This is a genomic window from Actinocatenispora thailandica, assembly GCF_016865425.1.
GTDB classification, from domain to species: Bacteria; Actinomycetota; Actinomycetes; order Mycobacteriales; family Micromonosporaceae; genus Actinocatenispora; species Actinocatenispora thailandica.
In genome coordinates this window covers 4,648,896-5,105,489 of the sequence record NZ_AP023355.1, presented here as the reverse complement: position 1 = coordinate 5,105,489, position 456,594 = coordinate 4,648,896, and the positions used below count along the sequence as shown (strand labels likewise).

Sequence of the window (456,594 nt, the reverse complement as noted above, 5' to 3'; positions counted from 1 at the left end):
GGCTCGCCAACTCCAGATCGGGGCCGGCGAAGGTGGCCGACGGCCTCGACCGGAGCTGGGATCGAGCCGATGCGATCGGGCCGCACCAGTCAGCGACGTACCAGGCCCACCCGGTTGCCGTCGGGGTCGGCGAACACGGCGATGCGGCTGACCGGTGTGTCCACCGGTGCCAGGACCCGGGTGCCGCCCAGTTGCTCGGCGCGGGCCAGGGCCGCATCCACGTCCTCGACGGGGAAGTAAGCGACCAGCCCGACATACGGGCTGTCCGGGCCGGCCTGTCCGATCCCGCCGGTGGGTCGGCCGCCGTCGTCGCCGACCAGGGCGTAGGTCTCGTCGAGCGCGATGCACTTCGCGCCGTTCGGCCTGCCCGTGGCGCTCGACTGAGCCGGGCGACCGACGGGCTCGATCCCGGGTCAGCGTGCGACGCGGGGCGGCTGTGGCCCGCGCCTCGCCGGGGCCGCGCCCAGGTCGGCACGGACGCCATCGGTACCGCGCTCGACCGATACCGGCCGGCGCGTGGTCGACGGTCAGCAGATGACGCCGCGCTTGCTGCGCGCGCCGTGCGCGGTGGGGTGGGCGCCGATCCAGCGCGGGTCGGCCGGCTGGCTGGCCCGCTGGTACCGGGAGTCGCAGGAGAGCCGGAGCCGGCCGGTGTTGTTGTCCAGTCCACAGTGGACGGTGAAGATGGTGAAGGTGAGCAGATCGCCGGCCCGGAAGTCGGCGGTGAGCCAACGGCCGCCCAGCCTCTCCCGCAGCTGGCCCGGATCGTCGGTCAGCGCCCCGTTCCACAACAGACCCTCGTGGCTCGCGTCCTGCTCGGCGCTGGTGCCGTTGCTGCAGAACTCGTCGACGTCGCGGCTGCCGTAGCCGGCGCGCAGGTCGGCGTGGGTGTGCGAACGTTCCAGGATCGCCAACCCGCCGAGCGTGCGGTCGATGTCGCCCAGCGGAGTCCACGCGGTCAGCAGGTCCAGCGTGCCGCGGTTCATGAACACGCTGTCCATGTGCGGCGGCGTGCCGGAGCGCGGTGGCACCGCCCGCAGCCAGGTGTAGTCGAAGTGCCGGACCGCCTCGCCGAAGATCGCCTCGTACAGCTCGATCATGCGGCCGGTGTAGAGCAGATCCAGTAGCGGCACGCTGCCCGCCGCGACGTCCGGTACGAAGCCGTCGAAACCGGGGGCGGCGATCGCGTCGTCGGCTCCGCTGCCGGGCTCGCACCTGCCCAGCTGCGCGAGCCGCGCCAGCAGGTCGTGCCGGGCCGCCAGCACCTCGTCGCGCGCCAGGAAGCTGGGCAGGAACAGGTACCCGTCGGCCGCCAGCCGGCGCTGCAACTCGGCCGCGTCGCCCACCACGTCGTGGGAACGACGCAGCGCGCCCACCCCGTCGTCGAGTTCGACACCCTGTGCACTGATCCGGCCGTCGGCCACTGTGGACATCTCGGACCTCCTGACTCGGGCTGGGTTGTGGCCACGCCGCCGCGGGGCCCGGCTCGTTCCGGACTGGCTCGGCGCAGCCCGGCGTGCGAATCCCGGCCTGCGCAGGCCGGCTTGCGAAACCGACCTGCGCGGCCTGCCCCGCACAGCCTGCCCCACGGCCTGCCGTGCACGGCCTGCCCTGAACGGCCGGGCTTGCATGGCCTGTCCTGCGAGCCTCGGGCTCGGGTCGCCCTGGGCTGCGCTCGTTCAGACCTTCACCGTAGGGCGGCCCGCCCTGGCCGTGTTGCACGAACTGGCCCGCCACCTTGTCGATTCTGGTCAGGCTGGCGATGCTGGGTGCATGGCCGAGCGTTCACCGCTGCCCTCCCAGCTCGTCGTCCGGGCGACCGACACGACGCCCGTCGGTGCCGTGCGTGCCGCCGGGAGGCTGCGCGCGAGCCACGGCCTGCCCGCGGCCCCCTTGCGCGTTCTGGACAGCTACGCCGCGGCCTACCTGCTCGCCGGCTCGGGCCGCTACGCCGACGCCAACGGCACCCGCACGGCGCTCGCGGCCGGCGACCTGCTGCTGCTGTTCCCCGGCCTCGGCCACACCTACGGGCCGGAGCCCGGCCAGACCTGGAGCGAGCTGTACCTGCTGTTCGACGGCCCCGTCTTCGACCTGTGGCGCTCCGCCGGGCTGCTCGACCCCGCCCGGCCCGTGCGGCGCCTGTCGCCGGTGGATCGCTGGGCGGCTGCGTTCGAGCGAGTGTTCGTCGACCTGCAGCGCACCGACAGCGGCGCCGCCCTGTCCACCGTCTGCGCGCTGCTGTCGGTACTGGCCGACACCGAGTCATCCCCGCCGGGCGAGGACGCCCGGTCCGACCACTGGTGGCTGTCCCGGGCCAGCGCGCTGCTGGACGCCGACGTGCGCCGCGAGCAGCCGCTGGAGGCCGTCGCCGCCCGGCTGTCGATGTCCTACGACGGGTTCCGCAAGAGGTTCCGGCGGCTGGCCGGCGTCTCACCGGCGCGCTACCGCACCCAGCGCTGCATCGACCGGGCCTGTGAACTGCTCGCCGAGGGCGAGTTGACCGGCCGGCAGATCGCCGCCGCCCTCGGGTACAACGACGAGTTCCACTTCTCCCGGCGATTCCGCCAGATCACCGGAACCACACCGAGCCGGTTCCGCTCCGCCCTGCCATCGCCGCCGCACCGGGCCACGGTCTTCTCCGGCCGCCCCGACGGCTCCGGCACCGACCGCTCGGCCGCTGCCCGCCCCGGTGCTGCCCGGCCCGGCACCCCCGTTCTGGCGCCGCCCACTCTGGCGTCGACCGCCATCGCGATTCCCGCTCAGGACCCGGCCGTGCTGGCGCCGGCGCGAGGCCCCCGGTGACCTTCGCGGCGAGGCGCCGAAGATGACCGCCACCGTCACGGTCGACGACAGCGTCCGAGGCCGTGCGGTACCCGGCCGGGCCGGCGGCTGCCGATGCTCGGCGGCGACGACACGGCGCTGCGCACCGGTACGGGCACGTCGCGGACGGTGCTCGTACGCCTCGGGTGTCGAGAACGCGGACCCGGCTCCGTCCCCGGGGGGAGCGGCCACGAACGGCCGCGCGACTGGAGAGAGGAACGGGGCCATGGACCGCGAACAGATCGCCCGAGAGCTGGCCGACGCCCACGAGCTGCTGGACCGCGCGTCGATGGCGCGGTTGGCATACGAGGGGCTCGACGGGCTGCCGCGCGTCGTCCCGATCGGGATCTTCTGGACCGGCGAGCAGATCGTCATGGCCACCGCCGCCACCGCGCCCAAGGTACGGGCGTTGGCTGCTCGCCCCGAGGTCGCCCTGAGTATCGACGCCGGTGACGGCCCGGGCTCGGCGACGGCGTTGTCGGTGCGCGGGATCGCGCACCTCACCATCATGGATGGCGTGGTACCGGAATACCTCGCCGCGGCACGGAAGAACTTCGACGCCGAGCAGGCGGCCGAGTTCGAACGCAACTGCCGGGCCATGTACGACCGGATGGCGCGGATCACGGTCGAGCCACGGTGGGTGCGGTTCTACGACTTCGGAGCCGGCCGGGTGCCGAGGTTCCTCGCCGACCTCGCCGCGAAGATGCGCTGAACGAGGGTGTCCGACAACCGGGATCGGCCGGCCGACCCGAGCCCTAGACTGGCAGGCGTGCGGGAGCGGGCGAGCGTCGGCGGCGAGCCGGAATCGGTGCGGGTCGCCAGGGTGCTGCGCGAGCAGATCATCGACGGGGGACGCGAACCTGGCTCCCGGCTGGTCGAACGGGAGCTGTCGGCCGAGCTGGGCGTGAGCCGAGTGCCGGTACGGGAGGCGTTGCGCAGCCTGGTCGGGGAGGGTCTCGCGGTGCCGCGCCGCAACAGCTGGATGACTGTCCGGGTCTTCACCGCCCGCGACATCGACGAGCTGATCGAGGTGCGTACCGCGCTGGAGCCGCTGGCGATCCGACGCGCCGCCGAACGCCACGACCCCGCCGCGCTGCGCGCGATGCGGGCTGCGCTCGACGCCGAGGGCGACGCCGCCCGCCGCGGCGACGGTACCGCCGCCCGCCGGGCCGCCGCCGACTTCCACGAGGCGATCACCGCCGCCAGCGGCAACACCCTGCTCGACGAGGTGGCGGTGACGCTGTCCGGCCGGATGCGCTGGCTGCTGGGCCAACACGACGAGTTCGCCGAGGTGTACGACGAGCACGAGGCGATCTATCGGGCGATCGCCGCCGGTGACGGGGCCGCCGCCGCGCAGCTGGCCCGCCGGCACCTGCGCACCAGCCGCACCGCCGCGCACCGCCACAGCTGACCATGGCGGTCCGTGCTGTGTGCTCGGGTCAGGCAGGTGTGACCGAGCGGATCCGGGACAACAGGAAGTGGCGCTCTTCCTGGCGCAGCGTGCAGAACGCGGACAGCATGTTTCCGTCCAGCTCCAGCTCGCCGATGACACGGCTGCTGGCGTTGCCCTGCCCGTTGACGTACTCGATGAGTACCGGCATGCCGGCCCGCACGGCCAAGGCGAGCAGGTGCCGTTCTGCCGGGCTCAGCTGGGGAGCACCGTCGGTGACGGTGGCCAGCTCGGCTCCGATGCGCGGTGCGGCGTCGGGACCTGCGGCGATCAACTCCGCTGCCAGCCGTGCCGGATCGGTCCCGGCGCCGCCTCGACCGCCGGTGCCGGGCTCGAGACCGGACGATGCCGCAGGGTGGCGGTGGGTGTCCAGGTCGATGACCTGGGCCGGCTCGCCTGGCCCGCCGCGATGCGGTGACCGTCCCGCGCCAGCATCGACGCGGTCGTCGTCGACGACCGGTGCGAATCCCGCCGCCCGCAACGCGGTCAGCGTCTCCTCGCGGGGGACGCTGCTGGCCACCACGGTCGGTGCCAGCACCGTCAGGCCGAGCCGGCGCAGCGCCCGGGTCGCGGCGATCTCCGCCAACAATGCGGTGTCGTCCGACCGCAGGCAGCAGGCCACCGTGCGCACCCGCACCCGGCCGTGCTGCCGCGCAACGTCGTCGATCAGGTAACGCAGCGGCTGCGGTAGCACCTGGTCGACGGACACGGCGGTGAGCTCGTCGACGATGGTGGCCGCCTGCTCACCGGCGTCCAATGCCGCCCGTACCGTCGCGGCCGAGAATCGCCACACCACGGCCGTTCCGGTGGTTTCCCGGTCCGCCACCGAATCGAGCAGTGCGGCCAGCTCGCCGCTGGGCGGGCCGGTGACCACCGCCGTCAGGTCGGCCTGGAACCGCGCGGTGGCGACCGCGGCCGGCATCATCTCGTGCACCACTTCGGCGAGCCGGCCCGGATCCTCCGACACTCGGACGAGATCGCTCGGCGAGCCCAATGCAACGACGCCCAGCGTTTCGGCCTCCTGCCACAACACCTGCACCGCCGCGGCCAGGTCGGCATCGGCGTGCTCGATCGCGTCCGCGACCAGCGGGGCCCGCCAGCGCACCGGGGCGGTCAGGTCGGCCGGATCGACTCGATGCCCAGCCTCGACGGTGGCCAGGACGCGAAGCAACGCCAAACGCAGCGGCGCGACCACCGCCCCATCGGACGGCCAGATCAGCGCCGTCACCGACCCGTCGAGGAGGCGCAGGCCGGGCGCGTCAGGCATTGTGCGCCACGCGTGCATCAGGGTGATGAACGCATCGGCGGGGGCCAGGCGCCGCCATGCCTCTCCTGCCGGTGACAGCCGTACGCTGTCCTCGACCTCGTCCAGCAGGCCGCCGGAGTCCGCGAGTTGCAGCCACAGCACCAGCTGCTCTGGTGTCTCGCCGGTGGTCTTCGCCAACCGCCGCAGCTCCCGGACGCCCACACCCCCGGAGCGGCGCAACGCCAGCGGTGTGCTGGCGCAGGCGCTCAGGACCGTACCCATCCGACGCAGCGCATCCAGCGCAGCGGCAGCAGACGCCTGGGCAACCGAGCGGGCGGCCACCGGCGCACCCGCCGGCGCCGGGCATCGAGGGTCGAACGCGGCGGTCCACTGCGAGCCGCGCAGCGCAATCGCCACTTCGCGCGGCATCACCAGCTCACTGGCCCAGCCCTGACCTTGGGAGATCACCAAGCCACGCTGAGCGGCCCAGCCGCTGACCGATTCCGGCGCCTGCAGCGTCGGCCCGTACTCTGCGAGCTCCGCCAGCATGCGCGCCACCGGCCGGGGGGCTTCCGCCACGAGTCGCCGAACGTTGTCGGCCTCCGACAGCCAGGCGACGACCGCCGCGGCGGAGTCGGCCTTGCGGCTGCGTCTGCCCACACCGAGCGCATCGGCGATCTTGTGAATCTCCGTCGCGTACCGGTCGCCGAGCAGTTCGGCGACCGACGGCCCCAGACCCAGCGGGCACTCCCAGATGTCGGCGCCCGGCGCCAACACGAGCCGGTCATCGATCTCCAGTACCAGACCCTGAGCGATGAGACGCTCGAGGGCGTTCGCCAGCTCGGCGTCCTCGGCGTCGCGGCCCACCAGCGCCGCCAGGGCGGCCCGGCTCGCGTCGACCTCGAGGGCTGCGACCGCCTCCGCCACCTGGACCGAAGGGGCCGGCAGACCGACCAGCGCGGTCTGTGCCGAGAAGGGATGCGACATCCGGATCGCAAGCTCAGCCAGCGTCCCGGGAACTGGGGAAGCCAGCAGGTCGGGCCGGTCGTGCAGCAACCGCGACAGCTCCGTCTCGTCCAGGCGGCCCAGCCAGCCGAGCAGCTCGTCCATGCCTCGATTGTGCAGCCCACCAGTTCGCAGCGAACGGCGGCCCAGCGCGCCGGCCGACCGGTCCGTGGCCGCGCACCCAAGCGCCCGCGCGCCGCGAGTTGACCTAGAGTTCGGTCTAGCAGCTAGCGTCCCGGCTCATGACGATGCGTTACCGGCCGCTCGGCGGCACTGGGATCGAGGTCAGCACCTACTGCCTCGGTACGATGATGTTCGGCTCCGAAGGCAACACCGACCTCGACGAATGCACCAGGATGATCCACACCGCGCTGGACGCGGGAATCAACTTCATCGACACCGCCGACGCCTACGGTGAGGACGGCGGGTCCGAACGCATCGTCGGCACCGCGCTCAAGGGCCGCCGCGACGACGTCGTGCTCGCCACCAAGGTGCACTTCGCGATGGGTGAGCAGCGCAACCAGAGCGGCAACTCGCGTCGCTGGATCGTCCGCGCCGTCGAGGACAGCCTGCGCCGGCTCGACACCGACTGGATCGACCTGTACCAGATCCACCGGCCCGACCCGACCACCGACATCGAGGAGACCCTGTCGGCGCTGACCGACCTGGTCCACCAGGGCAAGATCCGCGCCTTCGGCTGCTCGACGTTCCCGGCCGACTACATCGCCGAGGCGCACGCGACCTCGGCGGCGCGCGGGCTGCTGCGGTTCCGCACCGAGCAGCCGCCGTACTCGATCCTGGCCCGCGGGATCGAACGCTCCATCCTGCCGCTGTGCCAGCGGCACGGGATGGGCGCACTGACCTGGAGCCCGCTCGGCTGGGGCTTCCTCACCGGCCGGATCCGCAAGGACGCGCCGGTCGACCTGACCAGCGGTCGCGCGGTGCACAACCCGTCCCGGTTCGATCCGAGCCTGCCGGGAAACCAGCGCAAGTACGAGGTGGTCGAGGAGCTGGTGACCCTCGCCGCCGAGCTGGGCTGCACGCTGCCGCAGCTGGCGATCGCGTTCCCGGTCGTACACCCGGCGGTCAGCTCGGTGATCCTCGGCCCCCGCACCCCGAGCCAACTCGACGACCTGCTCGCCGGCACCGAACTCGAACTCGACGACGCGACCCTGGACCGCATCGACGAGCTCGTCCCGCCGGGTACCGACCTGTTCGACGCGACCTGGACACCCCCGTCGCTGACCGACCCGGCCCTGCGCCGCCGCCCCGCCGCCGACCGCGCCGCCGCGACCGCCGGCTGACCGGCCCGAGATCGTGGGGCCGACCGCGGGAGGGTCGGCCCCATGACGGATCGGACGTGCGGCGCCGTCGCCGGCCCCCGGCCACGGCGCCGCTCGTGGCCGGGACCCGCCTATCGGCCACGAGGCCGGCCACGAGTCCCACACCGGCCACGAGTCCCACACCGGCCACGAGTCCCACACCGGGGACGCGCCCCGGACGCGTTGCGCGGTCCAGATTCCCCGGAACCCGGTCGCCGCCGCGCAGCAGGCGTAGCGTGCATGGGCAGACACGCTGAGCAGCAACGGCGCGGTCGAGCCGGCCCTGGGCATCCCGCGAGGATCCGATGCCAGCTGTCGACCGCGCCCGCATCGCCGCCGCGGATCCTGGGCGCACCGTGCCGCCGAACCGCCGCAGGACCGGTTCCGCGTCCCGACCAGAGGAGGTTCGGATGGCCGAGACCACACCACCGCCCGCTGAGGACCTGGTGCTGGCCCACTTCATCGTCTCGGACGATGTCGAGCGCTCGCGGCGCTTCTACACCGACGTGCTCGGCGGCCGGCTGGCCTACTCGGGTCCCGGCGGGCTCACCTACGTCGCGCTGGCCAACAGCTGGATCATCATCAACGTCGGCGGCGGCCCGACCGACGACAAGCCGGAGGTCACCCTGGAGACGCCGCGCGATCTCGACCGGGTCAGCAGCTTCCTCAACATTCGCGTCAGGGACATTCACACCGTGTACGCGGAGTGGAGCGCCCGGGGTGCCCAGTTCCTGACCCCGCCGAAGCAGCACCAGTACGAGATCCGTTGCTACCTCCGCGATCCGGACGGTCACCTGATCGAAGTGGGACAGACCACCGACCCGACAGGGGACTGGTCGCCGGCCCACTGGCCCTCCGAGTAACCGCGAGTCACCCGCCGCGTTTCCCGGCACCCGATGAGTTCGGCGGCCGGGCGTCGTCGGTACCGGTGACAGCAGGGAACAGGAGGAACGGTGATCGACCTGAATCCCGCCGCGGAGCGGATGGCGGCGCTGGTGGAGGCGGTACGAGACGAGCAACTGGACGGCGTGACACCGTGCCGCGAGTACGACCTCGGTGCGGTGATCGGGCACGTGGACGAGGTGTCGCAGGGCTTCGCCCGCCTGGCCCGCAAGCAGGTCGACCTCGACGACCAGCCGGCGCCGACCCGGTTCGACGACGGCTGGCGGCAGCGGGTGTCGGCGCACGTGCGGGAGCTGGGCGCGGCGTGGGACGAGCCCGGCGCCTGGCAGGGCAGTACCGACGTGGGCGTCGAGTTGCCCAACCGGACCTGGGGACGGGTCGCGCTCACCGAACTGGTCGTGCACGGCTGGGACATCGCCCGCGCCGCCGGCCTGCCGTGGCAGCTGTCCGATGCGACGCTGCGCGCCTGCCTGGAGCACGTGGCGGTGTTCGTGCCCGCCGCACCGGTGCCGCAGCTGTGGGGGCCGCGGCGACCGGTCGCCGACGACGCCCCGCTGATCGACCGGATCGTCGCCATCACCGGCCGCGACCCGGACTACGGCAGTCCCACACACCGCCCGACCCCGGCGTGACGAACCGGGCCGCCGGGTGGGCTCAGCGCGTTCCCGGCGGCTCGACGGCCAGCGGCAGCGGCGCCCGCATGGTGCTGCTGACGATGCCGTAGCGGAAGCCGAGGTGCTCGTTGAGGCGGCGCATCGCCTCGTTGCCGCGCTGCGTCCAGGTGTAGATCTCGGTGATGCCGTGCTCGGCGGCCCACGCCATGCTGGTGCGTTTGAGCGTGGCGGCGACCGACCTGCCGCGCCACTCGCGGCGCACGGCGGTGTAGCCGACTTCGGCACGTTCTGGCCGGTCGGAGTCGAGTTTCAGCCCCGCCACCCCGATCACGTCGGTACCGACGACGGCGACGAACATCGCGGCCGGGTCGTTGATCCACTCCTTCTGCCACTCGGCCGCGGACACCTGCAGCGCGCTCGGGTGATCCATGTCCGGCAGGGTCGGCAGCGCGACCTGGTGATAGGCCGCGGCCCACAGCTCCGGGCGCTCGGCGACCGAGACGATCTGGTACCCGGTGGGCGGCGCCGGCCACGGCTCGGCACCGATCCGTCGAACCTGCTCGACCTCCCGGTTGATCTCGGCGAACCCGAAGCCTTCGGCGAACCGCCGGGAGCCCTCGTCGTCGACGAACGTCCCTGCCGTGTCGTAGCCCAGGTCGACGGCGTGCCCGGCCAGCACCCGAAGCAGGTCGGTACCGACGCCGCGGCGGCGGAAGTCCGGCCGGACGAACGCGGTCAGCGACGCTCGCTGGCCGTCGCCGGAGCGGTCCGCCACGCCGCTGCCGACCACCTGGGCGTCGATCTCGGCCAGCACCATCAGCCGGCCGGGACGGTCGACGCCTCGGAGTTCCGCGACGCTCGGACAGCGCTCGTACGGCATGACCGCGAGCCGCACCGCGCGCCAGGACTCGTAGTCGGCGTCGGTGCTCGCCGTCCGGATGGTGGTGGCCATCCCCCGAGCCTGCCGCAGCGCGCGGGAAAGGCAAACAGATTTCCGCTGGCCGTCCCGGTGCATGCCGGCGCCGGCCGCTGCCTGCCGGCACGCCGCGCCGGCTCGGCCACCTCGTGGTCAGCGGCCCGACCGGCCCGGCGTACCGCGGGCAGGTGCGAACGGTGGGCGGTTGCGGGGTGTTTCGGGCGGCTGTCACTATTTGCGGTGTGGACACGCCCGGACCGCTGGTCTTCGTCGAGGAGGTACGGCGGTTCCCGCCGTGGCACCGGCATCCGTCCCGGCCCGGGCTGGCCCTGGTGTACGAGTCGGCGGCCGGCCGGCTGAGTGCCCCGGCCGGCGGCTACACCCCCGGTGAGCTGTGGTGGCGCCGCCCCCGCCGCGTCTACGGGGTGGATCTGACCCGGCAGCGACTGCAGGTCACCGCGACCGGCTCCGATGGCGAGCAACTCCGGGTCAGCGGCGTCGCGCGGGTGCACGATCCGGTCGCGGTGGTCGCCGCCCGCTCCGTCGACGGTTGGCGCGACTGCCGCGACCACCTGGCCGCTCTCGCGCACCGGCCGCCGGCCGAGCGCGACGCGACCTGGGAGTCCGGTGACGGGATCGTGGTCACCGACATCGAGACCAGCCCCGTCCCCGGCCCGGCCGAGGCCGAACGGTGACGCGGGAGTTCGTGGCCTGGGCGGTCGGCGTACCCGGGCGGCTGTTCGGCGGCTGGGGCGCGCCCGGCTGGGTCCGCGAGCTGGCCTGGTGGGCGCTGCTGGTGCTTCTCGGGTACGTGCTGGCCCGGTTGCTCGGCGCGCTGCTGTGGGCCGCGGTGCAGTTGGCCGGTCCGGCGCTGGTGGTGCTGCTGCGGGCGCTCCTCGTCGTGCTGCAGGCGCTGCTGCTGGTGCCCGACTTCCTGCTGGCGAGCTTGTTCCGGCGCGCCACCGGGCGCGCACCCACCGTCGTCCACCGGTACGGGCAGGGTGTCCTCGCGGTGGCGGGCTGGGCCGATCGGGGCGTACGGCGGCTGCCGGCCCGGCTGGAGCTGGTGCTGTGGCGCGGCCGGGTCGTCGGCCGGCTGCTGGTGATCGTGGTGCTGGTGCTGGCATGGAACGCGGCGTCCTGCGCGGCGACGCCAACCGGCCTGGTGTGCCAACCCGGGCTCGCCCACCTCGCCGGCTGGCTCTGGCCCGCCTGAGCGCTCGGGCCGGCCTGGCTGCGCCGGCCCGTCCCTCCGCCGGGTGGTGCCGACAGCAACGGCGATGAGTTGGCCGGCGTTGCCCAGTCTGCATGGTCGTACGCGACTTCCTGAGGAGCCCACCATGACCGCGACGTACACCATCGACGTGTTCAGCAGCCTCGACGGCTTCGGCACCGCCACCGGCGACTGGGGTGGCTACTGGGGCAAGCAGGGCCCGGAGTTGCTGGAGCACCGGCTCGCCCTCTACGACCGGCCGCAGCGGATGGTCTTCGGCGCCAACACCTACCGGGCGTTCGCCCAGCTGCTGGCCAGCGGTGCCGACGAGGCCGTGTACGACGAGTGGGTGACGCGGATGCGCCGGATGCCCGCCACGATCGTGTCGACCACGCTGACCGAACCGCTCGACTGGCCGGACGCCACCGTGGCGCCCGGCGACGCGGTCGAGGTCGTCGGCCGGCTCAAGCAGGAGTCGGCGGTACCGCTGCGCTCGCACGGCAGCCTGTCGATGAACCGGGCGCTGCTGGCCGCCGGCCTGGTCGACCGGCTGCAGGTGACGCTGTTCCCGGTGATCACCGGGCAGACCGGCACCGGGCCGATCTTCGCCGGCGCCGCCGACTTCGACCTGGAGCTGCTGGAAACCCGCACGCTCGACGGCAACATCCAGGAGCTGGTCTACCGGCCGACGCTGCACCCCGCCCGAAGGGAGCTGCCTGAGGGCGCTGCGGGCGGGTGTCAGCCGTCGTGTTCCCACTCCAGCCGGACCACCAGGCTCGCCTCCCCGCTGGCCTCGGCCAGCACGCTGGTCAGCTTGCCGGACTTGATGGCGAGCTTGAGGCCGAACTCGACGCCGACCTTCTGCGGGCGGCGGGGCAGCCCGTCGTGCACGGTGCGGTAGACCCAGCTGCCGATGCGGTGGATCGACTCGGTCGCGTCGGCCAGATCGAGCCGGTTGAACGCGGTCGCATCGCCACCGGTGTCGGCCAGCCGGATCTCGGCCTCGATGGTCTCGCCCGGCGCGACGGTCACCTGCTCTATCCGTGACTGCATCAACGGGTCCCTTCGTCGCGGTGCCTGCGCTGCGTGCCGATCCGCTCGTCCAGGGCGCGCAGTATCCGTGCCGCCCGCGGCTGCGCGACGGCGGGATCCGCGAGCAGCCGGGCCGCGCCGGCCCGGAAGCCCCACCGTACGGTAGCGTCGCCGGCCAGGGTGGCCGCCGCGGCACCGGCGGCGTCGCCGTCCATCGAGGTCAACATCGCCAGCGCGTCGGCGCGCAGGGCGGGATCGGCGCCGTCGTCGGTGACCCAGCCGACCAGCCGATCGGTCGCCTGCTGCGGCCAGAACCGGCCGAGATGCCAGAGCGCCTCGACCCGCTGCACCCCCGGCAGGCGGGCATCGTAGGCCAGCCGCAGCAGCAACTCCGCCGCCAACCGCTCGACCCCGACCGAGGCCAGCAGCCGGGCAGCGTAGATGCGTTCCAGCACCGTGTAGGTCGCATCGCCGGCCAGCGCCAGCAGCGCCCGCCGCGCGTCGGCCGGCGCCGTGTGGTGTACCTGCGCGATCGCCGACGCGGCGCGCAGCGCCACCAGCCGCGCCGCGGCATGATCCGGCTGCGTGCGCCGAGACAGATCGATGAGCGGGGACCGCGGATCCGGCTCGTCGGCCGGATGGGGGACCAGCGCCCCGAACAGGTCCAGCGCCTCGACCCGTTCGTGCAGCTCGCGGCTGGGTTCGGTGACGCGGGACAACACCGCGACCTCGAGCGCCCTCGGCGCCGCGGCGGGTTCGGGCGCACCCGGGCCGGCGCGGACCGCCACGCCGGGATCCTCGATCACGGGCGGTTCGAGCTCGGCCAGCAGTACCGCGGCGCGCATCCAGGTGGCCCCGCTGTCGGCGCCGGCGACGATCTGCCCGAGTCGGAACACCGCGTACCGGCGGTCCCGCTCGGTGCCGACCGCCGCCAGCGTCCGCATCGCCCACAGCCGGCCCTCCCCGGCCCGCCGCCGGTACGCCAGGTCGCGCAGCAGCTCCCGCGCCGGTTCGCTGTCCCGGTGTTGCACCAGCGTCCGGGCCGCCTCGATGCGGGTGATCTCGCTGGTCCGCGGATCCCGCATCACCGCCGCCAGGCACCAGGCCCCGTCGCCGCGCACCAGCAGCACCCGCAGCACGTCTCGCAGCCGGGACAGTGACAGCTCGTCGTCGAGCCGGCGGATCCGCCGCAGGTTCCGGCGTACCAGCTCCAACAGCTCGCGCCGATCGTCGTCGGGCAGCCGGATGCCGTCCCGCAGCACCGCGCAGAAGTTGCCGACCGCGTCCCAGGCGCCGACCGTGCTGCCGCCGCGGGCGTCGACCACATCCAGCAGGCCGGCCGCGATCCGCCGCGCCCGCGAGTCGCGCCGCTGGCCGGGCTGGTCGTCCGCGGTGCCGGCGCGGCCGCCCAGCAGCCGGCGCAGCAGCGGTACCGGATCGTTGCCCATCTCGACCCACCGGGCCAGGCCGAACAGGTCCCCGCTGCTGGGCCCCAGGGCGCCGATGTCCGCCAGCCACACCGAGGGGTCGAAGTGCCGGGCGGTGTGCCCGGCGGCCAGGTACTCCGCGAAGCTCTGGTGGCTGAACGCCAGCCCGTCGCGCTGCGCGACCAGCAACCCGCTGCCGAGCAGCAGCTCGCGCAGCAGCCCGGCCAGCGGCACCCCGGCCGGTACCTCGGTCGCGGCCCATACCCAGGCCACCGCGCCCTCGATCGTCGGTGCCTGCGCCCGGGTGAGCCAGCCGTGCGCCAGGTGCTCCAGGCAGGCCTCGGTGTGGTCGAACAGCCAGTCGGCGAACGACTCCGCGGCCGGGCCGAACGGGCCCAGGGCTCGACGCAGCTCGTCCCGGGTGCCCAGCCGCACCCGCCGGGTGTACAGCAGCGCCTGCACCGTCTCCCGGTACAGGCTGGTGCGGTCGGCCGGCAGCGACGCCGCCGGGTCACGCTCGTACACGATCGCCGCGATCGTGGCCAGCAGCGGCACCTGGACCAGCGAGAACAGCCGGGCGCGGCGCACCTCGGCAAGGAACCCGGCGCTGAGTTCGGGCGCCCGCTCCGGTGCCCGCCAGGTGAACCAGTGCCGGGCGAACGCGGCGAGCCCGGACCGGTCGAACGGGTCGAGCAGGTACTCGCCGTAGCGGTCCGCGGCGCCGGTGGCCACCCCGTCGGCCAGCGCGTCCAGCTCCCCGTCCGGCAGCACCCGGCTGGTGATCAGGAACCGGGCTTCGGTGGCGAACTCGGCCAGCCGGTCGTGCAGCACCGCGAGCAGCCGGGACCGTTCCGCCGCGTCGAGCACCTCGTCGACCCCGTCGATCAGGTACAGCCAGCTCGCGCCCGGTGCCGGCGGCGACTCGAACACCGCCGGCGGTACCGCGCTGTCCAGGTGCATGCCGAGATCGTTGGTCACCGCCCGCGACACCGCCACCGGGAACGGTGCCCTGGTCCGGGCCAGCCCGGCGGCCGACAACCGGACCGCCACGACCGGCCCGGCCTTCGGCGCCGGCCGGTCGGTGTCGGTCTCGGCCGCCAGCCACCACGCCGCGGTGTCCACCGCCAGGTGCTGCACCAGCGTCGACTTTCCGCTGCCGGGACCACCCAGTACCAGCACGTTGCGGTTGCGGTGCAGCACGTCGGTGACCGGCGCGGGGTCGGTGTCCTCGTCGGTGCGGCGGGTGTGCTGCCGCACGTACACCGACGACAGCGGCGGCGGCCGGTCGTCCAGCCCGTACGGCAGCCGGTCGACGACCCGGTGCTGGGCGGCGAGCAGGTGGTGGAGCGGGGTGCCCGGATCGGGCCGCAGCAACGACACCGGCGGTGCCGCGGTGCGCAACAGCTCCGGATGCTCGTCGAACAGGTCCTGCACCGCCGCGGTCCGGATCAGCCAGCCGCCACGCGGTGTCGCGTAGTCGCGCGATCCCTTCACCACCCCGTACACCTGGCCGGTGACCGGGTCCAGGACCGGGCCGCCGCTCATCCCGCGGTGGATCTCGGCGTTGGTGACGTTGAGGTAGCGGGCGCCGCTGCGGCCACCGACCCACAGCTCGACGCCCTCCAGGCCGATGCCCGGATCCGGCGTCGCGGTGGTGAACCCGTACCCGATCAGCCGCCGCGGCACCTTCGCCGTCGGCGCCGCCAGCCACGGCACCGGATGGTCGATCGCGGTACCGACCCGGATCACCGCGAGGTCGGGGAAGCCGTAGAAGGCACCGCCGCCGAACTCGGCCGGCGCCCGCACCACCACCTCGCCGGGCAACTCGTGGCCCTCCCAGCGCAGCGACACCCGGTCCGGTTGCCGCCAGACGACGTGCGCGCAGGTGAGCACCAGCCCGGCCGCGGCGAAGAACCCGCTGCCCAGGTGCGCCCCGCCGGACCACACCTGCACCGTCGACCGGCGCCCCATCTCCAGCGCCACCCCGGACCGCACCGCCATTCCCGCAGCCTACGAACCGCCCCCACCCCTGGCGAACCGCACGCGGCGGGCTGGTAGGGGGCGCCGCCTTCGTGGAGGATGGGTCGAGTCGGATGAGACGAAGGCCGGGACCACGTGAGCGGCGGGAGCCATGGTCGAGTCGACCAAGCACGAGCTGGAAATGCAGGTGCACGGTGCGCTGGCAGGACTCGATGACGAAGCGTACGCCGCGGCACTGTACGTCGCCGCTCGCGATCTTGCATTCATGTACGACGGGTACATGTCCGATCGGGTGCGTGACCTGACGAGACGGACCGTCCGATGTCTACAGCAGCCCACCGCGGGTGACGAGACCCTGCGATCGGCACTCGCCGACGAGTGGGAGGCGGTGTACGCGGATGACGACGAGGATGGCCCGGCCGGCTATTCGACGATGATGCTGACCTTCATGGACGCCGTCGGTGGGATCCGGGCCCGCGACGAGCTGGAATACCTGACCTCGGCGCTCGGTGACTTTCCCACCATCGCTGGTGTCTGGGCCCCGGTCAGGCTCGACGATCCCGAGGTCCCGGCCGACGAGACCGAGTACGGCGTGCGGATGCTACGAAGGCTGGGTGCCGCGGTGCCGGCCATCGCTGAGCTCACTGCGCACGGTCTGGATCCCGAGACCATCCGGTCCGGGCACCTCCCACCGCCTCCCGAACCGCCGAACCTGCGCACCGTACCGACGTTGGAACAGCACTGCATCACCCTCGTCGCCGAGCAGAGGGGCACCCTGGCGGGCCTGGTTCTGGAGTTCGTCGCCTCGTTTCGCTGGGCGATGCTGGGGCAGCGGTTACCCGTCACGGAGCTTGCCACCGATGCGGAGCGCGCGGCGGTGGCCCGGCTCAGGCCCGTCGTCGAGCAGTTGGCGGTAGAAGGCCGGCTGGAGCTGTACCGGCTGGTGGAAATCACCGGCGAGCAGCGCCGGCTAACGGGGGAGTCGATCGGGCCGGCCCTTGCCGACCCGAAGGTCTGGTCGAACCGCGACGGCGGCACCGGTCACGCGGTTCGCATCCTGCCGGCCGAGCGCAGCAGCCGCCCCGCGGAGCCACCCAGCCGATGAAGCGGCTCCGCTCGTAGACCGACACAGACACTGCGTGCCCGGCGAACTCGCCGACCTCGGCCAAAGAGGAGCGGTTGGCGCGGTGGTGTAGACCCGAAACGGGCTGGCCCGTCCGACTGGAGGTGGTGTGATGAGCGATCGTGCCGTGTGGCTGCTCGACATCGACGGCGTGCTCAACGTGCTCGGCGGCAAACCCGATCGCCGGGTCTGGCCGTCCCGGTCGTGGCGCCGGTTCTCGGCTACCGACGCGAGTACCCAGGTGACCTGGCCGATCGTGGTCGCCGAGCCGGTCGCCGCGTTCATCCGCGAGGTGCACGACTCGGGGCGGGCCGAGGTGCGCTGGCACACGACGTGGCAGCGGTCGGCGGGCCGGATCGGCGCGCAGCTGGGGCTGCCGGAGTTCGAGGTGCACTCGGCGCCGGAGTTTCCCGACGGCCGGTACGACCCGGAGTGGTGGAAGCTGCCCGGTGCGCTGCGGGTGATCGAGGACGAGCGCCGGCCGCTGATCTGGACCGACGACCAGGCCACCCCGCGCCGGATCCCACCCAGCCAGTACGACCGGGTCAACCGTTTCCCGAACCTGCTGATCGCGCCGCGGGATCGGATCGCCCTGACCCGCCGCCACCTGCGCGCCATCGACCGCCACCTCGACCACCTCGCCTCGCTGGCGTGACCTCGACGTACGGCCAGGGTGGACGTACGGCCGGGGTGGCGGAGCGAACCGGCGTGGGAACAATCCTCGGGCGGCGATGGCGGCTGCCACGGGAAACGCGTCGGCGTTGAATCCCTGAGCATCACCGAACTTCCCGCCTCGGCGGCCAGCTGACCGGCGGCTCGACCGTTGCCACCGAGGACGGGCTTCTCCGCGGCGCTACACCGTGACGACGATCTTCTTGCCGGCGTGCAGTCCCTGGTCGAAGCGGCGATGCGCCGCGACGACGTCGTCGAGCGCGAACACCCGGTCGACGGCGGGCCGTAGCGCACCGAGGCGCACCCCGGCGTCCAGGAACGCCGCCGCGCGCCGGACCACCGCGGGGTCGGAAAGGTGGTCGAAGGCCCGGTAGTTGACGACGGTGACCGGCGTCTCGCCCGGGTCGGGGGTGGGCCGCGGATCGAGGAACCCCGCCGCGACCAGCGTCCCGCCGGGGCGGGTCGCCGCCAGCAGGTCCTGTTGGCCCGGCCCGCGGACGAGATCCAGGACGACGTCCACGCCGGTTCCGCCGGTACGGCGGTGGACGGCGTCGGCGACGTTCTCGCGATCGGTAGCGATCACCCCGGCGGCCCCGGCGGAGAGCAGTTCCTCCACCCTCACGGTGGCGCGGGTCACGGCGATGGGGACCGCGCCGATCTGCTGCGCGATCTGGATTGCCGCCCGCCCCACGCCACCGGAGGCGCCGGAGATGAGGACCCGATCGGCGGGGCGTATCCCCGCCGTCTCGACCAGCGTGTGGTAAGCGGTGAAGTACGCGACCCAGAACGCCGCCGCCTGCGGGACGTCGAGTCCGGCCGGCCGGTGGACGACCGTATTCGCCGGGATCGTGATCTGCTCGGCGTAACTGCCCCGGACGACCGAGTCCGGGATGGCCGTGACGACGACCGGTTCCCCCGGCTGCAGCCCGATGACCTCGGGGCCAACGGTGTCGACGACACCGGTGGCTTCGATCCCGAGGCGGGCGTGCGGCAGCGGGACCGGCGCCGGCGAGGCGCCGGAGCGCATCATCGCATCGATCGGATTGACGGCGAACGCCTCGATGCGCACCCGTACCTCGCCGGTCCCGGGCTCGGGTACGGGCTCGTCGACGATGCGCAACACCTCCGGCCCGCCGAACTCGTCGAAGACGACGACTCGTGGCATGGTGGCTCCTTCGTGTCCGGTTTCGTTCTCGCCTCACCACGCTAGGTCGACGTGCGTTACCTGCAGGTACCTTGGATCTCATGCAGAACACGGCAGGGCCGGCATTCCTCGCTGACTGCCCCACCCGTCTCTCGACCGAGATCCTCGCCGACAAGTGGTCCGCACTGGTGCTGTTCGGGCTCAGCCAGCGCCCGCGCCGGCACGGCGAACTGATCGAGGCGATCGGCGGCATCTCCCGCAAGGTCCTGACCCAGACGCTGCGCCGGCTCCAGCAGTACGGCCTGATCGAACGCCACGCCGAAACGGCACGGCAGGTCGAATACCGCCTCACCGATCTCGGCCAGAGCCTCATCGAGCCCATCGAGGTCCTGACCAGCTGGGCCAGGGATCACGGCGCGGCGATCGCCGATGCCCAGGAGGCGGCCGAAGCCTGACAAAGCCCGGCGCCGGATCTTCGGCGCCGGGCTTCGGGCGTGGCGGTCAGCCGGCGCAGATCAGTTGGGCGCCGGCCCAGTCGGCGTTGTCGTGGCCGACGCCGTCGCCGGCGTCACCGACCTGCAGGACCAGCTCCTGCACGCCGGTGACATCGGCGGTCAGCTGCTGGGCCGCCGACCTACCGGTCAGGACGCCGGTGCTCGCCACCGTCCTGCCGTCGGCGAGCACCGTGAAGGTGACCGAGCCCTTCCCGCCGGCGGAGTCGTCGACGCCCACCTGGCTGCTGAAGGAGGTGCACTTTCCGGCGAGGTCGAGCACCACGGTGCTGACCGCGTTGGTACCCAACCCCTTGGCGTAGGTGGTGCCGCGGACGGTGATCGGGCTGCCGTCGCCGGCGCCGCTGCCGCCGACGTTGGTGTCGCGCTCGACCGGGCCGTACCCGTTGGTCGCGGAGACGAACGGGAGGTCGCTGACGTACACCAGCCCGGCGGGCCGGATCGTCACCGGGAAGGTCGAGCCGGTCTGGCCGTCCGCGCCGCTCTGCCGGTAGCCGACGATCGCGGCCACCGAGTAGGCGCCGGCCGCGGCATCCGGGCCCACCGTGACCCGCCAGCTCAGCGGCGCCGTGCCGCCCGGGCGAGGGTGCCCGGTGCCTGCCGGACCGGGGTGGCGGTCCAGCCGGCCGGTACGTCCAGGCCGGCGTCGATGTCGTCGAGGCTGCCGCCGGCGTCGTTGCGCAGCGTGCCGGTGACGGTGAAGCTGTCGCCGGGCTCGGGCTGGTCGGGCACGTCGGTACTGGTCAGCGGGGTGACCGAGGCCCGGCTCGGTAGCGTGGCCCGGCCGTAGACGCTGGCGCTCCAGTCCGGGGCGTGGTTCTGGTGGACCTTGACCCCGCCGCGCACGGTGCCGAGGTCGGTCAGTGTCACCTTCTCCGGCCCGTTGCCGGCGCCGCCGTTGCTGGTCACGGCCAGCGCGATGGTGTTGTCGCCGTGGGGGTTCAACACGCCGTTGGGCACCGGGAAGGTGTGCTGCGGCCCGACGTCGGCGATGTACTGGCCGATGTTCCAGCCGTTCACGTAGATCAGTGCCCGGTAGTTCGCGTCCGAGGGCGCGGTGTCGGGATCGCCGAGTGTCAGGCCGATCGACGCGTCGTCGTCCGCCGGCACGTCCAGCGACACCTGGGTGCGATACCAGGTGGTGCCGGGCGCCGCGCTGTCCTGCGGCAGCGTGGTGTTCGTCCACGAGGCGTCCGGGTAGCCCGGCAGCTGCCAGCCGTGCCGCTCGCCGTACAGGCCGCCGGCGTTCATCACGCCGCGCGCGGTGTCGACGATGTTCTCGCCGCCGAGGTTGCCCTGGATCCGCCAGCTGATCGCGGGCTGCGCCGGGTTGCCGGCGGTGTCGGTCATGGTGGCCGCGATCAGGCCGCGGCCCTCCTTGTGCGCGTCGTTGACGCCGCCGTCCTCGTTGTGGCCGTCGTTGCGGACCATCACCGACAGCACGTGCGAACCGTTGGTACGCAACCGGTCGGGCACCGTGAAGGTGGCGGTACCGGTGGTCGGGGGGCTGCTGGCACCGGTCTTGAGCACGTCCTGCCCGAGGTAGACGCCGTCCAGCCAGGCCTGCAGCATGCCGGCACCGCCGCCGCCGTAGCGCAACGCGATGGTGCTGGCGTCCGAGCCGCCGGTGTAGTGGCCGCGGTACCAGACATCCCCCTGGTGGAAGCCGTAGTCGTCGGCGGTCAGTACCGGTTGACCGGCCGGCGGCGTGGTGGTGGAGTTCGTCGTGGTCTTGTCGGCGTGCTGCCAGGCCGAGTCGTCGAACGCCGGCGCCGACTCCGCGGAGCCGGCCGTCGTCTTCCAGGCCGCTGTGCTCAGGTCGGGCAGCGTCACCGGCTGCACGCCCGGCAGCTTCGCGGTGGCGAGCAGGCTGCCGCCCGGCTGGGAGGTGGCGGCCACCTCATCGCCGTTCCACACGATCGACCGGATCTTGGCCGGCCCCCACACCTCCAGCGGCGCGGGGTCGGTGGTGTCGCCGGTCAGGTGCAGGCTGGCGCCGTGCGCGGTGGCCGTGCGCACCAGTTCCGGGCCACGTTCCAGGACCGGGCCGGCCGCGGTGTCCTGCCGCCAGAAGGTACCGGCGGTGTCGGTGTCGGCGAGCAGCAGCGTCAGCGGATCCCGTCCGCCGCGGGTGATCCGGACCCGGGCGAGACCGTCGTGTACGTAGTCGAGCCGCAGGTCGCCGCTGGCCGCGTCGTAGCTGCTGGCCACCGACCCGGACAGCACCCGTACCGTCGGCTTCGCGTCGTAGCGCAGCACGGTCTCACCGTCCTCGCCGTGCGGCGCGTACAGCAGGGCCAGCTGGCCGCTGGCGGTGTTCAGGTGGGTCATGAGCTGCGAGGTGGAGTACACCAGGTGCGGGCTGGCGGCGCCGGCGGCGGAGTCCAGGTCGTAGTCGGCGGTCAGGATCTTGGAGTCCTGCCCGTCGATGCGCAGCTCGCCCTGCTGCGGCACGGTGTAGCTGCCGTCCGCGGTACGGACCGGGAAGCTGAACGTGCGGTTGGACGTGCTGTTCGACGGGTCGTGCATCGCGACGTAGAAGTGCGTTCCGGTGTCCGGGTTGACGTCGTGGTAGACCTTGATCTCGGAGCTCGACGGGGTGATCGGATCGCCCTTGTCGACCTTGGTCACCGGCTCGACGCTCTGCAGGAACAGGCCGAGTTCCTTCATCGTGGTGGCCTTCGGCCGGATCTGCCGGGCCTCGCTGATCGCGGCGCCGTAGTCGTACGAGCTGTAGACCACCGGTGCGGGCAGCCAGCCCCAGGAGGTGCCGCCGTAGGTCATGTAGACGTTGTGGATGCTCAGCCGGTTGGCGATGTCGGTGCCGTAGGTGACGCGCTCGTAGCCGGAGCCCTGCTGCTGGGACAGGCAGTCGTAGCTGCCGGGCCCGCCCCAGTAGTCGAACCAGCCGCCGCCGCGTTCGGCGACGAAGCCGGGGGTGTCGGGTGAGGCGGTAGATCCGCCCTTGGCGCCGCCGGATCCCCAGATGCCCCAGTCCGGCGCGACGGTGGGGGAGCCGGGGGTGTTGTTGCTGTGGCAGGAGCCGCCGCCGTAGCCGTCGAACGCGTACAGGTCCGTCGGGCCGGGGACCGTACCCGGTACGTCGCTGCCGCTGGGCACCCAGATGCCGTTGCGGCCCTTGTCGTTGTGGAAGATCGGCACCGTGATGCCGTCGTGCCGAACGGTGTCGTACAGGTGCTGCAGGTAGTTCTTCTGCGACGTACCGGTCGAGGCGAGCTCGTTCTCGATCTGGTAGAGGATCACCGGCCCGGTGCCGTTGGTGTACTGGTGGCGGGCCAGGATCGCGTCGATGCGGTGCATCCACTCGTCGGCGGCGGCGAGGTAGTCCGGCGCGTCACTGCGCGCCCGGCCGGACTGGGTGGTCAGCCAGCCCGGGAACCCGCCACCGTTGGTCTCGCCGTTGATGTAGGGGCCCGGGCGGGCGATCACGTACAGCCCCTCCTGCTGCGCGATGTCGAGCAGCCGGTCGACGTTGCGCACGCCGCTGAAGTCGTACACCCCGGGCTCGGGGGAGTGGTAGGCCCAGTCGAAGTACAGCGAGACCGCGTTGTAGCCCTCGGCCTTGATCTTCTGCAGCACGTCGCGCCACAGGTCCGGGCTGGGCAGCCGGAAGTAGTGGAACTCGCCGGACCAGATGTAGGTCCGCTTGCCGTCGAGCAGCAGCGAGTACTGGTCGAACGTGACGGTGTGCGCCGTGGTCGACGCCGGATCGGGGGCCGGGGCGGCGCTGCCGGCGGTGGCGTCGAAGCCGGTCACGAGCAGTGCCATCGCGAGCGCGCAGGCGGCGACGGTACGAAGCAGGGTGCGCCGGCGTGGCCGGCGGGTGCGGGTGGGGGCGAGGCGGGGGATCGAACGCAACATCGTGCGGCTCCTGGTTCATCCCAGTAGAGGCTCACCGGTGCACAACGGTGGATCGCGTTGGAGTTTGATCGTTCGCGAGTGAACCTGTCAATAGTTGTCCGACAGTTTCTCCGGGACGCCCTGGATCACGCCCGGTCCGTACAGCGTCAGGGGTGCCACCGCGCCAGGTAGGGGTCGGTTCGTTCGAGTCTGATGAATTGTGTGTGATTGAGGTGAATGCGGTTCCGTACTGCGCCTCGACCGAGACGTCGACGGCTCGGGAATTGACTGACTGACTGAGTCAGTCAATAATCGAGGCCATGCGGGGACGGGTACCGGCGCGACCGGTGGCGGAGATCGCCGAGGCCGCGGCACGGGTGTTCCTGGCCAGCGGCTACCGGGCGGCCGGGATCTCCGACGTGGCCACGGAGCTGCAACTCAGCCACGGCGCCGTCTACACCTACGCGAAGAGCAAGGCGGCGCTGCTCTACCTGGCACTGCTGCGGCTCGCCCGGCCCGATGCCCTGGCCCGGCTGGACATCCCGGTCCCGACCCCGACCGCCGAACAGTTCGCCGCCGCGGTCGAGACCGGCGACGACCCGCTGCCGGAACTGACCGCCGCGACCGGCCGCCACCGGCCGCACGTCGCGGTCGCCGACGAACTCGCCGCCGTCATCGACGAGCTGTACGCGTTCGTCGAACGCAACCGGCACCTGCTCGCGCTGGTCGAACGGTGCGCCCCCGACCTGCCCGAGCTGGCGCAGTACTACTTCGTGCAGCGCCGGCGCACGCTGCTTGCCGCGCTCGCCGAACTGCTGCGGCGCCACCTGCGGTCCGGTGCGCTGCGCCCGGTACCCGACGTGCCGGCGGCGGCTCGGTTCGTCGTCGAGACGATCACCTGGTTCGCCTGGCACCGGCTCGACGACCCCGACTCCACCGACCTGGACGACGACGCCTGCCGCCGCACCGTGCGCCACCTGCTGCTCGCGGCGCTGCTGCCCGAGCCCACCCCAGGAAGCTGACCGCCCGAACGGAGACCGCAGCATCGTGTCCGACCTCGAAGTACCCCCGGCCGGCCAGCCCGCCGGCGCCCGGCAGCGCCCGGACACCCCAGCCCCCGGCGAGCACTCCGCCTCCGCGCCTGGCCCGGAGGCCCCCGCCGCTGGTGGGCACCTCGGCACCGGGCCTGGGGCGGACGATCCCGCCTCCGATGGCGCGGCCAGGTCCGGTCGCGCGCCGCTCGCGTGGCGGCCGGTGCTGGCGGTCGTGGCCGTCGCCGGCCTGGTGCACCTGGCGGTGGCGACCCGGTTCGGCTGGCATCGCGACGAGTTCTACTACGTGATCTCCGGTCGCCACCTCGCCTGGGGATACCCCGACCAGCCGCCGCTGGCGCCGCTGCTCGCCCGGCTCGCCGCCGACCTGCCCGGCGGGGTCCTGCCGCTGCGATTGCTCGCGATCGCCGCCCAGCTCGGCTGCGTACTGCTGGTCGCCGCGCTGGCCGCCGAGCTCGGCGGGCGGACCCGGGCACAGACGATCGCGGCCGGCGCCGTCGCCGCCTGCCCGGTGTTCGTCGCCGCCTCGATGCTGTTCGGTACCACCGTGCTCGACCAGCTGGCCTGGGCCGCCGTGTTCCTCACCGTGGCCCGGGCGCTGCGTACCGGCACCGTACGGGCCTGGCTTGTCGCCGGTGCGGTCGCCGGGATCGGGTTGGAGAACAAGGACACCATCGGCGTGCTGCTGCTCGGCGTCACGGTGGGCGTGCTGCTGTTTCACCGCGCCGCACTGCGTACCGCCGAGCCGTGGCTGGGTGGCAGCCTGACAGTGTTGCTGACCGTACCCAACCTGGTCTGGGACGCCGGGCACGGCTGGCCGCAGCTGCAGATGAGCGCGGTACTGGCCGCGCAGCAGGGCGGCCCGCTCGGCTCGCTGGCCCAGCTGCCCGAACTCGCCCTGCTGCTGGCCGGCCCGCCGCTGGTCACCCTGTGGTTCTTCGGGATCCGCTGGCTGGCCTCGGCGCCCGGCCGCCACCACCGGTGGATCCTGGTGGTGGCGGCGACCGCGATCGTGGTGTTCACCGCCAGCGGCGGCAAGAGCTACTACCCGGCGCCGGCGCTGATCGGGCTGTTCGCCGCCGGCAGCGTGTGGTTCGAGGCCCGCAGCGCACCGACGGCGCCGCGGCGGCGCTGGCGGTACCCGGTCGCGATCGTCACCTGCGGGATCTTCGCCGTCGTCTTCGGCCTGCCCGTACTGCCGGTCCGGGCGGAGAACGTGCTGCGCGCGGTCAACCCGCAGCCGGTCGAGACCTACGGCTGGCCCTCGTTCGTCCGGCAGGTCACCGCGGTCGCCAAGACGATGCCGCCCGGTACCACCGTCTTCACCAGCAACTACGGGGAGGCCGGGGCGCTGACCATGCTCGGCCCGGCCGACGGGCTGCGACTGCCGGTCTCCAGCGGTCACAACGGATACCTGCTGTGGGGACCACCGCCCGGTACCACCCCGGACCACGTGCTGTGCGTCGGCGAGTTCGACACCCGCTACCTGCACCGGGCCTGGTCGAGCGTGCGCGAGATCGCGCCGATCACCCTGCCCGGCGGCATCGTCACCGAGGAGACCGCGCAACACGCCGCCATCTACGAGTGCTCCCGGCCGCGCGGCGGCTGGGTGCAGATCTGGTCCAGCCTCCGCCACCTCGACTAGGCAGGACTCCTCAGGCGCGGGGGACCGCCGGACAAGGCCGGCGGTTCCCCGGGCGGACGCTACGGCCGCTGTGCGGGCAGCGAGAGGTAGAGGCGGGTGCCGCGCGGGCGGAACCCGACCCGCTCGTAGACCCGGCGCGACCCGTCACCGGAGTACTCCAGCCACACCGATCCGGCTCCCTGGGCGAACATCGCCCCGGCCAGCGCGGCGGTCACCGCGGTCGCGACGCCCCGCCCGCGATGCGCGGGCCGGGTACCGACCCCGCCCAGCTCGGCGGTGTCCTCGGCCGGCGGCGAGCAGGCCGCCCCGCCGGCACAGCCGCCGTCGGCCGCCGGTACGAAACGCACCGCCCCGCCGCCGTCCTGCGTGCGCCGCAACCGGGCCACGCCCGCCGGGGAGGAGGTGAAGTCGTCGCCGAACGCCTCACCGAGCGCGGCGTCCAGCGCCGCGTACTGCTCGTCGGTGACGGGTGTCGCCACCCGGGGAACCGACCCGGCAGCCGGCACCGTCAAGGTGGCCGGGTCGCACACGAGGTACTCGTGCACCGCCTCGGTGGTGAAGCCCGCCGCGCGCAGGGCCGGCTCGACCTCGGGTGCGGCCTGCGGCGCGAACTCCAGCCGGGGCAGCAGATCGCGGTCGCGGAACTGGGCGACCAGGCCGGCCACGTCGGCCGCGGTCGGCGCGGCGCCGGGCAGCGGGGTGGCGTAGTTGAGGTAGGGGCTGTCGGTGTCCGGGCTGAAACCGGCGACGAACCCGCCGGTCTCGACGACCAGCGGGCGGCGCCGAAGGTTGGCCACGGCGAAGCGTTGAATCTGGGTGTCCATGGTGGTTGAGAACCTCACGAAGTCTCGAACGAAGCCCCGACGGTGCGGGGCAGGGGAGAACGGCGGTGTGTGTGACACCGCATCGTGGGGCCGCCGCGGAAGGGCGTGGCAGTGCGGCTGCGCGGGGCAGCCGTTCAGCGCCGGCGGCGGCCGCTGGGGCCCGCCGAGTTCATTGGCTTCGTTCCTCACCGTGAGCGCGTCTGCGTGGTGGCAGCGCGCCGGTCAGGCTGCCAGACTCGCCCACTGCCGGCAACCGGTTTTCGAACCTTCGCGCCGGCCCCGCAGCAGCGGCCGGGCACCGGGGACGGCGCTCAGTTCGAGACCCGCTCTGCGGGCAGCTCGGGCGCGCGTTCCCGGCCGCGGGTACGGTGTCGTACCACCGTGCTGGCCAGGCCGAGCACGCAGACCGCCGCCGCGATCAGCAGCGGTAGCGCCGGCGTGCGGGGGGTCAGGACGGCGGCGGCGACCGCGGCGGCGACGGTGGCGCCGACCTGGCGGGTGGCGTTGAGGATGCCGCCGACCGAGCCGGCGACCTCCGGTGCGGCATGGTTCACGGCGAACCCGACCAGCGCGGGCAACGTCCACGAGACGCCGAGGCCACACAGCAGCAGCCCGACGCCGAGCACGACGGCGTGGTGCTGACCGGTCACCGCGACGGCCGCCAGGCACAGGCCGATCGGGAACGCCACGAAACCCATCCGGATCGGCAGTACCGGACCGTAGGCGGCGACGAGGCGCCCGGTGACCAGCGGGTTGACGGCCATCAGCAGCGTCATGGGCAGAAGCGTCGCGCCGGCCCGCGCCGGGCTCGCGTTGAGCAGCAGCGGGATCGAGAAGATCACCGTGGTCAGCGCGAAGTTGACGGCGGCGCCCCAGCCGAACGCCGTCCACACCGGACGGTTGCGGCGCAGCGAGCCGGGGATCAACGGCGCCCGCGAAGCGCGATCCACCACCGTCGTGCCGTACCCGAGCGCCAGCGCGACGAGCCCGAACACGGCGGCTTCCGGCCAGGAGCGTTGACCCGCCCGGGTGATCGCGAGCGTCGCGGTGGCCAGCGTGGCGGCCAGCCCGAGGTGCGGCAGCCACGAGATCGCCCGGGCCCGCCGGGCACTCGCGATCCGCGACCGGCACAGCAGCACCACGACCAGCGCCAGCGGAACGTTGAGGACGAACACCGCGCGCCAGCCGGCCACGGCGATCAGCCAGCCGCCGAGTACCGGCCCGGCGGCCATGGCGGCACCGCTGATCGCCGCCCAGGCGCTGATCGCGCGCCCCCGGGAACGCGGCTCCGGGTACAGGCTCGCGATCAGGCCGAGCGAGCTCGGGATGATCGCCGCCGCGAACAGCCCCAGCAGCGCCCGGAACCCGAGCAGTACGCCGAGGGTCGGGGACAACGCGCAGCCGAGCGACGCGGCGCCGAAGCCGACCACCCCGAGCACGAACACCGGGTAGCCGCCGAACCGGTCGGCGAGGCTGCCGCCGAGCACCAGCGCGGCGGCGAGCGCCATCGTGTAGGTCGTGGTCGCCCACCCGACGCCGACGACGCCGGTGTGCAGCGAGTCCATGATGCTGCGTTCGGCCACGGCGAGCACCGTGGTGTCCAGCAACACCATGAAGTAGGCCAGGGAGATCCCCACGAGTTGCGCGGTCCGGGAACGCGAAGCGGGGACGGTTGCTGCGGACACGAATCTCCTCGATCCGACGCGGGCGGTACGGTCCCCACCACGTTCCGCCCGCGACCGATGCGGCTCGACCGGCGCCGCCGCATCCCCGTTCGGAATCTCCGAACACCCTGGAGCGCGGCCGGCCGGCACGCGGGATCCCCGACACCGCCCGGACCGGGTGCAGGATCCCGCGTCACCGGACCCGGGCTAGTTGCGGTAGCGGAACACGATCCGGCCGCGGCTCAGGTCGTAGGGCGGCAGCTCCACCAGTACCCGGTCCTCCAGCATGATCCTGATGTAGTGCTTGCGGATCTTCCCGCTGACGTGGGCGAGCACCTGGTGGCCGTTCTCCAGCTCCACGGTGAACATCGCGCTGCGCAGGCAGGCGACCACCCGGCCCTCGACCTCGATGACGTTCTTGTGCGCGGTCATCGCACCAGCTCCAGGTTGCTGCTCGCCGGTCGGGCTCCGGCGCCCTCGAACAGCGCGGTGGCCGCCCGGTTGGACTCGTGCACCTCGGCCGAGGCCACGGTGTACCCGGACCGGTGCAGGCTCCCCAGCGCGTGCGCAAGCAGCGCCCGCGCGATGCCCCGGCGCTGCTCGCCGGAGCGCACCGCGAGCAGCCCGACGCGCGGCCGGATCACCGTCACGACCCGGATCAGCCCCAGGTAGCGGTCCGGTGCGGCGGCCACCGCGTACTTCGACGGGTCGACGATGGTGTCACCGTCGCGGTGCGGAAGCACCTCGGCGGGCATCGACTGCCACCACCCGACGCTCGCCTCGACCTCGGCCCGGATCGCCCGGTCCAGCGCCCGCAGCAGACCTTCGTCGGCCTGGCCGGCGGGCACGATCGTCACGCCCGGGGGCGGCAGGATCTCACCGAGCCCGGTGCTGCGCGGGTCGGTCGGGACGACGTACTCCCACTCGCGGCGCCGGATGGTGAACCCGGCCCGCTGCCAGCCGGCCGTCAGGTCGGCGTCGGCCTCGTCGACCACCGTGTACAGCGGCGCGGGCAGCGCGGCGAGCATCGCCTCGGCGAGGCGGTCGAAGGTGGCGTCGTGCCAGGCGTCGATGCTGACGAACAGGCGTCCGTCGGGCCGGCGTGCCGCGTGCCCGCGGCCGACCACCAGGTCGTCTTCCAGGGCATGCCATTGGCCCTCGCCGACGCGGGTGATCACTACCGCGCGTTCGCTTGGACCGGATATTCGGGGTTTGGTGTCCATCGGAGTCTCCGTCCGGAAGTGCCACGATCTCTGGCGCTCCCGGGTGACACCGAACGTCAGCCGCCGGACCGTGACGGATCGAGGGAGCACCCATGGGTGTCTGTGTTCACGGGTCTCACCTCCCAATGCCGGTTTCACGGTCCGTCGGGGACAGTAGCAGCGAGCGCCGGCTCGCTCGGTCGAGGGGTGCCCCTGCGCCGGGCGCGGCCACCTCCCCGCCTCGGCGGCCCGCCTAGGCTTGGCGGCGTGGACCTGGACCAACTGCGAACAGCCCTCGCGCTGTTACGGCACCGGACGATCAATCGCACCGCCGCCGCGCAGGGCCTGGCGCCGTCGTCGGTCTCCGACCGCATCCGCCGGCTGGAGACCGAACTCGGCGCGCCGCTGTTCGCCCGCGACCACACCGGCATGCAGCCGACCTCCGCCGGCCAGCAGTACCTGCGTGCCGCCGCCGCGGCGCTGCACACCCTCGACGACGCGGCCGGACAGCTACACGCCGGGCCGGGGCTGGTCGTCGGCGCGCAGGCCTCGGTCGCCGACGAACTGCTCCCCGCGGTACTCGACGAGCTGGGCAGCGCCCGCCCGGACCTGCGGGTGCGGCTGCGGCCGGAGCCGGACCGCGGCCTGCTGCTGGCCGCCCTCGAACGCGGCGACATCGACGCGGCAGTCCTGCTCGACGCCGGGGAACATCTCGGCGATCTCGGTTTCCCGCCACCGGATTCGGCGCTGGAGCATCTCGACATCCGTCCGGTCGCCATGACCGTCGTCGTCTCGCCCCGGCACCCGCTGCTCGGGCGCCCCGTGACGATGGGCGAGATCCAGCGCACCGGCGGTCTGATCGGACGCGAGCCGCGCTGCTCGTTCTGGATGGCCACCCGACGGTGGCTCGGCCCCGACGTCGACCTGACCGCCGTCGGCGGCCTGGCGCAGGTACGCGACTGGACCGCCGCCGGCCGCGGCATCGCGTTGCTGCCGGAGTTCGCGGTGCACGCCGATCTCGACTCCGGCCGCCTCGCCGCGCTCGACGTACCCGCGCCACCCCTGCAACTGCGGCTGGTCTGGCGCCACGACGAGGAGGCGACCAGCCGGCTGCGTCCGCTGCTCTACGCGCTCGCCCAGGCCTGAATCCCGCGGTACCAGTCGAATCCGGTCGCCGGCGCGCGCCCCGTTCGGTACGATCGCGGTTCGCTGGGGCGCGGACGGCCGGTCCCCGAGGTGAGAGTGGGTGGCGTTCATGGCGGCTCGGATCGGTGAGCTGGTGCTCGGTTGCCGCGACCCCCAGCTGCTGGCCCGGTTCTGGTGCGAGGTGCTCGACTTCGTCGTGCTCGACCAGGAGGACGACGGCACCCTGGAGATCGGGCCCCGCGAGGGGTGGGGCGGCCCGCAGGCCACGATCATCCTCAGCTACCGGGACGAGCCGGAGCCGGGCAAGTCCCGGCTGCACATCGACCTCAACCCCACCGACCGCGACCAGGACGCGGAGCTGGAACGGCTGCTCAAGCTCGGTGCCCGGCCCGCCGACATCGGCCAGACCGGCGAGGAGCCGTGGCACGTGCTGGTCGACCCGGAAGGCAACGAGTTCTGCCTGCTGCGCTCCCGCATCGCCCCGGTCCAAGCCAGCTGAGCGGTCGTTGGGTGTTGTGCCGGCACGGGGTCACCCGGCAACGTGCTGCGCTCGGCCGAACGGGGTGAACACGAACGACTCCGGGAAGCGACCGTCACCGTACCGGAGCGCGGACAGGATCGGCTCCGGCTCGTCGGGGCTGCCGCTGAAATGCAGGCTGACCAGCCCCGGACCGGCCTCGGCCGCATAGACCAACGTCTTCGGCCAGCACGGACTGTAACCGCCACACAGCACCGAAGGCGGCCCCAACTCGCTCAGTACGTCGTCCAGGCGCCGATCGTGGGCGCACCACTCGGCAGGGTGGGTACGCAGCCGCTCGTGGACTTCGTCCGGAATCACCCGATCGACGACGAGCCAGTCGTACCGCCAGGCGATCTCGGCGTAGACCGAGGCGGCCGCTTCCTGCTCGCCCTGGTATCCAGGAAGGGCGTCCTGAAACCCACCCCGCACACCGAGCGAGTTGAACGCCTGCCGTGCGCGGAGCGCCCGAGTCTCTTCTCGTACGATCTTGTCGAGGCCGTCGACGAAGGCCATCGCGTCCATCAGCACCAGAATGGTGACCTCGCCGCCCCACATGCCCGGCCGGCGCAGTGCTTCGTTCAGCTGGCGCAGGTGGTACTGGCGGACCTCGGCCAGGCTCGGCCGGGTCACCGCGACCGGTGCGGCATCATCCATGCGCAGAATCTAGCCGCACGCACATCTCCCCGATGCAGCTACTTCGATGCGGGGCCGCCGGCGTCGGCGGGCTCGGCGGCGCGGAGGGTGGCGGCCCAGGTGGCCAGCAGCTTCAGGTTGTCGGCGGTGCGGGTGCCGGGGTCGGCGGTGTAGACGTTGAGCCGCAGCTCCGGTTCGGAGGCCAGCGGCATCGACTCGAAGTTGAGGTCGAGCAGGCCGACGGCAGGGTGCCGCAGCCGCTTGCGGCCACTGCGGTGGAACTTGACGTCCTGCGCCGCCCAGTGCCGGCGGAACAGTTCGCTCTGGGTGGAGAGATCACCGATGAGTGCGATCAGGTCCCGGTCGTGCGGGTTGCGGCCGGCCTCCAGCCGCAGCATCGCGGCGGCGTCCTGCGCGATCCGGTCGTAGTCGACGAAGAACTCGCGGGCGGCCGGATCGAGGTAGACGAATCGGGTGGTGTTCGCCGGTCGCCTGCTCGTCGCGCCGGCCGCGGACGATTCGAGGACCGGTGCGTACAGCGCCCGCGCCAGCGGGTTCATCGCGAGGATGTCGTGCCGGGCGTTGCGCACCCAGGCCGGCGCGTCGCCGATCGCGTCGAGGATCTGCTGGATCACCGGCCGTACCGTGGTCGCCGGCGGCCGGCGGCGACGGTGGGTCGCGGGACCCGCGGTACGGGCCAGGGCGAACAGGTGCTCGCGTTCGGCCTCGTCGAGCTGGAGCGCGTTGGCCACGCTGTCGAGCACGGCGTCCGAAGCGCCGGCGAGGTTGCCCCGCTCCAACCGGACGTAGTAGTCGATGCTGACCCCGGCGAGCAACGCGACCTCCTCCCGGCGCAGCCCCGGCACCCGCCGGGTCCCGCCGTAAGCGGGCAACCCGGCCTGTTCGGGCGTGATCCGCGCACGCCGGGAGATCAGGAAGTCCCGGACCTGGGCGCGCTGCTCTGGGGTGGGCACGCCCTCCACGGTAGGCGCGCCCGCGCCGGCCTGAGAGGTACCAGTGTTACCCCTCGGATCGGCGGGACCGCTCCTAGCCTCGGACGTATGACTGCAACGACTCCAGAACTGCAACTGAACAACGGCGTCACGATGCCGGCACTCGGGCTCGGCGTGTTCCAGAGCCCGCCGGAGGAGACCGCCGCCGCGGTCGAGACGGCGCTGCGGCTCGGATACCGGCACATCGACACCGCCGCCGCGTACGGCAACGAGCGGCAGGTCGGCGAGGGCATCCGCCGCTCCGGGCTGGACCGCGGCGACGTGTTCATCGAGACGAAGGTGTGGGTCAGCGACTACGGCTACGACCAGACACTGCACGCCTTCGACAAGGCGGCTGGCAAGCTCGGCGTCGAGACGCTGGATCTGCTCATCCTGCACCAGCCCGCCCCGGACCGGTTCGACCAGACCGTCGCCGCCTACCGGGCGCTGGAGACGTTGCTGGCCGACGGGAAGGTGCGCGCGATCGGGGTCAGCAACTTCATGCGCCATCACCTCGACGAGCTGATGAAGCAGGCGACGACCGTGCCGGCGGTCAACCAGATCGAACTGCACCCGTACTTCGCCCAGCAGGACGTGCAGCGCGCCGACGCCGAGCACGGCATCCTCACTCAGGCGTGGTCGCCGATCGGCGGCATCACGTTCTACCCCGGCTGGGGGAGCGCCGCCGCAACGTCCTGCAGGACGCCACCATCGCCGGGATCGCCGCCGCGCACGACAAGACCGCGGCCCAGGTGATGCTGCGCTGGCAGCTGCAGCACGGCCGGTCGGCCATCCCGAAGTCCACCAACCCCGGGCGTATCGCCGAGAACTTCGACGTGCTCGACTTCGAGCTGACCGGCGATCAGCTCGCCCGCATCGACGCCCTGGACACCGGCGTCCGCAACGGCCCGGACCCCGACGTGCCGCGCCCGGAGATGTTCGACCGGGTCATCCCCGAGGACTGAGAGCAAACCGGGCGGTCGCGGGCCGACCGGGCCCGCGAGTCAACGGGGCGGTGACCAGCCAACCGACTTTCGGGAGCCAACGGGCGGTCGCGGGCCGACCGGGGCCCCGCGAGTCGACGGGGCGGTGACCTGCCAACCGACGGTCGCGAGCCAACGGGGTGGTCGCGGGTCGACCGACGTTCGGGGAAGTCGGCGGGGCCGTGCCGACTGGCGGATCGGGCTCAGGTCGCCGCCCGGCGGCGCCGGCGGTAGGCGGCGACCCGGGTCCGGTTCTGGCAGCTGACCGAGCAGTACCGCCGGTCGTGCGTGGGCGAGGCGTCGACGAACACGTCGGCGCAGGCCCGGCCGGTGCACACGCCAAGCCGGTCTCCGCCGTACCGGTCGAGGTGGTCGCGCAGGGTCAGCGCCGCCGCGGCGACCAGCGCGTGCTCCGGCGCGTCGACCGACCAGGTGGCGGCTGCCCCGTCCGCAGCCTGGACGATGGCCGGGCGTACGCCGGTGGCGGCGAGCAGCCCGGCGACCAGGGTGACGCGGTCGGCCGGGTCGGTGGTCGCGAAGACCGGGTGCAGCAGGTCGGCGGCACGGCACATCGCCCGGTCGTCGATGTTCCCGTCGGGTGCACCGAGGCCGGCCGGTGGCCGGGGCGGGAACGGCTGGTCGGCCTCGCCGGCGACGTCGCGCGGCACCGCCCCCCACTCGTTCACCAGCTCGACCAGGGCGGTCGCCGGCATCGGCTCGATCGTGATCGGCACAGCACTAGTGTAACGCGCAGGCTTCCATATGCGCGTAGCATGGCGTACGGTACTACCCATGCTCAGTGCGTTACAGAACCGGTCATGATCGATCCGGCCTTGCTTCCCGGCTACCTGGTGGCCGTGCTGCTGATCGCCATCGCGCCCGGGCCCGACATGGCGTACATCGTGGCCGCCGCGACGGCGCACGGGCCGCGGGCCGGTGTGCTGTCCGCGGCCGGCATGGCGGCAGGCATGGTCGTGCACGTCACGGCCACCGCCGTGGGGCTCGCCGCGCTGCTGACGGCCGTGCCGGTCGCGCTCGACCTGATCCGGCTGGCCGGCGCGGCCTATCTGGGCTGGCTCGCCGTGGACACGCTGCGCTCGGCCACCGGTGGCGGGCTGGCCGGCCGTGCCACGCCCACCCGCGGCCAGCTGCTGCGTCGAGCCACCATGACCAACCTGGCCAACCCCAAGGTGATCCTGTTCTTCGCCGCGTTCCTGCCGCACTTCGTCCGGCTCGACCGCGGCTCGGTCACCGCACAGCTACTCGCGCTCGGCGCGATGTTCCTGCTCGTCGGGCTGCTGGTGGACAGCGTGATCGGGCTCGCCGCCGGGCAACTGCGCACCGCGCTCGCGCCGGGATCCCGGGCCGGCCGGACTCTCACCGTACTGGCCGGCGCCACCTTCGCGGTGTTGGCCGTGTTGCTGGTCGTCGACGTCGTCACCGCCCACCGGTAAGCTGCGCGGCCCGGCCCGCGCGGCACCGCCGCCCCTCCCGCGGCACCGCGGCGGGCCCTCCCGCGCGGCACCGCCGCGGACCCTCCCGCGCGGCACCGCCGCGGCGGTGGCCACGTGCCCCAGCTACCGTGACGGTCTCCGGGGTGGCACCCGGCCACGACGAGACGTCGGTAACCGCCGGCACGGCACGGCCCGCGCGGCGCGGGCACGACGAGACGAACGGGAGCACCACATGCGCACCGCACTGATCGTCGGTGACGTCCAGCGGGGCATCACGGGCAGCTATCCGTTCGCCGCGCGGGTCGTACCGCCGATCGCCGAACTGCTGCCGCGCGCTCGAGCCGCCGGTGCGCTGATCGTGTTCGTCCACTTCGGCTTCCGGGCCAACGGTGCCGATCTGCCGGCGGACAACCCGCTGTACCGGTCGTTCTACGACGCCGGGAACGCCTTCCACGAGGAGTCGGACGGGCCCGAGATCGATCTGCCGGTGGCCGCCGAGGACGTCGTGGTCCTCAAGCGCCGCGCCAGCGCGTTCGCCGGCACCGACCTCGACCTGGTACTGCGCGCGCGCGGCATCGGCACGCTGGCGATCGCCGGCGTCGCCACCAGCGCGATGGTGGCCGCCACGTGCTACGACGCGGCCGACCGCGGCTACCGGCTGACCGTCCTGCGCGACGGCTGCGGCGACGGTGACGCGGCCGTGCACGACTTCTTCATGGACACCGTCTTCCCGAGCCGCGGCATCGAGGTCACCAGCTGCGCGGACTGGCGCCCCGAGCGCGGCTGAGGACGGCACGGGCCCTCGCTCCGATCGGACCGCCGGCCCGGGGACACACTCGAACTGCGCACCGCGACTGCCCCCGCGCCGGCGTCGGGAGGCAGACCCGTACGAGAGTGTGGCCCGCGGGAAGCGAGGTGTCGAGCGCTTCCGGTCAGGTTACCGGCAGGATCGGAGTCTTTCTCCAACCAGCTGTCGCCCGAGCACGGGAGCGCCTCGTCCCGTCCACGACGCCGTCGGTGACCCGCATCGTGCGCGCGCCCAGGGTGATCGGAGCGGCGTCAGCCGGTGGCGCTGGCGTGTCCGAGCTCGATCCGGAGCCGTTCGGCGTACGGGTGATCGGGCGTGTCGGTCTCGGCAAGCAGGTCGACCGCCCGTTGCCAGGCACCGCGGGCGCGGTCCTCGGTGCCGAGCGCCCGGTAGCTGTCGCCCAGGTGCACGAGCACGTCGACCTCCTCGGGCCGGAACCCGCCGAGCGCCTCGTACCGCTGCAGGGCGTCCTGGAAACAGTCGACGGCCTGCGCGTACTCGCCGAGCTGGTGACGGCTGTACCCCAGGCTGTCGAGCGCGGCTGCCTCGCCCCGGACGCTGCCGATCTCCCGGTGCAGCTGGTATGCGGCGCTGCACCGGCTGAGCGCCTCGTCGTAGCGAGCCAGCAGTGCGTGGCACCACCCGATCAGGTTGAGGGTGTCGGCCTGACCGCTGCGGTTCCCGGTGCGGCGGAACAGCTCCAGGGCACGCTCCGCCGCATCGATCGTGTCCGCCGGGCGGTTCTCGTCCTCGTACAGATAGGCGATCCTGATGTACGCGTTCGCCCGGCCGGCGTCGTCCCCGGCCTCGGTGGCGAGGTCGAGGGAGCGCCGGGCGTGGGTGTGCGCCTCCTCGAACCGTCGCAGCCTGCCGTACGCGTGCGCGAGCGTCCGCTGCGCCCGCGTCTCGGCGACCCGGTCGCCGACACGCTGCGCCGCGGCCACCGCGTGCAGCTGGCTGGCGACCTCGTCGTCCCACCTGCCTCGCTGGTCGAGGAAGGTGGCCAGCAGCCAGGCGAGCTGATGGGCCTGCGAGTGGAAGCCGTGCCGGCCGGCGAACTCGATCAGCGCCAACGCCGCCGCAGCCTCGGCGGTGAACCAGCCGACCGCTGCGTCGGCGTCAGCCAGCTCGGCCACCGTGACGCCGGGAAGCGCCGGTGCGAGCGGTGCTCGATCCCGCTGTGGATTCAGCCGCAGGTCGGCGCGTTGTGCGGTGTGCAGGAAGTGATCGAGTACCCGGCGCTGAGCGGTGCGGCGCTCCGCTCCGGCCTCGTGCGCCTCGGCCAGCTCCGCCGCGTACGCGCCCAGCAGGTCGTGCAGCGTGAACCGACCGGGCGTGTCCTCGGTCAGCAGGTTGACCTCGGTCAGTTCAGACAGCATGCGGCGAGCATCGGCCACGGGCAGGCCGAGCAGGCTCGCCGCGACAGGCACCGAGACGCCCGGCCCGGGATACAGCCCGAGCAACCGGAACAGCCGTTGCGCCTCCGTCGACAGCGCCCGGTACGACCAGGAGAACACCGAGCGCAACGTGGTGTTCGGGTCGCCGGTGTCCAGTGCGGTGAGCCGGGCCGGCACGTCGGCCAGCTCGGCCGCAAGGCCGGTCAACGAACGGTGCGGATCGACCGCGGCCCGGGCCGCGGCGATCGCGGTGGCGAGCGGCAGCCGAGCGCAGTGCCGGGCGAGATCATCGAGCCCGGCGCGGTCGGCGAGGACCCGCTCGGGGCCGAGCCGGTCACGCAGCAGCTCGTCGGCTTCGGCCCTGGTGAACAGGTCGAGCGGGACGGGCCGGGCGCCGTGCTCGGCGACCAGGCCGGTGAGCCGGTTGCGGCTGGTGACCAGCACAAGGCAGCTGGCACTGCCGGGCAGCAGCGGGCGGACCTGCTCGGCGTCGCGCGCGTTGTCGAGCACCAGCAGGACCCGGCGGCCGGCGAGCAGGCTGCGGTAGCGCGCGACCTGTGCGGCCGGATCGGTCGGGATGCGCTCGGTCGGTGGGCAGAGTGCCTCGATGAAGTCGCGAACCGCCTCGGCCGCGGGCATCGGCGCACCGGACGGCGCGAACCCGCGCAGGTTCACGTACAGCTGGCCGTCCGGGAACCGGGCCGCCACCCGGTGCGCCCAGTGCACCGCGAGCGCCGTCTTGCCGATCCCGGCCATACCGGAGATCGTCGCGATCGTCAGCGGCCCGCTTGCTCTGTCAGCAGATCCGTTGGGCAGCAACGAGTCGAGGATCCGAAGCTGGTTTCGGCGGGCGACGAACGGACCGTCGGCAGGCAACAGCGCCGGACGCCGCACCGCCGCCCGGGAGTACTCGCGGGGCGCGGCCTCGGCCTCCGGGCCAGGGGCGGCGGAGTCGGGCGGCGCGTCCGCCGGGGACTTCGTGGCGCCGGCGAGTGCCCGCCACGCCTGCCGCCACCGGTCGAGGTAGCTGGCGATCTCCGACTCCTGGCGCCCGCAGAACGCCGCGCAGGCGGTCACGTACGACTCGATGAACTCCAGCCGGGGCAGCTTCGGCAGCCCCTTGCCGGACAGCATCCAGGACACCGTCGACGGCGCCAGGGCCGCGATCTCGTCGCCGCGCGGCGTCCGTCGCGAGCCGCCGAGCTGGCGCAACATCCGCATCGACGGTTGCCCCGACCACAACCGCAGTTCGACCAGCCGATCCACGAACTCCGCGGGCGTCGCAGCGCTCATCGGATCCGGCGCCTCGACCCGCCCAACCAAGATCATCCACCTCCCCGGACCCGAGTCTATCGGCGGGAAGGCTGGCACGTCACTCGCGGCCGACCCAGCGGGTCGTTCGGGTCGAGTCAGCTGTCGATGGATCCGGCTCGACCATCAGCATCGTCAGAACCCGCCAGATGTCGCCGGAGGAGGCGGGCAGGACGGCGATCAGGTCTTCGCTCGGGAGTGCCAACCACAGGCCGTCTTCGGTGTCGAGGACGGTGAGCCGCTGCGACGCCGTGATTCGCCCCTCCTGTCGCCATCCCACGAGTACCGTCCACCAACGGCGCAGGCGCCCCGACACGGACTGCAGAGCCTTACCCACTTCGCCGTCTTCCACTGCGGACATCAGGTGGCGGGCCGCATCGGCGTGCAGCGCCGGGCTGGTCGACAGTAGATCTGCGAAGCAGACGGCGGATACCTCGAAGGGGAGCTGCGGCGTCCGCGGTCGTGGACGCAGTGAGACCAAGTCGGCCAGTTCGTCAGGCAGGTATGCAGTGCGGATCGCGGCGAACTCGTCCTGCTCACCATCACGACGAACCCTCAGCGCCGTGCTGGGAATTCCCAGCCACGCCTCCGCGACGCAGGTGGGCTTCACCGACTCGGAGCCCCGTTCGACGAAACGCACTCGGCACAGTGGTTCCGTGACGACACGAAGCGCCGCCGCGATCGAATCGTGTGGCCCGTCGGGTGTCACCATCCCGCTCGGGTGGAGCTCTGTGAGCGCCGGCGCATGCCAGTCCGCCCGCGCAGACGCCGAGATCAGCGCATCCAGCTGATCTGCGGGCAGCAGAGCGCGCCCGAGCTCGGCATCGAACCGGATCGTCATTCGGGCTCCGATCGGCCGACTCGGAACGACGCACGGATCCGATCGAACAAGCCGGACAGCTCGGGATACAGCAGGGTGTGGCCGGTCAAGGTGAGGGTATAGGCAACCCCCTCTGCCACGAGCACACACTGGTCGAACGTCAGTGGTTCTTCGCTGTCCCACAGCCTGTGGGTGGCCAGTCGTCGCAGCGTCGACACCTCGCCGACCGTTTCGACCTCGCGGTCCAGCAGCCGGAATCGTTGCAGGTGTGCACCCAAACTCGCTTCGGTCTCTTGGTGCCAACGGCTTTCGGCCATGTTCACCGGGATGCGGTCCGTGATCACGACGAGATTGGTGCGGGGCCAGTGCCCGGCTGGTTCCCTGGCGAGTAGGGCGATCCCGGGCCACCGATCCACCAGCAGCGTCCAGTCGTCAGGCAGGTCGAGCCGGAACGGAAGACGTGGATGCCTAAAGTCCACCAGGCCGTTCCCCGTGACCCCGCCCGGCTCTTCCGCCTCCGACGCAGTCACGGGGGCCCTACCGGGCTGGGCGTCTTTGGAGTGGTCGGAGTCGGTGTCGGATGCGGCTCGCTGGGCGCACCCTGGTACTCCGGGCCACGATCGAAGAAGTGGTCGATCACCTTGTCGGTAACGCTTGTCGCGGCCCCGCCCACCGCGGCCCCGGCGACCGGCCCGCCCACCGCCTCGCCGGCCAAGCCGCCAGCGAAGCCAGCGCCCGCATCGGCGCCGCCGCGCACGATGGAGCGCATCGCCTTCTCGGTCCACGGCATGTGGGGCTGGTACTTGCTGTCGTCCGACCACTGCGTCCATGCGCCGGTCGCGGCGGCCGCGCCGGCCGACACGGGACCGAGCCACTTCGAGAGGCTCTTGAACCGAGCAAAGGCGTCGGGGTCCGATCCGGGGCGTGCGGTCTTGCCGAAACCCGGGATGTCGATTCCGTACGTGTGCATGTACCAGGCTGTCGCCATGAGGCCGGGCGCACCGCCCATCCAGCCGAACACCCCCAGGAAGTTGCTGGGGCTCGGATCACCGAGGAACGGATCGACGAAGTTGCGGGCGCCAGTCCAGAGGTTCTTCACCGGGTCGTACCACTCGTCCAGCGGGTCGGGTATGGCGCCGGAGCCGATAGCGAGCTGGACGTTTCTTCTTGTAGGCCCCTGGCTGAGCATTCTCTTCGCCAGGTTGCGGCCGGCGACGACGAACTCGTTGTACGCACTGTGCCACTGCGACACCGCATGGTTGAGGGCGGCCCGGTACGCCGGGCCGACCGTCGACGAAGCTGGTGCGCTCTCTCCGGACTGAGCGCGAGCGCCCGGACCGCCCGTGGAATGAGGTGTCGGATGGGTGGTTGGACTCGGCTGGGGTCCCAGGGCGTGCGAGGGGGTCGACGGAGCGGGCGGTCGGAAGTTGTTGAAGTTCAACACGATCTCGTCGACCCGGTCGTTGAACTTGTGTAGTTGAACGCCCCAGTACTGGGTGACCACGGCAGCCCACACCATCATCGTGTGCGTGGTCCGCGCGGTTTGCTTGATGGCGACCGGCGCTCCCTCCGCCTCGTGGTTGCCGAACCCCTTCCAGTTCGTGGCCACCGGGCGGTACTGGCGGATGGTGATCCCGCCCTTGCGCAACGCGTCGGTCGCGTTCGAGACCATGGGTTCCATGTAGTTTTCCAGGTTGCCTGCGTTCTTGAACTTCTCGAACGGTTCCATCGCCTCGCTCCGACGTCAGTCGTTGATGGGGCGGCGCAGTTGGGAGGTCAGGCCGTCCAAGCGGGCGCCGGTCTGGCGAAGGTGGCTGGCTCCCACGCTGTCGCCTTCAGCGACCGAACCGGCAGCCCTCGAAGCGCCGTTCCCGAGCGCGGTGGCCTGACGACCCGCGGCCTTCATGGTCGGGTTCCACATCGAGAGGTAGTCCTCGAAGGCTCCGCCGACGATCGGGTCGCCGGTGGCGCCGGCGACGTCGCGGAGCAGGGACTCGGCTCGCCCGGCCCAGGCGTCCCACTCCGACGACGTCGCTGCGGTGGCCCGACCGGCACCGAACACCACGTCGGGGTGGATGTCGACGAACGTCACGTGGACCCCCTTCTTCCCTCACCCGGAACGCATCGCCGTGGCGCCCCGGCTGGCTAGAAGAATAGAAGAGAAATGCTTGAGCCGCCTTGTCGGGTAGGTGGCTGGCACGATTTGGTGATCAATTCATGAAACCATCACACGCCGCTATAGCTGTTAGCCGACGGAGCTGTTCGTGGCAAGTGCTCGCACTGTTTTAGACAGTATTAGACAGTCTCGTACATGGCAGTTGAGCTGGGCAGATGCTCTTCTGGCGGTTGCCGGTCGGATGCTTCATGATTGGGTCTTCGGGGCCATTGTCGGTTGGGTTTATGGTGGCATCGGAAGCGAGGACCCACGACTGCGTTCGGCGAGCCCCGCGCATTGTCCGGTCAGCTCGGGCGCATTCGTCGAACGTCGTGGTCACAGCGGAGGGAGCAGCCCGATGGGCGCAAGGTACGTGAACCTGAACGAGGCCGGCGGGCTGGCTCATGCCGGTCAGGGGTACGAGGGGAACGCCGAGGACCAGCACTCCGAGGCGAAGAGCTTCGGCAGCAAGATGGAGGCCGCCAAGCACGGGCTCAAGGGCTCGGCGGGCAACACCTTCTACGGCGTGTCCGATCTGAGCCGGGCGAACCTGACCCAACTGGCGAGCCGGATCGCCAACCAGGCCTACCGCGCGGTGCACGCCGACCGGCACATCCAGACCGGGGACGAGCAGGCCGACAGTGACCAGCATCCGGCCGTGTCCGCACACGAGTCGCTGGCGCCGCAGGTCGCCCGCGACATCAACGTCTGAGGAAGGGCAGCACCGTGGGACACCAGATCCGGGCCGAGTTCGGCACCATCGACCAGCTCGCGGCCGACCAGAGCGGGCACGCGGGCAACATCGAGGGGCTGCGGGCGACGCTCAAGTCGCACGTCTCCAAGGCGCTCAACACGCTGGACGGCGGCATGGGTACCGACGAGCACCAGGCCTGCATGCGCAAGGCCGACGAGCTGATCGACGAGTACATCAACAACACACACCAGTTCCAGCGAACCACCACGCAGGTCGGTGACACGCACCTGCAGTACGCGACGCGGGCGGTCAACATGCTTTCGTCCGGCGGCTGAGCTGGCACGGTCCATCGGCACGGCCAGGCGGCCACGGGGAGCCTGGCCGTGCCGGCGGCTGTACCTCCACCAAGGAGTGCGTTCGTGATGAGCCAGCCGGGGCGCGACTCACTGGTCGGGCGCCGCCCACGCGGTCTGCACCTGGGTGACGGCCCCGCTGCGGCTGGCATACAGGGCCCGGCCCTGCGGCAGTCGCTGCGAGGCCGCCCCGTTGACGAGCCGCCCTTCCATCCGGTCTCCGGAGAACAGCAGCCCCGGGGTGCTCAGGTCGTTGAGCGACTGCAGCAGCGGCTCGAACAGCACTCGGGAGGCGCCGCCGGTGCGGCGGGCCACGACCAGGTGGAAGCCGAGGTCGCGGGCCTGCGGGAGGTAGTCGACCAGCGGCAGCAGCGGGTTGCCGGAACCGGTGGCCACCAGGTCGTAGTCGTCCACCACGTACAGCACCTCCAGGCCCTTCCACCAGCTACGGGTGCGCAGCTGTTCGGAGGTGACGTCGGGTCCGGGCAGGCGCTGTGCCAGCGAACCGGCGATCTCCTGGGCCACCTGGGTGGTCTGCTGCTGTGCGGTGCAGTAGGCCAGCAGGTACTCCGGCGGCACCACGTCGAGCAGGGTGCGCCGGTAGTCGACCAGCACGATGCCGAGCTGCGCGGGCGAGCGGCGGGCCAGGTACCCGTCGATCAGCACCCGAAGCAGATTGGTCTTGCCGGTCTCACCGTCGCCGTACACGAGCAGGTGCGGGTCGCCGCTCTCCAGGTCCACGCCGACCGGTTCGAGATCGCGTTCGGAGACGCCGATCGGGACGCCGATGTCGTCCGGCGATGCCGGTGGCAGCTGCGCCGCGGGAAGCAGCGTCGGCAGCACGTGCACCCGGGCCACGCCCCGCGGCCAGCGTTCGGTGACGGCCCGAACGAGCGCTCGCTGCGCCGCGGCCAGACCGTCGACGGTGGCCTCTCCGTCGATGCGTGGCAGCGCGAACTGCACGATCAGGTTGCCCTCGATCAGTGCACGTCCCGGTGTCTGTTTGTCGATCTGTTGCATCACGGTGCGGTCGAACTGGGTGTCGAAGGCGTCGTTGAGGCGCAGGTCGATGTGGCCGCTGAACGACGACTGCATCCGCATCCGGAGCTGCATGCTCTGGGTGACCGCCAGCACGACGTGCACGCCGTAGTTGAGGCCCCGGGCGGCGATGTCGCCGACCACGTCCTCCAGCAGTTCGTACTCGTCGCGGAACGACGCCCAGCCGTCGATCACCAGGAAGACGTCCCCGGGGGTGTCGGCCGGCAGCCGGCCGTCGGCGCGGGCCGCGCGCAGGTCGCTGGCGGAGCTGATGTGCTGCTCGCGGAACAGGTCCTCACGCCGGTCGACCAGGGTGGAAACCTCGCCGATGATGCGACGCAGCCGTTCCGGGTCGCTGCGGGTGGCCACGCCCGCCACGTGCGGCAGCTCGGCGAGCGGTTGCAGCCCGCCGCCGCCGAAGTCGATGCAGTAGGCGACCACGTCACCGGGCGCGTAGCGCAGCGCCAGCGAGCAGAGCAGGGTGCGCAGCACCGTGCTCTTGCCGGACTGCGGGGCGCCGTTGACGACCAGGTTCCCGCTCGCGCCACCGAAGTCCCACTCCAGCGGGAACTGCGCCTGCCTGGTCGGGTCGTCGACGAGCCCGAGGGCTGCTGCGACGGTACCGGCCGCGGCCCGGGCGGTCGGTTGCTGCACCCGGTCCAGCGGCAGGGCGGCCGGCAGCGGGTCGAGCCACACCGAGCGTACCGAGGTGCCCGCGCCGGCGATCCGGTCGACCAGCACGTCGAGGACCGACGGCCGGTCCGGCTCGCTGGGCGCCCCGACCGCGGCGTCGGTGCCCTGGTCGGCCGACCGGTCGGTCGAGAGCCAAGCGCCCAGACCGTTGGTCGACACGTACGGCACGACCGGTGCGGGCCGGGTGATGGCCTGGGCCGGCGGCTGGTACGGCGCGGAGACCAGCGCGGCCTTGAACCGGGTGAACACCGTGGTGTCGACCTTCAGGTAGCCGGAGCCCGGCTCGGGTGGCAGCTGGTACGCGTCCGGGACGCCGATGGCTTCTCGGCTCTCGGCATCGGAGAAGGTGCGCAGCCCGATCCGGTAGGACAGGTGCGACTCCAGGCCGCGGATCTTGCCCATCTCCAGCCGTTGGGTGGCGAGCAGCAGGTGCACCCCGATCGACCGGCCGATCCGGCCGACGGCCACGAACATCTCGGCGAAGTCGGGCCGCGCGGTCAGCAGCTCGCTGAACTCGTCGATGATCACGAGCAGCTCGGGCAGGGGTTCCAGCGGCGCACCACGGTCCCGCAGCGCCTGGTAGGCGACCGCGTTGGGCAGGTTGCCGGCCTGCTTGAGCAGCTCCTGCCGGCGCTGCATCTCGCCGTACAGCGCGTCGCGCATCCGGTCGACGAGGCTCAGGTCGTCCTGCAGGTTGGTGATCATCCCGGCCAGATGCGGCAACCGGTCCATGCTGGCGAAGGTGGCGCCGCCCTTGAAGTCGACCAGCAACATCGCCAGCCGATCGGGCGAATGGTTGATCGCCAGCGAGGAAACCAGGGTACGCAGCAGCTCGGACTTGCCGGAACCGGTGGCACCGACGATCAGCCCGTGCGGGCCCATGCCGCCGTGCGCCGACTCCTTGAGGTCCAGCATCACGAGCCGGCGCTCACCGTCGACACCGATCGGTACCCGCAGGAAGTCCCGCGGCGGGCGGGGCTGCCAGGTCGTGCCCGGATCGAGGGTGCCGGCGTCCGGGACGCCGAGGATCTCCGGCAGACCCACCGTGTCGCTCAGCGCGTCCGCGGTGTCCTCGCTGGCGGCCCGCAGCGGCGCGAGCAGCCGTGCCAGCGCGGGCAACAGGCCGGGTTCAGGCCGGTCGACCGAGACGCGGCGGCCGGTCGACTCCAGTACGGCGGTAGCGTCGGGTCCGACGAGGATCCGGTCGTCGACGGTTTCCGGCTCCTCCCGCCGATGCCCGAGCAGCAGCACCAGATGAACACCGAGATCCGCCAGCGACACCGTGGGGTCCGGCGAGTGCAGGCCCCACACGCTGGACAGGTGCTCGCCGTCGACGACCACGACCAGCTGGCGCTGGTTGGTCGAACGCTGCCCCCGCCTGCGCTGCAAGGCATCCAACCGATTCTGGATCTCCGCATCGAGCAACTCGGCCAGCGCCGGTACGCTGGCCGCCACCAGGCGGCCGGCCAGTGCGCCGTCGGCGATCGCGGGCTCCTGGCAGTGCGGTGCCCACTTGGCCCAGTCCCATGGCGGTGCATGGCGTTCGTCGCGCACCACGGCCAGCTGCACGTCCTCCGGCGAATGGAAGGTCAGCAGCTGCGCGATCAGCGATCCGGCCACCGCCCGGGCGCCCGCCCGGTCACCGACCACGCTCAGCACGCCCAGTTCGCGCAGCCCCAACCAGACCGGCTGATCGTGCAGCACGGAGTATCGCCCGCGCAGGTCGTGCGCGACCTGTTGGCAGACCGGATCGACCGCCGCCAGCGGCGTCTCGGCACTGGCCATCCGCAGCGGGGTGGCGAGCGGCTGGTCGCCGACACCGAACCGCAACTGCAGGAAATCGTCGTCGGTCCGTCGCCGCTCCCAGCGGCGCGCGTCGAGCCGGGCGATGTCCAGCAGCCGGGCGGTGTCCGGATGCGACCATCGGCCGGCTCGCCGCTGCACGCCGATCGTCGCCCGGGCACCGGTGCGAACGTGCTCGATGTAGTCGAGGTAGCGTTCCCGCGCCTCCCGGGTCTCCCGGCGCGGACCGCTGCGCTGGCTGATCAGCATGATCGCCCCCACCGCAACGGATGCGACGAGGAACAGCAGCCCGGCCACCGCGTACAGCGGCTTGCCGCGGTTGGTCAGCGTCACCAGCAGCGAACCGGCACCGCTGACCACCGGCATGATGATCATCGAGATGCTCATCGCCGTCGACATCGGACGGTGCTGGCCCGGCGGGTCGCTGATCGTCACCGGCTCGGTCGGAACGCGGGGCGGCGCGATCCGCGCCGGTCTGCGCACCAGTGCCACAGCCACTTCTGCTCACCGCCTGAGATTCGCCTGCTCGAATGTCGCGTGCGCGGGTGCCGCTGCCAGCATCGAAGACTCGGTGCTGGACAACGCGTTTACCGTCCGAACCGAACGTATCCGGCTCTGTCAAAGGAGAGTAGCGTGTCCACCGCCTACAGTCGCATCACCTTGGTCAGCGACACCAGGCGCGTCGACCTCGCCCTGCCTTCCACAGTGCCGATGTCGACGCTGATCCCGCAAGTCCTTCGGTTGTGCGCGCCGGCGCAGCAACCGAAAGAGCCGGCATCCTGGTCGTTGCTGCCGACCGGCGGGCGACCGTTAAGGCTGGACCAGAGCCTGGACGACGCCGGCGTCGCGGACGGTGACCTGCTGGAACTGGTCGACCTGCCCAGCGAGACGCGGCCGGCCTACGTGGCGGACGCGCGGGACGCGGTCGAGGATGCGGTCGACGAGGTCGGTCCGCACTGGGGGACCCGGGCCAGCATCGGGTGCGCGCTCGCGACGCTGTTGGTGTCGTTGTGCGCCATGCTGTTGCTGCCGGCGAGCTGGTCGACCCGGCAGCTCGGCAGCCTGGCCGGTGCGGCCCTCGCGGCGGCGATCCTGGCCGTTGCCGGCTGGTTCGCCGCACGCCGCCGGTACCGGCTGCTGCCCGAGGCGTTGCTGGCGGCGGCGGCCTCGTGGGGCGCCGCGGCCGGCTGGCTCGCCGCGGGGTGGCCGCACTGGCCGCCCGCCGCCCGGTATGCCGGCGCTGCAGTCGGACTCGCGGTGTCGGTGGCGATCGCGCGGGTCCTGACCTCGCGCGCCACCGGTCACGTCGGCGCTGCGGTACCGCTCTTCCTGGCCGGGGTCGGTGTCGGCGTCACCGCCGGTTGGTCGGCCGATCCGATCACGGCCGTACGGCTGGCCAGCCTGCTGGTTCCGCTCGCCATCGGGGTGGTGCCGCGGCTGTCGCTCGCAGTCGGCGGGCTGGCCGTCGCGGACTACCGGATCCGCCACGCCGAACTGGTCGATCACGACCAACTCGGCCGGCTCGTCGAACGCAGCTCGGCGCTGATCACCGGCGGCCTGGCCGGACTGGCGATGGTGGCGGTGGCCTCGGCCGCCGTACTGTCTCGCTCCGGCGGTGGTTGGGATCGGTGGCTCGCACTCGGCCTCGGCGTCGCGATGCTGCTGCGTTCCCGGCTGTTCTCGCAGTTGCGACACGTGATCGCCCTACGCACGGCGGGCCTGGCCGCATTGGTCTGCCTGCTGGTCGAGTGGGCGCTGGGGGAGCCCGATGCGGCTCGGTGGCTGGTCGCGATGGTGGCGGTGGCCGGCGTGCTCGTCGCCGCGGTCACCGCGATCCCGCTGTCCGAGATCACCCGGACCCGGGTCCGGCAACTGCTGAACTGGGCCGAGATCCCCACCATCGGCTGCCTGGTGCTGGTGACCGCGGCAGCGGCCGGTGTGTTCGACCGGGTGGCCACGATCGCCGGTATCGGCTGACCGACAGGGAGATTTCGATGACCGAGGACGACGACGGGCGCCGCGAGGTCGAGGTGGCGCAGCGCCGGCAAGCCCAGGACGCCGCGGGGGAGTTGGCTCGGATGGGTATCGATCCCACCGCCGTCGGCCTCGCCGCACCGCGGTACGGCGAGGCTCCGACGGGCCGGATTCGCGGCGTGGCTTCGCTTCCGGTGCCGGGGACGAGCCCTGCCGCGGCACCGCCCGCCGCGGTCCCGGCGGGCGCATCGCGGCCGGCAACGAGCCAGGTCGCGGCGCGGCCGATGCTCGGTGGTTTACCCGGGCGGCACGGCCCGCCGTGGCCGCCGGAACCCTCGCCGGCGGCGAGGTCGATCAGTCCGACCCCTCCGCCGCGCGAACCGCCGCCTGCGTACGGCACGATGCTGAGCCGACCGCTGAATCCGGCCGCACTCGCCGTCCCGGACGGCACGTACCGTGCGGCCCGCGAGATCGCCGCGGCACCGGGGCCGGGCGTCGCGGTGCCCGCCGCGTGGCGGCGTGCCGTCCGCGCAGCCAGCTTCGGACTGGTCACCCTTGATGGCGCGGCGGCGGTGCAACGCGAGCGTCGGCTGCTGGCCGGCCTGCAGGCCCGGCAGCGGCAGCCCCGGATGGTGGCGTTCGTCTCCAGCAAGGGCGGGGTCGGGGTGACCGCCACGGCCGCTGGCGTGGCGCTGACCCTCGCCGCGATCCGCGGTGATCGCACCGTGCTGGTCGACGTCCGGACCGGTACCGAATCGCTCGGCCGGCGCCTGGCCGGCCGCCCGGCGCCGTCGGTCGCCGACCTGGCCGGGGGCGACGGCCAGCCGCTGGGCACGCCGCTGCCGGCCACCTCCCGGCTGTACCTTGTGGACGGTGCCGCGTGGCACGCCCCGGTGAGCCGCGGCGAGTTGATGAACCTGTTGGGGGACCTCCGCGACGGGTATCCGTTCACCATCCTGGACGGCGGCAACGACGCCAGCGACGCCACGCAGGCCGCGGTGGGTCGGGCGGATCAGGTCGTGCTGGTCACGTCGGCCACGCCGGATGCGGTCGACGCGACCAGGCTCGCTCTCGGCCGCATCTACCAGACGCACCCGATGAATCTCGAGCGGCTCGTCATCGCGATCGTGTGCCTGACGGCCCGCTCGTACCGGCAGACCGCGCGGGCGTTGCGCCGAAAGCTCGACGCCCGGCCCGCCGCCCTGTTGCCCGTTCCGTACGACCGGCGGCTAGCCCGGGGCGAGCGGATCGATCTCGACGCGGTACGGCCTGCCACCCGCGAGGCCTACCTGACGATCGCCGCGTCGATCACGACCCCACCCGCCCGCGGCGCGGTGGACACGACACCGAGGGCATCATGACGGCACCTGATCCGGTGCGTCCGGCACCGCCGGTGCGACCCGACTCGGAGCGCTCCGCGATCGAGGCGGACGTGCTGCGGCGCCGGCAACTGCGGGCGGCGCTGCTGCACGGCTCGTCTCGTACCTGGCGGGACCGTCGTCGCATCTGGCCGGCGGCCATCGCCGGTGCCGTGGCGGTCGCGGTCATCGTCGCGGCCATCGCGGTCGCCGGCGCCTTCGCCAAGCAACAGCGTTCGGACAGGCAGCAGGAGAAGCAGCCCCATGCCGTCGGCCGGTATCCACCCGACGATTCGGCCCGGTTCGGCACGGCGCGATCCGCCGTGCTGTGGTCGGCGCTTGCCCCGCAGCGGCCGGCCGGTGCGGGGCGGGCGAACAAAGTGGGTGCGGTGGCGGGCCGGGGCCGGTAGCGTCCGGCGCATGGTGAGTCCGGAGTCGGATGAGGTGGGGGCTTTCGGTCACCACCCGTCAGCCCCCTGAGCCGCTGATCCACCGGTACCACCGGGTCGCTGCATGCGCCGGTGGGCTCGGGCGCTGGCCCTGGTGACGAGATGCCGTCGGTTGCCTCTCCTCATCCCGGAGCCGTTCGATGCCTCTTCCGCTCTACCTGCTTGCCCTGGCGGTCTTCGCCATGGGTACCTCGGAGTTCATGCTCGCCGGCCTGCTGCCGGCCATCGCCGCCGATCTGGGCGTACCTGTCGGTACGGCCGGCACGCTCGGCTCGGCGTTCGCGGTCGGCATGGTCGTCGGCGCGCCGCTGGTGGCCGGGCTCGCCCGGTCCTGGCCGCGGCGTTCCAGCCTGGCCGGGTTCCTGCTGGTGTTCGCGGCGGCGCACGTCGTCGGCGCGACGGTGCCCAGCTTTCCGGTCCTGTTCGGTACCCGCGTGGTGGCCGCGCTGGCGAACGCGGGGTTTCTCGCGGTCGCACTGACCACCGCCGCGACCCTGGTACCGCCGGACCGGAAGGGACGCGCGCTCGGCGTCCTGCTGTCCGGTACCACGATGGCCACGATCGCCGGTGTCCCGGCTGGCTCGCTGCTCGGTGCGGCCTTCGGTTGGCGCGCCACGTTCTGGGCGGTGGCCGCGGTGTGCCTGCCGGCGGTCGCCGGTGTCCTGCACGGGATCCCCAGGTCGCCGAGGCCGCGTGCCGCGGAGTCGGCCGGGCCGTCGTTGCGTACGGAGCTGGGCGTGCTCAGGCGGCGGCGACTGTTGCTGGTGATGCTGCTCGGAGCGCTGGTCAACGCCGCGACCTTCGCCAGTTTCACCTTCCTCGCCCCGGTCGTGACCGGTACCGCGGGCCTGGATCGGTTGTGGGTCCCGGTCGTACTGGTGCTGTTCGGCGCCGGGTCGTTCGCCGGCATCACGGTGGCGGGTCGGCTCTCCGACGCCCGTCCCGGCCTGGTGGTCGCGATCGCCGGCCCGCTGCTGCTGGTCGGCTGGCCGGCGCTGGCGCTGCTGGCGTGGGAGCCGGTCGCCCTGCCGGTCCTGGTGTTCGCCCAGGCGATGCTGTCGTTCGCGCTGGGCAGCACGCTGATCGCGCGGGTGCTGTACGAGGCGACCGGTGCGGCCACGATGGCCGGCGGGTACGCCACCGCAGCGCTCAACCTCGGCGCCGCCGTCGGGCCGCTGGTCGCCGCGATCGCTCTCACCACCCGGCTGGGCGAGCTCGGTCCACTGTGGACAAGCGGGCTGCTGGTGCTGGTCGCGTTGCTGATCGCCGCGCCGTGTCGTCGCTCGGTCTCCGGTACCGGCGGCGCCGGGCGCGGACCGCGGTAGCCCGGGTTCCCGCCGACGCCGGGTTCGGGCAGGTCGGCGATGCGCTCCGGTCAGCCGTGGCGTCCGGGGTCTTCGGTGGTGAGCACCTCGCGAGCCTGGTTGGCGGCCCGGGTGATGTTCTCACCGACGAAGTCCATGAACCGGGCGATGTTCTCCAACCGGACCGCCGCGGCGCCGCCGAGGACGTCGACGCCGCGGCGGGCGGTCTCGGCGAACTCGGCGTGCGAGCGGGCACTGGCGATCATCGACTGGTACCAGACGTCGTTGTCGACGACGTAGTGTTCCCGCCGGCGCTCGTCGCGTTCCCGGCGCACCAGCTTCTGGCTCTCCAGGAACGACACCGCCTTGGACACCGACGCCGCGCTGATCTGCAGGTGCCGGGCGAGTTCGGCGGCGGTGAGGCTGCCCGCTTCGGTGGTGAACAGGCAGGTCAGCACCCGCGCGGTCATCTTCGGCAGGCCCTGCTGCATGAGCAGGGTGGTGAACGCCTCCTCGTACTCGCGGATCGCCTCGGGGTCCCGGCCGTCGACCGGCCGGACGGTCTGGACGCTGCGGGGCGCGGCCGGACGGCGCCGGTGTGCCCGGCGTTCGGTGGCGCGGTGGGCGAGGTCGGCGCGGTAGCCGGTGGGGCCGCCGTTGCGCAGCACCTCCCGGGTGATCGTCGAGGTCGGCCGGTCGAGCCGGCGGGCGATCTCCGCGTAGGCGAGGCCGTCGCCGAGCCCCAGTGCGATCTGTTGGCGTTCCTGTTGGGTGAGCCTGCCTCCGGGCACCGCCGCCTCCTCGTCTGCTGGTGCCCGCGAGCATAGCGTTCACTCCTCATTCATTGCAACACGGAGGTGACCAGATGTTGCGTTAGATCCTCATCTGTTGCAACGATTATGCGGCGTTCACCTGCATGAATGCTCAACCAACGCAACAGGCATGTTGCCAAATATGGAAAGGCAACGTAGCGTTTCTGGTGTTGGAAAACAGAGGGCGACACCGATTCACGGGAGCACACGATGCAGAAGTTCGACACCACCGCACCGATCACCGCGACGCTGGACATCCCGGCCGGGCGCGTGCAGTTCATCGCCGCCGACCGCGCCGACACCACCGTGGAGGTCCGTCCCGCCAACGCCACGAAGAAGCGCGACGTGGCGCTGGCCGAGGAGACCACGATCGAGTACCGCGACGGCACGCTGCGGATCGAGGCGCCCACCCGCAACCAGTACTTCGGGCCGTCCGGGTCGATCGAGGTCACGGTGCAACTGCCCACCGGTTCGCGGATCGAGGCCAAGACCGCCAGCGCGGAGTTCCGCGGCGTCGGCCGGCTCGGCGACATCGTCTACGACAGCAAGCACGGCCCGATCAAGATCGACGAGGCGGACAGCGCGCACCTGTCCACACTCGCCGGTGACGTGGTCGTCGGCCGGCTCAACGGGGCCGCCGAGATCAGCACCAGCAAGGGCGACATCCGGATCGACGAGGCGGTCCGCGGCACGGTGATCGTGCGCACCGACGCCGGAGACCTGTCGGTGACCGCCGCGCCGGGCGTGTCCGCCGAGTTCAAGGGCGGCACCCGCTACGGCGTGATCCACGAGGCGCTGCGCAACGACGGCACCATCGCGCTGACCATCCACGCCACCACCTCGTACGGCAACATCACCGCCCGCAGCCGCTGATCGCGCGGGCCGGCACCCCGCACCGGGGTGCCGGCCCGCCCGTCGGAAAGCGCGCCCGGTTCCTGGTTCCGCGTCCACGGTGGACGGTGGGGACGGACGGAACCGGGCGCGGCGGTGTGTCCTATCCGGCGGAGGTGGCTTCGGCGTCGCGGAGGGCTGCGCCGGGCAGACCGCGGGCGGCGGCGACGAAGGAGGCGACCGGGCGGCGGTGGTCGTGGTCGTTCCAGGCGAGGGCGAGGCTGCTCGGCGGAGCGTCGGTCACCGGAACGCACACCAGCCCGGGCGGCACCGGCTCGATCAGCGAGCGGGGCAGCACCCCGACCATCCGGTTCACCCGGATCAGCTGCGCCAGCTGCAACACGTCGGCGACCTGCGGGCCGGTACCGTCGCCGCCCGGGACGCCCTGCCAGCTCGGCCGCGTCTCGTCGGCCAGGTCGGCCATCCGTACCGAGGTGCGCTCGGCGAGCCGATGCCCGGCGGCGACGATCGCGACGCGTTCCTCGGTCAGCAGCGTCACGTGCGCCAGGCCGTCCAGGTCGTCGAACGGCACGTAGAGCAGGCCGACATCGGCCCGGCCGTCGCGCAGGAAGTCGCTGCGGTCGGCCGGGCCGCTGAACAGGATGTCGACCCGGCGGGCGTCGGGCTGGTGGGAGTAGGCGGCGAGCAGCCCGGACAGCAGCCCCGCGTCGCCGCCGGGCTTGAGTACCAGCCGCAGCGGGGCCTGCCGGTCGCCGGCGCGCCGGGCGTTGCGCACCGCGGCGGCGACCGCGTTGACCGCATGCCGCCCGTACTCCTGCAGCGCGGTGCCGGCCGCGGTGAGCTCGACGCGCCGGCTGGACCGGACGAACAGCGCGACGCCGAGCCGGCTCTCGATGCGCCGGATCGCCTTCGACAGCGCCGGCTGAGCGATCGACAGCCGTACCGCGGCGCGGCCGAAATGCAGCTCGTCGGCGACGGCCAGGAAGTACTCCAGCTCGCGCGTCTCCAGCTCAATCATGCCTGCAGGTTATCGCCGAAGACCGGATCCGTCTTGGACACGTGCCGCTGATCATGGCCAGAATCGAGGCATGGTCAACCACACGATGATCGTCTCGTTCGATCAACCACTGCCCGACGCCGACCTCGATCAGTACCTCGCAGACATCGAAAAGGCCATGATCGACACCGGCCTCGTCCGGTCGGTCGTGACCCGGCGGCACCTGCCGGTACCGGGCGAGGAGGCCATCCCGGCGCTGATCGCCACCGCCATCGTCCAGGTCACCGTCGTCGACCGCGACGCGCTGGCCGCGGCGTTCCGCGCACCGGGCCTGCACGAGCTCATCGACCGCTGGCAGGCGCGCCACCCGTACCAGGTCGCCTGGGCCAACCACGAGCCGCTGGCATGACCGGCCGCGACGCACCGGCCGCGCCCGGCCGCGCCTTCGCCGGCCGGGTCGGCCTGGTCACCGGCGCCGGCAGCGGCATCGGCCGGGCCGCGGCGATCGAGTTCGCCCGGCAGGGCGCCGCCGTCGCCGTGCTCGACCTCGACCAGGACACCGCGGCCGAGACCACCGACATGATCACCAGCGCCGGCGGCACGGCAAGCGCGGTGCCCGTCGACATCGCCGACGAGGATTCGGTCCGCGCGGCGGTGCGGCGCACGGTCGACACCCTCGGCCCCCTCGACTTCGCCGTCAACAACGCCGGCCTGGCCTCGCACCACCGGCAACTCGACGAGATGACGCGCGCCGAGTTCGAACGGGTGGTCCAGGTCAACCTGGTCGGCACCTACCTGTGCCTGAAGTACCAGCTGCCCGAGCTGCGGCAACACGGCGGCGGCGCGATCGTCAACGTGGCCTCCAACGGCGGCCTGTCCGCGATCCCGCACGCGCCCGCCTACGTCGCCGCCAAGCACGGCATCGTCGGGCTGACCAGGGCCGCCGCCGTCGACTACGCCGACGGGCACATCCGGGTCAACGCGGTGTGTCCCGGCCCGACCCGCACGCCCGGCTTCGAGCAGGTGGCCGGCGGTACCGGCATGGTCGCCCAACTGGAGGCGAGCACCCCGCTCGGCCGGCTCGCCACCCCGGCCGAGGCCGCCGCCGCGGCGGTCTGGCTGTGCTCGGACGCCGCGTCGTTCGTGACCGGGGTCGCGCTGTCGGTCGACGGCGGGCGTCGGGCATGAGGGTCGTCGCCGTCGAGGAACACGTCGCCTCCGAGCGGTTCCTCCGGATCGCGCACGGCCTGGCGGTGGTGCCGGGAGACGAGACGGAGATGACGCTGATGCGGGCGGTGGAGCGTGACCCCGCGCTACGCAGCTCGCTCGTCGACCTCGACGCCCGGCTGCAGACGATGGACGCCCTCGGCCAGGACATGGCGGTACTGAGCATCAACCCGCCCGGCGTGCAGCCGTACCCGGCAGCCGACGCGGTACCGCTGGCCCGGGACCTCAACGACGAACTGGCCGCCATCGTGGGCCAACATCCCGGCCGGTTCGGTGCGCTCGCCACCGTCGCGCCGCAGGACCCGGCCGCCGCGGCCGCCGAGATCGAACGGGCGATGGGAGCGCTGGGGCTGCTCGGCATCATGATCAACTCGCACACCGGAGGGCACTACCTCGACGATCCGCGGTTCGCGCCGCTGCTGGCCGCGGCCGAGGAGCACCGGGCGCCGATCTACCTGCACCCGCGCGCGCCGAGCATGCTCGACGCCTACCGCGACCACGGACTGCCCGGCGCGATCTGGGGCTACCAGGCCGAGGCCGGCCTGCACGCGATGCGGCTCATCCTCAGCGGCACCCTCGACCGGTACCCGGAGCTGACCATCGTGCTGGGCCACCTCGGCGAAGGCATCCCGTACTGGCTGCGCCGCATCGACAACCGGCACGCATTCGCGGCGCGCACCGCGGGTGCCGCGACGCCGATGCCGCACCTGTCGCTGACCCCGAGCGAGTACTTCCGGCGCAACTTCGTCATCACCACCAGCGGCATCGACGACCCGGACGTCCTCACCCTCGCACTGCGTACCGTCGGCGCCGACCGCATCATGTTCGCCATCGACACGCCGTACGAGGACCCGCGGGCCGCGCTGTCGTTCCTGCGTACCGCGCCGCTGACCGACGACCAGCGCACCGCCATCGCGCACCGCACCGCCGACCGGGTCTTCGCCCGGGCCTGAGGCGACCACCCGGACGGCAGCTGCCGGCAACTCGCCGGATCCATCGGGCCCCGCGTACCTGCCGGGACGGGTGGCCGGGCTCGGCGCCGACCTGGCTCGCGTGGCCGGGCCGGCTCGCGTGGCCGCGCCGGCTCGCGTGGCCGGCCCGGCACGTGCGAACGGGGCTGTCGGGGGTGCGCGGTAGCGTCGTGGGTCATGCGTGAGGGGGGATCGTGAGTTCACCGGCGTTGGCGGCGTGGCGCGGCGGCTTCGGGCGGGCGGAGCTGACCGCGCGGCGGGTCGCCGGGCTGCTGGAGGTGCCCGGGTGTGCCCGGCGCGAGGTGCTCGACGCCGCCGAACTGCCGCTGCCCGAGGTGGCCGGCCTGCTGGGTTGCCCGCCGCCGCGGCTGAGCCCGTTCGTGCACGCGCGGCGGCGCCGGTTCGACGCGGTGTGCACCGACGACGAGCTGGCGGTGCTGCTGCCGCTGGTCCGTGACGGACTCGACCTGCCGATCGACCGCGGCCGGGTGCACCAGGTGCCCGGCGCGGAGGTCGCCGAGCGGGCCGCGGCCACCCGGCGGCTGCTCGCCGAGCAACCCGAGCACACTCTGCTACTGCTGCGCGATCCGGTGCTGCCGCTGCGGCTGGGCGACCGCGAGCAGTGGCTGACGCTGGACGCCCTGCTGGTCACCGGCTCGCGACCGCGGCACGTCGTTGCTCTGCGCACCTTCCCGCGCCAGGACGGCGTGGCAGATCCGGCGCAGGTGGCGGCCGCCGCCCGGGAGATCGCCGCGAGCGTGCTGGCGCTGCGCGCACTCAGCGAGGTGTCCGGGCGCGCCCTGCTGGTGCTGCCGGAGAACGCGTCGCTGCGACCGGTCGCCGCGCCGCTGACCGTCACCCCGCAGCTGGCCCGGCTCACCGCGCTGGTGCGTACCGCCGGTGACAGCGCCCGGCTCGCGGAGCTGCTCACCGACGCCCCCGCGCTGCCCGACCCGGTTGCCGGCGACGCACCGGCCCGAACCGCCGCCGCGGTCACCGCGCTGCCGCACCGGTTCGGCGACGGCTGCCTGCGTTGTGACCTGTTCACCTTCTGCCGTGGCGAGCAGGAGACTGCCCAGGCCATCGGCCGGCTCGGTACCGCGGTGGGCAACGCCTGCGCCTCGGTGCCCACCGTCGACGCCGCGCTCGCGCTCGCCGACGGCAGCCGCGCCCCGGCCGGCGCCGCCGAGACCGCGCTCGCCGACGGGCTGTCCCGCGCCGCCCGCGCCCTCGAACTGGCCGCCGCCCGATGACCGCGACCCGGCCCCTCGCCCGCCGACCGAACAGCGCCCCGCCCGACCGGCCGGCGGCGGTGCCGCGATGAGCGACCTCGCCACCTACCGGCGGCTGCTCGCCCGCCGGCAGCGGCGCGCGGTGCCGGCCGCCGCCCGCTGCCACCCCTACCTGGCCGGCGAACCGCTGGTGATCGTCGGATACCACCTGGCGGGGGAGCCCGCCGCGCCGCTCGCCCTGCGGTACGGGACGGCGCCCGGCCGGTGGCGCACCGTCGTGGTGCCCGAACCGCGCGACCGCACGCTGCGCTTCGCCGCGCTCGCCACCTTCGGCGCCGACCTGCGCGACCACCTCGCCGGGTTCGCCGACCGCGACGAAGTGCCGGTGCTGGACCGCCGCGGCGTGGCGACCGACACCGAGCAGATCTGCCGGCGTGCCCCACAGCTGTTGGTGCCCAACGCGACGACCGCCGGCTGGCTGTGCGACACCCTCGGCCGCTCGCTGCGCTACCTGCGCACCGACGGCGAGCACCCGGTCGATCCGGTACTGCCGGCCGTCGGCGGGGACCTGAGCTTCTTCGCCACCCGGCGGGTGCTGCCCGGCTCCGCGCTGGTGCTCGCCGCCGGCGACCTGCTGACCACCCACTGGGTCACCGGGCAGCTGCCGGCCGAGGACGCCAACCTGCACGCCGCCCTCGCCTGGGTCGACCCGCAGCACCACACCGCCCCGGCCGCCGCGGTACCGGCTGGTCGCGAGCCCGATGCGGCCGCCGGCGAACAGCGGCCCGACGGGGTCTCGGCGGCGCTGGCGGCCGAGTCGCTGCCGCCGGCCGGGCCGGTGCCCGACCCGCACTTCGACGCGACACGGCTGGCCCCGGTGATCGAGCGGTACCACGCCGACGGCGACGAGGCCACCCTCACCGCCCTGCTGGACGAGGCGCTCGACCCGGCCTGGCGAGCCACCTGGCGGGTCCGGGAGCTGGTCGCGGCCCTGCCGCCGGCCGCGCACGCCGAACCGCGCTGGGATTCCGACCGCCGCGCCTGGACCCACCACCTCGACCGGGTCGCCGCCGGTACCGCGCACTTCAGCGCCCGACTCGACCAGCTGCGCGCGTTCCGGTTCCTCGGCGAGCTGGAGTCGCGTACCGCGGCGCTGGAACGCCAGATGGCGCTGGACGATCCGCTGGTGCTCGCCGGCTACGTCGCGTCCGGCGAGGCGCTGTCCGGGCAGCTCGTGGCCCGCGACCACGAACGCCGCGAGCTCAACGCCCGCGGCAGCAAGGTGCTGCGCCCGCTGCTGCGGATCCGGCCGCACCTCGCGTTCGACCGCCCGGCCGGTACCGAGCTGTGGTTGGTCGACCGCCCCGGCGTCCAGGTGCGGACGGGCCGGATCGGCGCGGACGGCGCCATCGACTGCATCGTGGTCAAGGGGATGGGACGCACCCCGCAGCAGGCGGATGCGGCGCTGCCGGCGGTCGGCGCCGACGTGACCCTCGCCCCGTTCGGTCCGCAACCGGTCTTCGGCGACACCCTGCCCGACGACCTGCCCTGGACGCACCGGGCCCGCGAGACCGACGACGGCGACGGACCGGCCGTCGGCCCCGAGCCGGTCGCCGGCCCGGAACCCGTCCCCGGTCCCGAGCCGGTCGCTGGCCCCGAGCCGGCCGTCGGCCCGAAACCCGTCGCTGGCCCCGAGCCGGTCGCCGGCCCGGAGGCGGTCGCTGGCCCGGAACCGCTCGGTTCGGCCCCGGATCGGGACGGCCTCGACGATCGCCGGGAGGGCGGGCGATGACCGGGCTGCGCACCGAATCGCCGGGCGCCGCGCACGCTGCGGCCGCCGAACGCACCTGGTCCTACCTGACCGGCGGCGCGCGCACCGTGGTCGTCGACTCGCCGCCGGGCGCCGGGAAGTCGACGCTGGTGCGGCAGCTGACCGCCCGGCTGGTCGACACCGGCGTCCAGGTGCCGGTCATCACCCAGACCAACGACCAGGCCGACGACCTGGCCGCGGCGATCGCCGCCGCGGTCGCGCCGGCCCGGGTCGGCCGGCTGCACGCCGGCGGCTACGTCCCCCCGACGGCGGACGCCGGCGCGGCGCCGGTGGCGTACGCGACGAAGGCGGCCGAGCTGAGCGGTTGCGCCGTGCTGGTGGCCACCGCGGCGAAGTGGGCGTTCGTCGACGCGGCCGACCAGCACTTCGGTCTGGGCATCGTCGACGAGGCGTACCAGATGTCGTCGGCCGCGCTGGTGCGGGTGGCCGAGCTGTTCGACCGGTTGCTGCTGGTCGGCGATCCGGGCCAGTTGTCACCGTTCACGGTCGCCGACGAGCACGTGCTCCGCTCGTACGCGACGTGGCCGCTGGACACCGCGGCCGGCACCATCCTGCGCAACCATCCGGACACCCCGGTGGTGCCGCTGCCGGTGTCCTGGCGGCTGCCGCCCAGCGCCGCTTCGCTGGTCTCGGATTCCTTCTACACCAGGGCGTTTCGCGCCGGTACCGAGCCCGGGCAGCGCTCGTTGCGGATCGCGGCACCGGGCACCGACGCGTACGGGGAGGTGCTGGCGACGGCGGCCGACACCGGCTGGGGCCTGCTGGAGCTGCCCGAGGCGTACCTGCCGCGCACCGACCCGGCCGCCGTCGCCGCCATCGCGACCCTGGTGACCCGGCTGCTCGGCACCGAGGTGTCCACAGTGGACGAGTCGGGCTCCGGCACGCTGACCGCCGAGCAGCTCGCCGTCGGGGTGACCCACCGCGACCAGCGCGCGTTCGTCACCGCAGCGCTCGCCGAGCGCGGCATCGCCCCCGGCACGGTCACCGTCGACACCGCGAACCGCCTGCAGGGACGGCAGTACGAGCTGGTCGTGGCCTGGCATCCGCTGTCCGGTCGGCGCGATGCGTCGGCGTTCCACCTGGAGGCCGGCCGGTTGTGCGTGCTGGCCTCCCGGCACCGGCACGCCTGCGTGGTGGTCTCCCGCGCCGGTGTCGCCGACCAGCTCGCCGCCTATCCCGCCGACGAACCGGTCTGGCTCGGCGCCGACCCGCCGCAGGTCGACGGCTGGTCGGCGAACCTCACCTTCCAATCCCACCTCGACACCGTTCGGGTCCCGCTGCCGGCCACCTGACCGCCGAACCGGGTGCCGGAACCCGTCGGGCCGGCAGGCCCCGGGACACCGGATCGATCGACCATGCCCGGCGGGTGCGTGACACCAAGAGACCGGGTGCTCGCCGGATCCCGGCCGGTGCCATGGCATCGGCCGGACCGCAGGCGAGGTGGGGTCGTGATGCTGGTCAGCCGAGCGGGTCGGGCACGGTTCGTGCGGTGGCGGCCAGCCGCAGCGCACTGGTCGCCGCGCCGAGCAGCGGTCGGCCGTGGCCGAAGCAGACCACGTCGGCGGCAAGCTCGCCCAGCCGCCGGAACGAGCGCTTGGCCAGCTCCCGGTCGCAGTTGAACGGGCCGAGCAGCACGGCCCCGTCGTGCTCGGCGGCGATGTCCCCGGTGAACAGCACACCGGCCGCCGGCAGGTGCAGCGCGATGCTGCCGGGCGTGTGGCCCGGCGTGGCGACGACGTGTGCGCCGAGGTCGGCGAGGGTCTGTGCGTCGTCGAGTTCGTGGTCCACCCGCGCGGGCGGCGCGTCCGGCAGGCCATCGGACACCTGTGCGTGCAGCGTGCGCTCGGCGGGGGTGAGCATCGCCTCCGCGCCGGCCCGCTCGCCGCGGACGACCGGGGCGTCGGCGCGGTGCGCGAACACCCGGACGTTCGGCCAGCCGGCGATCTCCGCGGCGGACCCGGCATGGTCGGCGTGCCAGTGCGTCAGCACGAGATGGGTGACGGCATCACGGCCCAGACCCCACTCCCGCAGCGCCCCGGCGATCGCGTCGCCGGTGCCCATTCGGCCGGTGTCGACCAGCAACACCCCACCGGAGTGACGCAACAGGTAGGCCTGCCCGGGAGCGCCGACCACCATCCGCAGGTCCGGACGCAGCTCGACGATCTCCATGCGCCCCACCGTATCCGCCGATGCCGGTACCGGCACTCGTCTTCGCTCAGGGCAGAGCCGCCGGGCGATCGGTACCCGGCCGGTGTCCGAACGCATCACGCACCGGGCGCCCGCCGGACACGTCACCGTGGCCAGCGAGCCCCACCGCGGGGCGCCGGAAGCGAAACTCGTTAGGCTGCTACGGATGACGAGCGAGCTCGGTTACCTCTGCTCCCGCTGCGGCGTCCAGCACGCGGAACTACCCACGAGCTACGGCACCGCCGCGCCGGATGTCTGGGATGCGAGCCTCGAGAGCCGGGCCGACAGCATGCTCTCGGACGACCTGTGCGTCGTGCGAGACCAGCACTTCTTCATCAAGGGCCTGATCGAGATCCCGGTCGTCGGCAGCGACGAGGTGTTCTGCTGGGGCGTGTGGGTGTCGCTGAGCCGGGACAGCTACTCCCGCGCCGTCGACCGGTGGGAAGAGCCGGGGCGGGAGCGGGAGCGGCCGTACTTCGGCTGGTTGAGCACCGAGCTGGCGGTCTACTCGCCCGGCACCACCAACCTGGCGACGAACGTGCACACCCGGCCGGTCGGTGAGCGCCCGTTCGTCGAACTGGAACCCACCGACCACCCGCTCGCCGTCGAGCAGCGTACCGGGATCGGACCGGACCGGATCCGCGCGATCGCCGCGGCCGTCCGGCACGGTGGCGGCCGCTGACGCTGCGCTGTCCTCAGTGGACGACGAGGGACCGGAACGCGGCGCGGATGTCGCCGGTGGAGGGGTCGACCGACTGCTTGGTGGACGGATCGGAGTTGTAGTAGGGCTCCGTGGTGGTGTAGTCGAGCACCTGCGGGCAACTGGAGCCGCCGATCTGGATCGTCCGGTCGGCGACCTTGCGGCCGGTGCGCAGCTCGTACACCTGCACCGGCAGCGCGATCTTGTAGAACGTCACGTCGATCGGCGAGCCGGGATGCGCATTGCTCTGGTATGGGCAGGTGCGGGTCGCGCTGCCGCGCTTCTCGTCGCCGACGCAGGCGATCAGCGCCGCCTTGGTGGTGTCGTCGGTCCGCCAGGACGACGGTAGCTTGCCGGTGTAATCGTCGCCGCCGAAGAACATCGCGCGGTTGGTGCCCTTGCGGTAATGCGTGGCGTCCGGGTACTTCTCCGGCGCCCGGCAGTACTGCGGCCAGCCGCCTTCCATCGGGCCGGACAGCAGCGAGTCGATGTGGTCCAGCTCGATCTTCTTGTCCGCCCTGGTGACCCCGGTGCGGGCCCTCCCGTCCCGCGGATCGTCCGGGTACTGGGTGAGCAACTGCCGGTACCGCTTCTTCGCCGGCGCCCACTTGCCGTCGGACATCAGGCTGTCGCCGCAGCCGAGCAGTGCGGCCGGCGCGGTGCGCGGTACCACCTTCCGGGCGCGGTCGAGCAGCGTGTGGTCGGGTGTCCGGGCACGCAGCCAGTCGGTGATGGCCGCGGTGTGGCAGGCATCGTGGGTGGGCAGCCCGGCGAGGAACGCGGTCAGCGCCCGGTCGACCATCCTGTCGTGGCCGGGCAGGTCGTGCAGCACGCCGGCCAGCCCGTCGAAACCCTTGGCCAGCGAGTCGGTGTCGGCCGACCGCAGCCCGCTGCGCAGGCTCGCACCGGCCGCGGCGACCCGGTCGCAGGCCACCCTGGTGTGGTCGGCGCGCACGGTGAGCGGGGCGTCGGCGAGCGCGTCGCCGAACCCGATGCGGGCCAGCGCGGCGCGGGCCGCCGTGCAGTCGCCGTCGCGGCGCGCGGCGCTGAGCGCACCGTCGATGGTCTGCGCATCGAACCGCAGGAACGCCAGCCCGAGCAGCACCGGTACCACGAAGCACAGTGCGGTCACCCGCTGCCGGAGCACCCCGGTGCGCGGCGCGGTGCCGCCGCCGAGGTACCAGCCGTGCGCGATCAGCGCGAGCCACCAGAGGCCGATCACGATCTCGAACCACCCGGTACGGAACGCGCTGGTCGCGAGCAGCAGGAGGACCAGCGTGATCAGGTCGGCGAGGACGGCCAGCCCGCGCCGGTGCAGCAGCACGTACCCGACGCCGAGCAGCGACGCGTTGCCCAGCGCCGCCGCCAGCCGGTCGTGGTACCGGGGCGGTGCCGGTGGCTTCGCCGGCCAGGACGGTGCTCCCGGCGGTGTCGCCGGCGATCCGAAACCGCCCGTGGCGCCGGCGGATCCGGGCACCCCGGGTGGCAGCCCGCCCAGGCTCGGCGGCGGGCCCGCGGCATCGCCCGGCGGCAGTTCGGGGCCCGGCGGCAGCCCGGCGGCCGGCGGCAGTTCGGGGCCTGGCGGCAGCCCGGAACTTGGCGACGGCTCGGGAGTGGCCGGGAGCCCGGGGTTCGGCGGTAGCTCAGGCGTCGGCGGGAGCCCGGGGGCCGGTGGTTGCCCGGGGCTCGGCGGCGGATCCGCGGTCGGTGTCTCGCCGCCGGGTTCGGCGGGACGGCTCCAGGGACTCGGTTCGGTGGGCGTCCCGTCCTGCATGGTGCGTTCCTCCATCGCCGCGGTGTCGCGCGTGTCGTCCCTGCTCCGCTGGCGGTGGCCAGTCCCGCAGGCCGCGGGCAGCCGAGCCGTGGGGCCGGCGGGTGTGTGGCGCCGACCGTTGGCGACAGGGGATCGGATCAACGGTCGAATTCTAGGCGGGACCGGACGCACCGAACAACGCTGTTGTGGAGGGGCGCAAACGCGCAGCCCGACGGCGTACCGCCGGGCGCGCGCCCCGCCGTGCGGCGGCCCCGTGGCGTGTTGCTGGGCGGCGGTGTCCGCCTGTTCGGCTACCCCATGGTGCGTCGGCGCGCGGCGGCGACCCATCCGGCGGTCACCCCTCTCGCCATCGCTCGGCGTGACGGGGGTGCGGCCGTCGCTTGCCCGCATGTCGCTGCGGCCAGCGGGACCGGACGCCTGGTGCGATGAGAATCGGGGTGTTCGATCGTCTGACCGGTGAGGACCCCCGTGTCGAGGAGGTACGTGATGAGCAATCCCGTGGTCGGGGTGCCGGTGGTCGGCATCCCGGTGGCAGATCAGGACAAGGCGGTCGAGTTCTACACCGACGCCTTCGGGTTCACCGTCCGGATGGACATGCCGCTGCCGCAGCTGGGTAGCCGGTGGATCGTGCTCGCGCCGGCCGGCGCCGACGCCGCCGCCACCGGGATCGCCCTGGTCCAGGCGGGTGACGGGCTGCCGGCCGGGGTCGAGACCGGCATCCGGCTCGCGGTGGCCGACGCCGCCGCGAAGCACGCCGAGCTGGCCGGGCGGGGTGTCGGCGTGGGCGAGTTGCTGCGCTGGCAGGGTGCCCCGCCGATGTTCACGGTCACCGATCCCGACGGCAACGGCCTGGAGATCGTCGAGCAGTGAGACGGCCGGCGCCGCCCTCATGTCGCGGCCGGCGCCAGCGGGCGCCGCGGTGCTGCCGGCCTCCGGCGGCAGCGCCCAGCTGCCCACGGACGGCCACCGACGCCTGTCCGTGGGCGGTCCGACTCCGCCCGCTGGTCGCGGCCGGCGCGCCGGGCAGAACCGCTCAGGCGCTCGCCGGGCCGAGCGGTGACGGGTCGGCGTCCGGGTTCGGTGCGCGGAGCGCCGCGGTCGCGGGCTCGGGTTCGCGGCTGCCGGTCGGCTCGGTCCGGCCGGAGCGGCGATCCAGCAGCACCGAGACGACGGCGAGCAGCAGCGCGCCCGCGGCCATCGCGGCGCCGACCACGGTGGCGGCGGGGTAGCCGAATCCCGCCGAGATGACCAGGCCGCCGAGTGCGGCGGCGATCGCGTTGCCGAGGTTGAACGCGCCGATGTTGACCGCCGAGGCCAGCGTCGGAGCTGCCGGCGCGGTGTCGATGATGCGCTTCTGCAGCGGCGGTACGGTCGTGAACCCGAGCGCGCCGATCAGCGCGACGGTGACGGCGGCACCGATGCGGGTGTGCCCGGTGAGGGTGAAGGCGCCCAGTACCACCGCGAGCGCGGCCAGCGCCACCAGCAGCGTGGGCATCAGTCGCCGGTCGGCGAGCCGGCCGCCGAGCAGGTTGCCGGCGACCATGCCGGCGCCGAACAGGACCTGCAGCCACATCACGGCGCCCGGCGGGTACCCGGCGACGGTGGTCATCAGCGGGGCGAGGTAGGTGACGGCGGTGAACACGCCGCCGAAGCCGAGCACGGTCATGCCCATGGCGAGCAGTACCTGCGGGTTGCGCAGCGCGCGGGTCTCGTGCCGCAGCCGCACGCCGGCCGGGCGCGGCAGCCGCGGTACCAGGGTGGCGATGCCGGCGAGGCCGGCGAGGCCGAGCGCGGCGATGAGCAGGAACGTGGTGCGCCAGCCGAGTTGCTGGCCGACGAACGTACCGAGGGGGACGCCGACGACGTTGGCGAGGGTCAGGCCGCTGAACATCAGCGAGATCGCCGCGGCGCGGCGGGCCGGCGCGACCAACTCGGCGGCGACGACGGCGCCGATGCCGAAGAACGCGCCGTGGGTGAGCGAGGTGACGAGGCGACCGCCGAGCACCAGTCCGTAGACCGGGGCGAGCGCGGTGATCACGTTGCCGGCCACGAACAGCCCCATCAGCAGCATCAGCATCGGCCGCCGCGCGACGCGGGTGCCCAGTGCGGTCATCACGGGGGCGCCGATGAGCACGCCCAGGGCGTACCCGCTGACCAGCTGGCCGGCGGTGGGGATCGAGGTGTGGAGGCTGCCGGCGATGTCCGGAAGCAGTCCCATCGGGGCGAATTCGGTGGTACCGATGCCGAATGCGCCGATCGCGAGCGCGATCAGGGCGAGTGGCATGCCGTCCTCCAGTTGCAGGAGCGTTCATTGACTCCACGAAGGTAATTGCACACGCCTGATAATTGCAAGCGCGGGCTATATTCGTGAGCGGGTAATGTGGCGATGATCGCCGGGCGCCCGTCCCGGGCGCGCACCTGGCCAGGGAGCGCGGTAGCACGGAGGTGGGGGATGAGCACACGTACCCGGCGCACCGGGCTGGCGCAGGGCTGGTGCGCGCTGTCGCTGCTGCACGACCGCATCGACGCCCGCGTCGAGCGCGCCCTGCAGGACGGGCACGAGCTCAGCGTGCGCGAGTTCTCGCTGCTCGACGTGCTCAGCCGGCAGCACGACGGGCCCGGCGGCCACCTGCGGATGAGCCAGGTCGCCGAGGCGGTGGTGCTCAGCCAGAGCGCCACCACCCGGCTCGTCGGCCGGTTGGAGGACCGCGGCCTGCTCTCCCGCTACCTGTGCCCGGACGACCGCCGCGGCATCTACACCGACGTCACCCCCGCCGGCGCCAGCCTGCTGGAAGCCGCGCGCCCCACCAACGACGCCGCGCTGCGCGAAGCGCTCGACGCTGCGCTCGACGACCCCGACCTCGCTCCGCTCGCCCGCGCGGTGGAGTCGCTGCACGTTTGATCAGGCGCCGGCCGCCGCCTCGGTACGCCGCTCGCCGGTCCGGCGCGCCGTCCGCCCGCCCGGCAGCAGGAACGCCGCGGCGAACGCGAGCGCGAGCATCGCGATGCCGACCCACAGCGCCGCCGCGAGCGCCGCACCGTACGCGCCGGGGCCGGACCCGGCGCCGCTCGCGAGCCGGCGGAAGAACACACTCCCGATCGCGGCCACCCCGATCGAGGCACCGAGCTGGCTGGTGGTACCGAACAGCGCCGAACCGGTACCGGCCCGGTCCGGGGGCAGGTCGTGCATCGTCAGTACCGCCACCGGTGAGGCCGTGAGGCCCATCCCGGCCGCGCCGACCACGATGCCGGCTATCCACCGGACGTGTTGGCCGACGACGGGCTCGCCCTGATCGACCGGCTCGGCCTCGACGAGTACGACCTCGGCGGCGTCTCGCTCGGCGGCCAGGTCGTGCTGCGGATGCTGGTGCGCGGCGCCCGTCCCCGCCGCGCGGTACTGGTCGGCCAGGGCATCGACACCATCACCGCCGCGACCGGCCGGACCGGCACCTACCGTGCCGCGATGACCGCGATCATCGACGGCCAACCGCTCGCGCCCGGCACACCGGAGGCGAACCTGGCGTACTGGGTCGGCCGGCTCGGCAACGACCCGCAGGCGCTGCTGCACGTCCTGGACAGCCGGGTGGCCACCGCGCGGGACGCCCTGCGCGAGCTGGCCTGCCCGACACTGGTGGCGCTCGGCGAGCAGGACCACGACCACGCCTCCGCCGACGAGCTCGCCGCCGCGCTGCCCGACGCCCGCTTCCTGCGGGTGCCCGGCGACCACTTCACCTCCCTGGCCGCGCCGGAACTGCGCACCGCCATCGCCGCCTTCCTCGGTTGAGCGGCTGCCGGCGTGCGTGGCCCAGCCGCCGTCCGTCGATCGAACGACCGGGGCCCCGGCTGCACGGCCGGGAGCCCTGTCGATGCGGTCCGCGGCGTCGACCCCACCGGGGCGGTCAGTAGGTGCCGATCAGGTAGCGATCCACGACCCCGTCGTCCAGCCGCAGCCCCAGACCCGGCCGGTCGGGTACCGACAGCTGCCCGTCCCGGAACGCCGGCCGGTCGATGCTCAGCGCGTCCCGCAACGGGTTGGGCAGCCGGTTGTACTCGTAGACGCGCAGGTTCGGGGTGGCGGCCATGACCGCGAGCGCGGCGTGCATGTTGATCGCCGAGCCCACTCCGTGCGGGGCGATGTCGACGTGGAACGCCGAGGCGAGCGCGGCGATCCGGATGGTCTCGGTGATGCCACCGCAACGCGCCAGGTTCGGCATCACCACGTCGATCGCACCGAGCCGCAGCGAGTCGCGTACGTCGAAGCGGGTGAAGTGGGTCTCGCCGTTGACGATGGTCAGGCCGGTCCGGCGGCGCAGCTCGGCCAGCCCGGCGAGGTCGTCGACCGGCAGCGGCTCCTCGTACCAGTCGATGCCCAGATCCCGGAGCAGGTAACCGATCCGGGTCGCCTCGTCGAGCTGGTAGGCGCAGTTCGCGTCCACCAGTACGTCGATGCCGGCACCGACGGCGTCCCGCACCGCCCGCAGGTGGGCGCCGTCGATCCGCTGCCCGCGGCCGATCTTGACCTTGACGGCGCGGAAGCCGTCCGCGACGTATGCCTGCGCCCGGCGGGCCGAGTCCGCCGGGTCGGCCAGCAACGGCACCGGGCTCGCGTAGCAGTCGATGCGCTCCCGCACCGGCCCGCCGAGCAGCCGGTACACCGGCTGGCCGAGTACCTTGCCGCGCAGATCCCACAGTGCCTGGTCGACCCCGGCGACGGCCTCCAGGAAGAAGCCGCGGTTGTGCCCGCCGGCGGCCTGCGCCTGGTACATCCGTTGCCACAGCGCGGTGGTGGCCAGCGCGTCGGCGCCGACCAGCAGCGGAGCGAGCACGGTGGCGACACAGGTCGCGGTCACCTGCGGTGCGGGCAGCCCGTACGCCTCGCCGACACCCACGGTGCCGTCCTCGGCGTACACCCTGACCACCGTGGCGTACTGACCGCGCCGCGGCAGCACGCGGTGACTCGATGCGGGATGTACCAACCAGTCCGGCACCTCGTCGAACATCTCGTCGAAGCGGGCCTCCAGCGCCAGGCACTCGATCTTGGCGATCCGTAACGTCTGCTGACTCACGTGGTTCTCCGGTTCAGTCGAGGTACAGGCCGCCGTTGATGTCGACGATCTCGCCGGTGATCGCCGCCGCCTGCGGGGCGCACAGGAACGTGACCAGGCTGGCCACTTCCTCGGGCGTGGTGAACCGCCCGGCCGGTATCCGCGCGGCGAGTTCGGCCCGCCGGGCCTCGTCGTGCGCGCTGCGCAGCAGTTCGGTGTCGACGATGCCGGGCGCGACGCCGTTGACGGTGACGCCTGCGGCGGCGAACTCGACCGCGAGGTTGTGGATCAGCCCGGTCAGCCCGGCCTTTGCCGCGGCGTACGAGGCGTTGTCGGCGTAGATCGGCGCCGACTTGCCGGCGAACGAGCAGAGGTTGACGATCCGCCCCCACCCCGCGACCTGCATCGCCGGCAGGCAGGTCCGCGCGCACAGGAACGGGCCGGTCAGGTTCACCCCGACGACCTGCTCCCAGCGTCGCACGGAGGTGTCCAGGGTCGCCGCCGGCAGGCTGATCCCGGCGTTGTTGACCAGGATGTGCGGCCCGCCGTGCCGCTGGGTGACCGCGCCGACGAGGTTGGTGACCGACTCCTCGTCGGTCACGTCGACGGCCAGGGCGTGCGCGCCGGCCCCGATCCGCGCGGCCTGCGCGCGGGCCGGCTCGAGGTCGCGGTCGGCCAGCACCACGGTCGCGCCCGCGCCGGCGAGGCTGCCCGCGATGGCCGTGCCGATGCCGCGCGCCGCGCCGGTCACGATCGCGGTACGGCCGGTGAGATCTATCCGCATGGGTACTCCTTGTCGAGGGTGGTCAGCGCAGCGTCCCGCCGGCTGTTTCGCGGCCGGCGACCACCGCGACGAACGTGACGAGGCAGCCGAGGACGACGTACAGGGCGACCGGCCAGATCGAGCCGGTCAGTGCGAGCAGCGCGGTACCGATGAACGGGGCGGTTCCGCCGAAGATCGCGCCGCCGATCTCCCGCCCGGCGCTGACCCCGCTGTACCGGCCACGGGCGTCGAACATCTCGGCGACCAGCGCCGCCTGCGGGCCGAACACGGCGTCCTTCGCGATCGGGATCGCGACGATCATCGCGACGAAGACCAGCAGCGTGTTGCGGGTCGACAGCAACCAGAAGAACGGGAAGGCATACAGCACGGTGAACGCCAGGCCGGCGGTGACCAGCCGGCGGCGGCCGATCCGGTCGGACAGCGCGCCCCACATCGGGATCGTGACGATCTCCAGCGCCGAGGCCACCGCGACTGCCCACAGCATGGTGCTGCGCGACAGGTGCAACTGGCTCGTCCCGTACGCCAGCGAGAACGCCTGGATCAGGTACCCCCAGACGAAACCGGAGACGGTGACGCCCATGGTGCGCAGCACGGCACCGGGCTGCTGCCGCAGGGTGAGCAGCAGCGGGAAGCGCGCGGTCTCGCCGCGGGCGGCCAGCTCGCGGAACACCGGTGTCTCCTGGATGCCGCGTCGCACCAGCCAGCCGAAGCCGACGAGCACGATGCTCGCCAGGAACGGAACCCGCCAGCCCCAGGACATCATCGCGGAGTCGGGGAGCAGCGAGACGGTACCGAAGACCGCGCTGGCCAGCACGAACCCGGCGCCGGTGCCCATCGCGGGTACCGCGCCGAGCAGCCCGCGGCGGCCGGCCGGCGCGTTCTCCACCGTCAACAGCGTTGCCCCGCCGAACTCGCCGCCGACCCCGATGCCCTGGCAGACGCGCAGCGCGACCAGCAGGATCGGCGCCCAGATGCCTGCCTGGGCGTAGGTCGGCAGGATCCCGAGCAGCGCGCTGGACAGCCCCATCACGAGCATCGTGACGAGCAGGATGCGGCGGCGCCCGAGTCGGTCGCCGAGGTGGCCGAACAGCAGCCCGCCGACCGGGCGTGCGGCGAAGCCGACCGCGAAGGTGGCGAACGAGGCCAGCGTGCCGCCGAGCGACGAGGACGAGAAGAACAGCGGGCCGAACACCAGCGCCGAGGCCAGCCCGTACAGGTTGAAGTCGTACCACTCCAGCACGGTGCCCACCGTGCTCGCGATCATGGTGCGCCGGTCGACCCGGGCCGCTGCCTCGGGGATCGCGTCGGCTGTTCCGGTGACGTTCATGGGGCGCTCACCACCTCTCCGTCGAGTCCCACGAAGAGTATGCGATATACGATCTGAGCGCTAGGCTGCGCCGACATCTCCTCGAAACACGAGCGAAGCCGTATATCCTTGCCGTATGTCGACTCCCCTGCCGGCGGTGCCGAGCAAGGCCGATCTGGTGTACGAGCACATCAGCGCCGAGATCCTCAACGGCGCCCTGCAACCTGGCCAGCGGCTGAGCATGGACGCGCTGGCCCGCACCCTCGGCGTCAGCAAGATCCCGATCCGGGAAGCCATGCTGCGGCTGGAGTCGCACGGGCTGGTCGTCCAGCAGCAGCACGCCGGCCCCACCGTCGCCCGGATCAGCGCGCACCAACTGCGCGGTGTCTACCTGGCCCGGCAGGAGATCGAACCGCTCGCCGCCAGGCTCGCCGCACCCCTCATCGACGCCACCGCGCTGGACCGCCTCGACCGGCTCCAGATGTCCATGCGTGAACACCTGCTCGCCGGTCGCCTGGCCGAGATCTCCCCACTGAACTCCGCGTTCCACGAGACCGTGGCGCAGGCCACCGGGTTCGAGATCCTCGTCGAATTCACCGAACGGCTGCTCACCGCGGTCCGTCGCTACCGCGTCTCCGCCCCGCTGGAGGCGGACAACTGGCGGCGTGTGATCGCCGAACACGACGCCATCGTCACCGCCCTGCGCGCCCACGACGCTGACGCCGCGGCTGTCGCCGCCCGCACCCACGCCGCCTCCCAGGCGGACCACGACACCGCACGCTGATCGGCGGCACGGGGCGGCCAGCCGGCGGTACCGAGCGGCGACACCGGGCGGTCGGTCGGCGGCACCGAGCGGCGGCACCCGCCGGTCGGTCGGCGGCACCGACCGGCGGCCGTCCCGCAGGAGCGAGACGGCCGCCGCCGGCTCACAGGTCGCCGCGGGAGAAATCCGCGATCAACCCCGGTACCGCGGAGTCGAAGCCGGACACGTCCAGCATCCCGGCATCGGACGGGTCCGCGATCGTGAACCGGGTCGGCGTCAGCGCCGCCACCACCAGCCGTGCCGCGATCCCGGTCGCCGCACGGTAGTCGGCCAACGCCTGGTGCGGATGCACATCGCCCGCCCACGTCTCGTTGTCGGTCAACACCACGAAGGTGTCCACCTCGACACCCCGCTCGCGCGCCCACACCATCGGCAGCGCGCAGTCGGTACGGCCGAACGGCAGGTTCGACACCGCCGCGACCACGTCGTCGAGCCGCTGCCGCGGGCCGATCGCGAGCGGCGTCAGCGGCGAGGCGCGAGTCCAGCCGCGACCGCCGCCGGTGAACCCGACGATCGCATGCGCGGGTTCGGTCGCCGCGGTGACCAGCGCCAGCGCCGCCGACGCCTCCCGGCACGACACCGGCAACCCGCCGGCCGGTACCGTCATCGACCCGGACACGTCCAGCGCGAGCAGGGTGCGCTTGCCGGCCGGCCGGACCGCACCGTACGCCGCGTAGAACGCCGCATCCAACCCGTCGACGACCGGCGCCGACGGTACCCAGGTGCGGTCCGACCGCCCCGACGCGCCCGCCGCGTAGGTCCGAGCGGCGACCAGCACGCTGACCGGATGCACCCGCGCCGCCGACAGCCGCCGCGGATCGGCCAGCTGCGCCGCCACCGCCGCGGCCCGCGCCGACATCGGCGCCAACAGCCCCAGCCGGGTCAGCCGCGGCAGCTGCCGCAACAGCGCCGTCTGCGGCAGGCCACGATCCAGCAGCGCGGCCCACACGTCCGGCTCGGTCAGCGCCGCATCCGGCAACATCTCCCAGGACAGGCCCGCATCGCCGATCAGCCGTACCCAGGTGGCGACGTCACCAGTCGAGTTCGCCGCCAGGTACGCCCGGTACAGCGGCAGATCCGCCAGCTCCGCATCCCGGCCACAGACCAGATCGAACAGGGCGCGCCGCGCCGGCTCGCCGCTGACCGGATGCGCCAGCCGCAACAGGTCGCGATGCGTCCAGCCCTCCCGCTGCCGGTACTTCAGCAGCTGGTACTCCAGCCGATCGACGCCCTGACCGAGGTACCAGCGGGCGACCGCGCGACGCGCGCCGCGACCCCAGCCGGCGAACTGCTCGCGGTAGCGCGCGAACAGGAACAGGTGCGTGCCGGTCCGGCACACCTGCGGCAGCGCCGCGAACGCCGCCCGCCGGCCGTCCACATCGCCCAACGCCGACGCCGCCGCCAGCGCGAAGACGGCGGGGTGCTGCCGCGGGGCGCGTCCCGCCGTCGACACCTCGACCACCGCACGCACCAGCTCGGCCGCGTCGGCGCGGGCCGCGTCCAGCACGACCTGCGCGTTGTCGGCGGCCAGCTCCGGCGCACCGGTGTAGTAGGTACCCTCGGCCACGCCCAGCGTCAGGAACCGGTGCAACCGGGCGGCCGGGGTGACCGTGAACCCGTAGCCACCGGCGTTGTTCGCGGCCTGCCGAGGATCGGCCGGCCGATCCTGCCGGGTGCGCCGCAGGTTGATCGCGGCGAGTGCGTCGGCCATCGCGGTACTCCTTCGAAGCGGCGCCCGACCCCACCGGAGCGGGGCCGGGCGGATGGCGGCGGGCGTGGGACCGAGTGCCGGACGGTTTCCAGGTGAGGGATAACCGACGCTCTCCGGCCCGCCGTAGAGCTGTGGGTGACGGACATGGCGTGCCGACCGGCAGTACGCCGTCCGCGGGGCGGCCGACGTCCGGCGCCGAGGCGCCGGCGGGACTTGAACCCGAGCCCGGAGGGCTTTGCCAGATAACCGATCGACTCCGGCCCGTCACGATGAAGTTGTGCGGGATGGGCGTGTCGTGCGCTCCGAGAGCTAGTGCTCTGCCTGTTGAGCTACGCCGGCTCGCGCCGGCGGCGGGACTCGAACCCGCAGCCTCTCCATTAACAGTGGTAACCGAAACGCTCCGGCCCATCCCGCGCCGTACCGGCAGGTACGGCCGAACTGTCCACAGTGGATGGCATGGATCGAGGCCCCGCTCGGAGTCGAACCGAGACGTGTCCACTCGCTTTGCAGGCGAGCCGCTCCACCGGGAACGCCCGCGGGGCCTGGAAACTGCGTGCGCCCGGCTGGGATCGAACCAGCGACCTTCCGGGTCGGAGCCGGATGCTCTGTCCGCTGAGCTACGGGCGCATGGTGCGGCAGGAGGGATTCGAACCCCCTAGGCCGAAGCACCTGGGTTACAGCCAGGCCCAACCCTCCAGCGTTGGCGCTGCCGCACGGGGTGCCAGACGGGATTCGAACCCGCAACCGCCGGAGCCACGTTCCGGTGCTCGGACCAGTCGAGCTGCTGGCACAGTGCCCGGGGAGGGACTCGAACCCCCGCTCCGCTGCTTGTAAGGCAGCTGCTCTCGCCGCTGAGCTACCCGGGCGTGCGGCTCCCGGTGGTACCGGGAGCCTGGATGGAACTGGCTCTGGAGACAGGGTTCGAACCTGCAGTCTTCCGGTTAACAGCCGGCTGCTCTGCCCGTTGAGCTACTCCAGAACGGTCGCGCGTACGGGAGTCGAACCCGTTCCTCCGAGGTGAAAGCTCGGTGGCCTGACCGGTAGCCGAACGCGCGTGGGCATGGTTGCGGATGTCCGACTCGAACGGCGTCTCGGGATCATGACTCCCGCGTGGTTCCACTCCACCACATCCGCAGTGCTCCGTCAGGTACTCGGCCTGACGTCGTGCGCCGTGCAGGGCTCGAACCTGCGTCCTCGGATTAAGAGTCCGGTGCTAAACCAACTCAGCTAACGGCGCCTGGCGGTGAGGGTGGGAGTCGAACCCACAAAGCCAGCGGCTCCAACGGTTCTCGGGACCGCGCCCGTCGCCGATCGGGTGGCCTCACCATGGTCGGGTTGGCCGGATTCGAACCGGCGGCCTCTGCTTCCCGAAAGCAGCGTGCTGACCAAGCTGCACCACAACCCGATGCGTACCCCCGGCGCGATTCGAACGCGCGACCTCCTGGTTCGTAGCCAGGCACTCTGATCCGCTGAGCTACGGGGGCATGGTCCTGCCGGCTGGATTCGAACCAGCGACCTTCGCTGTATCAGAGCGACGCTCGAACCGGGGCGAGCTGCGGCAGGATGTGCAGCGAGAGCAGGGATCGAACCTGCGCACGCTGCTGCGTACCCGGGGTGCGATTCGAACGCACACTGTCCTGGTCCTGAACCAAGTGCCTCCTGCCAGTTGGGCTACCCGGGCATGGTGGACGACCTCGGTATCGAACCGAGCAGGCGCTGTGTGCAAGACAGCGCTGCGCACCTGCGCGTCGCCCTTACCAGCGGCGTACCGCCACCGGTGGGGCCGAGCCGACGCCAGGAGTCGAACCTGGACCGGCCGCTCACGAAACGGCTGCACGGCCATCGTGCTGCGTCGGCGTACCCTCGGCGCGATTCGAACGCGCACTGTCGGTTTCCTCAAAACCGGGCCTCTACCGTTGGGCTACGAGGGCGGGGATCCCCCGCGTGGATTCGAACCACGCCTTCGGCGTTCAGAGCGCCGTGTCCTGCCGGCTAGACGACGGGGGAGCGGGGCCGGCGACCCCCGTACCTGCCAGGGCCCTCGAACGGGCGTTGGCGGATCGCCGGCCGCAGGTGTCGGTACGGGAGGGACCGACCCCTGCACTCAGCGTCGGGTGACCTGCGCCCAGCCCGGGGTGCGCGGTACGACGCGCAGCCGCATGCCGGCCTCTTCGGGAGTGCGGTCACCCTTGCGCTGGTTGCAGCCGCCGCAGGCGGCCACGGTGTTGCGCCAGGTGTTCCGGCCGCCGCGGGAGCGGGGCAGGATGTGGTCGACGGTGCTCGCCGGATCGCCGCAGTAGCCGCACCGGTGGCCGTCGCGGGCCATCAGTCCGCGACGGGACCAGGCGGGTCCGGCGGAGAACCGCCAACGCGTGACGACGTAGCGAACCAGCCGCACCACCTTGGGCAGCGGGTAGATGCCGAGCAGCTGGTCGGGCACCGCCTCGTGTACGACGGCGACCTTGCGGCACAGCATCCGGATCGCGTGTTGGATCGGCACCCGGTGCAGCGGCCCCAGGTCCGCGTTGAGTACCAGTACCGCGTCCACCGGGCACCTCCTTCCTGTTGGCCCGTGGTCGATGTGATGTGCGAGCGGCAGGCGGGATTCGAACCCGCGACCTCGACGATGGCAACGTCGCGCTCTACCTCTGAGCTACAACCGCGTGAAGCCGCCGGCCAGACTCGAACTGGCTACCTCCGTCGTACCGGGACGGTGCTCGACCCGACGAGCTACGGCGGCATGCGTGCCCTGCGAGGGAGTCGAACCCTCACCACACCGGGTTTGAGCCGGCGCCCTCGTTCCAGTTGGGGTAGCAGGGCAACGGAGCGGCCGGTGGGCATCGAACCCACTGTTCCGGTTTGGAAGACCGGCGTGTCCGCCGAGTTCACCACGACCGCATGGCAGCGAGTAGGGGAGTCGAACCCCTGTTTCCGGAATGAGAATCCGGCGGCCTGACCGCTAGCCGAACCCGCCACGGGGCTGTGTCACAGCCCTTGGTCTGGTGCCCGCGAGTCGAACGCGGTGTCTCTTGCTTCCAGGGCAAGCGGGTTCCCGTCTCCCTCGCACCAGATTGGCCGGCCCCGCAGGATCTCGTAGCGAGAGTCCCGGTCGGGGCCGACCGTTCCATGCCATCCACTGTGGAGTTGACAAATGTCGTGCCCGCCAGCCGTGGCTGGGGGCGCGCACGGGCGGCAGGACTCGAACCTGCAACCGGCGGTGTTGGAGACCGCTGCTCATCCAGTTGAGCTACGCCCGTATTCTGTTGTGCGGCAACGAAAAAGCCGCCCTACCCGGATCGGGTGGGCGGCTGCGAGGCGCGTGGATCGCGTCTGTTACACCCACCTACCCGTCTCCTCGACGGTGCCGGCGTGTTCGATGATCCCCAGGTAGGGCATGATCGAGCCACCGCACAGCGCGCGGCGCTGCGGGTTCGTGGGCTTCGACCACTCGAACATCTGGCTGGCTCCGTTTCGGATCGGTTGGCGTTGCTTCTTGCCGGTGTTGCTTTCAACGAAGACGATACGACTGCTATTCCGGCGGACGCAATGTTTTAACGCCGCGGACCGGTTCCGGGCCGGCGCAACCCGCTGTCATGCTGCGCTGATTCCCTTGCGCAGCAGGGGAATCAGCGATGGGCGAGAAGTTCGTCGGAGGTACCAGCCGGCGCTGCGGCCGGCGCGGGCGGGGTGGCGCGCTGGGCGATGGCGGCACCGGCGAGCACCAGCAGCCCGCCGGCGACCTGGATCGCGGTCATCGACTGGCCCAGCAGCAGCCAGGCCAGCAGCGCGGCCAGTACCGCCTCCAGGCACGCCACCGTGCTGCCGACCGGGGCGGACAGCCGCCGTACCGCGGCGATGCCGGTCAGGTAGGCGACCACGGTGGTGACCACGGCGAGCCACGCCACCAGCAGCCAGGCCGGCACCGGGATGCCGCGTACCGGTGCGGCGGTGCCGAGCAGGTGCCAGGGCAGCGTCCACGGCCGGGCGAGCACGGTGAGCGCGGCGGCGCCGACGAGCAGGCCGACGGCGAGCATCGCGGTGGGGGACACCGGCCGGGCGCCACCGCCCTCGGACAGCACGAAGTAGACGACCTGGCAGCAGGCGGCGCCGAACGCCAGCGCCAGCCCGAGCGGGTCGAACCGGGCGCCGGACCACACCTCGACCACGTTGGCCAGGCCGACCACGGCGAACACCACGCCGACCAAGGCGGCACGAGACACTCGGCGGCGCAGCACCACCCGGACGAACGCGAGCACCAGCACCGGCGCGAAGTACTCGACCAGCAGGGCGACGCCGACCGGGATGCGCGAGATCGCGGCGAAGTAGCAGGCCTGGACACCGGCGACGGCGAACAGCCCGTACGAGACGATCCGGGTGGGGTGGCGCAGCGCGCCGAGGTGCCGCACGGCGAGCGGAAGCAGCACCAGCGCGGCGCCCGCGACCCGCAGGAACGCCACCTGCAGCGGGTCGATCCCGGCGTCGATCAGCGGCTTCGCGACCGGCCCGGAGCCACCGAACGCCACCGCCGAGACGAGCGCGAGCAGCAACCCTGCCCGCCGCGTACCGAAAGCACCAGAGCCCACCGGGGCACCTTACGCGTCGGCCGCGCCGCAGCGCCGCGATCCGGATCACCAGCCAGGTAAACCCGGCCGGTCCTCGCGGTGTCCTACTCCGTGACGGGGCAGTGTCCTGCTTCGTGACGGGAAGGAGCGCGAGATGGGCGTACGGGCATGGTGGCAGCGGCTGTGGCGCCGGTGGCGGCGGCCGGAGCACGACGCGGCGACGATCGGCGAGGTCCGGTCCCGGGGCAAGGAGCAGCTGGCCAAGTACGACACCAGGTTCCGCGGCGGCAGCCCCATGTGACCACCCGGCCCGGAGCCGCACCCGCGCCGGCTCCGGCCCGGCCCCTGCGCCGGCTCCGTCCCGGCCCGGCCCCGTCCCCGCACGGCCGGTGCCCTGTTCCGGCCCCGTGTCCTGTGCCGGTCCCGTCGCCGTACGGCCGGTGTCCGGCGCCGCCCGCACTGGCGCGAGGCGGCGCCGGCGCCGGTCAGTCCGGCGCTCCGGCGGCGAGCCGGTTGAGGTAGCGCTGTTCGGGGATGCTGCGAGTCAGCTCCGCGGCGCGCCGGAACTCGGCACGCGCCTGGGCGGTACGGCCAAGGCGGGCCAGCAGGTGCCCGCGCGCGGCGTGCGCGCGGTGGCCGCTCGACGGCAGGTCGTCGAGCAGGGCGAGCCCGGCCGCCGGCCCGTCGACCTCCGCGGTCGCCACCGCGAGGCCGAGCGCCGTGGCGGGGGACGGCTCGACCCGGTCGAGCATCCGGTACAGGGCGAGGATCTGCGGCCAGTCGGTCGCGGCGACGTCGGGCGCCTCGTCGTGTACCGCGGCGATCGCGGCACGCAGTTGGAAGGCTCCGACGTAGCCGACCGGCAGGGTGCGTTCCAGCAGGGTGACACCCTCGGTGATCAGCTCCTGCCGCCAGCGACCGCGGTCCTGCTGCTCCAGCGGCACCAGGTCGCCCTGCTGGTCGAGCCGGGCCGGGCCGCGGGCGTGGGTGAGCAGCAGCAGCGCGAGCAGGCCGGCGTTCTCCGGATCGGCCGGTGCCCGGCGAACCAGCGCCCGGGCCAGCCGTACGGCGGTGTCGGCCAGCAGCGGGTCGGTGGCGCGCGGGCCGTCGGCCGCCAGGTGCGCCCGCGTGTACAGCAGCGAGATCGCGTGCCGGACGGCGAGCAACCGGGCCGGTAGCTCGGTGGGCGACGCGGGTGCGAACCGGGCGCCGGCCCGCTTCAGGGTCGCCTTCGCCCGGCTGATGCGCTGCGCCACCGTCGACTCCGGGACGAACAGGCCGGCTGCGATCTCGGCGGTGGTGAGCCCGGCGACGGCGCGCAGCATCAGCGCCAGTTGCGAGGTGGGCGTCAGCGCCGGGTGCGCGCACAGCACGAGCAGGTCGAGCATGTCGTCGCCGGCCGCCGGGATCTCGGCGGGTGCCGCGGCGTCGAGGCGGGCCGCCTTCTCCTCCCGCGCCCGGCGGGCCACATCGGAGCGCAGCTGGTCGACCAGCCGCCGGGACGCCACCCGCAGCAGCCAGCCGGCCGGGTTGGCCGGTACCCCGTCGCGTGGCCACTGCTCGGCCGCGGCGACCAGCGCCAGCTGTACCGCGTCCTCGCAGTCGGCGAACGTGCCGTGCCGCCGGGACAGCGCGGCGAGCACGTGCGGCGCCTCCCGCCGCCACACGTCCTCGAAACCCGCCCCGGCCATCGCGCTCAGTCCTCCGGGCCGCCGCTCATCACGGGGCGCAGCTCGACGGTCTCGCCGGGGCCGGAGAACAGCCCGGCGATCTGCTCGGCGCGTTCCTGGGTCTCCACGTCGATCAGGAAGAACCCGGCGAAGTGCTCCTTGCCCTCCGCGTACGGCCCGTCGGCAACGACCCGGTCGCCGTCGCGCCAGCGGAACAGCCGGGAGGTGGACGGCGCGCCGAGCGCCTCGGCGTGTACGAACTCGCCCCGCTCGACAACCTGGGCGAATCCGTCCTCGAAGTCCTTGTTCAGCCGGTTGCGTTCGGCGGCCGGCAGCGCCTGGTGCTCGGGCAGGTAGTCCGCCGTGGGGTGGCCCCAGGGCTGCGGGTTCGAGTGGATCAGGATGACGTACTTCATGACTGCTCCTTGCCGCCGTCTGGTCTGGCCGGAGGCGCATCGCCTCCACCATCATGTCGGGGCCGGCTGCCGGGTTCTCGACATCGCCCGGCTCGCCACCTCGATCGCGCGCGCCGGCCCGGCGATCGGGAAGATTCTCTCGACCGGTGATGTCGAAGCGGGCCACGCCAGCCTCGACCTACGGGTATGACACAGCATCGAAGCGATCCCGACCCGTTCACCACCGAACTGCTCGGCTGGATCCAGGGCGCCACCGAACGCATCTGCGGCTCGGTCGCCGGCCTGACCGAAGCCCAGGTGCGTACCCCGGCGGCGCCGTCCGGCTGGACCATCGCCGGCCTGGTCGGGCACGTACACGACTCGACCTGGTTCTGGCTGCACCACGTCATCGCCGGCAACCCGATGCGGTTCCGCGGCGACGACGGGTGGGACAACGACCCGGACCTGCCGTTCCCGCAGCTGGTGGCCCGGCTGCGGGAGGACACGGCGCGCGGGTGTGCCGCGATCGCCCGGACCGCCAGCACCGACGCGCCCGGCTGGTGGCCGGAGGGCGCCTGGGGCGGCTACCGGCAGGACACCGTACGCGGGGTGCTGGTGCACCTGCTCAACGACAATGCCGCGCACACCGGGCACCTCGATCTGGCCCGCGAGGCCATCGACGGCGGTGTCTGGGACTACGCCATCGACGGCATCCGCCGCCCGGCCGACCGGAACTGACCGCCGCGAGCTGCCCGGGCTCGCCGCGTCGCACGATCAGCGGCGGATCGCACGATCAGCGGCGCATGGCGAGCATCGGGCACTCGAACGGGTCGCGGGCGGCCAGGCCGACCTGGTTGAGGTAGCCGACGACGATCGCGTACGAGCGCGGCAGGGACGTCTCGGTGTACGGGATGTTCCGGCTCTGGCAGTACTCGCGCACGATGGTGCGGGCGCGGGCCAGGTGCGGGCGCGGCATGCTCGGGAACAGGTGGTGCTCGATCTGGTAGTTGAGCCCGCCCATCAGCGCGCTCGCCCAGAAGCGCCCGCGGATGTTGCGCGAGGTTCGGACCTGTTTGGTGAAGAAGTCGAGTTTCTCGTCCTTGCCGACCACCGGCATACCCTTGTGGTTGGGTGCGAAGGTGGCGCCCATGTAAACGCCGAAAACGGCAAGTTGCACGCCGCAGAACGCGGCGGCGACACCGGGCGAAAGGAATACGAAGGCAGGCACCGCGATCAGCGCGAGATGGGCGGCGATCAAACCGATTTCGGTCCACCGGCCGGTGATCTTGCCGCGGCCGAACAGAAACCGCAGCGAACTGACGTGCAGGTTCAGCCCCTCCAGCGTCAGCAGTGGAAAGAACGCGTATCCCTGGCGCCGGTTGAGCAAGGCAAGAAAGCCGCGTTTGGTAGCGGCGTCCTCGGGTCGGAAAGAGATGACGCCCGGCGCGATGTCGGGATCCTTGTCGACCCGGTTCGGATTTCCGTGATGGCGGGTGTGTTTGCCCATCCACCACGAGTAGCTGATACCGACCAGTAGGGTACCGAGCAGGCGCCCGGCCCGGTCGTTGGCCGGCCCGGAGGAGAAGATCTGGCGGTGCGATGCCTCGTGCGCGAGGAACGCGAACTGGGTGCACGCCACGCCGAGCACCCCGGCGATCAGCAGCTGCCACCAGGTGTCGCCGAGCAGCGCGAAGCCGACCCCGGCGCCCGCGACCACCAAGCACAGCACCGCGAACACCAGCGCGTAGAACCAGCGCGCGCGCCGTAGCAGCCCCAGCTCGCGCACCACCCGTGCGACCGCCTGATAAGAACCGGTGAACTCGGCGGCCTTCCGCGGGCGCTGCTGCGACGCGTCGGCCGTGCCGATACCTGTGATGGAGATAGCCGCTCCCTGATCGTGTCGGGGCCGGGCACCGGAACCGTCGGCCGGCGGTGCTCCGGCAGGTCGATACACGAAAGGGGCGCCCGGAGAATGGGCGCCCCTTTCGGCGCGATTCAGATGGCCGAGACTCGCACGGCCTGCGGTCCGCGGTTGCCGGGTTCGACGTCGAACTCGACCCGGGCCGCCTCGTCCAGGCTCCGGTAACCGGAACCCTGAATGGCGGAGAAATGAACGAAGAGGTCCTCGCCGCCGTCGTCCGGGCTGATGAACCCGAAACCCTTGTCGGCATTGAACCACTTCACGGTGCCCTGAGCCATGTGTCTCCTTCGATATTGTCGTACGGTGCAGCATCGATACATACACCGCGCAACGCACACGGCTCACGGAGAAAATCCGGAAAAGAGACCGCGCCCGCTGTCAATCTTTGCGAGCGCCCTCAAGAAAACGACCACAAAAACCGTGGAACACGTCGAGTACAGCACGCGGAACCGGCACCGTCAACCCGACTGGCCGAGACGACGGACACCTGTCCCGGCCGGTCGGAGGTCGTGCCGGCGCCGGTCAGCGCACCGTACCGGTGCCGGTGCGCATCGCGGTGATCTCGCCGACGCCGACGCCGCGGGCGGTGCAGGCCCGCACCGCGAGCGGCACGTACACGGCGGCCTTCTGATCCGGCGGGTACACCCGCAGCCCCCGCACCGTGGTCGGCTTGCAGCTGCCGCTGGGGAGGTTGCCCACCTGCGGGTAGCGGAACGTGGCATGCGCCGTACCGCCGGGCCGCAGCGTGACGCTCGAGTAGCCGCCGCCCTGCCGCCGGGCCGGGCTGCCGACCTGGTCACCCTGGTCGCCGGTCACGAACGAGACACCCGGATAGCCCGCCTCGACGCACGTCCGGCCGCCCCGGTTGGTGAACACCAGCTGCACCTGCGTGGCGCCCATCGCCCCGTTGCGCTGGCCGGTCGCCACCCGCAACTGGCTGGTGGTGCAGGTGGCGACGCCGTGCGCGCCGTTGCCGCCCGAACCGTCGCCGCCCGAGGCTGCGGACCGGCCGGTACCCGTCGGTGCCGGGCCGGGGCTCGCCGCGCTCGACGTGCTGGCCGCCGGCGTGGTCGTGCTCGGTGTCGGTGCCGCCGTGTGCTGCCCACCGGGCGACGGCGAACCGCCGCCCGAGCAGCCGGCCAACCCGAGCAACGCCGCGCAGCCGGCCGCCGCGCAGGCAACGCCGCCGAACCTGGTCCGGTACGAGATCGTCATCGTCGAGCCTCCCCGGTGCCCGGGCGGCCATCGCGCACCCGCCCGAAGCGGTAGCTGCCTCTCCCCGCGGTACTGCCCGTTCCGGCGGGATTCCATGCATCCTGGTCGCCGGCGACCGGCGACCGGCGCCACCCGGCTCGCCCGCTGGGTGGGCTGCGCCGCCCGGCGAAGCGGCCGGCCCCGATGCGGCCGGCCTCGATGCGGCCGTCGCCCCGGAACGCGGGCTTCGCCGCGACCCGGAAGCCGGCCGGATACCATCCGCCGCGAGGTCGAACGGGAGGCTGCGGATTGGGCGCCAGGGTGCGGATGACACGCGGACATGCGGTGCTCGTGGCCGTGGTCGTGGTGGCGTTGCTGGGCGGTGCGGTGGGCGCCTGGAGGCTTCTCGCCGACCACTACGGCGAGCGGGTGACCGGGCCGTACGGCAGCTATCCCGGTACCGCCGGTACCAGGGCGGAGCTGGGCAGCTTCGCCGGGCCGGTGCGGCTGGTCGACGGGCTGGCGGTGATCGGTGCGGGTAACCGGGTTCGGTCCGCCGGTGGCACCCGCACCCTCGACAACGGCATCGCCGCGATCGATCTGCACACCGGCTCGCTCTACTGGAGCTACCGGCGTCCGGGGCACGGCGTCGCGGCGGACACGGTGACGAGGACCAGTACGTACGTGCTGTGGGACGACGGGCTGCTGGTACGGCTCGACAGCAGGACCGCGCGGCCCCGATGGCACCGGCGGCTGGATCCGCAGCGGGCGCCCCGGCTGGCACCGGCGGCCGGCGGCACGCTGCTGGTGGCGGCGGAGCAGGCGCTGGTCGCGGTGGCGCGGGCGGACGGCGCGGTGCGGTGGCAGGCGCACCCCGGCGCCGGGTGCGCGTTCGTGACCAGGTGGGAGGCCCCGGCGGCCCGCGTCGTCGCCGCGGGCACCGAGTCGCACGGCGCCGGCTCCTGCCACGAGCGGGTCACCGGATACCGGCTGAACTCCGGCCGTGTCGCCTGGCGGCACAGCGGCGCAGGACTGGCCGACTGGGTGCTCCCGGTCGACGACACCACCCTGGTCGACCTGGACGCCACGGTGTGGTCCGCCGACTCCGGCCGGCGACTGCGCACCCTGCGGCACTGGCGCGACGGCAGCGCTGGCGGCGGGTTGCTGTTCGGCAGCGACCAGCACGGCGTCTACGCCACGGATCCGAGCACGGACCGGCAGCTGTGGCGGCGTCCGGTGCCGGCCGGCGAGGAGATCACCGGGCCGCCGGTGTACGTGGACGGCGACGACGTCTGTGTCATGCTGCGGTCGGCCACCGGGCACCACACCGCGCGGCTGCGGCTGGCCTGCTACGCCCCGCGTACCGGGGCGGCGGTGGCCGGCGCGGACGTACCGGTGGTGGTCCCGACGTACCTGTCGGGCGACGAGCGCACCGACTTCCGCTGGTCGTTGACCGCGACCGTGACCGCCGCGGGCGCCGGGACCCTCGCCGTCACCGAGACCGACGCCTACCTGACCGGCCTCGGCACCGCGCCACCCACCGTCGTACTGCCCCAGCCCTGACCTGCACGGTCGCCGGGACGGCAGCGTGGCCCGGTGGCGTCGACGGCCGGCCGGGTACCGCGGGGCGTGCGAGGCGCTCGCCGGTCAGGCGGCGGTGGGGCGCTTGTGCACGACGCCGGAGCGCATGACGAAGTCGACCCGGCCGGTGACCTGGATGTCGGTGAACGGGTCGCCGGGCATCGCGACCAGATCGGCGAGCTTGCCGGCGGCGAGCACACCGACCTCGTCGAGCCGCAGCATCTCGGCGGCGACGCTGGTGGCGGCGCGCAGCGCGCGCAGCGGGCTGATCCCGGTCGAGACCATCGCGCCGAACTCCCGCCAGTTGTCCCGGTGCGGGAACATCCCGGCGTCGGTACCGAAGGCGACCTTGACGTCGCTGCCCGCCAGGTGCTCGGCGGCGGCCTCCAACTGCGCGCGGTACTTCACGAACTTGGCCCGCTTGTACGGCGGCCGGCCCTGCCAGTGCTCGTCGTTGTCGAGGTTGCGCAGATCCGACAGCACCACGTACTGGGTGGGTACCAGGAAGACGCCGGCGTCCTCGATCATCGCCAGCCCGTCGGCGGAGATCAGGTTGCCGTGGTCGATGCTGCGCACCCCGGCCCGGACCGCCCGGCGGGCGGCCTCGTCACCGAAACAGTGCGGGGTGACCGGCACGTCCAGGTCGGTCGCGGTGGCGACGAGGACGTCCATCTCCTGCTGGCTGTAGGTGGTGTGGTTCGGGTCGTCGGACGGGGAGCTGAACCCGCCGGTGGCGGCGAACTTGATCCAGTCGGCGCCGGCCCGGATCTCCTGCCGCACCAGGGTGCGGATCTCGTCCGGGCCGTCGGCGGTCGCGAACTCCATCCCGCGCCCGGCGGACTGGTACTGGTCGGCGAGCAGGCCGCTGAAGTCGCCGTGGCCACCGCGGGCGGACAGGATGTGCGGCGCCACCAGCATCCGCGGCCCGGGGACGAGGCCGGCCGCGACGGCGTTGCGCAGGTCCACCGTCGGATGGTCGACGTCGCCGCAGCCGAGGTCGCGGATGGTGGTGAACCCGTTGTCCAGCAACGCCTTCAGCACCGGCAGCGCACGCAGCGTCTTGGCCGGGCTGGACAGGAAGGCCAGCTCCTGGATGTTCGGCGCCAGCGTGACGTGCGTGTGGCAGTCGATGAAGCCGGGCGTGACGGTGCGCCCGGGCAGGTCCAGCACCTCGGCGCCGGGGGGCGGGTCGATCGTCTCGTCGATCCGGTCGATCCGGTCGTCGACGACCAGCACCTGCCGCGGGTTCGCCGTCTCGGCGATCCCGTCCCACACGTTCGCCCCGGTGATCAGCGTCGTCGCCATCAGCCACCCCCGTGTTCGCGGTCGTCCCCGACGCTAGCGGCCACGGCGGCCCGCCGACGGCGATACCGGAAAGACCCCCACCGGGGCCGGTCAGAGGCTGCTGCCGGTGTTGTAGGCGTCGTTGAAGTGGGCGAAGAACGCGTCGTACATCGCCTGGCTGTCCTCCACCTTGACCAGGATCTCGTCGTTGTAGTGCAGCGCCGAGTAGGTCAGGTTGTGCGAGCCGGTGAACACCAGCGTCCGGTCGCCGGTGGAGCCCGCGTACCGGCCGTAGACGAGGATCGTCTTGTCGTGCACCGGTGAGGTGTGCACCGGGATGCCGGCGGCCTTGAGCGCCGACAGCGGCTGGCTGGCGATCGAGCCGACGTCGACCCAGGTGTGGCAGCCCTGCTGGTGCAGCGAGACGAGCTTGTTCACCACCGCCATCCGGCCGTTGGTGATCGACGCCTCCATCACCCGCACCCGGCAGCTGTCGTCGGCGTCGACGTAGTTGAGCCGGTTGACGACCAGGTCGGTGGTCTGCTCGGGCGACGCGTACACCTGCACGTGCGAGGCGGCCGAGCCGAAGTAGCCGCGCGGCGCGGACGCGACGTAGAAGTCGTCGTTCGGGTAGGACCGTTCGGCCCACATCGGTTGCCACAGCTGCTGGTAGAAGCCGTCGTAGAGCTGCTGGTCGCCGTAGACGGTGAAGGAGTCGTTGAACTCGTTCGCGCCGGACGCGTAGGTCATGTTCGGCGAGCCGAACCAGGTGACCCACTGGTGCTGGGTGCCCGACGCGTCCGCCGTCTGCGAGAACAGCATGTACTTGGCGTGCATCAGCCCGGTGGAACTGGTCGACAGGCAGCCCCCGCCGTACGCGAGGGACGCGCTGCCGTGGTCGCACCAGTGGTGGTCGGCGCCGAGCAGGTTCGCCAGCGCGGCGGGGGAGTCGTCGGTGGACTTCTGGTCCTCCCCGTTGTGCACCGCGTACACGTGCACCCCGCGGTCGACCGCGTCGGCGATCGCGTCGTACACGATGTTCGCGCTGATGCTGTAGAGCGCGATGTGGATGCTGGAGCCGGCCGGTGCGCCGTCGATCAGCGCGATCATCTTCTGCAGCTGGGCGGTGTCCTGGCCGCCGTGATCGACCGGATCGTTGAACACGATGTCGACCGGCGAGGAGCCGATCGTGGTGGAGACCGGCGCCTGGCCGGCGGCGGCCGGCCGGGCCAGCACCAGTGTGGCGGCCAGCAGCGCCAGCGCCAGCGTGGTGGCGCGGATCCGGTACGTCATCATCGCCTCCCGACATCCGACCTGACCCCTTCGTACACCGTTGGAAGGTTTGTGTCGAGATCTGGGCGTCGGACGAAAGGGGTTGCCGAGGCCGCCGGAAACTGGGTTTCCAACAATCAGGTAGGTTGGAAACGTGAGTTCCTCGTTCCCGTTCGACCTGGCCGGACTGCGCGCCGCACTGCAGGCCCGGCTGCCCGGGCTGCGGCCAAGCGACGCCGCGGTGATCCGGCTCGCGCTCGACGAGCCGACGTTCCTGGTGTCGGCCACCACCGCCGAGGCCGCCGAGCGCGCCGGCGTCTCACCGGCCACCGTGGTGCGCGCCGCCCGCGCGGTCGGCTACGACGGCTTCAGCGAGTTCAAGCTCGCGCTCGCCCGCGCCTCCGGCGGCGTCAGCATCTTCATGCCACCGCGGCAGCTGTCCGACGCGGCCACCACCGCCGAGCTGCAGGAGGCGATCCTGTCCAGCCATGCGGCGAGCATCGCCGCCATCCGCGGCACCCTCGACACGGCCGACCTGGACCGCGCGGTGACCCTGCTCGACCGCGCCGGCCGCATCCTCGTCGCCGGCTCCGGTACCTCCGCGTCGGTCGCCCTCGACGCCGCGTTCCGGTTCACCTCGATCGGGCTGCTCGCGCAGGCCTCCGCCGACCACCTGTCGGCGATGGTGGTGGCCCGGCTGCTGACCGCCGACGACGTGCTGGTCGCGGTCAGCTACTCGGGCGTGACGCCGCAGACGATGGACATCGTCGAGGCGGCCGCGTCCGCCGGCGCCAGCGTCGTCGCGATCACCAGCTTCACCTCCTCGCCGCTGGCCCGCGCCGCGCACGTCACGCTGATCGCCGGCGGCGAGAACCTGGGCCGGCAACTCGCCGCCTCCAGCAGCCGGCTGGCCCACCTCGCCGTCGTCGATCTGCTGCACGCCGCCGTCGCCCGCGCCGACATGGACCGGACCCGCCGGGCCGAGCGCCTCGGCATCGAACTGCCCGACGGTACGGCGTGACGCCACCCGCCGCGCGTCCGGACCGCGGTCGCGGAACGCGCTGATGTCGCCGGCGATCGGGCTCGTGCTCGCTGCCGCGGTGCTGCACGCGATCTGGAACCTGGCGGCCAAGCGGTACCACGGCGATGGCAACGTGTTCGTCTGGTGCTACATGCTCGGCGGGGCGGTGCTGTGCCTGCCGATCGGTCTGGTGGTCGCGATCCGCGACCCGGCCGGCTGGTCGTGGCGGCTGCTGGCCGGGCCGCTGGTCTCCGCGCTGATCCACATCGCCTACGCGCTGGTGTTGCAGGCCGGCTACCGGCGCGCCGCGCTGACCGTGGTCTACCCGGTCGCCCGCGGCGTCGGGCCGCTGCTGACGATGGTCGTCGCGGTCGCGGTGCTGGGGGAGCGGCCCGGACTGCCGGCGCTGGCCGGCGGCGCCCTGGTCCTGGCCGGGATCACCGTGGTCACCACGCTCACACGCGCGCCCGGTGGCGGCCCGCTCGCCAACGGCCTCGGGTACGGCGCCGCCACCGGCGCGACGATCGCCGCGTACACCCTGTGGGACGACCACGCTGTCACCGACTGGCACACCGCCCCGATCGTGTACTTCGCGTTCGCGGTGACGCTGCAGGCCGCGCTGCTGACCCCGGCCGCGCTGCGGCGCCGGGACGCGATCCGGCCGGCGATCACCCGGCACTGGCGCGAGATCGCGATCGTCGCGGTGCTGTCGCCGGCCGCCTACATTCTGGTACTGGTCGCGATGCAGCGACTGCCGGTGACCGTCGTCGCACCGACCCGCGAGTCGTCCATCGTGGTCGGTTCGCTGCTGGCCTGGTGGCTGTTCGCCGAGGCGCAGCCGCTGCGCCGGGTCGCCGGCGCGATCGTCGTGCTCACCGGCATCACCCTGCTCGCGCTCGCCTGACGGTACGGCCCGCCCGCTACCGCGCCCGCGATGATCGGCCGGGCCGGTCCGGTAGCCGCCCACCGGCGCGGGCCCCGTCGAGGAACACCGCGACCACGCCCGCGGCGGCCTCCTCGGCGCCGAGCTGGCCGCCGGCGACCATCCCGAGCGCGGCCTTGACCAGGCCGCTGAGCAGTTCGGTCAGCAGCTCGGGGGAGAGGCCCGGGCGCAGTGCGCCGTCGGCGATTCCGCGCCGGAACAGGTCCCGTACCGGTTCGGTCAGCAGGGCGTCGACGTCGGGATGGTCGTCGGTTCGTGCCTCGCCGGCGGCGGACAGCGCGACGTACTTGCTGCCGACGGCGATGAACCCGCGTACCAGCCGGGCGATGGCCTGATCGACGGGAAGTCCCTGCAGATCCGCGTCCGCCACCCGCGCGGCGAGTTCCTCGACGCCGGTGGTGGCCATCGCGTGCAGCAGCGCCTCGCGGTTCGGGAAGTACCGGTAGAGCGTGGCGCGGCTGACCCCGGCGGCGCGCGCGACCTCGTTCATGCTCACGATCCGGCCCCGCTCGGCCAGGCTCACCGCGGCGCTGTCGACGATCGCGGCTGCGGTGCGGTCCCGCAGGGCTTCACCCTTGCTCATGGCCGCATCGTACCGGCATGTTGACAACGAGGTCTCGTTGTAAGACATTGATGTCTCATTGCGAGACGATGATGGCCAGCTCGAAGGGAGTCGCCATGACGGCGGACAGTAGATTCAGCGTGTACGGGAAGATGACCGCGAAGACCGGCCAGCGCGACGAGCTCGTCGCGCGACTGGCGGACCTGCTGCGGCTCGACACCCCCGGCCTGGAGTGGTGCAGCATCAACACCGCGCTCGACGACCCCGACACCATCTGGGTCACCGAGATCTGGACCGACAAGGTGACCCACGATGCCCAGACCCGGTCCGAGGCCGTCGTCGCGGCCACCGCCCGGGTGATGGAACTGGTGGCCGCGCCGCCCGAGGGCGCCTACGGCCACCTCGCGCACCTGCACGACGGGCGCGCCGGGTAGCGGCGCATCAGGGATGCAGGACGATCTTGCCGTGGGTGTGGCCCTGCGCCAGCTCGGCGAACGCCTCGCGGACCGCCGCCAGCGGGAAGCTGTGCGCGATCGGCACCTCCAGTTCGCCGCGGGCGGCCAGCCGGGCCAGCTCGCCGAGCACCACCGCGGAGGCCGCCGAACCCTCCCCGTAGGTACGGGCGCCGACCCGCGCCGCGGCCGCCCAGTCGCGGATCGTGTCGATGCGCTCCGGCCGCACTCCCAGGGACACCGCCAGGTCGACGTAACCGTCGCCGATCGTGTCGATGAACGCGTCGACGCGGCCCCCGGCCGCATCCCGGATCCGGTCGGCGACCCCGTCCCCGTAGGCGACCGGCACCACGCCGTGCCTGGCCAGCCAGGCGTGGTTGGGCGTACTGGCAAGCCCGATCACCGTCGCCCCGCGACGCCGTGCCAGCTGCACCGCCAGCGAGCCGACCCCGCCGGCCGCGCCGGACACCACGACCGTGTCCGACGGCGCCGGATCGGTCGCGAACACGGTGGCGTACGCGGTGCTGCCGGCCACGTACAACGAGCCGGCGACATCCCAGGACAGCCCGTCCGGACGGTGCACCACGTGCACGTCGTCGACCGCGACGTACTGCGCGTGGCTGGCCCGCCGATGGGTGAACCCGAGCACCTCGTCGCCGACGGCGAACCCGCGCGCCTCCGGCCCCAGCGCGACCACCACCCCGGCCAGGTCGCTGCCCTGCCCGGAGGGGAACGTCGCCGGCCACCGCGCGTGCAGCGCGCCGGACCGGATGTGCGCCTCGCCCGGCTGGATGCCGGCCGCGCGGACCTCGACGAGCAGCTGGGCCGGACCCGGCTCCGGGCGCGGCACCTCCTCGACCCGCAGCACGTCGATCCCGCCGTACTCGTGGAACCGGACCGCCTTCATCGCGCCGCCACCTTTCGTCGCCCGGGGCCTCCGGCCCGCGCCGGTACCGTCGCCGACGCCAACCGCCCCGCGACGGGAGAGCTTCCCCCGAACAGCAGTTCGAGAGCTACCTCACGAACCGGGCCCGGATCGGGCCGCCGGCGGCGAGTAGCCCATCAGGCGCAGCTCCAGCATGGCGGCGAAGCGGGCGTCCGGGTCGGCCAGGTCGATGCCGCCGACCTCGGCGAGCCGCCGCAGCCGGTACCGGAACGTGTTCGGGTGGGTGTGCAACGTGGTCGCGGCGGCCACCACGTCGCCGAACGCGGTCAGCCAGGCGTGCAGCGTCTCCACCAGGCAGGTCCGCCGCTTCGCGTCGTAGGCGAGCAGCCGGGCGACCGGCCCGCTCGGCTGGTCGCCGCGGGCGGCGGCGAGATCGGCCAGCTCGATCAGCAGCGCGTCGACGTACACGTCGGCGATCCGCGCGACGCCGGTCGAACCGTTGCCGCGCCGCAGTACCCGCAGTGCCCGGTCGGCGCCCGCCCGGGACCGGGCCAGCCCGGCGTGGTCGTGCGCGACCGATCCGACGCCGACCAGTACCCGGCGGCTGCTGCCGATCCGGCCCAGGAACTCCCGGGTGACCCGGACCGCGCGCTGTTCGGCGTCCCCACGGTCCGGTCGGCAGCCGACGATGCCGTACCCGACGTCGCCGATCAGCGCCGCCGCCGATCGCGGGTACACGGCGCTGAGATGCATCGAGAACGCGTCGGTGAGCCGCTGCCGCTCGGCGACCAGCTGGGCGTGCGTGGCGGTCAGGCCCTCGTCCTCGGCCAGGCCCACCGGCGTGAGCGCCAGCACCAGGCAGCCGGCGTCCGCCAGGCCCAGCCGGGTCAGCGCGTCCGCGGCGCCGGGCCCGGCCTCCAGCGCGGTGGCGACCAGGTCGGCGCGCAGCCGGCGTTCCACGTCGGCGCCGGCGCGCAGCCGCAGCAGGTGCAGCGCGACGAGCTTCGCCGCGTCGCGCAGCGCCTGGGTGCGCTCGGCGGACAGCGGCGAGCGCACCGCGGCCCAGATGGAGCCCAGGATCTCGTCGCCGGCCCGGATCGCGAGCGCCACCCGGCGCAGGGTGATCTCGGCCGCCGTACCGGGCATCGGTGCGACCTCGATCGGGTCCTCGCTGCGGTACAGCTCGTGGAAGACCCCGCGCTCCTCCAGGATGCGGGTGAACCGTTGCGGCACCTGGCGGCCCAGTACCGTCGCGATGCGGGACGGGTCCGCCTCGTCCTGCCGGCCGGAGAACGCCAAGACCCGGGAGCTGCGGTCCTCGATCGTGATCGGCGCATCCAGCAGCGTCGAGATCGCGTTGGCCAGCGTGAACAGGTCGCCCGACGGCATCCCGCCGAGGGTCTCCGGGCCAGTGTCGCCGACGTCGCCCTCGGCGATCAGGGAGCGCAGCATCGCGGCCAGCTGCGTCCAGGAGGCGCCGCGGGTCAGGCCCAGCAGCGCCACCCCGGACCGCTCGACCGTGCCGGCGAGCCGCTCGTCCGCGGTGACCGGCGCGCGCACCACCAGCCCGGCCGCCCCGTGCTCGCCGAGTTCGGCCAGCAGCGCGGCGATCTCGGCGGGCTGGTGCACGCCGACACCGAGGACCAGCGCGTGCCGGGGCAGCGCCAGCTCGTCGAGCGGATCGTGGATGACCACGCCGCCGACCTCGTCGACCGGCTCCGGATCACCGGCGACCAGCTCCAGCAGGGTGTCGCCGAGATCCTCCAGGATCCGGCCCAGGCTGGCCCGCGGTCGTCCGGCGGTCACGGCGACAAGCACGTCCCTGAACGTAGGGCGCGCTCCTCGCCCCGGGTTTGGGCGTGCATGACGAAATCCTAGAGGGATTTCGTCGATCCCAACAGAGCCCGGACGCGGTCACCTCCGGTACCGGGCCCGCGTCGGCGTCAGACCGCGATCCACTCGGTACGGGTGGTGATCGCGTCGAGCGCGTCGGGGACCGGATCGACCCCGATGCCGGGCCCGGCCGGTACCGGCAGGTGCCCGTCGTCGAGGCGGAACGGCTCGGTCACGTCCCGGGCGTAGTAGCGGTCCGAGGCCGACGTGTCGCCCGGCAGCGTGAACCCGGGCAGCGCCGCCAGCGCGAGGTTCGCCGCCCGGCCGATCCCCGACTCCAACATCCCTCCGCACCACACCGGTACGTCGTGTGCCACGCACACGTCGTGGATGCGCCGGGCCTCCAGGTACCCGCCGACCCGGCCCGGCTTGATGTTGACGATCGAACAGGCACCCAGCGCGATCGCGTCCGCCGCGGCCCGCGCCGACACGATCGACTCGTCCAGGCACACCGGGGTGGCGAGCTGCTTCGCCAGCTGGGCGTGGCCGAGCACGTCCTCCTCGTCCAGCGGCTGCTCGATCAGCAGCAGGTCGAACGGGTCGAGCCGGGCCAGGTGCCGCGCGTCGGCCCGGTGATACGCGGTGTTCGCGTCGACCTGCAACGCCACCTCGTCACCGAACCGCTCCCGCACCGCGCGAACCGGTGCGACGTCCCAGCCGGGCTCGATCTTCAGCTTGATCCGCAGGTACCCGGCGTCCAGATAACCGGCGACCGCGTCCAGCAGCTGCGGGATCGAGTCCATGATGCCCACCGACACGCCGCACGCCACCCGGTCGCGCACCGCGCCGAGTTCCCGGGACAGCGGTACGCCGCGGGCCCGCAACTCGGCGTCGAGCACCGCGATCTCCAGCGCCGCCTTCGCCATCCGGTGCCCCTTGAACCTCGCCAGGGTCGGCGCCACCAGCGTCGCGTCGAGCCTCGGCACCCGGCCGAGCGCCGGGATCAGGAACCGGCGCAGCACGTCGGCGCACGCCGTCGCGTACTCGGAGCAGTACAACGGGTCGGACATGGCGACGCACTCGCCCCAGCCCTCCGCCTCCGGTGTCACCACCCGCAGCAGCAGGATCTCGCGGACCTGCTGGGTACCGAACGACGTCCGGAACGGTGCCACCAGCGGCATCTCGACGGTACGCAGCTCCACCCCGGTCAACTTCATGCACTGCCTCCTGTGTCCACGATGTAGCAGTCGTCGCGGTCGAACCCACGGATCCGCCCGCCGGTGGCGAGCAGCCCACCGAGCACGTCGCGTACCGCGGTGCGCCAGCGCGCCGCGCGGTCCGGGTCGGTGGCGCGCAGCCCCTCGATGTCACGCGGTACCGCCACCAGTACGGTCGGCGCGCCGGCCGGCACCGGTGCCGGCTCCGGGTCACCGGCCGGCGAGCGGCGCAGCGCGTACCGGGCGCCGGCCGCCTCCTCGGCCGCCGCGTCGAACCGGCCCGGCGTCCCGGCGCACGCGGCGACCACCCGCGGGTCGCCCAGCCGCCACTCGATCAGCAGCCGGTCGGTCTCGTCGGCGCCGTTGAGCCCGTCGTGCATCGGCCCGTAGAAGTTCGTCAGGTACTCGGCCGGACGGGCACCGAGCTTGCCGATGTTGAAGTACGCGTTGCGCCCCACCAGCGGGTCGTAGGTCCAGGCGATCTCGGCAACCCCGTGCCCCAGCGCCCAGGCCCGCTGGTGCACCTTCAGCGCGAAGCCGATGCTGCGCCCTCGGGTACGTGGCGAGACCCCGGCGATGTGGCTGTGCAGCGACCGGTGCGCCGGCGGGGCGAAGAACCCGACGCAGGCGCCGACCAGCTCGTCGCCGTCGAACGCGCCGGCGATGTAGTTGCCCGCCTTGGACATCGCGCGCACCAGCTCCACGCTGAGCGGCATGCTGTCGGCGCCGAACCGCCAGATCCGTTCGTACAGCTCGCACATCCGGTGCAGCTCGGCCATCCCGTCCAGCGCCCGGATGTACACCCCGGCCGACCGGGCCGCCGACTCGGCCGCGCCGATCGCCGCCGCGACTTCGGCCTGCGCCGACGGCTCCGCCGCCGTGTCCCCGGCCTGCCGCGACGCCTGGGCGAGATCGGTCGCCGCGCTCACCGGGTCACCGTCCGGTGCGATGCGGCCGTCGGCACGCCGACCGGGTACCCATCTGTTCGGCGTCCTTTGCTCTGCGCACCTGAGCGCACCACGCGGTGGTGCATATGGGTGTCCAGAGCAAAGGAGCTGGCAACCGGGTGGTCGGTTCGGGCGGCGCTGCTCATCGGTGCCCCTCCTCGCCCAGCAGCTCGGCGATCAGCTCGCGGACCAGCGCGGTGCGCCGGGGCAGCTGCTCGACCAGCAGGTGCTCGTGATCGGCGTGCGCGCCGCCGCCGACGGCGCCCAGCCCGTCCAGGGTCGGGGTACCGACGCCGGCGGTGAAGTTGCCGTCCGAGGCGCCGCCGACGGCGGCGCAGCTCAACGGGCCGACGCCGAGCCGGTCGGCGATAGCGCCGGCACGGGCGTACAGGCCGGCGGAGGCGTCGGCGGCCAGCGGTGGCCGGTTCGGCCCGCCCGTCACCCGCACCCGGGCGCCCGGAAGCCGCGGCGCCAGCGCGTGCATCGCCTTGTCCACCCGGTCCTGCTCGGCGCTGCTGCGCACCCGGACGTCGACCGCGAACCGGCCGCCCGCGGCGACCGTGTTGCTGGTGGTACCGGCCTCGATCCGGGTCGGGGTCACCGTCGTACCGGCCGCCGCGTCACCCAGCTCGGCGACCGCGAGGACCTGGTGCGCCGCCTCGATCGTCGCGCTCACCCCGCGTTCGGGTTCCAGCCCGGCGTGCGCGGCGCGCCCCTCGATCACCACCTCGTACAGCGAGACGCCCTTGCGCTCGGTCTTCAGCGCGCCGCCGTCGGCGGAGGCCTCCAGCACCAGCGCCGCCGCACAGCCGCGCGCCTCCTGCTCGATCAGCTCCCGCGACGACGGTGAGCCCAGCTCCTCGTCGCCGGTCACCAGCAGCGTCACGCCGTCCCGGTCGGGCAGCGCGGCGAGCGCGTGGAACGCCATCACCACCCCGGCCTTCATGTCGAAGCAGCCCGGACCGCGCAGCACCCCGTCGCGCACCTCGAACGGGTGCGTGGACAGCGATCCGTGCGGCCACACCGTGTCGTGGTGGCCGAGAACCAGCACCCGCCGGGACGCGCCGAACCGCCACCGCAGGTGGGTACGGCCGGCCAGCACCAGCCGCTCCGGCTCGACGCCCAGCAGCCGGGTACCCAGCGCCGCGACGGTGTCGGCGCTGCGGGCGACCGCGGCCAGATCGTCGGACGGTGACTCGCAGCGCACCAGCTGCTCGATCTCGGCGATCATGCCGACACCTTCGGGGTGGCGCGGGCACCGAAGTGCAGGTACGGCTCGCCGGTCGGCAGCCGGTAGAACACCGCCGACAGCCAGGTCCGGGTACCGGGCGCGCGCAGCGCGAACAGGTCCTCGGTGACCGGGAGCAGCGGGTACTCCTCGGCGGGTTCCGGGTGCAGCTCGGCCAGCGGGCCGGTGACCGTGTGCCGCATCCGCAGCTCGCCGTCGACCTGGAACACCTCGATCCGGGAGCTGGCCCGCTCGTACACCCCGACATGCCGGCCCGGGTCGTGGACCGGGGGCCGTGCCGGCGGCCCGAACGGCTCCGGCATCGCCACCCCGGCCAGCTCGGCGAAGATCTCCCGGTACAGCTCCTCGTACAGGTCGCGGGTGTTGCCACCGTTGGTGAGCAGGGCGACCGCGATCCCCTGCTCGGGCAGCAGCCGCAGGAACGCCGACTGCCCGATCGTGTTGCCGTCGTGCCCGATCAACCGGCTGCCGTGCCAGCCGAACCGGATCCAGCCCAGCCCCCACGAGTCGCCCAGCGGGTACGGGTCGGGTACGTCGGTCTGGTGTTCGGTCATCGCCGCCGCGCACCGCTCGCCCAGCACCCGGGTACCGTCGGCGGCCACCCCGCCGGACAGGTGCATCGCGGCGAACGCGAGCACGTCGCCGGCCGAGGCGGTGATCAGCCCGGCCGGCCCGACCGAGCGGGGCAGCCCCCACACCGGCGCCGGCCGCGGCTCGGCGTCGCCCTCGGCCACGTGCCCGACCGCCGCCCGGTACAGCAGTGCCTCCTCCGGCAACGTCGTGGTGTGCGCCAGGCCGAGCGGGATGAACAGCCGTTCCCGCAGCGCCTGGTCCCAGGTCTGGCCGGTGAGCTGTTCGATGACCCGGCCGGCGAGCACGAAACCGGCGTTGCAGTAGGAGAAGGTGACGCCGAGCGGGTGGTTCTGCCCGACCGCGGCCAGCTCCTCGACGTAGCGCTGCACGCAGTCGTCGCCGCGGCCGGTGTCGGTGAACACGTCGCCGTCGATGCCGCTGGTGTGGGTGAGCAGGTGCCGCATCGTCACCCGCTTCGCCACCTCCGGGTCGCCGAGCCGAAGCTCCGGCAGTACCTCGGCGACCGGGGCGTCCAGCTCCAGCTTGCCCTCGTCGACCAGCTGCATGACCACCGTCGCGGTCCACACCTTGCTGATCGACCCGATCTGGAACAGCGTGTCATCCCGGACCTCGACGCCGGTCGCCACGCTGGTGACGCCGTGGTGGGCGAGCACCGGGTCCTCGCCGAGACGCAGGATGCCCAGCGTCGCCCCCGGTACCTGATGTGCCGCCGCCAGCTCGCTCAGCCGGCGCTGCCAGTGCGCGCCGTCCAGCGCCGGGCGGCCACGTCGCGCCGGCGGCGCCGCGTACCGCTCGACCCAGTCGACGACCCGGCTGTTCCAGTCGGCCCGGTGCGACGGGGCGCCGTCCAGGATGAACAGGTGCGACTCGTCCGGGTAGCGCACCAGCCGGGCCGGTACGCCCCGGGCGCGCAGCGCGCCGAACCACTGCTCGGCCTGACCGACCGGGCACCGGTCGTCGTTCTCGCCCTGCACCAGCAGCGTCGGGGTCCGTACGTCCTGCACCCGGGTCAGCGGGGACAGCCGCGCGTAGCGGTCGGGGTCGCGCCACGGCACGGCGGACAGCTCCGCGGTGGCGAGGTAGTGCCCCAGATCGGAGGTGCCGACCATGCTGGTCAGGTCGGCGACCACCCCGCCGGCGACCGCCGCGGCGAACCGCCGGTCCCGGCCCGTCAGGTAGCAGGTCAGGTAGCCGCCGTAGCTGTACCCGGTGACCGCCAGCCGGTCCGGGTCGGCCAGCCCCCCGGCGACCAGCTGGTCGATCGGCTCCAGGAAGTCGGCCGCGTCCGCCTCACCCCAGGCGCCGATCGCGCCGGTCAGGAACGCCTCCCCGTAGCCGTCGCTGCCGCGCGGGTTGAGCAGCAGCACCGCCCACCCGCGGTCGGCGAGCACCTGGTGGTACAGGTGGGCCGGGTCGGCGGCGCCGTTCCAGGCGTTGTGCGGCCCGCCGTGGATGTCCAGCAGCAACGGCAGCGGGCCGGGCCGCTGCGGGTCGCGTACCAGCCAGCCGTGCACCACGGTCCCGTCCGAGACGGTGAACTCGCGCTCCTCCCGCCGGTAGGTGACCGCGTCGGCGGGGCAGTGCGTGGTGTGCACGGTGATCTCGCCGGTGCCGCGGTCCACGGTGCCGACCTCACCGTACGAGGTGGGGGTGGCGAGCACGAACCCGACGGTGTCACCCGCCGTGGAGACCCCGGAGACGTTGCCGTCGCCGCCGACCACCAGCCGCGGCTCGCCGCCGGTGAGCGGCACCTCGTACAGGTGGGTCGATCCGTTGTCCCGGACGCAGAACAGCACCGCATCGCCGTCCGCGGTGGGCTGCGGCAGCGCACCCGGATAGCCGGGCCCGCCGGGCATCACGTTGCGGTCCAGCGGTGCGGCCAGGTCGACCGGCTCGCCGCCGTCCAGCGGGATGCGCAGCAGCCCCGCGTTGCCGACCGCGGTGTCGGTGCGGCCCACCGCGAGCAGCGCGTCGCCTGCCGGCGTCCACCCGACGGTACCGAGCTGCCAGTCGGCGCCGCCGACCGGCGCCGGCCGCGCGTCGCGCGCCACCGCATCCACCAGGTAGGCGCCGATCCGCATGGTCAGGTCCGCGTCGGCGTCCCGCGCCGCCGCGAACGCCAACCGGGTACCGTCCGGCGACCAGGCCGGATCCCCGGCGTGCCAGTCACCGCCGGTGATCCGGCGCACCTCGCGGGTCGCCACGTCGAGCACGTGCAGGTGGTTGCGCAGGGTGCGCAGCAGGCCGGCCCCGGCCGCCTTGCCGTCCAGCCGGTCGGTGACGATCGGCGCCCGCCGCCGGGCCGCCGCCACGTCCTCGCCCTCGCCCTCGCCGGGCATCGCGTGCAGGTCGACCGGCGCGCCGAACGCGATGCGGGTCCCGTCCGGGCTCCACACCGGGGCACCGGCACCCGACGGCAGCGAGGTCAGCTGCTCGGCCTCACCGCCGGCCACCGGCAGCAGCCACAGCTGTGCCGGGCCGTCGGTGGCCCGCAGGAACGCCAGCCGGCTGCCGTCCGGCGAGAACGCCGGCGCGGTGTCGGACTCGCCGAACGTCCACTGCCGGGCCGGCATCCCGGGACGCACCAGCCACACCGTGCGCCGGTCGCGGTCCGGGTCGCGCCGCGCGGTACGCAGCACGTACGCGATGCTGCCGTCCGGGGCCGCGGCGGGCTGCTCGGGCAGCGCGATCGCGTACAGGTCGTCGATGCTCGGACGTCCGGCCATCTGGTCCTCCTCGTCAACTGGCGATCGCGGCACCGACCCGGAACCGCCGCCCTCGGTGCTAGTCCAGCGTGTCTGGTCCGGTGCCCGGAAACCCTGTCCGGACAACCGAATTCGAGGCCGGCGACTCGGTGCCGCGGACAGCCCCGGCCTCGCTGCCGGCGGCCGGGGCGGACCCGGTGTCGCCGGCGACCGCGGCGAAGTGGCAGGCGGCGCGGTGCTCGCGGGTCGCGGCGACCGCCGCCGGGTCGACTCGGGTACAGATGGATCGGTCCGGGTGCACCAGCGGGCCGACCGGGCAGCGCGGGTGGAACCGGCAACCCGACGGCGGCCGGTGCGGGTCGCCGGGCTCGGCATCGGTCACCGGCGATTCCGGCAGGTCCAGCAGCGAGCCGTGCGCCGAGGGGGCCGCCTCGACCAGCTCCCGGGTGTACGGGTGCTGCGGGTCGGCCAGCAGCCGCTCGGCCGGGCCCACCTCCACGATGCGCCCCAGGTACAGCACGGCGACGTAGTCGCTGACGTAGCGCACCACGGCGAGGTTGTGCGAGATGAACAGCATCGTCAGGCCCAGCTCGCGTTGCAGCCCGCGTACCAGGTTCAGCACCGAACCCTGCACCGACACGTCCAGCGCCGAGGTGATCTCGTCGGCGATCACCACCTCGGGCCGGCCGGCCAGGGCGCGGGCCAGCGCGATCCGCTGCCGCTGCCCGCCGGACAGCGCACCCGGCAGTGCCGCGGCGCGGCCGGCATCGATGCCGACCAGCTCCAGCAGCCGGGCGACCTCGTCCCGGCGTGCCGAGCGCCGCCGGTACGCACCGCGCGGCAGCGCCTCCGCGATCGAGGCGCCGACCGTCATCCGCGGGTCCAGCGACGAGTACGGGTCCTGGAACACCAGCTGGATCGGCCGGCGACCGGCCGGCGGTCGCCGCGCGTCGGCGCCGTCGAGCAACACCCGGCCGCCGGTCACCGGCGCCAACCCGACCGCGGCGCGGGCCAGCGTCGACTTGCCGGACCCGGACTCGCCGACCAACCCGACCACGCTGCCGGCGGGCACCGTCAGGTCCACCCCGTCGACGGCGGTCAACCCGGAGCGGTGCGTGCCGTACCGCACCCGCAGGTTGTCGAATGCCAGCTCACTCATCGGCGTACTCCCTCCGTCGCGACACCGGTGCGGCGCCGCGACGCGTGATGCCGCCGGCCGTCCCGTCGGTGACCGGGTGCCAGCAGGCGACCCGGTGCCCGTCGTCGGCCGATGCCAGCACCGGATCCGCCGCCCGGCACCGCTCGGTGGCGAACCCGCAGCGCGGCGCGAACGCGCAGCCCACCGGTAGCGCGGTCGGCTCCGGTGGCCGGCCGGCGATGACCCCGAGCGGCTGGTCGCGGTCGGCCGCGAGGTCCGGCACCACCGCCAGCAGCGCCCGGGTGTACGGGTGCCGGGCCCGCTCGGTGAGCCCGGCCGCGGGCAGATCCTCGACGATGCGCCCCGCGTACATCACCAGCACCCGGTCGCAGGTCTGCGCCACCACCGCGATGTCGTGGCTGATCAGCAGGACCGCCGCGGCGGTGTCCCGGCGTACCTGGTCGAGCAGCCGCAGCACCTGGCGCTGCACGGTGACATCCAGCGCGGTGGTCGGTTCGTCGGCGATGATCAACCGGGGGGTACCCATCAGCCCCATGCCGATCATCGCGCGCTGCCGCATCCCGCCGGAGAACTCGTGCGGGTACTGGTGGGCCCGCTTGGCCGGTGCCGGTACCCGCACCTGCGCGAGCCGCTCGATCGCCCGGGTGAACGCCCCGCGCCGGCCGAGGCCCTGATGCTCCTGCGCGACCTCGGCCAGCTGCCGGCCGATCCGGCGGGTCGGGTTGAACGAGGTGGCCGGGTCCTGGAACACCATCGCCAGCGAGGTGCCCAGCAGGGTGCGCAGCTCCCGCTCCGGCGTGGACAGCAGCGGCCGGCCGGCGAACTCCAACCGGTCGGCGACCACCACGCCCGGCCGTTCGATCAGCCGCGCCGCCGCCAGCGCGGTCAGGCTCTTGCCCGACCCCGACTCGCCGACCACGCCGACCGCCTCGCCCGCGCCGAGCGTGAAGGTGACGCCGCGTACCGGCTCGGCCCAGCCGGCGGCCGTGGGGAACCGGACGGACAGCTGCTCGACCCGCAGTACCGCGCCGGCCGGCTCGGGCTCGCCGGTCGCGGCGGGGGCCGGTGTCGGGCGGCGGGACAGCAGCCGGCGCAGCGGCGTGCGTTGCCCCAGCGCCGCCGCGATCGTCTCGCCGCACAGGTTGAACGCCAGCCCCGCCAGTACCACCGCGACACCGGGCCCGAGCGCCGCCGCCGGGTTGGTGTAGATCCGGTTCAGCCCGTCGCCCAGCAGCCGCCCCCAGTCGTACGACGGGGCCTGCACCCCGATGCCCAGGAACGACAGGCCGGCGAACGACAACAGCGCCGCACCCGCCCCGATCGTCGCGTTGACCACCAGCGGCTCGGCGATGTTGGGCAGCACGTGCCGGACCAGTACCCGCAACCGCCCGACGCCGGCGATCCGGGCCGCCGCCACGTAGTCGCGGCCGGCCACCGACGCCGACAGCGTCTGCGCCACCCGGGCGAAGCCCGGTGCGGTGGCGAAGCCGATCGCGAGCACCGCCCCGGTGGTACCGACGCCGAAGACCACCGCGAAGAACAGGGCCAGCAACAGGCCGGGGAAGGCCACCGCGATGTTCACCACCGCGACGACCAGCCGGCCGGTGCGGCGCGGCAGCACCGTCGGCGCGGTACCCAGGACGGTCCCGACGGCGACGCCGATCAGCATCGCCAGCAGCGCCAGCCCGATCGACAGCCGGGTTGCCACCAGCGTGCGGGCCAGCAGGTCGCGGCCGAGCGCGTCGGTACCCAGCAGGTGCGCGCCGGAGGGACCCTGCTGGATCGCGTCGGTGTCCACCGCGGTCGCCTGGGCACCCCACACGATCGGCGCCAGCACCGCCAGCGCCAGCACCAGCAGCAGCAGCGCCGCAGCGGACAGCCCGAGCGGAGTACGCAGGACCGCGAGCAATCGGCGCATCACGCCTCCCGGATCGTCGAACGCGGATCGAGCAGCCCGAGCAGCACGTCCACGACCAGGTTGACCAGCAGCACGCCGACGCCGTAGACCAGCACGATGCCCTGCACCATCGGATAGTCCTTGGCCAGGATCGAGGACACGATCTTCGCGCCCAGGCCCGGCCAGGCGAACACGTTCTCGACCAGGATGGTGCCGGCCACCATCGAGGTGAGCATCAGCCCGGCCAGCGTCAACGTCGCGGTCACCGCGTTCGGCAGCGCGTGCCGCAGGTAGATCCGCCGGGCCCGGAGCCGCTTCGCCCGCGCGGTACGGACGAAGTCCTGGCCGAGCACCGCGAGCAGCTCGACCCGGACGATGCGGGCCAGTACCGCGGCCGGCCCGACCGCCAACGCCACCACCGGCAGGACGAACGACAGCGGCCCCTGCTGGCCGGCGACCGGGAACCAGTGCAGGTTGACCGCGAACACGTACACCAGCGCGACCGCGAGCAGGAACTCCGGGATCGCGGCCAGCACCACCGCGGTGACCGCGAACCCGAGCTCGGCTCCGCGCCGGCGCCCGCCGCGGGTCGCCACCGCCATCGTCACGCCCACCGGCACCGCGACCAGCAGCACCAGCAGGAACGCCAGTACCGCCAGCTGCGCGGTGGCCGGCAGCCGCTGGCCGATCACGCTGGACACCGGCTCGTTGCTGGACACCGACACGCCGAGGTCGCCGTGCACCAGGCCACGCAGGTAGTGCCAGTACTGCACCGGCAGCGGATCGTCCAGCCCGAGCAGCGACCGCCGCGCCTCGACCACCGAGGCGGGCGCGTTCATCCCCAGCGCCGCGCGTACCGGGTCGCCCGGCACCAGGTGGATCATCAGGAACGAGGCGGTCACCAGTACCCAGAGGGAGACCGCGAACCGGCCGAGCCGGCGCGCCGCGAACGACAGCCACGGGCTGCGCCACGCCCGTACCGCGGTGGCCGGCAGCGCCGGTCGCAGCTCGGTGGTCATCGAAGCCTCACTGGTACATCCGGATCGACGCCGGGTCGATCCCGTCGTTGGACACGAACTTGGCGTTCTTGCCGAAGGTCGGAACCATCGAGTCCACATAGGACACCACATCGACGTCGCGGTACAGCGCCTTCTCCGCGGCAGCCCACTCACCGCAGCCCTGGTCGCCGGCCATCGACATCGCCTGCTGCACGTGCCTGGTGTAGTCGGCGTTGTCGATGTGCGAGAAGTTCGTGCCCTTCGGCGGCACGGCACCGGACACGAACGGCACGATGGTGCTCGGCAGCCCGGTGGTGATCGGAGACATCGACACGTCCCAGTTGCCGGAGCTGAACAGCACCTCGTTGAGCCCGGTACTGTCGATGGCCTTCAGCTTCACGTCGACGCCGAGCTTGTGCCAGGTCTGCTGCACCAGCTCCGCCGCGGCCGACGCGGTCGGACCGATCCCGGTCTGGTACAGCACCGTCAGCGACAGCTTCGTGCCGCCCTTGACCCGGATCCCGCCCGGGCCCGGCTTCCAGCCGGCCGCGGTCAGCCCAGCCTTCGCCGCCGCCGCGTCGAACGCGGGTATGTTGCCCCGCACCGTGTTCGCGCGACACGGGTTCGGCGCCACGGTCACCATCCCGGTCGCCGCCTTGCCGTGGCCGTCGGTGAGCACCTTGCCCACCCGCGGCAGGTCCAGCGCCTGCACCAGCGCCTTGCGTACCGCCTCGTCCCCGGTTGCCCGGCCGGCCGCCTGATTGAAGAACAGCTGCCCCAGCGGCGCCCGCACATCGGCGTGGAACAGCTTCTGCGCGGTCAGCCGCTGCTGGTCCGGGCCGTTGACGGACACCGCGTTGAGTTCACCGGACAGCATCAGGTTCGCCGCGGTCGTCTCGTTCGGGATCACCTTCACCACGACCTTGTCCGGCAGCCCCTTCTGCTTCGGGTTCCAGTCGCCGGGGCCCCAGGTGAAGTCGGTGCGCCGGGTCAGCGTGTAGTGGTCGTTGGGCACCACCTCGGAGACCTTGAACATCCCGGTCCCGGCGCCGCCCTTGGCCAGCAGCTTCTGGTCGGTCAGCCCCTTGCCGCAGACGATCGACACGGTGCCGATGTTCAACAGCAGGAACGGATCCGGGCTGCCGCTGGTGACCGTGACGGTGCGGCTCGACTCGTCCGCGGTGGCCTTGGTGCCCGGCATCACCCACAGCCCGGTCAGCGGCGACTTGTGCTTCGCATCGCCCAGGTAGCTGATGTTGTCGGCGACGTCCTGCGCGGTCAGCGGTGACCCGTCGTCGCAGGTCAACCCGCGGCGCAGGGTGAACGTCGCGGTACGGGTGTCGGCCTTCCACTTCGCCGCCAGCCCCGCCTCGACCGACCCGTCGTTCTGCACCTCGACCAGCCGGCTGTACAGGAAGCGGTCCACCCCGCGGGTCACCGACAGCGTGGTCAGCAGCGGGTTGAGGTTACCCGGGTCGGTGGCCACCGACATCGTGAACGTCTTGCCATCGGCGAGCGTGCCCCCCGATCCGGCGGCGCCGCCGGTCGAGCAGCCGGCGAGTGTGAGCGCAGCCACCCCCAACAGACATCCGATCGTACGTGCCGACCTCATCGGCCACCTCCAGCCAGTTCCGGGACGGGTACGACGGGCAGTTCGCGTTCTCGGCGCAGGTGCTCGACGGCGAGCCGGCCGGCGGTACCGATCGACGCGTCGATCGCCGGCTGCCGCTCGGCCAGGCTCGCGGCCCGGGTGAACACGGCGACCGCGTAGGCCCGCCCGTCCGGGTAGCCGACGACCCCGGCCTCGTTGCGTACCGCCGGCAGCGTCCCGGTCTTCGCCGCGACGGTGATCTCACCCGGGAAGCCGCTGCTGAGCCGGTGCGGCCAGATCTGCTCCGCCATGATCGCCCGGACCTCGGCGCACGCGTCCGGCGTCGCGGCGCGGTCGGTCCAGATCGCGTCGAGCAGCTCGGTGATCTCCCGCGGCGTCGACGCGGTGGTACGGGCCGGGTCCAGCACCGCCAGCCGCCACACCCGCTCGGCCGGCGCGGTGGACAGCGTCGCGTCCGGATCGTCGCCCGGCTCGATGCCCAGATCGTCGGCCACCGAGGCGAACAGGTCGGTACAGCAGCCGAGTAGCCGGGTGTGCGTCAGGCGCAGATCGGCGAGCACCGCGTCGACCGCGGCCTGGCCGACCCGGTGGAACACCACGTCGGTGGCGGCGTTGTCGCTCATCGTCAGCATGTTGCGGGCCAGGTCCCGCCAGCTCATCCGCACGTCGTCGGCGCAGCCGGCGGTACCGATACCGCCGATCCGGTACCGCGCGGACACCGTGGCGTGCTCCCGCGGGTCCAGCCGGCCGGCGGCGACCTCCCGGGCGTACGCCACCGCCACCACGATCTTGAACACCGAGGCGAGCACCACCGGCTCGTCCGCGCCGACCCCGGCGCTGCGCGGTTCGGCCACCCCGACCTCGCGGGCGTGCACGAACCCGGTGGCGCCGGCCGCCGCGAAGACCGCCCGGATCTCGTCGGCGATCACGACGACACCCGCGGATCGGCCCGGCCGGTGTGCAGGTACCGCGCCGGCCCGGAACCGTCCTCACCGACGAACGCGTGCGGCATGTGCATGCCGTGCTCCGGCTCGCGCGGCAGCAGCGTGTCGCCGCGCCAGCCGACCAGCTCCACCGTCGTCTCCGGCTCGCCCAGCTCGACGAAGATGCCCTTCGGGGTGCGCCGCAACCAGACCCGGCCCGCCTCGTCCTGGCTCACCACCTGGTCGGCCACCGACGAGGAGTAGGTGCCGACGTAACGGCTCGCGTCCACCGCCGGCGGCTCGGCGGCCGGTACCGGCATGCCCGGCAGCTGCACGTCGGCCAGCTCCCGCAGCACCGTCCCGACGATCTCGGTGTACAGCGGCATCGGGTTGCCGCCATTGGTCAGCAGCGCCACCGCGACGCCCGCGCCCGGCACCATCCGCAGGAACGCGCTCTGCCCGATGGTGCCGCCGTCGTGGCCGATCACCGGGCCGCCGGGGAAGTCGAACAGCTCGAAACCGAGCCCCACGCGTCGCCCATCAGTCCCAGGTCGGGCAGCTCGACCTGCCGCTCCCGCATCGCTCGGGTGCTCGCCGCGCTCAGCACCCGGGTACCGTCGGCCGCGGTGCCGTCCGACAGGTGCATCCGGGCGAAGCCGAGCAGGTCACGCGGCCGCATCGTCAGCAGCGAACCGGCCGGCGCGTTCGACGGCGCCAGCGCCCACATCGGCGCCGGCACCGGATCGGCGTCGGGCGACGGCGAGATGTGCCCGACCGCGGCGCGGTACATGATCGCCTCGTGCGGCCCGTGCGCGGTGTGCGTCAACCCCAGCGGGGTGATCAGCTGCTCGCGCAGGCACTGCTCGTACGGCTTGCCGCGCAGCACCTCCACCAGCCGGCCCAGCACGCAGAACCCGGCGTTGTTGTAGGAGAACATCTGGCCGGGCGTGAACAGCTGCGGCACGTCGGCCAGCGTCGCCACGTACTTCTCGACGCAGTCGTCGCCGCGGCCGGTGTCGGTGAAGATGTCGCCCTCGAACCCGGCGACGTGGCACAGCAGCTGCCGTACGGTGATCGCGGCAGCCGCGTCCTCGTCGGCGATCCGGAACTCCGGCAGGTAGCTGCGTACCGTCGAATCCAGCTCCAGCAGGCCCTCGTCGGCCAGCTGCATGACCAGCGTCGAGGTCCACAGCTTCGTGATCGACCCGACCTGGAACACCGAGTCGGTGGTCGCTTCCACCCCGGTGGCCTTGCTCAGTACGCCCGACGCGGTGTCGACGATCTCGTCGCCGGCCATGATCGCCACCGCCGCCGCGGGCACCCTGTTGTCGGCGAGCAGCGTCGGCAGCCGCTCCTCGACCCACCCGCCGACCTCTGACAGCTGGGACATGTTCGCTCCTTCGTCGCGGGATCCACCAGACCCCCAGGTCTGTTTCGGAATCCCGCGCGCCGGCTGCGGCTGCCCGTCCCGGGTCGCGAGGGCCAGTCGCGGACCGGCCTCGCGACCCCCGCCGCTCGCGGCCTGCCGGCGGGCCCGGGTGCGAGCCCGGTACCCGAACCGACCTGCGCTTGCGAGCGAACGAAACGGGACTCGCCTCGCTCGGCCGGGGGGCCCGAGACAGACCCTAGGCGCGGCCCCCACCGCGGGGTTCGTACCGCGACACAGGAGTCGACCTGCGGTTTGGTCCCCCGCGACGAGGCGCCCACCCGACCCGTACGGCAGGGTCGGCGGCGGCGCGGCATGGCGGCGACCCGACCGGTACGGCAGGGTCGGCGGCGGCGCGGCACCGTACGTCGGGTGCGGGTTGCGGTCAGCTCGGCTCGGCGCGCAGCGGGCGGCCCGGGTAGGCGTCCGGCAGCAGCGCGCCGTCGCGCACCACCGGGACCCCGCCGACGAGCAGGTGCCGCACCCCGACCGACGGCCGGGTGGAGTCCAGGTACGTTGCGGTGTCGGTGATCCGGGCCGGATCCAGCACCACGATGTCCGCGTCCGCCCCGACGCCGAGGTGCCCCTTCGCCCGTGCCGCCGGCGCCGAGGTGTCCAGCACCCGGGCCGGCAGGTAGGCGCAGCGCCGGAACGCCTCCGCCCAGCTCCAGGTCGCCGACTCGCGCACCATGGTGCGCAGCGACCGGGCGAAGGTCCCGGCGGTGCGCGGGTGCGTCGAGCCGCCGGGCGGCAGCGGCCACTGCCGCGACTCGACCACCCCGTCGCCCCACAGCACCGGCATCGCGTCGCTCGCCACGATCGCGTCCGGGTACGCCAGCGAACGCCGCAGCAGGGCCCGATCGGCCTCGTCGCGCTCGTCCAGGAACTCCACGATGCACTCGGCACCCGGATCGCGCTCGCGCACCTCCCGCAGCCGGGTCTCGTCCGCGATCCGCTCGCCGGTCTCCACCAGTACCAGGTTCGAGGCGGTGATGCCCCAGGCGGGCAGCCGCTCCGGCGCCAGGAAGTACGCGCCCACGCCGGTGCTGCCCGCCCCGTACGGGTAGGCCTCGAGGGTGACCCGGGAGCCCGCCGCCTGCGCCCGCCCCAGCATCGCGAGCACCCGGTCGACGTGCCGGCGCGACGTGCTGTTCACGTGGCAGTGGTGCATCGCCGCGCCGGTCTCCGCCGCCGCGATCGCGATCTCCTCGGACCCGTCGACCGGCGTGGACGGGTCGGCCTCGACGAGTTCTCGCACGTGCGTGTACGTCGGCACCCCGGCCGCCGCGGCCAGCCGTGCCACCGCGAGGAACTCGGCCGGGTCGGTGCGCGGCGCGTACCCGAGCAGGATGCCGATGCCGAGCGCGCCGTCGGCCAGCTCCCGCTCCAGCAGGCCCAACCAGGCGCGCAGCTCCGCGGCGGAGGAGGTGCGCTGCCAGCCCGGGTCGCCGAGCAGCGCCAGCTGCGTCTCCAACCGCGCGTCCGGCTCGACCCCGAGATGTGCCTGGGCGCGGGCGGCACCCCAGGACGCGGAGAAACCGTAGTTCAGCGGGCGGCCCGCCGCTGCGGCGTCCGCGTACGCCCGCGCCACCGGCAGCAGCCCCGCCTCCAGGTCCAGTGCGGTGGTCACGCCGTCCATCGCCTGCAACCGCTGGCCGGCGATGGAGTGCACGTGGCTGTGCAGGTCGACGAACCCCGGGCCGACGACCAGGCCGGCCACGTCGAGCACCGTCGTACCCTCGGGCGCGGCCAGCCCGGTACCGACCGCGGCGACGGTTCGGTCCCGGACCAGCACGTCGGCGACCCGGTCGGTGCCGGTACCCGGATCGATCACCCGCCCGTTGCGCAACAGTGTCTGCATCGCGCCAGTCTGCCCCGGGGGCCGGGCCGGTCGCCTCGGTGCCGCCGACGAATTCCCGGCCGCCGGTCCGTCATCGACGACGAACCGGCCGGAATGCGGCGCCCGGCACCGGCGACGGACCGGCCGGAATGCGGCGCCCGGCACCGGCGACGAACCGGCCGGAACGCGGCGCCGACGCCGGGCGGCAGCGCGGGCCGACGACGCGATCGGGCGGTACCGCGCGACGGTCGCCGCCGACGCTACCGGTGCGCGACGTCGGACAGGATGCGGCCGTGGTCGGTGACGATGCGATGGTGGTACGGGCGACCGACGTCGTCCAGCCCGTCGTAGGTGCTGCGCGACGAGCCGTCCGAGGCGGTGGTCACGCCGTCGGTGCGGGTGAGGATGCCGGTGGAGCGCAACCACTCCCGGCCACGCTCGGTGGTCTGCCAGCCGCGCCGGCCGGCCGCCGCGGTGCGCACCACCCGCGCCATCTCGACCGTACCGGTCAGCGAGAAGTTCTGGTCGTCGGTGTAGGCGGCGGCGCTGTAGTCGACGCTCAACGGGTAGCAGAAGTCGTGCCGGCTCGCCGCCACCCGATGCCCGTCCACTGTGGACGTCGAGCGCTGCCGGCCGGACACCGTCTGCTCGATCGACTGCGCCATCCCGGCCGCGGTCACGTCGTCGACGTTGCGGTACGACAGCGTCGATCGCACGGTGGTGCGCACCCGGCCGGCGGAGGTGTCCACGTAGCCGGCGGTCACGTCGTTTCGGGACGCCCGTACGTCGACCCGGGTTCCGTTGCCGGACAACGGTTGCTCGGTGGTCGTGGGATGCGCGATCGGCGCCACCCGGTGCGCGGTCAGCGCGCCCGAGGTGCGGGCAGCGTGGTGATCGGTGTAGAGCAGTACGGTCGCCACCACGTCCCACCTGTCGTCGGCGCCGGGCACCGTGACGGTCAGATCGTGGCTGTCACCGTCGACCAACCGGCCGACGAACGGCGTCACGTCCAGCGTCTCCGGATACAGCGCGAACGTGCCGATCGCCGGTACCGGCCGCCACAGCGTCGGCACGATCCCACCCGAGTAGATGTGCGGGAACGTCGTCACCGCACCGGCTGCCGTACCGTCCAGCGCGACCGCCGCCTCCCGGTACGGGCCGTGCCCGCACATCCCCGCGTTCGGGTACTTCGCCGCCACGTCGTCCGGGACCCCGGCGAACCACTGCTCGTCGCAGCCGTTGCCCTTCAACGTCACCTCGACGTAGGCCCGGGTGAGGTTGCGCGGCAACTCCGACAGTCCGAAGTGGACCGTGTTGGCGCCCGGCTTCGCCTGCCGGGAGGGAAATCCGCGCACCGCGTCCGGGGTGGTCGGGGCCGGATGGTGCCGGTCGGCGAGGTAGTAGGTCAGCGTCACGGTCTGCCGGTAGTTCCCGGTGTACACGTCGCTGACGTAGTTGCCGATGCCGCCCCGGAACGGTTGCGATGAGCGCAGCAGCGCGGCGAACCGCGTCACGTCCGTCGCCACGTGGTAGGTGGTCGCCACCGGGCCGGACGGCTCCTCGGTGGTGCCGAACCACACCTCGGTACCGCCGATGGTCAGGCTGCCGCTGCGGTCGTACTGCCGGCCGCTGACGGTCACCGTCTGGTCCAGCACCACCTTTGCCCACGGGCCGCGGCAGCGCGCCGGCGGCGTCAGCGTGCCGGTGTAGAACTGCTGGCTGCCGTCCGGCGCGTTGGAGTCGAACTCCTTCGCCAGCGTCACCGTGCAGTGCCGGGTGTCCGGCCGCGACAGCGGCGGCGCCGCCACCACCGGGTCGTCCGTACCGTCCTCGACATACCCCGGCGCCGTGCTCCGCGCCGCCGCACCGCCCGGCGCCGCGCCCTGCGGGGCCGAGCCTGCCCGCTCCGAGCCACCGGTCGACGCCACGCCTGCCGGGGCTGGTCCGCCGCTCGGCGCCGCCTGTACCGCGCCGGCGATCCCGCCGCCGGCCAGCAACCCGACCAGCGCTCCGACCACCACGACCCGCCGCAACACCGACATCACCCCTCCCACCGCCACAACCGCGCGCAGCATAGCGACAACCACCCCCAACCGACACCCTCTGCCGGAAGCGCCCGTGGCGACACCGTGCTGTCCGGCGACCGTCAGGCCCCGTGGCGGTCGCGGTCGGCACCGTAGAGGTCGATCGCGGTGGTCATCCGCGCCCGGAACTGCTCGCGCGTCGTCACCTCGTACTTGATGCCCGCGGCGGTGCTGACCAGCGTCCGCGCCACGTCGACCGGAGCGATCCGGGTGCGGGCCGGCCGCTCGCCGGCGCGCGACAGCGCGTCGACGAGCATGGCCAGGAAGCGTTTCGGGTACTCCACCGGCATCGTGCCCAGCAGCCCGGGGTTGGCGTCCATCAGCCCGCCGATCTCCTGGGCCATCGGCCCGACGTACCGGCCGGCCCACTCGTCGAACGCCTCGATCAGGCGCTCGCGCAACGGCCGCCCCTGGTCGGAGAGCGCCTGCCCCGCGGCGGCGAGGCTGTCGTCGAGCGAGTGCTGCACCGCGGCCCGAAAGAGCTCGTGCTTCGACGAGAAGGCGAAGTACAGGCCGGGGCGGGAGATGTCGGCAGCCTTCGCCACGTCGTCCATGGACGTCTTGCGGTAGCCGTGCCGGGCGAAGACCGGCAACGCCGCTTCGAGCACCTGGGTACGCCGGTCCGGCTCGGTCATGTGCCTCCCATCGTCGCAGGGTACTTTACAGAAAATACTGTACTTGTATAGTCAGCCTAGTAAGGCCATCGTCCGTACCGGAGGTTCCCATGGGCCACAGCTCGCTGATCGACACCGGGTTCGACGCCGGCAGCACGGCCGCCGACGTCGTCGCCGGCCTCGACCTCACCGGGGTCCGGGCCATCGTCACCGGCGCGACCTCGGGCCTCGGCCGCGAGACCGCCCGAGCGCTCGCCAGCGTCGGTGCCGAGGTCACGCTCGCCGTCCGGGACGTTGCCGCCGGCGCCCGGGTCGCTCACGCCATCGCCGCGGCCACCGGCAACGATGCGATCGAGGTCGCGCTGCTGGATCTGGCGGATCCCGGCACGATCGGGCGCCTCGTCCGCGACTGGGACCGGCCGCTGCAGGTGCTGATCAACAATGCGGGCGTCATGTCGCCGACGCTGGCGCGCACCGAGCGGGGGTGGGAACTGCAGTTCGCGACCAACCACCTCGGCCACGTCGCCCTCGCCGTCGGCCTGCACGACGCCCTCGCCGCCGGTGCGGCCGAACGAGAGGGCGCCCGCATCGTCGCACTGACCTCCGGCGCCCACATGTACTCGCCCGTGGTGTTCGACGACATCCACTTCAGCCGGCGCGAGTACGACCCGCAGCTCGCCTATGGACAGTCCAAGACGGCGAACTGCCTGTTCGCGGTGGAGGCAACCCGGCGCTGGGCCGCGGAGGGCATCGTCGCGAACGCGGTGAACCCCGGCGGTGTCGCCACCGGCCTGCAACGCGACTTCACCCCGGAGATGAGGGACCACCTCGACCGGCTGGAGGCCGCCGGTGTCTTCGCGTACAAGAGTGTCGAGTGCGGTGCCGCCACCACGTTGGTCGCCGCGACCGCCCCCGAGCTGGCCCACAGCGGCGGTCACTACCTCGACGACGGAGTCGAGGCGGAGACGGTGCCCGACGAGGTGACGCTGGCCGGTCACAGCCACGCGGTCAAGCGGTGGGCACTCGACCCCGAGGCCGCCGAGCGCCTGTGGCGCGTCTCGTTGGACCTGATCGGTCGGTCCTGAGCCGACTCCGTGACGCCGCCGGCCCCGGGTGCACGACGCGCGGGAAGCCCTTGCGGCGCAACGGTCCCGCCGTTGCTCGGCGGCGGTGGCGCCGATCGACTTGCGTGGGGTTGCGGGTCGGGTGCATGATCTGGGCATGATCTTCACCAGGAAGGGCGGCGACGCCCAGGCGCGATGAGCGCCCCCGCGCGGCTGGACGCCGCGCTTCGTTCCCCTGTCTCCCGCACCATCGCTGCCGGCCTTCCGCCGGGTACCGCCGACGGCCCGCGATCGGGCGCCGGGAGCAGCCTTCGGTTGTGGCAGGAAGCAGTCGACATCCGGCAGGAATGGCTCGGCCACGCGCTGCGCACCGATCCCGCCGACCGGCCCACCGCCGAACGCGCATTGAGCCGCATCTACGCCAGGATCGGACGGCCGGTACCGCGGTTCCACTGGGCCGACTCGCCGCACGCGGCGCTGCCGTACCTCGACGGGCTGCCCACCATCGACGACCTGTACCAGGTGATCCGCCGGCCCGGAGCGGTGTCGCCGCCGCTGGCCAGCGATCTGGCCATGGCCGCGTCCGGGCTGCGCGGCGCACTCAGCGCGAGCGTGGACCGCGGCGATCCGGAACTGGCACCGGCGCGTCGACCCAAGTCCAAGGACCCCTGGCCGATGCTGCCGCCACGCGACGCGCTGGCCGCCGGCACACCGCTGAACGTGGTGTTGCACCGCAGCGTGCACGCTGCGCTGCAGCGCAGCGTCGCCACCGGCCTCCGACAGCCCATCCACACCGCGCTGGCTGCCGGCCTGCCGCTGCCGGTCTGCTGGTACGGGCAGCACGACGTGCCGTGGATCGGCTACTACGACATGCTGCGACGGGTCGGCCTGGCCCGCTACCAGCCCGGTCCGCTGGAGCAGCTCGCCGACTGGGCCGACCTGGCCCGCTCCTGCGGCTGGTGGTGGCCCGGCGAGCGGGTCTGCGTGCTCACCGAACGCCCGGAAACCCTTCGTACCGAACCGATCCAGGGCGCCTGGCACGACGAGCTGCGCCTGCGCCCCGGCGGCGTCGCCTACCGGGACGGCTGGCACCCGCTGCTGCACTGACTCGCGCCGGCCGGCCGGATCGTGGATCCGGCCGGCCGCCACAGGTTTACCTGGCTCGATCATTGCGCTGACCTGGCCGTCACGCACCGCACCGACACTGGCCGGATGATGCGACGCACGCGCAGGTACGCGACGCTCGGAGCGCTGGCGGTGGCGGCCCTGGTCGTCGCCGCCGGCTGCACCGGTGGTACGCTGTCGGGTCGGCCCTCGCCGAGCGCCTCGGCCAGCGGGTCCGGCGGCCGACCCAACGTCGTGTTCGTGCTCACCGACGACCTCAGCACCAACCTCGCCCGGTACATGCCGCACGTGCGGGCGCTGCAGAACGCCGGCATGTCGTTCGACGACTACTCGGTGACCGATTCGCTGTGCTGTCCGTCCCGGTCGTCGATCTTCACCGGCCAGTACCCGCACGACACCGGCGTCTACACCAACAGCGCGCCGGACGGCGGTTTCCGGGTGTTCCACGCCGGCGGCAAGGAGCAGGACACCTTCGCCACCTCGCTGCGGGCCGCCGGCTACCGCACGGCGATGATGGGCAAGTACCTCAACGGGTACCAGCCGGGCGGGCCCGTCGACGGGACCAGCGACTACGTGCCGCCGGGCTGGTCGGAGTGGGACGTCGCCGGCAACGGCTACGGCGAGTTCGACTACGACCTGAACGAGAACCACCGGATCGTCCACTACGGACACGAGCCGTCCGACTACCTGACCGACGTGGTCAGCCGCAAGGGACAGGACTTCATCAAGGCGTCCGCCGGCGCGAAGAAGCCGTTCCTGCTGGAGATCGCGACCTTCGCGCCGCACGGACCGTACACGCCGGCGCCGCGGGACGCGCACCGGTTCCCCGGGCTGCGGGCTCCGCGCGATCCCGCGTGGAACACCACGCCCAGCGCCGCGCCGGCCTGGCTGGCCCACCGCCCCGCACTGAACCCGGCGAAGACCGCGAAGATCGACCGCGCGTTCCGCAAGCGGGTGCAGTCGGTGCGGGCGGTCGATAAGATGATCGGAGATCTGCGGTCGACGCTGTCCGCCGCCGGCGTGGCCCGCAACACCGTAATCGTGTTCAGCTCCGACAACGGCTACCACATGGGCGAGTACCGGCTGATGCCCGGGAAACAGACCGCGTTCGACACCGACGTGCGCGTGCCGCTGGTCGCCGCCGGGCCCGGTATCCCCGCCGGACGCACCAGCAACGCGGTGGTGTCCAACATCGACCTGTGCCCCACGTTCGAGCAGCTCGGCGGCGGCGTCACACCATCCAGTGTGGACGGACACAGCCTGGTGCCGATGCTGCACGGCGGTAGCGCGGCGCACTGGCGCACCATGACGCTGGTCGAGCATCACGGTCCGGACGCCGATCGTACCGACCCGGACCTGCCGCCGAGAGGTAGCGGCAATCCGCCGTCGTACCAGGCGTTGCGCACCGCCACCGCCACCTTCGTACGCTACGACGACGGTGCCGTGGAGTACTACGACCGGACCAGGGACCCGGACGAGCTGCACAACGTCGCCGGTCGACTCCCGGCGTCCACGCTGGCCACGCTGAAGGCCGAGACGGCGGCGCTGCACAACTGCCACGGCGCCGACCAGTGCTGGTCCGCCGGCCATCCGTCCTGACGGAACCGTTGCGGGCCAGCGGGACTAGTCTTCGGGGTCACGGCCGAAGACGGTGAGCACAGAGCCGTCCGGGTCGCGGACCCACGCCACCCGCAGGCCCGGGGTGTCCGCCGAGACGCCGTCGTCGTCGAGCTGGAACGGCAGCTCCGCCGCCCCGAGGAACGGCACCCCGCGCGATCGCAGCCTCCGCACCGTCGACCGGACGTCGGCGACCCGGAAGCTCGCCACCGGCCAGCTGGCCGTACCGGCGTCGGAGAACCCGGCGAGCAGGTAGATCACCGTGCCCTCGTCGGCCCGAAGCAGCCAACCGCCCGGAGTGGGCTCACCGGTCAGGCCGAGCCCGCCCTCGTAGAACTCGCGTGCCCGGTCCAGATCGCTGACCGTGATGATCGGCCCCACGTGCATCGCCCATCTCCCTTCGGTGTTCCTGCGACCGTCCTCAGCGGACGTCGTAGGTCAGGTGGGTGGCGGTCGAGGTGGCCAGCACGCTGCGCTGTACCAGGCTGCGCCCGGCGCCGGGGACGAACAGCGGCGTGCCGGACCCGAGGATCACCGGCGCCAGGTGCAGCGACAGCGTGTCGACCAGGCCGGCGGCCAGCGCCGAGCCGACCGTGGCGCCGCCACCCATCACCACGACATCGAGGTCGGTGCCGCGCTTCGCCGACGCCGCTTCGGCGCGCTGCCGGGCGGCGGCGACCGCGTCGGCCAGACCGGTGGTGACGAAGGTCCAGTCGAGGTTGGTCAGGCGGACCGACTCCGGCGGTGTGCTGGTCACGACGACGAGCGCGGGCCGGCCGACCTCACCGGCGCCGTAGCCCACCTCGTCGTTCCACCCGCCCGGCCCGTCGACCACGTCGAACAGCCGGCGGCCGAGCACGACCGCGCCGGAGCGGTGGGTCGCCTCGCGCAGCAGCCGCCGGTCGTCCGGGTCCTCGGAGAACGCCCAGGCGTGCAGGGCGTCGCCGCCGGTACCCATGCCGTTGGCGGGGCCCGGGTCGGGCCCGGTGACGAACCCGTCCAGCGAGATCGAGATGTCCGCGATGATTCGAGTCATACCGGTACCGACGATGCCGGTGCCCCGAACTCATCGGCTGGTCGTCCGGCCAGGTGCCCGGACGCCGGTACGGCTCCGTGCCGGTGCCCGGACGATGCGGGCACCGGCACGGCTCGTACCAGGGGGGTCAGACGATCGGCACCTGCCAGCGCTGCCAGGCGCCCCCGTTGCAGCCGGCCGCGCGCAGCCCGTGGCCGCTGGTGTCGTCCAGGCAGCGGTTGGTGTGGACGTTCCGCAGCTCGGCCCAGGCGCCGTACCAGGTGACCCGCCACTCCTGGTAGTTCAGCCCGTTGCAGGTGACCAGCCGCAGGCCCAAGCTGCTGTCGTCCAGGCAGGTGGCCGTCATCGCGTTCTTGAACGTGTCCACGTGCGTGTACACGGTCGTGGTGACCCAGGACTGGGCGCTGCCGTAGGCGCAGGTCTCGGGAAACGGCACCGTCATGCTGGCGGCCACCCCGACACAGCGACCGGTCCATTCGTTGTGGATCTTTCGTATCGAGGACGCGTGCGCGACCTGACTGCTGACCAGCACCATCGCGACGAGCGCGGCGGCCGCCAACATCGTGAGCCGCAGGAACCTGCCGCCCAACCGCGTCGGCGCGGTGATCCGAAGCTGCATGGCTTCTCCCTCGTGGTCGTACCGGATCGGTGCGCCCATCCTGTGCGCCGACCACGCCGGGCTCCAGCTGCTTCAGCCTCGCCTGAAACAGGACACGCCATGGCCGCCGCCGCCGCCACACTGCGCGCCCCGGTTCCCGGTGCCCCGGCAACCGGGTGCCGGTGTCCTCGATGCCAGGTGTCGTGCTGTCAGGTGTCGAGGTCGGCGAGGTCGAGGACGAAGCGGTAGCGGACGTCGCCGCGGTCCAGCCGGGTGAGCGCCTCCTCGACACGGGCGGAGGGCAGCAGCTCGATGTCGGCACCGATGCCGTGCTCGGCGGCGAACGCCAGCATCTCCGCGGTACCGGCGCGGCCACCGGTCCCGGACGCGGTCAGCTTCTTGCGCCCGTAGATCAGGTCCATCACCTGCAGCGGAATGCTGCCCGGCCAACCGACCACGCACAGGGTGCCGTCCAGGGCCAGCAGTCGCAGCAGCGGCGGTACCTCGTGTGGCGCCGAGATGGTGTCCAGTACCAGGTCGAACCGGCCGCAGGCGGCGGCCAGTTGGTCGTCGTCGGTGCTGACGAGCAGGTCGGTCGCGCCGAGGCGGCACGCGTCGGCCGCCTTGTCCGGCGTCCGGCTGAGCACGGTGACCTCGGCGCCCAGCGCGGCGGCGAACTTCACGCCGAGGTGCCCGAGCCCGCCGAGGCCGGCGATGGCGACGCGGCTGCCGGGGCCGACGCCGGCCGCGCGCATCGGCTCCCACATGGTGATGCCGGCGCACAGCAGCGGGGCCGCGGTCGCCGCGTCGAGAGCCTCCGGTAGCCGGTAGGCGAACCGGTCGCGCAACACGTACTCCCGGCTGTACCCGCCCCTGGTCGGGGTGCCGTCGATGCGGTCGGTGCCGCCGTAGGTGCTGGTGGCGCCCTGGTGGCAGTAGTTCTCCTGACCGGCCCGGCACATCGCGCACTCCCCGCAGGAGTCGACGACGGTGCCGACGGCGACCCGGTCGCCGGGCGTGAACGCGGTGACCGCGCTGCCGGTGGCGGTGACGGTGCCGGTGAATTCGTGGCCGGGGACCAGCGCGCCCTCGTCCCGGAACACGCCACGGATGCGGTGCAGGTCGCTGTGGCAGACGCCGCAGTAGTCGACCCGTACGGCGATGTCGTCGTCGCGCAGGTCGCGCCGGTCGAACTCGGTGCGCCGCAGGGCGGGGGAGTGGTCGGTGCTCTGCCAGCCGACGGTGGTGCGCATGTGAGGCCTCCCAGACAGACTATTCGGTCTGCATCGAGGCTAGCGAGCGCGGGCGAGAAAGACAAACCAACTGGTCTGTTCGCTAGGATCGGCGCATGCCCGAACTGCCGACGACCGCGCGCGGCACCGCGACCAGCCGGCGCATCCTCGACGCGGCCACCGCGGAGTTCGCCGAGCGTGGCATCGCCGGCGCCCGGATCGACCGGATCATCGCCGCGGCGCGCACCAACAAGGCCCAGCTCTACGGGTACTACGGCAACAAGGACAGCCTGTTCGACGCGGTCATCGCCGACCGCGCCGGCCGGCTGCTCACCGCCGTCCCGCTGGACGCCACCGACCTGCCCGGCTGGGCCGTCGGGCTCTACGACGAGACGCTGCGCCACCCGGAACTGGTCCGGTTGATGACCTGGCTGCGGCTGGAGCGGCGGCACACCGCCCGGCTCTCCGACACCGACGACGGACCGAAACTCGCCGCCATCGCCGCCGCCCAGGCCGCCGGCCAGATCCGCGACGGCGACCCGTTCGACCTGCTCGTCCTGGTGATCGGGATGGCCCTGGCCTGGTCGCCGGCCAGCGGCGCCTGGGCGGCCAGCGCCGACGAGCCGGCGGCCGACCACGAACGCCGCCGCGCGCTGCTCCGCGACTCCGTCCGCCGCACCCTCGCCCCCTGACCCCAGACGACCCTGTGGCTGCCCGACGGCACCGAACTGTGGGCCGACAGCGCAGGCACCGTCACCGGCACCCGCTACTACAGCTTCGGCGGCGCCACCATCGGGGTCCGGACCCCGGGCGGGCTTACCTGGCTGATCGCTGATCAGGTCGGTACCGACAGTGTGCAGGTCGACGCGACGACCAGGGATGCCACCTACCGCTACACCGACCCGTTCGGCACCGCCCGCAGCACCCTGCCCGACTGGATCGGCGACCACGGCTTCGTCGGCGGCATCACCAACGCCGACACCGGCCTGACCACCCTCGGCGCCAGGCAGTACGACCCGGACACCGGCCGGTTCATCTCCGCCGACCCGGTCGCGGATCCTTCTGATCCGCAGCAACTCAACGGCTACGCCTACGCCAACAACAGCCCCATCACCCACGCCGACCCCACCGGGCAGCTCCTCAACGCCGTCGGCAGCACCGCCTTCGCCACCGACGAACAGTACGAGCGCTTCATGGACGGCTACACCGGTGGCACAGCATGGCGCCGCGACTACTACCCGCTCAACCGCGCGTATGAAGCTGACCCGAAAGCGCATCACCGCAACGAGGCCCGAGATCACAGCACCCTGGACTTTCTCGGATACATGCCGTACGTCGGGGTTATTGCCGACGGAGCGAACGCCGTTTGGTACCTGTCCGAAGGACAGTGGAAGAACGCCGCCATCTCCGGCGGATCCATGCTCATCGGCCTGATCCCTGGCGGGAAACTCCTCAAACTCGCCGGGAAAGCGGTACTCAAGGGCGGCGAGAAGCTCGTCGAAAAGGTGATATTGAAATCGGCCGAGAAGGGGGCCGAAAAGACCGTCGAAAAGGCGGCGACCAAGGGGGCTCAAAAAACAGCGACCAAGGACGCTGAAAAGGCAGCAGACAAGTCGGCCAAACCCCCGGGCAAGGACCCGGCCAAGAGCTCAGGCAGCGGAGGCTCAAAGACGCCTAAGGGGCTCGCGGATACCGCGAGTCAGGTCAAACACGCGTCGGACACGGGCGCGGAACCATCGAAGGGGCAGGCTCTCTACCGCGTGTACGGTGGAGACTCGAAGGCTGGAGGGGCTTCATGGTCGCCCACGGATCCGCGAAGCGTGGCTGATTATCGTGATGCAGCAGGGCTGCCCTCAGGAGGCGCTAGCGGTGCCACCAATACTGGACAATTCGTCATCGAGGGGACGCTCAACGACCCGACCGCCGTGGTCTTGCGCCGCAGTGCTTTGCCTCTTGATGGGATGAAGGGCGGCCTGACTGAATACATTATCCCAAATTGGATGGAGACCGGTCCAATTACGGTCAATCGCGTAAGTGGCGTCAACCCGGGGTTCTGAAATGATCGATTATACTTACTATTTGAGCTCGCTTGACAGCGTCCGTTTTGAACCAGTCCGTGAGTGCGTATTTGAACGAATGTTGGTGTTCGACACCGGCAAGGAAGCTGTCGAGGCTCGGCTGTCGCCAACAGTGATCGGACAGGACTTCGGTCATGGGTCCGATCTCGCTAAGGTGATTTTGTCGGCCCGCCATGAGGGTGTGTCAATATATTCGATTGAGAAATTCCCTTGCTTCGTATTCATCGCTATTCCCCGTGCCGGCTCTCACGCACCTCAGAGCCCCATTCGCGCCGACGAGCTTCAGGTTATTGGTTGGGGCGAATTGTACAGGACGAAGGAGGATGCCAAGCGCCACTCGTTTGACTGACTAGCCAAGGGCACGTACATCCACGCCTGCGGGTGCGGCCAGGGCTCCGGCGTGTTCCGGGAATGTCCGTTTCAGTCCAGGTGGTGTAGCCGTATCGCCTCCGCTGGTGTGGTGTGGTCCCGACGGCTCTCAGGCACGTGTAGGTAGCCGGCCCGGCGGATCGCGGCGATGACCGCCGCCCGTAGGGTGGCCAGGTTGACCGGCCCGTGGCTGGTGCGGCTGGTCGAGCCGTCCTCGCCGAATGACACGTCCCGGATGTGGTGGTGCGCCTCGATGTGCCAGTGCTCGCGGGCCAGTCGGGCCAGATCGGCCGGGGTGGCAGCAGTCGTGGCCAGGCTGGTGACGGCGTAGACCGTCTCGCGGCAGACTCGGCCGGTCGTCTGGTCCCGCCGCCACCGAATGATCTTCACGGCCTGCTGGGCGTGCGGGAAGTCCAGCTGGTCGCAGGACACCGTCTTGAGGCTGCGGGTCTCATCACGGCCGTGCCCGGACTCGCGGATGATGTGGCCGGTGGCCACCCGCGACCAGGGTAGCCCGGCCAACCGGGCGTGCAGCAGCGGCTGGTTGCGTTTGACGACGGCCACGTAGTGCGCTTTCTTGTTGTCTACCAACCAGTCGAGGTTGGAGCGGACGGTGTGCAACGCGTCGAACGTGACCACGACCCCGGTCAGATCCTTGCCCTGAAGCAGCGGCCGGAAGTGGCCGGTCTCGTTGCGTTTGGCGCCGACCTCGACCTGGTCAAGCAGCCCACCACCGTGCTCGGCCAGCCCCAGCAGATGCACCCGGCGGCCATCGCCGCCTCGGGCGCCTCGGCAGGACTTGCCGTCCACCGCCACCGCCGGCAGCCGCCGAGCGGCTTGTTGGGCCTGCCGGTCACGACGCCGGGCCGGGTAGGCCCGCACCGACCTCGACGCTGCCCTCGACGGTGAGGACGCATTGGACCCGGCGGCAGGCGTCGGGTCGGACGCTGATGCCAACAGCGCCGCTGTCAACGCCGCCGGGTCCAGCCGGTCCAGCAGCACCCGGACCATCTTTTTCCTCGGGCGCCCGGTAGCGGCCGGTGGCCGGGTCGTAGGGTGCCCGTAGCCGGGCCAGATCGGCTTGGCTGGCCGGGCCAGCCACTGCCCGACCGCCGACAGCCGGTCATGGCCGGCCGCGGTCAGCGCGCATAACACCATCGCCAGCAAGCATTCCAGTGGATAGACGCGTCCCCGCCGCGACCGCGGATCGGCCACCTGCTCCAACCGCGACCAAGCGTTGGCCGCCAGAGCAAGCCCCTCGGCGCCAGCAGTGACCACACGATTCGCGGTACGCGACAATACTGTTGTGGGCACGCCACACCCCGATCAGGAAGACCTCAGAGACCTTCATGATCACGTGACGTGCCCGCACCTCGTCACCGGACCCGCCACTAAATACCAGACATACCCGACAATCCCGGAACACGCCGGAGCCCTGAGTAGGCCCACGCGTGCACCGTCAGAGGTGCATGCCGATGCCGCCGCGGCGGGGGTCGCCGCCGGCGCCGGTACGGCCGACGGCCGAGGCGCCGCCGAAGTAGTGGTCCAGGTCGGGCCACTGGTGGATCTGGTAGCCGGCGTCGACGAGCGCGGCCAGCTCGTCGTCGGGTACGCCGGGTTCGGCGTGTGCGGTGTCGGTGACGATGTGGAAGCGGGCCCGGCCGATGGCGGTCTCCGGGTCGAGCCCGTCGACGAGCACCCCGAGCAGGGTGTGCGCCAGCGCGGTACGGATCCGGGACGCTCCGGCGGCGCCGACGGCGAGCAGCAGGTCCCCGTGCGGGCCGACCGGCTCAGCGGAGCCCGGCCCGCCGCGTCCCGGCCCGGACCCGGGCGCCGGACCCGTGCCGGTACCCGGCCCGGGTGGGCTGGTGCCGGGTATCGGGGCGGTGACGTCGCCGAGTTCGGTGACCGACTCGTGGGCGGCCGGGTGCTCCGGGCCGACCACGGTGCTGACCTCGACCCGGGTGTCGTCGGGCAGCCCGGCGCCGGGCTGCGTGCCGGCGACGTCGTCGCCGGTGCCGGTGGGTACCTCGGCGGCCGCCCCGGTGTGTGCCCGGCCGGCCTCGGTGGCGGTGACCACCAGCGGGCACATCATGCTGTTCATCCGGGCCCCGGGCGGCAGCGCGCCGATGATCAGCTCACCCTCGCCGAGCATCGAGTTGAGGTGCACGCCGAGGCCGGGCAGCCAGACGGCGGCGCCGAGGCCGAGGGTGGTGGTGACCACGCAGGCGTTGCCGTCCGGGTCGATCACCGAGATGTTGGTGGTGTCGCCGAGCCGTTGCAGCGCATGGTCGCGCAGCGCGTCGGCGAGCAGCACCGCCCGCCGGGTACGGTCCGTGCCGAGCACCGCGTCGTCGAGTGCGGCGAGGGTGTCGATGGTGTGGTTGAGGTCGTCGGGCCTGCCGTACACGTGCGCCCCGGCGAAGCCGGCATGCCCGACGGGCAGCTCCAGCACGCGGTATTCGGCCAGGTCGGCGGGTCCGAGCGTGCCGCCCCCGGCCCGTACCGTGTCGATCATGGCCCGGCCGACGGCTCCGGTGTAGAAGGCTTCGGGGCCGTCGTCGCGCAGGATCGCCATCGCCTTGTCCAGGCCGGGGTGGCGCAGCACCTCGCCGCCCTCCAGCAGCCGGCCGCGCGGCGCGTACGCCTGGGCGCCGTCGGCGGGCAGCATCGCCGGGGCGAGCGCGCGCAGCGTGTGGGCCTGCGCGGCGGGCAGTTCGGCTCCGCGCCGGGCCAGCTCGACCGCCGGTGCCAGCACGCTGGACCAGGGCAGCCGCCCCCAACGGGAGTGCAGCGCGCCGCAGCCGGCCGGTACGCCGGGAACGGCCACGCTGGCGGCGCCGATCTCGTACGGGATGGGTACGGTGCCGAGCGTGATCGACACCGGCGTCATCGGCGTCGGGGTGGTCACGTCGCCGTCCAGTCCCGGTACCGCGACGAAGAAGTCCAGGCAGGTGACGGTGCGGCTGGCGGCGTCGTAGTAGGTGGCGAAGCCGCCGCCGGCCAGCCCGGTCAGGACGGTCTCGGCGGCGCAGGCGGCCAGTACCGCGGCGATCGCCGCGTCGGCGGCCGATCCGCCCGCGGCCAGGATCGACAGTCCGGCCTGCGCGGTGGCCGGGTGTCCGGCGGCGATACCGGCTGGCGTCGCTTCCACCCCCTCGACGTGCGGCCGGCGGCAAGGCGGTGCGATCGCCGCACGAACTTCGGGCGCGGTCGCGCCGGGATGGCTGCCGGTGGTTCCAGGTCGGGACACGCCCCGCCTCCTGGGAAGACGTAGCGTGCCCTGGCAAGCACGATACGTGCAGCGCCTGGCGTGCGCGGCCGGGTGGCCATAACATCGGCGGCCAGAAGCAGAGCGTGAATAATTCTCACGAACGCCCTGGCCGAGAGGAGGTGCGGTGGTCGACGATCGGCTGCCCACCCGGGTACGACTGGGCTACGCGCTCGGCTCGCTGGCCACCGGCGCGTTCGGCACCGTGCCCGGCCTGCTCCTGTTGCCGTACCTGACCGACACGCTCGGCGTCGCCGCCGGACTCGGCGGCATCCTCGTACTGCTGCCCAAGGCGTGGGACATCGTCGCCAACCCGCTCGCCGGCCGCATCTCGGACCGCACCGTGACGCGCCTCGGCGCCCGCCGGCCGTACCTGCTCGGCGGCGGGCTCGCCGTCGCCGTGCTGTTCGCCGCGCTGTTCGCCGGGCCGGCCAGCGGCGCCGCCGGCGCCGGCTACGTCACGGTGGTCTTCCTGCTGACCGCGACGGCCTACGCCGCCTACCAGGTGCCGTACGTGGCGATGCCGGCCGAGCTGACCGAGGACGGCACCGAACGCACCCGGCTCGCCGGCGCCCGCATCGTGGTCCTGGCGCTGGCGATCCTGGTCAGCGGCGCGCTCGCGCCGGCCGTGGTCGACGCGGTCGGCGGGCTCGGCGGGTACCGGGCGATGGGGGTCGGGGTCGGCGCGCTGATCGCGGTCGGTGCGCTCGCCGCGTTCGCGCTCACCGCCGGCGCGCCGACCGGCCGGGTCGCCACCGCCGCCGGCAGCCTGCGCGCCCAGCTGCAGGTCGCCGCGGCGCACCCGCCGTTCGTCCGGCTGCTGGCCTGCTTCGTCGTCCAGGCGGTCGCGATCGGCACCATGCTCGCCGGCGTCCGGTACTTCGCCGACCACGTCCTCGACCGGCCGGGCGCCAACTCGATCCTCTTCGCCTGCTTCGTCGGGCCGGCCCTGGTGGTCATGCCGCTGTGGACCCGGCTCGGCCGCCACCTCGGCAAGCGCGCCGGGTACCGGACCGCAAGCGTGCTGTTCGCCGCCGGTGGACTGCTGCTCGCCGCGGCCGGCGCGCTTGGTGCCGGCTGGGCGTACGGCTGCACCGCGCTGGTGGGCATCGGCTACGCCGGGCAGCAGACGTTCGCGCTGTCGATGCTGCCGGACACCATCGCCGCCGCCACCGCCCGTACCGGCCGCCGCCAGGCCGGCGTGTTCACCGGTCTGTGGACCGCCGGCGAGACGCTCGGCCTGGCGCTCGGCCCCGGAGTGTTCGGCCTGCTGCTGTCGGCCACCGGGTACGTGTCGTCCACCGGCGGCGGCGTGCCGCAGCCGGCGACCGCCCGTACCGGCATCCTGGTCGGCTTCACCGTGCTGCCCGCCGCGGTGATGCTGCTCGGCCTGCTGGCGCTGCGCCGCTACCCGCCGGGCGGCGGCGCGTTGCCGGAGGACGGCGCCGGCGCTGCCCGGGGCGGCGGTGGGGAAGCGGACCGCAGTGCTGTCAGGGGCGGCGGGGCAGGGGACCGTGGCGCTGCCCGGGGCGGCGGCGGGGAAGAAGAACCCGGCGCAGCCCGGGACGGCGGCTCGGACCGTGGCTCGACCAGTACCAGCGATCAGGAGGAACAGCGATGACGGCGTTACCGGCCCACGGCGTACCGGCCGAGCAGGTGTTGGCGGAGCTGGGCGCGCTGCGCGGGCGTGACCTGCCCACCCACGGCGGCCGGCTGTTCGCGTATGTGTACGACGCGGCGGTGCCCGGCCTGGACGAGCTGGCCGCCGCCGCGTACGCGCTCGCCGCGCACGTCAACGGGCTGGATCCGACCGCGTTCCCCAGCCTGCTGGCGATGGAGAACGACCTGGTCGCCGCCGCCGCGCAGGTCACCTGCGGCGTCGACGCGGCGGCCGGGGTCGTCGGCAACGTGACCTCCGGCGGCACCGAGTCGCTGCTGCTCGCGGTCAAGGCCGCCCGCGACGCGCACCCGGAGATCGCCGGGCCCCGGCTGGTGGTACCGGCCAGCGCGCACGCCGCGTTCGCCAAGGCCGCGCAGTACCTGCGGGTGGCGCTGGACGTGGTGCCGGTCGAGCCGGACACGCTGCGGCCCGACCCGGCCGCGATGGCCGCCGCGATCACCGCAGACACGGTGCTGGTGGCCTGCTCGGCGCCGTGCTACCCGTACGGGGTGGTCGACCCGGTCGCCGAGATCGCCGCGCGCGCCGCCGACGCCGGGGTGCGCTGCCACGTCGACGCGTGCTTCGGCGGCTGGCTGCTGCCGTACCTGCGGCGGCTCGGCCGGCCGATCCCGCCGTTCGGTTTCGAGCTGCCCGGCGTCACCAGCGTCTCGGTCGACCTGCACAAGTACGCGTACGCGCCGAAGGGGTGTCGGTGCTGCTGCACCGGGACGCCGCGCTGCGCCGGCCGCAGTACTTCGGGTACGCCGGCTGGCCGGGCTACCCGATGCTCAACGCCACCGTCGCCTCCACCCGCTCCGGCGGGCCGGTCGCCGGCGCCTGGGCGACCCTGCGCCACCTCGGCGACGACGGGTACCTGCGGCTCGCCGAGCGCACCGCCACGGCGGTCACCGGGCTGGCCGCTGCGGTGTCCACTGTGGACGGATTGGAACTGCTGGCCGAGCCGGCGACCTCGGTGGTCGTGTTCACCTGCACCGACCCCGACCCGTACGTGCTGGCCGACCAGCTCGCCGCCCGCGGCTGGCACACCCAGCCGCAGCTGCCCTACCCGCCGCTGCCGGCCAGCATCCACCTGTCGGTCACCGCCGCGGTGGCCGACCAGGTCGACGCGTTCGGCCCGGCGCTTCGCGACGGGGTTGCCGCGGCCCGCGCCGCCGGGCCCATCCAGGTACCACCAGAGCTCGCCGCCGCGGTCGCCGACCTCGACCCGGCCACCCTCGGCCCCGACGCGATGGCCGGGCTCGCCGCCGCAGCCGGCTTCGGCCCGGACGGGCTGCCCGAGTCGATGGCGGTCGTCAACACGCTGCTCGCCACCCTGCCGCCGGACCGTCGCGCCGGACTGCTCGTCGAGTTCCTCAGCCTGCTGCAGACCCCACCGCACTGACCCGCGGCGCTCCGCCACCCCGGCCGGGCGCATCGCGCGTCCTGCGGACCGGCCGCGCCGCGCGTCGTGCCGGCCGGACATGGGGCGCGTCGTGGGGGCCGGACCTGCCGCGCCCGCGGGTGGGTCACGGTGCTGCGGCGGCCGGTTCCCACGCATCGGTGTTCCGGAGGGAAGGTCGCCGTCGCGACTCGATCGTTGAGCCTGCGGGTACGACGACACGCATCGGCATCGCAGCGCGATGCCGATGCGTTGGCACTCGGCAGGTGTGGCGTGGCACGTGTGACGCCGGCCGTTGCGGGCCGGCGTGCCACCGGGGTCGCCACCGGCGCGTTCGGTACGACCGTCGGTGCGGCAGGTGCGGCAGGTGCGGCAGGTGCGGCAGGTGCGGCAGGTGCGGCAGGTGCGGCAGGTGCGGCAGGTGTGGCGGGTGTGGCGGGTGTGGCGACAGGCATGGCGCGGTGGCGCTGCGTCCGGTGGTGCGGTCGGATGCTCCGGCCGGCGGGGCGGCGTATGATGCCGGCGCGGTGTCCGGTTCGCCCGGGTACCGTCGACGGGGCCCCTCGGCCGGCGCACGCCGGTCATCCCGTCGCGCCACCCTTCCCGGCGGCCGTCGACCGGCCGGCGGAGCCGAGACCGGGGCCGCGCTGCGTGCCTGCGCGGCGCGACGAAGGGGGACGACAGGTGGTGGACACGACGGCGAGACCGCGACGCCGGGGTCGGATCTGGTGGCTGCCGGCAGTGCTTGCCGGCCTGATCATCGGCGTGCTGCTCGCCGGCGCCGGACTGGCCGTGACCGGCCACATCGACCAGGATCGGTACGGCTGGCGCTGGCCCGCCGGCATCGGCGCCGGTGCCCTGCTCGCGGCGATCCTGCTGGTCCTGGCCGCCACGCTGCACGAACCGCGGCACGCGCCGAAGCCGGCGGCGACCGCGACCGAGCCGGTGCGGCCGGCCGCGGAACGCGACGCCGTCCGGGCCGGTGGATCCGCACGGCAGGCGGGCGACGCCGCCGGCCCGTCGCGGTACGCCGGGGGCGCGCACCGGTCCCGCACCGGCGCACCGCCCGGCGCCGCCGGATCGCATGCTGCCCGCCCGGACGGCGGCGCCACTGCCGCCCCGGCCGGCGCATCTCCGACCACGACCGGCGATGCCGCCTCGACCGGCACCGGCGGTGTGTCGGCGCTCGGCACCGAAGGTGTGTCGGCGCTCGGCACCGAAGGTGTGTCGGCGCTCGGCACCGAAGGTGTGTCGGCGCTCGGCACCGGAGGTGTGTCGGCGCTCGGCACCGGAGGTGTGTCGGCGCTCGGCACCGGAGGTGCGTTCACAGCCGGCACCGGAGGTGCGTTCACAGCCGGCACCGGAGGTGCGTTCACAGCCGGCACCGGAGGTGCGTCTCCGACGAGCATCGGCGGCGCCGGTGCCACCGGTACCGGGCGGGGTTCGACCGGCGCTGCTGCGGCTCCCGCGAGCGCCGGCGGGGGCCCCGCGGGCGCCGACCGGGTCGGTTCCGAGGTGGCCGGATCCGGCGCGACGTTCCGGCGGCTCGCCGCCGTCGAACCGGAGGAGATCGACGCGGACTGGCTGACCCGGTCGCCGGCCGGCCCAGCCGACGGCCGGGGCGACGGCGCGGTACGGGACGGCACGTTCTTCGGCGGCACGGTGCCCGCCGAGTCGATGCCGGTCCGCGCCGCTGGTGACTCGGTGTCCGCCGAGTCGATGCCGGTCCGCGCCGCTGGTGACTCGGTGTCCGCCGAGTCGATGCCGGTCCGCGCCGCTGGTGACTCGGTGTCCGCCGAGTCGATGCCGGTCCGCGCCGCTGGTGACTCGGTGTCCGCCGAGTCGATGCCGGTCCGCGCCGCTGGTGACTCGGTGTCCGCCGAGTCGATGCCGGTCCGCGCCGCTGGTGACTCGGTGTCCGCCGAGTCGATGCCGGTCCGCGCCGCTGGTGACTCGGTGTCCGCCGAGCCGGCCCCGGGCCCCGCCACTGGTGACAGCGGCCGGACCCTCGCCGAGGCCGGCGGTGTCTCTGCGACCGATGCCGGGACAGCTGCCGGCGCCGGGACCTCGCATCCGGCCGCGGCCGGCGCCTCGTCCCCTGCTGGCGCCGCCGCGCTCTCGGTCGGCGACGGGGCCCCGGATCCCGCCGACGAGACCGGCCGTCCCGTCGAACGATCGCGCGAGTCCGGCGCCGCGGCCGGGAGCGGCGCGGGCGTGGACCGGTACGGGACGCCGCTGGCCGCGTCGGGCGCGGCGGTGGGCGGCCGGACCGCCGACTCGGCGACGGCGGCCGGCCGGCACGACGCGGTACCGGGTCCGCGCGACGGGGCATCCCGGCCGGCCCCGGCGGTACCGGTGCCGGCCTGGGCCGCGGCCGACTCGGGCCAGCCCGAGCCCGACGGGCGCCCCGGGACGGTGCGGCCGGGGCCGGCCGCCGCGGAAGAGGCGACGGTACCGGGCCTGTTGCCGGACGAGGCCGAGCGCATCGCCGCGGTACGCGCCAAGCTCGCGGGCGTGCTGCCGCCCGGCACGGTGGGCTGGCAGGTGCCCGGTGGGACGCCGGGGCAGCCTGGCCGCCCGGCCGCGGGCGCGGCGGGGCCGGACAGCCCCCGCGACCCGGATCGGGTCGCCTCGGAGCCCCGCGACCGGGTCGCCTCGGAGCCCCGCGACCGGGTCGCCTCGGAGCCCCGCGATCGGGTCGCCGGGCAGTTCGCCGGGCGGCCGGCGCCGGGCCTCGACGGGAGCTCGTCGTCGAGCGGCGAGCACGATGCCGCGGTACTGCGGCTGACCGACCTGCGGCACGCACCGGACGACTGGGATCCGCACCTCGACATCGATCCGGAGCGCACCACCGATCTGCGCCGCGGCGAGGGCACCCCGGTCCGCGGGTACGTGCGGGCCGGCGCGACGCCGGTACCGCACGCCGCGGTGACGGTGATCGACCTCGCCGGCCGGCAGGCCGGCAGGGACGTCAGCGGGACGGACGGCTGGTACCAGCTGGCGGTGCCGCGATCCGGCACGTACACGCTGATCGCGCGGGCGCGCGGGCACCAGCCGCTGGCCTCGGTGGTGGCGGTGGACGGCGCGCCGGTGCAACTGGACCTGACCCTGGTCGGTTCCGCCGCGATCGCCGGTACGGTGCGGTTGTCGGGCGGTGCCAGCGCGGTGCCCGCGGCGGTCGTGTCGCTGATGGACGCCTCCGGCGCGGTGCTGGGTGCGGTCACCGCCGGTGCGGACGGTTCGTTCCGGTTCGCCGAACTGATCGGCGGCGGGTACACGGTGGTCGGCAACGCGCCCGGGTACCGGCCGGCCGCGGTGCCGGTGACGGTGCCGTCGACGGGTACCGCGACGGTCGAGGTGGCGCTGACCGGCGACGCGGTCCTGGTGGGCATCGCGCGCGGCGGCCGGGACCACCGGCCGCTGGCCGACGCGCAGGTGACGCTGCTGGGGGAGGACGGCGAGGTGGCCGGGCGATGCATGACCGGCCCGGACGGCGGCTACCGGTTCGCCGGGATGCCGCCCGGGAAGTACACCCTGGTCGCATCCGGCTATCCGACGGTGTCGAACGCGCTGCACCTGACCGCCGGTGCCCGGCACGACCACGACATCATGCTGGGCTACCAGCCCGACGGCACGACCGGCTGAGTCCCGGCCGGCAGCGGTTGTCCGCGGGCCGCGCCGAGGCGGGGATCAGGTCCCGGCGGCGCGGCTGCGGATGCCGGCGAGCACGGTGTCGAGCAGCCGGTCGAACTCGGCCTTGGTGCCGTAGTCGGCCTGCAGCGGCGCGACCGCGGCCAGCTGCGGGTACCCGGACGGGTCGACCGCGGGCGTCGTGCCGGGCTGCCCGTTGAGTACGGCCAGCAGGTAGCCGTTGAGGAAGCCGAACAGGGTCATCGGCGCGTCGGCGACCACCCGGTCCGGCAGCCCGGCGGTACGCATCGCGCCGATCAGCCGGTCCAGCGCCGTCAGCGCCACCGGCGCGGTCTGCGCGCGGGTGACCAGCAGCGGGAACACCTCGGGATGCCGGTACGCGAGGGCGCGGTAGTGCTGCGCGACCCACCGGGCGGTCTCGACCCAGCCGTCCGGTGGGTCGCCCGCGTCGGCCATCATCTCGACCAGGACGACTTCGGACATCGCGTCCAGCAGCGCCGCCTTGCCCTTGTGGTGGTGGTAGATCGACATCGGGTCGACCCCGAGTTCCTGGGCCAGCCGGCGCACCCCGAACCGTTCCAGCCCGTCCCGGTCGACCAGGGTGACCGCGGCGCGGGCGATCTTGCCGCGGTCCAGCCCCGCCGAGGTGCCCTGCGTGCGCCTGGCCACGTCCACCTCCCACCCGTTGGCAATCCTACGCCGTAGAACGTATCGTACGAGGCGTAAACCTACGGCGTAGATTTCGGGAGGATCAGCCGTGACCGCAACCATCGACCGACCGCCGTCGGCCGCCACCCGGCGCCCGCTCTGGCTGTACGCCGGGCTCGCGCTGACGCTCGTCGCCACCGCCGCGCCGCTGCTCGACCTGGCCACCACCGGCCTGCTCGCCCAGCACGTCCGCGACGCGTACCCGCACTGGAGCGCGCACGACGTCGCGCTGGACCGCAACGCGATCGCGATCTACCTCGCCGTCACCTCGGCACTCGGGGTGCCGCTGTGGCTGCTGACCATCCGCGCCGTGCGCCGCGGCAAGCGCTGGGGGCTCGTCGTCGGCGCCATCGCCTTCGCCGCCGGCGTCCTGATCGCGCTGACGAACCTGTCGGTGGGCGGCGAGCACTACCAGGTGATCGTTCCGTACCTGTTCGGCACGCTCACCCTGCTGCCCTGCATCGCCGGCATCGTCGGCCTGGTCCAGGCCTGGCGGTACCGCTCGACCGCGCGCGGCTGACCGCCCGCCGCGCCGGCCGGGCGGGTCGCCACAGACCTGCCGTCGACGACGGCCGGATCAGCTGGGTCGGCGCCGACGACGAGGCCGGCCCGAGTCGCGGCGGCTCCGCCGGTCGGGGCGTGGCCGGTGGGTGGCTGTCGGACCGGCGTGGTCTCATGACGGGGTGAGCGCAGCGTGCCGGGGCTCCCGGCCGTGAGCGGTCCGAGCGACGAGCGGGGCGGCCCCGCCGAACCACCGCTCGGAACCGCCGGGGGGTTGAGACTCGTCCGTCCGGCGGTGCCCGATTCGGCACCGCCGGCCGACGACCCTGCCCAGCGGCAGGTGATCGAGCACGCCGCCGGGCCGCTGCTGGTGCTCGGCGCTCCCGGCACCGGCAAGACCACGACCCTGGTGTCCGCCGTCGCCGCCCGTGCCGCCGCCGGCGACGCCGAGCACGTGCTGGTGCTCACGTTCGGCCGGCGGATGGCCGACCGGCTGCGCCGCGGCATCGCCACCCGGCTCGCCGCCGACCCGGCCACGATGGCGGAGCCGGCGGCGCGGTTTCGGGCCGAGCCGACCGTGCGCACCTTCCCCGGGTACGCGTTCGGGCTGCTGCGCCGCGCCGCCGTGGCGCGCGGCGGGCCACCACCCCGGCTGCTGTCCGGGCCGGAACAGGACGTGACCATCCGCGAGCTGCTCGCCGTCGGCCGCGCCGAGGCGGCGTACGACGCGGGCTGGCCGGAGCCGCTGCGCGCCGCGCTGGCCACCCGCGGGTTCGTCGGCGAGCTGCGCGACCTGCTCGCCCGCGCGGCGGAGCGCGGTGTCACCGCGCCGCAGCTGGCCCGCTGGGGACGGCAACTCGGCCGCGGCGAGTGGACCGCGGCGGCGCGGTTCGCCGACCAGTACGCCTCGGTGCTGGCGCTGCGCGACGCGACCCCCGGCGGTTCGGTCGGCTACGACCCGGCGGAGCTGACCCGCGCCGCGATCGACCTGCTGGCCGGCGATCCGGACCTGCTCGCCGCCGAGCACGACCGGTACCGGTGGTGCTTCGTCGACGAGCTGCACGACACCGACCCGGCGCAGCGCGAGCTGCTCGCGCTGCTGGCCGGCGACGGCCGGTTCCTGGTCGCGTTCGGCGATCCGGACTCCTCCACGTTCGCGTTCCGCGGCGCCGACCCGGCCGGCGTCACCGAGTTCCCGGACCGGTTCCCGGCCGCGCCCGGCGTACCGGCGCCGACGGTGACGCTGCGCACCGGCTGGCGGCAGGCGCCGCAGCTGGCCGCCGCCACCGGCCGGATCACCGCCCGGCTGCCCGGCCCGGCCCGGCACCGGGCCGTCACGCCCGCCGGCCCCCCCGACGGCGGCGTGGACGTGCGGGTGTTCGCCTCCGCCGCGCACGAGGCGGCGTACCTGGCGCACGCCCTGCGGCGGGCGCACCTGCTGCACGGCGTGCCGTGGTCGCGGATGGCGGTACTGGTGCGCTCGACCGCCCGGCAGCTCACGCCGCTGCGCCGGGCGCTGACCCAAGCCGGCGTGCCGGTCCAGGTGGCCGCGGAGGACCTGCCGCTGTCCGCGCAGTCCGCGGTGGCGCCGCTGCTGCTGTTGCTGCGCTGCGCGCTGCGCCCGGACACCCTGGACGAGGACTCCGCCGTCGCGTTGCTGCACTCGCCGCTGGGTGGCGCGGACCCGTTCACCGAGCGGCAGTTGCGGCAGGGGCTGCGCGCGCTGGCGCTGCCCGGCGGTGACCGCCGCCCGTCCGGGGTGCTGCTGCTGGAGGCGCTGCGCCGGCCGGTCGAGCTCGCCGCCGTCGACCGCCGCTGGGCCGCCCCCGCGGTACGCGTCGCCGAACTGCTCGCGACCGCCCGGCGTGCCGCGGCCCAGCCCGGTGCCGGCGCGCTGGACGTGCTGTGGGCGGTGTGGTCGCACAGCGGCCTGGAACAAAGCTGGCTGCGGCTCGCCGCGTCCGGCGGGCAGCGCGGCGCCGCCGCCGACCGCGACCTGGACGCCGTACTGGCGCTGTTCGACGCGGCCCGCCGGTTCACCGAGCGGCTGCCCGGTGCCGCGCCGGTCGCGTTCGCCGACCATGTTGCGGCCCAACAGCTTCCCGGTGACTCGCTGGCGCCGACCGCGCAGCGCGGCCCGGCGGTACGGATCCTGACCGTGCACGCCGCGAAGGGCGCGGAGTGGGACCTGGTCGCGGTGCCCGGGGTGCAGGAGGGCGCCTGGCCGGACCTGCGGCTGCGCGGCAGCCTGCTCGGCTCGGAACTGGTGGTCGACCTCGCGGCCGGCCGGCGCCCCGAGCCCGGCACCGAGGAACCCGATCCGCCGGTGGTCGGTACCGCCGCGCAGCGTGCCGCGCTGCTGGACGAGGAGCGGCGGCTGTTCTACGTGGCGGCCTCCCGGGCCCGCCGCCGGCTGCTGGTGTCCGCGGTCGCCGCCGGCGACGGCGAGGAGCTGCCCAGCCGGTTCCTCTCCGAACTGTCCACAGTCGACACCGAACGGGTCGCTTCGGTACCCCGGGCGCTGACGCTGCCGGCGCTGGTCGCCGAGCTGCGTACGGTGCTGGTCGATCCGGCCAGCCCGCCGGAGCGGCAGCGCGCCGCGGCCCGCCAGCTGGCCCGGCTGGCCGCCGCCGGGGTGACCGGCGCGCACCCGAACTCCTGGTGGGGGATGGGCGAACTGTCCGACGCCCGACCGCTCGCCGGGGTCGGCGAGACCGTCGAGGTGTCGCCGTCCACCGTGGAGAACGTGCGCCGCTGCGGGCTGCGCTGGGCGCTGGAACGGCACGGTGGCGCCAACCCGCCCGGCGTCGAGCAGAGCGTCGGCACCCTGGTCCATGCCGCCGCCGCCGAGGCCGATGACCTCGGTGCGCTGCGCAAGTTCCTCGACGAGCACTGGGACGAGGTGGAGTTCCCGGCGCGCTGGGTGGTCGGCAAGAAGCGCGTCGAGGCCGACCGGATGCTCGACAAGCTGGCCGAGTGGCTGGCCGACAACCCGCGCCGGCTCGCCGCCACCGAGCACCGGTTCCGCACCCGGCTGCCGTCCCGCGACGACGCGCCCGACGTCGAACTGACCGGCGCCGTCGACCGGCTGGAGGTCGACGACGCCGGGCGGCCGGTCATCATCGACCTCAAGACCGGCGGCAGCGCGCCCACCGATGCGCAGGCCGCCGAGCACCCGCAGCTCGGGGCGTACCAGGTGGCCGCCGAGCACGGCGCGTTCGACGAACTGCCCGGCGTCGCGCCCGGCGCCGGACCCGGCGGTGCCGCGCTGGTGCAGCTCGGCGGCGCCCGGGCGCACCCGCGCGAACAGCACCAACCGGCGCTGTCCGACGCGGACAACCCGGCCTGGGCGCAGGAGATGGTGCACGACGCGGCCCGCCGGATGGCCGCCGCCACCTTCGACGCGGTGATCAACGAGCACTGCCGGTCCTGCGCGGTGCAGACCAGCTGCCCGCTGTCGACACACGGGCGGCGGGTGACCGACCCGTGAGCGTGGTGACGCCGCACCGGCTGGCCGAGCTGCTCGGCCTGCCGCAGCCCACCGACGAGCAGGCGGCGGTGATCGGCGCGCCGCTCGGCCCGCTGCTGGTGGTCGCCGGCGCCGGCTCCGGCAAGACCGAGACGATGGCCTCCCGGGTCGTCTACCTGGTCGCGAACCGGATGGTCCGGCCGGAGCAGGTGCTCGGACTGACCTTCACCCGCAAGGCCGCCGGTGAGCTGTCCACCCGGATCCGGGCCCGGCTCAGCCAGCTGGCCCGCATCCCCGAGATCGGCGGCGAACCCGCCGGCCCGGTGATCGGCCGGCCCGACGACCGCCCCGGCGCCTCCGGCGCACCCGGCGACGGCCCCGCGGAGGCCGGCGCACCGGGCGATGCTTTCGGTGGGGCCGGTGGGGCCGGTGGGGCCGGCCGCGGCGGTACCGCGGAAACCGGTGCTCGTGAACAGCACTCGGTGCCCGACGCGCTCGGCGGGGAGCCCACCGTCGCGACCTACCACTCGTACGCGGCGCGGGTGGTCACCGAGCACGGCCTGCGCGCCGGGTACGAGCCGACCACCCGGCTGCTGAGCGAGGCGGCCTGCTGGCAGCTGGCCGACGCCGTGGTCCGCGCCTACGACGGGGACATGTCGGCGGTCGACCTGGCGCCGGTGACGGTCACCGGTGAGGTGCTCGGTCTCGCCGCCGAGCTGTCCGAGCACCTGTGCGACCCCGACCGGCTGCACCACTTCACCGAACGGCTCATCGCCGGGGTGCGGGACCTGCCCGGCAGCATGTCCGCCGACACCGCCCGGATGGTCGCCCGCCAGCAGGCCCGGCTGCAGCTGCTGCCGCTGGTCACCAAGTACATCGAGCGCAAGGTCGCCGCCGAGGCGATGGACTACGGCGATCAGCTCTCCCGGGCCGCCACGGTCGCCGTGCGGCACCCGATCGTCGGTGCCACCGAACGCGACCGCTACCGGGTGGTACTGCTCGACGAGTACCAGGACACCTCGCACGCGCAGGTGGTACTGCTGCGGGCGCTGTTCGGCCGCGGCCACGCGGTGACCGCGGTCGGTGACCCGGCACAGTCGATCTACGCCTGGCGCGGTGCCAGCGCCGGCACCCTGGAACGGTTCCCGACCGACTTCGCGCTCGCCGACGGCCGCCCCGCCCGCCGGCTGTCGCTGACCACCAGCTGGCGCAACCCGCCCTCGGTGCTGTCGGTCGCGAACGAGGTGAGCCGCCCGCTGCGGGACGCCGGCAGCGCCGCCGTGGTGCTCTCCGCCGCACCGCACGCCCCGTACGGCCGGGCGGTGCGGTGCGCGCTGCTCGGCACCGCCGCCGACGAGGCGTCCTGGGTCGCCGGGACCATCGCCCGGCACTGGAGCACCAACGCCCCGGCCGACGATCCGCCCACCACCGCGGTGCTGGTGCGCTCCCGGCGGCAGATCCCCGTACTGGAGCAGGCGCTGCGGGCCCGCGGGCTGCCGGTCGAGGTGGTGGGCCTGGGCGGGTTGCTGGACACCCCGGAGGTGCGCGACGTCGTCACCACCCTGCAGGTACTCGCCGATCCGGCCGCCGGCGCCGGCCTGCTGCGGCTGCTGACCGGGCCGCGACTGCGGATCGGTCCGCGCGACATCGTCGCGTTGCACCGCCGGTCCCGCGAGCTGTCCCGGCGGGACCGGCCGAACCTGCCGGAACTCGCGCTGCCCACCGAGGTGACGCTGGTGGAGGCGCTCGACGACCCCGGCGATCCCGCCCTGTACTCGCCGACCGGCTACCGCCGGCTGACCGCGTTCGCCGCCGAGCTGGCCGCCCTGCGCGCCCGACTGGACCAGTCGCTGCCGGATCTGATCGCCGATGTCGAGCGCACCATCGGCCTGGACGTCGAGGTCGCGGTCCGTGCCGCCGCCCCCGCCGCTCCGACCGGTTCGCCCGATGCCGCCGGCGGGTTGGCCCGGGCGCACCTGGACGCGTTCGGCGACGTCGCGGCGCAGTTCGCCGCCGACTCCGACACCGCGACCCTCGCCGGGTTCCTGGCCTTCCTGGCCGCGGCCGAGGAGCAGGAGCGCGGCCTGGAGCCGGGCCACGTCGAGGTCGTCACCGGCGCGGTGCAGGTGCTGACCGTGCACGCCGCCAAGGGGCTGGAGTGGGACGTGGTGGCGCTGGCCGGCGCCGCGGAGGCGGTGTTCCCGGCCCGGCCGCAGGGCGACCACTGGCTCAACCGCCCCGGGGTGCTGCCGTTCGCGCTGCGCGGCGACCGTACCGGGCTGCCCGAGCTGGAACTGTCCGCGGTCGGCGACCACAAGGCGTTCAACCGGGCCCGCCGCGACTTCCTCGCCCGCTGGGCCGAGCACGACGCCGCGGAGGAGCGCCGGCTGGCGTACGTGGCGGTCACCCGGCCGTGCCGGCTGCTGCTGTGCTCGGGGTACTGGTGGGACGGTGACGCGCAGCGCCGCCGCGGCCCGTCGGCGCTGCTCACCGAGGTGCGGGAGCGGTGCCTGGCCGGCGCCGGGTACGTCGACGAGTGGGCCGACGAGCCGCCGCCGGACGCGCCGAACCCGGTCCGGGCGAACCCGCTGCGCGCCCAGTGGCCGGAGGATCCGCTCGGCGACCGGCGCGCCGGCCTGACCGCCGCGGCCGACCTGGTCCGGGCCGAACTCGCCGCCCTGCGCGCCGCGGATCGCGCCGGCACCGCGGGCGGTGCCGACCCGGTCGACACCGCGGATCGGGCCGGCACGGCGGGCGCGGAAAGCAGCGCGGCGGCGGCCGAGGTGCCCGCGGCGGGCGGCGGCGCGGTGGCGGCGGAGGAGCGGCGCTGGGCGTCCGAGGTGGAGCTGCTGCTGGCCGAGCGCGACACCGAGGCGCGCGGGGTCGGCGAGGTGGCGCTGCCGAGCGCCCTGACCGTCACCGACCTGGTCGGGCTGGCCGACGACCCGGGCGCGCTGGCGCGCCGGATCCGCCGGCCGCTGCCCCGGCCGCCGGAGCGCGCCGCGAGCCGGGGTACCGAGTTCCACCGCTGGCTGGAGCGGCGGCTCGGCAGCCAGGCGCTGCTGGACCTGGACGAGCTGCCCGGCGCCGCGGACCGGGACGCCGGTGTGGACGCCGACCTGGCGCAGTTGCAGCGCCGGTTCCTGGCCAGCGAGTGGGCCACGCGTACCCCGGTCGCGGTGGAGGTGCCGTTCGTGACGGTCCTGGCCGGCGTGGTGGTGCGGGGCCGGATGGACGCGGTGTTCGCCGAGCCCGACGGCGGGCTGCGGGTGGTCGACTGGAAGACCGGCCGGGTACCGACCGGCGACGCGGCGCGGGCGGCGACGGTCCAGCTCGCCGCGTACCGGCTGGCGGCGGCCGAGTTGTTCGACGTGCCGCTGCCGCGGGTGGGTGCGGCGTTCCACTACGTGGCGACCGGGGTGACCGACAGCCCCGCGGACCTGCTGGATGCGGACGGACTTGCGGCGCTCGTCACGCGTCTGCCGGCGGCCGGCGGCGAACCAGTTACCGAGCAGTAATGTCGGGGCCGTGACACGCGAACCGTTCCGCGTCCGGATCACCGTGCGCGGCTATGAGCTGGATACCCAGGGTCATCTCAACCAGGCGGTCTACCTGCAGTACGCGGAGCACGCCCGGTGGGAGGCGCTGCGCGCTGCCGGCGTCGGTCAGACCGAGCTGATCGCTTCCGGAGCCGGCCCGGTGGTGCTGGAGACCACCGTGCGCTACCTGCGGGAGCTGCGCGGCGGCGACGAGGTGGACGTCAGCTGCGCATTCGAGTACGCGCCGGGCAAGAAGACGTTCCGGCTGGTCCAGCACCTGGTCAAGGCCGACGGGACGGCCGCCGCCGAGGTCACCGCGGTCGGCGGCCTGCTCGACCTGCACACCCGCCGGCTGGTCGCCGACCCGCAGGCGCACCTGCGCAAGCTCGCCACCGACCCGGACCTGCTCGGCATCTCCTGACCGGCGGGGTGCGCAACCGCGGTCGGGCCGGCCAGCAGCGACGCCGGCCGCCCGGCGCGGTCCGGCCGCTTCCGACGGTGGGCGTTGCGAGAGCCGTCCCTGGTCGGCGGTCCGGCTGCCGGCGATCGAGCCTCAGCCGGCGGGCTTGACCAGCGGAACGTCTCGGGAGATCTCCCGGAACCCGAGGCCCTGGTAGGTCCGGAAGGGGCCGGGGTTGTCCGGCGAGCCATCGCAGACCACGGTCGCGTGGCGCGCGCCGGCCGCCCTGGCCCGGTGCATGCCGGCCAGCATCACGGCGCGGGCCAGCCCCCGCCGGCGGTACTGCGGATGGGTGCCGACCGGTTCGAACTCGATGCTCCGGTTCGCCGGGTCGTACCACATGATCGTCGAGGCGGCCATCGTGCCGTCCGGCGCCTCCACCAGCAGGTGCAGCTCGCCGCGATAGGCGGCGGTCGCGCGCACGTCCCGGTAGCTCTGCGCCGTGTAGCCGGACGGCGACCAGGCGTCCAGGTGGGCCTGGACGGCCGCCGCGGCGCCGGTCTCGTCGGCGGTGCGGATCGAGAACCCGTCCGGCAGTACCGGCTGCTCGATCTCGCTGAGCGCCCGCTGGTTGAGCAGGGTGCAGTCGCCGTCGTCGGGGCGGTAACCCTGTGCCGCCCACCTGGCCAGCGCGAACTCCTCCGCGTTCGTCGGCGTCACCGCGCGTTCCAGGCCGGGGGTGACCTCCTCGTACCAGTCGATGATCTCGTCGACGAGGGCGAGGTGGTCCGGATGCACCTGGTAGCTCAGCGAGGAGCCGGTGACCTTGCGGACCGACCCGTCGTTGCGCCGCACCGTGTGCGGCAGGAACGCCCAGCCCCAGGCCACCAGCTCGTCCCCGGCGTACCAGAGCCGCCGCGGCCAGGTGTCGCCGAGGGCGGCGCAGCCCTTGCCCCAGACCCAGGCCAGTTCTCCGTACGAGGCGCCGGCGCTGATCTGGTCCGGCCGCAGTGCCGTGACGCGCTGCGCGAGTTCCTGCAACAGCGGGATGTCGCTGGCGGTCAACAGCTTGGAGTCGGTCATGCGACGCAGTGTTCCATTCGGCCGTGACGCCGGCGAGCGGATTTGGCGCCCACCGATCCGGCGCTCTCGTACGGAGAGTCGGGCATGTCGGACAGTATGCCGTCGAGTGCGGCACATTGCCCGCCGCCGACTGGACGCCGGGTGGTGGGCCGCTCCTAGTCTGGGGGCTCGGATGTCTGTCCGTGTGTGCCGGGTTCGCCGCCCGGCGCGCCCGATGCGGGTGGGGTGCGGCGTGAGTTCACGAGGTCTTTCTCGATACCGGCGGGGTCACCTGGCGCTGGTCGGGGTGCTGGCGGCGGCCGGCCTCGCGCTGTCGGCCTGCTCGTCCGGCGGCGGCGGTGGGCACGCCACGTCCGGCTCGTCGAAGGCGCCGGCCGGCAGGCACTCGGCGAGCCCGTCGCCGAAGCCGACCGGGGCGCCGGTGCACGTGTCGCTGCTGGAGGGCGACGGCAACACCTACGGCGTCGGGATGCCGATCATCGTCTACTTCGACAAGGCGATCACCGATCCCGCCGCGTTCGAGAAGGCCGCCACCGTGACGGTGAACGGGCAGCCGGCCGGCGGCGCCTGGTACTTCCAGCACAGTGGCCGCTCCGACCAGGCGCTGGAGGGCCACTACCGGCCGGAGAAGTACTGGCCGGGGCACGCGAAGATCGAGATGAAGCTGCCGGTCAAGGGGCTGTCCGCCGGGCCGGGGCTGGTGTTCGACGACAGCCTGACGCTGTCCATCGCCACCGGCGCGGCCAACGTGTCCACTGTGGACTGCCAGGCGGAGCGGATGGTGGTCACCTCGGACGGCAAGACCGTCAAGACGCTGCCCACCTCGTGCGGCGCGGCGAAGACCCCGACGTACTACGGGACGAAGGTGGTCATGCAGAAGGGCGAGACCGACCCGAAGACCGGCAAGATGCGCCCGGACGGCACCGTCAACATGGTCTCCAACAACCCGGCCGACCCGTACAACCTGATGGTGCCGTGGTCGGTGCGCATCACCAACTCCGGCGAGTACGTGCACTCCGCGTCGTGGAACGGCGGCAACATCGGCCGCCGCTCCACCTCCAACGGCTGCACCAACCTCAACGTCGACGACGCGAAGTGGTTCTACGGGTTCGCGCAGGTCGGCGACGTGGTGACGTACAAGAACACCGGCGGCAACGAGATGCGCGAGTGGGACGGCTACGGCGACTGGAACGTGCCGTGGGCGACCTGGCAGCAGGGTGGCTCGCTCAAGTCCAAGCACTGACCGATCCGGGACCGGGAAACCGGATCGGCGGCCGGAGCCGCGCTGCAGAACGGCCGAGGGACGGCGACCGGCGGCCGGCCGGCAGCATCAGGCCGCGTCGGTCCGCCACCAGGCCAGGTTCGCGGCCACGTCGGCGAGCGGCTCGACCAGCTCCCATGCCTCGGCGATCAGCCCGCCGTCCAGCCGCCAGACGTCCACGGCCGCGATGCCGGGGCCACCGCCGTCCAACCAGCGCCGGGTGTGCAGCACGACGTGGTCGCCGTCGGCGAGCAGGTGCAGGATCTCCACCCGGAGCCGGCTGATCGGTACCGCGCGCACGTCGGCGAGCCACTCGGCCTTGGTCGAGGAGGTCGAATCCGGCTTGTGGTGGACGAAATCGTCCCGTAGCAACGGTTCCAGGGCGTCGGTACCGCCGGTCGCGACCATCTGCTCCAGTGCTCCGGCCACGATGCTCTTGTTGTCGGTGATCATGTCGACCAGTGTTGCGGTGCCCGCGCCCACTGTCGATGACATGGCATTTCATGGCGCCGCGCGCGGCGCTGGGTAGTCTTGCCGGGCATGGACACGGTCGGGGAACTGTTGCGGCAGTGGCGGCACCGGCGACACCTCAGCCAGCTCGACCTCGCGATCGCCGCCGACGTGTCGGCCCGCCACGTCAGCCTGGTCGAGACCGGCAAGACCAGACCCAGCGCCGAGATGGTGCTGCGGCTGGCCGAACAGCTCGACGTGCCGCTGCGGGGCCGCAACCGGCTGCTGCTCGCCGCCGGGTTCGCGCCCCGGTTCCAGGAACGGCCGCTGGACAGCGATGCGCTGGCATCCGCCCGCGATGCGCTCACGCGGGTGCTGCGCGCGCACGAGCCGTACCCGGCGATGGTGTTCGACCGGCGGTGGAACATCGTGCTGGCCAACCGTGCCGTGGACGCGTTCCTGGTCGGGGTGGCCCCCGAACTGCTGCGACCGCCGGTGAACATGGTGCGGCTGGCGCTGGAGCCGCGCGGGTTCGCCGACAACATCGTCAACCTGGCCGACGTCCGGTCGGTGCTGCGGGCTCGCATCACCCGGCAGCTCGCCGCCGCCCCGGACGCCGAACTCACCGCGCTGTACGAGCGGTACCTGGCGCCGGGCGACCGGGACGGCGACGACGGACGGATCGAGTCCGACGTGCTGACCCCGATGCTGTTCCGGTTCGGTGACCGGGAACTGCGGTTGTTCTCCACCATCACCACGTTCGGCACGCCGATGGACATCACCCTGGACGAGGTCTCGGTCGAGTCGTACTACCCGGCCGACGACGAGACCGCCGCCCACTTCGCCGCGGCCCGGCGTGGTGCTCAGGGGAGCAGCTGAACGCCGCCGATGGTGTGCCGGGCGGCCAGCTCGGTGTGCGCGGCGGCGGCGTCGGCCAGCGGGTACTCGGCGTGCAGCCGGGGCACGAGCTGGCCGCCCGCGGCGAGCGCGAGTGCCTGCTCGGCGTCGGCCCGCTGCTCGTCGGCCGGCTTGGCGAACACCAGGCTCAGCGGCCCGGACACCGATCGTCCGGCGGGGACGATCGCCGCGGTGTCCAGCGGCGTCCAGGTACCGCTGGCGAAACCGTAGATGCCGATCCGGCCACCGGGCCGCGCCGCGGCGTCGATCGCCTGCGCGCCGAGGGTGCCGCCGACCGCGTCCAGCACCACCTCGGCGCCCCGGCCACCGGTGACCTGTCGTACCTGGTCCGGCCAGTCGGGGTCGGTGTAGTCCACCGCGTGTGCGGCGCCGGCTTCCCGGGCGGCGGCGAGCTTCGGGCCGCCACCGGCGGCGGCGATCACGGTGCCGCCGGCGGCCCGGGCGAGCTGGACGAGCAGCAGGCCGATCCGGCCGGCGGCGGCGGTGACCAGGACCGTGTCGCCGGGGCGTACCCGCATCGCGGCCAGCAGGCCGAGGGCGACCGCGCCGGCCTGGAAGGCGGCGACCGCGCGGTCCAGGCCGAGCCCGTCCGGGACCGCGAAGGTGTACCCGGCGCGGGCGCGGGCCAGTTCGGCATAGCCGCCGGCGTTTCGCACGGTGCAGGCGACGACCCGCCGGTCGAGGAGAGCGGGGTCGGCGCCGTCGCCGACCGCCACCACCCGGCCACCGACCTCGACGCCCGGTACGTACGGCAGCGGTACCGGGTGGCGGCCGGCCCGCACGATCACGTCGCCGTAGCTGACCCCGGCGCGCTCGACGGCCACCAACACCTCGCCGGCCGCCGGCTCCGGGTCGTCGACCTGCTCGTACCGCAGGACCTGCGGCGGACCGAACTGGTGGATGCGGCTGACGTGCATGCTGTCCTCCTCGGGGCGGCCCGGCACCGCCGCGGCGTCGGGACCGTCGACCTGCGCGACGCTGGCTGTGCGAGACAATGTGTCTCGTTCGAGCACCAGTGTCTGCGGGGAGCGATGGCCGGGCAAGCGTCGGTTCGCCGATGTCGTCCCGGCCGAGACAGGGAGCGGAAAGTGTCTCAGTCGGCCGGTGATCTGCGGGTGCGGCGGACCCGGAAGCTGTTGCGCGAGGCGCTGGTCGCGCTGATCGAGGAGCGCGGTTTCGACCGCGTCACGGTCGGCGCGATCACCGAGCGGGCGATGGTCAGCCGGGCCGCCTTCTACCGCAACTACCGCGACAAGTACCAGCTGGTCGAGCAGATCTTCGACGAGGCGATGGCCGAGGTGCGTGGCCAGGTGGCGGACGGCGATCCGGACTCCCGGCGGGCCCGGTGGGTGGCGTTCTTCGGCCACGTCGACGAGTACCACCGGCTCTACGCCGCGCTGCTCGGCGCCCGGGGCAGCGCCTGGTTCGCCAGCCGGATGCGGTCGGCGCTGGCGGAGCTGACGGCGCCGCATTTCCCGCCGGACGCGCCGGTACCGGGGTTGCTGCCCGCGGCGCTGTCTGCGGTGTTCGTGGAGTCGATCGTGTGGTGGCTGGCCAACGACCGGCCGGTGCCGGCGGCGGAGATCGCCGACCGGTCCGCCGATCTCGCCGGGGCGATGATCGCCCGGGCGACGTCGTGGCCGGTTCGGCCGCGGCGGAGCCGGACTGGCAAAAAGTGATATCAGTTTGCTAGCCTGGTGTCGGGCCGGTGAGCAGAGCCGGCCGGGAGGAGTCGAGATGTCCACGACACGCACCGGCGTTGACGACGAGACCGCCGTGCAGATGCCCAGCCCGCAGGTCACCGAGCGCGCCGCCCGCAGCACGTCCGGATGGCCGCTGCTCGCGCTGCTGCTCGTGCTGATCGTGCTCGGCGTCGCGCTGATCGCGGTCGGTGGCAACGGTTCCGGCGCCCGGGTGGCGCTGGTGCCCATCGGCGTGGTGGCGGCGGTGGTCGGGGTGCTCCTCGCCCCCGGCCTGACCGCCGTGGCGCCGGGCGAGGCACGCGTGGTGCAGCTGCTCGGCAGCTACCGCGGCACCGTGCGCGAGCAGGGCTTCCGGTGGGTCAACCCGTTCACCAAGCGGCACAAGGTGTCCACCCGGATCCGCAACCTGGAGACGGAGACGTCCAAGGTCAACGACGCCGACGGCAACCCGATCGAGATGGCCGCGGTGGTGGTCTGGCAGGTGCACGACACCGCCCGCGCGGTGTTCGAGGTCGACGACTTCACCGCGTTCGTGGCGATCCAGAGCGAGACCGCGGTGCGCCACATCGCCGGCAGCTACCCGTACGACTCGCACGCCGACAGCGCGCTCTCGTTGCGGGACAACGCCACCGAGATCACCGGCAAGCTCACCGACGAGATCGCGGCGCGGGTCGCCGCCGCCGGCGTGCGGGTGGTCGAGTCGCGCATCACCCGGCTGTCCTACGCCCCGGAGATCGCCCAGGTCATGTTGCAACGCCAGCAGGCCGGTGCCGTGGTCGCGGCCCGGCAGCGCATCGTCGAGGGCGCGGTGGGCATGGTCGAGGCGGCGCTGGACAAACTGGCCGAGCACGACGTGGTCGAACTCGACGAGGAGCGCAAGGCAGCCATGGTCTCCAACCTGCTGGTCGTGCTGTGCGGTGACCGCGGCACCCAGCCGGTCGTCAACACCGGATCGCTCTACCAGTGACCACACCGGATCCATCCGTCCGGGCGTGGATCGTGGGGGAGGGGTCGGATGGCGACCGAGCGCAAGAAGCTGCTGCTGCGGCTCGATCCCGCCGTGCACGACGCGCTGGCCCGGTGGGCGGCGGCCGAGCTGCGCAGCACCAACGCGCAGATCGAGTTCCTGCTGCGCCGCGCCCTGTCCGAGGCCGGCCGGCTGCCCCGTGACGTCGGTGCGCAGCGCCGCCCCGGCCGACCATCCACGAAGGACAAAGCAGCCGACGTCGAGACGGAGGACTGACGATGGCGCTCCCCGACGACCTGCCCGAGCGGGTCTACCTGCTCGCGGTCGACCGCGGTCGGCGCCGGTTGGTGGCTCGCGACCGCCTCGGGTACGCGCTGCGCGGCGCCGCGTTGGCCCAGCTGTTGCTGGCCGGTGCGGTACGGGACGAGTCCGGCCGGGTCGAGGCGGTGCGGCGCGTACCGGTGGCTGGTCTGGCCGGCACGGTGCTGGACGAGATCGCCGGCGACGCGCGACCGCGGCGCTGGCGGCACTGGGTGCACGCCCGCGCCCGCCGGGCACGCACCGACGTGCGGGATCGATTGGTGGCAGCCAGAATCATCACAGTCACCAAAGATCGGGCCCTTGGTCTCTTCCCCGTCGAGCGCATCGATGTTAGGGATGTCCTCGCCTTCGAGCGGTACGGCACCGCCATCCGCGACGCCGTCGGCGGACCGGGCCGCACCTCCCGGGTCGACGCGACGGATGCCGCGGCGGCCGCGATCGCGGCCGCCGCCGAGCTGGGCACGGTGGCAAGGCGGGCGGATCGACGGCGTGCCAAGGCACGCATCGAGGTGCTGGGCGCCGGGATCGCGCCGGTCGTGACGGCGATCCGGCAGTGCGTCCGGTCCGATCGCGCGGCCCGTGCCTCGTCCGGCGGCTGAACCCTGAACATCGCACCGTAGCGCCAGTGGCACCCTGAGTAGATCACCGACCGGAAGCTTGCCGGAAGTTCCTGTCGAATTCTTGACCGATCCCGCGTGAACGCCGGGACCGGGGGCTGACGAGCGACCGGATTCGTGCGACGCTGCGTACGCAACGGGAGCCGGCCCGACTCGCCGGCGGGGCGCCGACTCGACTCGACCCGACCGCCACGTTGCGCGCATCGCCATCACGGGGAAGGACACCACCATGCTCGCCGGTACCGGCGCCTCCGGCCGTACCGAACTGCTCCTCGTCTTCGCCATCGCGGCTGCCGGGGTGGCCGTCGCCGCGGCGATCACCCTCGCCCCGTGGCACCCGTCGAACTCCCGCCGGCATCCCGAGACGAGCACCGTGATCGAACTGCGCTCGCCCGGCCAGCACCACCATCCGGCCCGCGCGACCCGCCGCGCCGTCGACGAACGCTGACCCGATCCCCGGCGGCACCGCCGCGGCGGCGATCAGACCGTGAACTTCATGCCGGAACGCTGGAATTGCGCTGAACGCTCCGGGTTGCGCCGGGGGCCGGTCCGCGGCCACCATCCGACCCGAAGTGCCCTCGACCCGGTGGCCGGGCGAGCCCGCTGGCGGACGCCCTGGTGCGGGGCGTGTCCCGGCCGGGCGGACCCCGCCCGCTACGGTGGCGGTACCAGGGCCGGGGCTGTCGGGGCACCCGATCACGCCGGAGAGAGCGGGAGATGACCGAGCGCAGCGATCGGGAGCACACCGGGCGGACCGGCCCGGAACACGAGGTGTGGTCGCGCCCTTCGGGCGAGTCCGACCACGTCGTCGTGGTGCCGCCGGCCACCGGTCGGTCCGGGCCGCTGCCCGGCAGTACCCCGATCGTCCGGCCCGGGCATCCGGCCCACCACGACGCCGAGACCGGCCTGATCACCGCCTCGCACGACCTCGGCACGCCGCCCGCGCCGCGCGCCGGCCGCGGCCTGCTGCGCCGGCGGGCACCGGTCGCGCTCGGCGACCCGGCCGCTCCGGCCACCGACCTGCCCGACGATCCGGGCGGTCCGCGGCCACCGCGGCTCGGGCTGTTCCTCGGCGTGGCCGGCGGCCTGCTCGGCATCGGCCTGGTGGTCGTGCTGGTGCTCGCGCTCAGCGGCTCGTTCGGCGGCGGTCTCGGCGACAAGCTGCCGTTCGGCGGCGGCAAGGACAAACAGACCGGCCCGCCGCTCGCGCAGGCCTGCCCGCCGCCGACGGCGACCGCCGACCCCGGGTACCGGGAGGGGCCGCCGCCACCGCCGGGCCCGCGCACCACCGACCCCAAGGCCGGCATCTCCTACCAGCGCTACGGGTCGCCCTGGCAGCAGTGGAACGACGACTGGTACGCCGGCCAGTTGAAGGTCCACTACGTCACCGGCCAGTCGTTCGTGACCGAGCGCTACAGCCGGGGCGAGTACCTCGCGTCGGTGCTGTCCGGGTCGGTGCCGGCCACCGTCAACGACGGCAACATCCTCGACCTCAAGTGCGTCGGCCAGCAGATCGTCGCCGACGTGCGCAAGTCGTACTATCCGCAGCCGAACCAGATGGACTCGATCGAGTCCAAGCTGACCACCGTCGGCGGCCTGCCCGCCTGGGTGTCGATCTTCCGGCTGCACTTCGACGCCAGCGCGCAGGGCCTCAAGGCCAGGAGCGAACTGGTCGGGGTGGCCACCTTCGACGTCGGCAAGCCCACCGCGGCGGTGCTCTACGTGTCGATTCCGGGCACCCACCAGCAGTACGACTGGGTGGTCAAGGACGCCATCGACTCGGTACGGGCGGCGCACTGAGCGACCGGCCGCCCCGCCGGTGTCGGGGTGCGCTGACGATTCGGGCCAATGGCGGATAGGGTCGCACTCGTGCCCGCTCTCAGCGCCCGCCGCGTGCGGATTCCGACAACAAGCTTCCCGGTCGAACAGTTCACCCTGGCCAACGGCCTGCGGGTGGTGCTGGCTCCGGACCGCAGTGCGCCGGTGGTGGCCGTCGCGGTCATCTACGACGTCGGCATCCGGTCGGAGCCGGCAGGCCGCACCGGGTTCGCCCACCTGTTCGAGCATCTGATGTTCCAGGGCTCGGAGAACCTGGAGAAGCTCGCCCACTTCCGCTACGTGCAGGGATCCGGCGGCACCTTCAACGGATCCACGCACCTGGATTACACCGACTACTACCAGTTCCTGCCGTCCAACGCGCTGGAGCGCGCGCTGTTCCTCGAAGCCGATCGGATGCGCCGGCCGAAGATCACCGAGGAGAACCTGCGCAACCAGATCGACGTGGTCAGCGAGGAGATCCGGGTCAACGTGCTGAACCGGCCGTACGGCGGGTTCCCGTGGCTCCGGCTGCCACCGGTCATGTTCGACACCTTCCCGAACGCGCACGACGGGTACGGCTCGTTCGTCGACCTCAACGCCGCCACCGTCGCCGACGCCGAGGACTTCTTCACCACGTACTACGCGGCGAGCAACGCCACGCTCGCGCTGGCCGGCGACTTCACCGTCGAGCAGGCCACCGAGCTGGTGCGGCGGCACTTCGCCGACGTGCCGGCGCGGCCCCGGCCGGTGCGGCCGAGCTTCGCCGAGCCGGACCTGGCCGCCGAGCGACGTGACTCCTATGTGGACGAGAGGGCCCCGCTGCCGGCGTTCGCGTCGGCCTGGCGGGTTCCCGACCCGATCACCGACTTCGACGCGTACCTGCCGTACGTGGTGCTCGCCGAGGTGCTCACCGACGGCGACTCGTCCCGGCTGGTGGAGCGGCTGGTGCTCAAGGACCGGGCGGTCACCGGTATCGGCGGCTACCTCGGGTTCATGGGTGAGCCGTTCGAGGTCCGCGACCCCACCGCGCTGGTGCTGTCCGCGCACCTGCCGCCCGGCGGCGCGGTCGACGACGTGCTGCGCACCGTCGACGAGGAACTCGACCGGCTCGCCGGCGACGGCCTGGCCCCCGGCGAGCTGGACCGCACCAAGGCGCGCATCGCCACCCAGCTGCTGCGCGACCTCGACCCGGTGCTCGGCCGCGCGCTGCGAATGGGCACCATCGCCCAGCAGCGCGGCGACGCCGCGCTCACCAACGAGCTGCCCCGCCTGCTCGGCGAGGTCACCGAGGAGTCCATCGTGTCCGCTGCCGCCGCCCTGCGCCCCGCCCGGCGCGCCACCGTCGAGGTCGTACCGGGGGGCGCCAAGTGAGCGCGCGCATCATCGGCCCCGGGGCGTGCCACGCCCTTCCCGGCGACGCGGCCACGGCCGCGAGCCCGGGTCGGCCCGCGAACCGCAACTGCCGCATCGGCGTGTCGACGAAGGAGGGACGCGCATGAGCATCCCCGTCCCGGCGCTGACGCCGGCCCGCAAGCTGAAGCTGCCGCGTACCGCGGAGCGCACCCTGGCCAACGGGCTGACCGTGATCGCCGCCCGGCGCCCCGCCGTACCGCTGGTGGAGCTGCGGTTGCGCATCCCGTTCGCGAAGACGAACGTGGCGCGCGGCATGCTGCTGGCCGAGACGCTGCTGTCCGGCACCTCCGAGCTGTCCAATGTGGAGCTTTCGGCGCAGTTGCAGCGCATCGGCGGCCAGCTCGGCGCCAGCGCCGACCCGGACCGGCTGCTGCTCGGCGGCGCCGCGCTGACCTCCGGCCTGCCGCGGCTGCTGGAGCTGCTCGGGCTGGTGCTCACCGACGCCGTCTACCCGGCCGGCGAGGTGGCCGCCGAGCGCGATCGGCTCGCCGACCAGATCCAGGTCGCGAAGACTCAGCCCGCCTACCTGGCCCGGGAGGCGCTCAACCGCCGCGTCTACGGCCGCCACCCGTACGCGACGCAGACCGCCGAGCCGGCGCAGGTCGCCGCGGTCCGGCCGACCGCGCTGCGCGCCCTGCACGCCGAGCGGGTGCACCCGGCCGGTTCGGTACTGGTCATCGTCGGTGACGTGCCGCCGGCGAAGGCGCTGGACGCCGCCGAGGCCGCACTGTCGTCCTGGAACGGCGGCGGCAAGACCGTCGAGCTGCCGCCGGTGCCGCCGATCGAGGGCGGCCCGGTGCTGCTGGCCGACCGGCCCGGCTCGGTGCAGTCGTCGCTGCGGGTGGGGCTGCCCGCGGTCGGCCGCACCGACCCCGACCACGCCGCGCTGCAGCTGGCCAACCTGGTGTTCGGCGGATACTTCTCGTCCCGGCTGGTGGAGAACATCCGGGAGGACAAGGGATACACCTACTCGCCGCGGTCCGCCGTCGAGCACAGCGCCGCGGGCTCGGCGATCGTGGTGTCGGCCGACGTCGCCACCGAGGTGACCACCCCGGCCCTGGTCGAGACCTGGTACGAGCTGGGCCGGCTGGCGTCCACCCCGGTCGGCGAGGACGAGCTGGAGCAGGCCCGGCGGTACGGGATCGGCACCCTGCAACTGAGCCTCGCCACCCAGGCCGGGCTGGCCGGGCTGATGTCGTCGCTGGCCGGATCGGGGCTGCGGCTGGACTGGCTGACCGGGCACGCCGAGCGGATGGCGTCGGCGACCACCGAGCAGGTCAGCGCCGTCGCGGCGGAGTATTTCGCGCCGACCCGGGCGGCCACCGTGGTGCTCGGCGACGCGAAGGTCGTGACGCCGTCGCTGTCGGCGGTCTTCCCGCTCGACCCCGGCGACGACTGAGGGGCTGTCTCGAAGTCCCCGGCCGAGCGTCTGCTCGCAGGGCGAAGGGCGGCTCGTGTGCCAGGCTTGCACGCGGGCCGACCCGCAACGCCGCGACGGGCCCGCGGGGGCGCCGCAGCCGGCGCCCGGACTTCGAGACCGCCGCCGGGGCCGTGGCGACGCTCCGGACGGTCGCGGCCGGCACGAGATCTGGCAGCAGGTCGACCCCGGCCGGGCCACGTTCGGTGGATCGTGCCGCCGGCCGGCCGGTACGCACAGTGACGTGGTCGGGTTCGCCTCGTTGATCTCGACGCGGGCTCGGCTCGTCGACAGGGGGACACACACATGTCATGCGGGACAACGGAAATAGCCACCCAACTCTACCGGGGTGCGGTCGACCGGGCCACCGACCGGCGCACCGACGCCGGCTGGCTCGCCAACGCCTGGCCGACCGCACGGGTACTGATCGTGCAGGGCGACCGCGCGCTGGTGGCCGGTGACCCGCCCCACCTGGTGTACGTGTCGGCCGCCGACGCGCCGCCCGGTGACCGGCTGTTCCTCGGCGTCGGTGCCGACGGCGTGCCCTGCTTTGCCGTCGCCGCCGCGCTGCCCGAGCTGCCCGGCGCCCGATCGCATTCGCTGCGCACCGTCGGGCACCTGCTCGGCGACGAGGACGCCGACCTGTTCACCACCGCGGTGGCGCTGGCGAACTGGCACGCCGCGCACCGGTACGACCCGGCCACCGGTGCGCCGACCGAGCTGGGTGAGGCCGGGTGGACCCGGGTCACCGCCGCCGGCGGCACGCTGTGGCCGCGCACCGACCCGGCGATGATCGTGCTGGTCCACGACGGGGTCGCCGGACCGGACGGGCGCTGCCTGCTCGCGCACAAGCCGGAGTGGCCGACCGAGCGGTACTCCTGTCTCGCGGGCTACGTGGAGCCGGGGGAGTCGGTGGAGGCGGCGGTGGCCCGCGAGGTCACCGAGGAGGTCGGCGTCACCGTGCACGGCGTGCGGTACCTGACCAGCCAACCGTGGCCGTTCCCGCGTTCGCTGATGCTCGCCTACACGGCGCTGGCCGACCCGTCCGCGCCGGTGGTGGTCGACGGCGTCGAGATCGAGCGGGCCCGCTGGTTTCGCCGCGCCGAGTTCGGTACCGAGTCCGGCCCGGCCCTGCCGTTCACCACCTCGGTCGCCTACCTGCTGATCGACCGCTGGCTGCACGAACGTTCCTGACCGGCCGTCACCAGGTGTCGGGGAGGGTGTCGAGGGCGGGCAGCAGGGCGCGCTCCTCGGCGCCGAAGTGGTCGTCGAGCCGCGCCCGAGTGCGGTACGGGCGGCGGTGACCGCGGTGGCGTCGCCCGCCGCGACGAGCCGGTCGAGTTCGCGCAGGCCTTCGGCGACGGTACGGTGTTCGGCGCGCAGCCGCCGCACCGTGCCGGCGAGCCCGGGCAGCGCGTCGAGCAGCCGCGGGAACGTCGCATCCTCGTTGCGGTGGTGCTCGCCGACCTCGGCGCACCAGGCCAGGCAGTGCCCGAACACGTCACCGCCGCTCGCCCCGACGGTGCTTGCGGCACCGCCGGCCGCGGCGTGCTCGCTGCCCGCGGTGCCGGTGTCGGTGCTCGTGCTGGCAGCGATGTCGTCGCCGGCAGCGCTGTTCCCGCTGGCTGCGGTGTCGGCGCCGGCCGCGGCGGCGGTGCTGGCTGCGACCTCGGCGAGCTGGGCGCGCAGCGCGGTGTGCGCGTGGACCAGCTGCACGGCGACGGCGAGGCCGCGGTCGCTGTGGTCCATCCGGTACAGCGCGACGACCGGGATCGGCCGCCCGGTGCCGCGCTGGTACTCGGCGTAGGCGGGGACGCGTTCGCCCTGCTCGCGGTAGCAGCGATCGCGCTCGGCGCCGTGCAGCGCGGCGCCGACGGCGCGGTACCGCTCGGTACCGACCTCGACGGTGCCGACCGGGTCGTCCAGCAGCCGCCGGTACCAGCGTGGGTCGCGGTCGCGGCCGGCGTTGGAGGCGTAGACCAGCAGCCGGTCGCCCTCGTCGTGGTAGCCGAGCGGGCTGGTCACCCCGCCGGCGGTGAGCAGCAGCAGGTCGGCGCCGGTGAACGGACCGCCGACGCGGCCGGCGTTGGCCCGGAACTCGTCGATCACCGCGCGGTTCGGATTCGGCATCGGTCTCCTCGGTACTGTCGGGATCGCTGTGACACCAACGCTGCTGTGACACCAACGCTGCGCTGATGGCAACGCTGCTATGAGGCCGATGCTGCTCGGAGAGCAACGCTGTTCGAGGCCGATGTCGCGCTGCTGTCGACGCTGCGTCGGTGGCTCAGCCGATCTGATCGCGAAGGTGTTTTGACGACACATATATTTGCAAGCAAAGCTAGTTTGGAGACAAAGGAATGTCAACGGGATCCGGTGGTCTCGACCTGGACGACGGCGTCCGGCAGATGCTGCTGCTGATGCCGCGGCTGGTCGGCCGCGCCAAGAAGCTCACCGTGCCGCCGGCGCTCGCGTCGTTCGGGCTGGCCCCCGGCATCTGACGCTGCTCGCGCTGCTGCTGCTGGATGGCCCGATGACCGTGCGGGTTCTGGCCGAGCGGCTGGAGGTGGCACCCGCGACGGTGAGCCTGATGGTCGGCGACCTCAGCCGGCAGGGGATCCTGCACCGTGGCGAGGACGACACCGACCGGCGCCGCGTCATCGTCAGCATCGCCGCCCCGCATCGCCGCGCGATCCACGCCTGGCTCGCCGGGGCGGCCGACGCGTGGCGCGCCGCCCTCGAACCGCTCACCGCGGCCGAGCGCGGGCTCGTCGTGGCGACGCTCAGGCGGTACGAGGAAGGGGTTGAAAGGAGCCTTTCGAAAGGGTAGCTTCGACGCGTGCCCGACGACGACAAGCACCACCACGAACTGCCGAAGCGCACGCTTCGCGATCCACGCGAGCTGCGCGCCATGGCCCACCCCGTGCGCATCCGCATCATGGACGAGCTGTTCATCGCCGGATCGCTGACTGCAAGCCAGCTCTCCGACCGGATCGGGGAGAGCCCCGCCAACTGCTCCTGGCACCTGCGCCAGCTCGCCAAGTACGGCTACGTCGAGGAGGCCGGCGGCGGCACCGGCCGGCAGCGGCCGTGGCGCCCGGTGATCGAGAACCGCAGCTGGGGCGGACGCAGCGAGGGCGAGGCCGCCGCCGCCGGCGCGGCGATGGCCGAGCTGATGTACCAACACGAGTTCGACGAGCACCAGGAGTTCGAGCGCCGGCAGGACAGCGAGCCGCAGGACTGGTACGACGCGGCGTTCTGGAGCCAGTCGTTCGCCTGGCTCACCGCTGCCGAACTCGTCGAGTTCAAGGAGCGGATCGTCGCCCAGATACTGCCCTACGCCGAGCGGTTCACCGATCCGGCCACCCGCCCCGCCGACGCCCGCGCCGTCCGCCTGGTGTCCTGGGGGTTCCCGGCCCGGCCGTGGTCGGAGGACCAGGAGTGAGGCGGCTGCTGACCGCGCCCGGCCCGAACAGCCTGTGGCGCAACCGCGACTTCAACCTGTTGTGGGGCAGCCAGGCGCTGTCGGACCTGGGCAGCTCGATGTCCTCGCTGGCCTACCCGCTGGTCGTGCTGGTACTCACGCACAACGCGGTGCTCGCCGGGGCCGTCGGCACCGCGGCGATGGTCGCCAAGACCGCGGTACGGCTGCCGGCCGGGGTGCTCGCCGACCGGGTCAACCGGCGCCGGCTGATGCTCGCCTGCGACAGCATCCGGCTGGTCGCGTTCGCCGGGCTGGCCGCGAGTCTGCTGCTCGGGTACGGCAACGTGCTGGTGATCGCCGTCGTGGCGATGATCGAGAGCGTGTGCGCCGCGGCGTTCGACACCTCGGCGATGTCCGCGGTGCGCAACCTGGTACCGCTGGACCAGGTGTCCACCGCCGTGGCCCGGGACGAGGCGCGCAGCTACGCGGTCGGGCTGGTCGGGCCGCCCATCGGCGGTGCGGTGTTCGGTCTCGGCCGGGCGCTGCCGTTCCTCGCCGACGCGATCAGCTACCTGGTCTCGCTGGTCGGCCTGCTGCTGATCCGCCGGCCGATGCAGGAGACGGCCGAGCCGGCGGGCACCGCCACCTCGCCGCTGCGCGACCTGCTCGAAGGGCTGCGCTACACGGTCACCACGCCGTTCCTGCGGGCCGCGATGCTGATCGCCGCGCCGCTGAACTTCGCCATCAACGGCATGCTGTTCGGCATCATCATCCTGTTGCAGCGCAACGGAACACCGCCGGTGCTGATCGGTACCGTGGAGACCATCGTCGGCGTCGGCGGGTTGATCGGCGCGCTGGCCGCGAGCAGCATGATGCGCCGGTTCGCGTTCCCGAAGCTGCTGCGCGCCATCACGCTGCTCGGCATCCCGCTGCTGCTCGCCGCCTGGCCGCTCGCCTCGACCCCGCTCGCCGCCGCGCCGGTCGCGCTGCTGATCCTGCTCGGGCCGCCGCTCAACGCCGGGCTGTTCGGGCACCTGGCCGCGACCACCCCGGACCGGCTGCAGGGTCGCGTCAACAGCGCCTTCATGACCGCGGCGATGGGCCTCGCCGCGCTGGCGCCGCTGCTGGCCGGCACCCTCGCCGCGCACTTCGGTGCCGCGGGCGTGGTGCTCGCGTTCACCGCCGCGTTCGCCGTCTCGACGGTGGCCGCGTTGACCGCCAAGGGGATCCGCGAGATGCGCCCGGTGACCACCAGCGAGACCGCCCCCGCGGGCGCCGGCACCGAGCCCGGCACCGCCGAGGTCGGCGAGCCTCAGGCCGACTCCGCCCAGTCCGAACCGGTCGGGGCCGAACCGGTCGAGACCGGGGCCGGCGACGCCGACGACCGGCCCGGCGACGGCGACGCGTACCGGATCGGCGGCCCGCACGGCGCCGGTGCCCGGGACGCGCGCGGTGCCGGTGACCGGCCGGGTACCGGGGACGCGGGCTGATGCGCGCGCTGCTGGCCAACCGGAACTTCCGGCTGCTGTTCGTCGGCATGGCCGCCAGCATGATCGGCGACTCGATGCTGATGCTGGTGCTCGCGATCTGGGTGAACCAGCTGACCGGCTCGGCCAGCGCCGCCGGCCTGACGCTGCTCGCGCTGGCCGCACCCACCCTGCTCGCACCGGTCGCCGGCTGGCTGGTGGACCGGCTGCCGCGGCGCCGGTTCCTGTTCGCCGCGAACCTGGCGTCGGCGGCGATCCTGCTGCCGCTGCTCGCGGTGCACGGGCGCGGCCAGCTCTGGCTGCTGATCGCGGTGACCGTCGGGTACGGGGCGTCGTTCGTGTTCGTCGACCCGGCCCAGACCGGGGTGATCAAGCACATCCTGCCGGCCGACCAGCTCGGCGCCGCGAACGGCATGCTGCAGACCGTCAAGCAGGGCTTGCGGCTGCTCGGCCCGCTCGCCGGCGCCGGTATCTACGTCGCGCTCGGCGGCCCGGTCGTCGCCATGATCAACGCCGCTACCTTCGTCGTCGCCGCGGCCGCGGTGATCCTGCTGAAGCTGGGCCCGACGCCGGCCCCCAGCGGCACCGACACCGGGCAGCTGGGACCGGCCCCCGTCGCCGGCGGCGCCGACACCGGGCGGCTGGGCCCGGCGCCCGTCGCCGACGGCGCCGACGCGGCGGTCGAACAGGCCGAGCAGGAGCCGCCCGGCGCGTTGCTGCACGAGATCACCGCCGGCTTCCGGTACCTGCTGCGCGACGTGCTGCTGCGCCGGCTGACCATCGGCCTGCTGGCGGCGATCTTCGCACTGGAGTTCGTCGAGTCGGGTTTCTTCGCGCTGATCGGCGACGTGATGCACCGGTCGACCACCCTGATCGGCGTGATCAGCTGCGCGCAGGGAGTTGGCGGGATTCTCGGCGGCGTGCTCGGCGCCCGGTTGATGCGCCGCTTCGGCGGGGTGCCGACCCTCGCGGCCGGAGCCCTGCTGACCGCGATCGGTATCGGCACGCTCGGCATCGCTCAGCTGCCGACGCTCTTCCCCTCCGCGGCGATCAACGGGTTCGGGTTCACGGTGGTGCTGGTCGCCGCGAACACGCTGATCCAGCAGCGGTCGCCGCACCGCTACATCGGCCGGATCAGCGCCGCCGCGGACGGGATCATCTCGGTCGGTCAGATCACCGCGCTGGCGCTGGGCGCCGGCCTGGTCACCATCCTGGACGCCCGGCTGATCATGGTGCTGATCGGGATCGGCCTGGCCGGCTCGGCGGCGTACCTGTGGCGCTCCCGGCACGCCGCGGCCACCGCGGCACCGGAGCCGGAACCGGCCGCCACGACACCGTGACGGCGCCGCGCCGCCCGGCGTGGTCGCAACGCCGGCCGGCGCCGCAACGCCGGCCGGCGGGCGACCCGGCCACCGGTGAGCGGGCCGCTGGCGGCCTGCCCAGATAATGACGACCATGTCTGGGGGGAACGCGGCGGGACGGCACGCGAGCTGGCTGGAGCTGTTCTTCGACCTGGTGGTCGTGGCGGCGGTCGCGCAGCTCGCGCACCGCCTGCACGGCGAGCCGACGCCGGCCGACGTCGGGCTGTTCGTGCTGCTCTACCTCGCGGTGTGGCTGGCGTGGTCGTCGTTCACGCTGTACGCCAACGTCGCCGGCGACCGCACCAGCCAGCGCTCGATGCTCGCCGCGATGGCCGGCATCGCGGTGCTGGCCGCCGCGGTACCGGAGGCCACCGAGCAGCGCGTCGTGGTCTTCGTCGTCGCCTACGTGGTGGTGCGGGCGCTCGGTGCGCAGACGATGCGCCGTACCGGCACCAACCTCACCGCGTGGCCCACCGTGCAGGGGCTGCTGGGCGTCGTACCGTGGCTGGTCTCGATCTGGGTCGACCCGCCCGGCCGGTACCTGCTGTGGACCGTCGGCGTGGCCATCGACCTGCTGCTGCCGCTCGGCGCGCGGTCCGAGGCCCGGGTGCCGCGGTTCGCCCAGCGGATGATCGAGGCGCAGGCGCGGCGGGAGGGCCGCCCGGTCGAGGACTTCGCCGCCCAGGTGCCGAAACCGGCCACCGTGGACCTCGCGCACCTGGCCGAGCGGCTCGGCCTGTTCATGATCATCGTGCTCGGTGAGGCGGTGCTGCAGGTGATCGCCGCAGCCGCGGAGCTGCCCTGGACCGGCCGGCTGATCGCCGTCGCGGGGCTCGGCTTCGTGGTGCTCGTCGGCATGTGGTGGCACCTGTTCCGGTACGGGCTGATCGCCAGCGAGGGCCGCAGCCTGCCGGTGTCGGTGGCGATGCCGCTGCACTTCGTGACCACGGTGAGCATCACCGCGGTGGCCGTCGGGCTCGGCGGCATCGTCGCGCACCCGGAGCACGTGCCGGCCGCCGACGGGTGGCTGCTCTGCGGCGGCGTCGCCGGCTGGTTCCTCGCCGGTGCCCTCGGCGGGTTGCCGGACCCGGCCAACCGGCGCTGGCTGCTGGCGGCCGGGCTGCCCGGCGTGGCGGTCCCGGTGCTGCTCGCCGCCTTCGGCGCGGCGCTGCCCGGCCCGGCGTTCACCGGGGTGTTGGTGGCGCTGATGGCCTGGCAGTGGGCCTACAGCACGCGCCACGAGCGGCGCCGTGCCGAGGCCGTACCGGCGACCTGACCGGGTCCGGCGCCGTCGCGGGCGTTCGTGTCGACGGCGCCGGAGCGGGTCCAGGAGGTGCGGGGCGTGGGCCCGGCGGTTCCTAGGCTGCGGTGAGGGTGGCGAGCTTGTCGCGCACCTGCACGATGGTCGGGTTGGTCATCGCCGTGCCGTCCGCGTACTGAATGGTCGGCACCGTCTGGTTGCCACCGTTGACGCTCATCACGTACTCGGCGGCGCTCGGGTCCTGCTCGATGTCGATCACCGTGTAGTCGATGTTCTCCCGGTCGAACTGGCTTTTCAGCCGCCGGCAGTAGCCGCACCACGGTGTCGAGTACATCGTCACGGAGCTGCTCACGAACGCCCCTCCCTGGTCGAGATGTTCCTGGGGCGTCCAACCGCAGGCCGCTGACCTGCTCGCTGCCGCTCGTTCATCGGGGGAAAGCCTCCTCGTACGCGATCTGGACGCAGCGGCGCGGGCACCGGCGTCACCGCCAGCCTGCCACGCGTCGCGGACGTCCCACTCGACGGAGATAACGTCGTAGCCGGCTGAGACCATCCCGATGTGGCCCACGGCGCACAGATTCGGAGGCAGTTCGTGTCGCACGGTGTGCACCCCGACCGGCCCGCGACCGCGCCCCGCGACCCGGCGCCGACCGCCGCCGGCGTGCTCGCCGGCCTCGACGACGACCAGCGGGCCGCGGTGGTCGCCCCCGCCGGCCCGCTGTGCATCCTCGCCGGCGCGGGCACCGGCAAGACCCGCGCGATCACCCACCGCATCGCCCATCGGGTGCTCACCGGCGAGGTGCGGCCGCAACACGTGCTGGCGGTGACGTTCACCGCGCGCGCCGCGGGGGAGATGCGCGACCGGCTGCGCGGTCTCGGCGCCGGCGGCGTGCAGGCCCGCACCTTCCACGCCGCCGCGATGCGCCAGCTGCGGTTCTTCGCGCCGCGGCTGCTCGGCGGTCGCGAGCTGCCAGAGGTGCTCACCAGCAAGGCCCGGCTGATCAACCAGGCCGCCGCCGCGGCGCGGGTCCGGGCCGAGTCCACCTTGCGCCGCGACCTCGCCACCGAGATCGAGTGGGCCAAGGCGAGCCTGGTCGAGCCGGACGAATATCCGGCCGCCGCGGCCCGTGCCGGCCGCGACACCCCGGTCGCACCCGAGTCGATGGTGCGCGTCTACCAGGCGTACGAGCAGGTCAAGCAGGCCGCCGGGGTGATCGACTTCGAGGATCTGCTGCGGTTCACGGTCTGGGCCGTCGAGGAACACCCGGACGTCGCCGACCAGGTTCGCGCGCAGTACCGGCACTTCGTGGTCGACGAGTACCAGGACGTCAACCCGGTGCAGCAGCGGCTGCTCGCCGCGTGGCTCGGCGGCCGGGACGACCTGACGGTGGTCGGCGACGCCAGCCAGACCATCTACTCGTTCACCGGTGCCTCCGCCGACCACCTGATCGGGTTCCCGCGCCGCTATCCCGGCGCGACGGTGGTGCGGCTGACCCGCGACTACCGGTCCACCCCGCAGGTGGTGGCGCTGGCCAACCAGGTGATCGGGCAGGCCCGCGGCGCGCAGGCACGGTTGCGGCTGGAGCTGACCGGCCAGCGCGCGCCCGGCCCCGCCCCGACCATCCGCTCGTTTCCGGACGAGGCCGCCGAGGCGGCCGCGGTCGCCGCGCGCTGCGCCGAGCTGGTCGCCGCCGGTACCCCGAGCAGCGAGATCGCCGTGCTGTTTCGCACCAACGCCCAGTCCGCCGCGTACGAGGAGGCGCTGACCGACGCCCGGGTGCCCTACCAGGTGCAGGGCAGTGCGCGCTTCTTCGACCGGCCCGAGGTGCGGCAGGCGATGGTCGCGCTGCGGGCCGCGACCCGCGCCGTGGAGCCCGGTACCCCGCTTCGGGTCGCGGTCACCGACGCGCTCGCCGCGACCGGCTGGGCCGCCGACTCGCCGCCGCCGGGCGGGGCGGGACGGGAACGCTGGGAGGCGCTCGCCGCGCTGGTGCGGTTGGCCGCCGACTTCCGCCCCGCGCCGGGCGAGGACGGCGCCGAACCGACCGCGGCCGACGCCCTCGCCGGCTTCCACGCCGAGCTGACCCGCCGGGCCGCGGCCCAGCACGCGCCGGCCGTCGCCGGTGTCACGCTCGCCTCGCTGCACTCGGCCAAGGGCCTGGAGTGGGACGTGGTGTTCCTGGTCGGGCTGGTCGAGGGCACCCTGCCGGTCGGCTTCGCCCGCACCGACGAGCAGATCGAGGAGGAGCGCCGGCTGCTCTACGTCGGGATCACCCGGGCCCGCGAGCAGCTCTGGCTGTCCTGGCCGCAGGCCCGCTCGGACGGCGGCCGGCCGCGCCGCCCGTCCCGGTTCCTGCCGGCCTCGGCGGCCACCGCGACACCGGCCACCGGCCCGGCCCGCGCCGAGCGCTCGTCCGGGCCCCGCCGGCGCCGCGGCACGCTGGTGCTGTGCCGGATCTGCGGCGCCACGCTCAGCGAGGCCACCGACCGCAAGCTGGGCCGGTGCGGCGACTGCCCGTCCGACCTCGACGAGGAGCTGTACGAGCGGCTGGTGTCCTGGCGCGCGGAGGTCGCCAGCCAGCAGCGCATCCCCGCCTACGTGGTGTTCACCGACGCCACCCTGGCCGCGCTGGCCGAGCTGCGCCCGGACGCGGCCGAGACGCTGGTGCAGATTCCCGGCATCGGCGCCCGCAAGCTCGGGCTGTACGGCAAGGCGGTGCTGGCCCTGATCGACGGTGCGGAGGCCGATCAGGCCGTCTCGATGGTCTGACCGGTGGCCAACCGGGTCCGGCACGTCGGCCCGGCCCGGAAGGCAGGCCGGAGTGGCTGGCGGGCGCCGGTTATGGTGCTGGTGGCGGGCCGATCCGGGGTCGCTGGGGGGCTTCGGCGAGAGACGTCGATAACGTCTTTCGAAATTCGATTGCCACCCACCGGCGGACGGCATAACCTGCCAAGGTCCGGGTGACGCGCCGGCGCTCCGCGAGGGAGTTTTCCTCGCTGGAGATTGCCGAAGCACAGCCGCATCGCAGATCCGGACCGACCCGCAAGGGCCGGTCCCGAGACAGGAACGAGGTGACTTCCGTGGAGACCAACCGCATCGATGAGCGGCGGTTCATGTCGCTGCCAGTCGCTTCGACCCTGCTGGATCGCGATCCGGCCGGTGTCGCGCCGATCGGCTCCGACCCGCGCGGCATTTCCGCTGCGTCGCCCGTTCTCGCCGTCTCGCTCTGCTCCACCGCTTCGGCGGCTCCGGAGCTGATCTATGCGGCAGCTCAGTTCCGTACCCAGGGGTTCAGTGTCTTCGCGGGCAAGGTCTCGCCAAGCCACGTCAGCTCCCAGGGGCTCGGTGCCGGCATCGTGCCGACACCGAAGTCCGTTGACGCCAGCCAGATCGGCGTCAGCCAGCAGCAGGGGACCGGTGTAGCCGAAGCGATGGCCAACCTGATGGCCAAGCGCCGCGGTGTCCCGCCTCGAGGTAAACCGGAGTATCCGGCCTGACCAGGCCGACCGGCACCTTGAGGCCGCGGAACCCGCACACCGGGATCCGCGGCCTTTTTGTTCCCCAAAAGTTGATCAAGCCACAAGCGAGAAACGAGGTGACCGGGCGATGAGCCTGGTGTTGGCCCCCCTCGACGGAGCCGTCGAGACCGGGGTGGACCTGCCCTGTCGGACCTTCGAGGCGGACCTGTGGTTCGCCGAGACCCCGGCGGACCTGGAAGCGGCCAAGTCGCTGTGCGGCGACTGCCCGCTGCGGATCGAGTGCCTCGCCGGCGCCCTGGAGCGGCACGAGCCGTGGGGCGTGTGGGGTGGAGAGATCTTCGAGCACGGAGCGGTCGTGCCGCGCAAGCGGCCGCGGGGCCGCCCGCGCAAGGAGGACCTCGCGCGTGACGCGGTGGCGCGGGCACAGGTTGCGGCCCGTACCGACGCCGTGCTGCGCGAGGCGAGCCGGGCCGTGACCGCGGCCTGACGTCCACCCACCGAAGCGCGGGGCGACCCGCCACCCCTCAAGTGAGTACGAGATGAACGAGACGACGAACCGGAGCAACAAGATGCATACCTTGCAAGAAGCACTGGCACGAGCACGAATGCGCCGGGCGCCGCGTTGGCGTTCGCTGCCGTACCGGCCGGCCCTGAACGTGGCCGCCCGGGCGCGCAGGTACCGCTGACCGGCGCCGTAGGTCAACCGGTCGGTCCCGGCAGCTTCGCCGGGACCGACCCCGACCGGCCGGGACGCGCGCCGCGTCCCGGCCCCAGACATCAGCAGCTCAGGGGTGCCGGCTCGGCCCGCTGAGCCCCGGCTCGGTCCACACGCCGAGCCGCCGGCTCGCGCCGCGCATCGGCTACCCCTTCCCGCCGGCCCCGGAGACCCCACACCAAGGTCTCCGGGGCCGGCTTGCTGTCTCGCCTCGCCCGCGAATCTGGAACATGCTCTAAATCACTGGCCCGTGCGGGTGGTTGCCGCGCGCTGCCCGGCGCCCGGGCGCCCGGTCGGCGTAGCGTCTGCTCGCGAACAGGGGGTGGACGCGAGATGACGAGTCGGCCCGCCACCGACACCGGTGGCTGTGCCGACCCCCGCCGCGTCCGACCCGGTCGGCCCGTCGAGCCAGGTGGAGATGGAATCCGTTGTGGTGAAGGAGATCCGGCCGCGGTGCCGGCAGTGCGGCCGGGACTGCACCGGGCCGTACGGGCTGGGCTGGACGCGGGCCCGCTCACACGCCGGCGAGTGGTGGCTGTGCGCCACCTGCACCCGCGCCGCGGTCGGCGCGATCGAGACCGGCCTCGACGACCGGCTCGGCTGAGATCTCGCGAGTTCCCGCATGCCGCACCCGCGCTCGCGACGTGCCGGGATGCGCCGGCGCTCGCGCGGTGCCGCAGGTGTGCCGGTGCCGCGGGTGTGCCGGCGCTCGGGACATGCCGCGGGCGGTGCCCGCGATCATCACTCGTCGGCGAAGCCGGGCAGCCAGCGTTCCAGCACCGCGCGGTACCCCGCCTTGGCGTTGAGCTGGCACAGCACCCCGATCGAACCCAGCGTCACCCGGTAGATCATCAGGTACGACGGGGGCAGGTTCAGCTTCTTGCCCAGCTGGTAGGCGTCGCTGCGTGGATTCGCCAGCCGGGTCGCCTCGCTGCGCAGCCACTCGCGGGTGAACCGGAACTCGTCGACCGCGATCGGCTCCAGCACCGGGAGCAGGTAGTCCAGGATCGCCTGCGCGTCGACGTCCACGTTCGGCGGGACGAAACCCTCGTCGCGGAGCCCGGCCAGGACCGCCTCGGCGTCGCCGGCGAGGGTCAGCCGGGTCAGCCGCCCGATCGGCTCCGGCAGCCCGTCCGGCACCCGGGCCACCGCGCCGAAGTCGATCACGCCGAGCCGGCCGTCGTCGAGCAGCCGGAAGTTGCCCGGGTGCGGATCGGCGTGCAGCAGGCCGGCGCGGGCCGGCGCGGAGAAGTGCAGCGTCGCCATCCGCAGCCCGGCGAGGTCGCGGTCCTCCTCGCTGCCGTGCGCGATCACGTCGGCCAGCGGCGTCCCGTCCACCCAGGCGGTGATCAGCACCCGGTCGGTGCCGGCCAGCACCTTCGGCACGTAGATCTCGTCGTCGTGCGCGAAGGCCTTGGCCATCGCCTTCTGGGTCGCCGCCTCCAGCTTGTAGTCGAGTTCCTCGGTGACTCGGGCGCGCAGCTCGCCCAGCAGCGGCTTGATGTCCAGGCCGGGCTGCAGGACGCGGAAGAGTCCGGCCAGCCGGGACAGCTGGTTCAGATCGGACACCAGCGCCTTGCCGGCCCCCGGGTACTGGATCTTGACCGCCACCGGGGTGCCGTTGTGGTAGACCGCCCGATGCACCTGACCGATGCTCGCCGCGGCGGCCGGCTGGTCGTCGAACTCGGCGAACCGGCGCTTCCACCGCGGCCCCAGCTCCTCGGCCAACACCTTGTGCACGCTGGCCACCGGCATCGGCGGCGCCGCCTCCTGCAACTTGGTCAGCGCCGCCCGGTAGGGCCCGGTCAGGTGCTCCGGCAGCGCCGCCTCGAACACCGACAGTGCCTGACCGAACTTCATCGCGCCGCCCTTGAGCTGCCCCAACACGCTGAACAGCTGCTCGGCGGTGCGCTGCTGGATCTCCGCGGAGACCATGTCGGCGGCGGTGCCGGTGACCCGCTTGCCGAGACCGAGCGCGGCCCGACCGGCCAGGCCGAGCGGCAGGGTCGCGAGTTTCGCTGTGCGGGACACGGCACGACGCGGGATATCGGTCACGCGTCCCATTGTCCCATCCCAGCGGCCGGTCAGCCCGTCGCGCGCTGGCTGGTACCGGCGCGCGACGGGCCGGCGGTCAGCGGTCGAGGATCTGGCGCCAGGCAGCGCCGAGCGCGGCGGCGTCCGCCCCGGTGGTGCACCGCCAGCCGACGACGCCGTCCGGGCGCACCAGGACCGCACCGCCGTCGGGCAGCCCGTAGCTGGCCCGGAACGTACCGTCGTCGGTCAGCTCGGCGCCGATCCGGTGCGCGGCGAGCGGTACGGCCAGCTCCCCGGCGACCCGGGCGGCGGCCTCGACCCAGCCGGGATCCTCGGTGAGCAGGACGAACCCGGCGAAGAACAGGTCCCGGGTGGACAGCACCGCCCCGTCGCGGTGCAGGACCACGTGCGGGGCGCGGCTGCCGGGGCGGCCGGTGGCGGGCTCGAACCCGTACTCGCCGGTGTCGCCGACGACCGCGCGGCTGGCCATCCGGTAGCCGAACAGGCAGTCGACCGCGCCGGGCACCTCGGGCAGGTCGTCCGGCCGCTCGTCGGGATGCAGCCGCTCGAACCTGTTGACGTACTGCCAGTCGGCGATGGTCTGGCCGTACGGGCGTTGCTCGGCGTCGTGGCTGTCCAGCAGCCCCGGCCCGGCCTGGCCTTGCACGACCGCGGCGAGTTTCCAGGCCAGGTGGATGCCGTCGAGCATCGCGGTGTTGCCGCCCTGGCCGCCGGTCGGTGGCATCAGGTGGGCCGCGTCCCCGACCAGGTGCACCCGGCCGGCGGAGAACCGGTCGGCCACCCGGTGCGCCATCTCCCAGGTGTTGCCGATGTTGCACAGCTCGACCTTCAGCTCGGGCCGCCCGGTCGTGATCCGGATCAGTTCGATCGTCTCCTCGTCGGTGCGGTGCTCGTCGTCGTTGATCCCGAGCACGTACTCGCCGGGGCGGTCGGTGGACACGAACGACGCCGCCCCGGTGGGCAGCGCCGGGTTCTGCACGTAGTACATCAGGATGGCGGTGTCGGGCACCTCGTCGATCAGCTCGTCCGCGCGGAACAGCACGGTCCTGACGTGCCCGAACGGGCCACGACCGTGGTGTCCGACACCGGCCGCGCGGGCGACGGTGCCGCGACCGCCGTCGGCGCCCACCAGGTAGTCGGCGCGCACCTGGTAGCGCTGGTCGGTGCCGAGGTCGTGCAGGGTCGCGGTGACCCCGTCGCCGTCCTGCCGCATCGTCTCCAGCACGGTGCGGAAGCGCAGGTCGGCGCCGAGCTCGGCGGCGCGGGCCGCGATCGCGGCCTCGGCCGCCTGCTGGCTGGCCAGGCCGGCCGGCGCCGGTGACAGCGCGGCGAAGTCCGGGAACTGTTCCGAGTAGCTGTGCCGCACGGTGCCGGTGACGCTGTCGCAGATCACGATCGTCATCTCGGGCCGGCCGGGCGGGGCGGCGGCGCGGATCGCGTCGGCCACCCCGGCGGCGCGGAACGCCTCCATGATCGTCGGTGACTGACCGCGCGCCTTGGGCTGGTTCGCGGTACCGGGGTGTCGGTCGGCGACGATCGCGGGCACGCCGTGCTGACCCAGGAACAGCGCGGTGGTCAGGCCGGCCAGGCCGGCGCCGACGATCAGGACGGGTGTCTGCTCGGACCGCATGCTGGTGCTCCGATCGATAAGATGGTTCGATCCAGCGGATATCTCGTCGCGCCGGATCTCTCGACACATCGAAATATAGGAGGACGCCACGGTGACGTCAAGCGATGCCGCAATGATGTCAGAAAGGCGCCGGGCTCGGCAGCGAGAGGACCTGCTCGCGATGATGCGGGAGAACGCGTCCCGGGCGGTGATCCTGCACCAGACCATCGCCGACCGGTTCGGCCTGAACTCCACCGACATCAAGTGCCTCGACCTGGCCCGGGACGAGCCGGCGCTGACCGCCGGCCGGCTGGCCGAGCTGACCGGCATGTCCACCTCGGCGATCACCGCGGTACTCGATCGGCTGGAGCGGCGCGGCTTCGTCGAGCGTCGCCGTGACCCGGCCGACCGCCGCAAGGTCATCGTGGTCGCCACCGGCGAGCACGTCCGCCGCAACGCCGAGGTCTTCGCCCGGCTCGCCGCCGAGGTCAACGCCCTGCTCGACGACTACGACGAGGAGCAGCTCGCCGCCTTCCTGGCCATCGGCCGCCGCCTCAACGCGGCGACCCGTACCTTCACGGCCGCCCTCGGCAGCGAAGCCCCCGGCCCGGGCGAGGATTCGGCGCCGTCCTGACACGCCCACCGCGCGGTCCCGCCCCGCTCGCCGCGCGGGTCCCGCCGCCCGTCCGTCGGGGGTCGGCGCCGGCTCGGGCGGGCGTCCCGTTCCGACCTCGGACGCCGGGGTCGGCGGCGCTCGGAGGAGCTCGGAGGAGCTCGGAGGAGCTCGGAGGAGCTCGGGGGGCTCGGGGGAGCTCGGGGGAGCTCCGGGGCCGCTCCGGGAGGGCCGCTCCGGGAGGGCTCCGGGAGCGGCTGGCCCTCGATGATGCCACGGTGATGTCAGGCGCGCCGCTGGATGCCGACCCGCAGGCAGCCGCAGCGGGGGTGCGGTGGCCAGCTACGGCGCCGGACGACCCCGGGCGACGGGAGTTCCAGCGTGCCGCCGAGCGTGTCCGGATCCCCGCCGTCCAGTTCCTGCAGCGCCTGGGCGGCGGCGAGCGCCGCGCCCGCCGCGAGCAACGGCGCGTCCACCGGCTCGGGCACCGGGCCGGGCATGGTGGCGAGCTGGGCGGCCAGCACCGGCCAGCACCGGTCCCGGTCGGCGCGGGCCAACTCGACGCAGCGCAGGCAACTGGTGCGGCCGGGGCGCACCAGCGGGCCGACCAGCACCACCTCGTCGCGCACCCACACGCTCAGGTGCCGGACCGAACGCAGGCTCTGCCCGTACCCGAAAGGTGGGGTCGGGCGCGGCCGGCCGAACAGGATGATCAGGTCGGCATCGGGTCCGGTCAGGGCCCGGGTGTCGGTCTCCGGTGCGGCCCGCAGGATCGCGTCGCACACGGCGCGGCGCCACGGGCGCCGCGCGTCGTCGGGCAACACGCCGCCGACTGCCGGGTCGGCGCCGGCGACCACCCCGGCGGCGATCGGGTGCAGTCGGCCGACCCCGGCGGCGGCCAGCAGCGCGCCGGTGGGTGCGGTGAGCCGGCTGCGGCCGACCAGCAGCACCCGGGCCCGGCGCCGGTGGGCCAGCGCCCGAGCCGGCGAGACGGTGCTCGGCAGCCGCATCGACAGCGCCGCGGCCTCGGACTCCAGCCGGCGCCGGGTCGCCGGCGCGAGCCGGCCGGGCAGCAGGCTGCTCGCGTCGCGCAGCAGGCCGCGCTCGGTGAGCGCGCACAGCAGCCGGTCGAGTTCGTGGGCGTCGAAGCCGAGCCGGGACGCCTCGTGCCGGACCGAGGTCTCGGTGTGCCGGCCGTCGAGCAGCCGCAACAGCCGGTCCACCGACGACCGGCCGGAGTGCAGGACGAGCGAGTGCGCCCCGGACAGGCCGACCTGGATCGATCGGCGGTCCCGGTGCAGCGGTGTCACGGTCGGCAGCAGCATGGGTCGTTTCATGCCGTCCACGGTGATTCGCCGATGCTCGGGGTACTCGGGTTATCCACAATCGGTCCCGGGCAATCGGGCGTTGTCCACAGAAAACGCCGGGTTGTCCACAGGAATCCGATCCGTCCTGTCGCCGTTCCGACACCCGAGCGGCGGGGCCGGCACGGGCGGCGGCACCCGAAACGCCGGCGCCGGCGGGCCGGTCGCTCGGGTCCGGGACGCCGCTGCCACGCGGGACGGACGGCAGTCCGGCGGCCGGCCCTCGTGCCGTAACCGGCGGCCGGCCCTCGTGCCGACGCGAAAGACCGGAGGCGCCGTGGTGGCACCTCCGGTCTCGAACGGAACACCGGTACGAAGGATCCGTACCGTTCGGCACGGGCGGACCCGTACCGGTGGATCAGGCCTTGCCCAGGATCCGGTTCATCTTGGTGCCGCAAACCGGGCACGGGCCCTTGGCCATCCGGCGACCGGAGTCGCTGACCGACACCTCGCCCTCGAAGTCCCGCTTCTCCTTGCACTTAACGCAGTAGCCGTTGTAAGTCTCGGCCACGGTGCCCCTCCTCGTGTTGTCCCGGCGCTGCCGGATCGCAGCTCCGGCCCGGCGCGGACCCTACCCAGCGAGGCTGCCCTCCCCTTCGCACCGCGCGGTGCGTGTGAGGAACGCGACCTCGGAGCCGGACGGCCCCGCACAAACCAGCAATCACCAACTGTGTATGGACGAAGACTAAGAGTACGGGTAGCGGTTCGTTGCGCCGCGCCCGGACGCCCACCCCGGCTGCCCCAGCGTTCCCGCGCGTCGGCGCCGGGCGTCGGGTCCGGCGGTGTCGCGCCGCTGACGGCCCGGCACCGCACCGCCTCGTCGTGGTCGGTGCGAGATCCCGGCGCGACGACGCATCCGCCACCTTCCCCGAGCGCCGGAACGAGCGCCGGCCGGGATCTCGTCGTCCCTGACGCTAAGCGGGCCACCCGTCGAGGTCAACGCGGCGCGCGCGAGGAAATACGGAAAAGCGGCCACCAACGCGCCCGTACGGTGCGAAAGCCGCACCGGCTTCGGTGGTACCGGTGCGTCGTCACTGGTACCGAGCCCTCCGGGCCGGATAGCGTGCGAGCGTGACCGAGCAGAGCGCCCCGCCGGCGGGGCCCGACATCGAGGTGCGGCGCAGCGCGCGCCGGCGCAGCACGGTCTCCGCCTACCGCGACGGGGAGCGTGTCGTGGTGCTCATTCCGGCCCGGTTCAGCGCCCGCGAGGAGCGCGAGTGGGTCGACCGGATGGTGCAGCGCCTGGAGCGGCGGGAGCGCCGCACCCCACGCAGCGACGAGCAGTTGCTGGCCCGGGCCGGCGGCCTCGCCCGGCGGTACCTGCCGGACCATCCCGCGGTGGCGGTCCCGGCGAGCGTGCGCTGGGTCGGTAACCAGAACGGCCGCTGGGGCTCCTGCACGCCGGCCGACCGGACCATCCGGCTGTCCCGCCGGCTTTCCGGAATGCCCGACTGGGTGGTCGACTACGTGCTGTTCCACGAGTTGTGCCATCTGGTCGTGGCCGGCCATGACGCCCAGTTCTGGGCGCTGATGGCGCGGTACCCGCGCACCGAACGAGCCCGCGGCTTCCTGGAGGGCGTCTCCGCCACCGCCGGCCTGGCGCTGCGCGACACCGACGACGAACCGTCCGAGGAACCGGCGTCGGAGCAGGAGGTCGGATGACCGGCCGCTGTGTGCTGGTGCTGCTCGACCGGCCGGGCTGGGCGCCACCGGGGGTGCCGGCCGAGGCGTGGCGGCGCGCACTGGCCGAAGACGTCGTCGACCTGCTCGCGCCGCTGGCGGAGGTCGACGTCGCGCTGGCCGCCACCGCGGCCGACCTGCCGCTGGCCGAGGCGATCCGGTGGCCCACCACCGCGGTGTACCAGGTGGCCACGGCGCGGCCGGTCGCGGCGCTGGCAGCGGTCGCGCGGGCCGGCTACCACCAGGCCGCGGTGCTGCCCGCCGACCTGCCGGACCTGCCGGCGCTGCTGATCGGCAAGCTGTTCCGGGCGCTGTCGGACCGGAGCGTGGCCGCCGCGCCCCGGCTGCCGGACCGCGCCGACCTCGCCGCGCTGGCCAGTCGGCTGCCGGTACCGCAGTGGCTGGTCACGGCCGATCCGGCACTGGTCGGTACCGACCAGGCCGCGTTGCGTGCGGCCGGTCGTGCGGTGCCCGGCGCACCGCCGCACGGTGACGTCGCGGCCTGCCCGGGCTGGCATCGGCTGCTCGGACCGGCGGATCTCGCTCGGCTGGACGAGAGCCTCGAAGGCTGGGAGGCGACCCGCGCCCTGCTCGCCACCGGCGCGGTGGGCTGACCGCGACGGTGCCGCGGCCCATACATGGGATGACTGCGGCGCCGAGGCCGGCGGCGCCGAGCGCCAGCTGCGTCGCGACCGGCATCGGCCTGCTGCACGAGCGCCCGAGCTGGAACCAGCCGATCGGCGCCCTGGTGGTACTCGCCGGGGCGGCGCTCTGCCAACCACGGCCGGGTCGACCGGGCACCGTCCGGCCGGCCACCGACGGCGCGGCGCCGGGCCCGGCGCTCAGAGCCCGAGGTCGCGGTGGAGCTTCGCGACGTGCCCGGTCGCCCGCACGTTGTACTGCGCCAGCTGGATCCGGCCCTGCTCGTCGATGACGAAGGTGGACCGGATGACGCCCTGCACCACCCGGCCATAGTTCTTCTTCTCGCCGAACGCCCCGTAGGCCGCCAGCACCTTCTTCTCCGGGTCCGAGACCAGCGGGAAGGTCAGGGCGTCCCGCTCGCGGAACTTCGCCAGCTTGGCCGGCGAGTCCGGTGAGATACCGACCACCTGGTAGCCGGCCGCGGCCAGCGAGTCGAGCGAGTCGCGGAAGTCGCAGGCCTGCTTGGTGCAGCCCGGTGTCATCGCCGCCGGGTAGGCGTACAGGATCACCTTCCGGCCGCGCAGCGCGGACAGTGTCAGCTGCTCGCCGTCGTCGGTGGGCAGGGTGAAGTCGGGCGCCGCGTCCCCCGGGGCCAGCCGTACCTGATCAGTCATGCCCCGAAGCCTATCCGCGGCGCCCGACACTGGGCGGTGCTGTTCGGCTCAGGTGTCGGCGCGATGCTCCGGCACGATGTGCGCGTCGGCGGCGGTGTCCTGGGCCTGCTGCGCAGCCTGCGGCGGCGCGTCGGTACCCGCCGCGGCCCGGCCCGGCGCGCTCACGTTGCGCTGCGGCCACTTCTCCGCACCGCCGGCGGTCGCCTGCCAGTCCTCGTGGCGCGATTCGGTACGGCTGTTGACGACCGTGGCGAGCGACCAGATCACGAAGACGTTCGCGGCGATCACCACGATCGACCAGATCGGGTAGTGCGGCAGGAAGAAGAAGTTGTTGATCGCCGACAGCGCGGCCAGCGCGATCGCGGTCACCGCAGCCCAGCCGGCCCCGCCGAACAGCGCGATCCCGACCAGCACCAGCAACACGCCGAGTACCAGATGGACCCAGCCCCAGGCGGTCGTGTCGAGATTGAACAGGTAGTTGTTCGTGGCCACGTAGAACTGGTTCTTCACGATCCCGACGATGCCCATGATGGCCTCGAAGACACCGATCATCACCATCATCGTCGCCGCGAACACCGACCCGGCCATCGCCAGGCCTACGTGCTGTGAGCGCGCCATGGCTCCCCCCGAAAAATCGGTCCTGCCTCGACGCTACGGTGTGCCCGGCGCCAGCCGACCGGATCCGCGAAACTCGACGGTCGGTTTGACGGGTTGGCGACCCGGTGCGCCGAAACCGCAGATGGCTCGATGCTCCTCGTTCGGCCCGACCGAGCGTGATCGATCATCTATCGTCCAAAGTAGACATCTCCGTGGCGGGGTGGGGGCGAGGTCGCGTGCACCAGGTGATCGGGGACATCCTGCCGCTCGCGCTGACCGTCGCGATCAGCCCGATCCCGATCGTGGCGGTGATCCTCAGCCTGCTCGCGCCGCAGGCCGGCGGAACGAGCCTCGGGTTCCTGCTCGGCTGGCTCGCCGGCATCGTGGTGGTCGGCGCGGTCGTGGTGGCGATCGCCTCGGCGATCGGGCTCAGCACGCACGGCAGCGGCTCGACCGCGGGCGCGATCGTCAAACTGGTGCTCGGTGCCGGCGTCGTGCTGCTCGCCGTGCGGCAGTGGCGGTCGCGGCCTCGCCACGGCGTGGAACCCAAGGCGCCCAAGTGGATGGCGGCCATCGACACGATGACCCTGCCCAAGGCCGCCGGGCTGGCGTTCCTGCTGTCCGGTGTGAACCCGAAGAACCTCGCGATGATCCTCGCCGCCGGAGTCTCGATCGGTTCCGCCGGTCTGCCCCTCGGGCAGGTGGTCGTGGTCCTCGCGATCTTCACCGCGATCGCTGGCTGCACCGTCGCGCTGCCGGTCATCGCGTACGCGGTGGCCCGGGAGAAGGCGCGCGGCATCCTCGACGAGCTGCGTACCTGGCTCGTCGCGCACAACGCCGCGGTGATGGCGGCGGTGCTCGGCCTGATCGGTGTCGCCCTGATCGGCAAGGGAATCGCCGGGATCTGAACTTCGGCCCCGCCACGGCCGCGAGGCTTCGAACCCCCGGCCGACAACCGCCGTCGGGCTCCGAACCACCCGGTGACGAGGGGCCCTGGCGCGCGACGCGCGGGGCCCCGGGGCCCGAAAGCCGGCGGCTCAGGCCACGGCCGCGGCCGGGGCCGCCCCGGCGTGGCCGGCCGCGCGACGGCTCACGCGGCGGAGTTGATCGCGTTGGTCATGGCGCTGACCGACGCGTCGACCTGCTTGCCGTCCACGAACACGGTCGGGGTCTGCTGGACGCCCTTGGCCTGCGCGGCGTTGGACACGTGCGCCACCCACTTCGCGTACTTCTGCGAGGTCACGCACTTGTCGAAGGCGGCGCCGGTGATGCCCGCGCCGTGCGCGACCGACAGGATCTGCTGGTTGGTCAGCCCCTTGCTGTTCTCCGCGGGTTGCTTGCCGAAGATCGCCGAGGTGAAGTCGGGCAGCTTCTTCGCGTCCGCGGCGCAGCCGGCCGCCGCGGCCGACCGGGTGGAGTAGTCGGTGCCGGACGAGTACCGGTTCAGGTAGTCGAGCGGGTGGTAGGTCAGCGTGATGGTGTTGTTGCCGGTGAAGTCGTTGAGCGGGCCGGCCGCCAGCGTCTCGAACTCCTTGCAGTGCGGGCACATGTAGTCGAGGTAGATGTCGACGGCGACGCCACCGTGGCTGACCGGCACGCCGGGGTCGGCGCGGGTCGCGCCGGCGGGCAGCGCGTACGACTGGGCCGCCTGGGCGTTGCGGTGGGTCAGGTAGATTGCGCCGGTCACGCCGCCGGCGAGCAGCACCACCAGCACCGCCACCGCGGAGATCCAGATGGTCCGGCGGCGGCGCCGCTCGGCCGCCTGCTGAGCGCGGATCAACTGGTTCGCGCGCTTCTGGTTCTTGCGGCTACTCATCGTCGTCCTCGTCGTCGTCCACCGCGGGCACCGGCGGGAACAGTACCGAATCCAGGGCGAAGCGGGACCGCGACCACCAGAACACCAGCAGTGCCAGCAGCACGAAGCCCAGGTCGCGCACGATGTCGAGCCCGTAGGTGGTGGACTGGTCGGCGCCGAGGGCGCCGCCGGAGGAGAAGCAGCCGCAGTCGATGCGCAGCCCGCGCGCCCAGACCGAGATGATGCCGCCGATGTAGATGACGAACAGTATCGCCGAGGCAGCCGCCATCACCCGCACCGCGACCCCGACCAGCAGCGCCACCCCGAGCAGCACCTCGATGATCGGCTGCGCCGACCCGATCACCGTGGACAGCCAGTAGGGGAAGAGCTTGTAGGCGGCGACCGAGCTGACCGACTGGGACAGGTCGACGATCTTGGTCCCGCCGGAGACCAGCCAGACCACCGACAGGCCGAGGCGGAGCACCAGGGCGACCCAGGAACCGACCTGGGTGCGGTCGAACCGCGCCCAGTACGCGAACGAGCTGGGTCCCGTCGTGGTGGCCTGTTCGAGCGTCATCTGCTGACCGTCCCGGGTCCTAGGTGGTGGGTTCCAACTTGCCATGGCCGCACGGAGTGCGTCGACATGCTCAACGCGGCCGGGCGCCACACGTGACCGTATTGTTCGCAATCGGCGCCGGTACCGCCCTGCATCGGACGAGCCGGCCGCGTCGACGGCTCCACGTACGCATTATCGTGTGAGCCACATCACGGTGGGAACCGTGGTGTCGGACCCGACGACAGTACTGGCATGGAATGTGGCGAGGCGCGGGCCGGTGCGGCTGGCCGGCCGGTCCGGTGGGCGCGTGGCCGCCGGCGATCCGGCCGGTCGGCAGGGGAGTCGTGACCGCGATCCGGACGAGGATGCACCTGTCGACCCCGCCCCGCTCTGCCCGCCATCGCGCGCTCGGCGTCCTGCTCGCCGCCGTGGTCGCCGCGCTGGCCGTGCTGCTCCCGGCGGCGCCGGCGAGCGCGCACGCGGTGCTGCTGCGGACCGACCCGGGCAGCGGCGCGATCGTGCAGGACACCCCGACCGGCGTGACCCTGACCTTCAACGAGCCGGTGCAGCTGGTGCCCACCGACATCGGGGTGGTCGCGCCGACCGGCGCGAAAGTGGGTGGCACGCCCGCACTGACCCACGACGGCACGGTGCTGCGCATCCCGCTGTCCGCGCGGCTACCGAAGGGCACCTATCTGGTCACCTACCGGATCATCTCCGCGGACAGCCATCCGGTCGCCGGCGGCTTCTCGTTCTCCATCGGCGCGCCGTCCAGGACCGCGCCCGCGGCCACCGGCGGCACCGGAGCCGCCGAGCAGCCGGTGGTCGGTGTCGCGATGCCGGTCGCGCGCTACCTCGGCTACGCCGGTGTGGTCCTCGCGGCCGGTGCCGCGCTGGTCCTGATCTCGCTGTGGCCGCGGCGGCTGCCGCGGCGCGGCCCGGCCCGGGTGATGGGCCTCGGCGTCCTGCTGATCGCGGTGTCCACGCTGGCCGAGGGGTACCTGCAGGTGCCGTACTCGACCGGCGGGTCGCTGACCTCGATCGGCTACCACGACCTGGTGCAGGTGATGAACAGCCGCTTCGGCTGGGCGCATCTGGCCCGGTTGATCCTGCTCGCCGCCGCGGTGCCGCTGCTGTCGGTGATCGGCGCGGCCCGGCGCAACCGGCTCGGCACCGGGGAACGCGTCGCGCTCGCGGCGATGGCCGCGCTCGGCCTGTTCACCTGGGGCTACGGCGGGCATCCGAGCACCTCCCCGGTGCCCTGGCTGACCGTACTGTCCGACGCGGTGCACCTCGGCGCGATCGCGGCCTGGCTGGGCGGGCTGGTGATGCTGGTCTGCTTCCTGCTGCCCCGGTCCGCGCCGCGCGAGCTGGCCGCGATCCTGCCCGTCTGGTCCCGGTGGGCCGCGATCGCGGTCGGCGTGCTCGCCACCGCCGGCATCATCCAGGCCAGCCTGCAGCTGGGCACTCCGGCGGCGCTGGTGCAGACCCGGTACGGGCAGCTGATCATCGTCAAGGTCGTCGCGTTCGCCGCGATCCTCGCCGTCGCCTCGTACTCGCGTGCCGCCTCCCGCCGGTACGCGCTGGCCGGACTCGTCGCGCGAGCGCCGGCCGCCGCCGCGGCGCCCGCCGATCCGGTACCCGAGACCAACCGCGCCGCCCACGACCAGGCCGGACCGGGCGCTGCCACCGACCCGGACGCGACCGAGTTCGCCGACCCGGTCTGGGACGAGGTGTACGCGGCCGGTCCGGCGCGGCCGGACACCGTCGAGGCGTCCCACGACGCGCCGGCCACCGAGGCGGCGGCCGGGCCGCCCGGCGAACCATCCACTGTGGATCGAAAGGCGCTGCGCCGGCTGGTCCTGGTGGAGCTGTGCATCGCCGCGCTGATCCTCGGGGTCACCGCGGTGCTGGTGCAGACCACGCCGGCGCGGTCCGCGGCCAGCGCGGCCAGCCAGGCGAAGCAACTGCCCTACTCGGCGACGCTGAACGACAAGCTGTTCAGCCTGCAGGTGCAGCTGGACCCGGCCCGGACCGGCAGGAACACGCTGCACGCGATCGCCTACCACCCGGACGACGGCAGCCCGGTCCGGGTGCGCGAGTGGAAGGTGACGGCGAGCCTGCCCGGTGCCGGCATCGGTCCGGTGACGATCCCGGTGCAGGCGATCACCGACAACCACGCGATCGGCGAGGTGGCCCTGCCGAAGGCCGGCAAGTGGACGTTCTCCTTCACCCTGCGCATCTCCGAGATCGACGAATCGACCGTCACCACCACGGTGCCGGTGCGCTGACCCACGATCCACAGTGGATTGTTCGAGAGGACCATGATGAAGCGCAAGAAGCTGCTGCTGTCGGCGTTCGCCGGCCTGATCGGCGCGATCGCGGTGGCGGCGCCCGCCGCGGCGCACGTCACCGTCAATCCCAGTACCGCGGAGCCCGGCAGCTATGCGCGGGTGACGTTCCGGGTGCCGAACGAGACGGACACCGCGAGCACCACCAAGGTCGTGGTGTACCTGCCGGCCGACCGTCCGATCGCCTCGGTGAGCGTGCAACCGGTACCGGGCTGGCAGGCGGTGCCGCACAAGACGAAGCTGGCCAAGCCGCTCACCACCGACGACGGGAACGTGACCGAGGCGGTCGACCGCATCACCTGGACCGCGCGGTCCGGGGCGGGCATCGCGCCCGGGCAGTTCCAGGAGTTCCCGGTCAGCCTGGGCCCGCTGCCCAAGTCCGGCACGCTGACGTTCAAGGCGCTGCAGACCTACTCCGACGGCAAGGTCGTGCGGTGGATCCAGACCGGCAGCGGTGACACCGAGCCGGAGAACCCGGCACCGGTACTGACGCTCGCCGCCACCGGTGCGCCGAGCGCGCCGGCCGCCACCTCGACGAAGGCCGCCGCGGCCGGCGCGAGCGACGGGCCGGGCTCCGGTACCGCGCTGACCGTCGGCGTGATCGGGCTGGTCGCCGGGCTCGCCGGGCTGGCCCTGGGCGGCGTCGCGTTCGTCCGGTCCCGCCGCGCCGACGACTGACCGGCCCGGGCAGCGGGCCGGGCGGCGCCTGCTGCCCGGCCCGGCGCGCGGCACGCCGCGACCTGCGTCCCGGGCGCCGAGGGGACAGAATGGTGTCATGCCATTGCCCATCGAGAACTACGCGCTGATCGGTGACACCCATTCCGCCGCGCTGGTCGGTTCGGACGGGTCGATCGACTGGCTCTGCCTGCCCCGGTTCGACTCGCCCGCCGTGTTCAGCGCGCTGCTGGGCGGTCCGTCGGACGGTCGCTGGCAGCTCTGCCCGGCCGGCGAGGTCTCGTCCGTGCACCGGCGCTACCGGGACGAGACGATGGTGCTGGAAACCGACTTCGTCACCCCGACGGGCCGGGTCCGGGTCATCGACTTCATGCCGGTCCGGGACCGCCGCGCCGACGTGATGCGCACCGTCGAGTGCGTCGACGGTACGGTCGAGATGCGGATGGAATGGGTGATCCGTTTCGATTACGGCGAGATCGTGCCGTGGGTGCAGCGGCGCAGCGACGCCCAGGGCCGGCCGGCGATCACCGCCATCGGCGGCCCGGACGCGGTCTGCCTGCGCGGCGACCCGCTGCCCGAGCACGACTCGACCGACCACCGGCACGTCAGCACGTTCACCGTCGCGGCGGGGGAGCGGCGCACGTTCTCGATGACCTGGTACCCGTCCTCGGATCCGGATGTGCCGACCGAACACGACGTGGACGAGCAGCTGCCGCGCACCGAGCGCTTCTGGCGCAGCTGGGCGCGCAAGTGCAAGTACCGCGGGCCGTACCGGGCGCAGGTGGTGCGGTCGGCGCTGACCCTGAAGGCGCTGACGTACGACCCGACCGGCGGCATCGTCGCGGCGCCGACCACCTCGCTGCCCGAGCAGCTCGGCGGCGAGCGCAACTGGGACTACCGGTACTGCTGGCTGCGGGACGCCTCGCTGACGCTGCGGTCGATGCTGGATCACGGGTACAAGGCCGAGGCGAAGGCGTGGCGGTCCTGGCTGCTGCGGTCGGTGGCCGGTGACCCGGAGGATCTGCAGATCCTGTACGGGGTGGCCGGCGAGCGGCGGCTGTTCGAGTGGACGGTGGACACGCTGGACGGCTACCAGGGTGCGAAGCCGGTCCGGGTCGGCAACGCGGCGAGCGGCCAGCTGCAGCTCGACGTGTACGGCGAGGTGCTCGACGCGCTGCACGAGGCGCGCGTCGAGGGGGTCAAGGAGGACGACTTCTCCTGGCCGCTGCAGCTGGCGCTGGCCGACAACCTGCTGTCCAAGTGGGACCAGCCGGACAACGGGATCTGGGAGGTGCGCGGCGAGCTGCGGCACTTCACCCATTCCCGGATGATGGTCTGGGTCGCGCTCGACCGGCTGGTGCAGGCGGTCGAGGTGAGCGGGCTGCCCGGCGACGTCGAGCGCTGGCGGACCATGCGGGACGAGGTGCACGAGGAGATCCTGACCAAGGGCTGGAACGACGAGGTCGGCGCGTTCACCCAGTACTACGGCGGGTCCACTGTGGACGCCGCGGTGCTGCTGATGCCGCAGGTGGGCTTCCTGCCGGCCGACGACGAACGGTTCCTGAGCACGGTGGCGGTGATCGAGCGGGAGCTGCGCGACGGCCCGTTCGTCAAGCGCTACTCCACCCGGCCGGCGGAGGCGGAGAGTTCCACCGTGGACGGTCTTCCGCCGGGCGAGGGTGCGTTCCTGATGTGCAGCTTCTGGCTGGTCCGGGCGTACGCGATGGCGGGCCGCACCGAGCAGGCCACCGAACTGTTCGACCAGTTGCTCGGGCTGTGCAACGACGTGGGGCTGCTCGCCGAGGAGTACGACATCGAGCGGAACCGGATGCTCGGCAACTTCCCGCAGGCGTTCAGCCACCTGGCGCTGATCTCGGCGGCGCAGGCGGTCACCACGGCGGGTGCGCCGGACCGTGGCCGGGTCCGGGAGCAGTCGGACGGCCCCGGTTACGGCGAGTTGCGCACCCGCTGACCGGGTCCGGCCGCCGGGTCCCGATGGCGGCACCGGTGGCCGGCTGCGGTTGGCGGCCGCCACCGGACGGCCGAAAGCCCCTGGACGCCATGCGCCAGAGGCCTTCGGTTTTCCGGGCGATCCCCCGTGGTCGGGCCGGCCGCACCGCCGGGCCGCCAACCGATCGCCGTGGTGGTCGGACCCGCCTGGTCACCACCAGGGGCACGCGCCGATGATGATTGCGATGCCCACGCCAATGCCGATCAACATGGCCGTTTCCCCTCCGCCCGTTCACGAGGTCAGACCTCATGAACACTTACGGCAACCGTAAAGCTACAGCACGTGACCTCATCGGCGCAGGTCAATGGCGTTATTTCAGGGTAAGAGCCGTTATCGCCGGTATGGTCAGGCCGGCACCGCGTAGCGCGCCAGCTTCTCCTCGTCGACCGTGACGCCGAGGCCGGCTCCGGTCGGCACCGGCAGCGTCGCGTCGGTCAGCGCGAACGGCTCGGTGATCAGGTCGTCTGCGTGCAGGTAGTACATCGAGTCGATCGCGTACCGCAGCGCCGGAGTGCTCGCCGCGAGCGCCAGGTGCGCCGCGGTGGAGATGCCCAACTCGCCGCCGGAGTGCAGGTTCATCCCCAGCCCGAACGTGTCGCAGTGCGCGGCCAGCGCCTTGTTCGCCGCGATGCCACCCCACTTGAACACGTCGCCGTGGATCACGTCGACCGCACCGGCCCGTACCGCCGGGGCGAACTCCTCGAACCGCACCACGCACATGTTGGTGCACAACGGGATTCCCAGCTGGCTGCGCACCGTGGCCATGCCCTCGATGCCGACGACCGGGTCCTCCAGGTACTCCAGGCCGAGCGCCTGCAACGCGCCACCCAGCCGCAGCGTTTCCGGTACCGGCCAAGCCGCGTTCGGGTCGACCCGCAGCCGGACCTGCGGCAGCGCGGCCCGGATCGCGCGCAGGATCGCCACGTCGCCGTCCGGATCGGCGCTGCCCTTCAGCTTCACCGCGGTGAAGCCGTGCTCGGCGACCAGTGCCGCGGTGTGCTCGGCGAGCGCGCGGGGCAGCTCGGCCGCTCCGACCTGTCCGGCGTCGGCGCGGGTCACCAGCGCCGTCAGCGGCACCCGGTCGCGGACCCGGCCACCGATCAGCTCGGACACCGGGCGGCCGGCCGCCTTGCCGATCAGATCCCAGCAGGCGACGTCGATCCCGGCCTTCGCCGCGTACCCGAGGTAGCCGTGGAAGAACGGCAGCATCCGCGTGTCGGCGTGGAACCGTTCCAGCTCGTACGGACTGCGGCCGAGCAGGCCCGGCGCGAGCTCGCGCACCAGCGCCGCGGTCGGTGCGCCCCACATCGTCTCGCCCCACCCGTCGACGCCCTCGTCGGTGCGCAGCCGCAGCACCGTGCGGGTGTTGCCGGTCTTGGTCTCGAACGACGAGGTGAACGCGGTGCGCATCGGCACCGTCACCACCCAGACGTCGACGTCGACGATCCTCACTGATTGCCGCCTTCCGTACCGATGTGCCCGTCGAGGGCCGGCGCCGCGGGTCCGTCGGGCCCGCCGTGAAGCGTATGCTAGAAGTTACTACATACAAATGGAGGCGGCGGATGGGTACGACCAGCCTGATCTCGCCGGCCAGCGTCGGCGTGCTGAACCGGATGCGGGTGCTCACCGCCCTGCACACCGCCGGGCCGCAGAGCCGCGCCGACCTCGCCCGTACCTTCGGGGTGTCCCGGGCCACCGTCGGTACGATCCTGCAGCCGCTGCTGGACAACGGCGTCCTGGTCGAGGGTGCCGCGCCCGCCACCAGCGAGTCGCCCGCCGCCGGGAACGGCTCGCCGGCCACCGCCGCCGGCTCGCCGGCCGTCGGCGCCGAGCCACCGGCCGCGGTAGCCGAGCAGCTGGAGCCCGGCGGCCGGACCCCAGGCCCCGGATCCGGCGGCCCGCCGCGCGCCAGCAACCCGGCACGTTCCGGTGGCAAGCCGCCGCGCCCGGTCTGGTTCTCCGCCGTGGCCCGCTCGATCGGTGCGGTGCAGATCCTGCCGGGCCGCATCGACGTCGCCGCGGTCTCACTGACCGGACAGATCCGCAGCCGGGCCACCGCGGCCTTCGCCGCCCGCGCCGGCGACCCGAGCGCGTTCGCCGCGGCGCTGCGGTCCTGCTGCGCCGAAGGCCTCGCCGGTACCGCGGTGATCGGCGTCGGGGTCGCGTCGGCCGGCCTGGTCGACCCGGACGGGGCGCGGCTGGTCGAACTCAACGCGGCACCCGCCCTCGCCGGGTACCCGGTCGGGGCGGCGCTCGGTGACCAGCTGGGAGCACCGGTCTACCTGGAACATCACGCCCGGGTACAGGCCCTCGGGGACCGCTGGTTCGGTGCCGGCCGCGGCCTCGACACCTTCGCCTCGGTGTCCACCGGAGACAGCGTCGGTGTCGGGGTGGTGCAGCACGGTACGGTGCTGTCCGCGCCCGGCGCCGGCAGCGGTGCGCACCTGACCGTCGCCGCCGGCGGCGCGCGCTGCGACTGCGGTCGCCGCGGCTGCTGGAAGACCGTCGCCAGTCTCGGCTGGCTGCGCCGCCGCGCCGCGGCGCTCGGCGTCCCCGGCGCCCGCGGTACCACGCTGGGCCGGCTCACCGCCCGGGCCGAGCGCGGCGACCGGTCGGCGGCCGGGCTGATCGACGAGTACGCGGCGAACCTCGCGCTCGGGCTGGGCAACGTGCAGCAGCTGCTCGCCCCCGGCACGTTCATCCTGCACGGCGACGCGGCGGCCGGCGGTGCGACGTTCGCCGACCGGCTCGCCGACCACCTCGCCGTCAACTCCCCGCACCGGCCGGACGCCGTACCGACGGTGATGCGCGCCGATCCGAACCGGAACACCGCCCTGCTCGGCTGCGCCGGACTGGTGCTGTCCGAGGGCATGCAGCTGGTGCGCTGAACGGCCGATCGCGAACTCGCCACGCGCGCGGACAGCGCCCGGGCTCAGCGCGCGGCGGCGAGGTTGTGGAACCGCCGGCGCACCGTGTCCATGCCCGGCGTGGCCCGGCTCGGGTGCACCCGGTTGGTCAGCAGCACCGCGTACCGGCCGAGGGTGGGGTCGAGCCAGACGCTGGTGCCGGTGAAACCGGTGTGCCCGTACGACTCGGGCGAGCCGAGGTCGCCGAACGGGCTGGCGTGCGGATCCCGGCCCTGCCAGCCGAGCCCGCGACGCAGGTCGAGCCGGTCGGTGTGGCCGCGGCCCATCAGCGCCAACGTCGGCGCCGACAGCCAGTCACCGGGCACCGTCGTGCCACCGGACAGCACCGCCAGCGCGAGCTTCGCCAGGTCGTCCAGCGTGCCGAACAGCCCGGCGTGCCCGGCCACCCCGCCCAGGACCGCGGCGTTCTCGTCGTGCACGCTGCCCTGGACCACCTCGCCGCGCCACGGGCAGTCCTCGGTGGCCGCGCATCGGTCCCGGTCGGAGGTCGCCGGCCGGAACCCGGTGTCCGGCATCCCGACCGGCCCGGTGACCGCCGTCGCCACCAGCCGGTCCAGCGGCCAGCCGGACGCCGCCTCCGCGATCAGCCCCAGCACCATGAACCCGGCCGAGCTGTACTCCACCGCGGTACCCGGGGCGGATCGCAGCGGCAGCGCCGGCAGCGCGGCGAGCAGCGACGCCCGGTCCGGATGCCGGCGGTACAGCGGTTGCCGGCCGGGCAGGCCCGAGGTGTGGGTGAGCAACTGCTCGACGGTGACCGGAGCGAGCTCACCGTCGGCGTAGCCGGGCAGCCACTCGGCGATCGTCTCGGCCAGCCCCAGCGCGCCGCGCTCGACCAGCCACATGGCGGCCAGCGCGACCACCGGCTTGGTCACCGACGCCCAGTCCCAGAGCGTGTCCGGCCGTACCGGCGGTCCGCCCCAGGACAGCGTGCCCAGGGTGCCGCGGCGACTCGGACCGTCGAGGCCACCGACCGACCATGCCGCCCCGGAGAAGACCCGGGCGCGGTGCGCCGCGTGCAGCAGTTCGGCCTCGCTCGCCCGAATCCCGGCCAGCTCCGGCAGCGTGCGCATGGTTCCTCCCGGTCCTCGTCACGGCAACGATACGGCCGGCTGGACGGTTCCACGGCGATCGGGAACGCGTCAGCTCGCCGTGTCGAGGGCGGTGCGGGCGGCGGCGACCGCACCCGGGTCGGTGACGAAGTGGGTGTCGGCGTCGGCGCTGCCCATCGGTACCGCGGGTCCCGCCTCGCGCCGGGCCACCGGGCGCTTGGCGGACAGGTGCACCGCGGCCGCACCGGCGGCCACCAGGGCCGGGATGTCGGCGGTACGCACGCCGCCGCCGGCCATCAGCTGGATGCCGGGCGCGGCGGTGCGCATCCGCGCGATGGTGCCGGTACCGGCACCGGCGGTCGGGGCGCCGCCGGAGGTGAGGATGCGGGTGAGGCCGAGCTCGGCCGCCAGCACGGCCGCCGCCACCGGGTCGGCGGACCGGTCGATCGCCCGGTGCAGCGTCACCTCGGCGGCGCCGCCGGACGCGGTACCCGCCGCGTCCGTCCAGCGCCGGATCGCCTCGGTGTGCAGGGTGCCCCGGTCGGTGAGCGCACCGACCACCACGCCGGCGGCGCCGGCCGCGAGCACGGTGCGTACCTCGGCGGCCATCAGCGCGATCTCGTCGGCGTCGTAGCGGAAGTCGCCCGGCCGGCAGCGCACCAGCACGTGTACCGGCAGGCCGGCCGCGACGGTGGCCTCGACCAGCGCCTGCGACGGCGTGACGCCGCCGAGTTCCAGTGCGACGCACAGTTCGACCCGGTCGGCGCCGCCGGTCCGGGCGACCCGGGCGCCGGCGGGGCTGGTCACCGCGATCTCCAGCGCGCTCATCCGGCCACCCGACCCGGTCGCCCGGCCGGCTGCGCGGTGCGGCGGGCGTTCACTCGTCCGCTCCGGACAGCGGCTCGTTCGAGGCCGGGATGATCCGCGCGGTCAGGTCCGGGTCGGCCATCTCGGGGTCGAACGGGAACATCGGCCGCCGGATCCGCTGGTGCCCCAACCGGACCAGATCCTGGTCGACGCCGCCCGGGGTGAGCGCCATCTTCCAGTCGGCGGCCATCGCGTACAGCTCCGGCTCCAGGTACCCGATCTTCACGATGACGATCGCCGCGTCCCGCGGCGCCAGCGACAGGTCGGTGAAGTCGTGCTCGTGGTGGTACGGCTTGCGCAGCGCGGTGAGGATCGCGTACACGCTGCCCACCCGCAGCACCACCTCGGTCTCCGCGTCCCGGTCGCCGTGCCGGATCGCGTGCACCACCCCGGTCATCGTCAGCGGGCCGGCATGCCGGTCGTCCACCTCGGCGCCCGCGGTCACCGTGACGGTGGCGCCGACCCCGGCCGCGACCGCGGTGGCGACCGCGGCCGGGCCGGGGACCGAGGCGTAGATGACGGTCGGCCCGCCGTCGCCGAACTCGGGCCGGGCCAGCAGCTCGGTCAGCCCCCAGGTGACGTCGCCGGCCCCACCGGCGGTCGGGTTGTCCCCGGTGTCGCTGATGAAGTACGGCCGGGCCGGGCTGGCGAGCGCCGCGTCCAGGCACTCGGCGTAGGTGCCGGTGGGTGCCACGAAGTCGAAGTCGCGCCGGGCGTCCCAGAAACCGCGGGCCAGCCGCTGCGCGCCCGCCGCGACGGCGGTCTGGTCCGGGCCGGTGACCACCACGGCGGCGCGGTTGCGCGGTTCGTCGGCCCAGGCGTACCCGACCCAGATCGCCGCGTCGGTCACCCCGTCGGTGGCCTCCACCTCGTCGACCGCGGCGTACACGCTGCGGGCCGGCTCGATCCGAGTGGAGGTCTGCTCGCCGGCCAGCAGCACCGGCACCGGCACCCACGCCTTGACCGGCCGGTCGGCGCCGGTGCGCAGCAGCTCCAGCAGGTTGCGGGCGGCGCGCTCCTTGGTCTGCATGTGGTCCTCGTGCGGCGCCATCCGGTAGCAGGTGATCAGATCACTCTGGTGTGCCAGCTCGCGGGACACGTTGCCGTGCAGGTCCATCGAGGTCGACACCAGCACGTCCGGCCCGACCACCTCGCGGATCCGGTGCAGCAGCAACGCCTCCGCGTCGTCGATGCCTTCCACCGTCATCGCCCCGTGGATGTCGTACCAGAGGCCGTCCAGGTGTGGCATCGCCGCCAGCCGGGCGAGCAGGTCCTCGGACAGCTCGGCGAACGCCGCCGCCGTCGCCATCCCGCCGGGCAGCGACTTGCCGACCAGCGCCCCGCGCCAGTCGGCCGCCGCGCGCAGCGGCGCCCCCTCGGCGAGGAACGGGTACCGGGTGAGGACCTCGGCGCCGCGCTGCGGGTGGAACGCCGGAGCCTCGGTACGGGCCGGCGAGAACGTCGACGACTCGATCCCGAGCCCGGCGATGGCGATGACGGGATGGCTGATCGGGGTGCGGGACATGGCTCTCCAACATTGTTCGGTGCGTGGGAACGTCGTTTCGTACGGCCGGATCGACGGCGCCGGGACGGTCGGGTCAACGGCGCCGGGACGGTCGGGTCGGTGCGGCCGGTGCAGCGGTGGCCATGCTGGCCAGGGTGGCCTCCAGCGCGTGTTGCAGGGCGAGCTGGCCGGCGCCGACCAGGCCGGCGTCGGCGCCGAGGCTGACCCGTTCGATGACCAGGTGGGTGGTGGCGAGCGGGTGGCAGCCCTCGTAGAGCTGGCTGCGCACGGCGGCGACCAGCGGGTCCAGTGTGGACAGTATGCCGCCGAGGTACACCGCGTCCGGGTTGAAGAAGTTGACGTTGGCGGCGAGCACCATGCCCAGGTACTTGCCGGCGCGGCGGACCGCGCCGGTGGCCTCCGGGTCGGCCTCGTTGGCCAGCCGCACCACGTCCTCCAGCGTCCGGATCTCGGGCCGGACGGCGCGCAGCTCCCGGACCAGGGTGGCGCCGGACGCGACGGTCTCCAGGCAGCCGGTGTTGCCGCAGCCGCACGGCTTGTCGCCGGCGGCGTCGATGCGCACGTGGGTGATCTCGCCGGCCACCCCGGCGGCGCCCCGGTACAGCCGGCCGTCCACGATGATGCCGGTGCCGATCGCCGAGCCGATCTTCACCGTGATCGACTGCCGCTGCTCCGGGGGCCGGATGGCGTGCTCGCCGAGCGCCATGCTGTTCGCGTCGTTCTCGCTCACCGCCGGCAGCCCGAACCGGTCCTCCAGCCACTCGGTGACCGGGAACTGGTTCCAGCCGGGCATCCGGGACGGCAGCGTGACCGTACCGGTGGACACGTCGACCGGGCCGGGCAGCGACAGCCCGACACCGCGCAGCCGGTCCCGGCCCCGCGTCTCGGCCAGCGACTCCAGCGTGTCGGCCAGCAGCGGCAACGCGACCTCGGGCCCCTCGCCGACCGCGAACGGCACCGTCGTGGCGTCGGCGAGGGTGCCGCCGGGCAGCACCACCCCGACCCGGGCGTGCCGGCCGCCGACGTCGGCGGCCACCGCGAACTCGTCGGTACTGCCCAGCCGCAGCACCTTGCGCGGCCGGCCGCCGGTCGACGACTGGGTGCCGTGTTCGGCGATCAGCCCGCGGTCGACGAGCTGGCCGACGGCGGTGGAGATGGTCGACGGTGCGGCGCCGAGCAGCGCGGCGAGTTCGGTGCGGGAGGTCGCGCGCCCGGCGGCCACCAGCTCCAGTACCCGCGCCACGAGCGGCGGCGATCCGACTCGTGCACTTTTTTCGCTCATGCAGAAAGTAACTTCCTCGACGGTCCGGGTGCGGCCTCACGGTACGCCGATCTTCGGCTCCGCGGCAGTGTGGGTCGCCGCCCGTACCGGCTTTGTTCAATCCGCTATGACCTGCATAAACGCCCATCCAGGCGGCTCGCCGGACGTCCCGTCCTTATTTCGGGACCGCAGAAACCGACTTGTTACGGTGCCCCATCTGTTTTTTCGGTCGGGGGCCGCGTTCACTGGCCAGCGTTCCCCTCCCGTTCACCATCGAGGAGAGACGATGTCCTTCCGCCGCATGGCGGCCCGCCGCCGCCTCGCGCTCGCCGCCGGCGCTGCCGTCGCGGCGAGCGCGCTGCTCGCCGGCTGCACCGGGACGAGCAGCTCGTCGTCCGGGTCGTCAGACTCGATCAACTACGCGCTGCCCGCCAACTTCACCCCGAACTGGCTGCTGCCGATCGGCACCGCGGCGCACCTGAACACCAACAACGGTTCCATCGCCGCGGCGATGTGGGAGCCGCTCGTCGCCTACGACGGGTCCACCGGCAAGGTCGGCTGGAACAAGAAGGGCTCGATCGCGAGCGCCGCCGACTTCGCCGCCGACGGCAAGAGCGTCAAGATCACCCTCGGCGACCGGCACTGGAGCGACGGCAAGGCGATCACGAGCCGCGACGTCGAGTTCTGGTACAACCTGATCACGGTCAACAAGAAGCAGTACGCGAGCTACAGCCCGGGCAAGGCGCCGGACAACTGGACCACGCTGAAGGCGACCGACGACCGGCACTTCACCATCACGTTCGACAAGGCGTACAACTCGCAGTGGATGCTCGCCAACGAGCTGAGCCTGATCAAGCCGCTGCCGCAGCACGCCTGGGACAAGACCTCCGCCTCGGCGAAGGTCAGCGACGCGGACCGCACCGCGGCCGGCGCCAAGCAGGTCTGGACCTACCTCAACGAGGCGGGCAAGGACATCTCGAAGTACGCGTCGAGTCCACTGTGGAAGACCGTGAGCGGCCCGTACACGGTGAAGTCGTTCTCCACCGCCGGCAAGGTGGTGCTCACCGCGAACAAGAAGTACGACGGCGGGGAGAAGGCGGGCATCTCCACCGTCAACCTGCTGCCGTTCACCACCACCACCGCGGAGACCAACGCGCTGCGCGCCGGGAGCGTCGACTACGGCTACATCGACCCGGGCGACCTGGACCAGAAGGACGCGTTCGCCTCCCGGGGCTACACCGTCGAGCCGTGGACCGGCTGGGCGATCACCTACATGCCGTACAACTTCAACAACCCGACCATGGGTCCGGTGTTCAAGCAGCTGTACGCGCGGCAGGCGATCCAGCGTTCCATCGACCAGGCCGGCCTGGTCAAGGCGATCTTCAACGGCACCGCGACCCCGGGTACGGCCCGGTGCCGCAGGGGCAGGACTCGAACTTCGTGTCCGACACGCAGAAGAACAACCCCTACCCGTTCGACACCGCGGCGGCGACCAAGCTGCTCACCGACCACGGCTGGACCAAGCAGAACGGCGTGATGGTCTGCACCAAGCCGGGCAGCGGCGCGAACCAGTGCGGCAGCGGCGTCAAGGCCGGCACCAAGTTCGCCATGGAGGTGCTGTCCCAGTCCGGCTCCACCGTGACCGACAACGAGATGAGCGCGATCCAGTCCTCGCTGGCGAAGACCGGCATCAAGTTCTCCATCCGTACCGCGCCGGTCAACTCGGTGCTGTCGCAGACCCCGCAGTGCAAGGCCAGCCAGTCGATCTGCAAGTGGCAGCTGTCCTACTTCGGCACCGCCGGCAGCTGGTACTTCCCGGCGTTCCCGACCGGCGACTCGCTGTTCGCGTCCAGCGGTGGTTCGAACTTCGGCAACTACAGCAACCCGGACGTGGACCAGCTGATCGACAAGACCACCACGTCGAACGACCCGAGCGCGATGCAGGACTACAGTGCCGCGCTGGCCAAGGACCTGCCGGTGATCTGGCTGCCCGAGCCGGACTACCAGATCTCGGTGATGAAGAACGGCCTGGGCGGTTTCAGCCAGGACTCGCTGGCGAACTTCCACCCGGCCCAGTGGAAGTGGAACAAGTAGTCCATGGCCACCCTGTGGTACCTGGTTCGGCGCGTGGCGCAGGCCGTGCTGGTGATCTTCCTGGTCACCATCGTGGTCTTCGGCCTGCTCCACGCGCTGCCGGGCGGGCCCGCCCGCGGCATCCTCGGCGCGCAGGCCACCGCCCAGCAGATCGCGACGTTCAACCACGAGCAGGGGTTGGACAAGCCCCTCGTCGCGCAGTACTTCTACTACCTGCGCACGCTGCTGCACGGTGACCTCGGCACCTCGTACACGCTGAACGAACCGGTGTCGACGCTGATCGTGCAGCGGTTGCCGAAGACGCTGGTGCTGACGGTGCTGTCGGCCATCGTCGGGCTGCTGCTCGCGATCCCGCTCGGCATGTGGCAGGCGGTGCGGCGCAACAAGCCGTTCGACTACGCGATCACCACGCTCAGCTTCGTCGCCTACGCGACCCCGGTGTACTTCTTCGGGCTGATCCTGGTGCTGGTGTTCAGCCAGGCGCTGCGCTGGTTCCCGTCCCAGGCACCACAGGGCGACACCCTCGGCCAGGTGCTGGCGAACCCGGCCGGGCTGGTACTTCCGGTCGTCGCCGGCGCCGCCTCGATGGTCGCCGTGTTCAGCCGGTACATGCGCTCGGCGACGCTGGAGAACCTCGCCGAGGACTACGTGCGTACCGCGAAGGCCGGCGGCGCCCGGCAGCGCGCGATCCTGTGGCGGCACGTGTTCCGCAACTCGCTCACCCCGGTCGTCGCGATGCTCGGCTACTACGTACCGGTGCTGTTCGGTGGGGCGCTGGTGGTCGAGCAGCTGTTCAACTATCCGGGCATGGGGCTGCTGTTCTGGAGCGCCGCCCAGTCGTCGGACTATCCGGTACTGCTGGGCTGCGTGCTGGTCATCTCGGTCGCCACCGTGGTCGGCACCCTGCTCGCCGACATCGTGCAGCGTGTCGTCGACCCCCGAGTCGTGGCGGGAAAGTCATGACCGAACTTCTCTTCGATGGCACCGGACCTCGCGGGGTCCTCCGGTGCGAGCCCGCCGACAGTCCGACCCGGGAGGTGTGCCGATGACCGCGATCGCGGAGCAGTTGCCGGTGGCCGAGGGTGTCACCGGGCTGCGGCTGGTGGTCCGGCGGTTCCTGCGCAACAAGCTCGCCGTGGTCGGCCTGGCCGTCGTGGTGCTGTTCGTGCTGTTCTGCTTCGTCGGGCCGTACCTGTACCACACCGACCAGACGCACACCGCGCTGGACGCGGTGAACCAGCCGCCCAGCGGCCGGCACCCGCTCGGTACCGACGCGGTCGGGCACGACGAGCTCGGCCGCCTGATGTACGGCGGGGGAGTCTCGCTGCTCGTCGGGCTCGCCGCCGGCGCGCTCGCCACCATCATCGGGATGCTGTGGGGCGCGGTCGCCGGGTACGCCGGCGGTTGGGTCGACGCGGCGATGATGCGCGTGGTGGACGCCGGCATCGCCATCCCGGCGCTGTTCGTCCTGCTGGTCATCTCGGCGATCGTCAGCCCCGGCATCTGGGGCATGGTGGCGATCCTCGGCCTGGTGTCCTGGCTGGTGCCGTCCCGGCTGATCCGGGCCGAGACGCTGACGCTGAAGAACCGGGACTACGTGCTGACGCTGCGGGCCATCGGCGGCACGCACACCCGGGCGATCTCCCGGCACATCCTGCCGAACTCGGTGTCCACGATCGTGGTCGCCGCGACCTTCCAGGTCGCCGACGCCATCATGCTCGTGGCGTACGTGTCGTACCTGGGGCTCGGTGTCCGGCCACCGGAGACCGACTGGGGCGGGATGCTGTCGGCCGGGCTGACCGCCGTCTACTCCGGGCGGTGGTGGCTGATCGTGCCGCCCGGCCTCGCCGTGATCCTGGTCGTCTGCGCGTTCAACGCGATCGGCGACGGCCTGCGGGACGCCTTCGACGTACGGGGACGCTCATGACGGGATCCATTCTGGACGTGGCCGATCTCGGCGTCACGTTCCGCACCGAGACCGGCGAGGTCCCGGCGGTACGGGGGGTCTCGCTCACCGTGGCGCCGGGGGAGACGCTGGCGCTGGTCGGCGAGTCCGGTTCGGGCAAGTCGACGGTGGCGCTGGCCGCGATGGGGCTGCTGCCCGGCAACGCCCGGGTGACCGGCCGCGCCGCGATCGGCGGTACCGACATCGTCGGCGCCGGGCCCGGTGCCGGCGCCGCGGTGGATCTCAGCACGCTGCGCGGTCGTACCGCGTCGATGGTGTTCCAGGAGCCGGCGACGGCGCTGGACCCGCTGACCCGGGTCGGCGCGCAGATCGTCGAGGTGATCCGCAACCACCGGTCGGTGTCGCGGTCGGCCGCCCGGCAGGAGGCGGTCGAGCTGCTGCGCCGGGTCGGCATTCCGGATCCGGCGCAGCGGGCCACGGCCTACCCGTTCCAGCTGTCCGGCGGGCAGCGGCAGCGGGTGGTGATCGCGATGGCGATCGCCAACAACCCGAGCCTGCTGATCGCCGACGAACCGACCACCGCGCTGGATGTCACGGTGCAGGCCGAGATCCTCGACCTGTTGCGCGACCTCGCCGCCGACACCGGGACCGGCGTGCTGCTGGTGACGCACAACATGGGCGTGGTGGCCGACTTCGCCGACCGGGTGGCGGTGATGCTGTCCGGCGAGATCGTCGAGACCGGCCCGGTGGAGCAGGTGCTGCTGCGCCCCGAGCACGAGTACACCCAGCGGCTGCTCGCCGCGGTGCCGCGGCTGGCGGTCGCGGAGCAGGGTGAGACCGCCGGTACGCCACCGGCTGCCAGCACCGAACCGGCCGCGGAGGGGTCGGCCGGCGAATCGGTGGTGCAGCTGCGTGACGTGTCGGTGGTGTTCGGTCGCGGTGGCCGCGCGGTGCGCGCCCTGGACCGGGTGTCGATCGAGGTACGGGCGGGGGAGACGGTCGGCCTGGTGGGGGAGTCCGGCTCCGGCAAGTCGACCGCGGCCCGGGTCGCGCTCGGGCTGATCGCGCCGTCCGCCGGGACCGTCTCGCTGTTCGGCGCCGATTTGCGCCGCACCCGCGGCCGGTCCCGCCGGCGCCTGCGCGCCGGCATCGGCGTGGTGCTCCAGGACCCGGTGGCGTCGCTGGATGCCCGGATGAGCGTGGCGGAGTGCGTCGCCGAGCCGCTGCGGGTGCACCGCTCGATGTCGGGTCGGCAGCGCCGCTCCCGCGTCGAGGAGGTCCTCGACCGGGTCCGGCTGCCGCGCGCGCTGGCGGACCGGGCGCCGCGGGAGCTGTCCGGCGGGCAGCGCCAGCGGGTCTCCCTGGCCCGTGCGCTGGTGCTGGATCCGCGGCTGCTGGTGGCCGATGAACCGACCAGCGCGCTGGACGTCAGCGTGCAGCAGTCGGTGCTGGAGGTGATCGCCGAGCTGCAGGCCGAACTGGGCTTCGCCTGCCTGTTCGTGTCGCACGATCTGGCCGTGGTGCAGCGGTTCGCGGCCCGGGTGGTGGTGTTGCGTGCCGGCCGGATCGAGGAGCAGGGCAGCACCGGCCGCACCCTGCTGCACCCGGAGACCGACTACACCAGGCGGTTGCTCGCCGCGGTGCCAGTACCCGATCCGGCCGTGCAGCGTCGGCGCCGCGCCGCGCGGCAGGCGGTCGCCGGGGCGGGCGCGTGACGGTCCCCGAGGTGTACGCCGGGGTGGACATCGGCGGCACCACGACCCAGGTTGCCCTGTGCGGTGCGGATCTGACGATCCTGTCCCGGGCCGAGCTCGCCACCCCGGCGGCCCGTGGCGGTGCCGCGATGGTCGCCGCGGCGGTCGACGCGGTACGGATGCTGCTGTCCCGCACCCCGGCACGGCTGGTCGGGGTCGGCGTCGGCGCGGCCGGCGTGGTCGACACCCGTACCGGCGAGGTCGTCGCGGCGAGTGACTCGTTCGTCGACTGGGCCGGGTTCCCGGTCGCGGACACGATCGCGACCGACCTCGCGGTACCGGCGTTCCTGGACAACGATGTCAACGCGTTCCTGCGCGGCGAGGCCACCGGCGGCGCCGTCACCGGTGAGCCGGACGTGCTGGGCATGACGCTCGGCACCGGCGTCGGCGGCGCGCTCTGGCTGGACGGCCGGCTGTACGAGGGGCCGCACGGCGCCGCCGGCGAGATCGGCCACGTGCCCGGGTTCGGCGACCTGCCGTGCTCCTGCGGCGGTCACGGGCACCTGGAGACGCTGGCGTCCGGGCGGTCGATCGGCGCCCGCTACGCCGACCGGACCGGTCGGGTGGTCACCGCCCGCGAGGTCGCCCGGGCGGCGGCGGACGGTGACGCCGACGCGCGTGCGGTGTTCGACGCGGCCGGTGCCGGGATCGCCCGGGCGGTGCTGATCGCCGCCGGCGTGTTCGACGTGACCACGGTGGTCGTCGGTGGCGGGGTGAGCGCCGCGTGGTCGCTGCTGGAGCCGCCGATCCGGTCCGCGCTCGCCGCCGAACCGCCGGTCAGCGGCCAGCCGGTACGGCTGGTCCGGGCCGGGCTGGGCAGCGATGCGGTGGTCGTCGGCGCCGCCTCCCGGGTACGTACCGAGCTGGCCGGCACCCGGCGGGAGGCGCCCGTGCGCTGACCGGCCGCCGTGCGAGCGCACCGCGGCGCCGGCCCGGGTCGGCACCAGGCTCCGCGCGCGGCACCCGATCGGCCGGGTGCCGCGCGCGGACTCACTCACACCAGGCAGCGCACGATGGCGCCGGATCCCGCCGGGAGCTGGATCTCGTGCCGGGCGTAGACGAAGCCGGGCGTGGTGGCGAGCGGCACGTCCACCGGGATACCGTGCAGTGCAACGGTTCGCCGCCGATCGGCGAGGTTCACCGCGATCCGGTACGGTCCGCGGTGGACGGTCAGCCAGTCGGCGCCGGTGTCCACCCGTACCTCCGAAAGGCGCGGGTCGGACAGCTCCGGGATCGACCGACGCAGCGCGATCAGCCTGCGGTAGAAGCGGAACATCGCCGCGTGCGCCGGCTCGGCCAGCTCCTCCCAGCGCAGCACGGACGCGGCGAACGTCTCCGGGTCCTGCGGATCGGGCACCTCGCCGGGTGGCCAGCCGTGCGCGGCGAACTCGGCGCGCCGCCCGGCGGCGACGTTCGCGGCGAGTTCCGGCTCCGGGTGGCTGGTGAAGAACTGCCACGGCGAGCCGGCGGCCCACTCCTCGCCCATGAACAGCATCGGCGTGAACGGGGAGGTCAGCATCAGCAGCGCACCGACCCGGCAAAGGCTGTCGGACAGCGTCGCCGAGATCCGGTCGCCGGTGGCCCGGTTGCCGATCTGGTCGTGGTCCTGCAGGAAGACCACGAACCGGTGCCCCGGGGTCGAGCGCCGGTCCACCGGCCGGCCGTGGTGCCGGCGCCGGAAGCTGGACCAGCTGCCGTCGTGGAAGTACGCCCCGGTCAGCACCTTGGCCACGCCCTCGACCGAGCCGAAGTCGGCGTAGTAGCCCTGCCGTTCCCCGGTCAGCAGCGCGTGCACACAGTGGTGCACGTCGTCGTCCCAGGACGCGGCCAGCCCGTACCCGCCGGCCACCCGCGGCGTGATCAGCCGCGGGTCGTTGCGGTCGGACTCGGCGATCAGCGACAGCGGCCGGTTCACCCGGGACGACAGCGCGTCGACCTCGGATGCCAGCTCCTCCAGCAGATGCAGCGCGCGGTCGTCGGCCAGCGCGTGCACCGCGTCGAGCCGCAGCCCGTCGAGATGGTAGTCGCGCAACCACATCAGCGCGTTGTCCACGATGTAGCGGCGCACCTCGTCGGAGTCCGGGCCGTCCAGGTTGACCAGCTCACCCCAGGTGTTGCGGCCGGCCTTCAGGTAGGGCCCGAAGCGGGGCAGGTAGTTGCCGGACGGCCCGAGGTGGTTGTACACCACGTCGAGCACGACGCCGAGGCCGCGCGCGTGGCAGGCGTCGACCAGCCGCTTCAGCCCGTCGGGCCCGCCGTACGGCTCGTGCACCGCGTACCACAGCACGCCGTCGTAACCCCAGTTGCGCGGCCCGTTGAACGCGTTGACCGGCAGCACCTCCACCAGGTCGACGCCGAGATCCACCAGGTGATCCAGCCGGTCGATCGCGGCATCGAAGGTGCCGCCCGGGGTGAACGTACCGACGTGCAGCTCGTACAGCACGCTGCCGGGCAGCGGCCGACCGGTCCACCCCTCGTCGGTCCAGCCGAACGCGTCCTGGTCGTAGGTCGCGGACAGCTCGTGCACGCCGTCCGGCTGCCGGACCGAGCGCGGATCGGGCAGCGCGTTCTCGTCGTCGTCGAGCAGGAACCCGTAGCGGGTGCCGGCCGGCAGCTCGGCCAGCTCCAGCCGCCACCAGCCGTCCGGCCCACCGGCCAGCTCGTGCACCTCGTCGGCCGCCGCCGACAGCTCGCCGGCCGCGCCGGTCGGCTGCTCGGCGGGTGGGCAGAGCCGCACCCGCACCCGGGACACGGCCGGTGCCCACACCTCGAACGCCGTCACCGGAGCATCATCGCATGATCACCATCGGTACCGCCGAACGCGAGTGGCGCGCGTCGGCGCGGGGTGCCTCGCGGGCCGGCCGCGGTCGGGGCCGGCCGCCGCGGCGCGGCCCGTCGCGCGAGCCGGCGACCTGCCCGACCGGCGTGGCGGCGTGGCCGGCTCAGTGGCCGTCGGTACCGAGCAGCAGTCGCCAGCCCGGCGCGTACGTGCCGTGCAGCACCAGCGAGGCGGCGCCGACCGCGCCGGCGTCCGGCCCGACCAGGCTGTCCTCGATGGCCACCGTACGCACCCGGCGGGCGATCGACTGGCCGTTGACCTGCCGGTCGATCTCGGCGCGGACCGGCTCGGCGAAGCCGGGTGGGGCGTTGCCGCCGAGCACCACCCGGGACACGTCGAGCAGGTTGACCGCGCTCAGCGCCGCCTGGCCGACCCGCTCGGCGGCCACCCGTACGGTCTCGGCGGCGGCCGGGTCGCTGGCACCGGCGGCGCGGCACAGCAGGTCGTAGTCGGCCCGGATCCGGTCCGGCTGCAGCGACAGCCCGATCCGGTTCGCGGCGCGGCGACCGCACCGCTCGACCAGATCGGCCACCATCGCGGCCGGCGAGCAGTGCGCCTCCAGGCAGCCCCGGGCGCCGCACCGGCAGGGCCGCCCGTCCGGCACCACGATGAGGTGGCCGATCTCGCCGGCGTTGCCGGAGTCGCCGCGCAGCACCCGGTCCCAGTGCACGACGCCGGCGCCGATGCCGGTACCGAGGTAGAGGAACAGGAAGCTGCCGGCGCGCTCCGCCCCGCCGGCCCACCGTTCGCCGACCGCGGCGGCGGTGGCGTCGTTGTCCACCACAGTGGACAGTCCGGTCGCGGTGTGCAGCGCGTCGCGCAGCGCGACCTGGTGCCAGCCGGCCAGGTTCGGCGGCTCGACCACCAGCCCGTGCCGGGTGTCCAGCGGTCCGGGCACGGCGACGCCCAGCCCGAGGATGCGCCCGCGGGGTACGCCGGCCTGCTCGACGGCGCGGTCGACGGCCCGGGACACGACTCCCACCAGCCGGGTCGGGTCGCCGGCGGACGCGAGGCGGCGCCGGTGCCGGTGCACGGTGCCGCCGGCCAGGTCGACCACTGCGGTGACCATCGCGTCCGGGTCGAGGTGCACCCCGACCGAGAAGTACGCGTCGGTACGGATGGTCAGCAGGGTGCGGCGCTTGCCGCCGCTGGACGGGGCGCGACCGGTCTCGGCGATCAGCCCGGCCGCGAGCAGCCGCCGGACGATGTTGGAGACGGTCTGGGTGGTCAGGCCGGTCATGGCGGCCAGCTCCACCCGGCTGATCCCGGCGGCTTCCCGGATCGCGTCCAGCACGACCGCCTGGTTGTAGCCACCGACCCGGGGCAGGTTGGTGCCGCTGCGCGTCTGCGTGACTGCTTCCGGTAGCGCCCGGGTCACCGGTTGGCCGCCGTCGTCAGGTCGAGTCCGGGAAGTCATTGACTTAGTTAATCCAATGGTTTTACTTTCGTGCAACACGGTTGGCATGACCGACATGGGAACCATCCACGACGCGGCGCTCCGGCTGCCGCGCCCGGTAGTTGGTGCCCTCGCGTGACACGTTGAGCGGACGGTCCACATCGCACTCGGTTCCCGGCCGCTCGGGAAAGGACCATCATGCGGTTCCGAAAGCTCGCGACGCTCGCCCTCACCGGCGCCGTGATCGCGCCGCTGCTGGCGGCGTGCGGCTCGTCCGGTGACTCGAAGAACGAGATCAAGATCGCCTACCAGCGGTCCACCGACAACAACAGCCGGATCATGGACAACTTCCTCGCCGGGGTGAAGAAGCAGTTCGAGAAGGCGAACCCGGGCAAGAAGGTCAATCTCATCCCGATCCAGGCGACGGAGAACGACTACTACACCAAGCTCGACCTGATGATGAAGTCGCCGCGTACCGCGCCCGATCTCGCGTACGAGGACACCTTCCTGATCAACTCCGACATCAAGGCCGGCTTCCTGCGCCCGCTCGACGCCAACGTCAAGTCCTGGGACCAGTGGAGCCAGTTCCAGGACACCGCGAAGGCGTCGGTCACCGGCCTGGACGGCAAGGTGTACGGGGTGCCGGACGGCACCGACACCCGCGGGATCTGGTACGACAAGCGGGTTTTCGCCAAGGCCGGCCTGCCCACGAACTGGGAGCCGAAGTCCTGGAACGACCTGCTCGCCGCCGCCCGCCAGATCAAGAAGAAGGCGCCCGGCGTCATCCCGATGAGCATCTACACCGGGAAGGCCAGCGGTGAGGCCTCCAGCATGCAGGGCTTCGAGATGCTGCTCTACGGCACCAACGACCAGCTCTACAACGACCAGCAGAAGAAGTGGGTGGTCGGCAGCAAGGGCTTCCAGGACTCGATGAACTTCCTGAAGACCGTCTACTCCACCGGTCTCGGCCCGAAGCCGTCGCAGGCGCTGGACGCCAACATCAGCACCAACATCAACACCGACTGGTTCCCGAACCAGAAGATCGGGTTCTCCATCGACGGTTCGTGGACGGCCAACAACTGGATCTCCACCGGCCCCAAGCCGTGGAAGGACTGGACGAAGAACATCGGCTGGACCGCGATGCCAACGCAGAACGGCCAGGCGCCCGGCAAGACCAGCATGTCCGGCGGCTGGAGCTGGGCGATCACCAAGAACGCCAAGAACCCCACGCTCGCCTGGAAGTTCATCACCGCGATGCAGACCGAGAAGAACGCGGTCAGCTACGACAACGCGTCGCAGAACATCGCCGTGCGCAAGGACGTCGCCGCCGACGCGAAGTACCAGAACTCCTCGCCGACGGTGAAGTTCTTCACCGACCTGGTCGCGGACACCCACTACCGGCCCGCCTACGCGGAGTACCCGAAGGTCTCCACGGTGATCCAGGAGCAGATGGAGGCGGTGACGACCGGCAGTTCCAGCCCGGCCAAGGCTTCCGCCGACTATGACAAGGCGGTCGCCGACATCGTCGGCAACAACACGACCAAGGACTCGGGCCCGGCGAAATGACCGCGAGCGCGACGGCCGAACGGACCCCCGCGGCGCCGGAGACCTCCGGCGCCGCGCGGGGCACGATGCGCGGCAGGACGATCGTTCGCGGCCTGCCGCTGCTGCCCGCGGTGGTGCTGCTGCTGATCTTCCTGGCCGGGCCGATCATCTACTGCATCTACTACGCGTTCACCGACATGCAGCTGACCGGCGCGACCACGACGAACTTCGTGGGGCTGGCCAACTTCCGCAAGGCGTTCGGTGACGACCAGTTCTACAACGCGATCCTGCAGACGCTGATCTTCACGGTGCTGTCGGCGATCGTCGGACAGAACCTGCTGGGTCTGGCCATCGCGCTGCTGTTCCGGTTGGCCACCAAGGTGCTGCGGTCGATCGTCGGTGCCCTGGTGATCGCCGCGTGGGTGGTACCGGAGATCGTCGCCGGCTACCTGATGTACGCGTTCTTCCGGGACGAGGGCAGCCTCAACGAGATCCTGAAGTTCCTGCACCTGCCGCAGCAGAACTGGCTCTACACGCTGCCGATCCTGGCGGTGTCGCTGGCCAACGTCTGGCGCGGTACCGCGTTCTCGATGCTGGTCTACTCGGCCGCCCTGGCCGAGGTACCGGCCGAGCTGACCGAGGCCGCGGCGATGGACGGTGCCGGTGTGTGGCAGCGGTTCTGGCACGTCACGCTGCCCACCATCCGGCGGTCGGTGGCGACCAACCTGATGCTGATCACGTTGCAGACGTTGTCGGTGTTCGGGCTGATCTTCGCGATGACCAAGGGTGGCCCGAGCAACAAGAGCACGACGCTGCCGATCTACACGTACCAGACCGCGCTGCAGAACTACGAGATCGGTTACGGCACCGCGATGGCACTGGTACTGCTGGTCATCGGTGCCCTGTTCTCGCTGGTCTACCTGCGGGCGTTGCGACCGGAGGCGGACTGATGGCCAAGTCGGTACAGGCGGCGGGCAAGGTCGCCGCGAACGTCGCGCTCGCCGGCATCGGCATCGCGTTCCTGGTGCCGTTGCTGTGGGTGCTCACCACCTCGGTGGCGCAGGGCCAGACGTTGAAGGTGGAGTGGCCGAAGCACCTCACCGGCGCCAACTTCGCCCACGTGACCACGGTGGACATCCTGTTCCGGCCGCTGCTCAACGGGTTGGTGCTGTGTGGCGGCGGCACCCTGATCACGGTCGTGGTGGCGATCCTCGCCGCGTATCCGTTGTCGCGCTACCGATCCCGGCTCAAGCGGCCGTTCCTGCTCACGATCCTGTTCACCACCGGGCTGCCGATCACCGCGATCATGATCCCGGTGTACGCGATGTTCACCCAGCTCAACCTGATCGACCAGATGTGGTCGGCGACGGTGTTCATGGGGTCGACGGCGCTGCCGTTCGGGATCTGGCTGATGAAGAACTTCATGGACAGCGTGCCGGTGGAGCTGGAGGAGGTGGCCTGGACCGACGGGGCGAGCTCGATGGCGACGCTGCGCCGGATCGTGCTGCCGCTGATGTGGCCGGGCGTGATCGTGGTGACGATCTTCACCTTCATCGGCATGTGGGGCAACTTCTTCGTGCCGTTCATCCTGCTGATCGATCCGAACCAGCTGCCGGCCTCGGTCAGCATCTTCACGTTCTTCGATCCGCAGCACGGCGGGGTGCAGTACGGCCAGCTGGCCGCGTTCTCGATCTTCTACTGCATCCCGGTGGCGGTGCTGTACCTGGTGATGTCGCGAAAGCTGTCCGGCTCGTTCGCGCTGGGCGGTGCGCTGAAGGGCTGACGCGGGCGGGGTGGGGCCGGGCGACGACCGGGCCCCACCCGTCGCGGCTTCGCTCAGCGGTAGCCGTAGCGGCGCCAGTTGTCGAGGACGCGCTGCTGGATCTCGGCCGGCCAGCCGTGCTCGAAACTGCCCTTGACCGGACGCTCCTCCTTCTCGAAGCGGTCGGCGAGCAGGCAGTTGTAGATCACCTTGCCGGCGTTGTAGGTGTGCCGCTCGGACTCGTCCAGGTAGACCGACAGCGCGGCGGTGGGCCGGTGCGGGAAGTGGATCTCACCGTGCTCGGGGTGCGTGCGGGTCGCGAACGCCCAGACGACCTCGTCCACCTTGGTGATGTCGATGTCGTCCTCGACCAGCAGCACCTTCGGCACCCCGAAACCGGCCTTGCCGGCGAAGACCACCTCGCCGATCCGCTGCGCCAGCTGCTCGGAGCTCAGCCCGGTCTCCTCGTGCCACTCCGGCCGGACCGACACGATCAGCCAGTGCAGCGCCGACTCGTACGAGAACCAGGTGGACGCGACCGGCAGGCCCGCCAGGCGCAGCTGGTGCAGGATCTCGGCCGCGTGCATGGTGCCGGTACCGGTGTGGTCCTCCTCGACCGGCGGTCCGGCGGCCACCACCGGCAGGATGGCGCCGTCGCGGTGGGTGATGGCAGTGACGGTGAACAGCGGTTTGGGGGAGGCGTCGTGCGCGTTGTACCCCGGGTACTCGTTCATCGGCCCCTCCATCGCCTCGTCGTCGAGCGCGATGTGGCCCTCGATGACGATCTCGGCGGTGGCGGGTACCGGCAGGTCGACGGTCTCGGCCGGGACCACCTCGACGCCCTCGCCGAACAGGGCGCCGACGAAGTGGGACTCGTCGGCGTCCTCGGGCAGTGGCATCGCACCGGCGTAGGGCAGTGCGGGTTCGACGCCGAGCGCCAGCACGATCGGCATCGGCTTGCCCAGCTTGGCCCACTTGGCGCGGATGATGCCCAGGTGCTGCGGCGGCGGGATCAGGCAGGCGAGCGTGTCCCGGCCGGCGATCATCATGCGGTTGATCGACCAGTTCGTCCACGAGCCGTCCGGGGTGGCGACGATGTTCATCCCGTAGGTCTGGATGTACCGGCCACCGTCGTTGCCGTGGATCAGCGGGGTGGGGAACCGCAGCAGGTCGATGTCGTCGCCGCGCAGCACGTTCTGCTTGCACGGCGCCGTCTCGGCGGCGACCGGCACCGGGGGGACGCCCGGCCGTCGGCGCGCGGCGACGATTGCCTCCATGATGTCCCGGCCGGCGGCGTCGGCGGGCAGCCCCAGGGCGAGGGCGATGCGCGCGAGGGGGTGTTCGGGGTTGCTCAGGCCGCCGGGCGCGCCGAGCACCCGGAAGCCGCTGTCCTGGTACCCGGTGATGTTGGTGCACAGCGGGGCCGGTGCGCGCAGGTCGTACGAGCGACGGATGATCGCGCCGATCTCCAGGTTCCAGTCGACCTCGGCGTCGATCTGCTGGATCTCGCCGATCGCGGCCAGCTCGTCGATGAAGTCGCGCAGGCTGCGCAGATGTGTCATGACGGAAATGCTCCTGAGGGTGCGGGGCCGAAGATCGGGCCCTGGTCGGATGTCGCGCCGTCCCGCGTCGAGGTCGGCTGCGACGGGGTCGGCTGGTGCCGGTGCCCGGCGCTGACCTCGCCCCAGCGGGGCTGGTCGCCGATGTCGATGCCGAGCAGGTCCAGGGCTCGGGCGGCGCTGTGGGTGACCAGCTCGTCGACGGTGGCGGGCCGGAGATAGAAGGCCGGTACCGGCGGCATGACGATGCCCCCCGCCTCGGTGACGGCGGTCATGGCGCGCAGGTGGGTGAGCGACAGCGGCGTTTCGCGGACCATCAGGACCAGCCGGCGGCGCTCCTTGAGGGTGACGTCGGCGGCGCGGGTCAGCAGGTTGTCGCCCGTCCCGTAGCCGACCGCGGCGAGCGTACGGGCCGAGCACGGCGCCACCAGCATGCCGTCGACGGGGAAGGAGCCGGAGGCGATCGCGGCGCCGATGTCGGCCGGGCGGTAGGTGACGTCGGCCAGCTCGGCCAGGCCGCGGGCGCTCAGGTCGGTCTCGTGCGCGCGGGTCTGCTGCCCGGCGGGAGTGACCACCAGGTGTGTCTCGACGCCGACGGTACGGGCCAGCTCGAGCACCCGGATGCCGTACGCGATGCCGGTCGCGCCGCTGATCCCCACCACCAGCCGGCGCGGTCGTGGTTCGGTCACCGGAGGGCGTCCCCTGCCACGATGATCATCGATGCTCCACTCTCTGCCCGGACACGCCGCGACCCGGGTGTGCGCGGAGAGTGTGCCGCCGGGGGCGTGTCCGAGTAAACCTGTCACGCACACAACGGGGTCGGCAACCGGACGTTGGTGCGCTGACCTGGGCATACCCTCAGGACAGCGGCTTACCAGGCGTGCCGTTTCAGGACCTTTGTTGCTCCTATGGACTTTTTTGTTGATTTAACTGCTTGATACTGATTCAGTGTGGCGAGCTGGTGCCATGACGCATCTCCGCCATCTGGCAGACATTGAATGCCTACCCATAGCTTCGGAATTGTTACCGGCAGCCCGGTAACAAACCGGGTCGTTGATCGCTACGGGGACCCCTCACCTCAAAGGCGACAACTCCGTGCAGCGAGGCTGGGAGGACCTTGATGCACAGTAAGAGAACGCTGCACCGACGCGTGAGAGCCGGCATGTACGGCCTCGCCGTCGCCTCGGCGGTGGCACTGGGCGGCCTGGGTACGCAGACCCCGGTACTCGCCGCGCCGTCCGGGGACGCCACCACTGCACGCCCGAACGTGGAGCAGGTCTGCGGGCCGGCCAAGGCCGGCGAGTTCACCTGCTTCTCGTTGCGTCGTACCGATGTGGCCGGTGCGAAGGGCCTGCAGCCGAACGACACCCCGTCCGGGTACGGGCCGACCGACCTGCGCAGCGCCTACAACCTGCCGGACAACGGCGGGGCGGGCCAGACCGTGGCGATCGTCGACGCGTACGACAACCCGAACGCCGAGTCCGACCTCGCGGTCTACCGCGAGCAGTACGGCCTGCCCGCCTGCACCACCGACAACGGGTGCTTCCAGAAGGTGGACCAGCGCGGCGGCACCGACTACCCGAGCCCGGACTCCGGCTGGGCCGGCGAGATCGCCCTCGACCTCGACATGGTCTCCGCGATCGCGCCCAACGCGCACATCCTGCTGGTCGAGGGCGACAGCGCCAACTTCGACGACCTCGGCACCTCGGTCAACACCGCGGTGTCGATGGGCGCCAAGTACGTGTCGAACTCGTACGGCACCGGATACACCTCGCAGCCCGGCAGCGGCGAGTCCGCCGACGAGCTGACCTACGAGGAGGAGTACTACAACCACCCCGGCGTGGCGATCACCGTTTCGTCCGGTGACAGCGACTACGGTGTCGCGTTCCCCGCGGCCTCGCAGTACGTCACCTCGGTCGGCGGCACCTCGCTGGTGCGCGACAACAGCGACCGCGGATGGTCGGAGAGCGTCTGGCACAACTCGTACGGCGGCCCCGGCTCGGGTTGCTCGATGTACGAGCCGAAGCCGGCGTTCCAGCAGGACACCGGCTGTGACATGCGTGCCGTCTCGGACGTGTCCGCGGTCTCCGACCCGGAGACCGGCGTCGCGGTCTACAACAGCTACCAGGCGTCCGGCTGGGCGCAGTACGGCGGCACCAGCGCGGCGTCCCCGATCATCGCCGGGGTCTACGCCACCGCCGGTACCCCGGTCGCGGGCAGCTACCCGAACGCCTACCCGTACACCAACGCCGGTGCGCTCAACGACGTCACCGACGGGGCGAACGGCAGCTGCGACCCGGCATACCTGTGCACCGCCGGTACCGGCTACGACGGGCCGACCGGCCTGGGCACGCCGGACGGACTGGCCGCGTTCCGCAGCGGTCCGCACGGCGTGGTGTCCGGCTCGGTGACCGACGCCGGCAGCGGCTCGGCCATCTCCGGCGCGACCGTCAAGGTCGGCGACAACCAGGCCACCAGCGGCGCGGACGGCAGCTACACGCTGACCCTGCCGCCGGGTGACTACACCGCCACCGCGTCGGCCTACGGCTACCAGGACAAGACCGCGTCGGTCACCGTCGAGGACGGCGGCACCGTCACGGCGAACTTCGCCCTGTCGCCGGTGCAGAAGCACACCGTCACCGGTACCGTCACCGACGGCTCCGGGCACGGCTGGCCGCTGTACTCCAAGGTCACCGTGGACGGCATGCCCGGCGGGCCGGTCTACACCAACCCGTACAACGGCAAGTTCTCCGTCGACCTGCCGGCCGACAAGGACTACACCCTGCACGTCAGCTCCGAGCTGCCGGGCTACACCGGCGTGGACACCGCGGTGCACGTCGGGGATGCCGACGTCCACCACAACGTGCAGCTGCTGACCGACGCGACCACCTGCGCCGCGCCGGGCTACACGAAGAAGTACGACGGCACCAACCAGTCGTTCGACGGCACCACCGCGCCGGACGGTTGGACGGTCACCGACGCCACCGGCGACGGCGGCTGGAGCTTCACCGACGACGGCAACCGGGGCAACAAGACCGGCGGCGACGGCGGCTTCGCCATCATCGACAGCGACCACCTCGGTTCGTCCAAGACCGAGGACACGACGCTGACCTCGCCGGTCACCGACCTGTCCGCGGTGGACTCGCCGGCCGTCGGCTTCGACACGTACTACGACGGCTACTCCAACCAGGTGGCCGACGTGGACGTCTCCGTCGACGGCGGTGCGAACTGGAGCAACGTCTGGCACGAGACCACCGGGATCACCTCCGGTCACCAGGAGGTGCAGGTACCGGAGGCGGCGAACCAGTCCGCGGTGCAGGTCCGGTTCCACTTCACCGGCCACTACGGCTGGTACTGGGAGCTGGACGACGTCTTCGTCGGTGACGCCTACTGCGCGCCGGTGCACGGCGGTCTCGTCGCGGGCCAGGTCAAGGACGCGAACACCGGTGACGGCATCAAGTCCGCCTCGGTGAGCAGCGACGACAAGCCGGCGGAGACCGCGAGTACCACCGACGCGGTCGACGGCGGTTTCTACTGGATGTTCTCCTCGCTGACCGGTGCGCACCCGTTCACCGCCAGCAAGGGCGGCTACCAGTCGGTGTCGCAGTCGGTGTCGGTTGCCACCGACGACGTCACCCGCGCGGACTTCACCCTGACCGCGGGGCAGATCAGCGTCAACAAGACGTCGATCAAGAAGACCGTGGGCTGGGGCGGCACCGCCACCGGCGCCGTCACGGTGACCAACACCGGCGGCCAGCCGGCGACGGTCAAGGTCGGTGAGCAGCCGGGCGGCTTCCAGATGCAGTCGAAGTCGACCGGTGCCCCGCTGCACAAGGTGAAGGCGCACACCACGCCCACCCGGATCGCCGGCACCAAGGGCAAGGCGGAGAACCCGCCGTCCGAGGTACCGGCCGCCGACGACGCCTGGACCACGATCGCGAACGCGCCGACCGCGATCCAGGACAACGCCGTCGGTGTCTACAACGGCAAGGTGTACTCGGCCTTCGGCTACAACGGCTCGGCCGACACGAAGGACCTGTACGTCTACGACCCGTCGGACGGCAGCTGGAGCCAGCTGGCCAGCGCCGCCGACGTGCGCGAGGGCAACCCCGCGCACGGGTTCATCGACGGCAAGTTCTACGTGGTCGGTGGCTGGGGTGCCGACGGCAACCCGGACACCAAGCTGGAGATCTACGACCCGGCGAGCAACAGCTGGTCCACCGGCACGTCGGCACCGTCGATCTACGCCGGTGCGGGTAGCGCGGTGCTGGACGGCAAGCTGTACTCGATCGGTGGCTGCACCAGCACCTGCGGCCAGAAGGCCGTGACGGTGTACGACCCGGCGAGCGACTCGTGGGCGCAGGCGGCGGACTACCCGGAGGCCACCTCGTGGCTGTCGTGTGGCGCGCTGTCCGGCAAGATCTACTGCGCCGGCGGTTCGGCGTCCTCGTCGAGCAAGCACACCTACGCCTACGACCCGGGTGCGGACACCTGGACCCAGGTCGCGGACCTGCCCATCGACCTGTGGGGGTCGGCCTCGACGGCGGCCAACGGGCTGCTGCTGGTCTCGGGTGGTGTCACCGGCAACGGTGCCGCCATCACCAACCAGGGCTACGCCTACAACCCGCAGGACGACTCGTGGAGCCCGCTGCCCAACGCGAACACCTCGCTGTACCGGTCGGGCAGCAGCATCGGGTTCTACGCGATCGGCGGTAACCCCGGCGGTGCGTTCGTGCCGCCGGTGGCCACCTCCGAGGTGCTCGGCGGCTACGACCAGGGTGGGAACTCGGACGTCACCTGGATGTCCCTGAACCGCACGCAGTTCACCCTGGCACCGGGCGAGAGCAAGCGCATCAAGGTGAGCCTGGACGCCTCGGTCCCGGAGATCACCCAGCCCGGCGACTACACCGCGGGCATCGGCCTGAGCACGGACACCCCGTACGGGGTGGCGCCGGTGAAGGTCACGATGCACGTGCAGCCGCCGTCCACCTGGGGCAAGATCACCGGCACCGTGTCCGGCGACGACGGGAAGGGCAACGTCACCCCGCTCGCCGGCGTCACCGTCCAGATCGACAGCTGGACCGCCAGCTACACGCTGAAGACCGACAAGGACGGTCACTACGCGCTGTGGCTGGACTACCGGAACAACCCGCTGACCGTCATCTACGCCAAGGACGGCTACCAGCCGCAGGTGAAGAGCGTGACGATCAAGGAGGGGAAGACGGTAACGGTCTCGATCACGCTGAAGAAGGCATGATCGGCGGCTGTTGACGCACGCAGGGGGCCGGCTCGCCGCAACCGGCGAGCCGGCCCACCGTCACCGCGGGTCCGCCCGGCCCCCAGCGCCGGACGGGCCCGCGGCCGTGCTGCCGGGGTCCACGAACCCGCCCGCGACCCGACGTGGCAGGCTGGCCAGGAGCAACGCGCTGGGCAGTGGACCGGGACCGGGGCAGGAGCAGCAGTGAAGCACGTGTACAGCGGCAAGATCCGTGACCTGTACGAGGACGACAACGGCGACATCATCCTGGTCGCCTCGGACAAGATCTCGGTCTACGACGTGGTGCTGCCCACGCCGATCCCGGACAAGGGCAAGCTGCTGACCCAGCTGTCGCTGTGGTGGTTCGACCAGCTCGCCGACCTGGTGCCCAACCACGTGATCTCCGGTACCGACGTGCCGGCGGAGTGGGCGGGCCGCGCGGTGCGCTGCAGGCCGCTGAAGATGCTGCCGGTGGAGTGCATCGCCCGCGGCTACCTGGCCGGGCTCGGTCTCCAGGAATACGAGAAGCAGGGCGCGGTGTCGGGTGTCGAGTTGCCGGCCGGGCTGGTCGAGGGGTCGAAGCTGCCGGAGCCGATCTTCACGCCGACCACCAAGGCGACCGAGGGGCACGACGAGTTCATCACCCTCGACGACGTGACCGAGGAGTTCGGTGCCGAGCTGACCGGCCGCATCCGTGACCTGACGCTGGAGGTGTACCGGCGCGGTGCCGAACTGGCGCGCGAGCGCGGCATCATCATCGCCGACACCAAGCTGGAGTTCGGCATCGACGCCGAGGGACAGCTGGTGCTCGCCGACGAGGTGCTGACCTCCGACTCGTCCCGGTTCTGGGCCGTCGAGGAGTGGCAGCCGGGCCGCCCGCAGCGGGCGATGGACAAGCAGTTCATCCGCGACTGGGCCGCCGCGGTGCCGGGCTGGGACAAGACCTACCCGGGCCCGGAGGTACCCGCCGAGGTCGTGGCGACGACCCGGGCCCGCTACCAGGAGGCGTACGAGCGCATCACCGGCAACACCTGGACCGCCTGACTCGAGCCCGTCCGGCCCAGGTCCGGCGCGCCCGGTGCCTCGTTGACCTGCCCGCCTCTGCCGCACTGGATCTGACGCCGGTCGCATTGCGGCGGCGGGTCTCGCCGCCGTCGTGCCACCCCCATCGCGGCCCTGCCCGCTTTACCCGGTGTTGGTCAACCCTGTCCAGCATGGCCAGTGCTGTACCACCCGTGCCCGGCCGGCATGTTCGACCCAGCGCCAACCGGCCTACTCCACCAGGGTCGAGCGGGCCTGAGCGGCCGCCTGTCGCCGGAGCGGCGGCACTCGCTGGGTGTGATCGATTTGCACATGTTCCGTCGCGTTCGGCGTGACGAGCTGTCGTCATGTCGCGTACCCGCCATTCGCTCTACATTGCCTGGTCACCGGCCCGTTGGGAAGTGTTGTCGTTCGGCGTCGTGGCGGCGCTCGGCACCACTGGGTGGACGGTTGGAGGACCTGGATGCAGGGCACCAGAACGTTGCGTCGATGGGCGAGAACAGGCAGGTACGGGCTCGCCCTCGCGGTGGCGGTGGGGGCGGGACTCGGGATGGCGCAGGCGCCGTCCTTCGCGGCGCCCGCCGACGACCTGTCCGCCAGCCAGCCGAACACAGAACGGGTGTGCGCCCCGGCCAAGGTGGGGGAGTACACCTGCTTCTCGTTGCGGCGCACCGATGTGGCCGGCGCGAAAGGCATCCAGCCGAACGCGACGCCGTCGGGGTACGGGCCTGGCGATCTACGCAGCGCCTACCAGCTGCCGGCGGACGGCGGTGCGGGAGCGACGGTCGCGATCGTGGACGCCTACGACGATCCGAACGCGGAGGCCGACCTCGCGGTCTACCGGCAGCAGTACGGGCTGCCGGCGTGCACGACGGCCGACGGTTGCTTCTCGAAGATCGACCAGCGAGGTGGGACGAGCCTCCCGCAGGCTGACTCGGGCTGGGCCGGGGAGATCTCGCTGGACCTGGACATGGTCTCAGCCGTCGCGCCGAACGCGCACATCCTGCTGGTGGAGGCCGACTCCGCGTCGTTCGAGGACCTCGGGGCCGCCGTCAACACCGCGGTGGCGGCCGGCGTCAAGTACGTGTCGAACTCCTACGGCACTGGCTACGACGCCACGCCGGGAAGCGGGGAGTCGCAGGACGAGCTGACCTACGAGCAGCAATATTACAACCATCCGGGGGTCGCGATCACCGCGTCGTCCGGTGACTCCTCGTACGGTGTCTCGTTCCCGGCCGCATCGCAGTACGTGACCTCGGTCGGCGGCACGTCGCTGACCCGAGACAGCAGCAGCCGGGGCTGGTCGGAGAGTGTCTGGCACAACAGCTACGGCGGCGCGGGATCGGGGTGCTCGCAGTACGAGCCGAAGCCGAGCTTCCAGTCCGACACCGCGTGCGACCAGCGCACGGTTGCGGACGTGGCAGCGGTGGCCGACCCGGCGACCGGGGTGGCGGTCTACAACTCCTACCAGGCGGCCGGTTGGGCCCAGTACGGCGGGACGAGCGCCTCGGCGCCGATCATCGCCGGCGTGTACGCCGACGCCGGCAGCCCGGTCGCGGGCTCGTACCCGAACTCGTATCCGTACGCCAAGGCCCGTGCGCTGAACGACGTGACCACGGGCACCAACGGCGCGTGCAGCAACTACCTGTGCCAGGCGGGGGCCGGCTACGACGGCCCGACCGGGCTCGGCACGCCGAACGGGCTTGCCGCGTTCCGGTCCGGCGCGCAGGGCACAGTGTCCGGCACCGTGACCAGCGCCAAGAGCGGTGCAGCCGTCGCCGGCGCGACCATCAAGGTCGGTGACGACCAGGCCACCAGTGGCGCCGACGGCAGCTACTCGCTGGCCGTACCACCGGGCAGCTATGACGCGGTGGCCGCCGCGTACGGCTACCAGAGCAAGACGACTGCGGTGACCGTCACCGCCACCGGAACGGTCACCGCGGACTTCGCGCTGGCGCCACTCGCGGCGCACACCGTCAGCGGCACCGTCACCGACGGCGGCGGCAACGACTGGCCGCTGTACGCGAAGATCACCGTCGACGGGGTGCCGGGCGGCCCGGTCTACACCGACCCGTACACGGGGAAGTACTCCATCCGCCTGCCGACCGGGCACGACTACACGCTGCACGTCGCCGCGCAGCAGACCGGCTATCGTGCGGTGACCAGTGCGGTGCGGCTCGGCGACGCCGACGTGCACCGCGACCTGTCCGTGCAGCCCGACGTGAGCCAGTGCGCGGCGCCGGGATACGCCAAGAAGTACGACGGCAGTACCCAGACGTTCGACGCGACGACCGCGCCAGACGGGTGGACGGTCACCGACGCCACCGGCGGCGGCGCCTGGCGATTCGACGACCCGGGCAAGCGCACCAACACCACCGGCGGCTCAGGCGGGTTCGCCGTCATCGACAGCGCCTACGCCGGCTCGTCGAAGACGCAGGACACCGCGCTGGTCTCCCCGGTGCTGGACATGTCCGGCAACGACTCACCGGTGATCACGTTCGACACCTACTACCGCCCCTACTTCACCCAGGCCGCGACCGTCGACGTGTCGATCGACGGCGGCTCGACCTGGACCACTGCCTGGCAGAAGAAGACCGGTACGGTCTCCGGTCGACAGCAGGCGCTGCTGCCGACCGCGGCGAACCAGTCCGACGTGCAGGTCCGGTTCCGGTTCCGGGGCAGTTACGGCTGGTGGTGGGAGGTCGACGACGTCTTCCTCGGCCGCGCCTACTGCGACCCGCAGCACGGCGGGCTGGTCGCCGGACAGGTGCTCGACGCGAACACCGGCGACGGCGTCGACTCAGCCTCGGTCGTGGACGACGACCAGCCGTCGCAGACCGCCAGCACCGTCGATGCGCCCGGGTTGGGCGCCGGCTTCTACTGGATGTACTACCCGCAGACAGGATCGCACTCGATCAGCGCGAGCCGCGTCAACTACCACGCCGCGACCGACACGGTGTCGGTGACGCCGAACGATGTCACCCGGGCCGACCTGACGCTGACTGCAGGCCGGATCACGGTCGACAAGCAGTCGGTGAAGAAGACGGTCGCGTGGGGCGGCAGCGCCTCGGGTGCGGTCACGGTGACCAACACCGGCGACCAGCCGGCGACGATTCGGCTCGGTGAGCAGGCCGGTGGTTTCCAGCCGCAGGCGGCGACCACCGAGGCGCCGAAGCAGGTGGTGAAGGCGACGGTTTCGCCGTTGCGGCACACCGGGAAGACCGGCAAGTTCACTGCCGGGGCACCGGCCGCCGCCCCGGCCGCGGGCGACGCCTGGACCCCGATCGCGGACGTACCGACCAACGTGCAGGACAACGCGGTCGGCGTATACGACGGCCTGGTCTACTCGGCCTTCGGGTACAGCGGCGGCGCCGACCTCGACAGCATGTACGCCTACGATCCGGTCCAGGGTTCCTGGCGGAAACTGGCCAGCGCCGCCGATGTGCGGGAGGGCCTGCCGGCACACGGGTTCATCGACGGCAAGTTCTACGCGGTCGGTGGGTGGGGCGCCAAGGGTGCCCCGGATACGAAGCTGGAGATCTACGACCCGAAGACGGACAGCTGGTCGACCGGTGCCACCGCGCCGAAGGCGTTTGCCGGCGCCGGCAGTGCGGTACTGAACGGCAAGCTGTACTCGGTCGGCGGCTGCAACTCCGCGACCTGCGGGCAGACCACCGTCATGGTGTACGACCCGGCGAAGAACTCGTGGTCGCAGGCCGCGGACTATCCGGAGGGCACCTCCTGGGCGTCGTGCGGCTCGATCGCCGGCAAGCTCTACTGCGCGGGCGGCCTCGGCTCGGGCCCGACCACCCACAGCTACGGGTACGACCCGACCAGCGACTCGTGGACGCGGATCGCGGATCTGCCGCTCCCGCTGTTCGGTTCGGCGTACGCGGCGGCCAATGGGCGGCTGCTGGTCTCCGGCGGCGCGAGCACCAGCACGGTGACCAACCAGGGCTTCGCCTACAACCCGCAGGACGACACCTGGAGCGCGCTGCCCAACGCCAACCAGGCGACCTATCGGGGTGGCAGCGCAGCCGGCCTCTACCGCATCGGTGGAAACGCCGGCGGGCCCACGCCGGTGTCGAGCGCCGCGCTGCTGCCCGGGTACGGGCAGGCCGACGCGTCCGACGTGTCCTGGCTCTCGATGAGCGTCGGGAGGGTCACGCTGGCGCCGGGGCAGAGCAAGAAGGTGCGGCTCGCCTTCGACGCCTCGGTCGGCCAGATCAACCAGCCCGGTACCTACCGCGGCACCGTCGAGGTCGTCTCGGACACGCCGTACGAGGACGCCTCCGTCACGGTGGCGATGAAGGTACAGCCCCCGACGACGTGGGGGAGGTTCAGCGGTACGGTCAGCGGCCCGGACGGCACGCCGCTCGCCGGGGTGGTGGTGCAGATCGACAGCTGGGCGGCCAGCTACGTCGTGATCACCGACTCTGCCGGCCACTACCAGCTGTGGCTGGACTATCGAAGCAGCCCGGTGACTGTCATCTATGCCAAGGATGGCTATCGACCGCAGGTCAGGACGGTGACCATCGAGCAAGGAAAGACGGTCGAGGTCGACGTGACCCTCGCGAAGGGATGATCCACGCCGGGGCAGGTCCGGTCCGCCGGCCTGCCCCGGCCCGAGGTGGGGCGCCGATGCGGCGTCGACAGTATGTGCGACTCGCGCAATCGCCAGAGGGAGGATCTGCGTGTACGGCAGGGAAACGGTGCGTCGACGAACGAAGGCCGGTCGGTACGGCCTGGCGCTCGTCGCGGCGGTCGGGTTGGCGGGGCTGGGAATGCAGGCTCCTGCCTTCGCCGCACCCGCCGTCGGTGACACCGGCGCGACGGCGCCGAAGGTGGAACCGGTGTGCGGCACCGCGAAGAAGGGTGAGTTCACCTGTTTCGCGATGCGGCGCACCGATGTGAAGGGCGCCAGGGGAATCCAGCCCAACGCTACGCCGTCAGGCTACGGTCCGGCGGATCTGCGCGGTGCGTACAACCTGCCGGCCGACGGCGGCGCGGGTACCACTGTCGCGATCGTGGACGCCTACGACGATCCGAACGCCGAGGCGGACCTGGCCGTCTACCGGCAGCAGTACGGGCTGCCGGCGTGTACGAGTGCGAGTGGCTGCTTCAGCAAGGTCGACCAGACCGGCGGAACTACCTACCCGGCGCCCGACGCCGGCTGGGCCGGGGAGATCTCGCTGGATCTGGACATGGTCTCGGCTGCCGCGCCGAACGCGAACATTCTGTTGGTGGAGGCCGATTCCGCGTCGTTCGAGGACCTGGGTACGTCGGTCAACACCGCGGTGGAACTCGGCGCGAAGTACGTGTCGAACTCGTACGGCACCGGCTACAGCTCCGACCCGGGCAGCGGCGAGTCGCCTGACGAGCTGACCTATGAGCAGCAGTACTACAACCACCCGGGCGTGGCGATCACCGTCTCCACCGGTGACGACGCCTACGGCGTGGCGTTCCCCGCCGCCTCCCAATACGTCACCGCGGTCGGTGGTACCTCCCTGATCCGGGACAGTAGTCCGCGCGGCTGGTCGGAGAGCGTCTGGCACAACTCCTACGGCGGCCCTGGATCCGGCTGTTCGCTGTACGAGCCGAAACCGGCGTTCCAGCACGACTCGGGTTGCGATATGCGGAGCGTGGCAGACGTGTCCGCGGTGGCCGACCCCACTACCGGTGTCGCCGTGTACAACTCATACCAGGCCAGCGGGTGGGCCCAGTACGGCGGGACCAGCGCCTCGGCGCCGATCATCGCCGGCGTCTACGCCGACGCCGGTGCGCCGGTGGCGGGCTCCTACCCGAACGCCTACCCCTATGCCAAGGTCGGCGCGCTCAACGACGTCACCGACGGGGAGAACGGTTCCTGCACCCCGGCATACTGGTGCACCGCCGGCACCGGCTACGACGGCCCGACCGGCCTCGGCACCCCGAACGGGCTCGGCGCGTTCCGGGCCGGGCCACACGGGACGGTGTCGGGTTCAGTCACCAACGCCAGCACCGGTGCGGCGATCTCCGGCGCGTCGGTCAATATCGGTGGCAGCACCGCCACCGTCGGCGCGGACGGCTCGTACACGATGTCGGTGCAGCCGGGTGACTACCAGGTGACCGCCGCGGCGTACGGCTTCGACCCGAAGACCGTCTCGATCAGCGTCGCGGACGGCGGCACCGTCACGACCGACCTCGCGCTCACTCCGCTCGCCACCCACACGGTCAGCGGCAAGGTGACCGACGGTTCCGGCCACGGCTGGCCGCTGTACGCGAAGATCACCGTGGACGGCGTGCCCGGTGGGCCGGTCTACTCCGACCCGTTCACCGGCAAGTACTCGCTGAGCCTGCCGACGGGCAGCGACTACACGCTGCACGCCACCCCGCAACTGCCGGGCTACACGGTGCTTGACTCCACGGTGAAGGTCGCCGACAAGGACATCCGGCGGAACCTGAAGCCGGTGGTGGACCAGAAGGCGTGCGCCGCTCCCGGCTACGCCATTACCAAGACCGGCGTCAGCGAGACGTTCGACACCACCACCACGCCGGCCGGGTGGACCACCACCGACGCCACGGGCAACGGCGGCTGGGCCTTCGACAACCCCGGCCACCAGACCAACTACACCGGCGGTACCGGCAACTTCGCCATCGCCGACGGGACCACTGGTACCGGTGCTCGGGACACATCGATGGTCTCCCCGTCAGTGGATCTGTCCAACAAGGACCACCCCACGGTGACCTTCGACACCTACCGGGTCGGTGGGTCCTCCCAGGTCGCCGACATCGACGTGTCCACCGACGGCGGCTCGACCTGGACCAACGCCTGGCGCAAGACCGGCTACGCCGGCGGCCACCAGGAGGTCGATCTGCCCGGCGCGGCGAACCACGCCGACGTGCGGGTGCGGTTCCGCTACACAGGCAATACGGCCTACTCCTACTGGCAGGTCGACGACGTGTTCTTCGGCGACATCTCCTGCCTGCCGGTACACGGTGGACTGGTCGCCGGCCGGGTGACCGACGCCAACACCGGCGACGGCCTGGACTCGGTGTCGGTGGTCAGCAAGGACAAGCCGGCCGAGACCGCGACGACCGCCGACGCGGCGGGTGTACCCGGCTATTACTGGATGTTCTCGTCGCTGACCGGGTCGCACACCTTCACCGGGACCAAGGCCAGCTACCACACCGAGTCCGCCACCGTCGCGGTGGCGCCGGACGCGCTGACCCCGCCGACATCGCGTTGACCGCCGGTCAGATCGCGCTGTCGAAGCAGTCGGTCCGCAAGACAGTGAGCCTCGACGGCGCTCCCGCCACGGCCGCGGTCACCGTGACCAACACCGGCGGCCGGCCGGCGACGGTGCGCCTGGGTGAGCAGAGCGGCGGCTTCTCGATGCAGTCGACGCCCAGCGGCGCGCCGAAGCAGTTGGTGAAGACGGACGTCTCACCGCTGCGCCACAACGGTGCCGCGACCGGCACCGCTCCGCAGGACGACGCGCCGTCCGCGGACGCGTGGACACCGATCGCCAACGCGCCCACCACGTTGCAGGACAACGCCGTCAGCGTCAACGGCGGCAAGCTCTACTCGGCGTACGGGTTCACCGGCTCGGGCGACATCAAGAACATGTATATCTACGACCCGGCCGGCGGCACCTGGACCCAGGGTGCCAGCGCGTCGGACAACCGATCCGGTGACCCGGCGCACGGGTTCATCGGCGGCAAGTTCTACGCCGTCGGTGGTTGGGCCGACAACGGCACCCCGGACACAAAGCTGGAGATCTACGACCCGTCGTCGGACACCTGGTCGACCGGTGCCACGGCGCCGAAGGCGTTCGCCGGTGCCGGAAGCGTGGTGCTCGGCAGCAAGCTCTACTCGATCGGTGGCTGCACCAGCGAATGCGGTCAGAGGACCGTGATGGTGTACGACTCGGCCTCCGATACGTGGTCGCAGGCCGCCGACTACCCGGAAGCCATCTCCTGGGAGTCCTGCGGCGCGATCGCCGGCAAGATCTACTGCGCCGGCGGAATCGGTTCGGCGTCGACCAGACACGGGTACGTCTACGACCCGAACGCCGACACCTGGTCGCCGATTGCGGACCTGCCACTGGACCTGTGGGGTTCGGCGTACGCGGCGGCCAACGGGCGGCTGCTGGTGTCCAGTGGCGTGGCGGACAACAGCTCGGCGGTGTCCAACCAGGGGTTCGCCTACGACCCGGACGACAACACCTGGACGCCGCTGCCCAACGCCAACGAGGCGGTGTACCGTTCCGGCAGCGCCCTGGGCTTTTACCGGATCGGCGGCAGCGTCAGTTCCTCGTCGCCGCCGGTGGCGACCGGATCGGTACTGGCCGGGTACGACCAGGGCGGCGACACCGACGTGACCTGGCTGTCGCTCAATCGAACCACGTTCACTCTGGCGCCGGGCGCCAGCAGGAAGTTGAAGATCACCGTCGACCCGACCGACCCGGCCGTGGCCCAGCCCGGCGACTACACCGCCGCGGTCAGCGTCGGTACCGACACGCCATACAGCATTGCGCCGATCGGTGTGACGATGCACGCCACTCCGCCGAGCACCTGGGGCAAGATCACCGGTACGGTGTCGGCCGACGACGGACACGGCACCGTGACCCCACTGTCCGGCGCCTCGGTGGAGATCGACGGCTGGTCGGCCGGCTACCTGGTGAAGACCGACTCCAACGGCCACTTCGCGCTGTGGATGGACTCCCGGAACAGTCCGCTGACCGTCATCTTCGCCAGGGACGGCTACCACCCCCAGGTCAAGACCGCGACGATCAAGGAGGGCAAGACCGTCACGGTCGATGTCACCCTGCTGCGACTGTAGGGCGTGCCTCGAAGGTCGCGCCGCGGGCTTCGAGACGACCGAGGCGACAGACCGCCGGGAACTCGATCTGGATTCCGGCACATGCAACAGATCGACGGCCGGTCCGGGCCTGCCCGGGCCGGCCGTCGGCGTGGCCGCCGTGCCACCGAGATCGGGTCGGTGGGCCCATCCCGGCAGTCGGGGCCTGCCGAACGCCGGCTCGCGTCGCCGGCAGCACTCGGTACGGCGGTTCATGGTCATGGCGAAACCCCGCCAGCCCGCGCCCATTGTTCCGCACCATGCCGGCTGGGGATTCTGGTCGCCGACGTGGTTCGTCGCCACGCCGTTGCTCGCCTTCGCGGTGGCAACCGGTAGCGCAAGACCTCAGGAGGTCGTGAGTTGAGACGCACCAGAGTCGGAGGTCGACGAGCGAGAGCGGGTATCCGTAGTCTCGCCGTGGCGTCCGCAGTGGGCATGATCGGGCTGGGACTGGCCGCCCCGGCATTCGCCGCGCCACCGGACCCGCCGACGGCGAAACTGAACGTGGAGCCGGTCTGTGGCACCGCCGATCCCGGCGAGTTCACCTGCTTCTCGTTGCGGCGCACCGATGTGGTCGGCGCCAAGGGAGTTCAGCCCAACTCCACGCCGTCCGGGTTTGGGCCGAGTGATCTGCGCAGTGCGTACAACCTGCCGGCCGACGGCGGCGCGGGTACCACTGTCGCGATCGTGGACGCCTACGACGATCCGAACGCCGAGGCGGACCTGGCCGTCTACCGGCAGCAGTACGGGCTGCCGGCGTGTACGAGTGCGAGTGGCTGCTTCAGCAAGGTCGACCAGACCGGCGGAACTACCTACCCGGCGCCCGACGCCGGCTGGGCCGGGGAGATCTCGCTGGATCTGGACATGGTCTCGGCTGCCGCGCCGAACGCGAACATTCTGTTGGTGGAGGCCGATTCCGCGTCGTTCGAGGACCTGGGTACGTCGGTCAACACCGCGGTGGAACTCGGCGCGAAGTACGTGTCGAACTCGTACGGCACCGGCTACAGCTCCGACCCGGGCAGCGGCGAGTCGCCTGACGAGCTGACCTATGAGCAGCAGTACTACAACCACCCGGGCGTGGCGATCACCGTCTCCACCGGTGACGACGCCTACGGCGTGGCGTTCCCCGCCGCCTCCCAATACGTCACCGCGGTCGGTGGTACCTCCCTGATCCGGGACAGTAGTCCGCGCGGCTGGTCGGAGAGCGTCTGGCACAACTCCTACGGCGGCCCTGGATCCGGCTGTTCGCTGTACGAGCCGAAACCGGCGTTCCAGCACGACTCGGGTTGCGATATGCGGAGCGTGGCAGACGTGTCCGCGGTGGCCGACCCCACTACCGGTGTCGCCGTGTACAACTCATACCAGGCCAGCGGGTGGGCCCAGTACGGCGGGACCAGCGCCTCGGCGCCGATCATCGCCGGCGTCTACGCCGACGCCGGTGCGCCGGTGGCGGGCTCCTACCCGAACGCCTACCCCTATGCCAAGGTCGGCGCGCTCAACGACGTCACCGACGGGGAGAACGGTTCCTGCACCCCGGCATACTGGTGCACCGCCGGCACCGGCTACGACGGCCCGACCGGCCTCGGCACCCCGAACGGGCTCGGCGCGTTCCGTTCGGGGCCACACGGTACCGTCGCCGGCACGGTGACCAGCTCCGGCAGCGGCGCGGCCATCGCCGGCGCCACCATCTCGGTCGGTTCCGACACGGCGACCTCGGCCGCCGACGGCTCGTACACGATGTCGGTGCCGCCGGGCGACTACCGGGCGACCGCTGCGGCATACGGCTACCAGAGCAGCACGGCGTCGGTCACCGTCGCCGATGGCGGCAGCGTCACGGCGGACTTCACCCTGGACCCGATCGCCACCCACACCGTCACCGGCAAGGTGACCGACGGCTCCGGCCACGACTGGCCGCTGTACGCGAAGATCACCGTGGACGGCGTGCCCGGCGGCCCGGTCTACACCAACCCGTACACCGGCAAGTACTCGCTGAGCCTGCCGACGGGCAAGGACTACACCGTGCACGCGACCGCGCAGTTGCCCGGCTACACCGGTACCGACGCGGCGGTCAGCGTCCGCGACACCGACGTGCACAAGAACCTGACCCTGCTGGTGGACCAGCAGGCCTGTACGGCACCCGGATACACCCAGACCAAGGACGGCCTGACCGAGACGTTCGACGCCACCACGATCCCGGACGGGTGGACCGACGTCGACGCCACTGGCCGGGGAAACTGGGTGTTCGACAACCCGGTGCACCGCGGCAACGGCACCGGCGGGTCCGGCAACTTCGCCATCCTCGAGGCGACCGGGCCGGTCACCAGCCAGAAGTGGGACGCGAGCCTGCTGACTCCCATGGTCGACATGTCCGATCAGGCCAACCCGTGGCTGGCGTTCGACACCAATTTCTCCGGTGGGCTCACCCAGGTCGCCGATGTCGACCTGTCGATCGACGGCGGTGCCAACTGGAGCACGGTCTGGCACCGGACCGCGGCGACCAAGGGGCACCAGGAGATCCAGCTGACCACCGCCGCCTACCAGGCGTCGGTGCAGGTGCGGTTCCGCTATACCGCGCTCGCCGGCTTCTACTGGGAAGTCGACGACGTATTCCTTGGAAACCTCGACTGCACCCCGAAACCGGGCGGGCTGGTCGCCGGCCGGGTGCTCGACGCGAACACCGGCTCCGGTGTCGAGTCTGCCTCGGTGACCAGCGGCGACGCACCGACCGAGACCGCCACCACGACGGACTCGGCCGCCGGTACCGGCTTCTACTGGATGTTCTCGTCCCTGACCGGTTCGCACCCGTTCACCGCCGCGAAGGCGCGCTACCACGATGCGACTGCCGCCGTGGCGGTACGGCCGGACGATGTCACGCACGCCAACATCACCCTGACCGCCGGCCGCATCAGCCTGTCCAAGCAGTCGATCCGCAAGGCACTGGACCTCGACGGCGGGACCGCGACCGGATCGGTGACCGTCACCAACACCGGTGGCCAGCCGGCCAGCGTGTCGCTCGCCGAACATTCCGGCGGGTTCCAGATCCAGGCGACGCAGACCGGCGCACCCAGGAAGGTGGTCAAGGCGGACGTCTCGCCGCTGCGGCATCGCGGAACGGCGACCGGTGCCGCACCCGACACCGGGGCGTCGGGTGACGCCTGGACCCCGATCGCGAACCTGCCGTTGGCCGTCCAGGACAACGCCGCCGGCGAGTACCACGGGAAGGTCTACTCGGCGTTCGGCTTCACCGGCACCGGCGAGACCAACCACCTGTACGTCTACGATCCGGTGGCAGGCAGCTGGACCCAGGGCGCAAGCGCCGCAGACGCCCGCGACGGCACCCCGGCGCACGGTTTCATCGGCGGCAAGTTCTACGCCGTGGGCGGCTGGACCGCCAGCGGTAGCACCGACACGAAGCTGGAGATCTACGACCCGGCCAGCAACACCTGGTCGACCGGTGCGACCGCCCCGAAGGCGTACGCCGGTGCCGGGAGCGCGGTGCTGGGCGGCAAGCTGTACTCGGTCGGCGGCTGCACCTCCACCTGTGGGGTCAAAACGGTCCTGGTGTACGACGCGGCCACCGACTCCTGGTCGCAGGCCGCCGACTACCCGGTCGCGACCGCCTGGCAGTCCTGCGGTGCGATCGCCGGGAAGCTCTACTGCGCCGGCGGCTCCGGCGCCGGCACCAGCGGCTACGTGTACGACCCGGCCACCGACGGCTGGTCACCGATCGCGGACCTGCCGGCCGACCTGTGGGGTTCGGCCTACACCGCGGCCAACGGGTTGCTGCTGGTCTCCGGCGGCGTCACCAACGGCAGTGCCGCGCTGACCAACCAGGGGTTCGCCTACGACCCGCAGACCAACTCGTGGACGGCGCTGCCGAACGCCAACGCCGCGATCTACCGGGGCGGCAGCGCGCTCGGCTTCTACCAGATCGGGGGCAACCCGGGCGGTGCCAACACCGCGCCGACCGGCTCTTCGTCGGTGCTGTCCGGCTACGACCAGGGCAGTGGCGAGGACGTCTCCTGGCTGTCGTTGAGCGCCGGTAAGTTCTTGCTCGCCCCGGGGGCGAGCAAGCGGGTGAAGGTGACCGTCGACGCGTCGGACCCTGCGGTCACTCAGCCCGGCAAGTACGCCGCCGAGTTCAGCGTCGCCACCGACACGCCGTACCTGGTCACCCCGGTCGCGGTGACCATGAAGGTGGCGCCACCGTCGACCTGGGGCAAGATCACCGGTACGGTCTCGGCCGATGACGGCAGCGGTGCCGTAACGCCGCTGGCCGGCGCCCAGGTAGAGATCGACGGCTGGGCCGCCGGTTACCTGCTCACCACCGACGGGGACGGCCACTTCGCGTTGTGGCTGGACTACCGCAACAGTCCGGTGACCGTCATCGTCGCCAAGCCCGGGTACCACCCGCAGGTGAAGTCGGTGACGATCAGGCAGGGCAAGACGGTGCGGCTCGACGTCACGCTGAAGAAGGCGTGACGGTCGACCCCTGACCCGCTGGGCCGGCCCGCAACCTCCACGGGCCGGCCCAGCCTCGTACTTCACCTCGACGGTCGTCGCGCCCGAGCTACAGCCAGTTGCGGTGGGCGGCCCGCCAGATCAGCTGCAACCGGGTACGCACCCCGGCAAGCTCGATGAGACCGTGCACGCGGCGTTGCACGGTGCGCATCGAGAGCCCGAGCTGCGCGGCGATGGCCTGGTCGGTCAAACCGGCAAGCAGCAGTGACAGCAGGTGCAGATCCTGAGCCGACGGGGCGTTCTCGCCGGCGGGCTCTACCGCGTCGTCGGTGGCGAGCAGCGGCGTGGCATTCTCCCAGATCGCCTCGAACAGCGCCACCAGCGCATCGAGCAGGCCGCTCGGGTACACGAGTAGTGCCGATGGCTCGGGCGAATCGGCCGGTAGGACCGGTACCACCGCCACCGCCCGGTCCACCATGATCATTTTGAGTGGTGTCTCGTCGATGACGCGTGCTTGTTCGCCATGACGCACGGACTTGACCAGCTCGAACGGGTCGCCGGGGATCGTCAACACCTCGCGCGGGTAGATCGACCGGTAGGCGATCCCGGCGCGCAGCCCCTCCATCTCGGCGACGTTCTCGGACGGCCGCATGGCGAAGGTCGGCGACTTCATGATGCCGCAGACCTCCTTCTGCGCCTTGCGCTCCAGTTCCACGATGCGTGGTCCGATCGCCTCGCCGAAGACCACCTCGATCAGCTCACCGGCGCCGCGCAGTGCGAGCTGGTTGCGGTATTCCGTGGATAGCCGGTCGACGGCCTCCTCCACCACGGCGAGGTCGCGCTGCCGGCGCCGCAGCTCGGGCCCGAACGCGAGGTCCGGGGGTACGGCCCGAAACCGGCGCGGGTCGTCCGGGGTCCGGGTGACCGCCTTCCGCCGCTGCAGCACGGCCAACGCGGCGGCGACCTCGTCGATGTCCAGCCCCAGACGCTCCGCGAGTTCCTCGGCGGTGCCTGTGGGCAGGCGCATCAGGACGTGGTACGCACGCCACTCTGACGGTCGGAGTCCAACGGCCTCCAGCACGATACGAGCGCCTCCCCGGTGACAGGCGATGTGCGGCCGTGACTGGCCGCATCGGCTTTGAGGTCGGTTCGGAATGCGCGCCGGAGCCTGTTGGGCCCGGCCATCGACGCCATTCTGAACTGACCCTTTGCTGCATGCGAGCGGTATGGGGCCGGTGACCGGGATCCGGGACGCTACCGGATCCGCCGGCCGGGACACCCCACCGCTAACACCTGGTGCCCCGGGGTAGGCGCGACGGAGGATCATCGGCGATGCGCCCTCCGACACCGTGCCTGCCCCCGTGCCTTGAAGGTCGGCGGCGCCCACCGTTCGACGACAGGTTCGCGAGGCCCCATGTAGCCCTCTGCCGTGGATGGTAAGGCCTCGATCGGTGATCCGACGGGTGGCGGTAGGCTCGCGGCCGACCGGATGGGCTGTTTCCCACCCGGTGCGTGCTTTCTTGCGCACACGGAGCGTGAGGACGACGGCGGGTGGCGCGGGAGGGCCAGGTGACCGAGCCGGACGGCGTGTCGCTGCGCCGACGCTGGACCGGACGGCACTACGTGCACCTGCTGCTGCCCGTCCCGTACCTGACCGAGCCGGCCGCGGCGGTCCTGGACGACGCGGTCACCGCGGCCGACGGCTGGCGCCCGTACCCCGACCCCGACCCGGCCGGGGCCCGGCGCTGGCACCGTGGCCCGGCCGCCGGCACGCTGCGACTGGCGGTACTCGGCTGGTACCCGCTGCTGGTCACCGTCGGCGCCGAGCCGGCCGGCGGCCGGCCCGCCCGGCGTGCGCTGGGCCGGCTCACCGAGGCCGCGCTGGCCGTCGACGGCCGGCCACTGTCCGACGCCGAACTGCCCGGCCGGCTGCGGGCCGCCACCGACCGCGGTGCTGCCGCCGCCGACCTGCACGAGCGGGCCGCGCGGGCGCGCCTCGACCTGACCCGGCGGCGCTGCCCGGCCTGCCCGGCGATCAGCGACCGGCTCGCCACCCACTGCGGCGGCTGCGACCGCCGCTTCACCGGCGCCGACGACGAACGACGCGACGCCGACCACCGCGGCGCCGCGCGGCACCTGCACCACCTCGCCGCCGAGCTGGACCGGCTGGCCCGGGACCGGCCGATGCGAGCCGGCACCGAGGACGCGTCCCCGGTGGCGGCGACCGGCGCCGACCCGGTCGCCGCGCCGCCCGATCCGCAGCCGCCCCGCCCACCCACGGCCGGCCCGGCACCGGCCGAGTGGACGGGCGGCCCACCGTCGGCCGACCCGCAGCCGGCCGGCCGGTCATCGGTCGCCCGACGACCGGCGGCGGCCGACGACCGCGACGGGCCGGCAGCGCCGGCCGCCACGCCGGATCCGCCGCCGGCCACCCGGCCGGCCAGACCGGCCACGCCGCCGGCCGCATCGCCGGGCACGCCGACCGCCGGGCCGAACGAGGCGGATCCGGGGCCGGGGGAGCCGGCGTGACCCGGGGCAGCGAGCGCCGGTCGACGGCGCTGCTCGCTCCCGGCGAGCGGTGGGGCTGGGAGTACCGGCTTCTGCCGGCGGCGGCGCCGGAACGGGCCGCGCCGGCGACCCCGTCGGTACCCGACCCCGACTGGGCCGACGCGGCTGCCGAGCGGTACGCCGCCGCCGGCCGCCGGACCCTGCGCTACCGGTGGCCGACCGCGGCCGCCGCGGCCCTCGCGGTCGTCGGGTTCGCGCTCGCCGCCGCGCTGGCAAACGGCATCCTGGCGCTGATCGGGAGCGGCTGCGCGGTCCTGGCGGTGGCCGGCACCGCCGGGTTGGTGCTGCCGCGCCGGTTCGCCGCCCGGTACGCCGACGCCGAGCACCAGCGGTGGCTGCGGCGCTGTGCCCGGCACGCCGAGCCGGTCCCGGCACCCGCGCCGGAGGCACCGGCGGGACGGTGGCGGCCGCTGCGCCCGGCCGGCGCCGAGCACGTCGACGTGTACGGCGGGACCGACCGCGGTTGGGCCGCGCTGCTGTCCACGGTGGCCGGTTCGGTGATCGGCTCCGGCGGCTCGGTCACCATCCTCGACCTGACCGGCAGCAGTGCCGCCCGCGACCTGGTCCGGGTGGCCGGCGCCGCCGGGCACCGGCTCGACCTGCTGACCCTGCCCGACCACCTGCCGTCGGTCGGCCTGCTCGCCGACCTGGCTCCCGCGCAGGTCGGTACCGTCCTGGCCGAGGCGGTCCACGCGGTCGACCGCGACTCGGACAGCGGCGACCGCTCCGGCGACGCCGGCCTGGTCGGGCAGGCGGTGACCGCGCTGCGTGGCCCGGTCACCTTCCGCCGGGTCGGCGCCGCCCTGCGGGCCCTCGACGGGGTGGTCGCCGACGGCGACGCGCTGACCGCGGCCGAACGCGCCAACCTCGCCGCCGCGCTGCGTCAGGTCGGCAGCCAGACCGCGGCGACCCGACTGCGCCGGCTGGCCGCCGCGGCCGAGCAGCTCGCGCTGCTGGAGGAGCACGACCCGGGGGTCCGCCCGTACCGGGATCCGCACGCCCAGCTGCGCGTCATGCAGCTGGCCGGCGACGAGGAGGATCTGTCCACCGGCCTGCTCGCGCAGGTGCTCGCCGGCACCCTGCTGCACCAGGTGCGCCGGCTGGTACCGCAGGAGTCGGGCCCGGCGCGGCTGCTCGTGGTCGCCGGTGCGGACGGGCTGCGCCGCGCCCAGCTGGAGCGGCTCGACACGCTGGCCCGCCGGCGCGGCATCCGGCTGCTGCTGCTCTACCGCCGGTTGCGTGGCGACGCCACGGCGCCCACCGGCACCGACGCGACGGTACTGATGCGCCAGCCCGGCGCCGCCCAGGCCGCGCAGGCGGCCCGGCTGCTGCCGGCCGGGATCGAGCTGCTCGTCGCCGACCGTACGATGGCCCGCGCCGAGCCCACCGCCGCCCGGCGCGGCGGCCCGGAACCGGAGCCGCCCGGCCGGCTGCCGGCCCCGCCGCCGGTGCCGCCCCTGCCGCCGCACCCCTGGCGCCCGGGCGCCGAGCCCGGCGTGCCGGCGGCCGCCCGGTACGCGCCGACACCGGAGTTCCTGCGCGCCCTGCCGGACACCGCGTACCTGCTGCTCGACCCGCGTGACGGGGGCAGCCCGCGCCTCCTGGAAGCCGACCCCGCGGTGCTGGACTAGGGGCTGCCTCGAAGTCCCCGGCCCGGACCTCGAGGCGGGCTCTCGGGGCCCGGGCGGGTTCGCGGGTGGATGATGGATGCACGCCTGTCGTGGTGTAGCTCCTCGTGATGGTCGGTGTTCGGTGTCCCCACTGATGACGGTCACGCGGGAAGGAATGTGACGTGGAGGAGTTGGCCGAGGGCTTCGAACGGGCTCGACCGCGGCTGCGCGCGGTGGCGTACCGGATGCTCGGCTCGGCGAGCGAGGCCGACGACGCGGTCCAGGAGGCGTGGTTGCGGCTCAGCCGCGCCGACCGCGGCGACGTGCGGAGCCTGCCCGCCTGGCTGACCACGGTGGTGGCGCGGATCTGCCTGAACATGCTGCAGGCCCGGCAGACCCGCCGGGAGCAGCCGCTGGAGGACCACGAACCGCCGGCCGGCGGAGCCGATCCGGCGGCCGAGGCGGAGCTGACCGAGTCGGTCGGGCTGGCCCTGTCCACCGTGCTGGACCGGCTCGCGCCGGCGGAGCGGCTGGCGTTCGTGCTGCACGACATGTTCGCGGTGCCGTTCGACGAGATCGCCGACATCGCGGGCCGGTCCCCGGCCGCGGTCCGCCAGCTGGCCAGCCGGGCGCGCCGCCGGGTACGCGAATCCGGCGCGCGGCCCGAACCGGACCGGGCCCGCCAGCGTACGGTCGTGCAGGCGTTCCTGGCCGCCTCCCGCAACGGTGACTTCGCCGCGCTGCTCGCGCTGCTGGACCCCGACGCGGTGCTGCGCGCCGATGCCGCCGCGGTGGCGACCGGGGCCAGTACCGGGGTGGTCGGCGCCGCCGCGGTCGCCGAGCAGTTCGCCGGCCGGGCCCGGGCGGCCCGGTTCGCGCTGGTCGACGGTGCCGCCGCGCTGGTGTGGAGCGTCGGCGGCGAGGTACGGGTCGTGTTCACCCTCACGGTGGTCGGTGACCGCATCACCGAGATCGAGATCCTGGCCGACCCGGCCCGGCTGCGCGCCCTCGACGTGGTCCTGCCGGACCGGGTCGGCTCCCTCCCGCCGGACCGGGACGGGGCCCGGCGGGACCGGGTCGGCTCCCTCCCGCCGGACCGGGACGGGGCCCGGCGGGAGCGAGACGAGGTGTCACCCGACTGATTCGCGGCCCGCGGTCACATTGTCGGCACGCCGGCGGTCAGGTGGGTGACGGAGCAGACCTCGAGAGGAGTCGACGTGAAACCGAGCAGCATCTCGGGCCTCACCTACCAGGTCGCCGACCTGGCCCGGACCGCGGAGTTCTATCAGGCGCTGGGGTTCCGGCCGGGTAGGTCCGAGGAGGGCAGGATGACCTGTTACGTCAACTGGTTCTGGTTGACGTTCGTCGCCGGGGAACCGGCCAGCGGCGCGGGCAGCACCACCTACCTCAAGGTGGAGGACCTGGACGCGTACTACCAGGGCGTGCTGGCGGCCGGCTTCCGCCCCGAGAACAAGCCGGCGCGCGGGCGTACCGGCAACCGGGAGTTCGACCTGCTCGACCCGGACGGGTACCGACTGGCGTTCTTCGAGAAGAAGTAGCCGCCGCGATGTCCTCGCTCGTACTGGTCACCGGCGGCACCGGCACCCTCGGCCGGCTGGTCGTCGACCGGCTGCGCCGCTGCGACCACCAGGTTCGGGTGCTGTCCCGGCACCGGCACGACGACCGGGACGGCGTCGGGCACGTGCTCGGTGACCTCGTCGCCGGCACCGGCATCGACGCCGCCGTCGCCGGCACCACCACCATCGTGCACTGCGCCAGCGACCGCACCGGAGACGACACGGCCGCCCAGCACCTCGTGCAGGCCGCCGCGGCGCGACCGGACCCGCCGCACCTGGTGCACGTCTCGATCGTCGGCGTCGACCGGCTCCGCTGGTGGTACTTCAGGGCCAAGCTGGCCGCCGAGCAGGCCGTCGTGCGGTCCGGGCTGGGCTGGACGGTGCTGCGGGCCACCCAGTTCTACGACCTGATCGCGCGCGGCGCCGGCACGCTCGGCCGGCTGCCGGTGGTGCCGGTACCGGCCGGCTTCCGGGTGCGGCCGGTCGACCCGGTCGACGTGGCGGAGCGCCTGGTGGAGCTGGCGCTCGGGGCGCCGGCCGGGCGGGTGCCCGATCTCGGCGGGCCGGCGGAGGCCAGCTTCGCCGACCTGATCCGTACCTACCTGAAAGTGACGGGCCGGCGCCGGCCGGTACTGCCGGTACCGGTGCCCGGCCTCGGCGCGGTCCGGGCCGGCGCGCTGCTACCCGACCGGGGCGCCACCGTGGCGGCCGGACGAACCTGGGAGGAATACCTTGCCGACCGACGAGACTGACCGCGACGGCTACCTGCTCCGGCCGATCGGGCGGGTCGAGTCGCCGCTGACCCGGCGCGACCAGGCGCCCCGGCAGGGCGACGAGGGCGCGCCCGATGCCTGGCTGGTGCTGGACGCCGCGGTGGCCGACGCGATGCGCGATCTGACGGCCGGTACCGACGTGCTGGTGCTGACCTGGCTGCACCGGGCCGACCGGCAGGTGCTCGCCGTGCATCCGCGCGGCGACGCAGACCGGCCGGTCACCGGCGTGTTCGCCACCCGGTCGCCGGACCGGCCGAACCCGGTCGGCCTGCACCGGGTGAGGATCGTCGCGATCGACGGACTGCGGATCCGGGTCCGCGACCTGGAGGCGCTCGACGGCACCCCGATCGTCGACATCAAGCCGGTCCTCGGCCCCGCGGCGGAACGCTGACGGGCCGCACCGCCGGCGGGCGGGGGCCGGTTGGCGTGGCGGCGTACCGGGCTGGCGGCCACCTGGCAGGCTGAACGGATGACCGAGCAGCCGACGATCCGCCCCCGCCGCCTCTGGTACGGCATCGCCATCGCGGTGCTGGTGCTCGGGGTCGCCGCCGGCATCGGCGCGTTCCTGTTCGCGCTGCGCCCGGCGCTCGGCGACCTGCAGCGGTTCGACACCGGCCAGAGGGTGCGGCTGTCGCTGGCCGCCGGGCAGCGCCGCACCCTGTACGTCTCCGGCGACACCGCCGGCGGCGACCTGCACTGTACGGCCAGCCCGGCCGGGCTGGCGCTGTCCGAGACGTCCGGGCTGACGGTGACCCAGGGCGGCGAGTCCTGGTCTGCCCGCTACCAGCTGCGCGCCGACCGGGCCGGCAGCTACCGGCTGACCTGCACCAGTTCCTCGGGCCGGAAGGCGCTCGCGATCGGCGCGATGCTCAGCGGCCCGCGACTGGTCGGGGGGATCGTCGCCGCGATCGCCTGTCCGTGCGGCGGCCTGCTGTTCGCCGGCATCGTCTGCCTGGTGGTGGCGCTGCGCCGGCACGGCCGGCGGCGCGCCCTGCGGGAGACCGCCGCGCCACCCGGCGCCGCCTGACCGGCCCGGTGCGTCAGTGCACGTCGGCGGGGCCGAAGGTGGTGACCTGGCCGGCGGCCACCCGGCGCGGTTGCGGTTCCGCGTACCGGCTGAGCAGCAGGACCGCGCAGAGCGAGAAGCAGAACCCGGTCAGCGCCAACCAGTGCATGCCGGCGCGGATGCCGTCGCCGAGGAACAGCAGGCCGACGACCGCGGCCGGGATCGCCGACGCCGCGTCCATCGCCGCCACCGCGGCGGTGGCGCTGCCCCGCTGCATCGCCAGCCCGAGCAGCAACTGGGCCAGGATCGAGTGCAGGATCAGCAGGTACAGCAGGGGGCTGGTGACCAGTCCGCTGAGGCTGGGGACGGAGGCGAGCGGCCGGGAGGCGATGGCGCCGGCGCCGAACGCCATGCCGGCCAGCGAACCGAGCGCCACCGAACCGACCGAGCCGCGCAGCCGCACCGCGAGCAACGCGAGCGCACCGATGGCACCGATCGCGGCGAGCAGCACGATCGCGCCGACCGCCCCGATCCGGTGCGCGGGGCCGGGTTTCGCGGCGAGCACCTGGGCGGCGATGCCGACCGTCAGCAGCAGGATCAGGCCCAGTTCGATCGGCACGATGCGCCAGCGCAGCAGCACGACGCCGAGCACGACCATCACCCCGATGCCCGCCGCCGAGGACGCCTGGACGAGGTAGAGCGGCAGGTCGCGGCGGGCCAGGAAGGCGAGCAGGAACCCGACGAACTGCAGCACCACGCCGATCACGTACGTCTTGTGGCCGGCCAGCCGCACGAACAGGCCGGGGTGCAGCGTGTCGTGCACCTGCACCCGGTTCGCCGCGACGGACTGCAGCAGGTTGGCCACGCCGTACGCCACGATCATCGCGAACAGACTCAGCCAACCCACAGACATCACGGGGCGAGGATATGCGCTACCCGCCACGGCATCGACACCAGTGATTGTCGGGTCGGGAAACCGGCGTCGACCACCGGTGGCCGGTCGACCGCCGAAGGTGACCAGATGTGTTCGTACCGTCGCTCCGTGCCTACGTTCAGTCGCCCAGCGCGGCGAGCAGCTCGCCGTGCAGCGGACCGTTGCTCGCCACCGCGCTGCCGTCGCCCGGCGCCGGCGCCCCGGTCAGGTCGGTGAAACTGCCACCCGCCTCGGTGACGATCGGGATCAGCGCCGCCACGTCCCACAGCGACAGCTCCGGCTCCACCATCGCGTCCACCGCGCCCTCGGCGAGCAGCATGTAGCCGTAGAAGTCGCCGTACGCCCGGGACCGCCAGCTGCGCCGGGTCAGTGACAGCATGCCGTCGAGCTTGCCGCGCCGCTCCCAGCCGGTCAGCGACGAGTAGCAGAACGACGCGTCGGGCAGCGACCTCACCCCGGACACGCCGATCCGGTTGGCGTGCGTGGCGTTGCGCCCCGCGTACGCCCCGTGGCCCAGTGCCGCCCACCAGCGCCGCCCCAGCGCCGGCGCGCTGACCAGGCCCACCACCGGCCGGCCACCGGCGAACAGTGCGATCAGGGTGGCCCAGATCGGCACCCCACGGACGAAGTTCTTGGTGCCGTCGATCGGGTCGACGATCCACTGCCGGTTGCCCCGCCAGTCACCCGGGTCGCTGGCGCCGAACTCCTCGCCGAGCACCGAGTCGCGTGGCCGGGCCCGGGCCAGCGACGCCCGGATCGACTCCTCGACCGACGAGTCGGCGTCGGTCACCGGAGTCAGGTCCGGCTTGGTGTCGACCCGCAGGTCCAGGGCGCGAAAGCGGGCCATCGAGATGCGATCGGCCGCGTCGGCGAGCACGTGCGCAAGCGACAGGTCGTCGAGGTGGTCGTCGTGGGCGCGGGTCATGCCGAGAACTCTAGAGCCAGCCGCCCAGCGCGGCGCCGCAGCCGCCCGCGGTCGGTACGCGCCGCATGACGGCGTGCCGTCCGGTCGCCCCGCACGGATAATCGGATCATGAACCCGGAGACCATCTGCCGGCTGCTGGCCGAGCCGGAGCGAGTCAAGACGTACGCCGCGGTCGCGCTCGGCGCCACCTCGCCCAGTGCGGTGGCCGAGGCGACCGGCCTGGTCGCCCGGGACGTGGTCCGGGCCCTCGGCGTACTGACCGACCGCGGCCTGGTGGCCGAGCGCGACGGCGCGTTCACCGCCGACCTGTCGGTGTTCAAGACCGCGGTGCGGGACAACCTGCCGGCGGCGCCGGCCGAGCGGCTCGATCCCGACGACAACCGGGACGCGGTGCTGCGCGCGTTCGTCACCGACGGGCGGTTGGTGAGCATCCCGGTGGCGCGGGGCAAGCGGCGCGTCGTGCTGGAGCACCTGGCCGCGTGCTTCGAGCCCGGCGTGCGGTACCCGGAGCGCGCCGTCGACGCGGTGCTGCGCGCCTGGTACCACGACTACGCGTCGTTGCGCCGCTACCTGGTGGACGAGGAACTGATGTCCCGCGAGCACGGGATCTACTGGCGGACCGGGGGCCCGGTGGACATCTGAGCGCCGCACGCGCGGCCCGGCCGCGACGGCGCTCGGCGCCCCTCGCTGTGGCGAGAGGCGCCGAGGCGGGTGAAGCGGCCGGCTCAGTCGTGGTTGGTGGCGAGCACCTGGAGCCGGGTGTAGCTGCCGTTGAAGTAGTCCTGGTCACCGGGGAACGTGCCGTGGTCGGCGTACTGCCACATGGTCCAGGTGGCGGTGCCGGCCGGGATCGACGTCGGCGGGGTGGAGCGGTAGATGGCGATCCAGAACGGGTTCGTCGAGGCGAACGCGCTGGAGTTGCCGGTGCAGGTGTTCCACCAGTCGAACGTCGTGTAGATCATCGGGTACTTGTGCCACTTGTTGTACATGTAGTTGGAGAAGTCCCGGATCCAGCTGACCATGCCGGAGTGCGACTTCCCGTAGCAGGTACCGCCGCTGTAGGGGTTGTACTCGATGTCGAGCGCCGGCGGCAGCGTCTTGCCGTCGGCCGACCAGCCGCCACCGTGCGCGGAGAAGTACGCCGCCTGGGTGGCGCCGGAGGAGATGTTCGGGCGCGCGAAGTGGTAGGCCCCGCGGATCATGCCCACGTTGTACGAGCCGTTGTACTGCTGGGCGAAGTACGGGTTGGTGTAGCCGGTGCCTTCGGTCGCCTTGACGTAGGCGAACCGGCCGCCGTTGTTCCAGGCGGCCGACCAGTTGACGTTGCCCTGGTAGCCGGAGACGTCCATGCCTTTGACGTAGGTGGCTGCGTGGGCCGGGGCGGCCATGCCGAGGCTCATCACCGCGGCGCTGACCATGCCGACCGCGGCGATCACCAGGCGTCTGATTCGCCGGGCTGGGGAACCGGTCATGAGTGAACCTCCCGAATGTTCCAGCCACAAGGGGGTTGGTGGAGGCGAGCATCGGGCCGTTCGTTGCCTGTCCGGCATCGGGTACGAGTCCGAAACTAACTTCCAAATCAGGCTGGATACGGCACAGATTCTCACCTCGTGCGGAACAGCTCAAGAGATCCTGGAGAAATTCTTCTGAATGATCGCCCAGAGTGGTGACTTCCGCCGTTCTCGTTACCGGTCGGTAGCGATCGCGTCCCGGAGGCGGATCGGCACCCGGCACCGTGGACCGGGGAGCGCCGTGCAGGCCTCACCAGTCGGGGCCGGACCGGGACGCGAGCAGCCGCCGGTACGAGGCGAGCCGGCGCGCGGAGGCCCGACCCGCGGCGACCAGCGCGTCCAGCCCGCAGTCCAGCGCGTCCGGGCCGTGCGAACAGCCCGACGGGCACTCCGCGGCGCCCTCGGCGAGCTCCGGGAACCCGGCCAGCAGCGACTCGGCCGACACGTGCGCGAGCCCGAACGACCGCACCCCGGGGTGTCCACCAGCCAGCCGTCCCCGCCGGCCAGCGGCAGCACCACCGCGCTGGTCGAGGTGTGCCGGCCCTTGCCGATCGCGCTGACCACCCCGACCGCCCGGCCGGCACCCGGCACCAGCCGGTTGACCAGCGTCGACTTGCCCACCCCGGAGTGGCCCACCAGCACCGACAGCTGGCCGGCGAGCCGGCCCACCAGCTCGGTCAGCGGCCGGTCCGGCCGGGTGTCCACCCGCGGCAGGTCCAGGTCCGCGTAGTAGTCCAGCAGCTCCGCCCGGGACTGGTCGGCCGCCGGCAGGTCGGCCTTGGTCAGGCACAGCAGCGGCTCGATCCCCGCGTCGTACGCGGCGACCAGGCACCGGTCGATGAACCCGGTGCGCGGCGGCGGGTCCTGCAGCGAGGAGACGATCACCAGCTGGTCGGCGTTGGCCACGATGACCCGCTCGGTGGTGTCGTCGTCGTCCGCGGTGCGCCGCAGCACCGACCGGCGCGGTTCGATCCGCACGATGCGGGCCAGGGTGCCGTCCGCGCCGCTCAGGTCGCCGACCACCGCCACCCGGTCGCCCACCACCACCGACTTGCGACCCAGCTCCCGGGCGCGCATGGCGGTCACCGTGTCGCCCTCGTCCAGCACGCAGGTGTAGCGGCCCCGGTCCACCCCGACCACGAAGCCGCCGGCGGCGTCGGCGTGCCGGGGACGGATCCGGGTCCGGGGGCGAGAACCGCGACCCGGGCGCACCCGGACGTCGTCCTCGTCGTACTCCCGGCGCCTGACCGTCGCCATCCACCCACCCGGCATCTCGTCACGTCGTCCGATGCCCGGTGGCGTCGAGACCGACCCCTGCTGCCCGAACCCTATCCGGCGGTCGCCGGCCGGCACCGCCGGACGCGGCGCACCCGCCCTGGCCGCGGTCAACCGGCGAGCATCCGGTGCCAGCGGGAGGGGAAGCCCGGCAGGCTCTTCGCGGTCGTACCGACGTCGGACAGCTGCACGCCGGGCACCGCGAGGCCCAGCACCGCGCCGGCGTAGGCGAGCCGGTGGTCGCCCCGGGTGTCGAAGACGCCGCCGTGCAGCGGCCGGGGCGTGATCCGCAGCCCGTCCGGCGTCTCGTCGACCGCGCCGCCGAGCGCCGCCAACCCCGCGCACACCCCGCTGACCAGGTCGGGTTCGCCCGCCAACCGGCGCACCCCGCGCAGGTGGGACGGGGCGGTGGCGAGCGCGGCGACGGCGGCGAGCACCGGCACCAGCTCGCCGAGCCGGGTCACGTCGAGCTCCGCCCCGTGCGGCTTGTCGCAGCCCGACACGAGCAACCCCGCGGTGGTGTGCGTACAGCGGGCGCCGAAGCCGCCGAGCGCCGCGTGCAGCGCGGCGGCCGGCTGCGCGGCGCGGGCCGGCCACCGCGGGATCCGGACCGTACCGCCGGTGACCACCGCCGCGGCGAGAAACGGCGCCGCCGCGACCAGGTCCGGCTCGATCGTCCAGGCCCGGCCGGTCAGCCGGCCCGGCCACAGTTCCCAGCTGTCCGGTACCGAGGCGTCGATCGCGGCGCCGGCCGCCCGCAGCATCGTCACCGTCAGCTCCACGTGCGGCGTACCGGTCAGCGGCGGCCCCTCGTGCCGCACCCGCAGCCCGTCGTCGAAGTCGGCGCCCACCAGCAGCAGGCCGGACACCATCTGGCTGGACGCCGAGGAGTCGAGGCTGACCGCGCCGCCCGGCACGTGGCCGACGCCGTGCACCGTCAGCGGCAGCCCGCCGGTCGCGCTGTCCACCCGGATGCCGAGCTTCGCCATCGCGGCCAGCTGCGGTTCCAGCCGGGCCCGGCGCAGGATCGGGTGGCCGTCGAACGAGACCGGTCCGGTGGCGAGCCCGGCCAGCGGCGGCAGGAACCGGGTCGCGGCCCCGGACAGTTCGGTGTCCACCCGGACCGGTCCGGCGAGCGGCCGGGGCCGCAGCAGCCACTGCTCGTCGTCGACGCTGGACACGTGGCAGCCCATCGCGCGCAGCCCGCGGGCCAGCACCATCGAGTCCCGCGACTCGGACGGGAACTGCAGGGTGCTGGGCCCCATCGAGATCGCGGCGAGCAGCAGCGCGCGGGCGGTCATCGACTTCGAGCCCGGCACCGGCACCGTGGCGTGCACCGGCTGGGTGGCGGTCGGCGTCGACCAGGGCACCGGTGTGGTCGGCTCGTCGATCCCGGGCCGGCGGGGCGGCCGGCCGCCGAGGAGTCGCCTGCCCGGTTTGTCCGCTGCCGGCATTGCCGGACCCCCGCTCGCGCTCATCATCCCAGTCTGCCCGGGTCGGGGCAGGTTTGTGACCGCACCCGCGGCGGGCGAGGGTGTGGCCGCCGAGCGGTACGGGCATCGATTGTGGACGATACGCGCCCCGGGTGGGCCCGGTCGCTGCTCGGCCGGCGGCATCGGGCGAGGTTGCCACGGTTACCGCGACGACCAGGGAAATCACGGGCGATTGGTCGGTTTGGTGGCGAACGGTGACGGTGGGCGCGCCGACAACCCTTGCGTGTGGTCTGCGTGGTGGGGTAAAACACAGCCCCGCGGCCTCCACGCCGCACCACCCACCACTGCCCCACCCAGCTCGGAGGTGGCTCATGACCCGGGCGCGGATGCCCCGCCCGCACGAGGTCGCGGCGGCATGCCGGGACCCTCGGTTGCTCAGGGCTCGGCGCGACCGGTTGGGAGATCTCGCCTGGCGTGCCCAGGGGCGCTGCCAGACGGTCGACCCGGAGACGTTCTTCCCGGCGCCGAGTGAACCCGCCGACGTGGCGCTGGCCCTGTGTCGCTCCTGCGACGTGCAGGGAGCCTGCCTCGCCTGGGCCCTCGACCAGGGTGACTGCAACGGAGTCTGGGGTGGCACCACACCCCGGGAGCGACGCGCCATGCTGGTGGCATGGCGGTCGGAGAACACCACCCCGGAACCGGCACCCGCGGTGCCGTAGCAGCGCCGTCCGGCGCACCCCGCGGCGCGGTGACCGTGCCGCGCACCTCGGCGGTGGCCTGGCGACCGGTGCCGCGCACCTCGGCGGTGACGCCGTGACCGCGCTGCAGACCTCGCGTGGTGCGGCCCGGATCGACCTGGACCGGCCGCGGGCGCCGCGCAGCCTGCTGGTGCTCGGCCACGGCGCCGGCGGTGGGGTGGACGCCGTCGACCTGGTCGCGGTGCGCGACGCGCTGGTGCCGCGCCGGGTGGCGCTCGCCCGGTTCACCCAGCCGTACCGGGTGGCGGGTCGTCGCGCCCCGGCGCCGGCCGGTCACCTGGACGAGGCGTTCCTGGAGGCGGTCACCGCGGTGCGGGCCGAGTTCCCGGCGGTACCGCTGATCGTCGGCGGCCGGTCCTCCGGTGCCCGGGTCGCCTGCCGTACCGCCCGGGCGCTGGACGCCGCCGGGGTGCTCGCGCTGGCCTTCCCGCTGCACCCGCCGGGCCGGCCGGAGAAGTCCCGGCTGCCCGAGCTGGCCACCGGGCTGCCGACGCTGGTGGTCAACGGCGACCGTGACCCCTTCGGCGTACCGCCGCCGTCCGGCGCCGTGCGGGTGGTGGTGCGGCCGGGGGAGCGGCACGGCCTGAGCGTCGACCCGGCCGGGGTCGCCGACGTGGTGCGGGACTGGTTCGTCGAACGCGGCTGGGCCCGCTGACACCCGACACGCCGTCGAGGTCGGGGTGAGCCGGCGCACCACGGCCGAGCCGGGCCCTGCTGGAATGCCGCCACCACCGCGTGCGTTGTCACGAGTTGACGCGCCCCGGGGGTCGCCCGGGGACGGAGGGAGCGATTGTGGTGGTGACGGCTCGTAGCGCCAGGACGGGTGATTCGGCCCGGCTGCGCAGCCTGCTGACGGCGCCCGAGTGGACTCCGGGCGTGTCGGGCGACACCCCGGGTGTCACCGGCTCCGGCGTGGGTGCCGCCGGCGTATCCTCGGCCGAGGTGCGGTCGAGGGGGACGATCACGTGACGCCTACCGAGACGCCGGAGCGTCGGCGGGCCCGGTTCGAAACCGACGCGATGCCGTTCGTGGACCAGTTGTACGCGGCTGCCCTGCGGATGACCCGCAACCCGGCGGACGCCGAGGACCTGGTGCAGGAGACCTACCTGAAGGCGTATGCGGCCTTCCACCAGTTCCAGCAGGGTACGAACCTGAAGGCCTGGCTGTACCGCATCCTCACGAACACGTACATCAACTCCTACCGGCGCCGGCAGCGGCAGCCCGTGCAGGCGCCGACGGAGGAGATCACCGACTGGCAGCTGGCCGAGGCGGGTTCGCACTCGTCCAGCGGTCTGCGCTCGGCGGAGACCGAGGCGCTGGACCGGCTGCCGGATTCCGACGTCAAGGACGCGCTGCAGCAGTTGCCGGAGGAGTTCCGGCTGGCCGTCTACCTTGCCGACGTCGAGGGCTTCTCGTACAAGGAGATCGCGGAGATCATGGACACGCCGATCGGCACGGTGATGTCCCGGCTGCACCGCGGTCGGCGCAACCTGCGGCAGATGCTGGAGACGTACGCGCACGACCGGGGCATCTCGCGGGCGAGCTCGGCGCCGGCCGGCCAGGAGGTGTGACGTCGTGCAGGCGACGACGAGGGGTGCGGGCAGCGTGACGACCGTGCGAAGTGAGGTGCGCTCGTGAGCTGCGGAGATCCGCACGAGACCGACTGCCGAGACGTGCTCAACGAGGTCTATCTCTACCTCGACCTGGAGTGCACCGACGACCGCCGCGAGGTGATCCGGGAGCATCTGGACGAGTGCTCGCCCTGCCTGCGGGAGTACGGCATCGAGCAGGAGGTCAAGGTGCTGGTGGCGCGCTGCTGCGGCGGCGAGCACGCCCCGGTGGAGCTGAAGGCCCGGCTGATCACCCGGCTGCGCGAGCTGGTCGTCGAGCCCGACGCGGCCAGCTGACCGGCGCCCCGGCTGCCGGACCGGGCGGCCGCCTGGGCCGGCGGCCGGCACGGTATCGCTGCCGGACCGGCGGGTCGATCCCGCCGGGTCGCCGCAGCCGTTCGACCGGTCCGACGCGGCTGCGCCGGGCCGGACCGATCAGGAGTTGGGGCGCTTGCCGTGGTTGGCGGCGCTCTTCTTGCGGGCCTTCTTCTTGCGGGCCTTCTTGGCCATGTCTCCTCCTCGCCGGCGAGCCGGCCGTCGTACCGGTACGGCGTGTAAGGCTACCGGCGCCGATGCCCGTACCGCCGTGCCGGGTGGCGGACCGCGCGGGCTCGCCGCCTCCGGGTCCGTACGGCGCGGGTGTGCCGGGTCGCCGGGTGCTGCCGGTGCCCCGTCCTCGTGGTTTGATACGGCAGGGACCGCCGCGGGCGGGCAGCACGGCAGGCGCACCGCCGCGGGCGGGCACCTCGCGCGCGCCGCGGGTCGGACAAGGGCGTTCAACCGGGAGGTTCTGGCGATGGCCGACGAGATCCGCGCCGAGATGGTGGCGAACGTGTGGAAGGTGGTCGCCGCCGCCGGCGACGCGGTGGACGACGGCGACACGCTGGTGATCCTGGAGTCGATGAAGATGGAGATTCCGGTGCTTGCCGAGTCGGCCGGGACGGTGGCGAGCATGCACGTCAACGAGGGCGACGTGGTGCAGGAGGGCGACCTGATCGCCATCGTCGAGTAGCGCACGGCACGTTCGCGATGGGCCCCGCCTGGTGCGGGGCCCATCGTCGTGTCCGGGCCCGGCGTGCGCGTCGCGGTGCGCGCTCGATGGCCGAATGCGCGTCGCCGCTGCGCGCACAGGGTGAAGGATCACTGCACGATCGAGCGCGATAGTTGGCAACTTCGAGCGGCCTCGTGCAGAATTCGGGGCAGGAACTGCGTGCTGCGGGAAGGACCCGGCACCGGGAGACCGGGCACGGAAGGAGCGAACATGGTGGAGCACACCGCGCAGGAGGCCGGCGCCGGCATGGCTGCCGACATCGCCGAGCAGGCGGCCGGGTACGAGCGGTTGCTCAGCGAGGGGCTGGCCCCGATCGCGGCGGTGGCGCGCCAGGTGGCCGAGCTGTCGCCCCGGTTCGTGCTGTTCACCGCGCGCGGCACCAGCGACCATGCCGCGCTGTTCGCCGCGTACCTGACCGAGATCCGGCTCGGCATCCCGGCCGGGCTGGCCTCCCCGTCCTCGATCACCGTGTACGGGGCGCGCCCCGACCTGCGCGACGCGCTCGTGGTCGGCGTCAGTCAGAGCGGCGGTTCACCGGACCTGACCGAGGTGGTCCGGGTGGCGCGCGACGCGGGCGCGCACACCCTCGCGGTCACCAACAACGGCAGCTCGCCGCTGGCCGACGTGGCGCAGCTGCACATCGACGTGCTCGCCGGCAAGGAGCGCGCCGTCGCCGCCACCAAGACCTACACCGCCGAGCTGCTCGCGCTGCTGCTGCTCGTCGAGGGCATGCGCACCGGGTCCGGCCAGTTGGACGCGGCCGACCGGGCCGAGCTGGACCGGCTGCCGGAGCTGACCCGGACGCTGATCGACGACCCGACGCCGACCCAGCTCGCCGCGCGGTACCGGTTCGCCGACCGGTTGGTGACCACCGGCCGCGGCTACGCGTACCCGACGGCGCGGGAGACCGCGCTGAAGCTGATGGAGACGAGCTACCTGTCCGCGCTCGCGTTCTCCGGCGCCGACCTGCTGCACGGCCCGCTGGCGATGGCCGACCCGGACGTCCCGGTGCTCGCGATGGTCGGTGACGGCCCCGGTGGCAAGTCGATGTCCGAGGTGCTCGGCCGGCTCGCGGAGCGGCGCGCCGACGTGCTGGTGGTCGGCAGCGGTGGCGGCGCGGAGCTGCCGGCGCACGCGGTCCGGATCGGGACGCCCGCCATCGACGAGCGGTTCTCCCCGCTGCTGGACATCGTGCCGATGCAGCGGTTGGCGCTGGCGCTGGCGCTGGCGCGTGGCGAGGACCCGGATGCGCCGCGCGGCCTGAAGAAGGTCACCGAGACGCTCTGAGCTCCCGCTCGCGGGCGGGCGAGGGCCCGGGTCGGTACCGCCGACCCGGGCCCTCGTCGTCGGTGCCGGTTTGGCTTCGGGCGGGTGGGGGTAAGACGGAAAGATTTCCGATCCGTGAACCAAGTCACACAGGGGTAACGAATTCCCCGTGACGGGACGAATCCTGGCCCGAAGCCGGGCGGTAGTGCGTTAAATAGGAAAAATGCCCGGTATGCCGTCCGTTAAGGTCCCTGGCGTCGGCGCCGGAACGCCGCGCCCCGCACCGGCCCAGCCTGGGCCGGGCCGCGTCGGGCGCGGCCAGCAGCGCGAACCGCACCCCCACGGTGCGGTCCGGGCGCGGGCGACCGGGCCGGACGAAGCGACCGGCCCGTCGGCAACGGAGCCGCGCACGGTGGACGCCGTGGCGCCGCGCATCGGATCCCCGCGGTCCGTCCGGCGGGCCGCGGCCGTCGGGAGAGGACGGTGACCGCTTGAGCTTCTGGGAGTACGTGCGCAACCGGCACGAACTGCTGTGGTTCGAGACCTACCAGCACGCCAGCATGGTGTTGCAGTGCCTGGTGCTGGCGACCGCGATCGGCCTGATCATCGCGATCATCACGTACCGGAGCAAGACGGCCTCGGCGGTCGCCACCGGCATCGCCTCGGTGCTGTTCACGATCCCGTCGTTCGCGCTGTTCGGCCTGCTCATCCCGGTTTTCGGGCTGGGTGTGACGCCCTCGGTGATCGCACTGGTGCTGTACTCGCTGCTGCCGATCGTGCGCAACGCGGTGGTCGGCATGTCCAATGTGGACCCTGCGCTGGTGGATGCCGCGCGGGGCATGGGGATGAGCCGGCTGCGGGTGCTGTTCAAGGTCGAGCTGCCGCTCGCCTGGCCGGTGATCCTGACCGGAATCCGGGTCTCCGCCCAGCTGGTCATGGGTGTCGCCGCGATCGCGGCGTACGTGTCCGGTCCGGGCCTGGGCGACCAGATCTTCTCCGGCCTGGCCCGCCTCGGTGGGGCCAACGCGGTCAACTCGGCGCTCGCCGGCACCGTCGGGATCATCATCCTGGCGCTCATCTTCGACGGCTTCTTCGTCCTCATCGGACGGTTCACCACATCGAGGGGCATCCGTGGCTGACGACATCACGACCGGTACCACGAACGATGCCGCCGCACCGGCCGGTACCGGCGCGGAGGACACCGGGCTGCACAACGCGACGCACGGCGTCGAGATCCAGCTGCGCAACCTGACGAAGAAGTACCCGGGGCAGTCCCGCGCGGCGGTGCAGGACGTGACCATGACGATCCCGGCCGGTGAGATCGTCGCCCTGGTCGGCCCGTCCGGGTGCGGCAAGACCACCACGATGAAGCTGATCAACCGGCTGATCGAACCGACCTCCGGGGAGATCCTGATCGGCGGCGAGGACGCCCGCAAGCAGCCGGCGGACCAGCTGCGGCGACACGTCGGGTACGTCATCCAGCAGGGCGGGCTGTTCCCGCACATGACCATCGCCGAGAACGTGGCGCTGGTACCCAAGATGCTCAAGTGGGCGAAGCCCCGCATCGCCGAACGGGTCGACGAGATGCTGGAGCTGGTCGGCCTGGAGCCGACGCAGTTCCGCGACCGGTACCCGCGACAGCTGTCCGGCGGCCAGCAGCAGCGTGTCGGGGTGGCCCGGGCGCTCGCCGCGGACCCGCCGGTGTTGCTGATGGACGAGCCGTTCGGCGCGGTGGACCCGATCACCCGCGGCCGGCTGCAGGACGAGCTGCTGCACCTGCAGGACGAGCTGCACAAGACGATCGTGTTCGTCACGCACGACTTCGACGAGGCGGTGAAGCTCGGCGACCGGATCGCGGTGCTCGCCGAGGGTTCGCAGATCGTGCAGTACGCCGAGCCGGCGGAGATCCTGGCCCGGCCGGCGAACGACTTCGTCCGCGGCTTCATCGGTACCGGCGGGGCGATGAAGCTGCTGCACGTCACCCGCATCGCCGACGTCGAACTCGGCGCCGGGGTCACCGCGCAGGTCGGCGACGACGCCGGCACCGTCCACACCCGGCTGTCCGAGGCGGACGAACCGTGGGCGGTGGTACTGGACGCCAACTCGCGGCCGGTGCAGTGGGCGACGGTGGAGGACCTGGCCGGCAAGCAGGGCCCGGTGTCCGACTACGGCACCCCGATCACCACCACCATCTCCGGCCGCGCCGACCTGCAGGCCGGGCTGGAGGCGCTGCTGGGCTCCGACACCGACTTCGTCCCGGTGACCCGGCGCCGCCGGTACATCGGGTTGGTCTCGCTGAACACGGTGCAGGGCGCGATCCAGCAGCTGCGCGAGCAGGCCAGGGAGACGGCGGCGGCGTCGAAGGACGGTGCCACCACGGCCCTGGCCGAGACGGTGGCGACCGCGCCCGCGTCGAAGGAGGGCGGTGCATGACGGCCCCCGGAGAAACGAAGGTGGCGGCGACCGAGCTGGCCACCGGCGCCACCGTCAAGGCCAAGCCGCGCCGCAACTGGTACCTGATCGGCACGCCGGTGCTGATCGTGGTGGTGTTGCTGCTCGACTGGGCGTACGTCGCCTCCACCCACCCGGACGCGAACGCGCGCGCCACCCTGCAGTTCTCGTACATGGCGAGCGCGACCTGGCAGCACGCCAAGCTGACCGTGGTGGCCGGCTTCTTCGTGCTGCTGCTGGCGATCCCGCTGGGGATCCTGCTGACCCGCCGGGGCGCCCGGATCGCGACCCCGGTCGTGCTGGCGCTGGCGAACATCGGTCAGGGGGCACCCGCGATCGGCATCGTGGTCCTGCTGGCGGTGCTGTGGCAGACCGGGTTCCTGGTCGCGGTGATCGCGCTGATCGTCTACGCGGTGCTGCCGTCGCTGCGCAACACGATGGTCGGGCTGCAGCAGGTCGACCCGGCGCTCAAGGAGGCCGGCCGGGGGATCGGCATGTCCTCGATGATGGTGCTGTTCCGCATCGAGCTGCCGCTCGCGGTACCGGTGATCCTGGCCGGCATCCGCACCACGCTGGTGTTGCTGGTCGGGGTGGCCGCACTGTCGTCGTTCATCGGTGCGGGCGGCCTCGGCGACATGATCAGTACCGGCGTCAAGCTGCAGCGCTACAACGTACTCGTGACCGGAAGCGTGCTGGTGGCCTGTCTGGCGCTGCTGGTCGACTGGCTGGCCGGACTCGCCGAGCGGTTCCTGTCGCCGCGTGGAATCAGGGGATGATGCCGATGCGTAGTCGTACGAGGATCGGCATCCTGGCCGCGGTGCTGGCCGGTGTCGCGCTGGTGACCACCGGCTGTGGCCTGCGGCCGGCGTCCCAGTTCGCGCCGAACGTGACCGGCAAGAGCATCAAGGCCGACTCGCTCAAGGGTGCGAAGCTGTCGGTGACCTCGAAGGACTTCACCGAGCAGATCCTGCTCGGCAAGATCACCGTGCTGGCGCTCAAGGCGGCCGGTGCCGACGTCACCGACAAGACCAACGTGCAGGGCAGCACCAACGCGCGCAACCTGCTGCTCAAGGGCGGCGTGGACATGCAGTGGGAGTACACCGGGACCGCCTGGATCACCTACATGAAGCAGGAACACGCGATCCCCGACTCGGAGAAGCAGTACGAGGCGGTCAAGAAGAAGGACCTCGCGGACAACGGCGTGGACTGGTTGCCGTGGGCGCACTTCAACAACACGTACGCCATCGCGGTGACCGCCGCGTCCGCGAAGAAGTACGGCCTGAAGAAGCTGTCGGACATCAAGACGAAGGTGCCGGCGAACAAGCGCACCTGGTGCGTGGAGAGCGAGTTCTACTCGCGCTCGGACGGGTTCTTCCCGCTGCTGAAGAAGTACGGCCTGCCGAAGCCGCCCAACTCGCAGGTGAAGAAGCTCGACACCGGCGTGGTGTACACCGAGACGGCGCGCGGCGGGTGCCTGTTCGGTGAGGTGTTCGACACCGACGGCCGGATTCCGGCACTGAACCTGACGACACTCGCCGACGACCGGCACGCCGAACCGCTGTACAACCCGGCGCTGACGATCCGGCACTCGGTGTACCAGAAGTACCCGCAGATCCTGCCGATCGAGAAGGCCATCGCGGCGAAGCTGTCGACGCCGGTGATGCGCCGGCTCAACGCCAAGGTCGACGTGGACGGCCAGGAACCGGTGCTGGTCGCCCGGGACTGGCTGCGTTCCGAGGGGTTCATCCAGTAGCCGGAGCCGGGGTGCGGGCCCACCCGCGCCCCGGCTGCGGCCGGCTCAGAGACTGCGGTGCACGCCGCGCAGCATGGCCAGCATCGTTTCGGCTCGGTCGGGCCGCAGGGTGCCCAGGCCGCAGCACAGCAGCCTGGTCGACTCGCATCGCAGCCACGGCTCCTGGCCGGCGTGCAGCGCCGTGAGGAACCAGTTCATCAGGCCCGGGGTGAGCACCCGGGCGCGAAACGCCGGGTCGGTCACCTGCACCTCGAACGCGGCGAAGAACCGTTGCGGCAGCGGTGTCTCGGGTCCGAGCACGTTCGGCAGCCAGCGGGGCTTGATCACCAGTGTCGGTATCGCCCGGGTGAGCGTCAGCGCCGCGACCGCGTGCACGTACGGTCGGGCCTTGGTGCCGTGCCAGATCCGGCAACGCAGTTCGAACAGGTGCACCGGCTGGCCGTGCACCCGCCCGGAGACCAGCAGCCACGCCACCCGGTTGGAGACGGCGGCGAGCGGGTCGCCGAGGTAGGGCACGCCCGGGAACCAGCGTGGTATGTCCGGCCGCGGGCCCCGTTCCAGGGTGAAGCCGCGGGAGCGGGCCCACGGGGCCAGCTGTCCGGCGCGCTGCGTGACGCGCTGGAGCAGCCGCCGTCGTCCCCACCGGCGCAACAGGACGACGCCGACGACCAGCGCGGCGATCGGCACCAGGCCCGACAGCATGCTGAGGAGCAGCATCGGGTCTAGCGTGGACTGGGCGGCGACGGGCACCCGCCGAGCGTACGGAGACCGGGCAAGCCCGGCGTCAGTCGAACTGCACGGAGCGCTTCGACAGGCCGTACCAGAAACCGTCGACCGGGGTGCGGTGCTCGGCGACGGTGTCCTCGGCGGCGCCGAGCGAGACGAACAGCGGTGCGAAGTGCTCGCTGCGCGGGTGAGCGAGCTGCGGTGCCGGCGCCTGGTGCGCGAAGTCGAGCAGGCCGTCGACGTCGCCGGCCGCCAGCGCGCGGGCCGCCCAGTCGTCGAACTCGGTCATGAACGACGCGGGCGGCGCGTCGGCCCCGGCGCCGAAGTCCACGCAGGACAGGTTGTGGGTGAGGAACCCGGAGCCGACGATCAGCACGCCCTCGTCGCGCAGCGGCGCGAGCAGCCGGCCCACCTCGAACAGCCGCCGCGGCTCCAGCGTCGGCATCGAGATCTGCAGCACCGGCACGTCGGCGTTCGGGTACATCTCGACCAGCGGTACGTAGGCACCGTGGTCCAGGCCGCGGTCCGGCTCGTCCCGGGTCGGGTACGCCGCACCCACCAGCCGGCGTACCGTCGCGGCCAGCTGCGGCGCGCCCGGCGCCGGGTAGCGCACCTGGTAGTAACGCTCCGGGAAGCCCCAGAAGTCGTAGGTCAGCGGCACCGTGCTGGTGGCGCCGAGGGTCAGCGGCGCCTGCTCCCAGTGCGCCGAGACCATCAGGATCGCGGTCGGCCGGGGCAGCCCGGCGGCCCAGCCGGCGAGCTGGCCGGTCCAGGTCGGGTCGTCGGCCAGCGGCGGGGCGCCGTGCCCCAGGTACAGCACGGGCATGCGTTCGCTCATACCCGGAACAAAGTCGTTGATCTCGCAACTATTCCCGGGTGGCCGGGTTCGGCCCTACCGGCCGGCGGCCGGACCCGGATCGTGCGGCTCCCGCACGGCCGGGTAGGGCGGAAAGACCTCGTGCATCCGGCTCGCGATCGCGTCGGTGACGGCGCCGCGGTGCGGCACCGCCCTGCGGTCGACCATCAGGTAGGTGGCACGCAGCACCGCGAACGTGTTCGCCGCGGTGACCGGGACCGGGCCCGGCTCCCCGGTCGCGAACAACCGGTCGACCGGCGCCAGCCAGCTGGTCGCCTGCGCCTCCGACAGCTCCGGCCGGGCCAGCGCCGCCGCCAGTGCGAGGGCCAGCCGGTCCTCCTCCTGCTGCGCGTACCGGTAGCCGGTCGGTGCCACGGTGCGCTCCGCGGTGAGGGTGAGCAGGCCGGTCAGGTCCGGCGCCGCCAGCCGCGGCGACGACGCCAGCTCGCCGACCAGGTCCGCGCCGTGCGCCACCGCGTGCAGCCAGCCCAGCTCGTCGTCCCAGCCACGGATGTCGGCCTCGGCCTGCCACCAGGTGCCGAACGCCGACCGCCAACTCGCGAGTCGCGGCGCGTCGAGCAGGTCGGCCGCGGTGTCCCGGCGCACCGCGCAGGCCAGGATCAGCGGTGCGAACGTGCGCGCCTGCACCTCGGGATGGCCGAAGCGGCCGAGCATCGCGTCGCCGATCTCCGCCAGCCGGTCGTCCAGCACGCCCCGTTCGATCCAGCGGGCCAGCACCGGGTACGCCTGGCCGTCGCGCACCTCCGGATCGGGGGAGGTGAGCAGGTCCAGCAGCTCGGCGACGGCGCCGTCGAGATCGTCCGGTACCGGGAAGTCGGCCGTCACCACGGCAGCCCAATCGATCATGTCCGCGACCCTACGGGACGCGTGGCGACCGCTCGGCCGGCGACCGGGCGCCGGTGCCGGCTCGCCGGCGCCCGCAGGCCCTACCCTGGTCGGGTGTCGACACTGCGAGACCTGGTCGAGGAGTACACCGACCTCGGACCGGCGGACATCGAGCACCTGCACCGGCTGGCCGGTGACTGGCAGCTGCTGTCCGATCTGTCCTTCGCCGACCTGCTGCTGTGGGTACCGACCGCGCACGGCAGGTTCCGCTGCGTGGCGCAGGTGCGGCCGACGACCGCGCCCACCGCGTACCAGGACGACCAGGTGGGGCGGGAGGCCGGTGCGCCCGACTTCGCGCACCTGGGCATCGCCCGGGACGAGCGGCGGATCTGGCGCGAGGGCGACCCGGTCTGGTACGGGGACACGCCCGCCCGGCACGAGGCGATCCCGGTCCGCCGGCTCGGCTCGGACGAGATCATCGCGGTGGTCGGGCGCGACACCAACCTGTCCGACGCCCGTACCCCCGGCAAGCTGGAACTCAACTACCTCGGGCTGGCCGACGACCTGGCGCTGATGCTGACCCAGGGCACGTTCCCGCCCACCCACCATCCGGGCGAGACCACCTCGGCGCCGCGCATCGGGGACGGGCTGGTCCGGCTCGACGAGCAGGGCAAGGCGGTCTACGCCAGCCCGAACGCGCAGTCCGCGTACCGCCGGATGGGGCTGCCCGGCGACCTGATCGGCGAGGACCTCGCGGCGCTGACCGGCCGGCTCGCCGATGACCCGCTGGAGGGCAGCGAGGCCACCGAACGCATCCTGGCCGCGCTCGACGGGCAGGGGCCGGCCCGCAAGGAGATCGACGCGCGGGGCGCGAGCGTGCTGATGCGGGCGTTGCCGCTGCTGCCGGAGGGTCGCCCGGCCGGCGCGCTGGTGCTGGTCCGCGACGTCACCGAGGTGCGCCGGCGGGACCGGGCGTTGCTGACCAAGGACGCCACCATCCGCGAGATCCACCACCGGGTGAAGAACAACCTGCAGACCGTCGCCGCGCTGCTGCGGTTGCAGGCCCGGCGGTCGGTGCCGCAGGCCCGCGCCGCGCTGGAGGAGTCGGTACGCCGGGTCGCCTCGATCGCGCTGGTGCACGAGACGCTGTCGTTCACCTCCGACGAGGCGGTCGAGTTCGACACCATCGTCGACCGGGTCGCGTCGATGGCCGGCGAGGTCGCCGCCGCCGAGTCCAAGGTGGTGTTCCGCCGCGAGGGCACCTTCGGGGTGCTGCCGGCCGAGGTGGCCACGCCGCTGGTGATGGTGCTCAACGAACTGCTGCAGAACGCCGCCGAGCACGCCTACCCGGCCGGCGGGTCCGGCGAGGTGGTGGTGTCCGCGCGGCGCCGGCGCCGGCAGGTCGACGTGACCGTCTGCGACGCCGGCGCCGGGCTGCCCGCCGGGTTCGTGCTGGACGGCAGCGACCGGCTCGGCCTGCAGATCGTCCGTACCCTGGTCACCGGCGAGCTGCGCGGCACCATCGAGCTGCGCCCGCGCACCCCCGGCCCCGGCACCGAGGCGGTCCTCACCATCCCGCTGCCGCGCCGCTGACCCGCCGGCCCGATCCGCCGTGAACCGTTCCGGCGAGTTCGGGCAATGGTGGGTGTGACGTCACGACACGAGTTGGAACACGATGCCGGCGTGAGGGTGTCGGAACCGGCAGCGGAGCGTACCGACGCCGAGCTGGTCTCGGCCGACTTCGCCGCGCTGTTCGACCGGCACGCCGTCGCGTTGCACCGGTACCTGGCCCGCCGGGCCGGCACCGGCCTCGCCGACGACCTGCTCGCGCAGACCTTCCTGATCGCGTACGAGCGGCGCGGTGCCTACGACCGCACTCGGCCGGACGCCCGGCCCTGGCTGTACGGGATCGCCGGAAACCTGCTGCGGCGCCGGTCCCGGGACGAGGTCCGGCAGTACCAGGCGTGGGCGCGGACCGGGGTCGACCCGGTCGCCGCGGACCACGCCGGCCGGGTCGCCGACGCGGTCGACGCGCAGGTCGCCGCGGGCCGGCTGGCCGGTGCGCTGGCGGCGCTGGCGTACCCCGATCGCGAGGTCCTGCTGCTGGTGGCCTGGGGTGAGCTGAGCTACCCCGAGGTCGCCGCCGCGCTGGACATCCCGATCGGCACCGTGCGGTCCCGGCTGCACCGGGCCCGCGCCCGCATCCGTGCCGCCGCCCCCACTTCACGAGGAGACTGAGATGGACGAGATGGACGACCTGCGGCGGATGCGTGCCGGGCTGCCCGACCCGACTCCGGCCGCGCTCGCCGCGGCCCGCGACCGGCTGACCCGCCGGATCGCCACCGCCGACCCGGTGACCGCGCCGGCCCGCCCGCGCCGTCCGCTGTCCTGGCGGTCGGTGCTGGCCCGGCGGCTCGCGATCGGTGTCGCCGGGGCCGCCGCGGTGGCGGTCGGTGCCGGCGTCGTCGTCGCCACCGCGAACCACCCGACCGCGCCGGCCCCGGGCGCGGCGGGCAGCCACTCCGCCGGCACCGGTACCGCGGTGACCACCCCGGGGGCGGCGCTGAGCCTCGCCGCCGACCACACCGCCAAGGCCGGCGACCCGGTGGTCGGCCGCGGCCGGTACCGGCACGTGGTGAGCACCTCCTGGCACGGCGAGTACGACCAGGGCGTCGCGTTCCAGACGAAGCAGCGCCAGGAGGTGTGGGTACCGGCCGACTCGAACGGCACCTGGTGGTGGCGGGAGACCGACTGCCTGGACACCAGGTTCGCCAGCAAGGCCGACGAGCGGAAGGTCCGTGCGAAGGCTCCGAGCTGGTTCACCACCAAGGTGTCGGTCGCCAGCGGGCACGGCGACCGGCAGGAGGCGGCCCCCGCGGGTGGCCCGCAGCCGGGCGGCAGCGGCGAGCCGGACTGGGCCTTCCCCACCCCGGCGTTCCTGGCCAAGCAACCCCGGGACCCGAAGAAGCTGCTGGCCGTGATCGAGGCGGCGCAGCGGCCGAGCGCGCTGACCAAGGCCGACCGGCCGACGCTGGCGTTCCTGTCGATCGCGCAGGTGATGGGCAGCGGGTACGTGCCGGCCGACCTGCGCGCCTCGCTCTACCGCGCGGCGAAGCTGATCCCGGGCATCAAGCTGAACTCGACGACCGCCGAGCTCGGCGGCCGCAAGGGCATCTCGGTGTCCAAGCTCAGCCCGTACGGCATCCTGCAGCAGGAGATCGTCTTCGACGCGAAGACCGGCGCGTTCATCGGTGAGCGGGAGACCGTCGCCAAGGCCATCGGGGACGCCGCGCACCTGCCCGTCGGCAGCGTGTACCGCTCGACGTCGGTCACCGTCGACGTCACCGGCAACCCGAAGTTGTTCTGATGATGCGCCCGCTGGCGCCGGCCGGGTCGGTGCCCGGCCGGCGCGGGCGACCCGGTGCCGCCGGGGCGATCCGGCTCGCCGCCCTCTCCGCGGCGATGCTGGCCGCCGGCAGCGGCGCCGGGCCGGCGGTGGCGGCGCCCGGCCACCCCGGGCCCGCTCCGGCCGGGTCCGCTGCCACGGCCGCGGCCGGCACGGACCGGGCGGGGCGCGCCGGTACGGTCGTCCAGCTACCGACCGGGGAACGCGTCCGGGTGCGCCGCAGCGCCGGCCGGACTCGGGTGAGCAGGCTGCCCGGCGACCACAGCCCGCTGTCGGTGGTCACCGCCGGCGGCCACGTGTACGCGGTGCCGCCGGAGGCCAGGCCCTACCTGGGCGGGGCGCTCGACCTGAGCCTGTTCGACGTGGCGGCGCTGGCGTCCCGGGGCCACCCCGCGGCGGCGCTGGCGTCCCGGGGCCGCCCCGCGGCGGCGCTGGCGGTGTCGTTGCGCTTCACGGGCACCCGGCGCGCCGTCCCCGGGGTGCAGGTGGAGTCCGCCACCCGTGGTGAGCTGCGCTCCCCGGCCGCGTTCGGCGCCGCCCTGCGGGCCGCGATCCGCCGGGATCCGGCCGGCGCGCGCGCCGCCGGGACCCCGGTCCCGGGGTTGCGCCGGATGGCGCTCGGGACCGCGACGGCCACCACGGTACGGCCGCACTTCCCGATGCACACGCTGACCGTGCGGCTCACGCCGCCGGCCGGGCAGACCGTGCTCGGGATGGCGGTGCTGGTCACCGACGCCGACGACAGCCGGGCGTACAGCCGGTACCTGCCGATCGGTACCGACGACTACGCCAAGATCTCGGTACCGGCGGGCCACTACCTGATGGTCGGGAACGCGGTGACCGCCGACGCGTCCGGCGGGTTCGGCGCGGAGTACCTGCCGATCGCCGCCGACTACGCGGTGACCGGCGACGATCAGACCGTGACGCTGGACGCCAACCGGGCCACCGCCACCGCCGGCTTCACCACTCCGGACGACTCCACCCTGGTGTCGGTCGGGATGGACGTGGCCGTCACCGACGGGGTGCACGAGGCGCCGCCAGGCATCGCGTACTCCTACGCCGCGGAGGACCAGGTGCTGGTGCAGCCGACGGCGCGGCCGGTGCACGGCGTGCTGGAGCTCGACGCGTACGAGCACCGCACCGGGGCCGCGGGCGACGACTACCACCTGACCGCCGAGTGGCTGCACGGCGTACCGGCGGACCTGCACCGCGCGCCGGGCCGCGGCGAGTTCGCCACCGTGCTCGACACGGTGCCCGGTGACGGCAGCGCCGGTGGCGTCTCCTACGGTCGCGGGCCGGTCTACCCGGACCTGCGCGGGGCGATGGAGATCGACCCGCCGGTCACCGCCACCCGGCACGTGGACCACCTGTACGGGCCGGCCGACGTGCGCTGGGTGGCGAGCGTCTACCGCACGGTCGACGCCGCGACCGGCACCGGCGACGGGATGGACTCGACGCCGGAGCGCTACCGCGCCGGGCACCGTTACCGGGTCGGCTGGTTCGCGCCGGCGCTGGGCTCCGGGTTCGCCGCCGGCACACCGTTCCCGCACCCGTACGCGGTGGCCTGCCGCACCGCCGGCCAGCTGTCGCTGTCGCTGGCCGGCGAGCTGGACGCGGACCCGGACCACGCCGGCTGGGTCTCGGCCGGCGACCGTACCGGCTACGAGCGGGTCACGGTGACCGCGGACGGCACGCCGGTGGCGGACGTGGCGGACAGCGACGGGCTGACCGCGGCGGTGCCGGCGGCGGCACACAGGTACCGGATCGAGCAGACGCTGCATCGCTCGGCGCTCGGTTTCCGCACCGCCGGCACGGTGCACACCGTGTACACGGTGGCCTCGGCGGCCGACGCCGGCGCACCGCTGCCGGCCGGCTGGACCTGCGACGCGGCCGGCGCCGATCCGACCGTACTGCCGCTGCTGGCACTGACCGCGCCGCTGCCAGTGTCCGCCGACGGCACGGTACCGGCCGGGCCGGTGAGGTTCGTCGTCACGGTGCGGCACCTGCCCGGCGTCACCGCGGTGCCGGCGACCGGCGTGACCGCGGCGACCAGCATCGCCGGCGGCGGGTACCGGCCGGCTCCGGTCACCGCGCTCGGCCACGGCCGGTACCGGGTCACGCTGCCGGCCGCCGGCAGCGGCACCGTGGTCTCGGTGCGGCTGACCGCGACCGACGCGGCGGGCTCCACGCTCACCCGCACCATCACCGACGCGTACCGGGTGGGCCGGTAGCCGGGACCCGGTCCGCACGCGACGGCGCCGTCGCGTGCGGACCGGCGTTCGTCAGACCGCGGCCGCACCGAAGACCCAGGGTGCGGTCTGGTCGATGAAGTCGGCGGGGAAGCCGGGCGTGAACCCGGTCGCGGCGTCCAACCGCCGCACCAGCTCCGGTTCGAGCGAGACGTCGAGGCAACCGAGGTTGTCGGCGACCTGATCGCGGGTGCGGGCGCCGATCATCGGCAGCACCGCCGGCCAGCGCACCCTGGTCCACGCCAGGGCGACCTGTGCCGGGGTGGCCCCCAACTCGTCGGCCACCGACTGCACCACCCGCGCGACCTCCAGGTCGTGCGGGTCGATCGAGTCGGGGTCCAGCCGGTGCTGCGCCGGCCGGTCGGGCGCGGTGTACTTGCCGGAGAGCACCCCGCCGCCGAGCGGGCTCCAGGCGGTCACTGCCATCCCGAAGGCCGCGGCCATCGGCAACAGTTCGCGTTCGGCGTCGCGCTGCAGCAGGCTGTAGGGCACCTGCAGTCCGGCGAAGCCGGTCCAGCCGCGCCACTCGGCGAGCGTGTTGGCGCGCGCCACCACCCACGCGGGCGAGTCGGAAATACCGACGTAGAGGATCTTGCCCGCGGACACCGCGTCGTCGAGGGCACGCATGGTCTCCTCGACCGGGGTGTGCCGGTCCCACAGATGTACCCAGTAGAGGTCGACATGGTCGGTCTGTAGCCGACGCAGGCTGGTCTCCAGCGACAGGCGCAGGTTCTTGCGGTGGTTGCCGCCGCCGTTGGGATCGGTGGCGTCGCGGGTGACCGTGTACTTGGTGGCGAGCACGAAGCGGTCCCGGCGACCGGCCAGCAACTCGCCGAGGATCTCCTCGCTGGCACCGCCCCGGTAGTTGATCGCGGTGTCGACGACGTTGCCGCCTGCCTCGTCGTACGCGTCGAGGATGCGTCGGCACTCCGCCAGCGGCGCACCGACACCGCCCTGCTCGCCGAACGTCATCGCGCCGAGGACGAGCTCCGACACGCGCAGCCCGGTCGGGCCGAAGGTCCGGTACTTCACGCGAACATCGCCGCCACGTGCGCGGCGAGCTCGTCCGGCGGTACGTCCCGGAGGTGCTGGTCGAAGGCCCAGCGGTGCCCGGAAGGGTCGAGGACCTGCGCCGTCCGGTCGCCCCAGAACGCGTCGTGCGGCGGCTCGACCTCGGTCGCGCCGGCGGCGAGCGCGCGGTGCCAGGCGGCGTCGACGTCGGGCACCGGCAGGTGGAACGCGGTCGGGCTGCCGCCGAGCGACCTGGGTGTCCGGTTGCCCGCGGCGGGCATCTCGCCGGCAACCGCCAGGACGGTGTCGCCCAGGCGCAGTTCCACGGTGAGCGGCCGGCCGTCGGGCAGGTCGACCCGGCTGGTCTGGCGTGCGCCGAGGACCGCCGAGTACCACTCGGCCGCGGCCTGTGGGTCGTCGACCACGAGATGCAGGGCTAGGTGTGTCATGCGCCGACCATACAGAGTGTTCAGTCAATATGTCCAGACGCTCGATCCGGTACACTTTCCCGAGTGAGTGCCCGACGCGACGAACCCGCAGCCAACGCGCCCGAACTCCGCGAACGCGTGCTCGACGCGCTCCGTGCCCTGCTGCGCGAGCGCACCTTCGAATCGCTCAGCGTGGCCGAGATCATCGCCGCGGCGGGGGTGTCGCGGGCGAGCTTCTACTTCTACTTCGCCGGCAAGCAGGCCGCCCTCGCCGAGCTGGTGCGCCGCGCGGTCGGCGCCGGCCATCAGGCGGCGCAGCCCTGGACGGAGTCGGCGCCGACCCCGGCGGGCGACCCGGCTGCGGCGCTGCGCGCCGGGATCGATGCCGGTGCCACGCTGTGGCTCGACAACGCCGGCGTGCTGCGCGCGATCGTCGAGAGTTGGGGCTCCGACCCGCAGCTGCGGGAGCTGTGGCTGGCGCAGATGGCGACCTTCACGGCCGCGACGACCGCTCGGATCGAGGCCGATCCGGAGGCGATGCGCCGGCTCGCCGGCGCCGACGTGGCCGCCGTCGCCGCCTCGCTCACCTGGCTCGGTGAGCGGCTCTACTACCTGGCCGCCTGCGGAGTGCCGCCGTTCGACGACCGTGCGGTGTTGGTCGACACGCTGCACCACGTCTGGATCTCGACGCTCTACCCGGGCGGCTAGGTATACCTAGCCGGCGGGGTACGCGGGTAGGTATGCCTGGCGGCGTCTGGGTGTGTGTCTAGGTATCCGGCAGCGGTGAAGATAGGTAATCGATGCCGATGTGGGTGGCCCCTTACCAGCGCAGGATGAACACATACCTGATGACTGGTTTGGAGGAACCATGTACAGCAACCCGGAAATCATGCTCGACCTGGCCAACGGCTACCAGCAGGACCATCTGGAGGCGGCCGGCCGGGCGCGGTTGTTCGCCGCGCGCAAGCGTGGCGGTCACCGCCGTACGCGCCGGCACGCGACGCCGCGGGGCACCGCTACTGTGGATCCGTGCGCGGGTGGGATGGTAACGGTCCGATGATGGTCGGCCGTGATGGCGAGTTGCGTCGACTGGCGCAGCTGGCCGCGGCCGGCCGGCCGGAAGTGGTCGTGGTCGCCGGGGAACCCGGCATCGGCAAGACCCGGTTGGTGGCCGAGTTGACCCTCGGCCTGCCGACCGACACGAAGATCTTCATCGGGCATGCCGAGCCCGGCTCGTTGTCCCGGCCCTACGAGGTGCTGCTGGACGCGATCGACGGGCGGCCGGGCGTGTCCGAGGCGGTGCTGGACGAGCTGACCGACCCGCACCGCAGCCCGGTGCAGCGGCTGCACACCGGCCTGTCCCTGCTGTCCGACCAGATCGGCGACGCGCCCGCCGTGATCGTCTTCGAGGACCTGCACTGGGCCGACTCGGAGAGCGCGGCGCTGTTCGAGCGGCTCGCCGAGCAGCCCGGGCCGCGGCTGCTGATCGGCACGTACCGGCCGGACGAGGTGTCGGTGCGGCAACCGATCGGCGCCCTGCTGGCCCGGATGGAGCGCCGGCACACCCTCACCCACCTCCGGCTGGGTCGGCTCACCGAGGCCGACACCGCCGCGTTCGTCGCCTCCGCCACCGGCCGCCCCGCGTCGTACCGGACCATCGCCGCGCTGCACCACCGCACCGGCGGCAACCCGTTCTTCCTGGAGGAGCTGCTGCGCTCGGCGCCCGACGACGTGGACTCGCTCGGTGACGCGCCGCTGCCGTGGAGCCTCGCCGAGGCGCTGCGCCGGCAGGTCGAGGCGCTCCCGGCGGACGCCCGGCACCTGGTCGAGGCGGCTGCGGTGCTCGGCTACCGGATCCCGTTCGACCTGCTCGCCGCGGTCACCGGTACCGACGAGGACGCGCTGATCGCCGCGCTGCGTGAGCTGGTCGAGTCCGGTGTGCTGGTCGAGTCCGGCGAGGACGAGTTCAGTTTCCGGCACGCCCTGGTGCGCGAGTCGATCACCGGCGCGATGCTGGCCCGGCAGCGTCGCCGGATGCACGAGTCGGCGCTGGAGGTGCTGCTCGCCGACGACGACGCGGACCCGGCGCTGATCGCCCACCACGCAGCCGGCGCCGGCCGCTACGACGACATGGTCGCCGCGGCCCGCCGCGGCGCCCCCCTCTACCTGTCGATCGGCTCCGCCTACCAGGCGTTGCAGCTGGCCGAGACCGGTCTCGACGAGGTACCCGACGACGTCGAGCTGCTGTCCTACGCCGCCCGCGCCGCATGGCTGGCGAACCTGCTCGACGAGGCGGTCCGGTACGCCCGGGGGTGGCGGGATCACGCTGTCACGGTCAGCGACCGGATCGACGCGCTGCACCTGCTGACCCGGGCGGCGTTCGACGCCGGCGAGATCGCCGAAACGCGGGAGGCGGCCCGCCAGGTCGAGCAGCTCGTCGCCGGGCTGGAGCCGGGCCCCGAGGCGGCCCGGGCGATGACGGCGCTCGCCCAGGCGATGGCGGTGGTGCAGGACGACGCCGCGGCCGTCGAGTGGGCCGACCGGGCGATCGCCCTCGCCACCGAGCTGGACCTGCCGGGGCTCCGGCTGACCGCGCTGGTGGAGAAGGGTGCCGCGATGACCAGCCGGGCCGACACCGCCCCGGACGGCTGGGCGATCCTCGCCGACCTGGTGGACGAGGCGGAGCAGCGGGAGGAGTGGGTGCTCGCCGCCCGCGCCCTCAACTACCTGATCCAGGACCTGCCGCCGTCGTTGCCGAGCGACCACGGCCGGCTGCTGGAGCGGATGCGCATCGACGCCGAACGGGCCGGCTTCGAGCAGATGGCCGTCGCCGCGTACTACTCGGGCCGGGCCCGGCTGGCCACCCGCGAGGGCGACCTGGCCGCCGCGATCGATGCGCTGGAGGCCGGCCGCCGGCTGAACCGCGGCTGGCAGCGACGCGGTCGCCGCGCCGACTACCACGGTCACTTCCTGATCGGCCTCTACCTGGAGGCGGGCCGGCTGGACGACGCCGCCGAGGTACTTGCCGAGCTGCGCGAGCAACCCCAGCTCATCGCCACCGCAATACCGGGCCTGGCGTTTCACCTGGCCGCGCGGCGGGGTGACCCGGACATGCACAGCTGGCTGGACGAGTATCAGGTCGCGTTGACCAAGCAGTCCTGGCGCGACGGCGAGCAGGCACACGACCTGATCTCGGCCGCGCTGTTCGCGGATCTGCCGCTGTCCCGGATCGACCAGCTGCACGCCGACCTGTTCGCCGCCAAGTCGTGGACCCAACACCGGCGGCTGGTCGACGCGCAGGTCGACGAGGCGCACCGGCAGTACCCGGCGGCGCTGGACGGCTACCGGGCGGTGGCCGACGAGCCGCTGTTGCTGCCGTCGGTCGGCGCCACCGCGAACATCGGCGCGGCCCGCTGCCTGCTCGCGCTCGGCCGCACCGACGAGGCGCGCCGGGAGGCCGAGGCGGCGAGCCGGAAGCTGTGCCGCTGGGGCGGGTGGCGCGTCGGCCAGCTGACCGCGGTACGTGCCGAGCTCGGCCTGACCGGGTCCGCGACCGCCAACGCCGACTCCGCGGACGTGCTGACCCGCCGGGAGCGCGAGGTGGCCCGGTTGATCGCGGCCGGGCTGACCAACGCCGAGCTGGCGGGCACGCTGCACATCTCGCCGAAGACCGCGGCCGTGCACGTGTCGAACATCCTGCGCAAGCTGGCGGTTTCCTCGCGCACCGAGGTCGCCGGCCGCATCGGTGGGTCCGATGGCTGAGCCGCGCGCCGGGGCCAGCCCGGCGCACCGGCGGCCGGCATCGACGGTTCCGGCAGAGACGCAGGTCACTGCGGACTTTCCTGGGATTGTTCGGCATGGGAAGCTGTGCGCTATGAGTGCCGCGGTGCAGCGCAGGTTGGTGGTGCGACGTCACGTCGACCACTGCCGCGTGCACAGCGCCATCTGTTGCCCGGTCGCCTGAGCGACCGCGGCTGCCGCCGTCCGGCGGCATCGTGCCCGGGTCCGTCGGCCACGCCGACCCCGGCAGCAGCACCGCCCGGTCGCCGTACGGCCGATCTCGAAGATCTGATCCGATCCGCCGTGCCGTGCCACCCGGGAGCACATCGTCGTCCTCCCGACCGCGGGTGATGCGCGGCGCTCCGGGTGTCCGCACTCCGCGCCGGAAAGGACCGACATGCCGGCCAGCACCACCAGCAACGCTCCCGCCACGCCGGGCGCCGCCCGCCCGTCCCGCACCGCCCGGCCGGCCCGGCCGAAGGGGCAGGGCCAGTGGGCGCACGGGCACCGGGAACCGCTCAACGGCAGCGAGCAGCAGAAGAAGGACGACGACGGGCTGAACGTCCGGGCCCGGATCGAGAACATCTACGCGCACCGCGGCTTCGACTCGATCGACCCGGCCGACAAGCGTGGCCGGTTCCGCTGGTGGGGGCTGTACACCCAGCGCAAGCCCGGCATCGACGGTGGCCGCACCGCGGTGCTGGAACCGGAGGAGCTGGAGGACCGGTACTTCATGCTCCGGGTGCGGGTCGACTCCGGGCAGCTCGACCTGGACCAGCTGCGCACCATCGCGGGCATCTCCCGGGAGTTCGCCCGCGACACCGCGGACCTCACCGACCGGCAGAACATCCAGCTGCACTGGGTGGAGATCGAGAACGTACCGGAGATCTGGCGCCGGCTGGAGGCGGTCGGGCTGTCCACCGCCGAGGCGTGCGGCGACGTACCGCGGGTCATCCTCGGCAGCCCGGTCGCGGGGGTCGCCGCCGACGAGCTGGTCGACGCCACCCCGGCGATCCGCGAGATCACCGACCGGTACCTGGGCAGCAGGGAGTTCTCCAACCTGCCCCGCAAGTACAAGACGACGGTGTCCTGGCTGCCCGACACCCCGTACGAGGCGAACGACATCGCGTTCCTCGGCGTCGAGCACCCGGAGTACGGGCCGGGCTTCGACCTGTGGGTCGGTGGCGGACTGTCCACCAACCCGATGCTCGCCAAGCGGCTCGGCGTGTGGGTACCGCTGGCCGACGTGCCGCGTGTCTGGTGGGGCGTGACGAGCATCTTCCGCGACTACGGGTACCGCCGGCTGCGGACCCGGGCGCGGCTGAAGTTCCTGGTCGCCGACTGGGGGGTGGCGAAGTTCCGCGAGGTGCTGGAGACCGAGTACCTCGGCCGGTCGCTCGCCGACGGGCCCGAACCGGCACGCACCGCGCCGATCGACCACATCGGCGTGCACCGGCAGGCCGACGGCAACTACTACGTCGGGGTGTCGCCGGTGGTGGGCCGGGTGTCCGGCACCCTGCTGGCGGGGGTGGCCGACGTGGTCGCCGCGCACGGAGCGGGCCGGGTGCGCACCACGCCGTACCAGAAGCTGCTGGTGCTGGACGTGCCGGAGGCCGAGGTGGACGGACTGGTCGCCGAGCTGGCCGAGCTGGGCATGTCCGCGACCCCGTCGTACTGGAAGCGCTCCGCGCTGGCCTGCACCGGGATCGAGTTCTGCAAGCTGGCGATCGTCGAGACCAAGCAGCTCACCGCCGACCTGATCGCCGAGCTGGAGCGGCGGGTGCCGGAACTGGACGTACCGATCACCGTGCACGTCAACGGCTGTCCGAACGCGTGCGCCCGGACCCAGGTCGCCGACATCGGCCTGAAGGGCCAGCTGGTCCTCGACGCCGATGGCCGGCAGGTGGGTGGCTTCCAGGTGCACCTCGGCGGCGGGCTGGGCCTGGACGCCGGGTTCGGCCGCAAGTTGCGGGGCCTGAAGGTGACCGCGGCCGAGCTGCCCGACTACGTGGAGCGGCTGGCCCGCCGGTACCTGTCCGGCCGCAAGCCGGACGAGCGGTTCGCCCAGTGGGTCGTCCGCGCCGACGAGGAGGACCTGACATGACCGAGCGGCAGCGAGCGAACCCGGTACCTCTGGTTCGGGCGGAGCGAAGCGGAGGTCGGGCATGAGCACGAATCGAGTCGTGCCCTACCACTGCCCGTACTGCGCGGGCGAGCACATCCGTCCACATGGGACGCAGCACGGCGAGTGGGAGTGCCGGGAGTGCGCCCGGGTGTTCGCGGTGCGGTTCGTCGGCCTGCTCGCCGCAGAGGACGAGCGGTGACCGGCCGGGATCCGGCGGCGCTGCGCGAGGTCGCGCTGCGAGCCGGGCGGGACCTGGCGGGCGCGCCGGCCGAGGAGATCGTGGCCTGGGCGGTGGAGGAGTTCGGCGACCGGTTCTGCGTCACGTCCTCGTTCGCCGACGCGGTGCTGGCGCACCTGGTGTCCCGGGTCAGGCCGGGCGTCGACGTGGTGTTCCTGGACACCGGGCTGCACTTCACCGAGACGCTGGACGTGCGGGACCGGGTGGCCCGGGACATGGCGGTCAACGTCCGCTCGATCCGCCCGGCGCTGACGGTCGGCCGGCAGGACGCCGAGTACGGCCCGCGGCTGTTCGAGCGTGACCCGGACTCGTGCTGCGGGCTGCGCAAGGTCGAGCCGCTGGCCGAGGCGCTGGAACCGTACGACGCGTGGGCGACCGGCCTGCGCCGGGACGAGTCGCCGAGCCGCGCCGGTACCCGGGTGGTCGATTTCGACGCGAACCGGAACATGGTGAAGGTGGCGCCGATCGCGGCCTGGACACAGTCCGATGTGGACGCCTACGTGGCCCGGCACCAGGTGCCGGTCAACGAGCTGATCCGGCAGGGGTACGCGTCGGTCGGCTGCTGGCCGTGCACCCGCCGCACGGCGCCGGGGGAGGACCCGCGGGCCGGTCGCTGGCCGCTGTTCGACAAGGTCGAGTGCGGGATCCACTCGTGAGTACCGCCGACGTGCTTCTTCCCGCGGAGGCGGCGTGAGTACCGCCGACGTGCTTCTTCCCGCGGAGGCGGCGTGAGTACCGCCGACGTGCTTCTTCCCGCGGAGGCGGCGTGAGTACCGCGTTGCTGCTGGTCGCGCACGGCAGCCGGGATCGCCGGTCCGGTGCGGCGATCGATGCGTTGGCGGGCCGGGTCGCGGCGGCCCGGCCCGGGGTACCGGTGGCGACCGCGTCGTTGGAGCATCGCGGTCGGCGCCCGGTGCCGGTCGCTCGGGAGCTGGCCGCCGCCGGTGCCACCGGGATCGTGGTGGTGCCCCTGCTGCTGACCGAGGCGTACCACTCGACGGTCGACGTGCCGGCGGTCACGGCCGAGATCCGGGTCGCGCTGCCGCAGCGGCCGGTCGCCCGTACTGCCGTGTTGGGGCCGGACGGCGCGTTGCTCGCGGCCCTGGACCACCGGCTCGCCGAACTGGGTGTGTCCGGTGTGGACGGTCTGGTACTGGCGGCGGCCGGCACCCGTGACCCGGCGGCCCGGTGCGGTATCGCGATGGTGGCGGCGGAGTTCGCCGCCCGGCACGGCGTCGCGGGCAGTGTCGCGTTCGCGGCTGGCGCCGGGCCGGACGTGTCGGCCGCGGTGGGCCGGCTGCGCTCGACCGGCGCGCGCCGGATCGCGGTGGTGTCCTACTTTCTCGCCCCGGGCCGGTTGCACGACCGGGTCGTGGTCGGTGCCGAGGGCTGCGGGGTGCCGGTGAGCGCACCGTTCGCGGACACCGGCCCGGTCGCCGAACTCGTCCTCCGGCGCGCCCGTCGGGCCCGGCATCCCGTTGTTCCGCAGCGATCGCCGCTGTCGGTGTCGGTCGGCTGACCGAACGTCTCATCCTCCACTATGGACCGAGGCCGGTCCGTTCCGCCGCGGGCATGGCGTCGGGATCGGCGGCCGCCGGCCGCGCGGTGCGGGGCTGGGCATCGCGCACCCGGCGGAAGCTTGGTGTTACGCCAAGCTAACGACCGCCGCCGCGATGCGTGACGCACCAGGCGGATCGCGACGCACCAAGAGGATGCGGACAGCACGATGCCCCGGACCGAATCGGTCCGGGGCATCGGCGCGGTTGCGTCTTCGGGTGTCAGGCGGTGCGAGCCTGCACGTGCAGGCTGCGGCGGCGCTTCAGCGAACGCCGCTCGTCTTCGCTCATTCCGCCCCACACACCGGCATCCTGGCCGGATTCCAGAGCCCACTGCAGGCAGGCTTCGGAGACCGGGCAACGCCGGCAGACCGACTTGGCCTGCTCAACCTGCAGCACGGCCGGACCGGAGGTGCCGATCGGGAAGAACAGCTCCGGGTCCTCGTCGCGGCAGACGGCACGATGGCGCCAGTCCATGAGGGCAACACTCCTCGGGTCGTGTACTTGCTTACCGATGGCTTGTGGTTTGTCGCGCGTGCCGCCCCAGGCACGCGCCGACAGGCGTGTCACTCGCTTGTGAATACTTTCACGAACTCACGTGATGTCAAGGGGAAACCGGAAGAAAGTCGAACGCGGTGAGTAACGTCACCGCACATATGTCCGCACTTGTCCGGATTTACCGCCCTGATTTGGCGACTCCGTGAAACGCACCCGCGGTGCAAGCAACCGCTCTGTTCGTAGCCCCTGTGTGCGTGCTCATGACACGCACACATCACGTCTCACCGTCAGCAGACTACGCGCAAAGCCTCCGGTGCGGAGCGAAACGTGATTTCGTCGCGCTCGTCAAGGTAATCACCATCGACCTGAAACGCCAGGGGTGTGAGGCAACTCAGAGTGAATTCGGAGATATCGTGCAGGGAGACCACCCGTTTGCCCCGTGGCCGGGACCGCAGCGACAGGGTCTGCTGCACCACCCGTAACGATGCGGCCAGCGGAAGACCACGCAGCGCGAGCACGTCCAGCCCGGTGTCGAACCCGGCATCCGGGTTCGGATTCACCGGATGGGTCCCGAAATACGTCCAGGGCGCGGTGTTCTGCACGATCGCGAGCGACAGGTGCCGCTGTGGTTCCGCGCCGGGCCGGCGCAGGGTGATCGGCGCGGTCCGCCGGTCGGTACCGGTGAGGTACTGCAGCATCGCCGACCGGACGTACAGCCCCTTGGTCGCCGTGTGACCGCGGGTGCGCGCCTGCTCGACCCGCTGGATCGTGGCCGCGTCCAATCCCAGCCCCGCCGAACAGGTGAACCACCGGTCGTCGGCCCGGCCCAGCCCGATGGTGCGGGTCCGCTTCTCCCGCAGCGCCTCCAGGATCACGCCGGTACCCTCGGCCCAGTCGGCCGGCAGCCCCAGTGCGCGGGCGAACACGTTCGTGGACCCGCCGGGCACCACCGCGAGCGCCGGCACCTGCGCCCCCGGCCCGTCGGTGAGCATGCCGTTGACGACCTCGCTGACCGTGCCGTCCCCGCCGAGGGTCACGATCACCTCGACATCGCCGCGGGCGGCCTCCCGGGCCAGCTGGGCCGCGTGCCCGCGGCCCTCGGTGTAGCCGACCTCCAGATCGACCTCGCTGCGCAGCGCCCGGGCCAGCACGTCGCGGCTGCGTTCAGTGGTGGTGGTGGCGTTCGGGTTCACCACCAGCAGCGCGCGCATGACAGCAATCTACCGAACCCGGTCGCCCGGCCCACGGCGCTCACCGTGGCCGCGTCGCCGGGCCGACACCTCAGTACGCTGTGATGCGTGTCCGAACCGGAGCGCCGGGTGCTGCCGGCCACCCTCAAGATCGCCGTCGGGCTGCTCTGGGCGCAGGGCGTCGCGCTGCTCGCACTGGGCGTCTGGCTCGTGATCGCCTCGTTCACCGGTCACCCGACCGACCGCGCCGCGAGCATCACCGAGGCGGTCGTCACCGTGGTGCTCGGCCTGCTGCTCGGCGCCCTCGGCTACCTGCTGGTCGGCGGGCACGCCTGGGCCCGGGGGCCGGCGATCGTGTTGCAGCTGATGCTGCTCGCGATCGGCTACTTCATGATCAGCGCCGGCGTGGTGTGGGCGGGGGTGCTGGTCATCGTGCTCGGCCTGGTCGTGGCCGGCCTGCTGATCGCCCCCGCCAGCCGCGAGAGCCTCGGCATTCGCTGACCCCGGCGCCGGCCCCGGGATGGGCGTCCGGGGGCCGCGGATCGGGCGCCGACCAGGCATTGCGGCCGCGACACCCGACGCCGAAGCGCCCCGGTCGGGGGACTATTCTGCGCAAGGGTGTGGCTCGGACTGCGCAGGTGACTGCCGGAATGTCCGGGCCGCACGTGCGCCGGCGCCCCCCGTCGGTGTGGACAGCAACAGGAGGGCTTTCGTGACCACCGTCGCTCCCAGGCCGCCGGTGCCGAAGCAGCCGAGCGCACCGAAGCCGATCGTGACCCGGCCGTGGCCCGTGCACGAGACACCCCGTGGCTCGTGGCTGGCGCGCACGATCCGGACCACGGACGCGAAGCAGATCGGGATCATGTACATGGTCACCGCCTTCGCGTTCTTCCTGATCGGCGGCCTGCTGGCGCTGCTGATGCGGGCTGAGCTGGCCCGGCCGGGCATGCAGTTCCTGTCGCCCGAGCAGTACAACCAGCTGTTCACCATGCACGGCACGATCATGCTGCTGATGTTCGCGACGCCGATCGTGTTCGCGTTCGCCAACTACGTCGTGCCGCTGCAGATCGGCGCACCCGACGTGGCGTTCCCGCGACTCAACGCGTTCGCCTACTGGCTCTACCTGTTCGGCAGCACCCTGGTGGTCGCCGGCTTCATCACCCCGGGCGGCGCGGCCGACTTCGGCTGGTTCGCCTACCAGCCGCTCGCCGGCGTGGCCAACTCGCCGGGCGCCGGCGCCACGCTGTGGTTCGTCGGCCTGATGATCTCCGGCCTGGGTACCATCCTCGGCTCGGTCAACCTGGTCACCACCGTGCTGACGCTGCGCGCGCCGGGCATGACGATGTTCCGGCTGCCGATGTTCACCTGGGCGATCACCGTCACCGCGCTGCTCGCGCTGCTGGTGTTCCCGATCCTCGCCGCGGCACTCGCCGCCGCCGTGGCCGACCGGGTGCTGGGTACCCACGTGTTCGACTCCGCCACCGGCGGGGCGATGCTCTGGCAGCACCTGTTCTGGTTCTTCGGCCATCCCGAGGTGTACATCGTCGCGTTGCCGTTCTTCGGGATCATCTCCGAGGTGATCCCGGTGTTCAGCCGCAAGCCGCTGTTCGGCTACAAGGGCATGGTCGGCGCGCTGGTGGGGATCGCGGCGCTGTCGATGACGGTCTGGGCGCACCACATGTTCGCCACCGGCCAGGTGCTGCTGCCGTTCTTCTCGCTGCTCAGCTTCCTGATCGCGGTGCCGACCGGGATGAAGTTCTTCAACTGGATCGGCACCATGTGGCGCGGCCAGCTGACGTTCGAGTCGCCGATGCTGTTCTCGATCGGCTTCCTGGTCACGTTCCTGTTCGGCGGCCTGTCGGGCGTGCTGCTGGCGTCGCCGGCGATCGACTTCCACGTGTCCGACACGTACTTCGTGGTGGCGCACTTCCACTACGTGCTGTTCGGCACGATCGTGTTCGCCGTCTACGCCGGGGTCTACTTCTGGTTCCCGAAGATGACCGGCCGGATGATGGACGAGCGGCTCGGCAAGCTGCACTTCTGGCTCACCGTGATCGGCTTCAACACGACGTTCCTGGTGCAGCACTGGCTCGGCGCCGAGGGCATGCCCCGGCGGTACGCCGACTACCAGGCCGGCGACGGTTTCACCACGCTGAACACGATCTCCACGATCGGCGCGTTCATCCTCGGGGTGTCCACGCTGCCGTTCCTGTGGAACGTGTACAAGTCGTACAAGAGCGGTCCGGTCGTCGAGGTCGACGACCCGTGGGGCTACGGCAACTCGCTGGAGTGGGCGACCAGCTGCCCGCCGCCGCTGCGCAACTTCGACCGGATGGTGCGCATCCGCAGCGAACGCCCGGCCTTCGACCTGAAGTTCCCGGAGCTGGAGGGCGTCGACCACCACGGCAAGCTGCCGCCCGCGCCGGTCTCGCCGGCGCCGGCGATCAACGCCGCCGCGGAGAAGGACGACTGACCGACCCGAACGACCCGGCGGCCCGCACCGATCCCGGTGCGGGCCGCCGTCGTTCCGGCCGAGCTGTGGCTGGCCCCGGTCACTCGACGTGCGGGGTGCCGGTGAGGGCGACACCCGCGTCGCGCAGCTGCGTCAGCGCCGCGTCCACCGTCGGTTGGGCGACCCCGGCGGTCAGGTCGAGCAGCACCCGGGTCCGGAACCCCTCCCGTACCGCGTCCAGCGCGGTGGCGCGCACGCAGTGATCGGTGGCGATGCCGACCACGTCGACGGCGTCCACGTCGTGCCGCCGCAGCCACTCGGCCAGTGGCACGCCGTGCGACCTGCCCTCGAAGCCGGAGTACGCGGCGGCGTACGCGCCCTTGTCGAACAGCGCCCGCAGGCGGGACCGGTCGAGGTCCGGATGCAGGTCGGCGCCGACCGTGCCGGCCACGCAGTGCGCCGGCCAGCTGTGCGCGTAGTCGGGGTCGGCGCTGAAGTGATCCCCCGGGTCGAGGTGGTGATCGCGGGTGGCGACGATGTGCGCCCAGCAGCGGTCCGCCTCGCCCGCCGTCTCGTTGGCGGCGAACAGCGCGCTCAGCCGCCGGGCGATCGCCGAGCCGCCCGCCACCGCGAGCGAGCCACCCTCGCAGAAGTCGTTCTGTACGTCCACCACGATCAGTCCGGTTGCCACGACGTTCCCTCCTTCGTCGTATCGATTCTTGCGCGCCCGGGGCGCCGATCCGGCCGATCCGGCGGTCAGGCGGCACACATCGGGGAGTCGGCGCTGACCCGCTTCGCTGGCGGCTGATTCCGTCTGCTGGCGGCAAAGAACCCTGTCGGCCCGGCTCGCGGCGCCGCACCGTTGGTCGCGAGGCGCCGCACCGGCGCGCGGAACCACAGCGGGAGCGGACATGAAAGCGTTCACGGGCGGGCCAGCGGCCGCCATCGGATCGATGGACGACCAGCTGGCCGGTCGGCTGTTGACCCAGCGAATCATCGTGCTCGGCACCGAGGTCGACGACGAGGTGGCGAACCGGCTGTGCACCCAGCTGCTGCTGCTGTCGGCGGAGGACCCACGCGCGGACATCAGCCTCTACATCAACTCACCGGGCGGGTCGGTGCTCGCCGGGCTGGCGATCTACGACGTGATGCGGCTGATCCCGAACGACGTGAGCACCCTGGCGCTCGGCATGGCCGGCAGCATGGCCCAGTTCCTGCTCTGCGCCGGCGCCAGCGGTAAGCGGTACGCGCTGCCGAACGCGCAGATCCTGATGCATCAGGGTTCGGCCGGGCTCGGCGGGACCGCCGCCGATGTGGAGATCTACGCCGGCCAGTTGGAGCGCCTGGGCGCTCTGATGCACCGCTTGATCGCCGAGCACAGTGGCCAGACCGCCGACACGATCGCCGCCGACGGACTGCGGGACCGCTGGTTCACCGCCACGGAGGCGCGCGAGTACGGCCTGATCGATCACATCCTGGAGCAGGTCGACGACGTCCGGCCGACGGCCGGCAAGCGGCGGATCGGAGTCTGATCATGTCCCAGTACACGATCCCGACCGTGGTGGAGAAGACCGCGCTCGGGGAGCGGGCGTTCGACATCTACTCGCGGCTGCTGTCCGAGCGGATCATCTTCCTCGGCACCCCGATCGACGATGGCGTCGCCAACGTGGTCATCGCCCAGCTGCTGCATCTGGAGGCCGAAAGCCTGGACCTGGAGATCAACCTCTACATCAACTCGCCAGGAGGCTCGTTCAGTGCGTTGACCGCCATCTACGACACGATGCGGTTCGTCCGGCCCAACATCGCCACCCTGTGTGTCGGCCGGGCCTCGTCGGCTGCTGCCGTGCTGCTCGCCGCCGGTACCCCGGGGAAGCGTGCGGTGCTCGAACACGCCAAGGTGGTGCTGCACCAGCCGTCCACGGCGGAGGGCTCGTTCGACGTCGCCCAGGGCACCCTGCCGGATCTGGCCATCCAGGCGAAGGAGGTCGTGCGGCTGCGGGCCGAGATGGAATCGATCCTGGCCCGGCACACCGGGCACAGCCCCGAGAAGATCGCCGCGGACATCGACCGGAACAAGACGTTCACCGCGCAGCAGGCGGTCGACTACGGCATCGCCGACGCCATCCTCACCACCCGCACCATCCCGCCAGGGACGAGCTGGTAGCGATGCCACACGGCGCCGATCCCGTCACGCGGCGCGGCACTGAGCGTCCGGGGTCGACGGCGGGGCAACCGGGGAGCCGGTCGCCCCGCCGCCACCGGAAAGCCGCAGCATCCGCAACCGGGCCGGCGCGACCACGGACGCCGTCGGGTCCGCCCAGGCCCCTGCCGGATCGTGGCCCAGCGGGTCCAGGACGCCGCGATGCCCGAGTCGGACCTCGGGCCGGGCCCGGGTCGGGGCCCAGCCCGGCCCCGGCAGGACGCGGTCGGAGCTCAGGTCCCACAGCATCTCGGCCAGCAGCTCGGTCAGGTCGATGCCCAGGGCGGCGCAGACCGCGGCCAGCACCTCCGAGGACGCCTCCTTGCGGCCGCGTTCCAGCTCGGAGAGGTAGGCCATCGAGATCTGCGCCGCGCCCGCGACCTCGCTCAGCGTCCGGCCTTGGAACTGCCGAGCCCGGCGCAACACGCGGCCCAGCACCCGGCGCAGCAGCTCGGGTGTCGGGCGGTCGCGCTGAGCCGGCACCGCATCCGGTGGGGCCATCGACGCCTCCCAGGTTCTGTCTCGAAGCCGCCCGACAGGCGTTGGTGGAAACCGATCCCCTCACCTATACCCGGCCGGGCGGCGGTCCGGGGCGTCATTTCGCCACCGGCGTAACGAATGACCGGCACTGCGGCCGGCTGCGGTCAGTTGCTGATCATGGTGACCGGGATGGCCGGGTCGCCCGCGGAGAGCTTCAAGCCGTCCCACGGGATCGACACCAGGCACTCGGCGAGGTGCGCGCGGCTGCTGGCGAGGTCCGGCAGGTCCGCGGCCGGCTCCCCGCCGACCAGGTAGGGCCGCTGCAACGCCCGGTCGTGCGGTTCGGCGCCCGGCTCGCAACGCGACGCGACGACCTCCTCCACCGCGGTGCCGGTCGGCTTGTGCCGGCGCACCGCGTACTTGCGTCCGCCGACCGTCTTCTTGTTCTCCGAGCGCTTCACCACCGGCCGCCCGTCCACCTCGACCAGCTTGTACACCAGCTGCGCGGTCGGCGCGCCGGATCCGGTCACCACCGCGGTGCCGGCACCGTACGCGTCGACCGGCGCCGCGGCCAGCGCGGCGATGGAGTGTTCGTCCAGGTCGCCGGAGACCACGATGCGGGTGTCCCGGGCGCCGAGCGAATCGAGCAGTTCGCGAGCCTGCACCGCCATGACCGACAGGTCGCCCGAATCGATCCGGATCGCGCCGAGCTGTGGCCCGGCCACCTCGATGGCGGTCCGGATGCCCTGGCTGATGTCGTACGTGTCGACCAGCAGCGTCGTGCCGGGACCGAGCGCCGCGATCTGCGAGGCGAACGCGTCCGCCTCCGAGTCGTGCAGCAGCGTGAACGCGTGTGCTGCGGTGCCGGCGGTCGGCACGCCGTAGCGCACCCCCGCGGCGACGTTGGAGGTGGAGGCGAAGCCGGCGAGGTAGGCGGCCCGGGCGGCCGCGACCGCGGACCGCTCGTGGGTGCGGCGGGAGCCCATCTCGATGATCGGCCGGCCGTGCGCGGCGGTGACCATCCGGGCCGCTCCGGATGCGATCGCGCAGTCGTGGTTGAGCACGGACAGCAGCAGCGTCTCCAGCAGCACCCCGACCGCGAAGGGAGCCGTGACGGTGAGGATCGGCGACCCGGGGAAGTAGAGCTCGCCCTCGGCGTACCCCTCGATGTCGCCGGTGAACCGGTAGTCGGCGAGCCAGCGGGCGGTCCGGTCGTCGAGCACGTCCTGCCGGCGCAGCAGATCCACCTGCTCGTCGGTGAAGCGGAACTCGCGGAGCAGTTCGATCAGCCGTCCGGTGCCGGCGACCACCCCGTAGCGCCGCCCGTTGGGCAGCCGCCGCCCGAAGACCTCGAACACGCACGGCCGGTCGGCGGTGCCGTCGGCCAGTGCGGCCCGCACCATGGTGAGCTCGTACTGGTCGGTGAGCAGTGCGGTGGCATCCACGCCGTCTCCCGCGTCGTCGCTGGCTGGAAGGGTGCCGGACCATGCGGCACCCCGGGTCGCGGTCAGACTAGCCGCGTGCCGGCCGGCCGCCGACGGGTGCGCCGGCCATCGTGGCCGCCGCGATCGGGTGCCGCGGCTGTGCGACACGGAACAATGCCGCACAGCGGGCGTCAAACCGGCGTAACGTTTGGCGGAAGATCGCCGAACGCTGGGGGACGGTGGATGGGCCCGGGTGCTGACGGGACACCGCGCCGAGTGCTGGTGGTCTCGGCCGACATGGGCGGGGGCACCACGCGACGGGCCGGGCGCTGGAGGAGAGCGTCGAACGGCACTGGCCGGGCAGCGAGGTCCGGTGGATCGACACGCTGGACACGATGGGCAGCTGGGTCGGTCCGTTGTTCCGCCGTGTCTACGTCGCGAACGTGCAGACCACGCCCTGGCTGTACGAGTTCTTCTACGCGATGCTGTGGCGGCATCGTTGGTTCGCCACGGCCGCCAAGTCGACGCTGGCGGCCTGGGCCGGGCGGCGGCTCGCCACCGAGGTCGAGCGGTTCGATCCGGACCTGATCCTGTCCACCTACCCGCTCGGTTCGGCCGGGTTGTCCTGGCTGCGCCGGCACCGGCTGCTGCCGGTCCCGGTGGGGGCCTGGGTGTCGGACTTCGCGCCGCACCCGTTCTGGCTCTACCGCGACCTGGACGCGACGTTCGTGATGCATCCGGCCGCGCTGCCGGCCGCCGAGCTGGCCGAGCCGGGCATCGCGGCGCGGGCGACGGTGCCGACCGTGGAGCGCCGGTACTACCCGGGCGACCCGCAGTTGGAGCGGCCCGAGCTGGGCCTGCCCGCGGACCGTTTCGTGGTCCTGGTGACCTGCGGGGCGTACGCCTTCGGCGCGGTCACCGAGGCGGTCGACGCGCTGCTCGCCGCCGCCGGCCCGATCCAGGTGGTGGTTGCCTGCGGTCGCAACGAGCGGCTGCGCGCCGCGCTGCGCGCCCGCGGCCTGCCGGCGGAGCGGCTGCTGCCGTTGGGCTGGGTGGCGGACACCGCGCCGCTGGTCCGGGCGGCGGACCTGGTGGTGACCAACGCGGGCGGCGCGACCTCGCTGGAGGCGCTCGCCACCGGCCGCCCGGTGGTGATGTTCCGGCCGATCGCCGCGCACGGTGCGGCGAACGCCGCGCTGATGGGCCTGTCCGGGCTGTCCGAGACGTGTTCGACGGCGGCGCAGCTGACCGCGCTGGTGTCGGCCCGTGCCGCGGCCGGCGGGTCCGGTGGCGCGGAGAGCACCGCCGTGAAGGAGTACCTGGACGGTCACGATGCTGCGCTGGACCTGCCGGCGCTCGCGGCGAGCGCCCCGCCGGCGCCGCCCCCGGCCATCGCGTCCGGGCAGATCCGCCCGGTCCGGCGCGCCTGGCCGCTGCGACCGCCGGACTCGTTCTTCCTGCACGTGCAGACCCGGTCGATCACCCAGCAGGTCGGTGCGGTGATCACCGCGGAGCCGGAGCCGGGGGCCGCACCGCTCACCGCGGACGTCCTGGTGGAGCGGATCGCCGCGGCGCTGCCGGTGCTCACCACGCTGCGCCGCCGGGTGGTGCCCCGCGGCGGTTGGCTGCGGCCGGGCTGGGTGGTGGATCCGGCGATCCGGGTGGCCGACCACGTGCACGAGGTGGTGGCGGCCGACGACGCGGAGCAGGCGGCGGCGCTGGACCGGTTCTGGTCCGAGCCGGTCTCGCTGCGCCGGCCGCCGTGGCAGCTGCTGGTGGTCCGCCGAGCCGGTGACTCCGGGTCGGCCGGCTGCACGCTGGCGTTCAAGATGCACCACGCGATCGGCGACGGGCTGTCGCTGATCGGCACCCTGGATCGCATCCTGGAGACGCCGGGGCGGCGGACGCCGCGCCGGCGGGGTGCCCCGTCGCCGCGGTCGCGCACCCTGAAGGGGATGGCGTTCCAGGCCAGCCGGGTGGTGCGCGGGATGTGGGAGCTGGGTACCAATGCCGGCGCCCCGCGGCACCCGCTCAACCGGGAACTGACGGCGAACCGGCGCGGCGTGGTGACGGTGCCGCTGCCGACCGAGCAGGTGCGGGCGGCGGCTCGCCGGCACCGGGCGCGCAGCAGCGAGGTGCTGCTCGGGGTGCTCGCCGAGGCGCTGCACCGGGCCGGCGTGGCGGACGGCGCGGCGCCGGACCGGTTGCGGACGATGCTGCCGGTCGCGATGGCCTCGGCGAGTGGCGCCCGGACCGCCGGCAACCAGACCGGTGTGGTGTCGGTGGACCTGCCGGTCGGCCCGATGACCGTCACCGAGCGGATCCAGCGCATCCGTGGCGACCTGCACCGGCGGATGGACCTGGGTGAGCCGCACGCGGCGGCGTTCGTGATGCGCGCGCTGGGGATGTTCCCGGCGCCGGTGCATGCCTGGATGTCGCAGCGGGTGTACAACAGCCAGTTCTTCAACATGATCGCGTCGTACATTCCGGGGCCGCTGCAGCAGCGTCGCATCGCCGGTCATCGGCTGACCGCGGTGTACCCGGTGGTGGCGCTGGCCGAAGGGGTGCCGCTGGGGATCGGCATCATGCGCTACGCCGGTGTCACCGGCGTCTGCGTGCTGTACGACGAGTCGTTGCGTGGCATCGCCGGTCCGCTGGCGACGGCGCTGCGCTCGGCGTTCGCCGACGCGCTGGCTCAGGGCCGCTGATGGGCGGCCCGCCGCCGAGCGCCGCCGGGGAGCGGTGAGGCGATGCCACCCGGACTGTTCATCGCCGTACCGGCGGCGGTGATCGGCGCGCTGTCGTTCGGCATGTCGTCGAACCTGCAGTACCGCGCGACGCACCAGGTGCCGACCCGCCGTGCCGGTGATCCGGCACTGCTGGCCGACCTGATGGGCACGAAGATGTGGCGGTGGTCGATCGTGCTGGCGTTGACCGGCTTCGCGTTGCAGGTGACGGCGCTGCGGTTCGGGCCGGTGATGGTGGTGCAGCCGCTGCTGGTGTGCAGCCTGCTGTTCTACGTGCTGCTCACGCCGGTGCTCGCCGGCCGCCGTCCGGACGCCGTACGCATCGGCGGCGCGTTGCTGGCGCTCGCCGGGCTGGTGGCGTTCCTGCTGGTGGCGCGGCCGACCGACACCGGTGGCAAGGACCTGACGCCGGCCACCATCCTGCCGCTCGCGATCGGGCTCGCGGTGCTGCTGACCGCCTGCCTGATCGCGGCGACGACGGTGTCGAAGCGCTGGCGGCCGCTGCCGCTGGCGCTGGCCACCGGCATCTGCTACGGGGTGACCGCGGGCCTGGTGCGCAGCCTGTCGAACCGGTTCGCCGAGGGGTTCCCGGAGCTGCTCCACCACTGGCAGCTGTACGCGATCTGCGTGCTCGGCCCGTTCGGGGTGCTGCTCAACCAGAACACCTTCCAGGCGGGCCGGCTGGGCTCCCCGGCGCTCGCGATCATCACCACGGTGGATCCGTTGATCTCGATCGGGGTGGGTCTGCTCTGGCTGGATGGCACCATCTCGGTGAGGGTGGCCGAGGTGCTGGGTGAGATCATCGCGTTGGCGGTGATGGCCCTCGGGATCGCCGTGCTGGCGACCCGGGCGCCGCATCTGGTCGGCGCCGGGCAGCAGGTGGGGGAGGGTGACTGATGCGGGTGCGTGGCGCGGTCGCGCTGGTGACCGGTGCGTCCTCGGGGATCGGCTGGGCCACCGCGCTGCGGTTGGCCGAGCTGGGCGCCCGGCTGATCCTGACCGGCCGGGACACCGAGCGGCTGGCGATGCTCGCCACCATGACCGGCGGTACCCCGCTCGCGGCGGACCTGTCCGAGCCGTCGGCGGTGACCCAGCTGGCCCGTGCCGCGCTGGACGCGGCGGGCCGGGTCGACCTGCTCGTCAACAACGCCGGTGAGGGGCATGCCGGGCGGTTCACCGCGATGAGCGCCGACCAGGTGGCCCGGTTGCTGGCGGTGAACCTGTCGGCGCCGATCGAGCTGACCCGGGTGCTGCTGCCGGGGATGGTCTCGCGCGGCACCGGGCACGTGGCGTTCGTCACGTCGATCGCTGGCCGTACCGGCGTGGCGGGTGAGGCCGTCTACTCGGCCGCGAAGGCCGGTGTGGACGCGTTCGCCGAGTCGCTGCGGTTCGAGCTGGCCGGTTCGGGGTGCGGGTCGGGGTGCTGGTGCCGGGCGTGGTCCGGACCGCGTTCTTCGATCGCCGCGGGGTTGCCTACCTGCGGCATCGCCCGCGGCCGTTGCCGGCGGCGCGGGTCGCGGACACCCTGGTCCGCGGCATCGTGACCGAACGTGATGAGTCCTTCACGCCGTCCTGGCTGCGGTTGCCGGTGGCGGTCCGCGCGCTGGCTCCCACCACGTACCGGCGGCTGGCCGGGCGCTTCGGCGGTTCGTGACCGGACGGTCGCGCACGCACGGTGGCCGCGCGGGGCGGGCCGGGGAACGTCACGTCCCGATTCCGACCGGCAAACCTGTCGCTGCGGCTCGCGCATTCTCCGGTAAGGTCACTCCATCCGGTGCGGTTCGCCGGGCCTTAACCCTCCCTTCATTGCCGGTTTGCATCAGGGGCCGGCGTCGAATGAGCCGATCAGTCGACACCGCGGGGGTGGCCTGCGCGTGTCTAGCGGTACCGACTGGGGCGCGACAGCGTGCTCGCGGTGCGGATGGGCGCGGGTACGGCCAGTGAGGTCCGCGGACGGCCGGCGGCGGCCGGTCGGATGGGAAGCACGCGAAGTTAACAGGCAGTGTCCGGCAACCGTACAGGGACTATCGAGTTATTCATCAGTGGTGCGATACTGCGTCACCTTGCGAATAACGAGAGACGTTATCGGGAGAGCACATGGGTCAGCTCAAGCAGCGCGTCAACGGCCTGGTCGAGAGAGCGACCGGGTACCGGTTCGTGCGGGTGGATCGGCTGCGCGGGCTCAAGGCGGGCATGGTTGGCCTGGTGGAGCAGTTCACCGGTGGTGAGGTGAACGGCTGGGTGTCGGTGCCGCGAGGTGCCGACCCGGTGCGGGTGAGCCTTCAGCTCAGCGGCTTCGAGGTCGCCGCCACCTGGGCGAGCGACCCGGTGAAGCGGGGGAACTACGGCGAGGCGCGGCGCTTCCACTTCCGGATCAAGGACATCTGGCAGTACGTGAAGACCAGCGACAAGCTGACCGTCAGTGTCGACGACGTCGCCCTGCCCATCGCCAAGCACGGGATGTTCCTCCGCCCCAACAATGACGGGCAACACAGTCTAGGAGAGTTGAAGCGTCGGATGTCCAACGGTCACGTCTTCGGCCAGACCGGCCGACTCCAGTTGTCCAAGAAGCTCGACACGGACTGGCAGGACAAGGTCATGGGCCTGTACGGGAAGGTCCGTGAGCTGGTCAAGGAGGCGTACGGGTACGACGTCTTCTTCGTCTACGGCACCCTGCTCGGCGCCGTCCGCGAGGGTGGCGTGATCGGTCACGACGTGGACTTCGACTGCGCGTACGTGTCCCGGCACACCGACGGCCGGGTCTCCGCCGACGAGCTGCAGGAGATCGCGTTCCGGCTGGTGGAGAGCGGCCTGGACGTGGAGTGCAAGCGCACCGCGCTGCACATCCACGACACCAGCGATCCGGAGACCCGCATCGACCTGTTCCACACCTACTTCAACGACGAGGGCCTGCTGCAGTTCCCGTTCGGTGTCGCCGGTACCACCGAGGTGCGCAGGAGCGACTGGTCGGGCACCAAGGAGATCGACTTCTGCGGCGGTCGCGGGCTGCTGCCGGTCAACGCCGAGCAGATGGCCGAGCACCTGTACGGCGAGAACTGGCGTACCCCGAAGCCGGGCTTCAAGTGGGCGCGGGACCGGGTCAAGAGCGACCAGTCCGGCCTGATGCCGCTGTCGTACGGCGAAGAGGTCTACTGGTCGAACTTCTACATGCGGGCGACCTTCGACGAGGGCTCGACGTTCTTCGAGGCGATCAACGCCCGCGAGGACACCCCGAACACGATCATCGACATCGGCTGCGGCCAGGGCCGCGACTCGTACGCGTTCGGCAAGGCCGGCCGCAACGTGCTCGGCATGGACCGGTCGAAGGTCGGCGTCAAGCACGCCGCCGCCAAGGCCGAGGAGTTCGGCATCGGTGACCGGGTCAAGTTCACCGCCTGCGACGTGTCCGACGAGCCGGCGCTGCGCAAGAACCTGACCGAGGCGCTGGCCGCCGCGGACGGGCCGGTGCTGTTCTACATGCGCTTCTTCCTGCACTCGCTGCCGGAGGAGACGCAGCACACGCTGATGAGTGTGCTCAGCGAGTGCGCCCGTACCGGGGACATGTTCGCCGCCGAGTTCCGGACCGACAAGGACGAGGCGCTGGAGAAGACCTACGGCAAGCACTTCCGCCGCTACCAGAACGGGCCGGCGTTCGGTCAGGCGCTGAAGGACAAGTACGGCTTCGAGCTGCTGCACGAGCAGGAGGGCCGCGGGCTGTCGGTGTACAAGGACGAGGACCCGGAGCTGTACCGGGTGGTCGCCGTCCACCGCTGATCCACCCTGCCGCCGCGGGCCACACCCGATGGGGTGCGGCCCGCGGCGCCGTTGTGGCCCGGGTCGCGCTGTGGCTCCAGCGGGTCGGATTGACCGGGGTCGATCCGGGGCGGGACGATCCGCGCCATGCCGATTCTGGAGCTGCTGCATTTCAACGACGTTCATGCCCGGTTCGACGGGTTGGCGCGGCTGGCCGGCCGGGTGCGCGAGATCCGCGCCGCGGCACCGTATCCGGTGCTGGCGCTGGACGGTGGTGACATCGAGGACAGCGGGGTGGAGCTGTCCGCGCTGACCCGGGGCGTGGCGGCCTGGCGGTTGTTGCGGGCTGCGGGCGTGGACGCCGCGGTGGTCGGCAACGGGGGGCTGTTGCGGTACGGGCCGGGCGTGCTCGCCGAGTACGCCGCCGCCTTCGGGGCGCCGCCGCTGCTGGGCGACGTGGCGCTCGACGGCGCGGCGTTGCCGGGTACGGTCGCCGCGCGGCTCGTCCCGGCCGGCGACCTGACCGTCGGCATCATCGGGATCACCGACTGGTTCACCGCCTACGCCGACTTCGGCCTGACCGAGTTGCCCCGCATCACCGAGGTCTGCCGGCACGCCGCCGAGCTTCGCGAGCAGGGCGCTGATGTGGTGGTGGTCCTCAGCCACGCCGGCATCGACAACGACCGGGCGCTCGCGCAGAAGCTGATCGGCCGGGTCGACCTCATCGTCGGCGGCCACAGCCACACGCTGCTGCCGGACGGCGAGCACCGGGGCAACGCGATCCCGATCGTGCAGGCCGGCAACTTCGCCGAGCATCTCGGCCGGGTTCGGTTGTCGGTGCAGGAGGGTACGGTCTCGGTGGTACGGACGACGGTCGAACCGGTGCCGGCCGACGCGCCGCGCGATCCCGAGGTGCTGGCCGAGCTGGCGGCGTGCGAGCGCGATCTGGCGGATTGGCTCGCCGAACCGGTCGGCATGTTGCGCGACGCCGCCGAGCTGACCGAAGGTGGCGAGTCGGCCATGGTGCTGTTGCTCACCGAGGCGGTGCGGTCGGTCTTCCCGGTCGACGTGGCCGTGCTGTACCCGGTGCACTGCGCGGCGGGAATCGCGGCGGGCGCGGTGACGCGGGGCGACGTGTGGCGCGCGACGAGTTCGCCGGGCAATGCGGCGGTGGCGACGCTCACCGGCGCGCAGCTGCGCGAGATGTTGCGCCGCGGCGCGGCGCCGGAGCAGGCGGCCCGCCGGCCGCGGGCGTTCCGGGGGCGGGCCTTCGGGTACCTGCATGCGGTGGGGTTGACGGTGACGGGTGACCGGATCCTGGTCGGAGCGGAGCCGTTGGACGACGCCCGCAGTTACCGGGTGGCCGGGTCGGACGTGGAGCTCTCGCCGTACGGCGGGTTGGTGGATCTCGTGCCGGCCGACCTGACGCTGGACACCAGCCGGATCATGCCGGAGCTGCTCACCGACCACCTCGTCGCCCGGAGCTGATGCCACCTCTGGTCGATCATGGTGCCAGCTGAGTGGAAAGCGCTTGCCGTTCACGACGACGCCATGATCAACCAGACGGGTGGGTTGGATGGGGCGCGTCACCCGGGGTCGGACGGGCCCGGGTGCCGGGGAGGGGACCGGCGTACGGTGGCGGGGAGAGTGGACGCCGGGAGGGGTGGCGATGGCTGAGGTCGGGGTGAGTCTCGGCGCGACGCGCGCGGAGCAGATGCCGCGGGGCGAACTGCTGGAAGACGCGATGCAGCGGTTCGGCCAGCTGCCGCCGGAGGCGATCCTCAAGGAAGACCTGCTGCGCACCGGAATGGCGTTCGACGACTCGGCGCTGACCGACAACGAGGACGGCGAGGTCAAGCCGAAGTCCTACTTCATCTTCTCGTTCGACCACCGGGAGCTGCCGGAGCTGGGCAGTGCCGCGCTGCGTCGGCCGCCGGAGGAGATCGTGCTGACCGGCGGGCCGTTCGGGTTGCGCCGCACCGTGGTGTCGGTGCGGGTGAACCCCGCCTCGCCGTACCGGGTGGCGGCCGGCGACGACGGGCTGCTGCGGCTGCACGTGGACGGCCGGGCCATCGCGGACGTCGGGCTGCCGCCGATGCCGGAGTACTACCGGCACGCGCTCGGCAACGGCAAGCAGGTGATGGAGGTGGCGCCGACGATCCAGTGGGGCTACCTGATCTACCTGACGGTCTTCCGGGTCTGCCAGTACTTCGGCGCCAAGGAGGAGTGCCAGTACTGCGACATCAACCACAACTGGCGCCAGCACAAGAAGGCCGGCCGGCCGTACACCGGGGTCAAGCCGGTGGACGAGGTGCTGGAGGCGCTCGCGATCATCGACGAGTACGACACGGCGAAGCTGTCCACCGCGTACACCCTGACCGGCGGCAGCGTCACGAAGACGGTGGAGGGGCTGGCCGAGGCCGACTTCTACGGGCGGTACGCGAAGGCCATCGAGGAGCGGTTCCCGGGCCGGTGGATCGGCAAGGTGGTCGCGCAGGCGCTGCCGAAGGCCGACGTGCAGCGGTTCTTCGACTACGGCATCCGCATCTACCACCCCAACTACGAGGTGTGGGACAAGCGGCTGTTCGAGCTGTACTGCCCGGGCAAGGAGCGCTACGTCGGTCGCGAGGAGTGGCACCGCCGCATCCTGGACGCGGCCGACGTGTTCGGCGCCCGCAACGTGATCCCGAACTTCGTGGCCGGTGTCGAGATGGCCGCGCCGCACGGTTTCACCGACGTGGACGCGGCGATCGAGTCGACCGCCGAGGGCCTGGAATACTTCATGTCCCGCGGGATCACGCCGCGGTTCACCACCTGGTGCCCGGAACCGACCACGCCGCTGGGCAGGGCGAACCCGCAGGGCGCGCCGCTGGAGTACCACCTGAAGCTGCTCACCGCCTACCGGGAGACGATGGAGCGCAACAAGCTCAGCGCGCCGCCCGGGTACGGTCCGCCCGGCGCCGGCAACGCGGTCTTCTCGGTCAGCTCGTTCATGGACACGCTGCCGCCGGAGCCGACCGCGGGCTCCTGAGCGGATCCGGACCTGCTGCCCGGGCCGCGCCGGCGGTAGGGTGCGCGCGTGGCCGACGTGATGCGGGTCGAGGTGCTCGGCCGCTGGACCGTGGTCTGGCGGTGCGCGCTGGCGATCCTGATCGGGGTGGCCGCGGCGGCTGCCGGTGGGATGCTCGGGTCGCTGTTGTGGCACACCGCGGAGGCGGTGCAGTTGTGCGTGGCGCCGCCCGCGCTGGTTGCCGGCGCGGCTGGCTGCGCCGCGCTGCGGGGGCGGCCGCCGCAGATGGCCGTGTCGATCCTCGGGCTGTACGCGCTGGGTTGGGCGGTGGCCTTCCTCGGCCACGCCGGCCCGCCGTACCAGCGGTCGTTCTGGCCGGCGTTCCACCTCGGTCTCGCCGCCGCCGGCACGCTGGCGGCGCTGGTGGGTTTCGTGCTGGCGGCTCACGTCGGCCGCCGGCCCGCGCCGGCCGGTGAGCCGGCCGACCCGCCGGGGGCCGGCACCGACCGCTGATCGGGTCGGCCCGGGTCGGCTCGACCGGCCAGGCGCCGCTGAGGCCGACCAATGCGGTACCCGGCGGGCAGGCGCCACCGGGCGAAGACGCACGCGGATGCGGATGAGCGTCACGACGATGGCCGCACGCCGCCGGCTCCGGTTTGCTGGAGCAGGACGGAGCGCGGTGACCGCGCATCCCGGGTACGCGATGGGGGAACGCTGATGCTGGTGGCGCGGGAAGTGACGCTGGGGCTGGCCACGCTGGGGTTCGGGCTGATGGCGGGGTTGTTCTACGCGTTCGCGGTGGCGGTGATGCCGGCGCTGCGTGGGGCCGACGACCGGACGTTCGTCGACGTGATGCAGCGGATCAACCGGGCGATCCTGAACGGCTGGTTCCTGCTGGTGTTCGTCGGTGTGCTGCTGCCGGTGGTCGCGGCGGCGGCGCTGCACCTCCCGGCCGGCGCCCGCCCGGCGCTGCCGTGGGTGCTCGCCGGTCTGCTGCTCTACCTGGTGATGTTCCTGATCACCGGCCGGGTGAACGTCCCGCTCAACGACCGGTTGGCCGCCGCCGGCGACCCGGCCCGGCTGGCCGAGCCGGCCGCGGTACGGGAGGCGTTCGAGGCGGTGTGGGTGCGCTGGAACCTGGTTCGCGCGGTGACCGCGACCGCCGCGTTCGGCTGCCTGGTGCTGGCGCTGGTCCGGTCCGCGGGGGCGAGCTGAGGGTCCGCCTCGACGCCCGGTCTCGGTGTGCCGGGCGTCGAAGCCGGGCCGCGCGGCCGTTGGCCGATGCGGCGGAAGCGGGGCGTGGCGGGGCGGGGCGGGGCGGGGCGGTGTGGCGTCGCCGGCCCCGGCACGCTTGCCGGGGCCGGCGCGCTGGGGTGCCGGCGGCCCCCGCCGGGCTGGTCAGCCGATGGCGGACAGCCGGGGCAGGATCCGCTGGGCGACCTTCTCGGTGAACTCCACCGGGTTCTGGCCGGGGTTGGGCATGACCTCCAGCTCGCTGATGCCGAGCGTGGCGTACTGCTCGGCCGCCGCGACGAACGCGTCCGGGTCGTCCAGCGGATCGACCGTGGCCAGTGCGGTCTTCGCGATCCGGTCGTAGTCGGTGCCCTCGTTGGCGCAGTGCGTGCGCAGCACGTCGAGCTTGTGCGCGATGTCGTCCGGGCTGCTGGCGAACAGGTTGCAGGCGTCGCCGTACTTCGCGACCAGCCGCAGCGTCTTCTGCTCGCCGCCGCCACCGATCAGGATCGGCGGATGCGGCCGGGTGATCGGCCGCGGCGAGCAGATCGTCTCCGCCAGCTGGTAGTGCTTGCCCTGGTAGGGCCCGTCGTCGTCGCTCCACATCTGCCGGCAGATCTGGACCGTCTCCTCCAGCCGCTCGAACCGCTCCGCGACCGGCACCACCGGCACCCCGAGCGCGCGCTGCTCCCGCTCGTACCAGGAGGCGCCGATGCCCAGCCGCGCCCGGCCCTCGGACAGCACGTCCAGGGTGGTGACGATCTTGGCGAGCAGGCCGGGGTAGCGGTACATCACGCCGGTCACCATCAGCCCGAGGGTGGCCCGGCTGGTGTGGCCCGCCACGTAGCCGAGGGCGGTGTAGCCCTCCAGCATCGGTTCGGTGGCCTGCGCCCGATGCTCCATCTGGAAGTAGTGGTCCATCACCGTGAAGCTGCTGAAGCCGGCCTGATCGGCGAGCCAGGCGGAGCGCTCCAGCGTCGGCGCGATCGACCGGGGATCCTGCGGTTCGGAGTATGTCCAGTAGTGCAAACCGAGTTTCATGCCCACCCCTCACAACTCCACCATGGACACTCCACAGTGGATTCAGTCGTACTGGCCGGCCCGCACCGCCGCGACGAACGCGCGCCACGCCGAGGCGTCGACGTCCAGCGCCGGCCCATTGCGATCCTTGGAGTCTCGCACCCCCACCGCCCCGGCGAACCGCACTTCCACACACTGCTGGTTGTCCGCACTACGACTCGACTTGAACCACTCGCCACCGTGGGATGTCATCGGGTCACACCTCCTTGCGAATGTCTTGGATGAAGGTAATCGATTCGTCCTCGCTCAAGGCAAGGCGCTCCGTCATGTGGTAGGTGAGGACATAGTCGGCGACATCGTCTCGGCTGTCCACGATCGCGGTTGAGGTGAGAATCTCCTGCCACACGATGTCATGTAGGCGTGGTGACTCGAAAGACAGAACCTGGTAAGGAGCGCCGATCGAAGGGTGCACTCCAAGCGAGAACGGAAGCACGCGCAGCTGGATGTTGGGCTGGCTGGAGAGCATGACGAGGTGATCCAGCTGTGCTGCCATGACATCCCTGCCGCCGATGTTCTGCCGGAGGGTGCTCTCGGCAAGGAGGCACGAGATCTGGAGAGGATCAGTCCCGGCCAATCGATTGCGCCGGGCCATCCGTGCTTGAACCCTTCGCTCCACCTCGGTCAAACGCACGTGCGGCGTGCCGCCGGCGATGAGCGCCCGGGTGTACTCCTCGGTCTGGAAGAGGCCATAGATCAGTTCGCTGTGGTAGCTACGCACACATTCGGCGCCGGCTTCGAGGCCGAAGAACTTTTGCAGCTCGGCGCTGAAGATCCCTCCGTATTCGTGCCACCAGGCTTTCTCGTTCGCGCCCAGGCGGAGTGATTCCAGCTCGACACGTTCGTCGGAACCGATGTCGTAGAGCGTGCAGAGTTGGGCGAGGCGGTCGGCGGTCAACTTGGGGCGGCCCGCTTCGACCGCGGAGACATGGCCCTGCGTGACGCCGATGTTCTTGGCGGTCTCGGTCGCGGTCAGGCCAGCCTGCTGTCGGTACTCCCGGAGGCGGATGCCGAGTTCCCAGGCCTTGATGACCGGTGAAGTCGCCGTCACGACCGCCCCCTTTCGGCTGCGCCAACACTATCCGGGCGATGGAACCTCGCTCAAACTGAGATGCCGGTCTGGTGATATTACCAACCATGTCGTACAGTCGCGGTGTCGCGTTCCGAGTGCGAGAAGGAGCTGAGAGTCATGTGGGTGGGGACGGACCGAGGGATGCACTACATCGACGACGAGGACCGCGCCGCGTACTGCTTCACGCTGACCCGCCTGGTCGGGGACGACCCGGTCGACCTGGACGAGTGCGTCATCGGCAGCGTGCAGGTGGTGGCCGAGGAGCAGACCGTCGAGCAGGTCAAACACGGCATGCGCGGCTGGGCGCTCGCCACCCTCGCGGCCGGCCGGTACGGCTTCGGGCGGTACGAGGTGGCGATGGGGGTGCGGGACCGGGACGGCGACCTCGACACCCGGTTCGGACACGAGGTCATCGACTGGGACGGCGACCGCCAGTTGGTCCCCGCCGCCGGTTGAACGCTGCGCAATATCCCCGTCCCGCCCCGTGGCGCCGACCTACCGTGCCGGTATGGGGCTGCACATCGGAATGGTGACCATCGACTGCGCCGAGCCGCGCGCGCTCGCCCGGTTCTGGTCGGCCGCTCTGGACGTGGCCGCGGTGTTCGAGTCCGACGAGTTCGTGCTGCTCGGTGCCGGCGGCGACGGCGAACCCGAGCTGGGGCTGCAGCAGGTGCCCGAACCCAGGGCCGGGAAGAACCGGGTGCACGTGGACCTGCGCACCGACGACGTACCGGCCGAGGTCGACCGGTTGGTCGCGATCGGCGCCAGCAAGATCGCCGAGCACACCATGCCGGGCGTGCACTGGACCGTCCTCGCAGACCCGGCCGGCAACGAGTTCTGCGTCGGCTCGCACGACGCCTGACCCGTCGACCCCGGGCTCGCGCGGCGCGGCGGCCGGCCCACCTGCCTGGTCGACGCGGTAGCGGGGCGCCTCACCGGCCGGCGTGCGGGCCGACGGAGGGCGGCGGGGTGGCGAACGGATCAGTACCGCGTTAACAGGCTGTGTCCCAGGGTGCCGCGCACCGCAATCGCGACTATGGTTCGGACATGGCGCGCGAGGCACGGGTGTTGGGCATCGTTCTCGCCGGCGGCGAGGGCAAACGGCTGATGCCGCTGACCGCCGATCGGGCGAAGCCCGCGGTGCCGTTCGGCGGGCAGTACCGGCTGATCGACTTCGTGCTGTCCAACCTGGTCAACGCCGGCTACCTCAAGCTGTGCGTGCTCACCCAGTACAAGTCGCACTCGCTGGACCGGCACATCTCGCAGACCTGGCGGATGAGTTCGATGCTCGGGCAGTACATCACGCCCGTGCCGGCGCAGCAGCGGCTCGGCCCCCGGTGGTACACCGGCTCCGCGGACGCGATCTTCCAGTCGCTCAACCTGGTGTACGACGAGGGGCCCGACTACATCATCGTGTTCGGCGCCGATCACGTGTACCGGATGGATCCGCGCCAGATGGTCGAGGCGCACATCGCCTCCGGCGCCGCCGCGACCGTGGCCGGAATCCGGGTACCGCGGGACGACGCGCGGGCGTTCGGCGTCATCGAGACCGCCGACGACGGCAAGACCATCACCCGGTTCCTGGAGAAGCCGGCGCAGCCGCCGGGCATCCCCGGCGACGACACCCACGCGTACGCCTCGATGGGCAACTACGTGTTCACCGCGGACGCGCTGATCGACGCGCTGCGCACCGACTCGGAGGACCCGGCGTCCGCGCACGACATGGGCGGCAACATCATCCCGATGCTGGTCGACAAGGGCGACGCCGCCGTCTACGACTTCGCCGCGAACGACGTGCCCGGCGCCACCGAACGCGACCGCGGCTACTGGCGCGACGTCGGCACCATCGACGCGTACTACGCCGCCCACCTCGACCTGGTCTCGCTGCACCCGGTCTTCAACCTGTACAACAGCGACTGGCCGATCCGTGGCCACGTGCCGCCGCTGCCGCCGGCGAAGTTCGTGCTCGGCGGCCGGGCGTACGAGTCGCTGGTCTCCGCCGGCTGCATCGTCACCGGTACGGTCGCCCGCTCGGTGCTGTCACCCGACGTGATGGTCGAGGACGGCGCCTGGGTGGAGGACTCGGTGCTCTCCGACGGGGTCCGGATCGGCCGCGGCGCGGTGGTCCAGCACGCCATCCTGGACAAGAACGTGGTCGTCCCGCCCGGCGCCCACCTCGGTACCGACCTGAGCCGCGACCGCGAGTTCCACACCGTCACCGACTCCGGCATCGTCGTGCTCGGCAAGGGCGAACCGGTCCACCAGCGGCGCTGAGCCAGCCGCGCTCCACCCGACCCGGGGATGGCGCCCGGGTGCGCCGGGCCGGTTCCGTGGACCCGGACACCACACCCGGTGTCGCTCCGGGTGTCTGGTGCGACGGGGCCGGCCACGTCCCGCCGGAGCGCCGGCACCGTCAGCGGGCCGGGCCGAACCAGGTCGTCAACGCGGTCGACAGCGCGTCCAGATCGGCCGGTGCCGTCCGGTCGGCGACCCACGCGACGTGGCCGTCCGGACGGACCAGCAGGCCGGTGACGGCACCGACGTTGCTGGCGCGCGCGGAGATCACCCGGACCCGGTCGGCGTGCCCGGCCGCCGCCGCGACCACCGCCGGGTCGCCGGCCATCTCCAGCAGCAGCCCGCGACCGTCGAGGGTCAACTCCGCCAGCGGTACCGGACCGTCCGCGGTCACCAGCCCCGGGTCCGGGCAGAACCGGCCGAGCAGCGGATGCCCACCGGTCGCGTACCGCACGTCCAGCCCGCCGAGCATCGACGTCAGGTGCCAGTTGACCTGCTCCAGATCCATCAGCTCGGCGAACAACGCGCGCAGCGCCCCGGACTGCGGATCCGGCCGCAACAGCGCCAGCTGAGCCCGGGTGTTGGCGAGCACCCGCGCCGCCACCGGGTGCCGCTCCGCGGTGTAGCTGTCCAGCAGCGACTCGCCGGCGTCGCCGGCCAGCACCGCGGCGAGCTTCCAGCCGAGGTTCGCCGCGTCGCCCAGCCCCAGGTTCAGCCCCTGCCCGCCGAACGGCGAGTGCACGTGCGCCGCGTCCCCGGCGAGCAGCACCCGGCCCCGCCGGTACCCGTCGGCCAGCCGGGCGTTGTCGGTGAACCGGGTCGCCGTGCGCATCGCCGTGACGGTGACCGGGACACCGCTGACCCGGCGCAGGCTCGCCTGCACCTCGGCGGCGGTGACCGGCGCGTCCCGGTCCGCCGGCGGCCCGTCGAACTCCACCGTGAGGACCCGGCCGGGGAACGGGCCGTTCACCAGCAGGCCGGTGTCGGTGCGGGTCCAGCCACCGGGTAGGTCCGCCGCCCCGGCCAACTCGACGATGGCCTGGTGCCCGGTCATGGTGGGCGCCGTACCGGGGAACGCGAAGCCGGCGAGTCGCCGCACCGTGCTGCGACCGCCGTCGCAGCCCACCAGGTACCGCGCCCGCAGGGTGTCGCCGTCGGACGACTCGACGGTCACCCCGCCGCCGTCGTCCACCACCGCGGTGACCTCGACGCCGCGCCGGACCGTCCCGCCCAGGCCGTCGACCCAGTGACCGAGCAGCCGTTCCAGCTCCAGCTGCGGCATGATCATCATCGGTCGGCCGATCGAGGCGACACCCGCCTCGCCGGCCGCCACCAGGCCCCGCGGTCGCAGCCGCAGCAGTTCCATCGCCGCCGGCAGTTCGTCGGGCGCGAACCCGAGCTTGAAGATGCCCGCGAAGTGGCCCCGAAGCCCCGGCCGCACGCCGCTTCGTACCGGCAGCGCCGCCACGAGTCGCCGCTCGAGCTCGGCCAGCCCGGCTCCCAGGCCGGCCCGTTCCAGCAGCTCGACCGTACGGCCGCTGATCGAGCCCGCCTTGATCGTCTCGCTCGGCTCCGCCAGCCGCTCCAGCACCGTCACCGACACGCCCCGTACCAGCAGCTCACCGGCCACCATCAGGCCGACCGGGCCGCCACCGACCACCACCACGTCTGCGTTCGTCATGACCGAAGGGTCCGGCCGAACGCTGGCAGCACCCGCACCGGCGGCTGACAGCCGTCCCCGACCCGCTGCGTCGGTTGTCAGCCGCTGCCGGCCCGCTGGCTGACGACCGGTGCCGACCCGCCGCGTCGGTTGCCGGCCGCCGCCGGCCCGCTGCGTCGGTTGCCGGCCGTTGCCGGCTCGCTGCGTCGGTTGCCGGCCGCCGCCGGCCCGCCCCGCCGCGTCGGTTGCCGGCCGCTTCCCCGGCCGAGGGTCGGCGACGGTCGTGATCGGCCGCTGCCGGCGGCGGCCCCCAGGCCGGGTCGGGAGCACAGGTCGGTACCGGTTTGCGGCGGTCTGCGGTGCGGGGCGCCCGGCGCCGACCCGGCCGCCCTACCATCCGCGGATGAACGGTGCGACGCCGCCGCCGCGGCCGACCCCGCTGCACTGGCGCACCCTGCTCCCGGTCGCCCTGGCACTGGTCGGCGTGCTCCTCGCGCTCGCCACCCGGTACGGCTACCACCGCGACGAGCTCTACTTCCGGCTGCTCGGCCGGCACCTCGCCGCCGGCTACGTCGACCAGCCGGTCGGCACCCCGGCGCTGGCCCGGCTGACGACCGGACTGTTCGGCGACAACCTCGTCGCGCTGCGGCTGCCGGCCGCCCTCGCCGCCGCCGGTACGGCGCTGCTCGCCGCGGCGCTCGCCGCCGAGTTCGGGGCCGGCCGCCGCGGCCAGCTGCTCGCCGCGATCGGTACCGCGACCGGGGTGTTTCCGCTGGTCGACGGGCATGTCCTGGTCACCTCGGCGATCGATGCGCCGATCTGGCTCGGCACCATCCTGTGCTCGGTACGGGCGCTGCTGCGCGACCCGCGGTGGTGGCTCGCGGCCGGCGCCGTCGCCGGTGTCGGGCTGCTCAACAAGCAGCTGATCGTGCTGCTCGCGATCGGGCTCGCGGCCGGGCTCGCCGCCGTCGGCCCACGCCGTACGCTGCGCGACCGGTACCTGTGGCTCGGTGTCGCGCTCGCCGCCGTGCTCGGTGCGCCGAGCATCGTCTACCAGGTCACGCACGGCTTCCCGCAACTCGCGATGGCGTCCGCGCTGTCGTCGCACGGCGGTACCGAGAACCGGATCGAGTTCGTCCCGTTCCAACTCGTCCTGCTCGGCCCGCTACTGGTGCCGATCTGGTGGGCCGGACTGCGCGCCCTCGCCCGCCGTCCCGCCTGGCGCCCGGTGCGCTGCCTGGTCGTCGCGTACCCGGTCGCCGGGCTGATCGCGCTGGTCGGTGGTGGCCGCGCCGACTACGTCATCGGGCTGGTCGTCGCCTTCTTCGCGATCGGCTGCGCGGTGTTGGACGCACCTCCGACCGTGCCCGCGGGCCACTGGCGGCGCTGGCTGCGACTCGCCGCGGTCGCGGTGGCGGTCGACGCCGTCGTGGCGGCGCTCATCTCGCTGCCGGTACTGCCGGTGCGCTGGGCCGGACGGACCCCGATCCCGGCGCTCAACCCGGCCATGCGGGACGCGGTCGGCTGGCCGGCGTACGTGCGGCAGGTCGAGGCGGTGTACCGGTCGGTGCCCGACCCGGCCGCCACCGCCCTGCTGACCGGCAACTACGGCGAGGCCGGCGCGATCGACCGGTACGGCACCGGGTTGCCCGCCGTACACAGCGGGCAGAACGAACTGTGGGAGCAGGGGCCGCCGCCGGACTCCGGCACCGCCGCGGTGGTCGTCGGCATCGCTCCGGAGCAACTGCCCGGCGTGTTCGGACACTGCGAGGTGCGCGACCGGCTGGACAACGGCGTCGGCGTCGACAACGAGGAGCAGGGCCGGCCCATCCTCTACTGCACCGGCCGCACCGCCCCCTGGCCCACCCTCTGGCCCCGCCTCCGCCACCTCGACTGATCCCCAGCCGCACGGCGCGGTGCCCGGCCGCCCGCCGGCCACCGGTGCCCGCGGCGGGGCGTCACTCGGTGGACGCCCCGATGCCAGGCGATCAGCGGCAGGTCAGTGGCCGTACGGGCAGCGGGAGCCGCGCCAGTGGTCGACGCAGTAGGAACGCTCGCAGATCGGGCAGAAGTACGGGGCCCAGGCCGGGTCCCGGTCGTACAGCACGCCGGGCAGGTCGTCGTCGGCCGATCGGACCCGGTGCGCCAGCCGCTCGTCGGCCAGCGGCTCGGCCACGTCGGTGGCGCCGAAGCCGGACACCATCAGGGTGGCGTTGTCGCCCGGGCCGGGCAGCAGTTCCACCATCGCCGCCGCCTGGCGGCAGCCGTGGTACTGACAGGCGACGGCGGTGCGGGTTCGGGCCGGAGGTGTTGAGTCGAGCACCTGGCAAGTGTGCCGAAAGCCCACAACCTGATCTATTCGCAAGATCACTTTGATCAGATGTTGACACATCGGACCACCCTGGCGCGGTCACTGCCGGTGTTCTACTCGGTCACCGCGCGCCGTTGGTGCGGACCGCGGTGAGCAGGCCGTCGGCGACCGGGAGCAGCGCGGGCAGCCAGTCGTCGCTGTCCCGTACCGACTTGGCGAGTTCGCGCAGCGTCACGCTCTGCGGGTCGCGGGCGGAGGGGTCGGGCACCCGGCCGCCGCCGAGCGCCCCGGCCACCGCCACCACCCCGCCCGGCCGCAGCAGCCGGAACGCCTCGGCCACGTACTGCGGGTACTCGGCCCGGTCGCCGTCGACGAACACCATGTCGTACGCGCCGTCGGCCAGCCGTGGCAGCACGTCGAGCGCGCGGCCCGCGATCAGCCGGGTCCGGGACGGGCTGAACCCGCCCTCCCGGAAGGCCAGCCGCGCCTGCCGCTGGTGCTCCGGCTCCAGGTCGATGGTGGTGAGCACGCCGTCGGGGCGCATCCCGCGCAGCAGCCAGACCGAACTGACGCCCACTCCGGTACCGACCTCCACCACCGCCCGCGCGCCGGCTGCCGCGGTGAGCAGGCGCAGCGCGGCGCCCGTACCGGTATCGACCGGATCGACGCCGATCTCGGTCGAACGGGCACGTGCGTCCGCCAGTACGTAGTCTTCGGCAACGTACGACTCGGCGAAAACGTGGCTCTGCGGTCCCAGGGTGGCCATGGCCTAGAGCCTAAGGAATGATCCGTGCGACTCGGGGATGCCATGACGTGTAATCCTGGAATACGGCGTCACCGGGTCACCCCACGCGGGCGAACGCGGTGCGACCGCATGCTCACCGCGTGCACGGCCGGGAGACCGGGACACTGGGGAGAGGTGGACCAAGGGTGACCGAGGGCAGGACGACCGGTTCCCCCGGCCCGCAGTGGCCGAGTGGCGGGCAGCAACCGCCGACCCCGTGGCCGGGTGGCGCGGCGCAGCCCAGGCCGCCGTCCTCGTCGGCCTGGTGGTCCAGCGGCGGCGGCCACGACCCGTGGCGCAACCCGCAGACCCCGGCAGTGCTGGTGCAGCAGCCGACCGGTGAGCCTGGCCCGCCGCTCGATCCCGTCCCGGACCCGCCGGCGCCGGGCGCCGCACCGCGCCGATCGGTCGGCCTGGCGGTGACGATCGTGGTGGCGCTGCTGGCCGGCGCGCTCGGCGGTGCCCTCGGTTACCTGGGTGCCTCCGGCGGCGGTGGTGGCCACAGCGTGCTGGGTGCCTCCGCGACCGACAAGCCGAAGGCCGCCGACCGGGCGCCCGAGTCGGTCGCCGCCGTGGTGAAGAAGGCGCTGCCCAGCGTGGTCACGATCCTGATCCGGACCGACAAGATGGAAGGCAACGGGTCCGGGTTCGTGATCTCCTCGTCCGGCTACATCCTGACCAACAACCACGTCGCGGCGGCGGGTTCCGGCGGCGAGCTGAAGGTCGCGTTCTCCGACGGCAGCACCGCCGACGCCACCGTCAAGGGCACCGACCCGGAGTCCGACCTGGCGGTGCTCAAGGTCGACAAGAGCGGGCTGACCCCGATCAAGTTCGGCGACTCCGACCGGATCGCGGTCGGCGACCCGGTCATCGCGATCGGCGCGCCGTACGGGCTGTCCAACACCGTCACCACCGGCATCGTCAGCGACCTCGACCGGCCGGTGATCACCGGCAAGGACAAGAACAGCGAGGCGTACATGGCGGCGATCCAGACCGATGCCGCCATCAACCACGGCAACTCCGGTGGGCCGCTGCTGGACGGGGCCGGCCGGGTCATCGGCGTCAACACCGCCATCCGTACCGCGGACCAGTCCGGCTCGGACGAGAACAGCGGCGGCAACATCGGTCTCGGCTTCTCGATCCCGATCAACCAGGCCAAGCGGGTCGCCGACGACATCATCCAGACCGGCAAGGCACGCCGCACCGTGATCGGCGCCACGGTGGACAGCTCGTACGACAGCACCGGCGGCGCGCGGCTCACCAAGGTCGTCGGCGGCGGGCCGGCGGACAAGGCGGGGCTGCAGGACGGCGACGTGATCGTGCGCTACGACGGGCAGCTCGTCGGCTCCGGCACCGATCTGATCGCCTTCGTCCGCAAGGACGCGCCGGGCACCGTCGTGCCGGTCGAGTACGAGCGGGACGGCGGCAAGCACAGCGCCAACGTCACGCTCGGCGCCGCCACGCCGAACTGATCGGCGGGCGATCCGATATCTCCGCTTCGCGCTCGGTGCCGGGTTCGCGCGGCATCGTCGGCGAATTGCCACCGACCGCGGCCTCCCGCACCCGGCCGACCGGTGCGTAAGGTGGGTGCGTTGCCCGGTGATCGTGACGCCACCGGGCCCGCAGGGTGAGGAGCGTGGATGTTCGACAGTCTCGGCTGGCCGGAGATCTTGGTGCTCGTCCTCATCGGCCTGTTCATCTTCGGCCCGGACAAGCTGCCGAAGCTGATCTCCGACGGGGTCAACATGATCCGGCAGCTGCGCCGGATGGCGACCAACGCCACCGGTGACCTGTCCCGCGAGCTGGGCACCGACATCTCGCTGGAAGACCTGCACCCGAAGACGTTCGTGCGCAAACACATCCTCTCCGAGGACGACCAGGACGCGATCATCCGGCCGTTCAAGGAGGTCTATTCGGACGCCAGCGACGCGGCCGGCTCGCTCGACCTCAACTCGGCGCTCAACGACGACGACACGCCAGCGGTCGACTCCGGCTCGCGCCGGCGCCCCCGCTTCGACGTCGACGCCACCTGACCCGACCGCGCCCGACCTCGATCGACGCCGCCCGCCCGGCTGAGGCCACGCCAGACCCTCGCCCACACCGCGCCGCGCCCTCGACCGCACCGCACCCGACCGCTCGACCACACCGCACCCGCCCCTGGTCGGGCCGGCTGTGCGCGGTCGGGGTCGACCGGCCCGTCGGTCAGCCGAGCCGGGCCGGCAGCCCGAACAGCGGGAACAGCCGATCGGTGTCGAGGAAGCTGTGCCAGGCCGTGATGCTGTCACCGTTGGTCTCGATGATCTGCAGCGCCCAGGGCGCATGCCCGCCATCGGGGCTCGGCCGGTACTGGCCGAAGGCGGCGGAGCCGTTCGCGGCGACCGGAACCAGCCGGGAACCCTGGCACTCCGAACCGGGGCCGCGCAGCCAGTCGAGGATGTCGGCGCGGCCGGCCAACCACAGTGGCAGCGGCGGCATCGACATGATCGCGTCCTGCCGCAGCAGCGCGGTCAGCGACTCCAGGTCGTAGCGCTCGAAGGCGGTGAGGTAGCGGTCCAGCAGGTCGCGTTGCGCATCGTCGAGCGGCTTGACCGGCTCGGTGTCGTCGCGCTCGGCCAGCGTCGCCCGGGCCCGCTGGAGCGCGCTGTTGACGCTGGCCACCGTCGTGTCCAGCAGCTCGGCGACCTCGGAGGCGGGAAACGCCAGCACCTCGCGCAGCACCAGCACCGCGCGCTGCCGGGGCGGCAGCGACTGCAGCACCGCCACGAACGCCAACCGGACCGAGTCACGGTGCGCCGCGAGCTCCGCCGGGTCACCGGACTCCGGCAGCATCCGATCGTCCGGCGCCGGGCCGATCCAGGTGGCCTCCGGCAGCGCATCCGGGATCGAACCGCCGGACCAGCTGCTGGTCATGTCCATCGGCCGGGCCCGGCGCTGGGTGCCCTTCACCATGTCGAGGCAGACGTTGGTGGCGATGCGGTAGAGCCAGGTGCGCACCGACGCGCGCCCCTCGAACGAGCCGAACCCGCGCCAGGCGCGCACCAGCGTCTCCTGCACGGCGTCCTCGGCCTCGAACGCCGAACCGAGCATGCGGTAGCAGTATCCGGTCAGCTCGGTGCGGTGCGGCTCGAACCGCTCCGCGACCACGGTGTCGCTGATCACGAGTCCCCCCGGGCGTCGACTCGGCCACCTCGGCCGATCAGGGCGCCGAGTCTACGACGGCCCCCCGACGTTTTCGGGCTCCTCGCGTCAGCTCCGACCGAATGACCGATGACGTCCCGCGGACGAGGTGCCGGCACCCGGCCCCGCGCGCTCGACCGGGCAGGGCATCGTGCCGGCCGACGCGGCGCGAGCGCACCGGCCGGACCGGCGCGTCAGGCGGAAGGCGGGGTCAGCCGGACGGCGGGGTCAGGCGGGGGAGAGGCCCAGCGAGCGGCCGGCGAGGCTCTCCCGGCGCACCGCGAGGCGGTCGGCCACCGCGGACAGCGCCACCGAGGCGGGCGACTCCGGGTCGGACAGCACGACCGGGTCACCGGCGTCGCCGGCCTCCCGTACCCGGGTGTCCAGCGGGATCTGGCCCAGCAGCGGCACCTCGGCGCCGATCGTGGTGGACAGCGTCTCGGCGACCCGGGCACCGCCGCCGGCACCGAAGACCTCCATCCGCTCCCCGGACGGCAGCTCCAGCCAGGACATGTTCTCCACCACGCCGACCAGGCGCTGATGGGTCTGCAGCGCGATCGCGCCGGCCCGCTCGGCCACCTCCGCGGCGGCCAGCTGCGGCGTGGTCACCACCAGCAACTCGGCGGTGGGCAGCAGCTGGGCGATGGAGATCGCCACGTCGCCGGTGCCCGGCGGCAGGTCGAGCAGCAGCACGTCCAGGTCGCCCCAGTACACGTCGGCGAGGAACTGGGTGAGCGCCCGGTGCAGCATCGGGCCGCGCCACACGACGGCCGCGTTGCCCTGGGTGAACATCCCGATCGAGATGACCTTCAGGCCGTGCGCCGCCTGCGGCGGCATGATCATGTCCTCGACCCGGGTCGGGCGCTCGGTGACGCCGAGCATCCGCGGCACCGAGTGGCCGTAGATGTCCGCGTCGACCACGCCGACCGACAGGCCACGGGCGGCCAGCGCGGCGGCCAGGTTGACGGTCACGCTGGACTTGCCGACGCCACCCTTGCCGGAGGCCACCGCGTAGACCCTGGTGCGCGAGCCGGGCTGCGCGAACGGGATGACCGGCTCGCCGCCCGCCGCACCGCCGCGCAGCTTCGACTGCAGGTCACGGCGTTGCTGCTCGGTCATCACGCCGAAGTCGACCCGGACCGAGGAGACCCCCGGTACCGCGCCCACCTCGCGGCTGATGTCGTTCTGCAGGGTGTCGCGCAGCGGGCAGCCGGCCACGGTCAGCAGCAGGCCGACGGTGACACCGCCGTCCGCCTCGATGTCGATCGAGCGGACCATGTCCAGCTCGGTGATCGGGCGACGGATCTCCGGGTCCTGCACCTTCGACAGCGCGGTGCGGATCTGCGGTTCGAGCTCGGCAATGGCAGGGGCGGACATGCTCCCCATGCTACGAGGCCGATCGCGGATCGCCCGCCGCGGCCGGCGTGACTCGCGGCTCGTCACCGGCACGACGGATGGCGCTGCGCGCCCCACGGCGGCCGATCTGACCGAGTCGTACCGTTCCCTGCTGGGTTGCGCCGATCTCGACCCGCGCTGACAGTCGGAAACCCCGCGGAAAGGGTTTACCCAGCCCATTCGACTGGTGCAGGATTCCTTCGGTATCTGGACGGATGGAGGTCCGCATGTCCGAGATTTCCCGACGGTCGTTACTGCTCGGCGGTGCCGGTGGAGCCGCCGCCATCGCGCTCGGCGGTACCGCCTCGCTCGCGCCCGGCGCCGCCGCCGAGGCCGCGCCGGGCGGGCACCGTGGCGGCCCGCCCACCGCCACCCCGGCCGACATCCGGTTCAGCCCCGGCCGCACCCTGCGCAGCGGACGGCCCGGCCAGGTCGGGCTGGTCGGCGACACCGTGCAGGCGATGCCGGACCACCTCGCGCGCTACCTGACCACCACCCCGGAGAACCCCAACCACCCGATGTACGCCGGGGCCGCCGTGATCGCCGTCAAGGACGGCGTGATCGTGCAGCACGCGGCGGTCGGCGACGCGGTGCGCTACACCCTCGACGGCACCACCGTGGTGGAACTTCCCGCCGATCAGCGCATCGCCGCGACCACCGACACCATCTGGGACCTCGCCTCGATGTCGAAGCTGTTCACCGCCACCTCGGTGCTACAGCTGATCGAGCAGGGCCGGGTCGACCTGCACGCACCCGTGGTGACCTACCTGCCGGCGTTCGCCTCGCACGGCAAGTCCGACATCACGGTGCGCAACCTGCTCACCCACACCAGCGGCCTGATCCCGGACCCGGTGCCGTCGCTGTGGAAGGGCTACCAGACCATCCCGGAGCGCAAGGCGGCGATCCTCGACACCACGCCGTCGGCGCCGCCGGACACCCAGTACGTCTACTCGGACCTCAACTTCCTCACCCTCGGCCTGATCGTCGAGACGATCAGCGGCCAGAGCCTCGACGAGTACGTCCGGGAGCACGTCACCGAGCCGCTCGGCATGCACGACACCATGTACAACCCGCCCGCCGCGCTCCGGCACCGCGTCGCGGCCGAGGAGTACGAGCCGTGGGCCGGCCGCGGGCTGGTCTGGGGCCAGGTGCACGACGAGAACGCCTGGGCGCTCGGCGGCGTCGCCGGCCACGCCGGCGTCTTCTCCACCACCCACGACCTGGCCATCTTCGCCCAGATGTACCTCAACGGGGGGCGGTACGGCCGGGCCCGGATCCTGCACGAGGACACCGTGCGGCTGATGCTGCACGACTACAACGGCGCCCAGTTCCCGTACGACACCCACGGGCTCGGCTGGGAACTCGGCCTCAACTGGTACATGGGTGCGCTGGGGTCGCCGGTCACCTTCGGGCACACCGGCTACACCGGCACCTCGATCGTGGTCGACCCGCTGTCGCACTCGTTCGTCATCCTGCTCACCAACCGGGTGCACCCGAGCCGCGACTGGGGCTCCAACAACGTCTCCCGCCGGGTCGCCGCCGACGACGTCGGGCTGGCGCTGCCGGTGCACGCCACCCACCACGCCTACTACAGCCGCACCGACCACTCGGACAGCACGCTGACCCTGCCGGTCCCGGACGGGGCGACCACGCTGCGGTTCCGGGTCTGGTTCGACACCGAACCGCTGTGCGACTACCTCACCCTGCAGGCGTCCGGCAACGGCACCGACTTCACCGGGCTGAGCTGCCAGCTCGCCGGCGGGCCGTGGTCGTGGACCGCCGGCGACGGCTCGGTCGACGGGTACGGCGGCCGGCGCTGGCTGTCCGGTACCGCCCAGGTACCGGCCGGCACCACCGCGCTGCGCTGGCAGTACGCGACCGACACCAACTCGCAGGGCCGCGGCGTGTACGTGGACGACGTCACCGTACTGGGCCGGCACGGCGTGCTGTTCGACTCGCGCCGATCCACCGACGCGGCACGGATTTCGCTCAACGGCTGGACGCGGCTCGACGACTGAGCCAAGATGACGGCAACCGGTCGCGTGCCCTTTCCACCCCTTGGGGCACGCGACCGTCGTCTCGGCCCGCGCGGCGTCCCGCCGGGTTCGTACCGGATGGGGTGGTGCGGGTGAGCGGCGAGAACCTGTGGCCCGGCGAGCTCGTGACGTGGTCGGCCGGCGAGGTGTCGGCGCATGCCGACCGGCTCGCCGCGGTCTACCGGGCCGCGTTCGCCGCGTACGGCGAGACCGACGACGACACCGCCGCGTTCCGGCACCGTTCGCTGCCCACCCACACCGGCCGTGACGACTTCCGCTGCGTCGTGGCCCTCGACGGCGACGACCTCGTCGGCTTCGGCTACGGCTACCAGGGCGCGCCCGGGCAGTACTGGACCGACCGGGTCGCCGATCTCGCCCCACCGGCGGTGGTCCGCGGCTGGCTCGGCGGGCACTTCGAGGTGGTGGAGCTCGCGGTACTGCCGGAGTGCCAGGGCCGGGGCCTCGGCGGCGCCCTGCACGACGCGCTGCTCGCCGGCCTGCCGCACCCGGCGGCACTGCTGTCCACCTGGCAGTACGACACCCCGGCTCGCCGGCTCTACCTGCGGCGCGGCTGGCAGCCGCTGGCCGAACTGCCCGACGCCACCCTGATGGGCACCCGGCTGCCCCTCACCGGTACCGCCCGCCCCGCCTGACCGATCGCCGCCCGAGCGGGACGACGCTCGGCGGGTGCGCGGCGGCGCTCAGTTGCCGGCGTCGGCGCTGGCCGGAGGGTTGTCGGGCGGGGTGGTCGGCGCCCCGGTGCTCGGGGCCTCGGTCGGCGACGGCGAGCCGCTGCCGGTCGGGGTCGGCGTACCGGTGTGCGTCGGCCGGGTGCTCGGGTGCTTGCCCGGGTCCGCGCTGCCGGTCGGACTCGGTGAGCCGGAGCCGCTCGGGTCCGCGGCGTGGCCGCTGTCGCCGCTGCCACCGCCGTCGTTCGACCCGCTGGTGGTGCGCCCGTGGTGGCCGCCGCCGTCCAGGATCGCGCCGGCCGTGCTGCCGCTGTCGCCGTGCCCCCACAGCGCCGAGAACGAGGTACCCATCAGCGCCTCGATCCCGGTCAACGCGCCGAGTGCCAGCACGAAGATCAGCGCCGCGCTGCCGACCAGGACCGCCGCCCGCCGAGGCAGTGGCCGCCTGCGCGGTGCTCCGTAGACACCGCCCGACCGGGTTCGCCCGGTACCGCCGGCGGCACCGGCCGCGCTCCCGAGCGGACGGGTCGCGTCGGCGGCGGCGCCGAGCGGTTCGGTCGAGTCCGCGCCGGTGCCGAGCGGGCGGGTCGCGTCGGCGGCGTTTCCGAGCGGTCGGCTGGTGTCGGCGGCGCCGCCGAGCGGTCGGGTCGGGCCGGTGCCCAGCGGTCGGGTGGTGTCGGTGCCGGACGGTCGGGTGGTGTCGGACCCGGCGTGCGCGGTCGGCTCGGCTGCCGCGCCGTACGCCCGGGTGGCCGAGTCGTTCGGGTCCGACGGCCGGGTGGGCTCGTCATTCGGGCCGAGGGGGCGAGTTCGGTCGTCGCCGCCGGGCTGCGGCACCGCCGCCCGCAACGGTTGGCTGGGTATCCGGGACGTCGCCGAGACGACCGGCGCGGAACCCGTGCCGGCCGGCCGGATCGCCGTCGTCCCCGCACCGCCGACCGCGGCGACGCCCCGACCGGTCGCCACCCCCGGTACCGAGGCGGCGCCCCGGTCGGCCCCGGCGCCGGGTGCCGAGGCGGTACCGCGAACGGACCCGGCGTCCGGCCCCGCCACGCCGGTGGCCCGAGTGCCCGGACCGGCGGGCTCCGCACCGGCCGAGCCGGCGCCGGCAGCGAGGGCGGCGGCGCCGCTGCCGAGCGCCGCCTGCGCGTCGCCGGGCGCGGCGCGGGTGGCGCCGGTCCGGCGCAGCACCTTGACCTGCGCGCCCTTGAGTGTCTCCTGACCGCGCTTGAGGGAGGCGGTGTAGAGCGCGTTGCCCACCGTGGCCACGACGCTGAACAGCGCGGTACCGACGATGGTGCCGGCGACCCCGAGCGCCGACGCGGCGACGGCGGCGGAGACGGCCGCGGCCACCGACGCGACGAGTTGCACCCCGGACAGCTCGATGCGGCGCCGCTTGCTGCGAGTCGCGGGCTCGCCGGCGGCGGCTCGGGTCTCGTCGGGGGCACCGTCGTCCTCTCGGGGGCGGGAGGCCTGCCGGACGGGCGATGGTCGCCGGCCGGAGGAACCTCGTGGCCCTTCTACAGTGGCGGCGACCTGCTGGTTCGTTCAGTACTTGCGGCCCGATGTGGGAGACGACACCGGATCCCGGTTACGCACGCCACTGCAACCACGACGGACCGTGTCGGCTCCGACGCGGTGCGCCGTCACGGCTCCGCCGTCGGCGCCGGGACCGGGCTCGGCGGGTCCCGCCGGTCGATCTCCTCGATCAGCCGGGAGAGTTCGGAGCGGACGAAGTCGCGGGTGGCCACCTCGCTCAGCGCGATCCGCAGCGCGGCGATCTCCCGGGCGAGGTAGTCGGTGTCCGCCTTCTGCGCGGCGGCCCGCCGACGGTCCGCGTCGGCCTGGATCCGGTCCCGGTCGTCCTGCCGGTTCTGCGCCAGCAGGATCAGCGGCGCCGCGTACGACGCCTGGGTGGAGAAGAACAGGTTGAGCAGGATGAACGGGTACGGATCCCACCGCATCCCGGCCAACCCGATCAGGTTGAAGCTCACCCACAGGATCACCACCACCGTCATCACCACGATGAACTGGGCGGTACCCATGAACCGGGCGGCGGCCTCGGCGAACCGGCCGAACGTGTCCGCGTCCCAGCGCGGCAGCCGGAACCGTCCCGGCACCCGAGGCTGATCCAACCGGCCGCGCACCGGGCGCTCCCCGTCAGGCACGGTCCCGGTCCCGCCAGTCCTCGGGCAGCAGGTGGTCCAGCACGTCGTCCACCGTCACCACGCCGACCAGCCGGTTCAGCTCGTCGACCACCGGCATCGCGACCAGGTCGTAGGTGGCCATCTGCCGGGTCACCTCCGAGATCGGGGTCTGCGGCCCGACCGGATCCAGGTCGTCCACCACCACGCCGCCGACCAGGTCCGACGGCGGCTCCCGGAGCAGCCGCTGGAAGTGCACCATGCCCAGGAACCGGCCGCTCGGGGTCGCCGCCGGCGCCCGGCTGACGAACACCTGCGCGGCGACCACCGGCGACCGCTTCGGCTCCCGGATCGCGGCCAGCGCCTCGGCGATCGTCACGTCCGGCAGCAGGATCACCGGATTGGTCGTCATGATCGACCCCGCGGTACCGGGCGCGTAGTCCATCAACCGCCGCACCGGCGCCGCCTCCGCCGGCTCCATCAGCGCGAGCAGCTCGTCCTTCTCCGGCTCGGGCAGCTCGGCCAGCACGTCCGCGGCGTCGTCCGGATCCATCGACTCCAGCACGTCGGCGGCGCGCTCGACGCCGAGCGACTCCAGGATCTCCACCTGGTCGTCGTTCGGCAGCTCGACCAGCACGTCGGCCAGCCGGTCGTCGTGCAGCGCGCCGGCCACCTCGATCCGGCGCCGGCCGGACAGGTCCTGCAACGTGTTCGCCAGGTCCGCGGCGCGCATCTGGTCCAGCACCGCGAGCAGGTTCGCGGTGCCCTGCTCGCCGGCCGCCTCGGACAGCCCGGTGACCTGCTCCCAGTCGACCTGCCGCAGATGACCGCGGCGGCCCAGGTGCGTCGGCGTGGCGCGGACCGCGAGCCGGCGCAGCGCCCACACCCCGGAGCGTTCCTGCTCCATCCCGACGTCCACCACGCTGCCCGGCCGCGCGTCGCCGCCCGGCTCGGCCACCGTCACCCGCCGGTCCAGCAGGTCCTCCAGCACCAGCACCTCGCCCGGCTTCTTCTCGAACCGCTTCAGGTTGAGGGTGCCGGTCGACAGCAGCACCGCATCCGCCTCGATCGTGGTGACCCGGCCGATCGGCAGGAAGATCCGGCGCCGCACCCCGATCTCGACCACCAGGCCGACCACCCGGGGCGGCGCGTTGCCGGGCCGCATACGGGCCACCGCGTCGCGCACCCGGCCGACCTGGTCACCGTTCGGGTCGTACACCACGATCCCGGCCAGGCGCGCCACGTACACCCTGGTCGCCGCTGCCACGCCGCCAGCCTAACGAGTCGGCGACCGTCAGCACGGCGGGCCGCGCCGGTCGCCCTGCCGTCAGCACGCCGTCACCGGCGCAAACGCCCGGCACGGGGCCCCAGTACGGCCCGGCACCGGTCGGGCCGCGGCCTCGTCGGCCGGGATCCACCGTCATCGAGGTGGCCCTGTCCCGGGCCAGGACGGGCGCCTACGGTTTCGGCATGCTTCGGTACGAGATCGTCGACGTGTTCACCGACCGGCCGTACGCCGGCAACCCGCTCGCCGTGGTGTTCGGCGCCGACGCGCTGGACGCCGACCAGCTGCTGTCGATCGCCAGCGAGTTCAACCTGTCCGAGACGGCGTTCGTGCTGCCACCGGCCTCCGGCGGCAGCTACCGGGTGCGGATCTGCACCCCGCGCACCGAACTGCCGTTCGCCGGGCATCCCAGCGTCGGTACCGCCGCCACCCTGGTACGGCTCGGTCAACTCGCGGCGGGTCCGCTGATCCAGGAATGCGGCGCTGGCAACCTTCCGGTCGAGGCCACCGCGGAGCGGGCCACCCTCACCGGCGGTGCGCCGACCGTCGGACCCGAGCTCGACCCCGCCCCGTACCTCGACGCGGTCGGGCTGCGCGCCGCCGACCTGGCCGGGCCCGCACCGCGGCTCGCCGGCACCGGAATCGACTCGGTACACCTGCTGGTCCGACCGGACGCGCTGGCCCGCACCGCGCCCGACCTGGCGCGGATCCGCGCGGTCGCACACACCATCTCGGTCAGCGCCTGGGATCCGGCGAGCGCCACCTCGCGGGCCCGCGTGTTCGCCGGTGACCTCGGCGTACCGGAGGATCCGGCGACCGGCTCGGCGGCGCTGGCGCACGGCGCGTACCTGGTGGCGGTCGGTCTGCTGCCGGCCGACGGTGACTCCGGCTACACCGTCCGGCAGGGCGTCGAGATGGGGCGGCCGTCCACCCTGGCGGGCGCGGTGACCGCGGTGGCCGGGCGTGCCACCTGCTGCCGGGTCACCGGCGGTGTGGTCCCGGTGGCAGCCGGCGAGCTGCGCGAACCGCCGCGCTGACCCGCCGCCCGGCCTCCCGGGCGCGCGCAGCGCCGCACCGACGTGCCGCGCCGCCTTCCTGGCGCGCGCTGCGCCGACGCGCTGCGTGACCCGGCGGGGGCGCTGCGCCCGCGCCGACGTGCCGCGTGGCCCCGCGGGGGCGCCGCCGCGCGGACGCGCCGCGTGACCCCCGGGACGCCGCGCTCGCGCCGACGTGCCGCGCCGTTTCGGTGGAGCCGGCGCGCCGCCGCGCATTCGGACGTCAGCGGCGGCGCGGGGTGCGATGCAGATGGAACGGGGTCGCAGTGCGCCGCGCCGCGGGCGTCGCCGGTGCCGGCGCGGCGAGCGAACCGTCCGGCAGCGGAGCCGGCGATCCGGCCGGTACCAGCCGGGACACCACGCACTCGGTTGCCCACCGGGCGCCGGTGTCCTCGTCGGCGGGCAGGTTGAGCCGCTTCGCGGCGAGCTGCGGCACCACCCGCTCCCACTCCTCGCCGCCGGGCTCGACCCGGCCGACCGTCGCGGGCCACGTCACGATCCGCCCGCCGGTGTCGCCGCGTGCGCTCACCGTGCACGCCTCGGCGTCCGCCAGACCCGGCACCGACTGCTCGCCCGGCCCGGACACCACGTACAGCGCGCCGTCCAGCCACGCGCACCACACCGTGCTGGCGCGTGCCGCGGGCCGGCCCGGCAGATCCGCGAGCCAGGCCACCGATGCCTTCCGCATCGCCTCGACGATCAGCGGTACCGGTTCCTCCGGGGAGTTCGTCACCGCACCATCCTGACCGATCGTGGCGCGTCCGTCAGCCGGCCGCCGCCGACCCGCCGCCGAGCGGGCCGCGCGGCGCGCGGTCGTGGAACTCGACGGTGCGGTACCGGCTGGCGGCAAGCCCGGTCGGCCAGCCGCCGGGGGCCCAACCGCCCTTGACCAGCAGCCGGTCCAGGAACACCGCCGGATCGCTGATCTTCGCCCACACCGCCGGCAGGAACGTCGAGCGCCGCACCCCGTCGGTCAGTACCAGACCGTCCACCCGCGGCCGCAGCGCCGCGACCAGCTCCGCCCGGCCGGCGACCGGCATCGGCTCGGCCGGCGTCAACACCGACACCTCGACGTCCAGCTCCGGCCAGTCGTCCGCCGACACCGGGGGCAGCCGCGGGTCGCGCATCGCCCGGCCCGCGTTGCGGCTCACGTCCAGGAACAGCGGCCGTACCGGCTGCAGCGAACCGATGCAGCCGAGCAGCCGGCCCCGCCGCTCCAGCGTGACGAACGACGCACCCCGCTGCGCGAGCGCCGGCGTCGGCGGCGGCGCCACGTCCGGCTCCGCGCCGAGCAGCCGGCGGCGGACCGTCTGCACCGCCAGCCGGACCAGTGCCGCGCCCTGCGCGGCGGTCAGCGCATCGTCGCGGCCGGCTGGTTCGCCCGGCTCGGTTTCTGGGTCGGTTGTCATGATTCACCCGCAGTCCTGGATCGATGCGCCGGCGGTCGCGGCGTCCCGCACCCGGGACCACGACTCGCGACAACTCCGTCGTACCGCACCCGCTCCGCGCCCGCCACCGTGGTACCGGGCGGCCGGCCCGGCACCGGGTGCCGCCGGCGCGGCGAAACACCGTACCGAACGACGCCGAGGACCGTACCTTCGCAGTACCGCCGGAGACCGGCCGCGTGGATCGTTGCGCAGCCGCGCGCGGAAAAGGGAGGATCACGGCATGACCGACCAGACGAGGCAGGATCTCCCGGCTCCGCTGACCGACGACCTGACCGGGCGCACCGCCCTGGTGACCGGCGCCGGCAGCCCCAACGGCATCGGCTTCGCCACCGCGCGACGGCTGGCGGCGATGGGTGCCAACGTGGCGATCGTGTCCACCACCGGCCGCATCCACGACCGGGCCAAGGAACTCGGCGCCACCGGATTCGTCGCCGACCTCACCGACGAGTCCGAGGTCGGCGCGCTCGCCGACGCCGTCACCGACCAGCTCGGCGACGTGGACGTACTCGTCAACAACGCCGGCCTCGCCTCCAAGACCAGCCCGGAGGTGTTCCGGCCGGTCACCCAGCTCAGCCACCAGGAGTGGCGAGCCGAGCTGGACCGCAACCTGACCAGCGCGTTCCTGATGAGCCGCGCCGTGGTCGGCGCGATGGCCGAGCGCGGCTGGGGCCGGGTGGTCAGCGTGTCCGCCACCGAGGGGCCGATCAACGCGATGCCCACCGAGGGCGCGTACGCCGCGGCCAAGGCCGGCGTGCTCGGCCTCACCCGGGCGCTGTCGATGGAACTCGTCGCCGACAACGTCACCGTCAACGCCGTGGCCCCCGGGCTGGTGCACACCGATGCGTCCACCCTGACCGAACTGCGGCAGGGACTGGACACCCCGATGGGGCGGCCGGGCACCGCGGACGAGGTCGCGGCGGTGATCGCGTTCCTGTGCACCCCGTCCGCCTCGTACGTCACCGGGCAGCTGATCGTGGTGGACGGCGGCAACAGCATCCGGGAAGCGCACTACCGCAGCTGACCGGCACCGGGCAGGGCCGGCGCCGGCAGGGCGCCGGCCGGGCCGGTATCGGTCGGGCGGTGGCGTTGCGCGTGCCGCCGCGCCGGCCGACCGGCCGTCAGCCGCCGAACAGGCCGGTGAGCACGGGCAGCACGAAGCTGTAGTCGCCGGAACCGCTGTCGTAGCCGCCGCTGGCGCCCACCGCGCCGATGGCCAGCACCACGAAACCGATGTAGCCGAGGCAGCCCAGCAGGTAGAGCCCGCCGAAGATGTACCCGACGATCAGCCCGGCCGTGGCCAGACCGTCGCCCTCCTCGCCGGAGGTCTTCAGCTGCTTCTTCGCCACGTGCCCGAAGATGATGCCGGCGATCGACGCGGCCAGCGGCACGACGAAGATGCCGCACAGCGAGCAGACCAGCGACGCGATGGCCATCGCGTTGGTGCGCTGCTGCTGCACCGGATACCCGTACGACGGGGGCGGCCCGTACGGCGGGGCCTGGCCGTACTGCGGCTGCCCGTAGGGCGGGGGCGGCCCGTACGGCGGGGAATCGCTGCCGGCGGGCAATGCGTACGGCGAGTAGGGCTGCTCGTCGTAGTAGGGGCCGCCCGGTGGCTCGCCCGGGGCGTTGGCCAGCTCATCGGTGTTTCCTTCCCTGACCGCCCCGTTCGGAGCGTGACCAGCGTGCCGCCCAACGGCAGACGCGAGTCCGGGGCGGTGTGCCCCGAGGCTACCTGTCGCACGCACGCAGCCGGTCGCGGCACGGATGTTTCACCCCAGACCGGGCATCCGGCATCAGACCAGTCGCAGTTGCTCGGCCGGCCGGCGCGACGCCGGCCCAGCCGGAGCCCCGTCGCCGACCTCGCGGAAGTTGTCCGGCGAGCGGTCCGGCAGGCCGTGTCGCCGGCAGGCGGCCCGCACCCGCGCCACGACCGTGCGCTGGTAGGCGGCCGGCGCGTAGCTGCCGTTGCGGTAGAGCCGCCGGTATGGCTGGACCAGCCGAGGGAAGTGCTGGGCGAGGAACGCCTGGTACCACTCGCGGGCCCCGGGCCGCAGGTGCAGCACGATCGGCGTGATGCTGGTGGCGCCAGCGCCGACCAGGGCCGCGACCGTGCGATCCAGCTCGGCTTCCTGATCGGTGAGGCCGGGCAGGATCGGTGCCATCAGCACCGAGCAGCCGATGCCGGCATCGGTGAACCGGCGGACCAGGTCGAGCCGGCGTGACGGTGCCGGGGTGCCCGGCTCGACCAGCCGCCACAGCGTCTCGTCCAGGAACCCGATCGAGAACGCGACCGAGACGTCGGTGCTCGCCGCGGCCTGGGTCAGCAGGTCCTGGTCGCGTTGGATCAGGGTGCCCTTGGTCAGGATCGAGAACGGGTTGGCGTGATCGCGCAGCGCGCTCAGGATCTCGCGCATCAGCCGGTAGCGCCCCTCGACCCGCTGGTACGGGTCGACGTTGGTACCCATCGCGATCGGCTCGCCGCACCACCGGGGCGAGGCCAGCTCGCGCCGCAGCAGCGGCCCGGCGTTGACCTTCACGATGATCTTCGAATCGAAGTCGTGCCCGGCGTCCAGATCGAGATAGGTGTGCGTGTTCCGCGCAAAGCAGTTGTGGCTGATCACGCCGTTGGCGACGAAATCCCCGGTGCCGGTCGTGATGTCGTACATCTCGCGTTCCTCACCGAGATCCTCGATCGAGACGACCCGCAGGCCCGCCGCGCACCGGACCGCGGTGCCGCTCGGCGTGCGCTCGCGGTCGATCGTCTGGCCGCCAGCCGGTGCCAACCGAAAGCGATCGACGGTGCTGTGAACAGAGGTGTCGGTGCCGAGGGTGCCGCTGCCTCGACCGAACCCGGACCGGCGCCCGCGGCTGCGGTCGGGTTCCGCATCGGCCGGGACCGGGAGCCAACCGGTGCCCAGCAGCGTGTCGCCGGTGGTGAGGAACGGCCGTCGTGCGGCGCCGTTCGTCGCACCGCGCACGTGCTTCCAGCCCCGCTCGGTCAGGAAACGGTGATCGCCGCTGGCCACGATGGTCGTGCCGTCCGCGAGGGCGACCCGGTACGCGTGTTTGACGGTTCGCCAGTGCGCCAGCACCTGGGTCGGGACGTATCGCCGGTGGACGCCGTCGGGACGGGTTCCGTAGATCTCGTCACCGACCTGCAGCTCGGCGATCGGACGCGAGCGCCCGTCCGCGAGCAGCACCTGGGTCGCGCCGTCCAGGCAGTACACGCAGGCATGGGTGCAGCCCCGGTAGGGATTGATGGTCCAGCGAAACGGCATCGCCGACTCGCCCGGCACCCGGTTGATCAGCGACTTGGCCTGGATCTCGATGGCCATCGCGTCCTCGGTGCCGGCGATGACCGGGCCGGTCGGGGCGAGTTGCAGGCCGGCCCGGCCCGACCCGCGCCGCTGCGCCACCGGATCGGGCAGCCCGAGCGGCAACGCCTGTTCGGCCAGGTGATCGGCCCGCTGCTGTTCCCAACGCATGCATCCATTCGAACACACGTTCGATCGATCGTCCACCGAAACCGCGGATCCGGTCGTACCACCCTGCCGGCCGCACGTCCGCAGGCCGTCGTTCCGGCGGTTCGGGCCTCACACCGGGCAGCCGGACGGCAAGGTCGAGGCGTACCAGCCGATCAGCCAGATCGCGGCGAGCCCGATCAGCACCATCAGCAGAACGGCGAACCTCGCCGCCCGGGACAGCCGGCGGCGGGACCGCAGTGCCCAGCCGCCGAGCACCGTGAGCAGCACCGCAAGCAGCGTTGCGGCCAGCAGGACGGAGAGCGCGGTGTCGTCCCCCCAGTTGCAGCCGTTCGCCACGAACAACTTCAGGCAGCCGAACGTGACCGCCGAGATCAGGTACCCGACGGCTCCGCGTGCGATGACGCCGCCCGCCCGAACCGGGCCCGCGCCGTTGCTTCGCGCCCTGTCCCGGCTCGGCGATCCGAACGGCATCATCGGCCTCCTCGTGCCCGCCGCTCCGATGGCGCCGGGGGCGCCGAGCCTAGGGCGTGTCTTCATGGCCAGCCACCCGGCTGCGCCGGGCCCGTTCGCCCGCTCGCGGCGTGGTCGGCACGGGCCTATACGACACCGGCATGCACCCGCACCTGCGCCTTGCGAGCGAACAAACGGACTCCGGCTCGCCCGGGCGGAGCCACGAAGACACGCCCTAGCGGCGCGCGGCGGCGGATGAACCGAACGCCCGGACCCGGCGGGCGGGTGCGGAGTGCGCTGGGAGACTCGGGGCGTGGACGAGCTGCGGGAGATCTTCGAGCGGGCGGAGTGCCGGGGCGCGATCTTGGTGTCGTCGCTGACCGACGGCGCATCGGTCGGGCTGCACGGGGACGAGCCGGTGGTACTCGCGTCGGTGGTGAAGGTCCCGATCGCGCTGGAGGCCGAGCGCCGGTTCGCCGACGGCCGGCTCGACCCGCAGCGGCGGGTCACGCTGCCGGCCGCGGACCGATCACCCGGCCCGGTCGGGTTCTCGCTGTTTCGCGACGACGTGACGGTCTCGGCCCGCGACCTGGTCGCGCCGACGCTGACGATCAGCGACAACGTGGCGACCGACGCGCTGCTGGCGATGATCGGCGTCGACGAACTCAACGCGGCGCTGGCCACGCTGGGGCTGACCGACACGGTGGTGACCGGGAACGAGCGCGAGGTGGTCGACTCGATCGGCCGCGACGCCGGGTTCGCCGGCTGGGACGAGCTGGCCCGCTGGTTCGACACCGACCCGCCGGCCGACCAGGTACGCCGGGTCGACGGACTGGTGCGGGCCGCGCGCGAGTTGACGCCGGCCACCGGCACCCGCAGCACCGCCCGCCAGCAGGTCGAGTTGCTGCGGCTGATCTGGTCCGATGCGGCGGCCCCGGCAGCGGCCTGCGCCCGGGTCCGCGAGCTGATGGGTCGCCAGCTGACCCGGAACCGGATCGCCGCCGGTTTCGCCCCGCCGGTACGGGTGGCCGCGAAGTCCGGCGGTCTCGCCGGGGTGATCCGCAACGAGATCGGTGTCGTCTCCTGTCCGGACGGCCGAGGCTACGCCGTCGCCGCCTTCACCCGTACCGACCGGAGCGGGCAGGAGCGGCCGATGAACGCGGCGATCGCTGCCGCGGCCGCCGCCGCGGTCGAGTCGCTGCGCGCCGCCGGCCACTGAACTCCGCCGCCGGTCGGGCCGCCGAGGTCGAGCCGCCGCGGCGGAGTCGCTGCCCACGACGAGTCGACCGCCGCTGCGACCTGCGTCCGGGCCGGTGTCGGGGGACACCGGCCCGGACGCTGGCCGGTGGTACCGGCCAGGGGCAGGATGGCGGTATGACCGGCGAGCGCCCCACGTTCCTGTTCGACGGTGACTGCGCGTTCTGCTCGCGCTGCGCGGGCTTCGTCGAGCGGCACATCCCGACCCGGGCCGCGGTGCTGCCCTGGCAGCGGGCCGACCTCGACGCGCTCGGCGTCAGCCAGCAGCAGGCCGACGCGGCCGTCCAGTGGATCGACCCGGCCGGCGTCGCGGCCGGACCGGACGCGATCGCCCGGCTGCTGCGCGATGCCGGATCGTTCTGGCGGCCGCTGGGTGTGGCGCTCGGCGCGCCGCCGGTGCGCTGGCTGGCCTGGCCGGCGTACCGGTGGGTCGCCCGGCACCGTGACCTGATGCCCGGCGGTACCGCGGCCTGCGCGCTCCCCGCCGCCGACCGGCACTGACCCGGCGAGCTGCCGGCCCAGCCGACCGGCACTGTCAGCGGGCTTGCTGCCGGTCCAGCCGACCGGCACTGTCAGCGGGCTTGCTGCCGGCCTAGATCGTGTCGCCGACGGGCGACGGCTCGGCCGGCTCGGTGCTCGCCGGGTCCGGTCGCCGGTCGGCCAGCCGCCGCACCCAGCGCACCGGCCGTACCCGCTCCAGCGGCAGGAAGCTCGTCATCGCGATCAGGTGCGGCACGAAGCTGATCGTCACCGCGGCGAACACCATCAGGTGGAACGCGTACATCAGCGCGACCTGCAGGTGGTACCAGCGGCCGCGGAGCAGGAACACGATCGGCGTGGTCAGCTCGAACGCGACGATCAGGAACTGCACCACGACCAGCAGGTGCGGTACGTGCGTGGACCACTCGACGAGTTCGGTGCCGCGGCGCAGCACCGCCCGGGCCATGGTGGCCCCGGTGAGCCACTCCAGCCCGCCGAACCGGAACTTCGCCCAGGACGACAGGAAGTAGGTGGCGACCACGGCGAGCTGGGTGCACCGCAGGGCCCAGCCGGCCTTCTCCGACCGGGTCGGGTCGCCGTGCCGTGCCGCGCCGACCGTGGGCAGTACGGCGAGCGCCACCAGCAGGTCGAACCGGTCGTGGTCGACCTTGCCGTAGCTCATCGCGATGAGCATCCACTCCAGGTAGAGGGCGAAGACCAGCCAGCCGAGCAGCCGCGGCGCGCGGCCGGTGGCGGCCACCAGGGTGGTGCCGAGCAGCACCCAGAACAGCACCGTGACGAGCAGGTGGCCGGGCGTCGGCAGCGGCAGCAGCCGGCCGATCAGCAGCGGTTGGTAGAGCGTGCCGGGCACGTCGGCGTGCAGCCGCACCCACGGCGTGAAGAGCACCAGGTCGGCGGCCACGAACAGGTACACGACGGTGCGGAACGCAGCGATCCGGCCGAGCGGTACCGGGCTGGTGAACCAGCGCCCGAGCGCCCGGAGCGATGCGGTCACCGGGCCCGCCAGGTGGCCTCGGTGCGTTCGGTGTAGGAGCCGGTGGGCCGGCCGTCACGCAACGCGAGCAGCCGCACCACCACGTCGATGCGGACCAGCCGCGGCGCGCCCGGCTGCCGCCGGTGGTACGCGGTGGCGATCGCGCCGAGCAGCTCCGGGTGCCGCCGGATGCGGGGCAGCTGCCCTTCCAGCTCGGCTCGGCGGAACCCGGTCTGCTCGTCGGTGAGGCGCAGCTGCCGGCCGGCCGCGTCGACCGCGTGCAGCCGGGTGTCGTGCACCGGCGCGTTCAGCTTGTCGGCCGTCGCGTACATCCGGAACGGGCCGAACGGGAAGTCGTCGTCCTGCCCGGCGAGCGTGCCGACCAGCAGCAGCGCCGCGCCGGCGAGCGCGACCGCCACCCGGATCCAGCGGCCGCGCGGGGCCAGCCGCCGGACCGGGGGATCGTCCGGTACCTCGTCGTCGGCGCCGGCCCGAGTGATGGTCTGCCCCTGCATGCGCAGAGTCTGGCATGCCGCCCGGCTCCGGTGGGATGCCCCTGGTGCGCGGTCCGGTGCTGGTACCCGCCGGGTCTCGACCGGAGCACCACCGCCCGCGGTCCCGCCAGGTCGGACGGGTGTCGTGCCGGCCGGGCGGGTGGCCGGCCGGTACGGCAGACTTGCCGGCGGTGGCCGGGAACCGGTCGCCGCGTCGGCGGGCCAGGACCACGATGGTTCCGGGCCCGGGTACCGAACCGTGAGCCCGAGGGAGTCGCCGCCGTGCCGCTGTTCCGCCGCAACAAGCCGAGCTGGGAGCCGGACTGGCAGACCTTCCCGGGCCGGGTGCCGGCGTCCGCGGACCGGCCGGAGGCCGACGCGATGCTGCACGCCGACCTCGCCGCGGTGGCCGCCGCGCCGGTCGCGGAGCTGCCGGTCCGGCTGACCGTGCGGGTCGCGTTCGGCGCCACCCGCCCGGACGGCTCGCCGGCGGCCGGTGCCGCGCACCAGCTGTACGTGTTCGAGGACAAGCTGGCCGCCGAGGTGGCCAAGCGGGCGGACGGGCAGTACGTGGGCCGGGTGATCAGCGACGGCGAGTGCACGTTCGTGTTCCAGCTGCCGGCCGAACCGGGGGAGTTGAGGCTGCCGGCCGGTCCCGAACTGCCGACCGGTCCGGCGGTACCGGTGCAGCACGCCGAGGCGGACCCGGACTGGAGCTACGTGCGGGCCGTGTTCAGCAAGGACCCGGCGGCCGAGCAGCGCAGCTACAACCGTCCGCTGGTGGCGGCGCTGGTGGCACGCGGCGACCGGGTCGAGGTGCCGCGGCCGATCGAGCACTCGGCGCACTTCGCCGACCAGGCCGGTGCCGGTGCGACCGGCAAGGAGCTGGGTGCGCTCGGCTACCGCGTCACGGCGAGCACCGACCCGGAGGGCGGTGTCACCCTCACCGCGGTACGGGCCGCCCCGCTCACCGCCATCGACGAGGTGTCGGTGCAGGTGCAGGCGGTCGTGCTGGCGCACGGCGGGGACTACGACGGTTGGGGCAGCGACCTGGTCCGCTGACCTACCGCAGGAACGTCCGACGTACCGTCGCCGATCCGACACTCGACGTGGCGGCATCCGGCCCAGACGGCCCCGTCACCGGACATTCCGGCTCTATCCTGGGAGGTTGTTGGCGGACCTCGGCGGCGCAGCCGGCCACGAGGCTCCCCGACGGTCTCTCAGCAGGAGCCGAGGGTGCGGAGGCAGCATGACCAGTCAGACGCAGCACCGTGACGTCACCGACTTCAACCCGCACGAGTGGCAGCTGCTCGTCGAGCTGCCGGAGCGGGTGGTGATCGCGGCGACCTCCGCCGAGGCGGACGGGATGCGCCGCACGATCGACGAGGGACTCGCCGGCGACCGCGCCATCGAGTCGGGCCGGCACTCGGACAGCCCGCTGGTGCGCCGGGTCGCCGCCGAACTGTGGACCGACGACGACACCGAGGCGCCCCAGCCGGCCGCGGTCGAGTTCAACGACCGGGCCCGTGGCGTCGCCGACGTGCTCGCCGCCTGCCGCCGGGCGGCCGGGGTGCTCGCCGCCAAGGCCGCGCCGGCCGACGCCGCGGCATACCGGGACTGGGTCGTCGCGATCGCCGACCGGGTCTGTGCCGCGGCGCGGTCCGGTGGGTTCCTCGGCTTCGGCGGGGAGGCGGTCTCGGCGGCCGAGCGGCGGTTCCTGGCCGACCTGAGCGCCGCCTTCGGCGATCCGTTCGAGCCGCCCCGCTGACCCGGCGCACGGCGTCGCGGCATCGGCGGCGCCGTATCGTCGGATCGTGCACGACGAACAGGACAGCGGCGTCGGGGTGGGCCCGTGGGCGGGCCCGTGGCCGGACGACCCGCGGCTCGATCCGGAGCTGCTGGCCGGCGGTGACCGCCGCAACGTGGTCGACCGCTATCGCTACTGGCGGCGCGAGGCGATCGTGGCCGATCTGGACACCCACCGGCACGACTTCCACGTGGCGGTGGAGAACTGGCAGCACGACTTCAACATCGGCACCGTGGTGCGCACCGCGAACGCGTTCCTGGCCCGCGAGGTGCACATCGTCGGTCGGCGCCGGTGGAACCGGCGCGGCGCCATGGTGACCGACCGGTACCAGCACGTGCGTTACCACCCGGGCATCGACGAGTTGCTGGCGTATGCGGCGGACACCGGCCTGACCCTGGTCGGGATCGACAACCTGCCCGGGTCGGTGGCGCTGGAGTCGGTGGCGTTGCCGCGGCGCAGCCTGCTGCTGTTCGGGCAGGAGGGCCCCGGGTTGTCCGAGCCGGCCCGGCGGTCGGCGAGCCTGGTCTGCTCGATCGCCCAGTACGGCTCGACCAGGTCGATCAACGCCGGCGTGGCGAGCGGCATCGCCATGCATGCCTGGATCCGGCAGCACGCGGCCCGGCCCGCCGAGCCGGCTCCGGTGGTGTCGACTTGACGCGGCCGGGGTAGTCGATCACCGTGAGTGGGGTGAGTGCGGCGAGGTGCCCACGATGCGGACGGCCGGTCCACCGGTCGGACGCCGGGCACGGCGAGTGGGTCTGTTCGCGGCACGGCCCGGTGCCGCCGTTGCAGATCCCGGACCGGGTCGGCCCGGCCGAGGTGGACGCGGTGCGTGCCGGCGGCCGGGTGCCGCTGTGGTGCCCGTGGCCGCCGCTGCCGGACTGGGTGCTCACCGGCGTCGGCTGGGCCGGTGGCGCGCCCGCCGACGCGGTGGCCACGGTGACGGCCTGCTCGGGCCCGGCGCCGCTGGGCGGCCCCGCCGACGTCGTCCTGGTGGCCGAGGAGCCGGGTGTCGGGCTGGGCTGCTGGTTCGCCGGCATCGGGGGTACCGATCCGGGCCCGGTGCTGGCCGCGGCGGTGTCCGCGGGCGTCGCGCACGCGAAGATCGTCGCCGGCGGCCATCCGACGCCGCTGTGGTCGGTGCCGTCGGTCGACGACCGCAGCGTCTACGTCGGCGAGGCGAAGGGCCTCTGGCTGTACGCGATCGCCCATCCGGCGTCGGCCGGCTACGTGCTGGCCGAGCACATCGTGCTGCACGATCTCACCGATTCCCGACCCGCGGAACTCGTGTACGGAGCGTTGTCGCCGTACCTGTCCGCGCTCCGCTGAGCAGATCCGCCCCGACCAGCGGCGTCGGCCGAATCGCCGAGGATGCCCGAACACTGTGCGTACCGGCGTGGTACGTGGCGGCGGACCATGGCCGGATCGTCGGGTACCGTGTTGGAGGGTGACGTCACACGGTGCCGGAATCGTGGCTGATTACCCTGGTGAATTCAGCGCTGGAGATTCACAGTATGGCGTCTAGCTGATACGCTCAGTAGCGATAAGTGACGTCGGGGAGGGACAATGATCAAGAAGATCCTCACCTGGGGTGGCCTGGCCTTCCTGATTTTCTTCATCGCCTACAAGCCCACTTCGGCCGCGACGGTCGCCAAGACCATCGGCGGCGGCATTGTCGACATTCTGACCGGCGTGGGTAACTTCTTCTCCAGCCTCGTGGGTTAATTTGAGGGATGCACCGCGACGAGGCCGACCGGTCGGCGGATGACGCCCGGCGCGATACCGAGCCCATCCCCGGAATGGCGCATCCCCCACGAAACCGGGCCGACGACCTGCTGGGCGACGGCGATTCGCCGCCACCCAGCGGTCCGGCCGACATTCCACCGCCGATCGAACCGACCGGCGGCTACTCCGACACCGACGACTTCGACTCGGCCACCGGGCTGCCCAACGACGGCCCGCGCCGCGTCACCTCGGTCGAGCCGGAGCCCAGCGCCTACGTGGCGCGTTACCTGTTCCCGACGGAGAAATACCGCGGGGAGTGGCGCCGGCACTGGATCCACATCATCGTCCCGATCATCGTGCTGATCGTCGCCACCTTCCTGATGGGTTTCGTCAGCAGCCTGCTGGCCCATTACAAGGCCGACATCGCAGTGACGGTCGTGGTGCTGCTGTGGGTGCTGTCGCTGATCTGGGTCGGCTGGCGGGCCTTCGACTGGTTCCAGGACAGGTTCATCCTGACCAACAAGCGGGTCATGCTGATCAACGGGCTGATCACCCGCAAGGTGGCGATGATGCCGCTGCTGCGGGTCACCGACATGAAATACCAGCAGTCCCCGCTGGGCCGGATGCTCAACTACGGCACCTTCGTGCTCGAGTCGGCGGGGCAGGACCAGGCGCTGCGCGAGGTGCCGCACCTGCCCAACCCGAACGAGCTCTACCTGCGCGTCGTCGAGGAGATGTACGAGCCGGAGGCGGTCGAGGCGAGGCTGGGGGAGTCCGAAGCGGACGGCAACGACGCCTGAGCCGGCGCGCCGTGGGTGCCGGCGCGCCGATCGGTGCCGACCGGCGCTCGGCGCACCGGCAGAATGAGCGGCATGCGCATCGACCTGCACGTGCACTCCTCGGCCAGCGACGGTACCGATTCACCGGCGGGGTTGATGAGGCTCGCCGGGCAGGTCGGGCTCGACGTGGTCGCGCTGACCGACCACGACTCGACGGCCGGCTGGGCCGAGGCCGCCGCCGCGGTCCCGGCGGGGACGACGCTGGTGCCGGGCATCGAGATCTCCGCCCGCTGGTGGGAAGGGCCGGACTCGCCGATCGGCCTGCACCTGCTCGCCTATCTGCCCGACCCGGACGAACCGGAGCTGGCCGAGGCGCTCGCCGGGGTCCGGCGCAACCGCAGTACCCGGGCGCAACGGATGGTCGACCTGCTGCGTGCCGGTGGCATCGACGTCACCTGGGACGAGGTGCTGTCCGACGCGGCCGGCGCGCCGGTCGGCCGGCCGCACCTGGCGCAGGCGCTGATCCGGCGCGGCCTGGTCGACACGGTCAGCGAGGCGTTCGCCCCGCAGTGGCTGGGCCAGCAGTTCCGGCTGCCGAAGGACGACCTGGAGGTGTTCGAGGCGCTGCGGCTGATCCGCGGCGCCGGCGGGGTGCCGGTGTTCGCGCACCCGCTCGCGCATCGTCGCGGCCGGGTGGTCCCGGATGCGGTCATCGGGCAGATGGCCGCGGCGGGGCTGGCCGGGCTGGAGGCCGACCACCCCGACCACGGCCCGGCGGAGCGGGACCACGCCCGCCGGCTGGCCGCCGACCTCGGGCTGTTCGTCACCGGCTCCAGCGACTACCACGGCAGCAACAAGCCGACCGGGATCGCGGTCGAGCTGACCAGCCCCGCCTCGTACCAGCAGATCCTCGCCCAGGCGACCGGCACCACACCGGTGGCGAGCCCGGTCACCCCGGACCGAACCGGCTGAGCACGCCGGCGTCCGGGCTGGTATCCGTGGGGGTCGGAGGAGGGGCGGGGATGGATCTGCAGCTGTTCGGCACGGCGGTGGTGACGCTGTTCGTCATCGTCGACCCACCCGGCTCGGTGCCGATCTTCCTCGCGCTGACCCGCAGCATGGACTTCCGGGCCCGCAACCGGGCCGCCTGGCAGGCGGTGTGGCTGTCGTTCGGGGTGATCGTGGCGTTCGCGGTCGCCGGCGGCCAGATCCTCAAGTACCTCGGCATCTCGCTGCCGGCGATGCAGGCCGCCGGCGGCCTGCTGTTGCTGCTGGTGGCGTTGGAGCTGCTGACCGGCAAGCAGGACGACCCGGACTCGACCGCCACCTCGAACGTGGCGCTGGTACCGCTGGGCACGCCGCTGCTCGCCGGGCCGGGCGCGATCGTGGCGTCGATCGTGTTCGTCCGGCAGGGCAGCGGCATCACCGACTACGTGGCGATCGCCGCCGCGATCGTCGCGGTGCACGCGATCATCCTCGGCTTCCTGCGCTTCTCGAACGTCATCGTCCGGGTGCTCAAGCAGGGCGGCATCGAGGTACTGACCAGGATCTCCGGTCTGCTGGTCGCCGCGATCGCGGTGCAGCTGATCGCCGATGCGATCGCGAGCTTCGTCCGCCAGTACGGCGGCTGAGCCGGCCGCGCTCCGGTACCCGACCGGGTTCGCTTCCGGTGGGCTCCGCGGTCACCCGGCGATCCGGCGCACCAGGGCGGTGAGCGCGGCGCGCCGGTCCGCCGGGCTGTCGGTGTCGGAACCGGCGGTCATCATCCGCACGATCTGCGGCACCGAGAACCACCACACGGTGAGCGCGACCACCGCGTAGAGCAGGTATGCCGGGTCCTCGCCGGCGGCGATGGTGCCGCGCGCCTGCGCCTGTGCCAGCGCCGTCACCTTGCCCGCGTAGTACCGGGTGCGGTCGGCCTCGGCGGGCACCGGCTCGTCGCCGGTCTGCAGCCCCTCCCACTGCATCAGCCGGACCAGGTGCGGATGCTCGGCGTGGTAGTCGTAGACGCGCCCGGCGTACTCGCCGAGGTCGTCGGCGAGTTCGGCGGTCAGCGGTACCGCGGCGGCGAGGCGGCCGAGTTCCTGGTCCAGCACCACGCCGAAGAACTGCTCCTTGTTGCCGAAGTACTGGTAGATGCGTTCCTTGTTGACGCCGGCCGAACTCGCGATGCGGTCCATCCGGGCGCCGACCGGACCGTACTGCGCGTACTCCTGGACCGCGGCGTCGAGCAGGAGCTGTCGGGTGCGTGCGGTGTCCCAAGCCATGCGCCGAGCATACGGCAACTCCAACTGGCCAGTTGCATTTGCGGGAGGCGTCGTGGCAAAATCCAACCAGCCAGTTGGAGATTGTGTCGACGAAGAGGAAACGTGATGATCGAGTCGCCCGCCGCCTGCTCCGCACCGCGTCCGGCACCGAGTGTTCCGTCGGTGCACCGGCGGGCGGCGCTGACCTGGATCGCCGTCTACGGCGCCATCACCACCGCGCAGTTCCTGCTGGGTGACCTGATCGGGGCGCTGCCGCTACCGCTGCGCACCCTGATCCTGACCGGACTGGTGGTGCCGCTGGTGGTGTACGTCCTGGTCCCGCGGTTGCTACGGCTCGACGCCGCGGTCGGTCGCCGGGGCGCACGCCGCTGAACCGGGCCAAGCCGGTGCCGCGCCGGCCGAGTCGCCGCCGAGCCGGGTCACGGCGGTGCCGTGCCAGGCGGGTCGGCGGTCATGCCGGTGTCGTGCTGGGCCGAGTCGGCGCCGAGGCGGTCGGGCCGGCGGGCGCCGTGTCGTTCGTTCAGCCTCGCGGTCGAGGTCAGACGGTGCCTTCGGCGGCACGTTCGGCAGCGGCGGCCCGGGCCGCCGCGATCGCCTCGGAGCTGCGCCGGCCCAGCCGGGCCGTGCCGCGGCCGGTGGCACTCGGCTCGCCGGCGCCGGCGTCCGCGCCGCGGGACCTGATCACGGCCACGCCGCGGTCCAGATCGACACCGCCCGGCGCATCGTTGCCGATGTCCTGCCGTTTGCTCTTGAGCTCCTGGATCAGCTCGGTCTGCTTGCGTTTGCCCGGCTGCAACAGGCCAGCGAGCTCACCGAGACCGGCCGCAGCCATCGCGGCCGAGGGCGAGTCGCTGTCGCCGCGCATCCACTTCAACAGACCCATGGACACCTCCGGAGGGGATCGCCGCCACCCTACTCCAACCGGACCCCGATCCGCCCCGTCAGCGTCGGTGGCCGGGCACACCGGCGCCACCGGGGTACCCGGGCGGCCCGCGTCGTATCGTCGCACCCTGCTGGCAGGATCACAGCTGTCCTGGTTTGTGCCGGCCGGCAGGCGGCCGGCCGGTGGTGAGGGGTGCTGATGGCAGAGCAGGTGCGACGCCGGCCGGCGGTGCCGGAGCAGCTGGCGCTCGGCGGGATGCCGGCGAAGCTGTTCGTGTGCACGCCGAGCAAGCTCGGTGCGTACGAGGACTGTCCGCGCCGCTACCGCTACCAGTACGTGGAACGGCCGCAGCCGCAGAAGGGGCCGCCGTGGGCGCACAACTCGCTCGGCGCCAGCGTGCACACCGCGCTGAAGAACTGGTACGCGCTGGCCGCCGAGGCGCGCACCGTCGAGGCGTTGCCCCGGCTGCTGCGGGCCACCTGGGTTTCCGAGGGCTACCGGGACGGCAGCCAGGAGCGCGCCGCGTTCGACGTGGCGCTGCGCTGGCTGGAGGAGTACGTCGAAACCCTCGACCCGGCCGACGAGCCGGTCGGGGTGGAGCGGGTGGTCGCCACCCGCACCGGGGTGCTCGCCTTCAACGGCCGGGTCGACCGCATCGACCGCCGCGGTGACGAACTGGTGATCGTCGATTACAAGACCGGCCGCGCGCCGTTGACCAGTGACGACGCCCGGGGCTCGCGCGCGCTCGCGCTGTACGCGTTCGCCGCCGAGCGCACCATGCACCGGCGCTGCCGCAGCGTCGAGCTGCATCACCTGCCGACCGGCTCGGTGGCCGCGCACGAGCACACCGAGGAGTCGCTGCGCCGGCACCTGAGCCGGGCCGAGGACACCGCCCGGGACATCGTCGCGGCTGAGCAGCGCCTCGCGGACGGCGAGGACGCGGACACCGCGTTCCCGACCACCCCGTCGAACCGGTGCTCCTGGTGCGACTGGCGGCGGGTCTGCCCGGCCGGGCGGGAGGTGGTGGAGCGGGAACCGTGGTCGTCGGTGCAGCGTGCGCTCGAACCGGCCGACGCGGCGAGCGAGACTGGACCCGCGGCCGGCTGAAAAGCGAGGAACTTTCGGATACGCTGCGCGGCACCGGTGTCGGGTGCGACCCGCCCCGCCACCGGTGAGCCCGATCGGCGATCGTCCGTGCCTCGGCCGGGCGGTGGCGAAACGGAGGCGGCGATGCGGCAGTCGTTCCAGTCACCGGCGGGCGCCGGCGCGTACCGGGACCCGGTGACGCGCCGCGCGGTCGGCGCGGCGTACGCGGTGCAGGGGTTGTGCTTCGCCGCGCTGCTCACCCAGGTTCCGGTGCTGCAGGACAAGTTCGCCTTCTCCGACGGTGCGCTGACCCTGCTGCTGCTCGCGGTTCCGGTGGTGGCCGGCCTGGGCAGCGTGCTGGCCGGCTTCGCCGCCGAACGGTACGGGAGCGCGCTGGTGCTGCGCGTCGCCCAACCGCTGGTCTGCCTGTCGGTTCTCGGCGCCGGCGCGGTCGGCGACCGTCTCCCGCTGTACCTGGTGCTCGCGGTGTTCGGGTTGTCGGTCGGCGCGGTCGACGCGACCATGAACATGCAGGGCGTGAGCCTGGAACGGCGGTACGGGCGGAGCATCCTCGCCTCGTTCTACGCGGTGTGGAGCGCGGCCGGCATCCTCGGCGCGCTCAGCTCGTCGGCCAACGAGCACTGGCACCAACCGCTGTGGGTCGGGTTCGGGGTGGTCGCGGCGGTCGGCATCGCCGCCTCCGCGGTGACCGGCCGGCGACTGATCCGCCGGGACGCCGAGCGGGCGCTCGCGGTCAACCCGGCCGCGGGGCCGGCCGTGCCGTGGCGGCCGATCGTGCTGATCGGCATCGGGGTCGCCCTGATGTACGTGGCGGATTCGGCGACGTCCAACTGGAGCGCGGAGTACCTGCGCCGCGGGCTGTCCTCGCCGGCCGAGTTCGCCGCCTGGGGTTACGCGGTCTACCAGGCGTGCATGGTGCTCGGCCGGCTCGGTGCCGACCAGGCGGCCCGCCGCTGGGGCCCGGTCGCCGCGGTACGCGTCGGGGTCGCGGTCGGTGTGCTCGGCCTGGCGGTGGTGGTCGCCGCGCCGGACCCGGCGGTGGGCATCATCGGGTTCGGCATCCTCGGCTTCGGGCTCAGCGTCGTGGTGCCGCAGTCGTTCTCGGCCGCCGGGCAGTACGACCCGGCCGGCACCGGCTTGGCCATCGCCCGGGTCAACCTGTTCAACTACGTGGGGTTTCTGGTCGGCGCGCCGCTGGTCGGCGCGGCCGAGCAGCTGACCACCTGGCGGATCGGCTTCGCGGTCCCGCTGGTGTTGATCGCGCTGATCATTCCGCTCGCGACGGCGTTTCGGCCGGCTCGGCGGCCGTCGGCAACGGCTGTGCCAGTCGGCGAATGACACCGGCCAGCGTCTCGCCGTAGCGCCAGCGGAACTCCGGATCGCTCGGGTCGGTGCCGAGCAGCCGGCGGGCCAGGTGCGGCATGATCACCGGCGCCATGACCATGCCGCGGATCGCGAGCAGGACGGCGGCGGGGTCGACGTCGCCGGCGAGGTCGCCGCGCTGCTGCCACGCCCGGGCGCGCGCCTCGTCGTCCTCGTCGGCGAGCACGTCGGGTGAGCCGTCGTCGCCGAGCCCGCTCCAGGCGATCAGCCTGGCCGGGCACGGCTCGGTCAGCCCGGAGGCGAGGTAGCTGAGCACCGCCTGTTCCAGCGACGTGTCCGGGCCGGCGAACTCGTTCTCGCGCTCTCGCCACCGTTCGTGCAGCGCGCGGTAGATGCCTTCCTTGCCGCCGAAGTAGTAGCTGATCAGCTGCTTGTTGACGCCGGCGCGGGCGGCGATGTCGGCGACCTTGGTGCCGGCGTACCCGTGCGCGGCGAACTCGCGCAGCGCGGCGTCGAGCAGCAGCCGCCGGGACCGCTCGGCGTCGCGTTGCCGCTCGTCGGGGTTCGGGGCGCGACGGGGACCTGCGGGCATGCCCGCCATCCTAATCCGCCACCCGGGTCAGTTAGTCATCCAAGAAGATGATTATGCTGTCTTCGAGATTGATTAACGAGGGGAGTCACCATGATCGTCGTGACCGGAGCGACCGGCGGCGTCGGCGGCGACGTCGTCCGACAGCTCACCGCCGCAGGCCGTCCCGTCCGCGCCCTGTCCCGCCACCCCGAGTCGCTCGACGTACCCGACGGGGTCGAGGTCCGGGGCGCCGACCTCGCCGACGGCGACTCGCTCGCCGCCGCATTCGCCGGCGGTACCGCACTGTTCCTGTACGCGACGTTCGGCGACCCGGACCTGCCCGTCGCCGCCGCCCGGGCCGCCGGCATCGAGCGGATCGTGCTGCTGTCCTCGGCCGCCGTCCGGGACGGCGCCGGTGACCGGATCGCCCGGCACCACCGCGCGGTCGAGCAGGCGGTCGAGGCGTCCGGGCTGGCCTGGACGCACCTGCGGCCCGGTGGGTTCGCGAGCAACGCGCGATGGTTCGCCCCGCAGGTACGGGACGGGGTCGTGCGGCTGGCCCACCCGCAGGTGGGTACCGTACCGATCGACCCGGCCGACATCGCCGCGGTGGCGGCGCACGCCCTGACCGAGGACGGCCACGCCGGCCGGGCCCACCGGCTGACCGGGCCGGAGTGGCTCACCCAGGCCGACGAGGTCCGGATCATCGGCGCGGCGCTGGGCGTGCCGCTGCGGGTGGAGCAGGTCGACCCGGAGACCGAGATCGCCGTGCTGGCCCGGTCGATCCCGGAACGCTTCGCCCGCGGCCGGCTGGAGATCCAGGCCGCCATGGTCGGCCAGCCCTCGTACGTGGTGGACACGGTCGAGCGCATCGTCGGCCGGCCGGCCCGGACCTTCGCCGACTGGGTCGCCGACCACGTCGACGACTTCCGCTGACCGGCGAGGCCCGTCGCCGGGCTCCTCCGCGCCTCGTCGACGCCGTCCGGTGGCCGGCGAGGCCCGCGTCGCCGGATTCCGCCGCGCTCTGCCGGCCGGCCGTCGGATTCGGCCGGACCACCTCGGCGGACACCGCGGCTGCCGGCGCGCATCCGGGGGCCCGGTCGGCGGCGCCGGTCCCGGGGCGAAGCGCCGGGCCCGCGGCCCGGTCGGCGGCGCCGGTCCCAGGGCGAAGCGCCGGGCCCGCGGCCCGGTCGTAGGCGCCGGTCAGGATCCCGGGGCGAAGCGCCGGGCCTGCGGCCCGGTCACAGACCCGGGTCCCGGCCTGCGAGGCGGGCTCGGTGCAGGCCGTCGCGGACCCGGGGGGAGTGCCGGAACCGTTCCGGCAACGCACCGGTCGCGAGCCGCAGCGACCGGGCGGCGAGGCTGGCGCCGAGATCGCCGACCGGCAGGCCGAGCCCGCCGTACCGGCGCCGCGCCCAGCCCGGCAGCAGCCCGAACGCCACCGCGGCGACGCCCATCCACCCGCCGCGGGCCGGCGTGTACCCGAGACCGCGCGGCATCGTCGGCCAGAACAGGAACGCCGCCGCGGCGGCCGCGTCCCGGGTGATCGCCAGCCGCGGCTGCATGGCCGCGTAGTACTCGGCGATCGCGGTCGCGGTGGCCGGCACGGTGGCCGGATCCAGGCCGACCAGTTCGGCCGCGCGCAGTTGCTCGGTGTAGTACCGGTCGACCTCGGCGTCGGTGAGCCGGATGCCGCCGCGCCGGGCGGTGGAGACGAACGACTCGACCTCGCAGACGTGCGTCCAGCGCAGCAGCTCCGGCTCGTCGATCCGAAACTCCGCCCCGGTGTACGGGTCGTGCCCGCGCAGCCGCCGATGCACGCCGCGGACCTTCGCGCCGGCCCGCCGCGCTTCCTCGCTGGTCCCGAACGTCACCGTCGCCACGTAGTCGCCGGTGCGGTACAGCCGGCCCCACGGGTCGGTGCGAAAGTCGGAGTTCTGGGCGACGCCGGCCATCGCCCGCGGGTGCAGCGCCTGCAGGAACAGCGCGCGCAGGCCACCGACGGCGAGCAGCAGGTTGCCGTGCACCCGCCAGCTGACGCTGTCCGGCCCGAACAGACCGAGGTCCGGACGCGTCGAGGCATCGACCGGCTTCGCTACGTTCACTCCGCAAGCCTGCCACCGACCCTCCGCCGGGCCGGGCCGGCCCCGCCCCTGGCGCCGGTCTGCCACCCCGCCCGGCCACGGTCGCCCGTCGCTCGCCGTCCGCCGTCCACCGCTCGCCGTCCGCCGTCCGCCGTCCACCGCTCGCCGTCCGCCGCCCGTCGCCGGCCACCGGCTCGCGTCGTGCCCGGCGCGGGCCGGATGGGACCACGTCACGGCCTCACTCGAACGGTGACACTTCGTGCTGAACCGTTTGCGGTTAGACGTCCGTAAAAACCCTCCGAGCAGCGCGCCGGCGACCTGATGCCGGGCGTTCCGGGAGGTAGCTTTGGGTGTGTTGGCGGTGGTAGTGAGCCCTCGGCACGGCCGAGAGCCCTTGGACGAAGGGCACGATGCAGATGCTCACGGATCTCGCACATGGTGATCTGGCGACGGCTCCGCACGTCTTCCTGACCACGCACGGTCGCGGTGAGGGACGTTCGCAGACCGTCGAGCTGTGGTTCGCGGCATATCGCGACACCGTGTACCTGCTCTCGTCGAGCGGAGACCGGCCCGAGTGGGTCCGCAACATCAGCCGCGACCCGGACGTGGAGCTACGGATCGGCCGCTACACCCGGACCGGGAAGGGACGCGTGATCGCCGACCCGGACGAGGCCAACCGGGCCCGCCGTCTGGTGGCCTGCAAGTACGCCCCGCACGCGCCGAGCGGCTGGGGCAGCGAATGCCTGACGGTGGCGGTCGACCTGAGCTGACCACGCTCGGCGCATCGCCCGCGGTCAGCCCACCAACCGGGCGCAGACCATGATGATCAACACCAGCACCACGGCGCCGGCCACCAGACCCACCCCGTAGGTGATGGTGCGCGCCGCGCGCTCCTCCTCGTCGATCCGGGCGTGCTGCTGCGCCGGCATGTCGCGCGGTGGCGCGGTCGGCACCACGACCGGTGGTCGCCAGCCGGCCGGCGGCGGGGTGCTCGGCGGCGGCGGTTCGTACCCGGGTTCCGGTGCCGCGGCGACCGGATCGCGCCGGGGCGCGGCGGCACCGTCCGGTGGCCGCCGCCAGTACGCGTCGTCGGCGCGGTCCGCGTTCGTCACGGCAACGACGCTACCAACCGCGGGCCGGCCGGGCGCCCGCGCCGGTCCGACGAGCGCGGGCGTTCGGCATCAGTCGGTGCCGGGATCGATCGACGGATCGGCGTTGCCGCCACGCGCCTGTGCCGGCCGGCGCCGGCGCCGCCGGTTGCGCCGGGCGGCCGAACCGCCCTCGGTGGTCGCCGCGTTGTCCGCCGCGTCCTTCTCGGCCGGCTGCGCGGTGTCCGCGGACCGCTCGACCACGGCGCCGTCGTCCAACCGCCGGCGGCGCCGGCGGCGACCACCGGACGTCTCACCTGCGGCCGGCTCGGCCCGGTGCCCGGGACCCTCGGCGCGCGCCGGGGTGTCCGGGCGCTCGCCCCGGCCACGGCCGCGACGGCCGCTGGAACGGCGGCGGCCACCCGCCGGACGGTGGTGTGGCTCGATGTCCTCTTCCTGCTCGGCGGCGAGGCCGGCTCGGGTGCGCCGCTCCGGCGCCAGGGTGCCGGGCGCGCCGGCCGGGATGTCCAGGTCGGCGTAGAGGTGCTCGGAGGTGTGGTAGGTCTCCGGCGGGTCCGCGACCCCGGCGCCCAGCGCCTTGTGGATCAGCTTCCAGCGGGGCAGGTCCTCCCAGTCCACGAACGTCACCGCGACGCCGTGCGCGCCGGCCCGGCCGGTACGACCGATGCGGTGGGTGTACGTGTCCGGGTCCTCCGGGCAGTCGTAGTTGATCACGTGCGTGACGCCGGTCACGTCCAGCCCGCGGGCCGCGACGTCGGTGGCGACCAGCACGTCGATCTTGCCGGTACGAAACGCGCGCAACGCCTGCTCGCGCGCGCCCTGCCCGAGGTCACCGTGCACCGCGGCCGCCGCGTACCCGCGGAAGTCGAGGTCGTCGGCGAGCTTCTGGGCGGCCCGCTTGGTCCGGCAGAACACCATCGTCAACCCGCGGCCACGCGCCTGCAGGATGCGTGCCACCACCTCCGCCTTGTTCAGCGAGTGGGTGCGGTACACGTACTGCTCGGTGAGCGGGTTCGGGCCGGTCTCGGCGGTGTGCGTGGCGTGGATCGTGATCGGCCGGTGCAGGTAGTTGCGCGACAGCGCGACGATCGGATCCGGCATGGTGGCCGAGAACAGCATCGTCTGCCGCTTCGTCGGCAGCATCTTGACCAGCTTCTCGATGTCCTCCTGGAAGCCCAGGTCGAGCATCCGGTCGGCCTCGTCGAGCACCAGGATCCTGATCCCGGTGAACACCAGGTGCTTGGACTTCGCCAGGTCCAGCAGCCGGCCCGGGGTGCCGACCACCACGTCGACGCCGGTGGCCAGCGCCTCGATCTGCGGTTCGTACGCCCGGCCGCCGTAGACCGGCAGCACCCGGATGCCGCGCAGCTTGCCGGCGGTCTCGATGTCCCGGGCGACCTGCAGGCCGAGCTCCCGGGTCGGCAGCACGACCAGCGCCTGCGGGCGGCCGTCGGCGCCTTCGGCGGGGCCGACGATGCGCTGCAGGATCGGCACCCCGAACCCGAGCGTCTTACCGGTACCGGTCGGCGCCTGGCCGATCACGTCGGAGCCGCGCAGCGCGATCGGGATCGCATCCTGCTGGATGGCGAACGCGTGCTGGATGCCGACGTTCGCCAGCGCCTGCACCGTCTCGTCCCGCACGCCCAGCGCGCGGAAGGAGGGGCTGTCGGGCCGCACCGGCGCGCTCGCGGCAAGCTCGCGCACCGCCTCTGCGGCGGAATCGTCTGAATTGTTCGGATCGGTGACCGACCCGGTCGGTGCGGCGACCGCCTCCGCGGGGGCCGCGCCCGGCATGTCGCCGGCGGCCTCGTCCCGGTCCGGACGCTGGTCGCTCTCGGTGTGTGTCTGCAGTGTGTGTCCCTCTCCCGCCACGGCGCTGACGGCGCGGCCTTCGCGGCGCGCCGCGGCCGACCGATGCGTCGGCCACCATCAACCACCGACTCTCGCCGCCACGCCGAAAGGCTCGGCGTGCGTTCGGCGTCGCGGCCGGGGGGCCAGACCCGCCGCCGGTGCCACCATGGGCGGTGCGCCGGCGTGCGGGGCGGCGTCGCGGGTATCCGTGGCGTCTTCTGTGTGGGTCCGTTGTCCCCACCTCACGCGCCATGGTACGTGCTGATCGGATGATCTGCCGAACCGGCGGTGACCGGGCGACGTCCGTCCGGCGTCCCGAGCGGTAACCTGCCGTCGACACGCGTACCGGCCGGACCGGGTGCGCGCGGAACGGCCGGGGCGTGGAGGGGGCTGGCGAGGTGGCAGAGGACACGCAGGACGAGCCGGCGACCGACGGTGGGTACGTGCCGCCGACGGCGGCGGTGGTCGCGCTGCTCGGCGTCCTGGCGTACGGCACGCTGGTGGCGTTCGACCGGATCGCCGCCGACGCCCGAATGGCGCCTGACCTGCGACGACGGGCCATGCACTCGGCGATGGCCGCGGTGGAGATCGGCAACTACCAGCGGCTCGCCGACCGGCTCACCGAACTCGGGGCCGACCCGGACGCCGCGATGGCCCCGTTCGCCGGCCCGCTGGACGCCTACCACGACTCCACCCAGCCGCGAGACTGGCTGGAGGGCCTGGTCAAGGCGTACGTGGGGGACGGCATCGCGGACGACTTCTACCGCGAGGTGGCCCGGGTGCTCGCCCCGCGCGACCGCGAGCTGGTGCTCGACGTGCTGCACGACACCCGGTACGAGGACTTCGCCTCGGCCGAGATCCGGGCCGCGATCGCGGCCGACCCGAAGGTGGCCAACCGGCTCGCCCTGTGGGCCCGGCGGCTGATGGGGGAGGCGCTCAGCCAGGCCCAGCACGTCGCCGCCGAGCGGGACGAGCTGACCATGCTGGTGCTGCACGGCTCCGGCGACATCGCCGGCGTGATGGACCTGATCAAGCGGCTGACCGCCGCGCACACCGACCGGATGACCAGCCTCGGCCTCAACAACTGAGCCGCCGGGCGAGTCGAGCCGCCGGGAGTCGAGCGCCGGGTGAGCCGAAGCGCCGGTGAACCGAAGCGCCGGCTGAGCCGGGGCGCGGGTTGAGCCGATCCGCCGGGAGGACCGATCCGCCGGGAGGACCGGCGACGCGGCGGCAACCCGGAACGACCGAGGGGCCGCCGACGATCGCTTTCGCGACCTCCGACAGCCCCTGCGGGGTCCGCCGACTCAGCCGGCGGAGAAACCGATCGGCCGCGGGCTGGACTCGGCGATCTCGACGTAACCGATCTTGTCGACCGGGACGATCACCCGCCGGCCCTTCTCGTCCTCCAGCGCCAGCACGCCGGACTTGCCGGCCAGCGCCTCGGTGACGGCCTGTTCCACCTCGGCCGGAGTCTGCTTGCTCTCCAGCACGAGCTCCCGCGGTGCATATTGCACACCGACCTTGACCTCCACGGCCGCCTCCTTGCTCGCCTCCCGCTGCGATCAGAAGCGTATCCGACCGATCACCGGGACACGGTCGTTGGGGCGTTCGGGCTCGGATCCAGGTCGGGACCTTGCCGAACCGGACCAGCTCCCGGTACGTCCCCGGCCGCACCGGATCGAGAGCGAGGCGCGGCGGGTCGGCCACCGCCGCGCCCGGCGACTGCGCACCGGCCAGGCCACCGAACCACGGGCGCGAGGCGGCCGTGTCGATCGACCCCGGGGGGACCGCGGCGATCGGCGATCGGCGGCCGGCCCGGCCTCCGGGCACCGGAGTGGCGCTGATCACCCGGTGTCCGATCCGCGCCCGGCCGGGCCGTGGCGTCCGTCGGGTCAGTCGTCCGGGCGGCCGTCGGCGAGCGGGAAGTTCGAGATGCCGCGCCAGGCGAGCGCCGCGACCAGCGCGACCGCGTCCGGCTTGGGCACCGCCCGGGCCGACGCGAGCCAGAACCGGGCGGCGTTCTCCGCGGCACCCGTCAGCGCGACCGCGAGCAGCTCCGCCCGATCCCTGCTGACACCGGTGTCGGCCATGATCGTCTCGGTCACCGCCTCGATGCAGCCGCGCTCGGCACGCTCCACCCGCTCGGCGACCGCCGGGTCGTTGCGCAGGTCGGACTCGAAGACCAGCCGGTACGCCTCGCCCTCGCCGTCGACGAAGTCGAAGTAGGCCTGCATGGCGCCGGCCACCCGCACCTTGTTGTCGCTGGTCGCGGCCATCGCGTCGCGGACCCGGCTGACCAGCGCGTCGCAGTGCGTGTCCAGCAGCGCGAGGTAGAGCTCCAGCTTGCCGGGAAGTGCTGGTACAGCACCGGCTTGGAGACGCCGGCGCGCTCGGCGATGTCGTCCATCGCGGCAGCGTGGTAGCCCTGCGCGACGAACACCTCCTGGGCGGCGGCGAGCAACTGTGCGCGGCGCTGCGACCGCGGCATCCGGACCGGCTGCGGTCGGGTCGCACCGGAGCGCGCCGGGCCGGGGTGGGCGGTCATGCCGACACCTGCCGCTCGATCGAAGCTTCCCCGACCGTGGGTGGAACGTCTGCCCGCATGAGTGGCCTCGCTTTGCTGCGGCGGACCCGGCCACGTCGCGGGGCTGCGGTGCGGTCCATGGCCGGCTGTTCCCTGTGAGCCTAACGGAGTCCGGGAGCGTCCCCTCCGGACCCGCGCAGTACCGGACGAGTCGCTGTGCGCCGTCCGGGGCCGGACGATCGTGATCTTCCGGTACCGACCGGTAACCTTGCCGTGGCGCCGGTGCGGCCGCCGTCGCTGTGCCAGGCCGAGCCAGCGGCGCATAATGTTCGCCGATCCGGCACAATCGGCGGACACCGGCGGGAACGCCGCTCCGGCAGTCGACCCGCGCAGGCGGGTGGCACGGACGCGGCCCGTCCGGCCGAGCCGGTGTGGCCGAGAACGGGACAACCGGGTGGGGAGCGTGCGGGTGTACGAGCCGACCAGACCAGATCCGCCGGCGCCGGACGACTCCGGTTCGCGCGGCTACCGGATCGGTCCGTGGCCGCCGGTGCCCGCCGAGTCGCCGGGCGCGCCGGACACCGAGACGACCGCGCGGCTCTCCCGCCGGCACCAGCGGCCCGAACCCGAGCCGGCCGAGCCACCGGCGCCGCCGCGGCCCCGGCGCCGGCACGGCCGGGACGACACCACTCAGACCCCGGTCCTCGGACAGATGCCGGCCGCGTTCGGCGCGCCCGGGGCGGTGCCGCAGTGGACCTCCCCCGAACCCACCGAGCCGCCGCCACCTGCCTCGGCCGGCCCGTGGCCGCCGGCCGAGCCGCCGGGCCAGTGGTCCGCCGCCGAGCCGCCGGGCCAGTGGTCCGCCGCCGAGCCGCCCGGCCAGTGGCCGGCCGCCGCGGAGCCCTCCGGGCAGTGGTCCGCGCCGGGCCAGGGCGGCTCCTGGCTCGCGCCCCACGCCGCCGGCCAGCTACCGGCACCGCAGGCCCCGACCACCGAGCAGCCGAACGGCTGGCCGGCACCGCCGGCAGACCAGGCGGACGACTGGCTGGCGCTGCCCGAACCGCCTCAGCAGTGGGGCGCGCCCGCCGGGCAACCGGGGCAGCCCGCGACGCAGCAGCCCGGCTCGGCGCCGTCGGCCGAACCGTCCGGCCAGTGGCCAGCGTCGGCCGAACCGTCCGGCCAGTGGGCCGCCGCGCCCGAGCCGGCCGGCCAGTGGTCCGCCGGGTCCGAAACCACCGGCCAGCGGTCCGCGGCACCGGCCATGCCGACCGCGCGGCGGGCCCGGCACGCGCATCCGGACACCGATCCGGCGCCGGCGGACGGGCCCACCATGTTCGGCTTCGAACCGACCACCCGGCACACCCCGGCCGGTCCGGAGGAACCGGCACCGGCGCTGCCGGTACGGCTGGGGCCGCTCCCCCCACGACTGGAACCGCCCACCGGGCGGCGGCCGGCCGGGACAGGGCAGGCCGGATCGGGGTTCGGTCCCGGCAGCGGGCCGGCCGGTGCCGAGCCGCCGCGCCCCGATCCGGTACCGCCGGGCGAGGGGCCGGCCGCCGGCCAGCCGGGTACCGGTGCGGCGGAGCCGTCGGCCCGGCCGGGCCGCGGTGCGCCGCCGACGTCGTACCCGCAGCACCCGGCCGACCCGCAGGCACCCGCCTCGGTGGCCCCGTCGTACCCGGCGGCGCCGGACGGGTCGACCTCGGCGCTGCCGTACCTGGCAACGCCGGAGGCACCGGAGTTCACCTCGCCGTACCCGTCCTCGGCGGCACCCGCCGCCGGCGCGACACCGTCGTTCGGGGCGGCGGGTGGTGCCGACCCGGCCGCGGCCGAGCCGTCCGGCACGCCGGCGGATCCGTTCGGCCGGCACGCCGCGTCGGCCGAGGACGGGACGTGGGCCGTCCCGCCGCGGGTGCAGTCCGCCATCGACGCGGTGCGGGCGTCGCGGCCCGGCCGGCACGCCGGCGCCGCTCCGACAGCGCCGCAGCAGCCCACCGACCTCGCCGCGCGCCCCGCGCCGGAGCCCGCGACCCCGGCCGGGGCCGCCGCCCGTGCGGAGCCGGACCGGCCGGGCGCCGGGGCACGGCCGGCGGGACGCGGCGGTGCGGACGCGCCGACCACCGAGACGCCGGTGCTCGCCGCCCCCACCCGGGTGGATGCGGAGAGCGTGCTGGCCGCGGTGCGGGACGTGCCCGGGGTGCGCGGTGCCGACCTGCGCACCGACGCCTCCGGCGGCCGTACGCTGCGGCTGGACGTGGCGGACGGGGTGGACGCGGACGAGATCACCGCAGCCGCCGGCGACGCGCTGCGCGACCGGCTCGGGGTGGAGGCCCGGCTCACCGTCGCCGACGCCGACGCCGACGCCGAGCTGGACACCGCACCGGACGATCGCGCCGAGCTGGACCGGGCTGCGGGCGCCGACAACGCGCCCGCGCTGCGCTCGCCCGGCCGTACCGGGGATCCGCGGGCGGTCATCGAACGCATCCAGGTCGCCACCGCCGGGTCCGAATGCGCGGTGGAGGTGTGCCTGACCGCCGACGGGGTACGGGCGGTGGGCCGGGCCGGCGGCCCGGCGCTCGACCCGTACCTGCTGCGGGTGGCGGCGCAGGCCACCGCCGACGCGGTCGGGGTGCTGGTCGCCGGGCGGGCCCGGTGCGCCGTCGAACACGTCGACGTGGTGACGGCCGGCCCGTGCCGGGTGGTGGTGGTCGTGCTGGTGCTGCTCGCCGGTGACACGGCGGAGCGGTTGGTCGGGTCGGCGGTGGCCAGCGGCGATCCGCGGCAGGCCGCGGTGCGCGCCACGATGGCCGCGCTCAACCGGCGGCTGGTTCCGCTCCTGGACTCCGTGCTGGCCTGAGGCCGCGTGCGGCCGGCCGGAGGTCGCCGGCTGGCCGGCAGCCCGGACGCAGGACGGCCGGTACCCCGTCGCGGGGGACCGGCCGTCGGGGTGCTGCGATCAGGGGCGACCGATGCCGTAGACCGGCATCATGTCGATCGACGACACCTTGACCACCTCGCCGAACGTCGGCGCGTGGATCACCTTGTCGTTGCCGACGTAGATCGCCACGTGCCCGAGGTTCTCGTAGAACACCAGGTCACCCGGTGCGATCTGGCTCCGGCTGATGTGCGTGATCTGGTTGTACTGGTCGGCCGCGACGTGCGGCAGGCTCACCCCGGCCTGCGCCCAGGCGGCGAGCGTCAGCCCGGAGCAGTCGTACGAGTTGGGCCCGGCCGCGGCCCACGCGTACGGCTTGCCGAGCTGCGCGTACGCGAAGTCGACGACCGCGCCGGCGCGCCCGGACACGTTCGGCGGGGTCTGCCCGGAGCCGGTGCCGGCGGTCTCGGTGGCGCTGCCGTACGCCTGCTCGCGCAGTTTCTTGAGCTTGTCGACCTTGGCCGAGATCGACGCCTTCTTCTTCTTCAGGTCCTTGATCTGCTTGCTCTGCTTGGCGTAGAGCGCGGCGAGCTCCTTGTGCTGCCCGTCGAGCTTGCGCTTCGCGGTGATCAGCGAGCGGATCTCGCCGGACTGCTGCGCGCTGAGCCGGTTGAGCGTGGCGATGTTGTTCAGCGTGTCGCTGGAACTGCCGTTGAGCACCGCGTTCCAGGCGGTGGCCGGGCCACCCTTGTACGCGGCGGCGGCGATCGCGTCGACCTGCTTCTGCGCGGTGGCGACCTTGCCGGACAGCGGTTTGAGCTGCTTGTCCACCGCGGCGATGCGCTTCTTCGTCTTCTTCTGCTCTTCGGTGATCTTGTTGTACTGCTCGACCACCTTGTCGAACTGGGTCGACTGCTGCTTGATCTGCTGCTCCAGATCGGCCTGCGACGGCGCGCCGTGTGCCGGCGTGGTACCGACGAGGGCTGCGGCGGCCACCGCAGCGGCCGCGACCGCGGCCAGTCCGATCGTGCGCAGCGACGCCCACCTCGGGTGTGCTGTGTCCATCGGGTCTGCGCCCTTCTTCCTCAGACCGCCTACCGGGTTAGCTGACGGGTTCGGGCGGGAAGAGCGCCCTACCGGGACTGTGGCCTGTCCATGGCCCCGGATTCACCCCGTGGTACGGGTGGGTCCTCGGCTCGCCTGGCGGCGACTCGGCGGTGCCGTCCGGAGCTGCCCGACGGGGCGGCAGGGGGCCGAACGACCCCGTTACGGTAGCCGTTCCGGCGCCGCGGTCAACGCCGTCGCGATCGGCGCGGTGACCATCCCCACAGCACTTTGACGGACCGTCCGGACGCGACTGCGCAGCGCGTCGATCCGTTGGTACGAACAGGAATCGACGCGCCGCACCGTGGTCGCAGGGCGGCGCGGTGTGACCGTGCGTTCGTCACGCACCGAAGCGGCGCTGGCGCTCCGCGTACGAGCGGAGCGCGCGCAGGAAGTCCACCCGGCGGAACGCCGGCCAGTAGACGTCGCAGAAGTACAGCTCGGAATAGGCGGACTGCCACAGCAGGAAGCCGGAGAGTCGCCGCTCGCCGCTGGTACGGATGACGAGGTCCGGGTCCGGCAGGTCGGCGGTGTACAGGTGCGCCGCGATGTCGTCGGCGGACAGCGTGGCGGCCAGCTCGTCCATCCCGGTACCGGCCGCCGCGGCGTCGGTGAGCAGCGACCGGAAGGCGTCCACCAGCTCCTGGCGGCCGCCGTACCCGATCGCGATCGTCAGGCACGGCCCGGTGCCCGGCCCCTGGTCGGCGGCGAGCTTCAAGGCGTGCGCGGTCGAGTCCGGCAGCAGCTCCAGCCGGCCCGCCACCCGCAGCCGCCAGCCGGCCCGCGGGGTGCTCGCGCGCTGCTCGATGGTGCGCATCAGGAAGTCGAGCTCGCCCTGGTCGCGCCGGGCCAGGTTCTCGGTGGAGGCGACGAACACGGTGACGTGCTCGATACCCAGTTCGGTGCACCAGTCGAGCAGGTCGTCGATGTGGTCGGCGCCGGCCTGATGTCCCATGCTGACGCTGGCCAGCCCGGCGGCACGGGCCCAGCGCCGGTTGCCGTCCATGATCAGGCCGACGTGCGCCGGGCGGGTCGTGCGGCCGAGCGAGGCGCGCAGCCGCCGCTCGTAGAGGCGATACAGCAGGTTGCGTGGCGTCATCGGACCAGCCAACCAGGCAGATGTGTGCATTCGGCGAAGAAGCCGTGCCGGTACGCGGAAGGCCCGGCACCGCAGCAGCGGTGCCGGGCCTCCCGGTGGTGCAACGCGGCCGGCGGATCCCGCTCAGCGCGGGTGACCGGTCAGCGCGCGAACGGGTTCAGCGTCGGGTCGTCCGGGTCGCTCACGCCGTCGGAGTAGTGCACGGTGTCCAGCGTGCCGTCGCCGTCGGTGTCGGTGGCGACCGCGTCGATGCTGCCGTTCTCGTCCCGGTCCACGCCGACCTGGTCCAGGGTGCCGTCGCCGTTGCTGTCCACCGCGTAGGTGTCGGCGGTGCCGTCGTAGTTCTGGTCCGCGACGACCTGGTCGACGTTGCCGTCGCCGTCGGTGTCCCGACCCACCAGGTCGACGTGGCCGTCACCGTTGCGGTCGGCGTAGACGGTGTCGGCGGTGCCGTCGCCGTTGCTGTCGACGACCTCGGTGTCGAGCCGGCCGTCGCCGTCGGTGTCGTAGAAGACCTCGTTGGCGACGCCGTCGCCGTCGGTGTCGACCATCACCATGTCCGCCACGCCGTCGTGGTCGGTGTCGACGATCATCGTCTCGGTGCCGTCGGTGTGCTGCTCGACGATCACGTCGTCGGCCACGCCGTCGCCGTTGACGTCGACCGAACTGTCGCCGCTGTCGAAGTCGCTCATGGTCCCCTCCATGAAGAACCCGCGTGCGCGGGAGGTCGAGATCCCGCGCTGCCGCGGGGCCGTTGGCTGCGACGGTGTCGCCGGTCGCGATCCGTTGCTGAGGCCAACAGTGCCAGAGCACCACCGGCCGGGCCATCGCGGATTCGTGCCACCCGGTGTGCGGCCGGCGGCGCCGGGTTCCTGCCCGCACGCGGTGCCGGCGGGTCGGTCAGCCGGCGCTGGAGGCGGACCCGAGCAGCGCCTCGATCGCCGCGTCCAGGTCGGGGTAGAGGTTGAAGATCGTGGTGAGCTGGGTCAGCTCCAGGATGTCCAGCACCCGTCGCGGCGCGGCGGCGATCGCCAGCCGGTGCCCGGAGTTGCGACCCTGCTGGTAACCGGCGACCAGGACGCCGAGCCCGGTGGAGTCGAGGAAGTCGACGCCGGACATCTCGACCACGGCATCGCGCTCGGCGAGCGCGGTGGTCAGCTCCTCGCGCAGCCGCCACGCGGTGTCCACGTCGATGTCGCCGGACACGGTGAGCACGGCGAGGTCGTCCCGGTCGGCGCGGGCCAGCTCGAACGTCGGGCGGCTCATCGGCCGGGCCCCAGCCCTGCGGTACGAAGCATTCCCGTCGTCATCGCCATGTCCCGATTCTCCCTGAGCTGCCGGACAACACAGTGTCTCCTACCCGCCGACGGGCAGTTCCTAACGGGTTGCCGCGGCAGAACTTGCGGGGAGCAAACGCACCAACCGGGTACCGTCCGACGTCACGGTGAGGGTACGGCACGCGCCGGCCGAACGGGCACGCTCCGGACGGGACGAGGCCCGCGCAGCCGGTCGGCGAGGCCGAAGACGGCACGAACCAGCCGAGGCGGGTGTTCGCGGTGCCGGGGCCGGATGGGGTCACCGCCGTCGCGGTCGGCGGCATCGTCCTGCTCCAGCTGGCCCGCTGACCGGTGCGCTGCCCGGGTGCGGGTGCCGGGGACGACAATGGCGGTGATGAGCACGACGCGAGACTCCGACCAGACGCCCAGCTGTTGCGCGCCGACCAGGCCGGACGGGCACCGTGACCCGGCGCCGCGGCCCGCCGCCGGCGGGCCCGGCCGGCCCCGGTTCGGCGGGTTGGTCGCGCTGCCCGGCGGCACGTTCCGGATGGGTACCGACGACCCGGACGGCTTCCCGGCCGACGGCGAGGGCCCGGTACGGGAGGTGACGGTGCGGTCGTTCCGGATCTCGGCGACGACGGTGACCAACGCGCAGTTCGCCGCGTTCGTCCGGGACACCGGTTTCCGCACCGACGCCGAGCGGTACGGCTGGTCGTTCGTGTTCCACCTGCTGGTGCCGCCGGCGCTGCGCCGCTCCGGTGCCCCGGTGGCCGGCCCGGCACCGTGGTGGCTGGGCATCGCCGGGGCGAGCTGGCAGGCGCCCGAGGGGCCGGGTTCGGACGTGTCGCAGCGGTCCAACCACCCGGTCGTGCACGTGTCGTACGACGACGCGGTGGCCTACTGCGACTGGGCCGGGGTGCGGCTGCCGACCGAGGCGGAGTGGGAGTACGCGGCGCGCGGCGGGCTGGATCAGGCCCGCTTCCCGTGGGGGAGGAGCTGACGCCGCGCGGCCGGCACCGGTGCAACGTGTGGCAGGGCACGTTCCCGACGCACAACACCGAGGCGGACGGCTACCTCGGTACCGCGCCGGTGAAGTCGTTTCGCCCCAACGCTTTCGGGCTCTACAACGTGTCCGGCAACGTGTGGGAGTGGTGCGCCGACTGGTTCGCCGCCGACCGGGCGCCGCTGCCCGACCACGATCCGATCGGGCCGGCCGAGGGCACCACTCGGGTGATCAAGGGCGGTTCCTACCTGTGCCACGATTCCTACTGCAACCGCTACCGGGTGGGCGCGCGCAGCAACAACACGCCGGACTCGTCCACCGGGAACATGGGTTTCCGGGTGGCGGCGGACCCGGCCTGAGGCCGCCGTGGGCCGGCCGGGGTGCGGGCCGCCACACCCGTGAAGCGGCGCGCGGGATTATTTCGCGGCCATATACTTGACCGGTTCAGTTGAACGGTCAAAAAAGGAAGGCGGCGCGGATGAAGCGGCCGACGATTCTGGACATCGCCCGCGCTGCCGGGGTGTCCAAGGGTGCCGTGTCGTACGCCTTGAACGGCCGGCCGGGGGTGTCCGCGGCGACCCGCGCGAAGATCCTCGCGATCGCCGAGGAGATGGGCTGGGTGCCGTCCAGCGCCGCCCGCGCGCTGTCCTCCGACCGGGCGGACGCGGTCGGCCTGGTCGCCGCCCGCACCCCGGAACTGCTCGCCACCGAGCCGTACTTCATGCGCGTGGTGGCCGGCATCGAGGAGACGCTCGCCGGCCGCGGTACCGCGCTGCTGCTGACCACCGTGCGCGACGAGGCGACCGAGCTGGACACCTACCGCCGCTGGTGGGTGGGCCGGCGGGTGGACGGCGTGCTGCTGCTGGACATGCGTACCGACGACCCGCGACCGGCGCTGCTCACCGAGTTGGGCGCGCCGGGCGTGGTGATGGGCGCGCAGCGCGGGTACGACGGGCTCGCGTCGACCCGGGTGGACGACCACGACGCGATGCTGCGTGCCGTCGGGCACCTGAGCGGGCTGGGACACCGGCGGATCGCGCGGGTGTCCGGGCCGCAACGGCTGGAGCACGCCGCGCGGCGCAGCCGGTACTTCGACGAGGCGTGCCGGTCGCTGCTGGGTGCCGAGCAGGTGCAGGTGGAGGCCGACTACACCGCGCACGGTGGGCTGGTGGCCACCCGCGGGCTGCTGGCCCAGCCGGACCCGCCGACCGCGATCATCTACGACAACGACGTGATGGCGGTGGCCGCGGTGAGCGAGCTGACCAGCGCCGGCATCCGCATCCCGGCCGACCTCGCGGTGCTGGCCTGGGACGACTCGCCGCTGTGCGAGCTGGTCCGGCCGGCGGTCACCGCGTTCGAGCACGACGTCTCGGCGGAGGCGGGTGCGGCGGCCCGGTTGCTGCTGGCCCGGTTGGCGACCGGTACCGCGGAGGACGTCTGGCTCGGGCCGCGTCAGCTGCGGGTGCGTGACTCCACCGCTCCGGTGGGCGTGACGAAGTCCGCTTAGCGGCTGTTGCGAAGATCCGGGCGCGCCTCGCAACAGACCCTGGGTACCACTCTTGTCACCACCCGGTCACCTCGACGTATCGTCCAGGTGAACCGGTTCAGAAATCGGCTCGTGTGGGTTAACATCAGCGACACCTGAACCGGTTCATGTCGTGTGCCGGACGGACCGGCGAGCGGCACGGACGCCGCGTGGCAGCGCGGTGCGAAGGAGTCGATCGTGCGTAAACGGATTCTCGGGGTGGTGGCCCTGTCGGCGGTGCTCGTCGCCGGGGCCGGCGGGCTGACGGCCTGCGGCTCGTCCGACAGCGGCTCGGACTCGAAGACCATCACCTACTGGGCAAGCAACCAGGGTTCCAGCATCCAGAACGACAAGGACGTGCTGGGCCCGGAGCTGAAGAAGTTCACCAAGCAGACCGGGATCAAGGTCAAGCTGCAGGTCATCGGCTGGAACGACCTGCTCAACAAGATCACCACGGCGACCACCTCGGGCCAGGGGCCGGACGTGGTCAACATCGGCAACACCTGGTCCGCCTCACTGCAGGCGACCGGCGCGTTCGTCGACTTCGACAAGTCGCACATGGACACGATCGGCGGCCAGGACAAGTTCCTCGCCACCAGCATGAGCTCGACCGGTGCGGCCGGCAAGACGCCGACCTCGGTCCCGCTGTACGGGCTGAGCTACGGCCTGTTCTACAACAAGAAGATGTTCGCCGACGCGGGCATCAAGAACCCGCCGTCGAGCTGGCAGGAACTCGTCACCGACGCGAAGAAGCTGACCAAGCCCGGCGGCAAGCAGTACGGGATCACCCTTGCCGGCGCCAGCTACACGGAGAACGCGCACTTCGCGTTCATCTTCGGCCAGCAGCAGGGCGGCAACTTCTTCGACAAGTCGGGCAAGCCGACCTTCGACACCCCGCAGAACGTCAAGGCGGTGCAGCAGTACACCGACCTGATCAGCAAGGACAAGGTCGCCACGCCGGCCTCGGCCGAGCACACCACGACCAACGACGCCGTCGAGGACTTCACCTCGGGCAAGGCCGCGATGCTGCTGGGTCAGAACAACACCAACACCGGCATCGAGGCCAACGGGATGAAGGCGTCCGACTACGCGGTCGCGCCGATCCCGATGCTGAGCCCGCTGCCGGCCGGTGGCAAGAAGATCAACTCGCACGTCGCCGGCATCAACATCGCCGCGTTCAAGGGCGGCAACGAGACCGGCGCGATGAAGTTCATCAAGTTCATGACCAGCGCCAAGGAGCAGGTGATCCTGGACAAGGCGTTCAACGCCCTGCCGGTGACCAGCGAGGCGGCGAAGGACCCGGCGTTCCAGACCCCGGAGAACAAGATGTTCGTCGACGTGCTGGCGAACACCGCGGCGCCGATGCCGATGATCACCGACGAGTCGCAGTTCGAGACCACCGTCGGTAACGCGATGAAGGACCTGATCGCGCAGGCCGCCACCGGCAAGTCGGTGAGCGCGGCCGATGTGAAGAAGTCCCTCGGCGACGCTCAGCAGAAGATGCAGAGCGGCGGCTGAGCGATCTCGGGAGGGTGGGCGTCGGTCGACGTCCACCCTGCGGAGACCTCTCACCTCGGTTAGTGAAGGCGGAATCGTCTGATGACGGCAACTGACTCTGCCGTCCGGGACGGGCGACGCGCCGGCAAGGGGTCCGACAGGACCCCGCGCCGCCGGCGCGTCGCCCAGCACCGGTGGCTGCCGTACCTGCTTCTCGCGCCGGCGATCATCTTCGAGCTGCTGGTGCACGTGATCCCGATGCTGACCGGGATCGGGATCAGCTTCCTCAAACTCAACCAGTTCTTCCTGCGCAACTGGTTGGAGGCGCCGTTCGCGGGGCTGTCCAACTACCACTACGCCATCGACGTCAACGGCAGCATCGGCAAGGCGCTGATCTGGTCGTTCGTCGTGACGATCGGGTTCACCATCCTGGTGGTCGGGATCTCCTGGGTGCTCGGCATGTTCGCCGCGGTGATGCTGCAGCGCTCGTTCCGGGGCCGGGCGCTGCTGCGGACGATCTTCCTGATCCCCTACGCGCTGCCGGTCTACGCCGGCGTCATCGTCTGGAAGTTCATGCTGTCCCGCGACAACGGGATGGTCAACCACCTGCTCGCGCAGCTGCACATCACCGACGGGCACACGTTCTGGCTGATCGGCAACAACGCGTTCGCCTCCATCGTGGTGGTCGCGGTGTGGCGGCTGTGGCCGTTCGCGCTGCTGACCCTGATGGCCGGGATGCAGTCGCTGCCGACCGACGTGTACGAGGCGGCCGCGGTCGACGGCGCCGGCATGTGGCAGCAGTTCCGCAAGCTGACGCTGCCGATGCTGCGCGGGATCAACCAGGTGCTGATCCTGGTGCTGTTCCTGTGGACGTTCAACGACTTCAACGTGCCGTACACGCTGTTCTCGGCGTCGATCCCGAAGTCGGCGGACCTGATCTCGATCCACGTCTACCAGTCCTCGTTCCAGAACTTCAACTTCGGGCTCGGCTCCGCGATGAGCGTGTTGCTGTTGCTGTTCCTGCTGGTGGTGACCGGGGTGTACCTGCTGTTCACGTCGAGGAGGTCGCGCCGTGCGTGAATCCACGTCGTTCAAGGTGATCCGCGTCGTCGGGCTCACGCTCCTGACCCTGTTCACGCTGGCCCCGCTGTACGTGATGATCGTGTCCGGGCTCAAGCCGCTGTCCGACGTGCAGGGCGCGTTCTCCTGGATACCCAGCCACCTCACGGTGCAGCCGTTCGTGGACATCTGGCACACGATCCCGCTGGCGCGCTACTTCAGCAACAGCGTCATCGTGTCGCTGTCGGCGGCCCTGTTCTCGGTGCTCATCGCGATCTTCGCGTCGTACGCGGTGAGCCGGTGGAACTTCCGCGGCAAGCAGGTGTTCCGGATCACCGTGTTGAGCACGCAGATGTTCCCGGGCATCCTGTTCCTGCTGCCGCTGTACCTGATCTTCGTCAACATCGGGCAGGCCACCGGCTTCGCGCTGCAGGGCTCCCGGGTCGGGTTGATCATCACCTACCTGACGTTCTCGCTGCCGTTCTCGATCTGGATGCTCGTCGGGTACTTCGACACGATCCCGCGCGGGCTGGACGAGGCGGCGAAGGTGGACGGCGCCGGCCCGATGCGCACCCTGTGGTCGGTGGTGATCCCGGCGGCGAAGCCGGGCATCGTGGCGGTGGGCATCTACTCGTTCATGACCGCCTGGGGCGAGACGCTGTTCGCCTCGGTGATGACCAACGACTCGTCCAAGACGCTCGCGATCGGGCTGCGCGAGTACTCCACCCAGATCTCGGTCTACTGGAACCAGGTGATGGCCGCCTCGCTGGTGGTCAGCGTTCCGGTCGTGGTCGGCTTCCTGCTGCTCCAGCGCTATCTCGTCCAGGGATTGACAGCCGGCGCGGTCAAGTAACTCAGCACAACTGTGGAAGAGGGAAAACATGCGGCGTAACTCCGCGAAGGTCACGGTCGGCGATCGGCCGGTGGCCTGGCTCGGCGCCAACTTCTGGTCGCGTACGGGCGGACCGCTGATGTGGCGCAGCTACGACCCGGCGGTGGTACGGGACGAGCTGCGGGTCCTGGCGGAGCACGGGTTGCGGCAGACCCGGTCGTTCTTCTACTGGCCGGACTTCCACCCGGAACCGTCCACCGTGGACGAGGAGAAGGTGGCGCACTACCGGGACTTCCTGGACGCGCACGCCGAGCTGGGGATGAGTTCGATCCCGACGTTCATCGTCGGCCACATGTCCGGGGAGAACTGGGATCCGGCCTGGCGCGGCGGGATCGAACGCGACCTGTACGCCGACGTCTGGCTGGTGTCCCGGCAGGCCTGGTTCGTCGAGCAGATGGTGCGCCGGCTGCACGATCACCCGGCCGTCGCCGGCTGGCTGATCAGCAACGAGATGCCGATCTACGGCCGGCGCCGGGGCCAGCCCGCCGCCCCCCAGTCGGACGTCACCAGCTGGGCGACGCTGATGGTGCAGGCGGTCCGGGCCGGCGGCGGGTACCAACCCGTCTCGCTCGGCGACGGCGCCTGGGGCATCGAGGTCACCGGCGAGGACAACGGCTTCTCGGTGCGCGAGACCGGCGAGCTGGTCGACTTCGTCGGGCCGCACGTGTACAAGATGGACAACGACCAGGTGCGGCAGAACCTCAACGCCGCGTTCCTGTGCGAGCTGGCGGCGGTGGCGAACAAGCCGGTGGTGCTGGAGGAGTTCGGGCTGTCCACCGACTTCGTCTCCGAGCCCAACCAGGGTCACTACTACCGGCAGAGCCTGCACAACTCGCTGCTGGCCGGCGCGACCGGCTGGATCGCCTGGAACAACACCGACTACGACCACCTGAACACGCAGGACCCGTACCGGCACCACCCGTTCGAGATGCACTTCGGCATCACCACCAACACCGGTGCACCGAAGGCGCCGCTGCGCGAGCTGGACGGGTTCGCGAAGGTGCTGGCCGAGGTGGACTTCGTCAACACGCACCGCACCGACACCGACGCCGCGCTGGTCGTCTCCTCGTACCTGGAGCGCGACTACCCGATCTCGACCGCACCGGACCGCAAGCTGGTGTTCGACACCCTGCGGCAGGGCTACCTCGCCGCCCGCGAGGCGCACCTGCCGGTCGCGCTGACCCGGGAGGAGGACGGCCTGGCCACCGACGCGAAGCTGTACCTGCTGCCGTCGACGCGGCAGGTCCTCGCGCCGACCTGGCTGCGGCTGCACGAGTTCGCGGGCGACGGCGCGGTGGTCTACCTGTCGTACTGCTCCGGCGAGCACGGCTTCCACCGCGGGCCGTGGTTCCAGAAGCTGGACGAGATGTTCGGCGTGGAGCACCAGCTGGCGTACGGGCTGAACAACCCGATCGAGGACGACGTCGTCGAGTTCACCTTCACCGAGGACTTCGGCTCGATCGCGGCGGGGGAGACGCTGCGGTTCACCGCGGCGGGCAACGAGCACAGCCGGGCGTTCCTGCCCGTCCAGGCGCGCGGCGCGAAGGTCGTGGCGACCGACCAGCACGGCAACCCGGCGCTGCTGCGGCACCGGGTCGGCGCCGGCGAGACGATCCTGTGCACCTACCCGCTGGAGCACATGGCATCGAAGCAGGGCCGGGTCAACCCGGAGGACACCCACCGGATCTACGACGCGCTCGCCGCGGTGGCCGGCGTCGCCCGCACCGTGACCGTCGACGACCCGAGCGTGTTCACCGACGTGCTGGAGCACACCGACGGCCGGCGGTTCGCCTGGTTCGTCAGCCAGCACTCGGCCGAGCACGAGGTGACCCCGGTACTGCCCGGCGGCGGCACGCTGCGCCCGATCGGCGGCGGCGAGCCGGTGTCGCAGTTCACCCTGCCGGCGTACGGCGTCGGCGTGTACGCGCTGGAGGTCTGACGTGACCGCTCAACTTCCCCGCCTCCCCAAGGGTTTCGTGTTCGGCGCGGCGACCGCGTCGTACCAGATCGAGGGCGCCGTCGATGCCGACGGCCGCGGACCGTCCATCTGGGACACGTTCGCGCACACCCCGGGCGCCGTCGCCGGCGGTGACACCGGCGACGTGGCCTGCGACCACTACCACCGGTACGCCGAGGACGTGGCGCTGCTCAAACAGCTGGGCGCCGGCGCATACCGTTTCTCGATCGCCTGGCCGCGGATCCAGCCGGACGGCAAGGGCGGCGTCAACGCCGCCGGGCTGGACTTCTACCAGCGGCTGGTGGACGAGCTGGTCGGCGCCGGCATCACCCCGATGGCCACGCTCTACCACTGGGACCTGCCGCAGCCGCTGGAGGACGCCGGCGGCTGGCGGGAACGAGACACCGCGGAGCGGTTCGCCGACTACGCGGCGATCGTGCACGAGGCGCTGGCCGACCGGGTGCCGTACTGGATCACCCTGAACGAGCCGTTCTGCAGCTCGTTCATCGGCTACGCCGAGGGCCGGCACGCGCCGGGCGCGCAGGAGGGGCACGGCGCGCTCGCCGCCGCACACCACCTGCTCGTCGGCCACGGCCTCGCGGTACGGGCGATGCGGGCGCAGCGCAAGAACGACGAGCGGTTCGGCATCACGCTCAACATGAACCACGTGACGCCGGCGACGGACGCGCCGGCCGACGTGGCCGCCGCCGCGCGGGCCGAGCTGCTGGCCAACCGGGTGTTCTCCGATCCGGTCCTGGCCGGGCGGTACCCGGACGGCGAGGCGGAGCTGTGGAGCCCGATCAGCGACTTCTCGTTCCGCCGGGACGGTGACCTGGCGCTCGCGCACGAGCCGATCGACTTCCTCGGCGTGAACAACTACTTCCCGCAGTACGCCAAGGATGCGCCGTCGCAGGAGCCGGACCTGTCCCGGCGGGTCGCCACCGACATCGGGGTGGTCGACGTGCCGCCGGCGCGCCTGCCGCAGACCGCGATGCCGTGGCCGGCCGAACCGGACGGGCTGCGCCGGCTGCTGGTGTGGCTGCGGGACAGCTACCCGGACCTGCCGCCGATCTACATCACCGAGAACGGTGCCGCCTACCCGGACACCGTGGTCGACGGCGCGGTGCAGGACCAGGCGCGGATCGGCTACCTGGACGGCCATCTGCGCGCGGTGGCGCAGGCCGTCGACGAGGGCGTCGACGTGCGCGGCTACTTCTGCTGGTCGTTGCTGGACAACTTCGAGTGGGCGTACGGCTACGCGAAGCGGTTCGGCCTGGTGCACGTCGACTACCAGACGCAGCGGCGGACCCCCAAGGCCAGCTACCACTGGTACCGGCAGCTGATCGAGCAGCACGCCTGATCGCCTGCCGTCGACGGTGGACTCGGGTTCCGTCCCGGTCGTCGATGGCCCGGCAGCCGGGTCGTTCGTCGATCACCGAACCGCGTGCGGCGTGTCCAGGTGGGCACGCCGCACGCGTCTGCCCGATCGGCGTGCCCGCGGCGGCGCGTCTCCTTGAACGGTGCGGTGTCGCCCGGTGGCGCGAGTGGGTTCAGCTGCCGAAGAGGTCGTCGTGCAGCAGGTCGAGCCCGGTGAGGACGGCGCCGCGCAGTGCCGGGTCGCCGGTGACGGTCCCGGCCCGTACCTCGGTGGGCAGCGGTATCGCGGCGGCGACCTCGGCGGCGACCAGCTCGGCCAGTGGTGCGCCGCCGGCGTGTCCGATCGGCCCGCCGAGCACGATCGTGCCCGGGTCGAGCACCGCGCACAGCCCCACCACCGCGACCGCGACCAGCTGCGCCAGCTCGACCCGGAACTCCGGTTCCGGGACGGCGGCGAGGACGGCGTCGACCGGGTCGGGTGGGGGAGCGCCGGGCAGGTGCCGGGCCGCGAGCGCGGCCAGCGCCGGCGCTCCGATCAGCTGCTGCATGCCGCGGGCCGGCCGACCGGGCCCACCCGCCGGCCGGCTCGAGCCGTGCCCGGGCACACCCGGGCCGGCCAGGTACGGCAGGTAGCCGATCTCGCCGGCGCCACCGGACGCGCCGCGATGCATCCGGCCACCCAGCAGCACCGCGACGCCGACCCCGGCGCCGAGCGACAGCAGGCAGTACGTGTCGGTGTCGCGGGCCGCGCCGATCCGGTGCTCGGCGACGCCGGCCAGGTTGACCTCGTTGTCCACCAGCACCGGCACGCCCAGCCGGTCCCGCAGCGCCGTCCGCAGGTCGCCGTGCCAGCCGGGCAGCCCGGCGGCGAACGTCACCGCGCCGCTGGCCGGATCGACCAACCCGGGGGTACCGACCGCCACCGCGCCCAGCGGTGCCCGGTGCGCCGCCGGGTCGGCTGCGCTGGATGGTGCGGGGTCGGGCGCGCCGGCCGGCGCCCCGCCCCCGGCGGCGGTGAGCGCGGCGAGTACCTGGGATGCGGGGTCGGCGTCGGGGTCGATCGGCAGCCGCGCGGTGCCGACGGTACGACCGGTCGCGTCGGCCCGGGTGACCACGATGCGGCTGGTGTCGACGGCGACGCCGGCGACGTGTGCGCGGTCCGCCAGCACCCCGTACAGGGCGGCGTTGGGGCCGCGCCGCTCGGCGCCGGACTCGCCGAGCCGGGCGATCAGTCCGTCCGCCGCGAGCCGGTCGATCAGGTCGGCGACGGTGGGCCGGGACAGCCCGGTCAGTGCACGTAGCTGGGTGCGGGTGAGCGGCCCGCGGTCGAGTAGCAGCTGGTAGGCGCTGCGGTCGTTGATCAGCCGCGCGGTGCGCGGTGTCGCGGGTGGCACGGCCCGATCCCCTTTCCAGCAGGAACCCTTCCTGTTAGTTTCTGAATCGTACGACGGCGGCGCCCGGGAGAACAGCGCCGCCCGGCCACACCGGCGGCGTCGACCAGGAACGCCGCCCGGTCAGGAGGAGGATCGGATGACCGATCGGTACGACACCCTGGTGCCCCGCGCGCGCGAGGCCCACCGGCTGCCCGGCACGCTCACGCTGACCGCCGACAGCCGGCTGGTCGGTCCGGACGAGGCGACCGAACCGGTACGCCGGCTGCTCGCCCCGCTGGGGCTGCCGCTGCGCCCCACCGGTACCGGTACCGAGATCGCGGTCGGGTTCGACGCCGCGATCACCGAGCCCGAGGGCTACCGGCTGCACGTCGGTACCACCGGGGTCACGCTGACCGCCGCCGGTGTGGACGGACTGCGGCACGGCGCGCGGACGCTGCGCCAACTGCTGCCGGACACCGCCTGGCGCGCCGCCGCCCCGGCCGGTACCGAGTGGGCGCTCGACTGCGGCGAGGTCGCGGACGCACCGGCGCTGCCGTGGCGCGGCGGGATGCTCGACGTGTCCCGGCACTTCCTGCCCAAGCGGGAGGTGCTGCGCTACCTCGACCTGTTCGCCATGCACGGGCTGAACCGGCTGCACCTGCACCTGTCCGACGACCAGGGCTGGCGGGTGCAGTCCGCCCGCTACCCGAAGCTGACCGAAATCGGCGCGCACCGGCCGGGCAGCCAGGTCGGCCGGGAGCGCGACGGCAGCCACGACCACGTCCCGCACGGCGGCTACTACACGCTCGACGACCTGGCCGAGATCAACGCGTACGCGACCGGGCTCGGCGTCACCGTGGTGCCCGAGCTCGACCTGCCCGGCCACGCGTCCGCGCTGCTCGCCGCCTATCCCGAGTACGGCATCGGTACCCACCGGGTGCTCACCGGCTGGGGCATCTCGGCCGGCGTTGTCACGCCGCTGCCGCGCACCCTGGCGTTCCTCGGCGAGGTGCTGGACGAGCTGACCGAGGCGCTGCCGGTGCCGTACGTGCATCTCGGCGGCGACGAGTGCGTGCTGCGCGACTGGGCGGCGGACGCCGAGGTGATGGGCCACCTCGCCGAGCAGGGCATCACCGAGCCGGTCGACGGCCACGGGTACTTCCTGCGCTCGCTCGGCGAGCACCTCGCCAAGGGCGGTCGGCGGATGGTGGTGTGGGACGAGGGGTTCGTCACCGGCGGGATGCTGCCGGACTCGATCGTCACCGCCTGGCGCGGTTCGTCGGTGGGCCGGCGCGCCGCCGCGGCCGGCTACGACGTGGTGCGCAGCCCCGTCTACCCGACCTACCTCGACTACGACCAATCCGACGGGGCCGACGAGCCGCTGTCGATCGGCGGGCCGCTCACCCTCGACGACGTCGCCGGCTTCGACCCGGTACCGGCGGACTGGGCGGCCGACGAGCGCGCGCACGTGCTCGGCGTGCAGTTCCAGGCCTGGTCGGAGTACATCCCGGACGCCCGGCACCTGGACTACCTGGCGTTCCCGCGGGCCTGCGCGCTGGCCGACGTGGCCTGGACCGGAGCGCCGGCGACGCGGCTGACCGAACGGCTCGACGCGCACCTGCCGCGGCTGGACGCGGCGGGCGTGGAGTACCGGCCGCTGACCGGGCCGCGGCCGTGGCAGGCCGGCGGTGACGGTCCGCGCCGCCGGGTGCCCGGCGCCGAGATGGCGAAGGTACGCGAGCACCTGGAGGCGGTGTCCGCCACCGCCGACGTGCAGCAGGAGACCAACTGACCGCCGCGCGCCCGGCTGGAACGACGCGAGGCCGCCCCGAACGTTGCGGGGCGGCCTCGCGGCATCCGGCCGACGGTCAGGAGGTGCCGTTGAGCAGCTTGGTCAGCCAGTCGGCGGAGTTCAGGTCACTGATCTGGACCTGCTTGCCGTTGTTGACCACGGTCGGCGTCCCGGAGTAGCCGGCCGCCTGGAAGTCCTTCAACTGCTGCGCCGGGTACTTCTTGTAGGTGCCGTCCTTGGCGATCTTGCTGATCTTGCTCTTGTCCGCGCCGAGCCGGCTCGCCAGGTCGATCATCTGGTCGTCGGAGTAGCCGGGACCACCCTCGGCCGGCTGCTTGTGGTAGAGGCTCCAGTGGAACTGCGGGAACTTGCCCTCGGCCACCGTGCCGAGCGCGATGTTCGCGGCCCGGTCGGAGTAGCCGGCCGGCGTCGAGCTGCCGTTCAGCAGGTCGACGATGTGGTACTTGACCTGCAGCGTGCCGTCGTTCAGCGCGGTCTGCATCTGCTTGCCACTGCCGCGCTCCAACTCGCCGCAGTACGGGCACATGAAGTCCTCGTAGATGTCGATCTTGACCTTGGCGCTGTCCTTGCCGGCGACGACCACGCCGTTGTCCAGCTTCACCGGGTAGTTCGCGGTGATCGACGCGGCCGGGATCGTCTTCGGCTTGTTCGACTCGTACACCACCCAGGACACCGCGCCGACCACGACGATGAGCAGCACCGCGCAGACCGAGGCGGTGATGATGATCCGATTCCGGCGCTGTCGCTCGGCGCGTGCCGCGGCGACCGCCTTCGCGGCCCTGGCCCGCTGCTTCGCCGAACCGGCGCCCTTGCCCCGGTTCGCACCGGCGGCCGGGCTGCGGCCCGCGCTGTTCGGTTTGTTCTTGCTCGCCATGTCGGGTTAATCCTCCGGGTGTCCGTTGGCCGCTGCCATCGGTGGGTGACGCTGACATCCATGGTGACCGCCGCCCGTGTGGTCGCCCACGTCCGGTGTCCGGCACCCTCTGGGACGTGGCACGGCCGCGGTTCGGTTCCGGACGTGCCGGGAGACACAGGTCACGCCGGAGGTACGCTACCGCGCCAGCCTGTGCCCCGCCGTACCGCACACCCCCCGGTGCCGGCGCGCGCCCGGCGGGGTCCGCCGGCCGGCCGGGCCCGGCAATCCGGACGAGTCGCCCGCCGAACGGTCGGGCGAGCAGCCGGCTCCCGCGAAACGGGCCCGCGACCCCACCCGGGGCCGCACAATCTAGGAGGTCCCAACGGGATGGGCTGGCGGCGCCCGCCGGGCCGGGGCGACGCTGTCCGCGTGGTCGGCGCGCACCCGGCGCCGGCCCGCCCGGCGGCCCCGGCGGCTCCGCCCCGGACCTCGGCGGAGATTCGGCGCCACCCTGCTGGGACCTCCATCGAAGCCCGCGATCGACGAAGGGTGTCGCGGTGAGCGTTTCCAATCTCTATCTCGGACGACTGCCGGAGGATCCGGCGCGCGAGTACAGCCTGGCCGGCGAGTCGGTGGCCAGTTTCGCGCTGCGCTGCCCGGTGTCGGCTGCCCCGCCCGGTGTCGGCCGGCCTGGTGAGACCAGCGTGCTGGTCGCCGTGCAGGCCACCGGCGCGCTGGCCGAGGAGGTACTGGGTCAGCTCCGGGCCGGTGACCGGGTGCTGGTGGCGGGTTCCCTCGCGGCGAGCCCGCCGGACCCGGACCGGCTCGGCGCCAGCGACGTGCTGGTGCACGCCCAACACGTCGGCCTGGACCTGGACACCGGCGGCTGGCACCGCGATCCGGTACCGGTTCGGGTGGGCGAGACCGCGCCGACCGGCCACCCCGAGTACCACTGGTGACCGCCGGGCCGGTCGGCGGCGCCGCCGTGGGACGGCGGTAACCCGCTGTACCGGGCCCGATCCCCGACGGTACGGTGCGCAGGCGATGGACGGTGCAGAACAGCACGCCCGGGCCGCGGCCGTCGCCGCCGCCCGCCGCGTCGTGGTCAAGGTCGGGTCCTCGTCGCTGACCACCCGGGCCGGCGGGCTCGACCCCGCCCGGCTCGACGCGCTCGTCGACGCGCTCGCCGGGCGCCGGGCCGCCGGCAGCGACGTCATCCTGGTGTCGTCCGGGGCGATCGCCGCCGGGCTCGCCCCGCTCGGGCTGGCCCGCCGGCCGCGCGACCTGGCCACCCAGCAGGCCGCGGCGAGCGTCGGCCAGGTGGCGCTGACCCACCGGTACGCCACCTCGTTCGGCCGGTACGACCAGCGGGTCGGCCAGGTGCTGCTCACCGTCGACGAGGTGATCCGCCGCAGCCGGTACCGCAACGCGCTGCGTACCCTGCACCGGCTGCTCGACCTCGGCGTGCTGCCGATCGTCAACGAGAACGACACCGTCGCCACCGAGGAGATCCGGTTCGGCGACAACGACCGGCTCGCCGCGCTGGTCGCCGCGCTGGTCCGGGCCGACCTGCTGGTGCTGCTGTCCGACGTGGACGCGCTGTACGACGGGGATCCGCGCCGGCCGGACGCCCGCCGGGTCGAGCTGGTGCGCGGCCCGGACGACCTGGCCGGCGTCGAGGTCGGCGGTGCCGGTCGGGCCGGCGTCGGTACCGGCGGGATGGCCACCAAGGTCGACGCGGCCCGGATCGCCTCCGGCTCCGGCGTACCGGTGGTGTTGACCGCCGCGCCGCTCGCCGCCGCGGCGCTGGCCGGTGAGCCGGTCGGTACGTTCTTCGCCGCCGCGTCCCGCCGTCCCCGGCAGCGGCTGTTCTGGCTGGCGCACGCGACCACCCCGCGCGGCCGGCTGCACCTGGACGCCGGCGCGGTCGCCGCGGTCGTCGAGCGGCGGCTGTCGCTGCTGCCGGCCGGGGTGCACGCGGTCGAGGGCACGTTCACCGCCGGCGACCCGGTCGACCTGGTCGACGAGTCCGGCCGGCCGGTGGCCCGCGGCCTGGTCAACTACGACGCGGCCGAGCTGCCCCGGCTGCTGGGCCGGTCCACCCGGGAACTCGCCGCCGAACTCGGCACCTCGTACGAGCGCGAGCTGATCCACCGCGACGATCTCGTGCTGCTCTGAACTCCCCGGCGATCGCGCCCCCGATCGTCGCGTCGTGGGACGGCACGGGACGTCGTCGCGCCGGTGCGGGTCCTCGCCGCACGCCGGTGCGGGTCGCGGCCGACGGTGCGGGTCCGGTGCGGCGAAGCCGGGCTACCCTGCCGGCATGGACGTGCTGGCCGCCGCGAGTGCGGAACGCGCCGATCTCGCCGATCTGCTCGACGCGCTCACCGACGAGCAGTGGGAGACGCCGAGCCTGTGCGCCGGTTGGCGGGTCCGGGACGTCGCGGCGCACGTGATCAGCTACGAGGAGCACGGCACCGCCGATCTCGCCCGGCGGCTCTGGGCGGCCCGGCTGCGGGTCGGCCGGCTCAACGACATCGCGCTGCGCGAGTACAGCCAGCTCGGCCGCACCGAAGTGGCGCGCTTCGTCCGCGACCACCTCGAACCGCGCGGCGCCACCGCCCGGTTCGGCGGCCGGGTGGGTCTCGCCGACTGCCTGATCCACCAGCAGGACATCCGGCGCCCGCTGCGGCTGCCCCGCGACATCCCAGCGGACCGGCTGCGCTGCGCGCTGGACTTCGCCGTCACCGCTCCGCCGCTGCGTGGGTTCTGGCACGCCCGCGGCATCCGTCTCGTTGCCACCGACCTGGACTGGTCCCGCGGCCGGGGCCCGCTCGCCCGCGGTACCGGCGAGGCACTGTTGCTGACCCTGGCCGGTCGCCGCGGGGTCGCCGCCGACCTCACCGGCCCCGGCGCCACCATCCTCCAACACCGCCTCGGCTGACGGCGGCTGCGAGAGTCGGCGCACTGCGAGAGCCTTTGCTCGCACCCGGTGGCAGGCGGCGCGGTGACGTCTACTGGGTCAATCTCGACCCGGCCTGGCCGGACGAATGCAACAAGGTCCGCCCAGCCGTGATCGTCAGCAACGACGGTGCGAACAGGCGCGCCGAGCGGCTCGGCCGCGGCGTGATCACGGTCGTCCCGCTCACGTCCAATGCCAGTCGCGTCCACCCGTTCCAGGTGCTGCTGCCGGAAGGGTCCGGTGGCCTTCGCGGCCTCTCCAAGGCTCAGGCCGAACAGGTCCGGTCGGTGTCGATGGGTCGTCTCACCGACCGCCTCGGCGCCCTGGACCAGGCGCTGCTGGCCGACCTCGACCGGGCCCTGCGCCTCCACCTCGCACTCTGAGTCATCGCAGCCGGAAGCCGTCCACCCCGATGGCCGGACCGGTGCGCAGAAACGCGCGCAGCGTGCCCGCCGTCCCCGTTGGCAGGCCGGGACAGACTGCGGTGAGCCCTTCGCACCAACGGTCGTCTTCTCCGGTGGCGGCGGACTCCAACTCGGCGAGCGCGATCGCGGTGGCGGTGGCGGGCGCCGACACCAGCTGCGGCCAGCGGATCGTGAACGCGGCGAGCTTCGCGATCGACGCCGGCTCCGGTACTGCGGCGCCGCGCAACCGCAGCCGCTCGGCCAGGAACGTGTAGAACCGGAACAGGTTCACGTACCGCTTGATCTCGCGGGGGTTACCGGTGCCGAGCGACGGCAACGCCGCCCGGATCGGTTCGGCGGCGTCGCGGTCGGAGTACCGCTCGGCGAAAACCCGTTCCGCCGCGGCGAGCGTCTCCGGCGCCGGCTCGCCGTCGATGCCGAGCACCGTGCGCTGGGCGTCGAGTGCCGCCGCCCGCAGCTCGTCGTGGTCGACTCCGCCTTCGGAGAGCCGGTCCAGGATCGCCGCATGCAGGGTCGCCACGTCCGCGCGGAACTTCTGGCGCGCCACTTCGGCTCCCGGAAGCGTCTTGAAGGCCGGGGCATACGTCACCGACGCGGCGCTTTGCGGGTCGGACACGCTGGCCTCGGTTGGTACGTGGACGGTCTCACCGATCTGGATCCTCTCGTCCGGCGGTACACGCGGAGGTGCGGGATCGCCGCCGAGCAACTGGTCGAGGTACGCGCCGAGCTCCGTCTCCGGGTCCGGCTCCGGGATTCGTAGCGGCAGCTGCACGAACTTCGCCAGGAACCGCCAGCCCAGTTCGCCGCGACCGGTTTCCGCCGTGGACAGCTCGTGGTACGCGGTGGCCACGCTCGCCGCGACCGCTGTCGGCTCCATCCCGAGGACGAACACGCAGTTGCCGAACTCGCCGGCCAGGAACAGGTTGATCGCCTCGATGACTTGCGCCACGGTGCCGGGGGAACAACGGTCTAGGTCGTCCACGAACACCACGAGCGGCCGGCCTGGTGTCGCGACCAAGTCGAGGACCCGGTGCATATCGGACTGGACCAGGTGCAGGAACCCGAGCCGGCCCTGGTACCCGGGGTCGGTCGCCGGTAGGCCGCTCGCGTCCTCGGCCGAACCGCACAGCGGGGATGGCTGATCCAGCAGCCGGGCGAACGTCGGCGCGGCCGGCCGGAATCTGGACCACAACCACCGGCCGACGCCGCTCGACGTGGCGACGATGCCGCCGCCGATACCCGTCCATCGGCCGACCTCTCGCAGCGCGTCGGTCCAGGCCGGACGCAGCCATGCCAGTACCAGCAGAGTCAACGCGGCTGCGGCGAGCAGCACCAGGAACCAGAGCATGGTGGGCAGCAGTTGCCGGGCGACGATGCCGTACCAGCGGCGGCGGATCGCCTCGGCGTCGATGCGGCTCAGGTTGAGCCGCAGCCAGAACCTCTCCCGGTCACCGCGCGGTAGCCGGTCGGTGACCTGACCGATGATGGTGTGCGCGAGGCCAGCCCAGACCTGGTCGCCGTTCTGGTACATCCACGGGTTGAACCACACCGTCGGCCGCCAACCGTCGGTCTCGGCGTCCGGGGCGGCGTGCTTTGGGCGCGATGCCGGCGGCCGCTTCGTTGCCTGAATCACCTCGCCGTTGGTCACCACGCGGCGTCGACGCCGACCGTACCGCAGCTCGATCGGCGTTCCGGTGGCGGCGCCCGGATCCAGCTCGTCCTGCACCATCCGCATCAGCGACGTCTTGCCCACACCCCACGACCCGTGTATCCCGATCGTCAGCGGTGGACGGGTGTCCGGATGCCGCAGGAACGTCGCGATCGCGTCCACGTACCGCCGCCGGGTCAAGCGGTCCTCGATTGTTGCCGCGTCGGTAGCCAACCGGGGCAGCGGATGCGCGGCGCCCCATGGTGGTGTGTCCCCAGGTTGGTCGTCCTTGACCGGCACTGCGTCCGGCTCTTTGAGCGACCTGGCCGCAGTGGACTGGTCGTAGCTTCGCCAACTCGAACGCCTTGAGTCGATGGAACGGACTGCGTTCAACCAATCGACCGAACGCATCTTCCGATCGGTCGCGATCCCGACGACGTCGCCGTGGGAATCTATGACCGCCCCGGCCGCATCCATGAGACGTGCGCGTGCCGCAGGTGATTCGGTTCGCGGATCGAGCATGAACTGGCCGTCGCCGCGGGAGTCTCCGACGCTTGCCAGTATCCAGTGCTCATTCCTCCGCAGGCCACGAGGTTTGGAATCGCTCAACGCCACGAGGACCGGCATCCGTCGTTCCGCGCGCCTGGGTGAGATTGGTGCTGGTGCGAACGAGGTGGCAATGGCCAGGTCGACGACCGCATGCCCGTCCCGCTCTGCGACCAGGCTCACGCTCGTCAAGTCCGGCTCGTGCTCGCCATACTGAACCTGGAGTGCGAAAGCATCTCCGGCCCCGTTCCCGACTCCCAGTCGAGCTTTGGACAGTACCGAAGCGTTCACCACGACGCGGCGATCGGAGAGCAGAATTCCCTCGCCTACTGGGGTACCGTCTGGCCGGAGCAAACCGACCCGCCAGGTTGGACGATCCTCGGTAGGTCCTGTCATGCGTTTCTCCCTCGATTGGTCATCGGTTAGGTTATTGGTCGAGGCAAAGTGATCAGGTGGCAGCGCGTTACTAAGGTGACGGGGGTGGCGCCGACGGCGGCGTGAAACGCGCGAGCCCACCCAGACCCCCGGGGCGGTGCTGGTTGAGCGGCGCACCGCGGCGGGTTCGTCCAACACGAGGTGGCCGAATCCTTTGATTACTGTCGGGTCCCATGATCGGAGGGGTCCGGGCGTGGGTGGCTAGGCTTGGCCCATGGGTGAGCAGGCGGTGCGGGACGCGGCGGTACGAGCCGGGCAGGCGGCGGTGGAGCTGGCGGTGGCGTCCCGCGGGGTCAAGGACGCGGCACTGCGGGCGATGGCCGATGCGCTGGTGGCTCGACGCGACGAGATCATCGCGGCCAACAGCTCGGACGTCGACGGGGCGCGGGCCGGGGGTACCGGGGCGGCGATGCTGGACCGGCTGTCGCTCGACGCGGCCCGGATCGAGGCGATGGCCGACGGGTTGCGCCAGGTGGCCGGGCTGCCCGACCCGGTGGGTGTGGTGGTCCGCGGCTCGACGTTGGCCAACGGCCTGGAACTGCGGCAGGTGCGGGTGCCGTTCGGGGTCGTCGGCATCATCTACGAGGGCCGGCCGAACGTCACCGCCGATGCCGCCGGGTTGACCCTCAAGTCCGGCAACGCGGTGCTGCTGCGCGGCTCGTCCTCGGCCCGGCGCTCCAACGCCGCGATCGTCGCGGTGCTGCGCGACGCGCTGGCCGCGGCCGGGCTGCCGGCCGACGCGATCGGGCTGCTGCCGGGCGAGTCCCGGGACGAGGTGAGCCACCTGATGCACGCCCGCGGCCTGGTCGATGTGCTGATCCCGCGCGGCGGCGCCGAACTGATCCGGCACGTGGTCGAGGGCTCGACGGTGCCGGTGATCGAGACCGGCGTCGGCAACTGCCACATCTACGTGGACGCCGCCGCCGAGGTGACGATGGCGCGCGACATCGTGCTCGACGCCAAGACGCAGCGCCCGTCGGTGTGCAACGCGGCCGAGACCGTGCTGGTGCACGCCGATCTCGCCGACACCTTCCTGCCGGTACTGCTGCCCGCCCTCGCCGCCGCCGGCGTCACCGTGCACGGGGACAAAACCGTGGCGGCGCAGGGGAAAGCGCTGGACGTTCCGGTGGCGCCGGCGACCGAGGACGACTGGGCGACCGAGTACCTGTCGCTGGATCTCGCGGTCGCGGTGGTGCCGAGCCTGGACGCGGCGCTGGCGCACATCCGGCGCTGGTCCACCGGCCACAGCGAGGCGATCGTGACCGGTTCGCAGTCGGCCGCCCGCGCCTTCACCGCCCGGGTCGACGCCGCCGCCGTGCTGGTCAACGCGTCCACCCGGTTCACCGACGGCGGCGAGTTCGGGTTCGGCGCCGAGATCGGCATCTCCACCCAGAAGCTGCACGCCCGCGGTCCGATGGGGCTGCCCGAGCTGACCAGCACCAAGTACGTCGTCACCGGTGACGGGCACGTCCGCGGCTGACCGGCGCCGCGGTGCGCCGCGGCCATCCGATCAGCGGTCGGGTTCCGGGTCGGTGACGCCGGCCCGCACCAGGCCCGACTCGTACGCGTAGACGACCGCGTGCACCCGATCGCGCAGGCCGAGCTTGGCGAGCAGCCGGCGCACGTGGGTCTTCACGGTGCCCTCGGTGACGTACAGCCGGGCGGCGATCTCGCCGTTGGTCAGGCCCCGGGCGATCAGCACCAGCACCTCCCGTTCCCGGGCCGTCACCGGAACGGTCTCGGGCGCCGGTGCGGCCGGCCCGGTGCCGACGTAGCGTTCCAGCAGCCGGCGGGTCACGGTGGGCGCGACGACCGCTTCACCCCGGGCCACCACCCGGATCGCGGACAGCAGGTCGGCGGCGAGGGCGTCCTTGAGCAGGAACCCGCTCGCGCCGGCCCGCAACGCCGCGTACACGTACTCGTCCAGGTCGAACGTGGTGAGCATCAGCACCCGGGTGGCCCCGCCGGCGGCCACGATGCGCCGGGTCGCCTCGACCCCGTCGACGCCCGGCATCCGCACGTCCATCAGCACCAGGTCGGGACGGAGCCGTCGGGTGGCCGTCACGGCCTCGGCGCCGTCGCCCGCCTCGCCCACCACCCGCAGATCCGGTGCGGCGTCCAGGATCAGCCGGAACCCGGTGCGGACCAGCGCCTGGTCGTCGGCGAGCAGGATGTCGGTCACTGCTGCTCCGGGTGTGGCAGCCAGGCGTGCACGACGAACCCGCCGGCCGGGTCGGGCCCGGCGGTCAGCGTCCCGCCGAGCAGCTCGGCTCGTTCCCGCATGCCGCGTACCCCCAGCCCGCCGCGCGCCGGCGCCGCGCTGCCGGGCGGCCCGCCCGGCAGCGCGCTGGTTGCCGGGTCGGGCGCGCGGTCGGCCGGGTCGGGTGCGCCGGTCGCCGCGGGCCCGCCGGTACCGTCGTCGGTGATGCGCACATCGATCGCGCTTTGCTGGTGGCACAGCGAAACCGTGGCGGTGGCGGTCGGCCCGGCGTGCTTGAGCACGTTGGTCAGCGCCTCCTGAACGATCCGGTACGCGGTGGTGTCCACTGTGGACGGCAGCGTCGCGGGTGCGGTGCCGCGGCACTCCGACCGTACCGTGGTGCCCGCCCGGCGCACCCGGTCGAGCAGGGCGGGCAGCCGGTCCAGCCCCGGCTCCGGCTGCCAGCGGTCCGCGTCGTCGAGCGCCGCAAGGGTACGCCGGGTGTCGGCGAGCGAGGCGCGCCCGGTGGTGACGATGGCCTCCAGCGCGGTGCGCGCGTCCGCGGGCCGCTCGGCCATCGCCGCCTGGGCGCCCTGGGCCTGGATCACGATGACCGACAGGCCGTGCGCCACCACGTCGTGCATGTCGCGGCTGATCCGGGCGCGCTCGGCCGCCACCGCGAGCGCCGCCCGCTGGTCGCGTTCACGCTCCAGCCCGGCGGCGCGGGCGTGCAACTCGGTCAGGTACTCCCGCCGGGCCCGGGTACCGCGGCCCAACGCCCAGGCCGTCACCAGCAGCAGCCCGACCACCAGCGGCAGGCTCCAGCCGCCGCCGCCGGATCGGATCGGTGTCGGCCCTGCCGAGGCGTCCAGCCGCAGCACGGTGGCGACCGACACGTGCAGCCCGCCGTACCGCTGGGCGAGCCAGCCGCCGACCACCGTGCACAGCACGACGCCCGCCAGTAGCGGCGAGGCGACCGACGGGCGGCAGCGCGCGGCGACGGTGTACACGAGGATCGGCACCGCGAGTTCCACCACGGTGGGCGGCATCAGCAGGGCGAGCTGGATCACGGTGCCGAGGGCGCAGCCGAGCAGCGCGGGCAGCGGCCAGCGGCGGCGCACCGCGGTCCCGCCGACGAGGACGGCGGTCGCCGCCCACCACCCGACGACGGTGCCGGCTCCGCCACCGCTGCGCTCGGCGACCACGCGTACCAGCTGGACCGGGGTGTTGACGAGCAGGCAGCCGACGAGCAGGCAGAGGGCGAGCGTGGCGTCCTGCACGCCCGGTCGGTGGACCAGCCGCGCCGGTGTCATGACCGGCCAGTCTAGGGGCGGCGCGGTGGTGTCCGCGTACGCCCGGGGGCCGATTCGGGGTCTGCCCGCGGGCAGACGCAGGCGCCGGGTGCGACGCCGCAGTGTCGGGACATGACGATGCAGCCCACTCCCGTACCGCGACGCAACCTGCGCCGCCGCTCCCTGCTCGGCCTGCTCGGCGCGGTCCCGGTCACCGCCGCCGGGGTCGGCGCGCTGACCGGCGACACCGGTGCCGACGCGCAGGTGGCCGCCCGCCCGGTACCGCGGTCGCTGCGGCCCGGCGGCACCCTCGACCGGGCCGTCCGCGCCCTGGCCGACCAGGGCAAGTTCAGCGGCACGCTGCTGCTGGTCGACGGCCACCGCACCGTGCTGTCCCGGTCGTACGGCAAGGCCGACCAGGCGCGGAACATCGCCAACGGGCCGGACACCATGTTCGCGCTCGGTTCGGTCACCAAGCTGTTCACCGCCGTCGCCGTCGCCCAGCTGGCGGCGCGCGGCCGGGTGGACTACCACCAGACGCTCGGTACCTACCTGGGCGGGTTCCCGAGCACGATCGCCGACACCGTCACGCTGCACCAGCTGCTGACCCACACCTCGGGGATGGGGGACTACCACGCCCTCGACGGGTACGCCGCCGCCCTGGCGACGTGGACCAGCACCGAGGCCGTGCTGTCCGGCACCCTCGACTTCATCCGGGCCGCGCCGCTGGCGTTCACTCCGGGCACCCGCCACCAGTACAGCAACTCCGGATACACGGTGCTCGGCGGGGTGGTGGCCGCGGTGACCGGGCAGTCCTACTACGACTACGTGGCCGAGCACGTGTTCGCCGCCGCCGGGATGACCCGGACCGCGTTCGTCACCCGGCCCCGGTGGAAGCGCGACCGGGGCATCGCCCACCCGTACGCCGGCGGCACCACCGACGTGCTGGACCAGCGCGGCTACGTCGGCCTGCCGGACGGCGACGCGTTCTCGACCGTGCCGGACCTGGTGCGCTTCGTCCGCGCGCTGCGCGGGCACCGGCTGCTCGACGCCGCGGACACCGACCTGCTGACCGGTCCGAAGTTCCCGGTCGCGATGCTGCCACCGAAGGACGGGAAGCCGTTGCAGGCGATGTTCGAGGCGTACGGGCCGGAGGCGGCCCGGGTCGGCGACCGCTGGGAGGTGGGGCACACCGGCGGTTCCACCGGCATCACGGCCAACCTGGAGTGGTACCCGCGCACCGGGTACGTGCTCGGCTGGCTGTGCAACACCGACGCGCGGGAGCTGCTCGATCTCGGCGCCCGGGCGCGCCTGCTGCTCACCGCCGCGAACTGACGGACCACCGGCAGCGGCTGGCGGGCCGGCCCTTCGGGCGCCGGCCCGCCGCGTGGCCGGCGCTTCGGACGTCGGCCCGCCGCCTGCCCGGTGTCAGCGGGTCGGGAAGGCGCCGCCGTTGATGTTGATCACCTGGGCGGTGATGTGCCGGGCGCCCGGCGAGGCGAGGTACTCCACCAGCGCCGCCACGTCGTCCGGGGTACCGGCCCGGCCGGTCGAGGTCTGCCCGATCAGCGTGCCGCGCCGCTGCTCGGTGAGCTGGTCGGCGAAGAACTCGGTCTCGGCGATGTAGCCGCAGGAGACCACGTTCGCGGTGATGTCGCGCGGCCCGAGCTGCCCGGCGAGGTCGATGTTCCAGGTGGCCAGGGCGGCCTTGGTCGCCCCGTACGAGCCGCCGCCACTGCCCCGGCTGGCGGCGATCGAGCCGATGCCGACGACGGTGCCGCCGGGCTGCAGCCGGTCGGCGAGCAGGGTGGTCGTCAGCACCGCGCTGAGCAGGTTCGCGTCCAGGTTGGCCCGCCAGCCGGCGGCCACGTCGGCGAGCGTGGTGGCCGCCGGGCGGCGCAGGTCGGTGTTGCCGCCGGCGTTGTTGACCAGCACGTCGACCTGGGCCGGCAGCTGTCCCAGCGCCGCGGTCAGCGCATCCGGGTCGCTGACGTCGCAGACCACGGCGGTGGCGCCGAGCTGCTCGGCGGCGCGGGCCAGCACGTCGGCGCGCCGGCCGAGGATGGTGACGGACTCGCCAGCGGCGGCGAAGCGGGCCGCGGTGGCCCGGCCGATGCCGGTGCCGCCGCCGGTGACGACGATGCTGCGGGTCATGTTCCCGTCCTCGTTCGTGGAGTATGTTTAGACCTAAACATAGCCGCGTGGCTGGCGGACCGTCCAGCGGCAGGAAAGGGGACGAGATGGGCCGACCGGACGACGCGGACGAGATCGCCGCGGCCTGGCGCCGCGAACGACCCGGTACCCCGACGGAGTCGATCGGTGTGGTGACCCGGATCTGGCAGCTCGGCAAGCTGTTCGCCGACGACCGGCGGCGGGTGCTCGCCGAACTCGACATCGACCGCGGCACCATGGACCTGCTGTCGGTGCTGCGCCGGGCCGGCCCGCCGTACGCGTTGACCACCCGCACGCTGGCCGAACGGACCCTGGTCACCGCCGGCGCCATCTCCCAGCGGGTGGCCCGCGCCGAAGCGGCCGGCCTGGTCACCCGCGCCCCGGGCGGTACGGGCCGGCGAGCGGTCACCGTGACCCTCACCGCCGCCGGGCACGCCGAGATCGAGCGGGTCGTCGACCGGGTGTTGCGCCGCGAGGTGGAACTGCTGTCCGGGCTGCCTCCGGCCGGCCGGGCCGACCTCGCCCGGGACCTGTCCGCGCTGCTCGACGACCTGATCGAGCGGCTGGGGCCGCCCGCCCGCACCGGTGAGTGACCGGTTCCCCGGGCTGCGCCGTGGGCGCGCCTCGGGTGCGGGCCCCGCCAGCCGCGCGGCCGTGGCCGTGGTGCCGGCCCTGTGCGGTGCCGGCCCTGCGGTACCGGCCGTCGTGCCGGTCGCGCGGCGCCGGCCGTTACGGTTTCGGCATGGTGGATGCGGGGGAGGTCTTCCGCCGGGCCGGTGGGTCCGGCTGGTGCCACGTGCGGTGCATCGACTGCGACCGGCAGTGCGGCCACGCGGCGACCGAGCCGGTCGTACTCGCCTCGATGGTCAAGGTGCCGCTGGTGCTGGAGTTCGCCCGGCAGGTGGTGGCCGGCCAGCTCGACCCGACCGCCCGGGTCCGGCTGCGCGCCACCGACCGGCTGGGCGGCAGCGGCACCGCCGGGTGCGCCGACCACGTCGAGATGAGCCTGCGCGACCTCGCCCGGTTCGCGCTGTCCATCAGCGACAACACGGCGGCGGACGCGCTGTTCGCGGCGGTCGGGGTGGCGAACGTGCGGTCCCTGGTCCGCGAGGTGGGATTGCCGGACACCCGGATCCTCGGCGGGCCCAGGCAGGTGGTGGAGTCCATCGTCGGTGATGTCAGCGGGGCCGACCCGGCCCGGTTCGCGGCCGACTACGCCGGCCTCGACGAGGCTCGGATGCGGCAGCTTCGTGCGCTGGATCCCCGGCACACCAACGCGAGTACCGGGCGGGACCTGACCGCGTTGCTGCGCGCGGTGTGGCGGGACGAGGCGGCACCGGCGGCGGCCTGCGCGACGCTGCGCGGGTTGATGGCGACGCAGCTGGCCGGGCACCGGCTGGCGGCCGGCTTCCCGGACGAGGTCGAGGTGGTCGCCAAGACGGGGACGCTGCTCGCGGTGCGGGCCGAGGCCGGTGTGGTGAGCTACCCGGACGGTGGCCGGTACGCGGTCGCCGTCGGCATCCGGCTGGACCGGATGTCCGGCCGCCAGCCGGCCGCCGACCGCGCCCTCGGCACGGTGGCCCGCCGGGCGGTCGAGTCGCTGCGCGCCGATTGCCGGCACCCCGACCTACCACCGGCGGTCGCGCCCGATCGCGGGTGACCGGCCGGGCCGGGCCCGACCGCGGGTGACCGGCCGGGTGCCGGGCCCGACCGCGGCGCCTCGGCCGGGCCCCGGGACGTCGGTGTCCCCGGGCCGGAGCGGGGCGCCGGCATCCCGGCCGGGGGCCGTGGCCCCGGGCCGGAGAGGGGCGCCGGCACCCCGGCCGGGGGCCGTGGCGACCCGCGCCGTACGCGCCACGATCGGCCACGGTCCGGCTGCCGCTGCCGCTGCCGCTACCGGGCCGGCCCGGGCGCGCCCCGGTCGGCGCGATCGTGCACGACGTCCCACGGTGTCGGCGTGCCGGGTGGTACCAGGAGATCACCGGTACCGTCGTCGCGCAGGATGCTCGCGGCCAGCCAGCACAGGGCCGCGGCCCCGGGTGCGGCCGGTCCGGCCACACGAACGACATCCGCCAGCTGATCGGCGTACCGGTCAGCCGTCGCCACACCACGCGTGGCTCGCGGCGCACCGCCCCGGCCGGTACCAGGGCGACACCGTGGCCGGCGAGAACCAGCCCGACCACGAACTCGGGGCTGCGGGCGTGCACCACCCGGCCGGGCCGGAACCCGTTGGCGCGGCAGGCGGCCACCGTCTCGTCGTACCTGCCCGGAGCCGTGTCGCGGGGAAACAGCACCAGGTCGTGACCGGCGAGATCGGCCAGGCTGAGCTCGTCGGCGCCGGCGAGCGGCGCGTCGCGCGGTACCAGCACCCCGACCGGCTCGGTCACCCCGGGGCCGCCGACGAGGCCGGTGAACTGCGCCGGTTGCTGCAGCAGCCCCACGTCCAGCGCCCGGTCGGCCAGCAGCCGGAGCTGCTCGGCGGTGGTCAGCTCGCGCAGGTCCAGCCGTACGCCGGGGCTGTGCTCAGCGAAGGCCCGGACGATGGTGGCGAGCACCTCACCCGGCACGTCCGGCGGTACCCCGACGCGCAACTCGCCCAGCTCGCCCCGGTCGGCGCGGGTCACCATGGTGCGCACCCGGTCGGCCCGGTCCAGCAGCGGGCCGGACTCGGCCAGCAGCACGCTGCCGGCGACGGTGAGCCGGACGCCGCGGCTGTTGCGGTCGAACAGCCGGGCGCCGAGCTCGTGCTCCAGCCGGCGGATGCGTTGGCTCAGCGGAGGTTGCGCCATCCCGAGCCGTTCCGCGGCCCGGCCGAAGTGACGTTCCTCCGCCACCACCCGGAACAGCGCCAACGCTTTCAGCAGGTCCACGCAGCAACGATATCGGCCGCGATATCGCCGAATCCGGTCGCCGGTCTTGGACAGCCGCGCCGGTGACGTGCTCTGCTGCCCACCGGCCCGCGCGGCGGAGGCGCGGACCGGTCTGCCGGGCGGCCGATCGCCATCCGGTGCGCAACGGTGAAGGGAGACGGTTCACGATGGATTCCAGGCTGACCCGACGGGGTGTACTGGCCGGTTCGGTCGCGGGTGCCGCCGGGCTGGCGGTCGGCGGCACCGCGGCCGCCGCACCCGGGTACCGGCCGGGCGGTACCGCGACCCGGGCCTCGGCGGCGCGGGCCGGTGCGGTGGGCCGGCCGCGGCTGCGCTGGCTCGGCAACAACGGCTGGGAGATCCGCTTCGACACCCCGAACGGCCGGCGCACCGTGCTGATCGATCCGTGGCTGACCCGGTTCCACACCGGCACCTACACCAAGCAGGGCGCCGACCCGGACACCCCGCTGTCGGTGCGGCCGGACGTGATCGACCGGTACCACCTGTCGGCCGATCACATCCTCGTCACGCACGGCCACTACGACCACCTCACCGACGTGCCGTACCTGGCCGGCCGGACCGGTGCGACGGTGCTCGGTACCGAGACGCACGTGAACCTGATGACCGCGCTCGGTGCACCGGCCGACCAGCTCAGCGTGGTGCGCGGCGGCGAGTACCTGGAGTGCGACGGCTACACCATCCAGGTGTTGCGGTCGCTGCACTCGATGGTCGGGGAGCGGTCCCGGGTGCCGTTCCCGGGTACCCGGCCGGGCCACCCACCGGCGACCCCGAAGGTCATCGCCGACCTGGTGGAGGGGGAGACGCTGGCCTACCTGATCACGGTCGGGGAGGTGAGCATCATCGACTTCGGCGGATCGAACTACGCCAGCGCCGACCTGGCCGGGCTGCGGCCGACGGTGGCGCTGGTGCCGGTCGGTGGGGGCGCGATCCACCGGTACGTGCCGCGGCTGCTCGACACGCTCGGGCACCCCCGGTACGTGCTCCCGACGCACTGGGACGATTTCGACTACCCGCTGGACGAGCCGGCCCGCGACTTCGGTGGCCTCGCCCCGCTGCGTACCGCGGTGCGGCAGGCGAGCCCGGCCAGTCGCTTCGTGGTGCTGGACCACCTGGAGACGTTCACGCCGTGAGGCGCGGGTACCGGGTGGTCGCGGTTCGTCAGCCTGGCCGGCACCGCTGGCCGGTGGGCGGCGCGGCGCGTGCGGTGGCCGGTCGCGGCGCCGGCGGGCCGAGGGCGACGAGCCCGAACGTGCTGCTCCGGCGTGCCGGCGCCGTCCGGTGGGCGGGCACCCGCCCACCGGTACGCTCGGCGTGGCGAGGAGGACACCATGGCGTGGCTGATCTTGGCGATCGGGATCGCCGCGTTGCCGGTCACCGGTGGCCTGTTGCTCGCGGCGTACCGGGAGAACCGTGCGGCCGGACCGCGCCGCCCGCGGCGCTCCGGCCATCGACCCCGGACGCTGGTGCTGCTCGGGATCGCGGCGCTGTTCGGGGCCGGGATCTGTTACGGCGTCGGCGTCACCCGCGGTCAGTACCTGCTCGACCCGGACCAGATGTGCTCGCTGTCCCCGGGCCGGTGGCTGCCGCACGACGCCGACCCGCCCCGGGAACTGACCATCGAGCGCCGGTACGCGCCGGTCAGCGTGGTGTGCGCCTGGCCGGACGGGCGCCGTACCGAGCTGGTGCCAGCGTGGGTCAACCCGGCCGCCGGCCTGCTGGCGGCGACCGGCGTCGGGGCGATCGCGGCGGCGATCACCTGGACGCTGCGCCGGCCGCGAACCGTCCCCCGCCCGCTGGCGCCGATCGAGGAGTAGCGCTCGCCGGTTGCCGATCGAGGAGTACGCCCGCCGCCGGTCGTCGATCACGGAGCCGTGCCCGGCCCCGGCGGCGTTGTGGTGAGCCGACTCCTCGATCGGCGCCGGTGCGTCAGGCGAGCCAGGCGGTGGCGTCGCCGGGCAGCTGACCGTCCGCGGTGAGCGGGACGCTGGTCAGGATCGGGCTACCGCTCGGCAGCGCGACCGGCGAGTTGCCGGTGTTGACGAAGCAGGTGAGCCCGCCCTCCCGGCGGAACGCCAGGCAACCGTGCGGAGCGTCCACGAAGGACAGACCGCCGGTGAACCCGCCGTGCTCGCGGCGCAGCCGCAACGCGGCGCGGTACAGCTCGACGGTGGACTCCGGGTTGCCCTGCTGGGACGTGACCGCGAGCGGCGACCAGCCGGCCGGCATCGGCAGCCAGGTGCCGGTCGTGGTGGAGAACCCGTACGCCGGCTCGCCCGGTTCCCACGGCAGCGGGATCCGGCAGTTGTCCCGGCCCCGCCGGGTGTGCCCGCTGCGCTCCCAGGTCGGGTCGGTGAGCGCCTCGTCCGGCGGCTCGATGCTGGGCAGGCTCAGCTCGTCGCCCTGGTAGAGGTAGGCGACGCCGGGCAGCGCCAGCTGCAGCAGCGCGGCGGCGCGGCCCCGGCGGGCGCCGACCAGGCCGCCGCCGTACCGGGTGACGTGCCGGACGACGTCGTGGTTGGACAGCACCCAGGTGGTGGGCGAACCGGTGCCCTCGACGGTGGCCAGCGCGGCGGTGATGGTGTCGCGCAGCTCGTCGGCGCGCCACCGGGACTGCACCATCCGGAAGTCGAACGCGAGCGGCAGCTCGTCCGGCCGCAGGTACTTGCGAAGCCGTTCGGTGTCGGTCACCCACACCTCCCCGACCGCCATCGTGCCCGGGTAGTCGGCCAGTACCTTGCGGATGAACCGGTGGATGTCGTGCACGCCCTCGGCGTCCCAGCGCACGTCGCGGGAGGTGTGCGGGTTCGCACCGGCCTCGATCTCGGCCAGCACGTCCTCGGCCAGGTCCGGCAGCCCGGCGGGCTTCGCCATCCCGTGCGCCACGTCGATCCGGAACCCGTCCACACCGCGGTCCAGCCAGAACCGCAGGGTGGTCTCCAGGTCGGCCCAGATCTCCGGGTTCTCCCAGTTCAGGTCCGGCTGCTTGGGGTCGAACAGGTGCAGGTACCACTGGCCGGGCGTGCCGTCCGGCTCGGTGACGCGATGCCAGGCCGGGCCGCCGAACGCCGACGGCCAGTTGTTCGGCGGCAGCTCGCCGTTCGCGCCGCGGCCGTCGCGGAACACGTACCGGTCCCGCTCCGGGCTGCCCGGCGCGGCCCGCAGCGCCTGCTGGAACCACACGTGCTCGTCCGACGAGTGGTTCGGCACCAGGTCGATGGTCACCCTGATGCCGTGCGCGTGCGCGTCGGTGACGAGCCGGTCGAACGCGGCGAGGTCACCGAACACCGGGTCGACGTCGCGCGGGTCGGCGACGTCGTACCCGTGGTCGGCCATCGGCGAGGTGAAGAACGGGCTGAGCCAGATCGCGTCGACGCCGAGCCCGGCGAGGTGATCGAGCCTGCTGCGGATGCCGTCCAGGTCGCCGACGCCGTCCCCGTTGGAGTCGGCGAAGCTGCGCGGGTAGATCTGGTAGAAGACGGCGTCGCGCCACCAGTCGGGGTTGCCGGTGGGGTCGCCTTCGGGCCGTGCGGTGGGATCCGAGACCTCGTTGCCCACTGTGCCTCCTTGTGAGGGGTTTTAACGTTCAAAAACCGGGCCGACGCAGGCGCGCCGATCCGATTCGTATCGGGGGGGTCAGTCCGGCGAGTTCACCATGAACTCTGCCGCGCGCGCCAGGTAGGTCCACAGCTCCGCCTCGTACTCCGGGGCGAGGCCGAGGCTGTCCACCGCGCTGCGCATCCGGGCGAGCCAGGCGTCACGCTGCACCGGGCCGATCCGGAACGGCGCGTGCCGCATCCGCAGCCGCGGATGTCCGCGCTGGTCGGAGTAGGTGTGCGGGCCGCCCCAGTACTGCTCCAGGAACATCCGCAACCGGTCCGCGGCCGGGCCGAGGTCCTCCTCCGGGTACATCGGGCGCAGCACCGGGTCGTCCGCGACGCCGGCGTAGAACTCGTCCACCAGCTTGCGGAACGTCGGCGCCCCGCCGACCGCGTCGTAGAACGTCACGGTCGGCTGCGCGGCGGAACCCGTGGAGATCGGGATCGGTTGATCGGACACGCCTCCATGGTGCCAGTGCCACCCCGGCCGCCCGCCAGGCCGCCCGGCCCACCACCGACGAGACCCGCCTCACACCGCCGCGCCGCGCCGCTCAGCAAGCCCCGCCGAGGGCACGTGTTGGCTGCTGGGTGCTCCGACCGGCCCGCAAGGCCCGGCGTCACGGATGCTCGGCGCCGACCCGGCCGGTGCGGCGGCGCGACTGCACCGGGCCGACCCGGCGCCCGGACGTGTCCTGGCTGGCCGAGGCCGCACCCGCGTCGTCCGACTCCCGGCTGCGCTGCTCCGCGGCCTCCGCGGCCGCCTCGTTCTGCGCCCGCGTCTCCGCGAACGCCTTGTCGAAGGTGCCGGACTTCGGCCACAGCATCGAGACCAGGCCCATCACCAGCAGGCCCAGCAACGACCACAACCCGACCGTACGGGAGACCCCGACGTGGTCGGCGATCGCGCCGGCGACCACGATCGCACCACCCTGCACGAGTTGCAGGCCGCCCTGCATCACGCCGAACGCGCGGGCCCGGTAGCCGTTCGGCAGGGCCTGCACGAACAGCCCGTTCGCCGGGATGATCACCGACATCGCGAAGCCGGTGAGGGCGGTCAACACCATCACCACCACCAGCGGCGGCGACAGCAGCGCCGCGACCAGCGACAGCGGCACCAGCGCCGCGAGCGGGCGGATCAACTTGCGGCGCGGGCCGGGCGGCACCAGCCGGCCGATCACGACCCCGCCGACGGCGGCACCGATCGGCATCGCCGCCATGATCAACCCCTGCCCGCGGGCGCCGGTACCGAGTTCGCCGGACCAGCTCGCGGCCAGCCCCTCCGGCAGGATCGCGAACGCCGCACCGGCCAGGATCACCACCGCGATCGCGCGCAGCACCGGGGTACCGAACACCACGGTGAACCCCTCCGCGGTGTCCCGCAGCAGGCTGGTGTCGGTCCGCAGCCGCGGCACCGCCGGCCGGGCCCGCACCCAGGACCGGATCAGCAGCGCGGACACGCCGAAGGTGGCGGCGTCGACGAGCAGCGCGAGCCGCGGATCGACCGCGGAGATCAGGCCACCGGCCGCGTACCCGCCGACCTGGGTGGCCTGGTTGAGCACCCCGGTGATGGACAGCCCGAGCACGTAGCGGTCGCCGGTCAGGATCTGCGGCAGCATCGCCGAGCGGCTGGAGTCGAACGGCGGCGTCAGCATCGCCGAGACGTACATCAGCACCGGTAACAGCAGCAGCGGCACGCCGGGGATCGCCGCCACCCCGACGATCAGCATCCGGGCCAGGTCGCAGCCGAGCATCACCCGCCGGTACGGGTATCGCTCGGCCAGCGCGACGAGCACCGGCGCGCCGGTCAGCCAGGGCAGGTAGGTCACGGCGAAGCCGGCCGCGGAGGCGAGCGCCGAGCCGGTCGCGTGGTAGATCAACGCCGCCAGCGCGACGCGCCCCAGGTAGTCGCCGACCGAGGACAGCGCGCTCGCGCCGAACACCGCGCGGAACTCACGGACCGCGAACACCTCGCGGTAGGTCGCGGGCCGCTCCGGGTCGTCGTCGGTCGTGTCCGGTGGATCCTCCGCCGGCCGGCCCGCCCCGGCCTGACCTGGCTCTTCGGACACGTCCCCGTTCCCTCCTCGGCTGTGGCGCGCGCAACCTCGCAGGTCCGAGTCTGCCCGATTGGTGGGCGTATCGGTAGTCCGAACGGACGAGGTGTGGTTAACAAGGATCCGCAGTGCATTTCACAGTCTGTAAGTCAGCCGCGGTATATGAACCACTTTCCCGGAGGCGTCCGCACGCTCTGCAACGATTCCCCAGGTCACAGGGGTCGTCGACGCGACGTTGCTATCCGACTTCCGTCCGGTCACCGTTCGGTCGCGATTCGCTCGACGTCGTAACGATCTCCGTCGATGTCTCGGCCCGGCCTCGGCCCAGCGGTGCTCCGCCGCGCACCGGCCTGGTCCTGCGGTCGGGTGCGGCCGACGCCGGCGACCGGCGGGTTTCTCGCCCGCCACCGGCGACCGGCGGGTTTCGCCCGCCACCGGCTTCGGGCGCGACTACCGGAGCCCGTCCTCTTCCTGGCCCAGGAAGCGGCGCAGATCCAGCCCGAGTGCCACGCCGGCCTGCTCCATCTCGGCGACGATCCGCCGGCGCAGTTCGCGGCCCACCTTCCACTGCCCGTCCGAGGTGGTCTTCGCGGTCACCCGGAGCACCGCGCCCTCCGGGGTCAGTTGCTGCACGCCCAGCACCTCGGGCTTGTCGATGAAGTCGGCGGACCAGTCCGCGTCGTCGCCGAGCGAGTCGGCGGCGCGCTGCAACGCGTCGGTGGCCTCGCCGACCGGCGCACCGAACCCGACCGGCACGTCGATGATCACCATGGCCCAGCTCTGGCTGTAGTTGCCGATCCGGATCACCTCGCCGTTGCGGATGTACCACAACACACCCGCGACGTCGCGCACCGTGGTGATGCGCAGGCCGACCGCCTCCACGGTGCCGGTCACCTCACCCACGTTGATCAGGTCGCCCACCCCGTACTGGTCCTCCAGCAGCATGAACATGCCGGAGATGACGTCCTTGACCAGCGACTGCGCGCCGAAACCGAGGGCGACGCCGGCGATGCCGGCGCTGGCCAGCAGCGGCGCGAGGTCCATCCCCAGCTCGCTGAGGATCATCATCACGGCGATCGAGAAGACCACGATCGAGGTGACGTTGCGCAGCACCGATCCGATCGTCGCGGAGCGTTGCCGACGCCGCTCGGACAGCACGCCGTTCTCCCGGAGCGACGCGTCCACCCGCTCCTTCAGCGGACGCAGTACCGCCGGGGTGCTGTAGTTGTCCTTGCTCCGGGTGAACCGTCGGATCATCCGGTGCAGGAACCAGCGCACCAGCAGCGCCACGACCAGGATCAGGATGATCCGGAACGGCTTGACCAGCAGCCATTCACTGCTCGCGGCGAGCCAGCCGAGGCTCGGATTGTGGCCGGTCCAGTTCCACACGGTCTGGCAGAACGAGTTCGGATCGTTCGCGCAGTCGGGTTTGCCGGCCAGTTTCAGGGCGAGCGGCGCAGCGGAAACCAGCGCTTCCGCGGACAACATGGGCACCTTCCCTCGGTAGCGGGTCGTCACGGGACGCCGCGATCGGCGGTCGGAGCGACCGGGCGCCGCGCCGACGGTACGTGACCGCCGGCGCCGCGCGCACACCACCTCCGCCCCGCCGTCCGACCTCGCGGCGGCTCGGCCGCTCGGTTCGTAACCCGATTAGTACGTGCATCCGGCGCCCTGGTCGGGGAGGATGGGCGCGGACGGAGGTGGGGCGATGTCCGGGTTACGGCCCTCCACCAGCTACGGGGCGTTGGTGCTCAACGCGACGTACGAGCCGATGTGCGTCGTGTCGGTGCGCCGGGCCGCCGTGCTGGTGCTCGCCGCCAAGGCGACCGCGGTCAGCGACGGCGACGGATTCCTGCACAGCGCCAGACGTGTCCTGCCGACCCCGTGCGTGGTCCGGCTCACCCGGTACGTCCGGGTGCCGTACCGGGCGCACATCGGCATGACCCGCCGTGCGATCTTCGCCCGGGACCGCGGGGTCTGCGCGTACTGCGACGGTCCCGCCGAGACCATCGACCACGTGCTGCCACGCAGCCGCGGCGGGCCGCACGCCTGGGAGAACGTGGTGGCCGCGTGCGCGCGGTGCAACCACCGCAAGGGCGATCGCACCCCGGCCGAGATGGGTTGGCGGCTGCGGACCGCGCCGGTCGCACCGACCGGCCCGGCCTGGCGGGTGCTCGGGCACCGCACCCCGGATCCGCGCTGGGCGTCCTGGCTCGGCCTGCCCGCGCAGCGCACCGACCCGCTCCGGCTCGGCGAGGCCACCGCCTGACCGGGCCCGGCCGGGCGTCCCGGCCCGCGCCGGATTCCGGGCGGTGCGCCAAGGCTGTCCGGGGTGGCACGTAGGTTTCTGGTCGTGGGTATCGTCCTCGCGCTCTGCGCCGCCGCCTGCTACGGCAGCTCGGACTTCCTCGGCGGGCTGCTGTCCCGGCGTGCCAGCCCGTACGCGGTGGCGGTCGTGGCGCAGTGCGCGGCACTGTTCGTCGTGGCGGCGGTCGCCGCGATCGCCGGGAACGGCCTGCCGGCGGCGGCGGCGCTCGCCTGGGGCGCGCTGTCCGGCATCGGCAACGGCCTGGGCACCGTGTTCCTTTACCGCGGCCTGGGCTCGGCCCGGATGAGCGTGGTGGCGCCGCTGTCCGCGGTCGGTTCCGCCGGGCTGCCGGTACTGGTCGGGGTCGCCGAGGGGGACCGGCCGGCGCCGCTGGCGGTCGCCGGCATCCTGCTCGCGCTCCCGGCCGTCGCGCTCATCTCCCGCGGCGCGGATGCCCCGGCCGGGCCGCAGCCCGCCGCCCCGGCCCCGCGCGCCGCGGCCGTGTCCGGCTCCGCGTCGCCGGCCATGGTGGCGGACCCGGCGGTGTCGGGTACCACCGTGCCGGGCCCTGCCGGGAGGCCGGGGTCACCGGCCCGCGGGCCGTCGGCCCCGCCCGCGAAGCGACGCTCCGGGGTGGTCGACGGGTTGCTGGCCGGGGCCGGCTTCGCGCTGCTGTTCGTGGCGCTCGACCGGGTGCCGCACGACGCCGGGCTGTGGCCGCTCGCCGCCGGGCAGCTGGTCGCCACCGGCACGATCCTGCTCGCCGCGCTGCTGGTCGGCGCCGCCCTGCGGCTGCCGGCCCGCCAGGTCGCCCCGGGTGCCAGCGTCGGCGTGCTCGGTGGCGGCGCCACCGTGCTGTTCGTCCTCGCCACCCACCGCACGCTGCTGTCCATCGCGGCCGTGGTCACCTCGCTGTACCCGGCGCTGACCGTGCTGGCCGCGATGCTGGTGCTGCGGGAGCGGATCGGCCGCGGGCAGGCCGTCGGCCTCGCCGCCGCGGCCGGCACCGTCGTGCTCATCGCGCTGGCCTGACCGCCTCTCGACCCGCGGCCCGGCCCCCGCTCCGGGCGCCCCGCTCCTGGCGCGGTGGCCCGGTCCTGGCGTGCCCCCGGCGCCGTGCCCCGGTCCCGGCTCCGTGCCCTGCTCTGTGCGCGGGTGGCGGGGCACGGGTGCCCCGGGCGGTCGGTCGGTCGGGCGGTCGGCCACCCTGGGCAGCCGCAGCCGCAGCCGCAGCCGCACTGCCCGGGGCACCCGCCGTACCGGACCGGTGGCCGGCGGTCGGTGGCACCTGCCGTACCGGCCGCTGCCGGGACGGGTCAGAAGGCGGCGATGCCGTTCGGCGTGCCGTTGCCGGTCAGCCCGTCGTAACCGGGCAGGGCGGTACACAGGTAGTCGCCACCGCAGTCGATCCCGCTGGAGGCGCCGGTGACGATGTCGTGCAGTTGGTCGGCGTGCGCGTAGAAGTACGACGCGTCCGGGTAGCGGTCCGGATTGCCGGCCAGCGCGATGATCCCGGCGACCAGCGGGGACGACGCGCTGGTGCCGCCGACCACGATCCAGCCGGTCGCCTGCCCGGTCTCGTACACCGCCAGCCCGGTGTCCGGGTCCGCGACCGCCGCGATGTCGGCGATCATCCGGTTGGGGCAGTTCGGGTCGTGTTGCCAGGCCGGTTTGGCGAGGTAGGCCGAGCATCCGGTCCCCGACGCGCTCCAGGCGCTTTCCGACCAGCCGCGGGCGTTGTCGGCGCGGCGCAGGCTGGTCCCGCCGACCGCGACGACACTCGGGTACTCGGCCGGGGCGGACGGGTTGCCGTAGCCGGAGTCGCCGGAGGACGCGACGACCGCGACACCGGGATGCCGGTAGCTCGCCGCGTACTGGTCGACGCCGTTGTAGTCACCGCCCCCGTAGCTGTTGGAGATCTCGGTGGCGCCGAGCGCGGCGGCGGTGTCCACCGCGGCGGCCATCGGGCCGTAGCCGGCGTCGTCGGCCTCGACCAGCAGGATGTGGCAGTCGGGGCAGGCCGCGGACACCATGTCCAGGTCCAGCGCGATCTCGACCGACCAGCCCTGGTCGTCCGGCAGCGGGCTCGGCTGGCCGGCCTGGTTGACCTTCCGGAAGCAGCCGTTGGCCGTGGTGCACGCGGGCAGTCCGTACGTGTCCCGGTAGACGGCGAGGTCTGCCTCGGCGTTCGCGGCGTCGCCCGCGTCCACGACGGCGACGGTCTGGTTCGCCCCGCCGGTGGCTGGCAGGTCGTAGGCGGACCGCAGGTCGGCCGGGCCGTACCCGGCGGGCGGCGCCGCCAGATCGCGGACGCCGCGCCCGCCGTGCCGGTCGGTGCGGACCTTCGCCAGGCAGCGGACCTGACCGGGCCGGGCGGTGGGGCAGACGTCGCGCACCGCACCGGAGGCGCTGCTCGCCGTCGCCGGTGCGGTAGCACCGGACAGCCCGGCCGCCGCGGCGATCAGTGCCGTCACCAGTGCGGTACGGCCGATCGGGAAGCTTCGCATCCTGGTCACCTCCGAGGGGTTCACTGGGCCGCCGCGAGCTGGTACGCGGCGGTGACGGTCTGGTCGATCGCGTCGCCGTTCGCATCGGCGGCGCGCACCCGCAACATCGGCGCGGTGCCCGCCGCACCGGCCGGGTTGTGCCAGGCCACCGCGTACCGGCCGGCCGCCCCGACGACGGCCGCGGGCCGCCAGCTGGCGCCGTGGTCGAAGGAGACGGCGACCGTCGCCGAGGTGATCGGCGAGGAGGACCCGACGCCGTCGTAGCTGACGTGCCCGACCCGCAGCCGCATCGTCTGGATCGCGGCCGAACTGGTGTTGCTGCGGTCCACCGCCAGCCGATAGTTCAGGGTCAGCACCGGCAACACCTGGCAGGGCGTGTCACCGTCCTGCACGGCGCAGTAGTTGCCGGCCGACAGCGGATGCCCGGTGGCGCCCGGCGCGTACCGGACGGTCACCTCGGTGTGCGTCGCGGTCGACAGGGTGTAGCCGATGTCGCTGGGCAGGCTCGTGTCGAGCACCCCGCGGTAGGTGGCGCTGCCGTCCGGTACCCCGGTCAGCGTGGCGCCGAGCGCGCCGTCCTGGTCGGCGACCTTCGTTCCGTTGCGGTACAGGGTGAAGTGGGCGTCCGGCGGGTTCCGGAACGAGCCGCTGGTGTGGTCCGGCACGCTGTCGTGCTGCGCCGGCATCCCGAGCGAGAGCGCGTCACCGGCACCGCACGAGTAGCAGACGTGCTGGGCGCCGGTGTACTGGCCGAGCCCGGCGGCTACCGGGCCGCGACCCCAGTTCAGCGAGTAGTCGTGCCCGGCCCGGTAGGTGTGCGCGTCCCCGGACAGGCCGGTCCACGGCGGGCCGTACCCGAAGCTCCACTGCCCGCCGTCCGCGGTGCCGACGTACTGCGTGACGTCGGCCGGCAGCGAGTACGAGTAGGCGGGGCTGCTCTGGTTGGCCGCGCCCCACTCCGGTGCGACCTGTGCGTCGGTCGGCCCGCTGAGCAGGGTCGCCCGCTCGCCGGGGAAACCGGGGTCGGCGTACAGGTGGTGATGCACGGTGGCGAGCTGATCCGGCCGCACCTGGTGGCTCTGGTCGGCCGCGACGCCGTCGTCCGAGGCGAACGCCACGTCGTACCGGTAGGCGTGATCGGCCGGTGAGCCGCTCCACTGCACCACGTAGTGCAGCCTGCCGGTGGTCGCCGCGGGCTGCGGGTTGACGTAGATCGGCGTGTCGCTCCACTGGCTGTTCTGGAACGCGATGCCGGCGCCGGTCGCGTCGAAACGGTAGTACGTCACCAGCAGTACGTCCTGGTCGGCCGGTTTCGGCGAGTGCACGGTGACCGGCGACGTCGCGGTACGCAGGTCGACGGTGACCTGGCTGGGGGTGGTGGAGGCGGCGACGGTGAAGTCGTTGATCACGACGGTCAGGTTCTTCGTCTGGTTGCCCTGCGCGTCGAACTCGTCGCTGAAGCTCTCCGCGGTGTAGTGCCCGGCCGGCAGCATCACCCGCTCCGACGACCCCTGCAACTCCACGACCACGTCCGCGCGGGCCATCGAGTCCGTGTTGGTGATGAACACCGGCAGGTAGTCCGGCGCGTTGCCGTCCGAGTCGATCCCGTTGACCTGCAACGTGTGCAGCGGGTAGTGCGGCGTCACGGTGTCCGGCGTGACGCTCGGCGCATCCAGGCTCATCCTGGTCAGCCCGGGGAACAGCGGGGTACTGCCCGGCGCGCGGCCGGCGGCGACGTCCGCACCGATCCGGTGCCGGGCCGCGGCGGCGAACGCGCTCGCCGACTTCGCGGTCAGGTACCCGTGCGCGGACGTGCCGTGCACCGCGGTGAACGTGACCCCGGCCGGCGCCGTCGGCGTCACCCCGTCGGCGAACGACAACCGGACCGGGATCCGCGCCCCGTCGTCGATGCCGCGCGCGGCCATCGTGGTCACGTCGAACAGCGACAGGTCCAGTTGCCGGCCCAGGTAGGGGCTGGCGACCGCCGGCACGACGTAGTGGTCGCCGGCGGCGGTCTGCAGCGAGTGCACGCCGCCGTACCGGCTCGGTTCGACGGTGTAGGTCGGGGTGCCGCTGCCGGCACCGTCGACGGTGACGTGGTCGCCGGTCGGCAGTGTCACGGTCGTGCTACCGGTGGTGGGCAGCGCCGCCGCGGTCATCGGTGCCGTCGGGGCCGCACCTGCCGGCGCGGGCAGCCCGAGCAGCGCGGCCACCGTCCCGCCGGCCAGCAGCGTGCGCCAGCGGCGGGGCACCGCGGCCGTCGTCCTTCTTCTCCGCTCTCGTCGCATGGACGTGCCCTTCGGTCGGGGGTACTTCCTGCCATCGAGTTGGCCGATGGGCGCGGAAGTGTTCACGTCCCTTCAATGCCTGCCTGAGCGGAAAGGGTTGACTCCGTCGCGAACTCTCGCGTTGCGTCGACGAAGCAGGCACCCGCGGTGGCGATCAGGTGACCCGGCTGCGCTGCTCCGGGTACGAGCGGTAGCTGCCGCTCGCGAGGATCTCGCGCAGCCGGTGGAACGCCTCGTACACGTCGGCGAAGCGGGTGTAGAGCGGGGCGAAGCCGATGCGCAGCCGGTCCGGGGTGCGGAAGTCGGGCAGCACGCCGGCGTCCTGCCAGGCCTGGCACAGCTGCCAGGCGTTCGGGTGATGCAGCGTGACGTGCGCGCCCCGCCGGGCCGCGTCGCGCGGGCTCGCCAGCCGGCAGCCGTGCTCGGCCAGCCACGTGTCGTACAACTCCACCGCGTACGAGGTCAGCGCCATGCCCTTGGCGCGCACCGGCTCGATGCCCACTTCGGCCGCGATCCGCGCGCCGGCCCGCGCGCCGTACGCCGAGAGCACCGGCGGGGTGCCCACCAGGAACCGGTCGATGCCGTCCGCCGGGGCGTAGCGCGAGTCCATGCCGAACTGGTCGGCCTGGCCGAACCAGCCGGTGATCGGCTGCCGCAGCACCGACTGCAACTCGCGCCGCACGTACAGGAAGGCGGGCGAGCCGGGGCCGCCGTTGAGATACTTGTACGTGCAGCCGACCGCGAGGTCGACCTCGGCGGCCCGCAACGGCACCGGTACCGATCCGACCGAGTGGCACAGGTCCCACAGCACCAGGGCACCCACCCGGTGCGCGGCGGCGGTGATCGCGGGCAGCTCGGCGATCGCACCGGACCGGTACGCGACGTGCGACAGCAGCACCAGCGCCACGTCGTCGTCCAGCGCGGCGACCACCTGCGCGGTGTCCAGCCCGTTGTCGAGGTCGGCGGTGACCGGTCGCAGCGTCAGGCCGCGCTCGGCCGCGAGCGACTGCAGCAGGTACTGGTCGGTGGGGAAGTTGTCCTCATCGACCACCACGACGTGCCGGTCCGGGCGGGCCGCCAGCGCCGCCGCGGCCAGTTTGTACAGGTTGACGCTGGTCGAGTCGCTGAGCACCAGCTCGCCCGGCTCGGCGTCCAGGACCGGGCCGGCCAGCAGGTCACCGACCTCGCGGCCGAGCTCGATCCAGTGCGACCAGCCGCGGATCAGCTCGCCGCCCCACTCGCCGCGGACCGCGGCGGCGAGCTCGTCGACCGCCGCCACCGGCAACCGGCCGAGCGAGTTGCCGTCCAGGTAGATCGGCCCGTCCGGCTCGATCACGAACCGGTCCCGCCACCCCGCCAGCGGATCCGCCGCATCCCGTTGCAGCGCATCCGCCAGCCCGAAGTCCACGCTCTCCATCCCGCCATCCTCGCAGTTCGTCCCGCCGGCCCGGTGACCGCAGTTCGGGGCCGCCGGACGGAGACGGCGTGCACACCGCGCCCGGCCCCGACGCGCCGGCCGAGCGGCGCGATTACGGTGGCCGCGTGACCCAACCGCACGAGCTGACCGCGCTGGAACAGGCCGCGGCCATCCGATCCGGCGAGCTGTCCCCGGTGGAGCTGGTCGAGCACTATCTTGCCCGGATCGAGGCGTTCGACACCCGGATCGGCGCGTTCGTCACGGTCACCGACCAGGCCGCCCGGGACGCCGCGAAGCGCGCCGAGGTGGCGGTCACCATGGCCGAGCCGCTGCCCGCGCTGCACGGCGTACCGACCGCGATCAAGGACCTGGCGGCGACCGCGGGCGTGCCCACCTCGTACGGCTGTGTGGCGCTCGCGCAGCACCTGCCGGACGCCGACGCGCCGGTGGTGACGGCGCTGCGGGCCGCTGGCACGATCAGCCTCGGCAAGACCGCGACCAGCGAGTTCGGCAGCACCCTGTACACCGAGGCGGCCGGCTTCGTGCCGACCGCGAACCCGTGGCGGCGCGGTGCCAGCCCGGGCGGCTCGTCCGGCGGCGCGGCCGCGGCGGTCGCCGCCGGGCTGGTACCGGTGGCGCACGGCAGCGACGGCGGCGGGTCGCTGCGGGTACCGGCCGCGCTGTGCGGGCTGGTCGGGTACAAGCCGAGCCGCGGGCTGGTGCCCGGCTCCGGCGGGTTCGGGCTGGCCAGCCAGGGGCCGATCGCGCGCACCGTGCCGGACGCGGCGGCGCTGCTCGACGCCATGGCCGTGCCGGCAGCGGGGGAGCCGTACCTGCCGCCGTCGCCGCCCGACGGCGGCTACCGGGCCGCCGCGCTGCGGCCGACCGGTCCGCTGCGGGTCGCGGCGTACCTGGACCCACCGCTGTTCGACACCGCGGTGCACCCGGACTGCGTCGCCGCCTACCGGCGGGCGGCGGAGCTGCTCACCGGGCTCGGCCACCACGTCGTCGAGGTACCCGGGCCGTACGATCCGGCGCTGCTCGCCGACTTCCGGGTGGTGGCGTGCCTGCTCGGCCGCGCCGACGCGGTCGGCAAGATGGCGCGGTGGATGGCCGCGGAGGCGGCGCGGCACTCCGCCGCGGACCTGCTCGCCGCGCACGGCCGGCTGCTCGCGGCGGTGCGCGCCGCGGCGGCCAGGCTGGCCGGCTACGACCTGGTGCTCACGCCGACGCTGGCCCGGCCCGGCGTCGGCATCGGGCATTTCACCGAGATGAGCCCGGCGGAGGACTTCGACGCGCAGACCGCGCTGTCGCCGTACTGCTCGGTGCACAACCTGTCCGGCGCGCCGGCGGTCAGCGTGCCGGTCGGCGCGGACCGGCACGGGCTGCCGGTCGGCGTGCAACTGTCGGCTCCGCTGGGCGACGACGCTCGGCTGCTCGCGGCGGCATCCGCCCTGCACGACGCGGCCGGGTGGAAAGACCGGCACCCGCCCATCTGGACCAAGCTACCCTCGGCTACGGTGAATCTCGGTCCACGTTCGTTGGTCACCGAGCCCCGCTGACGGAGCATCGGTCATGCCGACCGGACGAGTCGGCGAGGGTCGCAACGAGGCGAGGTGCGTTGAGCCTGTGACAGTCTGGGAAGTTGTGCTCGTCTTCGTCGGTATCCCGGTCGGAGTGTTCCTGCTGCTGGCCGCCGCGGTGTACGGCGCCGGTTCGCGTCGCTCCCGCCGATACCGGCCGGGTCGGCCGTTCGAGTTCGCGCCGGTGTGGTTCCTGGCGTCGCCGGAGCGCATCCTGACCGCGGACGACGCGCCGGAGCCGGCCGCGGCCGGTACCGCGATGCTCCCCGCCGGCGGCTCTGTAGCCGGTGCCGCCTCCGGCAGCTCTGTAGCCGGTGCCGCCTCCGGCGGGTCTGGCGCGGTCGCCACCACCGGTGGCGCTGGCCGCGGTGTCAAGGGGGGCGCAAGTGGCAGTTGGTGAGGCAGCGATGACCACCTCCGACAATGGCCGGCACGAGTTGGCCGAGCCGCACGTCACCAGTCACGGTGAGCCGGTCGAGCATCCGCCGACCCGGGGCTCGCTGTTCGACGGGGTCGCCGACGGTCCGTTCACCGGCGGTCAGCTGGTGCGGCTCGACGAGGCGCTGCGGGCCGCCGACGAGCAGTCCGGTCTGGCGTTCAGCATCTACGTCGGCGAGCTCGACGGCGACGACCACCGGCGCGCCGCCGACGAGCTGCACGACCGGCTGGCCAACCCCGACGTCGGCGTGCTGCTCGCGGTGTCGCCGAACCAGCGGGTCGTCGAGATCGTGACCGGACAGTCCGCGGCCAGGAAGCTGCCGGACCGGGTCTGCGCGCTCGCCGCGCTGTCGATGACCGCGGCGTTCTCCGGCGGCGACCTCGCCGGTGGGATCGTCACCGGCCTCCGCATGCTGAGCGACCAAGCCCGAGTTCCGTAAGCGTCGCTGCGCCGCGCTCCAGACGCCCGCTGCGCTGCGCCGCGCTCCAGACGCCCGCTGCGCTGCGCCGCGCTCCAGACGCCCGCTGGACTGCGCCGATTCGAGGCTCGGGTGCGTTCGCACCCGGCGCCCCGGCGCGGCTTGCCAGCGAACGCCCGGAGCCCGGCTCGCTTCCGTCTTCGCACGTCACCGTCAGACCAAATTCGATCTGATCCGATCGTGCGGCAAGTCGGCGAGGTACGCGGATCAGTTGACGGAGCGGCGGTTGGGGCCGATGCGGGGGCGTTGTTGGACACCGGCTTCGGGGTCGCCGCAGCGCGGACACGGCACGAACCCCTGCACGGTGCGGTAGCGGCCGTCCACGACGGCGGCGTGCATCTGAAGCACCTCACCGGACCCGAGGCACGTGCTGCACACGTTGCTTGGTGCCGACATGGCGCTCACCTTACTGGTCTGGCCGACAACGTCCAGTGCCGATTCTGGTACCGATCCGAACGCGTGCGCTGTCGGATTCCCGCGCGTGTCGCATCGGGCCGCACGCCGTCCCGGTCGCCGAGCACACCGGGTTCGCGACAGGGTGCAGACGCCGCGCGGTGCGCTCGGTGGTCGCCGGATCGTGGCGGTCAGCCGGCGTCGCGGGCGCGGCGGTCGTACCGGCGGCGGGACTGCTGGACGTCCGGCATGTGCACCTCGGCCCAGTCCTTGAGGTGTGCGATCACCGCGACCAGGCTCGCGCCGAGCGGCGTCAGCGCGTAGTCGACCCGGACCGGCACGCTCGCCGTGACGGTGCGTTCGACCAGGCCGTCGCGTTCCAGCGTCCGCAGCGTCTGGGTCAGCATCTTCTGGCTGACCCCGGCGATCTGCCGACTGAGCTGCGAGTACCGCGCGGGGCCCGCATCCAGCGCGGTCAGAACCAGGGTGACCCACTTGTCGGCGATCGCGTCCAGCAACTGCCGGGACGGGCAGACCGCGAGAAACGCGTCGTACTCCCGCTTCGCCTCGGCCCTGCGCTGAGTGGCCGTCGTCGTCGCCATGGCGCACCTGCACTCTCGTTACGCACTCTCGGGTGCCTACTTCCCAATGGAGAGTAGCGGACTCTACGTTGGTGCGCACCACCCGGCTCGACGAAGGAGTGACGATGCGCGCAGCGACACGCGGTACCGACGGTCCGGCGGTCTCCCAGGTTCCGGACCCGGTGCCAGCGGCCGGCCAGGTGCGGATCAGGGTGGCCGCGGCGGCGGTCAACCCGGTGGACCTGGCGACCCAGCACGGGTTCTTCGGCGACCGGGCCGCCGCCGGGCTGGGCTGGGACGTCGCCGGCACGATCGACGCGGTCGGCACCGGCGTCGACGCCCTGGCACCGGGCGAGGCGGTGTTCGGCTTCCGGGACCGGCTGTCGGCGGCGACCGGCAGCCACGCGGAACTGGTGGTGCTGGACGCCACCGCGGTCGCCCCCGCGGCCGGACTCGACCCGCTCCGGGCCGCCGCGGTCCCGCTGAACGCGACGACCGGGTGGCAGGGCCTGGACCGGCTGGACCTGCCGGCCGGGGACACCCTGCTGGTCACCGGCGCCGCTGGCGCGGTCGGCCGGTTCACCAGCACCCTCGCCCGGCGGCGCGGCCTGCGGGTGGTCGCCGCCGTCCGGCCCGGCAGTACCGATCGCGCCCCGGCCGGCGCCGACCACGTGGTGGAGACCTCGGCGGGCTGGCCGGATGCGGTACGGGCATTGGTACCAGGCGGTGTCGACGGGGTGCTGGACGCTGCCGGGCTCGACGCGCCGGCCCTCGACGCGCTGCGCCCCGGTGGCCGGTACCTGTCGGTGCAGCCGGCGCTGCCGCTGCCGGTGGCGCTGCGCGGAACCCACACCACCGCGCTCTCCGCCTACAGCGATCGGGCGGTACTGGCGGAGCTGGCCAAGCTCGCCACGGTCGGCGAGCTGGAACTGCCGGCGGTGGAGGAGTTCCCGCTCGCCGAGATCGCCGCGGCGTACGCGCGGGCCGCGCAACCGGGCCGCACCGCGGCGGTGGTCCTCGTTCCGTGACCCGCGGCGGTCCTGGTCGGACGTGGCGTCGAGGCTCGCGGCGGTGCTCGCTCGCGAAGCCGCGATCGGGGCGGCCAACCCGGGTCCGGACGCGGCGGAGCCCGCCCCGCGAACGGCGGAGCCCGCCCCGCGAATGGCGGAGCCCGCCCCGCGAACGGCGGGGCGGGCTCCGGTCGGTGCGGGCGGCGGTCAGCTCGCGGCGGTGTCGCAGGCGCGGGCGCGCAGCGCGCGCTGCACGCCGTCCTTGCCTTCGGCGACGAGCCGGCGCAGCGGCGCCGGGTGCTCGCCGGCCAGCCAGGCGTCGGTGGCGGCCACGGTGGCGTCGTCGACGAGCAGGCTCGGGTAGCCCAGGATGGCGAACACCTGCGCGACCTCACCGTCGAAGCGCTCCCACACGTCGGCCACGTCGGCGAAGTAGCGGTCCCGGTACGGGGCGAGCAGCTCCAGCTGCGCGGTGTGCCAGAAGCCCTGCAGCATGGCGCGCTGCAGCCAGTTCGGCAGCGAGGTGTCGGTGGTGATCTTCGCCCAGCTCTCCGCCTTCGCGTCCGCGTCCGGCAGCGAGGCGCGGACCACCGACGCCTGCCGCTGGCCACTCGCGGTGTTGTCCCGGGCCAGTTCGGCGTCGATCTCGGCGGTGCCGTACTCGCCGAGCGCGACCAGGCTGTGCAGCAGGTGCCAGCGCAGGTCGGTGTCCACGGTCAGGCCGTCCGGCACGCCCTCGCCGGCCAGCCAGCCCTTGAGTACGGCGAGGTCGGCCCCGGTGCGGGCCAGCGCGGCGTACTCCTGGGCGAAGGTGAGCTGCCGACCACTGCCCGGTTCGGCGTCGCGCAGTGCCCCGGCGAACGTGCTGGCGAGCAGGGTGCGGCCCTCGTCCTGCCACGCCGGGTCGGCGTACAGGTTGACCGCCTGCCGGGCGGTGCGGGCCAGGATCGTCACCAGGTTCACGTCGGCCTCGGAGCCGATGCCGGCGGCGACCATCCGGACGAACTGGCGGGCCGGCATCTCGGCGTCGCGCAGCATGTCCTGCGCGGCGGCCCAGACCAGGCCGCGCGGCAGCGACGAGGCGAAGTCCGAGACGTGCTCGACGATGGTGGCCATCGAGCGCTCGTCGAGCCGGATCTTCGCGTACGTCAGGTCGTCGTCGTTGACCAGCAGCACGTCGGCGGCGCGCTCGCCGGCCAGCTCGGCGACCTCGGTGCGCTCGCCGGACACGTCCAGCTCGACCCGCTTGCGCCGCACCAACTTGCCGTTGTCCAGGTCGTACAGGCCGATCGCGAGCCGGTGGGTGCGCAGCGTCGGGTAGTCCTTCGGCGCCTCCTGCAGCACCGCCACCGTGCCGTAGTCGTCGCCGTCCAGGGTGATCTCCGGGCGCAGGGTGTTGACCTGCGCGGTGGTCAGCCACTGCGAGGCGTAGTCGCGCAGCTCCCGGCCGGACGCCTCCTCCAGCGCGCCGAGCAGGTCGTCGAAGGTGGCGTTGCCCCACGCGTGCTTCGGGAAGTACGCCCGCAGCCCGGCCACGAACGCGTCCCGCCCGACGTACGCGACGATCTGCTTCAGGATGCTCGCGCCCTTGGCGTAGGTGATGCCGTCGAAGTTGACCTCGACGGTCTCCACGTCCGGCACGTCGGTGTACACCGGGTGCGTGGTGGGCAGCTGGTCCTGCCCGTACCCCCAGCGCTTGCGCAGCGCGAGGAAGGTGGTCCAGGCGTCGGAGAACCGGGTCGCCTCGGCGTTGCACCAGTGGCTGGCCCACTCGGCGAACGACTCGTTCAGCCACAGGTCGTCCCACCAGCGCATGGTCACCAGATCGCCGAACCACATGTGCGCCAGCTCGTGCAGGATCGTGTTGGCGCGCTGCTCGTACTCGAAGTCGGTGACCTGCGAGCGGAACAGGTAGTGCTCTTCGGAGATGGTGATGCAGCCGAAGTTCTCCATCGCGCCAGCGTTGTACTCCGGCACCAGCAGCTGGTCGTACTTCGGCAGCGGGTAACGCACCCCGAACTGGGAGTGGTAGAAGTCGAAGCCCTGCTTGGTGATGGTCAGGATGTCGTCCGCGTCGAGGTGCTCGGCGAGACTGGACCGGCAGTACACCCCGAGGTCGATGCCGTCGTGCTCGTCGCGTACCTCGTGGTAGGGGCCGGCGCAGACCGCGGTGACGTAGGTGCTCATCGTCGCGCCCTCGCTGAACGTGACGACCTTGCCGGCGTCGAGCTCGGTGACGTCGGCGACCGGCGAGTTCGAGACGACCCGCCAGTGCTTGGGCACGGTCACCACGAAGGTGTGCCGGGCCTTCAGGTCGGGCTGGTCGAAGCAGGCGAACACCCGCTGCGCGTCGTTGGTCTCGAACTGCGAGTAGAGGTAGACCTCGCCGTCGACCGGATCCAGGGCACGGTGCAGGCCCTGGCCGGACGTCGAGTAGACGCAGTCGGCCTCGACCACGAGTTCGTTCTCGGCGGCGAGGCCGGGCACCGGCAGGCCCTTCGTCGGGTCGTAGCCGGACAGGTCGAGCGCGGTGCCGTTGAGGGTGGCGGACCGCAGGGTCTGCGCCGAGATCTCCACGAACGTCGCGGCACCCGGCTCCGCGCAGCGGAACCGGATCTCGCTGCGGGAGGAGAAGGTGCCCTCGCTGGGTGTGCCCGCGCCGTCGGTCAGGTCGAGGGTGACCCGGTAGGTCACCTCGGACAGCAGCCGGGCCCGTTCGACGGCCTCGGTGCGTGCCAGGTTGTGGATGCCAGGCAAGTCTCCTCCTTGGTGCGCCAGTCGGCCCGCGGAGGCCGCCCGCTGGGGGAGGTGGCATCGTCGCCGGCCGGAAGCGTTTCCTTCGTATCTCCTAGGCGAGTGTTCCACGAGGCATGTACCACCGTGCAGGGTCCCGTCGGACACGGCTTGGTTGCGGTAGCTGCTGGCGGGCAATGTTGCGGGAGCAATATTGTCAACGGCAACAGAATCGTCCGACGACAACCGAGCGGCCCGGCGCGACGCGGCCGGGCCGCAGCGTGGAGATGAGGACAGAGTGCCTGAAACCCCGCACGATGCCAGCACCGTCGACATGTGGTTCGACCCGGCCTGCCCGTGGGCCTGGCTGGCGTCCCGATGGCTGCTGCAGGTCGAACAGGTCCGCCCGGTCCGGATCCGGTTCCGTGTGATGAGTCTCGCGGTGCTGAACGAGGACAAGGACATTCCGGACGGATACCGCACCATGCTCGCCAACACGTGGGGCGCGGTGCGGGTCTGCATCGCCGCCGAGCAGGCCCACGGCACCGAGGTGCTGCGCGACCTGTACACCGCGCTCGGTACCCGGATCCACGTGAAGAAGCAGGAGAAGGACCGTCAGCTGCTGCTCGACGCGCTGGACGACGCCGGCCTGCCGGCCGACCTCGCCGACGCGGCCGAGACCGACGAGTACGACACGCGGCTGCGGGAGAGCCACCACGAGGGGATGGACCCGGTCGGCTACGACGTCGGCACCCCGGTGATCCACGTGCCCGGCGCCGACGGCGAGCAGATCGCGTTCTTCGGCCCGGTGATCAGCCCGGCGCCCAAGGGCGAGGCCGCCGGCCGGCTCTGGGACGGCGTGCTCGCCGTCGCCGGTACCGACGGGTTCTTCGAGATCAAGCGGACCCGCACCCGCGAGCCGATCTTCGACTGAGGGCCGTCCGGCCCGAACCACGGCGACCGCTCGCCCCGTGCCGTGCCCGGCCTGTGCCGTGCCTGGCCTGTGCCGTGCCCGGCCCGTGCCGTGCCGTGCCGTGCCCGTGCCGTGCCGTGCCGTGCCGTGCCGTGCCCGGACCGTGCCGTGCCGTGCCGTGCCGTGCCGTGCCCGGACCATGCCGGGCCCGGTCGGCCGGGCCGCGGCGCGGAGGTCACCGGCCGTGCGCGTTACCCCGGCCGGTCGCCGGCCGTGCGTTGCCCGGCTCGGCGCGGCCGGTCACCGGCCGGCCCGGCGCTCCTGCCGTACCTCGCGGTCGAGTGCCCACGCGTCGGCCACCGGCCCCAGGTGCCCGAGCTTGTCCGGATTGATGAGGAACCGGACCGCGTGTACCCGGCCCTCCCGGACGTCGAGCGTCATGGTGCAGAGCACCCGGCCCGCGCGGTCCGAGAAGATCGCGCCGGCCTCGCCGTTGAGCTCGCGCGGTGCCGCCGTGACGCCGATCCGGAACATCGCCGGGAACACCGATGCCAGCAGCTTCGCGGTACCGTCCGCGCCGACCGCCGGGTGGGACAGTTGCGGCGCGCGGCCGCCGCCGTCGGTGACCATCGTGGCGTCGGCAGCCAGCAGCGCACGCAGACCGTCGACGTCGCCGTTGCGCAACGCGTCGACGAACCCGGTCGCGAGCCGCGCCCGCATCCCCGGCTCGGCGGTGAACCGGGGGCGCCCGGCGTCCACGTGGCGGCGGGCCCGCACCGCGAGCTGGCGGCAGGCCGCCTCGGACCGCTCGACCGCGGCGGCGATCTGTGCGAAGTCGAACGCGAACACCTCGCGCAGCACGAACACCGCCCGCTCCAGCGGGCTGAGCCGTTCCAGCAGCACCAGCGTCGCCGTCGAGACCGAGTCGGCGAGTTCCGCGGCGCGCTCCGGATCCTGGTACGGGTCGGCCAGCAGCGGCTCGGGGAACCACGGCCCGAGGTACCGCTCCCGGCGCACCCGGGCCGAGCGCAGCACGTCGATCGAGATCCGGGTGACGGTGGCCGACAGGTACGCCTTGGTGGAGTCGGCCCGCGTCGTCGAGGCCGCGAAGCGCAACCAGGTCTCCTGCACCGCGTCCTCGGCCTCGGCCACGCTGCCGAGGATCCGGTAGGCGATGGAGAACAGCAGCGGTCGCAGATCCTCGAACTCGCCGACCTCGGCCACCCGGCAACCCCCGTCTTCCCGCGAACCGCCGTCCGCCGTCCGCCGCGAAGGCTACCGCCGCGCACCCGGAGTGGCCGCAGGCCGAGTGGCCGGCCGGATCGCTGTGAGCCGGGCCACGTGCCGGGCGCGGATGTCACAGCGGCACGGTGCCATCTCGTCTCGGGTGGCATGACGAACCCAGAACACACTTCGGTACTGATCACCGGCGCGAACAAGGGACTCGGCCTGGAGACGGCGCGCCGCCTCGGCGGGCTGGGCTGGACGGTCTTCCTCGGCTCGCGCGACGTCGGGCGCGGGGAGGCGGCGATCGAGCGGCTCGCCGAGGACGGCGTGCGGGCCGTGCTCGTCCCGCTCGACGTCACCTCGGACGAGTCGGTGGCGGGCGCGGCACGGCTGGTCGGCGAGCGCACCGACCGGCTGGACGTGCTGGTCAACAACGCCGGCACGCCGGGCCACGGGGTGCACCCGGCGGAGGTCACCATCGACGAGCTGCACGCCGTCTACGACACGAACGTGTACGGCACGGTGCGCGTCACGAACGCGTTCCTGCCGCTGCTGCGCGCCGCGGACCACCCGCGGGTGGTGAACATCAGCAGCGGCGCCGGCTCGTTCGCGGTGATCACCGACCCGGAGCAGCCGGCGGCGGCGTTCCACGAGATGGCGTACAGCTCGTCCAAGGTGGCGGTGAACATGATCACCGTCCAGTACGCCAAGGCGCTGCCGGAGATCAAGTTCAACGTCGCCACGCCGGGAGAGATCGCCAACAAGAAGTTCGCGGCGACCGACATGAACGGGCACACCGGTGCGCTCACGGTCACCGAGGGCACCGACTCGTACGTCCGGCTCGCGACGCTCGACGCGGACGGCCCGACCGGGATCTTCGTCGACCGCCTCGGTCCGGCCCCGTGGTGATCGGCTGCCGCCCCGCCAGGTGGTGACCGGCGCCGGGTGACCGCGGCCGACCGCGGTCACCCGGCATGCCCCGGATCGCCGGCGACCGGACGGTGCTACGGCAGGTAGTACATCGGGTTGGGCATCTTGAAGGTGCGCTGCGCGTGGCCGCCCTTCAGATCCGAGTACTGGTCGCCGGCGGCGGCCACGATCGTGTAGCCGAGCGATTCGAGGTGCGCCCGGGTCAGCGACTTGTACTCGATCGTCGAGCAGTTCGGTGCGCAGGTCAGGTACTTCGGGTACGGCGCGGTCTTGACCTTGGTGAACAGCCCGGCCGGCGTCGGGAAGCCCTGCTCGGACAGGTTGTCCAGGGTCGCCTGCTGCTGGTCGTGCGGGCGGCCGGTGATGTAGTAGATCGCGTACCCGTGGGTGCTGGCCCAGGTGACCAGCTTCGGCATGCCGAACACCGCCGGGAAGCACTTCGCCTCGACGCACTCGGCGTTGGTGACCGGGTCGTACCCGAAGTCGTGCGACGCCTCGTAGTGGTAGTTCGACAGCACGGTGTCGTCCACGTCGAGCACCAGCGCCTTCTTGCCGTGCTCGTGCGAACGGGCCATCAACCAGTGCTTGAGCTGCGACTCGACCCGCTTGGCGTCCCGGGCGTACGCGGAGTCGGTCGACGGCTGGTGGTCCCCGTCGTCGCCGTAGTACGCCTTGATCTGGTTCTTGACCAGGCCGAGGTTCTCGATCGAGGAGTCGTGCTTCGGCGTGGCCTGACCCGCGCCGTGCTGGTCGGCCCCGGCCATGCTGGCCCCGCCGACGCCGACGACCAGCGCGGCACCCAGCGCGACCGCCGCGGTCAGTACCCGCTTCCTGGCGGACTTGAGCATCCATCGTCCCTTCCGGCCGGTACCCGGCCTTGGTGTGGGTGGTCGAGTGCCGGGTGGTGCGATGGTGGGGATCCGGCAGCCGACGGGCCGGTACGCCGCAGGGCGCGGGCACCGGCCGTAGCGAGGGTTGTGGTTGACCGCGGCGCTGTCAACGCCCCTCGCCGGGCCGATGCGATACCGGAACCCGCGGTACCGGTAGCGTCCAGGGCGACGACACCGAGCCACCGGCGCCGGGACCTCCGGCGTCGAGCACCGGGGGCCGGGACCTCCGGCGCCGAACCACAGGGAGACTTGATGCAGTCGCCGGCGCACCCGATCGGTCGGGCCTGGATATCCGCCGGGGGCACCGGCGCGCAGAACTACGACGAGTTCGCCGACGACCGGGAGATCACCGAGATCGTGCGGGCCAACCCGGCCAGCGCGCTCGCCGTCGAGATGCCGCACCGGACCCCGGAGGCGGTCGCCGCGGGCCAGTCGTTCACCGACTCGCTGCCGGCCGCCGCGGCCCGGTTCGCCGCGCTGCGCGAGCAGGGCCGGTACCGGGCCGCCGAACAGGTCGTCGGGCTGTACCGGATCACCGAACCGGACGCCGCCGGGGGTGCCGTCAGCTACGGGGTGTTCTGCCTGGTCGACACCGATCAGATCTCCACCAGTGCGGACGAGCCCGGCTTGGTGATCCGCAACGAGGACGTGTTCGTCGCCAAGGTGAAGGAGCGGGTCGCGCTGGCCGACGCGATCGGTCACCTGCTCAGCCCGATCCTGCTGCTGCAGACCGGTTCCGGCGCAGAACTGCAGGCGCTGCTGGTCGAACTGACCGGCCGGCTCGGCGCCCCGGACGTCACCGACACCGACCCGCAGGGCCGCAGCCACCAGGTGTGGGCGCTTCGCCCCGGCGCCGACCAGGACCGGGTGCTGGCCGCCGCCGGGGGCGGTGAGCTGATCGTCGCGGACGGCAACCACCGCAGCCTGGCCGCGCAGGTCGGCGGGCTGCCCCGGTTCCTCGCGGTGGTCACCACCCCGGAGTCGGTGCACATCCAGCCGTACCACCGGCTGGTGCGCGACGTGCCGGACGTGGCGGGGCTGCCGGACCGGCTGCGCGCCGCCGGTGCCGAGGTCGCGCCGCTGCCCGGGCCGGCCGAGGTACCGCCGCCCGGCACCGTGCACCTGCACACCGCCGCCGGCTCGTACGCGGTGCGGCTGCCGGTGCCGGCCGGCGCCGGCGTGGTGGACCGGCTGGACTACAGCGCCGTCGAGTCGGTGCTGGTCCGCGAGGTGCTCGACCTCGACCCGGCCGACAAGCGGATCAGCTACGTCGGCGGCGACTACCCGGCGAGCTGGCTGCGCGGCGAGGTGGACGCCGGCCGCGCCGACCTCGCCGTGCTGATCGCGCCGGTCAGCGTGGCCGACTTCGTGGCGGTCAACCTGGACCGGGCCAGGATGCCGCGCAAGTCCACCTGGTTCACGCCGAAGGCCCGCGCCGGCCTGCTCGCCGCCGAGCTGCCCTCCGCCTGACCGGCTGTTGGGGGCCTTTCGCTCGAGCGAACGGGGTCAGGCGGTGCCCGCCAACGGCCTCGGAGGCTGACCCGGCGGGTCGGGCGGCGCCCCGCAACGGCCTCGGAGGCTGACCCGGCGGCTCAGCCGGTGCCGGCCAGCAGCGACTCGGCGACCGCGGTACGGGCGTAGAGCACCGACCGGCCGACCCGGTGGGTACTGACGATGCCGGCGTCGCGCAGCGCGGTGAGGTGCTGCGAGACGCCGGCCGCCGAGATCCCGGTCCGGTGGGCCAGGTCGCTGGTGGAGGCCGGTGTCTCCAGTTCGGTCAGCAGCCGGGCCCGGGACCGGCCGAGCACCGTGGCGATCGCCGCGTGGTGCGGGACGGGCCGGTGCTCCCACAGCGTCGCCGCACCGCGTGCCGGGTAGGCCAGTTGCGGCGGCTGCGGCGGGCGCGACCAGGTCAGTACCCGGTCGAGGAACGCCGAGGGCACCAGTACCAGCCCGGGACCCATCTGGTCCCGGTTCAGTGCGCACTGCCGGCGTACCAGCTGCAGCGTGTTGTTGTCCCAGCGCAGGGTCGTGTGCAGGGAGTTGAACAGCGCGCCGGTGCCGCGCTCGGCGACCTGCCGAGCCCGGTGGAACACGTCCGCGTCGAGCAGCGCCCGGATCTTCGCCCAGTACGGCCCGAGGGCGAGGTCCCAGTAGGTGGCGATCTCGTCGGCGAGCTGGGCCAGCCGGGTCGGCGGGTCCGCCCGCAGGGTGCGGACCCGCGGGTCGGTGCTGGCGAGCAGGTCGAGGTCGGCGTGCACCTCGCCGTCCGGGGTGGCCCGGATCGCGGCGAGTTCGGCGGCCAGGGTGGGCGCCGGGTCGTCGGGCAGCGGGGTGAGGAAGTCGGGCAGGTACCCGTCGGCCGGGATCAGCGCGGCGAGCCACCCGGAGCGCAGGCCGGCGGCGGCCACCCGCGGCCGTACCTGCTCCAGCCAGGGCTGGTGCAGCGGGTGCGGTGCCGGTGAGGCGAGCAGCCGGTAGCTCGCGACGACCTCCCACATCGGGGAGACCGCGAACCGGGTGCGCGCCAGGTCGTCGGCCGAGAACGCCAGTTCGGATCGCATCGTCGCCTCCACGGTGCGCGCGGGATGGGCTGTCGGCGGCGCCGGACCCGGACCGGCGCTGCCGGCGCGAGCCGCCCGACCGGTGCGCCCCCGCATCGGCCCCCGGGGAGCCGCGACCAACGGTCCGCACCCCCCGAGAATCGCCGATGGATTCGGTCTGAGCTTAATCGATGGTGCCGGCGCAGGTGTCGCTGGACGATCCGGTCGTGCTCACCACGTTCAGCGGCCTGCCCCGCACCGCCTGGGTCCTGTTCGCCGGGACCGTCGTCAACCGGCTCGGCTACGTCGTCACCCCGTTCCTGGTCTTCTTCCTCGGCGCCCGCGGCATCGACACCGCGCAGATCCCGTACGTGCTCACCGCGCTCGGCGTCGGGAACCTGGTCGGGCCCGCACTCGGCGGGCTGCTCGCGGACCGGCTCGGCCGGCGCGGCACCATCCTCGGCGGCCTGGTCGGTACCGCCGCCGCGCAGGGCTGCCTGTTCGCCGCGCCGAACGTGGCGCTGCTCGCGCTCGCCGCCGCGCTGCTCAGCCTGGCCGGATCGATGGTCGGCCCGGCGGCGGGCGCCCTGCTCGCCGACTCGGTGCCGGTCGCGCGGCGCCGCGCGGCCTTCGCGCTGTCGCACTGGGCGGTCAACATCGGCACCGCCGTCGCCGGCCTGCTCGGCGGCTACCTCGCCGCGCACGGGTACTGGCTGCTGTTCGCGGTGGATGCGGCCAGCTCGCTGGCGTTCGCCGGGATCGCGGTCGCGTTGCTGCCGGCCGGCCGGTTCGTCGCCCCGACCGGCACCACCTCCGGTCGCGGCTACGGGGTGGTGCTGCGCGATCCGCTGCTGCGCACGCTGCTGCCGCTGTTCGGCGTCGGGCTGCTGATCTACTCGCTGACCGAGGTGTGCCTGCCGCTCGCGATCCGCGACGACGGCCTGTCCACCGGCACCTACGGCGCGATGGCGGCGCTCAACGCGGTACTCGTGGTGTTGCTGCAGCCGGTCGCCGCCCGGGTGTTCGCCCGGTTCCACCAGGTCCGGGTGTACGTGGCGGCCTCGGTACTGGTCGCCGTCGGGGTCGGCGGTACCGGCCTGGTGCACCACCCGTGGTCGTACGCGGTGACCGTGGTGGTCTGGTCGCTCGGCGAGGCGATGGCGAGCGGGATCGCCGACTCGATCGTGGCCGGGCTGGCGCCGGCCGATGCGCGCGGCCGGTACCAGGGCAGCTTCGGTTGGGTGTGGGGCCTGGGCCGGTTCGGTGCGCTGTCCGCGGCGACCGCCGTGTACGCGGTGGCCGGCCCGGCGGTGGTCTGGTGGTTCGCCCTCTGCGGCGGGCTGGTCACCGCGGTCGGGGTGCTCGCGCTCGGCCCGGCGATCGCCCGCCGCACGGCCGAACTCGACCGCGCCGCCGCGGCCGTCCCGGCCCCGGTCCCGGCCTGATCCGGCCGACCGGCAGCGCCGGGTGGTGCCGGGCCGCCGCCTGACCCGCGGCGGCCCGGCACACCCGCTCCCGTCGCGGTCCCGGCACCCGTGGTCCGATGCCGCGGCGGGTGGCTACTCGGTACGCATCGCCTCCGGGCGCATCATCCGCCACAGTGCCGGCACGCTGAGCAGGGTGACCAGGGTGACCACCGCGGCGGCGGCGCCGGTCAGGCCCAGGATGCCGGTCGCGTCGAACCAGATCGAGGCGTGCGACAGGTGCAGCAGTACGGCGCCGAGCACCAGGCCGGTCGCCACCGCGAGCAGCAGGCCGAGGAACATCGGGATGGCGGTCTGCCACAGCACCGAGATCGTCAGCGTGCTGCGCCGGGCACCGAACGCGCTGAGCACCGCCAGCGGCCCGCGCCGGGACCGCAGCTGCTCCAGCACCGTGGTCAGCAGGCTCGCACCGATAACCAGCAGAACCGCGGTGGCGCCGAGCAGCAGCCCGCGCTGCACCGTGCCGAACCGGGTGTCGACCGTGGTGGCGTTCAACGAGAACACCGACGCGGTCGGGTCGACCCGGATCGTCGTGGTCACCACGTGGTCGTACGCGTACCGCACGGCCGGGTCGGTGGCCACGAAGCCGGCGGTCGGCAGTCGCCCGCCGAACACCGGCAGCCGGCGTGCCGCGGCGGGAGTGAGCAGCACCCCGGCACGGGTGGAGCCGGTCGGATCGGTCCGCGCCCGGACGGTACGCAGCTCCGCCGGCAGGTGCAGCCGGGCGCCGTGCCCGGAGTCGGCGAGCTGGACCGGCTCGCCGGGGCGCGGTGCCCGGATTTCGGTGTCTCGGACCCCGAACGCGTCGCCGTCGGTGCAGTCGTCGAGCGCGGCGAACACCCGCAACGTGGTGCAGTCGGCGACCACCGCCTGCCAGTACAGCTGCGGGTCGTCGGTCGAGGCGAGGGCAACGGAGCCGTACGCCCGGACCTGGCGCACGCCGTCGGTGTGCCGCAGCTTCGTGGCCAGCCCGGCCCGCTCGGCCCCGGTCATCGGTACGGTGCCTTCGATCACCACCTGCATCCGGCTCGGATCCTGCCCGGTGGAGTGCACGTAGCCGTGGCTGACCCCGGCGAACAGGGTCTGCAGCGCGATCGCGCCGGCCACCGCGACCGTGATGCCGGTGACGGCGCGCGCCGCGGTACCGCCGTCGAGCTGCAGCCGCCGCACGGCGAGCTGGCGGGACACCCCGCCGGCACGCAACCGCCGCACCACGAACTCGACCAACCACGGCAGCAGCACCGCGGCGCCGGCCAGCAGTACCAGCACGCCCGCCCCGACGAACTGCAACTGCAGGCCGCTGGTACGGGCCGGGCCGAGGCCGGCGACCGCCAGCAACGCGAGCCCCAGCACCGCGAGGACCAGCCGCCACCAGACCCGCCGGCGCCGGCCGGCGGCGTGCCGCACGACGCCGAGCGGTTCGGCCACCACCCGGCGCAGGGTGATCAGCGTGATCGCGACCGCCGCCACCGGCAGTGCCACCGCGACCAGCGCGGCCAGTACCGGCTGGGGGCGGATGTCGGAGCCGAAGATGCTGACCCCGTCGAAGGTGACGAACTCGACCAGCTGCCGGCCGGCGGCGAACAGCACCGCGCCGACGACCAGGCCGGCCAGCGCGCCGAGCAGCGCCTCGGCCGACGCGATCCGCCGGGTCATCGCGCGGTCCGCGCCGACCAGGCGCAGCGCCGCCTGTTGCCGGTCCCGGGCCGCGGACCCGAACCGCACCGCGGTCGCGATGAAGACCGTGACCGGCACCAGCAGCACCGTGATGCCGACGACGGTGAGCAGCATCAGGGTCGGATCCAGCGGCTGGGACCGATGCTCGGAACCGAACCGGGCGATCCGCTCGCCCCGGCCGGTCAGCCGGTCGCTGCCCAGGTAGAACGCGTACTCCCGGGGGCCGGACAGGCCCGCGTCGCCGATCGTGCCGACCACCCGGGATCGGTACCGGCTGCGCAGTTCGGCGCCGTCCGGGCCGGCGAGCAACCGGCGCAGCGCCGGCGACACCACCATCTCGCCCGGCCCCGGCAGCCGGGACAGCCCCGGCGGTACCGACGGGTCGGCGCCGTCCGGTTGGACCAGCATGCCGTAGACCGGGTGGCCCCGGTAGACGTCCGAGGCCTGGTGGACCAGTAGGGTGCGCGCGGTCGCCGGGCCGTCGGAGTAGACGACGTCCCGGGCGTCGCTGCGCTGCCGGTGCCCGGCCAGGATGGTCGGCGCCGCGGTCGCGAGCAGCAGCAGGGCGACGCCGAGCCCGACACCGACCGCGGTCAACGTCAGCCGCAGCCAGGCCGTCGGGCCGCCGCCGAGGACCAGCCGGCTGCCCAGCGCCAGGTCGCGTACCAGCCGCCTCATCCGACGAGCTCCACGTCCCGGGTGCGGCCGTCGCGCACGATGACCTCGCGGTCGGCGTACGCGGCGACCCGCGGCTCGTGCGTGACCAGCACGACGGATGCGCCGCTCTGCCGGGCGGCGTCGGTCAGCAGCCGCATCACCTGCTCGCCGTGGTACGAGTCGAGGGCGCCGGTCGGTTCGTCGGCGAACAGCACCCGCGGCTCGGTGACCAGCGCGCGCGCCACCGCGACCCGCTGGCCCTGCCCGCCGGACACCTCGCCGGACCGCTTGCCGGCCATCTCCGCCACGTCGAGCCGCCGCAGCCAGTCGAGCGCGGTTCGTTCCGCCGCCCGGCGGCGGGCGCCGGCCAGCCGCAACGGCAGCGCCACGTTCTCCACGCAGGTCAGCTCCGGCACCAGCTGGCCGAACTGGAACACGAACCCGAACTCGGTGCGCCGCAACGCGCTGCGGGCCCGGTCGGAGGCGGCGGCGACGTCGACCTCGCCGTACCGGACCTCGCCGCTGTCCGGGCGCAGGATGCCGGCGAGGCAGTGCAGCAGCGTCGACTTGCCGGACCCGGAGGGACCCATCACGGCGACGATCTCGGCGGGGCGGATCGCGATGCTCGCGCCGGCGAGCGCCGGTGTCGCCCCGAACGTACGGTGCAGGTCGTGCCCGCGCAGCAGCGGCGGCACGGTGGGTGCGGTCATCGGACGACCTCCTGGGCGAGTGCGTCGAGTCGGGCGGCGGTCAGTTCCAGCCAGCGCAGGTCCGCCTCCAGGTGGAACAGCGCGTGGTCGCAGATCAGCTGGTCGGCGAGGTCGCCGCCGGACTTGCGCCGGGTGAGCGTGCGCATCAGCGCGAGGTGCGCGGTGCGCTGGGCGTCCAGGATGTCGACGGCGGAGCGGCCGCTCAGCAGCGCCAGGACGACCTTGGTGTAGAGCGTGCTCTGCAGGTACGGCTCGGGCTGTTCCGGCCGGGCGAGCCAGGCGGCGAGGTCGGTGACGCCCGCGTCGGTGATGGCGTACCGCTTGCGGTCCGGCCCGGCGCCCGGCTCGACCGCCGTGAGTTCCACCAGCCCGTTCTTCAGCAGCCGGGACAGCGTCGCGTACACCTGCCCGTAGTGCAGCGGGTGGTCCTGGCCGAAGTGCTCGTCGTAGGCGCGTTTCAGGTCGTACCCGTGCCGCGGGCCGGGCTCCAGCAGGCCCAGCAACGTCAGTCCGATCGACATGGTCGCGACTATACACATAGTTTATACGCGTGGTGTATAGCAGCCCGGCTGGGCTGTGTCGGGCACCGCCCGACGCGGCCGGTGCCGGTGCCTGACAGACTGGCGACATGCGCGTCTACCTCGGTTCCGACCACGCGGGCTTCGAGCTGAAGGCACACCTGCTGACGGCGCTCGCCGCCACCGGCCACGACGTCGTCGACGTCGGCGCCACCAGCTACGACGAGAACGACGACTACCCGGCCTTCTGCCTCGCCACCGGCGCCCGGGTCGTCGCCGACCCCGGCAGCCTCGGCGTGGTCATCGGCGGCTCCGGCAACGGCGAGCAGATCGCCGCGAACAAGGTGCCCGGGGTGCGGGCGGCGCTCGCCTGGAACACCGAGACCGCCCGGCTGGCCCGGGAGCACAACGACGCCAACGTCGTCGGCATCGGCGCCCGGATGCACCCCGCCGAGCAGGCGCTCGAGCTGGTCCGTACCTTCCTCGACACGCCGTTCTCGCAGGGCGAACGGCACCGCCGGCGGATCGCGCAGATCGCCGACTACGAGCAGACCCACGCGGTACCGCAGCTGCCCTGAAGCCGCCGCCCGGCGGCACGCTCAGGGCCGGCGCGCGACCACGGCGTAGATGTCGTGCACGCCCGCCGGCGGCTCCGCCGCATCGGGACGCCAGTCCTGCGCCCAGGTGATCCCCGGCGGCAGCAGCTCCAGTCCGGTCAGCAGCGCGGCCAGCTCGGCCCGGCTCCGGGGCACCACCGGCGTACTGGTGTTGCGCCGGTAGTCCTCGCCGGCGCGGTCCGCGTTGCGCTGCTGGTCGGCCTGCCAAGCGTCCGCCGTGTAATGCGACAGCGCCAGGCAACTGCCCGTCCCGGCCCGGTCGACGTACCCGGCGACGATGCCGGCGGGATCGTCGCCGTCGGGCACGAAGTGCAGCACCGCGGCGAGCAGTACCGCGATCGGCCGGTCCGGGTCGAGCAGCCGGCGGGCCGCCTCGCTGCGCCAGACCGCGTCCGGGTCGCGGACGTCGGCGTCGACCATCTCGGTCTGCGCGTCCTCGGCGAGCAGTTGCTGCGCGTACGCCACCGCGACCGGCTCGTTGTCCACGTACACCACCCGGGCCGCCGGGTTCACCCGCCGCGCGATCTCGTGCACGTTGCCGACGGTCGGGATCCCGGACCCCAGGTCGAGGAACTGGTCGATGCCCTGCTCGGCGAGGAACCGCACGGCCCGGCGCAGGAAACCGCGGTTGATCCGGGCGGTCTGCCGCGCCGTCGGCAGCATCTGGTCGCCGGCCCGCCGGTCCACCTCGAAGTTGTGCGCGCCGCCGAGCAGGTAGTCGTAGATGCGGGCCGGGTTCGCCCGGCTGATGTCGATCGCCGGCCGGGCCGGATCCTCCGCCATGCCAGTCCTTTCCGGAACGCCGTACTCGCTGTGCCCAGGAACGCCGTGCTCAGGCCGGGTCGCGCGGCACCCAGTGCCGGCGCACGATGGTCAGGTCGCGCTCGGCCGCGGTCAGGTCGGCCTCGGTCGGCCGGGCGGCGTCCCGGGCCCGCAGCGCCGCCCCGGTGTTCAGCTGGGAGTTGCCGGCACCGACCAGGCCGCGCAGCCCGCGCTCGCCGTCCGCCGCTTCGTCGCCGGCACGTGGCCGAGGCCGCGGCTCCTCGGCCCGCCGATCCGGCTCCGGGTGGTGCCGGGGCGGTCGCGGTACCGGCGTCTCCGCCGGCCGCCGCCGCTGCCGGCGCGCACTCGCGTCGGGTTTCGGCCGCGGCCGGGTGCCGCGGTCCGGCTCGGGCCGGGAGCGGGCGCCCTGGTTCGGCTCGGGCCGGGAGCGGGTGCCTTGGTCCGGCTCGGGCCGGGAGCGGGCGCCCTGGTTCGGCTCGGGCCGGGGCCGGGTGCCTTGGTCCGGCTCGGGCCGGGAGCGGGCGCCCTGGTTCGGCTCGGGCCGGGGCCGGGTGCCTTGGTCCGGCTCGGGCCGGGAGCGGGTGCCCTGGTTCGGCTCGGGCCGGGGCCGGGTGCCTTGGTCCGGCTCGGGCCGGGAGCGGGTGCCCTGGTTCGGCTCGGGCCGGGGCCGGGTGCCTTGGTCCGGCTCGGGCCGGGAGCGGGTGCCCTGGTTCGGCTCGGGCCGGGTGCCGCGGCCTGCCTCGGTTCGTGGTCGGGTGCCGCGGTCCGGGCCGGGTCGCGGCCGGGTGGCGGTGCGGTCCGCGCCGGGCCGGGATGGCGCCGGATCGGTGGCGCGGGATGGCGCCGGATCGGTGGCGGGTGGCGCCCCGACCGGCGGGGGACCGTCGGCCGGGGCGGTTCGGCCATCGGTCGTCGCCTCCCCGCCGGAGCCCGTCCGGTCCGCGGGGGCCGGCTCGCCGGCGGGCGTCATCCTGTCGCCGGAGGCCGGCTCGCCGGCGCGGGCATCGGGCGGCGTCCGGTCGGGTTCGGGCTGCTGCCGGGGCGAACCGTCCCGCCGCACCCGGCGCCGCCGCCGGTGATACTCCGCCATCCCGCGACGGTACCGTGCGTTGTCCGGAACGATGCCACCCCGCGCCCGAGCGTCCGGCACCCTTGCACGGCGGCCGCGTCCGCGGGGTCGGCGGCCCGGCCGGGCAGCCGTCGGCCGCGGTGCCGGCGCCTCCGGCCGGCAGCCGTCGGAGCGGTGCCGCACCCGAGGTGGTCAGAGCCGGGTGCGCAGCAGATCGATCGCCGACAGCGCCTGGGCGCGCTGGAACTCGCGGATGCGCGGCAGCCGGGTCGGCGCGGGCAGCAGCGACTGGGACACGAAGTACCCGGTGATCGCGACCAGCCCGGCGGTCAGCGCGGCGGGCTCCACCCCGGCGGTGAGCGGGTGGGTGGCGAGGATCCGCGCCCCGTCCCCGCCGCCCTGCATCATCAGGCTGGGCAGGAACGCCACCAGGTCGAACCAGGCGACCCCGCGCACCGCGCCCGGCCAGTCCACGAACAGCACCCGCTCGTCGGTCAGCAGCAGGTTGTCGGCCCGCAGGTCGCCGTGCAGCAACGTGTCCCCGCCGGCGACCTCGGGCCAGCGCGCCTCCCACGACGCCAGGGTGGCCAACTCGGCGGCCACCCACGGGTACCCAGCGGCGAGCCGCTCGGTGGGTGCGGCGGCGAGCGGCTCGGTGGGTGCGGCGGCGAGCGGCTCGGTGGGTGCGGCGGCGAGCGGCTCGGTGGGTGCTGCGGCGAGCGGCTCGGTGGGTGCGGCGGCGAGCGGCTCGGTGGGTGCTGCGGCGAGCGGCTCGGTGGGTGCGGCGGCGAGCGGCTCGGTTGCTGGTGCGGCCAACTGCTCGGTCGGGCCGGCGGCGAGGGTACGGAATCCGTCGAGCGGGAACGCGTTCTCGTCGTCGAGGTCGGGCACCGGTACCTTCGGCGCCGGGGTCAGGTCGGCCGCGAGCGCGGTGAGGGCGGCGAGCACCCGGTCCCGGTCGGTCCGGCGCCAGGGCAGTGCCGGTGGTGCACCGGTGGCCTCGTCGAACGCCAGTACCACCCAGTCGCCGTCGTCGAACCACCAGCGCAGCCGCGGCGCCGGGGCGTGCTCGGGCAGCCCGGCGACGACGCGCGCCTCGTGCCGGAACGCGGTACCGATGTGCGCGTCGTGCGCGGCGCTGCCGGCCTTGACGAACACCCGGCCGCCGCCGGCGAGCCGGAGCCGGCCGGCGAAGGCGGGGGAGAACCCGCCGTGCTGCACGTGCGCGGCGACGACCCGGTCGCCGAGCCGGCGCTGCACCTCGTCGCGGATCCGTTCGGGCAGCTGGTCCCAGCGCAGCCGGGTGCCCCCGGATCCGGTCAGCAACGCGTCCATCCGCCGAGGATGGCCGGTACCGGCCCGGACCGCACCGCATTTCCGGCGGCGCCGGGGTCGCCACGGGGTGGCGGGCACCCGGCGGTCGGCCATCCGCCGCCGTCCGGTTCGCGTGGCAGGATGCGGAGCATGGCTCAGGATGTCGCGGGCAGGTTGCACGAGATGGCGATCGAGCTCGGCGCGATGGCGCAGAACGGGCTCCACTACTCGACCGACAAGTACGAGCTGGACCGGTACCGGCGGATCCAGGAGCTGACCGCCGAGCTGTACGGGATGATCGCCCGCGCCGATCCGGAGCAGTTCCACCAGGCGATCGTCGCCGAGACCGGGCACGCCACGCCGAAGCTGGACTGCCGAGGCGCCGTCTTCGACGAGGCGGGCCGGGTGTTGCTGGTCCGGGAGCGGGTCGACGGCCGGTGGACCCTGCCCGGCGGGTGGATCGACGCGTTGGACACCCCGCGGCGTGCCACCGAGCGCGAGTTCGCCGAGGAGGCCGGCCTGCGGGTACGGGCCGCGCACCTGGCCGCGATCTTCGACGGCACTCTCCACAATGGACATTTAGCGCACGGGATGTGGCACATCTACAAGATGTTCTTCGTCTGTGACCGGCTCGACGATGCCGAACCGCGGGCCGGGCTGGACGGCGAGACCACCGGGGTCGGCTTCTTCGCGCTCGACGACCTGCCGGAACTGTCCGACCGCCGGACGAACGCCGACGAGCTGGCGCTGCTCGCCCGGCACCACGCCGATCGCACCCTGCAACCCGAGGTCGACTGAGCGCTCTGCGGCATATGCGGCGATCGTCCCGCTGGCCGGCCGGTACCCGGGCGGCACACCGCGCGCCGGACCGGGCCGCGTAGTCTGGGGGTTTGTTCCGGCCGGCGCCGCCAGCAGCCGGACCACGGCTGGACCACGGTTCAGCAGCCGAGCACAGACCAGCAGCCGAGCACGGGAGCCCGAGAACCATGTCCGACACCGCCACCCGGCGCCCCGGCGAGAGCGTCTTCGACCGTCTCGAACCGCTGCTGCCGCAGGTGCAGAAGCCGATCCAGTACGTCGGCGGCGAGCTCGGCGCGGTCACCAAGCAGTGGGACGGCGCCGCGGTGCGGTGGGCCCTGATGTACCCCGACGCGTACGAGGTGGGCCAGCCCAACCAGGGCGTGCAGATCCTGTACGAGGTGCTCAACGAGCAGGACGACGTGCTCGCCGAGCGCACCTACTCGGTCTGGCCGGACCTGGAGGCGCTGCTGCGCGAGCACCGGGTGCCGCAGTTCACCGTCGACGCGCACCGGCCGGTCGGCGACTTCGACCTGTTCGGCGTCTCGTTCTCCACCGAGCTCGGCTACACCAACCTGCTCACCGCGCTCGACCTCGCCGGCATCCCGCTGCACGCCGCGGACCGCGACGACAGCCACCCGATCGTGCTGGCCGGCGGGCACGCCGCGTTCAACCCGGAGCCGATCGCCGACTTCCTGGACGCCGCGGTGCTCGGTGACGGCGAGGAGGCGGTGCTGGAGATCACCGACATCGTCCGCGCCTTCAAGGCCGAGGGCAGCCCGGGTGGACGCGACGAGCTGCTGCTGCGGCTGGCCCGCACCGAGTCGGTCTACGTGCCGCGCTTCTACGACGTGGAATACCTGCCGGACGGCCGGATCCAGCGCATCGTGCCGAACCGGCCGGACGTGCCGTTCCGGGTGCACAAGCGCACCACGATGGACCTGGACGCCTGGCCGTACCCGAAGAAGCCGCTGGTGCCGCTGGCCGAGACGGTGCACGAGCGGTACGCGGTGGAGATCTTCCGCGGCTGCACCCGCGGCTGCCGGTTCTGCCAGGCGGGCATGATCACCCGCCCGGTCCGGGAGCGGTCCATCACCACCATCGGCGACATGGTGGAGAACGGGCTGAAGGAGTCCGGCTTCAACGAGGTCGGGCTGCTGTCGCTGTCGTCCGCCGACCACTCCGAGATCGGCGCGGTCACGCACGGCCTGGCCGACCGGTACCAGGGGTCGAACGTCTCGCTGTCGCTGCCGTCCACCCGGGTCGACGCGTTCAACGTCGAGCTGGCCGAGGAGCTGGCCCGCAACGGCCGGCGCACCGGCCTGACGTTCGCGCCGGAGGGCGGCTCGGAGCGGATCCGCAAGGTGATCAACAAGATGGTCACCGAGGAGGACCTGATCCGCACCGTGGTCACCGCGTACTCGGGCGGCTGGCGCCAGGTCAAGCTCTACTTCATGTGCGGGCTGCCCACCGAGACCGACGACGACGTGCTGCAGATCGCCCGGCTGGCGCACGAGGTGATCACCACCGGCCGGCAGACCACCGGTAGCCGGGACATCCGTTGCACGGTGTCCATCGGCGGGTTCGTGCCGAAACCGCACACGCCGTTCCAGTGGGCCGCGATGGCCGACCCGGAGACGATCGACCGCCGGCTCAAGGCGCTGCGCGACGCGATCAACAGCAACCGGTCGCTCGGTCGCGCCATCGGCTACCGGTACCACGACGGGCGGCCCAGCCACATCGAGGGGCTGCTGTCTCGCGGCGACCGCCGGGTCGGCCGGGTCATCGAGCACGTCTGGCGCGACGGCGGCCGGTTCGACGGCTGGTCCGAGCACTTCTCGTACGACCGGTGGGTGGCGGCCTGCGACGCCGAGCTGCCGGCGCTCGGCGTGTCGCTCGCCTGGTACACCACCCGGGAGCGGCAGCAGGCCGAGGTGCTGCCCTGGGACCACCTCGACTCCGGGCTCGACTCCGACTGGCTGTGGGCCGACTGGCAGGATGCGCTGAGCGAGGTCGAGCAGGACGACTGCCGCTGGACGCCCTGCTTCGACTGCGGGGTGTGCCCGGCGATGGACACCGAGATCCAGATCGGTCCCACCGGCCGTAAGCTGCTGCCACTGACGCCGGTCAACACGTAGCGGTCCGCAGCGCAGGGCGTTCGCCCCGTTCGGGGCCGCCACGGCAGGATCCAGCACAGTCCACGAGGAGCACGACGATCAGCAGGCAACGACCCAGGCCGGACACCCAGCAGGCGCCGACGGTGCAGAAGATCCGCATCCGGTACGCCAAGCGGGGCCGCCTCGCGTTCACCTCGCACCGCGACTTCGCCCGCGCGCTGGAGCGTGCGATGCGCCGCGCGGCGGTACCGATCGCCTACTCGTCCGGGTTCAGCCCGCACCCGAAGATCTCCTACGCGTCCGCCGCGCCGACCGGTGTCGCGAGCGAGGCCGAGTACTTCGAGGTCGGCCTGCAGGCACCGGTGGACCCGGAGTGGCTGCGCGGCTCGCTCGACGCGGCGCTGCCACCCGGTCTGGACATCCTGGAGGCGGTCGAGGCGCGGACGTCCGACTTCGCCGATCGGCTCAGCGGCTCGCACTGGGTGCTCCGGCTGCCCGGGGTGCCCGATTCGACCGCCGAGGCGGCGGTGGCCGCGTTCCTCGCCGCGGACGAGGTGCCGGTCGAGCGGACGACCAAGTCCGGTCGCCGCACGATGGACGCCCGGTCGCCGGTGGTACGACTTGCGGTCACGCAGCGTGTCCCCGCGGTGGGGGAGCCCGGCGGTGAGGTGGGCAACACCACGCCGGCGCCGGCCGCCGGGGGAGTGGATGGTCCGTGTGCCATACTCGATCTAGTCGTACGGCACGTAACCCCGTCCGTACGGCCCGATGACGTCCTGGCCGGCCTGCGCGTGGTGGCCGAGCTGGCGCCGCCGGTCCCACCGAAGGTGACCAGGTTGGCGCAGGGCACGCTCACCGGGCCGGGCGAGATCATCGATCCGCTCGTGGCCGACCGTGACAGGGCAGTCAGCGGAACCCCGTCGACCTGACGGCCGGGCCGCACGGCCCGGGTAGGCAGACTTCGGGTGGCTCGGCAGAGCTGCTCGACTTGTGGACCACCCCCGCGTGGCTGCGCTCTCGCGCCCGGGGGCGGTAGAACTGGAGAACGCCCGGATGCTCGACAACGAGCCGACAGGCAGCAAGGACGCAGCGCAGGCAGCCGCGTCCGGCGCCGACCGGCCGACCGCAGACAGCCCCGCCGCGCCGGCCGCGAGCCGGACCCGCCGGCGGGCCACCCGCTCCGCGGGGCCACCCAAGCCGCTGGAGCCGGCGACGGTCGGCGGGCCGGCCAGCGAGCCGGCCGCCCACCCGGCACCCAGCACGAACGGCGGCGCCGCCGGATCGGACGACACCCCGGCAGCGACCGCCGCCACGAAGTCGCGGGGCCGCCGGGCCACCCGCCCGGCACCCGCCGATGCTGCCCCGGAGGCCGCCGTGACCAGCGCGGACACCGCCGCCGGCGGCGACGGCAGCGGCGAGGAGGCGCCACGCCGGACCCGGACCCGGAAGAAGGCGGCAGCGCCGGCCGCCGAGACCGCGGCGCCCGCCACGGACGGCGCCGCCGACGAGGCGCCGGCGCCGCGCAAGCGGGCCAGCCGCCGCCGGGCGACCGCCGGCGGCGAGAGCGGTGCGGCGGCCGAGGAGCCGACCGGTACCGCCGGACCGGCCGCGACGCCGCCGGCCGGGCGTGCCGGCAAGTCGACCGCGACGCCGCCGGCCGGCAAGCCTGCGCCGGCCGAGACCGCGGCCGAGCCGCCCGCGGAGCCCGAGCAGGGCACCTCGCGCCGGCGCCGGCGCAGCGCGGCGCCGCCGGTGCTGTTCGTGGCGCCGGAGGCGACAGCTCCGGTGACCGCGCCGGCGAGCGCGCCGGTGGCCGAGCCGGCGGGGGCGCCGGAGTCGGCGGCGGAGACCGCCGAGCCGGCACCCGAGCGGTCTCGTGGCCGCAAGAAGGCGGCACCCGAACCGGCCGAGCCGGTTCCGAGCGAGCCGGTGGCGGAGGAGGACGACGACGCCCAGGACGACGCCGACGGGCGACACCGCCGGCGCCGTGGCCGGCGCGGCCGTGGCCGCGGCAAGGGCGCGGCCGAGGAGGCCGAGTCCGCCGAGGCCGAGTCCGGCGCGACCGCCGACGCGGGTGGGCCGGCCGAGGCGGGTGCCGACGAGGAGTCGTCCGAGGGTGGCCGCCGCCGCCGGCGCCGCCGGCGCCGGGGTGCGGCCGGTGACACCGAGCCGTCGCCGGACGATCCGCCGAACACCGTGGTCAAGGTGCGCGAACCGCGCAAGGCGGTGGACGAGGTACAGGGCGTGTCGGGGTCGACCCGGCTGGAGGCCAAGCGGCAGCGCCGGCGGGACGGCCGTGAGCAGCGCCGCACCCGCCCGCCGATCCTGTCCGAGTCGGAGTTCCTGGCCCGCCGGGAGGCGGTCGACCGCAGCATGGTGGTCCGCGAGATCGGCGACCGCACCCAGATCGCGGTGCTGGAAGACAACGTGCTGGTCGAGCACTACGTGTCGCAGTCGACCAGCAACACGATGATCGGCAACGTCTACCTCGGCAAGGTGCAGAACGTCCTGCCCAGCATGGAGGCGGCGTTCATCGACATCGGCCGGGGCCGCAACGCGGTGCTCTACGCCGGCGAGGTGAACTGGGACTCGGCCGGGCTGGAGGGCCGCACCCGCGCCATCGAGCGGGCGCTCAAGCCGGGCGACAGCGTGCTGGTGCAGGTCACCAAGGACCCGATCGGGCACAAGGGCGCTCGGTTGACCAGCCACGTCACCCTGTCCGGCCGGCACCTGGTGTACGTCCCGGGTGGGCACGCCTCCGGGATCAGCCGCAAGCTGCCGGACACCGAGCGCAAGCGACTGCGGGACGCCCTCAAGCGGCTGGTCCCCGAGCACGCCGGCGTGATCGTCCGGACCGCCGCCGAGGGGGCCAGCGAGGACGAGCTGTCCCGCGACGTGACCCGGCTGCAGGCGCTGTGGGAGACGATCCAGAAGAAGTCGGCGTCCGCGTCCGCGCCGTCCCTGCTGTACGAGGAGCCCGACCTGGTGATCCGGGTCGTCCGGGACCTGTTCAACGAGGATTTCAAGGAACTGGTCGTCGCCGGTTCGGACGCCTGGCAGCTGGTGCACGAGTACGTCGAGCACGTCTCGCCCGACCTGGTCGAGCGGCTGAGCCAGCACACCGGTACCAAGGACGTGTTCACCGAGCTGCGCATCGACGAGCAGCTGCTGAAGGCACTGGACCGCAAGGTGTACCTGCCGAGCGGCGGGTCGCTGGTCATCGACCGCACCGAGGCGATGACCGTGATCGACGTCAACACCGGCAAGTTCATCGGCTCCGGCGGCAACCTGGAGGAGACGGTCACCCGCAACAACCTGGAGGCGGCCGAGGAGATCGTCCGCCAGCTGCGGTTGCGGGACGTCGGCGGCATCATCGTGATCGACTTCATCGACATGGTGCTGGAGAGCAACCGGGAGCTGGTGCTGCGCCGGCTGACCGAGTGCCTGGGCCGGGACCGGACCAAGCACCAGGTCACCGAGATCACCTCGCTCGGCCTGGTGCAGATGACCCGCAAGCGGGTCGGCCAGCCGCTGATCGACGCGTTCAGCGAGACCTGCGAGCACTGCAAGGGTCGCGGCGTGATCGTCCACCTGGAGCCGACCAAGCATGCCGGCGGCCGCGGCGCGGAGGCGTCGAAGCAGTCCGGTGACGAGGGCAAGCGCTCCGGCGAGGGCAAACGCCGTCGCAAGGACAAGGCGGACAAGGCTGCCGAGAAGGCCGGGAAGGCGCTCGACGAGGTGGCCGAGGAGCCCGTGGCGGCGGTGGCCGACGCGGCCGAGGTGCCGGAGCGGCCGGTCGCGGCGGCCGACGGCGGTTCGACTTCCGCGCCGGCCGAGGCGGCCGACGGGCCGGCCACGGTCGATGCCGAGCCCACCGAGGCCCCGGCCCGGCGCAAGCGGGCCGGTACCCGGCGGCGCAAGGCGGCCGAGGCGGAGCCGGTCACCGCGGACAGCTGAGTGCTCGGCGGGGCCGGTGCCGAGGTTCCGGCCCCGCCGGCACACCGGCACCGACCCCGGACGGTACGTTCCGGGCGGGGTGGCCGGTGTGGGCGGCGGGCACCCCATGCCGTACCCTTACCGGAGGTGCCTCGTGCGCCAGGGCCTTGCCTGCCCCGAGCCCGCATCGAGGACGCTGGATTCGCAGGCGGTGGGCGCAGCGGCGCCTCGCCTGCGAGCGCGGCAGCCCGGTACCACCACACCGCAGGAGCACCGAACTGCGGTGACACCGTGACACTGAACCACTGAAGGAGACCTGCGTCCGATGTACGCGATCGTCAAGACCGGCGGCAAGCAGTACAAGGTCGCCGAGGGCGACGTGATCGAGGTCGAGAAGCTCCAGGGTGAGCCCGGCGACACGGTGACGCTGCCCACGGTGTTGCTCGTCGACGGCGAGGGTGAGGCCACCACGGTCACCACCGACCCGGCCACGCTGGCCGAGGTCGAGGTCACCGGCGAGCTGGTCGCCCACACCAAGGGCCCCAAGATCAAGATTCACAAGTTCAAGAACAAGACCGGCTACCACAAGCGCCAGGGTCACCGCCAGCCGCTGACCCAGGTGAAGGTGACCGGCATCGAGAGCGGGAAGTAGGGCGCCGAGATGGCACACAAGAAGGGTGCGTCGAGTTCGCGCAACGGCCGCGACTCCAACGCTCAGCGGCTCGGTGTGAAGCGCTTCGGTGGTCAGCTGGTGAACGCCGGCGAGATCATCCTTCGCCAGCGCGGCACCAAGTTCCACCCGGGCGACCTGGTCGGCCGGGGCAAGGACGACACGCTGTTCGCGCTCAGCGCCGGCGCCGTGGAGTTCGGCCGCAAGCGCGGCCGTCGGGTGATCAGCATCGTTCCGGTGCAGCAGTAGCACCGATTCGAGACGTTCGCGGGCGGGCCGGACACCGGCCCGCCCGTTTTGTGTATCCGCACCCGACGCCCGGTGGGTGGTCGGATGGGGCGGGGTGAGGGAGGTCGGCGGTGACCACGTTCGTGGATCGGGCCGTACTGCACGTACAGGCCGGTAACGGTGGCCACGGCTGCATGTCGATCCACCGGGAGAAGTTCAAGCCGCTCGGTGGGCCGGACGGAGGTAACGGTGGCCGCGGCGGCGACGTCATCCTGGAGGTCGACGCCGGCGTACACACCCTGCTGGACTTCCACTACCGACCGCACCTGAAGGCCGCGAACGGCAAGCCCGGCCAGGGCTCGAACCGGGACGGCGCGCACGGCGAGGACCTGCGGGTACGGGTGCCGGACGGCACCGTGGTGCAGACCGCCGACGGCGAGGTGATCGCCGACCTGGTGGGTACCGGTACCAGCATCGTCATCGCGCACGGCGGGCGCGGCGGGCGGGGCAACGCGGCGCTGGCGAACTCCCGGCGCAAGGCGCCCGGGTTCGCCGAGCTGGGTGAGCCGGGTGAGTCGTCCGACGTGGTCGTGGAGCTCAAGAGCGTCGCCGACGTCGGCCTGGTCGGGTTCCCCAGTGCGGGCAAGTCGTCGCTGATCTCGGTGCTGTCCGCGGCCCGGCCGAAGATCGCGGACTACCCGTTCACCACGCTGCAGCCCAACCTCGGGGTGGTGCGCGCCGGTGACGTCACGTTCACCATCGCCGACGTCCCGGGGCTGATCCCGGGCGCCGCCACCGGCAAGGGTCTCGGCCTGGACTTCCTGCGCCACATCGAGCGGTGCGCGGTGCTGGTGCACGTGGTGGACCTGGCGACCGAGGAACCGGGCCGGGATCCGGCCAGCGACATCGACGCGATCGAGGCGGAGCTGGCGGCGTACGGCGGGTTGGCCGACCGGCCGCGCATCGTGGCGCTGAACAAGCTGGACGTGCCGCACGGGCGGGAGCTGGCCGAGATCGTGGCGGCCGACCTGGCCGGGCGCGGGTGGCCGATCTTCGAGGTGTCCGCGGCGACCCGGGAGGGGCTGCGACCGTTCACGTTCGCGCTGGCCGACGCGGTCCGGCAGTACCGGCAGGAGCATCCGCCGACCGAGCCGACCCGGATCGTGCTGCGGCCCGCCGCGGTGGACGAGAGCCACTTCGACGTCGCCGTCGATGCCGACGGGGTGTTCGTGGTGACCGGGCCGCGGCCGGAACGCTGGGTGCGGCAGACCGACTTCTCCAACAACGAGGCGATCGGCTACCTGGCCGACCGGCTGGCCCGGCTGGGCGTGGAGGACGCGCTGGCCAAGGCGGGCGCGCAGCCCGGCGCGCCGGTCCGGATCGGCGCGACCGAGTTCGACTGGGAGCCGACGCTGTTCTCCGACAAGGACTTCGTTCCGGGCCGGCTGGGTACCGACTACCGGTTGGACGACGACGGACGGGTCGGGGCCGACGAGCGGCTGGCGGCACGCAAGGCTCGCCGGCAGCACGTCGAGGTCGACGGCGAGTGGATCGACGAGGACGGCTGAGCGGCCCTCCGGCGCCCCGGCCGCGGGACCGCCGGCGCCCCGGCTTTCGGGCCGGCGGTGTACCGGCTGGTGGCGGGCGCGACGCGGGCCGGTGGGTCGCGGGGTCGGCCGGGTGGTGGAGGACGGCGGTGGCGACCGCCGGGTACGGTGCGAAGGTCTGTACGGATCGACGGTCCGTACGCGGGGGCGCGGCGACGGCCCCGCGACAACGCACGGGAGGCGGTAGATGGGCGGCGGCCTGGCGCGGCGGGGCGGATCGATGCAGGATCGGTTCGGTGCCGAGCTGCTCGACAGATTCCGCGCCAGCCGCGGCGTGACCGACAGCTGGTACTCCGCGGAGCGGTTCGCGATCGGCTACCGGCGCAGCGCCGGCGGGGTGGTGAGCTGGGCGTTCCTCGGCACGCTCTACGCGGAGTGCGCCGGCCTGGCCGGTGACCGGCGGGACGCGATGCTGGCACGCTACGTGGCACGGATGACCGAGCCGGTCTCGGTGCCGACCCGCTGGGCGGAGGCGGCACCGCTGCTGCGCCCCCTGCTGTACGGCACGGCCCGCGGTCGCTGGGTGCCCGGCGCACCGCGGCGGCCGGAGGCCGAACTGCTGCGCCGTCCCGCGCTGCCGCTGCTGGACGAGGTCGTGGTGGTCGACCTGCCCACCACCATCGGCTACGTCAGCACCGATCTGGTGGCCTCCTGGGGGGTGTCCGCGGGCGAGGTGTTCGCGACCGCGGCGGCAAATCTCGCCGCGGTGCCGGGGGATCGGGCGGCGGGCCAGCCGTCCGGCGCCCCGGCGCTGCTGCGGTTCGTCGACGACGGCAGCTCGTACTGGGTGTCCCGGTTGCTGCTGGATGGCTGGCTGGCGAGTTTCGAGGCGCGGCTGGGCGCCCGGCCGGTGGCGTTCGCGCCGGACCGGGACTGCCTGCTGATAGTGGCCGACGGCCCGCAGCTCGCGGACGTGTTCGACCTGGTCGCGGCCGAGTTCCGGGGTGCCACCCGGCCGGTGTCGCCGGCCGGGTACACGGTGGACGACGCCGGCCGCGTGGTGCCGTACCAGCCGCCGCCCGGGCACCCGGCGCACCTTGCCGCGATGCGGGCCGACCGGTGGCTCGCCGCCGAGGCGTACGACGTGCAGGCGGATCTGCTGCGCGCGCACTGGCCGGTGGCGCGGCAGGTGTCGGTCGCGAGTTACCTGTTGGCCGAGCCGGTCGACGGGGCCGCGCCGTCGGTGAGTACCTGGCGGCAGGACGTCGCCACCCTGCTGCCGGAGACCGATCAGGTCGCGCTGGTCAGCGCGGACCGGCGGCAGTCCTGGCTGGTCGGCTGGGACGAGCTGGTCCGGGCGGTGGCGCCGTTGCGGGTGCCGGGGCTGGCGCCGCCGCGGTTCCGGGTGCAGCAGTGGCCGCAGGGCGAGCAGCTGCGGGCGTTGCTCGCCGGCGCCGCGCACCAGACCGACGGCGCGCACGGCTGATCCCCGAGGCCGGCGTGGTCGTTCGGCCGTCGACGGGCCGTCGGCGGCGTGGTCGTTCGGATGGCGACGGGCCGTCGGCGGCGTGGTCGTTCTGATGTGCGCACGGCTCGAGCTTCCGGGCCGGGCGGCGACCGGCCGCCGACGCCGCGATCATTCGGCGGGCTCGGCCGTGGCGGCGTCGACGGCGGGCGCCGTGGCGGCGCGCGATCGGCTGCGGCGCTTGATGAACAGGCAGCTGAGCGCGGCCAGTACGAGGACCCCGATGGGCAGGATCAGGGTGGGGCGCATCGCGTCGACGTAGCCGACGTGGAACGTGTCGGCGGCGATCTGTTTGAGCTGCTCGACGGCCTGCTGGGGCATCCCGGGCGGCGCCTTGACCTGGCTCTGCCGGCTGCCCACGTCCAGCCCGCCGGACGAGTGCGAGAACCCGGCGACGAACTGCGCGCGGAACTGCGGCGGGACCTTGTCGGCGTGCGCCTGGGCGGACGCGGCGAGCTTGCTGGACAGCTGCGCCTGCAGCAGCGCGCCGACCGCGGCGCTGCCGACCACGGCGCCGAGCTGCCGGGTGGTGTTGAAGACGCCGGAGGCGGCGCCGGACAGCGCGGCGGGGATGTTGCGCATCGCCACGGTGGTCATCGGCGCGAAGATGCAGCCCATCCCGAGGCCGGAGATCAGCAGCCCGGGCAGGAACGTCCACCGGGAACTGTCTACTGTGGACTGCTGCAGGATCAGTGCCATCCCGGCGGCGAACAGCAGCAGCCCGGCGAACAGGATGTACTTGCCGCCGATCCGGTCGGCGAGCCGGCCCGCGAACGGCGCGACCACCAGCGAGACCAGCGACATCGGCGCGATCGTCAGCCCGGCGTCGAACGCCGAGAGCCCGAGCACCGACTGCAGGTAGATCGTGATCGGCAGGAACAGTCCCATCATCCCGAACGACATGGCCATCGCGACGAAGTTCATCAGCGAGTAGTTGCGGTCCCGCAGGATGGTGAACGGCACCAGCGGCTCGTTCTTCCGGCGGGTGTCCGGTTGCTCCGGGTCGACCGGACCGGCCCGCCCCGGCCGGCGACGGGGCCGCTCGCGACCCGCGAGGTACTGGGTGATCAGGAAGACGATCACCAGCGCGATGCCGACCGCGATGATCAGCGGGATGGACACGAAGTGCCAGACCCTGCCCCAGTGGTACTTCTCCCCTTCGATCAGCCCGTACGTGACGAGGAACAGCGCCACCGTGATCAGCGCCGTACCGACGACGTCGAGGCGGTGCTGGCGGTGCTCGGCGATGTTCGGGACGAGGAACGTCGCCAGGAAGAAGCCGACGATGCCGATCGGCACGTTCAGGTAGAAGATCCACTCCCAGCTGGCGTACGTGATGAGCAGCCCGCCGAGCGTCGGCCCGGCGATGGCCGCCACCCCGGCGACCGCACCCCACACGCCGAACGCGGCACCGCGGCGTTCCGGCGGGAAGATCCGGTTGATGATGGCGAGCGTCTGCGGGCTCAGCAGCGCGCCGCCCACGCCCTGCACCAGCCGGGCGGCGATCAGCTGGTCGGGGTTGCGGGCCAGTCCGCAGGCGGCCGAGGCGAGCACGAACACCACCAGGCCGATCAGGTAGATCCGTTTGCCGCCGAACATGTCGCCGAGCCGGCCGGCGGTGATCAGCAGTACCGCGTAGACCAGCACGTACCCGCTCTGGATCCAGAGGATGTCGTCGAGCGAGGCGGTCAGCCCGTCGCTGATCGCCGGCACCGCGATCGTCACGATCGTGGTGTCCAGCAGGATCATGAAGAACCCGAGGCACAGCGCGATCAGCACGGCCCACGGATTGCCCTTGAACCTCGACATGTCGCCGATCCCCCCGTGTTCCGGCCGGGTGGCAGGGTGGTGTCATGGCGCGGCCGGCACTCCACGGTATATCGACGTTCGTCGGTTTCGTGGCCCGAACCGGAGCATCGCCGCACCCCGGCGAGCGCTGCCGCCGGAAATATCGGCTGTACGCGCGGTCCGGGAGCGGGTAGGCTCTCCGGGCTTGCCCGGGGTGTGGCCGGCCGGCGAAGCTGCGTCGCGCAGCGTTCGGCGCCACGAAGCCAAGAGCGGGCTCCTCAATCCGCGATGCGATCCGCGACGAGCCTGCCCCCGGTAACCCTGCCGTCGGCGTCCGCGCGCAGACGCGTCGATTCCGATGACGGAGGGGCGAATGGGCATCGATGTGCCCTGGCCGCGGCCAGGGACGTTCCGTACCTCGCTCGCGCTGGCCGGCGCGGGTTTCCGGCGCTGGGCGACCTACCGGCAGGCCATGCTGGCCGGCGCGTTCACGAACACGATCTTCGGCTTCCTGCGCTGCTCGGTGATGCTCGCGGTGGCCGGTGGGGCGGGCGGCGTCGCGGCCGGCTACCGCGGCCCGCAGCTGGTCACGTACGTGTGGGTCGGGCAGGGGCTGCTCGCGGTGGTGCAGCTGTGGGGCTGGACCGAGCTGGCCGACCGGGTCCGCACCGGTGACGTGCAGTCCGACCTGCTGCGGCCGATCCACCCGGTGCTGACCTACCTGACCGCCGACCTGGGCCGGGCCGGCTTCGCGATGTGCACCCGGTTCGCGGCACCGCTGGTGGTCGGCGCGCTGGCGTTCCAGCTGTACGTCCCGCACCGCCTCGCGACCTACCCGCTGGCGCTCGTCAGCGTGTTCGCCGCGACGGTGGTCTCGTTCGGGGTGCGCTACCTGGTCAACCTCACCTCGTTCTGGCTGCTGGACATCCGCGGGGTGCTGGTCGCCTGGCTGCTGTGCGCGAACGTGCTGACCGGGCTGTACTTCCCGCTGGCGTTCCTGCCCGGCTGGTTGCAGCCGATCCTGTGGTACGGCACGCCGTTCCCGTCGATCCTGCAGGCACCGGTGGACGTGCTGGTGGAGCGCGGCACGGCGGCGCACCAGCTGTCGATCGTCGCGGTACAGCTGGGTTGGGCCGCCGCGGTGCTGGCGCTGTCGGTGCTGGTGCAGCGGCGGGCCGAGCGCCGCCTGGTGGTGCAGGGTGGCTGACCGCGGACGGGTGAGCGCCTACCGCGCGCTGCTGGCGGCGCAGGTGCGGGCGCAGACCCAGTACCGGTTCTCGTTCTGGCTGGACGCGGTGTCCTCCTCGGTGGTGTCGCTGCTGGACATCGTCGCGGTGCTGGTGCTGTTCCGGGCCACCCCGGCGTTGGGCGGGTTCTCGGTGGCGCAGTGCCTGCTGATCGCGTCGCTGTGCAACGTGGCGTTCTCGCTCGCGGACGCGGTGGTGGGCAACATCGACACGATGCGGCAGTACATCCGGACCGGCCGGCTGGACTCGATCCTGCTGCGCCCGATGGGGGTGCTGCCGCAGCTGGTGTTCGGCGACTTCGCGCCGCGGCGGCTGGGCCGGGTGTTGCAGAGCGGCCTGGTGCTGGCCGCGACGCTGGCCTGGATCGATCCACAGTGGACGGTTGGCCGGGTGGTACTGGTGCTGGCGGCGCCGCTGGCCGGCGCGGTGATCTTCGCGTCGGTGTTCGTCGCCGGTTCCACGGTGGCGTTCTGGTTCGTCGAGTCCGGCGAGTTCGCGAACGCGTTCACCTACGGCGGCCGGGACTTCACGCTGTACCCGATCTCGCTGTACCCGGGCTGGTTCCGGAAGGTCTTCGCGTACGGGTTGGGTTTCGCGTTCGTCGCCTACTACCCGGCGCTGGCGCTGCTCGGGGTGCCCGATCCGCTCGGCGCGCCGGCCGCGCTGGCCTGGTGCTCGCCGCTGGTCGCGGTACCGGCGGTGCTCGCCGCGGCGCTGGTCTGGCGGGTCGGGGTGCGCCACTACCGGTCCACCGGATCGTGACGGATCCGGTGCGGCACAACGATCATCACGCACGAACGGGAAGGGAGCGAGGGTGGCACTGATCGAGACGCGCGGGCTGCGCAAGGAGTTCGTGGTGCGGCGCAAGGTCGGCCGGTTGCGCCGGGAGCGGCGGGTCACCGCTGCGGTGCACGGCGTCGACCTGTCCATCGAGGCGGGGGAGATGGTCGGCTACATCGGCCCGAACGGCGCCGGCAAGTCGACCACACTGAAGATGCTCACCGGCGTGCTGAGCCCGTCCGCCGGCGAGGTACGGGTGTGCGGCCTGCGGCCGGTGGCGGCGCGCACCCGGCTGGCGCTGCGGATCGGCGTGGTGTTCGGCCAGCGCTCGCAGCTGTGGTGGGACCTGCCGCTGGCCGAGTCGTTCCGGCTGCTGCGGCACGTGTACCGGGTGCCGGCGGCCGAGCACTCTGCCCGGCTGGCGCGCTGCCGCCGGCTGCTGGAGCTGGACGAGTTCCTGGACACCCCGGTCCGGCAGCTCTCGCTGGGGCAGCGGATGCGCGGCGAGATCACCGCGGCGCTGCTGCACGCACCGCGGATCCTGTTCCTGGACGAGCCGACGATCGGGCTGGACGTGGTGAGCAAGCAGTCGGTGCGGGCGTTCCTGGCCGAGCTGGGCGCCGCCGGTGACACCACGCTGATGCTGACCACGCACGACCTGGCCGACATCGAACGGCTGTGCCGCCGGCTGGTGGTGATCGATCACGGCCGGGTGGTGCACGACGGCACGCTCGGTGAGCTGCACGCCCGGTACGAGTCGCGCCGGCGGGTGGTGGCCGAGCTCGACGCGCCGTGGGACGGTGCCGCGGCCCCGGCCGGTACCAGCATCGAGGCGGTCGAGGCGGACGCACACCGAGTGACGTTCGCACTGCACACGGCGACCGCGGGGGAGCTGATCGCGAGTCTCGCTGCGGGCGGTGCGTTGCGCGACGTGTCGGTGTTGGAGCCGGACATCGAGGACGTGGTGTCCCGGCTGTACGCGGCGCCGGAGCCGACTCGCTCGTAGCGGGCGGGTGCCGGGATCTCGCCCGGTCCCGGTTCCTCGCTGGGGTTCCGGTCCCGCCAGGTGGACCAACACACGCGGCAAGGTTCGTTAATCATTGACTAACTGCGGTTGATGTAAGAAACTTTCCGGCCAAGAGGTCGTGTGGGTGTGCATGCCCGTCCGCCGGCCTGCGGAAGTGTGTGGGTACATCGTTGCGGAGAAGGTTCCGCCGGGAGGAACGACGATGAGTGCAGACGCGACGATCCGCGACGCGGCGACGCAGGTGCGGCTGTCGCGCCGGACGCTGTTCGGTGCGGCGGCCGGTGTCGGGCTCGCCGCCACGCTGGCCGGCTGCGGCGGCGACGACGCGACCGGCTCCGGTACGGGCAAACCGCTGGTCGTGCACGTCAACGACACCGGCTCCTGGCAGCGCAACTTCAACCCGTACGCGGTGACCCAGAACACCGGCACCATCGGGCTGTTCTACGAGCCGCTGCTGTTCTTCAACAAGCTCAAGCCCAACGACATCACGCCGTGGCTCGCCACCAAGTACTCCTGGAGCGAGGACGGCAAGACGCTGCGGATGACGATCCGCAAGGACGTCAAGTGGAGCGACGGCAAGCCGCTGACCGTCGACGACGTGGTGTTCACCTACCAGTCGATGATCGACACACCGGCGCTGAACCGGGGCGGCGTCGAGCTGTCCGGGGTCAAGGCCGACGGCGACGAGGTGGTGTTCACCTTCCCGTCCACCTCGTTCACCAAGCTGTGGAACCTCGCCGGCCAGATCGGCATCGTGCCCAAGCACCTACTGTCCGGCAAGAAGCTCGACACCTTCACCAACCCGAACCCGGTCGGCACCGGCCCGTTCACGCTCAGCTCGTTCTCCTCGCAGGTCTACCAGGTCAAGGCGAACCCGAAGTACTGGAAGGGCAAGCCGGCGGTGCCGCTGGTCAAGTTCCCGGCCTACACCGCCAACGCGGTGCAGACCGGCCTGCAGACCGGTGAGATCGACTGGGCCAGCGCGTTCGTACCGGACCTGAAGAAGATCTACGAGCGGAACGACCCGGAGCACAACAAGCACTACTTCCCCTCCGAGGGCCTGAACGCGCTGATGGTCAACACCGCCAAGGCGCCGTTCGACTCACTGGAGGTACGCCAGGCGGTCAGCCTCGCGGTCGACCGGGACCGGATCGTCAAGTCCGCCGAGCGCGGCTACGTCGAGCCGGCCCACCCGTCCGGGCTGCCGATGCCGGCCGACGCCGACTGGGTACCGGCGAAGTACCAGGACGCGAAGTTCACCGTCGACACGGCCAAGGCCAGGCAACTGCTGTCCAAGGCCGGGTACGGCAGCAAGAAGCTGAAGTTCGAGCTGCTGGTGCCGTCGCCCTACACCGACTTCGTCAACGCGGCGCAGCTGATGAAGGAGGACCTGGCCAAGGTCGGCATCGACATGACGGTGCGCGGTGTGGCCATCCAGGACTGGGTGGCGAAGGTCGGCAAGGGCGACTTCGACGTGACGCTGCGCGGCGCGGTGGCCGGCCCGACCCCGTTCTATCTCTACCGGGTGATGCTCGCCAGCGCGCTGACCAAGCCGATCGGGCAGCAGGCCACCGGCAACTACGGCCGCTGGAAGGACAAGCACACCGACGAGCTGCTCGCCGCGTACGAGGGGACCAACGACGAGGCGAAGCAGCAGGCGGCGGTGCAGGGCCTGGCGACCGTGATGATCGAGCAGCTGCCGGTGATCCCGCTGTTCGGCAGCCCGTCCTGGTCGCTGTACCGGACGACGAAGTACACCGGCTGGCCGAGCGAGCAGAACCCGTACGCGATGCCGTCGCCGGCGACCTCGCCGGACATGGCACAGGTGCTGCTGCACCTCAAGCCCGTCAAGTGAGGCACGGTTGCGCTACCTGCTGCGGCGGCTCGGGTTCTACCTGATCACGGCCTGGGCCGCCATCACGATCAACTTCCTGATCCCCCGGCTGATGCCGGGGGACCCGGTCGACCTGATGGTCGCCCGGATGAACGGCCAGATCGACCCGGACGCGATCGAGTCGATGAAGAAGTCGTTCGGGCTGACCGGCGGCTCCATCTGGTCCCAGTACTGGGACTACCTCGGCAACCTGCTGCACGGCGAGCTGGGGCGGTCGATCACGTTCTATCCGACCCACGTCTCGTCGGTGATCGGCGGTGCGCTGCCGTGGACGATCGGGCTGGTCGGCATCGCCACCGTGATCAGCTACCTGATCGGTACCTCGCTCGGGGTCGTCGCCGCCTGGCGTCGCGGTACCTGGCTCGACTCGATCCTGCCGACGACCACGTTCCTGCAGGCGGTGCCGTACTTCTGGGTGGCGCTGGCGCTGGTCATGGTGTTCGGGGTGTCGCTGTCCTGGCTGCCGGTGTCGGGTGCCTACTCGCTGGACGTCACGACCGGGTTCAACGGTGCGTTCGTCGGCAGCGTGCTGTACCACGCGATCCTGCCGGCGATCACGATCGTGGTGGCGTCGATCGCCGACCGGGTGATGGGCATGCGCAACGTCATGGTCACCACCCTCGGCGAGGACTACGTGACGATGGCCGAGGCCAAGGGGTTGACCAGCCGGCGGGTGATGTGGCGGTACGCGGCGCGCAACGCGATCCTGCCGAACATCACCAGCTTCAGCCTGTCGCTGGGGTTCGTGGTGGGCGGTTCGGTACTCACCGAGATCGTCTTCTCCTACCCGGGGGTCGGCTCGGTGCTGCTCAAGGCCGTGGAGAACGAGGACTTCCCGTTGATGCAGGGCATCTTCCTGATCATCTCGCTGGCCGTACTGGCGGCGAACCTGCTCGCCGACATCGCCTACGTGGCGCTCGATCCGCGTACCCGGCAGGAGGCGTGATGGCCGGCATCCTGCGTTCCCCGAAGATCGTCGCGGGGCTGCTGATCCTCGCGTTCTTCGTCGTGCTCGCGGTGTTCGGGCCGCTGCTGGTCGGCGCCGACCCGACGAAGACCAGCGGCGTGGGGCTCGCCGGCCCGTCCGCCGCGCACTGGCTGGGTACCACCCAGAGCGGCCAGGACGTGCTCGCCCAGGTGGTGTACGGCGCGCGCATCTCGATGGGCGTCGGCGTGCTGTCCGCGGTGATCGCCACCGCGCTGTCCATCGTGGTCGGCCTGGTCGGCGGGTACGTCGGCGGTGTCGTCGACGAGGTGCTGTCGCTGATCACCAACATCTTCCTGGTCCTGCCGGCGCTGCCGCTGGTGATCGTGCTCGCCGGCTACCTGCCCAGCCGCGGGGTGACGTCGGTGGCCGCGGTGATCGCGGTGACCGGCTGGGCCTGGGGCGCCCGGGTGCTGCGGGCGCAGACCCTCACGTTGCGCGGCCGGGACTACGTGCAGGCGGCGAAGGCCGGCGGCGAGCGCCCCTGGCGGATCGTGTTCGCCGAGATCCTGCCGGTGGAGTTCCCGGTCATCGCGACGAGCTTCCTGGCCACCGTGCTGGCCGCGATCCTCGCCGAGGCCGGCCTGTCGTTCCTGGGGCTGGCCAACCTGTCCACGGTCAGCTGGGGCACCATGCTGTACTTCGCGCAGAACAACCAGGCGCTGCTGGTCGGCGCGTGGTGGTGGTTCATCCCGCCGGGCCTGTGCATCGCGCTGATCGGCGCCGGGCTGGGTTTGCTCAACTTCGGTATCGACGAGATCGCCAACCCGCGACTGCGTACCGTCCTGCCCCGGCGCGCCCGCCGCGCCCGCCGCGCGGAGGTGGCGTCATGACGGAGCCGTTGCGCAACGGAGCGGAGTCCACGCTGGTACCGGCCGAGCCGGTGCTGTCGATGCGCGGCCTGTCGGTCGACTACCTGACCGGCACCTCGCCGGTACACGCGGTCGACGACGTGACGCTGGAACTGCGCCGGGGCGAGATCCTGGGACTCGCCGGCGAGTCCGGTTCCGGCAAGTCGACGCTGGCCAACGCGGTGGCCCGGCTGCTGCGGCCACCGGCGGTGGTGACCGGTGGCGAGGTGCTGTACCACCCGGCCGGCGGTGCCGACCCGGTGGACGTGCTGCGGATGGACGCCAGGACGCTGCGCAGGTTCCGCTGGCGCGAGCTGTCGGTGGTGTTCCAGTCGGCGATGAACTCGCTGAACCCGGTGGCCACGGTGGGCGCGCAGATCGACGACACGCTGCGGGCACACGACCGGACGCTGTCCGCCTCGGACCGCGAGCAGCGCTCGGCGGAGCTGCTGCGCCGGGTCGGCATCTCGGCCGACCGGGTGAAGAGCTACCCGCACGAGCTGTCCGGCGGGATGCGGCAGCGCGCCGCGATCGCGATCGCGCTGGCGCTCAACCCCGAGATCATCATCATGGATGAGCCGACCACCGCGCTGGACGTGGTGGTACAGCGGGACATCCTGCGGGAGATCTCGGCGCTGCGCCGGGAGTACGGGTTCGCCGTCGTGTTCATCACCCACGACCTGTCGCTGCTGCTGTCGATGGCCGACCGGATCGCCGTGATGTACGCCGGGCAGCTGGTCGAGGTGGGCGCCGCCCGCGACGTGCACGACGCGCCGAGCCACCCGTACACACACGGGCTGCTGCACTCGTTCCCGAAGCTGCGCGGGCCGCGGGAGGAGCTGCTGGGCATCCCGGGCACCCCACCGGACCTGCGTGACCTGCCGCCGGGGTGCCCGTTCCATCCGCGCTGCCGGTTCGCCGTCGACGCCTGCGCCGAGCTGACTCCGGCGCTGCTCGACGTCCACGCCGGCCAGTCCGCGGCCTGCCTGGCGCACGATCCGGCGTCCTACGGCGCACCGGTACCGGCCGAGCTGAACGGGGGGAGCGGTCGATGACCGAACGCGTTGCCGGTGACGAGGTGTTGACCGCCGAGAACGTCACCAAGCACTTCACCGCCTCGCGCGGTGGCCGGCTCGGCCGGCGCCGGCCGCCGGTGCGGGCGGTCGAGGACGTCAGCCTGTCGCTGACCGCCGGCCGGATCACCGCGATGGTCGGCGAGTCCGGCTGCGGCAAGTCCACGGTGGCCCGGCTGCTCGCGCAGATCTACCCGCCGACCGCGGGCCGGATCCTGCTGCACGGCAAGCCGGTGGGCCGCAGCCGGGACTACCGGCGACAGGTTCAGATGGTGTTCCAGGACCCGTTCGCCTCGCTCAACCCGTTCCACAAGGTGCACTACCACCTGGCCCGGCCGCTGAAACTGCACGGCCATGCCCGTACCGCCGCCGAGGTCGACGAGCAGGTCGCGGCGCTGCTGGAGCGGGTCAGCCTGACCCCCGTCGACCAGTTCATGCACAAGCTGCCGCACGAGCTGTCCGGCGGGCAGCGGCAGCGGGTGGCGATCGCGCGCGCCCTCGCGGTACGCCCGGTCGCGCTGATCGCCGACGAGCCGGTGTCGATGCTGGACGTGTCGATCCGGCTCGGCGTGCTGCGGCTGCTGGAGCAGCTCGCCCGGGAGGAGAACCTGGCGCTGCTCTACATCACCCACGACATCGCCAGCGCACGCTACTTCGCCGACGACATCCTGGTGATGTACGCCGGGCAGCTGATCGAGCAGGGGCCGGCCGGGAAGGTCACCGACGACCCGGCGCACCCGTACACCCGGCTGCTGCTGTCCGCGGCGCCCGACCCGGACCGGGTCGACGAGCCGGCCGACGAGACCACCGACCACGGCGAGCCGCCGAGCCTGATCAGCCCGCCGTCCGGCTGCCGGTTCCACCCGCGCTGCCCGGTGGCGATGCCGACCTGCTCGACGACCGTACCGACCCGGGCGCAGGTCGCCGACGCGCACTGGACCAATTGCCACCTCTACGACCAGGCCCCGGTCGACGCCTGACCGGCGGACTCACCCGGCGGCCGTCGAGCGCAGCGGGGTCAGGCGGTGGTGGGGTGCCGGTGGCGGATCACGAAGAGGATGTTGAGCAAGGCGGCGGCGACGAGGGCGGTACCGAGGGCGAACGCGGCGCTGGCACCGTGCGCGAGCCCGGTGGTGCCGGTGCCGGCGACCGCCCCGTACGCGGTGACGAGCGCGGCGAGCCCGAGGGCGCCGCCGATCTGCTGCAACATCTGCAGCGTCCCGGACGCGGCACCGGAGTCCCCCTGCGGTACGGATCGCAGGATCGTCGCCGAGGCGGGTACGAAGCTGCATCCGACGCCGAGCCCGAGCAGCACCATCGGCCCGAACAGCGCGGTCCAGTACCCGTCACCGGCGTCCAGTCGGGTCAGCCACCCGACTCCCGAACCGAGCAGCAGGGCACCGACCACCATCAGCGGCTTCGCCCCGTACCGCTGGATGAGCCGGGGAGCGAGCCGCGCCGCGGCGAACGCCAGGACGGTCAGCGGCAGGAACGCCAGGCCGGTGCGCAGCGCATCGTAGTGCGCTACCAGGCCGAGGTACTGGCTGACGAAGAAGAACACCCCGAACATCGCCGACGGCAGCACCAGCATGTTGACGTACCCGCCGGTGCGGTTGCGGTCGGCGAACAGGGACAGCGGCAGCAGCGGCTCCCCGATCCGCCACTCGACCAGCACGAACGCGACCAGTACCGGCACCGCCACCGCGAACGCGCCGAGGGTCGCCGGCGCGTCCCAGCCGGCCGTCGCGGCGTGCAGGAACCCGTACGCGAGGGCGCCGACGCCGATCGTCGCGGTCACCGCGCCGGCCAGGTCCAGCCGGTGCCGGTGCCGGGGCGCCTCCGTGACCACCAGCGGCGCGAGCACGACCAGGGCGATCCCGATCGGTACGTTGATGAACAGAACCCAGCGCCAGGAGACCCAGGCGGTCAGCATCCCGCCGAGCAGCAACCCCACCGAGCCGCCGGCGCCGGCGACCGAGGAGTAGAGCGCGATCGCGCGCACCCGGGCCGGCCCGTCGAAGTTCGTCACGATAAGCGCCAGCGCGCTCGGTGCGGCCAGCGCGGCGGCGACACCCTGCACGACCCGGGCGGCGAGCAGCATCCCGGCGTTCGCCGACAGCCCACCGACCAGCGAGGCGAGCGTGAACAGCGCTATGCCGGCGACGAACAGCCGGCGCCGGCCGTACAGGTCGCCGATCCGCCCGCCGAGCAGCAGCAGCCCGCCGAACGCGAGCGAGTACGCGTCCATCACCCAGGCGATCGACGCGGGGGAGAAGTGCAGGGCGGTACGGATCTGCGGCAGCGCCACGGTCACCACGGTCGAGTCGAGCATCAGCATCAGCTGGCAGGTGATGATCACCATCAGCGCCAGCCCGGCGTATGGTCGTCGCCCGGTTCCGGTGGTACGCGGGACGGTTGTGGTCATTGGTGGACTCCGGTTTCCTGCGCGAAGATGGCACGGCACGCGAGCGTGTGCGGGCAGCACGTCACGCGAGCGTGTGCAGGCAGCACGTCACGCGAGCGTGTGCGGGCAGCACGGCACGCGAGCGTGTGCGGGCAGCACGGCACGCGAGCGTGCAAACGGCACGGCACGGCAAGACGAATTGGAGACAGTCTCCGTTTAGCTCTGAGGGGTAGAATACGGAGATGGTCTCCGGTTGGCAACCCGGTAGAGGAGACGAATGGCCACCGCGGCACGGCCGATGCGCGCCGACGCGCGTCGCAACTACGAGCGGCTGCTCGCGGTCGCCCGGGAGGCGATCACCGAACGCGGCGCGGAGGTGAGCCTGGACGACATCGCCCGGCGCGCCCACGTCGGCCCCGGCACGCTGTACCGGCACTTCCCGAACCGGGACGCGCTGCTCGGCGCGGTGCTCGCGGACTGGGCCGAGGAACTGCGGCGACAGGGCGACGACCTGGTGGCCGACCCGGACCCGGCCGGCGCGCTGGACCGCTGGCTGCGCCTGCTGCTCGGCCACCTCGGTACCTACCGGGGCTCGCGGCCGCGATCCTCGCCTCCACCGGGGACGACGAGTCGGCGCTCGCACAGGCCTGCGAGCCGATGCACGACACCGGCCGGGCGCTGGTCGAACGCGCCCGTACGGCGGGCGCGGTGCGGCCCGAGCTGACCGCCGCGGACGTACACCGGATGGTGCACGGTATCGCCCTGATCACCGAGAACCTGCCGGACCGCGCCGCCGCCGCGGACCGCATGCTCACCGTCCTGCTCGCCGGCCTGCGCCCGACTCCGAATGGTGCCACCAGTCCGGCTGGGTGTGGGGAATCTCCGCAAAGGCCCTAATCGGACACTGAATGTCATGATGAAGCGGCAGCGGGCGGAACCGTAACGACGAGAATTCGAACCAGAGTGGTATCATCGTTGTATGGCTATGACGTTGCGTCTACCTCCGGACATAGAAGATCAACTCAAGAGACTCGCCAAACACGACCACCGCAGCGTGCAGCAGCAAGTGGTCGTCGCGATCGAGGAATACCTGTCTGCGCGAGAGACCAACGAGGTCCTCGCCGACCCGGCAACCCTCCGCGACCTGGCCGACGCCCGTGAGTCCGAGCAGGCCGGCGACATCCTGTACGGAACCGACGCCGTCCGCGCGCTGATCGCCGAGCGCACGAGGTGAGTGGCGCCGACCCCTACGAAGTCGGCCTCGCCCGACCCGCCCGGCGCGCCTTGTCCGAACTGCTTCCCCCCGACGTGGCGGCAGCCGCGGCTGAGTTCATCACCGGCCCCTTGGCTCGTGAGCCCTACCGGGTGGGTAGGCCGTTGCGCGGCGCCTTGGCGGGTTTACACAGCGCTCGGGTCGGCACCGTTTGGCGGGTTCTGTACCGCATCGACGAGCCGAAGCACGCAGTCATCGTGCAGACCATTCGACACCGCGCCACCGCGTACCGGCAGGGTTGAGTAGCGCCTTGATGCCGGGTCTGCGGTCGGGTCCAGCGACAGTAGGCGAGCGCGGCGAGGCCGGGTTCGGTCAACCCGCCCTCGCCCGCGGTGCCGCCTCATGGCGCGGTCCACGTACGAAAACGGTCCCCGAGGCCGGCAGGCCCGCACACCTGGCCGGTCCCGCTGTGACGATCGCGGCGCGAGCGCCCGCGCCGCAGGCGGATGGTACCGGCCGGTGTATCGCCGGGCGGTCAGAAGTGGGCGACCAGGTGGCTGGTGGTGGCCGGGAACAGCGAGCGCAGCGTGGCGGCGGCCGGCTCGTCGACGGAGCCGTACCCGCGCAGCGCCAGCTCGGCCGGATCCAGCGCGCCGTAGACCAGCGCGGCGAGGCCGTGCCCGGTCAACTCGGCGGTGGGGGTTCCGCCGGGCGTGACGGTGAGTGTGCCGCCGCCGGACAGCGAGTACACCCCGCCGATCAGCGGGTCGTCCACCCGGACGGTCAGCTCGCCCGGACCGGCGTCGATGCCCGCGAGTCCCGCGACCGACAGGATGCGGGCCATCGGCGCCGCGTCGGTCATCGGCGCGACCTTCGTCTCGACGGTCAGGTCGGCGTCCGCGGTCCAGGTCTCCGGGGTCTCGCCGGGTGGCAGCGGCAGCACCGCGCTGGCCACCTGGTCGGTGTGCCGCGCCACCCAGGCCAGCAGCAGCGACCTGGTGACCGGGTCGCGGTAGAGGAACCGGTGCGCGTCGAGATCCGCGCCGTGCTCGGTGATGGTGTACCGCAGGTAGCCGGTCACCCGGCCGTCCAGCCGGGCGACCGCCGCCCACTCCGGCGTCTGGGTGGCGAGCAGCTCGCCGTCCGGATCGTCGTACACCGCCATGCCCGGTACGCGGGCGGCCAGCTCGGTCTCGAACCGCTGGATCTCGCCGGCGACCTCGGTCTGCCGGTGCAGGGTCACCTCGCCCGGCAGGTCCAGGCGCAGCAGCGGCAGCAGCGCGGCCGGCGCGATCCGCACCCGGCGCTCCTGCGCCAGTCCGGCGTAGCCGAACCGCTCGTAGAACGACGGCCGGAACGGGTACAGCGTGCTGACCACCTGGCCCTGGTCGCGCATGTCGGCCAGCACCGCGGTCAGCAGCGTGCGGGCCCGGCCGCCACGCCGGGCCGCCGGGTCGGTGGCCACGCCACCGATGCCGCCCATCGGCAGCAGCCGGCCGCGCACGTGCTGGCGCATCCGCCACACCATCGCGGTGGCGCGCGCCGCGCCGTCCTCGTACAGCACGTGGGTGCGGCTGAACCGCGCGTAGGTCTTCGCCCGGACCAGCTCCCGCTCGGTGTCCAGCTCGGCCGGGCTCGGCTGGAACGCGTACCGGGTCAGCCGCACCGAATCGGTCGACCACTCGACGGGATCGACCACCCGGACGGTGACCGGCATCAGATCGGGTCGCCGATCTTGACCTGGGGGGACGGTAGCCGCAGCTTGCGGAACGTGATCGAGCGCATCACGACGTACATGTACATGCTGCCCCAGCGCACCGTGGCCTTTGGCATCTTCGCCTTCAGGGTCTTGCGCACCTTCCGGCACAGCAGCACCGAGTCGAGGATGAACAGGAACGCCAGCGCGAACCACAGCACCTGAGCGACGGTCCGGATGCCCGCCGGCATGCTCTGCGAGGTGCCGATCAGGATCACCAGCGCCGCGATCAGGAAGTAGCTGCCGATGTTGCGGCGCGAATCGACGACCTTGCGGGCCAGCGCCTTCTCCGGCCCGCGGTCCCGGGTCGGCAGGTAACGCTCGTCGCCCTCGGCCATCTTCTGCCGGGCCTCGGCCCGCTCGGACCGCTGCCGGTCCCGCAACCGGCGGGCCGCCTCCTTGCGATCCGCCGGTGGCGGCTCCTTCGCCCGCTTCTGCGCCTCGCTGCGCTTCGGGGTCGCCTTGCCCTTCTTCTCCGTGTACGACCGGGGTCGGTTCACCGCCTCGTCGGCCTCGGTGGCCTCGTCGGGCTCGGTGTCGACGGTCTCGGTCGCGGCGGCGTCGGCGCGCCGCTTGAACAGGGAGGGCACGCACGAAGGGTAGCCGGAATCACCAGCCCGGTTCCACCGGCCCGCCCGGCTACCCGTCGTGACCGGTCAGCGGGCCGCCTCGACGGGGCCGCCGGCCAGCCGCAACCCGGCCCGCTCGTACGCCGGGCCGTCCACGGTGGCGCCTAGCGCGGCGAGCTTCGCGCCGAAGTCCTCGTAACCCCGGTCGATCAGGTGCACGCCGAACACCCGGGAGCTGCCCTCCGCGGCCAGCGCGGCGATGAAGTGGCTGAACCCGCCGCGCAGGTCCGGGATCACCAGGTCGTTGCCCTGCAGCTTGCTCGGGCCGGAGACCACCGCCGAGTGCCGGTAGCCGCCGTGCCCGAACCTGCACGGGGTGGCGCCCAGGCACGCCGAGTACACCTGGATCGTGGCGCCCATGGTGACCAGCGCGTCGGTGAAGCCGAGCCGGTTCTCGTACACGGTCTCGTGCACGATCGACAGGCCGCGGGCCTGGGTCAGCGCCACCACCAGCGGCTGCTGCCAGTCGGTCATGAAGCCCGGGTGCACGTCGGTTTCCAGCGCCACCGCGCCCAGATCGCCGCCCGGATGCCAGAACCGGATCCCGCCGTCGAGCGGGTCGTCGTCCACCTCGAACTCGCCGCCGACCGCCCGGTAGACGTTGAGGAACGTCATCAGGTCGGCCTGCCGGGCACCGCGGACCAGCACGTCGCCGCGGGTGGCCAGCGCCGCGCAGGCCCAGCTCGCCGCCTCCAGCCGGTCCGGCAGCGGCCGGTGCGAGTACCCGCGCAGGGCCGGTACCCCCTCGATCCGCAGCAGCCGGTCGGTGTGCACGGTGATCAGCGCGCCCATCTTCTGCAGCAGCGCGATCAGGTCGGTGATCTCCGGCTCGACGGCGGCGTTGTGCAGCTCGGTGATGCCGTCGGCCAGTACCGCGGTCAGCAGCACCTGCTCGGTCGCGCCGACGCTCGGGTACGGCAGCCGCAGCGTGGTGCCGTGCAGCCCGTCCGGTGCGGTGATCGCGAGGCCGTCCGGTGTCTTGTCCACCACCGCGCCCATCTCGCGCAGCGCGTCGAGGTGGAAGTCGATCGGCCGGCCGCCGATCCGGCAGCCGCCCAGGTCCGGGATGAACGCCCGGCCCAGCCGGTGCAGCAGCGGGCCGCAGAACAGGATCGGGATCCGGCTCGCGCCGGCGTGCACGTTCAACTCCTCGACGTCCGCCGCCCCACGTTCGCCGGATCCAGCACCAGCCGACCGTCGCCGGCCGGCTCGACCCGCACCCCGTGCAGCCGCAGCAGCCCGGTCACCACCTCGACGTCGCGGATCGCCGGTACGTCGTACAACGTGCTCGGTGTGCTGCCGAGCAGGGCCGCCACCATCGCCTTGGACACCAGGTTCTTCGCGCCGCGTACCCGGATCTCGCCGCACAGCGGCGTGCCGCCGCGGACCACGAGCATGTCGCCCGGGTCCGGGTACGAAGAGTCGAAGCTGCGAGCCGACGGTTCTGCGCTCACGGCGTACCTCCCCCTGATTCCGCCGCGGACCACGGTCGCTGCGCGACCGCCCCCGACGGTCGCTGCGCGGCCGCCCCCGACGGCCGATCGCGACACTATCCGCTCGGTTACCGAACGCATCCGGAATGTCGCTGCTGCGTGATCAATCCCCCAGTTCCTCCGAAGCCGCGGCGACCCCCTCGCCGCCTTGCGCGGAAAGCGACGCCCACCGGCCGATGAGCGTCGAGTCCGCCATGCCCGACACCGCGGCGCAGCCGTTCTGGCCGGTCCACGATCCGCGGATAGGAGCAAACATCACTGTTTACTCTCCGCTGAACCCCGGCCCCGGACCGGCGGCTTGCCGCTGCGATCACCCGCCCGTGGTACCCAGCCGGTTCCGGCCCGTCGCCCGCCCGGTCGAGATCCGCCGGTACCGGTCGCGCCGGGCATGCTGTTGACTGCCGCCATGCGAGTACTGATCTGCCCGGACAAGTTCGCCGGCACGCTGACCGCACCCGAGGCGGCCGCGGCCATCGAGGCCGGCTGGCGCAGCGTCGGCCCGGACGACACGGTGCTGGTCCGGCCGCTCGCCGACGGCGGCCCCGGCTTCCTGGACGTGCTGGCCGCTGCGCTGCCCGGCCGCCGCGTCCCGGTCCGCGTCACCGACCCGCTCGGCCGGCCCACCGACGGCGAGCTGCTGCTGGTCGGTGACACCGCCTACGTCGAGTCCGCCCAGGCCTGCGGCCTGCACCTGCTGGCCGCCGACGAGCGCGACCCGAACCGGACCACCTCGTACGGGCTGGGCCTGCTGCTCGCCGCCGCGGCCGAGACCGGGGCCCGCACCGCGGTGGTCGGGCTCGGCGGCTCCGCGACGAACGACGGTGGCGCCGGGATGCTCGCCGCGCTCGGCGCCGCGCCGGTCGACGACGCCGGCCGGGTGCTGCCGTACGGCGGGGCCGCGCTGCTGGCCGCGGCCGGGCTGTCCGGTACGCCCCGGCTGCGCGGCATGGCGCTGGTGGCCGCCACCGACGTGGACAACCCGCTGACCGGGCTGTCCGGCGCCTCCGCGGTGTTCGGGCCGCAGAAGGGCGCCGACCGGGCGGACGTGCTGCGGCTCGACGACGCGCTGGGTCGCTACGCCGCGGTCCTGGTCGCCGACCTGCCGGGGTGCCCGCCGGACGTGGCCGTGCTGCCCGGGGCCGGCGCCGCCGGCGGCCTCGGCGCCGCGCTGTACGCGCTCGGCGCCACCCGCACCTCGGGGCCGGGCTGGTGCGTTCGCTGGTCGACCTGGACGCCGCGCTCGACGACTGCGACCTGGTGATCACGGGGGAGGGGTCGTTCGACTTCCAGTCGCTGCGCGGCAAGCTGCCGGCGATGGTCGCCGCCGCGGCCGCCGAGCGGGGCGTGCCCTGCCTGGTGCTCGCCGGCCGGGTCGACGTCGGCCGGCGGGAGGCCGCGGCGGCCGGCATCGAGGCGGCGTACTCGGTGGTCGACGAGGTGGGCAGCGTCGAGGCGGCGATGGCCGCGCCGGCGGCCGGCCTGACCGCACTCGCCGCGCGCACCGCCCGCCGGTGGCGCTGACCCGACAGCCGGCGCGATCCGGGTGAAAACGGGCGTCCTGCCGATCCGGCGCCGTGCGGGGCAGGTCACCGCCGAGCCGGTGGCGGGTCGCCGATCCTGTGCGAGTATGGGAATGCATGCCTAGGGCGCCGTTGTTCCACGCCATGAGGCAGACCAGATACCACAAACCGGCGCAGGGAGCACCACGTGACTGTTCAGCAGACCACCGAGTCGTCCACCGATGGGATCATCCTCACCGACGTCGCGGCGGAGAAGGTCAAGGCGCTGCTCGACCAGGAAGGCCGCGACGACCTGCGGCTGCGGGTCGCGGTCCAGCCCGGCGGCTGCTCCGGCCTGCGGTACCAGCTGTTCTTCGACGAGCGTTCGCTCGACGGTGACGTGGTGAAGGACTTCGGCGGTGTCGAGGTCGTGGTCGACCGGATGAGCGTGCCGTACCTCAGTGGCGCGACGATCGACTTCGCCGACCGCATCGACCGGCAGGGCTTCACCATCGACAACCCGAACGCGAGCGGTTCCTGCGCCTGCGGCGACAGCTTCCACTGATCCTCCGGCGGCCTCAGGCGCCCGCTGGACTGCGCCGATTCGAGGCTTGTGTGCGTTCGCACACGGCGCTTCGCCTCGGCTTGCCAGCGAACGCCTGAGGCTCGCCTCGCTCACGTCCCCTCGGGGGACGTCATAACGGAATGAACGAGGGCTACCCGTGTGGAGGGTGGCCCTCGTTGTGTTCTGGGTGGTCGGTGAATTCCGGGTGACGCCGGTACGCTGGCGCGGCGCACTGTTGGTTAACCACGTCCGTCCGGAAGGTTCCACCATGAAGATCGCCGTCACTGGTTCGATCGCCACCGACCATCTGATGCACTTCCCGGGTCGGTTCGCCGAGCAGCTGCTGCCCGACCAGCTGCACCAGGTGTCGCTGTCGTTTCTGGTGGACGAGCTGGAGGTACGCCGCGGCGGAGTGGCCGCCAACATCGCGTTCGGGATGGCCCAGCTCGGTCTGAGCCCGCTGCTGGTCGGGGCGGTGGGCGTCGACTTCACGGACTACCGCGGGTGGCTGACCCGGCACGGCGTCGACTGCGACTCGGTGCACGTCTCGGAGACCGCCCACACCGCGCGGTTCGTCTGCACCACGGACGAGGACATGTGCCAGATCGCGTCGTTCTACGCGGGGGCGATGGCCGAGGCGCGAAACATCGAACTGCAGCCGGTCGCCGACCGCGCCGCCGGCCTCGACCTGGTGCTGGTCGGCGCGAACGACCCGGCGGCGATGCTGCGGCACTCCGACGAGTGCCGGCAGCGGGGCATCCCGTTCGCCGCCGACCCGTCCCAGCAACTGGCCCGGATGTCCGGCGAGGACGCGCGCAGCCTGATCGCGGGCGCCGACTACCTGCTCACCAACGACTACGAGAAGAACCTGCTGGAGCAGAAGACCGGCCTGTCCGACGAGGAGATTCTCGACCTGGTCAAGGTGCGGGTCACCACGCTGGGCAAGAACGGTGCCCGGATCACCGGCCGCGGCATGGAGCCGGTGCACGTCCCGGTCGCCAAGGAGATCGCGGCGCACGACCCGACCGGTGTCGGCGACGGCTTCCGCGCCGGCTTCTTCGCCGGCCTGTCCTGGGGGCTGACGCTGGAGCGCGCCGCCCAGATCGGCAGCATGCTCGCCACCCTCGTCCTGGAGACCGTCGGTACCCAGGAGTACACGGTCGAGCCGGAGCGGTTCGTCGCGCGGCTGGCCGAGTCGTACGGCGAGGTCTGCGCCAAGGAGGTCCGGGCCAAGCTGCTCGGCTGAGCCGGCGCGCCCGGCGAAACGGGTCCGCACCGCCGGTGGGGACCCGTTTCGTGCCCCGGTGAACCACGTCGAACGGCCCACCCGGCGGCCGGAGTGTGAAAGGCTTCGCAACAGGCGGTCACGGCTCGGCTTGTCCCGTTCCGACGCCAACCACCGAGGGCGGACCTTGCCACCCCATCGGCGTGCGGCCGGGGCAGGTCGAGTAATCTGCGACCGTCGGTGACAGCCGTCGCCGCACCCTGTTCCGCGGCAGTCGCCCCTCGCAGGCGACCGCGGATCGTCAACCGCACAGGAAGGCAGGAGCCGGTGGTCGCAGGTCCAACAGACACCGCTCGCGCCAGCCACGCGCCCCGTCCCGCCGCGGCCGCGGCCACCCCGCGGCGACGCGGGTCCGCCCGGCGGGTCGCCGCCGTCGCGTTCGGCGGCGCCGCGCTGCTCACGTCGCTCGCCGGCTGCTCGGCCAAGGACGCCTTCGCGTTCGGCTGGCCGCACGGCGGCATCACGCCGCAGGCGCACAAGATGTACAACATGTGGATCGGCTCCACGATCGCCGCGCTGTGCGTCGGCGTGCTGGTGTGGGGGCTGATCTTCTGGTGCGTGGTGCGCTACCGCAAGCGTGGCGAGCAGTTGCCTGTGCAGACCCGGTACAACCTGCCGATCGAGCTGGTCTACTCGATCGTGCCGTTCTTCGTGATCGCGGTGCTGTTCTACTACACGGCGATCACCGAGTCGTACGTCAACAAGACCTCCAAGCACCCCGACGCCACCGTGCACGTGGTGGCGTTCAAGTGGAACTGGCAGTTCCAGTACCCGGACGCCAAGGGCAGCAACGGTCAGCCGGTCGAGACGACCGGGACCAGCAGCTACATCCCGGTGCTGGTGGTGCCGACGCACAAGAAGGTCCAGTTCGTCGAGGACTCCCAGGACGTCATCCACTCGTTCTGGGTGCCGGAGCTGCTGTTCAAGCGGGACGTGTTCCCGGGCGGGACGACGAACAAGTTCGAGGTGACGATCGAGAAGGAAGGCGCCTACGTCGGCCGCTGCGCCGAGCTGTGCGGCACCTACCACTCGCAGATGAACTTCGAGATGCGCGCGGTCAGCTGGACCGACTACCAGAAGTTCCTGCAGGACAAGCAGAAGGGGATGTCGACGCCGGCCGCGCTGCGCGACATCGGGCAGGCGCCGTACGCGACGACCACGCACCCCTTCAACACCGACCGCACCTCTCGTACCGCGAGCTGAGGCGAACCTCCAGATGAAGACCGAATCCCGCATCTTCAATCTCGTCGCGCTGTTCCTGGCGATCGCGGCCGTCGTCTACGGCTTCTGGACCCGCGCCGCCGACGGGCACGTCGAGGTCATCGGCGTCGTCGCGCTGATCCTGTCCACCCTGCTGCTGCTGATGTGCGGGGCGTACTTCGCGTTCATCGCCCGCCGGATGGAGCCCCGCCCCGAGGACCGGGACGACGCCGAGATCGCCGACGGGGCCGGCGAGATCGGCTTCTTCAGCCCCGGCAGCTACTGGCCGTTCGGGATGGCGCTGGCCGCCGCGATCGCCGGCCTCGGCGTGGTGTTCTGGCAGGTCTGGCTGCTGGTCGCCGGGCTGATCGCGGTGATCGTCGCGGTCTGCGGTTTCGTCTTCGAGTACTACACGGGCACCCGCAAGGTGCATGGCCACGAGTAGGTCCGTTGGGGGCGCTGCGGCGGCCTGATTCGCCCGCTGGACTGCGCCGATCCGAGGCTTGGTGCCGCCTCGGCACACGGCGCCTCGGCTCGGCTTGCCAGCGAACGAAGCAGGCTCGCCTTGCTCACGTCCCCTCGGGGCCGGGGAGAAGTGGGTAAAGGGGCTCGCCGTCCTGGCGGGCCCCTTTCTCGTGCGTGGTCTCAGGCGGCCAGGACGCGGCGCGGTGTGCTCCGAGCGGGGGCCAGCGGGGGATCGACCAGGATCGCTTCGCCACAGTGCACGCAGCAGCGCTCCGGGCAGTCGGCGCCGTGCCCGTCCAGGCACTCGGGCCGTTCGAACGGGCGCTCCGCGTCGCACGTCGAGCAGTATCGGTACTCGTCCACGAGCCCGACCATGCCACCCGGGTACGACGGTGCCGCGGACGTGCCGCCGCCCGGCGTGTCGCGTCGCGCGGCCGGTCGCCGGTCTGGATGGCGGGCCGGGAGCGTCGGTCGGGACCGGTGGCTCGGTCAGCGCTGCGGCAGCGGCTTGCGGTACCCGTCGTCCGTCGGGCGGTAGCCCGCCACCTCGATGCCCGGCCGGTACTCCGCCAGCAGCACGGCGCTCGCGCCCAGCCGGGCGGCGAACCGTTCCGCGGCGGTCAGCAGGGCGCGCTCCGCACCGGCCACACCGGGCAGGACGACCAGCGTATCGATCCGGACCAGTTCCACCACGCCCGGCGGACCCGGCGGCGCACCGGTCAGCACGCAGCAGCCGACGGCGGTACCGTCCCGCTCGGCGAGCAGGCACAGCGCCCACGGTGGCGGGTCCGCCACGCCGAGCGTGGTCAGCGCTGCGTCGTCGGGGGGAACCGGTCGTACCGAGATCATGCCGGCGTCCCGGTGGTCAGCTGTGCACGGCGAGCAGCACGATGCGCTCGTCGTAGCCACCGCGTTCGGTGACCTTCTTCTCCCGCATCCGCTCCAGCTCGTCCGGGTCGGTGGACAGGTCGACCGCCAGAGCGCGCACGATCTCCATGATGTCGGCCAGCTCGGCCGGGTTCTCGTCCTCCAGGAACTCGTGCACCTCCTCGACCAGCTTGGCGCGGAGCAGGGCGCGGAACTCGACCGGGTCGGCCACCCGCGTCTCCGGACGGGCACCGGAAGCCGTCACGATCTCGGGGATCCGATCGCGTACCAGCTTGTCGTGGCGTTCGGTAGGCATCGCACCATTCTGCGAGAGCACCGGTCGTTACGCCACCGCGGGGCGGGTCGGATAACGCGGAGATTTCGGGTGCGGCCCGGTTTGTCCCTCATTCGGGTGACCGACGACGACACCCGGTCGCCGCGCCGGCGCCGGGCCGCTACGCCCGGTACCCGGCGACTCATCCGCGGGCGATGCGGACCCAACGGTCCAGGGTCGCCGCGGCCGCGCCGGTGTCGATCGCCGCGGCGGCCTCCCGCAACCCGTCCCGCAGCGCCGCGATCACGTCCCCGGCCAGGCCCCGGTAGGCGGCGATCGCCGCCGCCGCGTTGATCAGCACCGCCTCCCGCGCCGGCCCGGCCGTACCGGCCAACACGTCCCGGGCGACCGCCGCGTTGTACGTCGCGTCCGCGCCGCGCAGGTCCGCCGGCGTCGCCGGGGACAGCCCCAGCTCGCGCGCGTCGACGGTGCCCTCCCGTACCGCGCCGTCGTGCACCACCCACAACCGGGTCGGCGCCGTGGTGGTGAACTCGTCCAGCCCGTCCTCGCCGCGGAGTACCAGCGCGGAGCAGCCGCGGCCGGCGAGGACCCGGGCCAGCACCGGCGCCATCCGCAGGTCGGCGCAGCCGATCGCGCCGGCGCGGGGCAGCCCGGGGTTGGTCAGCGGGCCGAGGAAGTTGAAGAAGGTCGGCACGCCGATCTCGCGGCGCACCGGGCCGGCGTGCCGCATGCCGGGGTGGAAGCGGGCGGAGAAGCAGAACCCGATGCCCGCCTCCCGGACGCACCGGGCCACCTCGGCCGGCCCGAGCTCCAGCGGCACGCCGAGTTCCTCCAGCAGGTCGGCGGCGCCGCACCGGGACGAGGCGGCCCGGTTGCCGTGCTTGACCACCGGGACACCGGCACCGGCCGCGACCATCGCCGCCATGGTGGAGATGTTGACGGTGTGCGCGCCGTCCCCGCCGGTGCCGACGACGTCGACCGCGTCGGCCAGCTGGCCGGGCGCCGCGAGCGTGACCCGCTCGGCGTGTTCGAGCATCACGTCGACCAGGCCGGTGACCTCGGCCGGTGTCTCGCCCTTGGCACGCAGCGCGATCGCGAACCCGGCGATCTGCGCACCGGTGGCGTTGCCGGTCATGATCTCGCCCATGGCCCAGGCGGTGTCGTCGGTGCTCAGCGTGTCGCCGCGCAGCAGCGCGGACAGCAGGACCGGCCAGGTCCGATCGCCCATGATGGGCTCCTTGTCACCGAGTGGCGGGGTCACCGGGTGGTGGCGACGCGCCCTTCGCTCTGCCGGCGCAGCAGGTCGGCAAGCGTGTCGGCGGTGGTCACCGGGTCCAGTGGATGGGCAAGTACGGCGTCCGCGAGGGACCAGGCCGCGAGCCATCGGTCGGCGTCCCGGCCGACCACCACCACGGTCACCGGTGGGTCGGTGAACTCCTCCTTGACCTGGTGCGCGATGCCCATCCCGCCGGCCGGCCACGCCTCGCCGTCGAGCAGCAGCAGGTCGACGTCGTCGTCGTCCACGTGCATCAGCACGTCGCGCTGGTCGGCGCACTCGACGAAGGTGACCGACAGGTCGGCCGCGGGCCGGCGGCCGATGGCCAGCCGCATCCGCTCCCGGACCTTCTCGTCGTCGCTGTAGAGCAGGACGGTGCGGGCGATCGGTGCGGTGTTGACCATGGTGTCAGTGCTCCCCGGAGTGCTGGCCGGACGCCACGGATCGTACCCGTCGCCGCGGTCGCGGCGGCGAGCGGTGCCGGGGGAGGACCGGTACGTTGCGGCGTTTCGGCCGCGATCACCGCGCGTGCGGTGCACTCTGTTGTGGTATCGGCGACGAACCCACGGGGACAGGCATGGCGGTACGCAGGACGGACAGGCGCGACGAGACCTCGTGCCCGGCATGGGGGCAGACCCGGCGGTCACGCCCGACGGCTAGGGGGCAATAATGACCGGCGTGACTGCGGCACCCGCTATCGAACCGAGCCGGATCCACTCGCTGACCAGGCCCAACATGGTCAGCGTCGGCGTGATCGTCTGGCTGTCCAGCGAGCTGATGTTCTTCGCGGCGCTGTTCGCGATGTACTTCTCGATCCGCGCCGCGGCGCCGGAGCTGTGGGCGCACCACACTCCGACTCTCGACGTGCCCTACGCACTGGGCAACACCATCATCCTGGTGCTGTCCTCGGTGACCTGCCAGTTCGGTGTGTTCGCGGCCGAGCGCGGCAACGTCTACCGGCTGCGGATGTGGTTCTCGATCACGTTCATCATGGGCCTGGTCTTCGTGCTCGGGCAGCTGAACGAGTACCACAACCTCTACTCCGAGGGCCTGAAGATCAACACCGACGGCTACGGGTCGATGTTCTTCCTGACCACCGGGTTCCACGCGCTGCACGTGACCGGCGGTCTGGTGGCATTCCTGATCTACATGGTGCGCACCACGCTGGCGAAGTTCACGCCGGCGCAGGCGACCGCGGCCATCGTCGTCTCGTACTACTGGCACTTCGTCGACGTGGTGTGGATCGCGCTGTTCAGCATGGTCTACATCCTCAAGTGACGGCCGGTCGACGAGATCCAAGTGAATTGAGTGCATCGGTGCCGGTCGGTGACGGCCGGGGCCGACCAACCCGCAAGGTGAGGCCATGACAGTGCTACGCGGCGGTGCGTTCCGCTTCGTTGCGACGCCGATTCCGGAGGCCACCTCATGACGGCTGCTCCCGTCGATCGTCGACCACGGCGCAGCCTGCGCCAGAAGCTGGGCACCGGTGCCCGGCTGGTCGCGGCGCTGGTCCTGGCCGGTGGTGTCTACACGGCGTTCGCGCCTTCCAGCCACGCGGAGGACACCAAGCAGTTGTCCGTCGCGGCCCAGAAGGGCCAGCAGCTGTACAACACGAGTTGCATCAGCTGTCACGGCAAGAACGCGGAAGGTGTGCAGGACCGCGGGCCGAGCCTGGTGGGTGTCGGTTCGGCGGCGGTCGAGTTCCAGGTGACCACCGGCCGGATGCCGATGAGCCGGCAGGAGGCGCAGGCCACCCGCAAGACGCCGCACTTCGACGACACGCAGGCGAAGCAGATCGGCGCCTACATCCAGTCGATCGGTGGCGGCCCGCAGATCCCGGACGGCGACCTGCGCAAGGGTGACATCGCCGCGGGTGGCGAGCTGTACCGGGTGAACTGCTCGTCCTGTCACGGTTTCTCGGCCGGTGGCGGCGCGTTGTCCTCCGGCAAGTACGCCCCGAGCCTGCATCCGGCGACGGACCGGCAGATCTACGCCGCGATGCTGACCGGCCCGCAGAACATGCCGGTGTTCGGGGACAACGAGCTGACCCCGCAGGAAAAGATGGACATCATCTCCTACGTCCAGAACATGAAGCGGGACCAGAGTCCGGGTGGCTGGGACATCGGCGCGATCGGTCCGACCACCGAGGGCCTGGCGATCTTCCTGATCGGCATCACCGCGCTGCTGTTCGCCACGCTGTGGATTGCGGGGAAGTCGTGAGCGATACCGAAACCGAGAACGGCGCGGCCGCGCCGGAGTTCGATCCGGACGACCCGAGGAACACCCGGTTCGACCTGGTGCGCGAGGGCGCGCGCCGGGACGGCGTGGAGATCGTGCACTACGAGCCTCGGTTCACTCGGCCGGGCAGCAAGGAAGAGAAGCGCGTCGTCCGGTTCGTGGCGCTGTGCTTCGCCATCGTCGGGCTCGCCGCGCTGGCGTTCATCGTCGCGTACGTGGCCTGGCCCTGGCACTACAAGGCCGGCTCGAACCTGAACAAGTTCTACACCCCGGTGCTGGGCACCACGCTCGGGCTGGCGCTGCTGTTCATCGGCATCGCGATCATCACCTGGGCGAAGAAGCTGCTGCCCGAGGAGGTCTCGGTGGAGCGCCGGCACGACGGCGCGTCGCCGGACATCGAGCGCAAGCTGACCGCCGCGACCGCGCTGAGCATGGTCGACGAGCTGGGCATCCAGCGCCGCCCGTTGCTCAAGGGTGCGGTCGCGCTGGGCCTCGCCCCGGTGGGCATCGCCGCGATCATGCCGCTGGGCGCGCTGATCAAGAACCACAAGTCCGATCTGCTGACCACAGCCTGGAAGAAGGGTGTGCGGCTGATGCACGACGACGGGACGCTGGTGCGGCCCGAAGACGTGTCGGCCGGCGGGCAGATCACCGTGTTCCCGGCGATCCCGGAAGGCAACACCAACAAGTACGCCGACTCGCCGACGCTGCTGATCCACCTGCGCGAGGCAGACGCCAAGCGGGCGCTGTCCAACGCGCTGCCGATCAACAAGGGCGCGCAGTGGAACAACTACCTGGCGTACTCGAAGATCTGCACCCACGCCGGCTGTCCGGCCAGCCTGTACGAGCAGCAGACCAACCGGCTGCTCTGCCCGTGCCACCAGTCGCAGTTCGACATCACCAACAACGCTCGGCCGATCTTCGGTCCGGCCACCCGGCGGCTGCCTCAGCTGCCGATCACGGTGGACAGCGATGGATACTTCGTCGCAACATCGGACTACAAGGTTCCGATCGGTCCGGGCTTCTGGGAGCGGCCATGAAGCGTCCGAAGTTTGACCCCAAGCAGGCGCCGGGTGCCGTCGCAGACTGGGCGGACCAGCGGTTGGCCGGTGCGAGCCCGCTGCGCAAGCTGTTCAACAAGGTCTTCCCGGACCACTGGTCGTTCATGCTGGGCGAGATCGCGCTCTACTCGTTCATCATCCTGCTGCTGACCGGGACGTTCCTGGCGTTCTTCTTCACGCCGTCGTCGGCCGAGGTCGTCTACCACGGCTCGTACGTGCCGCTGCGCGGCATCAGCATGTCGCAGGCGTACGCGTCGGCGCTGAACATCTCGTTCGACGTGCGCGGCGGTCTGGTCCTGCGGCAGATCCACCACTGGGCGGCGCTGCTGTTCATGGCCGCGATCGTGGTGCACATGCTCCGGATCTTCTTCACCGGCGCGTTCCGGCGCCCGCGTGAGATGAACTGGATGGTCGGTTTCCTGCTGTTCTGGCTCGGCTTCCTGGAGGGCTTCGCCGGCTACTCGCTGCCGGACGACGCGCTGTCCGGCACCGGCCTGCGCATCGCCGACGCGATCATGCTGTCGATCCCGGTCATCGGCACCTGGGTCTCCTTCGCGATCTTCGGCGGGGAGTTCCCGGGCGGCGACCGGATCTTCAGCCTGCTCTACATCGGGCACGTGTTCCTGATACCGGGGATCATTCTGTCCCTGATCGCGCTGCACCTGGCGCTGCTGGTCAAGCAGAAGCACACCCAGTGGCCGGGCCCGGGCCGCACCGAGCACAACGTGGTCGGGCACCGCATGTTCCCGGGCTTCGCGGCCAAGGGCGGCGGCTTCTTCATGATCGTGTTCGGGGTGCTCGCGCTGTTCGGCGGGCTGATCCAGATCAACCCGATCTGGCTGTTCGGTCCGTACAAGGCGGCCGTGGTGTCGTCGGCGTCGCAGCCCGACTGGTACGTGATGTTCCTGGACGGCTCGACCCGATTGATGCCGCCGTGGGAGATCCGCATCCACCTGTTCAACCACGGGTACACGGTGCCGCCGATCTTCTGGCCGACCGTCGTGCTGCCCGGCGTGCTGGTCACGCTCGGCCTGCTGTATCCGTTCCTGGAACAGCGGTTCATGCGCGACAGAGCACACCACAACCTGCTGCAGCGACCGCGTGACGTGCCCACCCGGACCGGCCTCGGTGCGATGGCGGTGACCTTCTTCATCGTGCTCACCCTGTCCGGCGGCAACGACGTGATCGCCGACAAGTTCGACATCAGCCTGAACGCGATGACCTGGGCCGGCCGGATCGGGATCCTGATCCTGCCGCCGCTGGCCTACTACCTGGCCCATCGCATCGCGCTGGGGTTGCAGCAGCACGACCGCGAGGTGCTGGCGCACGGCGTCGAGACGGGCATCATCAAGCGGTTGCCCAACGGCGCGTTCGTCGAGGTGCACCAGCCGCTGGCGGCGCCCGACGAGCACGGCCACACCGAGCTGCCGTACCGCGGCTGGGTGGTGCCGAAGAAGATGAACCGGATCGGTGCCATCGGCCCCGCCGTCAAGGGGTTCTTCGTACCGGTGGAGAAGCCGGAGGAGCCGGGCGAGGTCGAGGCGGAGAAGCGCGAGGAACTGACCTCCGGGCGCCGCTGAGCACGGCTCGATCACGGCCGGGGCATCCCGTTGGGGTGCCCCGGCCGTGTCGTGTCGTTCGGCTCCCACTGCCCGCGCCGCGGTGGCGGGAGTGCGGCAGGATGTGGGCGTGGCTATCGCGATTCCGGAAACGGAGCGGTGCAGTTTCTGCGGGACGCTGGCGGGAGACTTCCCGTACACGATCCTGCACCGGGACGACGAGACGGCGATCATGGTCACCCGGGAGCAGCGCGGCGTCGGGCACCTGCTGGTGATCCCGATCGTGCACCGCGCCACCGTGCTCGATCTCGCGCCGGACGAGGCGGCCGCGGTGATGGCCGGGGTGCAGCGGGCGGCGCGGGCGCTGTCCGCCGCGTACGACCCGGACGGGATCTGCGTCTGGCAGAACAACGGGGTGCCGGCCCGGCAGATGGTGCCGCACGTGCACTTCCACGTCGCCGGCACGCTGCCCGGCGGCGGTACCGAGTGGGGTGAGGTGCCGAGGCTGTCGGTGCCGGAGACCGACACGATCGCCGAACAGCTCCGCCCATACCTGTAGCGAGCGCCGGCCGGCTCCGCCCGTACCTGTAGCGATCGGCGGCCGACTCCGCCCATACCTGTAGCGGTCGCCGGCCGGCTCGCGCCGGGACGGACCGTCGCGCCGGGCGGCTGGGTTCGCCGAACCCGGCCCGTCAGCACGGGCAGCTCAATACGATGACGAGGTGGCCGCCGCCGATCCCCCGCTGCGAGGGACGATGATCAAGACCAACCGCCTGGGTACCGCGGCGGTCGCCGCCATTGGCGCCCTGCTGCTGGCCGGCTGCGGTGGCACCTCGTCGGTGTCCCGGTCGGAGGTCGAGAAGCAGGTCAGCCAGCAGCTGACCGCCCAGGTCGGCCGCAAGCCGGACAAGATCTCCTGCCCCGGCAGCCTGAAGGCGAAGGTCGGCACCACGATGCGCTGCACGCTGACCGACAGCGGCAAGAGCTACGGCGTGACGGTGAAGGTCACCTCGGTCGACGGCAGCAACGTCAAGTTCCACATCCAGGTCGACAACAAGCCCAAGAACTGAGCCCGAGCGGCACCGGTCGCGCGCCGCGCCGCCAGCGCCTCAGAGGGTCCGCTCGAAGGCGAGGAGGCGGTCGGCGAGCGGGGTGGCGGCGCGGGTCCAGCGGAAGTGGTTCATCGGCGCGCCGGACTCCGCGGCGGTGTAGTGGTGCCGCTCGACGGTGGTACCGGCGAACTTCGCGACGAAGTGGTCGAGCGTCACCGGCGGGGTGAGCCGGTCGCCCTCGACGCTGGCCGCGTACACCGGGACCTTGACGTCGGCCAGCCGGGCGTCCACGTCGACCCCGGCCAGCGGCGGGAAGTCGCCGGTGCGCACCACGTACGCCCAGTCACGCATCACGCCGGTCGACTGCCGGCCGCCGAACCCGAGCCGGTGGCCCGGCCAGTAGCCGAGGCCGGCGGACAGCCCGGTGATCACCGGGGTCACCGCCCGCAGCCCCACCCCGTACCGGCCGGGGTAGAACCGGTTCCACGGGGTGCCGGAGGCGACCAGCGCCAGCCCGGCGCCGCTGCCGCCGAGCGCCAGGTGCAGCGCCGCGGCGTGGCCGCCGAGGCTGTGCCCGATCAGCAGCGGTGCCTCGGCCCGCAGCGCGGACAGCACCGCGGCCACGTCGTCGACCAGCTCGGAGTACCCGTACCGGCTGGCGCGGGTGGGCTGCGGGGTACTGGCGCCGGTGCCCCGCAGGTCGGCGACCACGACATCGAGACCGCCGTCGGTGAGCCGGGCCGCGAACGCGTCGTAGTAGGCCGCCGGCACGCCCATCGCCGGCAGCAGCACCGCGGTCCGCCCGCCGCCGGCCGGATGCACCCGCAGCGCCAACCGCTCGTCGCCACGCGGCAGGTACCGGGTCTCGACGGGGCTCATACCCGGAATGTTACCGGCGGGTAGCGACAATGGCCACGACCCCCGGCCCGGTACCGACCTCGGTGGCCAGGAACCGCTCGTCGGTCAGCCAGGACACCCGCAGCCGATCGACCTCGCCGCCGAACGTCGGCGGCCACCCGGACGACGCGGTGAAGTCGTCCAGCACCACCACCCCGCCCGGTGCGACCAGCCCGGTCACCGCGTCCGGACCGCCCTGCTTGCCGCCGCCGTCGCAGAACAGCAGCCGGTACGGGCCGTGCCCGGCCGCGGCCCGCCAGTCGTCGACCAGCACCGTCACCGCCGGGTCGCCGGCGAACAGCGCCCCGGTCGCCGCCGCCGCGGCCGGATCCCGGTCCACGGTCACCAGCCGCGCGCCCGGCGCGAGGCCGGTACGCAGCCAGGCGGTACCCACGCCGTACCCGCTGCCCAGCTCGCCGACCGGCCCGGCCCCGGCCGTCCCGGCCAGGGTGGCGAGCAGTCGGCCCACCTCGTCCCGGCAGGAGCGGCCGAATCCGGCCGCCGCGGCATCCCGCTTCGCCCGCATCACCAGCGGTGGCAGCGGGCGGTTCACCGGTGCGCGGCCGGTGCGCTGCGGCATCGGTTCAGTCCGCGTCGTCGAAGCCGATCGCGAAGGTCTCCTCCAGGTCGTGCTGCGAGTAGGCCCGGAAGGCGATGTGCGTCTCGGTGTCGACCACGCCGGTGGTCTTGCTGATCCGGTCCGCGATCACGTCGGCGATCTGGTCGAATTCGCGGACCCGGACCACCGCGATCAGGTCGACGTTGCCCGCCGTCGAATAGACCTCGCTGACGCCGGGCAGCGCCGCCAGGGCGCCCGCCACCTCGGGGATCGAGTCGGTCTCGCACTGGATGAGGACGATCGCGGTGATCACCGTCTGCTCCTTGCTGTCGACCTGCGCCGCGGCGTTCGGCCACGCCGCCGGCCGTTCATGCTATCGACCCGGCCGGCCCCGATCGCCGGCAACCGCCGTGCGGTCAGCGGATGGCGTGCACGGTGAGCGGCCGACCGGTGGGGGTGACGGCGCGGATCGTGTCGGTGAGGGTCTCGCCCGCGGTGACCGTCGCGCCCGGCCAGACCACGCTGCGGACCAGCCGGCCGGCCACCTCGGCGCCGGCGCCGACCACGCTGGTGCCGCCGCTGGCGTGCAGGTTCGCGGCGAGGTAGTCCCGGGGCGTACCGCAGTCGACGAACACGCCGGCGAAGTCGACCAGGTCCAGCTCACCGGCCGCTTCGGCGCGCCGCCACGGCACCTGCAGCTCGCTGGTACCGGCCGGCAGCGCGCACACCTGCCGCCAGCTCATCAGGCTCATCCCGGCGAACCGTTCGGTGCGTACCGGGGTGCCGAAGTCGCCGCGCGCCTCGTCGTGCACGGTGAGCAGCCGGAACCGCCTCCGATCCCAACCGGACAGCAGCGACCGGGCGGCGGCGGCACCGTCGGCGAGGTAGCCGTCGGCGTTGCACACCAGCACGTCCCGGCCGTCGATCCAGTCCCGCAGCCGGGCCACCCCGCCGCCGGTGCCCAGCGCGGGCGGTGCCTCGACCGACACCCGTACCGGCCGGTCGGCCAGGTGTTCGACGATGTCGTCGGCGCGGTAGCAGGCGTTGACGGCCACCTCGGTGATGCCGGCCGCGGCCAGTCGCTGCAACGCCCGGTCCAGCAGCGACACGTTCGCCACCGGGCACAGCGGCTTGGGCACCAGCTCGGTCAGCGGCCGCAACCGTCGTCCCTCACCGGCGGCCAGCACCACCGCACACAGCTCCCCGGGCGCGCCCGGTGCTCGATGGTCCGGCCCGGCGCGGGTGGGATCAGCGGTCAAGGCTGAACACCGCGGTGTCCGGGTCGTCGGCGTTGGCGAGCGGCCCCAGCCCGTACCGGGCGACCAGCCGCGCGGTGGGCAGGGTGAGCCGAGGCAGGTCGGTGACCGGATGCCAGGCCAGCTCGTCCACCTCGATGCCGTCCGCCTGGGCCGGATGGTCGGCCGGGTCGACGTGCGCCACGAACACCGTGTCGACCCACTGGCCGCGCGGGTGCACCACCGCGTTCGGCACGGCCGGCACGAACGCGTCCAGCGGCAGCCGCACCCCGGTCTCCTCGCGCAGCTCGCGGGCGGCGCACTGCAGCGGCGACTCGCCGCGGTCGATCAGCCCGCCGGGCAGCGACCAGCCGAACCCGGGCGGCTGGCGCAGCAGCAGGATCCGGGCGGTGTCCGGGATGCGCGGCGCCGGGGTGTCGCCGACGCTGTGCACGTCCAGCAGCAGCGTCACCCCACCCAGCGTGTAGGTCGGAGCCACGGTACGCACGATGCGCCGGCGCACCTTCATCGGCAGCCGGTGAAAGACCCGGAATCCGACGTAGTACGCCTGCTCTCGCAGCCCGCGCCGAGACGTCATGCCCTCAGGCTATCGGCAGCCCCACGGGTGATCATCGCGTGCCCGGACCCGAACCCCGCTCGTACCGATCCGGACACGCTCGGCGAAACGCGCCGGCGGTACCGACGCCGGCATGCCGGTCGAGCGTTGCGGTCAGTCGAGCACCGCGAGGTCCAGGCGGGCCAGCCGGTCCGGATCGGCGATCACCTCGTACCCGGTGATCAGGTCGCCGTCCACGTCGAACGCCAGCGCGAACCGCAGCCGCCCGCCCGGCGCGACGATCGCACCGATCCGCCCATCCAGCAGGACCAGCTCGGCCTGCCGGGAGCGCCCGGCGAGCGCCACGGTGCCGCGGGCGACCTGCTGCGCGCCGCGGACCACCGCGGCGGCACCGGGTGCCAGGGCGGCCGGGTCGGCCCGGCGCACCACGTCGGGTGCCAGTACGGCGAGGATGCCGGCCAGGTCGCCGGCGCGCGCGGCGGCGAGGAACGCGGCCACCACCCGGCGCTGCCGGGCCAGTTCGTCCGCCGGTACCGCCGGAGTGCCCTGGACCTTCTGCCGGGCCCGGCTGGCCAGCTTCTTGGCGGCCACCGGGCTGCGCGACACGATCGGCGCGATCTGGTCGAACGGCACCGCGAACATGTCGTGCAGCACGAACGCGACCCGCTCGGCCGGCGTCAGCGTGTCCAGCACCACCAGCAGCGCCCGGCTGACCGAGTCGGCCAGTACCGCGGTGTCCGCCGGCCCGGCACCCGTGCCGGGCACCTCGTCGAGTTGCTGCATCCCGGTCGGGTCCTCGCGGCGGGTCCGGCGGGTCCGCAGCACGTCCAGGCAGATCCGGGTGACCACAGTGCGCAGCCAGCCGCCCAGGTTGGCCACCTCGCCCGCGTCCACCCGGCCCAGCCGCAGCCACGCCTCCTGCACGGCGTCCTCGGCCGCTTCCGGCGAGCCCAGCATCCGGTACGCCACCGCACGCAGCTGCCCCCGTTCCGCCTCGAACCGGGCCGCCAGCTCCTCGTCCACCTGCACGGTCACCTCTTCCCGTCGTGCCCCGTCAACCGGAATGACGTACCCGACACCAGCACGGTGACAGGAGAACACGATGTCGTTGCTGCATCTCGATTCCAGCGCCAACCGGTCCGGCGAGTCGATCAGCCGGGAGTTGACCGCCCGGTACGCGGAGCGCTGGCGTGCCGCGCACCCCACGGCGGCGTACCGCTACCGCGATCTCGCCGCGGACCCGGTGCCGCCGGTCGGCACCGGGTACTGCACGCTCGGCCGCCGGGTGGAGCGGCACGGCGGGATACCACTGGACCGGGTCGCCGCACTGGCCGCCAACGCCGACGAGGGGCGCGAGTGGGAGCTGTCCCGGCCGCTGATCGACGAGCTGTTGGCCGCGCGCACGGTGCTGATCGGCGCACCGATGTACAACCTGTCGGTACCGGTCGCGCTGAAGGCGTGGATCGACCGGGTCACCTTCCCCGGTGCGTACGTCGATCCGGACACCGGTGCGCCGCTGCTGCGCGACACCAGGGTGGTGGTGCTCGGCGCCCGTGGCGGCGCGTACGGGCCCGGCACGCCACAGGAAGGCAACGACTTCCACACGCCGTACCTGCGGGCCTACTTCGTCCGGCAGGGCGTCGCACCGGAGCACCTGCGGTTCGTCAACGCCGAGCTGGCCCTCGCCGACCTCTCCCCGGCGCTGGCCCGGTTCCGCCCGCAGGCCGCCCGCTCGTTGGCCGACGCCCGCACCGCCACCGACCGGGCGGTCACCGGCGGCGGCGTCGGGACGGACGGTACGGCCGTGGTGTCTCGGTCCCGGTGACCTCGGGCTGGCGCCGGTGCCGCTACCCGGCGGCGAACGGGAACACGTCGGCGAGGCCGAGCGGGCGGCCGGGCAGCGCCTCGCCGCCGCCGGTACCGAGAGCGTCGAGGACCAGGCCGAGACAGCGCTCGGTGAGCAGGTCGCGGTGGTCCTCGTCGAAGCCGGGCAGCGGGCGGATCGTCATGATCACCATGCCCAGCACGTCGCCGGCGCCGACGTCGGTGCGCAGGCTGCCCTGGCGCTGCGCCGCGCCGACCAGCTCGTCCAGCAGGTCGAGGATCTCCCGGCGGGCCGCGGCGGCGGCCGGATCGCGGTGGAAGCTCTCCGGCGCCTCGTCCGCGGAGACCGACAGCCGCATGGACAGGCGCAGGTCCAGCGAGAGCCGGACCACCCGCCGCAACGCCTGCCAGGGGTCGGTCTCCTCGGCGGCCGCGGCGCGGGCGGCGACCAGGATGCGTTGCAGGTTGTCCAGCCCGACGGCGCGGATCAGCGACGCCCGGTCCGGGAACCGGCGGTACAGGGTGCCGATGCCGCAGCCGGCGCGGCGGGCGATCTCCTCCATCGGTACGTCCGGGCCGATCTCGGCGAACAGGGTGCGGGCGGCGGCGATGAGCTGGTCCCTGTTCCGCCGCGCGTCGGCACGCATCCGGATGCCGTCGGTCATTGCCGTCCTCCCACTCGCCGGTGCCCGGATTCTTGCACGGCGGGCCCGTCACCAGGTGACTCGCGCCGGTTCGTCATAATTCGGCGGATTATCTGGACGAAATCCCTCCGGTTGTCTACGGTCAACCGGAGGGAAACCATCCGGATCGACAGGTGGGAGACGACCGTGGTCACGACACCGGAGACGCCCGTACCCGCTTCCCCGACCTACCCGATCGAGCGGCGCTGCCCGTTCGAACCACCAGCGGACCTGGCCCGGTTACGCGACACCGGGCCGGTCCCCGCCCGGCTACCCAGCGGCCAGGACGCCTGGCTGGTCGCCCGGCACGCGGACGTACGGGCCGTGCTCGGCGACGGACGCCGGTTCAGCTCCGACCGCGGTCACCCCGCCTTCCCGCGACCGTTCGCCGAGGCCCCGACCCAGCCGATCCGGCCGCTCTCGATGATCGGCATGGACGGCGCCGAGCACACCGCGGCACGCCGGCTGGTCGTCGGCGAGTTCACCGTGCGGCGGGCCGAGGCGATGCGGCCGCGTATCCAGCAGATCGTGGACGAACGCATCGACGCCATGCTCGCCGCCGGCGGCCCGGTCGACCTGGTCGAGATGCTGTCGCTGCCGGTGCCCTCGCTGGTGATCTGCGAGCTGCTCGGCGTCCCCTACGCCGACCACGACTTCTTCCAGCGGCGCAGCGGCATGCTGCTGCGCCGCGACGTCGGCGGCGCCGCCCGCAGCACCGCGATGGACGAGCTGATGTCCTACCTGGACGGCATGATCGCGGCCTGGGAGCAGGACCCCGGCGACGACCTGATCGGCCGCCAGATCGTGCGCCGCCGCGAGGCCGGCCGCTACGAACGGGACGAGCTCGTCTCGCTCGCGGCGCTCCTGCTGATCGCCGGGCACGAAACCACCGCCAACATGATCTCCCTCGGCATCCTCGCGCTCCTCGAACATCCGGACGAGGCGGTCGCGCTGCGCGCCGACCCGTCCCGCACCCCGCTCGCCGTGGAGGAGATGCTGCGGTACTTCACCATCGTCGACTCGGTGACCTCGCGGGTGACGACCGAGGCCGTCGAGATCGGCGAGCGGCGGATCGGCCCGGGGGAGGGGGTCGTCGCGCTCGGGCTGTCCGCCAACCACGATCCGGCCTCGTTCGAACACCCCGACGAGCTGGACCTCGACCGCGGCGCCCGGCACCACGTCGCGTTCGGGTTCGGCCCGCACCAGTGCCTCGGCCAGAACCTGGCCCGGGTCGAGCTGGCCGTCGTGTTCGACACCGTCCTGCGGCGCATCCCCGGCCTGCGGCTGGCCGGCGCCGTCGACGAACTGCCGTACAAGGACGATGCCAGCATCTACGGCATCTACCGGATGCCCGTCGAGTGGGCGGAGCCGGGATGCGAGTGACCGCGGACCGAAACTGCTGCATCGGCGCCGGTCAGTGCGTGCTGACCGATCCGGTGGTGTTCGACCAGGACGCCGACGGCGTCGTACTGGTGCGGGTCGAGCGGCCCACCGGCGAGGCGGCCGACCGGGTAGGCGAGGCGGTCGGGCTCTGCCCGTCCGGCGCCCTGCGCATCGAGCACGACTGAGCGCCCCGGCCGGTTGACCGGCCGGCGGTCGTCAGGGGGTGGTGCTCGGCCGGTCGACCGAGTCGATCAGCTGGTGCACCACCTCGTCGGCGGACAGCTTGCCCGACGAGACCGCGACGAACAGCGCGTCGAGGTCCGGATAGCCGAGGTCGTGCGCGGTGGACAGCAGCGGATCCTCCACCGCGAGCGACCGCTGCTGCCGGCGCAGCGCGCGGGCCACCGCGACCCGACCCGCGTCGATCCGGTCGTTGAGCGTGTCGTCGGCCTGCTCGACGTCGCCGCGGTGGAACCACTTGCCGATCGCCAGCCGGGCGTTGGCGCTGCGGGCGAAGCCCAGCCACTCCTTCGACGGGCCCGGGTAGTCGTCCGCGCGGGCGGTGATGATCTCCACCGCGTCGCCGTCCTCCAGCACGGTGGACAGCCGGGCCAGCCGCCCGTTCACGTACGCGCCGATGAGCCGGTCGCCGGTCTGCGGATCCATCGAGTACGCCAGGTCGACCGGAGTCGCGCCGGCCGGCAACAGGACCCTGTCGCCGGCCGTGGTGAACACCTGTACCTGATCCTCGGAGAGGTCACAGCGCAGGGCGTCGAGGAACTCGGTGGAGGCGAGCGCGTCGCGCTCCCAACCGAGCAGCGACTGCAGCCAGTCGAGCCGCTCCGGCCCGTCGATCGGTGCGGTGCCGTTGCGCAGCCGCACCACGATGCCGTACTCGGCGGTGTCGTTCATCTGCTCGGTGCGGATCATGATCTCGATCGGCTGCCGCTCCGGACCCATCACCGTGGTGTGCAGCGACTGGTAGTAGTTGAACTTCGGCGAGGCGATGAAGTCCTTGAACCGGCCCGGCACCGGTCGCCAGAGGGCGTGCACGGTGCCCAGCGCCGCGTAGCAGTCGGTGTCCGGACCGTCGACGATGATCACGATGCGCGGCGGGTCGTTCGGCTCGCGCAGCGGCCCCTGCGTCATCTCGTGGTAGATCGAGGAGTGGTGCCGGGGGCGCCGAACCACCTCGGCGTCGATGCGGTCGGCGCGCAGCGCGCCCGAGACGGTGCGGATCACGTCGACCAGGTAGCCGCCGTCGTCGGTGCGCTCGGCCAGGTACTTGTCGATCTCCAGGAACATGTCCGGGTCGATGGTGCGCAGCACGATGTCTTCCAGCTCGGCCTTGAGCACGTGGATGCCGAGCCGGTCGGCCATCGGCACCAGCACGTCCTGGGTGGCGTTCGCGATCCGGATCTGGGAACTGCGCGACTTGTGCTGGATGGTGCGCATGTTGTGCACCCGGTCGGCCAGCTTGATGATCAGCACCCGGACGTCCCGGCCGGCGCTGATCATCATCTTGCGGATCGTCTCCGCCTCGGCGATCTCGCCGAAGAACACCTTGTCCAGTTTGGTCACGCCGTCGACCAGCAGCGTCACCTCGTCGCCGAAGTCCGACCGCAGCTGCTCCAGCGTGTAGTCGGTGTCCTCGACGGTGTCGTGCAGCAGCGCCGCCGCCAGCGTCACCGGGTCCATGCCCAGCTCGGCGAGGATCTGGGTGACCGCGAGCGGATGGCTGATGTACGCCTCGCCGCTGCGCCGCACCTGACCGGAGTGCAGCTTGTCGGCCACCGCGAAGGCGCGGGTCACCAGCGCCACGTCCGGCCGCGGATAGGTGCCCCGGTGGGTCCGCACCAGGGCGTCGATCGGCGTCTCGGAGCCCTGCGAGCCGCCCCACGGCAGCATCGCCCGCAACCAGCGGTACAGCGGGGCGCTGGCCCGGCGCTCCCGGCTGGTGGGCGCGGCCTGATGCGGCGCGAAAGCGGGCAGCTCCGCGCGCGACGGATTGGCTCCCAGACTCAACGGCACCTCCTGCCCGGCCAGCGGCCTGACGGGTCCATTCACCGATCGTAATCGGCGAACCGGGAAAACCGATGAGCCAATTAGACCCGATCGATCGGTGGATACCAACGAACGGTCGCATCCCCGATGACGGCATTTCTCACACTGGACACCAAAGCGCAGGTCAGGCCGTCGCACGGGTCGGTCGATGCATCGTACGCGGTGCTCCCCGACCGGACAGCGGGTCCGCCGAAGAACGCGCAGAGTCCGCCTTATGTAACAGATCGTGAAATCGCTCGGCGCCGCTGGCCGGGCAGAACCAGCCCGCGCCGGACGACTCGACCAGCCGGGTCTCCGGCCGGTTGAGGAACGTGAGGATCTGCTCGGTCTCCTCGGCGGTCGCGCACGGCGTCGGGCCGATCCCGCCGCGCACCGTCTCCGCGGTCGCCAACAGCGCCGCGAGCACCGGGCGCGGCGCCGTGCCGCGCGGTGCCGACCCGGCTGCGGCCAGCCGGCCGTACCGCACCACGGCCAGCTCCCAGCCGCCGTCCTGGGCCCGGCGCGCCGCGACCAGCTCCGGGATCGAGGTGAGCGAGCGCAGCCGCTGCAACCGCACCGCGGCGCGCAGCAGCGCCACCAGCCGACCGCGGACCGTGGCGGCCTCCTCGTACCGCTGCTCGGCGGCGAGCTCGCCGATGCGCGCGAGCAGCCGGTCGACCAGCACCGCCGGGTCGCCGTGCACCAGCTCGCGGAACGCGTCGGCATGCCGCGCGTAGTCGGCCGGCGCGATCTGCAGCTCGCAGGGCGCCGCGCACCGGCCGATCTCGGCCAGCGCGCACGCGGGGCTCGCGGTACGCAGCGACAGCCGGCGGGTGCACTGCCGCAGCGGGACCGCGTCGTACACCCCCGCGGCGGCGGTCTCGGCGGTCCGGCGGGACGAGAACGGCCCCAGGTAGCAGCCGGCGTCGTCGGCCAGCTTGCGGACGACCGACAGCCGCGGGAACGGCTCGTCGGTCAGCTTCAACCAGTGCACCCGCTCGGGAAACTTCGACCGCTTGTTGTACGGCGGCTTGTGCGCGGCGATCAGCCGCAGCTCGCGCACCCCCGCCTCCAGCGCGTGCGCGCACTCCACCGCCTCCACCCGCTCGGCGGCGGTGAGCATCTCGGTCATCCGGGACCGGGTCTCCGCCGCGGTGAAGTAGCTGCGCACCCGGGTCGCGATGTCCCGCGAGGTGCCCACGTAGAGCGGGCGCCCGGAGCCGTCCCGGAACACGTACACCCCCGGTGCGTGCGGCAGGCCGTCGGCCAGGCCGCGCTTGCGACGCTGCACCGGGTGCACCGCCCGGCAGAACTCGACCAGCTCGTCCAGGGTGTGCACCCGGTGGCTGCCGACCCGCTCCAGCAGCCGGTGCAGCACGTCGACGGTGGCCCGGGCGTCGTCCAGGGCGCGGTGGCTGGGCTGCGTCGCGGTGTGGAAGTAGGCGGCGAGCGTGCCGAGCTTGCAGTTGGGCACCTCGTCGCGGGTCAGCGCCCGGCGGGCCAGGGTGACCGTGTCGACCACCGGGAACGCCGGCCACGGGTAGCCGAACTTCGCGCTCGCCGCCTTCAGGAACCCCACGTCGAACGGTGCGTTGTGCGCCACCAGCACCGCACCCCGGGCGAACTCCAGGAAGCTCGGCAGTACCTCGGTCAGCTCCGGTGCCGGCGCCACCATCGCCTCGGTGATGCCGGTCAGCGCCGCCACGAACGGCGGGATCGGCAGCCCGGGGTTGACCAGCGTGCCGAACTCGCCGAGCACCTCGCCGCCGCACACCTTCACCGCGCCGATCTCGGTGATCCCCGCGTCGGCCGGCGACCCGCCCGTGGTCTCCAGGTCCACCACCACGAACGTGGTGGCGGACAGCGGCTGGCCGATCTCCTCGATGCTCTGCTGCCGGAACGCCGGCTGCCGCGCAGAAGCGGACTGTCGTCGACCGGCGGGCTGCTGTCGGACGTCGGGTTCAGCACGTCGACGGGCGGGGGGCACAGGCACGTACCGCACGGTAGGCGCCCGGTACGACGAAACCGACGCCGCACCCGACGTGGCCGGCAAGGCGCAGCCGGGTACGCCGGGGATCGTCCTGCCCCGATGTGTCGGGTTTGGCCGGCCGGGGCGTTCGTCCGCCGCCCTCGCGGCGGGCCCGGCCCGCCGTGGCGGGTCCGCGCTGGCGTGCCGAGGCGCTCCAGCGATGTCAAACTGTCCCTATGAGCACCCCGGCATCCGCGGCCCGGCCGCGGCCCTCGACGTACCGGCAGCGGCACGTCGCGGGTCGTGATGCCCACGGCCCGGTGCCGGGCCGGGTGACCTCCCCGGCCCAGCGTCGGCGAGCGGATCGTGGTCGCCGCGCGAGGTGCCGCCGCCCGGACGTTCCGGCGAGGGAGGCACACCCGTGAGCGCCGACCCGGAGCGCATCGGCGCCGACGACCCGGCGCTGGTCCCGGTGCTGCCCGAAGCGGTGCGACAGCGGGTGGTGTCGCTCGCCGCCACCGTGCTGGGCGGGTTGCCGATCGACCAGGTGCCGTCCTCGCTGCGCCGGGTGGCCCGGTTCACCCCGGCCAAGCGCGCCAAGCTCGGGGGTACCGGCATCGCGGCCGCGCTGGTCGCCGACCCGACGTTCCGGCAGCGGGTCGCCGACAGGGTCGCCGAGGCCGGCGGCGAGCTGACCGTCGCGGTCACCGCCGGCACCCGGCCGGCCGCCGCCGACCCGGTCGAGGTCGGTGCGCTGGCCTACCTGCTGCGCCCGGACAACTGGGTCGACCTGGTCGTCGGCGCCGCCGACGAGGTGCGTAGCGAGACCGACCGGGTCGCCACCGAGCACCGGATCAAGGAGGCCGAGCAGCGCGCCGACCGGGCCGAGCAGGCCCGCGCCGCGGCGATCGCCGAGCACGGCCGGCTGCGCGGCGAGGCGGAGCAGGCCCGGACCGAGCTGGCCGACCTGCGCGCCGAGCTGCGCGCGGTGCAGAAGGAACTGCGCGAGACGCAGCACCGGGAGCGCCGGGCCAGCGAACAGGCCGCCACCGAGAAGGGCCGGCTGGCCCGCGCCGAGCGCGATCATCAGGCGGAGCTGCGCCGGCTGAACGCCCGGCTGGCGGACGCCGAGGCCGCCGCGGCGGCGACCCGCGCGGCCGGCCAGCAGGAGCACGCCTTCGACGACTCCCGGGTCTGGCTGCTGCTGGAGACGGTCCGCAACGCGGCCCGCGGTCTGGTCCGCGAGCTGGCCCTGGACCCGGTGGAGGTGGTGCCGGCCGACTTCGTCGCCGAGACCGCGGACACCCCCGACCGGCCCCGCGCCGGTGCCCGGGCGCTCGCCGCCGACGATCCGGCCCGGCTCGACCAGTTGCTCGCGATGCCGCGGGCGCACCTGGTGGTGGACGGGTACAACGTCACCAAGACCGGGTACGGCGAGCTGTCGTTGGAGCAGCAGCGCAACCGGCTGGCCGCCGGACTCGGGGTGCTCGCCGCGCAGACCGGCGCCGAGGTCACGTGCGTGTGGGACGGCGCCGATCCGGTGCACGGGGTCGCCCCGCCGCCGCGCGGGCTGCGGGTGCTGTTCAGTCGCAAGGGCGAGACCGCCGACGAGTTGATCCGCCGGCTGGTCCGGGCCGAACCGGACGGCCGGGTGGTCGCCGTCGTCTCCTCCGACAAGGAGGTCGCCGACGGCGTTCGCCGGCACGGTGCGTACCCGCTGTCCGCGCACACCCTGCTGCGCCGCCTGGCCCGCGGCTGACCGCCTTTCGGCGCCGGCTCTCCCGCGGGATGGGCCACCGGAGCCGGCACGCTCGCAGCCGACCAGCCGACCAGCCGACCAGCCGACCAGCCGACCAGCCGACCAGCCGACGAACCGACCAGTTGACCAGCCGACCGCGGTGTCCGCCGCGGGTACCGCTTCGCTCGCGGTGCCCGCCCGTACCGGGCCCGGCGGCGTGGCCCGCCCGTACCGGGCCCGGCGGCGTGGCCCGCCCGTACCGGGGCCGGCGGCGTGGCCCGCCGTGCGGGGCCGGCGGCGTGGCCCGCCCGCCGACCGGACGCGCCAGCGCGCGGTTCCGGGTCCGACGGAAACGTCGTACCCCCTGCGTAGCGTGCGAATGGCGTCGGGGGAGTGCCCGGCGCACAGGTTGGGAGGCTCGATGATCATCGACTGTGACCAGTGCACGGTGCGGGGGCGCGCGTGTGCGGACTGTGTGGTGAGCGTCCTGCTGGGACCGCCGCCCGAGCTGGAACTCGACGCCGACGAGCAGCGCGCGCTGGACGTGTTCGCTGACGCGGGCATGCTGCCGAGGCTGCGGCTGGTGCCGGCCGACTCCGCGCCCGGCGCCGGCTCCCGGCGCACCGCCTGACCCCGGACGCGGCGCCGCCCGACCACGGACCCGGCCGCCCGTAGCCGCGTGCGGCCGGGCGTGGTCCCGGCCGTGGTGATGCGCCGGCCGGGCGTGCCCGGTGTGGTGTGCCGACCGGGCGTGGTCCCGGCCGTGGTGGCGTGCCGGCCGGGCGAACCGCCCGTGGTGGCGTGCCGACCGATGCGGACCCGGCCGTGGTGACGTGCCGGCAGACGGGGTCCGGACCGCGGTGGGCGGCGGCGCCGCGCCGCGGCCGACGGCATCAGAGCGTCGGTGGGCCCTGCTCGATCCGGCGCAGCACGGGAGCGAGCCGGTCGAACCCGACCAGCGTCTGCACCTGCCGCTCGTCCCACCAGGTGGCGCCGGCCTCGGCGAGCGGCGCGATCAGGTCCCGGGCCGCCGCCGGGTCGCCGGGGCTCACCCCACCGAGCACGATCTCGAACGGGCCGTCCCGGTCCGACCGCTGCTCCCGCACGTAGCCCACGAGGTCGCGCACCGCGGCCACCGGCGGCACCTCGCCGTGCCGGGCCTCGGTGAACAGCGGGACCACCCCGTCCCACCGGGCTGCGCGGCGGATCGGCCGGCGGCGCGGCCAGTAGCCGCCGATCCACACCGGCGGTCGCGGGCGCTGCACCGGGGTCGGCAGCAACCTGACGTCGCGTACCTGGTAGTGCGGACCGTCGTGGTCGACGGTCTCGCCGGACCAGTAGCGGTCGAGCAGGTCGAGGCCCTCGTCCAACCGTTCGGCCAGGACGACCGGGTCGGTCGGTTCGCCGAAGCTGCCGAACTCGTCCTCGATCGGCCCGCCCAGGCCGGCGCCGAAAACGACCCGGCCGCCGCTGAGCGCATCGAGCGTGGCCACCTGCCGGGCCAGCTGCTCCGGGCGGCGCCGGGCGACCGGGGTGACCAGCGTGCCGAGCCGGATGCGGGAGGTGGCGAGCGCCGCGGCGGTCAGCAGCAGCCACGGGTCGCCGAACGGTTGACCGCGACGCCGGGCCTTGTCGTGCACCACGTGGTCCCAGACGAACAGCCCGTCCCAGCCGGCCTGCTCCGCCGCGGTGGCCACCAGTGCCACCGTGCGGGCATCGGCGAAGTCCCCGAAGTTCGGGATGTTGATCGAGAAGCGCATCCTCGCAGCCTGCGGTACGCGCCGCCGGCAGGCAAGCACGAGGTCGCTGCCGGCGCCGCGCGTGGCCGGGCCGCGCGCGGGCCGCCGACTCTGGAAGGCTACGGGGATGGCGAGTCTGGTCGGCGCCGCGGTCGCCGCGGCGGTACTGCTGGTCGTGGCCGGCGTCGTCGTCGCGGTCGCGGTGCCCTGGCGCATCCCGGTACCGCCGCGGGCCGCGCAGCTCGCCGCGCTGTCCCGGTTGCCGGCCGACGGGGTGGCACGCGGCCGGGCGCTGGCCGCCGAGCTGCGCCCGCTGCGGTACCTGAGCCTGCTGGTGGAGCTGGTCGTGGTGCTGGTGCTGGGGTTGACGCCGCTGGCCGCGACGGTGGCGGGCTCGATCCACGACCGGCTGTTCGCCGGCGTGCTCGGTGGGCTCGCGGTGGCGGCGGTCGTCGAGCTGGTCGGGTTGCCGTTCACGGTGCGCCGCCGGGTGGTGCTCCGCCGGTACGGGCTGGTCACCCAGGGTTGGGGCAGCTGGATGGTGGACCTCGCCCGCAACGCGGTGCTCGGGGTGGTGT

399 protein-coding genes, 22 tRNA genes, 15 pseudogenes and 1 riboswitch (1 of these 437 cut by a window edge) are annotated in these 456,594 nt (G+C 73.0%); of the genes and pseudogenes, 235 read left to right on the top strand and 201 right to left on the bottom strand.

All coding sequences use genetic code 11. The features are described 5' to 3' along the window. Positions 1-89 precede the first annotated feature (89 nt). Together Athai_RS22805 and Athai_RS22800 are read right to left on the bottom strand one after the other, a co-directional pair. Complete coding sequence (locus Athai_RS22805; RefSeq protein ID WP_275422669.1) at positions 90-248, bottom strand: VOC family protein; 159 nt, start codon at positions 246-248, stop codon at positions 90-92. A 279-nt stretch (positions 249-527) separates the two neighbouring features. Further along, positions 528-1,433, bottom strand: a complete 906-nt coding sequence (locus Athai_RS22800; protein WP_203963375.1) for a phytanoyl-CoA dioxygenase family protein — start codon at positions 1,431-1,433, stop codon at positions 528-530. Between the two features lie 340 nt (positions 1,434-1,773). On the opposite strand from Athai_RS22800, the gene Athai_RS22795 reads away from it, so the two are divergent. The 3 genes from Athai_RS22795 (at position 1,774) to Athai_RS22785 (ending at position 4,231) form a co-directional block, all read left to right on the top strand. After that, positions 1,774-2,802 carry a helix-turn-helix domain-containing protein gene (locus tag Athai_RS22795; protein WP_203963374.1) on the top strand — a complete coding sequence of 343 codons (1,029 nt, stop codon included), beginning with the start codon at positions 1,774-1,776 and terminating at the stop codon, positions 2,800-2,802. Positions 2,803-3,046: 244 nt separating this feature from the next. After that, entirely contained in the window at positions 3,047-3,532 is a 486-nt protein-coding gene (locus Athai_RS22790) for a pyridoxamine 5'-phosphate oxidase family protein (protein WP_203963373.1), read from the top strand. Positions 3,533-3,589: 57 nt separating this feature from the next. Beyond that, positions 3,590-4,231 (top strand): GntR family transcriptional regulator, encoded by a 642-nt coding sequence (locus tag Athai_RS22785; RefSeq protein WP_203963372.1) that lies wholly within the window; start codon positions 3,590-3,592, stop codon positions 4,229-4,231. A gap of 28 nt (positions 4,232-4,259) precedes the next feature. Here the strand turns inward: Athai_RS22785 and Athai_RS22780 are convergent, their stop codons facing one another. Further along, entirely contained in the window at positions 4,260-6,626 is a 2,367-nt protein-coding gene (locus tag Athai_RS22780) for a helicase-associated domain-containing protein (RefSeq protein WP_203963371.1), read from the bottom strand. Positions 6,627-6,769: 143 nt separating this feature from the next. Here Athai_RS22780 and Athai_RS22775 point away from each other — a divergent pair, with 143 nt between their 5' ends. From Athai_RS22775 to Athai_RS22765, 3 genes are all read left to right on the top strand, one after another. After that, positions 6,770-7,825, top strand: a complete 1,056-nt coding sequence (locus Athai_RS22775) for an aldo/keto reductase (protein WP_203966064.1) — start codon at positions 6,770-6,772, stop codon at positions 7,823-7,825. Between the two features lie 428 nt (positions 7,826-8,253). After that, positions 8,254-8,706 (top strand): VOC family protein, encoded by a 453-nt coding sequence (locus tag Athai_RS22770; protein ID WP_203963370.1) that lies wholly within the window; start codon positions 8,254-8,256, stop codon positions 8,704-8,706. A gap of 90 nt (positions 8,707-8,796) precedes the next feature. Next, complete coding sequence (locus tag Athai_RS22765) at positions 8,797-9,378, top strand: TIGR03086 family metal-binding protein (RefSeq protein ID WP_203963369.1); 582 nt, start codon at positions 8,797-8,799, stop codon at positions 9,376-9,378. 22 nt (positions 9,379-9,400) lie between these two features. Here the strand turns inward: Athai_RS22765 and Athai_RS22760 are convergent, their stop codons facing one another. After that, positions 9,401-10,312 (bottom strand): GNAT family N-acetyltransferase, encoded by a 912-nt coding sequence (locus Athai_RS22760; protein ID WP_203963368.1) that lies wholly within the window; start codon positions 10,310-10,312, stop codon positions 9,401-9,403. Positions 10,313-10,518: 206 nt separating this feature from the next. Between Athai_RS22760 and Athai_RS22755 the strand changes: the two genes are divergently transcribed. The 3 genes and pseudogenes from Athai_RS22755 to Athai_RS34360 all read left to right on the top strand — a co-directional run. Beyond that, positions 10,519-10,971, top strand: coding sequence for a hypothetical protein (locus Athai_RS22755; protein WP_203963367.1), 453 nt, complete (start codon positions 10,519-10,521; stop codon positions 10,969-10,971). After that, positions 10,968-11,492 (top strand): hypothetical protein, encoded by a 525-nt coding sequence (locus Athai_RS22750; protein WP_203963366.1) that lies wholly within the window; start codon positions 10,968-10,970, stop codon positions 11,490-11,492. The genes Athai_RS22755 and Athai_RS22750 overlap by 4 nt, the downstream gene beginning before the upstream one ends. Before the next feature lie 64 nt (positions 11,493-11,556). Then, positions 11,557-12,138 (top strand): annotated as a pseudogene (locus Athai_RS34360) (dihydrofolate reductase family protein); the annotation flags it as partial. Positions 12,139-12,227: 89 nt separating this feature from the next. On the opposite strand, the gene Athai_RS34355 reads toward Athai_RS34360, so the two are convergent. Next, positions 12,228-12,542, bottom strand: coding sequence for a CU044_2847 family protein (locus Athai_RS34355; protein ID WP_239157104.1), 315 nt, complete (start codon positions 12,540-12,542; stop codon positions 12,228-12,230). After that, on the bottom strand, positions 12,542-15,949 hold the full coding sequence (locus Athai_RS34875; RefSeq protein WP_203963364.1) for a serine protease: 3,408 nt from the start codon (positions 15,947-15,949) through the stop codon (positions 12,542-12,544). The genes Athai_RS34355 and Athai_RS34875 overlap by 1 nt, the downstream gene beginning before the upstream one ends. A 130-nt stretch (positions 15,950-16,079) precedes the next feature. On the opposite strand from Athai_RS34875, the gene Athai_RS22735 reads away from it, so the two are divergent. Together Athai_RS22735 and Athai_RS22730 are read left to right on the top strand one after the other, a co-directional pair. After that, positions 16,080-17,033: a hypothetical protein gene (locus Athai_RS22735; protein ID WP_203963363.1), complete on the top strand. Its 954-nt coding sequence runs from the start codon at positions 16,080-16,082 to the stop codon at positions 17,031-17,033. A 130-nt stretch (positions 17,034-17,163) separates the two neighbouring features. Further along, positions 17,164-17,706 (top strand): hypothetical protein, encoded by a 543-nt coding sequence (locus Athai_RS22730; protein WP_203963362.1) that lies wholly within the window; start codon positions 17,164-17,166, stop codon positions 17,704-17,706. 198 nt (positions 17,707-17,904) lie between these two features. Here the strand turns inward: Athai_RS22730 and Athai_RS22725 are convergent, their stop codons facing one another. Then, on the bottom strand, positions 17,905-18,888 hold the full coding sequence (locus Athai_RS22725) for a zinc-dependent alcohol dehydrogenase family protein (protein WP_203963361.1): 984 nt from the start codon (positions 18,886-18,888) through the stop codon (positions 17,905-17,907). A gap of 80 nt (positions 18,889-18,968) precedes the next feature. Here Athai_RS22725 and Athai_RS22720 point away from each other — a divergent pair, with 80 nt between their 5' ends. Further along, complete coding sequence (locus Athai_RS22720; RefSeq protein WP_203963360.1) at positions 18,969-19,322, top strand: winged helix-turn-helix transcriptional regulator; 354 nt, start codon at positions 18,969-18,971, stop codon at positions 19,320-19,322. Between the two features lie 46 nt (positions 19,323-19,368). Here the strand turns inward: Athai_RS22720 and Athai_RS22715 are convergent, their stop codons facing one another. Both Athai_RS22715 and Athai_RS22710 read right to left on the bottom strand, forming a co-directional pair. Then, positions 19,369-19,923 (bottom strand): NPCBM/NEW2 domain-containing protein, encoded by a 555-nt coding sequence (locus tag Athai_RS22715; RefSeq protein WP_203963359.1) that lies wholly within the window; start codon positions 19,921-19,923, stop codon positions 19,369-19,371. Between the two features lie 14 nt (positions 19,924-19,937). After that, positions 19,938-23,261, bottom strand: coding sequence for a beta-galactosidase (locus Athai_RS22710; protein WP_239157103.1), 3,324 nt, complete (start codon positions 23,259-23,261; stop codon positions 19,938-19,940). A gap of 299 nt (positions 23,262-23,560) precedes the next feature. Here Athai_RS22710 and Athai_RS22705 point away from each other — a divergent pair, with 299 nt between their 5' ends. Together Athai_RS22705 and Athai_RS22700 are read left to right on the top strand one after the other, a co-directional pair. Beyond that, complete coding sequence (locus Athai_RS22705; protein WP_203963358.1) at positions 23,561-24,262, top strand: TetR/AcrR family transcriptional regulator; 702 nt, start codon at positions 23,561-23,563, stop codon at positions 24,260-24,262. 232 nt (positions 24,263-24,494) lie between these two features. Continuing rightward, the gene (locus Athai_RS22700) at positions 24,495-25,937 is read left to right on the top strand and encodes a glycosyltransferase family 39 protein (RefSeq protein ID WP_203963357.1); all 1,443 of its coding nucleotides are present in this window, start codon (positions 24,495-24,497) and stop codon (positions 25,935-25,937) included. A 59-nt stretch (positions 25,938-25,996) separates the two neighbouring features. On the opposite strand, the gene Athai_RS22695 is transcribed toward Athai_RS22700, so the two are convergent. The 4 genes from Athai_RS22695 to Athai_RS22680 form a co-directional block, all read right to left on the bottom strand. After that, the gene (locus Athai_RS22695; RefSeq protein WP_203963356.1) at positions 25,997-26,761 is read right to left on the bottom strand and encodes a GNAT family N-acetyltransferase; all 765 of its coding nucleotides are present in this window, start codon (positions 26,759-26,761) and stop codon (positions 25,997-25,999) included. A gap of 311 nt (positions 26,762-27,072) precedes the next feature. Beyond that, entirely contained in the window at positions 27,073-28,398 is a 1,326-nt protein-coding gene (locus Athai_RS22690; RefSeq protein WP_203963355.1) for an MFS transporter, read from the bottom strand. A 234-nt stretch (positions 28,399-28,632) separates the two neighbouring features. Further along, positions 28,633-28,857 carry a translation initiation factor IF-1 gene (gene infA, locus Athai_RS22685; RefSeq protein ID WP_203963354.1) on the bottom strand — a complete coding sequence of 75 codons (225 nt, stop codon included), beginning with the start codon at positions 28,855-28,857 and terminating at the stop codon, positions 28,633-28,635. Then, a complete protein-coding gene (locus tag Athai_RS22680) occupies positions 28,854-29,603 on the bottom strand; it encodes a GNAT family N-acetyltransferase (protein WP_239157102.1) in 750 nt (249 codons plus the stop codon). The genes infA and Athai_RS22680 overlap by 4 nt, the downstream gene beginning before the upstream one ends. A 291-nt stretch (positions 29,604-29,894) precedes the next feature. On the opposite strand from Athai_RS22680, the gene Athai_RS22675 reads away from it, so the two are divergent. Beyond that, the gene (locus Athai_RS22675; RefSeq protein ID WP_203963352.1) at positions 29,895-30,773 is read left to right on the top strand and encodes a LysR family transcriptional regulator; all 879 of its coding nucleotides are present in this window, start codon (positions 29,895-29,897) and stop codon (positions 30,771-30,773) included. 109 nt (positions 30,774-30,882) lie between these two features. After that, positions 30,883-31,272, top strand: a complete 390-nt coding sequence (locus Athai_RS22670) for a VOC family protein (protein WP_203963351.1) — start codon at positions 30,883-30,885, stop codon at positions 31,270-31,272. A 30-nt stretch (positions 31,273-31,302) separates the two neighbouring features. Here the strand turns inward: Athai_RS22670 and Athai_RS22665 are convergent, their stop codons facing one another. Both Athai_RS22665 and Athai_RS22660 read right to left on the bottom strand, forming a co-directional pair. Further along, positions 31,303-31,947, bottom strand: a complete 645-nt coding sequence (locus tag Athai_RS22665; protein WP_203963350.1) for a hypothetical protein — start codon at positions 31,945-31,947, stop codon at positions 31,303-31,305. 38 nt (positions 31,948-31,985) lie between these two features. Next, a complete protein-coding gene (locus Athai_RS22660; protein ID WP_203963349.1) occupies positions 31,986-32,900 on the bottom strand; it encodes a helix-turn-helix transcriptional regulator in 915 nt (304 codons plus the stop codon). Between the two features lie 87 nt (positions 32,901-32,987). Here Athai_RS22660 and Athai_RS22655 point away from each other — a divergent pair, with 87 nt between their 5' ends. Further along, positions 32,988-33,674: an aldo/keto reductase gene (locus tag Athai_RS22655; RefSeq protein WP_275422528.1), complete on the top strand. Its 687-nt coding sequence runs from the start codon at positions 32,988-32,990 to the stop codon at positions 33,672-33,674. Beyond that, positions 33,590-33,883 carry an aldo/keto reductase gene (locus tag Athai_RS34870; RefSeq protein WP_275422668.1) on the top strand — a complete coding sequence of 98 codons (294 nt, stop codon included), beginning with the start codon at positions 33,590-33,592 and terminating at the stop codon, positions 33,881-33,883. Before Athai_RS22655 ends, Athai_RS34870 begins: the two co-directional genes overlap by 85 nt. Positions 33,884-34,104: 221 nt before the next feature. On the opposite strand, the gene Athai_RS22650 is transcribed toward Athai_RS34870, so the two are convergent. Next, positions 34,105-34,635, bottom strand: a complete 531-nt coding sequence (locus tag Athai_RS22650) for a CGNR zinc finger domain-containing protein (RefSeq protein ID WP_203963348.1) — start codon at positions 34,633-34,635, stop codon at positions 34,105-34,107. A gap of 84 nt (positions 34,636-34,719) precedes the next feature. Between Athai_RS22650 and Athai_RS22645 the strand changes: the two genes are divergently transcribed. Both Athai_RS22645 and Athai_RS22640 read left to right on the top strand, forming a co-directional pair. Then, complete coding sequence (locus tag Athai_RS22645) at positions 34,720-35,355, top strand: LysE family translocator (RefSeq protein WP_203963347.1); 636 nt, start codon at positions 34,720-34,722, stop codon at positions 35,353-35,355. A 232-nt stretch (positions 35,356-35,587) separates the two neighbouring features. Next, positions 35,588-36,142: a cysteine hydrolase family protein gene (locus tag Athai_RS22640; RefSeq protein ID WP_203963346.1), complete on the top strand. Its 555-nt coding sequence runs from the start codon at positions 35,588-35,590 to the stop codon at positions 36,140-36,142. Positions 36,143-36,414: 272 nt separating this feature from the next. On the opposite strand, the gene Athai_RS22635 is transcribed toward Athai_RS22640, so the two are convergent. From Athai_RS22635 to Athai_RS22615, 5 genes are read right to left on the bottom strand one after another with little or no spacing between them, the layout of a single operon-like run. Further along, positions 36,415-38,889 carry an ATP-binding protein gene (locus Athai_RS22635; RefSeq protein WP_203963345.1) on the bottom strand — a complete coding sequence of 825 codons (2,475 nt, stop codon included), beginning with the start codon at positions 38,887-38,889 and terminating at the stop codon, positions 36,415-36,417. Between the two features lie 43 nt (positions 38,890-38,932). Then, positions 38,933-39,712 (bottom strand): ESX secretion-associated protein EspG, encoded by a 780-nt coding sequence (locus Athai_RS22630; RefSeq protein ID WP_203963344.1) that lies wholly within the window; start codon positions 39,710-39,712, stop codon positions 38,933-38,935. After that, the gene (locus Athai_RS22625) at positions 39,709-40,221 is read right to left on the bottom strand and encodes a hypothetical protein (RefSeq protein WP_203963343.1); all 513 of its coding nucleotides are present in this window, start codon (positions 40,219-40,221) and stop codon (positions 39,709-39,711) included. The genes Athai_RS22630 and Athai_RS22625 overlap by 4 nt, the downstream gene beginning before the upstream one ends. Further along, positions 40,218-41,420 (bottom strand): hypothetical protein, encoded by a 1,203-nt coding sequence (locus tag Athai_RS22620; RefSeq protein WP_203963342.1) that lies wholly within the window; start codon positions 41,418-41,420, stop codon positions 40,218-40,220. Before Athai_RS22620 ends, Athai_RS22625 begins: the two co-directional genes overlap by 4 nt. 15 nt (positions 41,421-41,435) lie before the next feature. Beyond that, on the bottom strand, positions 41,436-41,783 hold the full coding sequence (locus Athai_RS22615; RefSeq protein ID WP_203963341.1) for a hypothetical protein: 348 nt from the start codon (positions 41,781-41,783) through the stop codon (positions 41,436-41,438). Positions 41,784-42,204: 421 nt separating this feature from the next. On the opposite strand from Athai_RS22615, the gene Athai_RS22610 reads away from it, so the two are divergent. Together Athai_RS22610 and Athai_RS22605 are read left to right on the top strand one after the other, a co-directional pair. Continuing rightward, on the top strand, positions 42,205-42,558 hold the full coding sequence (locus Athai_RS22610) for a hypothetical protein (RefSeq protein WP_203963340.1): 354 nt from the start codon (positions 42,205-42,207) through the stop codon (positions 42,556-42,558). A gap of 14 nt (positions 42,559-42,572) precedes the next feature. Next, entirely contained in the window at positions 42,573-42,875 is a 303-nt protein-coding gene (locus Athai_RS22605) for a hypothetical protein (protein ID WP_203963339.1), read from the top strand. A 108-nt stretch (positions 42,876-42,983) separates the two neighbouring features. Here Athai_RS22605 and eccCa read toward each other — a convergent pair whose 3' ends face one another. Continuing rightward, positions 42,984-46,826, bottom strand: a complete 3,843-nt coding sequence (eccCa, locus tag Athai_RS22600; protein ID WP_275422666.1) for a type VII secretion protein EccCa — start codon at positions 46,824-46,826, stop codon at positions 42,984-42,986. A gap of 234 nt (positions 46,827-47,060) precedes the next feature. On the opposite strand from eccCa, the gene eccD reads away from it, so the two are divergent. The 4 genes from eccD to Athai_RS22580 all read left to right on the top strand — a co-directional run bounded on the left by eccD (position 47,061) and on the right by Athai_RS22580 (position 51,533). Next, positions 47,061-48,404, top strand: coding sequence for a type VII secretion integral membrane protein EccD (gene eccD, locus Athai_RS22595; RefSeq protein ID WP_203963337.1), 1,344 nt, complete (start codon positions 47,061-47,063; stop codon positions 48,402-48,404). 398 nt (positions 48,405-48,802) lie between these two features. Further along, positions 48,803-49,762, top strand: coding sequence for a MinD/ParA family ATP-binding protein (locus Athai_RS22590; protein ID WP_203963336.1), 960 nt, complete (start codon positions 48,803-48,805; stop codon positions 49,760-49,762). Continuing rightward, positions 49,759-50,169: a hypothetical protein gene (locus Athai_RS22585; RefSeq protein WP_203963335.1), complete on the top strand. Its 411-nt coding sequence runs from the start codon at positions 49,759-49,761 to the stop codon at positions 50,167-50,169. Before Athai_RS22590 ends, Athai_RS22585 begins: the two co-directional genes overlap by 4 nt. Positions 50,170-50,348: 179 nt before the next feature. Next, entirely contained in the window at positions 50,349-51,533 is a 1,185-nt protein-coding gene (locus Athai_RS22580; RefSeq protein WP_203963334.1) for a Cmx/CmrA family chloramphenicol efflux MFS transporter, read from the top strand. A gap of 50 nt (positions 51,534-51,583) precedes the next feature. Here Athai_RS22580 and Athai_RS22575 read toward each other — a convergent pair whose 3' ends face one another. Further along, positions 51,584-52,303, bottom strand: coding sequence for a helix-turn-helix domain-containing protein (locus Athai_RS22575; RefSeq protein ID WP_203963333.1), 720 nt, complete (start codon positions 52,301-52,303; stop codon positions 51,584-51,586). Between the two features lie 231 nt (positions 52,304-52,534). Between Athai_RS22575 and Athai_RS22570 the strand changes: the two genes are divergently transcribed. Further along, positions 52,535-53,197, top strand: coding sequence for a DUF4097 family beta strand repeat-containing protein (locus tag Athai_RS22570; RefSeq protein WP_203963332.1), 663 nt, complete (start codon positions 52,535-52,537; stop codon positions 53,195-53,197). Positions 53,198-53,318: 121 nt separating this feature from the next. Here Athai_RS22570 and Athai_RS22565 read toward each other — a convergent pair whose 3' ends face one another. Then, entirely contained in the window at positions 53,319-54,194 is an 876-nt protein-coding gene (locus Athai_RS22565) for a LysR family transcriptional regulator (protein WP_203963331.1), read from the bottom strand. Positions 54,195-54,264: 70 nt separating this feature from the next. Between Athai_RS22565 and Athai_RS22560 the strand changes: the two genes are divergently transcribed. From Athai_RS22560 to Athai_RS22535, 6 genes are all read left to right on the top strand, one after another. Then, positions 54,265-54,582 (top strand): hypothetical protein, encoded by a 318-nt coding sequence (locus Athai_RS22560; protein ID WP_203963330.1) that lies wholly within the window; start codon positions 54,265-54,267, stop codon positions 54,580-54,582. Next, positions 54,579-55,361 (top strand): SDR family NAD(P)-dependent oxidoreductase, encoded by a 783-nt coding sequence (locus tag Athai_RS22555; protein ID WP_203963329.1) that lies wholly within the window; start codon positions 54,579-54,581, stop codon positions 55,359-55,361. The genes Athai_RS22560 and Athai_RS22555 overlap by 4 nt, the downstream gene beginning before the upstream one ends. Then, positions 55,358-56,353 carry an amidohydrolase family protein gene (locus Athai_RS22550; protein ID WP_203963328.1) on the top strand — a complete coding sequence of 332 codons (996 nt, stop codon included), beginning with the start codon at positions 55,358-55,360 and terminating at the stop codon, positions 56,351-56,353. The genes Athai_RS22555 and Athai_RS22550 overlap by 4 nt, the downstream gene beginning before the upstream one ends. Before the next feature lie 212 nt (positions 56,354-56,565). Next, the gene (locus Athai_RS22545) at positions 56,566-57,624 is read left to right on the top strand and encodes a hypothetical protein (protein WP_203963327.1); all 1,059 of its coding nucleotides are present in this window, start codon (positions 56,566-56,568) and stop codon (positions 57,622-57,624) included. A gap of 67 nt (positions 57,625-57,691) precedes the next feature. After that, the gene (locus Athai_RS22540) at positions 57,692-59,395 is read left to right on the top strand and encodes a serine/threonine-protein kinase (protein WP_203963326.1); all 1,704 of its coding nucleotides are present in this window, start codon (positions 57,692-57,694) and stop codon (positions 59,393-59,395) included. After that, positions 59,392-60,726 carry an AAA family ATPase gene (locus Athai_RS22535; RefSeq protein ID WP_203963325.1) on the top strand — a complete coding sequence of 445 codons (1,335 nt, stop codon included), beginning with the start codon at positions 59,392-59,394 and terminating at the stop codon, positions 60,724-60,726. The genes Athai_RS22540 and Athai_RS22535 overlap by 4 nt, the downstream gene beginning before the upstream one ends. Positions 60,727-60,892: 166 nt before the next feature. On the opposite strand, the gene Athai_RS22530 is transcribed toward Athai_RS22535, so the two are convergent. Beyond that, the gene (locus Athai_RS22530; protein ID WP_203963324.1) at positions 60,893-61,603 is read right to left on the bottom strand and encodes an MBL fold metallo-hydrolase; all 711 of its coding nucleotides are present in this window, start codon (positions 61,601-61,603) and stop codon (positions 60,893-60,895) included. A 184-nt stretch (positions 61,604-61,787) separates the two neighbouring features. Between Athai_RS22530 and Athai_RS22525 the strand changes: the two genes are divergently transcribed. Beyond that, positions 61,788-62,303: a DUF2199 domain-containing protein gene (locus tag Athai_RS22525; RefSeq protein ID WP_203963323.1), complete on the top strand. Its 516-nt coding sequence runs from the start codon at positions 61,788-61,790 to the stop codon at positions 62,301-62,303. A 13-nt stretch (positions 62,304-62,316) separates the two neighbouring features. On the opposite strand, the gene Athai_RS22520 is transcribed toward Athai_RS22525, so the two are convergent. Next, a complete protein-coding gene (locus Athai_RS22520; protein WP_203963322.1) occupies positions 62,317-63,798 on the bottom strand; it encodes a tol-pal system YbgF family protein in 1,482 nt (493 codons plus the stop codon). Positions 63,799-64,581: 783 nt separating this feature from the next. On the opposite strand from Athai_RS22520, the gene Athai_RS22515 reads away from it, so the two are divergent. Beyond that, entirely contained in the window at positions 64,582-64,965 is a 384-nt protein-coding gene (locus Athai_RS22515; RefSeq protein ID WP_203963321.1) for a VOC family protein, read from the top strand. Between the two features lie 163 nt (positions 64,966-65,128). Here the strand turns inward: Athai_RS22515 and Athai_RS22510 are convergent, their stop codons facing one another. Continuing rightward, positions 65,129-66,379 carry an MFS transporter gene (locus tag Athai_RS22510; protein ID WP_203963320.1) on the bottom strand — a complete coding sequence of 417 codons (1,251 nt, stop codon included), beginning with the start codon at positions 66,377-66,379 and terminating at the stop codon, positions 65,129-65,131. A 168-nt stretch (positions 66,380-66,547) separates the two neighbouring features. Between Athai_RS22510 and Athai_RS22505 the strand changes: the two genes are divergently transcribed. Beyond that, complete coding sequence (locus Athai_RS22505; RefSeq protein ID WP_203963319.1) at positions 66,548-66,997, top strand: MarR family winged helix-turn-helix transcriptional regulator; 450 nt, start codon at positions 66,548-66,550, stop codon at positions 66,995-66,997. On the opposite strand, the gene Athai_RS22500 is transcribed toward Athai_RS22505, so the two are convergent. Further along, entirely contained in the window at positions 66,998-67,300 is a 303-nt protein-coding gene (locus Athai_RS22500; RefSeq protein ID WP_203963318.1) for a hypothetical protein, read from the bottom strand. 60 nt (positions 67,301-67,360) lie between these two features. On the opposite strand from Athai_RS22500, the gene Athai_RS22495 reads away from it, so the two are divergent. Further along, on the top strand, positions 67,361-67,879 hold the full coding sequence (locus Athai_RS22495; RefSeq protein ID WP_203963317.1) for an alpha/beta fold hydrolase: 519 nt from the start codon (positions 67,361-67,363) through the stop codon (positions 67,877-67,879). A 115-nt stretch (positions 67,880-67,994) separates the two neighbouring features. On the opposite strand, the gene Athai_RS22490 is transcribed toward Athai_RS22495, so the two are convergent. Genes Athai_RS22490 through Athai_RS22480 form a run of 3 tightly spaced genes read right to left on the bottom strand, consistent with a single transcriptional unit; the run spans position 67,995 to position 71,251 of the window. Continuing rightward, positions 67,995-69,161 (bottom strand): mandelate racemase/muconate lactonizing enzyme family protein, encoded by a 1,167-nt coding sequence (locus Athai_RS22490; RefSeq protein WP_203963316.1) that lies wholly within the window; start codon positions 69,159-69,161, stop codon positions 67,995-67,997. 13 nt (positions 69,162-69,174) lie between these two features. Next, entirely contained in the window at positions 69,175-69,924 is a 750-nt protein-coding gene (locus Athai_RS22485; protein ID WP_203963315.1) for an SDR family NAD(P)-dependent oxidoreductase, read from the bottom strand. 22 nt (positions 69,925-69,946) lie between these two features. Further along, the gene (locus Athai_RS22480; protein WP_203963314.1) at positions 69,947-71,251 is read right to left on the bottom strand and encodes an MFS transporter; all 1,305 of its coding nucleotides are present in this window, start codon (positions 71,249-71,251) and stop codon (positions 69,947-69,949) included. Positions 71,252-71,366: 115 nt separating this feature from the next. Between Athai_RS22480 and Athai_RS22475 the strand changes: the two genes are divergently transcribed. Beyond that, complete coding sequence (locus tag Athai_RS22475; protein WP_203963313.1) at positions 71,367-72,014, top strand: GntR family transcriptional regulator; 648 nt, start codon at positions 71,367-71,369, stop codon at positions 72,012-72,014. A 142-nt stretch (positions 72,015-72,156) separates the two neighbouring features. Here Athai_RS22475 and Athai_RS22470 read toward each other — a convergent pair whose 3' ends face one another. The 26 genes from Athai_RS22470 to Athai_RS22350 form a co-directional block, all read right to left on the bottom strand. After that, positions 72,157-73,764 carry a TROVE domain-containing protein gene (locus Athai_RS22470; protein ID WP_203963312.1) on the bottom strand — a complete coding sequence of 536 codons (1,608 nt, stop codon included), beginning with the start codon at positions 73,762-73,764 and terminating at the stop codon, positions 72,157-72,159. Positions 73,765-74,228: 464 nt separating this feature from the next. After that, positions 74,229-74,307 (bottom strand) — tRNA-Cys (locus Athai_RS22465). A gap of 11 nt (positions 74,308-74,318) precedes the next feature. Further along, positions 74,319-74,391: transfer RNA gene (locus Athai_RS22460), tRNA-Arg, on the bottom strand. A gap of 1 nt (position 74,392) precedes the next feature. Continuing rightward, positions 74,393-74,477, bottom strand: a tRNA-Tyr gene (locus Athai_RS22455). Positions 74,478-74,481: 4 nt separating this feature from the next. Continuing rightward, a tRNA-His gene (locus tag Athai_RS22450) sits at positions 74,482-74,555 on the bottom strand. 2 nt (positions 74,556-74,557) lie between these two features. After that, positions 74,558-74,630: transfer RNA gene (locus Athai_RS22445), tRNA-Val, on the bottom strand. Positions 74,631-74,667: 37 nt separating this feature from the next. After that, positions 74,668-74,743 (bottom strand) — tRNA-Asn (locus Athai_RS22440). A 4-nt stretch (positions 74,744-74,747) separates the two neighbouring features. Further along, positions 74,748-74,819 (bottom strand) — tRNA-Glu (locus Athai_RS22435). 110 nt (positions 74,820-74,929) lie between these two features. Continuing rightward, a tRNA-Lys gene (locus tag Athai_RS22430) sits at positions 74,930-75,001 on the bottom strand. Position 75,002: 1 nt separating this feature from the next. After that, positions 75,003-75,090 (bottom strand) — tRNA-Ser (locus tag Athai_RS22425). Position 75,091: 1 nt separating this feature from the next. Continuing rightward, a tRNA-Pro gene (locus Athai_RS22420) sits at positions 75,092-75,169 on the bottom strand. A gap of 5 nt (positions 75,170-75,174) precedes the next feature. Continuing rightward, positions 75,175-75,248, bottom strand: a tRNA-Arg gene (locus Athai_RS22415). 1 nt (position 75,249) lies between these two features. Further along, positions 75,250-75,327: transfer RNA gene (locus Athai_RS22410), tRNA-Ile, on the bottom strand. A gap of 43 nt (positions 75,328-75,370) precedes the next feature. Beyond that, a tRNA-Leu gene (locus tag Athai_RS22405) sits at positions 75,371-75,445 on the bottom strand. 105 nt (positions 75,446-75,550) lie between these two features. After that, positions 75,551-75,621 (bottom strand) — tRNA-Thr (locus Athai_RS22400). Position 75,622: 1 nt separating this feature from the next. Then, positions 75,623-75,695: transfer RNA gene (locus Athai_RS22395), tRNA-Leu, on the bottom strand. 4 nt (positions 75,696-75,699) lie between these two features. Beyond that, positions 75,700-75,771 (bottom strand) — tRNA-Gln (locus tag Athai_RS22390). A gap of 97 nt (positions 75,772-75,868) precedes the next feature. Then, positions 75,869-76,312 carry an HNH endonuclease gene (locus tag Athai_RS22385; RefSeq protein ID WP_203963311.1) on the bottom strand — a complete coding sequence of 148 codons (444 nt, stop codon included), beginning with the start codon at positions 76,310-76,312 and terminating at the stop codon, positions 75,869-75,871. Between the two features lie 43 nt (positions 76,313-76,355). After that, a tRNA-Gly gene (locus Athai_RS22380) sits at positions 76,356-76,427 on the bottom strand. A gap of 4 nt (positions 76,428-76,431) precedes the next feature. Beyond that, positions 76,432-76,504: transfer RNA gene (locus Athai_RS22375), tRNA-Thr, on the bottom strand. Between the two features lie 5 nt (positions 76,505-76,509). After that, a tRNA-Leu gene (locus Athai_RS22370) sits at positions 76,510-76,584 on the bottom strand. 5 nt (positions 76,585-76,589) lie between these two features. Next, positions 76,590-76,662: transfer RNA gene (locus tag Athai_RS22365), tRNA-Gly, on the bottom strand. Position 76,663: 1 nt separating this feature from the next. Beyond that, positions 76,664-76,738, bottom strand: a tRNA-Glu gene (locus Athai_RS22360). A gap of 210 nt (positions 76,739-76,948) precedes the next feature. Further along, positions 76,949-77,021 (bottom strand) — tRNA-Trp (locus Athai_RS22355). Positions 77,022-77,097: 76 nt separating this feature from the next. After that, the gene (locus Athai_RS34865) at positions 77,098-77,220 is read right to left on the bottom strand and encodes a hypothetical protein (RefSeq protein ID WP_275422526.1); all 123 of its coding nucleotides are present in this window, start codon (positions 77,218-77,220) and stop codon (positions 77,098-77,100) included. 170 nt (positions 77,221-77,390) lie between these two features. Then, positions 77,391-78,347: an EamA family transporter gene (locus Athai_RS22350; protein ID WP_203963310.1), complete on the bottom strand. Its 957-nt coding sequence runs from the start codon at positions 78,345-78,347 to the stop codon at positions 77,391-77,393. Between the two features lie 133 nt (positions 78,348-78,480). On the opposite strand from Athai_RS22350, the gene Athai_RS22345 reads away from it, so the two are divergent. Next, a complete protein-coding gene (locus Athai_RS22345; RefSeq protein ID WP_203963309.1) occupies positions 78,481-78,627 on the top strand; it encodes a hypothetical protein in 147 nt (48 codons plus the stop codon). A gap of 184 nt (positions 78,628-78,811) precedes the next feature. Here the strand turns inward: Athai_RS22345 and Athai_RS22340 are convergent, their stop codons facing one another. Both Athai_RS22340 and Athai_RS22335 read right to left on the bottom strand, forming a co-directional pair. Next, a complete protein-coding gene (locus Athai_RS22340; RefSeq protein WP_203963308.1) occupies positions 78,812-80,017 on the bottom strand; it encodes an RNA polymerase sigma factor in 1,206 nt (401 codons plus the stop codon). A gap of 5 nt (positions 80,018-80,022) precedes the next feature. Next, on the bottom strand, positions 80,023-80,412 hold the full coding sequence (locus tag Athai_RS22335) for a YciI family protein (RefSeq protein WP_203963307.1): 390 nt from the start codon (positions 80,410-80,412) through the stop codon (positions 80,023-80,025). Here Athai_RS22335 and Athai_RS22330 point away from each other — a divergent pair. Then, entirely contained in the window at positions 80,399-80,602 is a 204-nt protein-coding gene (locus Athai_RS22330) for a hypothetical protein (RefSeq protein WP_203963306.1), read from the top strand. The genes Athai_RS22335 and Athai_RS22330 overlap by 14 nt on opposite strands. Next, positions 80,599-81,129: a mycothiol transferase gene (locus Athai_RS22325; RefSeq protein ID WP_203963305.1), complete on the top strand. Its 531-nt coding sequence runs from the start codon at positions 80,599-80,601 to the stop codon at positions 81,127-81,129. Before Athai_RS22330 ends, Athai_RS22325 begins: the two co-directional genes overlap by 4 nt. A 55-nt stretch (positions 81,130-81,184) precedes the next feature. On the opposite strand, the gene Athai_RS22320 is transcribed toward Athai_RS22325, so the two are convergent. The 3 genes from Athai_RS22320 to Athai_RS22310 all read right to left on the bottom strand — a co-directional run bounded on the left by Athai_RS22320 (position 81,185) and on the right by Athai_RS22310 (position 83,527). Beyond that, positions 81,185-82,345, bottom strand: a complete 1,161-nt coding sequence (locus tag Athai_RS22320) for a fatty acid desaturase family protein (protein ID WP_203963304.1) — start codon at positions 82,343-82,345, stop codon at positions 81,185-81,187. 41 nt (positions 82,346-82,386) lie between these two features. Beyond that, complete coding sequence (locus tag Athai_RS22315) at positions 82,387-82,590, bottom strand: cold-shock protein (RefSeq protein ID WP_203963303.1); 204 nt, start codon at positions 82,588-82,590, stop codon at positions 82,387-82,389. A 244-nt stretch (positions 82,591-82,834) separates the two neighbouring features. Continuing rightward, on the bottom strand, positions 82,835-83,527 hold the full coding sequence (locus Athai_RS22310) for a DUF4232 domain-containing protein (RefSeq protein WP_203963302.1): 693 nt from the start codon (positions 83,525-83,527) through the stop codon (positions 82,835-82,837). Positions 83,528-83,833: 306 nt separating this feature from the next. On the opposite strand from Athai_RS22310, the gene Athai_RS22305 reads away from it, so the two are divergent. Further along, positions 83,834-85,069 (top strand): outer membrane protein assembly factor BamB family protein, encoded by a 1,236-nt coding sequence (locus tag Athai_RS22305; RefSeq protein ID WP_203963301.1) that lies wholly within the window; start codon positions 83,834-83,836, stop codon positions 85,067-85,069. An 84-nt stretch (positions 85,070-85,153) separates the two neighbouring features. On the opposite strand, the gene Athai_RS22300 is transcribed toward Athai_RS22305, so the two are convergent. Continuing rightward, positions 85,154-86,392, bottom strand: a complete 1,239-nt coding sequence (locus Athai_RS22300) for a metal-dependent hydrolase family protein (RefSeq protein WP_203963300.1) — start codon at positions 86,390-86,392, stop codon at positions 85,154-85,156. A 90-nt stretch (positions 86,393-86,482) separates the two neighbouring features. After that, positions 86,483-87,664, bottom strand: coding sequence for a phospholipase D-like domain-containing protein (locus Athai_RS22295; RefSeq protein WP_203963299.1), 1,182 nt, complete (start codon positions 87,662-87,664; stop codon positions 86,483-86,485). Between the two features lie 133 nt (positions 87,665-87,797). Between Athai_RS22295 and Athai_RS22290 the strand changes: the two genes are divergently transcribed. Further along, entirely contained in the window at positions 87,798-88,664 is an 867-nt protein-coding gene (locus tag Athai_RS22290) for a MurR/RpiR family transcriptional regulator (RefSeq protein ID WP_203963298.1), read from the top strand. Between the two features lie 43 nt (positions 88,665-88,707). Further along, positions 88,708-89,568 carry a DMT family transporter gene (locus Athai_RS22285; protein WP_203963297.1) on the top strand — a complete coding sequence of 287 codons (861 nt, stop codon included), beginning with the start codon at positions 88,708-88,710 and terminating at the stop codon, positions 89,566-89,568. A 16-nt stretch (positions 89,569-89,584) separates the two neighbouring features. Here the strand turns inward: Athai_RS22285 and Athai_RS22280 are convergent, their stop codons facing one another. Continuing rightward, positions 89,585-90,190 carry a TetR/AcrR family transcriptional regulator gene (locus Athai_RS22280; RefSeq protein ID WP_239157101.1) on the bottom strand — a complete coding sequence of 202 codons (606 nt, stop codon included), beginning with the start codon at positions 90,188-90,190 and terminating at the stop codon, positions 89,585-89,587. 95 nt (positions 90,191-90,285) lie between these two features. Between Athai_RS22280 and Athai_RS22275 the strand changes: the two genes are divergently transcribed. After that, positions 90,286-90,603 carry a putative quinol monooxygenase gene (locus Athai_RS22275; RefSeq protein ID WP_203963295.1) on the top strand — a complete coding sequence of 106 codons (318 nt, stop codon included), beginning with the start codon at positions 90,286-90,288 and terminating at the stop codon, positions 90,601-90,603. Between the two features lie 7 nt (positions 90,604-90,610). Here the strand turns inward: Athai_RS22275 and Athai_RS22270 are convergent, their stop codons facing one another. The 15 genes and pseudogenes from Athai_RS22270 to Athai_RS22195 all read right to left on the bottom strand — a co-directional run bounded on the left by Athai_RS22270 (position 90,611) and on the right by Athai_RS22195 (position 112,626). After that, entirely contained in the window at positions 90,611-91,528 is a 918-nt protein-coding gene (locus Athai_RS22270; RefSeq protein WP_203963294.1) for an NADP-dependent oxidoreductase, read from the bottom strand. Between the two features lie 111 nt (positions 91,529-91,639). Then, positions 91,640-93,325: a PucR family transcriptional regulator gene (locus Athai_RS22265; protein WP_239157100.1), complete on the bottom strand. Its 1,686-nt coding sequence runs from the start codon at positions 93,323-93,325 to the stop codon at positions 91,640-91,642. Positions 93,326-93,450: 125 nt separating this feature from the next. Continuing rightward, positions 93,451-94,557, bottom strand: a complete 1,107-nt coding sequence (menC, locus tag Athai_RS22260) for an o-succinylbenzoate synthase (RefSeq protein WP_203963293.1) — start codon at positions 94,555-94,557, stop codon at positions 93,451-93,453. Beyond that, complete coding sequence (locus Athai_RS22255; protein WP_239157099.1) at positions 94,554-95,486, bottom strand: GNAT family N-acetyltransferase; 933 nt, start codon at positions 95,484-95,486, stop codon at positions 94,554-94,556. Before Athai_RS22255 ends, menC begins: the two co-directional genes overlap by 4 nt. Before the next feature lie 160 nt (positions 95,487-95,646). Then, a complete protein-coding gene (locus Athai_RS22250; protein WP_203963292.1) occupies positions 95,647-96,735 on the bottom strand; it encodes a M20 family metallopeptidase in 1,089 nt (362 codons plus the stop codon). Further along, positions 96,732-100,073, bottom strand: a complete 3,342-nt coding sequence (locus Athai_RS22245) for a serine hydrolase (RefSeq protein WP_203963291.1) — start codon at positions 100,071-100,073, stop codon at positions 96,732-96,734. Before Athai_RS22245 ends, Athai_RS22250 begins: the two co-directional genes overlap by 4 nt. 58 nt (positions 100,074-100,131) lie before the next feature. Further along, positions 100,132-101,211 carry an ABC transporter ATP-binding protein gene (locus Athai_RS22240; protein ID WP_203963290.1) on the bottom strand — a complete coding sequence of 360 codons (1,080 nt, stop codon included), beginning with the start codon at positions 101,209-101,211 and terminating at the stop codon, positions 100,132-100,134. Continuing rightward, a complete protein-coding gene (locus Athai_RS22235) occupies positions 101,204-103,129 on the bottom strand; it encodes a dipeptide/oligopeptide/nickel ABC transporter permease/ATP-binding protein (RefSeq protein ID WP_203963289.1) in 1,926 nt (641 codons plus the stop codon). Before Athai_RS22235 ends, Athai_RS22240 begins: the two co-directional genes overlap by 8 nt. Then, positions 103,129-104,127 carry an ABC transporter permease gene (locus Athai_RS22230; protein ID WP_203963288.1) on the bottom strand — a complete coding sequence of 333 codons (999 nt, stop codon included), beginning with the start codon at positions 104,125-104,127 and terminating at the stop codon, positions 103,129-103,131. The genes Athai_RS22235 and Athai_RS22230 overlap by 1 nt, the downstream gene beginning before the upstream one ends. 7 nt (positions 104,128-104,134) lie before the next feature. Then, on the bottom strand, positions 104,135-105,682 hold the full coding sequence (locus Athai_RS22225) for an ABC transporter substrate-binding protein (RefSeq protein WP_239157457.1): 1,548 nt from the start codon (positions 105,680-105,682) through the stop codon (positions 104,135-104,137). A 32-nt stretch (positions 105,683-105,714) separates the two neighbouring features. After that, positions 105,715-106,647, bottom strand: coding sequence for a serine hydrolase (locus Athai_RS22220; RefSeq protein ID WP_203963286.1), 933 nt, complete (start codon positions 106,645-106,647; stop codon positions 105,715-105,717). Then, positions 106,644-107,938 (bottom strand): annotated as a pseudogene (locus tag Athai_RS34345) (serine hydrolase domain-containing protein). Before Athai_RS34345 ends, Athai_RS22220 begins: the two are co-directional and overlap by 4 nt. 514 nt (positions 107,939-108,452) lie before the next feature. Next, positions 108,453-110,072 (bottom strand): amidohydrolase family protein, encoded by a 1,620-nt coding sequence (locus Athai_RS22205; protein WP_275422525.1) that lies wholly within the window; start codon positions 110,070-110,072, stop codon positions 108,453-108,455. Positions 110,073-110,167: 95 nt separating this feature from the next. Continuing rightward, a complete protein-coding gene (locus Athai_RS22200; RefSeq protein WP_203963282.1) occupies positions 110,168-111,949 on the bottom strand; it encodes a peptide-N4-asparagine amidase in 1,782 nt (593 codons plus the stop codon). A gap of 104 nt (positions 111,950-112,053) precedes the next feature. Beyond that, positions 112,054-112,626 (bottom strand): TetR/AcrR family transcriptional regulator, encoded by a 573-nt coding sequence (locus Athai_RS22195; protein WP_203963281.1) that lies wholly within the window; start codon positions 112,624-112,626, stop codon positions 112,054-112,056. Between the two features lie 89 nt (positions 112,627-112,715). Here Athai_RS22195 and Athai_RS22190 point away from each other — a divergent pair, with 89 nt between their 5' ends. The 3 genes from Athai_RS22190 (at position 112,716) to Athai_RS22180 (ending at position 116,393) form a co-directional block, all read left to right on the top strand. Continuing rightward, entirely contained in the window at positions 112,716-113,690 is a 975-nt protein-coding gene (locus Athai_RS22190) for an SDR family NAD(P)-dependent oxidoreductase (RefSeq protein ID WP_203963280.1), read from the top strand. Positions 113,691-113,984: 294 nt separating this feature from the next. Then, positions 113,985-114,776, top strand: a complete 792-nt coding sequence (locus Athai_RS22185) for a DUF6745 domain-containing protein (RefSeq protein WP_203963279.1) — start codon at positions 113,985-113,987, stop codon at positions 114,774-114,776. A gap of 105 nt (positions 114,777-114,881) precedes the next feature. Next, positions 114,882-116,393, top strand: coding sequence for a sulfatase family protein (locus Athai_RS22180; protein WP_239157098.1), 1,512 nt, complete (start codon positions 114,882-114,884; stop codon positions 116,391-116,393). A gap of 24 nt (positions 116,394-116,417) precedes the next feature. Here the strand turns inward: Athai_RS22180 and Athai_RS22175 are convergent, their stop codons facing one another. The 4 genes from Athai_RS22175 to Athai_RS22160 form a co-directional block, all read right to left on the bottom strand. Then, on the bottom strand, positions 116,418-116,798 hold the full coding sequence (locus Athai_RS22175; protein WP_203963278.1) for a VOC family protein: 381 nt from the start codon (positions 116,796-116,798) through the stop codon (positions 116,418-116,420). Positions 116,799-116,832: 34 nt separating this feature from the next. Beyond that, on the bottom strand, positions 116,833-117,447 hold the full coding sequence (locus tag Athai_RS22170) for a dihydrofolate reductase family protein (protein ID WP_203963277.1): 615 nt from the start codon (positions 117,445-117,447) through the stop codon (positions 116,833-116,835). A 127-nt stretch (positions 117,448-117,574) separates the two neighbouring features. Next, complete coding sequence (locus Athai_RS22165; protein ID WP_203963276.1) at positions 117,575-118,066, bottom strand: RICIN domain-containing protein; 492 nt, start codon at positions 118,064-118,066, stop codon at positions 117,575-117,577. 188 nt (positions 118,067-118,254) lie between these two features. Next, positions 118,255-119,298 (bottom strand): NAD(P)-dependent alcohol dehydrogenase, encoded by a 1,044-nt coding sequence (locus Athai_RS22160; RefSeq protein ID WP_203963275.1) that lies wholly within the window; start codon positions 119,296-119,298, stop codon positions 118,255-118,257. Between the two features lie 95 nt (positions 119,299-119,393). Between Athai_RS22160 and Athai_RS22155 the strand changes: the two genes are divergently transcribed. The 3 genes from Athai_RS22155 to Athai_RS22145 are packed head-to-tail and all read left to right on the top strand — an operon-like array spanning position 119,394 to position 121,704. Continuing rightward, positions 119,394-119,969: a TetR/AcrR family transcriptional regulator gene (locus tag Athai_RS22155; RefSeq protein WP_203963274.1), complete on the top strand. Its 576-nt coding sequence runs from the start codon at positions 119,394-119,396 to the stop codon at positions 119,967-119,969. A 12-nt stretch (positions 119,970-119,981) separates the two neighbouring features. After that, positions 119,982-121,334: an RHS repeat-associated core domain-containing protein gene (locus Athai_RS22150; RefSeq protein ID WP_476692259.1), complete on the top strand. Its 1,353-nt coding sequence runs from the start codon at positions 119,982-119,984 to the stop codon at positions 121,332-121,334. Position 121,335: 1 nt separating this feature from the next. Further along, complete coding sequence (locus Athai_RS22145) at positions 121,336-121,704, top strand: hypothetical protein (RefSeq protein ID WP_203963272.1); 369 nt, start codon at positions 121,336-121,338, stop codon at positions 121,702-121,704. A 71-nt stretch (positions 121,705-121,775) separates the two neighbouring features. Here Athai_RS22145 and Athai_RS22140 read toward each other — a convergent pair whose 3' ends face one another. Continuing rightward, complete coding sequence (locus Athai_RS22140; protein ID WP_275422524.1) at positions 121,776-123,002, bottom strand: ISAs1 family transposase; 1,227 nt, start codon at positions 123,000-123,002, stop codon at positions 121,776-121,778. 181 nt (positions 123,003-123,183) lie between these two features. After that, positions 123,184-124,878: a gamma-glutamyltransferase gene (locus Athai_RS34340; protein ID WP_239157097.1), complete on the bottom strand. Its 1,695-nt coding sequence runs from the start codon at positions 124,876-124,878 to the stop codon at positions 123,184-123,186. Positions 124,879-125,122: 244 nt separating this feature from the next. Here Athai_RS34340 and Athai_RS22130 point away from each other — a divergent pair, with 244 nt between their 5' ends. The 3 genes and pseudogenes from Athai_RS22130 (at position 125,123) to Athai_RS22120 (ending at position 131,699) form a co-directional block, all read left to right on the top strand. Continuing rightward, the gene (locus Athai_RS22130) at positions 125,123-126,616 is read left to right on the top strand and encodes an MFS transporter (RefSeq protein ID WP_203963270.1); all 1,494 of its coding nucleotides are present in this window, start codon (positions 125,123-125,125) and stop codon (positions 126,614-126,616) included. Next, a pseudogene (locus Athai_RS22125) lies at positions 126,613-128,057 on the top strand (pyridoxal phosphate-dependent decarboxylase family protein). The gene Athai_RS22130 and the pseudogene Athai_RS22125 overlap by 4 nt, the downstream one beginning before the upstream one ends. 681 nt (positions 128,058-128,738) lie before the next feature. Next, on the top strand, positions 128,739-131,699 hold the full coding sequence (locus Athai_RS22120; RefSeq protein WP_203963269.1) for a carboxypeptidase regulatory-like domain-containing protein: 2,961 nt from the start codon (positions 128,739-128,741) through the stop codon (positions 131,697-131,699). A gap of 45 nt (positions 131,700-131,744) precedes the next feature. On the opposite strand, the gene Athai_RS22115 is transcribed toward Athai_RS22120, so the two are convergent. Beyond that, the gene (locus Athai_RS22115; protein WP_203963268.1) at positions 131,745-132,374 is read right to left on the bottom strand and encodes a TetR/AcrR family transcriptional regulator; all 630 of its coding nucleotides are present in this window, start codon (positions 132,372-132,374) and stop codon (positions 131,745-131,747) included. An 88-nt stretch (positions 132,375-132,462) separates the two neighbouring features. Between Athai_RS22115 and Athai_RS22110 the strand changes: the two genes are divergently transcribed. The 4 genes and pseudogenes from Athai_RS22110 (at position 132,463) to Athai_RS22095 (ending at position 140,343) form a co-directional block, all read left to right on the top strand. Continuing rightward, positions 132,463-132,933, top strand: a complete 471-nt coding sequence (locus Athai_RS22110) for a hypothetical protein (RefSeq protein ID WP_203963267.1) — start codon at positions 132,463-132,465, stop codon at positions 132,931-132,933. A 276-nt stretch (positions 132,934-133,209) separates the two neighbouring features. Continuing rightward, positions 133,210-136,404, top strand: a complete 3,195-nt coding sequence (locus Athai_RS22105; protein ID WP_203963266.1) for an ATP-dependent helicase — start codon at positions 133,210-133,212, stop codon at positions 136,402-136,404. Between the two features lie 8 nt (positions 136,405-136,412). Further along, positions 136,413-139,901 (top strand): annotated as a pseudogene (locus Athai_RS22100) (ATP-dependent helicase); the annotation flags it as partial. 10 nt (positions 139,902-139,911) lie between these two features. After that, positions 139,912-140,343, top strand: a complete 432-nt coding sequence (locus tag Athai_RS22095; RefSeq protein WP_239157095.1) for an acyl-CoA thioesterase — start codon at positions 139,912-139,914, stop codon at positions 140,341-140,343. A 132-nt stretch (positions 140,344-140,475) separates the two neighbouring features. On the opposite strand, the gene Athai_RS22090 is transcribed toward Athai_RS22095, so the two are convergent. Then, on the bottom strand, positions 140,476-141,405 hold the full coding sequence (locus Athai_RS22090) for a GNAT family N-acetyltransferase (RefSeq protein ID WP_203963264.1): 930 nt from the start codon (positions 141,403-141,405) through the stop codon (positions 140,476-140,478). A 232-nt stretch (positions 141,406-141,637) separates the two neighbouring features. On the opposite strand from Athai_RS22090, the gene Athai_RS22085 reads away from it, so the two are divergent. Next, the gene (locus Athai_RS22085) at positions 141,638-142,648 is read left to right on the top strand and encodes a L,D-transpeptidase (RefSeq protein ID WP_203963263.1); all 1,011 of its coding nucleotides are present in this window, start codon (positions 141,638-141,640) and stop codon (positions 142,646-142,648) included. A gap of 87 nt (positions 142,649-142,735) precedes the next feature. Here Athai_RS22085 and Athai_RS22080 read toward each other — a convergent pair whose 3' ends face one another. After that, a complete protein-coding gene (locus Athai_RS22080) occupies positions 142,736-143,161 on the bottom strand; it encodes a nuclear transport factor 2 family protein (RefSeq protein ID WP_239157094.1) in 426 nt (141 codons plus the stop codon). A 45-nt stretch (positions 143,162-143,206) separates the two neighbouring features. Here Athai_RS22080 and Athai_RS22075 point away from each other — a divergent pair, with 45 nt between their 5' ends. Continuing rightward, positions 143,207-143,995, top strand: coding sequence for a helix-turn-helix domain-containing protein (locus Athai_RS22075; RefSeq protein ID WP_203963262.1), 789 nt, complete (start codon positions 143,207-143,209; stop codon positions 143,993-143,995). Here Athai_RS22075 and Athai_RS22070 read toward each other — a convergent pair. Next, the gene (locus Athai_RS22070; protein ID WP_203963261.1) at positions 143,980-145,029 is read right to left on the bottom strand and encodes a zinc-binding dehydrogenase; all 1,050 of its coding nucleotides are present in this window, start codon (positions 145,027-145,029) and stop codon (positions 143,980-143,982) included. The genes Athai_RS22075 and Athai_RS22070 overlap by 16 nt on opposite strands. Positions 145,030-145,122: 93 nt before the next feature. Here Athai_RS22070 and Athai_RS22065 point away from each other — a divergent pair, with 93 nt between their 5' ends. From Athai_RS22065 to nudC, 9 genes are all read left to right on the top strand, one after another. After that, positions 145,123-145,713, top strand: a complete 591-nt coding sequence (locus Athai_RS22065; RefSeq protein ID WP_203963260.1) for a TetR/AcrR family transcriptional regulator — start codon at positions 145,123-145,125, stop codon at positions 145,711-145,713. A 58-nt stretch (positions 145,714-145,771) separates the two neighbouring features. Next, positions 145,772-146,704 carry an SPFH domain-containing protein gene (locus Athai_RS22060; protein ID WP_203963259.1) on the top strand — a complete coding sequence of 311 codons (933 nt, stop codon included), beginning with the start codon at positions 145,772-145,774 and terminating at the stop codon, positions 146,702-146,704. A 48-nt stretch (positions 146,705-146,752) separates the two neighbouring features. Further along, positions 146,753-146,980 (top strand): type II toxin-antitoxin system antitoxin, encoded by a 228-nt coding sequence (locus tag Athai_RS22055; RefSeq protein WP_203963258.1) that lies wholly within the window; start codon positions 146,753-146,755, stop codon positions 146,978-146,980. 2 nt (positions 146,981-146,982) lie between these two features. Next, positions 146,983-147,624, top strand: a complete 642-nt coding sequence (locus tag Athai_RS22050) for a GPP34 family phosphoprotein (protein WP_203963257.1) — start codon at positions 146,983-146,985, stop codon at positions 147,622-147,624. 247 nt (positions 147,625-147,871) lie between these two features. Beyond that, the gene (locus tag Athai_RS22045; protein ID WP_203963256.1) at positions 147,872-148,090 is read left to right on the top strand and encodes a hypothetical protein; all 219 of its coding nucleotides are present in this window, start codon (positions 147,872-147,874) and stop codon (positions 148,088-148,090) included. 269 nt (positions 148,091-148,359) lie between these two features. Beyond that, positions 148,360-149,442, top strand: coding sequence for a hypothetical protein (locus tag Athai_RS22040; protein WP_203963255.1), 1,083 nt, complete (start codon positions 148,360-148,362; stop codon positions 149,440-149,442). A gap of 69 nt (positions 149,443-149,511) precedes the next feature. Then, positions 149,512-150,831, top strand: coding sequence for a M16 family metallopeptidase (locus Athai_RS22035; protein WP_239157093.1), 1,320 nt, complete (start codon positions 149,512-149,514; stop codon positions 150,829-150,831). Positions 150,832-150,955: 124 nt separating this feature from the next. Continuing rightward, on the top strand, positions 150,956-152,272 hold the full coding sequence (locus Athai_RS22030; RefSeq protein WP_203963253.1) for a M16 family metallopeptidase: 1,317 nt from the start codon (positions 150,956-150,958) through the stop codon (positions 152,270-152,272). A 324-nt stretch (positions 152,273-152,596) separates the two neighbouring features. Then, entirely contained in the window at positions 152,597-153,484 is an 888-nt protein-coding gene (gene nudC / locus Athai_RS22025; protein WP_203963252.1) for an NAD(+) diphosphatase, read from the top strand. A gap of 162 nt (positions 153,485-153,646) precedes the next feature. On the opposite strand, the pseudogene Athai_RS35370 reads toward nudC, so the two are convergent. Continuing rightward, positions 153,647-154,420, bottom strand: a pseudogene (locus Athai_RS35370) (nitroreductase/quinone reductase family protein); the annotation flags it as partial. Between the two features lie 227 nt (positions 154,421-154,647). On the opposite strand from Athai_RS35370, the gene Athai_RS34330 reads away from it, so the two are divergent. The 6 genes from Athai_RS34330 to Athai_RS21990 all read left to right on the top strand — a co-directional run bounded on the left by Athai_RS34330 (position 154,648) and on the right by Athai_RS21990 (position 159,835). After that, complete coding sequence (locus Athai_RS34330) at positions 154,648-154,788, top strand: hypothetical protein (RefSeq protein WP_239157091.1); 141 nt, start codon at positions 154,648-154,650, stop codon at positions 154,786-154,788. 32 nt (positions 154,789-154,820) lie between these two features. Then, entirely contained in the window at positions 154,821-155,117 is a 297-nt protein-coding gene (locus tag Athai_RS34325) for a MarR family transcriptional regulator (RefSeq protein ID WP_239157090.1), read from the top strand. Between the two features lie 9 nt (positions 155,118-155,126). Next, positions 155,127-155,732, top strand: a complete 606-nt coding sequence (locus tag Athai_RS22005) for a winged helix-turn-helix domain-containing protein (RefSeq protein ID WP_203963251.1) — start codon at positions 155,127-155,129, stop codon at positions 155,730-155,732. Beyond that, a complete protein-coding gene (locus Athai_RS22000; RefSeq protein ID WP_239157089.1) occupies positions 155,729-157,201 on the top strand; it encodes an MFS transporter in 1,473 nt (490 codons plus the stop codon). Before Athai_RS22005 ends, Athai_RS22000 begins: the two co-directional genes overlap by 4 nt. Then, on the top strand, positions 157,201-158,538 hold the full coding sequence (locus tag Athai_RS21995) for an MFS transporter (protein WP_203963250.1): 1,338 nt from the start codon (positions 157,201-157,203) through the stop codon (positions 158,536-158,538). The genes Athai_RS22000 and Athai_RS21995 overlap by 1 nt, the downstream gene beginning before the upstream one ends. Positions 158,539-158,653: 115 nt before the next feature. Further along, on the top strand, positions 158,654-159,835 hold the full coding sequence (locus Athai_RS21990; protein WP_203963249.1) for a low temperature requirement protein A: 1,182 nt from the start codon (positions 158,654-158,656) through the stop codon (positions 159,833-159,835). Between the two features lie 82 nt (positions 159,836-159,917). Here Athai_RS21990 and Athai_RS21985 read toward each other — a convergent pair whose 3' ends face one another. After that, positions 159,918-160,154 (bottom strand): mycoredoxin, encoded by a 237-nt coding sequence (locus Athai_RS21985; RefSeq protein WP_203966050.1) that lies wholly within the window; start codon positions 160,152-160,154, stop codon positions 159,918-159,920. A gap of 327 nt (positions 160,155-160,481) precedes the next feature. On the opposite strand from Athai_RS21985, the gene Athai_RS21980 reads away from it, so the two are divergent. From Athai_RS21980 to Athai_RS21965, 4 genes are all read left to right on the top strand, one after another. Next, complete coding sequence (locus Athai_RS21980) at positions 160,482-162,590, top strand: ATP-dependent DNA helicase UvrD2 (protein WP_203966047.1); 2,109 nt, start codon at positions 160,482-160,484, stop codon at positions 162,588-162,590. A gap of 311 nt (positions 162,591-162,901) precedes the next feature. Then, on the top strand, positions 162,902-163,318 hold the full coding sequence (locus tag Athai_RS21975; RefSeq protein ID WP_203963248.1) for a hypothetical protein: 417 nt from the start codon (positions 162,902-162,904) through the stop codon (positions 163,316-163,318). A gap of 109 nt (positions 163,319-163,427) precedes the next feature. Further along, positions 163,428-163,787: a WhiB family transcriptional regulator gene (locus Athai_RS21970; protein ID WP_203963247.1), complete on the top strand. Its 360-nt coding sequence runs from the start codon at positions 163,428-163,430 to the stop codon at positions 163,785-163,787. Between the two features lie 646 nt (positions 163,788-164,433). Beyond that, positions 164,434-164,619, top strand: a complete 186-nt coding sequence (locus tag Athai_RS21965; protein WP_203963246.1) for a hypothetical protein — start codon at positions 164,434-164,436, stop codon at positions 164,617-164,619. A gap of 137 nt (positions 164,620-164,756) precedes the next feature. On the opposite strand, the gene Athai_RS21960 is transcribed toward Athai_RS21965, so the two are convergent. Further along, positions 164,757-166,070 (bottom strand): ABC1 kinase family protein, encoded by a 1,314-nt coding sequence (locus tag Athai_RS21960; protein WP_203963245.1) that lies wholly within the window; start codon positions 166,068-166,070, stop codon positions 164,757-164,759. A 76-nt stretch (positions 166,071-166,146) separates the two neighbouring features. Next, positions 166,147-167,700, bottom strand: coding sequence for an FAD-dependent monooxygenase (locus Athai_RS21955; protein ID WP_203963244.1), 1,554 nt, complete (start codon positions 167,698-167,700; stop codon positions 166,147-166,149). A 91-nt stretch (positions 167,701-167,791) separates the two neighbouring features. Here Athai_RS21955 and Athai_RS21950 point away from each other — a divergent pair, with 91 nt between their 5' ends. Then, positions 167,792-168,313: a MarR family winged helix-turn-helix transcriptional regulator gene (locus Athai_RS21950; RefSeq protein WP_239157088.1), complete on the top strand. Its 522-nt coding sequence runs from the start codon at positions 167,792-167,794 to the stop codon at positions 168,311-168,313. Between the two features lie 263 nt (positions 168,314-168,576). Here Athai_RS21950 and Athai_RS21945 read toward each other — a convergent pair whose 3' ends face one another. Together Athai_RS21945 and Athai_RS21940 are read right to left on the bottom strand one after the other, a co-directional pair. Then, the gene (locus Athai_RS21945) at positions 168,577-169,629 is read right to left on the bottom strand and encodes a hypothetical protein (RefSeq protein WP_203963243.1); all 1,053 of its coding nucleotides are present in this window, start codon (positions 169,627-169,629) and stop codon (positions 168,577-168,579) included. Between the two features lie 385 nt (positions 169,630-170,014). Continuing rightward, entirely contained in the window at positions 170,015-170,167 is a 153-nt protein-coding gene (locus Athai_RS21940; protein ID WP_169745899.1) for a DUF5679 domain-containing protein, read from the bottom strand. A gap of 560 nt (positions 170,168-170,727) precedes the next feature. On the opposite strand from Athai_RS21940, the gene Athai_RS21935 reads away from it, so the two are divergent. Both Athai_RS21935 and Athai_RS21930 read left to right on the top strand, forming a co-directional pair. Continuing rightward, complete coding sequence (locus tag Athai_RS21935) at positions 170,728-171,318, top strand: M48 family metallopeptidase (RefSeq protein WP_203963242.1); 591 nt, start codon at positions 170,728-170,730, stop codon at positions 171,316-171,318. Beyond that, a complete protein-coding gene (locus Athai_RS21930; protein ID WP_203963241.1) occupies positions 171,315-171,950 on the top strand; it encodes a hypothetical protein in 636 nt (211 codons plus the stop codon). The genes Athai_RS21935 and Athai_RS21930 overlap by 4 nt, the downstream gene beginning before the upstream one ends. Before the next feature lie 228 nt (positions 171,951-172,178). Here the strand turns inward: Athai_RS21930 and bcp are convergent, their stop codons facing one another. Together bcp and Athai_RS21920 are read right to left on the bottom strand one after the other, a co-directional pair. Further along, positions 172,179-172,652 (bottom strand): thioredoxin-dependent thiol peroxidase, encoded by a 474-nt coding sequence (bcp, locus tag Athai_RS21925; protein ID WP_203963240.1) that lies wholly within the window; start codon positions 172,650-172,652, stop codon positions 172,179-172,181. Between the two features lie 48 nt (positions 172,653-172,700). Further along, positions 172,701-173,270: a DUF7144 family membrane protein gene (locus Athai_RS21920; protein WP_203963239.1), complete on the bottom strand. Its 570-nt coding sequence runs from the start codon at positions 173,268-173,270 to the stop codon at positions 172,701-172,703. A 215-nt stretch (positions 173,271-173,485) separates the two neighbouring features. Between Athai_RS21920 and Athai_RS21915 the strand changes: the two genes are divergently transcribed. Continuing rightward, the gene (locus Athai_RS21915) at positions 173,486-174,157 is read left to right on the top strand and encodes a GAP family protein (protein WP_203963238.1); all 672 of its coding nucleotides are present in this window, start codon (positions 173,486-173,488) and stop codon (positions 174,155-174,157) included. A 182-nt stretch (positions 174,158-174,339) separates the two neighbouring features. Here Athai_RS21915 and Athai_RS21910 read toward each other — a convergent pair whose 3' ends face one another. Together Athai_RS21910 and Athai_RS21905 are read right to left on the bottom strand one after the other, a co-directional pair. Continuing rightward, positions 174,340-175,065, bottom strand: a complete 726-nt coding sequence (locus tag Athai_RS21910; protein WP_203963237.1) for a DsbA family protein — start codon at positions 175,063-175,065, stop codon at positions 174,340-174,342. Beyond that, complete coding sequence (locus Athai_RS21905) at positions 175,058-175,621, bottom strand: MauE/DoxX family redox-associated membrane protein (RefSeq protein ID WP_203963236.1); 564 nt, start codon at positions 175,619-175,621, stop codon at positions 175,058-175,060. The genes Athai_RS21910 and Athai_RS21905 overlap by 8 nt, the downstream gene beginning before the upstream one ends. 323 nt (positions 175,622-175,944) lie before the next feature. On the opposite strand from Athai_RS21905, the gene Athai_RS21900 reads away from it, so the two are divergent. From Athai_RS21900 to Athai_RS21890, 3 genes are all read left to right on the top strand, one after another. Further along, positions 175,945-177,891, top strand: a complete 1,947-nt coding sequence (locus tag Athai_RS21900; RefSeq protein ID WP_203963235.1) for a copper resistance CopC/CopD family protein — start codon at positions 175,945-175,947, stop codon at positions 177,889-177,891. Positions 177,892-177,909: 18 nt separating this feature from the next. Next, positions 177,910-178,629, top strand: coding sequence for a YcnI family protein (locus Athai_RS21895; protein ID WP_338028152.1), 720 nt, complete (start codon positions 177,910-177,912; stop codon positions 178,627-178,629). 97 nt (positions 178,630-178,726) lie between these two features. Further along, positions 178,727-180,598, top strand: coding sequence for a glycoside hydrolase family 15 protein (locus Athai_RS21890; RefSeq protein WP_203963234.1), 1,872 nt, complete (start codon positions 178,727-178,729; stop codon positions 180,596-180,598). Positions 180,599-180,982: 384 nt separating this feature from the next. Here Athai_RS21890 and Athai_RS21885 read toward each other — a convergent pair whose 3' ends face one another. Continuing rightward, entirely contained in the window at positions 180,983-182,089 is a 1,107-nt protein-coding gene (locus tag Athai_RS21885) for a mandelate racemase/muconate lactonizing enzyme family protein (protein WP_203963233.1), read from the bottom strand. A gap of 110 nt (positions 182,090-182,199) precedes the next feature. On the opposite strand from Athai_RS21885, the gene Athai_RS21880 reads away from it, so the two are divergent. Further along, entirely contained in the window at positions 182,200-183,525 is a 1,326-nt protein-coding gene (locus Athai_RS21880; protein WP_203963232.1) for an ROK family protein, read from the top strand. Positions 183,526-183,569: 44 nt separating this feature from the next. On the opposite strand, the gene Athai_RS21875 is transcribed toward Athai_RS21880, so the two are convergent. The 4 genes from Athai_RS21875 to Athai_RS21860 form a co-directional block, all read right to left on the bottom strand. Next, positions 183,570-184,637, bottom strand: a complete 1,068-nt coding sequence (locus Athai_RS21875; protein WP_203963231.1) for a serine hydrolase domain-containing protein — start codon at positions 184,635-184,637, stop codon at positions 183,570-183,572. 69 nt (positions 184,638-184,706) lie between these two features. Beyond that, positions 184,707-185,444, bottom strand: a complete 738-nt coding sequence (locus tag Athai_RS21870) for a copper homeostasis protein CutC (protein WP_203963230.1) — start codon at positions 185,442-185,444, stop codon at positions 184,707-184,709. A gap of 49 nt (positions 185,445-185,493) precedes the next feature. After that, on the bottom strand, positions 185,494-187,008 hold the full coding sequence (locus Athai_RS21865; protein ID WP_239157087.1) for a M81 family metallopeptidase: 1,515 nt from the start codon (positions 187,006-187,008) through the stop codon (positions 185,494-185,496). A gap of 73 nt (positions 187,009-187,081) precedes the next feature. Next, complete coding sequence (locus Athai_RS21860; RefSeq protein WP_203963229.1) at positions 187,082-188,290, bottom strand: ROK family transcriptional regulator; 1,209 nt, start codon at positions 188,288-188,290, stop codon at positions 187,082-187,084. Here Athai_RS21860 and Athai_RS35365 point away from each other — a divergent pair. The 5 genes and pseudogenes from Athai_RS35365 to Athai_RS21835 all read left to right on the top strand — a co-directional run bounded on the left by Athai_RS35365 (position 188,289) and on the right by Athai_RS21835 (position 194,922). Continuing rightward, positions 188,289-190,363, top strand: a pseudogene (locus tag Athai_RS35365) (peptide ABC transporter substrate-binding protein). The gene Athai_RS21860 and the pseudogene Athai_RS35365 sit on opposite strands and share 2 nt — an antisense overlap. A 3-nt stretch (positions 190,364-190,366) precedes the next feature. Continuing rightward, positions 190,367-191,326, top strand: coding sequence for an ABC transporter permease (locus tag Athai_RS21850; RefSeq protein WP_203963227.1), 960 nt, complete (start codon positions 190,367-190,369; stop codon positions 191,324-191,326). 82 nt (positions 191,327-191,408) lie between these two features. Further along, the gene (locus tag Athai_RS21845) at positions 191,409-192,290 is read left to right on the top strand and encodes an ABC transporter permease (RefSeq protein WP_203963226.1); all 882 of its coding nucleotides are present in this window, start codon (positions 191,409-191,411) and stop codon (positions 192,288-192,290) included. Then, complete coding sequence (locus tag Athai_RS21840) at positions 192,287-193,984, top strand: dipeptide ABC transporter ATP-binding protein (RefSeq protein ID WP_203963225.1); 1,698 nt, start codon at positions 192,287-192,289, stop codon at positions 193,982-193,984. Before Athai_RS21845 ends, Athai_RS21840 begins: the two co-directional genes overlap by 4 nt. After that, positions 193,981-194,922 carry an ROK family protein gene (locus tag Athai_RS21835; RefSeq protein WP_203963224.1) on the top strand — a complete coding sequence of 314 codons (942 nt, stop codon included), beginning with the start codon at positions 193,981-193,983 and terminating at the stop codon, positions 194,920-194,922. The genes Athai_RS21840 and Athai_RS21835 overlap by 4 nt, the downstream gene beginning before the upstream one ends. 95 nt (positions 194,923-195,017) lie before the next feature. Here the strand turns inward: Athai_RS21835 and treZ are convergent, their stop codons facing one another. Next, complete coding sequence (gene treZ, locus Athai_RS21830; protein WP_203963223.1) at positions 195,018-196,805, bottom strand: malto-oligosyltrehalose trehalohydrolase; 1,788 nt, start codon at positions 196,803-196,805, stop codon at positions 195,018-195,020. Positions 196,806-196,965: 160 nt separating this feature from the next. Next, complete coding sequence (locus Athai_RS21825; RefSeq protein WP_203963222.1) at positions 196,966-198,279, bottom strand: ROK family transcriptional regulator; 1,314 nt, start codon at positions 198,277-198,279, stop codon at positions 196,966-196,968. A gap of 177 nt (positions 198,280-198,456) precedes the next feature. Here Athai_RS21825 and Athai_RS21820 point away from each other — a divergent pair, with 177 nt between their 5' ends. From Athai_RS21820 to Athai_RS21810, 3 genes are read left to right on the top strand one after another with little or no spacing between them, the layout of a single operon-like run. Beyond that, a complete protein-coding gene (locus tag Athai_RS21820; protein WP_203963221.1) occupies positions 198,457-199,824 on the top strand; it encodes an extracellular solute-binding protein in 1,368 nt (455 codons plus the stop codon). Then, on the top strand, positions 199,821-200,753 hold the full coding sequence (locus Athai_RS21815) for a carbohydrate ABC transporter permease (RefSeq protein WP_203963220.1): 933 nt from the start codon (positions 199,821-199,823) through the stop codon (positions 200,751-200,753). Before Athai_RS21820 ends, Athai_RS21815 begins: the two co-directional genes overlap by 4 nt. Further along, positions 200,753-201,586, top strand: coding sequence for a carbohydrate ABC transporter permease (locus Athai_RS21810; RefSeq protein WP_203963219.1), 834 nt, complete (start codon positions 200,753-200,755; stop codon positions 201,584-201,586). Before Athai_RS21815 ends, Athai_RS21810 begins: the two co-directional genes overlap by 1 nt. Positions 201,587-201,639: 53 nt before the next feature. On the opposite strand, the gene Athai_RS21805 is transcribed toward Athai_RS21810, so the two are convergent. Further along, positions 201,640-203,127 (bottom strand): UbiD family decarboxylase, encoded by a 1,488-nt coding sequence (locus Athai_RS21805; RefSeq protein WP_203963218.1) that lies wholly within the window; start codon positions 203,125-203,127, stop codon positions 201,640-201,642. Beyond that, complete coding sequence (locus Athai_RS21800; RefSeq protein WP_239157084.1) at positions 203,124-203,813, bottom strand: UbiX family flavin prenyltransferase; 690 nt, start codon at positions 203,811-203,813, stop codon at positions 203,124-203,126. Before Athai_RS21800 ends, Athai_RS21805 begins: the two co-directional genes overlap by 4 nt. 461 nt (positions 203,814-204,274) lie before the next feature. Between Athai_RS21800 and Athai_RS21795 the strand changes: the two genes are divergently transcribed. From Athai_RS21795 to Athai_RS21770, 6 genes are all read left to right on the top strand, one after another. Further along, complete coding sequence (locus Athai_RS21795) at positions 204,275-208,381, top strand: carboxypeptidase regulatory-like domain-containing protein (RefSeq protein ID WP_239157083.1); 4,107 nt, start codon at positions 204,275-204,277, stop codon at positions 208,379-208,381. A 204-nt stretch (positions 208,382-208,585) separates the two neighbouring features. Continuing rightward, complete coding sequence (locus Athai_RS21790; RefSeq protein WP_203963216.1) at positions 208,586-209,425, top strand: phosphoribosylaminoimidazolesuccinocarboxamide synthase; 840 nt, start codon at positions 208,586-208,588, stop codon at positions 209,423-209,425. 460 nt (positions 209,426-209,885) lie between these two features. Further along, on the top strand, positions 209,886-214,007 hold the full coding sequence (locus Athai_RS21785) for a carboxypeptidase regulatory-like domain-containing protein (protein WP_203963215.1): 4,122 nt from the start codon (positions 209,886-209,888) through the stop codon (positions 214,005-214,007). 109 nt (positions 214,008-214,116) lie between these two features. After that, positions 214,117-216,651: a carboxypeptidase regulatory-like domain-containing protein gene (locus Athai_RS21780; RefSeq protein WP_203963214.1), complete on the top strand. Its 2,535-nt coding sequence runs from the start codon at positions 214,117-214,119 to the stop codon at positions 216,649-216,651. Beyond that, on the top strand, positions 216,648-218,246 hold the full coding sequence (locus Athai_RS21775; RefSeq protein ID WP_203963213.1) for a Kelch repeat-containing protein: 1,599 nt from the start codon (positions 216,648-216,650) through the stop codon (positions 218,244-218,246). Before Athai_RS21780 ends, Athai_RS21775 begins: the two co-directional genes overlap by 4 nt. A 453-nt stretch (positions 218,247-218,699) precedes the next feature. Next, on the top strand, positions 218,700-222,746 hold the full coding sequence (locus Athai_RS21770; protein ID WP_203963212.1) for a carboxypeptidase regulatory-like domain-containing protein: 4,047 nt from the start codon (positions 218,700-218,702) through the stop codon (positions 222,744-222,746). Between the two features lie 88 nt (positions 222,747-222,834). On the opposite strand, the gene Athai_RS21765 is transcribed toward Athai_RS21770, so the two are convergent. After that, positions 222,835-224,052, bottom strand: a complete 1,218-nt coding sequence (locus tag Athai_RS21765) for a helix-turn-helix domain-containing protein (RefSeq protein ID WP_275422664.1) — start codon at positions 224,050-224,052, stop codon at positions 222,835-222,837. A gap of 242 nt (positions 224,053-224,294) precedes the next feature. On the opposite strand from Athai_RS21765, the gene Athai_RS21760 reads away from it, so the two are divergent. The 7 genes from Athai_RS21760 (at position 224,295) to Athai_RS21730 (ending at position 230,280) form a co-directional block, all read left to right on the top strand. Then, positions 224,295-225,254, top strand: a complete 960-nt coding sequence (locus Athai_RS21760) for a hypothetical protein (RefSeq protein ID WP_203963210.1) — start codon at positions 224,295-224,297, stop codon at positions 225,252-225,254. Next, positions 225,251-226,924, top strand: a complete 1,674-nt coding sequence (locus tag Athai_RS21755) for a hypothetical protein (RefSeq protein ID WP_203963209.1) — start codon at positions 225,251-225,253, stop codon at positions 226,922-226,924. The genes Athai_RS21760 and Athai_RS21755 overlap by 4 nt, the downstream gene beginning before the upstream one ends. A gap of 161 nt (positions 226,925-227,085) precedes the next feature. Beyond that, on the top strand, positions 227,086-228,045 hold the full coding sequence (locus Athai_RS21750; RefSeq protein WP_275422523.1) for a sigma-70 family RNA polymerase sigma factor: 960 nt from the start codon (positions 227,086-227,088) through the stop codon (positions 228,043-228,045). Positions 228,046-228,120: 75 nt separating this feature from the next. Continuing rightward, entirely contained in the window at positions 228,121-228,462 is a 342-nt protein-coding gene (locus tag Athai_RS21745; RefSeq protein WP_203963208.1) for a VOC family protein, read from the top strand. An 8-nt stretch (positions 228,463-228,470) separates the two neighbouring features. Then, entirely contained in the window at positions 228,471-229,232 is a 762-nt protein-coding gene (locus Athai_RS21740) for an SDR family oxidoreductase (RefSeq protein WP_203963207.1), read from the top strand. Beyond that, positions 229,213-229,644 (top strand): tRNA (N6-threonylcarbamoyladenosine(37)-N6)-methyltransferase TrmO, encoded by a 432-nt coding sequence (gene tsaA / locus Athai_RS21735; protein WP_203963206.1) that lies wholly within the window; start codon positions 229,213-229,215, stop codon positions 229,642-229,644. Before Athai_RS21740 ends, tsaA begins: the two co-directional genes overlap by 20 nt. 78 nt (positions 229,645-229,722) lie before the next feature. After that, positions 229,723-230,280, top strand: a complete 558-nt coding sequence (locus Athai_RS21730; protein ID WP_203963205.1) for a hypothetical protein — start codon at positions 229,723-229,725, stop codon at positions 230,278-230,280. Positions 230,281-230,293: 13 nt separating this feature from the next. On the opposite strand, the gene Athai_RS21725 is transcribed toward Athai_RS21730, so the two are convergent. Further along, a complete protein-coding gene (locus Athai_RS21725; RefSeq protein ID WP_203966036.1) occupies positions 230,294-231,142 on the bottom strand; it encodes a hypothetical protein in 849 nt (282 codons plus the stop codon). A gap of 169 nt (positions 231,143-231,311) precedes the next feature. Further along, entirely contained in the window at positions 231,312-232,118 is an 807-nt protein-coding gene (hisN, locus tag Athai_RS21720; protein ID WP_203963204.1) for a histidinol-phosphatase, read from the bottom strand. A gap of 108 nt (positions 232,119-232,226) precedes the next feature. Between hisN and Athai_RS21715 the strand changes: the two genes are divergently transcribed. Beyond that, positions 232,227-232,760: a DUF2087 domain-containing protein gene (locus Athai_RS21715; protein WP_203963203.1), complete on the top strand. Its 534-nt coding sequence runs from the start codon at positions 232,227-232,229 to the stop codon at positions 232,758-232,760. An 83-nt stretch (positions 232,761-232,843) separates the two neighbouring features. Here the strand turns inward: Athai_RS21715 and Athai_RS21710 are convergent, their stop codons facing one another. The 3 genes and pseudogenes from Athai_RS21710 to Athai_RS21700 all read right to left on the bottom strand — a co-directional run bounded on the left by Athai_RS21710 (position 232,844) and on the right by Athai_RS21700 (position 236,382). Next, the gene (locus Athai_RS21710) at positions 232,844-233,590 is read right to left on the bottom strand and encodes a lysozyme (RefSeq protein ID WP_203963202.1); all 747 of its coding nucleotides are present in this window, start codon (positions 233,588-233,590) and stop codon (positions 232,844-232,846) included. Between the two features lie 289 nt (positions 233,591-233,879). Then, positions 233,880-234,805, bottom strand: a pseudogene (gene rsgA / locus Athai_RS21705) (ribosome small subunit-dependent GTPase A). A 209-nt stretch (positions 234,806-235,014) separates the two neighbouring features. Further along, positions 235,015-236,382, bottom strand: coding sequence for a 3-phosphoshikimate 1-carboxyvinyltransferase (locus Athai_RS21700; protein ID WP_239157080.1), 1,368 nt, complete (start codon positions 236,380-236,382; stop codon positions 235,015-235,017). 326 nt (positions 236,383-236,708) lie between these two features. On the opposite strand from Athai_RS21700, the gene Athai_RS21695 reads away from it, so the two are divergent. The 4 genes and pseudogenes from Athai_RS21695 to rsrA all read left to right on the top strand — a co-directional run bounded on the left by Athai_RS21695 (position 236,709) and on the right by rsrA (position 239,002). Then, entirely contained in the window at positions 236,709-237,056 is a 348-nt protein-coding gene (locus Athai_RS21695) for a WhiB family transcriptional regulator (RefSeq protein ID WP_203963201.1), read from the top strand. 94 nt (positions 237,057-237,150) lie between these two features. Beyond that, positions 237,151-237,750, top strand: coding sequence for an alpha/beta hydrolase family protein (locus Athai_RS21690; protein WP_203963200.1), 600 nt, complete (start codon positions 237,151-237,153; stop codon positions 237,748-237,750). Positions 237,751-237,884: 134 nt separating this feature from the next. Beyond that, positions 237,885-238,666, top strand: a pseudogene (locus Athai_RS21685) (sigma-70 family RNA polymerase sigma factor). A gap of 63 nt (positions 238,667-238,729) precedes the next feature. After that, on the top strand, positions 238,730-239,002 hold the full coding sequence (gene rsrA / locus Athai_RS21680) for a mycothiol system anti-sigma-R factor (protein WP_203963199.1): 273 nt from the start codon (positions 238,730-238,732) through the stop codon (positions 239,000-239,002). A gap of 138 nt (positions 239,003-239,140) precedes the next feature. Here rsrA and Athai_RS35360 read toward each other — a convergent pair whose 3' ends face one another. Continuing rightward, positions 239,141-239,215 carry a 50S ribosomal protein bL37 gene (locus Athai_RS35360; protein ID WP_370461611.1) on the bottom strand — a complete coding sequence of 25 codons (75 nt, stop codon included), beginning with the start codon at positions 239,213-239,215 and terminating at the stop codon, positions 239,141-239,143. 280 nt (positions 239,216-239,495) lie between these two features. Here Athai_RS35360 and Athai_RS21675 point away from each other — a divergent pair, with 280 nt between their 5' ends. The 6 genes from Athai_RS21675 to Athai_RS21650 all read left to right on the top strand — a co-directional run bounded on the left by Athai_RS21675 (position 239,496) and on the right by Athai_RS21650 (position 245,226). Continuing rightward, entirely contained in the window at positions 239,496-239,717 is a 222-nt protein-coding gene (locus Athai_RS21675) for a biotin/lipoyl-binding carrier protein (RefSeq protein WP_203966030.1), read from the top strand. Positions 239,718-240,002: 285 nt separating this feature from the next. Continuing rightward, positions 240,003-241,043, top strand: coding sequence for an SIS domain-containing protein (locus Athai_RS21670; protein ID WP_203966029.1), 1,041 nt, complete (start codon positions 240,003-240,005; stop codon positions 241,041-241,043). A gap of 470 nt (positions 241,044-241,513) precedes the next feature. Then, positions 241,514-242,161, top strand: coding sequence for an ABC transporter permease (locus Athai_RS21665; RefSeq protein ID WP_203963198.1), 648 nt, complete (start codon positions 241,514-241,516; stop codon positions 242,159-242,161). 67 nt (positions 242,162-242,228) lie between these two features. After that, a complete protein-coding gene (locus Athai_RS35355) occupies positions 242,229-243,455 on the top strand; it encodes an ABC transporter ATP-binding protein (RefSeq protein ID WP_420829839.1) in 1,227 nt (408 codons plus the stop codon). Continuing rightward, entirely contained in the window at positions 243,452-244,249 is a 798-nt protein-coding gene (locus tag Athai_RS21655) for an ABC transporter permease (protein ID WP_203963197.1), read from the top strand. Before Athai_RS35355 ends, Athai_RS21655 begins: the two co-directional genes overlap by 4 nt. Before the next feature lie 5 nt (positions 244,250-244,254). Next, a complete protein-coding gene (locus Athai_RS21650) occupies positions 244,255-245,226 on the top strand; it encodes a glycine betaine ABC transporter substrate-binding protein (protein ID WP_203963196.1) in 972 nt (323 codons plus the stop codon). Positions 245,227-245,271: 45 nt separating this feature from the next. On the opposite strand, the gene Athai_RS21645 is transcribed toward Athai_RS21650, so the two are convergent. From Athai_RS21645 to Athai_RS21635, 3 genes are all read right to left on the bottom strand, one after another. Beyond that, positions 245,272-245,943 carry a hypothetical protein gene (locus Athai_RS21645; protein WP_203963195.1) on the bottom strand — a complete coding sequence of 224 codons (672 nt, stop codon included), beginning with the start codon at positions 245,941-245,943 and terminating at the stop codon, positions 245,272-245,274. Between the two features lie 67 nt (positions 245,944-246,010). Continuing rightward, entirely contained in the window at positions 246,011-246,790 is a 780-nt protein-coding gene (locus Athai_RS21640; protein ID WP_239157078.1) for a dioxygenase family protein, read from the bottom strand. Positions 246,791-246,844: 54 nt separating this feature from the next. Continuing rightward, positions 246,845-247,675: a DUF2785 domain-containing protein gene (locus Athai_RS21635; RefSeq protein ID WP_203963194.1), complete on the bottom strand. Its 831-nt coding sequence runs from the start codon at positions 247,673-247,675 to the stop codon at positions 246,845-246,847. A gap of 93 nt (positions 247,676-247,768) precedes the next feature. On the opposite strand from Athai_RS21635, the gene Athai_RS21630 reads away from it, so the two are divergent. The 4 genes from Athai_RS21630 to Athai_RS21615 all read left to right on the top strand — a co-directional run bounded on the left by Athai_RS21630 (position 247,769) and on the right by Athai_RS21615 (position 253,291). Then, positions 247,769-249,247 carry a sensor histidine kinase gene (locus tag Athai_RS21630; RefSeq protein ID WP_203963193.1) on the top strand — a complete coding sequence of 493 codons (1,479 nt, stop codon included), beginning with the start codon at positions 247,769-247,771 and terminating at the stop codon, positions 249,245-249,247. 90 nt (positions 249,248-249,337) lie between these two features. Continuing rightward, positions 249,338-249,892, top strand: coding sequence for an RNA polymerase sigma factor (locus tag Athai_RS21625; protein ID WP_239157077.1), 555 nt, complete (start codon positions 249,338-249,340; stop codon positions 249,890-249,892). Position 249,893: 1 nt separating this feature from the next. Continuing rightward, positions 249,894-251,021, top strand: a complete 1,128-nt coding sequence (locus Athai_RS21620; RefSeq protein ID WP_203963191.1) for a CU044_5270 family protein — start codon at positions 249,894-249,896, stop codon at positions 251,019-251,021. Next, on the top strand, positions 251,021-253,291 hold the full coding sequence (locus Athai_RS21615; RefSeq protein WP_203963190.1) for a hypothetical protein: 2,271 nt from the start codon (positions 251,021-251,023) through the stop codon (positions 253,289-253,291). The genes Athai_RS21620 and Athai_RS21615 overlap by 1 nt, the downstream gene beginning before the upstream one ends. Before the next feature lie 51 nt (positions 253,292-253,342). Here the strand turns inward: Athai_RS21615 and Athai_RS21610 are convergent, their stop codons facing one another. Together Athai_RS21610 and Athai_RS21605 are read right to left on the bottom strand one after the other, a co-directional pair. Then, positions 253,343-254,341, bottom strand: coding sequence for an aldo/keto reductase (locus Athai_RS21610; RefSeq protein ID WP_203963189.1), 999 nt, complete (start codon positions 254,339-254,341; stop codon positions 253,343-253,345). Continuing rightward, a complete protein-coding gene (locus tag Athai_RS21605) occupies positions 254,338-254,769 on the bottom strand; it encodes a VOC family protein (RefSeq protein WP_203963188.1) in 432 nt (143 codons plus the stop codon). Before Athai_RS21605 ends, Athai_RS21610 begins: the two co-directional genes overlap by 4 nt. Before the next feature lie 63 nt (positions 254,770-254,832). Here Athai_RS21605 and Athai_RS21600 point away from each other — a divergent pair, with 63 nt between their 5' ends. From Athai_RS21600 to Athai_RS21570, 7 genes are all read left to right on the top strand, one after another. Further along, entirely contained in the window at positions 254,833-255,456 is a 624-nt protein-coding gene (locus Athai_RS21600; protein ID WP_203963187.1) for a TetR/AcrR family transcriptional regulator, read from the top strand. Between the two features lie 160 nt (positions 255,457-255,616). Next, positions 255,617-255,808 carry a hypothetical protein gene (locus Athai_RS21595; RefSeq protein ID WP_203963186.1) on the top strand — a complete coding sequence of 64 codons (192 nt, stop codon included), beginning with the start codon at positions 255,617-255,619 and terminating at the stop codon, positions 255,806-255,808. After that, positions 255,808-258,510 carry a helix-turn-helix transcriptional regulator gene (locus tag Athai_RS21590; protein WP_203963185.1) on the top strand — a complete coding sequence of 901 codons (2,703 nt, stop codon included), beginning with the start codon at positions 255,808-255,810 and terminating at the stop codon, positions 258,508-258,510. Before Athai_RS21595 ends, Athai_RS21590 begins: the two co-directional genes overlap by 1 nt. 415 nt (positions 258,511-258,925) lie before the next feature. After that, entirely contained in the window at positions 258,926-260,632 is a 1,707-nt protein-coding gene (locus Athai_RS21585; protein ID WP_203963184.1) for a nitrite/sulfite reductase, read from the top strand. A 61-nt stretch (positions 260,633-260,693) separates the two neighbouring features. Continuing rightward, positions 260,694-260,852: a hypothetical protein gene (locus tag Athai_RS21580; protein ID WP_203963183.1), complete on the top strand. Its 159-nt coding sequence runs from the start codon at positions 260,694-260,696 to the stop codon at positions 260,850-260,852. Continuing rightward, a complete protein-coding gene (locus Athai_RS21575) occupies positions 260,849-261,547 on the top strand; it encodes a phosphoadenylyl-sulfate reductase (RefSeq protein ID WP_239157076.1) in 699 nt (232 codons plus the stop codon). The genes Athai_RS21580 and Athai_RS21575 overlap by 4 nt, the downstream gene beginning before the upstream one ends. Positions 261,548-261,657: 110 nt before the next feature. Next, on the top strand, positions 261,658-262,410 hold the full coding sequence (locus tag Athai_RS21570) for a sirohydrochlorin chelatase (protein WP_239157075.1): 753 nt from the start codon (positions 261,658-261,660) through the stop codon (positions 262,408-262,410). A 259-nt stretch (positions 262,411-262,669) separates the two neighbouring features. Here Athai_RS21570 and Athai_RS21565 read toward each other — a convergent pair whose 3' ends face one another. After that, positions 262,670-262,924, bottom strand: coding sequence for a WhiB family transcriptional regulator (locus Athai_RS21565; RefSeq protein ID WP_203966020.1), 255 nt, complete (start codon positions 262,922-262,924; stop codon positions 262,670-262,672). A gap of 308 nt (positions 262,925-263,232) precedes the next feature. After that, positions 263,233-264,156 (bottom strand): diacylglycerol/lipid kinase family protein, encoded by a 924-nt coding sequence (locus tag Athai_RS21560; RefSeq protein WP_203963181.1) that lies wholly within the window; start codon positions 264,154-264,156, stop codon positions 263,233-263,235. 87 nt (positions 264,157-264,243) lie between these two features. Here Athai_RS21560 and Athai_RS21555 point away from each other — a divergent pair, with 87 nt between their 5' ends. Then, positions 264,244-264,636: a hypothetical protein gene (locus tag Athai_RS21555; RefSeq protein WP_203963180.1), complete on the top strand. Its 393-nt coding sequence runs from the start codon at positions 264,244-264,246 to the stop codon at positions 264,634-264,636. A gap of 238 nt (positions 264,637-264,874) precedes the next feature. After that, positions 264,875-266,608 (top strand): aa3-type cytochrome oxidase subunit I, encoded by a 1,734-nt coding sequence (gene ctaD / locus Athai_RS21550; RefSeq protein ID WP_203966018.1) that lies wholly within the window; start codon positions 264,875-264,877, stop codon positions 266,606-266,608. A gap of 79 nt (positions 266,609-266,687) precedes the next feature. Here ctaD and Athai_RS21545 read toward each other — a convergent pair whose 3' ends face one another. After that, on the bottom strand, positions 266,688-267,278 hold the full coding sequence (locus Athai_RS21545) for an isochorismatase family protein (RefSeq protein ID WP_239157074.1): 591 nt from the start codon (positions 267,276-267,278) through the stop codon (positions 266,688-266,690). Between the two features lie 220 nt (positions 267,279-267,498). Here Athai_RS21545 and Athai_RS21540 point away from each other — a divergent pair, with 220 nt between their 5' ends. After that, complete coding sequence (locus Athai_RS21540) at positions 267,499-268,119, top strand: ClpP family protease (RefSeq protein WP_203963178.1); 621 nt, start codon at positions 267,499-267,501, stop codon at positions 268,117-268,119. 2 nt (positions 268,120-268,121) lie between these two features. Further along, positions 268,122-268,751 carry a ClpP family protease gene (locus Athai_RS21535; protein WP_203963177.1) on the top strand — a complete coding sequence of 210 codons (630 nt, stop codon included), beginning with the start codon at positions 268,122-268,124 and terminating at the stop codon, positions 268,749-268,751. A gap of 24 nt (positions 268,752-268,775) precedes the next feature. On the opposite strand, the gene Athai_RS21530 is transcribed toward Athai_RS21535, so the two are convergent. Next, complete coding sequence (locus Athai_RS21530; protein WP_203963176.1) at positions 268,776-269,288, bottom strand: helix-turn-helix domain-containing protein; 513 nt, start codon at positions 269,286-269,288, stop codon at positions 268,776-268,778. A gap of 143 nt (positions 269,289-269,431) precedes the next feature. Further along, positions 269,432-270,712, bottom strand: a complete 1,281-nt coding sequence (locus Athai_RS21525) for a nicotinate phosphoribosyltransferase (protein ID WP_275422521.1) — start codon at positions 270,710-270,712, stop codon at positions 269,432-269,434. Positions 270,713-271,011: 299 nt separating this feature from the next. On the opposite strand from Athai_RS21525, the pseudogene Athai_RS34860 reads away from it, so the two are divergent. The 9 genes and pseudogenes from Athai_RS34860 to Athai_RS21485 all read left to right on the top strand — a co-directional run. Further along, positions 271,012-271,419 (top strand): annotated as a pseudogene (locus tag Athai_RS34860) (MGDG synthase family glycosyltransferase); the annotation flags it as partial. Between the two features lie 3 nt (positions 271,420-271,422). Continuing rightward, positions 271,423-273,399, top strand: a complete 1,977-nt coding sequence (locus Athai_RS21520; RefSeq protein WP_275422659.1) for a WS/DGAT domain-containing protein — start codon at positions 271,423-271,425, stop codon at positions 273,397-273,399. Between the two features lie 42 nt (positions 273,400-273,441). Further along, entirely contained in the window at positions 273,442-274,335 is an 894-nt protein-coding gene (locus Athai_RS21515; RefSeq protein ID WP_203963174.1) for a DMT family transporter, read from the top strand. After that, positions 274,335-274,982 carry an SDR family oxidoreductase gene (locus Athai_RS21510; protein WP_203963173.1) on the top strand — a complete coding sequence of 216 codons (648 nt, stop codon included), beginning with the start codon at positions 274,335-274,337 and terminating at the stop codon, positions 274,980-274,982. Before Athai_RS21515 ends, Athai_RS21510 begins: the two co-directional genes overlap by 1 nt. 1,579 nt (positions 274,983-276,561) lie before the next feature. Beyond that, positions 276,562-277,212, top strand: coding sequence for a class I SAM-dependent methyltransferase (locus tag Athai_RS35350; RefSeq protein ID WP_420829838.1), 651 nt, complete (start codon positions 276,562-276,564; stop codon positions 277,210-277,212). A gap of 126 nt (positions 277,213-277,338) precedes the next feature. After that, positions 277,339-278,679 carry a bifunctional metallophosphatase/5'-nucleotidase gene (locus Athai_RS21500; RefSeq protein WP_203963171.1) on the top strand — a complete coding sequence of 447 codons (1,341 nt, stop codon included), beginning with the start codon at positions 277,339-277,341 and terminating at the stop codon, positions 278,677-278,679. A gap of 181 nt (positions 278,680-278,860) precedes the next feature. Then, positions 278,861-280,222 carry a radical SAM protein gene (locus Athai_RS21495; RefSeq protein WP_239157073.1) on the top strand — a complete coding sequence of 454 codons (1,362 nt, stop codon included), beginning with the start codon at positions 278,861-278,863 and terminating at the stop codon, positions 280,220-280,222. Between the two features lie 48 nt (positions 280,223-280,270). Further along, positions 280,271-280,714: a hypothetical protein gene (locus tag Athai_RS21490; RefSeq protein WP_203963170.1), complete on the top strand. Its 444-nt coding sequence runs from the start codon at positions 280,271-280,273 to the stop codon at positions 280,712-280,714. A 204-nt stretch (positions 280,715-280,918) separates the two neighbouring features. Beyond that, positions 280,919-281,416: an anthrone oxygenase family protein gene (locus Athai_RS21485; protein WP_203963169.1), complete on the top strand. Its 498-nt coding sequence runs from the start codon at positions 280,919-280,921 to the stop codon at positions 281,414-281,416. A 183-nt stretch (positions 281,417-281,599) separates the two neighbouring features. Here the strand turns inward: Athai_RS21485 and Athai_RS21480 are convergent, their stop codons facing one another. Genes Athai_RS21480 through Athai_RS21470 form a run of 3 tightly spaced genes read right to left on the bottom strand, consistent with a single transcriptional unit; the run spans position 281,600 to position 283,562 of the window. Further along, on the bottom strand, positions 281,600-282,475 hold the full coding sequence (locus Athai_RS21480; protein WP_203963168.1) for an LLM class F420-dependent oxidoreductase: 876 nt from the start codon (positions 282,473-282,475) through the stop codon (positions 281,600-281,602). Between the two features lie 42 nt (positions 282,476-282,517). Next, positions 282,518-282,706 carry a DUF397 domain-containing protein gene (locus Athai_RS21475; protein WP_203963167.1) on the bottom strand — a complete coding sequence of 63 codons (189 nt, stop codon included), beginning with the start codon at positions 282,704-282,706 and terminating at the stop codon, positions 282,518-282,520. Positions 282,707-282,710: 4 nt separating this feature from the next. Next, positions 282,711-283,562: a helix-turn-helix domain-containing protein gene (locus Athai_RS21470; protein ID WP_203963166.1), complete on the bottom strand. Its 852-nt coding sequence runs from the start codon at positions 283,560-283,562 to the stop codon at positions 282,711-282,713. A gap of 144 nt (positions 283,563-283,706) precedes the next feature. On the opposite strand from Athai_RS21470, the gene Athai_RS21465 reads away from it, so the two are divergent. The 3 genes from Athai_RS21465 to glgC all read left to right on the top strand — a co-directional run bounded on the left by Athai_RS21465 (position 283,707) and on the right by glgC (position 285,857). After that, positions 283,707-284,039: a hypothetical protein gene (locus Athai_RS21465; RefSeq protein ID WP_203963165.1), complete on the top strand. Its 333-nt coding sequence runs from the start codon at positions 283,707-283,709 to the stop codon at positions 284,037-284,039. A 52-nt stretch (positions 284,040-284,091) separates the two neighbouring features. Further along, positions 284,092-284,445 carry a VOC family protein gene (locus Athai_RS21460; protein ID WP_203963164.1) on the top strand — a complete coding sequence of 118 codons (354 nt, stop codon included), beginning with the start codon at positions 284,092-284,094 and terminating at the stop codon, positions 284,443-284,445. A gap of 185 nt (positions 284,446-284,630) precedes the next feature. Then, the gene (glgC, locus tag Athai_RS21455) at positions 284,631-285,857 is read left to right on the top strand and encodes a glucose-1-phosphate adenylyltransferase (protein WP_203963163.1); all 1,227 of its coding nucleotides are present in this window, start codon (positions 284,631-284,633) and stop codon (positions 285,855-285,857) included. Positions 285,858-285,996: 139 nt separating this feature from the next. Here glgC and Athai_RS21450 read toward each other — a convergent pair whose 3' ends face one another. Beyond that, a complete protein-coding gene (locus Athai_RS21450; protein WP_203963162.1) occupies positions 285,997-287,559 on the bottom strand; it encodes an FAD-dependent monooxygenase in 1,563 nt (520 codons plus the stop codon). Between the two features lie 382 nt (positions 287,560-287,941). Here Athai_RS21450 and Athai_RS21445 point away from each other — a divergent pair, with 382 nt between their 5' ends. Then, entirely contained in the window at positions 287,942-289,435 is a 1,494-nt protein-coding gene (locus Athai_RS21445) for a glycosyltransferase family 39 protein (protein ID WP_203963161.1), read from the top strand. Between the two features lie 102 nt (positions 289,436-289,537). On the opposite strand, the gene Athai_RS21440 is transcribed toward Athai_RS21445, so the two are convergent. Both Athai_RS21440 and Athai_RS21435 read right to left on the bottom strand, forming a co-directional pair. Beyond that, entirely contained in the window at positions 289,538-289,861 is a 324-nt protein-coding gene (locus Athai_RS21440; RefSeq protein ID WP_203963160.1) for a hypothetical protein, read from the bottom strand. A gap of 109 nt (positions 289,862-289,970) precedes the next feature. Further along, positions 289,971-290,615, bottom strand: a complete 645-nt coding sequence (locus tag Athai_RS21435) for an O-methyltransferase (protein ID WP_203963159.1) — start codon at positions 290,613-290,615, stop codon at positions 289,971-289,973. A 164-nt stretch (positions 290,616-290,779) separates the two neighbouring features. On the opposite strand from Athai_RS21435, the gene Athai_RS21430 reads away from it, so the two are divergent. Together Athai_RS21430 and Athai_RS21425 are read left to right on the top strand one after the other, a co-directional pair. Then, entirely contained in the window at positions 290,780-292,105 is a 1,326-nt protein-coding gene (locus tag Athai_RS21430) for a S1C family serine protease (protein ID WP_203963158.1), read from the top strand. 168 nt (positions 292,106-292,273) lie between these two features. After that, positions 292,274-292,666, top strand: a complete 393-nt coding sequence (locus Athai_RS21425; protein ID WP_203963157.1) for a sec-independent translocase — start codon at positions 292,274-292,276, stop codon at positions 292,664-292,666. A 169-nt stretch (positions 292,667-292,835) separates the two neighbouring features. Here Athai_RS21425 and Athai_RS21420 read toward each other — a convergent pair whose 3' ends face one another. Both Athai_RS21420 and Athai_RS21415 read right to left on the bottom strand, forming a co-directional pair. Then, the gene (locus tag Athai_RS21420) at positions 292,836-293,792 is read right to left on the bottom strand and encodes a sigma-70 family RNA polymerase sigma factor (protein WP_420829797.1); all 957 of its coding nucleotides are present in this window, start codon (positions 293,790-293,792) and stop codon (positions 292,836-292,838) included. Between the two features lie 246 nt (positions 293,793-294,038). Then, a complete protein-coding gene (locus tag Athai_RS21415; RefSeq protein WP_203963156.1) occupies positions 294,039-295,187 on the bottom strand; it encodes an Mrp/NBP35 family ATP-binding protein in 1,149 nt (382 codons plus the stop codon). A 245-nt stretch (positions 295,188-295,432) separates the two neighbouring features. Between Athai_RS21415 and Athai_RS21410 the strand changes: the two genes are divergently transcribed. Both Athai_RS21410 and Athai_RS21405 read left to right on the top strand, forming a co-directional pair. Then, positions 295,433-297,223 carry a serine hydrolase domain-containing protein gene (locus tag Athai_RS21410; RefSeq protein WP_239157072.1) on the top strand — a complete coding sequence of 597 codons (1,791 nt, stop codon included), beginning with the start codon at positions 295,433-295,435 and terminating at the stop codon, positions 297,221-297,223. A gap of 110 nt (positions 297,224-297,333) precedes the next feature. Then, a complete protein-coding gene (locus Athai_RS21405; RefSeq protein WP_203963155.1) occupies positions 297,334-297,894 on the top strand; it encodes a GNAT family N-acetyltransferase in 561 nt (186 codons plus the stop codon). Positions 297,895-297,942: 48 nt separating this feature from the next. Here Athai_RS21405 and Athai_RS21400 read toward each other — a convergent pair whose 3' ends face one another. From Athai_RS21400 to Athai_RS21390, 3 genes are all read right to left on the bottom strand, one after another. Beyond that, complete coding sequence (locus Athai_RS21400; protein ID WP_203963154.1) at positions 297,943-299,301, bottom strand: hypothetical protein; 1,359 nt, start codon at positions 299,299-299,301, stop codon at positions 297,943-297,945. A 275-nt stretch (positions 299,302-299,576) separates the two neighbouring features. Next, positions 299,577-300,098 carry a DUF1003 domain-containing protein gene (locus Athai_RS21395; protein ID WP_203963153.1) on the bottom strand — a complete coding sequence of 174 codons (522 nt, stop codon included), beginning with the start codon at positions 300,096-300,098 and terminating at the stop codon, positions 299,577-299,579. Further along, a complete protein-coding gene (locus Athai_RS21390; RefSeq protein WP_203963152.1) occupies positions 300,091-301,341 on the bottom strand; it encodes a magnesium transporter MgtE N-terminal domain-containing protein in 1,251 nt (416 codons plus the stop codon). The genes Athai_RS21395 and Athai_RS21390 overlap by 8 nt, the downstream gene beginning before the upstream one ends. Positions 301,342-301,544: 203 nt before the next feature. Between Athai_RS21390 and Athai_RS21385 the strand changes: the two genes are divergently transcribed. Then, the gene (locus Athai_RS21385; protein ID WP_203963151.1) at positions 301,545-302,396 is read left to right on the top strand and encodes a PhzF family phenazine biosynthesis protein; all 852 of its coding nucleotides are present in this window, start codon (positions 301,545-301,547) and stop codon (positions 302,394-302,396) included. Positions 302,397-302,637: 241 nt separating this feature from the next. On the opposite strand, the gene Athai_RS21380 is transcribed toward Athai_RS21385, so the two are convergent. Continuing rightward, positions 302,638-303,147: a hypothetical protein gene (locus Athai_RS21380; RefSeq protein WP_239157071.1), complete on the bottom strand. Its 510-nt coding sequence runs from the start codon at positions 303,145-303,147 to the stop codon at positions 302,638-302,640. A gap of 31 nt (positions 303,148-303,178) precedes the next feature. Next, positions 303,179-303,823: an AmmeMemoRadiSam system protein A gene (gene amrA, locus Athai_RS21375; RefSeq protein WP_203963150.1), complete on the bottom strand. Its 645-nt coding sequence runs from the start codon at positions 303,821-303,823 to the stop codon at positions 303,179-303,181. Between the two features lie 259 nt (positions 303,824-304,082). Between amrA and Athai_RS21370 the strand changes: the two genes are divergently transcribed. Then, positions 304,083-304,883, top strand: a complete 801-nt coding sequence (locus Athai_RS21370; protein ID WP_203963149.1) for an SDR family NAD(P)-dependent oxidoreductase — start codon at positions 304,083-304,085, stop codon at positions 304,881-304,883. Between the two features lie 97 nt (positions 304,884-304,980). On the opposite strand, the gene Athai_RS21365 is transcribed toward Athai_RS21370, so the two are convergent. From Athai_RS21365 to Athai_RS21355, 3 genes are all read right to left on the bottom strand, one after another. Next, positions 304,981-305,319 carry a DUF4190 domain-containing protein gene (locus Athai_RS21365; RefSeq protein ID WP_239157070.1) on the bottom strand — a complete coding sequence of 113 codons (339 nt, stop codon included), beginning with the start codon at positions 305,317-305,319 and terminating at the stop codon, positions 304,981-304,983. 336 nt (positions 305,320-305,655) lie between these two features. Next, on the bottom strand, positions 305,656-307,347 hold the full coding sequence (locus tag Athai_RS21360; RefSeq protein ID WP_203963148.1) for an Rv2578c family radical SAM protein: 1,692 nt from the start codon (positions 307,345-307,347) through the stop codon (positions 305,656-305,658). Positions 307,348-307,455: 108 nt separating this feature from the next. Continuing rightward, positions 307,456-307,821 carry a hypothetical protein gene (locus Athai_RS21355; protein WP_203963147.1) on the bottom strand — a complete coding sequence of 122 codons (366 nt, stop codon included), beginning with the start codon at positions 307,819-307,821 and terminating at the stop codon, positions 307,456-307,458. Positions 307,822-308,110: 289 nt separating this feature from the next. Between Athai_RS21355 and Athai_RS21350 the strand changes: the two genes are divergently transcribed. Then, positions 308,111-309,016: a serine hydrolase gene (locus tag Athai_RS21350; protein WP_203963146.1), complete on the top strand. Its 906-nt coding sequence runs from the start codon at positions 308,111-308,113 to the stop codon at positions 309,014-309,016. Between the two features lie 155 nt (positions 309,017-309,171). Further along, positions 309,172-309,555 (top strand): thiol-disulfide oxidoreductase DCC family protein, encoded by a 384-nt coding sequence (locus tag Athai_RS21345; RefSeq protein WP_203963145.1) that lies wholly within the window; start codon positions 309,172-309,174, stop codon positions 309,553-309,555. Between the two features lie 91 nt (positions 309,556-309,646). Here Athai_RS21345 and Athai_RS21340 read toward each other — a convergent pair whose 3' ends face one another. Both Athai_RS21340 and Athai_RS21335 read right to left on the bottom strand, forming a co-directional pair. Next, positions 309,647-310,549: an MFS transporter permease gene (locus Athai_RS21340; protein WP_203963144.1), complete on the bottom strand. Its 903-nt coding sequence runs from the start codon at positions 310,547-310,549 to the stop codon at positions 309,647-309,649. After that, on the bottom strand, positions 310,546-311,043 hold the full coding sequence (locus tag Athai_RS21335; RefSeq protein WP_203963143.1) for a hypothetical protein: 498 nt from the start codon (positions 311,041-311,043) through the stop codon (positions 310,546-310,548). The genes Athai_RS21340 and Athai_RS21335 overlap by 4 nt, the downstream gene beginning before the upstream one ends. 261 nt (positions 311,044-311,304) lie before the next feature. On the opposite strand from Athai_RS21335, the gene Athai_RS21330 reads away from it, so the two are divergent. From Athai_RS21330 to Athai_RS21295, 8 genes are all read left to right on the top strand, one after another. Further along, positions 311,305-312,084, top strand: a complete 780-nt coding sequence (locus tag Athai_RS21330) for a DUF695 domain-containing protein (protein ID WP_203963142.1) — start codon at positions 311,305-311,307, stop codon at positions 312,082-312,084. Positions 312,085-312,271: 187 nt separating this feature from the next. Beyond that, on the top strand, positions 312,272-312,790 hold the full coding sequence (locus Athai_RS21325; protein WP_203963141.1) for a hypothetical protein: 519 nt from the start codon (positions 312,272-312,274) through the stop codon (positions 312,788-312,790). 46 nt (positions 312,791-312,836) lie between these two features. Then, positions 312,837-313,484, top strand: a complete 648-nt coding sequence (locus tag Athai_RS21320; protein WP_420829796.1) for a TrmH family RNA methyltransferase — start codon at positions 312,837-312,839, stop codon at positions 313,482-313,484. Between the two features lie 23 nt (positions 313,485-313,507). After that, a complete protein-coding gene (locus tag Athai_RS21315) occupies positions 313,508-314,158 on the top strand; it encodes a DUF6758 family protein (RefSeq protein WP_338028151.1) in 651 nt (216 codons plus the stop codon). 237 nt (positions 314,159-314,395) lie between these two features. Beyond that, positions 314,396-314,554 (top strand): hypothetical protein, encoded by a 159-nt coding sequence (locus Athai_RS21310; RefSeq protein WP_169745903.1) that lies wholly within the window; start codon positions 314,396-314,398, stop codon positions 314,552-314,554. An 8-nt stretch (positions 314,555-314,562) separates the two neighbouring features. Next, on the top strand, positions 314,563-315,354 hold the full coding sequence (locus Athai_RS21305; RefSeq protein ID WP_203963139.1) for a PH domain-containing protein: 792 nt from the start codon (positions 314,563-314,565) through the stop codon (positions 315,352-315,354). Positions 315,355-315,426: 72 nt separating this feature from the next. Further along, positions 315,427-316,305 (top strand): PHP domain-containing protein, encoded by an 879-nt coding sequence (locus tag Athai_RS21300; RefSeq protein ID WP_203963138.1) that lies wholly within the window; start codon positions 315,427-315,429, stop codon positions 316,303-316,305. A 50-nt stretch (positions 316,306-316,355) separates the two neighbouring features. Next, complete coding sequence (locus tag Athai_RS21295; protein ID WP_203963137.1) at positions 316,356-316,964, top strand: MarC family protein; 609 nt, start codon at positions 316,356-316,358, stop codon at positions 316,962-316,964. A 51-nt stretch (positions 316,965-317,015) separates the two neighbouring features. Here the strand turns inward: Athai_RS21295 and Athai_RS21290 are convergent, their stop codons facing one another. Continuing rightward, positions 317,016-317,600, bottom strand: coding sequence for a TetR family transcriptional regulator (locus Athai_RS21290; RefSeq protein ID WP_203963136.1), 585 nt, complete (start codon positions 317,598-317,600; stop codon positions 317,016-317,018). 105 nt (positions 317,601-317,705) lie between these two features. Between Athai_RS21290 and Athai_RS21285 the strand changes: the two genes are divergently transcribed. Next, a complete protein-coding gene (locus Athai_RS21285; RefSeq protein ID WP_203963135.1) occupies positions 317,706-317,972 on the top strand; it encodes a putative antibiotic biosynthesis monooxygenase in 267 nt (88 codons plus the stop codon). 166 nt (positions 317,973-318,138) lie between these two features. Here Athai_RS21285 and Athai_RS21280 read toward each other — a convergent pair whose 3' ends face one another. Then, entirely contained in the window at positions 318,139-318,483 is a 345-nt protein-coding gene (locus Athai_RS21280) for a DUF6191 domain-containing protein (RefSeq protein ID WP_203963134.1), read from the bottom strand. Positions 318,484-318,681: 198 nt separating this feature from the next. Between Athai_RS21280 and Athai_RS21275 the strand changes: the two genes are divergently transcribed. Both Athai_RS21275 and Athai_RS21270 read left to right on the top strand, forming a co-directional pair. Beyond that, the gene (locus Athai_RS21275) at positions 318,682-319,590 is read left to right on the top strand and encodes a RecB family exonuclease (protein ID WP_203963133.1); all 909 of its coding nucleotides are present in this window, start codon (positions 318,682-318,684) and stop codon (positions 319,588-319,590) included. A 123-nt stretch (positions 319,591-319,713) separates the two neighbouring features. After that, positions 319,714-320,928 (top strand): MFS transporter, encoded by a 1,215-nt coding sequence (locus tag Athai_RS21270; RefSeq protein ID WP_203963132.1) that lies wholly within the window; start codon positions 319,714-319,716, stop codon positions 320,926-320,928. On the opposite strand, the gene Athai_RS21265 is transcribed toward Athai_RS21270, so the two are convergent. After that, positions 320,858-321,505, bottom strand: a complete 648-nt coding sequence (locus Athai_RS21265) for a TetR family transcriptional regulator (RefSeq protein WP_203963131.1) — start codon at positions 321,503-321,505, stop codon at positions 320,858-320,860. The genes Athai_RS21270 and Athai_RS21265 overlap by 71 nt on opposite strands. Before the next feature lie 90 nt (positions 321,506-321,595). On the opposite strand from Athai_RS21265, the gene Athai_RS21260 reads away from it, so the two are divergent. Then, the gene (locus Athai_RS21260; RefSeq protein WP_203963130.1) at positions 321,596-322,420 is read left to right on the top strand and encodes an SDR family oxidoreductase; all 825 of its coding nucleotides are present in this window, start codon (positions 321,596-321,598) and stop codon (positions 322,418-322,420) included. A 305-nt stretch (positions 322,421-322,725) separates the two neighbouring features. On the opposite strand, the gene Athai_RS21255 is transcribed toward Athai_RS21260, so the two are convergent. Further along, positions 322,726-323,589, bottom strand: coding sequence for an oxygenase MpaB family protein (locus Athai_RS21255; protein WP_203963129.1), 864 nt, complete (start codon positions 323,587-323,589; stop codon positions 322,726-322,728). A gap of 389 nt (positions 323,590-323,978) precedes the next feature. Between Athai_RS21255 and Athai_RS21250 the strand changes: the two genes are divergently transcribed. Further along, entirely contained in the window at positions 323,979-324,338 is a 360-nt protein-coding gene (locus Athai_RS21250; RefSeq protein WP_203963128.1) for a nitroreductase/quinone reductase family protein, read from the top strand. Between the two features lie 24 nt (positions 324,339-324,362). Here Athai_RS21250 and Athai_RS21245 read toward each other — a convergent pair whose 3' ends face one another. Both Athai_RS21245 and Athai_RS21240 read right to left on the bottom strand, forming a co-directional pair. Next, on the bottom strand, positions 324,363-324,680 hold the full coding sequence (locus Athai_RS21245; protein WP_203963127.1) for a translation initiation factor 2: 318 nt from the start codon (positions 324,678-324,680) through the stop codon (positions 324,363-324,365). 69 nt (positions 324,681-324,749) lie between these two features. Then, on the bottom strand, positions 324,750-326,471 hold the full coding sequence (locus Athai_RS21240) for a DEAD/DEAH box helicase (RefSeq protein ID WP_203966001.1): 1,722 nt from the start codon (positions 326,469-326,471) through the stop codon (positions 324,750-324,752). A 455-nt stretch (positions 326,472-326,926) separates the two neighbouring features. On the opposite strand from Athai_RS21240, the gene Athai_RS21235 reads away from it, so the two are divergent. Continuing rightward, complete coding sequence (locus tag Athai_RS21235; protein WP_239157066.1) at positions 326,927-327,616, top strand: ferritin-like fold-containing protein; 690 nt, start codon at positions 326,927-326,929, stop codon at positions 327,614-327,616. Positions 327,617-327,832: 216 nt separating this feature from the next. On the opposite strand, the gene Athai_RS21230 is transcribed toward Athai_RS21235, so the two are convergent. Together Athai_RS21230 and Athai_RS21225 are read right to left on the bottom strand one after the other, a co-directional pair. Continuing rightward, positions 327,833-328,060, bottom strand: a complete 228-nt coding sequence (locus Athai_RS21230) for a DUF3107 domain-containing protein (RefSeq protein ID WP_030448723.1) — start codon at positions 328,058-328,060, stop codon at positions 327,833-327,835. A gap of 360 nt (positions 328,061-328,420) precedes the next feature. Then, a pseudogene (locus Athai_RS21225) lies at positions 328,421-329,073 on the bottom strand (TetR/AcrR family transcriptional regulator). Positions 329,074-329,521: 448 nt separating this feature from the next. Here Athai_RS21225 and Athai_RS21220 point away from each other — a divergent pair. Continuing rightward, positions 329,522-331,909, top strand: a complete 2,388-nt coding sequence (locus tag Athai_RS21220; RefSeq protein ID WP_203963126.1) for a hypothetical protein — start codon at positions 329,522-329,524, stop codon at positions 331,907-331,909. A 99-nt stretch (positions 331,910-332,008) separates the two neighbouring features. Here the strand turns inward: Athai_RS21220 and Athai_RS21215 are convergent, their stop codons facing one another. The 4 genes from Athai_RS21215 to Athai_RS21200 all read right to left on the bottom strand — a co-directional run bounded on the left by Athai_RS21215 (position 332,009) and on the right by Athai_RS21200 (position 335,396). Next, a complete protein-coding gene (locus Athai_RS21215) occupies positions 332,009-332,992 on the bottom strand; it encodes a C40 family peptidase (protein ID WP_203963125.1) in 984 nt (327 codons plus the stop codon). Between the two features lie 11 nt (positions 332,993-333,003). Further along, a riboswitch (cyclic di-AMP (ydaO/yuaA leader) is annotated at positions 333,004-333,154 on the bottom strand. 217 nt (positions 333,155-333,371) lie between these two features. Next, positions 333,372-334,130 carry a polyprenyl diphosphate synthase gene (uppS, locus tag Athai_RS21210; RefSeq protein WP_203963124.1) on the bottom strand — a complete coding sequence of 253 codons (759 nt, stop codon included), beginning with the start codon at positions 334,128-334,130 and terminating at the stop codon, positions 333,372-333,374. Positions 334,131-334,270: 140 nt separating this feature from the next. After that, positions 334,271-334,822 carry a hypothetical protein gene (locus Athai_RS21205; protein ID WP_203963123.1) on the bottom strand — a complete coding sequence of 184 codons (552 nt, stop codon included), beginning with the start codon at positions 334,820-334,822 and terminating at the stop codon, positions 334,271-334,273. A gap of 208 nt (positions 334,823-335,030) precedes the next feature. Beyond that, complete coding sequence (locus Athai_RS21200; RefSeq protein WP_203963122.1) at positions 335,031-335,396, bottom strand: STAS domain-containing protein; 366 nt, start codon at positions 335,394-335,396, stop codon at positions 335,031-335,033. A 405-nt stretch (positions 335,397-335,801) separates the two neighbouring features. On the opposite strand from Athai_RS21200, the pseudogene Athai_RS21195 reads away from it, so the two are divergent. The 7 genes and pseudogenes from Athai_RS21195 to Athai_RS21165 all read left to right on the top strand — a co-directional run bounded on the left by Athai_RS21195 (position 335,802) and on the right by Athai_RS21165 (position 344,700). Beyond that, positions 335,802-336,769: pseudogene (locus Athai_RS21195) on the top strand (formylglycine-generating enzyme family protein). Between the two features lie 119 nt (positions 336,770-336,888). After that, on the top strand, positions 336,889-337,917 hold the full coding sequence (locus Athai_RS21190) for a LacI family DNA-binding transcriptional regulator (protein ID WP_203963121.1): 1,029 nt from the start codon (positions 336,889-336,891) through the stop codon (positions 337,915-337,917). 216 nt (positions 337,918-338,133) lie between these two features. Next, positions 338,134-339,453, top strand: coding sequence for an ABC transporter substrate-binding protein (locus tag Athai_RS21185; protein WP_203963120.1), 1,320 nt, complete (start codon positions 338,134-338,136; stop codon positions 339,451-339,453). An 81-nt stretch (positions 339,454-339,534) separates the two neighbouring features. Continuing rightward, complete coding sequence (locus Athai_RS21180; protein WP_203963119.1) at positions 339,535-340,512, top strand: carbohydrate ABC transporter permease; 978 nt, start codon at positions 339,535-339,537, stop codon at positions 340,510-340,512. Next, entirely contained in the window at positions 340,505-341,344 is an 840-nt protein-coding gene (locus tag Athai_RS21175; RefSeq protein ID WP_239157065.1) for a carbohydrate ABC transporter permease, read from the top strand. The genes Athai_RS21180 and Athai_RS21175 overlap by 8 nt, the downstream gene beginning before the upstream one ends. Before the next feature lie 28 nt (positions 341,345-341,372). After that, entirely contained in the window at positions 341,373-343,322 is a 1,950-nt protein-coding gene (locus tag Athai_RS21170; protein ID WP_203963118.1) for a glycoside hydrolase 5 family protein, read from the top strand. A gap of 1 nt (position 343,323) precedes the next feature. Beyond that, entirely contained in the window at positions 343,324-344,700 is a 1,377-nt protein-coding gene (locus tag Athai_RS21165) for a GH1 family beta-glucosidase (RefSeq protein ID WP_203963117.1), read from the top strand. Between the two features lie 190 nt (positions 344,701-344,890). On the opposite strand, the gene Athai_RS21160 is transcribed toward Athai_RS21165, so the two are convergent. Continuing rightward, positions 344,891-346,111, bottom strand: coding sequence for an ROK family transcriptional regulator (locus Athai_RS21160; protein ID WP_203963116.1), 1,221 nt, complete (start codon positions 346,109-346,111; stop codon positions 344,891-344,893). A 136-nt stretch (positions 346,112-346,247) separates the two neighbouring features. Here Athai_RS21160 and Athai_RS21155 point away from each other — a divergent pair, with 136 nt between their 5' ends. After that, the gene (locus Athai_RS21155; RefSeq protein ID WP_203963115.1) at positions 346,248-347,882 is read left to right on the top strand and encodes a beta-N-acetylhexosaminidase; all 1,635 of its coding nucleotides are present in this window, start codon (positions 346,248-346,250) and stop codon (positions 347,880-347,882) included. Positions 347,883-347,958: 76 nt separating this feature from the next. Here the strand turns inward: Athai_RS21155 and Athai_RS21150 are convergent, their stop codons facing one another. Further along, complete coding sequence (locus Athai_RS21150; protein WP_203963114.1) at positions 347,959-348,777, bottom strand: DsbA family protein; 819 nt, start codon at positions 348,775-348,777, stop codon at positions 347,959-347,961. Between the two features lie 539 nt (positions 348,778-349,316). Between Athai_RS21150 and Athai_RS21145 the strand changes: the two genes are divergently transcribed. The 4 genes from Athai_RS21145 (at position 349,317) to Athai_RS21130 (ending at position 352,104) form a co-directional block, all read left to right on the top strand. Further along, positions 349,317-349,718 carry a single stranded DNA-binding domain-containing protein gene (locus Athai_RS21145; protein WP_203963113.1) on the top strand — a complete coding sequence of 134 codons (402 nt, stop codon included), beginning with the start codon at positions 349,317-349,319 and terminating at the stop codon, positions 349,716-349,718. Between the two features lie 85 nt (positions 349,719-349,803). After that, a complete protein-coding gene (proB, locus tag Athai_RS21140) occupies positions 349,804-350,937 on the top strand; it encodes a glutamate 5-kinase (protein ID WP_203963112.1) in 1,134 nt (377 codons plus the stop codon). A 145-nt stretch (positions 350,938-351,082) separates the two neighbouring features. Next, entirely contained in the window at positions 351,083-351,703 is a 621-nt protein-coding gene (locus Athai_RS21135) for a maleylpyruvate isomerase family mycothiol-dependent enzyme (protein WP_203963111.1), read from the top strand. Positions 351,704-351,738: 35 nt separating this feature from the next. Beyond that, on the top strand, positions 351,739-352,104 hold the full coding sequence (locus Athai_RS21130; RefSeq protein ID WP_203963110.1) for a type II toxin-antitoxin system PemK/MazF family toxin: 366 nt from the start codon (positions 351,739-351,741) through the stop codon (positions 352,102-352,104). A gap of 1 nt (position 352,105) precedes the next feature. Here the strand turns inward: Athai_RS21130 and Athai_RS21125 are convergent, their stop codons facing one another. Beyond that, positions 352,106-354,523, bottom strand: a complete 2,418-nt coding sequence (locus Athai_RS21125) for a KAP family P-loop NTPase fold protein (RefSeq protein WP_239157452.1) — start codon at positions 354,521-354,523, stop codon at positions 352,106-352,108. Between the two features lie 466 nt (positions 354,524-354,989). Here Athai_RS21125 and Athai_RS21120 point away from each other — a divergent pair, with 466 nt between their 5' ends. Next, positions 354,990-356,255, top strand: coding sequence for a glutamate-5-semialdehyde dehydrogenase (locus tag Athai_RS21120; protein ID WP_203963108.1), 1,266 nt, complete (start codon positions 354,990-354,992; stop codon positions 356,253-356,255). A gap of 30 nt (positions 356,256-356,285) precedes the next feature. Here Athai_RS21120 and Athai_RS21115 read toward each other — a convergent pair whose 3' ends face one another. Both Athai_RS21115 and Athai_RS21110 read right to left on the bottom strand, forming a co-directional pair. Continuing rightward, positions 356,286-356,948 carry a response regulator gene (locus Athai_RS21115; RefSeq protein WP_420829837.1) on the bottom strand — a complete coding sequence of 221 codons (663 nt, stop codon included), beginning with the start codon at positions 356,946-356,948 and terminating at the stop codon, positions 356,286-356,288. A gap of 5 nt (positions 356,949-356,953) precedes the next feature. Continuing rightward, the gene (locus Athai_RS21110; RefSeq protein WP_203963106.1) at positions 356,954-358,288 is read right to left on the bottom strand and encodes a sensor histidine kinase; all 1,335 of its coding nucleotides are present in this window, start codon (positions 358,286-358,288) and stop codon (positions 356,954-356,956) included. 111 nt (positions 358,289-358,399) lie between these two features. On the opposite strand from Athai_RS21110, the gene Athai_RS21105 reads away from it, so the two are divergent. Then, positions 358,400-359,602, top strand: coding sequence for a serine hydrolase domain-containing protein (locus tag Athai_RS21105; protein ID WP_203963105.1), 1,203 nt, complete (start codon positions 358,400-358,402; stop codon positions 359,600-359,602). 93 nt (positions 359,603-359,695) lie between these two features. On the opposite strand, the gene Athai_RS21100 is transcribed toward Athai_RS21105, so the two are convergent. Further along, complete coding sequence (locus Athai_RS21100) at positions 359,696-360,421, bottom strand: SDR family oxidoreductase (RefSeq protein WP_203963104.1); 726 nt, start codon at positions 360,419-360,421, stop codon at positions 359,696-359,698. Positions 360,422-360,507: 86 nt separating this feature from the next. Here Athai_RS21100 and Athai_RS21095 point away from each other — a divergent pair, with 86 nt between their 5' ends. Both Athai_RS21095 and Athai_RS21090 read left to right on the top strand, forming a co-directional pair. Continuing rightward, positions 360,508-361,032: a MarR family winged helix-turn-helix transcriptional regulator gene (locus Athai_RS21095; protein ID WP_203963103.1), complete on the top strand. Its 525-nt coding sequence runs from the start codon at positions 360,508-360,510 to the stop codon at positions 361,030-361,032. Positions 361,033-361,181: 149 nt separating this feature from the next. Beyond that, positions 361,182-362,099 carry a serine hydrolase gene (locus Athai_RS21090; RefSeq protein WP_203963102.1) on the top strand — a complete coding sequence of 306 codons (918 nt, stop codon included), beginning with the start codon at positions 361,182-361,184 and terminating at the stop codon, positions 362,097-362,099. A gap of 430 nt (positions 362,100-362,529) precedes the next feature. On the opposite strand, the pseudogene Athai_RS35345 reads toward Athai_RS21090, so the two are convergent. Next, positions 362,530-363,273: pseudogene (locus Athai_RS35345) on the bottom strand (LysR substrate-binding domain-containing protein); the annotation flags it as partial. Positions 363,274-363,476: 203 nt separating this feature from the next. Here Athai_RS35345 and Athai_RS21080 point away from each other — a divergent pair. Both Athai_RS21080 and Athai_RS21075 read left to right on the top strand, forming a co-directional pair. Then, positions 363,477-364,460 carry an MBL fold metallo-hydrolase gene (locus Athai_RS21080; protein WP_203963101.1) on the top strand — a complete coding sequence of 328 codons (984 nt, stop codon included), beginning with the start codon at positions 363,477-363,479 and terminating at the stop codon, positions 364,458-364,460. A gap of 198 nt (positions 364,461-364,658) precedes the next feature. Beyond that, positions 364,659-365,144 carry a hypothetical protein gene (locus Athai_RS21075; protein ID WP_203963100.1) on the top strand — a complete coding sequence of 162 codons (486 nt, stop codon included), beginning with the start codon at positions 364,659-364,661 and terminating at the stop codon, positions 365,142-365,144. 112 nt (positions 365,145-365,256) lie between these two features. Here Athai_RS21075 and Athai_RS21070 read toward each other — a convergent pair whose 3' ends face one another. The 4 genes from Athai_RS21070 to Athai_RS21055 all read right to left on the bottom strand — a co-directional run bounded on the left by Athai_RS21070 (position 365,257) and on the right by Athai_RS21055 (position 370,465). After that, positions 365,257-366,885 carry a glycoside hydrolase family 13 protein gene (locus tag Athai_RS21070; RefSeq protein WP_203963099.1) on the bottom strand — a complete coding sequence of 543 codons (1,629 nt, stop codon included), beginning with the start codon at positions 366,883-366,885 and terminating at the stop codon, positions 365,257-365,259. 78 nt (positions 366,886-366,963) lie between these two features. Next, positions 366,964-367,386, bottom strand: coding sequence for a globin (locus tag Athai_RS21065; protein WP_275422519.1), 423 nt, complete (start codon positions 367,384-367,386; stop codon positions 366,964-366,966). 157 nt (positions 367,387-367,543) lie between these two features. Next, positions 367,544-368,992 carry an MFS transporter gene (locus tag Athai_RS21060; protein ID WP_203963098.1) on the bottom strand — a complete coding sequence of 483 codons (1,449 nt, stop codon included), beginning with the start codon at positions 368,990-368,992 and terminating at the stop codon, positions 367,544-367,546. A gap of 435 nt (positions 368,993-369,427) precedes the next feature. Further along, positions 369,428-370,465, bottom strand: coding sequence for a mechanosensitive ion channel family protein (locus tag Athai_RS21055; RefSeq protein ID WP_203963097.1), 1,038 nt, complete (start codon positions 370,463-370,465; stop codon positions 369,428-369,430). A gap of 220 nt (positions 370,466-370,685) precedes the next feature. Here Athai_RS21055 and Athai_RS21050 point away from each other — a divergent pair, with 220 nt between their 5' ends. Beyond that, on the top strand, positions 370,686-371,246 hold the full coding sequence (locus Athai_RS21050; protein WP_203963096.1) for an HNH endonuclease: 561 nt from the start codon (positions 370,686-370,688) through the stop codon (positions 371,244-371,246). Positions 371,247-371,330: 84 nt separating this feature from the next. Further along, positions 371,331-372,317, top strand: a complete 987-nt coding sequence (locus tag Athai_RS21045; RefSeq protein ID WP_203963095.1) for a DMT family transporter — start codon at positions 371,331-371,333, stop codon at positions 372,315-372,317. 284 nt (positions 372,318-372,601) lie between these two features. Here the strand turns inward: Athai_RS21045 and Athai_RS21040 are convergent, their stop codons facing one another. The 3 genes from Athai_RS21040 to kynU all read right to left on the bottom strand — a co-directional run bounded on the left by Athai_RS21040 (position 372,602) and on the right by kynU (position 377,497). Further along, positions 372,602-373,792, bottom strand: coding sequence for a S53 family peptidase (locus Athai_RS21040; protein WP_203963094.1), 1,191 nt, complete (start codon positions 373,790-373,792; stop codon positions 372,602-372,604). Positions 373,793-373,812: 20 nt separating this feature from the next. After that, a complete protein-coding gene (locus Athai_RS21035) occupies positions 373,813-376,080 on the bottom strand; it encodes a hypothetical protein (RefSeq protein ID WP_203963093.1) in 2,268 nt (755 codons plus the stop codon). A gap of 154 nt (positions 376,081-376,234) precedes the next feature. Next, positions 376,235-377,497, bottom strand: a complete 1,263-nt coding sequence (kynU, locus tag Athai_RS21030) for a kynureninase (RefSeq protein ID WP_203963092.1) — start codon at positions 377,495-377,497, stop codon at positions 376,235-376,237. 125 nt (positions 377,498-377,622) lie between these two features. Here kynU and Athai_RS21025 point away from each other — a divergent pair, with 125 nt between their 5' ends. The 3 genes from Athai_RS21025 to Athai_RS21015 all read left to right on the top strand — a co-directional run bounded on the left by Athai_RS21025 (position 377,623) and on the right by Athai_RS21015 (position 379,958). Next, on the top strand, positions 377,623-379,059 hold the full coding sequence (locus Athai_RS21025; RefSeq protein ID WP_203963091.1) for an amidase: 1,437 nt from the start codon (positions 377,623-377,625) through the stop codon (positions 379,057-379,059). Positions 379,060-379,126: 67 nt separating this feature from the next. Next, positions 379,127-379,480 carry an aa3-type cytochrome oxidase subunit CtaJ gene (gene ctaJ / locus Athai_RS21020; RefSeq protein WP_203963090.1) on the top strand — a complete coding sequence of 118 codons (354 nt, stop codon included), beginning with the start codon at positions 379,127-379,129 and terminating at the stop codon, positions 379,478-379,480. Positions 379,481-379,487: 7 nt separating this feature from the next. After that, the gene (locus Athai_RS21015; RefSeq protein WP_203963089.1) at positions 379,488-379,958 is read left to right on the top strand and encodes a DUF5130 family protein; all 471 of its coding nucleotides are present in this window, start codon (positions 379,488-379,490) and stop codon (positions 379,956-379,958) included. 623 nt (positions 379,959-380,581) lie between these two features. Here the strand turns inward: Athai_RS21015 and Athai_RS21010 are convergent. Then, positions 380,582-380,992 (bottom strand): winged helix-turn-helix transcriptional regulator, encoded by a 411-nt coding sequence (locus Athai_RS21010; RefSeq protein ID WP_203963088.1) that lies wholly within the window; start codon positions 380,990-380,992, stop codon positions 380,582-380,584. 104 nt (positions 380,993-381,096) lie between these two features. Between Athai_RS21010 and Athai_RS21005 the strand changes: the two genes are divergently transcribed. Beyond that, positions 381,097-381,999, top strand: coding sequence for an NADP-dependent oxidoreductase (locus Athai_RS21005; protein WP_203963087.1), 903 nt, complete (start codon positions 381,097-381,099; stop codon positions 381,997-381,999). Between the two features lie 189 nt (positions 382,000-382,188). Here Athai_RS21005 and pepN read toward each other — a convergent pair whose 3' ends face one another. Beyond that, positions 382,189-384,729 carry an aminopeptidase N gene (gene pepN / locus Athai_RS21000; protein ID WP_203965993.1) on the bottom strand — a complete coding sequence of 847 codons (2,541 nt, stop codon included), beginning with the start codon at positions 384,727-384,729 and terminating at the stop codon, positions 382,189-382,191. Between the two features lie 319 nt (positions 384,730-385,048). On the opposite strand from pepN, the gene Athai_RS20995 reads away from it, so the two are divergent. Further along, complete coding sequence (locus tag Athai_RS20995) at positions 385,049-385,648, top strand: mycothiol-dependent nitroreductase Rv2466c family protein (RefSeq protein WP_203965991.1); 600 nt, start codon at positions 385,049-385,051, stop codon at positions 385,646-385,648. A gap of 279 nt (positions 385,649-385,927) precedes the next feature. On the opposite strand, the gene Athai_RS20990 is transcribed toward Athai_RS20995, so the two are convergent. Beyond that, on the bottom strand, positions 385,928-386,851 hold the full coding sequence (locus Athai_RS20990; RefSeq protein ID WP_203963086.1) for an RNA polymerase sigma-70 factor: 924 nt from the start codon (positions 386,849-386,851) through the stop codon (positions 385,928-385,930). Between the two features lie 168 nt (positions 386,852-387,019). Between Athai_RS20990 and Athai_RS20985 the strand changes: the two genes are divergently transcribed. Next, entirely contained in the window at positions 387,020-387,763 is a 744-nt protein-coding gene (locus Athai_RS20985; protein ID WP_203963085.1) for an SDR family oxidoreductase, read from the top strand. Positions 387,764-387,858: 95 nt separating this feature from the next. Here the strand turns inward: Athai_RS20985 and Athai_RS20980 are convergent, their stop codons facing one another. Beyond that, complete coding sequence (locus Athai_RS20980; RefSeq protein ID WP_203963084.1) at positions 387,859-388,632, bottom strand: HAD family acid phosphatase; 774 nt, start codon at positions 388,630-388,632, stop codon at positions 387,859-387,861. 294 nt (positions 388,633-388,926) lie between these two features. Here Athai_RS20980 and Athai_RS20975 point away from each other — a divergent pair, with 294 nt between their 5' ends. Further along, complete coding sequence (locus Athai_RS20975; protein ID WP_203963083.1) at positions 388,927-390,144, top strand: DUF1015 family protein; 1,218 nt, start codon at positions 388,927-388,929, stop codon at positions 390,142-390,144. 122 nt (positions 390,145-390,266) lie between these two features. On the opposite strand, the gene Athai_RS20970 is transcribed toward Athai_RS20975, so the two are convergent. Then, a complete protein-coding gene (locus tag Athai_RS20970; RefSeq protein WP_203963082.1) occupies positions 390,267-391,238 on the bottom strand; it encodes an ArsR/SmtB family transcription factor in 972 nt (323 codons plus the stop codon). 170 nt (positions 391,239-391,408) lie between these two features. Between Athai_RS20970 and Athai_RS20965 the strand changes: the two genes are divergently transcribed. Beyond that, entirely contained in the window at positions 391,409-392,662 is a 1,254-nt protein-coding gene (locus tag Athai_RS20965) for an MFS transporter (protein WP_203963081.1), read from the top strand. A 114-nt stretch (positions 392,663-392,776) separates the two neighbouring features. On the opposite strand, the gene Athai_RS20960 is transcribed toward Athai_RS20965, so the two are convergent. Genes Athai_RS20960 through Athai_RS20950 form a run of 3 tightly spaced genes read right to left on the bottom strand, consistent with a single transcriptional unit; the run spans position 392,777 to position 396,266 of the window. Continuing rightward, a complete protein-coding gene (locus tag Athai_RS20960) occupies positions 392,777-395,056 on the bottom strand; it encodes an FtsX-like permease family protein (protein WP_203963080.1) in 2,280 nt (759 codons plus the stop codon). Further along, the gene (locus Athai_RS20955) at positions 395,053-395,745 is read right to left on the bottom strand and encodes an ABC transporter ATP-binding protein (protein WP_203963079.1); all 693 of its coding nucleotides are present in this window, start codon (positions 395,743-395,745) and stop codon (positions 395,053-395,055) included. The genes Athai_RS20960 and Athai_RS20955 overlap by 4 nt, the downstream gene beginning before the upstream one ends. Next, entirely contained in the window at positions 395,742-396,266 is a 525-nt protein-coding gene (locus Athai_RS20950) for a PadR family transcriptional regulator (RefSeq protein ID WP_203963078.1), read from the bottom strand. The genes Athai_RS20955 and Athai_RS20950 overlap by 4 nt, the downstream gene beginning before the upstream one ends. 107 nt (positions 396,267-396,373) lie before the next feature. Here Athai_RS20950 and Athai_RS20945 point away from each other — a divergent pair, with 107 nt between their 5' ends. Next, positions 396,374-396,841, top strand: coding sequence for a ribose-5-phosphate isomerase (locus Athai_RS20945; RefSeq protein ID WP_203963077.1), 468 nt, complete (start codon positions 396,374-396,376; stop codon positions 396,839-396,841). A gap of 21 nt (positions 396,842-396,862) precedes the next feature. Here Athai_RS20945 and Athai_RS20940 read toward each other — a convergent pair whose 3' ends face one another. The 3 genes from Athai_RS20940 to Athai_RS20930 all read right to left on the bottom strand — a co-directional run bounded on the left by Athai_RS20940 (position 396,863) and on the right by Athai_RS20930 (position 400,067). Further along, positions 396,863-397,663 (bottom strand): SAM-dependent methyltransferase, encoded by an 801-nt coding sequence (locus Athai_RS20940; protein ID WP_203963076.1) that lies wholly within the window; start codon positions 397,661-397,663, stop codon positions 396,863-396,865. A gap of 49 nt (positions 397,664-397,712) precedes the next feature. Beyond that, positions 397,713-398,753 (bottom strand): hypothetical protein, encoded by a 1,041-nt coding sequence (locus tag Athai_RS20935; protein WP_203966764.1) that lies wholly within the window; start codon positions 398,751-398,753, stop codon positions 397,713-397,715. Between the two features lie 171 nt (positions 398,754-398,924). Further along, positions 398,925-400,067 (bottom strand): phosphotransferase, encoded by a 1,143-nt coding sequence (locus tag Athai_RS20930; protein WP_203963075.1) that lies wholly within the window; start codon positions 400,065-400,067, stop codon positions 398,925-398,927. Between the two features lie 129 nt (positions 400,068-400,196). Here Athai_RS20930 and Athai_RS20925 point away from each other — a divergent pair, with 129 nt between their 5' ends. The 8 genes from Athai_RS20925 (at position 400,197) to Athai_RS20890 (ending at position 410,828) form a co-directional block, all read left to right on the top strand. After that, positions 400,197-400,844, top strand: a complete 648-nt coding sequence (locus Athai_RS20925; RefSeq protein WP_203963074.1) for an NUDIX hydrolase N-terminal domain-containing protein — start codon at positions 400,197-400,199, stop codon at positions 400,842-400,844. Positions 400,845-401,032: 188 nt separating this feature from the next. Then, positions 401,033-402,982, top strand: a complete 1,950-nt coding sequence (locus Athai_RS20920) for a TIGR03960 family B12-binding radical SAM protein (RefSeq protein ID WP_203963073.1) — start codon at positions 401,033-401,035, stop codon at positions 402,980-402,982. A gap of 122 nt (positions 402,983-403,104) precedes the next feature. Then, entirely contained in the window at positions 403,105-403,890 is a 786-nt protein-coding gene (locus Athai_RS20915) for a TIGR03936 family radical SAM-associated protein (RefSeq protein WP_203963072.1), read from the top strand. Between the two features lie 124 nt (positions 403,891-404,014). Further along, positions 404,015-406,918 (top strand): Rne/Rng family ribonuclease, encoded by a 2,904-nt coding sequence (locus tag Athai_RS20910; RefSeq protein WP_203963071.1) that lies wholly within the window; start codon positions 404,015-404,017, stop codon positions 406,916-406,918. A 304-nt stretch (positions 406,919-407,222) separates the two neighbouring features. Then, the gene (gene rplU / locus Athai_RS20905; protein WP_203963070.1) at positions 407,223-407,549 is read left to right on the top strand and encodes a 50S ribosomal protein L21; all 327 of its coding nucleotides are present in this window, start codon (positions 407,223-407,225) and stop codon (positions 407,547-407,549) included. Between the two features lie 9 nt (positions 407,550-407,558). Beyond that, entirely contained in the window at positions 407,559-407,816 is a 258-nt protein-coding gene (gene rpmA / locus Athai_RS20900) for a 50S ribosomal protein L27 (protein ID WP_203963069.1), read from the top strand. 110 nt (positions 407,817-407,926) lie between these two features. Then, on the top strand, positions 407,927-409,363 hold the full coding sequence (gene obgE, locus Athai_RS20895) for a GTPase ObgE (RefSeq protein WP_203963068.1): 1,437 nt from the start codon (positions 407,927-407,929) through the stop codon (positions 409,361-409,363). Positions 409,364-409,622: 259 nt separating this feature from the next. After that, on the top strand, positions 409,623-410,828 hold the full coding sequence (locus tag Athai_RS20890) for a DUF1444 domain-containing protein (protein ID WP_203963067.1): 1,206 nt from the start codon (positions 409,623-409,625) through the stop codon (positions 410,826-410,828). A gap of 150 nt (positions 410,829-410,978) precedes the next feature. Here Athai_RS20890 and Athai_RS20885 read toward each other — a convergent pair whose 3' ends face one another. Further along, on the bottom strand, positions 410,979-412,676 hold the full coding sequence (locus Athai_RS20885; protein ID WP_203963066.1) for an MFS transporter: 1,698 nt from the start codon (positions 412,674-412,676) through the stop codon (positions 410,979-410,981). A gap of 352 nt (positions 412,677-413,028) precedes the next feature. On the opposite strand from Athai_RS20885, the gene Athai_RS20880 reads away from it, so the two are divergent. From Athai_RS20880 to Athai_RS20845, 8 genes are all read left to right on the top strand, one after another. Next, complete coding sequence (locus Athai_RS20880; RefSeq protein ID WP_239157063.1) at positions 413,029-413,862, top strand: ABC transporter permease; 834 nt, start codon at positions 413,029-413,031, stop codon at positions 413,860-413,862. Continuing rightward, positions 413,855-414,664 carry an ABC transporter permease gene (locus tag Athai_RS20875; RefSeq protein ID WP_239157062.1) on the top strand — a complete coding sequence of 270 codons (810 nt, stop codon included), beginning with the start codon at positions 413,855-413,857 and terminating at the stop codon, positions 414,662-414,664. The genes Athai_RS20880 and Athai_RS20875 overlap by 8 nt, the downstream gene beginning before the upstream one ends. Before the next feature lie 52 nt (positions 414,665-414,716). Next, complete coding sequence (locus Athai_RS20870) at positions 414,717-415,688, top strand: ABC transporter ATP-binding protein (RefSeq protein WP_203963064.1); 972 nt, start codon at positions 414,717-414,719, stop codon at positions 415,686-415,688. Between the two features lie 223 nt (positions 415,689-415,911). Beyond that, positions 415,912-417,564 carry an ABC transporter substrate-binding protein gene (locus Athai_RS20865; protein WP_203963063.1) on the top strand — a complete coding sequence of 551 codons (1,653 nt, stop codon included), beginning with the start codon at positions 415,912-415,914 and terminating at the stop codon, positions 417,562-417,564. Positions 417,565-417,571: 7 nt separating this feature from the next. Further along, complete coding sequence (locus Athai_RS20860; protein WP_203963062.1) at positions 417,572-418,549, top strand: ABC transporter permease; 978 nt, start codon at positions 417,572-417,574, stop codon at positions 418,547-418,549. Next, positions 418,549-419,421 carry an ABC transporter permease gene (locus tag Athai_RS20855; protein WP_203963061.1) on the top strand — a complete coding sequence of 291 codons (873 nt, stop codon included), beginning with the start codon at positions 418,549-418,551 and terminating at the stop codon, positions 419,419-419,421. The genes Athai_RS20860 and Athai_RS20855 overlap by 1 nt, the downstream gene beginning before the upstream one ends. After that, positions 419,418-420,494: an ABC transporter ATP-binding protein gene (locus Athai_RS20850; protein ID WP_203963060.1), complete on the top strand. Its 1,077-nt coding sequence runs from the start codon at positions 419,418-419,420 to the stop codon at positions 420,492-420,494. Before Athai_RS20855 ends, Athai_RS20850 begins: the two co-directional genes overlap by 4 nt. Then, the gene (locus tag Athai_RS20845; RefSeq protein ID WP_203963059.1) at positions 420,491-421,492 is read left to right on the top strand and encodes an ABC transporter ATP-binding protein; all 1,002 of its coding nucleotides are present in this window, start codon (positions 420,491-420,493) and stop codon (positions 421,490-421,492) included. Before Athai_RS20850 ends, Athai_RS20845 begins: the two co-directional genes overlap by 4 nt. Positions 421,493-421,530: 38 nt before the next feature. On the opposite strand, the gene Athai_RS20840 is transcribed toward Athai_RS20845, so the two are convergent. Further along, complete coding sequence (locus Athai_RS20840) at positions 421,531-422,937, bottom strand: MFS transporter (protein ID WP_203963058.1); 1,407 nt, start codon at positions 422,935-422,937, stop codon at positions 421,531-421,533. Positions 422,938-423,193: 256 nt separating this feature from the next. On the opposite strand from Athai_RS20840, the pseudogene Athai_RS35340 reads away from it, so the two are divergent. From Athai_RS35340 to Athai_RS20830, 3 genes and pseudogenes are all read left to right on the top strand, one after another. Further along, positions 423,194-423,373 (top strand): annotated as a pseudogene (locus Athai_RS35340) (helix-turn-helix domain-containing protein); the annotation flags it as partial. Positions 423,374-423,393: 20 nt separating this feature from the next. Beyond that, on the top strand, positions 423,394-423,813 hold the full coding sequence (locus Athai_RS35335; protein ID WP_420829836.1) for an SbtR family transcriptional regulator: 420 nt from the start codon (positions 423,394-423,396) through the stop codon (positions 423,811-423,813). An 82-nt stretch (positions 423,814-423,895) separates the two neighbouring features. Beyond that, on the top strand, positions 423,896-424,150 hold the full coding sequence (locus Athai_RS20830; protein WP_203963057.1) for a ribbon-helix-helix domain-containing protein: 255 nt from the start codon (positions 423,896-423,898) through the stop codon (positions 424,148-424,150). 514 nt (positions 424,151-424,664) lie between these two features. Here the strand turns inward: Athai_RS20830 and Athai_RS20825 are convergent. The 3 genes and pseudogenes from Athai_RS20825 to murA all read right to left on the bottom strand — a co-directional run bounded on the left by Athai_RS20825 (position 424,665) and on the right by murA (position 427,911). Further along, entirely contained in the window at positions 424,665-425,846 is a 1,182-nt protein-coding gene (locus tag Athai_RS20825; RefSeq protein WP_203963056.1) for a GNAT family N-acetyltransferase, read from the bottom strand. Beyond that, positions 425,846-426,475, bottom strand: a complete 630-nt coding sequence (locus Athai_RS20820; protein ID WP_203963055.1) for a DUF3043 domain-containing protein — start codon at positions 426,473-426,475, stop codon at positions 425,846-425,848. Before Athai_RS20820 ends, Athai_RS20825 begins: the two co-directional genes overlap by 1 nt. Before the next feature lie 66 nt (positions 426,476-426,541). Further along, positions 426,542-427,911: pseudogene (gene murA, locus Athai_RS20815) on the bottom strand (UDP-N-acetylglucosamine 1-carboxyvinyltransferase). Between the two features lie 502 nt (positions 427,912-428,413). Here murA and Athai_RS20810 point away from each other — a divergent pair. The 5 genes and pseudogenes from Athai_RS20810 (at position 428,414) to Athai_RS20790 (ending at position 433,001) form a co-directional block, all read left to right on the top strand. Next, positions 428,414-429,528: pseudogene (locus Athai_RS20810) on the top strand (glycerate kinase family protein). Positions 429,529-429,714: 186 nt separating this feature from the next. Further along, the gene (gene erpA, locus Athai_RS20805) at positions 429,715-430,071 is read left to right on the top strand and encodes an iron-sulfur cluster insertion protein ErpA (RefSeq protein WP_203963054.1); all 357 of its coding nucleotides are present in this window, start codon (positions 429,715-429,717) and stop codon (positions 430,069-430,071) included. A 268-nt stretch (positions 430,072-430,339) separates the two neighbouring features. Beyond that, on the top strand, positions 430,340-431,317 hold the full coding sequence (locus Athai_RS20800) for a carbohydrate kinase family protein (RefSeq protein ID WP_203963053.1): 978 nt from the start codon (positions 430,340-430,342) through the stop codon (positions 431,315-431,317). 306 nt (positions 431,318-431,623) lie between these two features. Further along, positions 431,624-432,559, top strand: a complete 936-nt coding sequence (gene ctaC, locus Athai_RS20795) for an aa3-type cytochrome oxidase subunit II (protein ID WP_203963052.1) — start codon at positions 431,624-431,626, stop codon at positions 432,557-432,559. Between the two features lie 13 nt (positions 432,560-432,572). After that, positions 432,573-433,001, top strand: a complete 429-nt coding sequence (locus Athai_RS20790; protein WP_203963051.1) for a cytochrome c oxidase subunit 4 — start codon at positions 432,573-432,575, stop codon at positions 432,999-433,001. Between the two features lie 200 nt (positions 433,002-433,201). On the opposite strand, the gene Athai_RS20785 is transcribed toward Athai_RS20790, so the two are convergent. From Athai_RS20785 to Athai_RS20765, 5 genes are all read right to left on the bottom strand, one after another. Then, positions 433,202-433,384 carry a hypothetical protein gene (locus Athai_RS20785; protein WP_203963050.1) on the bottom strand — a complete coding sequence of 61 codons (183 nt, stop codon included), beginning with the start codon at positions 433,382-433,384 and terminating at the stop codon, positions 433,202-433,204. Between the two features lie 126 nt (positions 433,385-433,510). After that, positions 433,511-433,870: a GNAT family N-acetyltransferase gene (locus Athai_RS20780; protein ID WP_203963049.1), complete on the bottom strand. Its 360-nt coding sequence runs from the start codon at positions 433,868-433,870 to the stop codon at positions 433,511-433,513. A gap of 16 nt (positions 433,871-433,886) precedes the next feature. Next, the gene (locus Athai_RS20775; protein WP_203963048.1) at positions 433,887-434,204 is read right to left on the bottom strand and encodes a nucleoside triphosphate pyrophosphohydrolase; all 318 of its coding nucleotides are present in this window, start codon (positions 434,202-434,204) and stop codon (positions 433,887-433,889) included. A gap of 160 nt (positions 434,205-434,364) precedes the next feature. Beyond that, positions 434,365-435,411 (bottom strand): anthranilate phosphoribosyltransferase, encoded by a 1,047-nt coding sequence (gene trpD / locus Athai_RS20770; RefSeq protein ID WP_203963047.1) that lies wholly within the window; start codon positions 435,409-435,411, stop codon positions 434,365-434,367. Between the two features lie 29 nt (positions 435,412-435,440). Further along, the gene (locus tag Athai_RS20765) at positions 435,441-435,863 is read right to left on the bottom strand and encodes a hypothetical protein (protein ID WP_203963046.1); all 423 of its coding nucleotides are present in this window, start codon (positions 435,861-435,863) and stop codon (positions 435,441-435,443) included. Between the two features lie 274 nt (positions 435,864-436,137). On the opposite strand from Athai_RS20765, the gene ctaE reads away from it, so the two are divergent. The 6 genes from ctaE to Athai_RS20735 all read left to right on the top strand — a co-directional run bounded on the left by ctaE (position 436,138) and on the right by Athai_RS20735 (position 441,387). Then, a complete protein-coding gene (gene ctaE / locus Athai_RS20760; protein ID WP_239157060.1) occupies positions 436,138-436,737 on the top strand; it encodes an aa3-type cytochrome oxidase subunit III in 600 nt (199 codons plus the stop codon). A 147-nt stretch (positions 436,738-436,884) separates the two neighbouring features. Then, on the top strand, positions 436,885-437,679 hold the full coding sequence (gene qcrC, locus Athai_RS20755) for a cytochrome bc1 complex diheme cytochrome c subunit (protein ID WP_203963044.1): 795 nt from the start codon (positions 436,885-436,887) through the stop codon (positions 437,677-437,679). After that, complete coding sequence (gene qcrA / locus Athai_RS20750) at positions 437,676-438,737, top strand: cytochrome bc1 complex Rieske iron-sulfur subunit (protein WP_203963043.1); 1,062 nt, start codon at positions 437,676-437,678, stop codon at positions 438,735-438,737. The genes qcrC and qcrA overlap by 4 nt, the downstream gene beginning before the upstream one ends. Continuing rightward, positions 438,734-440,338 (top strand): cytochrome bc1 complex cytochrome b subunit, encoded by a 1,605-nt coding sequence (gene qcrB, locus Athai_RS20745; protein WP_203963042.1) that lies wholly within the window; start codon positions 438,734-438,736, stop codon positions 440,336-440,338. Before qcrA ends, qcrB begins: the two co-directional genes overlap by 4 nt. Positions 440,339-440,447: 109 nt before the next feature. After that, positions 440,448-440,876, top strand: coding sequence for an HIT family protein (locus tag Athai_RS20740; protein WP_203963041.1), 429 nt, complete (start codon positions 440,448-440,450; stop codon positions 440,874-440,876). Between the two features lie 163 nt (positions 440,877-441,039). Continuing rightward, positions 441,040-441,387 carry a DUF4333 domain-containing protein gene (locus Athai_RS20735; RefSeq protein WP_239157059.1) on the top strand — a complete coding sequence of 116 codons (348 nt, stop codon included), beginning with the start codon at positions 441,040-441,042 and terminating at the stop codon, positions 441,385-441,387. A 39-nt stretch (positions 441,388-441,426) separates the two neighbouring features. Here the strand turns inward: Athai_RS20735 and Athai_RS20730 are convergent, their stop codons facing one another. From Athai_RS20730 to Athai_RS20705, 6 genes are all read right to left on the bottom strand, one after another. Further along, positions 441,427-442,248, bottom strand: a complete 822-nt coding sequence (locus Athai_RS20730; protein WP_203963040.1) for an alpha/beta hydrolase family protein — start codon at positions 442,246-442,248, stop codon at positions 441,427-441,429. A gap of 10 nt (positions 442,249-442,258) precedes the next feature. After that, entirely contained in the window at positions 442,259-442,846 is a 588-nt protein-coding gene (locus Athai_RS20725; RefSeq protein WP_203963039.1) for an O-methyltransferase, read from the bottom strand. Between the two features lie 4 nt (positions 442,847-442,850). Further along, positions 442,851-443,138: an Lrp/AsnC family transcriptional regulator gene (locus tag Athai_RS20720; protein ID WP_203963038.1), complete on the bottom strand. Its 288-nt coding sequence runs from the start codon at positions 443,136-443,138 to the stop codon at positions 442,851-442,853. 103 nt (positions 443,139-443,241) lie between these two features. Then, a complete protein-coding gene (locus Athai_RS20715) occupies positions 443,242-444,084 on the bottom strand; it encodes a nucleotidyltransferase family protein (RefSeq protein ID WP_203963037.1) in 843 nt (280 codons plus the stop codon). After that, positions 444,074-444,658: an NUDIX hydrolase gene (locus tag Athai_RS20710; RefSeq protein WP_203963036.1), complete on the bottom strand. Its 585-nt coding sequence runs from the start codon at positions 444,656-444,658 to the stop codon at positions 444,074-444,076. The genes Athai_RS20715 and Athai_RS20710 overlap by 11 nt, the downstream gene beginning before the upstream one ends. A 132-nt stretch (positions 444,659-444,790) precedes the next feature. Continuing rightward, positions 444,791-445,666 carry a sigma-70 family RNA polymerase sigma factor gene (locus Athai_RS20705; protein WP_203965983.1) on the bottom strand — a complete coding sequence of 292 codons (876 nt, stop codon included), beginning with the start codon at positions 445,664-445,666 and terminating at the stop codon, positions 444,791-444,793. 73 nt (positions 445,667-445,739) lie between these two features. Here Athai_RS20705 and Athai_RS20700 point away from each other — a divergent pair, with 73 nt between their 5' ends. Beyond that, positions 445,740-446,462, top strand: coding sequence for an FMN-dependent NADH-azoreductase (locus Athai_RS20700; protein ID WP_203963035.1), 723 nt, complete (start codon positions 445,740-445,742; stop codon positions 446,460-446,462). Positions 446,463-446,484: 22 nt separating this feature from the next. Here Athai_RS20700 and Athai_RS20695 read toward each other — a convergent pair whose 3' ends face one another. Continuing rightward, positions 446,485-447,126: a TetR/AcrR family transcriptional regulator gene (locus tag Athai_RS20695; protein ID WP_203963034.1), complete on the bottom strand. Its 642-nt coding sequence runs from the start codon at positions 447,124-447,126 to the stop codon at positions 446,485-446,487. Positions 447,127-447,291: 165 nt separating this feature from the next. Between Athai_RS20695 and Athai_RS20690 the strand changes: the two genes are divergently transcribed. After that, a complete protein-coding gene (locus tag Athai_RS20690) occupies positions 447,292-448,527 on the top strand; it encodes a cytochrome P450 (RefSeq protein WP_203963033.1) in 1,236 nt (411 codons plus the stop codon). Then, the gene (locus Athai_RS20685; RefSeq protein ID WP_203963032.1) at positions 448,518-448,712 is read left to right on the top strand and encodes a ferredoxin; all 195 of its coding nucleotides are present in this window, start codon (positions 448,518-448,520) and stop codon (positions 448,710-448,712) included. The genes Athai_RS20690 and Athai_RS20685 overlap by 10 nt, the downstream gene beginning before the upstream one ends. 31 nt (positions 448,713-448,743) lie before the next feature. Here Athai_RS20685 and Athai_RS20680 read toward each other — a convergent pair whose 3' ends face one another. Together Athai_RS20680 and Athai_RS20675 are read right to left on the bottom strand one after the other, a co-directional pair. Continuing rightward, positions 448,744-450,552 carry a RelA/SpoT family protein gene (locus tag Athai_RS20680; protein WP_239157058.1) on the bottom strand — a complete coding sequence of 603 codons (1,809 nt, stop codon included), beginning with the start codon at positions 450,550-450,552 and terminating at the stop codon, positions 448,744-448,746. 163 nt (positions 450,553-450,715) lie between these two features. After that, the gene (locus Athai_RS20675; RefSeq protein WP_275422518.1) at positions 450,716-452,563 is read right to left on the bottom strand and encodes a DEDD exonuclease domain-containing protein; all 1,848 of its coding nucleotides are present in this window, start codon (positions 452,561-452,563) and stop codon (positions 450,716-450,718) included. 358 nt (positions 452,564-452,921) lie between these two features. On the opposite strand from Athai_RS20675, the gene Athai_RS20670 reads away from it, so the two are divergent. Further along, positions 452,922-454,298 carry an NYN domain-containing protein gene (locus tag Athai_RS20670; protein WP_203963031.1) on the top strand — a complete coding sequence of 459 codons (1,377 nt, stop codon included), beginning with the start codon at positions 452,922-452,924 and terminating at the stop codon, positions 454,296-454,298. 457 nt (positions 454,299-454,755) lie between these two features. Then, entirely contained in the window at positions 454,756-454,908 is a 153-nt protein-coding gene (locus Athai_RS34310; protein WP_239157056.1) for a hypothetical protein, read from the top strand. A gap of 262 nt (positions 454,909-455,170) precedes the next feature. Here the strand turns inward: Athai_RS34310 and Athai_RS20660 are convergent, their stop codons facing one another. Further along, a complete protein-coding gene (locus Athai_RS20660) occupies positions 455,171-456,037 on the bottom strand; it encodes an LLM class flavin-dependent oxidoreductase (RefSeq protein WP_203963029.1) in 867 nt (288 codons plus the stop codon). A 106-nt stretch (positions 456,038-456,143) separates the two neighbouring features. On the opposite strand from Athai_RS20660, the gene Athai_RS20655 reads away from it, so the two are divergent. Further along, a protein-coding gene (locus Athai_RS20655) for a M48 family metalloprotease (RefSeq protein WP_203963028.1) crosses the window boundary here: on the top strand, positions 456,144-456,594 show its beginning. The gene runs 788 nt beyond the window's last position; the window shows 451 of its 1,239 coding nt (coding positions 1-451); the start codon lies at positions 456,144-456,146; the stop codon falls past the right edge of the window.

Bases quoted from the DNA above. Each gene is read 5' to 3' on its own strand.
- Athai_RS22800 (WP_203963375.1), bottom strand. From the start codon at position 1,433: ATGTCCACAGTGGCCGACGGCCGGATCAGTGCACAGGGTGTCGAACTC.
- Athai_RS22795 (WP_203963374.1), top strand. From the start codon at position 1,774: ATGGCCGAGCGTTCACCGCTGCCCTCCCAGCTCGTCGTCCGGGCGACC.
- Athai_RS22790 (WP_203963373.1), top strand. From the start codon at position 3,047: ATGGACCGCGAACAGATCGCCCGAGAGCTGGCCGACGCCCACGAGCTG.
- Athai_RS22780 (WP_203963371.1), bottom strand. From the start codon at position 6,626: ATGGACGAGCTGCTCGGCTGGCTGGGCCGCCTGGACGAGACGGAGCTG.
- Athai_RS22775 (WP_203966064.1), top strand. From the start codon at position 6,770: ATGCGTTACCGGCCGCTCGGCGGCACTGGGATCGAGGTCAGCACCTAC.
- Athai_RS22770 (WP_203963370.1), top strand. From the start codon at position 8,254: ATGGCCGAGACCACACCACCGCCCGCTGAGGACCTGGTGCTGGCCCAC.
- Athai_RS22760 (WP_203963368.1), bottom strand. From the start codon at position 10,312: ATGGCCACCACCATCCGGACGGCGAGCACCGACGCCGACTACGAGTCC.
- Athai_RS34355 (WP_239157104.1), bottom strand. From the start codon at position 12,542: ATGCAGTCACGGATAGAGCAGGTGACCGTCGCGCCGGGCGAGACCATC.
- Athai_RS34875 (WP_203963364.1), bottom strand. From the start codon at position 15,949: ATGGCGGTGCGGTCCGGGGTGGCGCTGGAGATGGGGCGCCGGTCGACG.
- Athai_RS22735 (WP_203963363.1), top strand. From the start codon at position 16,080: ATGGTCGAGTCGACCAAGCACGAGCTGGAAATGCAGGTGCACGGTGCG.
- Athai_RS22730 (WP_203963362.1), top strand. From the start codon at position 17,164: ATGAGCGATCGTGCCGTGTGGCTGCTCGACATCGACGGCGTGCTCAAC.
- Athai_RS22725 (WP_203963361.1), bottom strand. From the start codon at position 18,888: ATGCCACGAGTCGTCGTCTTCGACGAGTTCGGCGGGCCGGAGGTGTTG.
- Athai_RS22720 (WP_203963360.1), top strand. From the start codon at position 18,969: ATGCAGAACACGGCAGGGCCGGCATTCCTCGCTGACTGCCCCACCCGT.
- Athai_RS22710 (WP_239157103.1), bottom strand. From the start codon at position 23,261: ATGTTGCGTTCGATCCCCCGCCTCGCCCCCACCCGCACCCGCCGGCCA.
- Athai_RS22705 (WP_203963358.1), top strand. From the start codon at position 23,561: ATGCGGGGACGGGTACCGGCGCGACCGGTGGCGGAGATCGCCGAGGCC.
- Athai_RS22695 (WP_203963356.1), bottom strand. From the start codon at position 26,761: ATGGACACCCAGATTCAACGCTTCGCCGTGGCCAACCTTCGGCGCCGC.
- infA (WP_203963354.1), bottom strand. From the start codon at position 28,857: ATGACCGCGCACAAGAACGTCATCGAGGTCGAGGGCCGGGTGGTCGCC.
- Athai_RS22670 (WP_203963351.1), top strand. From the start codon at position 30,883: ATGGCGGCTCGGATCGGTGAGCTGGTGCTCGGTTGCCGCGACCCCCAG.
- Athai_RS22665 (WP_203963350.1), bottom strand. From the start codon at position 31,947: ATGGATGATGCCGCACCGGTCGCGGTGACCCGGCCGAGCCTGGCCGAG.
- Athai_RS22655 (WP_275422528.1), top strand. From the start codon at position 32,988: ATGACTGCAACGACTCCAGAACTGCAACTGAACAACGGCGTCACGATG.
- Athai_RS22645 (WP_203963347.1), top strand. From the start codon at position 34,720: ATGATCGATCCGGCCTTGCTTCCCGGCTACCTGGTGGCCGTGCTGCTG.
- Athai_RS22640 (WP_203963346.1), top strand. From the start codon at position 35,588: ATGCGCACCGCACTGATCGTCGGTGACGTCCAGCGGGGCATCACGGGC.
- Athai_RS22635 (WP_203963345.1), bottom strand. From the start codon at position 38,889: ATGATCTTGGTTGGGCGGGTCGAGGCGCCGGATCCGATGAGCGCTGCG.
- Athai_RS22630 (WP_203963344.1), bottom strand. From the start codon at position 39,712: ATGACGATCCGGTTCGATGCCGAGCTCGGGCGCGCTCTGCTGCCCGCA.
- Athai_RS22620 (WP_203963342.1), bottom strand. From the start codon at position 41,420: ATGGAACCGTTCGAGAAGTTCAAGAACGCAGGCAACCTGGAAAACTAC.
- Athai_RS22610 (WP_203963340.1), top strand. From the start codon at position 42,205: ATGGGCGCAAGGTACGTGAACCTGAACGAGGCCGGCGGGCTGGCTCAT.
- eccCa (WP_275422666.1), bottom strand. From the start codon at position 46,826: ATGTCGACGGCGATGAGCATCTCGATGATCATCATGCCGGTGGTCAGC.
- Athai_RS22590 (WP_203963336.1), top strand. From the start codon at position 48,803: ATGCTGAGCCGACCGCTGAATCCGGCCGCACTCGCCGTCCCGGACGGC.
- Athai_RS22585 (WP_203963335.1), top strand. From the start codon at position 49,759: ATGACGGCACCTGATCCGGTGCGTCCGGCACCGCCGGTGCGACCCGAC.
- Athai_RS22580 (WP_203963334.1), top strand. From the start codon at position 50,349: ATGCCTCTTCCGCTCTACCTGCTTGCCCTGGCGGTCTTCGCCATGGGT.
- Athai_RS22570 (WP_203963332.1), top strand. From the start codon at position 52,535: ATGCAGAAGTTCGACACCACCGCACCGATCACCGCGACGCTGGACATC.
- Athai_RS22565 (WP_203963331.1), bottom strand. From the start codon at position 54,194: ATGATTGAGCTGGAGACGCGCGAGCTGGAGTACTTCCTGGCCGTCGCC.
- Athai_RS22560 (WP_203963330.1), top strand. From the start codon at position 54,265: ATGGTCAACCACACGATGATCGTCTCGTTCGATCAACCACTGCCCGAC.
- Athai_RS22555 (WP_203963329.1), top strand. From the start codon at position 54,579: ATGACCGGCCGCGACGCACCGGCCGCGCCCGGCCGCGCCTTCGCCGGC.
- Athai_RS22550 (WP_203963328.1), top strand. From the start codon at position 55,358: ATGAGGGTCGTCGCCGTCGAGGAACACGTCGCCTCCGAGCGGTTCCTC.
- Athai_RS22540 (WP_203963326.1), top strand. From the start codon at position 57,692: ATGAGCGACCTCGCCACCTACCGGCGGCTGCTCGCCCGCCGGCAGCGG.
- Athai_RS22535 (WP_203963325.1), top strand. From the start codon at position 59,392: ATGACCGGGCTGCGCACCGAATCGCCGGGCGCCGCGCACGCTGCGGCC.
- Athai_RS22530 (WP_203963324.1), bottom strand. From the start codon at position 61,603: ATGGAGATCGTCGAGCTGCGTCCGGACCTGCGGATGGTGGTCGGCGCT.
- Athai_RS22525 (WP_203963323.1), top strand. From the start codon at position 61,788: ATGACGAGCGAGCTCGGTTACCTCTGCTCCCGCTGCGGCGTCCAGCAC.
- Athai_RS22515 (WP_203963321.1), top strand. From the start codon at position 64,582: ATGAGCAATCCCGTGGTCGGGGTGCCGGTGGTCGGCATCCCGGTGGCA.
- Athai_RS22510 (WP_203963320.1), bottom strand. From the start codon at position 66,379: ATGCCACTCGCCCTGATCGCGCTCGCGATCGGCGCATTCGGCATCGGT.
- Athai_RS22505 (WP_203963319.1), top strand. From the start codon at position 66,548: ATGAGCACACGTACCCGGCGCACCGGGCTGGCGCAGGGCTGGTGCGCG.
- Athai_RS22485 (WP_203963315.1), bottom strand. From the start codon at position 69,924: ATGCGGATAGATCTCACCGGCCGTACCGCGATCGTGACCGGCGCGGCG.
- Athai_RS22480 (WP_203963314.1), bottom strand. From the start codon at position 71,251: ATGAACGTCACCGGAACAGCCGACGCGATCCCCGAGGCAGCGGCCCGG.
- Athai_RS22475 (WP_203963313.1), top strand. From the start codon at position 71,367: ATGTCGACTCCCCTGCCGGCGGTGCCGAGCAAGGCCGATCTGGTGTAC.
- Athai_RS22470 (WP_203963312.1), bottom strand. From the start codon at position 73,764: ATGGCCGACGCACTCGCCGCGATCAACCTGCGGCGCACCCGGCAGGAT.
- Athai_RS34865 (WP_275422526.1), bottom strand. From the start codon at position 77,220: ATGTTCGAGTGGTCGAAGCCCACGAACCCGCAGCGCCGCGCGCTGTGC.
- Athai_RS22345 (WP_203963309.1), top strand. From the start codon at position 78,481: ATGGGCGTACGGGCATGGTGGCAGCGGCTGTGGCGCCGGTGGCGGCGG.
- Athai_RS22340 (WP_203963308.1), bottom strand. From the start codon at position 80,017: ATGGCCGGGGCGGGTTTCGAGGACGTGTGGCGGCGGGAGGCGCCGCAC.
- Athai_RS22330 (WP_203963306.1), top strand. From the start codon at position 80,399: ATGACGTACTTCATGACTGCTCCTTGCCGCCGTCTGGTCTGGCCGGAG.
- Athai_RS22335 (WP_203963307.1), bottom strand. From the start codon at position 80,412: ATGAAGTACGTCATCCTGATCCACTCGAACCCGCAGCCCTGGGGCCAC.
- Athai_RS22325 (WP_203963305.1), top strand. From the start codon at position 80,599: ATGACACAGCATCGAAGCGATCCCGACCCGTTCACCACCGAACTGCTC.
- Athai_RS22315 (WP_203963303.1), bottom strand. From the start codon at position 82,590: ATGGCTCAGGGCACCGTGAAGTGGTTCAATGCCGACAAGGGTTTCGGG.
- Athai_RS22310 (WP_203963302.1), bottom strand. From the start codon at position 83,527: ATGACGATCTCGTACCGGACCAGGTTCGGCGGCGTTGCCTGCGCGGCG.
- Athai_RS22305 (WP_203963301.1), top strand. From the start codon at position 83,834: ATGACACGCGGACATGCGGTGCTCGTGGCCGTGGTCGTGGTGGCGTTG.
- Athai_RS22300 (WP_203963300.1), bottom strand. From the start codon at position 86,392: ATGGCGACGACGCTGATCACCGGGGCGAACGTGTGGGACGGGATCGCC.
- Athai_RS22295 (WP_203963299.1), bottom strand. From the start codon at position 87,664: ATGACGTACCGGATCCGCGCCACCACGCTGGCGCTGGCGCTGCTGGCC.
- Athai_RS22285 (WP_203963297.1), top strand. From the start codon at position 88,708: ATGTCGCCGGCGATCGGGCTCGTGCTCGCTGCCGCGGTGCTGCACGCG.
- Athai_RS22280 (WP_239157101.1), bottom strand. From the start codon at position 90,190: ATGAGCAAGGGTGAAGCCCTGCGGGACCGCACCGCAGCCGCGATCGTC.
- Athai_RS22275 (WP_203963295.1), top strand. From the start codon at position 90,286: ATGACGGCGGACAGTAGATTCAGCGTGTACGGGAAGATGACCGCGAAG.
- Athai_RS22270 (WP_203963294.1), bottom strand. From the start codon at position 91,528: ATGAAGGCGGTCCGGTTCCACGAGTACGGCGGGATCGACGTGCTGCGG.
- menC (WP_203963293.1), bottom strand. From the start codon at position 94,557: ATGAAGTTGACCGGGGTGGAGCTGCGTACCGTCGAGATGCCGCTGGTG.
- Athai_RS22250 (WP_203963292.1), bottom strand. From the start codon at position 96,735: ATGATCGCCGAGATCGAGCAGCTGGTGCGCTGCGAGTCACCGTCCGAC.
- Athai_RS22245 (WP_203963291.1), bottom strand. From the start codon at position 100,073: ATGGCCGGACGTCCGAGCATCGACGACCTGTACGCGATCGCGCTGCCC.
- Athai_RS22240 (WP_203963290.1), bottom strand. From the start codon at position 101,211: ATGAGTGAGCTGGCATTCGACAACCTGCGGGTGCGGTACGGCACGCAC.
- Athai_RS22235 (WP_203963289.1), bottom strand. From the start codon at position 103,129: ATGCGCCGATTGCTCGCGGTCCTGCGTACTCCGCTCGGGCTGTCCGCT.
- Athai_RS22230 (WP_203963288.1), bottom strand. From the start codon at position 104,127: ATGACCACCGAGCTGCGACCGGCGCTGCCGGCCACCGCGGTACGGGCG.
- Athai_RS22200 (WP_203963282.1), bottom strand. From the start codon at position 111,949: ATGTCGGTGTTGCGGCGGGTCGTGGTGGTCGGAGCGCTGGTCGGGTTG.
- Athai_RS22195 (WP_203963281.1), bottom strand. From the start codon at position 112,626: ATGACCGAGCCGGACCGGCGTACCCAGGTGCTCGAAGCGGCGTTGCCG.
- Athai_RS22190 (WP_203963280.1), top strand. From the start codon at position 112,716: ATGGGCCACAGCTCGCTGATCGACACCGGGTTCGACGCCGGCAGCACG.
- Athai_RS22180 (WP_239157098.1), top strand. From the start codon at position 114,882: ATGATGCGACGCACGCGCAGGTACGCGACGCTCGGAGCGCTGGCGGTG.
- Athai_RS22175 (WP_203963278.1), bottom strand. From the start codon at position 116,798: ATGCACGTGGGGCCGATCATCACGGTCAGCGATCTGGACCGGGCACGC.
- Athai_RS22170 (WP_203963277.1), bottom strand. From the start codon at position 117,447: ATGACTCGAATCATCGCGGACATCTCGATCTCGCTGGACGGGTTCGTC.
- Athai_RS22165 (WP_203963276.1), bottom strand. From the start codon at position 118,066: ATGCAGCTTCGGATCACCGCGCCGACGCGGTTGGGCGGCAGGTTCCTG.
- Athai_RS22160 (WP_203963275.1), bottom strand. From the start codon at position 119,298: ATGCGCACCACCGTCGGCTGGCAGAGCACCGACCACTCCCCCGCCCTG.
- Athai_RS22155 (WP_203963274.1), top strand. From the start codon at position 119,394: ATGCCCGAACTGCCGACGACCGCGCGCGGCACCGCGACCAGCCGGCGC.
- Athai_RS22145 (WP_203963272.1), top strand. From the start codon at position 121,336: ATGATCGATTATACTTACTATTTGAGCTCGCTTGACAGCGTCCGTTTT.
- Athai_RS22090 (WP_203963264.1), bottom strand. From the start codon at position 141,405: ATGACCGACTCCAAGCTGTTGACCGCCAGCGACATCCCGCTGTTGCAG.
- Athai_RS22080 (WP_239157094.1), bottom strand. From the start codon at position 143,161: ATGTCATCGACAGTGGGCGCGGGCACCGCAACACTGGTCGACATGATC.
- Athai_RS22075 (WP_203963262.1), top strand. From the start codon at position 143,207: ATGGACACGGTCGGGGAACTGTTGCGGCAGTGGCGGCACCGGCGACAC.
- Athai_RS22060 (WP_203963259.1), top strand. From the start codon at position 145,772: ATGTCCACGACACGCACCGGCGTTGACGACGAGACCGCCGTGCAGATG.
- Athai_RS22055 (WP_203963258.1), top strand. From the start codon at position 146,753: ATGGCGACCGAGCGCAAGAAGCTGCTGCTGCGGCTCGATCCCGCCGTG.
- Athai_RS22050 (WP_203963257.1), top strand. From the start codon at position 146,983: ATGGCGCTCCCCGACGACCTGCCCGAGCGGGTCTACCTGCTCGCGGTC.
- Athai_RS22045 (WP_203963256.1), top strand. From the start codon at position 147,872: ATGCTCGCCGGTACCGGCGCCTCCGGCCGTACCGAACTGCTCCTCGTC.
- Athai_RS22040 (WP_203963255.1), top strand. From the start codon at position 148,360: ATGACCGAGCGCAGCGATCGGGAGCACACCGGGCGGACCGGCCCGGAA.
- Athai_RS22030 (WP_203963253.1), top strand. From the start codon at position 150,956: ATGAGCATCCCCGTCCCGGCGCTGACGCCGGCCCGCAAGCTGAAGCTG.
- nudC (WP_203963252.1), top strand. From the start codon at position 152,597: ATGTCATGCGGGACAACGGAAATAGCCACCCAACTCTACCGGGGTGCG.
- Athai_RS34330 (WP_239157091.1), top strand. From the start codon at position 154,648: ATGTCAACGGGATCCGGTGGTCTCGACCTGGACGACGGCGTCCGGCAG.
- Athai_RS34325 (WP_239157090.1), top strand. From the start codon at position 154,821: ATGACCGTGCGGGTTCTGGCCGAGCGGCTGGAGGTGGCACCCGCGACG.
- Athai_RS21995 (WP_203963250.1), top strand. From the start codon at position 157,201: ATGCGCGCGCTGCTGGCCAACCGGAACTTCCGGCTGCTGTTCGTCGGC.
- Athai_RS21990 (WP_203963249.1), top strand. From the start codon at position 158,654: ATGTCTGGGGGGAACGCGGCGGGACGGCACGCGAGCTGGCTGGAGCTG.
- Athai_RS21985 (WP_203966050.1), bottom strand. From the start codon at position 160,154: ATGTACTCGACACCGTGGTGCGGCTACTGCCGGCGGCTGAAAAGCCAG.
- Athai_RS21970 (WP_203963247.1), top strand. From the start codon at position 163,428: ATGAGCCTGGTGTTGGCCCCCCTCGACGGAGCCGTCGAGACCGGGGTG.
- Athai_RS21965 (WP_203963246.1), top strand. From the start codon at position 164,434: ATGGAATCCGTTGTGGTGAAGGAGATCCGGCCGCGGTGCCGGCAGTGC.
- Athai_RS21955 (WP_203963244.1), bottom strand. From the start codon at position 167,700: ATGCGGTCCGAGCAGACACCCGTCCTGATCGTCGGCGCCGGCCTGGCC.
- Athai_RS21945 (WP_203963243.1), bottom strand. From the start codon at position 169,629: ATGAAACGACCCATGCTGCTGCCGACCGTGACACCGCTGCACCGGGAC.
- Athai_RS21930 (WP_203963241.1), top strand. From the start codon at position 171,315: ATGACCGGCCGCTGTGTGCTGGTGCTGCTCGACCGGCCGGGCTGGGCG.
- bcp (WP_203963240.1), bottom strand. From the start codon at position 172,652: ATGACTGATCAGGTACGGCTGGCCCCGGGGGACGCGGCGCCCGACTTC.
- Athai_RS21920 (WP_203963239.1), bottom strand. From the start codon at position 173,270: ATGGCGCGCTCACAGCACGTAGGCCTGGCGATGGCCGGGTCGGTGTTC.
- Athai_RS21910 (WP_203963237.1), bottom strand. From the start codon at position 175,065: ATGAGTAGCCGCAAGAACCAGAAGCGCGCGAACCAGTTGATCCGCGCT.
- Athai_RS21905 (WP_203963236.1), bottom strand. From the start codon at position 175,621: ATGACGCTCGAACAGGCCACCACGACGGGACCCAGCTCGTTCGCGTAC.
- Athai_RS21890 (WP_203963234.1), top strand. From the start codon at position 178,727: ATGCCATTGCCCATCGAGAACTACGCGCTGATCGGTGACACCCATTCC.
- Athai_RS21880 (WP_203963232.1), top strand. From the start codon at position 182,200: ATGGGTACGACCAGCCTGATCTCGCCGGCCAGCGTCGGCGTGCTGAAC.
- Athai_RS21875 (WP_203963231.1), bottom strand. From the start codon at position 184,637: ATGCGCACGCTGCCGGAGCTGGCCGGGATTCGGGCGAGCGAGGCCGAA.
- Athai_RS21870 (WP_203963230.1), bottom strand. From the start codon at position 185,444: ATGAGCGCGCTGGAGATCGCGGTGACCAGCCCCGCCGGCGCCCGGGTC.
- Athai_RS21865 (WP_239157087.1), bottom strand. From the start codon at position 187,008: ATGTCCCGCACCCCGATCAGCCATCCCGTCATCGCCATCGCCGGGCTC.
- Athai_RS21860 (WP_203963229.1), bottom strand. From the start codon at position 188,290: ATGAGCGAAAAAAGTGCACGAGTCGGATCGCCGCCGCTCGTGGCGCGG.
- Athai_RS21850 (WP_203963227.1), top strand. From the start codon at position 190,367: ATGGCCACCCTGTGGTACCTGGTTCGGCGCGTGGCGCAGGCCGTGCTG.
- Athai_RS21845 (WP_203963226.1), top strand. From the start codon at position 191,409: ATGACCGCGATCGCGGAGCAGTTGCCGGTGGCCGAGGGTGTCACCGGG.
- Athai_RS21840 (WP_203963225.1), top strand. From the start codon at position 192,287: ATGACGGGATCCATTCTGGACGTGGCCGATCTCGGCGTCACGTTCCGC.
- Athai_RS21825 (WP_203963222.1), bottom strand. From the start codon at position 198,279: ATGACTTCCCGGACTCGACCTGACGACGGCGGCCAACCGGTGACCCGG.
- Athai_RS21820 (WP_203963221.1), top strand. From the start codon at position 198,457: ATGCGGTTCCGAAAGCTCGCGACGCTCGCCCTCACCGGCGCCGTGATC.
- Athai_RS21815 (WP_203963220.1), top strand. From the start codon at position 199,821: ATGACCGCGAGCGCGACGGCCGAACGGACCCCCGCGGCGCCGGAGACC.
- Athai_RS21810 (WP_203963219.1), top strand. From the start codon at position 200,753: ATGGCCAAGTCGGTACAGGCGGCGGGCAAGGTCGCCGCGAACGTCGCG.
- Athai_RS21805 (WP_203963218.1), bottom strand. From the start codon at position 203,127: ATGACACATCTGCGCAGCCTGCGCGACTTCATCGACGAGCTGGCCGCG.
- Athai_RS21785 (WP_203963215.1), top strand. From the start codon at position 209,886: ATGCAGGGCACCAGAACGTTGCGTCGATGGGCGAGAACAGGCAGGTAC.
- Athai_RS21770 (WP_203963212.1), top strand. From the start codon at position 218,700: ATGATCGGGCTGGGACTGGCCGCCCCGGCATTCGCCGCGCCACCGGAC.
- Athai_RS21765 (WP_275422664.1), bottom strand. From the start codon at position 224,052: ATGATCCTCCGTCGCGCCTACCCCGGGGCACCAGGTGTTAGCGGTGGG.
- Athai_RS21740 (WP_203963207.1), top strand. From the start codon at position 228,471: ATGTCCTCGCTCGTACTGGTCACCGGCGGCACCGGCACCCTCGGCCGG.
- Athai_RS21730 (WP_203963205.1), top strand. From the start codon at position 229,723: ATGACCGAGCAGCCGACGATCCGCCCCCGCCGCCTCTGGTACGGCATC.
- Athai_RS21725 (WP_203966036.1), bottom strand. From the start codon at position 231,142: ATGATCGTGGCGTACGGCGTGGCCAACCTGCTGCAGTCCGTCGCGGCG.
- hisN (WP_203963204.1), bottom strand. From the start codon at position 232,118: ATGACCCGCGCCCACGACGACCACCTCGACGACCTGTCGCTTGCGCAC.
- Athai_RS21715 (WP_203963203.1), top strand. From the start codon at position 232,227: ATGAACCCGGAGACCATCTGCCGGCTGCTGGCCGAGCCGGAGCGAGTC.
- Athai_RS21710 (WP_203963202.1), bottom strand. From the start codon at position 233,590: ATGACCGGTTCCCCAGCCCGGCGAATCAGACGCCTGGTGATCGCCGCG.
- Athai_RS21700 (WP_239157080.1), bottom strand. From the start codon at position 236,382: ATGAGCGCGAGCGGGGGTCCGGCAATGCCGGCAGCGGACAAACCGGGC.
- Athai_RS21695 (WP_203963201.1), top strand. From the start codon at position 236,709: ATGACCCGGGCGCGGATGCCCCGCCCGCACGAGGTCGCGGCGGCATGC.
- Athai_RS21670 (WP_203966029.1), top strand. From the start codon at position 240,003: ATGGCTGCCGACATCGCCGAGCAGGCGGCCGGGTACGAGCGGTTGCTC.
- Athai_RS21655 (WP_203963197.1), top strand. From the start codon at position 243,452: ATGACGGCCCCCGGAGAAACGAAGGTGGCGGCGACCGAGCTGGCCACC.
- Athai_RS21650 (WP_203963196.1), top strand. From the start codon at position 244,255: ATGCGTAGTCGTACGAGGATCGGCATCCTGGCCGCGGTGCTGGCCGGT.
- Athai_RS21645 (WP_203963195.1), bottom strand. From the start codon at position 245,943: ATGCTGCTCCTCAGCATGCTGTCGGGCCTGGTGCCGATCGCCGCGCTG.
- Athai_RS21640 (WP_239157078.1), bottom strand. From the start codon at position 246,790: ATGAGCGAACGCATGCCCGTGCTGTACCTGGGGCACGGCGCCCCGCCG.
- Athai_RS21635 (WP_203963194.1), bottom strand. From the start codon at position 247,675: ATGATCGATTGGGCTGCCGTGGTGACGGCCGACTTCCCGGTACCGGAC.
- Athai_RS21620 (WP_203963191.1), top strand. From the start codon at position 249,894: ATGGACGAGATGGACGACCTGCGGCGGATGCGTGCCGGGCTGCCCGAC.
- Athai_RS21615 (WP_203963190.1), top strand. From the start codon at position 251,021: ATGATGCGCCCGCTGGCGCCGGCCGGGTCGGTGCCCGGCCGGCGCGGG.
- Athai_RS21605 (WP_203963188.1), bottom strand. From the start codon at position 254,769: ATGACACACCTAGCCCTGCATCTCGTGGTCGACGACCCACAGGCCGCG.
- Athai_RS21595 (WP_203963186.1), top strand. From the start codon at position 255,617: ATGTACAGCAACCCGGAAATCATGCTCGACCTGGCCAACGGCTACCAG.
- Athai_RS21590 (WP_203963185.1), top strand. From the start codon at position 255,808: ATGGTCGGCCGTGATGGCGAGTTGCGTCGACTGGCGCAGCTGGCCGCG.
- Athai_RS21585 (WP_203963184.1), top strand. From the start codon at position 258,926: ATGCCGGCCAGCACCACCAGCAACGCTCCCGCCACGCCGGGCGCCGCC.
- Athai_RS21580 (WP_203963183.1), top strand. From the start codon at position 260,694: ATGAGCACGAATCGAGTCGTGCCCTACCACTGCCCGTACTGCGCGGGC.
- Athai_RS21565 (WP_203966020.1), bottom strand. From the start codon at position 262,924: ATGGACTGGCGCCATCGTGCCGTCTGCCGCGACGAGGACCCGGAGCTG.
- Athai_RS21560 (WP_203963181.1), bottom strand. From the start codon at position 264,156: ATGCGCGCGCTGCTGGTGGTGAACCCGAACGCCACCACCACCACTGAA.
- Athai_RS21540 (WP_203963178.1), top strand. From the start codon at position 267,499: ATGAAAGCGTTCACGGGCGGGCCAGCGGCCGCCATCGGATCGATGGAC.
- Athai_RS21535 (WP_203963177.1), top strand. From the start codon at position 268,122: ATGTCCCAGTACACGATCCCGACCGTGGTGGAGAAGACCGCGCTCGGG.
- Athai_RS21530 (WP_203963176.1), bottom strand. From the start codon at position 269,288: ATGGCCCCACCGGATGCGGTGCCGGCTCAGCGCGACCGCCCGACACCC.
- Athai_RS21520 (WP_275422659.1), top strand. From the start codon at position 271,423: ATGCATCCGGCCGCGCTGCCGGCCGCCGAGCTGGCCGAGCCGGGCATC.
- Athai_RS21515 (WP_203963174.1), top strand. From the start codon at position 273,442: ATGCCACCCGGACTGTTCATCGCCGTACCGGCGGCGGTGATCGGCGCG.
- Athai_RS21510 (WP_203963173.1), top strand. From the start codon at position 274,335: ATGCGGGTGCGTGGCGCGGTCGCGCTGGTGACCGGTGCGTCCTCGGGG.
- Athai_RS35350 (WP_420829838.1), top strand. From the start codon at position 276,562: ATGCCGCTGTCGTACGGCGAAGAGGTCTACTGGTCGAACTTCTACATG.
- Athai_RS21500 (WP_203963171.1), top strand. From the start codon at position 277,339: ATGCCGATTCTGGAGCTGCTGCATTTCAACGACGTTCATGCCCGGTTC.
- Athai_RS21495 (WP_239157073.1), top strand. From the start codon at position 278,861: ATGGCTGAGGTCGGGGTGAGTCTCGGCGCGACGCGCGCGGAGCAGATG.
- Athai_RS21485 (WP_203963169.1), top strand. From the start codon at position 280,919: ATGCTGGTGGCGCGGGAAGTGACGCTGGGGCTGGCCACGCTGGGGTTC.
- Athai_RS21480 (WP_203963168.1), bottom strand. From the start codon at position 282,475: ATGAAACTCGGTTTGCACTACTGGACATACTCCGAACCGCAGGATCCC.
- Athai_RS21475 (WP_203963167.1), bottom strand. From the start codon at position 282,706: ATGACATCCCACGGTGGCGAGTGGTTCAAGTCGAGTCGTAGTGCGGAC.
- Athai_RS21460 (WP_203963164.1), top strand. From the start codon at position 284,092: ATGGGGCTGCACATCGGAATGGTGACCATCGACTGCGCCGAGCCGCGC.
- glgC (WP_203963163.1), top strand. From the start codon at position 284,631: ATGGCGCGCGAGGCACGGGTGTTGGGCATCGTTCTCGCCGGCGGCGAG.
- Athai_RS21450 (WP_203963162.1), bottom strand. From the start codon at position 287,559: ATGACGAACGCAGACGTGGTGGTGGTCGGTGGCGGCCCGGTCGGCCTG.
- Athai_RS21445 (WP_203963161.1), top strand. From the start codon at position 287,942: ATGAACGGTGCGACGCCGCCGCCGCGGCCGACCCCGCTGCACTGGCGC.
- Athai_RS21435 (WP_203963159.1), bottom strand. From the start codon at position 290,615: ATGGCCACCCTGGGACCGCAGAGCCACGTTTTCGCCGAGTCGTACGTT.
- Athai_RS21425 (WP_203963157.1), top strand. From the start codon at position 292,274: ATGTTCGACAGTCTCGGCTGGCCGGAGATCTTGGTGCTCGTCCTCATC.
- Athai_RS21415 (WP_203963156.1), bottom strand. From the start codon at position 295,187: ATGTCCGCCCCTGCCATTGCCGAGCTCGAACCGCAGATCCGCACCGCG.
- Athai_RS21410 (WP_239157072.1), top strand. From the start codon at position 295,433: ATGTCCGAGATTTCCCGACGGTCGTTACTGCTCGGCGGTGCCGGTGGA.
- Athai_RS21385 (WP_203963151.1), top strand. From the start codon at position 301,545: ATGCTTCGGTACGAGATCGTCGACGTGTTCACCGACCGGCCGTACGCC.
- amrA (WP_203963150.1), bottom strand. From the start codon at position 303,823: ATGACAACCGACCCAGAAACCGAGCCGGGCGAACCAGCCGGCCGCGAC.
- Athai_RS21370 (WP_203963149.1), top strand. From the start codon at position 304,083: ATGACCGACCAGACGAGGCAGGATCTCCCGGCTCCGCTGACCGACGAC.
- Athai_RS21360 (WP_203963148.1), bottom strand. From the start codon at position 307,347: ATGCGTTGGGAACAGCAGCGGGCCGATCACCTGGCCGAACAGGCGTTG.
- Athai_RS21355 (WP_203963147.1), bottom strand. From the start codon at position 307,821: ATGATGCCGTTCGGATCGCCGAGCCGGGACAGGGCGCGAAGCAACGGC.
- Athai_RS21345 (WP_203963145.1), top strand. From the start codon at position 309,172: ATGACCGGCGAGCGCCCCACGTTCCTGTTCGACGGTGACTGCGCGTTC.
- Athai_RS21335 (WP_203963143.1), bottom strand. From the start codon at position 311,043: ATGCAGGGGCAGACCATCACTCGGGCCGGCGCCGACGACGAGGTACCG.
- Athai_RS21325 (WP_203963141.1), top strand. From the start codon at position 312,272: ATGACCAGTCAGACGCAGCACCGTGACGTCACCGACTTCAACCCGCAC.
- Athai_RS21310 (WP_169745903.1), top strand. From the start codon at position 314,396: ATGATCAAGAAGATCCTCACCTGGGGTGGCCTGGCCTTCCTGATTTTC.
- Athai_RS21305 (WP_203963139.1), top strand. From the start codon at position 314,563: ATGCACCGCGACGAGGCCGACCGGTCGGCGGATGACGCCCGGCGCGAT.
- Athai_RS21300 (WP_203963138.1), top strand. From the start codon at position 315,427: ATGCGCATCGACCTGCACGTGCACTCCTCGGCCAGCGACGGTACCGAT.
- Athai_RS21295 (WP_203963137.1), top strand. From the start codon at position 316,356: ATGGATCTGCAGCTGTTCGGCACGGCGGTGGTGACGCTGTTCGTCATC.
- Athai_RS21290 (WP_203963136.1), bottom strand. From the start codon at position 317,600: ATGGCTTGGGACACCGCACGCACCCGACAGCTCCTGCTCGACGCCGCG.
- Athai_RS21285 (WP_203963135.1), top strand. From the start codon at position 317,706: ATGATCGAGTCGCCCGCCGCCTGCTCCGCACCGCGTCCGGCACCGAGT.
- Athai_RS21280 (WP_203963134.1), bottom strand. From the start codon at position 318,483: ATGGGTCTGTTGAAGTGGATGCGCGGCGACAGCGACTCGCCCTCGGCC.
- Athai_RS21275 (WP_203963133.1), top strand. From the start codon at position 318,682: ATGGCAGAGCAGGTGCGACGCCGGCCGGCGGTGCCGGAGCAGCTGGCG.
- Athai_RS21270 (WP_203963132.1), top strand. From the start codon at position 319,714: ATGCGGCAGTCGTTCCAGTCACCGGCGGGCGCCGGCGCGTACCGGGAC.
- Athai_RS21265 (WP_203963131.1), bottom strand. From the start codon at position 321,505: ATGCCCGCAGGTCCCCGTCGCGCCCCGAACCCCGACGAGCGGCAACGC.
- Athai_RS21260 (WP_203963130.1), top strand. From the start codon at position 321,596: ATGATCGTCGTGACCGGAGCGACCGGCGGCGTCGGCGGCGACGTCGTC.
- Athai_RS21250 (WP_203963128.1), top strand. From the start codon at position 323,979: ATGCAGATGCTCACGGATCTCGCACATGGTGATCTGGCGACGGCTCCG.
- Athai_RS21240 (WP_203966001.1), bottom strand. From the start codon at position 326,471: ATGCCGGGCGCGGCCCCCGCGGAGGCGGTCGCCGCACCGACCGGGTCG.
- Athai_RS21215 (WP_203963125.1), bottom strand. From the start codon at position 332,992: ATGGACACAGCACACCCGAGGTGGGCGTCGCTGCGCACGATCGGACTG.
- uppS (WP_203963124.1), bottom strand. From the start codon at position 334,130: ATGACGCCACGCAACCTGCTGTATCGCCTCTACGAGCGGCGGCTGCGC.
- Athai_RS21205 (WP_203963123.1), bottom strand. From the start codon at position 334,822: ATGAGCGACTTCGACAGCGGCGACAGTTCGGTCGACGTCAACGGCGAC.
- Athai_RS21200 (WP_203963122.1), bottom strand. From the start codon at position 335,396: ATGAGCCGCCCGACGTTCGAGCTGGCCCGCGCCGACCGGGACGACCTC.
- Athai_RS21190 (WP_203963121.1), top strand. From the start codon at position 336,889: ATGAAGCGGCCGACGATTCTGGACATCGCCCGCGCTGCCGGGGTGTCC.
- Athai_RS21180 (WP_203963119.1), top strand. From the start codon at position 339,535: ATGACGGCAACTGACTCTGCCGTCCGGGACGGGCGACGCGCCGGCAAG.
- Athai_RS21170 (WP_203963118.1), top strand. From the start codon at position 341,373: ATGCGGCGTAACTCCGCGAAGGTCACGGTCGGCGATCGGCCGGTGGCC.
- Athai_RS21155 (WP_203963115.1), top strand. From the start codon at position 346,248: ATGACCGATCGGTACGACACCCTGGTGCCCCGCGCGCGCGAGGCCCAC.
- Athai_RS21150 (WP_203963114.1), bottom strand. From the start codon at position 348,777: ATGGCGAGCAAGAACAAACCGAACAGCGCGGGCCGCAGCCCGGCCGCC.
- proB (WP_203963112.1), top strand. From the start codon at position 349,804: ATGGACGGTGCAGAACAGCACGCCCGGGCCGCGGCCGTCGCCGCCGCC.
- Athai_RS21135 (WP_203963111.1), top strand. From the start codon at position 351,083: ATGGACGTGCTGGCCGCCGCGAGTGCGGAACGCGCCGATCTCGCCGAT.
- Athai_RS21120 (WP_203963108.1), top strand. From the start codon at position 354,990: ATGGGTGAGCAGGCGGTGCGGGACGCGGCGGTACGAGCCGGGCAGGCG.
- Athai_RS21110 (WP_203963106.1), bottom strand. From the start codon at position 358,288: ATGACACCGGCGCGGCTGGTCCACCGACCGGGCGTGCAGGACGCCACG.
- Athai_RS21105 (WP_203963105.1), top strand. From the start codon at position 358,400: ATGACGATGCAGCCCACTCCCGTACCGCGACGCAACCTGCGCCGCCGC.
- Athai_RS21100 (WP_203963104.1), bottom strand. From the start codon at position 360,421: ATGACCCGCAGCATCGTCGTCACCGGCGGCGGCACCGGCATCGGCCGG.
- Athai_RS21095 (WP_203963103.1), top strand. From the start codon at position 360,508: ATGGGCCGACCGGACGACGCGGACGAGATCGCCGCGGCCTGGCGCCGC.
- Athai_RS21090 (WP_203963102.1), top strand. From the start codon at position 361,182: ATGGTGGATGCGGGGGAGGTCTTCCGCCGGGCCGGTGGGTCCGGCTGG.
- Athai_RS21080 (WP_203963101.1), top strand. From the start codon at position 363,477: ATGGATTCCAGGCTGACCCGACGGGGTGTACTGGCCGGTTCGGTCGCG.
- Athai_RS21075 (WP_203963100.1), top strand. From the start codon at position 364,659: ATGGCGTGGCTGATCTTGGCGATCGGGATCGCCGCGTTGCCGGTCACC.
- Athai_RS21055 (WP_203963097.1), bottom strand. From the start codon at position 370,465: ATGTTGTCCGCGGAAGCGCTGGTTTCCGCTGCGCCGCTCGCCCTGAAA.
- Athai_RS21050 (WP_203963096.1), top strand. From the start codon at position 370,686: ATGTCCGGGTTACGGCCCTCCACCAGCTACGGGGCGTTGGTGCTCAAC.
- Athai_RS21040 (WP_203963094.1), bottom strand. From the start codon at position 373,792: ATGCGAAGCTTCCCGATCGGCCGTACCGCACTGGTGACGGCACTGATC.
- Athai_RS21035 (WP_203963093.1), bottom strand. From the start codon at position 376,080: ATGCGACGAGAGCGGAGAAGAAGGACGACGGCCGCGGTGCCCCGCCGC.
- kynU (WP_203963092.1), bottom strand. From the start codon at position 377,497: ATGGAGAGCGTGGACTTCGGGCTGGCGGATGCGCTGCAACGGGATGCG.
- Athai_RS21015 (WP_203963089.1), top strand. From the start codon at position 379,488: ATGACCACCTCCGACAATGGCCGGCACGAGTTGGCCGAGCCGCACGTC.
- Athai_RS21010 (WP_203963088.1), bottom strand. From the start codon at position 380,992: ATGGCGACGACGACGGCCACTCAGCGCAGGGCCGAGGCGAAGCGGGAG.
- Athai_RS21005 (WP_203963087.1), top strand. From the start codon at position 381,097: ATGCGCGCAGCGACACGCGGTACCGACGGTCCGGCGGTCTCCCAGGTT.
- Athai_RS20995 (WP_203965991.1), top strand. From the start codon at position 385,049: ATGTGGTTCGACCCGGCCTGCCCGTGGGCCTGGCTGGCGTCCCGATGG.
- Athai_RS20985 (WP_203963085.1), top strand. From the start codon at position 387,020: ATGACGAACCCAGAACACACTTCGGTACTGATCACCGGCGCGAACAAG.
- Athai_RS20980 (WP_203963084.1), bottom strand. From the start codon at position 388,632: ATGCTCAAGTCCGCCAGGAAGCGGGTACTGACCGCGGCGGTCGCGCTG.
- Athai_RS20975 (WP_203963083.1), top strand. From the start codon at position 388,927: ATGCAGTCGCCGGCGCACCCGATCGGTCGGGCCTGGATATCCGCCGGG.
- Athai_RS20970 (WP_203963082.1), bottom strand. From the start codon at position 391,238: ATGCGATCCGAACTGGCGTTCTCGGCCGACGACCTGGCGCGCACCCGG.
- Athai_RS20965 (WP_203963081.1), top strand. From the start codon at position 391,409: ATGGTGCCGGCGCAGGTGTCGCTGGACGATCCGGTCGTGCTCACCACG.
- Athai_RS20960 (WP_203963080.1), bottom strand. From the start codon at position 395,056: ATGAGGCGGCTGGTACGCGACCTGGCGCTGGGCAGCCGGCTGGTCCTC.
- Athai_RS20955 (WP_203963079.1), bottom strand. From the start codon at position 395,745: ATGACCGCACCCACCGTGCCGCCGCTGCTGCGCGGGCACGACCTGCAC.
- Athai_RS20950 (WP_203963078.1), bottom strand. From the start codon at position 396,266: ATGTCGATCGGACTGACGTTGCTGGGCCTGCTGGAGCCCGGCCCGCGG.
- Athai_RS20945 (WP_203963077.1), top strand. From the start codon at position 396,374: ATGCGCGTCTACCTCGGTTCCGACCACGCGGGCTTCGAGCTGAAGGCA.
- Athai_RS20940 (WP_203963076.1), bottom strand. From the start codon at position 397,663: ATGGCGGAGGATCCGGCCCGGCCGGCGATCGACATCAGCCGGGCGAAC.
- Athai_RS20935 (WP_203966764.1), bottom strand. From the start codon at position 398,753: ATGGCGGAGTATCACCGGCGGCGGCGCCGGGTGCGGCGGGACGGTTCG.
- Athai_RS20930 (WP_203963075.1), bottom strand. From the start codon at position 400,067: ATGGACGCGTTGCTGACCGGATCCGGGGGCACCCGGCTGCGCTGGGAC.
- Athai_RS20925 (WP_203963074.1), top strand. From the start codon at position 400,197: ATGGCTCAGGATGTCGCGGGCAGGTTGCACGAGATGGCGATCGAGCTC.
- Athai_RS20920 (WP_203963073.1), top strand. From the start codon at position 401,033: ATGTCCGACACCGCCACCCGGCGCCCCGGCGAGAGCGTCTTCGACCGT.
- Athai_RS20910 (WP_203963071.1), top strand. From the start codon at position 404,015: ATGCTCGACAACGAGCCGACAGGCAGCAAGGACGCAGCGCAGGCAGCC.
- rplU (WP_203963070.1), top strand. From the start codon at position 407,223: ATGTACGCGATCGTCAAGACCGGCGGCAAGCAGTACAAGGTCGCCGAG.
- rpmA (WP_203963069.1), top strand. From the start codon at position 407,559: ATGGCACACAAGAAGGGTGCGTCGAGTTCGCGCAACGGCCGCGACTCC.
- Athai_RS20890 (WP_203963067.1), top strand. From the start codon at position 409,623: ATGCAGGATCGGTTCGGTGCCGAGCTGCTCGACAGATTCCGCGCCAGC.
- Athai_RS20885 (WP_203963066.1), bottom strand. From the start codon at position 412,676: ATGTCGAGGTTCAAGGGCAATCCGTGGGCCGTGCTGATCGCGCTGTGC.
- Athai_RS20880 (WP_239157063.1), top strand. From the start codon at position 413,029: ATGGGCATCGATGTGCCCTGGCCGCGGCCAGGGACGTTCCGTACCTCG.
- Athai_RS20865 (WP_203963063.1), top strand. From the start codon at position 415,912: ATGAGTGCAGACGCGACGATCCGCGACGCGGCGACGCAGGTGCGGCTG.
- Athai_RS20855 (WP_203963061.1), top strand. From the start codon at position 418,549: ATGGCCGGCATCCTGCGTTCCCCGAAGATCGTCGCGGGGCTGCTGATC.
- Athai_RS20850 (WP_203963060.1), top strand. From the start codon at position 419,418: ATGACGGAGCCGTTGCGCAACGGAGCGGAGTCCACGCTGGTACCGGCC.
- Athai_RS20845 (WP_203963059.1), top strand. From the start codon at position 420,491: ATGACCGAACGCGTTGCCGGTGACGAGGTGTTGACCGCCGAGAACGTC.
- Athai_RS20840 (WP_203963058.1), bottom strand. From the start codon at position 422,937: ATGACCACAACCGTCCCGCGTACCACCGGAACCGGGCGACGACCATAC.
- Athai_RS20830 (WP_203963057.1), top strand. From the start codon at position 423,896: ATGGCTATGACGTTGCGTCTACCTCCGGACATAGAAGATCAACTCAAG.
- Athai_RS20825 (WP_203963056.1), bottom strand. From the start codon at position 425,846: ATGCCGGTCACCGTCCGGGTGGTCGATCCCGTCGAGTGGTCGACCGAT.
- Athai_RS20800 (WP_203963053.1), top strand. From the start codon at position 430,340: ATGAAGATCGCCGTCACTGGTTCGATCGCCACCGACCATCTGATGCAC.
- Athai_RS20790 (WP_203963051.1), top strand. From the start codon at position 432,573: ATGAAGACCGAATCCCGCATCTTCAATCTCGTCGCGCTGTTCCTGGCG.
- Athai_RS20780 (WP_203963049.1), bottom strand. From the start codon at position 433,870: ATGATCTCGGTACGACCGGTTCCCCCCGACGACGCAGCGCTGACCACG.
- Athai_RS20775 (WP_203963048.1), bottom strand. From the start codon at position 434,204: ATGCCTACCGAACGCCACGACAAGCTGGTACGCGATCGGATCCCCGAG.
- trpD (WP_203963047.1), bottom strand. From the start codon at position 435,411: ATGGGCGATCGGACCTGGCCGGTCCTGCTGTCCGCGCTGCTGCGCGGC.
- Athai_RS20765 (WP_203963046.1), bottom strand. From the start codon at position 435,863: ATGGTCAACACCGCACCGATCGCCCGCACCGTCCTGCTCTACAGCGAC.
- qcrC (WP_203963044.1), top strand. From the start codon at position 436,885: ATGACGGCTGCTCCCGTCGATCGTCGACCACGGCGCAGCCTGCGCCAG.
- qcrB (WP_203963042.1), top strand. From the start codon at position 438,734: ATGAAGCGTCCGAAGTTTGACCCCAAGCAGGCGCCGGGTGCCGTCGCA.
- Athai_RS20730 (WP_203963040.1), bottom strand. From the start codon at position 442,248: ATGAGCCCCGTCGAGACCCGGTACCTGCCGCGTGGCGACGAGCGGTTG.
- Athai_RS20725 (WP_203963039.1), bottom strand. From the start codon at position 442,846: ATGCCGCAGCGCACCGGCCGCGCACCGGTGAACCGCCCGCTGCCACCG.
- Athai_RS20710 (WP_203963036.1), bottom strand. From the start codon at position 444,658: ATGACGTCTCGGCGCGGGCTGCGAGAGCAGGCGTACTACGTCGGATTC.
- Athai_RS20700 (WP_203963035.1), top strand. From the start codon at position 445,740: ATGTCGTTGCTGCATCTCGATTCCAGCGCCAACCGGTCCGGCGAGTCG.
- Athai_RS20695 (WP_203963034.1), bottom strand. From the start codon at position 447,126: ATGACCGACGGCATCCGGATGCGTGCCGACGCGCGGCGGAACAGGGAC.
- Athai_RS20685 (WP_203963032.1), top strand. From the start codon at position 448,518: ATGCGAGTGACCGCGGACCGAAACTGCTGCATCGGCGCCGGTCAGTGC.
- Athai_RS20660 (WP_203963029.1), bottom strand. From the start codon at position 456,037: ATGCGCTTCTCGATCAACATCCCGAACTTCGGGGACTTCGCCGATGCC.